Here is a 458654-nt window from a genome sequence, read left to right on the forward strand (position 1 = left end):
CAGCTCAGATCGCTGCTGAGCGTGCTGGTCAAGCTGCGCTGGAATACGGTCTGAAGAACCTCGACGTGAACGTCAAGGGTCCAGGTCCAGGTCGTGAGTCCGCCGTTCGTGCATTGAACAGCTGCGGCTACAAGATCGCCAGCATCACCGACGTGACGCCTATCCCGCATAACGGGTGCCGTCCGCCGAAGAAGCGTCGCGTGTAATCAGGAGACAGAAGAATGGCACGTTACATTGGTCCAAAATGCAAACTGTCTCGTCGTGAAGGCACCGACCTGTTCCTGAAGAGCGGCGTTCGCGCTCTGGAATCGAAGTGCAACATCGAAGCAGCCCCAGGTATCCACGGCCAGCGCCGTGGCCGTCAGTCCGACTACGGTACCCAGCTGCGCGAGAAACAAAAAGTCCGTCGTATCTACGGTGTTCTGGAGCGTCAGTTCCGCGGTTACTACCAAGCTGCTGCCTCGAAAAAAGGCGCAACCGGTGAGAACCTGCTGCAACTGCTCGAGTGCCGTCTGGATAACGTCGTCTACCGTATGGGCTTCGGCTCGACTCGTTCCGAGTCCCGTCAGCTGGTTTCGCACAAAGCGATCAGCGTCAACGGTAAGACTGTAAACATTCCATCCTACCAAGTTCGTCCGGGTGACGTGGTCGCAGTTCGCGAGAAGTCGCTGAACCAGCTGCGCATTGTTCAGGCCCTTGAACTGTGCTCTCAGCGTGGCCGCGTTGAGTGGGTAGACGTTGATTCCGCTAAAAAGTCGGGCGTTTTCAAGAACGTTCCTGCTCGCAGCGACCTGTCCGCCGACATCAACGAAAACCTGATTGTCGAGCTCTACTCCAAGTAAGGGCTAGAAAATAGGTGCATCCATGCAGATTTCGGTAAATGAGTTCCTGACGCCCCGTCACATCGACGTTCAGGTGGTCAGTCCAACCCGCGCCAAGATCACGCTCGAGCCTCTCGAGCGTGGTTTCGGCCATACCCTGGGCAACGCGCTGCGCCGCATCCTGTTGTCCTCCATGCCTGGCTGTGCAGTAGTCGAGGCCGAGATCGATGGCGTACTCCATGAGTACTCCGCGATCGAAGGTGTACAGGAAGACGTCATTGAAATCCTGTTGAACCTCAAAGGTCTGGCTATCAAGCTGCACGGTCGTGACGAAGTTACGCTGACCTTGTCGAAAAAGGGTTCGGGGGTGGTTACCGCTGCCGATATTCAGCTGGATCACGATGTCGAGATCGTCAACCCCGATCACGTAATCGCGAACCTGGCGTCCAACGGCGCCCTGAACATGAAGCTCACCGTAGCTCGTGGTCGTGGTTACGAGCCGGCCGACTCCCGTCAAACCGACGAAGACGAAAGCCGCAGCATTGGCCGTCTTCAGCTGGACGCTTCGTTTAGCCCGGTGCGTCGTATCGCCTACGTGGTCGAGAACGCCCGTGTTGAACAGCGTACCAACCTGGACAAGCTGGTCATCGATCTGGAAACCAACGGCACCCTGGATCCTGAAGAGGCCATCCGTCGGGCCGCGACCATCCTGCAACAGCAGCTGGCCGCGTTCGTCGACCTCAAAGGTGACAGCGAGCCGGTCGTGGTCGAGCAGGAAGACGAGATCGATCCGATCCTGCTGCGCCCGGTTGACGACCTGGAACTGACTGTACGTTCGGCCAACTGCCTCAAGGCGGAGAACATCTACTACATCGGCGACCTGATTCAGCGTACCGAAGTAGAGCTGTTGAAGACTCCTAACCTGGGCAAGAAGTCCCTGACCGAAATCAAGGACGTCCTGGCCTCTCGTGGTCTGTCTCTCGGCATGCGCCTCGACAACTGGCCGCCTGCAAGTCTTAAGAAAGACGACAAGGCGACTGCCTGATCGTCGTAATCACCGAACGTAGTGTTTGGTAAGGAATGAATCATGCGTCATCGTAAAAGTGGACGTCACCTGAGCCGTACCAGCTCTCACCGCAAGGCTATGTTCCAGAACATGGCAGTGTCGTTGATCGAGCACGAGCTGATCAAAACCACCCTGCCGAAAGCCAAGGAACTGCGCCGCGTTGCCGAGCCGCTGATCACCCTGGCCAAGGAAGACAGCGTTGCCAATCGTCGTCTGGCCTTCGACCGTACCCGTTCGAAGTCTGCCGTTGGCAAACTGTTCAACGATCTGGGCAAGCGCTACGCCACCCGTCAGGGCGGCTACCTGCGTATCCTGAAGTGCGGTTTCCGCGCTGGCGACAACGCGCCTATGGCGTACGTCGAGCTGGTTGATCGTCCAGTCGGTGGTGCTGTAGAAGCTGCCGAGTAAGACGTTCCGTCTGCTACAGAGAACCGGGCCTAGTGCCCGGTTTTTTGTGTTCGAATAAATTGTAAAAATCTATCGGACATAAACTATCAATGTATTAGATCTTTGTATCTGTGCTCGCCATACTGCTCCCCAAGCCGATCAAGCCGACATTTGCGTCTGATAAGGAGAGCCCATGAGCAAGATCCTCACCACCGCCAGCGGTGCACCCGTTGCCGACAACCAGAATTCCCGCTCCGCCGGTCCGCGCGGTCCATTGCTGCTCGACGATTTCCACCTGATCGAAAAGCTTGCCCATTTCAACCGCGAAAACATCCCTGAGCGCCGTGTGCATGCAAAAGGCTCGGGTGCCTATGGCACCTTCACCGTGACTCGCGATGTCACTGAGTACACCAATGCTCGGCTTTTCGATGGCATCGGCAAGCAGACCGAAACCTTCCTGCGGTTCTCTACCGTAGGTGGCGAGCGCGGCTCCGCCGACACCGAACGCGATCCACGTGGCTTCGCCGTCAAGTTCTACACGGAAGAGGGCAACTGGGACATCGTGGGGAATAACACGCCTGTGTTCTTCATTCGCGATCCACTCAAGTTCCCCGACTTCATCCACACGCAGAAGCGCAACCCTCAGACCAACCTGAAAAGTGCGCAGATGATGTGGGACTTCTGGTCGCATTCGCCTGAGGCGCTGCACCAGGTCACCATCCTGTTCTCTGATCGTGGCATTCCGGATGGCTACCGCCACATGCACGGCTTCGGCAGCCACACCTACAGCCTGATAAACGCCGAGGGACAGCGCACCTGGGTCAAATGGCACTTCAAGACGCAGCAGGGCATCAAGAACCTGACGCCGGCCGATGCTGCGCGTATCGCAGGTACTGACCCTGACTACGCCCAGCGTGACTTGTTCGAGGCCATCGAGCAGGGCAACTATCCGCGTTGGACAGTATGCATTCAGGTCATGAGCGAGGAGGAGGCTGCCAACCGAGCCGAAAACCCGTTCGACGTCACCAAGACCTGGTCGCAGAAAGAATATCCGCTGATCGAAGTTGGCGTGCTTGAGCTCAACCGCAATCCGCTCAACTACTTCGCCGAAGTCGAGCAGGCTGCATTCGGGCCGAGCAACATGGTGCCGGGCGTGGGCTTGTCGCCCGATCGTATGCTCCAGGGTCGCGTGTTCGCTTACGCTGACGCCCATCGTTACCGCGTCGGTACCAATCACCAACACTTGCCGGTGAATGCGCCGCGCTGCGCGGTAAACAGCTATCAGCGCGACGGTGCCATGAGCATGGGTAGCTATGGCAGTGCTCCTAACTACGAGCCAAACAGCTTCGCCGACGCGCCCAAGCAGTCCCCGCGCCACGCGGAACCCGCCTTGGCGCTCAATGGCGCAGCCGATCGTCACGATCATCGTGAGGACGACGACTACTACAGCCATGCCGGTGCACTGTTCCGGTTGATGAGTCCTGATCAACAAGCGCTGTTGATCGACAACATCGCAGGCACTATGGCGGGTGTGACGGAAGAAGTGGTTCGACGCCAGTTGCAGCACTTCCATAAAGCCGATCCGGCTTATGGTGGCGGGATTGCCAAAGCGCTGGGCATCAATCTGTTCTGAGTCGAAGTGATAAGGAGAACCGCCCGCATTTGGGCGGTTTTTCAATGAAAATCACTACTGTTTGTCGAGTTTTTTCGCATAAATTGCGCGGTATCGAGTGACCTTGGGAAAATCATGGTTCACACTATGAGCCTATCAAGCGTTATTCAGGAGTATCAGGGCGATGCAAGGTCACCCGGACGTCATCGATTACCTCAACACGTTGCTCACGGGCGAACTGGCGGCACGCGATCAGTATTTCATCCACTCGCGCATGTACGAAGACTGGGGCCTTTCAAAGCTCTATGAGCGTATCAATCACGAGATGGAAGAAGAGGCGCAGCATGCCGATGCTCTGATGCGTCGTATCCTCATGCTTGAAGGCACGCCGCGCATGCGGCCGGACGACCTCGATATCGGCACCACAGTGCCTGAAATGATCGCGGCCGACTTGCGCCTGGAGTACAAAGTGCGTGCTGCCCTGTGCAAGGGCATCGAGTTGTGCGAGTCGCACAAGGATTACATCAGCCGCGACATCCTGCGCGCGCAGTTGGCTGATACCGAGGAAGATCACACGTACTGGCTGGAAAAGCAGCAGGGGTTGATCAAATCCATCGGGCTGCAGAACTACCTGCAATCGCAGATGTGACACCAGCAGGGCCGCTGTTTAGCCCTCTCGACACATGAGGCCGCGCTTACAAGACTGTGCAGATCATCGGATCTGCACAGTTTTATAGGCGCGGCCTTTTGCGTTATACCCGGTCCCGTTCCAATAGCGGTTTCAGATAATGCCCGGTGTAGGATTGCTTCATCTTGCTGAGCTCTTCCGGTGTGCCGCAGGCGATGATCTGCCCGCCGCGTGAGCCCCCTTCTGGACCCAGGTCCACCAGCCAGTCCGCGGTTTTGATCACATCCAGGTTGTGCTCGATCACCACCACGGTGTTACCGTGGTCGCGCAAACGGTGAAGGACGTCCAGGAGTTGCTGGATATCGGCAAAGTGCAAGCCTGTAGTGGGCTCGTCAAGGATGTACAGGGTCTTGCCCGTATCGCGCTTGGACAGCTCGCGCGACAGTTTCACTCGCTGCGCTTCACCGCCCGACAACGTCGTCGCCGATTGTCCCAGCTTGATATAAGACAAACCCACATCCATCAGCGTCTGCAGTTTGCGCGCCAGTGCCGGAACCGCATCGAAGAACTCGCGGGCGTCCTCGATGGTCATTTCCAGCACTTCGTGGATGTTCTTGCCCTTGTACTTGACCTCCAGCGTTTCGCGGTTGTAGCGCTTGCTCTTGCACACATCGCACGGCACGTAGATATCTGGCAGGAAGTGCATCTCCACTTTGATCAGGCCATCGCCCTGGCACGCCTCGCAGCGTCCGCCCTTGACGTTGAAAGAAAACCGTCCCGGACCGTAGCCGCGTGAGCGTGACTCTGGCACGCCCGCGAAAAGCTCGCGAATCGGCGTGAAAATGCCGGTGTAAGTCGCCGGGTTGGAGCGTGGGGTACGACCGATTGGGCTCTGGTCGATGTCGACCACTTTGTCCAGGTGCTGCAGGCCGTCAATGCTGCTGTGGGCGGCCGGCTCCAGGCTGCTGGCACCGTTCAGGGCGGTGGCGGCCAGGGGGAACAGGGTGTTGTTGATCAGTGTCGATTTCCCTGACCCCGAAACCCCGGTGACGCATGTCAGCAAGCCAATGGGGACTTCCAGATCGACATTCTGCAGGTTGTTGCCGCGCGCACCTTTCAGCTTGAGTTGCAGCTTCTTGTTGCGGGGTGTGCGCTTGGCCGGGACGACGATCTTCTTGCGACCGGACAGATACATGCCGGTCACCGAGTCTGGATGGGCCATGACCTCGTCCGGCGTACCTTCTGCGACGATCTGCCCGCCATGCACACCAGCGCCTGGGCCAATGTCCACGACATAGTCGGCCAGGCGAATGGCGTCCTCATCGTGCTCCACCACGATCACCGTGTTGCCCAGGTCGCGCAGGTGGTTGAGGGTGGCCAGCAGGCGATCGTTGTCACGCTGGTGCAGGCCGATCGATGGCTCGTCGAGGATGTACATGACCCCCACCAGGCCCGCACCGATCTGGCTGGCCAGGCGGATGCGCTGCGCTTCGCCCCCGGAGAGCGTTTCGGCGCTGCGGTCGAGGGTGAGGTAGTCCAGGCCCACGTTGACCAGAAACTGCAGCCGCTCGCAGATTTCCTTCAAGATCTTCGCCGCGATCTCGCCACGTCGGCCGGTCAGGGTTAGCGCAGCGAAGTATTCGCTGGCGTCGCCGATCGGCAGGTTGGTGACCGCCGGCAGCGTCTTCTCACCGACCCAGACATGCCGTGCCTCGCGGCGCAAGCGAGTGCCGCGGCAGTCTGGACAGGGCTGGGTGCCGAGGAACTTGGCCAGTTCCTCGCGGACGGTGGCTGACTCGGTTTCGCGGTAGCGCCGCTCCAGATTCGGCACGATGCCCTCGAAGGGGTGTGAGCGTTTGACGATGTCGCCGCGGTCGTTGAGGTACTTGAAGTCGACGCTGTGCTTGCCACTGCCCTGCAGGATGACCTTCTGGTGCTCGGCCGCCAGTTCGCCGAAAGGCTGGTCGAGACTGAAGCCATAGTGCGCGGCCAATGAGCCGAGCATCTGGAAGTAATACACATTGCGCCGGTCCCAGCCGCGGATCGCGCCTTCGGCCAGGGTCAGCTCGGCGTTGACCAGGCGCTTGGTGTCGAAGAACTGCTTGACCCCCAGGCCGTCGCAGGTTGGACAGGCACCGGCCGGGTTGTTGAAGGAAAACAACTTGGGTTCCAGCTCGCTGATCGCATGGCCGCACACGGGGCAGGCGAAGCGCGCCGAGAAGATCATGTCTTCACCGCTGTCGTCGTCCATCGGCGCCACCAGGGCGATGCCGTCGGCCAGTTTCAAGGCCGTCTCGAACGACTCGGCCAGACGCTGCTGCAGGTCTTCGCGGACCTTGAAGCGGTCGACCACCACGTCGATGCTGTGCTTTTTCTGCTTGTCGAGCTTGGGCAGTTCATCCAGCTCGTAGAGCTTGCCGTTGACCCGGGCGCGGACGAAGCCTTGGGCGCGCATCTCGTCGAACACCGCCAGATGCTCGCCCTTGCGCTCGCGCACCACCGGTGCCAGCAGCATCAGCTTGCTGCCCTCGGGTTGTTCCAGCACCAGGTCGACCATCTGGCTGACGGTCTGCGCCTCCAGCGGAATGTCGTGATCCGGGCAGCGCGGCGTGCCCACGCGCGCGTAGAGCAGGCGCAGGTAGTCGTAGATTTCGGTGATGGTGCCCACGGTCGAGCGCGGGTTGTGCGACGTGGACTTCTGCTCGATGGAAATCGCCGGCGACAAGCCCTCGATGGTGTCGACGTCGGGCTTTTCCATCATCGACAGGAACTGTCGGGCATAGGCCGACAGCGACTCGACGTAGCGACGTTGGCCCTCGGCGTAGAGGGTGTCGAAGGCCAGGGAAGACTTGCCGGAACCGGACAGACCGGTGATGACGATCAGTTTGTCCCGTGGCAGGGTCAGGTCGATGTTCTTCAGGTTGTGGGTGCGTGCCCCACGGATCAGGATCGTGTCCAAAGCAGCCTCGCTCGGCGGGCGTAAACGAAGAAGTATACGGCGCGCTGCCACTACGCGGCAAAGCGTCGCGCAGATGCCGTCTGGTCGTGGGACTGATAGAATCGCCGCCGGTTCAGACGAGGTTCATCCATGCACGACATCCATCAAGAACGCATGAGCGGCAGCGAAACCCGCGCCGCAGGCGGCCTTGCCCTGGTCTTTGCCTTTCGTATGCTGGGTATGTTCATGGTCTTGCCCGTGCTGGCCACCTACGGCATGGACCTGGCCGGCGCCACACCCGCGCTGATCGGTCTGGCCATCGGTGCCTATGGCTTGACCCAGGCGGTCCTGCAGATTCCGTTCGGGATGATTTCCGACCGGATTGGCCGACGCCCAGTGATCTACCTGGGGCTGGTGGTGTTCGCCCTGGGCAGCGTACTGGCGGCGCAGGCCGATTCGATCTGGGGCGTGATCGCCGGCCGTATTCTGCAGGGGGCGGGTGCCATTTCCGCAGCCGTCATGGCCCTGCTTTCCGACCTGACCCGCGAGCAACACCGCACCAAGGCCATGGCCATGATCGGCATGAGCATCGGCGTGTCGTTCGCCGTCGCCATGGTGGTTGGCCCGTTGCTGACAAGTGCCTTCGGTTTGTCAGGATTGTTCCTCGCCACTGCAGGACTGGCGGTAGTGGGTATCGCCTTGATCGCCTTCGTCGTGCCCAGCACGCACAGCGTGTTGCAGCATCGAGAATCGGGCGTGGCACGTCAGGCCCTCGGTCCGACCCTGCGCAATCCGGACCTTCTACGCCTGGACCTGAGCATTTTCGTGCTGCACGCGATCCTCATGGCCAGCTTCGTGGCCCTGCCACTGGCCTTCGTAGAGCGCGCCGGGTTACCCAAGGAACAGCACTGGTGGGTATACCTAACCGCATTGCTGATCTCATTTTTTGCAATGGTGCCCTTCATCATCTACGGCGAAAAGAAGCGCAAGATGAAGCGCGTGTTGGTGGGTGCAGTCACCGTGCTGCTGCTCACCGAGGTGTTCTTCTGGCGCTGGGCTGACGACCTGCGGGCATTGGTGACCGGCACCGTGATATTCTTCACGGCCTTCAACCTGTTGGAGGCATCCTTGCCTTCGCTGGTCAGCAAGGTGTCGCCCGCTGGCGGCAAGGGGACGGCCATGGGAGTCTATTCCACGAGCCAGTTCCTCGGCGCGGCGCTGGGAGGCATCATCGGTGGCTGGTTGTTCCAGCACGGAGGCCTGGGCACGGTGTTCCTCGGATGTGCTGTACTGTGTGGTATCTGGCTGGTATCTGCCTTGGGCATGAACGAACCGCCTTATGTCACCAGCCTGCGTATGCCGCTGACGCCGGAGGCGGTTCGGGAAGCCGGACTGGCCGAACGTCTGATGGCCGTGACGGGTGTGACCGACGCCGTGGTGGTGGCAGAAGAAGCCGCCATCTATATCAAACTGGATACGAAAATTTTGGACCGTGCGACCCTCGAGCGTCTGGTGAACCCAGCCCCGACGGCGTGCGAAGCCTAGGAGAACGTTATGGCCCGTGGGGTTAACAAAGTCATTCTGGTCGGTACCTGCGGCCAGGATCCCGAAGTCCGCTACCTGCCCAACGGTAACGCCGTGACCAACCTGAGCCTGGCCACCAGCGAACAGTGGACCGACAAGCAGTCGGGACAGAAGGTCGAGCGCACCGAGTGGCACCGCGTCTCGCTGTTCGGCAAAGTGGCCGAGATCGCTGGCGAGTACCTGCGCAAGGGTTCGCAGTGCTACATCGAAGGCAAGCTGCAGACCCGTGAGTGGGAAAAGGACGGCATCAAGCGTTACACCACCGAAATCATCGTCGACATGCAGGGCACCATGCAGCTGCTCGGCGGCCGTCCGCAGAACCAGCAAGGCGGCGATCAGTACAACCAGGGTGGTGGCAACAACTACAACCAGGGCGGTGGTCAGCAGCAATACAACCAAGCCCCACCACGTCAGCAGGCGCCGCGTCCGCAGCAGGCACAGCAGCGTCCCGCGCCACAGCAGCAGGCACCCCAGCCCGCCGCTGACTTCGACAGCTTCGATGACGATATTCCGTTCTAATCTACACAAGAATCTAATGTAAAGGTCTGATACGCCAAGGTCGTCTGTAGCCGTCCAGTGCTGGGATCTTTCATGAAAAAATAAGCCCTCTGGCTGTAAAGCTCAGAGGGCTTTCTTTTGCGCACTGTAAAGGTACGAAGGTAGACCAAACAAAAATTAGGGTGTAAAGATAAAAATCTACACAGCACTCTGTAAAGGGCCGGGGAATGGACGTCAAGCTGGTGCGACATCCATCTGGGCAAAACCTACCAGTCCTTATCGATGAAGACGGCTTGCCCGTACCACTCCCAAACGAGTGGATTATGCATCGACGCGATCTAAGTCCTAATACACTTATTAGAAACCTTAGAGAGCTAGCAATATTCTATGTATGGCTAGATTCACTTAATATTGACTTTGCCAAACGCGTTAGCAGTGATCACATATTTACTGAGGCAGAGCTTTCAGGAAGCCTATGTGAACGACTACGCCTTACCGTAACGGCTGGTTCAAAAAAAACTGCAGCTTTGATATCAAACAGCGGAGTCAAAGTTGCCGTTTCGCCCATGACCTTCAAGCTGCGTCTTATCACAATACGGCAATTTATAGGATGGTGTTTTCGATTTAAATTAGCAAGTTTATCGTCTAATGATCCCGCATTCCTACGCATTCAGGCTCATAAAGATCATATTGATAAGATTCTTTGCGACCAACAGCTGCGTAAACCACCCCAGAATAAGTCCATTACAAAAGGCTTGCGCGATCATCAGATCAAAGCCCTAGTATGGTGTGTGGATTTCAGAAATCCTGATGCTTACGGTCTGAACGAGCATGTCAGGTTTAGAAACTTCATAATTGTGATGATTATGCTGAGCTTCGGTCTTCGTCCCGCAGAGGTTCTTACCTTGAGGTTGAGTGATATCGAGTTTGGCAGCGTTACAGCGTTGAGGGTTATAAGGCGGGTGGCAGATCCTAACGATACAAGATCTCCTCAGCCAAGGATCAAACGTAATGGCCGTGACTTGGTGGTCCAGGATATTACCCTGTTGAGCCTAATCGAAGAGTACATTGAAGAGCATCGAGAGAGGGTGATGGATCGCTATGACAAAGACCATAGCTATCTAATAGTTTCCGATGAGGGTGATCCGTTACACGGGAATAGCATATCTAATTACTTTAGAATAATACGAGATAGGTTTAAAAGTGAGCTTCCTTCTAATCTAACTCCTAAATCACTCAGGCACACCTATTCAAGTCGCACTGAACGAGATATGGCTGAGCGCGGAGTACCAGAAGACGAGCGTAAGCAAGTGCTAGCGTATCTGCGAGGTGACAACAGTACACGCTCCCAAGAGGTCTATGTTGCAGGAGAAATTATCCGCCAGGCAACCGCTATTCAATCTCAGTACCACGACACATTAATGCAAGGTTTTCGAGAGCATCGATGTCATGACTGAGTTTAATAAAGTAAAGCATGAGGTTGTGCCCTCGGTAGTGCAGGAAAACGAGATCGCTCATTGGGACGTCATACCGGCATCAGTTGTGAGCGGTGAAGGGCACGTAGTAGATACAAGCGGCTTGAAATGGTGGATGCCAAACGTTAGTGGGAGGTCTTTACTCCTAGACTTTAGGCGAGTAAAGAATCCTAATTTTCGATATGCATTGATGCGTTATTGCTACTACACAATAAAAAGAACCTCAGGCGTCTATGCTTACAGGATATTTCAGGATTGCTATCGACTTTTATTGCTGCCAGATCCAGGTTTAAATAAGCCGCATATAAAGGACTTCGAGCAGGAACTGATTAATAGTTATGAAAGGATGATCTCTACAACGAGGCGGGATCATAAGCTCTACCAAGTGTATGCACCAAAGATCTTCTATCTCTGGGGATGTCAGTACCTTACCGAGCTAGGTTTCAATGAGGATTATGGGAGCGTTTTAGAGCAATTGAAGATACCAGGCGGCCCTAAAGGTGAGGCTGTGAAGAACGAGGACATAGAGGCTGGTCCGCTACATCGTATCTATGAACTACAGCCCCTCTACAATGCGCTTCAATCATCCATTTGCTCAAATACTATTGAGCTTGAGCAGCGTGCTGCCTTGGCCTTGTTCATTGCTCATGGTAGAAATCCAGCGAATCTATCTTGGTTGCGCGAGAGCGACCTTATCAATGTGGCGCCTGGTCTTGATCAGCCATGTTGGGTAATAAGATATCCGAGAATTAAAAAGAAACTGACTAATCCGCGCAATGACTTCGTAGAAGTACACTTGCCAGATGAATTTGCACCCTATATTCAGGCGTTAATCGCGGCCAATCGCAAGGTTCCAATATCGAGCCTAAGCAAGGAAAAGGAAGATTTCGATAGGCCACTTTTTTTTAACTATTCTGGCAATTCGGCGTCCATTGCTTCCGGCTACAAAGAAACATATTTCAATTATTCTTCTGACTATTTTGCCGATTTGATTCAAGATTTTGTGGCTAGCCATCGGCTTGTATCGCCCCTGACTAATTCACTACTACATTTAACTCCTCGGCGCCTTCGCTACACTCTTGCAACAAATTTAGTGAGGGATGGAGCCTCCCAGCGTCAACTGGCTCAAATTCTTGATCATACCGATGTACAGCATGTTCAGGTCTACTTCGATCTTGCGGGTGATATCGTGGAACTGCTGGATAAAGCACTGATTGGACCATACGCTCAGATGCTCCAGTTCTTTAAAGGCGATTTCATAATGCCGGGTCATGAGGCATTAAACGAAGACGATGAAGGCAAGCATATTCCTTTTTTTCAAACCGGAAATGACTCTGATGTTGACCTCGGCGTTTGCGGGAAACACTCGCTTTGTACCTTGCATCCTCCTTATTCCTGCTATAAGTGCCCTAAATTTCAGGCATATATAAATGCGGATCATCAGTCCGTACTGAACTATCTTTTGGATGAGCGTGAGAAAAAATTTAGATTAGCTGACAAACGCATAGCAGGTCAGATGGATGAGATCATTTATGCGGTTGCGCAGGTCGTCGAGAAATGCAAGCAATGCATGATGGAGAACAATCGTGCCGAAGGTCTCTCCGTTTCTAAGTAAGCTTGATCAAGATCGCGCCGCCAATCTTGAACTTCTTGTAAGCAAAGCTCGAATGCTTAGAATGCTTGGCTTCGAAAGCGTGACTTGGATAAAAGAAAGCTGGACATTCACAGCTGGACCCTTGACCGTCCTATCTGGCAAAAGATTTGGCACAACAAGTATCTATTTCCGTCATTCGCCTAGTTTAGGTGCGCTTCCTTTGGAAGGCGACTGGGGGATGGTAGCAAAATCTCTTTTCTGCTTGCGAGCTCATCGTTCTAGTCAGAAGATAAGCAATCACCAATCCTTCGTTATGGCTATAAGTTATATTAGCTATTGCGTAGGAGGTAGTAAGCGCCCACTATGCAAGTTAATTCCCGAAGATCTTGATATGGCGTGTCGCCTAATCTCTGCGCACTATAAGGAGTCTACAGCATACAATTTGCACAAGGCTATTAATGAGTTTGCCGCGCACTGTGATGCTAACCAGTTATGTAATGTCAGACTTGAATATAGGTACTCGGGTTTAAAGCGTCCGGCAAACGCTGGAGGCGTTTCCCAAAAACGATTGGATGCTCCAAGCAATCTCGATCAAACTAGCGGTGATCGTATCGTCAGCCTTGAACTTTTCAAGCTTATAGGTTTGCTATATCAAAAGGTGCCTGTTCAAAATAAGTATCGAATGTATGTTCTCATGCTTGTGCTACTTGCCTGCCTTGGCAGGCGCTATAGCGAGATTGCGACGTTACCGCTGCAGATGGTCGCTTCAGATGCGGATGGCAGGAGATACCTACGTTATTTTCTGATGAAAACCAGTAAAGGCGACAACGTCCATCCTATCGATAAGATATGGCTTCCGAAAGAAGCTATTACTATTGTTGAAGATGTAGTCTCGGAGCTAACTGAGATAACTCGCGAGGCGCGCTCCACTGCTAAGGAGATGCGAGCTACGAATGGTCCCGATCTGCGTTGGGTCGAGCCCTACGCAGATGATCATAAGTTTTATTTGGCGGGCCTTAAAATTTTAGGATTTAACTACAATCCACTAAGACCCAACGGATGGCTTTCACTTAATGGCTATGTATTTTCAGATCCTGGTAAGCGGACTATTCAAGGTGTATGTTCTGCTAACCTTTCGAGGTTTACAAGCAAGGAAGGCTTGATTGCGTTTTGTAGGAGCACTTTTGACTCTCGCTTAAATGACCCTGTACGAATCGCTTCAAGTGGTCTTAAATATTATCAGGAAGACTTGCTTATTGTTAGATATCAAGGAGGGTCTTCAGGGGCTGTTTCGAATTGTATTGTTACAACCGTTACTCATTCTATGTTTACGACATTTCTCAGGGATCATTTTGAGGCCCTTGCCGCTGAGTACGCGGCAGATGGGATTGGGCCTAATTTCTCAAGTCATGACTTTAGGCATACTATCAATACGTTATTGAACGACGGTGGTATGAGTGATTACGTCCAGACCAAGTGGTTTGGACGTAAATACGTTTATGATACTAAAGCATATCAGCACACCTCCCGTGAAAAAAGGGCGTTGATTTATCAGGAGAAGCTAAGGGAGGGAAAGATAGGCGGTGCTATTGCTGATAGTTACTCAAAGCTGCCGGTGGAATACAAAGAGGCTTATTTGAAGGCTAGGGTTACCGGAGTTCATGAGCTTGGGACCGGAATGTGTACTCGCAATCTTTCACAGTCTCCATGCCCAAACCATCTGGAGTGCCATGCAAAGTGCTCAGATTTTTCTTGGGAAAAGGACGATGAAAGTAAGCTTGGTAGCATTATTCGGGCCTTTGAGGTTGAGATTATTCAGTACGAGAATGCGTTTGCCAAGTCTCTGTCCAGTAGAGTTGGTGAAAGCCACCAGTGGATGAGTCACTCGAAGAAAAAGCTTGCTACCCTTGAGTCAATGTTGGGTGATTCAAACGTGGATGTCGGTGCGCTCAAAGCACGTATATTAGGAGAACGGGCATGAGCAAGTTTGCAAGGCGAATGTCTCCGGAAGATGTCAGGGCTATTGTTAAGGAATTGGATCGATGGGCGCTGGGAGAGTTAGGTTCGGGCCTTCGCTGGAAAAAGTTAGAGGATCAATTTGGATTTACGAGGCAGGCACTTAATGCTCGGCTTGAAATAAAGGTGGCGTTCAACGCTGCGAAGGCATCGCTGGCCGGGGGATTAGCCTCAAAAAAGAAGAACGCTGTAAGGGATAGTGAACAGATGGTCATCAGGATAGAACAGCTTGAGCGGGAGGTAGATGCTTATAAGAGTCGTGAAACTAAATGGCTTTTGAGGTGGCAGCAGATCGCATACAACGTCAGAGCGAGGTTTGGCGTTCAAATGAGCTTGATAGATACGCCTCTCAATCCGAAGGAAGGATTGCCGAATCTTCGAGATACAAATTGCATCTTGAGGCAACTAGATAGGCCTATTCCTCCTGTAGGAACACTCGACGCGGATTTGTAATTTCACAATCGGGCGGAGTTTATACTGCCATTAGGCGGTGCTGCGTCGGAAAGTAGTTATACGCTCTTGGCAGTTTCTTGACATTCTTCTCTGATTTTCCGCCCTGTGCCCTAGCAAAAAGCTCACTACTTACGCACATTTACCTTTCTGGCTATCATCGATTGCCTGACGGTCTACCTAGCCTTACCAAGTCAAGCCAGCTAGCTGGTGCTTCTGCTGCTGCGCTTGATTATTGCCACAGTACTGGCGCTAGTTCAATTGTAATTCTATAGTGGGTAGGTCATTCGGAAAGGGAGGTCAAAATGGCAACGCACAGTGATGCAACAGGTTACCTTTTAGCCCATCGGGATTCTGTCAATGAGGCTTGGTTCCACGCGGTATGCGAGGTAGCGATTGAGTCGGTTGGGGGGAGCCTACCACCTGCTATGCTTGATCAGCTCTGGGGACTTTTCTGTGGGACTGAGGAATACACTTCCTCTTCAGCCACTCCCACCGCATTGGAAACGAGCACACGCGATTCACTTCAACCTTTTTATCTAGAGAGCTTATCTGACTTTTCAGGTTTTAAAAAATTAGGTAATACGCTGCGACTGGATCTGTCGAAGCGTATAACGCTAGTTTTTGGGCGAAACGGCGCGGGAAAATCAAGCTTATGCCAAGCGCTTAAAATTCTTGCGAATCCGGAAAGGCCTAAGGAGCCGTTAAACAATGTCCGCTCTTCAAGTAAAAACGTTCCTTCTTTCAGCTATAAGCTGCGCGGTGAGCCATTACAGACATGGACCGAGCTAAATGGTTTTGGTAGCCAAGCTCATGCTTTGAAGTATTTTGATTCAGCAGTTGCGTACAAGCATATCAATAGCTCTATCTCGCCAGAAGCTGTGGTGGAGTTAAGTGCATTCAAATTGGAGTGTTTTGATTCCGCTAGGGAGTATTTGAAACAGTTTCAGGCCCATGGTGGATCCAAGATCGCAGAGTATCGAAAGCGCGTTGATGGCCATATTGAAGAGGTCAAGCTCCAGGTTGGCGCAGTTATAAATACCAATACAGGGGTGTTCAAGGACTGGAGTGCAATTAACTGCCAGCCGATGCTTTCTTGGATTGAAACGGTGACTTTTGATGAAGATAAGCGACGTTTAAAATCGGAGAAGCAAGCGAGGATAGAAGAGCTTAAGGCGGCGACTAGTCTGGAGGGGCAGCAGGCCATCGCTTTCAAGAAAAATCTGTTAGGCCAAGTAAAAAAATTCATTAGAAACATTTATTCAGCAGTGTTCAGTTTTTTCCTTTACAGCATACAGCCAAGTTTTGCTTTTATCCCAACAAAAGCACGCTGCAAGTGTTGAGTTGGCAGGTGCCGTATTTTCTAAGTCTTTAGATTTTTCGATCCAGCAAAAGCTAATTGCTACAGCAGCTGAGTTGCAACCTCTAGCTCACGTTGATAATTGTCCATTGTGCCGTCAGAAACTAGACGATGGAGCGAAGGCACTATTTAATTCTTTTCAAAATCACCTGGTTTCGTCGCTTCAGTTTGAACTGTCTGAACTGCAAGCCAAGCAGAAAATTGAGTACGCAAAGAAGAAACGAATTGAAGACTTTGTAGAGGTGCACTATTCAAGCTATTCAGGCGTTCTGAGTGCCGATTTTTTGCGCGGGATTTATGACCTAATCTCGTTAGTCAAAAAGTCACTGCAGGCTCCCATAATCGATCACTCCTCATTATCAGGTTATTCTCGTTATGCTGATTTGAACGTTTATCTTCAGGCGGTGGATCTAGAATATAATAATGCAGATTCGGCTTTGAGCTTGGCTGCGAAAGGTCTCCAGGTGGTTAACGAAGAAATTGCAAGGCTTTCGACTGAAATTAGCTCGCTGAGCATTAGTGAGGCTGCATTCTCCGTCCGCTCTAGAGTAGAGGTTATTTGTAAAGAGGCATTAGCCTTCGTTAGTGTCTCTAATGGTTTTGAGGATTATAACTTTGCATCTCGCCTATCTGCACTAACTGCGAAAAAGAAAGAGGCACATGCGGCGCTCGTTCTTAGCTCTTTTATACCGTTCCTGGATGGTGAGTATCGCCGCCTTTGCGGTGCGTCACTTGAGCAAGTAGGCGTACGCCTTGCTAATCAAGGGGCCGATGCAATAGTACTCCCGAAAATTGGTGACGAACTGATTCATCGGGTCTTGAGCGAAGGTGAACTTAAGGTCCACGCTCTTGCCTTGTTTATGTGTGAGGCAAGTGTTGCCCCTCATCAGGTTCTTGTTTTGGATGATCCAGTCACTAGCTTTGACTATAACTATATTTCCAATTTTTGTGAGCGTTTGCGTGATTACGCTAGAGACAATGTGCTGTCTCAGTTGATTGTGTTGACGCATAACTGGGATTTCTTTGCGAACCTTCAGAATGTTATGAATGGTTCCGGTTTGAGTAATGCATTCTCTGTCCAAGTGCTTGAAGACTGCGCAACAGTGTCGGAACATGTAGACAAGTGGGAGGAGCTGTGTCAACAAATAGACCAGTATATCTCTCCACAGGTCGAAATTAGTGCAGACGAAAAGTCCAGGCTTTCAGCTCTGCTTAGACGCTTGGTCGAGCGTCTTACAAATGCCTATGTGTTCAATGAGCAACGTCACCAGTATAAAATTAGAACATTGCAGGTGTCTAACTTCAAAGATTTTATGAGGATAGTGCCGCTCTTGTCGTCTGAAGCAGACAGACTTAAGGATTTATATGCAAATCTAAGTCCGCTTGAGCATGATGATGTCAGGAACTATTATTCTACCAAGTCCATCTACCAGTTTGGTGCTTGGTATGAAGAGATAAAGTCTATCAAGAGCTCAGTGGAGTCAAGGCGAGGATAGACTACGAGAGTTCATTGGTTGCTATTTTGAAAGCCATTCTAGTAATTAAGTTTTCATGGCTTTCGTTAGTTTTAATCTTTCGGAAGTAATTGCAGAAATCAAGAAAGTTACTGTTTTTACGAGCGATTTGCTGTTGTATAAAGGATCTTTTTTTTGATCCCTGACCTACTTCTTAGGTGGTCTGGATCGATCATTGAGTAATATTTTCCTTCAGAGACTTCGTATAGCTCTGAACCGCCTAGTTCCGGATGATACAAATGCCAAAATGAGATTAGCTCTTCCATCATCCATTTATGTGTGCCATTTAATTGTGGTGGTGTTACAAGTTGAACGAACTCAACGTAAGAGTCTTTGGTATCCTGTTCTAATAGTTCCACAAATACTTGTGGATCCATTATTTGCAGGACTTTTGGCTGATCGTCATTCTTTCGCCGGACCTCAATGTAGAACCATGGCAATTGGATACAGTGCTCAACGCAGCTCCATATAGCCTCCTCATGGCTGTGTTCTGGGTTGCTAATCATTGTAGATCGGTGCGTGCGAAACATGTTTTCCTCTCCTAACGAACCCTATAGATTGTAGCTCTATAGGGTTCGAGCGCGCTTCATATTTCATTTTTGAGCAACAGAAATGGAACTGAAGCGGGCATTCGGCACCACCTTGAAGCGTGTTCGGGTTGCGAAAGGCATGACTCAAGAGGATTTCGCTATGGTGAGTAGTCGTACCTATCTCAGCAGCCTTGAGAGGGGCCTGAAGTGCCCCACCATCGAGAAGCTAGACCAGCTTGCCAACGTGTTAGGCGTTCATCCTGTCACCTTGCTCTTGGCATCGTATGCGGAGCGGGATCAGCAGGAGGCTACGGCATCGTTGCTGGAGATCATCAAATCAGAGCTCGCTGCGTTTTAGCTAAAGTTGCGATGGCTCCATGCAGGCGTTGGATCCGAAGCAAATTGGGGCGATCAGATCTCGCGCTGATTGACCCGCGCCGAGAGGGCCTCGGCGCTCTCCTTGCGCTCGGAGTAACGATCAACCAGGTAGGCTTCCCGGCCTCTGGTGAGAAGCGTGAACTTCATCAGCTCCTCCATAACATCCACCACCCGGTCGTAGTAGGCCGAGGGCTTCATGCGTCCCGCTTCGTCGAACTCCAGGAACGCCTTGGGGACCGATGACTGGTTGGGGATCGTCACCATACGCATCCACCGGCCGAGGACCCGCAGCTGGTTCACCGTGTTGAACGACTGAGATCCGCCACTGACCTGCATGACAGCGAGCGTCTTGCCTTGGGTAGGACGTACCGCGCCCAGTGTGAGCGGGATCCAGTCGATCTGCGCTTTGAATACCGCTGACATCGAGCCGTGGCGCTCGGGCGAGCACCACACTTGCCCTTCGGACCAGAGCACCAGGTCGCGAAGCTCCTGAACCTTGGGATGCTCTACCGGAGCGTCGTCAGGCAGAGGCAGGCCGGATGGATCGAAGACCGCCGTCTCGGCGCCCATGAGCTGGAGGATTCGGGCTGCTTCCTCGACCAGCAGCCGGCTGAAGGAGCGCTCGCGATTCGATCCGTACAGCAGCAGGATGCGCGGCTTGTGGTGCAGCTGGGCCGGCTCGGAGAGCTTATCGATGGTGGGGACGTCGAATAGCGATTCGTCCAGGTTGGGGTTGGTTTCGCGAGTGTCGCTCATTGGATCTCTCCGATCTGATCGAGCGCCTGCTTCAGTTGCGCGGGGCTCAGCACCTTCGGGTCGAGGCGGAAAAAGGCGTCCAGTCTTCTGCGGATTTGAGCCACCGTCGCATCGAACGCGGCCTGGACCTGGTCAGCGCTGCCGACAACATCAGAAGGATCTGCCAGGCCCCAGTGGCTTTTCATCGAAGGGCCGAAGAAGACCGGGCAGGGCTCGCCTCCCGCCTTGTCACAGACCGTGATGACGATGTCTGGCGGGTTGCTTTCAAAGGTCTCGGATCCTTTGCTATAGAGACCGGAGGTGTCGATGCCCAGGCCCTCCAGCGTCTGGACCGCGGTAGGGTTCAACCGTCCGCTGGGAAAGCTGCCTGAGCTCACGGCAGAGAAGCCTGCAGGTGCGAGGTGGTTGAAGAGACCTTCAGACAGAACGCTGCGGCAGCTGTTGGCCGTGCACATAAAGAGGACTTTCATGGCTTCTCCTAAGGATGAATGCTGAGGCGCACGGCCAGAGCGGCGAGGGTGGCGATTAGGATGGGAAAGGTGAGCACGCAGCCCACGCGGAAGTAGTAGCCCCAGGTGATCCGGATGCCTTTCTGAGCCAGGACGTGGAGCCAGAGCAGGGTGGCCAGACTGCCGATCGGTGTGATTTTCGGGCCTAGATCGCACCCGATGACGTTGGCGTAGATCATGGCCTGCTGGATGACCCCGCTGGCTTCACTGCCCTGGATGGATAGGGCGCCGATCAAGACGCTGGGCATGTTGTTCATGATCGAGGAGAGCAGCGCAGCGGTGAGGCCGGTGCCCAGGGTGGCCGACCACAGGCCATGATTGGCGAAGGTGTTGAGCAGGGAGGAAAGGGCCTCGGTGAGCCCCGCATTGCGCAGGCCGTAGATCACCAGGTACATGCCCAGCGAGAAGAGCACGACCTGCCAAGGGGCGTTGGCGAGTACCTGGCGTGTGGAGATGACCGATCCCTTTCCCGCGATGATGAGCAGCACAGCTGCACAGACCGCTGCTACTGCACTGATCGGAATCCCGAGCGGCTCTAGGGCAAATAGCCCGACCAAGAGGAAACCCAGGATCCACCATCCCGCCCGGAAGGTAGCGTGATCGCGAATGGCGTTCTGCGGCTTTTCGAGCGCACGTGGGTCGTAAGACGCCGGGATGTCCTTGCGATAGAACAGCCACAGCATCGTCAGCGTCGCGGCGACGCTGACGATATTGACCGGCCACATGACCGACGCGTATTCGCCGAAGCCGATCTGGAAGAAGTCAGCGGAGACGATGTTGACCAGGTTGGATACAACCAATGGGAGGCTAGCCGTGTCGGCGATGAAGCCCGCAGCCATGACAAAGGCAAGGGTCGAGGCCGGACTGAAGCGCAGCGCTACCAGCATGGCGATCACGATGGGGGTCAGGATGAGTGCTGCGCCGTCGTTGGCAAATAGGGCGGACACGATGGCGCCCAGCAGGACCATGTAGGCGAATAGCCTGCCTGACCTGCCGCGCCCCCAGCGAGCGACATGGAGCGCTGTCCATTCGAAGAGGCCCGCTTTATCCAGCACCAGGCTGATAATGATCACGGCGATGAATGTGGCAGTCGCATTCCAGACGATGTTCCAGACCACAGGGACGTCGGCCAAACTGACGGTGCCCGTTAGAAGTGCCAGTACCGCACCTCCCGCCGCGCTCCAGCCCACGCCAAGCCCTCTCGGTTGCCAGATCACTAGAACCAAGGTCAGAACGAAGATTGATGCAGCAATCAGCATGACGCGTTCTCCACCGTACCAGGCGGGCAGCAAGCAGCCTGCCTGGTAGGCCTGCTGTCCATTGAGGCGAGGCGATCCATCTGAGGCTGTACCCACGGCAGGTTGGCCCGAAGCGTCAGCTCTAAGACCTCCCGCGCCCAGGTAGGAAGCTGAGGATGCAGCCGGTAGTAGATCCACTGTCCTTGGCGCCGATCCTCAAGCAATCCGCACGCCCGCAGCTGCGCGAGGTGGCGTGAGACCTTCGGCTGGCTGTCATCGAGCGCGTGGATGAGTTCGCACACGCACAGTTCTGCCTCAGCGCAGAGCATGAGCATGATGCGCCCGCGCGTATCGTCAGCCAGACACTTGAAGAAGCCGGTGGGGGACATAGCCAGGACCTTGGATATATGGAAAATCGTATATGCGAAAATACATATGTATTAGCTGGCAGTCTAGCTCCCGCTTGACTGGTAGGTTCCTCCAGCCACTTCCATTCCCGTTCCACTGCGCGTCAAGGTCGTCGGGACGTACAGGTGCTGCAGCCATGGCATGCTCTGGTCATCCTCGGAGAAGGGGCTCCGGGGTGGGTGAAATGACCCCCGAAAGTTGGACGCTGCCTTGAAGGCGTACCATGCCCAAGTACTCTCTAGCGTTCAAATTGAAGATCGTCGCTCAGTACCAAAAGGGCGATTGCAGCTACGGCCACCTCGCTAGGGCGCATGACGTCAGCGTGGTGCAGGTAAAAGGATGGATTGGCGCCTATGCCAATCACGGAAAAGCGGCTCTACAAACGCGTTATCGTTATCACAGTATCGATTTCAAGATCGAGGTGGTGCGACAGATCGTCGAAGGCCTATCAATCCGACGGGCTAGTGAGCGATTTAATCTCAATCGCTCCCAAATGCAGCGCTGGGTCAATGCGTGGCAGAGGTATGGTATCGAGGGGTTGGCCAGCAAACGCAGAGGTGATTCCTTGCCCCTTCTTCCCGTTCCAGATCCATCCGCTTTCAAGCCCCACATCGCAAACCCAGTCCGAGAGCTGGAAAAGCAGGTTGCCTATCTGCAGGTCATAAACGCCTTTCTGCGCAAAGCCATGAGCTTGGGTCTCAAGGACAGTGACCTGGACAATCAGCAGAAAGCACTTATCGTGCAGGAGTTGCGGTCACGATATCCACTTGATGCGCTTCTTCAGGGAGCATGTCTTCCTCGAAGCAGCTTCTACTACCACCTCAAGGTCACTCGCCAACCAGACAAACAAGGTGCCCGCAAAGAGAGCATCCGGACGATGTTCACGCATCATCGGGGTCGCTATGGCTATCGCCGCATCACGCAGGCGCTACGCAATCAGGGGCAGCAGATCAATCACAAGGCCGTACAGCGGCTGATGGGCGAAATGTCGTTAAAGTGCACGCTGCGACGCCGTCGCTATCGTCCATTCACAGGGCCTGAGTCCTGCGTGGCGCCTAACCTGTTGGACCGCCGCTTTACCGCACCGCAGCCCAATCAGCGGTGGGCGACTGACATAACCGAGTTTCGTGTCAATCAAAACCGGCTATACCTGTCACCGATTCTTGACCTCTTCAATAAGGAAATTGTGGCTTTCGAGATAAGTGAGCGCCCATCGTTCGAGATGGTCTTACGTATGTTGAAAGACGGATTGAAGACCCTTCGGTCTCATGAGAAACCGCTCATCCATTCCGATCAAGGCTGGCACTATCAATACCCTGCCTACCAACAGCTGATCCGTCAGCATGGACTGACTCAGAGTATGTCAAGGCGAGCCAATTGCCTCGACAATGCGGCAATGGAAAGCTTTTTTGCAGTACTAAAATCTGAGCTTTTCCACTGCAACAGGTTCTCAAGCGTAGAGGAGCTGGCAGTAGCAATTCGGGCCTATATCGACTACTACAATAAGGAGCGAATCAAATTGGCACTGGGTGGGCGCAGTCCAGCTGAATATCGTCTGGCAATAGCGAAAGCTGTGAATACCTGTGACGAATAGGACGTTTGCCTCATAGCTACCGCAGAGTCGATCGGTTTCTAGACCCTCGGCGTTTGAGGAGTGCAGGCATGCTCCGGGTCTCAATAAGCAGTGGCAGGCATGTCGGCTTCAAGAACGAGCCATCTTCAAAGTCATCTGCTGCGCTGCTATGATCCGCTAAGGAGATGGCATTCCTCCTCAAACCGCCTCGTGCTGATGATGCCTACGTAACCCCTTGGCAGGGTGCGTAGGTGCGCCCTGTCTTTTTCGAGGACAGCGCTATGCACCGACCATATCCCTCCCCGGCCCCTAGTCTTCCATTCCCCTTGGGAGACGTTCCATGCTGAAGCCGCTCATAGCCATCGCACTCGGTGCGACCTTGGGTGCCTGGCTCCGTTGGATACTGGGCTTGAAGCTAAATGCCTGGTTCCCGTCGCTCCCGCCTGGGACGGTCGTTGCGAATCTTGTAGGTGGCTACATCATCGGCATGGCCGTAGCCATCTTCGCTGCTTGGCCCGGGATTGCGCCTGAATGGCGTCTGTTTCTGATTACCGGATTTTGCGGCGGCTTAACCACCTTCTCGACGTTTTCTGCTGAGACACTGATGCTAATCCAGCAAGGAAGGCTGCTCATGGCGCTGACCGCAATCAGCGTTCATGTCGTGGGGTCCCTGTGCATGACAGCCCTGGGTATTTTGACCATCAACCTGCTTCACCCACGCTAGAGGCAATCGCATGAACGACTATCTCGTTACGTTCTATACCGAACAAAATCGTCGCCATGAACATCAGCAGATTGGAGATTGGCTTCTGGATCTTGCTAAAGAGCTTCACCTAAGTGGCGCAACGTTGTCAGTGGCGGCTGAAGGCTTCGGCCAAGATGGAAAACGCCACTCCGCCCATTTTTTTGAGCTTGCCGATCAGCCCATCCAGGTGACGATGGCGCTGACTCAAATTCAACACGACATGCTGTTTCAACGCCTCGAGTCGGAAGACTTGGCACTGTTCTACATCAAGACGCCTGCCGAGATTGGCACGGTAGGACGCCACCGCCCTTCCCAAGAGACAGAGTCACCCTCGTCCTGAGCTGACGCACCTTTGAATCGGTTAAGGCGGCCGCGGTAACCAACGGCATCAAGGGATGGCTTTCACTGAGCCCCATTTGCGGACTCATCAGCTCACTCGTCGTAGAGAGTGGGCTGATGGTCCTGGCTTGGTAGCGTTGCTCAACGAGGCGCTACCTAACCGACCTCATTTGCGTGGTTGCAGATGAGCAATGCAAGGCGAGACGAACAGCGTCCCACGGTAGGCACCGGCCAGGGTGCGTCCCGCGACCACCGCCCACAGAGCAGTCAAGGCGAAGACTAAAAAGGCGCCGAAGACGGTAAAGAAGCCTGATCCAAGCGTGCTTCCCAGACGTAGCGTCGTGACGGCATAGACGCCCAATGGAAAAGTAAAGCCCCACCATCCCAGGTTGAAAGGGATGCCGTGGCGCGCGTACTTCAACGTGATCAGTATGGCAAGGCTCATCCACCACAAGCCGAGTCCCCACAGTAGGATCCCGCCAATTACGCCTAGCCCCTGCGCGACGGCGCCAATTCCGGCCATACCGTGCGCAGCGAAGATAACCGGTGCGTCGCTGCCCATCACGAGCAGACCCAACGCACCCGTGCCGATGGGGCCCAGCGATAACCAGCTCGATGCAGCCATGTTCTCGTGAGGCAGCTTGTGCAGCGCCATCCGCAATAGCAGGATCACGAGGACACTTAGGGCGACAGGTACCGAATAAGCCCAAAGCACATAGCTGGTCACCAGTACGGTAAATTGGTGCCCGCTATCGGCAAGGTGCGGCGCCAACAGCCCGCCACTGGCGGCAGCCACTTCGGCGGCCACCACGGGTAGCAACCATACCGCCGTCATTTGATCGATGCTGTGCTGCTGACGGGTGAACATCAGATACGGAATCGCTACTCCGCACACCAGTGCCATGGCCGCATCAACCCACCAGAGTCCAGTGGCAATCGTGACAGCCACCTCACCCCATCGTGGCAGCCCGAAGATCAGCATCCCGTTGATGATTGTTGCCAACCCCATTGGAATGGTGCCGAAGAACATAGATACGGTGGAGTGCGCGAAAATTTGCTTGGCTTCGTTGTAGAACAAGATCCAGCGAGCGGCATACAAGCTGCTGAATAGAACGAAAAGCAAGATATTGAACAGCCACAGTCCTTCGGCGATCGGACGCAAGCCAGGTACCGACACGGGAAAGCTTGCTAAGGCAATAGCCAAAATACCGGTGCCCATCGTTGCCGCAAACCAGTTGGGAGTGAACTGGCGAACGACTTCGAGCGGCTGCTTGAGCTGGCTGAGCGGCTTGCCGCCGGTGCGCAGGGCTATAGCATCTTTTAAGGTCATGAGGTGAGCTCCGCTGAGGAATGCAATCAGTCTAGCTCGGCTCTATTATCCGCAAAATTGAATATAATTTAAAAAGTAATCTACCGGGCAGATAAGCAGCCCCTGTTGTCCGCAGGGACTGCTCCACAATCAAGGCTTGGCGACGTGCCAGACTTGATTGACGCCTTCACCGGTCGTTTCACCAGGCTTGCTGTCCTTTACCCAGGTATAGAGTGGCTGCCCCTTATAGGCCCATTGCTGACTACCATCGTCACGCTGCACTACGGTATAGCCGTCACCGCTCTTGGCCCCCGCAGGTGCCATCAGCGGCGGCCAGTTCTTGGCGCATGGGCCGTTGCATGCGGACTTACCCTCGCTGTCCTTGGTGAAGGTGTAAAGCGTCATACCCTTCTCATCCACAAGCACCTTACCTAAGGTGGTATCGCTAACCTTGGCGGGCGTGGCCGCCAAGGCCAGCCCTGTCATGGAGAAAATGGCAGTGGCAATCAACACTTGTCTGAGCATGCTGGACCTCGGTGGTTATTGGTTATTGGTTATTGGTATTTCGATTGGGGCACTTGCACTTGCACTTGCACGGGAGCACCTGGCGCATCGGCTGCACCAGGTGCGATGACGAGGTAGCGCTGTTCATCCGCCTGGGACTGCTGAACCAGTTGGCGTATCGGTCCTACCGCATTCACGATAGCTGCGCCGGCGGGATTGGTTTGAAAAGCGGCGAGAGACTCAAGAGCGCCGCTACCGTCTGCATGACGAGCCAACGCTAGTACGTAGGGCTGCTTGGCCACCAGGCCCGTAACCGAGGCCTGCAGGACCTGAGTCAAACCCTGGTCGAAAAGTGTCACCTGAGTGGTATGACGCTGGTGCTCACCCGGCGGAGCCAGGGCGATCTGAATACTCTTGGCGGCGCTCCTTAGAGGCTTGAGATTTGCCAGCCCAGCGCCCTGGGTAGCGGCGTTGGGAACGTAGACCAAAGCCTGAGGCGCCTGCCCCACTGGCACAGTGGTTTCAACGCTATTGGTCAGCGTATTGATGACGGCCACACTGTCAGCATTCTCTAGTCCTACGTACAGCCGGGTGCCATCTCCTGACGGCCAGAGACCGTGGGGCAAAGCGCCAACAGGAATGCTGGCGACTTGGCTGAAGTCATCGGTTCGGAAGACCTTGACTCGATTTTCCCCACCTACCGTTACATAGGCGAAGCTTCCGTGAGCATTGCGAACCAAGTTGACGTGATTAGTGATCGCGCCCGTATCAAGCGTCTTAATCAAGCCGAACGGCGGTTTGGCTGCGAATACCTGGGTCTTACCGACATCTTTTAGGGTGAACCAAACCTGTTGGCCATCTGCAGACGCAGCGATGTTGGGGCAGAAAGGACTCGCCTGAGCGACGCGGCCAACAATTCGATGCTCGGCAACCGAAACCACTACGGTTTCCGGAGTGAACGAGGAGCAGACGTAGCCATAGCGGCCATCAGGGGAGAAAATTTGCATGCCAGGGCCTGGCGGTACACCAATTCGCGTCTTCTCTTTGAAAGTCACCGGGTCGATCACGGCGATATAGTCCTCGCCCCGTACCGTGACCCAAAGCTCTTTACCGTCAGGGGTGAAAAAGGCTTCATGAGGCGCGCGACCCAGATAGGTTTTACCCTTCACCTGGTTGTTGGCAGTGTCGATGAAAGACACGGAGTTCGAGCCTATCGCTACGACGGCTAAGGTTCGCCCATCTGGCGAAAACCCTAAGCCATGCACCAGTAGCTCCCCCTTGTACAGAGGGCTCAGGTTCTTGGGTTGGCTGTCGCCCAGGGTGATGACGCCGAGCAATTTTTTCGTGCTGGGATCAATAACCGATACCGTGTTGGAAAACTGCTCCGCCGTATACACACGGTCTTGGGCGCTAATCGCGATGTCGGATTGTGCGGCAGCACGCGGAACTTGACCGGCTGAAGCGGTGCAGGAGATTACCAACAACGCAGCGGCGAGCGGGGTAAGCGACAATCGAGGCATAAGGATTACCGAGTGGGAGAGGCGGGCAATTCAGAAAGCGCCTGCTGCATGACGGCGATTTCTTGTTGTTGGGTAACAATGATCTCTTGGGCCAGACGGCGTAGGCGTTCGTTACGGCCATACCGCAATTGGATCCGCGCCATATCGATCGCACCCTGGTGATGTGCCGTCATCTGGGTCACAAAGTCGCGGTCTACGTCGCCACTGCTGGGCATGTGCATCGCGGCCATCATCTGATCCATGGCCTGGCGGTTGTCGGCCTTCGCCATGGCGGCACTGCTATCAGGTTCGGCCCAGGCAATGGGAAGCACGAGCACCAGAAGGGGGACTGCCAACAACGGGTGCTTGACTGAAAACACGTGGCGCTCCAGCAGATTGGTGAGTTTCCAGTGAAGACGTCTGTACGGTCTGGGTTATTCCATACCTACAAAAATAAAAATTGTGGGGAATAAAAGGTCAGCTCAAGCGTCTGTCAGCGATACCAGGGGAACGTCCATGCTTGATGACGCCACGCTTTCTCAGCTGCTACCGTCTCTGCGTCGCTTCGCAAGATCCCTTACTCGTCACGAAGCCAGCGCCGATGACTTGGTCCAGAGTTGTCTAGAACGGGCGCTTACGCATGGGAACACGCGCTATCCCGACGGTGATGTGCGAGCCTGGCTGTTTACCATCCTGTACCGCCAATTCGTTGATAGCCGACGTCGTGAGCGTCGCTACGGTCGTCTGCTGGAGTGGCTAGGATTCCAAGAGGTCTTGGTTGAGCCTTCGGCTGAGACGGTCTATCTGAATCAAGAAGCATTGACGAATCTTGAGCAACTCAGTGATGAACAGCGTGCCCTGCTGCTGTTGGTCGCGGTGGAAGGCATGAGCTATCGCGATGTTTCACAGGCGCTTGGCATTCCACTTGGAACCGTCATGTCTCGTTTGGCGCGGGCACGCGCGGCCTTGAGACAGATTCACGAAAGTCCTTCAGTTACCGCCGCTCTGCGAGTATTGAAATGATGTATCAACCTCCTACTCCTGAAGAGTTGATGGCTTATGCCGACAATCAGTTGGATGCGCTGCGGCACGAGGAGGTGATGCGCTATCTTGCAACCCATCCGGAAGATGCTGCACAGGTAGCTGATATCCGCGAGCAGAATCGTCGGCTACGGCTGATTTTTTCTCCCGTGCTTGAGCCTTTACCGACACACCTTATGCCAGCAGTCGTGCGACACCGGATAGTCGCCAGACGTAAAAGGCGTATGACCTATCTCGCTTCGCTAGTGCTGACTTTAGGCCTGGGTAGCGGCTTAGGGTGGCAGGCACGGGAATCGATGCTGCGGCGGGCGCACGTTCCAATGGCGGATGCCGTGGAGGCTTATCGACTATTTGCGAGCGCCGAAGGGAGGCCGCCAGTCGATGTAACCGGCCAGGACGGTGCGATTCAGCATTGGCTTGAAAAGACATTTGTGCAGGCGCCCGCCCTCCCTAACCTGGAGCGCTTCGGCTTGATCCCAGTGGGTGGTCGTCTCATGGCCACGGACACCGGCGCCGCCGCGATGGTGCTCTACCGCGACACGAAAGGGCGCCAAGTGATCTTCTATGTGCGGCATCCCAACAGCCAGCGCGACGTTGGTCAGGGTTCTCGTAGGGAAAGTGATGTCACGGCTGACTACTGGTCAGGACAGGGCTATAACTTCGCGTTAGTAAGTCCTAGCGAAGCATCGTTTGATACCTTGCGTGAGGCGATCTCGCAGAGGCCACCTCTCTAGTTCCCGTTCAGACCAGTGCTCGTTGCTGGAAATCAACCCTGTCCAACATTTGGGGGTCATTTCAGGGCTTGAGGTCGCGGTAGTAGGCGATGTCTATCCCTACGCCTGAGTAGAAGTTCGACGTGGTCGAAACGGCGGTTGCAGAAGAGGGAAACCTAGCGTGCACTCAAAGCGGTCAGGGATCTAGAGAACCCAAATTACACAGGTAGGCATTTGTCATTCATTCAATAGTAGCCTAATCAGGCGAAACTATTCCCTGGTTTTAATGATTTTATTATCGGGCGTCAACGATCCACTTGGATAGGCTGTTATCAAAGAACTTACGTGAGAGATACGCAGGCGTCTGATCGGGCACTAAAGCTCTTGCACAGCAAGTGGGACCCGCCCCGCAAATATTTATCCACTATACCCTGTCATGAGGGTATTTAGTAAAAGCAACGCGGCGGATTTATAATTTCAAAGTTGCGGCTTCTTTGAAAAAAGGCGATAAAATCGATTTTTTGGCTTCTCTTTAGCCTCTGATTGGAATCCACTCAGCCAGCTTTGATATTCTTCATCTTTAGGCAAAAAACCTTCATTTTTCAGTTTTGTTGTGTCTATCTTGATAAGGGTTGTTTGTGATTTTTTTAGATATTTTTCGTTATTTTTAACGAGCAATTTTCCGTGTTCACTTAAGTCCTCGCATAGCTTGACACCGAAAAATATAACGTCGTCAGTATACATCTTTATAGCGGCTAGAGTGCTTCCATATTGATTGTCGACTTTTCCTGCTTTATTGGGGGCTCCTAAGTACATGAGCGCGATACTAGTTGTGTCTCGTGCTTCGATGTTTGCAATCTTGTTGATAATCTCATTTCTTTTGGTTACGGCGTAGTTGTGGTTAGCTAACGCGTCTGCTAGTGCGCTTGCACTTGCTATTGCTCTTCCAGTAGCTGTTATTTTACTAAAAACAATTTCTAATAATGTGGAGATTGGCGGGGTTAGTTCTTGTAGTGTTGTGAAGTTTGGCCTTATTTCTAGCGGGGATACGTTTTCCTGTGATGTTTGCAGTGCTCGTACGTGGTTGTTATAAGCTTTGCTGTCGGACTCATATTGTTTTATGAGCTCATTTAGGAATTGACTTTTAACAGCTGCGCCTAGATTAGTTATTGAGATTGCTAGTGTAACTGCGCTATTTATGTTTCTTACTTCTCTTATTAGCTCTTCGCGGATTTTGGATCTTTCAGCTGTTCTTTGTGCAGCATAGGCGCCTGCGAACGCTCCTGCGAGAGATGTCGTGAAGGCTGAGTTGCTGATCTCTTTTAAGAAATTAATTGTTTTGAAGAGAGAGCTGTAGAGTATCTGATGTTGTGCAATTAATTCCTCTATCAAGTTTTCCAGTTGCATCATTGGTGGTCTCTGTATTGATTATATGTGGTTGCAATATTTTATGAGGTTTTAGGATGAAAGGTCCGAAATATTTCGGTGGGTGGAGAGCCAGTTGAGGTTGATCTTGCAGTCGCTTATAAGCATCTGCACACGGCAAATCTTAGAGTATTGCTCCTTGGTTTTGCTAGCCTTCCGTACCCATCTTTGTAGCGTCACCAGACGTCGATCGTCCGCAAGTTCCCAATAGTCCTTGTACCAGTTATTGCACATAGGGATCTATGCCGGAATGTTCAATCTAGAGCGGCCTTACTATGTAAACACCGTGAACCTGCAACTGCCTTATCCCATCCATGATACCAAGGTGCTGATCCAGTACGCCCTGTTCTGATTGACCCGTATCTATCACGAAAAATTTACCTATTCCAAGGCGGAGATCCTGCTCGCAGAAATCTATCGGCTTGGCGAGATTTTTGGTGACTTCCTCACCTCGGAGCAACGCGCTATTGCTGACAAGATAATGGCTCCCCTAGACTCTCCTGTAAGCCTCAAGCACAGGCTAGGCACCTGCGTACAGCTCGCATTGTTGATGGGCTGAGTGGAGGATAAGGCAGGGTATCTTAGCCAACGATTTGACACTCGGATCGAGCAAGCTTGGAAAGTTTAGTGTTTCTACCTCATTTCTAATACGTCCCGCCAAAACCCTAAAAATAGTCATCTCGTTTCATCTTTTGAATAATTAGCGTGTCCATTTCCGATTTGGATAACACTTTACATGAAGTAGTAATGAAGCCATAACCGTCTTGTGCGGGGATGGCAACAACGGCAAGATTTTCTTCAATCAATGCTACTTGAGCTTCTGATGCCATTCCGCGAAGGCCGCAGTCCTTCGGTTTCATATGGAAAGAGGAAAACACAATCAGTTTTTCCAAGCCTAATTTGTACTGGCTAGTGATCTCACCCCACAAAGTGCTTAAGGTTATTAGTGTGACAAACGCACCAATGTTAACCGCTATTTTTATTTGAATGGAGTGCCTTGAGACTGCGCTCGAATTATAGTCATTTCGGTTGATAGGTATGCCAGTGCTAGGGTCTAATGCAGGGATAACGCTTTGATATGTTGCCATGTCCCAAAGATAATTTGCCAGAACGACTATGCATAGTAGGAGGGTGGCAATGTACGTCCAAATCGATATCAATATGGCTGTAGAAACTGCCTTCTGGGCAAGAGAAAGCTTTGAAGGGTCGACGCGAGTAGCGTTTAATATAAAAGAGTCACTGTAGGCGCTGGAAATTATCAGCAGGAAAAATGTCGAGGTGGCCGAAATTATTGTAAGCCACCAGCTGTTTCTTTTAAACTTTTCTACTAAACTATAATGCTTTATGGAAAGAATTGTTGAGCTTACGCATGTGATGGCTATCAAAGAAAAGCGGAGCTTCGGGAGTGGTGTGCCCCCCGTGAAAGTCCACACGTAAGACAGCCCATAGAGGAGAAACGATAAGGCGGCTACGGCTGCCCACCACTCCTGCGCCCGCCACCAACGAAAATTGTAATTAATTTTCCAGGGAAAATGTTTGGATCTGGTTTTGATGAAGATCGGGCGGCCATAATATTTTGCTGCCAGGCAGTACATAACGGCGAAAACTATGTAAGCGGATACGTACGGAAGCACGCGACTAGACTCCAAAGGGGGGAAGGTTCTGAGCGGAAGAGCTATTTTATAGCTGATTTTCAGCCGTGACCCACGCTCTAGTCAATTCTCAAGGTGCTTTTAAGGGCGGGCGGAACATAAAAGGAGGGTGGATGCAGTCTCGATTTGTAATTCCTAAACTTTCGGATGGATGTTATTTGGGAGGTATGGCTGCATTAAATCTTCCATCGCCTGAGGGGACAGGGGATTGGCATCTTGAACAAACTTTCTTTCGGCCTAGGGATAGGCTATCGCGATCATTTATATCTGGAAAAGGTTGCTGCACGGATACGACTGGGATTTTTGGGCTGGAAGAAATATACGACTGCACGGATATTTTAAATTCTGTGGGGATTCTTTACGAGGCCGCCCCCGTGTATGCGGCAACCCATAGTAGAGCTATAGTCGATATGGTGCTTGACGCTGTAATGAGATGTGAGAGTCCAAATTTTGTAGTTTTAGACGACTGGATGCCTTTTGAATCAAGCAAAAAGAAAGTATCAAGCCTACTGGAGAGGGCGCACAAACATTTGAAATCAGATGAGCTTCAGGCTCTCTTTCTTTGGGAGGCTAAGCAAGTGTCATCGTAGACTGATTGAGAAGGAAGGTACTGGCGCGTATCTTCCACCAGGAAAATGATGCGTCGTCAAAATTAACCCTACTTCAGGGCCTTTCTGGGGTACGTAGTACCGCCGAGTTGGATCAGTATAGGGTTCACTAGGGCTCACACGGGTCGATGATGAGTTCCCTGTCATAGCTACGCAGTTTCGTCGGTCGGGTCGTAAGCGCTTGCGTACCGGGCCAAGCCGAGGCCTGAGTTCCGCAGCTCAGGGCTCAGATCACACAGTGGCGCGGTTTCACACCACTAGGATGCTTCGAAGGTCATCGGGGGTATCCCTTTCGAAGGGCGGGTAGTCTGTAGTGTCGGCTGTAGGTGAGGTACGAGGGCTCAGCACGAACCGACGTAAAGGTCACCTTTACGAGGTTTGTGTCTCATGAGAGGCAGGCGAGCAATCGGTCTGCTGGGCAAGACGTTTCTTTACGTTTTTGGGGAGTCGAAGCGTAGGCCTTGTGGCAGGCTCATGGTAGTGAGGGCTTTCGAGGTGTTCGGCTTGGGATCTAGCGTTGGCTTATGTGAACTACCGTTCTGAGAAACCGTCCTCGACGCGGTAAACACCCAAAGCGAAGCCAGAAACCTGGCTTCGCTTTTTTTCTGCCCGCCGATATCCATTCCACTGAATGTGACGACTGATCGTTGGGCCGCTTAGCTTTTTCTTAATGATCGCGTTGGAACACGCGCGTTTTGCCTGGACTCAGACCTTGAACTCACCGTCATTCAAGGACCCTCCCATGGCCACCGCTGCTGATTTCATGGTCAACACCCTCAAACAAGCCGGCGTCAAACGTGTTTACGGGGTTGTCGGCGATTCATTGAACGGGTTCACCGACTCCATGCGCCGCCTGGGTGGACTGGACTGGATTCACATGCGCAACGAAGAAGCCGGTGCCTTCGCCGCCGGCGGCGAGGCCCATCTCACTGGCGAGCTGGCGGTGTGCGCCGGGAGCTGTGGACCGGGCAACCTGCACCTGATCAATGGCCTGTTCGATTGCCATCGCAGCGGTGTGCCGGTGCTGGCGATCGCCGCGCACATCCCCAGCAGCGAGATCGGCATCGACTACTTCCAGGCCACTCATCCCGAATCGCTGTTCAAAGAGTGCAGTCACTACGTCGAACTGGTGTCGCGGCCCGAGCAGTTGCCGCAGATTCTCGAGCGCGCCATGCGTGTGGCGGTCAGCCGGCGCGGGGTGGCGGTGGTGGTGATTCCCGGCGACGTGGCACTGGCCCCGCTCGATGCCAAGGTCGGCCGGTGGTTGACGCCTACACCGCCGGTGGTGGTGCCTGAACCTGGCAAACTCGATGAGCTGGCGCAGTTCCTGAGCGCCGGCAAACGCATCACGCTGCTGTGCGGGGCAGGCTGCGCCGGCGCCCACGCTGAAGTGGTCGCCCTGGCCAAGCAGTTGAAGGCACCCATCGTGCATGCGCTGCGGGGCAAGGAGCACCTGGAGTATGACAATCCCTACGACGTCGGCATGACGGGGCTCATCGGCTTCGCGTCGGGTTTCAATGCCATGAAGGATTGCGACACGCTGCTGATGCTGGGTAGCAACTTCCCTTACCGGCAATTCTTCCCCGAGAAAGCACGTATTGCCCAAATCGATTTGAAGCCCGAGGCGCTGGGCAATCGCTGCGCGCTGGAGATTGGCCTGATCGGCGACATCAAGCACACGCTCGAGCAACTGCTGCCCCGTCTGTCGGAGCGCACCGATACCGCTCACCTGGACAAGGCCTTGGCCGACTATCGCGACGCCCGTAAGAGCCTTGATGGGCTTGCCGAAAGCAGCCCCAACAGCGCGATCATCCATCCGCAATACCTCAATCGACTGGTCAGTGAGTTGGCTGACGAGGACGCCATCTTCACCTGTGATGTCGGTACGCCCACCGCCTGGGCGGCGCGTTACCTGAAGATGAATGGTCAGCGCCGGCTGATTGGCTCGTTCAACCATGGCTCGATGGCCAATGCCATGCTGCAGGCCATCGGCGCCCAGGCGAGCTGTCCGGGGCGGCAAGTGGTGTCGATGTCGGGTGATGGAGGTTTCAGCATGATGATGGGCGATTTCCTCACCCTGAGTCAGGCCAATCTGCCGGTCAAGGTGATCGTGCTGAACAACGGCACCTTGGGCTTCGTGGAAATGGAGATGAAAGCCAGCGGCCTGTTGGATACTGGCTGCGAGCTCAAGAACCCCAACTTCGCCACGTTCGCTGAAAGCATGGGCATCAAGGGCATTCGAGTGGAGCAACCGCAGGAACTCGAAGCGGCGCTGCGCGAGGCCTTCGCCCACGATGGGCCGGTGTTGGTCGATGTGGTGAGTGAGCGACAGGAATTGATCATGCCGCCGGAAATCACCGCCGAGAACGTCAAAGGCTTCGGCCTGTTCATGCTGCGTGCGGTCATGGATGGTCGGGCCAAGGAGTTGGTGAATCTGGCGAAGAACAATTTGCTGCGTTGAGGGTGGGCTTTTGGCGGACTGGCCGGCCACTCACAGCCTGTTGCCCTTGAGCGGGATGCGGGGGCCAGCCCGTTGGTCAGGTCCTACTACAGATTCCTACGGCTTTTACTGATCCATGTCACCGCACTTTCAGTGTTATCGGCTAGTCTTAGCGTTGGCGACCTCTGTATGTCGCCGCCGTGATTTCCGAGAGGCGCCGGCCATGACCGTGCGTCCAAACCTGATCAGGAGTGCACGATGGATCTCAACCGTCGGCAATTCTTCAAGGTCGCCGCTGTCGGCCTTGGAGGCTCTAGCCTCGCGGCGTTGGGCATGGCCCCGACGCCCGCGTTCGCCGAGCAGGTGCGCCACTTCAAGCTGACGCACACCAAAGAAACCCGCAACACCTGTCCCTACTGTTCGGTCGGCTGCGGCCTGATCCTGTACAGCCAGGGCGATGCGGGCAAGAACGTCAAACAGAACATCATCCACATCGAAGGCGATGCCGATCACCCGGTCAACCGCGGCACCCTGTGCCCCAAAGGTGCCGGCCTGCTCGATTTCATCCACAGCCCGAGCCGCCTGCAGTACCCCGAAGTGCGCAAACCCGGCAGCAATGAGTGGGTGCGGGTCAGCTGGGACGAGGCGCTGGATCGCGTCGCCGCGCTGATGAAGCAGGACCGCGATGCCAACTTCATCGAGAAGAACGCCCAAGGGCAGACGGTCAACCGCTGGTTGACCACCGGCTTCCTCGCGGCGTCGGCAGCGTCCAGCGAAGCAGGCTACCTGACCCATAAGGTCATCCGTTCTCTCGGCATGCTGGGGTTCGATAACCAGGCGCGTGTCTGACACGGCCCGACGGTGGCAAGTCTTGCCCCGACGTACGGCCGTGGCGCGATGACCAATCACTGGTCCGATATCGCCAACGCAAACCTGGTGCTGGTCATGGGCGGCAACGCAGCCGAGGCCCATCCCTGCGGATTCAAATGGGTCACCGAGGCCAAGGCGCACAACAAGGCGCGCTTGATCGTGGTCGATCCGCGCTTCACCCGCACCGCTTCGGTGGCGGACTACTACGCGCCGATTCGTACCGGCAGCGACATCGCCTTCATGGGCGGCCTGATCAACTACCTGCTGAGCACTGATCAGATCCAGCACGAATACGTGCGCAACTACACCGACGTGTCGTTCATCGTCAAAGAAGGCTATGGCTTCGAAGACGGCCTGTTCAGTGGCTACGACGCGGCCAAGCGGATCTATGCCGACAAGTCTGGTTGGGGTTACGAGCTGGGCGAGGACGGCTACGCCAAGGTCGACCCGACGCTGCAGCATCCACGCTGCGTGTTCCAGTTGATGAAGCAGCACTACAGCCGCTACACGCCGGAAATCGCCAGCATGACTTGCGGCATGCCCCTCGATCAGATGATGAAGGTGTGGAAAGAGATCGCCACGTGCTCGGCGCCGGGCAAGACCATGACGATCCTCTATGCCCTGGGCTGGACCCAGCATTCGATCGGCGCGCAGATCATTCGCAGCGCGGCCATGGTCCAGTTGCTGCTGGGCAACGTCGGCATGCCTGGCGGTGGCGTCAACGCCCTGCGCGGACACTCCAACATCCAGGGACTGACCGACCTCGGGCTGCTGTCGAACTCGCTGCCGGGCTACCTGACCTTGGCAGGTGACGCCGAGCAGGATTACGCCGCCTACATCGACAAGCGCGCCTCCAAGCCGCTGCGTCCGGGGCAGTTGTCGTACTGGCAGAACTACGGCAAGTTCCACGTCAGCCTGATGAAGGCCTGGTATGGCGACAACGCCACCGCCGAGAACAACTGGGGCTACGATTGGCTGCCCAAGCTCGACGTGGCCGCCTACGACGTGCTGCGCATGTTCGAGATGATGAGCCAGGGCAAGGTCAACGGCTATATGTGCCAGGGCTTCAACCCCATCGCCGCGCTGCCGGATAAAAACCGCGTCACCGCCGCGCTGGGCAAGCTCAAGTGGCTGGTCATCATGGACCCGCTGGCCACCGAAACGTCCGAGTTCTGGCGCAATGTCGGCCCGTACAACGATGTCGACACATCCAGCATCCAGACCGAAGTGATTCGCCTGCCCACCACGTGCTTCGCCGAGGAAGACGGCTCGCTGGTCAACAGCAGCCGCTGGCTGCAGTGGCACTGGAAGGGCGCCGATGGTCCGGGCGAGACCCGCACCGACGTGCAGATCATGAGTGAGCTGTTCCTGCGCCTGCGTCAGCGCTACAAGACCGAAGGCGGCAGCTACGCAGACCCGCTGCTCAACATCAGTTGGCCGTACAAGATCCCCGACGAACCCTCGCCGGAAGAGTTGGCCAAGGAGATGAACGGTTACGCCGTCACCGACATGACCGACGCCACCGGCCTGACGGTCAAGGCTGGCCAGCAGTTGTCCGGGTTCGGTCAGCTCAAGGACGATGGCAGCACGGCGTCCGGCTGCTGGATCTTCGCCGGCTGCTGGACCGAGCAGGGCAACCAGATGGCCCGGCGCGACAACAGCGACCCGTACGGCATGCACCAGGCGCAGAACTGGGCCTGGGCCTGGCCGGCCAACCGCCGCATTCTCTACAACCGCGCTTCGAGCGACCCGCAAGGCAAGCCGTGGGATGCGCAGAAGAAGCGTTTGGTGTGGTGGAACGGCAAGTCCTGGGGCGGCACCGATGTGCCGGACTTCAAGGTCGATTCGCCGCCGGAAGCGGGGATGAATCCGTTCATCATGAATCCCGAGGGCGTGGCGCGCTTCTTCGCCATCGACAAGATGGCCGAAGGGCCGTTCCCCGAGCACTACGAGCCGTTCGAAACGCCGATCGGGATCAACCCGCTGCACCCGAATAACAAGAAGGTCATCAGCAATCCGGCCGGACGGATCTTCGATTCGGTGTGGGAAACCCTCGGCACACGTGATGAGTTCCCTTACGCGGCGACCACCTACCGGCTGACCGAGCACTTCCACTTCTGGAGCAAGCACGCTCGTCTCAACGCCATCATCCAGCCCGAGCAGTTCGTGGAAATTGGCGAGGTGCTGGCAGGCGAGAAGGGCATCAAGGCCGGTGATCGGGTGCGGGTGTCGTGCAAGCGCGGGCACATCGAGGCGGTGGCGGTGGTGACCAAGCGGATCCGTCCGCTGCAGGTCAACAACCAGACCGTGCACCAGATCGGCATCCCGCTGCACTGGGGCTTCACCGGTTCGACCCGGCACGGCTACCTGACCAACACCCTGGTGCCGTTCCTCGGTGATGGCAATACCCAGACGCCGGAGTCCAAGTCGTTCCTCGTCAACGTGGAGAAAATCTGATGGCCCAGCAAGATATCATCGCCCGCTCGGCCACCACGACCGTTCCGTCCTCGGTCCGTCAGCAAGAGCAAGTCGCCAAGCTGATCGACACCACCAAGTGCATCGGCTGCAAGGCCTGCCAGGTGGCGTGCTCGGAATGGAACGAACTGCGTGACGAGGTCGGCCACAACCACGGCACCTACGACAACCCGCAGGACCTGACCGCCGACACCTGGACCCTGATGCGCTTCACCGAGCACGAGCGCGACGATGGCAACCTGGAGTGGCTGATCCGCAAGGACGGCTGCATGCACTGCGCCGAGCCCGGCTGCCTGAAGGCCTGCCCGAGCCCGGGTGCGATCATCAAGCATGCCAACGGCATCGTCGACTTCAACCAGGACCACTGCATCGGTTGCGGCTACTGCATCACCGGCTGCCCGTTCAACATTCCGCGGATCTCGCAGAAAGACCACAAGGCCTACAAGTGCAGCCTGTGTTCCGACCGCGTGGCCGTGGGGCTGGAGCCGGCGTGTGTGAAGACCTGCCCGACCGGGGCGATCGTCTTCGGCAGCAAGGACGAGATGAAGGTGCATGCCGACGAACGCATCGTCGACCTCAAATCGCGCGGCTACGAGAACGCCGGCCTGTACGACCCGGATGGGGTGGGCGGCACCCATGTGATGTATGTGCTGCACCATGCCGACACGCCGAGGCTGTACGCCGGGTTGCCGGATCAGCCGGTGATCAGCCCGCTGGTGGGGCTGTGGAAGGGCATCAGCAAGCCGCTGTCGCTGCTGGCGATGGGCGCGGCGGTGCTGGCCGGCTTCTTCCACTATGTGCGCGTCGGTCCACAGAGGGTGGAAGAGGACGAGCGCCCTGAGCCTGCCGATACGGGCGTGCATCAGGTGGACCCGGCAGTGCATGTCTATGATCCGGGCAAGCCCGGCGGGGAAGGGGAGCAGCGGCCATGAACGACAACAAGCCTATCCTGCGCTACAACGCCAACGAGCGGACCAACCACTGGATCGTCGCGATCCTGTTCTTCATGGCCGGGCTGTCCGGGCTGGCGCTGTTTCATCCGGCGTTGTTCTGGCTGAGCAACTTGTTCGGCGGTGGGCCGTGGACGCGGATCCTGCATCCGTTTCTCGGCGTGGCGATGTTCGTGTTCTTCCTCGGCCTGGTGGTGCGCTTCTGGCGCGCCAACTTCATCACCGCCAACGACCGTTTGTGGCTGCGCCGCGTCGACCGGGTGATGCGCAACCAAGAAGAAGGCGTGCCGCCAATTGGCAAGTACAACGCCGGGCAGAAGCTGCTGTTCTGGACCTTGCTGGCGTGCATGCTGATCCTGCTGGTCAGCGGTGTGGTGATCTGGCGCGCCTACTTCAGCGCGTTCTTCGGTATCGGCGCGATCCGCCTGGCCACCTTGATGCATGCCCTGGCGGCGTTCGTGCTGGTGCTGAGCATCATCGTGCACATCTATGCCGGCATCTGGATCAAGGGCTCGATCGGCGCCATGCTGCATGGTTGGGTCAGCCGCGCCTGGGCACGCAAGCATCATGAACTGTGGTACCGCGATGTGACCGGCGACAAGACGCCACATAATCACGGTGGAAAGAAAGGATGAGCGCGTGAGCACGATTCTCGAACCTGGGCAGATCGAAGCGTCGGCGGTGATGCCGCCGTTTCTGCACCTGCCCGCCGACAACCTGTTCGAACTGCGGGCGTTGCGCCTCGAGCATTTGGCGCAGGGCCATGCACTGGGCGAGTACCTGCGGCTGATCGCCCGGCTGTGCCGGGTGCAGCAACAGTTGCTGGATGATCCGCCTTCCGACGTGCCGGTGGCCGAGGCACGTCAGCGGTTGTGCATCAGCCATGGTCTGCCGCCGCTGGCGGCCGACAGTCTGGTGCGCGAGGGCCCCTGGCTGATCTGGCTGCAGGCGCTGCTCGACCGCTTCGATGCGCCTGCGCCGGGTGCGCTGGCCGATGCGTTGCAGACCTTGCGCGACAGCGATGACGTGCAGCGCAAAGGCTGGGGCATCGCCTTGCTCGGTGGCCAATACGATGCGCTGCCGGCGGCCTTGGTGCCGTTCATCGGGGCGGCATTGCAGGCGGCCTGGGCCAGTTGGCGACGGGCCTTGCCCAGTGATGAGCTCAAGCCGGGCGGCAGTCTGGCGCAGTGCCCCTGCTGCGGCTCGCCGGCCATGGCCGGGTTGGTGCGCAACCGCGGCAAGCACAATGGGCTGCGCTACCTGGCCTGTTCGCTGTGCGCCTGCGAGTGGCATGTGGTGCGGGTCAAGTGCGTGTACTGCGAGTCGAGCAAGGACTTGCGCTACACCAGCCTGGAGGATGACCGCCACGGGCCGGGCAAGGCGCCGTTGCGGGCCGAATGCTGTCCGGGCTGCAATACCTACCTCAAGCACTGCTATCTGGAAAACGACGCGGTCGCCGAGGCTTTGGCCGACGATCTGGCCAGTCTGGGGCTGGACATGCGTCTGAACGAGGAGGGCTTCCAGCGGATGGCGCCCAACCTGATGCTGGCGCCAGGGGGCGGGTAACGGGCTACACTGCTGGATCTCGTCGTGCTCGTTGCGCGTGAGCCCGCTCCTGCCAGGAGCGGGTTCATTGGCGATGAGCGCGAATCAGACACTGGATCAGTCAAGGTCGTACCCGCATGTCGTCAAGCAATGCCACCCCCGCTCCACGTCTGCCATCCATCGACACCCTGCTGCGTCACCCCACCTGCGCCCCTCTGCTCGAGCGCCATGGCCGCGATGCCACCCTGGCCACGCTGCGCCAGTTGCTCGACGACCTGCGCGAGCCGGCTCGCCTGGGTCAACTGAGTGCCGTGGAACTGGCCGCCGAGGTGCTGCTCGGGCGCGCCGGTGAGCGCCTGACGCTTCAGCAGCGCAGCCAGGTGCGGCGCGTGTTCAACCTGACCGGCACGGTGCTGCACACCAACCTGGGGCGTGCGTTGTTGCCCGAAGCGGCCGTCGAAGCCATGCAGACCGCTGCGCGCTATCCCCTGAACCTGGAGTTCGACCTGGCCACCGGCAAGCGCGGTGACCGCGACGACTTGATCGAGGGACTGATCCGCGAGTTGACCGGTGCCGAGGCGGTCACGGTGGTCAACAATAACGCCGCCGCCGTGCTGCTGGCGCTCAACAGCCTGGGCGCACGCCGCGAGGGGATCATCTCCCGGGGCGAACTGATCGAGATCGGCGGTGCGTTCCGCATTCCCGATATCATGGCCCGGGCCGGCGTGCGACTGCATGAGATCGGCACCACCAACCGTACCCACGCCCGCGACTACGAGGCGGCGATCAATCCGCGCACCGGGCTGCTGATGCGTGTGCATTGCAGCAACTACAGTATCCAGGGCTTCACCACCCAGGTGCCGACCACCGAACTGGCACGCATCGCCCATGCCCATCAACTGCCGTTGCTCGAAGACCTGGGCAGCGGCAGCCTGCTCGACCTCACCCGCTGGGGCATGCCGGCCGAACCGACGGTGCGCCAGGCCCTGCTCGACGGTGCCGATATCGTCACCTTCAGCGGCGACAAGCTGCTCGGCGGCCCGCAGGCGGGCATCATCGTCGGCCGTAAGGAACTGATCGCGCGGATCAAGAAGAACCCGCTCAAGCGCGCCCTGCGCGTCGACAAGATTACCCTGGCGGCGCTGGAGGCGGTGCTGGCGTTGTACCGCGACCCGGACCGGCTGGCCGAGCGTCTGCCGAGCCTGCGTCTACTGACGCGCCCACACGCTGACATCGCCGCCCAGGCCGAGCGCCTGGCGCCGGAACTGGCCGCGCGCCTGGGCGAGCCTTGGACAGTCAGCGTCGAGCCGACCCTGGGCATGATCGGCAGCGGCAGCCAGCCGGTGGCGCGGCTGCCCAGTGCAGCCCTGTGCCTGCGCGCGCACGTGTCGAAGAAACTGCGTGGACGTAGCTTGCGAGTGCTGGAGCAGGCACTGCGTGACCTGCCGGTGCCGGTGCTCGGGCGTATCGACGACGACGCCCTGTGGCTCGACCTGCGGCAGTTGGACGATGAGGCGCAGTGGCTGGCGCAACTGCCGGCGCTGCACCTGGGGCCTGTGCAGTGATCGTCGGCACCGCCGGGCACATCGACCACGGCAAGACCGCGTTGCTCGAAGCGCTCACCGGGCAGGTAGGCGACCGCCGTCAGGAAGAGCGTGCCCGGGGCATGACCATCGACCTGGGTTACCGCTACGCGGCCCTGGCCGACGGCGAGCCCTTGACCGGCTTCATCGATGTGCCGGGGCACGAGCGGTTCATTCACAACATGCTGGCCGGGGCCCAGGGTATCGACCTGGTGCTGCTGGTGATCGCAGCGGACGACGGGGTGATGCCGCAGACCCGTGAACACCTGGCGATCATTGAGCTGTTGGGCATTCCCCAGGCGCTGGTGGCGATCAGCAAGTGCGACCGGGTGGAACCGGCGCGCGTGGCCGAGGTGCAGCAGCAGGTCGAGGCGTTGCTGGCGCCAGGCCCTTATGCCGGGGCGTTGCAGTTTCCGCTGTCGAGCGTGACCGGGGCCGGTGTCGAGGCCCTGCGCCAGGCGCTACTGGCGGCCGCGTCCCAGGTTCGCAGACGCTCCACTCAGGGCGGTTTTCGCCTGGCCATCGACCGCGCCTTCGCCGTGTCCGGTGCGGGTGTGGTGGTCACCGGCACGGCGCTGGCCGGCCGGGTGAGCACGGGTGACACGCTGCTGTTGGGCAAGCTCGGCAAGCCAGTGCGCGTGCGCGGTTTGCATGCGCAGAACCAGGCGGCGCTGGTGGCCGAAGCCGGGCAGCGGGTGGCGCTGAACATCAGTGCCGAGCGCTTGGCTGTGGAGCAGGTACACCGCGGCGACTGGCTGGTGCCAGCGTGGTTGCACGCGCCCAGTTCGCGCATCGATATCGAGCTGACGCTGCTGGCGAGCGAGCCCCGCGCCTTCGAACACTTCAGCGCGGTGCACGTGCATCTCGGGACGCAAGATGTCACCGCGCGTGTGGCGCTGCTGGAGGGCCAGACCCTGGTCGCCGGGCAGCGCATGTTCGCCCAGTTACTGCTTAATGCGCCGCTGCAGGCCGTGCATGGCGACCGCCTGGTGCTGCGTGACCAGCGCGCTCAGCGCACCCTGGGCGGCGGCCGGGTGCTCGACCCGTTCGCGCCCAGTCGCCACCGTCGCAGCGACGCACGGCTGCGGCAATTGCAGGTGCTGCGCGAGGCTACCGACCTGGAGCAGGCACTGCCGGCCCTGCTCGCCAGCGCGCCGGCCGGGCTTGATCCGCAGCGTCTGGAGCGCCAGTTCAATCGGCTGCGCGACAGTTGGCAATTGCCCGAGAGCGTCGAGGTGATCGCCACGCGCCAAGGCAGTGTGCTGTTCGACCGCCAACAGTGGCAGGCGCTGCGCGACGACGTCCTGGCACAGTTGGCCCGTTTTCATGCTCAGGAACCGGACCAGCTCGGCCCTGACCGCGACCGTCTGCGCCGCTTCTGCGCGCTGGCGCTGGAGCGGCCGACCTTCGTCAGTCTGGTGGACGAATTGCTCAGCGACGGTTTCATCGCCAGCAGTGGTCCGTGGCTGCATCTGCCGGATCACAAGGTGCAGTTGAGCGAGGCCGACACCGCCTTGTGGGCGCGCTTGCAGCCGCACCTGCTCGAAGCCGCGTTCGATCCGCCGTGGGTCAGGACCTTGGCCGCTGCCGAGCAGGTGGAGGAGGCCCAGGTTCGATTGCTGATGCGCAAGCTGGCGCGCCTGGGTGTGCTGCACCAGGTGGTGCGCGATCTGTTTTATCCGCAGCAGACGCTTCAGCGCATGGTCGAGTTCCTGTTGAGCCAGGCCGAGGGCTCACCGGTAGTGCAGGTGGCGGCGTTTCGCGATATGTTGTGCATCGGTCGCAAGCGCAGTGTGCAAATACTGGAGTACTTCGACCGTGTTGGCCTGACCCGCAGGGTAGGCGATCAACGCTACATCCGCGCGGACAGCGCCCTGGCCCGGCATCAGCCCAGGTCCTGAATTCAAGGAAGGCAATCGCGCCCGGTGGCGCGGCCGGGCTTCAAACCCGGTTGGGGACGGCATCCGTTCCCGGGCAGGTTCGACTCCCGCTGCCTTCCGCCATTTTCCCGATACACGCACCGGCAGCCCGCCCCGCTCCCAGCAGCCAACAGTCTTTTCACCTATCACCGATCAGTGGTCTTGCTCAACTTTTGGGGGCTGCACGCTCTCGCGGCCTTGCGTCGCGATTGGAGCGCGCAGCGGTCCCCGGTTTTCAGCTTCGCCGCTGCCATTGCCGGGACCGCTTTGCGGTCCAATCGCGACACAAGGCCGCTCCCACAAAAGCTGCGCTGGACTCTGGAAATCATGCGCTTCAGATGAACATCAAATGCATGATCACCCGGTTTCGCATGCCGTGCCCAGGAAGTGAGGCGAGCGCAATCTCGGTGGGAGCGGCCTTGTGTCGCGATCGGGCGCGCAGCGGCCGCCTACCGGACGGTGCCAGACGCCCTGACACACCGCAGCGCCCCATCGCGACACCAGGCGGCGCCTCCTACCGACGATTAAGCCCGCTCTCCACACAGATCCAGCGCGAACCAGCGTTCGGCCGTCTTGACGTCCAGCCCCGCGCCTAGCAGGGCGAACAGCTTGCCCAGCGCCGCTTCGCGGGTCATGCCGCCGCCGCTGACCAGGCCGGTGTCGCGCAGGCGGCTGCCAGCGGCATAGGTGTCGAACACCACCGCGCCTTCCGGGCATTGACTGATGGCGACGATCATCACGCCGCGTTGACGTGCCTGGTGCAAGGCATCGAGCAGTGCCTGGTCGTCCGACGGCCCGGTGCCGCTGCCATAACATTCCAGCAGCAGGCCCTGCACGCCGGCTTCGACCAGCCCCTGCACATAGTCGGCGCACAACCCCGGGAACACTGGCAGCACCGCCAGCTTCACCGGCTGACGGACCTGACCGTAGCCCAGTTCGGCCGGCACGTGCTGTGCGCGCTCGCTGTCGCGATGGCGCGGCAGCACGGCGAAGGCGTCGAAGGCTTCGCTGCGCAGCTTGGAGGCGCGACAGCCCTGCAGCAGTTGGCCGTGGAAGTACAGTTGCACGCCGTTGGCCAGGCCGCGCTCGAAGTGTCGCAGCGCGCCCACCAGGTTGTCCCAGGCGTCGCTGTCCGGGGTGCCGGCTGGCAACATGGAACCGGTCAGCAGCACCGGCACCGGCAGGCCGAGCAGCAGGAACGACAGGGTCGCGGCGCTGTAGGCCAGGGTATCGGTGCCGTGCAGCACCAGCACGCCGTCATGGCCATCGCGTTCGACCGCCTCGACGATCGCGTCGCGCATCGCCAGCCAGTTGGCCTGCTGCATGTTGGCGCTATCGATCAGCGGATTGAGTTCGCGCAGGGTCCATTGCAGGTCCGGAGCGTCGCTGCGTTGGGCCAGGTGTTCGCGCATGCGCGCGTCGAAGCCGCCGGCCGGTGCCAGACCTTCGGGGGTCTGCAGCATGCCGATGGTGCCGCCGGTATAGAGCACGAGAAGGTTCTTGACTGCGTCCATGGAAGCATTCCGAAGCGAATCGAGAAAGGAGTCAGCCGCCCGCGAACGGGGCGGCTGGAGAGGGCGGATCAGCGCTGGTGCTGAAGCTCGCCGGCAGCCTTGTCGGCAGCGGCTTCAACAGCCGGGTTGGCCGGCCAGGCAGCGCGGTCCAGGTCCAGGTCGGTGAACTTCGACGAATCGAACACCGGCTGCTTGATGCCAGCCTTGCGCTGGGCATCGTAGTCGCGCATCACGCGCAGGCCGACCTTGAACAGCAGGGCCAGGGCCACCAGGTTGACGAACGCCAGGCAGGTCATGGTGATGTCGGCGAAGGCGAACACGGTCGACAGGTCTTGCATCGAACCCCAGACCACCAGGGCCAGTACCAGGCCACGGAAGACCATCAGCACGGCACGGTTGCGGCTCATGAACTGCAGGCTGTTCTCGCCCAGGTAGTAGTTGTAGAGGATGCAGGTGAAGACGAACAGCGACAGGGCGACGCTGACGAAGATACGGCCCCAGTCACCGACCACGGCGGCCAGCGAGTTCTGGGTCAGGACGATACCGTCGCCTTCGAAGCCCGGGGTGTAGAAGCCCGACAGCAGGATCAGCAGCGCGGTGCAGGTGCAGATCACGAAGGTGTCGAGGAACACGCTGAAGGCCTGGACCACGCCCTGGGCGCCCGGGTGTTTGACGGCTGCGACGGCGGCCACGTTCGGCGCACTGCCCAGACCGGCTTCGTTGGCGAACACGCCACGCTTCACGCCCATGACGATGGCGCTGCCGAGCAGGCCGCCGAAGGCAGGGTCGAGGCCGAAGGCGCTTTTGAAGATGGTTTCCAGCATGGCTGGCACGTGTTCGATCTGGGTGCCGATCACATACAGCGTGACGCCGATGTAGGCCAGGGTCTTGATCGGTACCAGCAGGTCGGACACCGCCGCGATACGCTTGATGCCACCGATGAAGGTGATGGCCAGCAGCACTGCCAGCACGATGCCCGTCTGGCGCGGATCGAAGTTGAAGGCGTTCTGCAGCGAGTGGGTCACGGTGTACGACTGCAGGCCGATGAAGGCGAAGCCGTAGGTCACCAGCAGCAGCACCGAGAACACGATGGCCATGCTCTTGAGCTTCAGGCCATGCTGGATGTAGTAGGCCGGGCCACCGCGGTACAAGCCGTCACCGTCGGCGCGCTTGTACACCTGGGCCAGGGTACATTCGAAGAAGCTGCTGGACATGCCCACCAGTGCGGTGACCCACATCCAGAACACCGCGCCTGGGCCGCCCAGGGTCACGGCGATACCGACACCAGCGATGTTGCCCGCGCCGACACGACCGGCCAGGCTCAGCATCAGCGCCTGGAACGAGCTCAGCTGGCCAGCCTGGCCACGCAGCGATTCCCTGAACACGCCGAACATGTGGGCGAAATGACGGAACTGGACGAACCGGGATCGAATGGTGAAGTAGCTACCGAGCCCGACGATCAGGACGATGAGCAGTTTTCCTGACAGGAAATCGTTAAGTGCTTCGAGCATTGGAAAATGACCTCGATTCTTATTTTTTATGTGGAGTGACCAGCGGCGGCAGGGGCGCACGCTATCGTTGCCGCGCATGGTTGGCCATGACACCTGTGGTTACAATTTCGCGGGTTGCTCTGTTTTGCTGCGACATGCTGCTAGAATTGCAGCACTCGCATCATCTGGAAGTGCCCCCATGGCCGATTTTCTAGCCGCCAATCTCAAGCTCGCCTGCAGTCACTACCGCTCTATTTCAGAGGTTTGCCGTCAGCTCGCCATTCATCGCGCGCAATTCAACAAATACCTGAGTGGCCAGAGCGAGCCGACGAAATACAACCTCAAGCGCATCGGCGACTTCTTCGGTGTGGAGGACTACGAACTCAAGCTCCCTCCCGAGCAGTTCGCCCGCCTGATCGGTGCGCGCAATGCCTCGGCCACCTCCGGGCCGCAAAACGATCCGATCAGCGAACTGTTCAAGCCGCTGCATGCCCAGGCCGGCAATCTGTCGCGCTACTGCGGCTACTACTTCGAATATTCCAACTGCATGTCGGTGCCAGGTTCGATCCTGGTGTCGCTGGTGCATCTCTGGGAGGAGCGTGGCAGTTTTCTGTTCGAGCGTCAGGAACGCCAAGAGCGCAGCAGCGCCGGACTGCAACAGGCCGAAGTGCGCTGTCGCTACCTGGGCGCGGCGTTTCAGTTGCAGGACCGGCTGTTTCTCATCGACTACGAGTCGCTGACCCTCAACGAAATGAGCCAGACCGTGCTCATCCCCAGCTTCAAGAGCCGCATCACCCGCCTGAACGGCCTGAAGACCGGCGTGTCCAGCGGCGACCGGCGCAACCCGGCCTGCACGCGTGTGGTGTGGGAATTCCTCGGCGAGGAAATCAACCGCATCAATGCCTATCGCCAGGTCAAGCTGTATCGACCGGACGATCCGCGCATCGACGACGACATTCGCGAGCGGCTCAGCGCCGGGACGGTCAGCAATGGGCTGTTCGAGATCGAATAGCGGCGCGTCTGTGCGTGAGTCGATCAACCGTCTTCAAGGATGAATTCCGCCACGGTCTCGGCCACCTGATCGGCGACCTGCGGGGCGTCGCGCAGGTGCGCAGCGATGCCGTGATCGCAGTCGGTCAACAGCAGGCATTGCACATGCGGCGCGGGCACCGAGCGCAGCAGGGCGTGAGTCACTTCCTCCGGGATCGGGCTGTAGCGTGGAACGCCGCGCAGCAGGCGAGTGCCGGCCGAGGTGCCGGGACCTTGGCCATGGGTCTTGGAATTGAGGCCGTCGTATTCGCCGATCACCAGCAACACCCGTCCCGAAAACTGGCGCAGGAACGCGTAGCTGTCGCAATCGAGGAAGGCCCAAGGCGTGCGGATCGCGGCGCTGAAGGCCGGGCCGAAGGGCGCGCTGTGGGCGGCGTCGGGGTATACCGCCGGGCAGATCAGTACCAGCTTGTCGATCTGCGGCCGTTGCGCGGCCAGCTTCAGTGCGATCGACGCGCCCAGGCTGTGGCCGACCAGCGTCGTACAGCCCTCGCCCAGATGCGCCATGAAACGCTGCGCTTCTATCAGGTTGACTGCCAGCGACGGCGCAGAGGCACCGGGCTCGCTGGCCTGGCTGTGGCCGGAGAGGTTGCCGGTCAGTGAGCCGATGCCCTGGCGTTGCAGGCGATAGAGCAGTGGATTGAGCCGAGTGAAGTCCGACCGCGCGCCGCCGACCACGAACACGGCGGGTGCGCGCTCCACTTCCGGCAGCAACAGGCGGGCTTGTTGGTGGTAGCCGTCGAAGGTTTCGTCGATGAAGCCTTCCCGGCCGGGAGCGGGCTCGTCGTACTGCCAGCGGCTGCGGTGCTCGGTGCGGGTGACGAAGTCCATGGCGCTCCTGCTGCGACTCGAATGATCGTCCGGCAGTATCGGTCAGTTTCGAGTGGCGCAGAAGCGCTGCCCGCATAATCCTGCGGGCTGCCCGAAGCGCCAGGCTTCCGGGTTGGACTTCCCCGGGCGGAAACCGCAAAATGCCTCCTTTCTAATCGATCTGAGCGGACCTGCTGACTCTATGCGTATGCGCCTGATGCTGTTGGGTGGTGGCAATGCCCTCGGGCAAGCGCTGATTCGTCTCGGGGCCGAGGAAGACATCGCGTTCCTGGCGCCGCGCCCGCCGGAAAATGGCTGGGACGCGGCCAGTCTGACCCAACTGCTCGACGATCACCGCCCCGATACCCTGGTCAACCTGGCCTACTATTTCGACTGGTTCCAGGCCGAGTCGGTCAGCGAGCCGCGCCTGGCGTCCCAGGAGCGGGCGATCGAGCGCCTGGCCGAACTCTGCCAGCACCACGAAATCACCTTGCTGCAGCCGTCCAGCTACCGGGTGTTCGACGGTTCGCGGGCCACCTCCTACAGCGAAAAGGACGAGCCCGTGCCGCTGGGTACGCGCGGCCAAGCGCTGTGGCGCATTGAGCAGAGCGTACGTGCGGCCTGTCCGCAGCATGTGCTGCTGCGTTTCGGCTGGTTGCTGGACGAAAGTCCCGACGGCATTCTCGGGCGCTTCCTCACGCGTGCCGAGCAGCCTCATGAACTGCTGCTGGCCGATGACCGTCGCGGCAACCCGACGCCGGTGGACGATGCCGCGCGGGTGATCCTCTCGGTGCTCAAGCAACTCGACTGCGCGGCGCCGCTGTGGGGTACCTACCACTACGCTGGCAATGAGGCGACCACGCCGTTGGCGCTGGGCCAGGCGATCCTGACCGAGGCCGCGCAGTGGCACACGCACGCCATCCAGTCGCCGACCGCCCAGGCCCACGCAGCCCGCCCGGATGCCAGCGAGGAGCCGCAGCACGCGGTGCTGGCCTGCAAGAAAATCCTTCATACCTTCGGCATCAAGCCGCGTGCCTGGCGCGCGGGTTTGCCGCCTCTGCTGGAGCGTTTCTATCGCCATGGCTGACGCACCCATCCTCATCACCGGCGGCGCGGGCTTCATCGGTTCGCACCTGTGCGACGCGTTGCTGGACAAGGGCCATGCGGTGCGTGTGCTGGATGATTTGTCCACCGGCAAGCGCAGCAACCTGCGCCTCGATCATCCACGCCTGCAATTGATAGAGGGCGATGTGGCCGATGCCGCACTGGTCACCCGCGCAGTTGCCGGGTGCGCAGCGGTGGTGCATTTGGCGGCGGTGGCCTCGGTGCAGGCCTCGGTGGACGATCCGGTCAAGACTCACCAGAGCAACTTCATCGGCACGCTCAACGTCTGCGAAGCCATGCGCTTGAATGGCGTGCGCCGAGTACTGTTCGCCTCCAGTGCGGCGGTCTATGGCAACAATGGTGAAGGCCTGTCGATCGCCGAGGACACGCCCAAAGCGCCGTTGACGCCCTATGCCGTGGACAAGCTGGCCGGCGAGCAGTACCTGGATTTCTATCGCCGCCAGCACGGGCTGGAGCCGGTGGTGTTCCGCTTCTTCAATATCTTCGGGCCGCGCCAGGATCCTTCCTCGCCGTACTCCGGCGTGATCAGCATCTTCTGCGAACGTGCCAGCCAGGGTCTGCCTATCACCGTGTTCGGCGATGGCGAGCAGACGCGCGACTTCCTGTATGTGGGTGACCTGGTGCAGGTGATGGTGCAGGCGCTGGAGCAGGAACAGGTACAGGAAGGGGCAGTGAACATCGGCTTGAATCAGGCCACCTCGCTGAACCAACTGCTCGCAGCCCTAGCGCAGGTGGTCGGTGGGTTGCCGAGCGTTAGCCATGGCCCCGCGCGGTCCGGCGATATTCGCCACTCCCGGGCTGATAATCAGCGTCTGCTGGCGCGGTTCGACTTCCCCGAGCCGACATCCATGGTCCAAGGGCTGGCGCGGTTGTTGGGCAAACACTGAAAAGGGCCGCGAAGCGGCCCCAATCTGTGAATCTGTTCCAGCCCGTCTCGGGTTTTAGAACTTGTAGCCGACGCCGACCATGTACACCCAAGGATCCACTTCGACATTGACCTTGGTCTTGCCCACGCCCAGGGCGCTCGGGCCGTCGATGCTGGCTTTGGTGTTGATGTCCACGTACCACACTGCAGCGTTGAGCAGCAGGTTTTCGGTCAGCATGTAGTCCATGCCCAGTTGCCCGGCCAGGCCGACGGAGTTCTGCAGCTTCATGTTGCTGAAGCCTTGCTGCTTGCGCGAGCTGCTCAATTCTTCATCGAAGAACAGCGTGTAGTTCACGCCGATACCGGCATAGGGCTGGAACTTGGACGACGCTTCCATCGGGTAATACTGCAGCGACAGGGTCGGTGGCAGTTGCTTGATGTCTGCCAGCTTGCCATCCAGGCCGCCGCCCAGGCCTTTGACGCCCACGGTGTGCTTGAAGGGGGTAGCCGCCAGCAGCTCGATGCCGATGTGGTCGGTGAGCATGTAGGCGAAGGCCAGGCCCAACTGGGTGTCGCTGTCCAGCGTGGCCTTGGTGCCGGAGACCTTGGCACCGTCGAGCTTGAGGTTGCCGCTGTCTTCGTTGGGCGCGGTGGTGATGGCGCCGGAACGCAGGATGAAGTCACCGGCCTGGTGGGCGTGGGCAACGGGGGCTGCGAGCGCCAGCGCAACGAGCGAGGCACCGAGCAAGTTCTTGTTCATGGAAGCTCCCAGAGGACGTGAGGAAATCGAGTGGTCCAATGGTAAGTAGCTACCTAAACGGATTGTTTGATTCAGCTCAACGAAGCACGTCGCTCAGGGGCAGCTGACGCTCATTTGAGTTCGTAAGCGTAGATTTTTTCGGCGTCCAACTGATAACCGGCGTCGGCCAGTTCGCTGCTGGTGTTCTTCACCTGCATGCGCCCTTCGATCCAGTACGGCTGGTAGAGGTCCTCGATGCGTACGCCCATCTCGCTGAACACGTGCACGATCTGGTTGGACGGCGGTGGCGGGACGTGGATGCAGGCGCCGTAGTAAGGCACCAGCAGGAACTCGGTGGTGCGGCCTTCTTCGCTGACTTCCAGCGGCACGATGTAGCCGGGCAGCTTGATCTGCTGGCCGTCGAGCGCCTTGACCACCGGCGCATCGGGCGCCTGTTGCCGCGCTGCCGGGGCGGACTCGGCCGCCAGGGCGTCGCCCAGGGAGTTGCCCATCTGCGACAGGTCGTGCAGCGGTGTGAGCTGTGGCGGGATGACCGGCGCGCCCTCGGGAATCAGCGCTGGCCAGTCCAGCTCGCGCGGCTCGTCCGCCCAGGCCGGGATGACCAGCACCAGCAGCAACAGCAGGAGAATCTGCAGCGCCTTCTTCGCGGGTAAGGCGGCACGGCGAATCGTGGCGCCTACAGGCATCGACATGACCACTCCTCAGAGATGAATCGACAAGCCATCGGCCAATGACTGGCGATAGGCCCGCCAGGCCGGCACGCTGCCCATCACCAGCGCCGCACCGAGGATGATCGCCAGCAGCGTCCATTCATGTGCGCTGGGCCAGGCTAACGGCAGGTAGAGACCATAATTGGCCTGGACCGCGTCCTGCGCCAGGGCGATGCCGCCATAGAGCAAGCCCAGCCCGACGACGATGCCGCTCAGCGCCAGTGCCAGCGCCTCGAGCACCAGCAGCCCGGCGATATGCCAGGGGCGCGCGCCCACCGAGCGCAGAATGGCCATCTCGCGGCGGCGCTCGTTGAGGCTGGTGAGGATCGCGGTGAGCATGCCGATCAGGCCGGTCAGCACCACAAACAGCGAGACCACGAACAGCGCCTGTTCGGCGATGCTCATCATGCCCCACAGCTCTTGCAATGCCACGCCTGGCAGAATCGCCAGCAACGGTTCGCCCCGGAATTCGTTGATTTCGCGCTGCACGCTGAAGGTGGCGATCTTGTTGTTCAGGCCGAGCATGAAGGCGGTGATGGCGGTGGGTTGCAGGTCCATGGTGCGCGCTTGCTCGGCGCTGATGCGTCCGGCGCCGCGTGCCGGCACGCCGTTGTGCCAGTCGACGTGGATGGCCTCCATGCCGGCCAGGCTGATGTGCAGGGTGCGGTCCACCGGTGTGCCGGTGCGTTGCAGGATGCCGACCACGGTGAACGGCTTGTCGTCGTGCTTGACCAGGCTGATGGTGGCGATGCCGTGGGCCAGCACCAGGCTGTCACCGAGCTTGTAGTGAAGGGCGTCGGCCACCTCGGCGCCCAGCACCACCTCGAACGGATCGCTGGCGAACTGACGGCCCTGGCTCAGTTGCAGGTGCTGCTGGCGACCGTACTGGTAGTGGCTGAAGTAGTCGGCGTTGGTGCCCATTACCCGATAGCCACGGTGCGAGTCGCCCAAGGAGATGGGAATCGCCCACTTGACCCGAGGATCCTTGGCGTAGTGCTCGAAGCTGTCCCAGCGGATGTTGTTGGTGGCGTTGCCGATGCGGAACACCGAGTACAGCAGCAGGTTCACCGAGCCCGAGCGGGCGCCGACGATCAGGTCGGTGCCGCTGATGGTGCTGGCGAAGCTGGCGCGCGCCTCGGTGCGCACGCGTTCCACGGCCAGCAGCAGGCACACCGACAGGGCGATGGCGAACGCGGTGAGCAGGGCGGTGAAGCGCCGATTGGCCAGGCTGGCCAGGGCTAGACGGAGCAGGTACATCAGGCCTCCCGAGGCGTGGCCGCACGGTTGAGTTCGGCCAGCGACAGGTCGCGGTCGAACAAGGGCGCCAGGCTCTGGTCATGGCTGACGAACAGCAAACTCGAACCGGCGCTGCGGCATTCATCAAACAGCAGGCGGATGAAGGCTTCGCGGGTATCGGCGTCGAGGGCGGAGGTCGGCTCGTCAGCGATCACCAGTTCCGGTTGGCCGATCAGCGCGCGCGCCGCCGCGACCCGCTGCTGCTGGCCGATCGACAAGGTGTCGGCGCGACGTGAGAGCAAGGCCGAATCCTTGAGCCCCAGGTGCGCCAACAGCGTGGCCGCCGCCTGCGACACACTGCCGTGACGCTGTGTGGCACGTTCGGTGCGGCTGCGCGAGAAGCGGCAGGGCAGCTCGACGTTTTCCTGCACCGACAGAAACGGCAGCAGGTTGAACTGCTGGAAGATGTAGCCGGTGTGGTCGACCCGGAACGCGTCCCGAGCCGCCTGACCGAGCGTGGCCAGGTCCTGCCCGAGCAGGCGCACCTGACCCTGGGCAGGCAGGTTGACCCCGCCCAGCAGGCCGAGCAGGGTGGTCTTGCCGCTGCCGCTGGGGCCTTTGAGGAACAGCGCCTCGCCAGCCTCCAGGCGGAACTGGGGAATGTTAAGCAAGGGCGGCTGCCCTGGCCAGGCGAACACCAGGTCATGCAACTCGATCAGCGGCTGGTCCATTCAGAAGGAAACCACGGCGTTGCCTGGCGTGCTCTCGATACCCTTCTGCCCGTTCGGACCGACCAATTGCACGTTGATCTTCTGAGTCTGCGGATAGGCCTTGTACAGCGGCGACAGGTCGATCTGGGTGAGCTTGGCCGGGGTGGCGCAGGTGAGCTGGTAGTGGGCGTGGATCTCGCTGTGCTGATGCTCATGGGCGTGATCGTGATCGTCGTCGTCCTCATCATCGTCATGCTTGGCGGCGGGATCGCTGCCGAACAGCGGGCTTTCCAGTTCCTGCTGGTCCTCCTTGCAGCCTGCCGAACTGGCCAGGCCGAACAACTTGAGCGGTTGTTCGAGCTGCTTGCGCACGGCTTCGACCTTGGCTTTGTCGGCATCGCTGCCGGGCATGTGCTCGAAGCCCACCAAATTCATGGCCGGGCTTTCCAGGGCCAGTTCCAGGGTGTTGCCGTCCAGGCCGACGTTCAGGCGGGCCACGCCATGCTCATGGGCGGGCAGGGTACCGTGCTCGTGGTCGTGGTCATCATGGGCCTGGGCAACGGCCAGGGGCAGCAGGGCAAAGGGCAAGGCGAGGAGCAGGCGGCGCATGGACGACCTCGGGAGCTGGGGGACATGTTTGGTAATGTTATAACGGATTTTGTCGCCGATGCCAGAGGCTTGGCGCAGGTTTCATGTCGTGGGAGCATGCCGGGCATCGACCCGCGATTGAAGGATGGCAGCGTGAGAATTCGAGGACACATCGGCGACTGGCCGGTGGACCTGAGCATCGAACTGGAACCGCACGAATGGGCGCAACTGGGGCGTCAATTGCAGGAGGCGCCCGCCGGGGCGCAAGCCGTGCCGGCCACGGCAGCCGCCCCCGTGCGCCAGGATGACGGCCAGTGGTCAGCGGCCTGTGCGTTGCTGCGTCAGGCCGGACAGCTCAGCGGGCCTGAGTTGCTGGAGCGCCTGGAGGGCCTGACGGGCAGCGTCGCAGCGGGCAAGCGGTTGCTGGTGCGCTTGCGTCACAGCAGCGAGGTGAAGGTGGACAGCACTGCGGACGCGCCGCTCTACCGGTGGGTCGGCTGACCCCTTCCAGCGCGAGCGCGTCGTGGCTCAGAACATCGCCGAGGACAGCCGGCGGCGATAGACGCCCACCAGCGGATGATCGCCGCCCAGCAGGTCGAACACCTGCAGCAGGGCCTTCTGTGGCAGTCCGCTCTCATAGGCGCGATTGCGCTGGAACAGCTTCAGCAGCCCGTCCAGCGCAGCTTCGTACTGCTGGCGCGCTAGTTGCTGGATGCACAATTGGTAGGCTGCTTCGTCATCTTGTGGATCCTGCGCAAGACGGCTCTTGAGCTCGGCGACTTCCGGCAGGCTGGCCGCTTGGCGCAGGAAGGTCAGTTGGGCTTTGGCACCGGCCAGCGCGGCCTTGTGCTCATCGCTCTTGACCGCATCGAGCACTTGCTGCGCGCCGTCCAGGTCATTGCGCTCGGCCAGGCAGCGCGCGTAGTAGATCAGCGCTTCGGCGTTGCTGTTGTCTTCAGCGAGCAGCGCCTGCAGCAAGGCTTCGGCCTCGCTGAAACGGCTTTCGGCGAACAGCGCCTTGGCCTGCTCCAGCGGCGAGGCGGTGGGCGCGGCGGGCATCTGCACATGAGGTTCGAGCATGGCACGAATGCCCGACTCCGGTTGCGCACCGGCGAAACCGTCGACCGGCTGGCCATCCTTGAACAGCACCACGGTCGGCAGGCTGCGGATGCCGAACTGGGCCACCACCTGCTGCTCCACGTCGCAGTTGACCTTGGCCAGCAGCAGTTCGCCCTGGTAACCCTCGGCGATCTTCGCCAGCAGCGGCATCAGCGCCTTGCACGGCGCGCACCACTCGGCCCAGAAGTCCACCAGCACGGGTTTGTGGAAGGAGTTCTCGATCACCAACTGCTGGAACTCGGCATCGGTGACGTCGAAGATGTAGGGCGTGGCGTTGGAAGAAGCTTGGCTCATCACGACTCTCGCAAATCCGGAATGGCAACCACTATAAAGGCTCGCGGCTGGCGTGGTACAGGCTGACGCGGCGGAATTCGTGTGGCTCGGCCAGGTCCGGCAAGGTCAGCGCCTCGAGTACGCCCAAGGGGCGATACAGCCGGTGGCTGAAGTGCCGTACCCGCGAGTCGGCGACCAGTGCGTCGCGCCCGCGCAGCAGGAAGGCGTCGAGCAGCGGCAGGTTGGCAGGGTCGTAGAGCACGTCGGCCACCAGGATCAGGTCGAAGCGGTCGGCTTCGGCGAAGAAGTCGGCGCTGTAGCCCAACTGCACCCCGTTGAGCGCAGCGTTGGCGCGGCACGCGTGCAGCGCCAGCGGATCGAGGTCGCAGGCCACCACTTCCAGCGCCCCCGCGCGGGCGGCGGCGATCCCGGCGATGCCGGAACCGGCGCCGAAGTCCAGGACCCGTTTGCCACGCACCCAGTGCGGGTGCTGCGCCAGGTAGCGGGCCATGGCCAGGCCGCTGGCCCAGCAGAAGCTCCAGTAAGGGGGCTCGTGGAGGATGCGCCGGGTTTCGTCTGGGCTGAACGCGCGGTCCATGTTCTGCGCGTCGATCAGCCACAGCCTCAGATCGCAGTCTGGCAATTCGGTGATGCTCAGGCGCGCCTCGCCGATCAGCGCGGACAGCGCCTGTTGCAGGTGCAGCGGCGTCACCTCATGGCGCCTTTTCGAAACGCAGCGCCCCGGTGGCCTGGGTCTGCGCTTGGGCGATGCGCTGCGGCGGCAGGTGCAGGATCAATTGGCCGGAGCGACTGGCGCGCCCACGCAGTTCGACGCGGGCGCCGGCGGGAAAGGCCTCGGGATTGAAACGCAGGTGATAGGGCAGGGCTTGGCCGGTGCCGGTCAGGTCGCTGCTGGCCAACAGGCGCTGGGGCCGACCGCGCTCGTCGATGACCAACAGGGCCAATTCGACCTCGGCGCCTGCCGGGATCTCCAGCAAGGTGCCGCTCAGTTCGCGCTGGTAGGCGGGCAACGGGCCAGGATCGTCGACGGGCTTCTTCACCGCCTTGGCCACAGGGGCGGGGGCGGGCGCTTCGGGCTTGGGGCGGTCGCTGCCGCAGGCGGCAAGCAGGCCGGCCAGGCACAGCACGACGAGAGCACGGTGGTGCATGGGGCAATCCTTCACGGGCAGATTTCTCTGGATGGTAACCCCTTTGGCTTGTCTTGCCAGTGGGATGCGCTACCATGGCCCTCCCTTTTTTTGTTGCCTGCCACCATGCACTGTCCCTTTTGCGGTGCCAACGACACCAAGGTCATCGATTCGCGCCTGGTCGCCGAGGGCGAACAGGTCCGTAGGCGCCGCGAATGCGTGGCCTGTGGCGAACGCTTCACCACCTTCGAGACCGCCGAACTGGTTCTGCCCCGGCTGATCAAGCAGGATGGCACGCGCCAACCGTTCGACGAAGACAAGCTGCGCGCAGGCATGCAGCGGGCGCTGGAGAAGCGTCCGGTGAGCATCGAGCGCCTGGAAGCCGCGCTGGCGCACATCAAGAGCCGTCTGCGCGCCACCGGCGAGCGTGAAGTCAAATCGCTGGTGGTCGGCGAACTGGTGATGTCCGAGCTGCGCAAGCTCGACGAAGTCGCCTACATCCGTTTCGCTTCGGTGTACCGGCGCTTTCAGGCGCTGGACGAGTTCCGCGAAGAAATCGACCGTCTGGCCCGCGAGCCAGCCAAAGAGTAAGCATGTCCAGCCAGACCGCCATCCTCGACGCCCACTACATGGCCCGCGCCCTGGAACTGGCCCGCAAGGGCTTGTACAGCACCCACCCCAACCCCCGGGTAGGCTGCGTGATCGTCAACCAGGGCGAAGTGGTTGGCGAAGGCTGGCACGTGCGCGCCGGCGAGCCCCACGCCGAGGTGCATGCGCTGCGCCAGGCCGGTGAGCGCGCCCGCGGCGCTTGCGCCTACGTCACCCTCGAACCGTGCAGCCACCACGGGCGCACGCCGCCGTGCGCCGAGGCGCTGGTGCAGGCCGGGGTCGCGCGGGTGGTGGCGGCGATGCAGGACCCCAACCCGCAAGTGGCCGGGCGCGGCCTGCGGCGCTTGGCCGAGGCGGGTGTAGAGGTCGCCAGCGGCGTGCTCGAGGCCGAGGCGCGGGCGCTCAATCCAGGCTTTCTCAAACGCATGGAGCACGGCGTGCCGTTCGTGCGCGCCAAGCTTGCCATGAGCCTGGACGGTCGCACCGCCATGGCCAGTGGCGAAAGCCAATGGATCACCGGCGCCGCCGCGCGTGGCGCGGTGCAGCGTTTGCGCGCCCGTTCCAGCCTGGTGCTGACCAGCGCCCAAAGCGTGCTGGCCGACAACGCGCGCATGACCGTGCGCGGCGCCGAGCTGGGTCTGGACCCCGACACCACGGCCCTGGCCCTGGCCCTGTCACGTACGCCGCAACGCGTACTGATCGACGGTCGCCTGCGCCTGCCGCTGGACGCACCGTTCTTCCAGGCCGGTCCCGCGCTGGTGGTCACCGCCCTGGCGGCCGACCCACGCTACGCTGCTGCCGGTCATGAATTGCTGGTGCTGCCTGGCAACGATGGCCAGGTCGACCTGCCGGCGCTGCTGCGCCTGCTGGCCGAGCGCGGTGCCAACGAAATCCTGCTCGAAGCCGGTGCCGGCCTGGTCGGCGCTTTCGCCCAGCTTGGACTGATCGACGAGTACCAGTTGTTCGTCGCTGGCACCTTCCTGGGCTCCCAGGCCCGTCCTTTACTGGACTGGCCGCTCGAACGCATGGCCGATGCACCCCGGCTGAAGATCATCGAAATGCGCGCCGTGGGCGATGACTGGCGAGTCATCGCCATTCCCACGTCCGCGCCCGGCGTATAATGCCGGGCTTGCGCTGCGCAGCCCGTACCTGAGGAGACCCGCATGTTCACCGGCATCATCGAAGCCATCGGCACCATCGGCAACATCACCCCCAAGGGCGGTGACGTGCGTGTCTACGTCCAGACCGGCAAGCTCGATCTTGCCGACGTCAAGCTCGGCGACAGCATCGCCGTCAACGGCGTCTGCCTCACCGCCGTGGCGCTGCCCGGCGACGGCTTCTGGGCCGACGTCAGCCTGGAAACCCTTAAGCGCACCGCCATGGTCGAGCTCAAGAGCGGCAGCCGGGTCAACCTGGAGAAGGCCCTCACGCCCACCACACGCCTGGGCGGTCACCTGGTCAGTGGTCATGTCGACGGCGTCGGCGAGATCGTCTCGCGCAGCGATAACGCCCGCGCCATCCAGTTCCGCGTCCGCGCGCCGAAAGAGCTGGCCAAGTACATCGCGCACAAGGGCTCGATCACCGTCGACGGCACCAGCCTGACGGTCAACGAAGTCGACGGCGCCGAATTCGAACTCACCATCGTTCCGCACACCCTGGCCGAAACCATCATGGCCGACTACCGTCCGGGACGCCGCATCAACCTCGAGGTGGATCTGCTGGCCCGCTACCTCGAGCGCCTGCTGCTGGGCGACAAGGCCGCCGAGCCAAGTAAAAGCAGTGGCATCACCGAAAGCTTCCTGGCCGCCAACGGCTACCTGAAATCCTGATTGAGAAGGGGGTGCCAGTGGCGCTCAACAGCATCGAAGAACTGGTCGAAGACATCCGCCAGGGCAAAATGGTCATCCTCATGGATGACGAAGACCGCGAAAACGAAGGCGACATCATCATGGCGGCCGAGTGCTGCCTGCCCGAGCACATCAACTTCATGGCCAGGCACGCCCGTGGCCTGATCTGCATGCCGATGACCCGCGAGCGCTGCGAGACCCTCAAGCTGCCGCTGATGGCGCCACGCAACGGTTCAGGCTTCGGCACCAAGTTCACGGTGTCGATCGAGGCTGCCGAGGGCGTGACCACCGGCATCTCCGCCGCCGACCGCGCACGCACTGTGCAGGCGGCTGCGGCCAAGGACGCCAAGGCCGAGGACATCGTCAGCCCTGGGCACATCTTCCCGCTGATGGCCCAGCCGGGCGGAACCCTGGCCCGTGCCGGCCACACCGAAGCGGCCTGCGACCTGGCGCGCATGGCCGGGTTCGAGCCGAGCGGGGTGATCTGCGAGGTGATGAACGACGACGGCACCATGTCCCGCCGCGCCGAGCTGGAAGTGTTTGCCGCCCAGCACAACCTGAAGATCGGCACCATCGCCGACCTCATCCACTACCGCATGATCCACGAGCGCACCGTGCAGCGCGTGTCCGAGCAGCCGATCGAGAGCGAGCTGGGCGAATTCAACCTGGTCACCTACCGCGATGCGGTCGAAGGCGACGTGCACATGGCCCTGACCCTGGGCACCATCTGCGCCGAAGAACCGACCCTGGTGCGCGTGCACAACATGGACCCGCTGCGCGACCTGCTGCTGGTCAAGCAGCCGGGGCGCTGGAGCCTGCGCGCGGCGATGAGCGCCGTGGCCGAAGCCGGCAGTGGCGTGGTGCTGCTGCTGGGGCACCCGCTGGATGGCGACGTACTGCTGGCGCATATCCGCGAAAGTGCCGGCGACCTGCCGACCAAGACACCGACCACCTACAGCACCGTCGGTGCCGGCTCGCAGATCCTGCGTGACCTCGGTGTGCGCAAGATGCGCCTGATGAGCTCGCCGATGAAGTTCAACGCGATATCCGGATTCGATCTGGAAGTTGTAGAATACGTGCCCTCCGAGTGATACCGACGCGCCAGGCTGGCCCTGGCGCTCGTGTCCGAACCCTATCGAAGGCCGCCGTAGCGGCCTCGCTCTTTAATATGAGATTACCGGAATGACCCTGAAGACCATCGAAGGTACCTTCATCGCCCCCAAAGGTCGCTACGCCTTGGTGGTTGGCCGCTTCAACAGCTTCGTCGTCGAAAGCCTGGTGAGCGGTGCCGTCGATGCCCTGGTACGCCACGGCGTCAGCGAAAGCGACATCACCCTCATCCGTGCCCCTGGCGCGTTCGAGATCCCGCTGGTGGCGCAGAAGGTCGCCCAGCAAGGTGACTACAGCGCGATCATCGCCCTGGGCGCCGTGATCCGTGGCGGCACCCCGCACTTCGAATACGTGGCGGGCGAGTGCACCAAGGGCCTGGCCCAGGTTTCCATGGAGTTCGGCGTGCCGGTCGCCTTCGGTGTGCTGACCGTCGACTCCATCGAACAGGCCATCGAGCGTTCCGGCACCAAGGCCGGCAACAAGGGCGCCGAAGCGGCCCTGTCGGCACTGGAAATGGTCAGCCTGCTGGCGCAGTTGGAGGCCAAGTGATTAGCGACGAGAGCGATCGTTTCAACCCGCGCGATCCAAAACCTGCGGATGCCGGCAAGCCCTCCAAGAGCGCCAAGCGCCGCGAAGCCCGCAAGCTCGCCACGCAGGCGCTGTATCAGTGGCACATGGCGCAGCATTCGCTGAACGAGATCGAGGCGCAGTTCCGCGTCGACAACGATTTCACCGATGTCGACGGTGCCTATTTCCGCGAAATCCTCCATGGGGTTCCGGCGATCAAGGCTGAAATCGACAACGCCCTCTCGCCGTGCCTGGACCTGGCCCTGGACGAGCTCGACCCGGTCGAACTGGCCGTGCTGCGCCTGTCCACCTGGGAGTTCATCAAGCGCGTCGACGTGCCATACCGCGTGGTGATCAACGAGGGCGTCGAACTGGCCAAGGTCTTCGGTGCCACCGACGGCCACAAGTTCGTCAACGGTGTGCTCGACAAGCTCGCGCCCACCCTGCGCGAAGCCGAAGTCAAGGCCAACAAGCGCTGACCGTGGCGCTGACCAGCCATGGGTGAGTTCGAGCTGATCCGCCAGTTCTTTGCCGCTGCGCACTGCGCGCAGGCCGTCGAGGGCGTGGTCCTGGGCATCGGTGACGACTGCGCCCTGCTGGAGCTGGCCGCCGGCCAGCAACTGGCGGTGTCCACCGATACCCTGGTGGCAGGCGTGCATTTTCCTGCTGTGTGCGATCCTTCGCTGCTCGGCCAGCGGGTACTGGCCGTGGCGGTGAGCGACCTGGCGGCCATGGGCGCCGAAGCCATCGGCTTCACCTTGGCGCTGACCTTGCCCGAGGTCGATGCACAGTGGCTGAAGGACTTCAGCGACGGCCTGAGCCGCATGGCTCACCGCTGCCGGATGAGTCTGATCGGAGGCGACACCACGCGCGGGCCGCTGAGCTTCACCGTCACCGTATTCGGCCGGGTTCCGGCCGGACAGGCACTGCGCCGTGACGGCGCGCGGCCCGGCGATCTGCTGTGCGTCGGCGATCATCTGGGCGATGCTGCCGGTGCCTTGTCGCTGGTGCTCGGCGAGCGCCAGGCCGCCCAGGAACTGGCGCGTCCGCTGCTCGCCCGCTACTGGGCGCCGATGCCGCAATCGACCCTCGGTCAGTTGCTCCGCGGTCATGCCAGCGCCGCGCTGGACATCTCCGACGGCCTGCTGGCCGATTGCGGCCACATCGCCAAAGCCTCGGGTGTCGCGCTCGAAGTGAACCAGCAGCAGGTGCCGGTATCTACCGAACTGCAGGCGCTGCTCGGTCGCGATGCGGCACTTCACGCTGCGCTCACCGGCGGCGACGACTACGTGCTGGCCTTCACCATCGCGCCCGAGGCGTTACAGCGCCTGGTGCTGCCGGGCTTCATCCATGTTCATGTCATCGGCCGCGTGCTGCCCGGAGAAGGCGTTACGCTCAGGGACAGCCGGGGTCATGACATCACCCCGGTGCAACGGGGCTACCAACACTTCAGGGAGACACCGTGACCGACCACCCCAATCAGGTGCCTGCGGAGTTCGTTCCGCCTTCGGTCTGGCGCAATCCATGGCACTTCATCGCCTTCGGTTTCGGCTCGGGCACATTGCCCAAAGCGCCTGGAACCTGGGGTTCGCTGGTGGCGCTGCCGTTCATTCCGTTGTGGCAGATGCTGCCGGACTGGGGCTACTGGCTGTTGCTGGGCATCACCATGCTGTTTGGCTTCTGGCTGTGCGGCAAGGTGGCCAACGACTTGCGCGTGCACGACCATGAAGGCATCGTCTGGGACGAAATGGTCGGCATGTGGATCACCCTGTGGCTGGTGCCCGAGGGGTGGCAGTGGCTGCTGGCAGGGTTCCTGATGTTCCGTTTCTTCGACATTCTCAAGCCTTGGCCGATCCGCTGGATCGATCGCCATGTGCACGGCGGCGTCGGCATCATGCTCGACGACGTCCTGGCCGGGGTATTCGCCTGGCTGGGCATGCAGGTGCTGGTCTGGGCGGTGGCCTGATACACAGGGAGCAGGTCGATGGTCATGAAGACTGTGTTGCTGGCGTTGAGCGTGCTGATAGGCAGTGCCGTGGCGGCCGAGCCGCCGAAGCAGGTGCGGTTGGTCAGCGAAGAATGGATCGACTACACCAACGCCGACGGCAGCGGCGTGGCCTGGGATGTCCTGCGCAAGGTCTTCGAGCCGGTGGGGGTGACCGTTCAGACCGAGAGCGCGCCCTACAGTCGAGCCATTGGCCTGGTCAAGCGGGGCGAGGCCGATGCCTGGGTCGGCTCGTACAAGCAGGAAGACACCGACAACCTCTACCCGCGCTGGCATTTCGATATGGATCATATCTATGCCCTGAGCCTGGTCGACAAGCCGGTGCCGGAAGTGGCCAGTATCGGCCGCGCCCGGCTGGCCTGGGTGCGCGGCTACGACTTCCAGAAGTACCTCCCCGATGTGAACAACTTCCGCGAGATCCAGCGCCGTGAAGGCATCCTCCCGATGCTCGAGCATGACCGTGTGGACTACTACATTGATGCGCAGACCGAGGTCGACTACGTGCTCGAGCACGCCGACCAGCCGTCGCGGTTCCGTCGCAGTCACCTCACCGAGCTGCCGCTGTACCTGGCGTTCACCGACAGCGAGCGCGGCCGTGCGCTGCGCGAGCTGTTCGACCAACGCATGGAAACGCTGGTACGCAGCGGTGAGCTGAAGCCGATCTTCCAGCGCTGGAAGCAGCCGTATCCGTTCTCGGCGGACAGTCAGCCGCATTGAGGCGGCTTACCCGGCTCGAGCCATCATCGAATCTTTCGATCCGAAGCCACGAATATCCGCGTGCCCACGGCCGTCAGGCTGCTGATACAATCTCGCTCATCGAAAATTCCCACTTTCTCAGGAGCACAACGTGCCCGTCGTCTTTGTTGCCGCTTCCAAGCTTCCGACGCCTTTCGCGACCTTCACCATGCATGGCTTTCTCGAACAGGCCACCGGCCGCGAGCACGTGGTGCTGAGCCTGGGTGATATTGCCGACGGCCAACCGGTACTCGGGCGTCTGCATTCCGAATGCCTGACCGGCGATGCGTTGTTCAGCCAGCGCTGCGACTGCGGTTCGCAACTGGAAGCCGCGTTGCAGGCCATTGCCCGGGAAGGGCGTGGCGTGCTGCTGTACCTGCGCCAGGAAGGTCGCGGCATCGGCTTGCTGAACAAGATCCGCGCCTACGAACTGCAGGATGGCGGTGCCGATACCGTCGAGGCCAACGAGCGTCTGGGCTTTGCTGCCGACCAGCGCGACTATGCCATCTGCCTGCCGATGCTCGAGCACCTGGGCGTCAAGTCGCTGCGCCTGATGACCAACAACCCGCGCAAGGTCAAGGCGCTCACCGACATGAACATCGCCGTGGCCGAGCGCGTGCCGCTGCACACCGGGCAGAACCCGCACAACCGCCTGTACCTGGCGACCAAAGCCGACAAGCTCGGTCACATGATGGGCAATCAGCATCAGGGCGAAGTGCCCCAGGCCTGATCCGGCGCTGATGTCGATGCGTGCCTGCTGGTTGGCGCTGCTGCTGAGCAGCGCGGCGTGGGCCGATACAGCGCCCCGGGTCGTGAGCCTGGCGCCGTCGATGACCGAGATCGTGCTGGAGCTGGACGCCGACGACCTGCTGGTGGGGGTGCTCGACAGCGGCGAGCGCCCGCAGCGCTTGCAGGGGCTGGCGTCGGTCGGCGGCTATGGGCAGCTCGACATGGAGCGACTGCTGGCGCTCAAACCCGACCTGTTGCTGCTGTGGCCCGGCAGCGTGCCACCGGCCCAGCGTGAGCAGTTGCGCCAACTGGGCATCGCCACGTTCAGCGGCGAACCCCATGACCTCGACCAACTGATCGATCAGATCCAGGCCATCGCCGTGCGTCTGGGCCGCGCAGAGACGGGACAGCGCTACACCGACCGACTGCGTCTGCGCCTGGCCCACTTGCGCGAGCACTATCGACGTGACCGACCACTGCGCGTGTTCTACCAGGTGTGGGATCGACCGCTGTACACCCTGGGCGGTGGCCAGGTGGTCAGCGACGCCCTGGCCGTGTGCGGTGCGCGCAATGTATTCGCCGATCTGGCCCAGCCCGCGCCACAGGTGAGCGTCGAGTCGGTGCTGGCGCGCGATCCTGAGGCGATTCTGGCGGGCGACACGGGGCAATTGAGCAGTTGGCAGGCCTGGCCAACGCTCAGCGCGGTGGCGGGCGGGCGTCTGCTGGTGGTGCCCGACAAAGGACTGGAGCGTCCCAGCGGACAGATGATCGAAGCGACTGCGCGGCTGTGTGTGCTGCTCGACGCTAAAGCGCCGGCGTCCAAGTGAGGCTCAGCAGCCAGGTGCGACCCGCTTCCCGATAGCCGTAGGTGCTGCCGTCGTAGCTGTACAGGGCGCGGCTGTAGCGCTTGTCCAACAGATTGTCGAGCTTGGCCTCCCACTTCAACGTGTCGCTCACCGCCCAACTGCCGCGCAGGCCGAACAGACTGTAACCACCGAGGCGCTGGCGGTTGCTTTCGTCGTCGAAACTGCTGCTGACGGCCTGCCAACTGCCGCCGAGGGTGAAACCCTCGAATTGACGGTCCAGATCCAAGCTCGCGGTGCGGCGCGCACGGCGGGCCAGGGTATGGCCGCTGTCACGGTCGCGCGGGTCGATCACCGCCAGGCCGAGCTGGCTGCGCCATGGGCCCCAGTCCTGTGTCAGCGCCAACTCCGCGCCGTCAATGCGCGCGGAGGCGACGTTGCGCGGGATCGAGCCTTCGCCGAAGACGATGGCATCGCGCAGGTCGGTCCGGTACAGCGAGGCCTCCAACTGGCTGGCGGCACCCAACTGGCTGCGCCACTGCACTTCATAGCTTCTGGAGCGTTCCGGGCTGAGGTCCGGGTTGCTGTACTGCGGGTAATACAGGTCGTTGAAGGTCGGTGCTCGGAAGCCTTCGCTGTAGGACAGCAGCAGGTCGTTGTCGGCATTCAGCGGTACGGTCAGGCTGCCGCTCCAGGTGGTCTGGCCGCCGAACTGCTGGTTCTGGTCGCGGCGCACGCCCAACTCGGTGGAGAACGCTTCGCCGTGGTAGCGATGCTGGAGGAACAGCGCGCGGTTGCTGCGGCTGTCTTTATCGAAGCGGGTGCTGCCGTGCACCCGGTCCTGATACCAATCGCCACCCAGCAATAGGCTATGGCCGGCGTCGAGGGTCAGGTCGTTCTGCCAGGTGACCTGGTCGCGGTAGGTATTGAACACACTGCCGTCGTCGCTGAGCGTGTCGCGTTTGCGGTCGCGGTTTTCGCTGTGGCCCAGTTCCAGGCGCGAATGCCAGCGCTCGCTGAGCTGGGCATCGAGGTAGCTGCCCAGGCTGCTGACGGTGAAATCGGTGTAGGGCTTCTGACCGAGGCTATCGAAGGTCACGGGGTCGAAGCGGCCAAAGGGATTGTCGTACTCGCTGCGTCCCCGGCTGTCGAGCAGGTTCAGGCCGGCTTCGAAGCGCTCGTTGAAGACATGGCTCAGGCTCAGGTTGACGGTCTTGTTGCGGTAGGCATCGTGGTCGCCGTCGCTGGCGAAGGACGGCCCGGTCGAGTCGATACCGGCGGTTTGGTCGAGGCTGGCGCCCAGGTTGAAGCGGGTCTGACCATTGCCGCCGGACAGGCCCAGGCTGCGCTGGAACGTCTGCTGGCTACCCGCAGCCAGGCGCAGGCGCGGTTGCAGGCCCGGGCCGCTGGCGCGGCGGGTGAAGATCTGGATCACCCCGCCGATGGCGTCGCTGCCATACACCGCCGAACGAGAGCCGCGCAGTACTTCGATGCGCTCGATCTGGTCGACGTCGAGAAACTGCAAGCCGCTGTCGCCGGAGCTGGCGTTGGCGATGCGCACGCCGTCGACCAGCACCAGGCTTTGCGCGGTCTTGGTGCCGCGGATGAAGATACCCGGCAGGCTGCCGCGCCCGCCGGTGGGCGCCACTTGCACGCCGGGCACGCGGCTGAGCAGGTCGGTGACGCTGCTCGGTTGCAGACGGTCGATGTCGCTGCGGGTGAACACGGTGTTGGCCGCGCTGCTGCTGGTGCGTGACTCCACCTGCCGGTTGGCGCTGACGAGGGTGTCGGCGAGTTTCAGGGCGTCGTCGCGGCTGGCGGCCAACAGCGGGGCGGGGAGGCAGAGGAGGGCGAGCAGGGTCGAGGGTTTCATGTGCCGTTCCATAGCAAATGCGCTTGAGCCTGCTGCGCTGTGGCAGCGGGCTCAAGCGCGATGAAAACACCGCAGGTGAGGGGCGCGGCGTCGTTCAGAGACCGAGCAGGGTGAGCCGTGCCGTGATCGACGCTTCGATGCCGGTGGCATCCAGGCCACATTCGGCAAGCATCTGCTCGGGCTTGGCGTGTTCCACGTAGTGGTCTGGCAGGCCCAGGTGCAGCAGCGGCATGACCACCGCCTCGCGTGCCAGGTACTCGCTGACCGCCGAACCGGCGCCGCCCATGATGGCGTTTTCCTCGAGGGTGACCAGCAGTTCGTGGCTGCCGGCCATTTGCCGCACCAGGGCCTCGTCCAGTGGCTTGACGAAGCGCATGTCCACCACCGTGGCGTCGAGACGCTCCGCCACCTGCAAGGCCTCGGCCAGTTGCACGCCGAACACCAGCAGCGCCACCTTCGCCCCTTGACGGCGAATCACGCCCTTGCCGATTTCCAGCGGCGCCAGGTCGCCGTCGATCGGCGCGTTGGGGCCGGTGCCGCGCGGGTAGCGCACCGCGGCCGGGCCTTTGTACAGGTGGCCGGTGCTGAGCATCTTGCGCAGCTCGTTCTCGTCGCTTGGCGTCATCACCAGCATGCCGGGGATGCAGCGCAGGTAAGAGAGGTCGAAGCTGCCGGCGTGGGTCGGGCCGTCCTCGCCCACCAGACCAGCGCGGTCGATGGCGAACAGCACGTCCAGGTCCTGCACCGCCACGTCGTGGATGAGCTGGTCGTAGGCGCGCTGCAAGAAGGTGGAGTAGATCGCCACCACCGGTTTGGCGCCTTCGCAGGCCATGCCGGCAGCGAAGGTCACCGCGTGTTGCTCGGCGATTGCTACGTCGAAGTAACGTTCTGGGAAGCGTTCGCTGAAGGCGACCAGGTCGGAGCCTTCCTTCATGGCGGGGGTAATGCCCACCAGGCGGTTGTCGGCAGCGGCCATGTCGCACAACCACTGGCCGAACACGGCGGAATACTTCGGTCCGCTGGGTTTCTTCGGCGCGGCGGGGCGGTTGGTCGGCTCCAGCTTGGTGATAGCGTGGTAGCCGATCGGATCGACTTCGGCAGGCGCGAAGCCCTTGCCCTTCTTGGTCACCACGTGCAGGAACTGCGGGCCCTTGAGGTCGCGCATGTTGCGCAGGGTGGCGATCAGCGTGGGCAGGTCATGGCCGTCGATCGGGCCGATGTAGTTCCAGCCCAGTTCTTCGAACAGGGTGCCGGGCACCAGCATGCCCTTGGCATATTCCTCGGTGCGACGGGCGATTTCCCAGGCGCCCGGCAGGCGCGACAGCACCTTCTTGCTGCCCTCGCGCATGCTCGCGTAGGTGCGGCTGGAGAGGATCTTGGCCAGGTAGTTGGACAGCCCGCCGACATTGCGCGAAATCGACATGTCGTTGTCGTTGAGGATGACCAGCATGTCGGCATCCACTTCCTGGGCGTGATTCAACGCCTCGAAGGCCATGCCGGCGGTGAGCGCGCCATCACCGATCACGGCAATGGACTTGCGCGCACTGTGCTGCAGGCGGGCGGCGATGGCCATGCCCAGCGCTGCGCTGATCGAGGTGCTGGAGTGGCCGACGCCAAAGGTGTCGTACTCGCTTTCGCTACGGCGCGGGAAGGCGGCGATGCCGTCCTTCTGGCGCAGGCTGAGCATGCGCTCGCGGCGTCCGGTGAGGATCTTGTGCGGGTACGCTTGGTGGCCCACGTCCCACACCAGACGGTCGTCGGGCGTATCGAAGACGTAGTGCAGGGCGATGGTCAGTTCGATGACGCCCAGGCCGGCACCGAAATGCCCGCCGGTCTGCCCCACGGTATAGAGCAGCTCCTGGCGCAGTTCGTCGGCCAGGCTCTCCAGGTCGGCTTCGGCCAGCCTGCGCAGGCCGGCGGGCGTGTCGGCGCGGTCCAGCAAAGGCGTGACCGGGCGTTCGCGGGGGATCTCTTGAAACGTCGTGGGCATCAGGCGAGTCGTTATAGGTTTGAAGACGCGGCAGTTTACCCCATTGGAGGAAAAGCTGCCCATTCAGACGGGGGGTAGCGGGGGCCGTGCAGCAGCCCCGCACATTCAGTGGCGGCGTTCGACGATGTAGCGCGCCAGGTCCCGCAACGGCTCGGCGTTTTCGCCGAACCCTTCAAGTGCGACCAGCGCCTGGTCGCGCAGTTCGATTGCGTACGCCTTGGCCGCCTGCAGGCCCAGCAGCGCCGGGTAGGTCGGTTTGTCGCGGGCGATGTCGGCGCCCTGACGTTTGCCCAGGGTCGCGGTATCGCTTTCCACGTCGAGGATGTCGTCCTGTACCTGGAACGCCAGGCCGACTGCGCGTGCATAACCTTGCAGCGCCTGCAACTGCCCAGGCTCGGCGCGGCCACTGGCCAGGGCGCCGAGGCGCACGCTGGCTTCGATCAGTGCGCCGGTCTTGTGCCGGTGCATGAATTCCAGGGCGGGCTGGTCGAGTTTGATGCCGACCGAGCCGAGGTCGATGGCCTGGCCGCCGACCATGCCGGCCGCCCCTGCGGCCAGGGCCAGAGCCTGCACCATGGCCAGGCGGATGGCATCGGGCTGCGGGCTCAGACGATCGTCGAGCAGGGCGCTGAAGGCCAGGCTCTGCAGGCCGTCGCCGGCGAGGATGGCACAGGCTTCGTCGAAGGCCTTGTGGGTAGTCGGCTGGCCACGGCGCAAGTCATCGTCGTCCATGGCCGGCAGATCGTCGTGCACCAGCGAGTAGGCGTGGATCAGCTCCACCGCGCAGGCCGCGCCGTTGGCACGCTCGGCCTCGACACCGAACGCTTCGCAGGCGGCATAGGCGAGCAGCGGACGCACACGCTTACCTCCATTCATCACGCTGTAGCGCATGGCCGCGTAAAGACGCTCGAGTTCCTTGGACGGCGCCACGAACAGCGGTTCGAGGGCGGCGTCGACGCGCGCCTGGCTCTGGGCCTGGTAGCGCGCGATCATGCCTCCGGTTCCGCGTCGAAGGGCTGGGCGGCCAGCTCGCCGTCGCGCTCGAGGAGGATCTGCACCTTCTGCTCGGCCTGGGACAGGGCGCCCTGACAGTCGCGGGTCAGGGCGATGCCCTGCTCAAACGCTGCCAGCGACTCTTCCAGCGACAGCTCGCCGGTCTCCAGGCGCTCGACCAAGGCTTGCAGGTCGGCGAGGGATTGTTCGAAATCGATGGAGGTCTTCTTGCGGGCCATGGCGGCTGTCTCGGTGGCGGTTTCAACGGCGCGACACTAGCAGAGCGACGCGGAGCGAGCAAATGGCGGCCGGGAATCTGACGCAGGGTGTTTGACGCATTTTGTTGCATTTGGCTCGGAACATTCTTATTGCATTTTGAGGATCAGTCGGATTGAGCACCCATTTACCCTCTGCCATAATCCTGCCCGCTCTGATCTTGGGATGTTCTTCACTCAATGCCTTCGGGTCTGCCAAGCAGCCCTGAGTGACTCGCATCACGCACCGCTCCGAGCCTCAACGGCGCTTAATCGGGCGCCTCTCCCTCAAGCCTTCAAGGTCACGTAACGGATTACAGTGTGAGCTTCCTTTCGATCGAATTCGGCCTGAGCTTCACGCTCTTCTTCGTCCTCTACTGGTGTCTGTGCTGGAGCGTGCGGCTGCAGAACCTGTTGTTACTGGTGGCCAGCTATGCCCTGGTGGCCAGCTTCAGCCTGGAGTCGCTGTACGTCCTGCTCGGCTATAGCGCGGCGGTGTATCTGCTCGGCCTGCTGGCGGCGCGCCAGCCGGGACGCTGGTTCAATGGCGCGCTGCTGCTCACCCTGGTGCTGGGCTGCTTTTACCTGTTCAAGTACCAGGAGTTTTTCGCCAGCGGCGTGCAGAGCGCCTTCGCCAGCGCCGGGCTCGACCTGTCGCTGCCGGTGCTCGAATTGCTGGTGCCCATCGGCCTGTCGTTCTACGCCTTTCATTCGGTCAGCTACCTGGTATCGATCAACCGCGGCGAAATGGGCTCGTCTGCGCCACTGGACCTGGCCCTGTACCTGGCCTTTTTCCCCAGCCTGATCGCCGGCCCGGTCAACCGCGCCGAGCACCTGCTGCCGCAGATCCGCCCCACCACCCTGCGCGAGGTGCTCGAACCCCAACGCGCGCTCGGGCTGATTGCCTTGGCCGTGGTCAAGCTGTTCCTGCTCAGCGGCTGGCTGGGCAGCCAGTGGGTCGATCCGGTGTTCGAGACGCCCGGCAGCCACACCCCCGAGCAGGTGCTGCTCGCCGTCTATGGCTACAGCTTGCTGATCTACTTCAACTTCAGCGGCTATACCCACCTGGTCACCGGTATCGCCCTGCTGCTGGGCTTCCGGCTGCCGGACAACTTCAATGCACCCTATGCCGCGCGTAACCTCAAGGCGTTCTGGGGGCGCTGGCACATCAGCCTGTCGCGCTTCATCCGCGACTACATCTACATTCCCCTGGGCGGCAATCGCCAAGGCGTATGGCGCGGCAACCAGAACATGCTGCTGGCCATGCTGATCTCCGGTCTGTGGCATGGCGCCAGCCTGAACTTCATCCTGTGGGGTGCGCTACACGGCGTTGGCCTGGCGGTGTACAAGCTGTTCGAACAGTGGTGCCCCGGCTTCGCCCGCTTGCCGGGCTCCGATCTGCTGGCGCGCCTGCTGACCTTCCACTATGTCGCCTTCGCCTGGATTTTCTTCCGCAGCCCGACGCTAGAGGGCGCCTGGGAAATGCTCGGTGACATCGGCCAGATAAGTTTGGCCGGACTCGACTCCAGCACTGGCGTGCTACTGCTGGCCTGCGTGCTGTACATCGCCACATACCCGCTGTGGCTGACCACCCTGCGCCAAGGCTTCGCCGCCAGCCAGCGCCTGCCCTGGCAGGTGTATCCCTTGCCGCTGGCGCTGTTCGTGTCGCTGGTCATCTTCGCTTCGCAGTCAGGCGTGCCGGGGTTCATTTATGCCAGTTTCTGAAAGCCGCCTGTTCCAGGTGCAGATCGGCGCATTGCGCACGCTGTATGCCCTGCTGGTGACCACCGTTGTGCTGTTCTGGTTGAATCAGGATTCGATCGGCCTGTATTGCCAGCAGAAGTACCATCGCAGTTGCGAATTGCCGCTGCTGGGGCAGTCGTCCACCTGGCGCCTCGGTGCCGGCCTGACGGCGGCGCTGGAGCATGGTCGCGACAGCTTCCTCGACAGCCTGCGTGGGCAGATCGCGTTGGCCGAAGCGCCGCCGCTGGTGGACTTGCCGCCCGCGTTGCCGGTGGTCACCGTCGACGTGCAGACGCCTGCCGCCGTGCACCCGCCGGTGCCCGCGGCGGTGCCTGTCCATGAGCCCGCCGCGCCGGTAACGCCGACGCCTGCAGTGCCGCCCGCCGATGCGCCGACGCCTGCCAAGGGAGCCATGGCCACCCTCGCCGCTGGCGACGAAGTGTTCCTGGTGGGTGACTCGCTGATGCAGGGTGTCGCCCCTCATCTGGCCAACAGCCTGCGCAAGCGTTACCAGATCAACACCATCAACCTCAGTCGGCAGAGCACCGGCCTGGCTTACCCCGGATTCTTCGACTGGCCGCGCACCGTGGCCGATACCTTGGCCGGCGATCCGAAGATCCGTCTGATGGTGGTGTTCCTCGGTCCCAACGATCCCTGGGACATGCCCCAAGGCAAGGGCAGACCCTTCCTGCGCTTCAAGTCGCCGGACTGGGAGTCGGCCTATCGCGCGCGCATCGACGCCATTCTCGAATGCGCGCGCGAGCACAACGTCCAAGTGATCTGGGTCGGCCCGCCGAACATGGAGAAAGCGCGGCTGTCGACGGCCATGCAGTACCTCAGCGGGCTGTATCAGGAACGTACCGCGCAGTTCGGCCAGCACTACATTTCGGCCAATCCGATTCTCGGCTATGACGACGATCAGTTCTCGTATACGGTGCAAACGCCGGAGGGCAAGCGGGTCAAGGTCCGGGTCGACGACGGCATTCATTTCACCATCACGGGCCAGAAGATGATCGCCGCACAGGTGCTGTCGTTGATCGACTTCCCGGTCCTGACCGCAACAGGACATTGAGATGCGCCAATGGCATCACCTGCTGGGCGTGGCGCTGATCGTCAGCGCTTTGCCGGCTTGCAGCACCGGCGCCAGCGCGCCGCCCCAGGCCAACGCCAAGGCATCTGTACGCGCCAGCGTTGCCGCGCGCGACGACGGCAACCTGGCGCTGCTGGCCGGCAAGTTCCGGACGGCGGGGCGCACGCCGATCTCCATCGTGCAATTGGGCGACTCGCACACCGCTGCCGACCTGTTCAGCGGCGAGCTGCGCAAGCTGCTGCAGGCGCGTTATGGCGACGGCGGCATCGGCCTGGTGCCGGCTTCGCCGGTGCCGGGCATTCGCAGCGACCGGGTGATCATCACCAGCGAGCGACGCCAGTGGGAACTGGTGTCGGCGCGCAATCAGCAGAGCGAGCGCTTCCCCCTCGGCGGCTATCTGTCGACGCCGCTGGCCGAACGGGCGGCGGTGAACATCCAGGCGCGCGATCCCGACGCGCAGCGCTACCGGATCTCCGCGCTGTATCAAGCCAGCCGCAGCGCCACGCTGGTTGCCAACGGTAGCCAACGGCGCATGCTGCCGGCCAGCAATGGCCAGTGGCGCTTGAGTCCGGCGTTCGTCAACCTCGGATTGCCGGTGAAGTTGAGCGTCGAGGGTGCCAAGGGCGTGGCGCTGGGCGGTTGGTACATCCAGGGGCAGAAGAACGCCGGGGTGACTTATTCGTCGCTGGGCATCAACGGTGCGCGGCTGGAGGTGGTGGACAAGTGGCAGGCCGGCTGGCAGGACACGCTCAAGGCGTTGCGTCCGGACTTGGTGATCCTGGCCTATGGCACCAACGAAGCGTTCGATGACACGCTCGACCTTCAGGCGTACCAGGCGCACCTCGAGGCCACGCTCAGCCAACTGCGCCAGCAGATGCCCAAGGCGGCGATCCTGCTGGTCGGCCCGCCGGACTCGATCAAGCAGCGCCGCGCGGCCAGTTGCGCGGCGCGTCAGCCGCAGCCGCTGGCCGGTGTGGTACGTATCCAGCGCCAGGCGGCGCAGAAGTACAAGGCACTGTTCTGGGACTGGCAGGCCGAGATGGGTGGGCCGTGCTCGATCGCCGCCTGGCAGGCCAGCGGCCTGGGGCGGCCCGACCTGGTGCACCTGACAGCCGACGGTTATCGCAAGAGCGCAGCACTGCTGTATGCGTTTCTCAAGGCCCAGTTGAAACTGCAGTGAGCCCATGCTCTGCACCCAGTCCAGCGAAGACTGGGTGCGGGCTTTATCTACCGCGCCCACCGGTAGCACCTGATGGACAGTTCAGCGGCCGACCCGATCACGGGTCATTCGCCCGGAGAACGTCCTCATGTCCCATCCTTATCCCTACACCGAAGCCGAGTTGCAGGCCGTGTTCGAGGCCGTCAGTGCCACCTTGTTCGACAAGACCCGCGATGTAGGCAGTGACGGTCAGCCCCAGCCAAAGCTGCTCATCGTCGCGGGTGCACAGGGCTCAGGCAAAACCTACCTGCTGGAAAATCACCTGTTGCCCGGCAACGCCTACGACAACTACGTTCGCCTCTATGTGCCGGCGTATCGCGCCCTGCATCCACGCTATGAGCAGATGCGCGCGTTGAGCGGGCTGGAAGTCTACGCGCAGACCGAGCCATTCATCTGGGCATTGGGCAACAAGCTGTTCAGCTATGCCTTCCAGAACCGTTACAACATCATCATGGAGAGCGCGCTGGACAGCGCCGACTTCGCCAGCTTCCCCGCGACCGCTGTGGCGCTCGGCTATCGCTTCGAGGTGCACCTGATCGCTTGCCAGAAGGAGTTCAGTCACTGGGCCACGCTGCACCGTGGCGTGAAGGCGGTGGCTAAGGACGAATTCGAGCGTTTCGTGCCGCTGAGCAAGATCGAGACCTCCCAGGGCAATGCCCGCGCGATCCTCGATGCGTTCGAGAATGCCTGCACCCAGGCGCCCGGCTCGGAGATCACCTTGTATCACCGAGGGTTCGAAACCGGTATGGAAAGCCAGGCGCTGTGCCATAGCCGCTGCGAGGCGCCCGCCGCTTTGACGCCGCAGCCTGACTTCAAGGGCCGGCCGTTCGTGACAGCGCCGCAGCTCAATCCGCACTTCCAGATCATCCGCAGTGAACAGGCCAACTTCCCCTGTTCCTACGTGCAGTACTCGCAGGTGGTGCATGCCGGGATGGTCGATGCGTCCGCTCGCCAGCAGATGGTGCAGCACTGCTGCCAGACGCTGGAAAAGGCCCAGGCGCTGATGCCGGCGATTCCGCAGTCGGTGTTCCGGGAACTGAGTGTGTACGTGCTCAAGTACGCCTATGCGTGAAGGGCCTTGGCGCTGTGGGCTCAGTGAAGTCGTCGTGAAACAGTCGTCGTGAAACAGTCATGCCAACGATCAGGCACTGCGCGGGTGAGCACGCCTGATCGAATGGCTATTGCGTGGTATCGCCAATTCGGCTATTGATGGCGCTTTGATATCAATTGCGGAGCGCTACCCACTCAAGCCTCTCCATTTCGGCTCTCGTCGCCGTCCGGCACATCCTTATTTCCAGCTCTGATAACTACCGTCCACTCTCGCTCTCCCCAGGGATCCAGGAGTCATGATGCAAGACGCAAAAGCGCTCGATCACGTTATCAATGTCGGTTTTATCTTCGGTATCGCCCAGGTCTCTACCCCGACGCGCCGCCAGACTACGCCAGGCGACACATGCTGCAGTATCTCGCCCATCACGGTACGCATGACATGGACGAGGCCACGTTGGGCAAGATGATTGCGCCGATGTCGGCGATCCCCGTGGCGTCACCCGACGCTTTGCCCTCCCTGCGTGATTCTGTACTGCGCCAACATGCTGCGCGCACGGCGTGCGTCATGCAGTCGATACAGCGTGAAACGCCGCTACTCGAGGGCGAAGTGCTGCAGGACGAAACGTTCACCTACTTGAACAAACCCTTCAACGGTGCACGTCCTCGATCTGTCGTGCTGCTGCGCACCACCAACTTCGGCCAATTGGTTTATCTGTTCAAGGAAGTGGCGGTGGATCAGGACGGACGCCTGCTTTTCCTCGGGGCGATGCCCAAGGTGCTGTCCGACACGGCCGATACTGAACTGTTCCTGGACAACCCTGAGGAGGTGCTGGCGACCATCGGCTCCAAGCTTGCGGGTAGCTTGCTGTCTTCGCTCGGTGGAGCGATCGCCAAGTCGTTGTTCGAGTCGGTATTCCCGCCAGGAGTGCCCAGCTACTTCGACAAAGTCTACGTAGAGATGAAGCGGATCGTCGGCCAAGAGCTGCAGCAGAGCTTGATCGACAGCGTCGACGGTGCCATCAAGAGCATCCAGCAGCACTTGGAGTACGAGTACCTGCCGGCCAAGGCCGCTCGGGATCTGACTGTGCTGGAAGACCGCAAGCACCTGTTCACCCTGCTACAGAAATATGAGTCCACTTTCCTGTCCGGGCCAGGGGGCATGCTGGGCACCCTGATGAGCGACAAGTACGCGAAACTGGGCTTCAGCGTGTTTCTGATCGCGGCGAGCCTGCAGTTGGCCCTGTTCCAGGAGATGGCCGTGGTCGATCCCGGCAATCTGGGGCGCGACGGCGTAGTGCGTGATCCACTGCTGTCCAGCTACGGCCGCCCCGACGACGGAACTGTGGCCAAGGCTGCATTGAAGTACGCCGATTTCGCCGAGAAGCTCTGGCCGAAGATCATCGCCGACCGAAGGGCGAAAGTGCATCAGCACGAGCAGACCCTTTGTGCCCTGGGCGATACCAGCGGCGGCAGTTGCCGCCACTTCGTCTGGTATGTGGATGATCTGGAGGTCGGTGAAGTCCCGCTGCCAGCGAGTTGGAAGACCAAGGTCATGGAATGTCGTCAGGCCGGCCGCGACAAAGAGGGGAACGACCCGAACAAGGACCTGTTGCTGCAGCATTTCGAGGCATACAAGACGCTCAAGGAGTCCGAGTTGCGCAACTCGCTGGGTGTTCCCGAGGTCATCGTGAGCACCTGGCGACAACTGGCAAAAACGCCGCTCAAGCTCCCGTCCTGATGCCCAGTCGCTCGCTCACGTCATGCGTGGGCGAGCGTGCCGCGGGTCGCTCCAGGTTGACCGCTTCTGCAACGCCTTCACCTCTCGCCCTTCACCTGCTGCCACACCAACCCAAACCGCGCCAGGTACTTGCGCAGGCGATCGGCGTCGTTGGGGTTGGCCTTCTCTTGCCGCGACACGGCAAACAGCTCGCGTCCGGCCTCGGACACGCTGGCCGAGCGCCGACACACGTCGATCACGGCGCGTAGCTGCACCCGATCGAACAGGTCGAGTTCGCGCCCGGCCAGCAGCGTATCGTCCTCGGTCTGGCTATCCAGCCCCCAGGCGTGACGCAATCGCTCGATTTCCTCGCTGACCAAGGCTTCGTCGATGCGCCCGCTGTCGGCCAGGGTGGCCATGCGCGTGATCGAAGCCGACAGCTCGCGGAAGTTGCCGGCCCAGCGTGCTTCGCTGGCATGGGCGAAGGCCAGGTAACGGCGTTTGGCTTGCAGGTTGAAGCGCACCTGGCGACCTTGCTCGCGGGCGTGGCGTTGCAGCTCGAAGTCCAGGTTGGGCTCGATGTCTTCGCGGCGCTGGGCCAGGCCCGGCAGGGCGAAGGTCCACAGGTTGATGCGGGCGAACAGATCTTCGCGGAACGAGCCGTCGGCGACTCTGGCGCGCAGGTCGCGGTGGGTGCCGGCGATGAGCTGGAAATCGCTCTGCACTTCACGGTCCGCGCCCAGCGGGAAGAAGCGTTTTTCCTCGATGGCCTTGAGCAGCATGGCCTGCTCGTCGGCGCCCAGTTCACCGATCTCGTCGAGGAACAGCATGCCGCCATCGGCTGCGCGCAAAAGGCCTTCGCGGGCGTTTTGCGCGCCGGTGAAGGCGCCCTTGGCGTGGCCGAACAGGGCGGACATGGCGCCGTCGCCGCGCAGGGTCGCGCAGTTCACTTCGATGAATCGTCCTTCGAGCTGATGACGACCGCGCTTGAGTTCGTGAATGCGCCGGGCCAGGAACGACTTGCCGGCGCCGGTCGGTCCGACCAGCAGCACCGGCGCCTGCGAGCGCAGGGCGACCCGTTCGATCTGCTCGATGGTGCGGTTGAAGGCGGCGTTGCGCGTGGCGATGCCGGACTTGAGCAGCGACTGACCCTGGGCCTGCTCGCGTTGGAAACGCGAGGCGATCTGGTCGTAACGCGACAGATCAAGGTCGATCAGGGTGGCCGTGCCGGCGGGGTCGCTGGCTTCGTCGCGCTGGCGCGAGGGCGCCGTTTGCACCAGGCGCGCCGGCAGGTAGCGCGCCTCGGTCAGCAAGAACCAGCAGATCTGCGCGACGTGGGTGCCGGTGGTGATGTGCACCAGGTAGTCCTCGCGCTCGGTGTCGAAGCGGTAGTCGCTGGCGAAGTCGTGCAGAGCGCCGTAGACCTCCTCGAAGTCCCAGGGGTTACGCAGGGTGAGCGGGTGCAGGCGTACTTCGGTGGCGGGCGAGACCTGTTGCACGTCGGCGCGGATGCGCTCAGCCAAACCGAGGTCGCGGGCGCTTGGGCCATGGATCAGCTCCAGGCGGTCCAGCGGCAGGTCGGGTTGGCGGCACAGGCCTATGGTGGGGCGCCAGCGGTTCCAGCGCGCGGCGCCCTTGCCGTTGCGGTCGAGGGTGGAACCGAGAAAGCCGATGGCGACGCGTGACTTGTTCACGGGTTTATCCAAAAAGATAAGTGATGATCCAAGCGTATATTAAATTTCAGCTTCCAATCACCCGATGAAAATCCAGATAAACCGGATCATGAAAATAAATTCTTATAAATCAATGAGATAAATTTTTATGCGTTGTGTCGCTGGAAAGCTGGCACAGCGTTCGCAATAACCTCTCTGACCGCATCGCCAGGCAGGCCCTCGGGCAAGGGGTTACCACCCCGCCGGTGCACGTACCCACTCCGGTGTTGGTGTCGTGCATGCCGCCGCTGCAACGACCGGTCGTTCTCGTGCAGACCCGTGAAACGGCTGCGCGAACGCTCGCCGGGGAGACCCGGCACTACCCTCCGAAGGTAGCTATGACGCAACACCCGCTGGTGCGGTGCAGGGCCAGGAAGGCCCCTTGTCGGCAAGCATTGCCGGCACCACCGCCGATTCACCCGGCCTGCTGGCCGGACCTGGCGCAACGACGGCCGCCGCTGGAGCCTGGCTCCCGGCCCCAGAACTGCGCCGGGTTCCGCCCCCAGTGCTCGGTGAGTCGGCACCACCGGCACCCTGCACATGAATGAGAGGAACAGAACAATGAAATGGATGAAACGCTTTATCGTGAAAAAGAACGAACGCGGCCTGCTGCTCGACGAGGGCGATTTTCAGGCGATCCTGGAGCCTGGGCTGTATCCGCGTTTCGACTGGCACGACCGGCTGGCGGTGCAGACCTTCAACCTCAACACCCCGCTGTTCGACCATCCGCTGGCCGGCTACCTGCGCCAGCACCAGCCACAACTGGTCAAACACTACTTCGAGCGCATGGACCTGGGCGAGCACGAACTGGGCCTGCGCTTGGAGGATGGGAAGCTGATGGAACTGCTCGGCCCGGACAGCCGCCGCCTGTACTGGAAAGGCCAGGCCCAGCACACGCTGGAGCGCATCGACCTGACCCAGGGCCGCCGCGTGCCACCCGCCTTGCTGGCGCGGCTGAACCGGCCGGGGTTGGCTGGGCTCGAGCATGTACTGCTGGTCACCGTGCCAGCGTTCCATGTGGGTGTGCTGAAGATCGACGGTGCCGTGGTCGACCTCCTGCAGGCCGGTCAATACGGCTTCTGGCGCTGCGGTAGCCAGGTCGCCGTGGAGACCGTCGATACCCGAGTGCAGGCGCTGGAAGTCAACGGTCAGGAAATCCTCACCCGCGACAAGGTGAGCCTGCGCCTGAACCTGGTCGCCAACTGGCGCTACAGCGATGTGCTGATGGCCCATGCACGCTTCAGCAAACCGGTGGAGCACCTGTACCGTGAGCTGCAACTGGGCCTGCGTGCGGCAGTCGGCACGCGCACCTTGGACGAGTTGCTCGACGACAAGCAGTACATCGACGCGCGCATCGGCGAGCACTTGCAGGCGCTGCTGCCGGACAGCGGCCTGGAGGTCAGCACCCTCGGTGTGCGCGACATCATCCTGCCGGGCGAGATGAAGACCCTGCTGGCGCAAGTGGTGGAAGCGGAGAAGGCGGCCCAGGCCAACGTGATCCGGCGCCGCGAGGAAACCCAGGCGACGCGCTCGCTGCTCAACACCGCCAAGGTGATGGAAGGCAGCCCGACGGCATTGCGCCTGAAGGAACTGGAAACCTTGGAGCGGGTGGCCGAACGTATCGACCGGATCTCCGTGTTCGGTGGTCTGGATCACGTATTGAATGGATTGGTCAGCCTCAAGACCGGCTGAGCGACGACAAGGAACACGACGATGAATCTGTTGGAAGTGGCCGGCGGCAAGCCGATCAAACTGTGGACCGACGGCGTGCCGGTGGATGACGCCGCGCGCCAGCAACTGATGAACACGGCGCGCCTGCCGTTCATCTTCAAGCACCTGGCGGTGATGCCCGACGTGCACGTAGGCAAGGGTTCGACCATCGGCAGTGTGATCCCCACCGTCGGGGCGATCATCCCGGCGGCGGTGGGTGTCGATATCGGCTGCGGCATGATCGCGGCGCGCACGTCGCTGCACGCCCGCGACCTGCCGGACAACCTGCACGGCCTGCGCAGCGCCATCGAGAAAGCGGTGCCCCATGGCAAGACGCACGGGCGTCGCGACCAAGGGGCGTGGGGCGATGTGCCCAGCCAGGCCGACCAGGCGTGGAGCGCGCTGGCGGGGCGCTTCAAGGCGATCACCGACAAGTACCCTCAGCTGGAGAAGACCAATAACCGCCAGCACCTGGGTACCCTGGGCGGCGGCAACCATTTCGTCGAGGTGTGCCTGGACGAAGCCGACCGGGTCTGGTTCATGCTGCACAGCGGCTCGCGCGGGGTGGGCAATGCCATCGGCAGCCTGTTCATCGAGCGCGCCCAGGCCGACATGCGTCAGCACCTGGGCAACTTGCCGGATCGCAACCTGGCGTATTTCGAGGAAGGCAGTCGGTATTTCGCCGACTACGTCGAGGCGGTGGGGTGGGCTCAGGACTTCGCCCGGCACAACCGCGAGCTGATGATGCGCGCCACCGTGGCAGCGACCCGCAGTGTGCTGGGCAGGCCCTTCGAGGCCAGCCTGGAGGCGATCAACTGCCATCACAACTACGTGCAGCGTGAGCAGCATTTCGGCCAGGAGGTGCTGGTGACGCGCAAGGGGGCGGTGTCGGCGCGCCAGGGCGAGCTGGGCATCATTCCCGGCTCCATGGGCGCCAAGAGTTTCATCGTCCGGGGCCTGGGCAATGCCGAGTCGTTCTGCTCGTGCAGCCACGGCGCGGGTCGGGTGCTGAGCCGGACCCAGGCCAAGCAGCGTTTCACCGTCGAAGACCAGCGTCGCGCCACCGCCCATGTGGAGTGCCGCAAGGATGCGGCGGTGATCGACGAAATCCCGATGGCCTACAAGGACATCGATGCGGTCATGAACGCCCAGCGCGAGCTGGTCGAAGTGTTGCACACCCTGCGTCAGGTGGTGTGCGTGAAAGGTTGAGAGGAGCGCCGGCAAGGCGCTCAAGCGAGGAGAGTCACCATGTACGAGCACGATCCCCATCCCCTGTCCGACGCCATGCGTGCGCGGGTGCTCGAAGAACTTCAGCGCATCGAGCGCGAGCATGACGTCACGGTGCTGTACGCCTGCGAATCCGGCAGTCGCGCCTGGGGCTTCGCCTCGCCGGACAGCGACTACGATGTGCGCTTTGTCTACGTTCACCGCGCCGAGTGGTACTTGCGGGTGGACGAGCCGCGCGACGTCATCGAGCGGCCGCTCAGCGATGAGCTGGACGTCAGCGGCTGGGAACTGCGCAAGGCGCTGCGCCTGCTGCGCGGGGCCAACCCGAGCCTGCTCGAATGGCTAGGTTCACCCTTGGTGTATCGTGCCGATGCGCAGGCGCGCGAGCAACTGACGGCGCTGGGGCACGCGTTCTATTCGCCGCGTGCGGTGCGCCATCATTATCTGTCGATGGCGCGCAAGAACCTGCGCGGCTACTTGCTGGGCGACACGGTGCGGCTGAAGAAGTACCTGTACGTGATCCGCCCACTGCTGGCGGTGCGCTGGATCGACCGCGGGCTGGGCATGCCGCCGACGGCCTTCACCACGCTGTTCGAACGCATGGTCGAGGAGCCACCACTGCGCGAGGCGATCGAGCGCCTGCTGGTGCGCAAGCGCCGGGCCGGCGAGGCGCAGCATGGGCCGCGCGATGACGTGCTGCATCAGTTCATCGAGTCCGAGCTGATGCGCGCCGAGGCGGTCGAGGTGGAGCGCGGCGAACGCGGTGACAGCGCCGCGCTGGACCGCTTCCTGCGCGAGACCGTCTGGCGCTGCCAGGGCGGCTAGGGGGTGGGGCTGTTGGCCAGTGATTCCAGCACCGCCGCCAGTGACGCCGGTAGCATCGGTCCGTGCCCCAGGCCCTCGAAGCGCCGGTAGCTCACCTGCAATGCCTGAATCGGCGCCAGCGTGGTGCGCAGTTGCTGCAGCGCGTTTTCGCCGTCGCTGCCCAGCGGCGCACGTGGGTTGGCCGGCTCCTCGCTGCCGCGCATCAGCAGCAGGCGGGGGCGATGGTCCTTGAGGCGCTCGGCCAGGCCGTCAGCTTCGCTGAGGATGACGCCATCACGCCACCAAAGTGACGGGCTGGCGGCGGCGTAGTCGCTGAACATCCCCGGGCGAGTGAACAGCGCGTGCAGCACCGCCAGACCGCCATAAGAGTGTCCCCATAAGGTCTGGTGCCGCGCATCCAGCGCGAGCTGCGCTGCCAGCAGCGGACGCATGCGCTGCTCCAAAAGATCGAGAAAGGCATCGGCGCCGCCACTGGGCTGACCACTCAGCGGGTCGCGCTGCTCGGCAAGACCCGGCACCTGCGGCGTGTAGTCGAAGGTGCGGGCGCTGCGCTCGATGCGCAACTCGCTCTGGTAGCCGATGGCGACCAGCACCGGCGCCTGTCCATCGGCCAGTCGGCGCAGGGCCGGGGCCTGCAAGGCGCTGAGGGCCGCATTGCCATCGAGCATCCACACCACCGGGTAACCGGCGGGCGGCGCTGGGCGCTCGGGTTTGCCGATCCACAGGCGGTAGTGACGCTGGCCATCGGCCGAGTCCAGGTCGAGGGTAGTGAAACGATAGGGCAGGTCGTGGCGTTGCAGCAGGTGAGTGTCGATCGTCTGTTCGGGCGCGGGTTGCGCGAACGCGGCCAGCGGCAGCAGCAGGGCCAGGGCGCAGAAAAACGTGTTCATCAGGCGGTCTCGTCAGGTCGTCCATGGGGGCCGCGCCGGGGCGGCGGCGCGGCGACCGGCCTCAGAACGAGGCGGTGAGGCTGGTGTACAGGGTGCGGCCGGGTTCGTTGTAAGTGGCAGCCCCGGCGCCGTCGATGTTGTTCACACCCTGGGCGTTGCCGGCGCGGAACAGGCGTTTGTCGAACAGGTTGTCGATGCCGGCGGTCAGGCTCAGGTGCTTCGTGATCGCGTAGGTGCCGCTGGCGCCGACCAGCGCATAGGGCGCCACCTGGTCGTTGGACGAGCCGGTCACGCGGTCGCCGTGGTAGTCGAATTTCTTCGGCTTCTGCTTGCCGTACCAGGCCACGCTCAGTTGCAGCGACAGGTCGTCGCTGGCCTGCCAGTCGAGCATCGAATTGAGGGTGTAGGCCGGGGTCACCGAGAGGGTGTCGCCGGTTTCCTTGTTCTTCGACTGGAGCATGTAGGTGAAGTTGTTAGTCCACTTCAACTGCTCGGTCAGTGGCAGGGTCAGCGTGCCTTCCAGACCCTCGACCAGCGCCTTGGGAATGTTCTCCCACTGGTAGATCGCGGCATTGGCGTAGCTGCCGGTGCCGCCGCTGGCGCTGCCGATGCGACCCAGACCGGAGTCGATCTTGTTCTTGTAGTCGTTGCGGAAGTAGGTGATGCCGGCCACCAGGCCGTCGCGCTGGAACTCGATGCCCAGTTCCTTGTTGACGCTGGTTTCGGCTTCGAGCTTGTCGTTGCCTTGCAGGTAGCAACTGGTGCTCTGGCCGTAGCAGCCCTGGCCACGGCTGTAGAGCAGGTAGTCGGGGTTGAGCTGGTACAGGTTCGGCGCTTTGTAGGCGCGGGCGATGCCAGCCTTGAGCGTCAGTTCATCGGTGAGCGCGTGGGACAGGTTCAGCGACGGGCTCCAGTTGTCGCCGACCACGCTGTGATGGTCCAGGCGCAGGGCCGGGGTGAGCATGGTGCCCGGTTGCAGTTCGATGTTGTCCTCGGCGAACAGCGAGAAGATCTGCGCCTGCGAAGTGGTGCTGCGGCCGCTGCTGGCCAGGCCCGCGACGCTGCCGCCTTCGCTGGTGCTCTGGGTGTTGGAGCTGGGGTCGTCGAGCTTCTGCTGGCTCCATTCGCTGCCCAGGGTCAGGGTCTGGTCGCGCCAGGCGTGCAGCGGCAGGTTCAGCTCGCCGTGGGCGGTGAGGCCGCGCAGGGTCGAGGTAGACATGTCGGCGTTGCTGAAAATGCCTTCGGTGCCGCCGGCCAACCCTTCGTTGATGCGGCTGTTGCGGGTCTTGGCATATTGCAGATAGGCCATGCTGGTGCCGAAGTCCCAGTCGCCGCGATGGGTGAGGGCGTAGTTTTCGCGGTACATCAGGTTGGTTTCGTGGCCGAGCAGGCGCTTGACCGTGGCATTGGAGTTGGTGTTCTGGGTGTCGCCGCTGTAGATATTGCCCTGGCGGCTGAAGCCGGCTTCCAGGTCCAGCGTCTGCCGAGGGTCGAGTTTCCAGCTCAGCAGGCCATTGACGTCCTTGTTGCGCACGCCTTCCCGACCGGCAGGCAGGGTGCCGACCTGGTTGCCGCTGCGCGTGGACTGGTGGCCTTCGTTGATGTCCCAGTCGTCGGCATCGGTCTTGGCCACGTTGCCGTACACCCGGTAGCTGAGGGCGTCGGTCAGCGGGCCGTTGAGGCCGAAACTGACGCGCTTGCTGGCGCCTTCCTCGCCGTGCTGCGGGAAGTTCTGATACACGGTCATGTTGCCGTGGGTCTGCTCGCCCGGCTGCTTGGTGATGATGTTGATGACCCCGCCCATGGCACCGGAGCCGTAGCGCGCAGCGGCCGGGCCGCGAATCACCTCGATGCGCTCGACCTGGTCGGCCGGCACCCAGTTGCTGTCGCCACGGGTGTCGCGCTCGCCGCGCCAGCCATAGCGCACGGCGTTGCGGCTGGCCACCGGCTTGCCATCGACCAGGATCAGGGTGTTTTCCGGACCCATGCCACGGATGTCGATCTGGCGGTTGTTGCCGCGTTGACCGCTGGTGGAGTTACCGGTGAGGTTGACGCCGGGCATGGTGCGGATGATCTGCGACAGGTCATTGGCCGGCGGGCGTTTCTTCAGGTCCTCGGCGGTGATCACCGAGACCCCCGGCGCCTGCTTGGTTTCCTCCAGCGCGGTGGCGACGACGGTCTGGGTCTCCAGTTCGATCGGTTCGCTTCCCCCAGGCGGTGTGGCGGCGTGCACCGCACTGGCCAGCAGGTAACTGGAGAGCAGCAGGAAAGGGGCGGGACTGAGCGAGCGGGGCGACATTGGGATCTCCGGCACGGCGGGCTGAATTCAAGAGATCACAGATGGTAATTACTCCTATTTGAGAGTAAAGCGCATTAACTTTCTAAACACTTGTCGCGGCCGGCAGCCGCAGATGCTGGACCAACCCTGGGTGGCCGTTGCTGGCCCACAACGTACCGCCCTGCAGCTCGACGGCACTGCGCGCGATGGCCAGGCCCAGGCCGAAGCCGCTGCCGCTGTCGGGCAGGCGCTGGTAGGGCTGGAAGATGCGTTCCAGCGCGTCGTCCGGCACCCCGCTGCCCTGGTCGCGCAGGCACAGGTGCCAGTGTTCGCCCTCGCGCCAGCCGTCGAGGCACACCCGGCCGCCCAGCGGTGAGTGGCGGATGGCGTTGCGCAGCAGGTTTTCCAAGGCCTGGGCCAGGCTGTCCAGGTGCGCCTGCACCACGCAGTCAGGCCCCAGCGTGCAGGGCAGGCGCTCGGCCGCCCAGCCGCTTTCGAAGCAGGCGTCCTGCACCAGCGCCTCCCATACCGACAGCACCTGCACCGGCGCGGTCGGCACCTGTGGCCGCTCGGTGTCCATCCAGGCCAGATCGAGGGTGTCCTCCAGCAGTTTCTGCATGTCGTCCACTTCCCGCGTCAGGCGCTGGCGCAGTTGCTCGGGGGGCAGTGGGCTGTCATGGGCGATCCGCAGGCGCGCCAGCGGGGTGCGCAGTTCATGGGATAGCGTGCGCAGCAGCAGGCGCTGCTGATCGAGGCTGCGGCGCAGGCGTAGGGCCAGGTGCTCGAAGGCCTGCGCCAGTTCGCCCAGCTCGTCGTGGCGGGTGTGCAGGGCCAGGCCGGGGCTGTCCAGGTTGTCCGCGCGCAGGGCGTCGGCGCGGTCGCGCAGGCGGTTGAGCGGCGCTACCAGGTGCCGGTACAGCAGCAGGCCGAGCAGCAACGCCAGCAGCGCAGGCGCCACGCCATGGGTGATGACGTGGGTCCAGGGTGTCAGGCCGGTGGGCAGCAGGTGCTCGGGCAACTGGATGACCAGACGACCGTCCTGCGGCCGCGTGGGAAAAGCGATGCTGACGTAGGGCAGCTCGTCTTGCAGGCGCCGACTCATGGGCCAGTCGAGCTTGCGCATGAAGGTCAGGCGACTGGCTTCTTCGGCGCTCAGCGGCGTGCTGCCCAGGCTTTGCAGGCGCGGGCCGACGATGGCGACCCAGGTGTCTTCGCGGCGTTGCAGCGCGCGCCGGTACTGCTCCACGCCCTGGGCGCCATCGCGTTGCCAGGCCTGCTCGGCCTGTTCGGCAAAGTGCGCCAGGTAGTCACGTTCGGCTGGGGCGAGAAAGTAGGTGCTGCGCTCCACCGACAGGCCCCAGGTCCATAGAAGCCAGGTCAGCAGCAGGCAAAAGCACACCTGCAGCAGCGCCAGTTTCCACAGCAGCGGATGGCGGCGCATCAGGCGTGGGCCATGTCGATCAGCACGTAGCCCTGGCCGCGCACGGCCTGGATCTGCAAATGCCCGGCACCGATGGCTGCCAGTTTGCGGCGCAGGTTGCACACGTGCACGTCCAGGCCGCGATCCAGGCGCATGTAGGGGCGGTGCAGCACGCTCTGGTACAGAAACGGTTTGCTCAGCGCCTCGCCTGCATGTGCCTTGAGGGTGCTCAGCAGGCGAAACTCCGAGCCGGTCAGCCCGGCCCGCAGGCCGTGGTGAGTGACATCCTGGTCGAGCGGATCGAAGCACAGCGCGCCTTCAGTGAACGCGACAGGTGGGTGTCGGTCGAGGGCGACGCGGCGCAGCAGGGCGTCGACCCGCGCATCCAGTTCGGCGAGGCTGAACGGCTTGGGCAGGTAATCGTCGGCGCCACGGGTGAAGCCGCTGATGCGGTCCTGCTCGGCGCCCAGGGCCGACATCAGCATCACCGGCACGGCCTGGCCACGACGCAGTTCGTCGAGCAGGCTCAGGCCGTCGATGCCGGGCAGCAGGATGTCCAGCAGGATCAGGTCGTACCGACCCGAGGCCAGCGCCTTCAGTGCCTCGGTGCCATTGGCACAGGCCTGCACGCTGAACTGGCGGCGCTGGAAATGCTGCTGCAGGTCGTGGCGCAGGTGGGGGTCGTCTTCGGCGAGCAGGAGCTGGACGGGCACGAGGGTCAGCCTTGGATGGGAATCAGGTGCAGTTGCGAATGATCCCACTTGAGAGGTGCCAGGGCAATGGCCGAGTGATAGCAGGTTGTTGTACCCCAGAACGCAGTTCAGGCCCCTGTGGGAGCCAACTGTCTTTCACCGAGCACCGAGCACCGAGCACCGAGCACCGACCAGCGGTCTTGCTCAACTTCCGGAGGGCTGCACGATCTCGTGGGAGCGGCCTTGCGTCGCGATCGGACCGCGCAGCGGTCCCAGGTTTTCAGCTTCGCCGCTGCCATTGCCGGGACCGCTCTGCGGTCCAATCGCGACGCAAGGCCGCTCCCACAAAGCGCCGTGCAGAAGGCTGGCAATTGAGCCGGGCAGTGGTCTCCATGCAGGCTTTGTGTTCCCAGTGACGCCCAGTTGCTGCCGAGCCAAAGCGCGTCCAGGCGCGTTTAAGATTCGTCTAATGTCTCGTGCGCGCAGCGCAATGCACCATGCACTGGCCTACCGGAAGTGGCAGGCAGTCATCCTTCAACGTAAAGGGCATTGCAATGCATAACTCTGTGAAAAAACTCAGCCTGGCCTTCGGCACCTGCTGCCTGCTGGCCAGCTCGGCGTCGTTCGCCGACGGCGGCCAGATCATCTTCACCGGCTCGGTCACCGACAACGCCTGCACCATCAACACCAGCGACGTCACCAAGTCGGTCAACCTCGATCCGGTGCGCATCGCCGACTTCGCCAACACCGTGGGCGCCAAGGCCAAGCCCAAGCAGTTCTCGCTGACGCTGGACAACTGCAGCCTGCAGACCCGCAACAACGTGGAGATCAAGTTCAGCGGCCAGCCCGACGCACAGGACAACACCTTGCTGGGCCTGAGCGGCGAGAACCAGGTCAAAGGCATCGCCATCCAGATCGACGACGCGCGCACCGGCTCGAAAGTGTCGCTGAACACTGCCACCGAAGACTACGCCCTGCGTAACCAGTCCAACACCTTCGACTTCGTCGCCTCCTACGTGCGCACCGCGCTCGACACCACCACCGGTGAAGGGTCGAATAAGGTCACCACGTCCGGTATCGGCACCGGTCAGGTCAATGCCCTGGCCACCTTCGACGTCACCTACAAGTAAGCCCCTGCGAGGGCCGTGCCTGGCATGGCTCTCGATTCCCGAGGTTCACCCATGCGTAAACGTGTTCTCACCCACCTGGCCTGGCTGTCCCTGCTGTTCGCTGGGGCGTCGCAAGCCGCTGTGACCGTGGGCGCCACCCGGCTGATCTACGACGGCAAGCAGAACGAAGCGAACCTGACGGTCAGCAACCGCGAAGACGATTCGCCCTATCTGGTGCAATCGTGGGTCAGCGGCTACGGCGCGGCGAACGATGCCAGCCTGGACAGTTTCATCGTCACACCACCGCTGTTCCGTCTCGACGCCAACAAGGAAAACATCCTGCGGGTGATTTTTGCCGGTGGCGCCAACGTGCCCCAGGACCGAGAAAGCCTGTTCCTGATGAACGTCAAGGCCATCCCCGCCATGCGTGACGATCAGCGCGACAAGAACGTGCTGCAGATCGCGCTCAAGACCACCATCAAGCTGTTCTACCGTCCCGCCGGGCTGACCGGCTCGGCCAAGGACGCCGTGGCCTCGCTGGCCTGGAGCGCTGCCGGTGGCAACCTGACGGTGGACAATCCTTCCAAGTTTCACGTGGTGGTCAGCGAGCTCAAGGTCAACGACCACACGCTGGATTCGCCCATCGATGTCCTGCGCCCTGGCGAACACCGCGTGCTGCCGGTCAAGGTGCGCAGCGCAGATCGTATCTCGCTCAGCTACATCGACGATTACGGCACCAGTGTCAGCGTGGCGCCCGTCACCTTGAACTAATCACGCCTCGCCGCTCCAGGAACGCCTATGCACACTTCCTCCGCCCTCACGCGCCTTGGCGCGGTGAAGGGGTTCGGCTGCCCGTTGGCCGTGCTTCTGACCCTGCACCTGAGCCCGGCGCACGCAGGCTTCGAGTTCGATCCGACCTTTCTGGAGATCGGTGGCGGGCAGGGCTCGGACCAGTTGAAGCAGCAGATCAGTGCGATCAGCGAAGGCCAGTTGCCGGGCAGCTATCGGGTCGATGTCTCGGTCAATCAGCGTCACGTCGGCAAGCAGGACATCCGTTTCATTCGCAGCACGCAGCCCGAGCAATCGGCGACCGGCCTGTTTCCTTGCCTGGACAGCGATTTCTTCCGAGCCCAAGGGGTTTCCAGCGAAGCGCTGGCCAAGCGCGCGGATGCCGATCCGACCTGTATCGCCTTCGACCAAGGGCTGGCGGGGGTGACCTACGACTACGATTTCAACCAGCAAGCACTGGATGTGCAGATTCCCCAGGCCTATCTCGGTGAAATCCCTTTCGATGTCCGTCGTCGGCAGTGGAGCACTGGGGAGACGGCTGCGTTCACCAGCTACTCGATCTCGCACAGCAGCGTGAATTCGGACGGCGCGCGGCGCCAGGATCAGTTCGCCAGTTTGCGCAGTGGGGTCAATGCCGGTGCCTGGCGGCTGCGCAATTTCTCTACCTTTCGCCGAGGCAGCGGCACGCCGGGGCAGTGGCAGTCTCTGGAAAGCTACGTCCAGCGCGATATGGGCAACCTCATGGCCATCGCCACACTGGGCGATGCGACCACCGAGGGTGACCTGTTCGATGCCTTGCCCTATCGCGGCCTGGGCATCGCCTCGGACCTGGACATGCTGCCCGATGACGCCCGTCAGTTCGCCCCGGTGGTGCGTGGCATCGCCAACGGGCGCTCGCGGGTGATCATTCGCCAGCGTGGCTACGTCATCAAGGAGCAGTGGGTGCCGTCCGGGCCGTTCGCGATCTCCGACCTCTACTCCACAGCCAGCAATGGCGACCTGGAGGTGACGGTCGAGGGCGCCGATGGCCAGGTCCAGGTGTACACCCAGTCGTTCTCCTCGGTGCCCTACATGCTGCGCGAGAAGCAGACCACCTACGCGCTGTACGCGGGCCGCTACCGGGGGGCTTTGTCCGAGGCGGGTGGCGAAGCGCCGACCTTTGGCCAACTGACCGGCCGCCATGGCCTGCGTGGCGGCACCACGGTGTTCGGCGGCGGCTTGTTCAGCGAAAGGTACAGCGCCGGCCTGCTCGGCGTGGCCCATGATTTTGCAGGATTCGGTGCGGTCTCGCTGGACGTCACCCACGCCCGCAGCAGCGACATCGGCCCCGAGAAAGCCACCCGTAGCGGTCAGTCGTATCGCTTTCGCTATTCCAAGTCGGTGGCCCTGACCGATACCAATTTCAGCTTGGTGGGCTATCGCTACTCCACGGGTGGCTATTACTCATTCACCGAGGCACTGAACAGCCGCCGCGATGTGCTCGAGGGTCCGTTCACTGCTGCCGTCGACGATCTGGGTATCGCGGCCTATCGAACGGGGCACCTGAAGAGCAATTTCAGCGCCAACGTGTCCCAGCAGATCGGCCGTTTCGGCAGCCTGTACGCCAACGTATCGAAGTCGGCCTACTGGGATCGCGCGACCGCCGATACCAGCCTGCAATTGGGTTACAACTTCGGAGTCGGCAACGTTTCTTACTCCGTGGCGGTGGGCCTCAATCAAGGCCAGACCACCGACCGTAACCTGACCCTGAGCGTGAGCCTGCCGCTGGGCGGGCCGGGCAGCAGCAGCCGCGTCTCGGCCAGCACCCACCACGCCAGCGGCGGTGTAAACGGGCAGATGGCAACCCTCAGTGGCAATGCCCTGGACGATGATGCGCTGACCTATGGCGTGGGGGTATCACGCCAGGCCAGCGCCGGCCAGAGCCAGCAGGGTGGATCGCTGTCAGCCCAGTACGAGGGCGCCAAGGGCGTGCTGCGTGGGGGGTACACCCAAACCGGCAACAACCAGCAGCTCGACCTGGGCCTGGACGGGTCGGTGGTGGCCTATGCCGACCAGATCATGCTCAGCCAGCCGCTGAGCGAAACCAATGTCATCGTCGCTGCGCCCGATGCCGGCCAGGTGTCGATCACCAACAAGCGCGGCATTCGCACCAACGACAACGGCTATGCGGTGATGCCCTCGGCCATGCCTTATCGCAAGAACCGGATCTCGCTCGACAGCCAGACCATTGCCCAGAACGTCGATATCGAGCAGTTGGTGCAGGAGGTGATCCCCAACCGTGGCGCCTTCGTGGTGGCGAAGTTCGACACACGCAGCGGGCAGCGCATCCTGTTTCGCATTCTCGACGAGCAGGGCACTCCGGCACCTTTCGCCGCCAATGCCGAGCTGCTGAGCGAGGACGGTACTTCGCTGGTCAGCACCCTGGTGGCCGACAACGGCCGGGCGTTCCTGGCCGGTGTGCCGGATCGGGCGCGTTTGCAGATCAGCGTGGGCGGCACGCTCTGGTGCAGCAGCGCGCTGGCGCTCGGCACGCAAGAGTCTTCGACCGGCATCCTGCAGATGGACGTGCGTTGCCAGCGGGTAGCGGCTTCGAACAGTCAGGACACCCACCCATGAACACCGTCATCCCCCGCCTTCTGTTGGCCTCGACACGTTGTGCTGCTGGGCCATCGGTCCTTGAGGAGTCTTCATGAAATTCATCGTTCTTGTGCTGGCCTTGATGAGCGCCAGTGCGCAAGCCGCCGACGTGGTCAATATCACCGTCAGCGGAACCCTGACTCGCCCGCCGTGCACCTTGAGCAGCGGCAACGCACTGACCGCCAGCTTCGGGGACGTGCGAACCGATCAAGTGGCCGAGGCCGAGCCACAGAGCTTGAACATCCAGCTCAGTTGCCCGAGCGGCTCTTCGTTGACTGTCGGCTTCGCCGCCACGCTAGGCACCTACAGCGCAACGGTCGCCAAAACGTCGGCGAACAATCTGGGGGTATCGCTGCTGTGGGCCAACGACAACTCGACGGCCAACCTGCAGGGTACGCTCAAAAGCTACAGCAATCTGTCCGGGACCGTGGGCTTGGGGCTCAAGGCCAAGCTGGTCCAGCAGGGCACGTTGGCGCCCGGACAGTTCACGTCCGCGCTGGTCATGACGATCAATTACCTATGAATGCTTTGTTAATCCTGATCCTGGCGCTGTGGAGCACGGTTGCACTCGCGCAGCCCGCCAGCACGGTGCAACTGGACGTCAATGGACGGTTGATCGAACCGGCCTGCCGCCTACAGTTCAACACCTCGATGGAAGTCGAGCTCGGCAGCGCCAATATCAATCAGCTCAAGGACGATACGGTGCCGGTGACCGAGGTCCCGCTGTCGTTCGACTGCCGGATAGGCAGCCGTGTGAGCCTGGCCTTGACAGCCGCGTCGGGTCGTTTCGACGAAGTCACACTGCTGACCAATCGACCTGGGCTTGGGTTACGCCTGATCGGCGAAGGCAGTCAGCCGAGACTGGTCTTGGGTCAGCCGCATCTGTGGACGGTGGGAGAAACGCCGCTGGTGGTTTCGCTGCGGGTCAAACCCGTGGCACTGGAGACGCTGCCCGAAGCCGGCACGTTCACCGCCACGCTGCTGATGCAGATTATCTATCTTTAATCAGTGGAACTGCCGGGCCTCGATGCAGTAGGTCAACAGCGCTTGGTCGCTGTCGACCTCCAGCTTGCGCATGGCCGAGACTTTCTGTGCACTGACGGTCTTGTTGCTGCGGCACAGTTGGCGAGCAATGTCGCTGACGGTCATGCCGGTCACGAACAGGCGCAGCACTTCCAGCTCGCGCGGCGACAGACTCTCGAAACGATCGCCCACCTGACCGCTGCTGCCCATGACCGAGCGGGCCTCGGCGCTGGGGCTCTGGTAGGGACGCCGTCTGCTCAGGGCCGTCAAGGCTTTCTCGATCTCCTGATGCAGGTGGTTCTTCTGGATCACGCCGGCCACGCCCAGCTCTTGCAGGCGTGACAGGATCAGGCTGTTGGAAATCATGGTCAGCACCAGGACCTGCGTCTGCGGGAAATTGCGCAGCACGTACTCGATGAGTTTCAGCCCATCGCCGTAGGTGGCGTCGCCCGGCATGTTGAAATCGGTGATCAGCAATTGCGGGCGATGCGTGCGCAGTTGCTCGATCAGTTCGCTGGAACTGACCGCCTCGCCCACCACGGTGTAGCGTCCGTCGCGTTGGACGATTTCGCGCACGCCCAGCAGAACGATGGGATGGTCGTCGGCAATGACGACATTCAATTCAGTCATGTGTGGGCTCTCTTGAGAGGTTCGATGGGCATCAGCGGGGTTCTTCGTTCAGGCACTGGGCTACCGCAGCCAGGCGTGTGCACAAGGCCCTGATGCGCTGGACGATGGCGGTGGTCATCGGACCTTCGTGCAGGGCGTTCTCCAGCTCGTGGCCTAGCGCATGCAGGGTTTGCGCATGCACGCTCGCCAGCGCACCGCTGAGGCTGTGCAGGCGCTGACGTACGGCCAGGGCGTCCATGTCCACCAGGCCCTGTTCGATCTGCGCGATGTCCGCGAGCAAGGTCTGCGCCATCAGCTCGCGCATGGCCGGCGACAACTCGATCCAGCCTTCGCGGTCGGTCTGCGGGGTGCAGGCAGGTTTCAGTGCAGGAGCGGGCAGGCCGTTGGCTTTGCGGCAATGCGACATCAATGCCTGACGCAGCATGCCCAGGCTCAAGGGCTTGACCACCCAGGCACTCATGCCCATGGCCAGGCAGCGCTGGCCCTCTTCGCGCAGGGCGTTGGCGGTGACGCCGATGATCGGCACGTCCACACCCTGCTGGCGCAGGGCTTGCGCCAGTTCGTAACCATTGAGCCGCGGCATGTTGATGTCGGTGATGACCAGGTCGAACGGTTGGGTGTTCCACAGTTGCAAGGCGTGCTGGCCGTCGCGTGCCACGGTCGGGTGCGCGCCGAGCGCCTCGAGTTGCTCGCGCAGCACTGCCTGGCTCACCGGATTGTCCTCGGCCACCAGTACGCGCACGTTCAGGCAGGGTGCGTCCAGGCACGACGGCACCAGCGAGGTTGGGGCCATCGCCGGTGGCGCATCGACCACCGGCAGCGTGATCAGCAGGGAGAAACTGCTGCCCAGGCCAGGCTCGCTGACCACGCGCATACTGCCGCCCATGAGTTCGCTCAGGCGCTTGCAGATCGACAGCCCCAGGCCGGCGCCATTGCCATCCTGGCCCGCCGCCACTTGGTAGAAGGGGCGGAACAATTGCTCCAGGGCTTTTTCCGGGATGCCGACACCGGTATCGGTCACCTGCCACTGCAACGAGACTTCAGTTTCGGTGCGCTGCACAACGCTCAAGCGCAGGCGTACGCGGCCCGAGTCGGTGAACTTGATGGCATTGCCCAGCAGGTTGTGCAGGATCTGTCGCACCCGCCCGGCGTCGCCCAGGATCTGCGCAGGCACCTGCGGGTCGATTTCCGATTCGATGTCCAGGCCCTTGTTGCGGGCGGTCGCGGTAAAGGCGACCACCGCGTCCTCGACCAGTTGCACCGGCGCGAACGGGGCCTCTTCGAGCGGCATCTGGCCAGACTCGATCTTCGACACGTCCAGCACGTTGCTGATGAGTTGAAACAGCACCGTGGAGGAGCCCTGGATGATTTCCAGATAGTGGCGCTGACGCTCGCTCATCTCGGTGAGCGAGAGCAGTTCCAGGTTACCCAGCACGCCGTACAGCGGTGTGCGGATCTCATGGCTCATGGTCGCGAGGAACACGGTCTTGGCTTCGTTGGCGGCGGTGGCGCGGCGGTGCGCCTGGTTGAGCATCAGGGTTTCGTCCACATGGCGAGTGATGTCGTTGCACCCGCAGAGGAACACATCCTGGCCTTCATAACGGGTGGCGACGAACACCACCTGCAGGTAGCGACCTTCCACCAGCAGGCACATTTCGCCGGGCGCCTGGTCGCCGTCGTAGCCTTCGAGCAATTGCGTGAGCGCGGGCGTCGCACCCAGTTGCACGGCGCGCTGGTTGTCCAGCAGCACCTGGTGATCGCTGCGCCGCATCACGCACAGCCCGACGGGCGCGTTGTGCAGCATGATGCGGTTGAACGCCTGGTTCTCGAACAGGCGATCCTGGGCGCGTTGCGCCGGGACGACGATGCGCGATTTGTACCAGTGGTTGATCCACATGCCCACCAGGATGGCAGCGATGACCGTCAGCATGAGTCCCAGCAAGGGCCACTTGGCGTAGCGCAGGAAGTCCTGGTAGGTGATGGCGTACAACCCGGTCCAGCGATCGCCGTGGGGCGCGACCATCTTGAAGCGCAGGCCGTGGCGGTTGAAGCTCAGGCCCTGGGGCGCCGGATCGTCGGCACCCAGTGCGCCCAGCACCACTTCGCCTTCGGGCGAGACCAGGGTGAACTGGTTGTACACCGACAGGCGCAACACCCGCTCGAACTCGTCCACCTGGGCCGTATCCACCACCGCGGCGAGGGTCAGCAGACCTTGCCCCTTGCCGGCCGGAAGCAGCGCGCCAGCGGCGTGCAGGCCGATCATCGCCACGATGCTGGGCCGATCCTGGTACAGCCGCAGCGGCGCCCGGACCCAGCGCACGCGGTGATCGGTGAGCAGGTTCTGGGCGGTGCGCAGGCGTTCGAGTCGGCCGACCACGGTGGCGTATTCTTCCGGCGGCAAGGGCAGGTGCTGGCGCGGATCGTCCGTGGCCGGGATGGCCAGGCTGGCATCGCCGTCCGGGGTCAGCACGAACAGTTGCGGTGAGGCATAGAACGAGCTGGCCCAGAAGCCGCCGTAGTAGTCGGTCATCTGCACACCGAGGGCCAATGCGCGGTTCTCGTCGTCTTTGCTGAAACCGGCGCCATGGGCCAGTGAGAAGGGCATCGACAGCTCGAAGCCTCTGGCCTTGAGCATCACCTGTTCACCGATGGGCGTCGTCTGCATGACCGTGACCGACTGCACCGAGCGCAGCGGGCCTTGCGTGCTGCTGCGGTACCCGGTGGCGACGTTGCGCAGGAACGTCTCGTGTTCATGGATGATTTCCAGCACACGGGCGAAATGGAATTCGACGCGTTGCTGCTCGGCTTCGAGCAGTCGGGTGACGGCCCAATAGCAGGTGCTCGACATCACCAGCAGCAGACCGGTCAGCAGCAAAAGGGCCTTGTTCAGGCGTTCGGAGCTCAGCGCCAGTTTGTCCAGGCGCAGGCTGGCATGTTTCATGTTTCGCACTCGGCCAGAAATAGGGTGGAAAGGTGCACACAGGTGCGCCCGTTTCGAACTACCCCTAAAAGGGCTGCATTTCCTTTTGCTGAAACGTTTGACTTCATCAGTCTACAGAAGTGCTGGCCGAGGGCCATCCTCTCGTAGCAGGGCGGCTAGGTCGTTGCGTGGTACAGCCGGTGAAATGATGAAGCCTTGCACTTGGTCGCATTGAACACGGCGCAGTACCGCAAGCTCGGCTTGGGTTTCGGCGCCCTCGGCCACGGTGGTCAAGCCCAGTTTGCGACCCAGTTCGGTAATGCTGAGCAAGGCCGATGCCAATCCGTCGTTTTCGCCACAGCCCAGCACCAGGGAGCGATCGATCTTGAGTTCCGTGAAGGGCGTGGACACCAGGTTGAAGTACGAGCTGTAGCCCTTGCCGAAATCGTCCTGGGCCAGGCCGAAGCCCATCAGCCGCAGCCGACACGCTCCAGCGTAGTAGTTGCTGGACAACTGCGTGGTGGAGCTTTCGGTCAGCTCGAAGGTGATCTGCCTGGGATCGGCCTGATTGACGCGGACCTGCGCCAGCAACTGATCCACCAGGTCGGGCTGATCGAGCAGATGGGTCGGCAGGTTGATCGAGACCGGCAGCGAATGGCCCATCCGCGCCCACTGCGCCTGTGCGCCCAGGGTCTGTCCGAGGATGCTGGTGAGCAACTCGATCTCCAACTCGACGTTTTCGATCTCGTCCAGGAACGCCCCCGGCATCAGCAGCCCTTCGGCCGGATGTACCCAGCGGGCCAGGGCTTCTGCACCGACGATCCGGCCATCGCGCAGTGACTTCTTGGGCTGGTACCAGGCCTGTATTTCGCCATTTTCCAAGGCTTTGATCAGGGTGCTGCGTGCCCGACAGCCACGGGGTCTGCGACTGAAGGTGCGGGCCTGTTCGGTGAGGTCGTCGAGGCGTTCGCGCAGGTTGATCACCTCTGCCTCGCGCACCGGCTTGGAGATCAGGCCCGCCACCTTCAGCCCCAGGTTCTTGGCGACCTGTCCCGAGCCCAGCAGCATGCGGCGTGATGCGGCGGTCATCAGCGCCAGCGCTGGCGGTCGGTGCAACTGGGCCAGTTGCTGGATCAATTGCACGCCGTCCATTTGCGGCATCATCAAATCGCTCAACAGCAGGTCGTAGTGGCTGCGGGACAGGCGCTGCAAGGCGGTTGCGCCGTCCCAGACCAATTCGACCTCGAAGCCGCCTGCGGCCTGGAACACCGTGGTCAGGTACTGATGCTGGAAGGGATGGTCCTCGACAATGAGCACGCGGTAGACATTCACTGCAGGCTATCTCTGATAAGGCTGCAGGCACTGGTACAGAGCGTGCAGCGTGAAGGGTTTGATCAGAAAGTGGTCCATGCCGGCACCCAGGCAGCGCTCGGCTTCGTCGAGCATGGCGTTGGCGGTCGCGCCGACGATCGGTACGCCGCAGCCTTGCTGGCGCAGTCGCTCGGTGAGTTGGTAGCCGTTCATCCGCGGCATGTTGACGTCCGTCAGCACCAGGTCGAAATCGGCGTCCTGCCACAGCGCCAAGGCTTCGACGCCATCGCAGGCGAGTACCACCGTGCAGCCGAGTTCTTCGAGCTGATCGCGCAGGATCAATTGGTTGATGACGTTATCCTCGGCCACCAGCAGGTGCAGGTTCAGTTTGCTCGCCTCGAGCTGGGCGTGTATCACCGGTTCGCCTTGCAGTTCCACGCCCAATGCCTGGCGCACCGCGCGGTTGAGCAGGTGCAGGTTGTTCAGCCCGATGTGCAGGGTGCGCTCGGCGATCGGTACGATGCCGTGCCCGTCCTGGGAAACCAGGATGCGCTGGCCAGGCCAGTCAGTCCTCAGCGCGCTGTCGGCCTGCCCGGGACAGAGTTCGATCAAGAGGGCGTCGACATCCAGTTGCCCCGCGTCCTGGCCGATCAACTGCGCACGCGCGCCCCACCGGCGCAGCCACCCGGCCGTGTGTTCGGCCAGTTCATGCACGGGCGACTGCACATAGATACGCTCGTTCGGCAACGGGCTCGCCCAATGAAGGTCGTTCTGGGTGCTCACCTGCTCGAGCGGCAGGCTGAAGGCGAAACTGCTGCCCAGGCCAGGCTCGCTGAACACCCGCAGCGCGCCGTTCATCAAGTGCACCAGGCGCTTGCAGATGGACAGGCCCAGGCCAGTGCCCGCTACCAGGTTGGCGTTCGGGCTGCTCTGGAAGAAGGGCTCGAACAGGTGGCGTTGGTCCGCAGCGGGAATGCCTTTGCCGGTATCGACCACCTGCCACTGCAACATGGCCCGTTCCCCCTCGCGACACGCCAGTTGCAGGCGCACGACGATGCGTCCGGTCTCGGTGAACTTGACCGCATTGCTCAGCAGGTTGCCGAGAATCTGCCGAATGCGGATGACGTCGCCCAGCACCAGGTCGGGCAGTTGCGGGTCGATGCAGGCGAACAGTTGCAGGCCCTTGCCTTGCGCTGCGCCGGTGTAGCCCTGGATCACGTCCTGGGTGAGTTCCAGCGGTGAAAAGGTGCTCATTTCCAGTGCCAGTTGGCCGGCTTCGATCTTCGACACGTCCAGCACATCGCAGATCAACTGCAGCAAGGTGGCCGACGAGCCTTCGATGGCGGTGAGGTAGCCGCGCTGCTGGGCATCGAGTTGGGTCCGCGCGAGCAGTTCGAGCGTTGCCAGCACGCCATACAACGGGGTACGGATTTCATGGCTCATGGTCGCCAGGAACAGGGTCTTGGCCTCGTTGGCCGCGTCGGCCAGGGTCCTGGCCTGCTGCAAGGCGATTTCGGCGGTCTTGCGCTCGGTAATGTCGCTGAAGGCGCAGATCAACACGTCTTCGCGCTGGTAGCGGGTGGGGGCGTAGCTCAGGTAAAGGTGGCGACCGTCGGCCATTTGCAGTTCGTCGGTAGCGCTGCGTTGCGCCTCGACACTGAACGCGCGGTCGATCCAGCGATGGCACAGGCGAGTACGCTCATCGCCCATGGCCAGCCATTGGGCCGACAGCGGGTTCTCCAGGACCACCGCACCGTCGCTGCGGCGCAGCACGCACAGGGCGACGGGAGCAATACGGATCACGGCGCTGCAGAACGCCTCGCTTTCCACCAGCGCGTCGATGCGCGCGGCGGCCGGGACGATCATCCGCTGATCGATCTGCCTGACTAGCCACAGCAGGCAGACTGTGGCCAGCAGGCAAATGAGCAGCGCCACCGACACGGGCACGGCCAGGGCGGGAAGCAGCGAAACCAGTTGCAGGCTATAGACGATCTGCCAGTTGGAGTAGTCCAGGTGCTTGCGGATGGTCAGCCGCTCCGGCAGCCAGTGTTCGCCTTCCCAGCCGAAACTGGCACTGGTCGGTACGCGTTGCATCTGCCCGTCCTGGCCAGGGGGCAAGGGGGTGTTGCTGAGGATCAGGTGGCCATTGGCGTCCAGCAGTTTGAAATCGCCCGCCTGCTCGTGCTCGAGGGCCTTGACCAGATTGGGGCCATCGACCTCCAGACCCAGCCAGCCGGAGGTGACGTTGCGTTCGTCCATGCGGATGAAGATGTACAGCGGCGAGTCCAGGCGGCCTGGATCGGTCAGCCACAACTCGTCCTGCGGCGCCTCACTGTCGTTGACCGAGCGCACGCGCTCCAGGACGCGCGGCGGCAGGTCGGTGCTGTGCTCGGTGGTGGTGAACAAGCGTTGCACCGGCGCCTGCGCAGGCTGCGGCACGTAGATCAGGTTCACCTGATTGGCCCGCAGGTAGTCGAGCATGCGGCGGGTCAGCCACAGGCTCCAGATCTCGTGGCGCTGGCCGAGGATGATATGGATTTCCTCCTCCGGCACGTTGTTGGCCTCGGCGGCCGACAGCGTCGGTTGCCTGACCGTGGACAATCCCAGCCCTTTGAGTAATGTCTGGCGGCTGACGAAGAAACCCTGAGCCTGGAAGATGGCCTCGTTCATGTAGCTGCGGCGCGAGGATATCTCCTGGTTCAGGGTCACGCGCAGGTAGCCGTAGGCACCGATATAGACGCCCGCTATCAGGCTGAAGGCGAACAGGCGCAGGAGTTTGCGCGCGGCCTGGGGGGTCGAGAGCGTGGAGTGGGCGGTGGGAATGAGATGGGCGAGTTTCATCGGCGCCAGCCTAGTCATCGCCTGTCGTCATCTGAATAGGACGGATCTCAAACGCCGGGTGAGGGCCGTGGACCGGAGAGTGCCACGGCGCCATCGACTGTCGCGCGGTGAATCAGAGCACGGTCTGGGTCACCAGGTAGCGGCCTTGGGTGATCAGGTGACCCGCCGCATCTTCCAGCACGTAGGTGTGTTCACCTTGACCGGATGTCTGCACTGGCGTCATCGACCGCACCCGCACTGGGGACGTCACTGCACCGAGCAGGGGCTGGACGCTGAGCGTGCGCGACACGGCATTGAGCGGACAGGACTCGGACAGTCCGGCGCCAGCATGGGTGGAAAGCGTGCACTGGCTGCCGATGACGGCACCGGTGAAGCGGATGGTGCCTTGCATCGGCGCTTCCACGGCAGCCTGGCAAGCGGTAGAAAGCGCCAGTGACAACAGCGCTGCAACATAGGGTCCTTTCATGATTGCGTTCCGGTTCGAGGTGGCAATCTCTGTATCGGCCAATGCCCATTTTCATTGAGGCTGAATCGATTATTCCGACCGGTGGTTGCGCTCGGCCTGGCGGGCAATCGAGTTGGCCGCCAGGAGGCTTTTGAGATCGGTCTGATTGGCCGCTTTGGCGACTCTCCCTACGCTTTGCATCGTCGCCAACCGTCCCGTGGGCTGTTGATCTGAGCGGCACGCCGGATGTGCTGAATGTCGATTCGAGGTGGCCTTCGATCGCGCAGCGCAGACGTCCGGCAAGCAAGTACCGTACGGCGCCCTTTAAGGGGGGCCGTCGGTGTCGACTCTTTCACTCAGGTATCGCGGGCAATGAAGGCACTTTTGTTGTGTTTGGCTATGGCTTGGGCGCTCTGCGGATGCGGCACCGTCAATACGGTGTTGAGCTCCGACGCGCATGCAAGCAGTGCGTTGAGAAAAGCCCAGACTCGGTGTGAATCCCTTGCGCGTGTTTACAGCGGTATCGCCTATGACCTGTGCCTGTTGCACGGCCCGCCGCAACTGGTCGAGCGCGACCCTGCGGCGCCGGCTCTGATGCCCCTCCAGTTACTCGACTTCATACCCTCTGGGATTCTGGACACCGTCGTGCTGCCCTACACGATTTATCTACAAGGCACGCAAGGCAGTCTGGATATCTGACGGTCGATGACGCACGCCCCAGCGGTTTCTGCTGTTGGGAATGACAGGGTAGATGGAACACGATGAATACGCGTACGGCTAGAAACTCCAAACTCCGCCTCTTGATTGCCGCGCTTTTGCTGGCTTGTCTATCGGAACAGGCGAGCGCGCTGATCTCCGGCAGTTTGGTGTGTTCGGTGACGGGCTACAACACATACGGTTATGAGGTCAGCCCCGGTGCAGAATTCGAAATTCCATTTTCTGGCACCTGCACGGCCAAGCGGGCTTATCCGCGTTATGCGGCGACGAATCTAGAGATCACGCCGGTCTATAACGTCACTGCAGGGGCCATCAAGGTTCTGCAGAAAAAATCTTACATGTACATGTCTGAAATTCCGCTTGGGTCTTACGGGCCTGACTGCTTGGGGGAGACCTGCATGCCGCTGCGTGTCGGAGCGACGGTTTCATACACCTATTACATCGTGGGTCGCGCGCCACAGAGTGGATCGGGGCGCGCCATCGTCAAGTTGGGCGTGACCTCTGCGGGCTATCCCAATTACGCCGAATGGCTGCACGAGATCAACTTCATCTACCGCGTACGCAGCGAAACCTGCAGCCTGACTTCGGCACGCAGCATCAGCTTGAAATTCGATCCAACCACCCCGGCGGGATTGGCAGGTCAACAGAAATCGGCGCCGATCAGTCTCAACTGCACCGGCGCCAGGCCGGCGTCCATGACGTTGACGGCCAATCAACCCATCGTCAACGCTGCGAGCGGCGTCTCGAAAACAAGCCTCACCGGCGTCAACATGCAGGCCCTGTGGAGCGCCTCCATGACCCCTGCCAGTTTCAATACGCCACGGGCGGTGACGCTGAAACAGGGCACAAACGATATCGGTTTGACGTTTTCGCCGCAGGTGGTCAATGGCGCGGACGTGTCGGGGAGCTTTCAGGTGCAGTACACACTGACGGTCAACTATCAGTAGTGTGTGTTGGGCGTTGACGCCCCAACTGGCGGGCATTAAAAAGCCGGCTTGTGGCCGGCTTTCGGGGACGGGCTTGGCTCATTTTTGATAAGCCGCAACCGCCTTAACGGGTTGGCCCTGAAGGCCTGAAAAAGATGACGGGCGGCCGTGTGGGGCGTCGTCAGGTGCTCTGGAATGCGGCTTGGCCGACCAGAGCAGAATGTGCCGCGTAGCATACAAGGGTGCACCGGGGATGCCCAGCGGAAATTGCCGCGCCGCTTACAGTGGGCGCTGGCGGCTGAACCACGACCACCAGAACACCCAGCCCAGCACCTGCATGCCCTGGGCGTGACGCTGGGCGCTGGTGTAGCGCTCCACGGCGTAGTTGCGCCGGTCGTGGCTGTGCAGGCACAGGGTGTCGTTCTGCCCGAGGCTGAGGCTGTGCACACGGAGCCGGCCCTCGTGCAGCAGGGCGTAGGTCTGGCCATCGACCACACGGGTGAGGCTGCGGTCGATGGCCAGGGCGGCGCCAATGGGCATCAGCGGCGCCATGTTGGCCGCCGGCATGTCCAGGCACACCACGTGTTCGGCGAGGATGCCCAGGGTGTCCAGCGCTTGCGCCGAGATCAGCAGGTGGCGCTCCGGGTCCGGCTGCAGCAGGCCGTCGACGAGGCGATGGAAGTCGACGCAGACCTGCCGTCCGCCATGGCCGGGCGGTGCGGGTTCGACCTGAGTGGGGCAGGGGCGCAGGATCGGGCTGGGGTGCTTGGGGCCTTCGCCGCTGCGCAGCCAGCGGCGATTGACGCAGAACAGATCGGCCACCTCGTCCAGGCGTGCGAGCGGGATGCCGCGCTTGAACCAGTTGTTCACGTGCTGGGGCGTGACATGGCGCTGGGCGGCGAAGTCGGACGAGGTCAGGCCGCATTCCTGCAGAAGGGTCTTGAGACGATCACCGGAATTGTTCATGGCGGCGAGTCTAGTGGGTGGCGCGTGGCGAGGGAATAAACGCGGTGATGGGGGAAGGAGCGGGTCTTGGCGGGCTGTGTAAGAAGCGTTTGAAAGGTGCTGTGGGATGCTTCTGACGTGATAGGTCAGCGCTTTCCGAGAAGAAGCTGGAAGCGGGGCCGCATGGCGACCCCGTTCCTATGCGGTATCAGCCTTTGTAGGCCGCTACCGACTTGGTGATCGCAGCGCGGGCGGCGTCTGCGCCGTCCCAGCCTTCGATCTTGACCCACTTGCCCTTCTCCAGATCCTTGTAGTTGGCGAAGAAGTGCTCGATCTGCTGGATCAGCAGCGGCGGCAGGTCGGTGTATTCCTTGACGTCCACGTACAGCTGCGACAGCTTGTCGTGCGGCACGGCGATGACTTTGGCGTCGCCGCCGCCGTCGTCGGTCATGTTCAGCACGCCGACCGGACGGGCGCGGATCACCGAGCCTGGCGCGACCGGGTACGGGGTGACCACCAGCACGTCCAGCGGATCACCGTCGTCGGCCAGGGTGTTGGGGATGAAGCCGTAGTTGGCGGGGTAGAACATCGGGGTGGCCATGAAACGGTCGACGAACAGGGTGTCGCTGTCCTTGTCGATCTCGTATTTGATCGGCGCGTGGTTGGCCGGGATCTCGATGGCGACGTAGATGTCGTTCGGCAGGTCTTTGCCCGCAGGAATCTTGCTGTAGCTCATTGGGCTTAGCCCCCCTGATTGACCAGAAAAAGTGGCGGCGATTATAGGCATATTCCGCCCCTGCATGCCACGGTCGGCCTGCGCCGCCGCCGCTCAGGCCGGGGCGTCGCGGTACTGCGGATGTTCGGCTTGCAGGCGGGTCAGGCGCGCCAGCGGGTCCTGGCGATAGAACAGCGCCAGTTGCTGGTAGACCTTGGGGTAGCTCTGCTGCAGCAGGTCGGGAGCGCTGAAGAAATACTCGCTGGTGACGGCGAAGAACTCCGCCGGGTTTTCCGCCGCGTAGGGGTCGATGACGGTTTCCAGGTCCGGGTTGGCATCGAGCTGACGGTTGAGGTCGTCGTAGGCCTGCTGCATGGCCTGCGCCCAGGCGCCGACGTCCATGTCCGGGTGCAGCGGCGGCAGGCCGTTGGCGTCGCCGTTGAGCATGTCGAGCTTGTGCGCCAGCTCGTGGATCACCAGGTTGTAGGCGTCCCAGCCGCCGCTGGCCAGCACGCCTGGCCAGGCCATGATCACCGGGCCCTGGAGCCAGGCCTCGCCGCTGTGTTCAGCGTCCCAGACATGCTCGACGCCACTGGCATCGCGGTGGCGCTGGGGGCTCTTGAAATCGTCGGGATAGAGGATCAGCTCGTGAAAGCCCTGGTACCAGTTCAGCTCGCCCAGATTCAGCAGCGGCAACTGGGCCTGGGCGGCGAGGAACAGGCGCTGCTCGTCGTCCAGTTCGACGCCGGGCAGGGTGGTGAGGTGCTTGTCGTGCAGGAACAGCACGCTGGCCTCGCGCAGCCAGCGGTCTTGCTCGTCACTGATGCCGTCGAGCAGGGGCAGGCGTTCGCGAACGGCCTGCCACAGCGCCGGGTCGATGGGGTAGCGCGCCAGGGTGCGCTTGCGCCGCCAGGCGGCCAACGACCACATGACCGCTCAGGACGCCTTGGCGGTGCGACCCAGGCGGCTGCGCAGCACGCCGAGGATCATCGGCACCAGCGACAGGATGATGATGGCGACCACCATCAGTGACAGGTGCTGCTTGATGAACGGGACGTTGCCGAAGAAGTAGCCCAGGGTCACCAGACCGCCGACCCACAGCAGGGTGCCGGCCACACTGAAGGCCAGGAAACGCGGATAGTGCATGTGGGCAATGCCGGCGACGAACGGTGCGAAAGTGCGCAGGATCGGCAGGAAGCGCGCCAGGGTGACGGTCTTGCCGCCGTGGCGTTCGTAGAATTCATGGGTGCGCTGCAGGTAGTCGCGGCGGAAGATCTTCGAATTGGGATTGCGGAACAGCCGCTCGCCCGCCGTGCGCCCGATCACGTAGTTGGTGCTGTCGCCGAGGATCGCCGCGAGCATCAGCAGACCGGCCAGCAGGACCGGGTCCATGCCGCCACCGGCGGCCACGGCGCCAGCGATGAACAGCAGCGAATCGCCCGGCAGGAAGGGCATGACCACCAGGCCGGTTTCGCAGAAGATCACCGCGAACAGAATGGCGTAGATCCAGGGACCGTAGTTGGTCACCAGCAGGTCAAGGTAGGCATCGAGATGCAGGATAAGGTCCAGCGGGTTGAATTCCATGTACAGCACCTGTTGTCTTGACCCGCTTCTACGGGCGCGCGATGACGGACGAAGTCATTATTGGCGTGGGTATCTTCCCCGAACGGGGAGTGATTTTTCACATATGACGAGGGGGGCATTATACGGCGAAGTCGTGAAGATGCCCGGAGAGTTTGTAGCGAGTGGTTACGGTTTGCCCGGCGGCCCGTCTGGCTCAGTCCTGGCTGATCGGCAGGATGTAGTTCTCGAACTCGGTGTCCTTGCGAAAGCCCATGGACTCATAGGTCTTCTTCGCCACCTCGTTGTCGCTGCTGGTCGATACCCGCAGGCGGATGGCGTTGCTCTGCTTGGCCATCTTCTTGGCTTCGCGCATCAGGTGGTCGGCCACCAGCATGCGCCGCGAGTCTTCGGCCACGTAGATGTCGTTGACGATCCACACGCGCTTGAGCGACAGCGATGAAAAACTCGGGTAGAGCTGGCAGAAACCCAGCAGGCGGCTGTCGTCGTCATCCGGCAGGGCCAGATAGATCACCGACTCGCCGCGCGTGAGGCGCTTGCGCAGAAAGGTCCGCGAGGTGTCGGGATAGGGCAGTTGCCCGTAGAACTCGCGGTACTGGACGAACAGCGGGGTGAGCAGGTCGAGGTGTTCCAGGGTTGCCTTGATGATGCGCATGAGCAGGCCTCAGAGTCCATTGGGAACGGGATGATGCACGTCGCCACGTGATGGCATGCTGCCCCAAGGCAGTCTGCATACGCAATCTGCCTGGGGGAACGCAGGGTCAGTCCTCGCCGAGCAGGAAGTTGCCGGTCTTGCCGCCGGGCTGATCGCTGTCGAGGCTGTGGACCTCGGCCTCGTCCTTGAGGTTCACCCCGGACAACTGCCGTCGGCAGGCCTCGCGCATCAAGTACAGCAGGCGATGCGCGGCCATGCCGTAGCTCAGGCCCTCCAGGCGCACGTTGGAGATGCAGTTGCGGTAGGCGTCGGTCAGGCCCACCTTCGGTGCATAGGTGAAATACAGGCCCAGGCTGTCGGGCGAGCTCAGGCCGGGGCGCTCGCCGATCAGCATCACGGTCATGCGTGCGCCCAGCAGCTCGCCCACTTCGTCAGCCACCGCCACCCGTCCCTGTTGCACCAGGATCACCGGCGCCGTCGTCCAGCCCTCGGCGCTGGCCTGCTCTTCGAAGCGGCTCAGCAGCGGCAGGGTGTGACGGTGTACGGCCAGGGCCGAGAGGCCGTCGGCGACGACGATCGCCAGATCGACCCCGCCGGCGTTGGCTTGGGCATGCTCGCGCAGCGTGGCCGCCGACTCGTCGCTCAGGCGGCGGCCGAGGTCGGGCCGTTGCAGGTACTGGTGACGGTCGGCGGCCGCGCTGTGCAGCAGCAGGCTGTCGCGCCCGCGCGCCTGCAACTGCTCGCGCAGCGCGGCGTGGTCGAAGGGCAGGTGCACGGCGTCGCGGGCCTGGGCGTGGGCGAACTGGAAGTCCAGTTGCGCGCCGGTGGGCAGGCTGGTGCCGGTGCGGCCCAGGGCGATGCGCGCCGGGGTCAGGTTGCGCAGGGCCAGCCAGGGGTTGTCGGGAGTGGGTACGTGTCGGTCCATGGTCGTGCCTATGCGAGCTGTGCCAAGGCCTGGCGGAAGGCCGGCGGGAGGTTGTCGCCGAAGCGTACGCGGCCGTCGGCCTGGGTCAGGATGCCGGTGCGCTCCAGCCAGGCTTCGAACTCCGGACCCGGTTTCAGGCCCAGGGTCTGACGGGCGTAGAGGGCGTCGTGGAACGAGGTGGTCTGGTAGTTGAGCATGATGTCGTCGGAGCCGGGGATGCCCATGATGAAGTTGATCCCGGCAACGCCGAGCAGGGTGAGCAGGGTGTCCATGTCGTCCTGGTCGGCTTCGGCGTGGTTGGTGTAGCAGATGTCGCAGCCCATGGGCACGCCGAGCAGCTTGCCGCAGAAGTGATCCTCCAGCCCCGCACGGATGATCTGCTTGCCGTTGTACAGGTACTCGGGACCGATGAAGCCGACCACGGTGTTGACCAGAAATGGCTTGAAATGCCGGGCCACGGCGTAGGCGCGGGTCTCGCAGGTCTGCTGGTCGACGCCGTGGTGGGCATTGGCCGACAGCGCGCTGCCTTGGCCGGTTTCGAAGTACATCAGGTTCTGTCCGAGGGTGCCGCGTTGCAGCGACAGCCCGGCCTCGTAGCCTTCCTGCAAAACGTTGAGGTTGATGCCGAAGCCGGCGTTGGCAGCCTCGGTGCCGGCGATGGACTGGAACACCAGGTCCAGCGGCACGCCGCGGTTGATCGCCTCGATCGAGGTGGTGACGTGGGTCAGCACGCAGGATTGGGTGGGAATGTCATAGCGCTGGATGATGGCGTCGAGCATTTCCAGCAGGGCACAGATGGAGGCGATGCTGTCGGTGGCCGGGTTGATGCCGATCATGGCGTCGCCGTTGCCGTACAGCAGCCCGTCGAGAATGCTAGCGGCGATACCCGCCGGTTCGTCGGTGGGGTGGTTGGGTTGCAGGCGGGTCGATAATCGCCCGCGTAGGCCCATGGTGCCGCGAAACGCGGTGACCACACGGATCTTCTGCGCGACCAGCACCAAGTCCTGCACGCGCATGATCTTCGACACCGCAGCGGCCATTTCCGGGGTCAGGCCCGGGGCCAGCGCCCGCAGGCTGGACTCGTCGGCCGCTTCGCTGAGCAGCCAGTCGCGCAGGCCACCGACCGTGAGGTGGCTGACCGGGGCGAAGGCCTCGGCGTCGTGGGTGTCGACGATCAGCCGGGTGATTTCGTCCTGCTCGTAGGGAATCAGCGCTTCGCTGAGGAAGTGGCTGAGGGGGATGTCGGCCAGGGCCATCTGCGCGGCGACCCGCTCACCGTCGTTTGCGGCGGCCACGCCTGCGAGGAAGTCGCCGGAGCGCGCCGGGCTGGCCTTGGCCATGACCTCCTTGAGGCTGTCGAAACGGTAGACCAGATTGCCGACCGTGTGTACGAAACGTGCCATACAGAACCTCCAGGGCGCCGCAGGACGGGCCTGCGGCGTGGGTCGGCAATCAGTGTAGGGCCTCTTCGGCCTGCTGGATCGCGGCGAATTCCTCTTCCGGCGTGCCGGCAACCAAGTGGTGGCGACTGTAGAACGCGAAGTAGGCAATTAATACTGCATAGATCAGCGCAGCGCCAATCACCACCCGCGGATCGACCAGGAAGCCGGCCACCACCGCAATGCACGCCAGCACCAGGGCCAGGCCCGAAGTGAAGATGCCACCCGGGGTGCGGTAGGGGCGGGCCATCTTCGGCCGACGGATGCGCAGGGTGATGTGCGCGGCCATCATCAGCACATAGGACAGTGTGGCACCGAACACCGCCACCAGAATCAGCAGGTCGCCCTGGCCGGTCAGCGACAGGGCGAAGCCGATCAATCCAGGGATGACCAAGGCCAGCACCGGCGCCTTGCTCTTGTTGGTTTCCGAGAGCTTGCGCGGCAGGTAGCCAGCGCGCGACAGGGCGAAAATCTGCCGGGAATAGGCGTAGATGATCGAGAAGAAGCTGGCGATCAGTCCGGCCAGGCCAACCAGGTTGACGAAGCCGCTCATCCAGGTGGAACCGCCGTAGGCTTTGGCCAGGGCTTCGACCAGTGGGTTGCCCGAGGCCTTGAGCGCTTCGGAGCCGGCGCCGCCGGGGCCGACCACCAGAATCAGCAGGGCGAAGGCCAGCAGCACCAGCATCGCGCCGATCAAACCGCGTGGCAGGTCGCGCCGTGGGTTCTTGGTTTCTTCGGCGGCCAGGGGCACGCCTTCGACCGCGAGGAAGAACCAGATCGCATAGGGGATTGCCGCCCACACGCCGACATAGCCGAACGGCAGGAAGCTGCTGGCGCCAGCGGCGTCGGTCTGGGCGATGTCGAAGAGGTTGGCTGCATCGAAATGGGGCAGCATGCCCAGCAGGAACACCACCAGGGCGATGGCGGCGATGGCGGTGATGCCGAACATCAGCTTCAGCGCTTCACCCACGCCAAAGATATGAATGCCGATGAACACCACGTAGAACGCCAGGTAGATCATCCAGCCGCCGATGCCGAACAGCGACTGGCAATAGGCGCCGATGAACGTAGCGATGGCGGCGGGTGCGATGGCGTACTCGATGAGGATCGCCGTACCGGTGAGAAAGCCGCCCCAAGGCCCGAAGGCGCTGCGGGCAAACCCATAGCCGCCGCCAGCGGTGGGAATCATCGAAGACAGTTCAGCCAGCGAGAAACACATGCACAGGTACATGGTGGCCATCAGCAAGGTGGCGAGGAACATCCCGCCCCAGCCGCCTTGGGCAAGGCCGAAGTTCCATCCGGCATAGTCGCCGGAGATCACATAGGCCACGCCCAGGCCCACCAGCAGAACCCAGCCCGCAGCACCTTTCTTGAGTTCGCGTTGTTGGAAGTAGTCGGAGCCGACCTTTTCGAAGTCGACCGAAGAACCGGCCGGTGTACCGGCGGAATGTTCGCTTGGCATGATTTCACCTGTTTGTTGTTTTAGGTCGCCGGAGGGACGCCGGGCCTTTGGTGATTCAGGTGTTGCAGAAAGCGCGCCAACGGCGCGAGCGGCCAGCCGCTCCAGCTACGAGCGGCAAGCTGCAAGCTGCAAGAAAAAGCAGCCGGCGCACGGTCCGCTCTTTCTTGTCGCTTGCCGCTTGCCCCTTGCAGCTTTTTTTTAGAAGAAGCCGAGTGGGTTGATGTCGTAGCTGACCAGCAGGTTCTTGGTCTGCTGGTAGTGGTCGAGCATCATCTTGTGGGTTTCACGGCCGACACCGGACTTCTTGTAGCCACCGAAAGCGGCGTGGGCGGGGTAGAGGTGGTAGCAGTTGGTCCACACGCGGCCGGCCTTGATACCGCGGCCCATGCGGTAGGCACGGTTGATGTCGCGGGTCCACACGCCTGCGCCGAGGCCGAACTCGGTGTCGTTGGCGATGGCCAGGGCTTCGGCTTCGTCCTTGAAGGTGGTGACGCTGACCACCGGGCCGAAGATCTCCTCCTGGAAGACGCGCATCTTGTTGTTGCCCTTGAGCAAGGTCGGCTGGATGTAGTAGCCGCTAGCCAGCGAGCCGTCCAGTTGCTCCACCTTGCCGCCGGTCAGCAGCTCGGCGCCCTCTTCCTGGGCAATCTTCAGGTAGGACTGGATCTTTTCGAACTGCTGCTGCGAGGCCTGGGCGCCGACCATGGTGTCGGTGTCCAACGGGTCGCCGCGCTTGATCTGCAGCACCTTCTTCATCACCACGTCCATGAACTGCGGGTAGATCGACTCCTGCACCAGCGCGCGCGACGGGCAGGTGCACACCTCGCCCTGGTTGAAGAACGCCAGTACCAGACCTTCGGCGGCCTTGTCGATGAAGCTCGGCTCGGCCTGCATGATGTCTTCGAAGTAGACGTTCGGCGATTTGCCGCCCAACTCCACGGTGGACGGAATGATGTTTTCCGCGGCGCATTTCATGATGTGCGAGCCCACCGGGGTCGAACCGGTGAAGGCGATCTTGGCGATGCGCTTGCTGGTGGCCAGCGCTTCACCGGCTTCGCGGCCATAGCCTTGCACCACGTTGAGCACGCCCTTGGGCAGCAGGTCGCCGATCAATTCCATCAGCACGGTGATGCCCAAAGGCGTCTGCTCGGCGGGCTTGAGCACCACGCAGTTGCCGGCGGCCAGGGCCGGTGCGAGTTTCCAGGCGGCCATCAGCAGCGGGAAGTTCCACGGGATGATCTGGCCGACCACGCCCAGCGGCTCGTGGATGTGGTAAGCCACGGTGTTTTCGTTGATCTCGGCGGCGCCGCCTTCCTGGGCGCGCAGGCAACCGGCGAAGTAGCGGAAGTGATCGACCGCCAGTGGGATGTCGGCGTTGAGGGTTTCGCGGATCGGCTTGCCGTTGTCCCAGGTTTCGGTGATGGCCAGCACTTCGAGGTTCTGCTCGATGCGGTCGGCGATGCGCAGCAGCACGTTGGAACGGTCCTGCACCGAGGTGCGACCCCAGGCGTCGGCGGCGGCATGGGCCGCGTCCAGCGCTTTGTCGATGTCTTCGGCCGTGGAGCGAGGGAATTCGGCGATCAGCTTGCCGGTGACCGGAGAGGTGTTTTCGAAGTACTGGCCTTTGACCGGAGCTACGAATTCGCCACCGATGTAGTTGCCGTAGCGCTGCTTGAAGGAAATCTTGGCGCCTTCGGTACCGGGATGTGCGTAACGCATGGTGTCTCTCCTGGCTATTGTGTTTGTTGGGGAGTGGACAAGCGTAGAGCAAACCGTGGGCCAGTGTGGTGCATACCTTTGCAATCAATGACTTAGGTCATTTCGCTGAATGGCGGTCGGGCGTTGGGTATCAGGACCGGTACGGCGGGCGTGACACTTTGTCCCGTTCCTGTGACGTCACTGACTCGTCAGTCGCCTCGTGATTGCAAACCACGCGGCGCAGGAGGATGCTGGCGCAACGCTCTATCTGCGGAGAACAACAAACATGCAGAGCAACGCTTTCAGCCGCCATGCTCAGCAGGTGCTCACCGTTGCCCAGGGATCGACCAGCGGGCCGGGCAGCGATCCGTCCATCGCCCGCTCCTGGCTGCGCTGCCTGCAGGATCACCACCTGGACCCGGCATTGGCCCAGCCCCCGGTGGTGCTTGAACAGGCGCGTTTGCAGGAGAGTCGTGCGCGCCTGCACCAGGTGTTGCAGATCGCCGAGGGCGAGATGAACAGCCTGCACCAGCAGTTGTCCGGCGCCGGCCATGCGGTGCTGCTCACCGACGCGCGCGGGGTGATCCTCAATTGCGTCACCGCACCCAGCGAGCGGCGTATCTTCGAGCGCGCCGGGCTGTGGCTCGGCGCCGACTGGAGCGAAGCCTGCGAAGGCACCAATGGCATCGGCACCTGTGTCGTCGAACGCCAGCCGGTGACCATTCATCAGGATGAACATTTTCGCGGCCAGCACACCGGACTCACCTGCTCGGCCAGCCCGGTGTTCGATCCCCACGGCGAGCTGCTGGCGGTGCTCGACGTGTCCTCGGCCCGTGCGGAGGTCTCGCGGCAGAGCCAGTTCCACACCATGGCCCTGGTCAACCTCTCGGCGAAGATGATCGAGAGCTGTTATTTCCTGCGTCACTTCGAGCAGCACTGGCTGCTGCGTTTCCACCTGCACGCCGAATCGGTCGGGCTGTTCAGTGAGGGACTGTTGGCGTTCGACGGTGACGGACGCATCTGCGCAGTCAACCAGGGCGCGCTGAACCTGCTGGGCAGTCGCCGGGACGGGCTGCTGGGCATGCCGGTGGAGCGGTTCTTCGCCTGCAGCCATGACGAACTGTTCAGTCGCGCGTCGCCCCAGGGCAGCACGGCCTGGCCGCTGCGCACTCATGACGGTCGGCAGGTGTTCGCCAGTTTGCGCGGGCGGGCACGCGTGCCTGTCTACCCGCTGGCGCGTCCCTCGCCAGCGGCGGCGGTCGATCCGGGCATCTGCCTGCACGACCCGGTCCTGCAAGCGGACTTCCGACGCGCGCTGCGTGTGTACCCACGCGATGTACCGCTGTTGCTGCGTGGCGAGACCGGCTGCGGCAAGGAAGCCTTCGCCCTGGCGGTGCATCAGGCCAGCGAACGGCGCGGCAAGCCGTTCGTGGCGATCAACTGTGCGTCGATTCCGGAAAGCCTGATCGAGAGCGAACTGTTCGGTTATCGCGGCGGCAGCTTCACCGGTTCGCGCAAGGAGGGCATGCGCGGCAAATTGCTGCAGGCCGATGGCGGTACCTTGCTGCTGGACGAGATCGGTGACATGCCGCTGGCCTTGCAGACCCGCCTGCTGCGGGTGCTGGAAGAACGCCAGGTGGTGCCCATCGGCGGCGAGCCTCAGGCGGTGGATCTGCGCATCGTCAGCGCGACCCACCGTGACCTGTTGCAGCGGGTGGAAGAGGGCAGTTTTCGTGAAGACCTCTATTACCGGCTCAACGGCCTGGAAATCAACATTCCCGCCGTGCGCGAGCGGGGCGACCGGGCGCAGTTGCTCGACGCGCTGCTGGCCGAGGAAGCCGCGGGCCAGGCGATCAGCCTCGAACCCCAGGCACGCCAGGCGCTGATGGACTTCGCCTGGCCGGGCAACGTGCGCCAGATGCGCAACGTGCTGCGCACCTTGGTGGCGCTCTGCGAGGGTCAGCGCATTTATCTGTCGGATCTGCCGCCCGCTGTCAGAGCACCTCACGCTACTGGAGATGTGGGCTCGCCCCGCGAGGACGGTGGCGCGGATGACACCGGACACGCGGCCGATCTCATCGCGGGACACGCTCGCCCACAAGCTGGCGCACCGCTGCAGAGCGCGGAGCGCCAGGCCCTGCTGTCGACGCTCGCCCAGCACCGCTGGCACCTGACCCGCGTCGCCGAGCACCTGGGTATCAGCCGCAACACCCTGTACCGCAAACTGCGCAAGCACGGCATCGCCCGCGCCGGTTGAGCGAAACAGCGGGTGCGATTTCCCGCGCCCTGGGCTACCCTGCCTCGACGTTTTGCGAGGTCGATCATGCACATTCACATTCTCGGTATTTGCGGCACTTTCATGGGTTCGCTGGCGGTCCTGGCCAAGGAACTCGGTCATCGCGTCACCGGTTCGGACGCCAACGTCTACCCGCCGATGAGCACCCAGCTCCAGGCTCAGGGCATCGAATTGACCCAGGGCTACGACCCGGCCCAGCTCGAACCGGCCCCGGACCTGGTGGTGATCGGCAACGCCATGTCGCGCGGCAATCCGGCGGTGGAATACGTCCTGAACAAGGGGCTGCCCTACGTCTCGGGCCCGCAATGGCTGGCCGACCACGTGCTGCAAGGCCGGTGGGTGCTGGCGGTGGCCGGCACCCACGGCAAGACCACCACCAGCAGCATGCTGGCCTGGGTGCTGGAACATGCGGGCATGAGCCCGGGCTTCCTGATCGGTGGCGTGCCGCAGAACTTTTCGGTGTCGGCGCGTCTGGGCGACACGCCGTTCTTCGTGGTCGAAGCCGATGAATACGACAGCGCGTTCTTCGACAAGCGCTCCAAGTTTGTCCACTACCACCCGCGCACTGCCATCCTCAATAACCTGGAGTTCGACCACGCGGACATCTTCCCGGACCTGGCCGCCATCGAGCGACAGTTCCACCATTTGGTGCGCACCATTCCCAGCGAAGGCCTGGTCATCCACCCGACCACCGAGCCTGCGTTGGAGCGGGTCATCGGCATGGGCTGCTGGACGCCGGTGCAGACCACCGGTGAGGGCGGGCAGTGGCAGGCGCGTCTGCTCAGTGCGGATGGCTCGCGGTTCGAGGTGTTGTTCGACGGTCAGGTGCAAGGCGTGGTCGACTGGGCGCTGACCGGTCAGCACAACGTCGCCAACGCCCTGGCCACCTTGGCGGCCGCGCGCCATGTGGGTGTGGCGGCGGCCATGGGCATCGAAGGCTTGAGCGCCTTCAAGAGCGTCAAGCGGCGGATGGAAAAGGTGGCCGAAGTGCAGGGTGTGGTCATCTACGATGATTTCGCTCACCACCCGACCGCCATCGCCACCACCCTCGACGGCTTGCGCAAGCAAGTGGGCGAGGCGCCGGTGATCGCGGTGATCGAGCCGCGCTCCAATTCGATGAAGCTCGGCGCGCACCGTGACGGCTTGCCGGACAGCGTCAACCACGCCGATCAGGTGATCTGGTACGCCCCGGCCAACCTGGGCTGGGATCTGGCCGCCACTGCGGCCCAGTGCACGGTGCCGAGCGTGGTCGCCGACAGCCTCGAGGCGATCATCGCGCGCATCAAGGATCAGGTGCGGCCGGGCACCCATGTGGTGATCATGAGCAACGGCGGCTTCGGCGGCCTGCACGGTAAGCTGGCCGAGGCCCTGAAGTGAGCGGCCCGCAGCGCATCACCCTGGCCATGACCGGCGCCTCGGGCGCGCAGTATGGCCTGCGGTTGCTCGACTGCCTGGTGCGTGAGGAGCGTGAGGTGCATTTCCTCATCTCCAAAGCGGCGCAACTGGTGATGGCCACCGAGACCGACGTGGTATTGCCGGCCAAGCCCCAGGCGATGCAGGCGTTTCTGACCGAGTACACGGGAGCTGCTGATGGGCAGATCCGCGTGTATGGCAAGGAGGACTGGATGTCGCCAGTGGCTTCGGGGTCTGGCGCGCCGGCCGCGATGGTGGTGGTGCCCTGTTCGACCGGCACCTTGTCGGCGATCGCCACCGGGGCTTGCAACAACCTCATCGAGCGCGCTGCCGACGTCACCTTGAAAGAGCGTCGGCAACTGATTCTGGTGCCGCGTGAGGCGCCGTTCTCCACCATTCATCTGGAGAACATGCTCAAGCTGTCGCACATGGGCGCGGTGATTCTGCCGGCGGCGCCGGGGTTCTACCACCAGCCGCAGACCATCGACGACCTGGTCGACTTCGTGGTGGCGCGGGTACTCAACCTGCTCGACATTCCCCAGGACATGCTGCCGCGTTGGGGCGAGCACCATCACGGGGTCGAGGATTGAGACGCGCTGCACTGGGGCTGTTGTTGATCGCCCTGGGCGGCTGCGCGACGGTGCGCACGCTCGATGCCAATCAACCCGGCGCCCCGGTGGTGTACGCGGGGACGCGGCTTGACCTGTATGCGATCGACGGCGGCTGTTGCGCCAAGGACCGTTTCGGGGCCGAGGCGCCTGCCTACCCACGGCTGGACCTGCCGGGGAGCATGCTGCTCGATACCCTGTTGCTGCCGTTGTCGGCATTGACCGTTTTAGGTGTGGGGTTCAACGCCACTGGCGGGCTCTAGGGCGGGCACACGCGGTCCTGGCAATGGTCGCGGCGAGGCTGAAAACCTGGGACCGCTGCGCGGTCCGATCGCGACACAAGGCCGCTCCCACGAGGCGGTGTGAAATGCCAGGAATTGAGCATGGCAGTGCTTCGATAAACATCTGCACACCATGCTCTCCCAGGCTGCCTGGCCTTGCACCGTCCAGCTTGAGGGAGCGGCCTTGTGTCGCGATTGGACCGCAGAGTGATCCCGGTAATGGCAGCGGCGAGAGTGAAGCCAGGGACCGCTGCGCGGTCCGATCGCGACGCACGGCCGCTCCCACGAGGCGGTGTGAAATGCCAGGATTTGAGCATGGCAGTGCTTCGATAAACATCTGCACACCATGCTCTCCCAGGCTGCCTGGCCTTGCACCGTCCAGCTTGAGGGAGCGGCCTTGTGTCGCGATTGGACCGCAGAGTGATCCCGGTAATGGCAGCGGCGAGAGTGAAGCCAGGGACCGCTGCGCGGTCCGATCGCGACGCACGGCCGCTCCCACGAGGCGGTGTGAAATGCCAGGAATTGAGCATGGCAGTGCTTCGATAAACATCTGCACACCATGCTCTCCCAGGCTGCCTGGCCTTGCACCGTCCGGCTTGAGGGAGCGGCCTTGTGTCGCGGTTGGACCGCAGAGTGATCCCGGTAATGGCAGCGGCGAGAGTGAAGCCAGGGACCGCTGCGCGGTCCGATCGCGACACAAGGCCGCTCCCACGAGGCGGTGTGAAATGCCAGGAATTGAGCATGGCAGTGCTTCGATAAACATCTGCACACCATGCTCTCCCAGGCTGCCTGGCCTTGCACCGTCCAGCTTGTGGGAGCGGCCTTGTGTCGCGATTGGACCGCAGAGCGGTCCCGGCAATGGCAGCGGCGAGAGTGAAGCCAGGGACCGCTGCGCGGTCTGATCGCGACACATGGCCGCTTCCCCGAGTTCGTGTCAGTTCTTGCCCAGCTTGCGCAGGTCGTCCGATTCGACCACGCGCACGCCGTCTTCTTCTTCCAGCGCCAGCCGCCACAGCGCCCTTGCCAAGGTGCAGGCTTCGATGCCGTGGTACTTGCCCGGCAACAGCCGCGAAAACGGCCCGGCCAGGCGTTCGGCCAGGCGCGGTTGCAAACGCTCGCCCAGCAGCAGCGAGGGGCGTACCAGGGTCAGTTGTGGCCAGTTCTGGGCCTTGAGCGCTTCTTCCATCTCGCCCTTGACCCGGTTGTAGAAGATCGACGATTGAGGATCGGCGCCGATCGCACTGATCGCCAGCAGATGGCGCGCGCCCAGTTCCCGCGCGCGTTGAGCGAAAGCCACCACCAGATCCAGGTCCACCGCACGGAAGGCGGCCTCGGAGCCAGCCTGCTTGAGCGTGGTGCCCAAACAGCAATAGGCGATGTCGACCCGCCCGGACAGCTGCGCAAGCGTCGTCGAAAGCTCGCCCACCGGGTTCTGCAGGCGCGGATGCTCGGCCAAAGGGCGCCGGGTAGGCGCCAGCACACGGCTGATGGTGGGTTCGTTGAGCAGGCGGTCGAGCAGGTGTTCGCCCGTAAGGCCCGTGGCTCCGGCAAGCAGCACATGCTGAGGCGTCAAATACATGATGACTCTCCCTTCTTTAGCGCTCAGCTTAGCGGGGCGCAGGCTGTTTCGCCTGCCCGTGCGTTGCTGGCTGAACCTTGTCTTCGAGGGCCTGCTCGGCCTGCTGGCGGCGCAGACGCTGCCAGTGTGCGAGCACCTGTGGCGGCGCCCAGAGCTGCGGCTCCGAGGCCTCGAAGCCCTCCCTTCGTTCCCGTTCGGCAACACTGCCGCGCGCCAGTTCAAACGCCTGTTTCAAATCGTCGGTCTGATTCAATGCCTGGGCAAACAGGGCGTCGCCGAAATAGGTGAAGTCGGCCTCTTCCGAGCAGCCGAACGAAACCCGATCCGGGCGCGCGGCGGTCATGATCAGCGTGCGCTCGTTTTTGAGCGGGGCGATGTAGCCACCTGAGTAGCAGGCCGAAATCACCACCACCTTGTCGCGGTTTTTCAGCGGCGCCAAGGCGCTGGCCAGTTCGTCGGCCGCGAGGTCGGCCAGTTGCAGGCGCGGTTGGTCGAGCACCAGTTGATGGTCATGGCTGCCGTGGCTGGTCAGGTAGATGAACACCAGATCGTCCGGGCCGCTGCGTTCGGCCAGGGTGCGCGCGGCCCGGGTGAGGTTTTCGCGGGTGGCCATCGGCCGGTCGCTCAGGTGATCGCGGTGGTTGACCAGGGTCACCTGGCCGCGGGCACCAAAGCGCACCTTGAGCAGGTTGCTGACGTAGTCGGCCTCGCGCAGGAACACGCTCTGCTGGCCATCGCCGGCCAGCACCAGGCTGTACAGGCCGACTGGCCCTGCGGAGCGTGGCACTTGCGCCAGCGCCTGATCGAGCAGCTTGCCCTGATTGAGCAGCGCCAGGTCCAGCGGGTCGGGCAGCAGCACGCCTTTTTCATCGCGCACGCGCACGCCATTGACCCAGCGGCCCGCTTCGACTTGGCCATCGGCCTGAATCAGCCGACCCTCGCCTTGGTAGGCGTCGTTGTCGAAGGCGCCGATGTACTGGCTGCCATCGGCCAGGAACAGGTGGCCTTGGCCGGCGAAACGCCAGTCCTGGAAGCCACCCTTGTAGCGGCTGCCGTCGCTGCCCAGCAGTTCGCCTTGCCCGCTCAGTGCACCGTCCTTGAAGTCGCCGATCCACACATCGCCATCGGCATTTTCGTAACGGCCGCGGCCTTCGAGGCGGTTGGCCTTGAAGTCGCCGATGTACTGCTCGCCCTCGACACTGTCGTAGGTACCGGCGCCTTCGAGCTGACCGTCGACGAACTGGCCACTGAACTGGTTGCCGCTGGCGTCGCTGCGCACCCCGGCACCGTTGGGCTTGCCCTTGGCGAACAGGCCTTGATAGCGACTGCCGTCGGCCAATTCCAGTTGCCCGGCGCCGTCGTACTGGTCGTCCTTGAACTGCCCTCGGTAGGTCTGGTCGTGCTGCTTGAGGCTGCCTTCGCCATCGCGTCGGCCGTGCTTGAAGGTGCCGGCGTAGTGACTGCCAGGGGTGCTCAGTTCGCCCAGGCCCTCGAACAGGCCGGCGACGAACTGTCCACGGTAGACCTCGCCGTTGCTGCCGTGCCACTCGCCCTGGCCATGCCACTGGCCGTCCTTGAAGCTGCCGGCATACCAACTGCCGTTGGGGTAGTCGATGCGCCCTTCGCCTTGCAGCAGGCCATCGACCACCTGGCCCCGGTAGCGGCCGCCGTCGGGCAGGCGTGCATCCGGCGGCGACAGCGGTTCACCTTCGCCGCAGGCGGCGAGCAGCAGGACAAGGGCGAGGGGCAGCAGCGGGCGCATGGTCGAATCCGGGCACAAAGGTGCGCCGAGTATGCCGCAGATTCAGGGCGCGAGACAGCCGTGGCGGCAGGCGCACACGGCTGTGTGGAGGGGTTTCGGACGAAGCCTTCGGAGCGATCTTTCAGACGAAGCAGAGCGACAGCGGCTCGGCGACGTAGGCTGGTTTGTCCTCGCCTTCGATCTCCAGCGTTGCCGTGGCCTTGAGCAGCCACTGACCCGGCTTCTTCTCGGTGACTTCGGTAAGGTCCACTTTCAGCCGCACCTGGCTGTCGACCTTGACCGGCTGGATGAAGCGCACGCTGTCCAGGCCGTAGTTGATGACCATCTTCACCCCTTCAGGCAGGACCAGGATGTCCTCCATCAGCTTGGGCATCAGCGACAGGGTGAGAAAGCCATGGGCGATGGTCGAGCCGAACGGGGTCTGCGCGGCCTTTTCCGGGTCGATGTGGATGAACTGGAAATCGCCAGTGGCCTCGGCGAACAGGTTGATGCGTGACTGGTCGATCTTCAGCCAGGCGGAACGTCCCAGTTCCTTGCCGACGTACTGCGCGAGCTGCGTGACGGGTACATGAGGCATCGTGACTCTCCGGGTTGTCTGTCCAGGTGGCCCGACCTTCGTTTCAGGTCAGGTGCTGCGATGGAACGAGCGTACAAGATCAGCACGGCGCGGGGGGGCGGTCAAGGCCGGGTAGGGCGGGCGAATGCCGCCGTATTCAGCTCGCGCGCATGTTTATAATGGCGCCCGTTGCCCAAGGAGATGCTTATGCTGCTGCGTGGTCTGACCTGGCTGGTGCTGTTCCAGTTGCTGGGAACGGCGATCAATCACTTGTTCCTGCCCGTGCTGCCAGGCCCGATCATCGGCCTGCTGCTGTTGCTGGTGTTCTTGATGGTGCGTGGCGAAGTCGGCGAGCCGCTCAATGAAGCCGCCGGCAGTCTGTTGCGCTATCTGCCGCTGCTGTTGGTACCGCCGGCGGTGGGGGTGATGGTGTACGCCCGCGACATCGCCGCAGACTTCTGGGCCATCGTCGGCGCGCTGGTGATTTCCTGCCTGCTCACCCTGGTGTTCGTCGGCGTGCTGATGCAGAAGCTCATCCAGCGCCACGGCAAACGCGAGCAGCAGCCATGAGCCTGGATTGGCAAGGCGCGCTGGAGGCGGTGATCCACCATCCGCTGTTCGGCATCGGCATCACCCTGGGCGCCTATCAGTTGGTGCTCGCGGCCTACGAGCGCACGCGCTGGATCTTCCTGCAGCCGGTGCTGGTGTCGATGCTGCTGGTGATCGGCGTGCTGCTGGCCTGCGGCATCGACTACGCCGAGTACAAGCGCAGCACTGAGATCCTCAACATTCTCCTGGGCCCGGCCACGGTGGCCCTGGCGGTGCCGCTGTACCTGAATCTGCGGCGCATCCGCCAGCTGTTCTGGCCGATCTTGACTACGCTGGTAGTCGGAGGCCTGTTCGCGACGCTGGCCTGCGTGCTGCTGGGGGCGTGGTTCGGCGCCGAGCGCATGATCCTGATGACCATGGCGCCGAAGTCGGTCACCTCGCCCATCGCCATGCTGGTCGCCGAGCAGATCGGTGGCGTCGCCGCCTTGGCGGCGGTCTTCGTGCTGATCACCGGGGTCATCGGCGCGATCTTCGGTCCGGCGCTGTTGACCCGCTGCGGCGTGCACAGCCCGGAAGCGCGCGGCATGTCGCTGGGCGTGACGGCGCATGCGGTGGGCACCTCGGTGGCCCTGCAGGAAAGTGACGAGTGCGGCGCCTTTGCGGCGCTGGCGATGAGCCTGATGGGTGTGGCCACTGCGGTGCTGCTGCCATTGGCAGTGAGCCTGGTGGCCTGAGGAGTCGAGATGACGTTACCCCTGTTTCCCCTCAATACCGTGCTGTTTCCCGGCTGTCTGCTGGACTTGCAGATCTTCGAGGCGCGCTACCTGGACATGATCGGTCGCTGCATGAAGCAGGGCGAGGGCTTTGGCGTGGTGTGCATCGCCGAGGGCGAGCAGGTGGGCCAGGCGCCTGCTGGCATCGCGGCGTTCGGCTGCGAGGCGCTGATCCGCGACTTCGCGCAACAGGACAACGGGCTGTTGGGCATCCGTGTCGAAGGTGTGCGGCGCTTTCGCGTGGCGGGCACCGAGGTGCTCAAGGATCAGTTGCTGATGGGCGAAGTGGACTGGCTGGCGGACCTGCCGGACACGCCGTTGGTGGAGGCAGACGACGACCTGCTGGCGCTGCTGGTGGCGCTGGGCGAGCACCCGATGGTCGAGGCGCTGGGTATGCCGCGTGAGGTGAATGGACGGCAGTCGTTGGCCAATCAGTTGGCGTATCTGTTGCCGTTCATGGAAGAGGACAAGGTCGATCTGCTGGCCATGGACTCGCCACAACGGCGCCTGGAAACCATCCAGTCGCTGCTCGAGCGGATCCAGGGCGAACTGTTCGCCTGAGCTTGAGCCTGAGCGCCCGATGAGCGGGGCGGCTGGTTTCCAGCCCGCCCCGCGTGTTCGTACTGCTCAATACTGGTAGCGCAGCAGGGCCTTGGGCAGTGAGTGCAGAGCGAAGAACGTCAGCAGCGCGATGCACGCCGGCAGGATCAGCCACCACACCTTGAGCGGCATGGCCACCAAGGGCTGGCGATATTGCACCAGCGTCAGGCAGACGGCCGTCACACAACAGGCCAGCAGGGCGCCGGCAAGAATGTCGGTGGGCCAATGCGCCCCCAGGTACACCCGCGACAGGGCGATCGACAGCGCCGGCAGTACCGCCAGCAGCACCCAGGTCAGGCGCATGCGCGGCGGTTGGCTGCGTCCGGCCAGCACGGCCAGGACCAGGAAGAACGCAAAGGACGCCGAGCTGTGGCCGCTGGGCATGCTGTAGCTGGTGAGCGGGTCGCTCAGCACTTCCGGGCGCGCCCGGGCGAACAGCCATTTCAGCGAGCCGTTGCACAGCGCCGTACCGATCAGCGCCATGCCGGCGAACACCGCATGGCGCCACTGACGCATCAGCAGCAGCAAGCCGGTCAGCAACCCGCCGAGAAAGAACTGCGTCTTGAAGTCGCCCAGGCGGGTGACCACCACGATGGCACCATCCAGGGCCTGGCTGCGATGCTCCTGCACCAGGGTCATGATGCTCTGGTCGAATGCATGCAGGTATGGCCAGCCAAGAAACACGCCTGTCAGCGCCACCAGGCTCAGGCCGGCGATCAGCCGGGTGCCGTGGCGCTGGTCGCGCACGCTGCTGTTGAAGCTCAGCCCCACCAGCACGGCCAGGCCGCCGGCGATGATACCGGCCTGCAGCCAGAAGCCCTCTGGCAGGGGCAGGCGGATCGCGGCGCCCGTGGCCCAACCCGGCAGCAGGTAGGCCACCGACCAGCCGGCAGCGGCCACCAGGCTGACGGCGATGAAGCGCGGCAGGGGCATGTCGAACATGCCGGCGACCATCGGTAGCATGGGCCGCAGCGGACCGATGAAGCGACCGACCAGAAGACTGGCGATGCCGTAGCGCTGGAAGTAGCTTTCCGCGCTGCCGATCCATTCAGGATGATGGCGCAGTAGCGGCAGGCGCCGGATACCTTGGTGGAAATACTTGCCGATGGCATACGACAGCGCATCGCCCAACAGCCCGCCAAGAAAGCCCAGCAGCAGGGTTTCGCCCAGGCCGAAGGTGCCACTGCCGGCCAGCACCGCCACGGCGAACAGCAGCACGGTGCCCGGCACGATGATGCCGGCGATGGCCAGGCATTCGATGCAGGCGATCAGGAAGATGGCCAGCCCAAGCCATTGGGGGTTGGCGCTGAGCCAGCCGGTGAGGCTGTCGAGCCATTGGCCCATAGATCAGTTTCCTTGTTCGAGGATGAAGAAATCCCGACCTTCGACCTGGCCCCGACGCAGCGGGTTCCGGGTGCAGAAGCGGGCGAATCGGGCGTCGACGAAGCGGTACGGCAGGTGCTCGTCACGTCCCTGTGGGATGCCCAGGCGGGTGGTCTGGATCACCTGTGGAACGTCCAGGGCGCAGTCTTCGACATACAGTCGCTCGGCGTCGAAGCGGCGTGCGTCCCAGTCCGGCACCTTCAGGCCCAGGGCGCGGCACAGTAGGGTCTGTCCGGCGCACAGGCGCTCGGCGGGGCGCAGGTTGCCGCTGGCGTCGGGGTTGTTCAACTGCATTTGGGCCAGGCTGTCGTCGCCGGAAACGGCGTCGACCCAGGGGTAGGCCGACTTGATCAGCACGGCGTTGCCCGGGCCGTGGGCGCTGAAGTTCAGCGAATCGCCGCCACGGGCGTAGTACATGTAGATGTGCCCGCCGTCGAGAAATAGCGCCTTGCGCTTCTCGGTGTAGCCCAGCGACGCATGGCTGCCTTTGTCGCTCAAGCAGTAGGCCTCGGTCTCGATGATACGGGCGGCCAGCCACAGCCCGCCTTGGCGATGACGGATCACCTTGCCCAGCAGGGCCTGGGCGACGGTCAGGGCGTCGCGGTCGAAGAAGCTGTCGGGCAGCGCGCGGCTCGGGCAGGGGGCGGAATCGGGCATGCTGGCGGTTCGTGGAGGCGAAGGGCGGAATGATAGCAACGAAAGGCTTAATCGAGGCTGAACAGGATTGTAAGCATGTGTCGCTTATCGCTGACGACTCGCAGGTGCCTACGCTTTGATTTGTTTTGGGTCAAACCCCACCCCAGCCAACGGATAAGCCCACGCGCCGTCTCCCTGAAAGCGACCACTAATCTCAGGCGCTTCCGATACCGTCCGTTACATCTTTCCTACATATTTCCCCCGCCTTCCTCTACCATCCGCCACCCGCTGCTGGGCGTACCGGAGCGGCGCAGTTATAATCAGCCGATTTCCCCTTTGCCAAGACACCGAGCCCATGACCGAGTCCGTTCTTGACTACATGACCCGCCTGGGTCGCGCCGCCCGCCAGGCCTCGCGGGTGATCGGCCGTGCCAGTACCGCGCAGAAGAACCGGGCCTTGCAGGCCGCTGCCGATGCCCTCGACGCATCCCGTGAAGCGCTGACGACCGCCAACGAGCGTGACCTGGCCGCTGGCCGCGCCAATGGCCTGGAGCCCGCGCTGCTGGACCGCCTGGCGCTCACCCCGGCGCGCATCGACGGCATGATCACCGGTTTGCGGCAAGTGGCCGCGCTGCCCGATCCGGTGGGTGCGATCCGCGACATGAGCTACCGTCCGTCGGGCATTCAGGTCGGCAAGATGCGTGTTCCGCTCGGGGTCATCGGCATCATCTACGAGTCGCGGCCGAACGTGACCATCGATGCTGCCAGCCTGTGCCTGAAGTCTGGTAACGCCACCATCCTGCGCGGCGGCTCCGAGGCCATCCATTCCAACCGCGCCATCGCCGTCTGCATCCAGCAGGGCCTGGCCGAAGCCGGCCTGCCGCCGGCCGTGGTGCAAGTGGTGGAGACCACCGACCGCGAGGCAGTCGGTGCCCTGATCAGCATGCCCGAGTTCGTCGATGTCATCGTCCCGCGCGGCGGTCGTGGCCTGATCGAGCGCATCAGTCGCGACGCGCGGGTGCCGGTAATCAAGCACCTGGACGGCATCTGCCACGTCTACGTGGATGCCCATGCCGATCTGGAGAAAGCCGCGAACATCGCCTTCAACGCCAAGACCTACCGTTATGGCATCTGCGGCGCCATGGAAACCTTGCTGGTCGATGCCAGCGTCGCCGAGGCTTTTCTGCCGTCGATGGCGCGCCGCTTCGAAGAGAAGGGCGTGGAGCTGCGTGGCTGCGAGCGCACCTGCGCGATCATCACCGCCAAGCCGGCCAATGAAGACGACTGGCACACCGAGTACCTCGACGCCATCCTGTCGATCCGTGTGGTCGAGGGCCTGGAAGCGGCCATCGAGCACATCAACCACTATGGCTCGCACCACACCGATTCCATCGCCACGGAGCATCAGGGCAATGCCCGGCGCTTCATGGCTGAGGTGGATTCGGCCTCGGTCATGCTCAACGCGCCCACCTGCTTCGCCGACGGCTTCGAATACGGCCTGGGCGCGGAGATCGGCATTTCCACCGACAAGCTGCACGCTCGCGGCCCGGTCGGTCTCGAGGGGCTGACCTGCGAGAAGTACGTGGTGATCGGCGACGGCCAACTGCGCGGGTCGTGCTGAGTTGAGCAAGGCCACCGCAGTGCGGCGTATCGGTATCCTGGGCGGCACGTTCGACCCTGTGCACATCGGCCACCTGCGCAGCGCGCTGGAAGTGGCCGAGTTCATGGCCCTGGACGAACTGCGCCTGCTGCCCAACGCGCGCCCGCCGCACCGTGATACCCCGCAGGTGGCCGCCACCGATCGGCTGGCCATGGTGCGCGGCGCGGTGCAGGGCGTGGCGGGGTTGAGCGTCGATGCCCGCGAACTCGAACGCGACAAGCCGTCCTATACCATCGACACCCTGGAGTCGGTCCGGGCGGAGTTGAACCCGCACGATCAGCTGTACCTGGTGCTGGGCTGGGACGCCTTCTGCGGCCTGCCGGGCTGGCACCGCTGGGAAGAGTTGCTGCAACACTGTCACATCCTGGTGCTGCAGCGCCCGGATGCCGATGTCGAACCCCCCGACGAGCTGCGCAACTTGCTGGCTGCGCGCTCGCAGAGCGATCCCACCGCCATGTCCGGCCCGGCGGGAAACATTTCGTTCGTCTGGCAGACGCCGCTTGCGGTGTCCGCCACGCAGATCCGACAGCTGCTGGCCAGCGGCAAGTCGGTTCGGTTTCTGGTGCCGGACGCCGTACTGGCCTACATCGAGGCGCACGGTCTGTACCGTGCGTCCCACTGAGGGGGCCGCAGGGCACCCCATTCAACGAGTTGAACGAGTTTTATATGACCAAGCAGAAAATCAATGGCGAAGAACTGGTCGAATTGACCAAAGCCGCGCTGGAAGACGTCAAGGCCCAGGACATCCAGGTCATCGACGTGCGCGACAAGCATAGCCTCACCGACTACATGATCATCGCCACCGGTACCTCCAACCGGCAGATCAACGCGATGCTGGAAAAGGTCCGCGAGGCGGTCAAGGCCAAGGGCGCCCAGCCTCTGGGCGAAGAAGGCAAGGGCGACAGCGATTGGGTGCTGCTGGACCTCAACGACGTCATCGTCCACATGATGACCGCCGCTGCTCGCCAGTTCTACGACCTGGAGCGCCTGTGGCTGGGTGCCGAACAGAGCCGCGCCGGTGACGGCAAGCACCACAGCCCGGAAAACGTACACGAGTATTCCGACAAGCTCCGGGACCGGGAATAAGCCCGCGCCATGCGTCTGCGTCTGATTGCGGTGGGCTCGCGCATGCCCAAGTGGGTGGAGGAAGGCTGGCACGAGTACGCCAAGCGCCTGCCCCAGGAGCTGTCGCTGGAGCTGGTGGAGATTGCGCTGAATACCCGCGGCAAGAACGCCGATGTCGCTCGCCTGATTCGTCAGGAGGGCGAGGCGATGCTGGCCAAGGTGCAACCGGGCGAGCGCATCGTCACCCTCGAAGTGCACGGCAAGCCGTGGAGCACCGAGCAACTGGCGGTCGAACTGGACCGCTGGCGCCTGGATTCGCGTACGGTCAACCTGATGGTGGGCGGTCCGGAAGGGCTGGCGCCGGAAGTCTGTGCCCGCGCCGAACAGCGCTGGTCGCTTTCGCCCCTGACCCTGCCGCACCCGCTGGTGCGGATACTCATCGGCGAACAGATCTATCGCGCCTGGACGGTGTTGTCCGGGCACCCCTACCACAAATGATCGCGTAAGCCTGTCCGATGCCGCAGCAGATCCGCCTCAAGGACCACGAGAAAGACGCCCGTCTGGTGCGCAACCGCGTCGTGGTCGGTGCGGTGGCCATCATGCTGCTGGTCGCCGTGCTGATCGCGCGTCTGTATTACCTGCAGATCATCCAGTACGACTATCACTCCACACTGTCGGAAAACAACCGGGTGCACGTGCAGCCGATTCCGCCGACCCGTGGGCTGATCTTCGACCGCAACGGGGTGATCGTCGCCGACAACCGGCCCAGCTTCAGCCTGACCATGACCCGCGAGCGGGCGGGGCAGTGGCAGACGGTGCTCGACACCATCATCGAAGTGCTGGAGCTGACCGAGGACGACCGCGCGCTGTTCGAGAAACGCATGAAGCAGGGGCGACGCCCGTTCGAGCCGGTGCCGATCCTCTTCGAGCTCAACGAAGACCAGATCGCCCGGGTGGCGGTGAACCAGTTCCGCCTGCCGGGCGTGGAAGTGGTGGCGCAGTTGGTGCGTCACTACCCGCAGGGTGCGCACTTCGCCCACTCGGTGGGCTATGTGGGGCGGATCAACGAGAAAGAGCTCAAGTCGCTCGACCCGGTCAACTACAGCGGCACCCACCACATCGGCAAGACCGGCATCGAGCGCTTCTACGAAGACCAGTTGCACGGTCAGGTGGGGTACGAGGAAGTCGAGACCAACGCCCGTGGCCGGGTGCTGCGGGTGCTCAAGCGCACCGATCCGATTCCGGGCAAGGACATCGTCCTGAGCCTGGACATCAAGTTGCAGGAAGCGGCCGAACAAGCCCTGGGCGGGCGTCGTGGCGCCATCGTCGCCCTCGATCCGCGCACGGGTGAAGTGCTGGCGATGGTCAGCCAGCCGAGCTTCGATCCCAACCTGTTCGTCACCGGCATCAGCTTCAAGGCCTATGCCGAGCTGCGCGATTCGATCGATCGGCCGCTGTTCAACCGTGTGCTGCGCGGACTCTACCCGCCCGGCTCGACCATCAAGCCGGCGGTGGCCATCGCGGGTCTGGACAGTGGCGTGGTCAATGCCAGCAGCCGGGTGTTCGACCCCGGCTACTACCAACTGCCCAACTACGACCACAAGTACCGCAACTGGAACCGCACCGGTGACGGCTGGGTGGACCTGGACGTGGCGATCATGCGTTCCAACGACACGTATTTCTACGATCTGGCGCACAAGATGGGCATCGACCGCCTTTCGGCCTACATGAACAAGTTCGGTATCGGCCAGAAAGTCTCGCTGGACATGTTCGAGGAGTCGCCCGGGCTGATGCCGTCGCGCGAATGGAAGCGCGCTACCCGCCGCCAAGCCTGGTTCCCGGGTGAAACGTTGATCCTCGGCATTGGCCAGGGCTATATGCAGGCCACGCCGCTGCAATTGGCCCAGGCCACCGCACTGATCGCCAACAAGGGCAAGTGGAACCGGCCGCACCTGGCCAAGACCATCGAAGGTCAGCCGCCGGTGGACGACAACCCGATGGCCGACATCGTGCTGCGCGACAAGAACGACTGGGCGCGCGTCACCCACGGCATGGAGCAGGTGATGCACGGCGCTCGCGGCACCGCGCGCAAGGCCGCGCTCGGCTCGCCCTACCGCATCGCCGGCAAGAGTGGCACCGCGCAGGTGGTGGCGATCAAGCAGGGTGAGAAGTACGACCGCAACAAACTCCAGGAGCGTCACCGCGACCACGCGCTGTTCGTCGCCTTCGCCCCGGCCGAGGCCCCGAAGATCGTGGTGTCGGTGATGGTCGAGAACGGCGAGTCCGGCTCGGGTGTCGCTGCCCCCGTGGTGCGCCAGGTCATGGACGCCTGGTTGCTCGACGAGAACGGCCAGCTCAAGCCTGAGTTCGGCACCGCCACCGCTACTGTCGCCCAGGAACCGGCCCCGTGAAGAACAATTTCGATCGCATGCTCTCCAGCGAGGACGTGATGCGCAGGCGCGCCAGCTTCCTGCAGCGCATCCATGTCGACGGCCCGCTGCTGCTCATCCTGCTGACCCTGGCCGCCGGCAGCCTGTTCGTCCTGTATTCGGCCAGCGGCAAGAACTGGGACCTGCTGATGATGCAGGCCACCTCGTTCGGCATCGGCCTGGTCTCGATGTTCGTCATCGCCCAGCTCGAACCGCGCTTCATGGCGCGCTGGGTGCCCTTGGCCTACGTGGTCGGGGTGCTGCTGCTGGTGGTGGTGGACGTCATGGGGCACAACGCCATGGGCGCCACGCGCTGGATCAACATCCCCGGGGTGATTCGCTTCCAGCCCTCGGAATTCATGAAGATCATCATGCCGGCGACCATCGCCTGGTACCTGTCCAAGCGCACCTTGCCGCCGCACCTCAAGCATGTGGCGATCAGCCTGGTGTTGATCGGCATGCCGTTCATCCTCATCGTGCGCCAGCCGGACCTGGGCACTGCGTTGCTGATTCTCGCCTCGGGCGCCTTCGTGCTGTTCATGGGCGGCCTGCGCTGGCGCTGGATCGTCAGCGTGGTGGCGGCGGCGGTGCCGGTGGCCGTGGCGATGTGGTTCTTCGTCATGCACGACTACCAGAAACAGCGGGTGCTGACCTTCCTCGATCCGGAAAGCGACCCGCTGGGCACCGGCTGGAACATCATCCAGTCCAAGGCGGCGATCGGTTCGGGCGGGGTGTTCGGCAAGGGCTGGCTGCTGGGCACTCAGTCGCACCTGGACTTCCTGCCGGAAAGCCACACCGACTTCATCATCGCCGTGCTCGGCGAGGAGTTCGGGCTGGTGGGCATCTGCCTGTTGCTGATCATTTATCTGCTGTTGATCGGTCGCGGCCTGGTCATCACCGCGCAGGCGCAGACCCTGTTCGGCAAGCTGCTGGCCGGCAGCCTGACCATGACATTCTTCGTTTACGTCTTCGTCAATATCGGTATGGTGAGCGGTCTGTTGCCGGTGGTGGGGGTGCCGTTGCCCTTCATCAGTTACGGCGGAACTTCGTTGGTGACGCTGCTGTCAGCGTTTGGCGTTCTGATGTCGATCCATACGCACCGAAAATGGATCGCCCAGGTTTGAATAAGGTGAACAATCACATGCAAGCAGTGCGTAGTTGGGCGGCCCGTTGTATGCCGTGGATCGGCGCGGTGGGGTTGCTCGGCGCTGTCCAGCAGGCCGATGCCGGCGATTACGACGGCTCACCCCAGGTGGCCGAGTTCGTCGGCGAGATGGCCCGCGATTACGGGTTCGCCAGCGAGCAACTGACGGCGGTGTTCCACGAGGTGCAGCGCAAGCAGGCGATCCTCGATGCGATTTCGCGGCCGGCCGAGCGGGTCAAGCCGTGGAAAGACTATCGGCCGATGTTCATCAGCGATGCGCGCATCGCCCGTGGCGTGGACTTCTGGCGCCAGCACGAGGCGGTGCTGGCGCGTGCCGAGCAGGAATACGGCGTGCCGGCCCAGTACATCGTGTCGATCATCGGTGTAGAGACGTTCTTCGGCCGCAATACCGGTAATTACCGGGTGATCGATGCGCTGTCGACGCTGGGCTTCGACTACCCGCCGCGCGCCGACTTCTTCCGCAAGGAACTGCGCGAGTTCCTCCTGCTGGCCCGCGAGGAGCAGCTCGATCCGCTCACCCTCAAGGGTTCCTACGCCGGGGCCATGGGCTTGCCGCAGTTCATGCCGAGCAGTTTCCGCAACTACGCGGTGGACTTCGACCACGATGGCCACATCAATATCTGGACCAACCCGGACGATGCCATCGGCAGCGTGGCCAGCTACTTCAAGCGTCACGGCTGGGTGGCCGGGGAGCCGGTGGTCAGCCGCGCCGAGGTAAGCGGGCCGCGGGTCGACGAAGGGGTGACCCAGGGCATCGAACCGGTCAAGACGGTCGGGGAGTTGCGGGCGTTGGGCTGGTCGAGTCATGATGCGCTGCGCGACGATCAGCCAGTCACCGCCTTCCGACTCGAAGGCGACAACGGCCCGGAATACTGGATGGGCCTGAAGAATTTCTACGCGATCACGCGTTACAACCGCAGCGTGATGTATGCCATGGCGGTGCATCAGCTGTCGCAACAGCTGGTCCAGGCACGGGGCGTCAAGTAATGCGCGAACTGTTCAAAGCCAACACCCTCAAGCTGCTGAGCTGCGCCGCCATCGGTGTGCTGCTGGTCAGCTGTTCGTCCAGTCGTCCAACGCCCACCAAGTCGAGCGGCACGGCCGTGCGCTCGCAGCCGGGCCTGGACATCAACCGGGCGCACAAGGACGGCGCGCCGTGGTGGGACGTGGACGTCAACAAGATTCCGGACGCCACGCCGACCGTTCACACGGGCGCCTACAAGGCCAACCCTTACACCGTGCTGGGCAAGACCTACTACCCGATGCAGGACGCGCGCAGCTATCGCGCCGAGGGTACGGCGTCCTGGTACGGCACCAAGTTCCATGGCCAGAACACCGCCAACGGCGAGCTGTACGACTTGTATGGCATGAGCGCGGCGCACAAGACCCTGCCGCTGCCGGCCTACGTGCGCGTCACCAACCTGGCCAACGGTCGCAGCGTGATCCTGCGGGTCAACGACCGCGGCCCGTTCTATTCCGACCGCATCATCGACCTGTCCTACGCCGCAGCGAAAAAGCTCGGCTACGCCGAAACCGGCACCGCCCACGTGCGCGTGGAGGGTATCGACCCGCAGCAGTGGTGGGCGCAGAAGGGCCAGCGTCCACCGCTGATGCTCAAGGAGCCGCAGGTCGCCCAGGCCCAGCCGGTCCCGGCCAGCACCGGCCGCGTCGAGCAGTGGACGCCTCCGCCGCAGCAGCACGCCGCGCCCGTGGTCCCGGTTCAGGTGGGCGGCAACAGCGTGCCCGGCAATCGCGGCGGCAGCTTCTTGCAGGTCGGCGCCTTCGCCAACCCGGATGCCGCCGAATTGCTGCGTTCGAAACTGAGCACCATGGTCAGCGCCCCGGTCTTCATCAGTTCCATCGTGCGCAACCAGCAGACCCTGCACCGCGTACGCCTGGGGCCGATCAGCAGCCAGGGTGAAATCCAGCAGGCCCAGGACAGCATTCGCCTGGCGAACCTGGGCCAGGCCAAGGTCGTCACGGACTGAGCCACGCGCCTGCGACGAGTTGAAAGCTGCAAGTTGAAAGCTGCAAGCTGCAAGAGGAGCTGTCCATGCGTACCGCTTGTTCTTGAAGCTTGCAGCTTGTAACTCACCGCTTCGAGCTTGTTCATGAATTGCCGAGGCATGCCATGTACAATGGCGGTTTTTGCCCCTTTGGGGCAGGGCTGCATGTCAGCCTGGAAATACACTGAAACGCCGCGGTTGTCCTGCGGAACATCAGACCATTAGCGATCTACGAGAGACGGATGAACATCACCAACCTTGCCAAACGCCTTTGCCTGCCCGTACTGCTGATGATCATGCCCGCTGCTTTCGCAGCCGAGCAGATGATGCCGGCACCTCCGCAACTGGCAGCCAAGTCCTACGTACTGATGGACGCGTCCAGCGGCAACGTGCTGGTCGAGAACAACGGCGACGAGCGCCTGCCGCCGGCCAGCCTGACCAAACTGATGACCGCCTACATCGCCACCCTCGACATCCGTCGTGGGCAGATCGGCGAGAACGACCCGGTGACCGTCAGCGAGAACGCCTGGCGCACCGGTGGTTCGCGCATGTTCATCAAGGTCGGTAGCCAGGTGACCGTCAGCGACCTGCTGCACGGCATCATCATCCAGTCTGGCAACGACGCCTCGGTCGCCCTGTCCGAGCACATCGCCGGCAGCGAAGACGCGTTCGCCGACATGATGAACAAGACCGCTGCCGACCTGGGCATGTCCAATTCGCACTTCATGAACCCCACCGGCCTGCCGAACCCCGAGCACTATTCGTCGGCGCACGACATGGCCCTGCTGGCGCGCGCGATCATCAACGAAGATCCGGCCCACTACGCCATCTACTCGCAGAAAGAGTTCTTCTGGAACAACATCAAGCAGCCCAACCGCAACCTGCTGCTGTGGCGTGACAAGACCGTCGACGGTCTGAAGACCGGCCACACCGAGGAGGCCGGTTACTGCATGGTGGCGTCGGCCGTACGTGATGGTCAGCGCCTGATCGCCGTGGTGTTCGGCACCAACAGCGAGCAGTCCCGCGCTGCCGAAACCCAGAAGCTGCTGACCTACGGCTTCCGCTTCTTCGAAACCCAGACCTTCTACCAGAAGGGTGTCGAGCTGAGCCAGGCCCCGGTCTGGAAAGGCGCTACCGGCCAGGTCAAGGCGGGTCTGGCCAACGACCTGACCATGACCATGCCCAAGGGCCAGCTCAAGCGTCTGCAAGCGTCGATGACCATGAATCCGCAACTGACTGCGCCTATCGCCAAAGGCGAGGTGATCGGTAAAGTGGAAGTCAAACTGGATGACAAAGTGGTGCAGACGACCGACCTGATCGCCCTTGATGGCGTCGAAGAAGGTGGTTTCTTCCGTCGTATGTGGGATAGCATCCGCCTGTTCTTCTACGGTTTGTTCAACTGATACGTGACCTGCCATGCCCCCGAGCCATCACGCCGGGGGCATCGTTGTTGCCACGCCTTACGAGGGCGTTTGCGCCATGAGCGAAGCTGACGTCAAGTCGCACAAAATCGAATTTCCCTGCCAGGACTATCCGATCAAGGTGATCGGCGATACCGGTGTCGGTTTCCGGGACACCGTGATCGAGATCCTCAGCAAGCATGCAAAAGTCGACCTGAGCACCCTGGCCGAGCGCCAGAGCAAGGAAGGCAAGTACACCACCGTGCAACTGCATATCGTCGCCGAAAGCGAAGACCAGTTGCAGGACATCAACAGCGCCCTGCGTGCCACCGGCATCGTGAAAATGGTGCTGTGATGCCCGGATGCCTGGGCTTCCGCGAGCTTGGCCTGCAGCCGTACGAGCCGGTACTGGAGGCCATGCGTCGCTTCACCGGACAGCGCACTGCGCAGACGCCCGATGAAGTCTGGCTGGTCGAGCACCTGCCGGTGTTCACCCAAGGCCAGGCCGGCAAGCCCGAGCACCTGATGCTGCCTGGCGACATCCCGGTGGTACAGACCGAACGCGGTGGACAGGTGACCTACCATGGCCCCGGTCAACTGGTGGCGTACCTGCTGCTGGATGTGCGTCGCCTGGGCATCGGTGTGCGCGAGCTGGTCAGTCGCATCGAAGCGAGTCTGGTCGCGCTGCTGGCCAGTTACCAGGTCACGGCGGCGGCCAAGCCTGACGCCCCCGGCGTGTACGTCGACAACGCGAAGATCGCTTCGCTGGGGCTGCGCATCCGTAACGGCTGCGCGTTCCACGGCCTGGCGCTGAACGTCGACATGGACCTGGCGCCCTTTCGCCGAATCAACCCCTGCGGGTATGCGGGGCTGGCCATGACCCAGCTGCGCGACCACACAGGCCCGATCGAACTCGACGAGGTCAGGACGAGGCTGCGCGAACAGCTGGTCAGGCACCTCGACTACGCTGAGCAGACGACCCTCACGGGCGGAATCGACTGAATATGACTACTGTGCAAGAAGCCGTGCCGAATCTGATCGCGACGCAAGACGTCACGCCCCGCCCTGCGCCCAAGAAAGTCGAGGCTGGGGTCAAGCTGCGCGGCGCCGAGAAGGTGGCACGCATCCCGGTGAAGATCATCCCCACCGACGAGCTGCCGAAGAAACCCGACTGGATTCGCGTGCGCATCCCGGTGTCGCCGGAAGTCGACCGCATCAAGCAACTGCTGCGCAAGCACAAGCTGCACAGCGTCTGTGAAGAGGCGTCCTGCCCGAACCTGGGCGAATGCTTCTCCGGCGGCACGGCCACCTTCATGATCATGGGTGACATCTGCACCCGTCGCTGCCCGTTCTGCGACGTCGGCCACGGTCGTCCCAAGCCGCTGGACCTGGACGAGCCGAAGAACCTGGCCGTGGCCATCGCCGACCTGCGCCTGAAGTACGTGGTGATCACCTCAGTGGACCGCGACGACCTGCGTGACGGTGGCGCCCAGCACTTCGCCGATTGCATCCGCGAGATCCGCGCCTTGTCGCCGGGCGTGCAACTCGAAACCCTGGTGCCGGACTACCGTGGTCGCATGGACGTGGCACTGGAAATCACCGCGCAGACTCCGCCGGACGTGTTCAACCACAACCTGGAAACCGTACCGCGCCTGTACAAGGCAGCGCGTCCGGGTTCGGACTACGACTGGTCGCTGGACCTGCTGCAGAAGTTCAAGCAGATGGTGCCGCACGTGCCGACCAAATCGGGCTTGATGCTGGGCCTGGGCGAGACCGACGAAGAGGTCATCGAGGTGATGCAGCGCATGCGCGAGCACGAGATCGACATGCTCACCCTCGGCCAGTACCTGCAGCCGTCGCGCAGCCACCTGCCGGTGCAACGCTTCGTGCACCCGGACACCTTCGCCTGGTTCGCTGAGGAAGGCTACAAGATGGGCTTCAAGAATGTCGCCTCCGGCCCGCTGGTGCGCTCCTCGTACCACGCCGACCAGCAGGCCCACGAAGCCAAGATCAAGCTCTGATTCGGGGCGGGTCGAACATGCCGATGTACGCTGCCAAGCGTCATCGGCATTTTTTTTAGCGGTAAGCTGCGAGCGCGTGGTGGAGGTGCAGGGTGGAGCGTGTTGGAACAGCTGCAGTAGGGTTGCCGAAGGCCTTGGTGCCAGGGGCGCGGTTTGCCATCGTGGCACCGGCGGGACCGGCGCGGGTGGATATGGGCACGGTCACGCAATGGTTCGAGCGTCGCGGATACGAGTGCCGGATCTATCCGGGGGTGTTGCAGGCGCAGGGGTATCTGGCAGGGAGCGATGAGCAGCGCCTGCGCGATCTGCACGACGCCTTTGCCGATCCGCAGATCGACGCGATTCTGTGCATGCGTGGTGGCTACGGCAGCATGCGGCTGCTTGACCGGTTGGATTTCTCGCTGATTCGCCAGCATCCGAAACCCTTGATCGGTTATAGCGATATCACGGCTTTGCACACAGCCATTGCGCGGCATGCCGGGTTCATCAGCTTCCACGGCGGTATGCTCAATGCTGATCTGCTCGGGGACAAGCGCGAGCCTACGGTGAGTTCGCTGTTCGCGCAGTTGAATGGGCAAGTGGGTTGCGGCGATGTGATCGCGCATCCGCAGGACTTCGCGTTGACCACCGTGGTGCCCGGTGCAGCCAGCGGGCGTCTGGTCGGCGGCAACCTGTCGATGCTCGGCGCGACGCTGGGCACATCGGCGCAGATCGAGACGCACGACAGCATCCTGTTCATCGAGGACGTCAACGAGCCGCTGTACCGGGTGGATCGGTTGCTCACCCAACTGCGCCTGGCGGGCAGACTGAAGGGGGTCAAGGGCGTGCTGGTGGGGGACTTCGCCGGTATTACCGTGGCGTCGTTGCAGCCGTTGTTGCGCGATATCTTCGGCCCCTTGCAGGTGCCCGTGCTGGCTGGATGGCGCAGCGGGCATTGCGACCCGAATGTGTGTCTACCGTTGGGCGCGCGCGTGCGGCTGGACAGCGACGCGCAGACGTTGACGCTGGAACAGCCGTTGTTCAGCGCCTAGCCCTTGGGGAAGCGGCCTTGTGCCGCGATTTGAGCGCGCCGCGGTCCCACGGTTTTCCGCTTCGCCGCTGCCATCGTCGGGACCGCTTTGCGGTCCAATCGCGACGCAAGGCCGCTCCCACAAGTTGGCCGGTGTAGCTCAGACAGCCTGGGCGAGCATCGTGCCCTGAGGCCTTTGCGAGCAATTGTCATGCTCAATTCCTGGCAGCTCGCACGCTCGTGGGAGCGGCCTCGTGTCGCCATTGGACTGCGCCGCAGTCCCAACGGTTTTCAGCTTAGCCGCTCGAGCTGCGCCCTTAGCGCAGGCTCTCCAGCAGCTTGTGCGTCGGGTAACCATCGGCCGGCCAGCCCAGGCCCTGCTGAGCCGTGCGAATTGCCTTGCGGGTATTGGCGCCGATGATGCCGTCGGCGTTGCCGGCGTCGTGTCCGCGGGCGTTGAGCAGGTTCTGCAACTCGACCCGCTCGCTGCGGCTCAACGGCAGATCGTCCTTCGGCCAGGCCCCGGCGATGAAACCCCAGCCGGAGAAGCGGTCGCCCAGCAGGCTCACGGCCAGCGCATAGGACGAGGAATTGTTGTATTTGAGGATCGCGCGGAAGTTGTCCAGCACCAGGAAGGCTGGGCCGCGCGCGCCCGCTGGCAGCAGGAGTGCCGCCGACAGCGAGTTGCTGCCAGCCGGCAGTTGCGTGCCGGTGGGCAGCTTCACGCCCAGGCTGAGCCATTCGCTGACCGGCTTGCGCTGGGCGCCGTCGGCCAGCCAGTAATCGAAGCCGGCCGGTACCTGGACCTCGAAGCCCCATGGCTGCCCGCGTTTCCAGCCTGAGCTTTGCAGGTAGTGCGCAGTGGAGGCCAGGGCGTCCGGCGTGCTGTTCCAGATGTCGCGGCGACCATCGCCGTCGAAATCCACCGCATGGGTGTTGTAGGTGGTAGGGATGAACTGGGTCTGGCCCATGGCGCCGGCCCAAGAGCCGCGCATGGCTTCAGGCTGAATGTCACCGTTCTGCAGGATCTGTAGGGCCGCGATGAGCTGGTCCTGGGCGAAGGTTGGGCGACGGCCTTCGTAGGCCAGGGTGGCCAGCGAGCGGATCACCGATTTGTTGCCCTGGAACTGACCGAAGTTGCTTTCCATACCCCACACCGCCACCAGCACCTGGCGATCGACGCCGTAGCGTTGCTCGATGCGTGAGAGCAACTCGGCATTCTGCTCCAGCAGTTTCTTGCCGTTGCGCACCCGCAGCGGCGACAGCGCGCTGTCGAGGTATTCCCAGACCGGGCGGCTGAATTCAGGCTGGCTGCGGTCGGCCTTGATCACGTCCATGTCCGGCGTGACACCGAGGAATGCGCGGTCGAAGGTGGCCGCGCTGATGCCGGCTTGCAAGGCCTGCTGACGGAAGCCCGCCTGCCACTGGGCGAAGGTCTGCAGCGGCTGGATATCGCCGTTGCTGTCGGCGCTGCTGGCCGGAAGGCTGACGTTGGCAGTGGGTTGGGCTGGAGCCAAGGGCAGGGCGTCGGCGGCGGTAGGTTTTTCCGCGCAGGCGACGAGCAGGATGAAGCTGGAGGCCGCGATCAGCTGGCGGGACTGCCAGCGCTGGGGAAGACTGAAGGACATGCACAGATCCAGTTTTGCAGTTCAGGTGCCGACCATATCATGCCTGCGGCTTTTTCAGGCGGCCAGAAAGCAAGAAGCCTCCCAATCTCTCGATTGGAAGGCTTCGCGGCGGTAGCTGCCTTTGCCCTTTTCCGGTCGTTCCTGGCGGCAGCGGAACAGGGGTTGGGCGATGATCGACTTGGCCTTGTTGGGGCCGTGCGTTTTCGGCTTCTTGCTCATGGCGGATTCCCGGTAGGGGTGACGTTCGAGGGGTGACTGTACGGGGCGCTGAGGGGCAGGGCCAATTGAATCTGTTTATGGTGCGGACCTGCGTGCGCTGCGGCGACAGCACGCAGCCCCGTGATCACTGCGACGGCAGGCCTATGCGCTGGCCGGCCATCAACAGCACCAGCCGCGCCAGGCTGGTCCACGGCGAGCCCTCGGCCTGACCCTTGATCTGTGCATCGATGCGCTGGGCGTCCTGCAACAGCTGAGTCCAGCGTTGCGCCGAGAGCCGCTGCAAGGCTTTGCTCACCAGTGGCCGACGCTTGTCCCACACCGGTGGCCTGGCCTGGCTGAAGGCTTTGTCCAGCGGTACGCCCTGGCTGAACTGCTGGGCCAAACCGGCCAGCAGGCGCAGTTCGCGGGCCAAGGCCCAGAGGATGACCGGCGGTTCCACGCCCTCGCCACGCAGCCCTTCGAGCATGCGCAGGGCATGCGCCGCTTCGCCATTGAGGATGGCATCGACCAGGCCGAAGACATCGAAGCGAGCGCTGTCGGCGACGGCGGCCTGCACCGTCTCGACGGTGATCTGATTGCCGTCGGCCAGCAGCTTGAGCTTCTCGATTTCCTGGGCCGCGGCCAGCAGGTTGCCTTCCACCCGCGCAGCGATCAGGTCGAGCGCATCGCGCTGCGCCGACAGGCCGGCCTGAGACAGGCGCTGGTTGATCCACTGCGGCAACTGTTGGGCGTCCACTGGCCAGATCTGGATGAACTGGCACTGTTCACCGTCGATCAGCGCCTTGCCCCACTTGGTCTTCTGCGCGCTGCCGTCGAGCTTGGGCAGGCTGACCAGCAGCAGGGTGTCCTCGGCGGGCCGGGCGCAGTACTCCATCAGCGCGGCGGCGCCTTTGTCACCGGGCTTGCCCGACGGCAGGCGCAATTCGAGCAGCCGTCGCTGGGCGAACAGGGACAGGCTGGCACCGGCCAGCAGCAGGCTGCCCCAGTCGAAATTGGCGTCGGCGCTGAACACCTGGCGTTCGTCGAAGCCCTGCTGGCGCGCGGCCGTGCGGATGGCGTCAGCGGCCTCCTGGCACAGCAGCGGATCGTCGCCGCTGACCACGTAGACCGGCGCCAGCGTGCCTTGCAGGTGCTTGTTGAGTTGGGCGGGAGAAAGCTTCATGGCGGGGCAGGGGCACCGCAGGTGCCCCATTGAGCCTCAGTTGGCCGGGACTTCCATCGGCGATTGCTGGGGCGTGTTGTCCTGCACACGCTGGGCTTCGCGCAACGCTTCGGCTTCGGCGCGGGCGCGCTCGTCGGCTTTTTGCTGGAGGTCGGCCAGTTGTGCCGGGGTGAGCTGCTGCAAGCGAACCATCATGCCCTGGACCAGTTCGCGGCGCAGTTCCTTGCGGATCTGACCGGATTCCTGGGTGGAGCCGGCGATGTTGTTGCCGTCGTAGACGTAGTCCTTGCGCACTTCCAGTTTGTCTTCCAGCAGCACGGTGTCGTTATGACCCTGCACCACGTAGTTGAGCACGGTGGTCAGCTCGTACTCCGCCGAGCGGCTACCGCCGGTGTAGGTGGCGGCGCGCTGGGATTCCTGCTCGTTGGTCAGCACCAGCTTGTAGGGTGCCCCGCTGTAGACCTTGACGCCGCTGCTCTGCAGCGACTGGCGCAGTTGTTTGACGGTGTCGCCGTAGGCGTTGCGCGCACCCAGGTCCAGCTCCTTGAAAGCCAGTTCGTTGGTGCCGGTACCGCGCAGCTGGAAACCGCAGGCGCCCAGCGCAGCGGCCAGGCCAATTACCAGCAGATTGCGTTTGATCATGGTGTAGCTCCCTTTTGGGCCTGTTGCGCCCGCCCCGTCGCCAGGGCGGGCTTGCCATCAGTTGGCGACGATGTTGACCAGCTTGCCCGGTACCACGATGACCTTGCGGATGGTCAGGCCATCGATGAAGCGCAGGACGTTCTCGTTGTTGCGGGCGGCGTGTTCGATGTCTTCGCGGCTGGCGGTGGCCGGCATTTCCACCTGGCCGCGCAGCTTGCCGTTGACCTGCACTACCAGGGTGAGGCTGTCCTGCACCAAGGCGCTCTCGTCGACGGTTGGCCAGACGGCATCGATGACCGGCTGGGCATGGCCCAGCGCCTGCCACAGGGCGTGCGAGAGGTGCGGCGTGATCGGTGCCAGCAGCAGGGTCACCGCTTCCAGGCCCTCGTGCAGCAGTGCACGGTCCTGCGCGGTGGTCTGCGGCGCTTTCTCCAGCACGTTCATCAGCGTCATCACCTGGGCGATGGCGGTGTTGAACTTGTGGAACTGGCCTACGTCGGTGCTCGCTTGCTTGATGGCCGCGTGGATAGCGCGGCGAATGACCTTCTGCGCATCGTCCAGCGCGGCGATGTCGAGGCTGCCCGGCAAACCTTGGGCGACATGGCCCTGTGCCAGACGCCAGACCCGACGCAGGAAGCGGCTGGCGCCTTCGACGCCGGAGTCGGACCATTCCAGGCTCATGTCCGGTGGCGAGGCGAACATCATGAACAGGCGGCAGGTGTCGGCGCCGTAGGCGTCGATCATGGCCTGCGGGTCGACGCCATTGTTCTTCGACTTGGACATCTTCTCGGTGCCGCCGATTTCCACCGGCAGGCCATCGGTCTTCAGGCGTGCGCCGATGATCTTGGCCTTGGCGTCGCGCTCGACTTCAACGTCGGCGGGATTGAACCAGTCCTTGCCACCGTTGCTGGCCACGCGGAAGTAGGTCTCGGCGACCACCATGCCTTGGGTCAGCAGGTTCTTGAACGGCTCGTTGGAGGTGACCAGGCCCTCGTCGCGCATCAGCTTGTGGAAGAAGCGCGCGTACAGCAGGTGCAGGATGGCGTGTTCGATACCGCCGATGTACTGATCGACCGGCAGCCAGTGGTTGGCCGCTTTCGGGTCGACCAGGCCTTGGTCGTAGTGCGGCGAGGCGTAGCGGGCGAAATACCAGGACGACTCGACGAAAGTGTCCATGGTGTCGGTTTCACGCTTGGCCGGGCTGCCGCATTTCGGGCAGGTGCACGCGTAGAACTCGGGCAGGCGCGCCAGCGGCGAGCCGGCGCCGTCCGGCACCACGTCTTCGGGCAGGCGCACCGGCAGTTGGTCTTCCGGCACGGGCACGTCGCCGCAGGACGGGCAATGGATGATCGGGATCGGGCAGCCCCAGTAGCGCTGGCGGCTGATGCCCCAGTCGCGCAGGCGGAACTGGGTACGCGATTTGCCGAGTTCCTTGCGGATCAGGGCCGCTTCGATGGCGTCGAACGCGCCGGCGAAGTCCAGGCCGTCGAACTCGCCGGAGTTGATCAGCACACCGTGCTCACCGTAGGCGGCGTTCCATTCGGCGCCGACGTCATCACCGGCGCTGGTGCGCACCACCGCCTTGACCGGCAACTGGTACTTGCGGGCGAACTCGAAGTCGCGCTCGTCGTGTGCCGGGACAGCCATCACCGCGCCGTCGCCGTAGTGCATCAGCACGTAGTTGGCGACCCATACCGGCAGCTTCTCGCCGGTCAGTGGATGCTCGACCCGCAGGGCAGTGGCCATGCCCTTCTTCTCCTGGGTGGCCATGTCGGCCTCGGCGACGCTGCCGCTCTTGCACTCGTCGATGAATGCCTGCAGCGCCGGATTGCCCTGGGCGGCCTGGGTGGCCAGCGGGTGCTCGGCGGCGACGGCTACGTAGGTGGCGCCCATCAGGGTATCGGGGCGGGTGGTGAAGACTTTCAGTGCACCGGACTGGCCGATGCTGGCCTGGTCGTAGGGGAACTGCACTTCCATACCGCGCGACTTGCCGATCCAGTTGCGCTGCATGGTCTTGACCTGCTCGGGCCAGCCCGGCAGTTCGTCGAGGCTTTCCAGCAGTTCGTCGGCGTAGTCGGTGATGCGGAAGTAGTACATCGGGATTTCGCGCTTCTCGATCAGCGCGCCCGAACGCCAGCCGCGGCCGTCGATGACTTGCTCGTTGGCCAGCACGGTCTGGTCGGCCGGGTCCCAGTTCACGGTCCCGTTCTTGCGGTAGATCACGCCTTTTTCGAACAGGCGGGTGAACAGCCACTGCTCCCAGCGGTAGTAGTCCGGCTTGCAGGTGGTGACTTCACGCGACCAGTCGATGGCCAGGCCCAGGCTCTTGAGCTGGGTCTTCATGTAATCGATGTTTTCGTAGGTCCACTTGGCCGGCGCGACGTTGTTCTTCATCGCCGCGTTTTCCGCGGGCATGCCGAAGGCGTCCCAACCCATCGGTTGCAGGACGTTCTTGCCCAGCATGCGCTGGTAGCGGGCAATCACGTCGCCGATGGTGTAGTTGCGCACGTGGCCCATGTGTAGCTTGCCGCTCGGGTACGGGAACATCGACAGGCAGTAGTAGGTGTCCTGGCCTGGCTGTTCGGTCACAGCGAACGATTGTTGCTCGTCCCAGAAAGACTGGGCGGCGGCTTCGATATCACGGGGCTGGTATTGTTCGTGCATGGCTACTTTTAATGAGAGAGGGAGACCTTGTTTCCAGGCAGCGCAACCTCGCTGCGTCCGGCACTCCGGTGGCGGTGAGAGTGAACGGCCTAGCATACATGAGCGCCGCGCGTTCGGGGAAACGCTGAATGCGATTGGCGCGGTGCGCTCCGTTTGTCGCGACGGGCAGCTGCTTTGCGCAGCGCCGCTAAGCTGTTCGGAGGGGGAAGATATTCTGACCTTCAATGAGGTGAACGATGGGAGAGTCGCAGCTAACCGCAATCAAACCCGAGCTCTATGAGCGTCTGATCGACCGGGTGGGCCTGGCCTTGGAAGTGGCCAGGACATCCGCCGGCTTGCGTGATGAAATGCCCGCCGAACTGGAACTGCGGGACCTCAGCCCGGCGGAGTTCCGGGTGATCAAGGCCTATCTGGACCGCCTTCCCGAGCACCGGTTCGCCCGCCCTGGCAGCGGTACGTCGGCAGACGCCGGGCGCGGCAAGATCGTCTGGCTCAAGGATCGAACGCGCCCCGCGTCCGTGTCCGGTTCCAGGAAGCAAACGGCCCGCTAGTGGGCCTGCACCGGTGATTTGGCCACCTTGGCGATCGGGGCCGGGCACTTGTGGCCCGGCCCCGTTGCTTTTAGGCTGCACGCCTTGCCGGAGGTATGCATGCCGATTCGATTCTTCATTAAACACTGGTTGATGCCGCCAGGCCTGCTGCTGCTGTTGCTCGTGGCAGGCTGGTGGTTGCGCAGACGCCGGCCACGCGTGGCGGCGCTGTGTTTTACCCTCGGACTGGGCGGGTTGTGGCTGATGAGCCTGCCGCTGGTGGTGCAGGAGTCGGCCCGAGTGCTGGAGACCGAGGCGCCGCTGGTGCCGCAGGAGTGGGCGACATTGTCCCGGCGCGCCGACGCTATCGTCATTCTCGGTGCCGGGCGTGAACGGGGTGATCCGGCCTGGGGCGGTGACGATCAGCCCAGCCCTTCGGCGCTGGAGCGCATGCGTTACGCGGCGCAGTTGGCCAAGGCCTCGGGCCTGCCGGTGTTGACCAGTGGTGGACTGCACTACGGCACGCCGCCGAGCGAGGCGCAGTTGATGGCGCAGCGTCTGCAAGCCGATTTCGGCGTGAACGTGACCTGGAAGGAAGAGGCCAGTCGCACTACGTGGGAAAACGCCCGCTTCAGTGCCCAGGTGTTGCAACCGCTGGGCATCCGGCGCGTGGTTGTGGTCACCCAGGCCTGGCACATGCTGCGTTCGCGCTGGAGCTTCGAGCAGGTCGGGTTCGAGGTGGTGTCGGCGCCAGTGGGCTTCCTTGGCGCCGATCACGCGCGGCCATTCGCCGGGCTGCTGCCGGAAAGCCGGGCGATGTGGCAGAGCGGGCAGTTATTCAATGAGGCAGTCGGGCTGGTGGGGTATCGGTTGTTCTACTGATCCGCTGTCCCTGTAGAGGCGGCGCAGCGCCGTTTCCACAGGGACGAAAGGTGACGCTCACGCGGTCTTTGCGATGCGCCCGGCCAGCAGCGCCCAGCCCATCAACAGTAGGCAGACGAACGCCAGCGGCCATGAGCGCCATTGCAGATACGGCGTGAGCTGCTGCATGGGCACTACCTCGCCATACAGGATCGCCTGCTGGAACTGCGGGATCTGCGTGGTGATCTTGCCGAACGGGTCGATCAGCGCGGTAACGCCGTTGTTGGTGGCACGGATCATCCAGCGACCGGCCTCCAGGGCGCGCATCTGCGCCATCTGCAGGTGCTGCAACGGCCCGATCGAGGTGCCGAACCAGGTGTCGTTGCTGATGGTCAGCAGCAGGTCGCTGCGCGCGGCCAGGCCTGCGGCGAACTCGGGGTAGACCACTTCGTAGCAGATGTACGGTGCGATCTGATAGCCCTTGGCCTGGAGCAGTGGCTGGTCATCTGGCCCGCGGGCGAAGTCGGACATCGGCAGATTGAAGAACTCGATCAGCCCGCGCAGCATGTCTTGCAGCGGCACGTACTCGCCGAACGGCACCAGCTTCTGCTTGAGGTAGGTGCCATCGCCTTCGCCGGTCACGGTGATGCCGTTGAAGTAGCGGCGCTGCTTGTGCACCACCTCACGCACCGGCACGCCGGTGATCAGCGCCGAATGACGGTCCGCGGCGAAGCTGCCCATCATGTCGATGTAGCCTTGAGCCTGATCCTTGAGCACCGGCACCGCCGTTTCCGGCCACACCACGATGTCGGCCGGCTGCGAACGCAAGGTCATGTCTCGGTACAGCGCCAGTTGCGCGTTGACGTGGGCCGGGTCCCATTTCACTTCCTGCTCGACGTTGCCCTGAACGGCGGCGACTTTCAGCGGGTCGCCGGCCGGGCGGGTCCAGGCGTGGCCTTTCAGGCCCAGGCCGAGCACCCAGGGCGCTATCAACAGCACTGCGCCGACAGCGAAGAACGAAGGACGTGTGCGCAGCCGCGACAGGTTGCACAGCAAGGCTGCCGACAGCGCCAGGGCAAAGGAGATCAGCCACACGCCGCCCAGCGGTGCCAGGCCGGCCAGCGGGCCGTCGAGTTGGCTGTAGCCGGCGTAGAGCCAGGGGAAACCGGTGAGGAACCAGCCGCGGAAGGCTTCCTGCAACAGCCACAAGGCGGCGAAGCACAGGGCATCGGCCAGCGGCGCCTCGGTGCGGCGCAGCCAGCGCGCCCAGAGCCAGGCTGGCAGGGCGAAGAACCAGGCGATGGCGGCGAAGAACGCCACCAGCAGCAGGGTGGCCAGCAGCGGCGAGGCACCGCCGTAAGTGTTGATGCTGACGTAGATCCAGCTGGTGCCGGCGCCATACAGGCCGAAGCCGTAGCACCAGCCGCGCCCCAGTGCCTGGCGCGGGCTGAGCTCGCGCAGGCCGAGGTAGAACAGCATGATCGACAGCAGCGCGATCGGCCACAGATCGAACGGCGCCAGGGCCAGCGAAGTGGAGGCGCCGGCCACCAAGGCCAGCAGGTTACCGGGCCAGCCGGGGCGGGTGATCCAGCGCATGGTCGTCCTTAACGGGTGATCGGGGTCAGGCGCAGCAGGTGCACGCGGCGGCTGTCGGCGTTGAGAATGCGGAAGCGGTAGGCGCCGATTTCAGTGGTCTCGTTGCGCTTGGGCAGGTGGCCGAAGGCGCTCATGACCAGACCGCCGACGGTGTCGAACTCATCGTCCGAGAATGCGCTGTCGAAGAACGCATTGAAGTTCTCGATGGGGGTCAGGGCCTTGACCAGGAAATCGCCGCTGGGCAGCGGCTTGATGTAGCTGTCTTCCTCAACGTCGTGCTCGTCCTCGATGTCGCCGACGATCTGTTCGAGCACGTCCTCGATGGTGACCAGCCCGGCCACGCCGCCGTACTCGTCGATGACCACGGCCATGTGGTTGTGGTTGGCGCGGAACTCGCGCAGGAGCACGTTCAGTCGCTTGGACTCGGGCACGAAGGTGGCCGGACGCAGCAGGTCCTTGATGTTGAAGCTGTCGCCGTTCTCCTTGAGGATCAGCGGCAGCAAGTCCTTGGCCAGCAGGATGCCGAGCACATCGTCATGGCTTTCGCCGATCACCGGGTAGCGCGAGTGCGCGGCGTCGATCACCGCCGGCAGGAATTCGCGAGGCGACTGGCTGGCCTTGATGCTGATCATCTGCGAGCGCGGCACCATGATGTCGCGCACCTGCAGGTCGGCGACCTGGATGGCGCCTTCGACGATGGTCAGCGCTTCGCTGTCGAGCAGCTTGTTCTGATGGGCTTCGCGCAGCAGCTCGAGGAGCTCCTGGCGGTTTTTCGGCTCATGGGCAAACGCCTGGGTCAGCTTACCCAGCCAGGACTTTTGCCCGTTGCTCGATCGATCTTCGCTCATGGCGGTGTACTCGTGGTCCTTGCAATGGTCAGTGGGTGATTGAATCGGTGTCGTCGTCGGCGTAGGGGTCGGGATGACCCAGTTCGGCCAGCAATTGGCGTTCCAGCGCTTCCATTTCCTCGGCCTCATCGTCGTCGATGTGGTCGTAGCCCAGCAGGTGCAGGCAGCCATGGATCACCAGGTGCGCCCAGTGCGCCTCCAGCGACTTGCCTTGTTCGGCGGCCTCGCGCTCGACGACGGGTACGCAGATCACCAGGTCGCCGAGCAAGGGAATATCCAGCAGTTCGTCGGGCACGTCAGCCGGGAAGGACAACACGTTGGTCGCATAGTCCTTGTGCCGGTAGGTGTGATTGAGCGCGCGGCCTTCGTCTTCCTCGACCAGGCGAATGGTCATTTCCGAGTCGGCGCTGCGCTGGCGCAGGGCCAGTTCGCACCAGCGGCGGAAGGCGGCGTCGTCTGGCGCCGCCGCCTCGGTGGCCCGTTGCAGGTCGAGTTCAAGCATCGTGGCCGCGCCCCTCGGGCTTGGCCTGAGCGGCCTCGAAACGGTCGTAGGCTTCGACGATGCGCTGCACCAGCGGGTGACGCACCACGTCTTTGGGCTGGAAGTGCGTGAAGCTGATGCCAGGCACATCCTTGAGCACGTCGATGACGTGGGCCAGGCCCGACTTTGTGCCACGCGGCAGGTCGACCTGGGTGATGTCACCGGTGATCACCGCCGTGGAGCCGAAGCCGATACGGGTGAGGAACATCTTCATCTGTTCCAGGGTGGTGTTCTGGCTTTCGTCGAGGATGATGAAGCTGTTGTTCAGCGTGCGGCCGCGCATGTAGGCCAGCGGGGCGATCTCGATCACCTGGCGCTCGATCAGCTTGGCCACGTGCTCGAAGCCGAGCATTTCATACAGGGCGTCGTACAGCGGGCGCAGGTAGGGGTCGATCTTCTGTGCCAGGTCGCCTGGCAGGAAGCCGAGCTTTTCGCCGGCCTCGACCGCCGGACGCACCAGCAGGATACGGCGCACCTGCTCGCGTTCCAGGGCATCGACGGCACAGGCCACGGCCAGGTAGGTCTTGCCGGTACCGGCCGGGCCGATGCCGAAGTTGATGTCGTTGGCCAGGATTTCCTTGACGTAGCGCTGCTGGTTGGCGCCGCGCGGACGAATGTTGCCCTTGCGCGTGCGCAGCGAGACGCTGACTTCGTTGACGGCGGGATTGTCGATGTTCTCCACGGCCGATTCCTGGAGATAGAGGTGGACCGTTTCCGGCGACAGCTCGATGGCCTTGGTCTCGCGGTAGAGACGGCGCAGCAGTTGTTCGGCGGCGGAGGTGGTCTTGGGTTCGCCGATCAGCTCGAACTGATTGCCGCGGTTGCGGATCTCGATGGCCAGGCGTTGTTCGATCAGGCGCAGATGCGCGTCGAACTGGCCGCACAAGTTGGCGAAACGGTGGGCCTCGAAGGGTTCGAGGGTGAAACGATGGGGTTGTATGGGTGCGTTCAAGGTCGGTTCAAGGCGCTCGACGAAGGATGTGAAACGAAGAATAACCCTTGATCGGCGGTGGCGAAAGCTCTGAAACGATCAAGGGTATGGGGCACTGTGGCAGAGGTATCTGACCGTTGCGCGACAGATCGGTTGCACGCGCGCTGCTCAAGGCAGTGGCGAGAACGGCGTGCGGCCTTCGGCGCTCTGCAGCTCCAGCAGGTACTTGCGGAAGATCTGACCCAGTACCTGGGTAGCGTGTTCCAGTTCTTCTCGCGACATCTGCTCGGTCACCTCGTCGGCCAGGTCCAGGGCGTCTTCGGCGCCGTTGACTGCGGCAATCTTGAGCAGGATGTAGGCCTGGACGTGATTGGCCTGGACCCCTTCACCGCGCATGAACATGCCGCCCAGACGGTACTGGGCCTGGGCGTGCCCCTGCAGCGAGGCTTTTTCGAACCAGTTCAGGGCCTTGTTCAGGTCCTTGGGGGCTTGGTTGCCGCTGTAGTAGAACTCGCCGAGTTCGTACTGCGCCTGGGCATCGCCGGCCTCGGCACTCTGCGCGCAGGCGTTGAGTGCGTTCTCCAGGTCTTGCGGCTGAGCGGTGAGAGTGCAGCGGCCCGTCGCTGGAATCAGCAACGAATTGCCGCCCTCTGCCAGGGCCAGCAGGGGCTGAAGAAGCAACAGGCAGCCCAGCGTCAGGGCACGGCCGGTGCGGTTCATGGGGATCGACTTACCTCTGCAAAGCTGCGGCCAATGTCGTTGATGGCACATTATGGGATAAGCAGCGCCTACCTTACAAAGTTTTACTCTAATTTATCTGAGCACAAAGACATCGGCCGCCAGTGCCTGGACCATCGTGCCTGACGCCCACTGGGGAAGAGGGCGCCAGGCAGGGGGACGACGCCGTTTATTTCAGCGCCGCGAAGGCCTTTTCCGCCGCATCCAGGGTGATCTTCAACTCGGCGTCGCCGTGGGCGATGGAGGTGAAGCCCGCCTCGAACGCGCTTGGCGCCAGGTACACGCCGCCGTCGAGCATCAGGTGGAAGAAGCGCTTGAAGCGCTCGGCGTCGCTGGCCATGACGTCGTCGAAGGTGACGATGTCGTCGGCGCCGCTGAAGTACAGGCCGAACATCGCACCCGCCTGCGTGGTGACGAACGGGATGCCGGCGGCATCGGCGCGCTGCTGCAGGCCGTCGAGCATGCGGCTGGTGAAGGCCGTCAGTTCGTCGTGGAAGCCCGGACGGCTGATCAGCTTCAGGGTGGTCAGGCCGGCGGCCATGGCCAGCGGGTTGCCCGACAGGGTGCCGGCCTGATAGACCGGGCCGAGCGGGGCGATGCAGCCCATGATCTCGCGCTTGCCGCCGAAGCAGCCGACCGGCATGCCGCCACCGACGATCTTGCCGAAGGTGGAGAGGTCCGGCGTGATGCCGTAATGGCCTTGGGCGCCGCCGAGCGAGACGCGGAAGCCGGTCATCACTTCATCGAAGATCAACACCACGCCATGCTGGTCGCACAGGCTGCGCAGGCCTTCGAGGAAGCCTGCGGCCGGGGGCACGCAGTTCATGTTGCCGGCCACCGGCTCGACGATGATGCAGGCCACGCTCTGGCCAACGTCGGCCAGGGTCTTTTCGACGGCGGCCAGGTCGTTGAAGGGCAGGGTCAGGGTGTGCTTGGCGAAGTCCGCCGGCACCCCGGCCGAGCTCGGCACGCCCTGGGTCAGCAGGCCGGAACCGGCCTTGACCAGCAGGCTGTCGGAGTGACCGTGGTAGCAGCCTTCGAACTTGATGATCGCGTCGCGGCCGGTATAGCCACGGGCCAGGCGAATGGCGCTCATGGTCGCTTCGGTGCCGGAGCTGACCATGCGCACCATCTCCATCGACGGCACCAGCGAGCAGACCAGGTCGGCCATCTCGGTTTCCATGGCGGTCGGGGCACCGTACGACAGGCCGTGCTCCAACTGACGGCGCACCGCGTCGAGCACCTGCGGATGGCCGTGGCCGAGGATCATCGGGCCCCAGGAACCGACGTAGTCGACGTAGCGCTTGTCGTCTTCATCGACCACATAGGCGCCTTCGGCGTGCTTGAAGAACAGCGGCGTGCCGCCGACGCTCTTGAACGCGCGAACGGGCGAGTTGACGCCGCCGGGAATGTGTTTCTGGGCTTGGGCGAACAGTGTTTCGGAACGGGACATGGGATCGTCTCTCGAAGTCAGCAAGCGAACAAAGCATTGAAGGCGCGGGCGCGGCGGGTCACTTCCTGCGCGCTGTCGGCACCGAACAGGCCGTGGATCACCGCCAGCAGGTCGGCGCCATGGGCGACCAGCGCGGCGGCGTTGTCGAGGGTGATGCCGCCGATCACGGCGATCGGCAGCGTGAGCTGGGCGCGGGCTTGACCGATCAGCTCGAGGCTGGCAGCCGGAGCGCCGGGCTTGGTCTGGGAATTGAAGAAGCGGCCGAAGGCCACGTAGCTGGCGCCTTCGGCGGCGGCCTGCTCGGCCAGCGCCAGGCTGGCGTGGCAAGTGGAGCCGATGATGGCCTGGCGCCCTAGCAGGGCACGGGCCGGGGTCAGCGGACCGTCGGTCTGCCCCAGGTGCACGCCGACGCCCAGGCGCGCCGCCAGTTCGGCGTCGTCATTGATGATCAGCGCCGTACCGTAGCGCTCGCACAGCCTCATCAGGGCCTCGGCCTCGCGCAGGCGGCGTGCGGTGTCGTCGCCCTTGTCGCGGTATTGCAGCAGGCAGACGCCGCCTTCCAGGGCCGCTTCGACGTGCGCCAGAAAGCGCCCAGCGAGCAGTTGGCTGTCAGTGATGGCATACAGGCCACGTAGCTTCATGGGACGGCCTCGTGTCAGTGGCAGAAATCCAGGGGCAGGCGCCGTGGCACGTACTGGCCGCGACCCAGTCGCTCGGCGTCGCGCAGGGTGCGCCAGGTGTAGTCCAGGGCGCTGCGCACGGCGCTGACCAGTTCCTCGCCCAGGGCCAGGCGTCCGGCCAGGGCGCTGGCCAGGGTGCAGCCCGAACCGTGGTAGCTGCCGGGCAGGCGTTGGCAGGTCCAGGTGTGCTGCTGGCCGCTGCGGCTGTACAGACGGTTGTGGATCTCCACTTCGTCGCCATGGCCGCCGGTGATCAGCAGATGCTCGCAGAACGGCAGGAGTTTCTCCGCGCAGTCGTCGGCGCTGCCAGACGGCAGGTCGGCGAGGATGCGCGCCTCGGGCAGGTTCGGCGTGGCGATGGTGGCCCGGGGCAGCAGGCGCTCGCGCACGGCGTAGCCCACTTCATCCTTGCCCAGTCGACCGCCGCCACCGGCGCGCAGCACCGGATCGCAGACCAACGGCACGTGCGGGTGAGCGGCGAGCAGTTCGGCGACGGTGTCGACCATCTCGATGGAGCCGAGCATGCCCAGCTTGACCGCCGCCACGGGCGAATCGGCCAGCACCGCATTGGCCTGCGCCAGTACCCACTGGCGGTCGAGCACGCGGAAGTCGGACACATCGACGGTATCCTGCACGGTCAGGGCGGTCACGGCCGGTGCGGCGTGACAGCCCTGGGCGATCAGGGCTTCGATATCTGCCTGCAGACCGGCGCCGCCACTGGGGTCGTGGCCGGAAAGACAGAGGACAACGGGACGGGAGCTGTAGGTATTCATGGTCGGCGAGCTTACCACCAAAGCGTTCATAACGGATTCGCCGGTGAGGTAGACAGCCACTGGCGCTGCCCGCGATCCCGTCGGAAACGGCGGTTTCGTCCCTTTGCCTGCCCTGCGATGAGTGCTTCACTGAAGTTTCCAGGCCACCGCGCACCCAGGAGCCTTCGATGAACCTGCATCAGTACGCCGAAACCCACGAAGTCACCAACCAGCCCCCTTCGCTGGACGGCGCCAACCTGTATCGCCTCGATCTGCCGCTGCAGCAATGGTCAAGCCGCTTCGGCGCGGGCTGGGCACACGCGCGCATCGACGCCTATGGCGCGCTGGCCGGCGGGCCGCTGATGGCCGCAGGCTTCCTGGCCAATGCGCATGCGCCGCAGTTCAGCAGCCATGACCGCTACGGTCATCGCATCGACCTGGTGGAATTCCATCCCGCCTACCATGAGCTGATGCGCACCGCCATCGAGCATGGCCTGCCCTCGCTGCCGTGGGCCGAACCGCGTGCTGGCGCGCATGTGGCTCGCGCGTCGATGACCTACCTGCACAGCCAGGCCGAGGCGGGCAGCGGCTGTCCGCTGACCATGACCTTCGCAGCGGTGCCCGCGCTGCGCCTGCAACCGGAACTGGCCGAGTACTGGCTGCCCAAGGTGCTGGCCCGCGAGTACGACCCGCGCAATGTCGGCGACCGGCATAAAGCCGGGGTGACCCTGGGCATGGCCATGACCGAAAAGCAGGGCGGCACCGATGTGCGCGCCAACACCACCCGCGCCTACCCCGTGGGCGCGCCTGGACCAGGGCAGGCCTATGAACTGGTCGGCCACAAGTGGTTCTGTTCGGCGCCGATGTGCGACGCCTTCCTGACCCTGGCGCAGACCGAGCGCGGCCTGAGCTGCTTCCTGCTGCCGCGCCATCGGCCGGACGACCAGCGCAACCAGTTTTATATCCAGCGCTTGAAAAACAAGCTGGGCAACCAGTCCAATGCCTCCAGCGAAGTGGAGTTTCGCGGCGCCCTGGCCTGGATGATCGGCGAGGAAGGGCGCGGCGTACCGACCATCATCGAGATGGTCGCCATGACCCGCTTCGACTGCATGGTCGGCTCCAGTGCCTTGATGCGCCAGGCGCTGACCCAGGCCACGCATCACTGCGCCCACCGCAAGGTCGGCGGCAAGCGGCTCAGCGAGCAGCCGTTGATGCAGAACGTGCTCGCCGACCTGGCGCTGGAGAGCGAGGCGGCGCTGGCCCTGAGCCTGCGCATGGGTCAGGCCCTGGACCAGTTGGACGACCCGCAGCAGGCGCATTTTGCCCGCCTGGTCACGGCGGTGGGCAAGTACTGGATCTGCAAGCGCGCGCCGGGAATGATCAACGAGGCCGCCGAGTGCCTGGGCGGCGCCGGTTATGTCGAGGACAGCATCCTCCCGCGCCTGTATCGCGAGGCGCCGGTCAACTCCACCTGGGAAGGCTCGGGCAACGTGCAGTGCCTGGACGTGCTGCGGGCGCTGTCCAAGGAGCCGGGCGTGCTCGATGCGCTGTTCGTCGAGCTGGGCGACGGTCATGGCGACCCGCGCCTGGCCGCGCACATCGGCAACCTCAAAGGTGCGCTGGCCGACAGCGATGACATCCAGTACCGCGCCCGGCAACTGACCGAAGACATCGCCGTCGCGCTGCAGGCCAAGCTGTTGCTGGAGGCGGGCAATGCCACGGTCAGCGATGCCTTCATCGGCAGCCGTCTGGGCAGCGGTGGTCGCGTGTACGGCGCGCTGCCGCGTGGCATCGACGTGCTCGCGCTGATGGAGCGGGCGACGCCGATGTGAACGTTGCGCTTTTCTCGACCGGGCCGCTGCCACAGATGAATTTGCAATGGATCGCAGGCAAGATGGTCTGCATGCATGAGTCCAAGACAGGAAGCCCAGCGTGAGCCAAGCGTTTGTAGTCGTTGATACCCCCGAACAGGCCGTCGACCGTCTGGCGGCCCTGCATGAACAAGCCACCAGTGCCCTCAGCCAGGCGCTGAAGCGTTACCTCAAGGACCGTACCGAGCCGGATGAGGCGCAGCGCGCGCAGTTCCGCTACCCGGCCATTCGCCTGACCTACTTCAGCCAGGGCGAAGTCGCCGCCACCACGCGCGCCTATGCCAAGGTCCAGGTGGCCGGCACCTACAGCGTCACCGTCACCCAGCCGGCGGCCTTCCGCAGCTACCTGCTCGAACAGCTGCGCCCGCTGATGCATGACTACACGGTGACCGTGGAAGTCGGCGTCAGCGAGCAGAACATTCCCTACCCCTATGTGGTCGACCAGGGCGATGAACTGGCCGGCAGCGGCATCACCGCCGCCACCCTGGCGCGGGTATTCCCCAGCACCGACCTGTCCGCCGCCACCGACAACATCGCCGACGGGCTGTACGACTGGGAGAGCGCCGAAACCCTGCCGCTGGCACTGTTCGACGCTGCGCGCACGGATTTCTCCCTGCGCCGGCTGGTGCATTACACCGGCAGCGATTGGCGCCACATGCAGCCGTGGATTCTGCTGACCAACTACCACCGCTACGTCGATCAATTCATTGCCCACGGCCTGGAGCAACTGCACCAGGATCCGCGCTTCGTGCGCATGGTCCTGCCGGGCAACGTGGTGATCGAAAAGGGCATGGACAACGGCGAAGCCCAGGCCCTGGTCGCTGGCGTGGTCTGGCACCGCTACCAGATGCCGGCCTACCACCTGATCGCGGCCGACGGCGACGGCATCACCCTGGTCAACATCGGCGTTGGTCCTTCCAATGCCAAGAACATCACCGACCATCTGGCCGTGCTGCGGCCGCACTGCTGGCTGATGATCGGCCACTGCGGCGGCCTGCGCCAATCGCAGACCATCGGCGACTACGTGCTGGCCCACGCCTACATGCGCCGCGACGGCATCCTCGACCGCGTGGTGCCGCCGAACATTCCCATCCCGGCCCTGGCCGAGGTGCAGTTGGCGCTGCAGGAAGCGGCGGCGCAGGTCACTGGCGAACGCGGCGAGCAGTTGAAGAAGCGCCTGCGCACCGGCACCGTGCTGACCTACGACGACCGCAACTGGGAGCTGCGTTGGGCCCAGGAGCGGCCATTGATCAACCTGTCGCGCGCCGTGGCGGTGGACATGGAAAGCGGCACCATCGCCGCCCAGGGTTATCGACTGCGGGTGCCTTACGGCACCTTGCTGTGCGTCTCCGACAAGCCGCTGCACAGCGAGATCAAGCTGCCGGGCTCGGCCAATGCGTTCTACAACCGCGCCGTCAGCCAGCACCTGAAAATCGGCATCGCCGCCCTCGACCTGCTGCGCACCGAGCTGGACACGCTGCACTCGCGTAAACTGCGCAGTTTCGACGAGCCGCCGTTCCGCTGAGGACCCATGCCCCTGCTTCCCCGCTCCAAACCGCGCCGCCCGGCGGCGCGTCCTACCGGCCCCCGGCGCCCGCCCAAGGCGCCACCGGCCGAACCGCGCCTGATCCTGTTCAACAAGCCGTTCGACGTGCTCACCCAGTTCAGCGACGACCAGGGGCGCGCCACGCTCAAGGACTTCATCGACCTCCCCGGTATCTATCCGGCTGGGCGGCTGGACCGCGACAGCGAGGGTCTGCTGCTGCTGACCAACGACGGCCAGTTGCAAGCGCGCATCGCCGATCCTCGGCACAAGTTGCCCAAGACGTACTGGGTGCAGGTGGAAGGTGAGCCGAGCGCCGAGCAGTTGCAGCGTCTGCGCCAAGGCGTGGAACTCAACGACGGTATGACTCTACCCGCCGAGGCCCGGCCGCTGGACGAGCCGACGCTGTGGCCGCGCAACCCGCCGGTGCGCTTTCGCAAGAGCGTGCCGACGGCGTGGCTGGAGCTGGTGATTCGCGAAGGCCGCAACCGTCAGGTACGGCGGATGACGGCAGCGGTGGGGTTGCCCACTTTGCGCTTGGTGCGAGTGCGCATCGGCGATTGGACGCTGGATGGGTTGGAGCAGGGGTGTTGGCGCGAGGTGCCGGCGAAGCTGTAGGCGCGCGGCTCGCTGGCAGGCCCGCTCCAGGTACTACACGCCTTCGATGAAGCCCACCACCACGCTCTTGATGATGAACGCCATCACCCCGAGGCCGAGCACGAAGAACAGGATCAGCGTCCCGAAGCGTCCGGCCTTGGACTTCTTCGCCAAGTCCCAGACGATGAAGCCCATGAAGCCGATCAGCACGCTGACCAGCACGATCATCATCCATTCTTCGAATACGGCGGGGTCCATCGTCCGGCTCCTGTCAGTCAGAGCGCCCGATCATACGCCGCCCTCGGCAGGATTCAACGCAGGTGGGTCAATGGCATCTCGGTACTGGCCAGTACCTGGTTGAGCACGAAGCTCGAACGCACGCTGGTGACGCCTTCGATACGGGTCAGGCTGCCCAGCAGCAGCTTCTGGTAATGGTCCATGTCCGGGACCACCACTTTGAGCTGATAGTCCGCGTCCATGCCGGTGACCAGGCTGCATTCCAGGACTTGGGGCAGGCTGCGGATGGCGGCTTCGAAGGTCTCGAAGCGCTCGGGGGTGTGGCGATCCATGCCGATCAACACGTAGGCGGTGAGGCTCAAGCCGAGCTTCTTGCGATCGAGCAGCGCCACCTGGCGCGAGATATAGCCATCGTCTTCGAGCTGCTTGACCCGTCGTGAGCAGGGCGAGGGCGACAAGCCGATGCGCTCGGCCAGTTCCTGGTTGGAAATGCGGGCGTCACGCTGCAATTCGGCGAGGATGCTCAGGTCGTAGCGGTCGAGCTTGCTCATGGACAATGCCTTTTCTGTTCGGATTGCGGCGAATTATCAATCCTGAGTGAAAAATTGCGCAAGTGCTATTTATCACCGCAATCTTCGCAATCCTGTGCCGGTCCCGATCCTCTATCGTTACCTACAGAATCACTGCCCGGACTCATGTCCACAGCGACGCGCCTCAAGCGGGCGGTCGCGGCCAGCCATCCCATCGGATCAACTGGCCCCCGGGCTGCGCAGGGTCCAGAAGACCTGGCGAGGTGAGCCGACGCCACAAGCGTCGAGCACGGACGACAATTCCCGAGGGGAGGCCGACTGGCCTCCCTTTTTTATTGTCTGAACCTCACCTGCGCGGCGGGTTAGACTGCGCGGACCAAGCAGCAGCGCTAGCGAGAGGAATCATATGAGGTCGCGCATCGGGCAGTGGGCGGTAATCGGGGTGCTGGGCATGGGCATCAGCCTGGGCGCACTGGCCATCGGACCGGGCGACGCGCCCGGCAGGCCTGCTCCGCCCGATCCCAACGGGCCGGGCGTGCCCAGTTCGCCCCTGAACTCGCGCGACGAAGTGCGCCAGACCGAACCGCCGCGTCCCGGTTACTACCAGGATATTCCGCGCCGCCCCGGCGATTACCGTCGCTGGGAAGCCGGCGGTCCGGGCCAGCGCCCCGGCGGCGACTGGCACGGCAGGCCCGACGGCCATGGCGATGGCTGGGGGCCGGGCCCACAGTACCGTCCCGGCTACACCACCGATCGCTTCCCCGACCGCTACCGGCGAGTGCCGTATCGCGGTCAGGACTACTACTATTCCGGCGGCTACTGGTATCGCCCCCACGGCGGCGACTACATCGTGGTGCGCCCGCCGTATGGCCTGAGGGTCGACGCGCTGCCGTCCTACGCCCAGGAAGTCTGGCTCAGTGGGCTGTTGTATTTCCTGGTCGCCGACACCTACTACCAGTATCAGCCCGACCGCCAGGACTATGTGGTGGTCAACCCGACGGCGCCGGCCTACGCCCCGCCACCTGAGCCCCAGCCCGGCGGCGGTTACGACGTGATCGCCTATCCGGCCAATGGCCAAGGCCCGCAGCAGCAGGAGCAGGACCGCTACCACTGTCATCGCTGGGCGGTCAGCCAGTCCGGCTTCGACCCGGCCACGGCCAGCAGCGCGCCGCCGCCCGGTGTGGCTAATGACTATCGCCGCTCGCTGGCGGCGTGCCTGAGCGGACGGGGTTACAGCGTCAACTGAAGCGCGCGGCGTTACACCGGGTCGGCATGCACCATCACATCGGCTCGCGGATAACCCTCACGGATCGCCGCCGAGGCCTGTACGCATAGCGCGTGCGCCTCGTGCAGCGGCAGCTCGCCCGGCAGTTCCAGGTGCAGTTGCACGAACCAGTGACTGCCCGACATGCGCGTGCGCAGGTCATGCACGCCCTGCACACCGGGGATCGCCAGCGCCAGCGCCTGCATGCGCTCGACCACCTCGCCGGGCAACTCCTGGTCCATCAGGATCGAGGTGCTCTCGCGGGCGATCTGCACCGCGCTCCAGAGGATGTACAGCGCAATGGCCAGGCCGAAGATCGCATCCAACTGCGGCCAGCCGAAGCGGGCCAGCAGCAGGGCCAGCAGAATGCTGCTGTTGAGCAGCAAGTCGGACCGATAATGCAGCGAATCGGCACGCACCGCCGTCGAGCCGGTGACGCGGATGACTTTGCGCTGAAAGGCCAGCAGCGCCACGGTCAGCACCAGCGACAGCAGCATCACCGCAATGCCAGCACCGGTATCGCCCAGCGGCTGCGGCGATTGCAGGCGTTCTACCGCCTGCAGGCCGATGAGCACGGCACTGACCGCGATGAACAGCGCCTGAGCCATGCCGGCCAGTGCTTCGGCCTTGCCGTGGCCGAAGCGGTGGTCGTCGTCGGCCGGGCGCAAGGCGTAATGCACCGCCAGCAAGTTGAGGAGCGAGGCCACGGCATCGAGCATGGAATCGGTCAGGCCGGCCAGCAGGCTCACCGAGCCGCTCATCCACCAGGCCACGGCCTTGGCCAGGACCAGGATACTGGCCACCGACAGCGAGGCGCGGGTGACCAGGCGCAGCAGGCGTTGATGTTCGGCGTTGGTGGTCATGCACAGGCCTCGGACGGGGAAGGGATCAGGCGGCGGGCACCAGGCCGAAGGCGGCCAGTTGCTCGACGCTGCCGCGGTGCTGGATCAGGCGCGGGTCGTCCAGCGGCAGGCGCTGGCCCAGTTCGCTTTCGAGGATGGCCTGCAGCTTGAGCTTGTCGACATTACCCTGGGCATCGACGGCGGGCTTGAGTTTGGCCGGGTCGATCTGCGCGGTCTTGCCGCCGGGGTAGTAGATGGCGCCGGTGGCGAAGTCGACGCCGAAGGCGATCAGGCCGGGCAGCACCCAGAACAGGATGCCGATGGCGTCCATGACCGCGACCACCGGGTCGATCTTGCCTTCGATCTGGCCACGACGGTCGGGATAAATGATAGTGCCGCACGCCGTCATTTGAGTCAGCAGAACCGCGATGAGGGCGCCGCCGATGATGCGGGAAGGGATGCGCATGGGAATCTCCGGAAAGAGGACAACGGGAACCTGGCCGATCAGCTTCGGCCTGCAATCAGACCATGCCGCCGCCATTTCGGTTCGCCGTTATACCCGCTCGCTCCAGGTAGAGCCACCGCGATTGTGTGACCGTTTGATCGAGGGGTGTCGCGCCGCCCGCCAGGGACGGCGCGACGGTTTCATCAGGTAGGACGGGTGCTGCTTTGCCCTTCGTCAGTGGGCGTGCCTTGAGTAGTGGCCTGACCGCGTTCTGCCAACTCGATCGGGTCGGGAGTGGCCGTTTTTTTCGAGCCTGGCAGGTTGTCCTTGATTGCATCGCTGACCACGTTGATCCCCGCCACGACGCTTTGCGGACCGAGCTGACTCACGCCGCGGCTCACGTGGTAAGCATTCTCCAGCGTGCGCCGCACGCCGGCTGGCTGGGTGTGGGGAAGCGAGTCGCGGTCTGGATGGAGAATGTTCTGCACCGGAACGCTGGCCCGTGAGGCGAGCTTGTCTTCACCGTGCAGGGCCTTGTTCTCCAGCGGCGCCGCCACACTGTTGGCGAAGAACGGATGCAGCGTCAGGCCCGAGGACACCAAGGTGCTGATCACCATCACCATCTTTTCCAGGTCGCCGGGTTTCTGGGCCATGCCCGTCGCGTCGACAATCGCTGCTGCGGCTGATTTCAATTGCGCAAGGGCGGCATCCCCGACCCCCGTGCGCATCTCGATCCCAGGGAATGCGCCGACGATACGGTTGATCAGGTCGCTCAAGTTGGCCATGTCCAGTGGGTTGAGTTTGCCCAGTACATCGCGCAGCGTTTCGGGCATCACCTTGCCCCAGTCCTTGGTCTGCTGGGTCACTCGATAGGTGGGAATGCGTTCGTCGCCATGGGTCTGGGCGTATTTCGCCACCGCCTGGCCGCCGGCCATGAACGTGCCGCCTGCGGCCGATGCGAGCGAGCGTGCGCCGATGCCTGTCGTGTTCAGCGAGGTGTATTGATTCAACAGCTCACGCAGGGCATGGGCGGTGCCGAAGGCCAGGTACCCGGCGAAATCGCCACTCATGGTGCCGAAATTGTTGGCGTTCTGCAGGCGCTTGAAGTCCTTGCGCTGGTCTGCCCGGGTGGTGTCCTGGCGGGCGAAATCGGGGTTGGCGACGCGTCGCCCACCTACGCTGATGTCTTTCAATGGCGTGGGGTACACGGACATTGGATCGACCTTGACCATGGTTCTGCCAATGGTTTTGTCGACCGACGCCTGGACGAATGGACGGATGCCGTCGCTGATGAGCTTGTGTGAACCGCCCAGCACCGCCGAGGTGGCCGCGGTGTGGTTGATGAAGGGCTCATTGGCCATTCGCTCATCGATTGCCGATGTGCTGGCGCCGAAGTGCCCCGCTGACGCGACGCCCTGGGGGATTCCCGCGCCGAGGAACACTGCCGCACCGATGAGCAGGCCGGAGTGGGCCTTGAGGTCTTTGATCGTATCCTGGCGCGTGACGTTGTTCAGGGCGTTATCCAGGCCCTTGCTGGCCTTCGTCGCCTGGGCGAGCGGGATCGAGGTGTGTGGTTGGTCTTCTTGCGCCTTGCTGATGAAACCTTGCAGTTCGGTACGCACGGCCTGTAGCTGGTTCAGTTCATAGCGCGCGTCTTCCCGCGTTTGCTTGCGCAGCGTCGGGTCGTTCGCCGTCGTCTGCGCGTGCTCGATACGGCTTGTCAGGAAGATGCCAAGGCGCTCGGGCATGTCTTTGCTCATGTCCTTGATCACGCCTTTGGCGTAGCCACGAAACGCCTCGTGACTGCGAGTCAAATGCGGCAGGTCGGCGGGGTTGTCATTGTGCTTTATGACTTCCTCGCACAACGTGTGGTAAGCCCCCAGGGTGTCGCCTACACGCGCGCAGTGGGCATCCCAGACCGCCGTGAAACCACCGTCCTGGTCTCGTTGCTCCTGAGGTTTGAGCAGGAAGGCGGTGAAGTCTTGGCTGAAGGCCCGGGCTTCATCGTGGCCCGACAACATCGGGTGCGGCCGTCCGCCCATTTCGGCCAGCTCCCGGTGCAGGTTCTGGTAACTGGTATCTGCGACCACCTCCAGCGCCATGCCTTCGAGCTTCATGCGTTGATGGGCAAAGGCCAGGGGCGTGTTGGCCAGGCTCTGCTCGGTCAGCGAGGCGATCACAGGATGAAGTTCGCTTCGCTTGCTCTGCAGCGCTTGCGACGGCGCGCGCGTCAGTGCGCCGAGATGAAAGGGCACCAATGCTCTGGAGGAGGTGGTTACATCCCGAATGGGCGGGGCCGTGGTGATCGCATCGTCCTGTTGCTGGCGCTGGACCGCCAGGCTCTGGCCTACGGATAAATCTGCCATGGTGTCTCTCCTAGTTCGACAACGCGTGGGTGAAGCCTGCTGGGCGTCTGCCGGTTTTCGGCGCCTGGGCAGCGTTGGCCGGTGGCGCGGCCTGTGGGCCGTCCATGAAGTAGCCGTTGCGCCAGTTCAGCGCCATGTCGGCGATACCGCCCATCAGGCCGAGCAGGTGTTCGGCGGTGAGGGTTTCCAGCGGCACGTGGCCGATCAGCGTCACCTCCTGGTTGTCGCTGTTGTAGGCCAGGGACGGGCAGAACGGCCCGCTGAGCAGGTACAGGTTGGTTTCCAGCAGCCGTTGCAGCACCGCTTCGCGGTGGGCGGTGGGCAGCGGTCCGAAGCTGGCGTAGATGAACACGTCACCCTCGCCCACGCTGGGGGTGTGCTTCAGGGAAAAGTCGACCGCCTTGACCGACAGGTTGGCGTGTTCATAGAACGCGGATGGACTGGGAATCATCGTCAGTGCACAGAGCTGATCGATCAGCCTGCAATAGGAAGGTGCCGCCATGAGTGACCTCGTGTCGTCAGGCAGGCGCGGGAGGCACCTGCTGCTGGTGAGTGACCCCTGCAAGCTTTCGGTTCCGGGCACTTCGTCGCGTCGCCAGGTGGGGAACCGCCGGGCCGCTCTCGGCCACCCATGGGCGCCACCTCATTCAAGGTTGACCGCCCATGTCCCGTTCACCTTCACCGCGCTCGGTCTGCACAGGGCTCTCCCTGCTGGCCATGGCGACTGTGCTGTCCGGCTGCCAGCACCTCGAACCGCAGCTGACCATCGGCGACCGGTTCGCCAACGAGCCCTACCGCTCCCAGCTACGCTGGCGCACGCCCGCGCCGACCGACACGCTGGTGCACATCGCGCAACGCTCGCCGCACAGCGACGGCAGCCTGTGGGCACGCATGCGCCAGGGTTTTTCGCTGCAGTCCGAGACCGATGGCGTGGCGCGGGTCGATGCGCAGCGCCGCTGGCTGATCGAGCGTCCGGGGTTTCTCACCCAGACCGGGCGCGCCGGCAGCCGCTACCTGCACTTCATCGTCGGCGAACTGAGCAAGCGCAACATGCCGCTGGAGTTGGCGCTGTTGCCCGCCATCGAGAGCGGCTTCAACCCCAATGCGCAATCGCCCGCCCAGGCCATGGGCCTGTGGCAATTCATCCCGGCCACGGGACGGCGCTATCGACTGGAGCAGCGGGCGGGCTACGACGAGCGTCGGGATATTCCAGCCTCCACCCGCGCCGCCCTGGATTACCTGTCCTACCTGCATGACTACTTCGAGGGCGACTGGCTGCTGGCCCTGGCCGCCTATAACGCAGGCGAAGGGCGCGTGCGCCAGGCCATCGAGCGCAATCGCGCCCGTGGCCTGGCGACCGGTTACTGGGACCTGGCGCTGCCTGGCGAGACGCAGAACTATGTGCCGCGGTTGCTGGCGCTGTCGCAGTTGGTCAATGCCCCAGCGGACTACGACATCGACCTGGAGCCCATCGCCGATCAGCCGTACTTCCAGATGCTCGCCCTGGCGCAACCGGTGGACCTGGCGCACCTGGCGCAACTGTCCGGTGTGCACGAGCGCGAACTGCGCATGCTCAACCCGACCGAGCGCGGGCGGGCCAGTGGACGCGTGCTGCTGCCCATGGCCGCGTCAGGTCGATTGACCGCGCAGCCGGACTTGATCGCCAGGGCCGCGCAACCCGGCGCGCCAAGCCGCGACGCGCCCGGGAGGGTCACGCCCGAGCGTGTCCCGGTCGGCCCGCAGGTCGCGCAGGCCGACGAGCCGACGCTATAGACAGGCCGCCGCGACGCTGGCCAGGTGTCGGCCACGCGGGTCCATCAACACGTACGAACCGATGGTATTGCAGGCAAAACCGAACGACACACCGCGCTCCGGGTCGGCGAAACCGACGGTGCCACCGGCGCCCATGTGCCCGAACGCCTCGCGGCCCATGCCATAGCTGCCATTGGTCACCTGGGGTTGGTCGAGCATCACGCCCAGGCCGAAGCGCGCCGGTGTGTGCAGCGTGGGGTCGTACTCGGCGCTGTGCTCGCGCAGCATTTCATTGAGCATCGGCGATTCCAGCAAGCGGCCGTCGAGCAGGCCGGCGTAGAAGGTCGCCAGGCTGCGGGCATTGCCGTGGCCATTGGCCGCCGGCTGGGTCATGCGCTTCCAGCCCGGTTCGTTGCTGCGCCCCAGCAGCATCGGCGGGTTGGCGAAGGCCAGCGCGCTCATGGTCGTGGGTGCGTTGAGCACATCCTGCAGCACACGGGCGAAGGCCTCGTCGCAGATATCCTCGCGAGTCCGCGCCATGTACGCGCAGCGCGCCATGGTCGCCTCGTCCAGGCCGAGGTGGAAGTCCAGCCCCAGGGGCTCGGCCACCCGGCTGCAAATACTCTGGGCGGGCGATACGCCGTCTACCCGGCGCAGCAGCTCGCCCAGGATCCAACCGAACAGCAAGGGCGAATAGGTCTGCCGTTCGCCGGCGCTGGCCCAGGGCCGTTCCCCGGCGATCAGCTGCGCCATGGTGTCCCAGTCGTACAGGGTCTGTGGCGCCAAGGGCGTGCGGATGGCCGGCAGCCCGGCGCGGTGGCACAGCACCTGGCGCAGGGTGATCGAGGCCTTGCCCGCGTCGGCGAACGACGGCCAGTACTGGCAGAGCGGGGTATCGAGGTCCAGTCGGCCTTCGCCCACCAGTTGCATGATGGCCACCGCCGTGAAGGGCTTGGTGCAGGAGAACAGGTTGAGCAGGGTGTCCTGTTGCCACAGGCGCTCCGGTTCCGGCCCGGCCAGGCCGGCCCAGAGATCGATGACGGTTTCGCCGTCGACTTGCAGGCACAGGGCGGCGCCGCGCTCGAACGGGCTGTGCATCAGGGCGATGAAGGCCGCCCTGACCGGCTCGAAGCGCGGGTCGCAATGGCCATGGACTACGGGTGCGTGCGTCATGTCAGCTCCACAGATCGGCAAAGGTCATCCCTGAGTGAGCGCGGCGGTCGAATCGGTTCAGAGGCCTGTTCGAGAACCCGGCGAGGGATCTTTTCCGTGCACCCGGCCACTCAGGGACAACCCCCTTGTTCCCGGAGCTTGTCCATGGCCAACGCCTGTACCCTCGACTTCAACAGCGATGCCTTCCGCAGCGCGGCCTACCAGCACTACGCGACGCTGCGCGAGGCCGCGCCGGTGTTCCTCAGCCAGCCGCCGGGGCAGTTGCCGATCTGGTACGTCACCGGCGCGCAAGACGTGGAAACGGTGCTGCTCGACAGCGAACGCTTCGCCCGTGATCCGGCCCGCATCAGCCCGCAGTTCGCGGTGATGATGGGCGGCGATCAGTCCATCGCCTTTCTCAACGACCACATGCTCAACCGTGACGGGGAGCGCCACCGGCGTCTGCGTCGCTTGGTGAACAAAGCCTTCACGCTCAAGGCGGTCAACGCCATGCGCCCGCGCATCGAGCAGATCGCCGAGCGCTTGCTGGACCAGGTCGGGCCGAGCGGGTATCTGGACGTGGTGAGCCAGTACGCGTTTCCCCTGTCGATCATCGTGATCGCCGAACTGCTCGGTGTCCCGGCCCAGGACCGGGACGATTTCCGCCGCTGGTCCCAGCTCATCGTCCAGCAGGTCGGGCATGACCTGAGCGAGTTGCAGCGTTGCTATGCCGAGTTCGCGAGCTACATGCTGGCCTTGATCGAGCAGCGCCGCGCCGCGCCCACCGACGACCTGGTGTCGGCGCTGGTGCAGGTCGAGGAGGAGGGCAACGTGCTCAGCAGCAGCGAGCTGTGCAGCATGATCGCCCTGCTGATCGTCGCCGGGCATGAAACGACGGCGTCGATGATCGGCAATGCGGTGTACTTGCTCCTGCGACATCCGCACACGCTGATTCAGTTGCGCGATTCGCCAGACTCGATGGCCAACGCGGTGGAGGAATTGCTGCGCTATGACTCGTCGGTGGAACGTGCCATGGTGCGCTTCGTCACCCAGGACACCGAGCTTGGCGGGCAACGCTTGCAGCGCGGTCAACTGTTGATGGCGGTGGTGGGATCGGCCAATCGCGACCCGGCGCTGTGTGCCCAGCCCGACCTTCTGGATGTCACACGCCCAGCATGCCCGCACCTGGCGTTCGGCAAAGGCGCCCACTATTGCCTGGGCGCCTCGCTGGCGCGTCAGGAGCTGGAGATCGCCTTGAACACCTTGCTCAGGCGCTGCCCAGGCCTGCAACTGGAGGGCACGCCCGAGAGCGTGCGCTGGCGCTACGTGCCGAACTTCCGCGGGCCGCAGGCCTTGCCGGTGCGCTGGTCGGTGGCCTGACGCCGTTGTCAGTGGCGAAGCAGAAAACCTGGGACCGCTGCGCGCTCCATCGCGACGCAAGGCCGCTCCTACAAGGGCCGGTGAGCTGCCAGAAGTTGAGCAAGACAGTTGCGCCCTTAGCCTCTAGCGCTCGATGATCTCCCAATCTGTCTGACACCGCGCCGGCTGCGTGTGGGAGCGGCCTTGTGTCGCGATTGGACCGCGAAGCGGTCCCGAGGATGGCAGCGGCGAAGCAGAAAACCTGGGACCGCTGCGCGCTCCATCGCGACGCAAGGCCGCTCCTACAAGGGCCGGTGAGCTGCCAGAAGTTGAGCAAGACAGTTGCGCCCTTAGCCTCTAGCGCTCGATGATCTCCCAATCTGTCTGACACCGCGCCGGCTGCGTGTGGGAGCGGCCTTGTGTCGCGATTGGACCGCGAAGCGGTCCCGAGGATGGCAGCGGTTAAGCAGAAAACCTGGGACCGCTGCGCGCTCCATCGCGACGCAAGGCCGCTCCTACAAGGGCCGGTGAGCTGCCAGAAGTTGAGCAAGACAGTTGCGCCCTTAGCCTCTAGCGCTCGATGATCTCCCAATCTGTCTGACACCGCGCCGGCTGCGTGTGGGAGCGGCCTTGTGTCGCGATTGGACCGCGAAGCGGTCCCGAGGATGGCAGCGGTTAAGTAGAAAACCTGGGACCGCTGCGCGCTCCATCGCGACGCAAGGCCGCTCCTACAAGGGCCGGTGAGCTGCCAGAAGTTGAGCAAGACAGTTGCGCCCTTAGCCTCTAGCGCTCGATGATCTCCCAATCTGTCTGACACCGCGCCGGCTGCGTGTGGGAGCGGCCTTGTGTCGCGATTGGACCGCGAAGCGGTCCCGAGGATGGCAGCGGTTAAGTAGAAAACCTGGGACCGCTGCGCGCTCCATCGCGACGCAAGGCCGCTCCTGCAAGGGCCGGTGAGCTGCCAGAAGTTGAGCAAGACAGTTGCGCCCTTAGCCTCTAGCGCTCGATGATCTCCCAATCTGTCTGACACCGCGCCGGCTGCGTGTGGGAGCGGCCTTGTGTCGCGATTGGACCGCGAAGCGGTCCCGAGGATGGCAGCGGTTAAGCAGAAAACCTGGGACCGCTGCGCGCTCCATCGCGACGCAAGGCCGCTCCTACAAGGGCCGGTGAGCTGCCAGAAGTTGAGCAAGACAGTTGCGCCCTTAGCCTCTAGCGCTCGATGATCTCCCAATCTGTCTGACACCGCGCCGGCTGCGTGTGGGAGCGGCCTTGTGTCGCGATTGGACCGCGAAGCGGTCCCGAGGATGGCAGCGGTTAACTAGAAAACCTGGGACCGCTGCGCGCTCCAATCGCGGCACAAGGCCGCTCCCACGAGGGCGTGCAAGATTGCAGGAATTGAGCCGGACAGTGACTCGAACTAGGCTTCAGCGCGGGCTGTCGGGTCCTGCACTGGCTGCCCGTGGGGGCGGGGGTGTCGCGCTACGGATCAAGCCCGTGCCATCCGCCCGACAAGCCTGCTCCACACGCACACCGGAGTCTGTAGAAGGTTCCGAGGTCAGGTGCAGCCCGTAGAGCACCACATCGGCACGCAGCTCGGCGAAGCGGGCGATGCCAGGAAAGCGGCCCCATTGCGCGGCCCCCAGCCCTTGCACGCCACGTTTGCTCGCCGCGTTATGCTCGATGATCCAGGCCACCAGCGTCTCGAAGCCGTAGCGTCGGGCCAGCACCACCGCGGCCTGGCCGAGGCGAATGCCCACACCGCTGCCGACGTGGTCGTGGCGCACGTAGATCGACACCTCGCCGGTCAGCCGGCACGCCTGGGCGCCCCAACTGAAGCGATTGACGATCAGCCAGGCGACCACCTCGCCGCCGCGTTCGAGCACATAGATCGGATCGCCCTCCTTGACGAAGCAGTCGACGAAGAAGGTCATTTCCTCCAGGGAAAACGCTCTGAGCACGGGGGAGCTGGTGCCCCCCAGGGCGCTTTCGTTGAAGATCGCGGTCATCGTCGGCAGGTCCTCGGGCGTGTAGCGACGCACCCCAGGGGGCAGCTCGGAGCGACTGTTCAAACGGTTGGCGATCATGCGCGAGCCTCCCCGAACACACTGCGCTTGAGGTGTTCGCGGGCCCGGAACAGGCGCGAGCGCACGGTGCCGATCGGCACGCCCAGGCGCTCGGCGGCGTCGCGGTAGCTGCTCTCGGTGTCCACGGCGGTCAACAGGGTTTCGCGCATTTCCTTGGGCAGCGCGTCCATGGCCGTCAGCGTGCGGTCCAGCAGTCGATGGTGGTCGCACTGCTCGCCCAGGTCGATGCCGTCACTCATTTCGTGGCATTCGCTTTCATCGAAGGCGCACAGCGGCGGCTGCGCGTAGTACCGGCGGAAATGGTTGCGGATCAGGTTCAAGGCGATGCCGCACAGCCACGTGTCCGGCTTGGCCAGCCCTTTGAATTTCTCCTGATTGCGCCAGGCCTCCAGGTACGTGAGCTGGATCAGGTCATCGGCGTCGTCCTGGTTGAGCACGCGTTTCTGGATGAACAGACGCAGCTTGCGCTCCTCGCCGAAGGTGATGCCGGGCGCGGACGTGTTCGGGGTTGATGCGAAGTTCAGACAAGCCATCAGTAAATCCCTCTGATAGGTGCATAACGTCGATCCGATGTCGACAAGCCCTATCAGCAGAACCTGTGCCAAACCCAAATTACTCAATAAGCAATTGATAAATAACGATTTTATTTTTACGGTTGCAGGCGGTTTGTGCAGGCCGCTGCACAGGCCAGTCCCGTGCCACTGCAAGAACTTGCACCGCCCGGCCGCGTGAAAATGCCCACCATCGCCGTCCGGCGAACGGCGCGGAAAAAGCCTGTGGGGAGGATGGAACCGAACGCCGAAGTGCTGCCACCCACTGAGCATCCGAAACCACGCTCATGGTCATCATGAAAGTAGAAGCGCCGAGACATATGCGCAGTGCCGTGCCACTGGCCCAGGCCGTTTCGGCCTTGGCGCAACTGAGCACGCCAGCGCCAACGCAGCAGGCCGTGCAGTCCAGTTCGATGGAGGAGGTCGGCATGACCTTCAGCCATCACGTGGAGCGCAGCACCAAGGCCCTGAGCCAGCGGCGCATTCGCAGTGCGCGTAAAGAGGTGGGCCAGACCCGGATCGAAACGCGCGAGCGCCTGGAAGAGTGGTACGACCAGCTCGGTCATCCCGGCAAGCTGAGCCTGAGCGCCATGGCCGCCCAGGTCGGCGCCTTGCTCTATGGCGAGCCGGCGCTCGAAGACCTGGTGCAGGCCAGCGGCGCCGATCCGGCCCGCACCGACCTGATCCTGCAGCAGGTGCTGCGCGAGGCCGAGGCGCAAGGGCGCAAGGTCGAAGCCCAGCGCGCCCGCGACTACCTGCAACGGCTGCGTGAGCAATATGGCGCGCAGATCCAGGCCGGCATGAACATCGCCGAGGCCTTGCGCGCCGCTGGCGGCGACCCCGAGTTGCGCCAGGCCGTGCGCCGCCTTTACTACGACACCGTGGTGCTCAAGCAGTCGCTGCCGAGCATGATGCAGGCGCTGCTCGGTCTGTTCGGCGAAACCGCGTTCGTCTCCGGCCTGGACATGATGCGCCGCGCCCTGGCCGACGACATCGCCGCGCAGACCCCGTCGAGCCCCACCGCCAAGCTGCGGGCATTGCTGATCGGCCTGGCCGTCTCCACGCAACTGGGCAGCGTGCTGCACAGTTGCCGGCAATTGCTGGAGCAGTTGGCCGACGGTTGCCCGGCCAGTCAGCTCACGGCGGTGCTGTTGCTGCAGCGCCTGCTCGGGATGGCGGCCAGTGGTGTGTCGGCGGCCGAAGTGCGCCGCATCGGCCGCGAACTCGGTGGCGAACAGGAGCGCGATCAACTGGTGTCGCTCAACGGCCTGTATGCCATGCTCAAGCGCCTGCCGCTGGCGCTCTGGCGCGACGGCAAGAGCCGCCAGAGTGCGCTGAAGACGGTGCTGGTGCTGCTCGATGAGCGTTCCCGTGGCGAAACACGCGGACAGACCGCCGCCCCGATCAAAGGGGTGTTCGCATGATCGCCCTGTTGAACCGCGCTGCGGGCGCGGCGCTGCGGCGCATCGAAGTGGCCGGTGCATTCGTGGTGCTGGGCATCGTGTTCATGCTGATCCTGCCGTTGCCCACCTCGGTGGTCGACGTGCTGATCGCCATCAACATCTGCATCTCCTGCCTGCTGATCGTGCTGTCGTTGTACCTGCCGCGCCCGCTGGCCTTTTCCTCATTCCCGGCCGTGCTGCTGCTGACCACCTTGTTCCGTCTGGCGCTCTCTGTGGCCACCACCCGGTTGATCCTGCTCCAGGGCGACGCCGGGCATATCGTCGAGGCGTTCGGCAACTTCGTGGTCGGCGGCAACCTGGCCGTGGGTCTGGTGATCTTCCTGATCCTCACCGTGGTCAACTTCCTGGTCATCACCAAAGGCTCCGAGCGCGTGGCCGAGGTGGCCGCCCGTTTTACCCTGGACGCGTTGCCGGGCAAGCAAATGTCCATCGACAGCGACCTGCGCGCCAACCTGATCGATGTCAGCGAAGCCCGTCGCCGCCGCGAAGAGCTGAACAAGGAAAGTCAGCTGTTCGGCGCGATGGACGGGGCGATGAAGTTCGTCAAGGGCGACGCCATCGCCGGCCTGGTGATCGTGGTGATCAACCTGATCGGCGGCTTCTCCGTGGGCATGATGCAGCACGACATGGGCGCCGCCGAATCGATGCACCTGTATTCGGTCCTGACCATCGGCGACGGCCTCATCGCGCAGATTCCTGCACTGCTGATTTCCCTCACCGCCGGCATGATCATCACCCGTGTGTCACCGGAGGGGCAGCCGGCCGGCAGCAGCATCGGCAAGGAGATCGCCAGCCAGTTGACCGCCGAGCCCAAGGCTTGGGTGATCGCCTCGGTGGGCATGCTGGGCTTCGCTGCGCTGCCCGGCATGCCGACGCTGGTGTTCATCGTCATCGCCCTGATCACCGGCAGCGCCGGGGTCGTCCAGCTGTATGCCCGCGCCCGGCAGGCGCGCCAGGGCGACGACGCGCCCACGGCGGTGGCGCCCGAGGACAACGGTGCCGAGGACCTGCGCAGCTTCGACCCGACCCGCGCCTACCTGTTGCAGTTCTCCGTGGCCATGCAGGGGCACCCGGCCACCGACGGGGCGATCCAGACGCTGCGCAAGAAACGCAATGGCCTGGTGGCCGGGTTCGGCCTGACCTTGCCGCCCTTCGAGATCGAATACAGCGCGCTGCTGGAGGACGACGAGTGTCGTTTCTGCGTGCACGAGGTGCCGATGTTGCGCGCCACCTTCGGCGAGCGCGTGGCCGTGGCGCGCGGGCCGCTGCCGTTCGAGCCGCGCCAGGCGCAGGTGGGCAGCGAGGTGCGCGACGAGCAGCAGTGGTTGTGGTTGCTGCCCGACGATCCGCTGCTGGCGCACGAGCAGGTGGAAGCGGTATCGGCCAGCGAACTGCTGGTGGAGCGCATGAGCCGCGCCATGTTCGCCACCGGCCCGCAGTTCCTGGGCTTGCAGGAAAGCAAGTCGATCCTCAGCTGGCTCGAAGCGGGCCAGCCAGAGCTGGTGCAGGAGTTGCAGCGGACCATGCCCTTGGCGCGTTTCGCCGCCGTGCTGCAACGCCTGGCTGGGGAGGGCGTGCCGCTACGGGCGGTGCGTCTGATCGCCGAGTCGCTGATCGAGCACGGGCAACACGAACGCGACGTCGGCGCCCTGACCGACTACGCCCGCATCGCCCTGAAGTCGCAGATCTATCACCAGTACCGCGACGCCGAGGGCCTGCATGCCTGGCTGTTGACCCCGGAAAGCGAAACGCTGCTGCGCGAGGCGCTGCGCCAGACCCAGACGGAAACCTTCTTCGCCCTGGAAAGCGGGCACACCCGGGCATTGGTGCTGCAACTGCGCGAAGGCTTCCCCCTGCGCGCCAAGCGCGTGGCCGTGCTGCTGGTGGCCCAGGACCTGCGCGCGCCGCTGCGCGACCTGTTGCGCGACGAATTCAACCACGTACCGGTGCTCGCCTACAGCGAGCTGCACAGCAACGCCCAGGTCAACGTCCTGGGCCGTTTCGACCTGGAGCAGGATCACCTGCAGGTGGAAGCGGCCGCCTGAGGGCCAGTCGCGTCACGGAACCATTGCATACAACGAAGGCCGGCGCTTGCGGGCGGCCTGCCGATAACAGGTGAGGAAATTGGCCATGTTCGAGCTGCGCGTTTTAAGTGGTCTGCACCGGGGTGCGGCGTTGCCCTTGGTGGGCGACGAGTGGGTCGTGGGGGCGGCCGAGGAGGCCGATCTGGCGCTCTACGATCCTGGCGTCTGCACCCGCCACGTGCGCCTGCAACGCCGCGATCAGCAGTGGCGGCTGGAACCGCTGGACGGTGCGGTGTGCGACGCCCAGGGCCAACCTTGGGCGCTGGCGCAGACGCTGCCGGTCGATGTGCCGTTCGCCGTCGCCGGCATCTGGCTGTGCCTCGCCTCGGCCGACCAGCCGTGGCCGCCGGAGGCGCTGGACAGTGCTGCGTCGGCGGCGGGCAGTCCGCTCAGCCCGAAAGCGGCGGCGCGGCCCTCGTGGTCCAGGCGCTTGGCCATCGCGGCGGCGGTTATTACCGTGGCCTCCAGTGCCTGGGCCTTCACCAGTCAACCGACCCCGCCCGTGGCCGCGAGCCCGACGCCGCCGCTCACGCGCAGCAAGGTGGCGCTGGACAGCGTGGCGACGGTGCGTCTGCAACTGGAGCGCATGCTTCAGGAGCGTGACCTGGCCACCCAGGTGCGGGTCGAGTCGCAGGGCGATCGGCTGGTGCTGGTGGGCGAGTTGCCGCGCCAGCGCCTGGCGGTGGTCGAGCGCCTGCTGCAGCGCTTCAACGAACGCTATCAACCCTCGGTCGAGGTGCTGGCCAAGGTGCAGGAGCACCTCACGCAGTTGCCGTTCCAGATCGCCCAGATCGTCGGTGGCAAGCGTGGCCACGTGGTCACCTCTGACGGTCGCCGGCTGTTTCTCGGCGACCAGATCGATGGCTTGCGCCTGACCGCCATCGGCGACGACAAAGTGACCTTCGAAGGCGACCAGCGCTACGAGGTCACCTGGTGATGACACACGCCGCAGCGGCCCGTCTGCAGGCCTGGGAAACGGACCAGTACGCACGCCTGCAGCGCTTTTCGCCGGTGGCGGTGCGCGGGCGGGTGCAACGGGTCAACGGCATCCTGCTGCAATGCCGCCTGCCCCAGGCGCAGATCGGCGACCTGTGCCAGATCGAGCGCGATACCCGTGAGCCGCTGCTGGCCGAGATCGTCGGCTTCGACCAGCACGACGCCTTGCTCAGTGCGCTCGGTGGCCTGGAAGGCGTGCGCGTCGGCGCGGCGGTGCAGCCGCTGGGCATGCCGCACCGGGTGCAGGTGGGGCCGCAGTTGCTGGGCCAGGTGCTCGATGGCTTTGGCCGGCCGCTGCTCGACGGCGGTGTCGGGGCGTTCGCCGATGCGTCGGTGCTGCACGCCTCGGTGGTGATCGGCGAAGCGCCTGCGCCCACCGCTCGGCCGCGCATCCAGCACGCGCTGACCACCGGCGTTAGGGCGATCGACGGCCCGCTCACCCTCGGCGAAGGCCAGCGCGTGGGTTTGTTTGCCGGCGCCGGTTGCGGCAAGACCACGCTGCTGGCCGAGATCGCCCGCAACGTCGAGTGCGACGTCATCGTGTTCGGCCTGATCGGCGAGCGCGGGCGCGAGCTGCGCGAATTCCTCGATCACGAACTCGACGACGAACTGCGTGCCCGCGCGGTGCTGGTGTGCGCCACTTCCGACCGCTCCAGCATGGAGCGCGCCCGCGCCGCGTTCACGGCGACGGCGTTGGCCGAGGGCTTTCGTGCCCAAGGCCGGCGCGTGCTGCTGCTGATCGATTCGCTGACGCGGTTCGCCCGTGCGCAGCGTGAAATCGGCCTGGCCGCCGGTGAGCCGCTGGGCCGCGGCGGCCTGCCACCGTCGGTCTACAGCCTGCTGCCGCGTCTGGTGGAACGGGCCGGGTTGAGCAACGACGGCGCCATCACCGCGCTGTACACCGTGCTGATCGAGCAGGACTCGATGAACGATCCGGTGGCCGACGAAGTGCGCTCCTTGCTCGACGGCCACATCGTGCTCTCGCGCACGCTCGCCGAGCGCGGTCACTACCCGGCCATCGACGTGCTGGCGAGCCTGTCGCGCACCCTGGTCAACGTGGCCGACGGCGAACACCTGCGCGCCGGCGTCAACCTGCGGCGGCTGCTGTCGGCCTACGACCAGATCGAGCTGATGCTGCGCCTGGGCGAGTACCAGGCTGGCGCCGACCCGCTGACCGACCTGGCCGTGGAGTCGCGCGCCGCGTTGGACGGCTTCCTGCGCCAAGACCTGCGCGAGCCGGAGCCGTTGCCCTCGACCCTCGCGCACCTGCAGCAGTTGACCGCCTATGTGCCGGGCTGACGTGCAAGCCCTGGTGCCGGTGCGTCGTCACCGCGAAGGCCAGGCCGAGCGGGCCTGGCGCCAGGCCCGTGAGCGGCTGCGCGAATGCGAAGCCGAAACCGCCGCCGCCCGCGCGCACTTGCAGACCGCCCGCGAGCGCCAGATGGCCGAGCGCGCGGCCTTGGGCGACGCGCATCGCGGGCGCGCGCTGAGCGTGGTCGAGTTGAACGCTTGGAGTACCCAGGAGCGCCGCCTGATCGGCGAGCTGGCCGAACACGCCCAGAGCGTGCAGGCGCTAGAGGCTGCCCAGGCACGTCAGGCCCAGGACACCGACGCGGCGCAGCAACGCCTGAGTGGACGGCGTCGCGACCTGGAAAAGCTCAAGGCACTGATGGCGCGCCTGGGGCAGGAGACCGGCGATGAATGAACGTCCCGTGAATCATGCACCGCTGCCTCGGCGTGAGCCGCCACCGGCACTGGGTCGCCCGCCGTTGCGCGGCGCCGAACCGGCGCCGGCCCAGGCGAGCCGAGTGGCGCGTTCGACTTCGCGCGACACCACCCCCGGCGCCGAGCGCGACCCTGAGGCGTCGATCGCTCGCAGCGATGGCTACTGGTTCCGCCAATGGGTCGAGGCGGTGGACGGCGGTCTGCACCAGGACACCGCCGGGGCACATTCGCTCTCGGCCTCGACGGGCCTGGAGGGCAGCGAGGTGGAAGCGTTCGTCGATCAGCTCACGCCGCGCTTGCGCGCTACCCAAGACCTGCACCTGGACCTGCTGCTGCACCTGCCGCAGTTGGGACGGATCAAGGTGCTGGCACGACGGCAGGAGGCCGGGCCCGGCTGGGACATCGGCCTGAGCGGCGAGAACGAGGCGGTACAGGCGCGCCTGGCGAGCCGCCGTGGCCACCTAGAAGACGCCTTGGCGCAGAGCCTGGGCCAACCGATCAGCGTGCAGGTGGCACGCATTGAAGAGGATTACTGACATGCGTGCCTGTGCACTGTCGCTGCCATCGGTCAGCGCTGATGAGGCCGCCGCCCGGCAACGGCTGGGGGCGGGCCTCGAGTTGCCGTTCGAGGTGGCGGGAGAGGCGGGGGCGTTGACGCTGACCTTGGGCAACGGTCCCTGCGGCGCAGCGCCTGCGGTGTTCGCCTGTGCCCACGGGGCCTTCGCCCTGGGCGAGCCCGGCCCGGTGCTGAGCCTGTTCGGTGAGTGCCCGGTGGTGGTGCCCGCCGAGCCGGGGCCGGCTGACGACTGGTTCTGGTCGCTGTTCCATCAGGTGCTGAGCGCGCCGTTGCGCGAGGCCTTCGGGTTTCTCAAGCCCTTGGCCGCGAGCGAGATCGAGGGCATTGCCTGTCGCCTCGATGTGCGCGTTGGCGATGCGCGCGTCGCCAGTCATCTGCGGCTGCCTGGGCAGACCCTGCTGGGCCTGCTCGACGCCGCCCCCTGGCAGCGCCAGGCCACGCCCTGGAGCGAAGGTTTCGGGGTGCGCGTGCCGCTGTTGCTCGGGCACCTGACGTTGCCCAGCGGTCAGCTCGCCGCCCTGCGTCCTGGCGACGTGGTGATTCCCGAGACCGCCCTGTTCGATTCAGCCGGCCACGGCCAGGTTCGCCTGGGCCGGCATTGCTTGCAGGTGCAGGCGCAGCAGCACCCCGCGCCGTTGCACCTGACCGTACTCGCGCTTGAGGAGACCGAGATGAACGACACCCCCGACACCGATATCCTGACGCCCGACTGGGACGACACCGCCCACTACGGCGCAGACGAGCAGGACGCAGGGACCTTCGACCCGGCCAGCCTGGCCCAGACCGACGGCGCTGACGACGCCCAAGCTTCAGCAACTGAACAGCAGGCTGGGGCCGAGCACCCGGACCGTTTCGACGCGCTGCCGCTGGCGCTGACGGTGCGTTGTGGTCACCTGAACCTGACCTTGGGCGAACTGCGCAACCTGGCCCCCGGCGCCGTGCTGCAGGTGCACGGCGTGGCGGCGGGGGCAGCCACCCTGTTCCATGGCGAGCAGCCGCTGGCCCAGGGCGAGCTGGTGCAGATCGACGGCCGCCTGGGCCTGCAGATCGTGCGCATGGACGTGGCTGGATGAGCTTCCAGGGGGTCGACCCCTTCCTGCTGGCGCTGTTCATCGGCGGCATTTCCCTGGTGCCGTTGCTGCTGATCATCTGCAGCGCGTTCCTCAAGATCGCCATCGTGCTGACCATCGCGCGTAACGCCATCGGCGTGCAGCAGGTGCCACCGAACATGGCGTTGTACGCCATCGCCCTGGCGGCGACGCTGTTCATCATGGCGCCGGTCGGCCACAACGTGGCCGAAGCGCTCAAGGAGCGGCCGCTGGACTTCAGCCACAGCGAGGCGTTGCAGGAATCGGCCCTGAACGCACTCAAGCCGCTGCAAGCCTTCATGTCGCGCAACACCAACCCGGACATCCTCACCCACCTGCTGGAGAACACCCAGCGCATGTGGCCCAAGGAGCGCGCCGAGCAGGCCAGTCGCGACGACCTGATGCTGCTGATCCCGGCGTTCATGCTGTCGGAGCTGGAGGCGGGCTTTCAGATGGGTTTTCTCATCTACATCCCGTTCATCGTCATCGACCTGATCGTCTCCAATCTGCTGCTGGCGCTGGGCATGCAGATGGTGGCGCCGATGACCATCTCGTTGCCGCTCAAGCTGCTGATCTTCGTGCTTGCCCAGGGGTGGACGCAGTTACTGGACAGCCTTTTCTATTCCTACCTCTGAGGCCCGGCGATGGACGCGATGACGCTGTTCAAGGAAGGCATGTTGCTGGTGGTTCTGCTCTCGGCGCCGCCGTTGATCGTGGCGGTGCTGGTGGGGGTGCTGACCTCGCTGGTGCAAGCCCTGATGCAGATCCAGGACCAGACCCTGCCGTTCGGCATAAAACTGGTGGCGGTGGGGCTGACCCTGCTGGTCACCGGCCGCTGGGTCGGCGGGGAACTGCTCGGCTTGCTGCGCCGGGCCTTTGAAATGATGGCCAACACCTGATGGCGAGCTCGGCGTTGCTGCCCTACTTCGACCTGCTGCTGTCGGTGGCGCTGGGCATGGCGCGCATCTACCCGGTGGCGTACCTGGTGCCGGTGTTCTGCTTTCAGCACCTGCGTGGCCTGCCGCGCCATGCCATCGTCTTCGCCCTGGCCATGTTGCCCGCCCCCGGCATCCGCCAGGCGCTGCTCGACGCCCAGGTCAACTGGCTGACCCTCGGCGGCCTGATGCTCAAGGAACTGATCCTGGGGTTGTTGCTTGGGGTGCTGCTGGCGATGCCGTTCTGGCTGTACGAGTCGGTCGGCGCCTTGCTCGACAACCAGCGCGGGGCGTTGATCGGCGGTCAGTTGAACCCGTCGCTGGGCACCGACACCACGCCCCTGGGCCACCTGTTCAAACAGATGACCATCCTGCTGCTGGTCGCCACCCTGGGCATCGGCACCTTGACCCAGGTGATCTGGGACAGCTACCTGGTCTGGTCGCCCACCACCTGGTTTCCGCTGCCCGGTGCCGAGGGCTTCGGCGTGTTCCTCGGCCTGCTCGGTGAGATGTTCATGCACATGCTGCTCTATGCCGCGCCGTTCATTGGCCTGCTGTTGCTGGTGGAAGCCAGCTTGGCGCTGCTGAGCCTGTACAGCCCGCAACTGCAGGTGTTCATCCTGGCCATGCCGGCCAAGAGCCTGATCGGCCTGGGCTTTCTGCTGTTCTACCTGCCCACGTTGTGGGACGCGATGACAGGCCGGCTGCTGCGCTATGGCGAAGTGCGGCATCTGCTCGACCTGCTGTTGCAGGCGCCCTGAACCCAGGACTGACCCATGAGCGAAGACAGTGGCGAAAAGACCAAGAGCGCAACGCCGAAGAAGATTCGCGATGCCCGCAACAAAGGCCAGGTCGGCCAGAGCCAGGATCTGAGCAGCCTGATGGTGCTGGCGGTGATCACCGAAGTGGCGTTGACCCTGGCCGAGGACAGCCTGCAGACGCTGCAAGACCTGGTGGCCTTCCCGCTGCACCGCCTGGCGGTGAACTTCACCCGCGCCCTGGAAGAAACCCTCGCCCATGCCGGCGGCGTGCTGCTCAGCTTCACCCTGATGACCGTGGGCCTGGCGATCGCCACGCGCTTGGTGGCGGGCTGGATACAGTTCGGTTTCCTGTTTTCCCCCGAGGCCCTGCGGCCAGACCCGAATCGCCTGAACCCGGTGAACCAGGCGCAGCAGATGTTTTCCGGGCAAGCGCTGATCAACCTGTTCATGGGGCTGGTCAAGGCGGTGTTCATCGCCGCCGTGCTGTACCTGGTCACGCTGCCGGCGCTCGGGGCGCTGGTCAGCCTGGTCAACAGCGACCTGCCTACCTACTGGCGCGGCCTGGCCAGCCTGTTCCGGCACATCATGCACACCTGCCTGGCGGTGTTGCTGGTGCTGGCCATCGTCGACTTCGGCCTGCAGAAGTACTTCTTCGCCAAGCGCCTGCGCATGAGCGAGGAGGAGGTGCGCAAGGAGTTCAAGGAAATGGAGGGTGACCCGCACGTCAAGATGCACCGCCGCAACCTGGCCCGGCAGTTGCTCGCACAATCCGCCGAGCCTGAGGCCAAGCCGGTGGAAGAGGCCGACATGCTGGTGGTCAACCCCACCCACTTCGCCGTCGCCCTGCGCTACCGACCCGAGGACGCGGCGCTGCCGCAGCTCATCGTCAAGGGCGTGGACGCCGAAGCCCGGGCGTTGATCGAGCGGGCCAAGGCGGCGCGGGTGCCGGTGATCCAGTGCATCTGGCTGGCACGCACGATCTACCGTGAGGACGTCGGCGCATTCATCCCCCGCGAGACCCTCCAGGCTGTGGCGCATATCTACCGCGTGCTGCGCGAGCTCGACGATGAAGCCAAGGACGAGGTGATCGAGATTCCCGAGCTGGACCGGCGCTGAGCCGGTGGGTGGAACCGACCAACGCGGCGCTGCCACTCAGCAGAGGAGTCGGACCGCCTTTGCGCTGCCGACTCGGTGACCCCAACCCTTCACTGGAGATTGCCCATGCCTCCTGATCCGAGCCTTGTCGGGCGCGCAGGTGCCCTGCACGGGGTGCATAGTGCCCCGTCATCCTCTTCACCCTCGTTGACTCAGCAACCCCTCGAGGCCCAACACCCGCGCAGCAGCCAGAGCCTGCACGCGCGAGGGCGCTCGTCCTCGGCGCCGCCGGCGCTGCATCAGCGCGGTCGAACCCGCAGCCGAGATGACACCCGCGCGGCGCGGGCCAGGTCTCATTCGCCTGGGGCGCGGCCCCCGGCCGAGTCCGAGCGCACGACACCGCCGCCCGTACCCCGCTCGGAGCAGGCGCACCTGGACGACATGCAATCCCGTCAGCAGAAACTGATGGAGCAACAGTTCGCGATGCAGATCGGCATGGAGGAGCGCCAGGCGATGATGCTGCAAGTCAAGACCTCCGCGGACATGACCAAGCTGTTCGCCGATACGGTGAGCGAGGTCACCAATGGCTTTCTCGACAGTGCCAAGAAGGTCATGGAAAAAGGAGGCGAAGCGATGAAGCTGCGTTGACGTCCAGCGTTACCTTTAGCCCCGCCAGGTTCGCCTGGTGGGGCTTTTGCGCGTGCCTCAACCCAGGCGTGTGCGGCCCATGGTCAGGCTCGCCGGGCGCGGCTCGACCGCCTTGGCCAGGTCGAGCAGGCGCGGGCGTACCTCGTTGACCTGGGCGACGAAACCGACCACCCAGTGGCAGAAGCGGGTCTCGTCCAGGCCCGATAACGCACTGTGCGCGCACAGGCGCACGCAGGCCTTGTCGTCCAGGGCCAGCCAACTGCCGCCGAGCAGGTCCAGGCGAAAGTTGAGCTCCAGCAGGCGCTTGTGCAGACCGGGGGCGTGGGCGGGTAGCTCGATGGCGCAATGCAGGATGGCCAGGTCGCTGTGCTCGGGTAACTCGATGACCACCGCTTCGCGGTCGTGCGCGTCATACAGCGCGCACACGCTGTGCTCCAGGTGCAAGTCGGCGTGCAGGTGGTCGGCGAGGGCCGAGATCAAGCGTTGGGCAACGGCGTCGGCGGTCATGGTCAACCTCAATAGGTGGCGGGACGCTCGTCGAGGTCTTCCAGGCCCAGCAGCGACAGTTGCCGGGCTTGGAGGTCGTCGAGCAGCTCCGGGGTCAAAGGAACGTCCGGCAGCGCCTGCCACACCACCAGCGCGCGCTGCGGGTCGAGGAACACGTACAGATGCGCGTACTCCTGCGGGTGGGCGAAGCGCCGTTCCAGCGCTTGCTGGATCTGGTTGGCGCGCAGCACCTGGCTTTGCACTTGCAGCGCCAGTCCTACGCTGTGCGCCTCGCGGCGCAAGCCGAACTCGATGCCGGGGGCGATTTCCCAGTAGCTGGCAATGCCAGCGATGACGTTCTTCTGGAACGCCTGGCGCGTGCTTGCGCTGTGCACCGAAAAAGACATGCCGGGTCAGTTCTCCAGAGGGACGACGCTGTGATCGAGAGGGTGTTCGGGGGTGCCGAGGCCGCCGCGCATGCCCGGCGCCCACCAGACCACGATCCGCCCGTGGTCGGGCTCGGCCCGTTCACAGGCCGCGCCCTGACAGCCGGATCGGCTGGCGCAGCCGGCGAAGACCGGCAGACTCAGGAGTACGGCGATCAGCAAGGGGGTGCGCTTCATGGGTTCAGCCTCGCAGTGGTGTGCAGCAGGGAGGGGCGTTCGTTGCCCGGCAGGCGAGTCGGCGGGTTCATGACCACGAACACTTCGGTTTCCTCGCCCGGCTCCAGCCAGACCTTCGGCCAGGCGGAGGCGGCAAGGGTCCAGCGGCTGCCGCAACTCGCTTCATCGAAACGCACGCGGCGCTGGCCCTCGTTGCGCACCACGCCCACGGCGATGCCGTAGTCGGGTCCGGCGAACCATTGCGCGCGCGCGGCATCCAGCGTCAATCCGGGCTGCAGGGCGCACAGCGTCTCGGGCGCGTAGGGAATCGACTCGGCTTGTTTGAACGAGGCCGGGATATTGCCGTCGGCCAGGTGCGCCAGGACGTCGCTGACCTCCAGGCGCCCGACCGGACGCTTGCCGTTGCGCCGCTCTTCCACGCGGGCCATGGCGTTGTCCACCTGTTGGCGGTCGAGGCTGGAGATGTAGCGGGCCGGATCGACCTGGTCGCCGATCAGGCGTGGCGTGAGGATGAACACCCGCTCGCGGCGGCTGGTCTGGCGGGTGGTCGAGGAAAACAGCAGCGGCCCTACCAGCGGGATGCGCCCCAGCCATGGCACCCGCTCCAGGTTGTCGCCGGTTTCCTCGGTGTGGAAGCCGCCGACCACCAGCGAGCGGCTTTCGCCCATCACCGCCTGGGTGCTGACCACGCCACGGCGCACACTGGGCGTGCGCTGGCCGACGGCGGACGGCTCGATACGGCCGTCCTCGATGTCCAGGGCCATCTGGATCTGCTTGTGCCCGCCGGTCTCGATGGCGTGCGGCACCACCTGCAGGCTGGTGCCGGCGGTGATCGGCTCGATGTTGGCCACCCGCTCGCCAACCGCCGAGAGGTATTCGGTGCGGCTGAAGTCGATGACTGCCGGCTGGTTCTCCAAGGTCAGCACCGAGGGGTTGGCCACCACCGAGGCCAGGCCGCGGCCTTCCAGCGCGCGCAGTTGCGCGGCGAAGTCGCCGTAGTCCTGGATGAACACCGTCGAGCTGGCGCCGGGGCGCAGCATCGAGGCGCCGCCGATCAGGTCACCGCTTTCGACGTTCCAGTTGGCGGCCAGCTCGGCCAGTTGGGTGCGGTCGATGTCGAGGATGATCGCGTCGATTTCCACCAGCTTGCGCGGCACGTCCACGTCGCGGATCAGCGGGGTGTAGATTTCCCGGCGCTTGGGCGCGTCGTAGATGAGCACGGCGTTGTTGCGCACGTCGGCTTCGACGCGGATCTTGCCACGGCTGCCGCCACTGCTCTGGCCAGGCTGCACGCGGCGGGTGTTGGGCTGGCCCATGCCACTGAAGGCCAACTGTTCGAGACTGCCCATGGCCATCGATTGATTGCCTTGCAGGCCCTGCATGGACGCCTGGGGCAGGGCGGTCGGCGCCGCGCCGGTGGCCGAACCGCGGTTTTCCAGAAGGCCCCGGAGAATGCTGGCGACCCCGGGGATGACCAGCGTCTCGCCGCGGTACTTGATGTTGCGGTCGGCGGCGCTGGCGTAGCGCAGCGGGAAACTGATGACTTCCTGCTTCTCCTCGGGCGTCTTGCGCGCCTTGGCGAACTGCGTCACCAGGCGCACGTAGCGTTCGGGGCCGGTGATCAGCACCACGCCTTCATCGGGCAATTCACCCCAGCCGAAACGCGGGTCCAGCAGACCGATATCGGTCAGCGCCTGTTTCATGTCCGGCCCGGCATCGGCGGACACCTCCAGGCGCCTGGAGCGCTGATTCTTCAGCGGGCTGACGTACAGGCTGCTGCCATACACGAACCACTGGAAGCGATTCTCCAGGCCCAGTCGGTCGAGGAAGGCCTGGGGACTTTCCGCGCGCATCCGGCCCTGTACCGTGCCGGCAAGGGTGCCGTCGATCACCAACTGCACGCCGAAGGTGTTGGCGAAGTCGTCCAGGACCTTGGTCAGCGGTGTGTCCTGGGCGTCGTAGGCGTAGGGGGTGTTCTTCCAGTCGGTGGGGGCTGCCGCCTGGCTCGGCGTGGCCAGGCCAAGCGAGCCGGCCAGCAGCAACGCCAGCAACGCGGACGGTGCCTGGCGAAGGCGCGTGCTGTTCGCGGTAATCCAGCGGTACGGTCTGAGCCACGGGTTAGGCATGTCGAAGTCCTGTTCCGAGAAAATGGGCGTGCGAGTGCCGTCGCGCCACCGGGGCCGCTGCACCGCGTGGCGCCTTGTGCAGCATCGATTGCCAGGTATCGCGCTGGTTGAGCAAGGTTTCGAGCAACTCGATCAGGTCGTCGACGTGGGCGTCGCGGGCCACCTGCGCCATCAGCCATAACCGGGCATCGTCGGGGCCGCGCGCCAGGGCGCCGGGAAAGCGCGACAGGCTTGGATGGGCCAGACGCAGTACCTGCTCCAGGGACGCTCCTTGGGACACCTCGGCGGGCAGCTCGACCGACAGCAGCAGCGCGTCGTCGAGGTGGGCGAAGGTGACTTCGCCGTCGTCGATGAGCAGCTTCAGGTGCTCGTGCTGTTCGGCGTCGGCGCTCCAGCGGATGAGCTGCGTGCGCAGCTCATGGCATTGCATCGATGATCGCCTTGGCGAGGTTGTGGTGCGCGGTGGTCTGTTGGGTGGCCGCCGTCACCGCGACCGACATGCCGTTCATGCTGGTGAGAAAGGTGTGCATATCGTCCAGCGACTGGGACTGCGCGGCGTTCATCGCAGCGTTGTTGACGTTGTCGGTGGCGCGCTGGAAGTAGCTGTCGAGGCGGCGCTGCAGGGCATCGATCGAGGACATGGACGGGTTCTCCGGGCTTGGGCGTGTTCACCGGGTGAGTGGCGGTCAAGCCCAAGGTGGTTCCACTTGGGGGCGGAAAACCATCGACGGTTTTCCGGTGATCGTATGTCGTGATCTGGGCCGTTGCAGGAGCGGCCTTGCGCCGTAAAGTCAGTCATCGCGGGCGTTCGGAACGATATCGGTCGCCTGGTTTACGGCCGCTGCGCGCCCGATCGCGACACAAGGCCGCTCCCACCAGTATTGGGCTCGCTTCACTTCTTGGGCACGGCATACGACACCGGGTGATCGTGCATTGGCTGTTCATCCGCAGCGCATGATTTCCAGAATCCAGCGTGGCTTTTGTGGGAGCGGCCTTGCGCCGCGATCGGGCGCGAAGCGGCCGTAAAGTCAGTCATCGCGGACGTTCGCAACGATATCGGTCGCCTGGTTTACGGCCGCTGCGCGCCCGAGCGCGACACAAGGCCGCTCCCACCAAGATTGCGCTCGCTTCACTTCTTGGGCACGGCATGCGACACCGGGTGATCGTGCATTTGCCGTTCATCTGCAGCGCATGATTTCCAGAATCCAGCGTGGCTTTTGTGGAAGCGGCCTTGCGCCGCGATCGGGCGCGAAGCGGCCATAAAGTCAGTCATCGCGGGCGTTCAGAACGATATCGGTCGCCTGGTTTACGGCCGCTGCGCGCCCGAGCGCGACACAAGGCCGCTCCCACCAAGATTGCGCTCGCTTCACTTCTTGGGCACGGCATGCGACACCGGGTGATCGTGCATTTGCCGTTCATCTGCAGCGCATGATTTTCAGAATCCAGCGTGGCTTTTGTGGGAGCGGCCTTGCGCCGCGATCGGGCGCGAAGCGGCCGTAAAGTCAGTCATCGCCGGCGTTCAGAACGATATCAGTCGCCTGGTTTACGGCCGCTGCGCGCCCGAGCGCGACACAAGGCCGCTCCCACCAAGATTGCGCTCGCTTCACTTCTTGGGCACGGCATGCGACACCGGGTGATCGTGCATTTGCTGTTCATCTGCAGCGCATGATTTCCAGAATCCAGCGTGGCTTTAGTGGGAGCGGCCTTGCGCCGCGATCGGGCGCGAAGCGGCCGTAAAGTCAGTCATCGCGGGCGTTCAGGATGATTGCGAGGCAAGGCGGTTCCTACAGAGGAGCGGCGCTAGATGACGGCACCGGCATGTGCAGCGCTTGCACGGTGCTCGGCCAGTCGAGCAGGAAGGTGCCGGCGGGGGTCTGCAGCCTCAGTTGGTGACGGTCCATGCCGGCATCGGCCACCAGCGTCCAGGGCTGCGCGGCCGTGTTGCCGAGGGTCCGGGTCAGGTTCGTCAGGTCGTCAGGATGACAGTGCAGCGTGGCACTGGCCGACTCGCGCTGCCCGCTGGCCAACTGGCGCACCAGGGCGTCGATGCGCGCCGGTTCCGGCACCTCGTCCAGCAGCGTGCGCAGCGCCTCGTTGACCAGCCGTGCTGCGCTGGCTTCGATCTGCTCCCACATGGCCTGGCGCTGTGCTTCCCAGGCGGCGAGCGCGGCGTCGGCGTTTTCCCAGAACCGCGCCTGGGCGTCGAGCCGCTCGGCCTCGGCCAGGTCACGGGCCTGCTCGAGCACCTGCGCGGCTTGCTCCTGGGCCTGTTCGATGACCCGTTGCGCCCGACCGCAATCGATCAGGGTTTCGCGGGCGATGCAGGGTTGCAGCAGGCCTTGAGCGTTGGGGCGTAGTTCAAGCGAGCGACGGGCGAGCATCGGGTGTCTCCGTGTCGTGAGCGGGCGGGGTGTTGGGCGCTGGGCGTTGCCCGGTCCTCCAGCAGACCGACTGCCACAGCGTGTCGAGCCTGGCGGCTGGCGGCTGCGGCGTCGCCCAGCGCTCGAGGGCCTCGACCCTGGCGCGGGGGAAGGCCAGGCGCGCGCGTTGCCAGGTCGGCTCATCCAGCCAGGCCCGCAGCAGCGCCAGAGGATCCTGGTCCGGTTCGAGCCAGTGTCCGGGGCGCAGCGCCTTGGCCGTGCGCTCGCACCAGGCGCGGTCCTGCGTCGACAACGTCGGGGCTGCCGAGCGCGGTGAACAGGTGGCGGCCACCAGTTCGCAGGCCAGCGTCAAGGTGGCGGGCGTACACAGCAGGGCCTGCATCGCCGGGTTCGGTTCGGGCGGCATGCACGGCGTGATGCCCAAGCCCTTGGCCAACGCGGCGTGGTGCCCACGGGCGAGGGCGTGCAACTGCGAGGTGCTCAGTTGGTCGAGGCCGGGTGGCTGCCAGTCGATGGCGGCCAGTTGCCAGGCGTGGTGCCACCAGTGAATCCAGGTCAGTGCCGCGCTCATGCGGCCGAGCCTTTGTCACGGGGGGCAGCGCCCGCGGGTTTCACGGCGAACAAGGTGGCTGCTGGATTGCCCGGTGCGGTGCCGGGTCGGGCGAGCTTCTGTTGCAGCACGCGCGGCAGCGTCAGGGCACCTGTGCGCCACAGTCGGTAGAGCCCGTAGCCGACCCCCAGCAGCAGGCTCAGCAAGACGATGCCGGTCACGACCATGACCGTTCGCCAGTAGCCGACGTCTTCGGCTTTCATCAGGAACGGCCCGAACGGCGCCATCTCGCGCCGCTCCTGATAAGGCAACGTGGGCACGAACACCACCGACAACTTGCTGGTGTTATGCGCGGCATCGGCCATGCCGGGGATGCCGCTGGCGATCAGGTTGCGCACCCGTGGCGTGATGCTGTCCGGGTCCAGCGCGCCGGTGTGCTTGATGAACACCGAGGCCGACGCCGGCTGCACCGGCTCACCGGGCGCGACCCGCTCCGGCAGGACCACATGGACGCGGGCGAGTACCACGCCGTCGATCTGCGACAGGGTCGATTCGAGCTCCTGGGACAGCGCGTAGATGTAGCGGGCGCGTTCCTCCAACGGCGTGGAAATCACCCCTTCCTTGCGAAAGATATCGCCCAGGCTGGCGCGTGAGCGCCGTGGCAGGCCGGCCGCTTCGAGCACGCGCACGGCGCTGTTGAGGTCGGCAGGCGCGACCAGGACGCTCATGCCGTCCTTTTCCGTGCGCTTGCTGGCCCGGATGTCGTTGTCCGCCAACTGCGCGATCACTTCATTGGCATCCTGCTCGGAGAGACGACTGTGCAGCGTCGAGCGCTCCTCGCAGGCGGTGAGCAGCAGGCACAGCAACAACGTCGAGCAGGCGCGCATGAACATGGCCGGCAATTCCTTCACTGGAGGTTGGTGAGTTTCTCGATGGCCTGGGAGCCCTTGCTGACCAGCTTGGCGGTCATCAGGCTTTCCAGGTGGAACGACGACAACGAGCGGTTCGACTGCAGCATGTCCTGCGGGTCGGCGGTGCGGATGGCCTTGACCAGATCACGGTTGGCGCGCTCGTCCAGACGCTGCAGTTCGCCGGAGCGGCTGGACAACGAGTCGATGATGCGGGCTGCGACGTTGTTCGGGTTGTCTGGCGCGGGCGGCTTCTCGCGCATCTGCGCACTGAACCAACTGACGTCACTGGTCTCGGCGCTGGCCTGCGGCTTGGCGCCGGTCTTGCTGGTGGCGGCCAGTTGCTGGGTATCGACGGCTTGGATTTCCATGGGTGTCTCCAATCGGGTTGGGGCGTAGCGAAAAGGGCGCGGCCGTTCAGGCGCACATCAGCCGCAGCACGTTGCGGGCACTGCCGGTCACGCTCAGATGGAATTCGACGGCCTCGCGGCTGCGTCTGACGCGGCGGCGCGCCAGTGGGGCCTGCCCGTCGAGGCGGGCCAGTGCCAGGTCCAGTTGCTCCAACGCCAACTGGAACAGCCGGACTTCGCGATCCTGCAGCGGCGTGCCCAGGGCGATGCGCTCGGTCCAGGTGCCGGCGTGTCCGTCGGCGGCGGCAGGCGACGGGTAGCGTTGCGGGTGTTGATCCATGAAGCCTGCGACTTCGAACAGCAGGTCCTGATCGTCCGAGGCGTAGTGCGCCTGGCCGGTACGGTCGTCGAGGTCCAGCAGCACCAGCAGCTTGCGTCGACCCAGCAAGGCGATGAGCCTGAGCAGCAAGCGCAGACTCGCGCGGCTGCGGTCCAGCGCACCGCCGCTCTCCCAGGCGCTGAACAGGGCGCCGCAGAACGGGTTGTTGGCGCTGCCGAAATCGCTCTGGTTGCCAATGTCGTTGTCACCCAGCGGCGGCCTGCGCGGGGCGAGCATCTGCGCCAGGTCGCCGAGCAGGTCTTCATCGCAATAGGCGTCGTCGATGTCCACTTCCAGGTTCTGGCCGGTACCGCCGTTGATTTCTTCCAGGATGTCCGTGAGGACCAGGTTCAGCGGACTTTGCGTGGGCAGCGCCAGGTCCTGCTGGGGCGGTTGCCAGGCCAAAGGCGAGCGCCCGCCTGCGCCAGTGTGTTCGGCGCCCCAGCGCAGCAGCGACTCCTTCAGTCGGCCGCTGCCGGCATGGCGGGTGACGTGCTCGGTCAGCGCATCGGCCACGCGCTGGGTGACCGAGTCGCGGCGCGGCGTGTGGGCGTCAGGCAGCAGGGCAGCAGGGGGGCGAAGGCTGTTCAGCCGATCGATAGGCATGGGTCTGATCTCATCGCGCTCGAAGAGACCCCGCCTCAGCGGGGTTTGAAGCGGTTCGTCAGAAGCGTATGTTCTTGGACGCCTCCCCCATGGCCGTGATGGCCTTGGTGGCGCTGTCCATGGACTCGGCCGAGATGGCGTTCATGGTGTCGGCGACCAGTTTCTGCTGGTCGAATTGGGATTTCATGGTCGTCATCGCGGCCGAGGTCGCATCCATCTGCTGCATGGCCGCCATGGAGGCCGCAAGAGAAGCTCCACCAAAACTCATAGTCGTGTCTCCGGATCGGTTGAATGGCGAGACGCGTGTGACTGTCTCGAAACCTGGGTGGCCGTTCAGCTACAAACGGTTCCACGCCGGCCGCTCAGTTCGTCGAAATTTCCAGGCACTTCATCCGGTAGTAGAGCGTGCGCCGGGCGATGCCCAGCTCGGCGATGACGGTGTCGATATGGCGATGGTGACGGCGCATGCAGTCTTCGATGAGCACTTTCTCGAACTGCTGCAACTGCTCTTTCAGGTTGAGCGTGGCGCTGCTGCAACGCTCCGCCAGTTCAGCGCGCGGCAGCGGCGGCAGGCCGAGCACGTAGCGCTTGGCAGCCGATTGCAGCTCGCGGATGTTGCCCGGCCAGGCGTGGCCGACCAGGTGTGACAGCAACCCCGGCGAGGGGGCCAGGTAGGGCCGGTCCAGGGCGGCGGCTTCGCGCTTTACCAGTGACAGGAACAGCGGCACGATGCGTTCCCGACGGCTGCGCAGCGGCGGCAGCTTGAGGCTGACGATGTTCAGCCGGAAGTACAGGTCACGGCGAAATTCTCCGCGTTCGACCATCTCGGCCAGCGGGCACTGGGCTGACGCGATCACCCGCATGTTCACTGGAATGCTCTGGGTCGAACCCAGCCGTTGGACGGTCCGCGATTCCAGCACCCGCAGCAGCTTGGCTTGCAGCGTCAGAGGCATGCTGTCGACTTCGTCCAGATACAGCGTGCCGTTATGCGCCGCCTCGACGAACCCCGCGCGGCTCTGGCTGGCGCCGGTGAATGCGCCGGAGTTGGCGCCGAACAGTTGGCTTTCGGCCAGGCTCTCGGGAATGGCGGCGCAGTTGATGGCGACGAACTTGCCGGAGCGCCCGGACATGCGGTGGATCTTCTCCGCCAGCGTGTCCTTGCCCGTCCCGGTTTCCCCGCGTAACAGCACGTCGACCATCAACGGGGCGACGCTTTGGGCAAAGGCCTCAAGGTTCAGTGCATCCTCTTTATAGGTCGTGGAAAGTGCAGCGCAAAGCAGCTTCGGCATCACTGACGACTCCATTCTTGTTCTCATCGGAGGTCGGTAGATTCTCGATCAAGGCACGTGGAAAACTCCCGCGCCGCGGCATGACCGACTTCAGACCCATCCCGGCTTGCTACGCAGGCTTAGAGATTTGCATGAAAAAAAGTTCATGGGCTCTAGCGCAGAAGTTCAACGTTTCAGCTAAACGGTGCAGCACATGGCTTTCACGAAAAACTGACGTTTTTTTCGCATTTGCACCGTCGTTCGAGCTAGGTCATTGAAATAGCAAGGAATAAAAACCAATTGACCATATCTTGACTGATTGGTCACTTATGTGACTGCGCCGCTTGCCGAGTACATGACCGTTGGTCACTTACAATGAAGCAAATGCCCTCGGTCGATTCGATATACTCCTGCGCTTGTTCGGGAGACCTTATGCCACCGCTGCCAATCGATGCCGCCTTGCCGGCCCTTCTCAAAGCCCTTCAAGCGCGCGACGAGGTAGTGCTGCAAGCCCCGCCAGGCGCGGGCAAGACCACCCGCGTGCCGCTGGCGCTGTTGAATGAACCGTGGCTGGCCGGACAGCGCATCGTCATGCTCGAACCGCGCCGCCTGGCGGCGCGGGCGGCGGCCGAGCGGTTGGCCAGTGAGCTGGGGGAGAAGGTTGGTGAGACTGTCGGCTACCGAATACGCCTTGAAAGCAAGATAGGCCCGCGCACCCAGATCGAGGTGGTCACCGAAGGTATCCTCACCCGTCGCCTGCAGGCCGATCCGGCGTTGGAGGGGGTGGGGCTGTTGATCTTCGACGAGTTTCACGAACGCAGCCTGGATGCCGATTTGGCCCTGGCGCTGAGCCTCAACGGCCGCGAGCTGCTGCGCGACGATCCGCCGCTGAAGATCCTGCTGATGTCGGCGACGCTCGAAGGCGAGCGCTTGTCGCGCCTGCTTGACGACGCGCCGGTGGTGAGCAGCGAAGGGCGCATGTACCCGGTGGATATCCGCTGGGGCAGGTCGTGGCAGTTGGGCGAGTTCGTCGAGCCACGCATTGTCGATTGCGTACAGCAGGCGCTGGCCGAGCAGCCCGGCAGCCTGCTGGTGTTCCTGCCCGGTCAGGCTGAGATCCGGCGCGTGCATCAGGCATTGCAGGCGGCGCTCGGCGAGCGTCGCGACATCCTGCTGTGTCCGCTGCACGGCGAGCTGGACCTCGACGCCCAGCGCGCCGCCATCGATCCTCCGCCGACGGGCCAGCGCAAGGTGGTGCTGGCCACCAACATTGCCGAGACCAGCCTGACCATCGACGGCGTGCGCGTGGTGATCGACGCAGGACTTGCTCGGGTGCCGCGTTTCGATCCCGGCAGCGGCATGACCCGCCTGGACACCCAGCGCATTTCACGCGCCAGCGCCACGCAACGTGCCGGTCGGGCCGGCCGTCTGGAGCCTGGGGTGTGCTATCGCCTGTGGTCCGAAGCGCAGCATGAGCAGTTGGCTGCGCACGGCAGCGCAGAAATAGTGCAGGCCGATCTGGCTGGACTGGCCCTGCAACTAGCCCGCTGGGGCGTGGCGCCCGAGCAACTGCGCTGGCTCGACCAGCCCCCGAGTGCGGCCTATGCCCAGGCCCAGGACCTGCTGGTGCGGCTCGGCGCCTTCAAACCTGACAGCCGCGAGGCACTCGGCGCCCACGGCCAGGCCATGGCCGAGCTGCCGGCCCATCCGCGCATCGCCCACCTGCTGTTGCGCGGGCAGCAACTGGGGCTGACCGACATGGCCTGCGAGGTGGCCGCACTGCTGGGTGAGCGCGATATCCAGCGCGGCGCTGGCGCCGACCTGCACACGCGCCTGGCGCTGGTCGGCGGCGCGCAGGTGGCCGAGCGTGGCAGTCGCGGCGCCGTGCAGCGGGTCCGCCAATTGGCGCGGCAATACCGTGGACTGCTGCGCGGCAAGGCGGCCAATACGGTCGCCGACCCTGACCACCCGCGTTGGCTCGGCGCGCTGCTGGCGTTGGCCTATCCGGACCGTATTGCCCGTCAGCGCCGCGAGGGGGGCGCCGAGTACCGGCTGGCCAACGGTCGCGCGGCGCTGTTCGCTGAAGTCGATGCGCTGATGAAGTGCGCCTGGCTGGTGATTGCCGAGCTGGGCAGTCGTCAGGGTCAGCGCGAGGAGCGCATCTACCTGGCCGCCGAGTTCGATCCGGCCTTGTTCGAGGACATTCTCGCCGAGCAGGTCGAGGTGGTCGATGTGCTGGAGTGGGACGAACGCGAGCACGTGTTGCGCGCCGAGCGCCAGCGCAGGGTCGGCGAGCTGGTGCTGGCCACCCAGGCGCTGCCGGGTCTGGATGACGAGGCCCGGTCGCGGGCGCTGGTCGGCCTGGTGCGGTGCAAGGGACTGGCGTTGTTGCCGTGGAATCCCGAGCTGCGCCAGTGGCAGGCCCGTTTGGCACTATTGCGTCAGCTGGATCTGCAACACGATGGGGTCAGCCAATGGCCCGACCTGAGCGACGACGCCTTGCTGGCGAGCCTCGAAGACTGGTTGCAACCCTTCCTGGGCAACGTCTCACGGCTGAGCCACTTCGCTCAGTTGGACCTCTCGTCCATCCTGCGCAACCTGCTGCCCTGGCCCTTGCCGCAGCGCCTCGACGAGTGGGCGCCGGTGCACCTGTGCGTGCCGTCGGGGTCGAACATCCGCCTGGACTACAGCGAGCAGCCGCCGATTCTCGCCGTGCGCTTGCAGGAGCTGTTCGGCCTGGCCGACACGCCGCGCATCGCCCAGGGCCGTCAGCAGGTCAAGTTGCACTTGCTGTCGCCGGCTCGCCGGCCCGTGCAGGTGACCCAGGACCTGGCCAACTTCTGGCGCACCACCTATGCCGAGGTGAAGAAGGATTTGAAGGGACGTTACCCCAAGCACTACTGGCCAGACGACCCGCTGGTCGCCGAGGCGACCGCGCGGGCCAAGCCCAGAAAGTCCTGAACCCGCGCCGGCCGTGCCGCCTCACTCAGAAGCTGTACGCCACCGACATCAGCGTCCTGTGCTCATCGCCCACGGCCTGCGCCAGACCTGCGGCGTAATAACGGCGGTCGAACACGTTCTTGAGGTTGAACGCGGTGCGCCACTGGTCGTTGCTGTCGCAAAGCAGGCTGTGGACCTGCAGCGCGGCCTTGCTGTTCTCCGACAGCGGCATCCCCCCTCGAAGGTGCCCTGGCGGTAATCATGGCTGCCACAGCTCATGCCCAGGGTGGCGAAGGCCTCTGGCTTGGGGCGCAGTCCGTCGAGGCATAGGCAGTCGGAGGCCACTGGGGCGCGGAGGATCACCGCGCTCCGGCTGTCCTGAATAGGCGCTCGTCCTGTACGACGCTCTGGGTTCAAGCCTGGCGCAGGACGAAGGTCTGCACCTGGCCCTCGAGGGTGTTCAGCCATTGCGCCCGCTGGCCGTTACGCATTGTGTTGCCTGGCCGTATCCCCACCCGCTGTCCGAGGTGGTCTCGCAAGTGGCAGAGCAAGCCCGATTCGTCCATCGCTAGCGGCTCGATTTTCCAGGGCTCGGTCACGTCAGCTACCCAGTAGAACCCCAGGAAGCCATTGATGCTTATGCCAAGGCGCTTGGCCGAGCCCTGGCCGCTGCTGTCGCGGGGTGGACCCGGCAGGGTGATGTCGAAATACAGTCTGTCGCTGCTGCTGTGGCGAAACACGAAGTCCATGGCGGGGCTTTGTCCATCGCTACCGACCTGCAACCAGTCATCTTCGGCGATGCCGGTCCAACTGAAGCTGTCGTCCGAGCGGCTCAGGCGCAGGGGCTTGAGGCTGCGCGCACTGTTGAGATAAAGCTGGGCGCGGAAAGAGCGGCCATACAGGGCGAGAATGTCTGAATGCATGGTGAGCGGCTCGGAGTAGGGAAGAGGCCCCAGACTAGGGGGCCGCTTGCCGAGGCGGCAGGGTCAAAAGCTTCAACCTGTACCCCACCTGCACAGCGTCGATGAATCACGCGTGAGCGTTGTCCTCCAGCAACATGAACAGCCGGTACAGCACCACGCTGCTGAACAACTGCAGGAAGCCGCTGAGGCTGTCCAGCGCCAGTTGCACGCCAGGCTGCGGCTCGGGGAAGGCCATCAGCAGCAGGCCGTCGAGCAGCCACAGCGGCGCCAGTACCGCCAACACGCACATCAGGATGCGCAGGAAGTGGCCGGTGGTCATGCGTGCGCTGGTGCGCATCGACTCGATCACGGGCAGGCCGCGCAGCACCAGCAGGTATTCGGCGAACACCAGGTTGATCATGATCCAGATGCCGGGGAACACGAACAGCGCCAGGCCCGCCATGATCAGCAGCGAGCTGATCAGGATGAGCAGGGCCAGGGCTGGCCACAGCTGCACGGCGCGGGCGAACAGATCACGCTTGCGGGTGTCCAGGCCCTGGCTGCGGGTGTCCAGATAGAGGATCAGCGCGGCGCTGTACAGCGGGTAGAACAGCAGGCTGACCAGCATGCCGTAAGCCGGCGAGGCGCTGTCGCCCATCTGGCGATAGAGCAGCTGGGTGAACAGGGCTTCGAGCACCACCAGCGGCAGGCACAGCTGCACGATGCTGGTGAAGTGGCGGCGGAAGAAGTACAGGGAGTCACGCAGGATGGTCAGCGGGTTCATCGGTCCGGATCGCAGGAAAAAAGCGGTGCATCACTTTAGCCCAGCCGCGCCTGCCTGAAAAAACTTTCATCGCTCCGGCGATTGAATCCGTCGCTTGCGCGCCCCATCTTTGCAGGTGTCCGATGTTCCGCATGGCCCACGAGGTAGCCCATGAACACTGAAGAGCAAACCCTGATCGACGGCTTGTTCACCCGCATCAAGCAGGCCGAGGATCCGCAACAGCCGCGCGACGCTCAGGCCCAGGCGCGTATCGAAGAACACCTGCGCCAGCAACCGGCGGCGCCGTACTACATGGCCCAGGCGATCCTGGTGCAGGAGGCGGCGCTCAAGCAGCTCGACGCCCGCGTCAAGGACCTCGAGGCCCAGCTCAAGCAGGCGCGCGAGCAGGCGCCGGAAGCGTCGCGCAGCAGTGGTGGCTTCCTTTCCAGTATCTTCGGCAGCAGCCCACGCAGTCCCGCCCCCGAGCCGCAACGGCCAGTGGCACCGCCCGCGTCCGGCGGTGGCTGGCGCGACCCGGCACCGGCCCCGCAAGCCTACGCCCAGCCGCCGCAAGCCCAAGCCCAGGCGCAAGGCTTCGGTGCGGCGCCTGCACGCAGCGGCGCCAGCAGCTTCCTTGGCGGCGCCATGCAGACGGCGGCCGGGGTGGCGGGCGGTGTACTGCTGGCACAAGGTATCAGCAGCCTGTTCAACCACAACTCGCAGCCCAACGAGGTGGTCGAGGTGATCCATGACGAACCGGCGCCGGCCAGCGACAACAGCGGCTGGAACGACCAGGACAGCCAGCGCCAGGTCGCCGACGACAGCAGTTGGAACACGGATCAGGGCGGCTACGTGGACAGCGACTACGACAGCGGCGGCGGCTTCTTCGACGATGACGACACCTTCGTCTGAGCCTCAGGCATACTGACGCGAATTCCAGGGGCGCCCAGCGCCCCTTTTTTCGCGGCGCCAGGCCGCTGCCACGATTGAGCGCATTCCAGCGGGAGCGGCTGCCAGTTGAAAAAGATCGCCCTGTTCGCCGACGTCCAGAACCTCTACTACACCGTGCGCCAAGCCCATGGCTGCCACTTCGACTACAGCGCGCTGTGGTCGCAGGTCAGCGCCCAGGGCGAAATCGTCGAGGCGCTGGCCTATGCTATCGACCGCGGTGACAGCAAGCAGCAGCAGTTCCAGCAGATCCTGCGCAACCTGGGTTTCGAGGTGCGCCTCAAGCCCTACATCCAGCGCAGCGACGGCTCGGCCAAGGGCGACTGGGACGTGGGCATCACCTTGGACGTGTACGAAGCCGCCAGCCGAGTCGATTTGGTGGTGCTGGCCTCCGGCGACGGCGATTTCGACCAGTTGCTGGAGCGGGTGATGCGCCGTTTCGGTGTGCAGACTCAGGTCTATGGCGCGCCGGGCCTGACCGCTCTGTCGTTGATCAGGCAGGCGACACACTACGTGCCTATCGAAGGCTGTCTGCTCAAGCGACATTGATCACGTCGCAGTTTTGGGGGCTGTTTTCATAGTGCAGCAGCCGGTACGGTTCCCGAACATATGGGCCGATCGAATTCGTGGTGTGTAAACACACTTCGCTGAAATACGCGATGCAACTGTGAAGTGGCGCTCTGCCGCAGCGCGTCTATGCTGATGGTTTTACATTCCAAATCATCTGCTATGTAGAGCCTGTATGAAAACTGCAATCAAACCTACGCGAGCCGAGAACTTCCCAGAGTGGTATCAGCAAGTCGTCCTGCACGCTGAGATGGCTGAGAATTCGCCAGTAAGGGGTTGCATGGTCATTCGACCCTGGGGTTATGGTATTTGGGAACATATTCAGCAAGAACTGGACAGGCGTTTCAAGGAGACGGGCCATGTTAATGCTTACTTTCCGTTATTGATTCCATTGTCGTTTCTGCAAAAGGAGGCCGATCATGTCGAGGGCTTCGCCAAAGAGTGCGCAGTCGTCACCCATCATCGTCTCGAGCAGGACGCAGAGGGTGCTCTGGTCGCCGCCGGTGAACTCGAAGAGCCGCTGATCATCAGGCCGACCAGCGAAACGGTGATAGGCGCCTCATTTGCTCGCTGGGTACAGAGTTATCGGGATCTGCCATTGCTGATCAACCAGTGGGCCAATGTGCTGCGCTGGGAAATGCGGCCGCGGATCTTCCTGCGAACTTCGGAGTTCCTGTGGCAAGAAGGCCATACGGCCCATGCATGCAAAGAGGAGGCTCTGGAGGAAACTCTGAGAATGTTGAATATCTACGCGGACTTCGTCCACGACCACCTGGCGATTCCGGTCATCAAGGGCCTCAAGTGCTCCTGGGAGCGCTTTCCTGGCGCGGTCGATACCTACACCATCGAAGCCATGATGCAGGACGGCAAGGCGTTGCAGGCGGGTACGTCGCATTTTCTGGGGCAGAATTTCGCTAAAGCTTCCGATATCCGCTTCATCAATCGCGACGGTCAGCGAGCATTCGCCTGGACGACCTCCTGGGGGGTGTCCACACGAATGATCGGCGCAATGATCATGACGCACGGTGACGACGATGGTCTGCGGGTTCCACCCAAAGTGGCGCCCGTGCAGATAGTCATCGTGCCCGTCGTTCGCGATGAGTCGGACAGACAGTCGATCCTGGAGGCTTGCGACGTACTGCGCTCGCGACTGTCAGCGCAGCGCTGGGACGATCAACCGGTACGAGCGCTGGTGGATAAACGAGAACTAAGCGGTGCGGACAAGAAGTGGTACCACATTAAACGAGGTGTTCCGATACGGGTTGAGATTGGCGCCAGGGAAGTTCTGGCAAGCACCGTGTCGTTAAGTCTTCGGACCGAGCCCAAAGAGGTTGAAAGTTCGACAGTCGAACACTTTATCCATAGCGTAAGTCAGCGACTTCAAGGGATACAGGACCGGTTATTGGAACAGGCCAGTCAGCGTTTACTGGAGCGGACGATCACTGTAACTTCATTAAGCGATTTCAAGCGAGCGTTCGAGGAAGAGCAGCAGACTGCGCCATTCGTACTGGCGCCTTTTGTAGATCATCCTCACGTAGAAGAGGGGCTCTCAGGCATGGGCGTCAGTGTCCGTTGTCTGCCCCTGCAACAAACAGGCGATACACACCATTGTTTATTCACCGGGCAACCGACCAAGACAATGGCGCTATTTGCCAAGTCCTACTGAACCTAGGCTCACCGTCCGTCACCGTGCTCGTCGACGAGTACGGTTGGGCGGATTTTCCGACTGTGTCGCAGCAATATACCCCCGCCTGTGGCGAGCAATGTCAGAAGATAAATCAACAGCCAGATCGGGCTTGCCTGAGAAAGGATCAGCCCGGCCACCAGCGGAGTGGAAGCGGCACCCAAATACGTTAGATTCTGCGAGCTGTAGTAGGCCCCGGCCCGGTGTGCCGGCGCGATCTCAGTGATGAACAGAAATTCGACAGGTTGCACGATGATTTCGCCGACGGTGAATATCAGCGTGAACAGTATCCATCCCACCAGTGTGCTGGACGTGCCGAAGCCAACGAGCCCAATGGCAAAGGCCGCCAGGCACAGTCCGATCCAGCGCGCGAAATGTTCAACTGAGACGTGACGGCCCAACACATATTGCAAGCAGGCGGACGTCAGCGCGTTAGTGATGAAGACGACATTGATGATTTCGTACATCTGCTGGACCGAGTAGCGCGTCAGCAGATATTGGCCGATGTAGAGATGAAACTGGCCAAACACGCCTGCGAGCAAGATAGTCGCCAGCGTGTAGGTCAGTAATGTTCGGTCTGCGACCATGCTCCTGAGGGTCGACCGCATCGTTTCCTGGGGGGTGGAGTCGTCGCTGCCAGAGTCGCTTGGCTGCCAGGGGAGAAAGATTGCAGCCATCAACAGTGAAGCCATGACTGCGCACAGTAGTAGCGGATTTCCGCCGAGGCTGTGCAACCAAAGGCCCATCAATGGCCCGACGGCGTAGGCGATGTTGGTCAGGCTGTACTTCACCGAGAGGACGCCTGCCGTCTGATGCGCACCGAACCAGCGAGCGATGCACAGACGCACCGCAGTCTCCGAAGCCAGGTACGCCAGGTTCAGGATCAGACACAGCATGAACGCGACGATCAACGAGTCGCACAGTTGCAGTCCCACATAGGCCGCGCTTTGCAGCAGGGGTGAAAGTACGATCACCCACTTGGGCCCTAGCCGATCGGTCAGCGCTCCCGCCACTAAGCTCACCAGTGAACTGAACAAGACAAAGCCAGCGATGAACAGTCCTATTTGGTCCACTGCGAGGCCGAAGTTGACCTTCAAGTACACCAGGAAGTAGGCCATGAATGCGGCACGCGCCAATGTCGGCAAGGCCGACAAAGGAACGATCAATCCACGGCCGTGAAACAGCGACGCAAGCGCCAGAGGTTTAGATAACGCCATGGACGACACGCGTTGAGTACCGAAGCGATACTTGACCTTGCACCTGGAATTGACGATGAAGCGCTTGCAGGGCTGCAATCGCAGCTTCGTACTCGGCGGTTCCCGGCAACGCGGCGTACGAGCACGACAAGGTTCTGTCGATGAATTCATCAATTCCCAACTGCTGGGCATTGGCAAATCTGCGTTCTTCGAACTGCCCAGCGTAGAAGTCGTTCACGCGGTCCTCGAGTTCCCGGTCGATCTCGAGCGTCTGTGCATAGTGCTCGAAGCTCTGTGCGAGCATGGCTTCATAAGCGATATGGAAGGCGTCGTGGTCAGGGCTTCTGATGTTCCACGCCAGTATGACCGGTCCGCCGATGTTCAGGATTCGGCGAAACTCCTCAGCCGCTCGCCGAGTATCGAACCAATGGAAGGATTGCCCGCACACAATTGCACGGGCCGAGCCTGGGGCCAGTCCGGTGTCTTCGGCAGATCCCTGTCGATAGTCTGCGTTCTGGTCACGGTCACGCGCTTGAGCGAGCATCTGACTATTGGGTTCGATGCCGATCATGGGGAGCCCTAAAGCGCCAAGCTGGCGGGTGAGAATACCTGTGCCTGCCCCGATATCGACAATCGGTAGCGTGGACAGGCGTGGAACGCAGTGATTGATCCACGTGATCGCGGCACTGGGGTAGAGCGGTCTTGCGCGCTCGTACACGTCAGTTTTGCCGTTGTAGGACTTCGCCAATGAGAGGGTCATGGGTCCGGGCTCCGTTAATCATGCTGAAGTGTGCAGTAGTCATCGAGTAGGCGTGAAAACAGCCCAATGAAGTCCCTGGCGTGGGCAAAGGCGCATGTGGTGGGAGCGACGTGGTTCAGGTCGTCAACGATGACCGAAACGATCACCTTCACCTGACCTTGGCGCATGAAGTAACCCACGTTGTTGTAGTTGCGATAACCAATGCCGTGTTTATCACCTACGTGACTGGCCTCGTCGAGCCAACTTCGGATTGCCGTGGTGTCTTGTTGCCCACGCATGCACGCCAAGCCGAATTCACACAGTTCTTGGGCAATGAATGTGGGGCCCCTGCCGGTGCCTTGGACGCCCTGCACCATCAACTCCAGGGCTTTCACCAGGTCCGAAGCGGTGGTGGTATTCACCGCTTCCAGGGGATGGTCTGCATCGAGCAGCGGGTTGGGGACGGCACCGACATGGTGGGTGTGCTGCAACTGCAACGTCTTTGAAAACGCATTGAGCCGCTGCAGGCCGAGCCGACGCACGAGATGGAACGTGGCTACGTTGTCGCTCAGGGCCATCATGCATTTGAGCAACTCCGCAATGGTGAACGCGCGGGGTTCGTCCAGTAGCCATAATGCCCCGCACGTCTGCTGGCCAGCCGCCTGCGGAAGGAGCCAAAGCCGGTCGTCGAGCCGCCAGTTACCGGTTTCGATTTCGCGCAGTACCGCAATGAGGATGAACAGTTTGCGGGTACTCGAGGCAGGGCATGGCGCATCGGCGGCCTGTTCGAAGCGCGAGCCTGTCTGCCAGTCGAGGATGCACCATCGATAAGCGCAACCTGGCCCCGTTCGTGACAGCGTGAGCATGCACTGATGAATGTCCTGAATCGTCGAGCAACGCGCTGGGTACGGGTGAGCGGGCAGTTCAATAGGCATGTGCGGTGACCTCACGAAGCGTTCGTGCCACCGTCTCAGCTACGGCTGCGAAGTTCGTACGGATGAAGAAGTGATCGCCTGCGACCGTCGTCAATTGGCACCTGCCCAACGTTTGACGCGCCCAGCCCGAGTAATCGGGCTGCTGATCGGTCACCGGGTCGTTATCGCCCAGTATGAGATGAACGGGCGCCGATACCTGTGCAGGCGGGCATCTGGAGAGGTCGATGGCCAGCTGAAAATCTGCGCGTATGACCGGCAGAGCCTGTTGCATGAGTTCAGGGTTGCTCATCAGTTCTGGCGGCGTACCGCCCAAGTCCTGGAGAACCTGCAGCAGGCGCTGATCGCTCAGATCACGTTCATAGGCGCCCATGGCAACGGCGAAGCGCTCGGGGGCCAGGCAGCCACTGACGAACAGTGCCTCTGCGCGCAGTTCCAGACGCTGCTCAAGACTGACGAGCAGCTCAAAGGCGAGCCGACCGCCAAGACTATGCCCGAACAACGCGAACCGGCCGCGGCAGCGGCTTTGCACCTGTTCGAGCAGATAGGTGATCGTGGCTTCACGGCTGTTGAACGCAGGGGCCCCGGGCGACTGGCCCCGTGGCGGCAAGTCCACAGGTATGACCTGGGCCATCGGTAGTAGACGTTGCCAGCGTGCGTAGAAACTCGCGCTACCTCCCGCGTAGGAAAAACACAGCAATGAAATACGGTCCTGGCTCACACGTCACGCTCCTTCAGTTGGAGTAGGGCATCGAGCTTCTGGCTCATCAACTGTGCCCAACCTTCTACCTGCTTGTGGCTGAAGCGCTGACTGTGATGCCAGAAATTCAAGCGCAGGTCGTCGTCAAGTATCTCGACTACCAAGTGCAGGCCAGGGACACGCTGCATGTCTTCTATATTCGCTTGGGCCAATAGACGGTCTGAGATGGGCCCGAGAATTTCTACACCTTCCACACGCACCTGATCTGGCGCCGGGACCGTGTGCCGATAGTTGAGGAAGTTGATGCCCAGATCGGAGAAGTAGGTATCCAGTGCCATACCCGCGAATGCTGGGACAACATCAATCAGCATACTTGGGTGCATCAACGGATAGTCCTGCATGGCGTTGATCGTGCGTGCGACCATCCCTATGCCATCAAGCCACTGGTGATGCACCGTAATTGGAATGGGCCAAGGCGAAGTGAAGGGGCCAATGACATCGTTGAGCTCCTCGAGACCGCGGCCGCTATTGATCGTGCTTATCATCAGCTTGTCGCACCGCAACACGTGCGCCATGGTGGAGGCATAGGCATACAAGACCGCATTGAATACGCTGAAACCGTATTGGCCCCCCAAGGTCGCCAGGCGCCGATTGGCCGATGGCAATTCAATACTGTATCGGCTTGAAGGCGCCACCGTCGTCGAGGTGAACCCTGGGTGGTCAGGCAGTGCTGTGGGACCCTCGAAGGCGTTGAACAGCCCCCGGAAGAAGGCGGCATCTTCCGCCCAAGTGCTCTGGTACTGGGCCTGCCTTCTGGCGTAGTCGGCGTAGCGCAGGCCCTCTGCGCGTGCGCGTGGCGTTTGATCTCGCATGAAGGCGTGCAGGCAATGGGCGAATCGCTCGAGCATCAGCGTCAGCGATTTGCCATCGAACTCCAGGTGCTGCACACCTAGCAGCGCGATGAAAAAGGGTTCTCCCACGTCAATGAAACGCAGTGCCCAGGTCACGTTCACCTGCGGCTGGGGTAGCGTGCGAGCCATTGCGCGCACCTGCTCACCAAGCTGCTGGGCTGGATCGGCGACATCTCGCAGGTCCACGAAAAGCGCGTCGAAGCTGTCAAGTACTTCGTGGGTCGAGCGGATCTGTGGTCTACCTTGCGGGAAAAAGGTGCGCAGCAGCGGCTCTTCGTCCAGCACTTGAGACAAGGCCGCATAGCAATGCTCGCGCTGAAGCGGCGCATGAATTCGATAGGGAATGACCCGCAGGCCGTACCCTTTGGCGATCAGCGAAAGCCAGCGAACCTGCTGGATCGACACGGAGGGCTCCCCTGGTTCCACGCTATCCAGTGACTGCGGTCGAGCGCCGGGCGCCCGCCATTGTTCGGTCCCGGTCAAGGTTGCGACCACCTGCGCGAGCGCGTCCATATTGGCGATCTGCTGCAGTTGCTTGATGCTGTAATCAATACCCAACTGCGTGGTGAGCGCATTGCGCAATTGCACCTTCGCCAGTGAGTCAAAACCCAACTCGGCCAGCGTCGCCTGGCTGATGTCCTGGAAGCTGCGTTGTGTAGAGGCGTTCAGTCCTACCAGGTTGTCCACGGTTTTCATCAGCCACGGCTCGAGCTCCGAGCGCCTGGCTCGCTCGTCGTGACAGGTACCGAGCCTTTCAGCCAGGGTGAGAAAATCCGGGGTTGAGATCGCGCTGGCCTGGGCTGAGGGGGGCAACTGCTCAAGCAACCTGGCGCATGCGGGCGAGCGAGCAGCGAGCTGCTCGACGTCCAACTTCATGAATGCGCTGTTGCCAGGCGGTTGTGCCATCAGTTGACTCAAGTAATCGATGCCTTGGGCGCTCGAGTGCCCCAGCAGTCCGCCGGCTTGCAAGACGTGTTGACGTTGAGGCTGATCGCGTAGTGCTCCGGCGTCGAGCCAAACGCCCCAGTTGATGGTGGAGACGTTGGCTGCGGTGCCAAAGCACTGGGTTGGCAATGCGTCGAGGAAGGCGCTGGCAGCCCCGTAGGCCGCTTGTCCGCCATTGCCCAGCAACGCAGTAGCGGAGGAGAAGTTGATCACCCACTGGATCTGCAAGCCTCGTTCGGCAAGCACAGTGCACAGCGTGAGGATGGCTGTGCACTTGGCTGCGAATGCCCGTCGCAGATCCTCGAAGCTGACGTCTTCGTACAGCTTGTCTTGCAGATCCACCGCCAGATTGAACAGGCACAGCTTGCCCAGGCGAGCGCTGCTGGCCCAGGCACGACATTCTTCCCGCCCTTGTTCACTGCTGGTATCCATACAGTGGTAGTGGACCTGAGGATGGCAACGCATGATTGCCTGCAGTTCATCTGCCGGCCGCAGGGATCGTCCAATCACATGAATAGCGCTGACATGATCGTCCACAAGACGCTGTATCAAATGTCTGCCAATCCCTCCGCCGCCGCCCAGCAGTAGATACGTTATGCCGTTGTCGAACTTCATGGGTGTCTGCTCGAGGTGCGCTGCCTCCAGGCGCGGGACCTGAGCAGTGCCGTCGCTACAGTGCACCAGCGCTTCATCGCTGTGCAGCACCTGCCGTAACACCCTCCACTCGTTTTCATCATCCGGTTGCGCAGGCGAAGGCTGGACGAAATGCACCACGCACGCCCGCAGTTGTGGACATTCGATCATGACAGTGCGGAACAAGGCGGCCACGCTGGTGGCGAGTGCTGAAGGATGATCGGGATGGGCCATTGCGGCCGGACTTGCACAGATCGCACAAAGCCGAGGCAGTTGTGCGTACGTTCGCGTCAGGCTACGCACGAGGTCCAGAAGATAGGCACACACCACGACTGCCGCGTCTGGCTCGTCTGTCGGCAGATGAGTGAGGTCTGCGTAAACGCAGTCGAATCCTTCCGGGTACTCTCGCCAAAGCGTGTCGATTGCGGCAGGCGCGCAGTGATCGGATCCTTGGGCAGCCCCTATCCAGGGGGCCGAGTCCACAGCCCAGACGTGGCCGAAAGCCCGTTGCAGTGCTGAGCAGTATCTGGAATTCGAATCTGGGGTGAGCAACAACACGTTCGTGGGGGGCGAGCTGATCGATTGAGCATTTTCCCAGGAAAGTGGATGCCAAGTGGTTTTGTAAAGGCTTGGTGTGCTCGCCTCAGGGACGTTGCTTTCGATCCAGCAGCGCACCCGTTGAAATGGATAACTTGGCAATCCTTCGAGCAAGTGGGGCGACGGTGCCAGCGAACTGCTGAGTTGGGCGCCATCGCTGTAGAGCCGTGCGAGCACCGCGAGGTACTGCTGATCGCTAGCGCGCCCCTTGCGAGTCATTGGAAGAACGATGACCTCTGAAGGGGATTGCCCGACTGCCATCGCAGACAAGGCACTGGATACGCCGACCTCGACGAAATGGGTACACCCTCGCTCCACGGCGCAGGCGTAAGCGCTCTGCCAGTTGACGGTCTCGCGCAGTTGGCGACGCCAGTAAGCGGCCTGGGCCACCGCGCTGTCTGCCATTGTTCCGGTCAGGCCCGAGATCAGCGGCATGGACGGGGAGGCCAGTTCGAACTGCGAGACGAATGCCTCGAACTGTTCCAGCAAGGGCTCCAGGAGCGCCGAATGTCCCGGCCTGCTGATGTTCAGGCGCTGGTGGGTGACTGCGCAGGTATCAGCATGTCGCATCAGGGTCTCGATGTCGGCAACGCTTCCCGATACTACGGTGTTGGCCTGCGTATTGGTTGCCGCGATGGATGCGTTGACGCCACACGCTTGCATCAGCTCGATGACTTGTTCCTGGTCCGTTGCGATCATCAGCATGGCGCCCTGCTCGCCGATCGAATGCAGTAGACGGCTGCGCTCGGTGACGATCATGAAGCCTTGCTCAGGGGTGAAGACGCCTGCGATGCAGGCCGCAGCATATTCTCCCAGGCTGTGCCCCAGTAACGCGTCAGGTGCATGAAGGTTGCTCAGGAGCAAGCGCGCCATCGCCACTTGCACAATGAAGATCAAAGGCTGGGAGCGAGAGATATCCGTTTCGAGCGCGCCACTGAAGTGGTCATCGAACAGTAATTGCGCTGCCCGTGCCGCGAACGTCGTGCTGCAGATCGCGTCGAACTCATCCACTGCCTGGCGGAAAACGGGCTCTCGCTCATACAGCGCGCGCGCCATGCCCCGATGTTCGCCGCCCTGGCCCGAGAACATCAAAGCGACTCGAACCGGCTGCGAGTGCCTGATGGGCAGTGGCATGTCCTGCAGGTCTTGCAGGCCTTGCATGGCTTGTGAGCGGTCGGTAGCGACCAGGCAAGCGCGATGGTCAAAGTGCGTGCGCCGTTGCCACAGGTTGGCCACGAATGTGGCGTAGGCCTCATCCGGCTGGGTATGTAGAAACTCCCTGTATTGCGCTATCAATTCACGTAGGGCTTGCGGGGAGCGTGCTGACAGAGGAACGAGACCTGCCGGGAGCGCGGGCACTGCTGGGGCATGAGCGTGCGTAGGCGCCGTTTCCAGGATCAAATGGGCGTTGTTGCCACCCAAGCCGAAGCTGCTGACGCCGATCTGGACACGATCGACATCAAGGTCAATCGTGTTCCGGTTGACTTCAAATGGCGTGTCTTCGATGTGCAGTTCTGGATTGTAAGTGTGTAGGTGGAGCGTCGCCGGAATCTTGCGGTACTTGGCGATCATGATCCCTTTGATCAGTCCTGCCATGCCCGCTGCCCATCCCAAGTGGCCGATGTTGCCCTTGACGCTGCCCAGATAGCAGAGTGACTGCCTGGAGCGTTCAGCGAAGACGTTGGCCAAGGCTTTGACTTCAATCGGGTCGCCAATGGGCGTGGCGGTGCCGTGGGCCTCGATGTAGTGGATGCGCTCCGGCGAGCTCTCTGCAAGACTCAACGCTTCACTCACCACCTGAGTCTGGCCTGCCACGGATGGCGCCGACATGCCTGCCCGGTGAGCACCGTCATTGTTGGTTGCAATACCCCGAATGAGCGCATGAATCTCATCGCCTTGGGCAAGCGCGTCGCTCAGTCGCTTGAGCACGATGACCGCCGCCCCGGAACCAAAGATGGTGCCGCTGGCCTGGGCGTCGAACGGACGGCAGTGACCGTCCGAGCTGAACGGCATCCCAGGCTCGAAGAAGTAAGGAATCGTCTGAGGTACCGAGATAGCACTGGCGCCGACCACCGCGCTTTCGCATTCGCCTAGAAGCAGGGCCTGTACGGCAGCCTGGACGCCAAATAAAGAGGTTGCGCATGCGGCCTGAACATTCACCGCCGGCCCACGGCAATCGAGTTTGTAGGCAATTCTGCTGGCAAGGAATTCCTTGTCAGTGGCCATGAAGCGGGCGAGCGCTTCAGAGGACTGGTACAGGGCGCATGCACTGTCGTGTGCTTGCAAGCCATAGACATTGTTAATGAAATACGAACTTGGACCCGCACCGCAGAACACCCCAGTGGCTGCTGTTCGGCCATGTAGCGCGGCATCTTCCATCGCTTCCCACGCACATTCGAGCAACACCCGCTGTTGCGGATCCAACAACATCGCCTCCTTGAGGCTGAAGCCGAAAAATTCGTGATCAAAGCACTCGATGTGCGTGATCTGCGCCTTGGCGTGAATTCTGCCTGCCTGATCTTGGGAAACCTCGATGCTCTCCACGCCATTCAGGAGATTCTGCCAGTATTGATGCACCGAATTGGCACCCGGGAAGCGGCATGCCATGCCGACGATGGCGATCGCGGTGTCTTCGAATCCCGACTGTTGGTCATTGAGCTCGCTCATCTTCAGTGCCTCCTCTTGGCCGATAGAGTTGCCATGGCAGCACAGCGCTGCCTGCGATCACTGACCGGCAACGGTCTATCGGGCGGCGGTGTGACGCTGTGAGGACGGGCCAAGTGCGCGCAGAGATGGCGTGCGCAGGGGAATTCATACAGGTCTGTCAGACGCAGATCGCGACCCAGCGCATGACGCAACTCCGCCATGAGCAACAGCAAAGTGATTGAACTGGCGCCCAGGTCCATGAAGTTGTCGAGTGCGCCGACCTTGTCCAGTCCGAGGCAGGAGGCGGCGATTGCGCACAACTGAATTTCCATGGGGCCGTGCGGGGGTTCGTAATGCCCTGGGAGTTGATCGCGTGCGCTACCGAGTCGAGGTAAACGTTGCGGATCGGCTTTGCCGTTATGGTTGAGCGGAATGGCGGCTATCCGCTGATAGAAAGAGGGCAGCATGTACTCAGGCAATTGCGCGGCCAAGTGCGTGTGTAGAGCGAGGGTGACGTCTTGATCCGCTGCGTGTGTGGTGTAGTAGAGGATCAACACCGTCGTGGCCCCCGACTCGCGCGCAACGACCAGGCAGTCCGTAACAAGGCCCGAGTCGGACACCACCACCTCGATTTCCTTGAGTTCGACGCGATGCCCTCGCACTTTATGCTGACGGTCGTGACGCCCTTTATAGTGATAGAGGCCGTTGCTGTCCTGATAGCAAATATCGCCCGTGTCATACATCCGCTCACCGGATACAGGATCATGGATGAACCTGTCGGCTGTCTGCTGCGCCATGCCGTAGTACCCCAGAGCCAGTGATCTACCGGCGATGTACAGACGACCGCACGCGCCTGGCGCTACCGGCTGCAGGTCCTCGTTCAGTACACAGGCCCGGCTGCAAGGCAGCACGTCTCCGAGGGGAGGGAGATCGGGCCATTGCTTGGGTGGCTGCTCGAGCACATGTTCCATCACGACGTGAGTTTCCGATGGCCCGTAATGATTGATCAGCCGGCAGGTTGGGTGCTCCTGGAACCATCTACGGACTGCGGGATTGATCCTCAACTGTTCACCTGCCACCAGGATCTGTGTCAGCCGCGGTAGGTCAAAGGCGCCATTGCGATCAAACATCGTGAAAGGGATGAGCATGGAAGTGGGCAGGAACAGCCGGGTGACCTGCCTGTCGTGCAGAGTGCGATAGAGGATGTGCAGGTCTTTCTTGATATCGTCTTCAATCAAATGAAGGGTGTGGCCGCAACACAGCGTGCTGTAGATCTCCTGAAAAGATACGTCGAAGCCCTGCGCGGCATAGAAAAGCGTGCAGCCCTGTGCGGTATCGGGTTGGATCATGCCGGCGATCAGTGCGCTCAACGAGCGGTAGGGCACCATGACCGGCTTGGGGCGTCCGGTCGTGCCCGAGGTAAAGACTATGTAGGCAGCAGCCTCCTGACGTTCGTTGACTCCCGTGGGCTCGGACGGCTCGGTGCCGGGGTGGACTTCGCTCAGGTCGAGCAAGACCGTCCCAGCACGCACCAAGTCGAGAGGTTCGGTGACGTGTCGATCCACAATGCAGAGCGCCAGGTCAACGGCATCGGCCAGCTGTTTTTGACGCTCGATGGGATACCCGCGGTCCAGCGCAACGGCCGTTCGTCTCGAGATGTGCACCGCCAGCAGCGCGACGATGTAGTTGATATTTTTTGCCATCATCAAGCCAATAAGCGGGCCGGTGGTGGCTGCTTGCAGGGTGAGCGCCAGTGCCGCAGCGCGGCGGTACAGTTGCCGATACGACAATGAATGATCAGTCTGGGTAACGGCAATACGCTCAGGATGAGCACGTGCAATGTCGATGAACCGCTCGATAAAGTCCATGGCTCATGCTCCATTACCGGCGCCAATACGAATGGCCATGTTGCCCATGGGGTCGCGATTCTCAAACATGAGTTGATGCGCCTGGGCAAGTTCGTGGAATTCGAAAGTTCGAGTCAAACAGGGTCTTATTGTTTTCTGTTCAACCAAGGCGTTGAAAGCCTCGCACTGTTTTCTATTGGCGAAGTGCGAACCTTGAAGTCGCTTTTGCCTCATCCACTGGTAGCGGATATCGAACGTGCCCCTGTAACCACTGGTGCCGGCACATATCACGACCATGCCGCCGGGTGCGCAAACGAAATTTGATGTTGGGAACGTATCTTCGCCGGGATGTTCGATCACGATCGATGGGTTTTTACGTGCACCCACCAAGCGCCATATTTCTTTTTGGAAGCGCCGAGCTTCCATCATCCAGTCATGGTAGAGCGCGCTATCTTGCAGGTCATCGAGGGGCCCCCAGTGCTTGTAGTCGCGGCGATTGATCGTTCCGTGCGCGCCGTTCTCCATGCAGTACGCAGCTTTTTCCTCGCTGCTGACCACTACGATTGCAATGCCGCCTGCCGCCCGTACCAACTGGGTAGCCATCGTTCCCATACCCCCGCTACCGCCCCAGATGAGAACCACGTCCCCTGGCTTCAGGGTATGGGGTGCGAATCCATACAACATTCGATAGGCAGTCGCTCCACAGAGCATGTAGGAGGCCGCTTCCTCCCAAGAGAGATGTTTAGGCTTTGGCAGCAACGCTGTTTGCTTGACGCGGGTATATTCGGCGAACGCGCCGAAGTTGACTTCATACCCCCATATCTTTGCAGACCTGTCCATGATCTGGTCATCGACCGCATCCTCATCCCACCAACCGCAATGCATGACCACTTCGTCCCCAATCTGAACGTCGGTTACATGCTCCCCGATGGCGACGACGATTCCGGAGGCGTCCGATCCCGCGATATGAAATCCCTGCTGCTGCCCACCGCCACCCTGCAGTGCGACGACATCGACCGGATGGCCCTGTGCTGCCCAGATGCCATTGTGATTGACGCCTGCAGCCATGACCTTTACCAGGCACTCATCGTCTCCCACCGGAGGAAGGGTCACACGTTCCAGGGCGAACGCTTTCAGCGGTGGGCCATAGCGCTCCGGTCTTATCGTGTGCGCTTGCATGGTGTGGGGAAGCCCAAGGGCCCGGTGTGTAGAGGTGGATGCTACGGGTGCATTCATCGTTCGACTCTCCATGTTCGACAATTAGAACTCACCGCTCGAACTCACCGCCCTTTGAATTCCATTCGACCAGTGGTCGTGGGATCGATGTTCTGGCGTCACCGAGATCAGAGTTGTGAGGGGGGTAGATTAATTATCCAATGCATGTGTTTTAACTAGTCTTCTAGGACGGGTCAGGTTCACTAGGCTAGTTCGAAACGCCCCCGGTGCAAGTGTCCAGTCAAGCGGATGCAGCAAGGCCGCGTGCAAATGTGATAATCAACACCTGATAAAAATCAATGAACTCAATTGATTGCAGTGGAGTGACTCCGCTGGTCGGAAGTCCAGTGAACGTTTTGTTATATCTACAAGCGAGGGGCTGAGGCGAAAGTAGGCGTTCATTTGAGTGTCGGAAAGAGCCTACACGGTGGAAAGTTAGTAGCCGAAGTGTATAGATACTTCGTTTGGTCATAGTGTTTCGATGCGGGTTGAGTCACGGCGATGTGGGCCACTGAAGGCGACCCATGGCCTGCAGCCTCTGCTCGCAGGCCCTGCTCATCGCTCCCCAACCGTTCAACGCGACTTCGACCTGCCGTGGGCGGTCGCTGCCTGAAGGTGCGCAACTGTTCGTGACGACGTGGGATCGCTGCTGCCCCTCGGCAATCCCGCCATTGCACGCAGCGCTTGAAAGCGACATAAAGAGGGCTGTCAGCGTCTGGAGGCGTTGTTACGTTGACTGATGCGCCCTTCAACGCTTAGTGGAATGTGTGGTGGATCTCATCGCGTCAGGTTTCAGGTGATCCAGCGGCACCCGCCGTTCCACGGCGCTGGACAAGATGATCGCGGTCTTGCTGAAACCCAGTTGCGATACCTGATTGATCAGCGCTTCGAGCTCGGTCATCGACGCCACCGCCGCCTGCATGATCACGCAGGGGTCACCCGTGACCCGATGGCATTCGGTGAGCTGGGGAATACGCGTGAGGGCGTCGTAGGCCTGCTGGTTGCCGTGGCTGTTCAGGCGCAGCTCGATGACGCACTGGATCGGCAGGCCGATCTTTTCCAGATCGACCTTGGCGGTGTAGCCGGTGATCACGCCGCTGGCCTCGAGCTTGGCCACCCGTTCGGCCACGGCCGGGGGTGACAGGTTGACCTGGCGGGCGAGTTGGGCGTAAGAGGCGCGGCCGTCCTCGAGCAGGGCGGCGAGCAGCATGCGGTCGTACTTGTCCATCGGAGCCTCGTTCCGGCAATCGACGGTAAATCCGTGCAATTACCGTTGATTGAAAAGTGTCATGCCTGATTAAACCTGTTTTGTAACTTATGTTTGCCCAGGCGCCTTTCTAAACTAAGACACCCGTAAACGGATTTCGAGTCTTTTATCATGCCCGCCTCCCGTCGCTTTCCCTGGTTGCTCCTGGGCGCCTTCACGGCGCTGTACCTGGTCTGGGGTTCCACTTACCTGGCCATCCGCATCGGTGTCGAATCCTGGCCGCCGATGTTGATGGCGGGAGTGCGCTTCGTCATTGCCGGCAGCCTGCTGTATGGCTTCCTGCGTTGGCGCGGCGTGCCGGCGCCCACTTGGCCGCAGTGGCGCTCGGCCGGCGCCATCGGCTTTCTGCTGCTCAGTTGCGGCAACGGCGGCGTGACCCTGGCCGAGCATGCCGGTGTCGCTTCGGGCGTTGCCGCCCTGGCGGTGGCCACGGTGCCGCTGTTCACCCTGCTGTTCGGCCTGGGGTTCGGCCACCGCAACTCGCGCCTGGAGTGGGCGGGCATTCTGCTTGGGCTGGCCGGCATCGCGCTGCTCAACCTGGGCTCGAACCTGCAGGCCAGTCCCATGGGCGCGGCGCTGCTGATCTTCGCTGCCGCTGCCTGGGCCTTCGGTTCGGTGTGGAGCAAGACCCTGCCGCTGCCCCAGGGCGCCATGGCCAGCGCGGCGGAAATGCTGGTCGGTGGCGGCGCCTTGCTGCTGGGCAGCGTCCTCAGCGGCGAGCGCCTGACGCAGATGCCGAGCGCGGCGGGCTGGGGTGCGCTGGCGTATCTGGTGGTGTTCGGTTCGATCGTGGCGTTCAGTTCCTATATGTACCTGCTCAAGCACGTGCGCCCGGCGGCCGCCACCAGCTATGCCTACGTCAACCCGGTGGTGGCGGTGCTGCTGGGCATCGCTTTCGCCGGCGAGCGGATCGGTGCCGAGGAAGCCTTGGCCATGGGCGTGATCGTCGGCGCGGTGGTGCTGATCGGCCTGCCGCAGTGGCGACGGGCGCCGCGTCAGGTGGCGTGAGCAGCGCAAGGCCACAGCGAAGGCAGGCTTGCGGTAAACTGCCGCCTTCGCTGAACCCCCTCTGACGGTACATCCATGACTTTCGCCAAACTCGGCCTGATCGAACCGCTGCTGCGCACCCTGGAGCAGTTGGGCTATTCCAATCCAACGCCGGTCCAGGCCCAGGCCATTCCCGCCGTGCTGGCCGGCCGCGACCTGATGGCCGCCGCCCAGACCGGCACCGGCAAGACCGCCGGCTTCGCCCTGCCCGTGTTGCAACGCCTGGCGCTGGAGGGCGGCAAGGTGGACAGCAACTCGATCCGCGCCCTGGTGCTGGTGCCCACCCGCGAGCTGGCCGAGCAGGTCCACGCCAACATCCGCGAGTATGCCGAGCAACTGCCGCTGAGCACCTATGCCGTGTATGGCGGTGTCAGCATCAACCCGCAGATGATGCGCCTGCGCCGCGGCGTCGACCTGCTGGTGGCCACTCCCGGCCGGCTGCTCGACCTGTTCCGCCAGAACGCCCTGAAATTCGCTCAGGTGCAAATGTTGGTACTCGACGAAGCCGACCGCATGCTCGACCTGGGTTTCGCCGAAGAATTGCAGGCGGTGTACGCCGCGCTGCCGCGCAAGCGCCAGACCCTGCTGTTCTCGGCCACCTTCTCCGAGCAGATCCGCCTGCTCGCCGGGTTGGCGCTGAGCGATCCGCTGAGTATCGAAGTGAGCCCGCGCAATGCCGCCGCCACCACGGTCAAGCAGTGGCTGGTGCCGGTGGACAAGAAGCGCAAGACCGACCTGTTCTGCCACCTGCTGCGCAAGCAGCGCTGGAGCCAGGTGCTGGTGTTCGCCAAGACGCGCAACGGTGTCGATCAACTGGTCGAGCGCTTGCTCGCCGACGGCATCAAGGCCGACGGCATCCATGGCGACCGTCCCCAGGCCACCCGCCAGCGCGCGCTGGATACCTTCAAGGCGCGCGAGATTCAGGTGCTGGTGGCCACCGACGTGGCGGCGCGCGGTCTGGACATCGACGACCTGCCGTTGGTGGTCAACCTCGATCTGCCGATCGTTGCCGAGGACTATGTGCACCGCATTGGCCGCACCGGTCGCGCCGGCAACAAGGGCGAGGCGATCTCGCTGGTGTGCGCCGATGAAGTGCAACTGCTATCGGCCATCGAAACCTTGATCCGCCAGACCTTGCCGCGCCATGAAGAGGCGGATTTCATCCCCGATCACCGGGTGCCGATGACCGATGCCAGCGGCCAGGTACTGAAGAAGCCGAAGAAACCCAAGAAGTCCAAGGAGAACAGCGCCAAGCGCGGCTTGGGCAAGTGGATGGACAGCGCCGAGGACGCTGCGCCGACGGTCAAGCCGGTACGCAAGGTGCCGAGTTTCAATGGCGGACCGCGTAAGCGCAAACCCTAGTGGCGCAAGGCCGACCGCGAGACGAGGCTGCACTGCAGGTGGGGTGTCATGGGTTAGTCGAGGCGGGCTGGTGTTCAGCGACCCACTGCGCCGCAGCCCGTCCGGCGCGCAGGCCGCTGGCGAAGCAGGCGGTGAGTAGGTAGCCGCCGGTCGGCGCTTCCCAGTCCAGCATCTCGCCGGCGCAGAACACGCCCGGCAGTACCTTGAGCATCAAGTCGTCGTCGAGCGCCTCGAAGCGCACCCCGCCGGCACTGCTGATCGCTTCGTCCAGTGGCCGCGTGCGCAGCAACTCGATGGGCAGCGCCTTGATCGCTTCGGCCAAGCGCTGCGGATCGGCGAAGGTCGCCGGGTCGGTCAGTTCGCGTAGCAGCGCAGCCTTCACCCCATCGATGCCCAATTGCCCTTGCAGGTGCCGGGCCATGGACCGCGAACCGCGCGGCTTGGCCAGGGCCTGGGCGATCTTGTCCACAGGCCGGTCCGGCAGCAGGTCGAGCAACAACGTGGCGCGACCTTCGCGTTCCAGGCTGGCGCGCAGCGGCGCCGACCAGGCGTACACCAGGCTGCCCTCGACCCCTTGTGCCGTGAGGATGAACTCGCCCTTGCGCGGCACGCTGCCCGGCACGCTCAGGGCGATGTTCTTCAGCGGCGCCCCAGCGAACTTGGCCTTGAGCAGCTCGCTCCAGCCCTCGACCTCGAACCCGCAGTTGCTCGGGCGCAGTGGCGAGATATCCACAGCGCGCTCGGCCAGCACGGGCACCCAGGCGCCGTCCGAGCCCAGGCGCGCCCAACTGCCGCCGCCCAGGGCCAGCACCACCGCTTGGGCGTGCACGTGCCGTTCGCCCTGTGGATAACCGATGCGCAGCGCCCCTTCGGCAGTCCAGCCCAGCCAGCGGTGCCGGGTGTGGATAACCACGCCGGCTTCGCGCAGGCGCTTGAGCCAGGCGCGCAGCAGTGGCGCGGCCTTCATGTCGGTGGGAAACACCCGGCCCGAGGTGCCGACGAAGGTCTCGATGCCCAGGCCGTGGATCCACTGGCGTAGCGCCTGTCCGTCGAAGTCGCGCAGCAGCGCATCGAGTGCGTCGCGGCGCTCGCCGTAGCGACCGACAAAGGCGGGGTAGGGCTCCGAGTGGGTGATGTTCATGCCGCCGACGCCGGCCAGCAGGAACTTGCGGCCGACCGAGGGCATGGCGTCGAACACCTCCACCGTCACACCCGCCTGGGCCAGCGCCTCGGCGGCCATGAGGCCGGCAGGACCGGCACCGATCACGGCGACGAGGGGAGGGCGAGCGGGGCAAGAGTCGGTCATGGCGGCAGGCGGCTGTGGAAAAGACCCGGCATTCTACCCCAGCGCTGGGTCCGCAGGCACTGTGCAAAAAATGATCAGATGCTTGCAGATCAGGCAGTTAAAGGGCTGTAGCGGCTTTCGCTCAGGTTATCCACAGGCGGTTCCACAGTCATTGTGCGTAACCCAGCACCCGCGCTGCGCTGTGGTGGAGAATGCCGTGACGACGGGCCAAGGCCTCGCGGTCCTTGCTGTAGCCGCCGCCGATCACCCCAGCCACCGGAATGTCGCGGCCCAGGCAATGACGCAGCACCGCCTCGTCGCGCGCGGCAACCCCGGCATCGGTCAGTTGCAGGTAGCCAAGGGCATCGTCCTGGTGGACATCGACGCCGGCGTCGTACAGCACCAGGTCAGGCTGATACAGCGGCAACAAGTAGTTGAGCGCATCGTCCACCACCTGTAGGTAGGCCGCATCGCCCATGCCGCGTGGCAGCGGGATGTCCCAGTCGCTGCGCGCCTTGCGCGCCGGGAAGTTCTGCTCGCAGTGCAGCGAGACGGTGATGGCGTCCGGGGTGTCCTCGAGGATGCGCGCGGTGCCGTCGCCCTGGTGCACGTCGCAGTCGAAGATCAGTACCCGCTGGACGCGCCCGGCTTCGAGCAGATAGCGGCTGATCACCGCCAGGTCGTTGAAGATGCAGAAGCCGGCCGGATGGTCGTAGTGAGCGTGGTGGGTGCCGCCGGCCAGGTGGCAGGCGATGCCCTGTTGCAGGGCCATTTCGGCGGTGAGCAGCGAGCCGCCGACGGCCCGCACAGTCCGCCGGGCCAGCGCCTCGCTCCAGGGCAGGCCGAGCCGGCGCTGGTCTTCGCGCGACAGCTCGCCGCTCATGTAGCGGTCGATGTAGGCGCGGTCGTGGGCCAGGGCGAGGATGTCATCGGGGCAGATGGCCGGGCGCAGTAGCGCCTCGTCTTGGGTCAGGCCGCTGGCGACCAGGTGGTCGCGCAGCAGGCGGAACTTGTCCATTGGAAAGCGGTGCTCGGGCGGGAATTCCGGGCTGTAGTCGTCGTGGTAGATCAGGGGCAGGGACATGGCGAGGGTCGCGGCGAAAGGCAGCGCTGATCTTGCCTGTCCCCGGCGATGCGGCGCAAGACGAGCGCTCAGCGCTGCCGCGTGGCCAGCACCCGCTGCCAGTCCGGCTCGTTCATGCGCCCCAGAATCCGTGCTTTGCCGTTGCCATCGACCGAGACGAACAGGGCACTGGCGTAGGCGCTGTCGCGTTGACCGGGCGCGACACTCAGCGAGCGCTGGAAATGATCGACGCAGCCGTCATGGGTGATGAGCACCAGGTTGTGGCCACTGCGTTTGTGCGCCAGGGCCTGTTCGGTGAAGTGGGCGTTGCAGCCTTCGAGCCAGTCCTCACTGGTGACCGTGTCACCGACGATGAAGTGCGCGGTCTGGCGGGTGCGCAGTTTCGGGCTGCTGAGCAGGTCGGCGCCCCCCAGGCCCAGGTGCTGCAGGCCTTCGCCGACGCGGCTGGCGGCCTGGCTGCCGGCCACGGTGATGCCGGTGGCGTCGTCCAGGCATGGGCCGGGCGCGCTGTCGCAGCGCTCGGCATGGCGGATCATCACGATGACCGCACCTTCGGCCCACTGCTGCAGCAGGCCACTGGCGTTCAAGTGTCGTTCGTTGCCCAGGTTCACGATGGTGGTCCTCGTCGACGCCCACAGCAGTGCCGATGCGGCGGTTAACAGCAGTGGCAGGGCCAGGGCCAGGGTGATGCGCGGCAGGCGCTGCCACGTACGGCGCGTGGGCATGACCAAGGGGGTAAAGGTGTCGCTCGACAGCATGCGCGGGCTCCGGCAGGAAAGGGCCGCGAACAGGGCGGCGGCGGGTGTGGGGCAATTGTGCGAACGGATCTGTGGGAGCCCGGTGAAGCCGTTGTGAAAAATCCATTGGCCCCGGCACATGAGGAAATCTTCATCCATTGCCTACGCTGTAGACTGCAGCCCAGTGCCAGCCGGAGCCCCGTCCATGACCCCCATCCTCACCCTCGAAAGCGCACGCCTGAACCTGCGCCAGTGGCACGACGACGATCTGCCGGCTTTCGCCGAGATGTGCGCCGACCCGCAGGTGATGCGCTACTTTCCAGCGCCCTTGACGCGCCTGGAATGCGCCGCGCTGATCGGTCGCGTTCGCGGGCATTTCAGCGAATACGGCTACGGCCTCTGGGCCCTGGAGCGCATGGACAGTGGCGCGTTCATCGGCCTGACCGGACTGCTCAACGTCAATTTCGAAGCGCCCTTCGCACCGGCCGTGGAAATCAGTTGGCGCCTGGCCCGGCGCCACTGGGGGCAGGGCTTCGCCAGCGAGGCGGCGTGGACCTGCCTGCGCTGCGCGTTCGCGCAGTTGCGTCTGGACGAGGTGGTGGCCTTCACCAGCCAGGACAACGTGCCGTCGCAGAAAGTGATGCAGGCCATCGGCATGCGTGAGGACGAAGCGGCCCGCTTCGAGCACCCGCGTCTGCCCGAGGGCCATCCGCTGCGCCCGCACGTGCTCTACCGCATGGACCGTGCGCACTGGGAACGCAGCGTGCGCGGCTGAACGGCACTCGCGCGCGGCGGCGCTGACAAATTCTGTATGATTCGCGCCATTCAACCGATTGCCGCAATGCCGTAGGAGACATCGCCGATGAGCCACGTACTGGACGACCTGGTCGACCTGTTGAGCCTCGAACCCATCGAAGAAAACCTGTTCCGAGGTCGCAGCCAGGACCTGGGCTTCCGCCAGCTGTATGGCGGCCAGGTGCTGGGCCAGTCGCTGTCGGCGGCCAGCCAGACGGTGGAGGACGCCCGCCACGTGCATTCGCTGCACGGCTACTTCCTGCGCCCGGGCGATGCCAGCATGCCGGTGGTGTACTCGGTGGACCGGGTGCGCGATGGTGGCAGCTTCAGCACGCGCCGGGTCACGGCGATCCAGAAGGGCAATCCGATTTTCACCTGCAGCGCCTCGTTCCAGTATGACGAGGGCGGTTTCGAGCACCAGGCGACGATGCCCGACGTGGTCGGGCCGGAAAACCTGCCCAGCGAAGTGGAACTGGCCCGGGCCATGGCCGACAAGCTGCCCGAGCGCATCCGCGACAAGGTGCTGTGCGCCAAGCCCATCGAGATTCGTCCGGTCACCGAGCGCGACCCGTTCGACCCCAAGCCCGGCGATCCGGTGAAGTACGCCTGGTTCCGCGCCGACGGCAACCTGGCCGACACTCCGGCGCTGCACAAGTACCTGCTGGCCTATGCCTCGGACTTCGGCCTGCTGACCACTGCGCTGCTGCCCCATGGCCGCTCGGTGTGGCAGAAGGACATGCAGATCGCCAGCCTCGACCACGCGCTGTGGTTCCACCGCGACCTGCGCGCCGACGAGTGGCTGCTGTACGCCACCGACAGCCCTTGGGCCGGCAACGCCCGCGGCTTCAGCCGCGGCAGCATCTTCAACCGCGCCGGGCAACTGGTGGCTTCGACCACCCAGGAAGGCCTGATCCGCCACCGCAAGGACTGGGCATGAAGCTGCACGAGGCGCGCCATTGGGTGTTCGACATGGACGGCACCCTCACCGTGGCGGTGCACGATTTCGCCGCCATCCGCCGCACGCTGCAGATTCCGCCCGAGGACGACATCCTGGGCCATCTCGCCGCGCTGCCGCCGGCCGAGGCGGCCGCCAAGCACGCCTGGCTGCTGGAACATGAGCGCGAACTGGCGCTGACCTCGACCGCTGCCAGCGGCGCCGTGGAGTTGGTGCGCGAGTTGGCGGCGCGGGGCTGTCGCCTGGCGATCCTCACCCGCAATGCCCGCGAGCTGGCGCATATCACCTTGCAGGCGATTGGCTTGGCCGACTGTTTCCCCGTCGAGCAGGTGCTGGGTCGCGACGAAGCAGCGCCCAAACCCGAACCCGAAGGCCTGCTGCACATCGCCAAGGCCTGGGGCGTGGCCCCCACGCAATTGCTGATGGTCGGCGATCACCGCCACGACTTGGATTGCGGTCGCGCCGCCGGTGCCGGCACGGTCCTGGTGAACCTGGCGGACAACCCTTGGCCGGGCCTGGCCGACTGGCACGCAACGGATTGCCGAGCCTTGAAGGCGATGTTGGACTGACGGCCGCTGGCGCCGAGATTGCGACACCGCGTGAACATGCGTTTGCTGTTCATCTGCAGCGCATGATCTCCAGCGTCCAGCGCGGCTTTGTGGGAGCGGCCTTGCGTCGCGATTGGACCGCGTAGCGGTCCCAGGTTTTCAGCTTCGCCGCTGCCATTGCCGGGACCGCTCTGCGGTCCAATCGCGACGCAAGGCCGCTCCCACGAGATCGAGCAGCCCCCAAGAAGTTGAGCAAGACCGCGGGGCGGTGGTAGGTGAGAGACAGTTGGCTTGCGCAATGTCCGCATAAACCCCTGGAGCATGGGGTGGTACGGCCTCACAGTCACCGCGCTAGCGCATGACATTCCATTACATTCCCACACGCTGCCCAGGGCACGGCGGCGACTAGAATGCGCGGTTTGAATGAGACCGATTCTCTGTCACGCATCCGCAGTCGCAGGAGCCCTTGCATGTCCGCCATTCTCCGTCGCGCGCGGCAGTTGCTGCCGCTCGTGGTCTTCCTCGCGGCCGGACTGGGCATCGCCCAGACCGCCAGCGCCACCCAAGTCACCGACGTGCTCGGACGCAAGGTCCAGATGGACCACGCGCCGCAACGCATCGTCCTCGGCGAGGGCCGGCTGTTCTTCGCCCTGGCCCTGCTCGACCGCGACAACCCGTTCCAGCGAGTGGTCGGTTGGCAGAACGACATGCGCCTGCTCGACCCGCACACCTATGAGGTCTACGCCAAGCGTTATCCACAGGTGGCCAAGCTGCCGCTGATCGGCCAGGCCTCGGAGCAGAGCGTCAGCGCCGAGCAGATCCTGGCGCTCAAGCCGGACCTGGCGATCTTCAGCATCGCCGGCGAAGGGCCGACCCAGCACAGCCCGGTGGCCGACCTGCTGGAGCAGGCGGGCATTCCCGTGCTGTTCATCGATTTCCGCGTGCACCCGATCGAGAACACCCGGGTCAGCCTGCAAGCGCTGGGCACTTTGCTCGGCCGCGAGCAGCAAGCGCAGCAGTACCTGAGCTTCTACGACAGTCACCTCAAGCGAGTCACCGATGCGCTGGCGGGGCTCGAGCCCAGCCAGCGGCCCAAGGTGTTCCTCGAACTGCTGGCCGGTGTCTGGCAGGCGCCGGGCCATACCACGGGCAAGAGCGGCCTGGGCAGCGTGGTCGAGGCGGTCGGTGGGCATAACATCGCCGCCGACGTGGTGCCCGGCGCGCTGGGCGATGTCAGCGTCGAATACGTGCTCAAGGCCGACCCGGACGTCTACATCGCCACCGGCAACCGTGCTCCAGGCGTGCTGCTCGGGGCTGGCGTAAGCGCCGACAGCGCACGCCAGAGCCTGGCGAAGATCACCGCGCGCCCCGAATTCGCGCCGCTGCGGCCGATCCGCGAGGGCCAGGCCCATGGCCTGTGGCACGACTTCTACAACTCGCCGTTCAACATCCTGGCCATCGAAGCCATGGCCCGCTGGATTCACCCCGAGCGCTTCAAGGACCTGGACCCGCAGGCGACCATGGGCCAGATCAACCGGATGCTCGAAGTCGGCCTGGACGGCCACTATTGGATCGACGCCCAGTGACGGCCCAGGCCCAGGCGCTGCCAGGCGTCGAACAGGCGGCCTGGCAGTATCGACGCCTGTTGTGGCGGCGCTCCGCGCTGGTCGGCGGCCTGGCCGTGCTGTTGCTGCTGTCGGTGCTCGGTGACCTGGCCAGCGGCGCCTCGGGCATGGGCCTGGGACAATTGCTGCACGGGGTGTTCGACCCGAGCACGCTGAGCGCCACCGAGCGGGTGATCATCTGGAACGTGCGCCTGCCCTATGCGCTGATGGCGGTGCTGGTGGGCGCGGCCCTGGCGCTGGCCGGCGCCGAAATGCAGGCGATCCTCGACAACCCCCTGGCCAGCCCGTTCACCTTGGGCGTGTCGTCGGCCGCCGCGCTCGGCGCCTCGCTGGCCATCGCCTACCCGCTGAGCGTGGCCTGGCTCTCGCCCAGCGCCCAGGTGACGGTGATGGCGTTCGTCTTCGCGTGCCTGTCGGTGCTGCTGTTGCAGGGCATGTCGCGGCTGCGCGGCGCGGGGGTCGAAAGCCTGGTGCTGTTCGGCATCGCCTTGGTGTTCAGTTGCAACGCGCTGGTGTCGTTGCTGCAACTGCTGGCCACCGAGGACGTGTTGCAGCAACTGGTGTTCTGGACCCTCGGCAGCCTCGCCCGGGCCAACTGGCAGAAGCTTGGCATCCTCGCCGCGGTGCTGGCGCTGGTCGTGCCGTTTTCCTTGCGCAGCGCGTCGGCCATGACCTTGCTGCGCATGGGCGAGGACCGCGCGCGCAGCTTCGGTGTGGATACCCGACGCTTGCGTGTGGCCTCGCTGCTGCGCATCAGCCTGCTGTCGGCGACCGCCGTGGCCTTTGTCGGCACCATCGGTTTCATCGGCCTGGTCGGCCCGCACATCGCGCGCTTGCTGGTGGGCGAGGACCAGCGCTTCCTGTTGCCGGCCAGCGCCCTGGTCGGGGCGCTGCTGCTGTCGCTGTCGTCGATCGCCAGCAAGTTGATCCTGCCGGGGGTGATCGTGCCGGTCGGCATCGTCACCGCGCTGGTCGGTGTGCCAGTGTTCGTGGCGCTGGTGTTCAAGCGCGGGAGGCGACTGTGAGTCTGCGTATCGACGAGGTCTCGGTGGCCTATGGCCGACGCTCGATCATCCAGGGCCTGAGCCTGCCGGAACTGCCGGCCGGCAGCCTGGTGGCGCTGGTCGGGCCCAACGGCGCCGGCAAGTCCACCTTGCTCCGCGCCTTGGCCGGGCTGGAGCGGATGCAGGGCGCCGTGCATCTCGACGGCGAGAACGTCACTCGCCTGCCGTTCGCCGAGCGCGCCCGGCGCCTGGCCTACATGCCCCAGCAGTTGCCGCCGGGGTTGGCCTTGGGCGTATTGGAGAGCATCGTCGCCGCCCTGCGCGTGGGCGCGGCGCAGGACGTGCTGGGCACGGCGTACGAGGCGCTGCGCCAACTCGGCATCGAGCACCTGGCCGAGCAGGGGCTCGACAGCCTGTCCGGCGGCCAGCGCCAGTTGGTGGCCCTGGCCCAATTGCTGGCGCGCAACCCCCAGGTGCTGCTGCTCGACGAGCCCACCAGCGCGCTGGACCTGCACTACCAACTGCGGGTGATGGATGCGGTGCGCGAGCGCGTCGTGCGCCATCGCCTGCTGGCGGTGGCGGTGCTGCACGACATCAACCTGGCGGCCAGCCATGCCGATTGTCTGGTGATGCTGGAGAAAGGCCGGGTGGTGGCCTGCGGCACTCCGGCCCAGGTGTTGGCGCCGGACTTGCTGGCGCAGGTGTACGGCGTCGAGGCGCGGGTCGAGCAATGCTCGCGTGGCCGCCTGCAAGTGCTGGTGGACCGGGCGCTGCGCTGAGTCCTGACGCAGGCGGCGCCCGTTCGCGGGTGAGCCTGCTGCCACCGACATACCCCGCACCGCCATCGGCGCCCCCCTTGGTGGCGTGCACGGATAAACGGTGTCGTGATCGAACACCTTCGCGGCGCTCTCGAACAATTAGCCCGGCACCCGCACTGTTTGAATGAAGCCCACTTCGACGCCGCAGTCCGTCAACCCGTGAACAACCTCAACAACATCACGTGGACTGCGTGCAATTCATTGTTTTAAAAGGAGATCGTTTCCGCCTACGCCTGCCCGTCCTTACTTGTGTCAGCAAAAAGAGAACAATATCAATGAACACCGTGGGTACTGATGGCAACCTTGCTCAAGGTTTCAAGCCACGTCATGTAACGATGCTGTCCATCGCGGGCATCATTGGTGCAGGACTTTTCGTCGGCTCCGGACACGCCATCGCGGCCGCCGGACCCGCTACCATCCTTTCCTATTTCGTTGCTGGCACCTTGGTCGTGCTGGTGATGCGCATGCTCGGCGAGATGGCTGTCGCCCATCCCGACACCGGCTCGTTTTCCACCTACGCCGACCAGGCCATTGGCCGCTGGGCCGGCTACACCATCGGCTGGCTGTACTGGTGGTTCTGGGTGCTGGTCATTCCCATCGAAGCGCTCGCCGCCGGGCACGTGCTCAACGCCTGGTTCCCGCAGGTAGACAGTTGGATCTTCGCCCTGGCCTCGGTGCTGCTGCTGGCGTGCACCAACCTGTTCAGCGTCGCCAAGTACGGCGAGTTCGAATTCTGGTTCGCCATTCTCAAGGTCACCGCGATCCTCGGCTTCATCGGCCTGGGCTTCGCCGCGCTGATGGGGTGGCTGCCCAACCGCGAAGTCAGCGGCCTGAGCACGTTGGTGGCGCAACACGGCGGCTTTGCCCCCAACGGCTGGTCGGCGGTGATCGGTGCGTTCATCACCGTGATGTTCAGCTTCATCGGCACCGAGGCGGTGACCATCGCCGCGTCCGAGTCCAGCGACCCGTCGCGCAACATCGCCAAGGCCACCCGTTCGGTGATCTGGCGGATCAGCACCTTCTACATCCTGTCGATCTTCGTGATCATCTCGGTGGTGCCGTGGAATGATCCGCAGTTGGCCGTGGTGGGTTCTTACCAGCGCGCGCTGGAGATCATGAACATACCCAACGCCGCCTTCATGGTCGACATGGTGGTGCTGGTGGCGGTGACCAGTTGCATGAACTCGTCGATCTACATCGCCTCGCGCATGATGTACTCGCTGGCCAAGCGCGGCGACGCGCCGGCCCTGCTCAAGCACACCTCGAAAGTGGGTGTGCCGCGTGCCGCGGTGTTCGGCAGTACGCTGATCGGCGCCGCCATCGCCGTGCTGAACTATTTCGCCCCCAAAGGCGTGTTCGAGTTCCTGCTGGCCAGCTCCGGCGCCATCGCCTTGCTGGTGTACCTGGTCATCGCCATCTCGCAACTGCGCATGCGCCGTCGCCTGGAGCGCGAAAGCACCGAACTCAAGTTCCGCATGTGGCTGTTCCCCTGGCTGACCTGGGGCGTGATCGTGTTCATCAGTTGCGCGCTGGCGGTGATGATGTTCACCGAGGAACACCGTGCTGAAGTCAGCGCGACCCTGAGCCTGGCGATCCTGATCTCGTTCCTGGGTATCGTCACCACCCGTGGGCATGCGCGCAAGGTCGTGGCGGGCTCGATGGGCTGAACGCCGCGCGTGTAACTCGATGTGAAGAGGGGCGCCTTTACCGGGCGCCCCTCTGTCGTTTACCACAGCCCACTCGGAGCGGTCCGACAGCGATTGAGCGGCGCCCTTGGATAGGCTTCCTGGCTTACCTTCATGCCAGGAGTGCGCCCATGTCCACATCCCGCAACACGCCCGAAAACACTTCACCGCAAGGTCAGGGCGAAGACCGCTTCGCCGAAGTGGTGACCCTGATTCACGGCGCGCGCCAGCGCTGCCTGCAGGCAGTCAATACGCACTTGATCGAGCTGTATTGGCAGGTCGGTGCTTACATCAGCCGCAAGATCGAGAGCGCCGAATGGGGCGATGCCGTGGTCACTCAGTTGGCCGCGCACCTGGCGCGGACGCAGCCGGGGTTGCGCGGGTTTACCCGACCGAACCTGTTTCGGATGCGCCAATTCTATGAGGCCTACCGTCATGACGAAGTTGTCTCGCCACTGGTGAGACAACTGCCTTGGACCCACAACATGATCATCCTCAGCCAGAGCAAGCGTGTGGAAGAGCGCGAGTTCTACGTGCGGCTGGCGATTCGCGAGCGGTGGTCCAAGCGCGAACTCGAACGCCAGATGCGCACCGCCCTGTTCGAGCGCAGCGTCACCGATCCGGTCAAGGCCTCGGCCTCCCTGGCCGACGCTCACCCACAGGCATTGTCGGTGTTCCGCGATACCTACTTGCTCGAGTTCCTCGACCTGCCGGACACCCACGCCGAGGCCGACCTGCACAGAGGCCTGTTGCAGCGCCTGCAGCGTTTTCTCATCGAGCTGGGGCGCGATTTCTGCTTCGTCGGCGCCGAGTACCCGTTGCAAGTCGGTGGACGCGACTTCGCCCTCGACCTGCTGTTGTTCCACCGGGGCCTCAACTGCCTGGTGGCGGTAGAGCTCAAGGTGGGACGCTTCGAGCCCGAGCACCTGGGCAAGTTGAATTTCTACCTCGAGGCCTTGGACCGCACGGTGCGCAAACCCCATGAGAACCCGAGCATCGGTGTGCTGCTGTGTGCCAGCAAGCATGACGAAGTGGTCGAGTATGCCCTCAACCGCAGCCTGAGTCCGGCGCTGGTGGCCGAGTACCAGACCCAGCTGCCGGACAAGGCACTGCTTCAGGCCAAGTTGCAGGAGTTCTACGCCCTCGACGCCGGCTGAGGGTATCAGTGCGGCGCGCGCGCCATCGTGACCACGTCCTTGGCCACCAGCAGCCGCGCCGCGTTGTGACCGACGCCCTGCACCTGGAACTGTCGATGCGCCACGGGCGTTTGCCATTGCTGGGCCAGAAACGTCTCGTAGCGCAGGTAGGCGAGCTGGCGTGTCAGCCGGGTGGCGCCTTGGACGGCGGCGCCGCAGGCGTGATCCATGACCGGGTCGTCCGGCTTGTCGTCGAGCTGACCGACCATGTAGGTCACGTCGCGCGCGGCGTAGCGTCGGAACACCTGCACGGCGTCCAGGCCCTGGCGAGTGAAGTACGCCGGCGCCTGCTCCAGACCGTAGCGGTAGTGGTTGTAGGCAGGGCAATCGTGACTGGCCAGCGGCTCAAAGACGCCATCGCGCAGGCGGTTGGCATCCAGGTACAGGTAGGACGACGGGCTGGACACCAGGTAACGCACGTTGATACCGCGCGCGTCCAAGCCCTGGTCGCCGCCGCCGAGCAGGGTGTAGCGCTGCAGCAATTGGCCGCCGGCGGAGTGGCCGATCACCAGGATGTCCTTGAGCGCGGGAAAGTGCTGACGGTCGCTCAGGTAGGCCAGCAGATCGTCGAGCACGCTGAAGCCGGCGATGCCTGCACGCCCGCTGCGCGATTCGGTGCCATGCATCCACAGGTTCTTGGGCCATAACGGCATGTCCGGTGTGGCGAGGCGGTCGTTGACGGTGAGGAAGTTCGGCGCCAGCAGCAGGGTGTCGTTGGCGGTCAGCCCCGCCGCGCTCAGCAGTCGCTCGCCCGCCTGGTAGTAGTCGTCGGCGTTGCGGCGCACGCCGTGCAGCACGATCACCGCCCGCTGCACGGGCAGGCTGGCGCGCTGCAGGTCGTCGTTGGCGAAGGCGAGGAAGGCGTAGGGGGCGGCGGTGCCCAGGCGCAGGGTCTGGGGGGCGGCGTAGGCCTGGGCGCTCAGCAGGCTGGTCAACAGCAGGAGCAGAAAGCGTCGGAGCGCGTGTGGCATGCAGGCAACCTCAATGTGCAGCGGTGGTAAACCGCGTGCCTTCGATGCTAGTTCCTGCCCGCCGTGCGCGCGAGCCATGTGCGCAGTCAATTCATCCCATAGGCAGTTTTTTAATACGCGCGTCCCAGATTCTCGTAGAGAATGCTGGCAAATAGCTTTTAGCGCTTGGGGAAGAACATGTTCGGCAAGATCGGTATTACCAAAAGGTTGGCCTTCGGCTTCGCATTGGTCGTGGGTTTGATGCTGATCGTCACGGCCATCGGCGTGCGGCGAGTCGGCGGCATCGACGAGCGACTGACCCAGGTCAGCAGCCAGACCACTGTCAAACAGCGCTATGCCATCAACCTGCGCGGCAGCGTGCACGACCGCGCCATCGCCCTGCGCGACGCGGTGCTGGTGCACGAAGATAGCCAACTGACGCCGATTCTCCAGGACATCCAGCGTCTGGACGACGTCTATCAGACCTCGGCCGCGCCGTTGGCCAAGATGCTCGGCGAGGGGCAGGGCAGTGCCGAAGAACTGCGCCTGCAGCAGCAGATCCAGGTCGCCGAACGCAGCGCCCAGGCGGCCACCGCGCAGTTGCTTGGACTGCGCCGGCAAGGCGATTTCGCCCAGGCCCAGGCACTGCTGCTGGCACAGGTGGGGCCGGACTACAAGGAATGGCTGCGCAGCATCAACGCCTTCATCGACTTCCAGGAAAAGGACGTGGTGCACGACATCGCCCAGGTGCGTGCGAGTGCCTCGGGCTTCGCCGGGCTGATGCTGTGGTCGGTGGCCCTGGCCGCGTTGCTGAGCCTGGTCGCCTCGCTGCTGATCATCCGCAGCATCCGCTCGACCCTCGGTGCCGAGCCTGAGGAAGTGGCGCGCCTGTTGCGCGGCCTGGCCGAAGGCCAGATCGACCCGAACCTGCGCAGTCAGCACCCGCACAGCGTGATGGGCGCGCTGGGCACCACCAACCGTCACCTCACCGAGATCGTCACCCAGGTCAACCAGGTGGCGAGCGACCTGGTCGAGTCCTCCAGCCGCATGCGCCAAAACGCATCGGACAACCAAGGGCGCATGCAGCAGCAGGGTGACGACACCCAGCAGATGGCCAGCGCCGTGACCCAACTGGTGGCCGCGATCAACCAGATCTCCGCCTATGCCGCCACCGCTGCGCAAGCGTCCGCCGCCGCCGACCAGGAAGTGGACGCCGGCAAGACCGTGGTCGAAGGCACGGCCGATTCGATGCAGGCGTTGTCCCAGGTGCTGGAGTCAGCCAGCGAGGCGGTGCTGCAAGTGGCCTCGGACAGCCAGGCCATCGAAAGCATCATCGAGGTGATCAACTCGATCGCCGAACGGACCAACCTGCTGGCGCTCAACGCGGCCATCGAAGCGGCGCGCGCCGGCGAGTTCGGTCGGGGCTTCGCGGTGGTCGCCGACGAGGTGCGCTCGCTGGCCAACCGCACCCAGGAATCGACCCGCGAGATCAGCGCCATGATCGGCAAGTTGCAGGACGGCGCCGGCAAGACTGCGCAGATCGTCGGCAGCAGCCGCGAGCTGGCCCAGGAGACAGTGCAGCGCACGCAGGTAGCGCAGCGTTCGTTGAACGAGATCCGCCGCGAGGTGGCGGCGATCAGTCGGATGAACGAGCAGATCGCCACGGCGTCTTCGCAGCAGGACACGGCGGCGACGCTGCTGGGCCAGGATATCCAGCGCATCCAGGGCTCGTCGCAGCAGGTTCAGGCCGGCTCCACGCGCCTGGCGCAGGACAGCCAGGAGTTGCTGGCGCTGGCCGATGCACTGGGCCAGCGCATGGGCTTCTTCAAGACCCTGCGCTAGCGCAAGCGGCCGCGGCGAAGCTGAAAACCTGGGACTGCTGCGCAGTCCAATCGCGATACGAGGCCGCTCCCACGAGAGCGTGCGAGCTGCCAGAAATTGAGCATGACAGTTGCTCGCAAAGGCCTCAGCGCACGAGGCCCGCCCCAGGCAGTCTGAGCCTACACCGGCCAACTTGTGGGAGCGGCCTTGTGCCGCGATTGGACCGCAGAGCGGTCCCCGGCAATGGCCACGGCGAAGCTGAAAACCTGGGACTGCTGCGCAGTCCAATCGCGACACGAGGCCGCTCCCACGAGAGCGTGCGAGCTGCCAGAAATTGAGCATGACAGTTGCCCGCAAAGGCCTCAGCGCACGAGGCCCGCCCAGGCTGTCTGAGCCTACACCGGCCAACTTGTGGGAGCGGCCTTGCGCCGCGATTGGACCGCAGAGCGGTCCCTGCAATGGCCGCGGCGAAGCCGAACCTACAGGCCTCAGCGCCCGACCATCTGGTCTGGCCGAACATGCGCGTCGTACGCCTGTTCGGTCAGCAGTCCCAGCGCTACAGCGGCCTGTTTCGGTGTCAGTCCTTCATCGGCCGCCTTGCGCGTGATGCGCGCCACCTGGTCGTAGCCCAGCACCGGGTTCAGCGCCGTGGCCAGCAGCAACGAGCCTTCCACATTGCGCGCCAGCACCGCGCGATCCACTTCCAGACCCAGCAGCAAATGCTCGGTGAAACGCACGATGCTCTCGCTCAGCACGCTGATCGACTGCAACACGTTGTGGATGATCACCGGTTTCGCCACGTTCAGCTCGAACAGGCTGGACGCGCCGGCCACCGTCACCGTGGTGTGGTTGCCCATCACCTGCATGCAGGCCTGGGCCAGCACCTCGGCCAGCGTCGGGTTGCGTTTGCCCGGCATGATCGAGGACGTCAGGCCGTCGTCCGGCACGATCAGCTCGCCCAGCCCGCAACGCGGCCCGGAGCCGAGCAGGCGAATGTCGTTGGCCAGCTTGCTCAGCGACACCGCCAGTACGTTGAGCACCCCTGACACTTCGACGAACACATCGTGGGTACCCATGCCCTCGAACGCACATGGGTTGGCGGTGAACGGGGTCTCGGTGATCTGCGACAGCGCTTCGCAGAAAGCTTCGGCGAAGCCTGGCGGTGCGTTCAGTCCAGTGCCTACCGCCGTGCCGCCCTGGGGCAGGCTGCTCAGCCGGGGCAGGCAGCCGTGCACGCGTTCGATGCCATGGGCGATCTGCGCGGCGAAGCTGGCGAAGGCCTGGCCCAGGGTCATGGGCACGGCATCCATCAAATGCGTGCGACCGATCTTCAGCACGGCCTGCCACTGCTGCGCCTTGTCCTGCAGCGCGGCCTGCAACTGCACCAGCGCCGGCAGCAGCGCCTGGCTCAAGGCCAGGCGGGTGCTCAGGTGCATCACCGTGGGGAAGGTGTCGTTGGACGACTGCGAGCGGTTGACGTGATCGTTCGGGTGCACCGGCGTCTTGCCGCCCAAGGGCTGGCCCAGCAACTGGTTGGCGCGGTTGGCGATCACCTCGTTGGCGTTCATGTTGGTCTGCGTGCCGGAGCCGGTCTGCCACAGCGTCAGCGGAAAGTGGCTGTCGAAGTGGCCGTCGGCAAGCGCCTGCGCGGCCTGCTCGATCACCTCGGCCAGCGCCGCGTCCAGTGTGCCCAGGCGCCGGTTGGCGCGGGCACAGGCCAGCTTCTGCTGGCCGAAGGCATGCACCAGCGCGGGCGGGAACTGCTCGCGACCGGCGCCGAACACGCCGATGGCGCGCTGGGTCTGGGCCCCCCAGTACTTGTCCTGGGGAATCTGCACCGCGCCGAAGGCGTCGTGTTCCAGACGAAAGGCTTGCATGGGCTTCTCCATGGTTCAGAGCGGCGCCGCCGAGGCACGTCCGAGCACCCGCTCGTACTCGCCCTGGGCCTGCTGCTCGGAGAACTCGCCGGACCACTTGGCGACCACCACGGTGGCCACGCTGTTGCCGATGGTGTTGCATGTGGCGATGGCCATGGACATGAAGCGGTACACTCCGAACAGCAGCGCCAGGCCTTCGACCGGCAGGTGGCCGATGGCCGTGACGGTGGCGGCGAACACCACGAAGCTGCCGCCGGACACCGCCGCCGCCCCCTTGGAGGTCACCAGCATGATGGCGATGATGCCCAGTTGCTGTTCCCAGCTCAGCGGCACGCCATAGGCGTTGGCGATGAACAGCACGCACAGCGACATGTAGATCGACGTGCCGTCGAGGTTGAAGGCATAGCCGGTGGGCAGTACCAGGCCAACGCTCTGCTTGGAGCAGCCGAACTTCTCCAGCTTCTGCAGCAGGCGCGGCAGGGCGCTTTCCGACGAGGCGGTGCCGAGCACGATGAACACTTCATCCTTGATGTACTTGAGGAAGCGCCACAGGCTGAAGCCGCACAACCGGCACACGGTGCCGAGGATCACGAAGATGAAGAACAGCACCGCCACGTAGAACATCAGCACCAGGTTGGCCAGCGACATCAGCACCGCCGTGCCATTGCTGCCCACCGCGTAGGCCACCGAGCCGAAGGCGCCCAGCGGGGCGAGCTTCATGATCAGGTTGATGAACTCGAAGAAGCACTCCGAGACGCGGTTCAGGCCGTCTTCGACCACCGCGCGGCGCTCGGCTTTGAGCGCCAGCAGGGCGAAGCCGAACAGCACCGAGATCACCAGCACTTGCAGCAACTGACCGCCCGCGAAGGCGCCGACGAAGTTGTCGGGGAAGATGCCGTAGATGAAGTCCAGGGTCGACTGCGGCGCGTGTCCCTTGGCCACGGCGGCAGCGGCAGCGGCCGAGGTGGCGCTGTTGGGATGGGCATCATGCATGCCCGAACCGATGTCGATCAGGTTGCCCCAGCCCAGGCCGATGGCCAGGGCCAGGGTGGAGACCACCTCGAAGTAGATCAGCGCGCGGATACCGACCTTGCCGACGCGGCGGATGTCGCCGGCCGAGGCGATGCCGTGGACCACGGTGAAGAACACCAGGGGGGCCACGGCGGTCTTGATCAGCTTGAGGAAGATGTCGCCGAGGATCTTGAACTTGGCCGCCAGCTCCGGGGCGATGAAGCCGAAGGCGATGCCGATGAGCATGGCCGCGACCACCTGGAAGGTCAGGTCGCGGTAGAAGGGTTTTGCAGGGGCAGATGACATGGTCGAATTCTCATTGTTGTCGTTGTCGAGAAAACCACGCGGGCTGCACACAGCCCGCGTCTTGCATCAACGCGGCACACGGCCTTGGCGCTCCAGGGCGCGGTCGACCATCTGCGGCGCCAGACCCAGATAGTTGGCCGGGTCGGTCAGGCGTTCGAGCTCGGCGCGCGGCAGGCGTGCGCTGACCTCGGCATCGCGCAGCAGCGCATCGAGCAGGCTGACGCCTTCGTCGTTGGCCACGCGGCACGCGGCATACACCACGTCGTGGGCGACCTGGCGACCCAACTCTGGCGCCAAGCCCATCATCACCGCTTCGGCGACGATCAACCCACGGGTCATGTCCAGGTTCTGGCGCATGCGCTCGGTGCGCACTTCCAGGCCGGCGAGCATGAACTTGGCCTGGCCCAAGGAGGCGGCGGTGAGGGCGAAGGCTTCGGGAATGGCGATCCATTCCGCCTGCCACGGGCCGGTGGAGCGCTCGAAGTCCTGGATCATCGCATCGAGCATCAGCCCGGCCTGCTGGCGCACGCCTTTGGCGGCGGCGTACATCAGCTCGCAGGAGATCGGGTTGCGTTTCTGCGGCATGGTGCTGCTGGCGCCCCGGCCTTTGACGAAGGGCTCGTAGGCCTCGCCCAGCTCGCTGGTCATCATCATCATCACGTCCAGCGCGACCTTGCCCAGCGAACCGCTGACCAGGCCGAGGAAGTTCAGGGCTTCGGCCAGGCCGTCGCGGGCCACGTGCCAGGTGGCTTGCGGCACGCCCAGGCCCAGCTCGGCCATCAGCGCTTCCTGCACGTCCAGGCCTTTGTCGCCGAGCGAGGCGAGGGTGCCGGCGGCGCCGGCGAACTGACCGATTTCCACCCGTGGGCGCAGCTCGACCAGGCGCTCGGCGTGGCGGTCGAACATGCTCAGCCACACCGCGCACTTGTAGCCGAAGGTGATCGGCAGGGCGTGCTGCAAGTGGGTGCGACCGGCCATCGGCGTGTCGCGGTAGCGCTGCGCCAGGTCGGCGAGCAGGCCACGCACGGCCTGGATATCGCGTTCGACGATGGCCAGGGCGGCGCGCACCTGCAAGACCACGGCGGTGTCCATGATGTCCTGGGTGGTGGCGCCCCAGTGCACGTAGCGTCCGGCTTCGCCGCAGGTTTTCGACAGTTGCTCGACCAGGGGCAGGATCGGGTAGCCGACGATTTCGGTCTCGTGCTGCATCAGCGCCAGGTCCAGCGAGGCGTAGGTGGCCTTGGCGGCGATCTCGTCGGCGGCAGCGGCCGGAATCACGCCGCAGCGGGCCTCGGCGCGGGCGAGGGCGATCTCCACTTCGATGTAGCGCTCGATCAGCGCTTTGTCGGAGAACACGCCGCGCATTTCGGCGGTGCCGAACATGTCGCGGAACAGGGCGGAATCGAAGACGGTGGTGGACATGGCGGATCCTTTCTTGTTCGGTATTTGTTCGAAATTAATCGAACTTATTTAATACATCCGAACAAAATGGTCTGCCACATTTGGTACACTGTCAACCCTTTGCCTTCCGTGAACATGAGCCGTCAATGAGCACCCGTGGCCGCTACTCCGATATCGCCAGAGACCTCACCGACAAGATCGCCCGTGGCGATCACCCGGTCGGCTCGCTGCTGCCCACCGAGCTTGAGCTGTGCGAGCTGTACGGCGTAGGGCGACACACGGTGCGGGCGGCCATCGACCAGTTGCAGGGCCAGGGCATGGTCTCGCGGCGACGAAAGGTCGGTACGCGGGTCGAGGCGGCAGCGCCGCGCAGCGGTTATTCGCAGGCGATCGATTCGATCACCGACCTGGTCCAGGTGGCCGAATCCCATGTCCGTGAAATACAGGGCGTGCGCCATTTCGTGGCCGACATCGCCCTGGCCAAGCGCCTGGGGCTGACGCCGGGCGGGCATTACTTCTGCGTGTCGAGCATCAAGGTCGAAAGTGGCGAGCGGCGCTACCCGCTGTGCTGGACCGACGTCTACGCCGAACAGCGCTTCGCCGAGGTGGTGGCCGAGGCCGAGGCGCATCCGGGCGAGCTGATCGCCGCCTTGATCGGCAAGGCCTTCGCCAAGAGCATCGAGTCGGTGGACCAGGAGGTCAGCCCGGTGCAGCTCACCGCCGAGCTGAGCGCGAGCTTGAAAGCACCCAGCGGCGATCTGGGGCTGAACATCATCCGCCATTACCGCGATCAGGCCGGTGAAATCATCTCGGTGTCCGAAACCGTCTACCCACGCGACCGCTTCACCCTGGTGATGCACATGACCCGCGCCCAGCGCTGAGCGCAGCGGCGCTCAGGCCATGCCGGGCGGGTGGCCGTGGTAGGCCTTGTAGGCATTGCTGAAGTTGGCCGGGTTGGCGTAGCCCAGGCGATAGGCGATCTGCGCCACCTGCCATTTGCGTTGCAGCAGCAGCGTGCGCGCCAGCTCCATGCGCTGCTGGCGCAGGTACTGCAGCATCGACTGACCGAATACCTTGGCGAAGGCGCGGCGCAGGGTGGTTTCGCCGACCCCTAGCTGACGCGCCAGCTCCAGTACCGTCGGCGGATCGGCCAGGTGTTCGTCGAGCAGACGCCGAGCCTCGTGAGCCAGGTCCTGCTGGCCGCGCTGCGGCGCGTCGGGCGGGGCTACGCGGCCGGCCACATGCGCCCCCAACTCCACCAGCACGGCCAGGCTCAGGCTTTCCTGGTGCAAGCGCTTGAGCGCGCCGTGGTACGGGCAGTGGTAGAGCTGTTCGAGCAGGCGGCCCACGGCGGGGCAGGCGGGCAGCGCGCTGAAGCGCATGCCATCGCCCAGCAGCGCCAGCAACGGGCGCAGGTTCGGGTCTTCCTCGGCCAACTCGCGCAGGTAACGGCCGGCCACCCGCAGCCCGGCCATGCGCGCGTGGCTGCCGGGGGCCAGGGTGTCGACCGCCTGCATGCTCTCGCTCAGGCCCAGCACATGGGGCGTGCCGGCTTCGTACTGGTTCAGCCGACCCTCGATACGGTGCTGCCACTGGCCGTCCAGCACCTGGACGATGCACAGGCTGCCGGGCAACACCTTCTCGATGCGCAGTGGCTCGGGGAACTGCAGGTCGCAGTCGAAGTACTGCAGGTGCTCGCGCACGGTGTGCGCATGGTAGTGGCCCACCGCGCTGCCCATGACTTGCGCCGTGCGGCGGTCGAACACACCGGCCTGGGCCAGGGATGACGGGCTGTCGAAGCTGAAGTGGGTGTCGAGGTAAGGGTTCGGGCTGTTCATGGGGCGAGCGCGTCCGTGAATGAGGTGAGTGACGCGATGCGCAATGTTAACGCGTCCACATCTTTACCGTCAGCCGTTGTGAGTGGCGGGCCGTTAGTTGTGAGAGACGACCAAATGGCTTGGCAGTTCCCTGAGGGTCCACTTCAATACTCCACTTTTGACCTCCGAGGAGCGACGAGCATGCTGACGTATCGTAGATGGGCGGCCGTACTGGCCACTTCCGTAGCCCTGTTCATGGGCATCGCGCAGGCCCAGGCCGAGGACCGTCCGCCCGTGGCCGACAAGGTGGTGGCCTATGCCGGCGAGCAAGGCGTGAAGGTGTGGACCCTGCGCATCGGCGAGCGCAGCGCCAACGAAGCCCTGGTGCAGGTCGAGGGCGTGGACCACGACTGGAACATGAAGATCCAGAAAATGAAGGTCGAGAAGACCGACAAGGCCACCCGTTACTACACCACCGTCGATGGCCAGAAATTCGCCGCGCTGGTGATCCAGGGTTCGGACAGCTGGGCCGCCAGCGAGCTGTACCTGCCGGGTGAAGCCCAGGCGCTGAAACTGGGTTACTCCGAGTCGCTGTCCGAGCAGGGCAATGCCCAAGCGTTCCTGACCGATTACCTGAACGCACAAAAATAAATTCCCCTTTTTTTGCCGAGAGCCTTGCCCATGAGCACGCCAGACCAGCCCAACTCGCTTAACGCACTGTCCGATTCGCTTGGCGCCGAATACGACCAGTCCCGCGCTGCCCAGCGCGAACAGGTGATCGCCGAGCTGAAACAGGTGATCGACCAGGTGCCCGAGCAGATCGAGTTCACCAACACGCCGCGTTTCAAGGTGTGGGGGCCGATCCTGCTACTGGTCAGCCTGGCCATCGCCTTCGGTGGGATGAAGACCGGCAGCGCTGGCCTGACCTGGCTTGGGGTGATCATGGCGGTGCTGTTCGGGGTGATGTCGTGGCAGCACCGCACGGCCGGCACGCAGGTGTTCATGCGCCTGAATCGCCGGCAGTTGTGGGTCGACTCGCTGTCGGCGCCGGTGGAAATGGCCGATGTCGAGGACATCAGCGTCAAGGACGAAGGCCAGGTGATGCAGCAGAAGCTCGACCTGAGCAGCGAGGCTGTATTGCCCACCCACCGTGCCGCGAAATTCCAACTGTTCGGCAACCAGGCCATGGCGTTGAAAAAGCCGCGTCCGCATATCCGCATCATGTCCGCCGGCATCATGACCGCTGGACGCCGGGTGCATGTGGACGAAATGGCCGCGATCCTGGCCGCCTACCGCGATGCTGCGCGTGCGCAGCGTCAGTTGGACCTGCTGCTGCGTCAGGGATGACGCCGCCGCATCGAAACGCTTTTCAGCGTCGCTTCCCCCTATCCAGAGAGTGTTTTGCGTGAATAACCCAGACAAACCCGACCCGCTGAACGGGCCATCCGGCAGCGACGCCTCAGGGTCCAGCCAGGCCCAGCTCGGCCGCGTGATCGCCGAGCTCAAGCAGACCCTCGAACGCGTGCCCGAGCAGACCGAGTTCACCAACTCTCCCCGCTACAAACTGTGGGGACCGGTGATCGCCCTGGCCGGCGTAGGCGGCCTGTTCTTCGGCCTCTCCAGCGGCAAGCTGCTGGTGGTGTTGTGCGGCGTGGCGCTGGTGCTGTTCGGTGCCGCCCTGTTCTGGCAGCACCGTAACGCCGGCACCCAGGTGTTCATGCGCCTGACCCGTCGTCAGGTCTGGGTCGATACCCTGTCGGCGCCGGTGGACCTGGCCGATGTCGAAGACATCAGCGTCAAGGAAGAGGGCCTGCTCACCACCCAGGAATTGACCCTGAGCCGCGAGGCCATCCTGCCGACCCACCGGGTGCGGCACATGGTGTTCTTCGCCGACCAGGCCGTGGTCGACACGGAGCCCGAGCCCTGCATCCGCATCATGTCGGCCGGCTTGATGAGCGGTGGGCGCAAGGTATCGGTCCGCGAGATGGCGGCGTTGCTGGAGGCGTATCGCGATGCCGCCTGCGCCGAGCGTCAGCTCGCGGTGGTGCAGCCGCGTGGATGAGGCCGCTCGCGAAGCGCATCTGATCGACCTGCAGCGTCTGGCCGACGGGCCGACCGAACGCCTGGAGATCCGTGAGTCCTCGCGTGGCAAGTCGGTGGCCTGCGCGGTGTTCGGCGGGCTGATGGTGGCCCTGGGAGGCTGGTTGTCGTGGGTCTTCGTGGTGATCGGCATCACGCCCGGCAAGCCCGTGTTCCTGCTGGCCTGGGCCGTCAGCCTGGCGCTGGTGCTGGCCGGTGTCGCCGCGCTGGCCTTGGCCGAAGCGTTGCGCCGCCGGCATGGCCAGTGTGTCCTGGCCCTGACCCCGAACACCCTGGCGTTCTCCAACTCGAACGGTGCGGTGCCGCTGCACACCTTTTCGGGCTTCGAGATCGACCAGCGTCACCTGAGAACGGTATTGACCTTTCGAGTCGCCGCGCACGCCCGCGCACCGGCGCTGCAAGCCGCCTGCTTCAAGTCGCTGACCGCGCCCGATGCCCATCCGGTGGCCGGCGGCCTGAGTGTCGAGCTCTGGCTGTGCGTGCCCACCCTCGATGGCCAGCGCATCGACTTCGAGGCGCTGACTGCCCTGCTGCTGGACTACATCGAAGCGGCGCAGGCGCGGCGCACCCTGGGCGAGCTCTATCCACAGGTGCAGCGCTTCGGTGCTGCGCGCTGAAGTCATCGAGTTGGAGATACGCCGGTGAACCTGACCAAACGCCTGTGGTGGGCGCTGCCCGTGATCCTGCTGCCACTGCTGCTCATGGCCTGGACCGCCCAGCAGTCCTGGCGCGCCAACCATGATCTGGAAACCGCCGAGATCATGCGCCAGTGGATCGCCACGTCCGACGACACCTTGCTGGCGAAGTTGTCGGCGCGTGAGCGCAATGACGTGATCCGCCCAGAGGATCGCGCTCACTCTTTCCAGCGCCAGATCGACCGGGTCGACGCCGACGCCGGCTCGCTGCACCTGCGTGCCTGGCTGGGCGAGTTGGCGTACTGGCTGGCGGTGGCGGCGCTGCTGGCAGGCATCGGTACCTGGCTGAAGATCCGCATCGACGCCTGGCGGGCGCGGCTTTCGCAAGACTTTCTGGAACAGCGCCTGGCACGCAGTTGGCACGTGCTGGGACGCTGCCTGATCGGTTACACCGGCCTGCTGGTGGGTGCGCTGGGGCTGGCGCTGCTGTACGAGATCAGTTGGGGCTACAGCAACTTCAAGCAAGGCGGCTTGAGCGCGCTGATCATCGTGCTGTCCATGGTCTCGATGATCTGTGCTGGCGTGGTGATGATCGACCGCTTGCGTCGGCAGTGGACGGTGCTGGAGTCGCCATCGTCGAGCTTTCTGGGGCGCACCCTGAGCCCGCAACAGGCGCCGGCGGTGTGGGCCTGGGTGCGCAGCCTGGCCGAGCAGGTCGGGGCGCCGACACCCGACCACCTGGTGGTGGGGTTGGACCAGTCGTTCTTCGTCACCAGCGTGCCAGTGGTCCTGCAACCTTCGGGTCAAGCGCTGCACGGTCGCACGCTGTACCTGCCGCTCACCGCGCTATGCGCACTCAGCCAGGCCGAGACCGCCGCGATCATCGGCCACGAGCTGGGGCATTTCCGTTCCCAGGACACCGAGCGCAGCAGTGCCTTGGCTGCGCAGTTCGGCCTGATGTGCGCGCACTACGCCAGCCTGACCGAGGACGATGGCCCGCCGCCGTGGTTGGAACGACCGGCGCTGTGGATGGCGGGGCAGTTCCTGGAGCAGTTCGAGCGTGCGGTGCAGCACTGGAGCCGGGTGCAGGAGCTGGCGGCGGACCGGGTCGGGGCGCAGGTGGCCGGCACGCAGGTGTTTGGCCAGGCGCTGTTGCGTATCATCGCCCTGGACGAGGCGCTGCCCCAGGTGTTGGCGGCGCGCGCGGGCGATAACCTGCTGCAGGCCTGGCAGGGGCATCTGCGCGAGCATCCCTTGGTGCTGGACGAGCAGGTGTTGCAACACGCCCTGGCCCACCCGTTCGACAGCCATCCACCGACCGCGCTGCGTTTGCGTGAGCTGAAGGTCAAGGCCGACGCCGAGCTGTTGGCGACCGCCACGCGGGTGCCCAGCGAGGAAGACCGGCGCTGGTTCGAAGGGTTGCTCGGTGCCCAGCAGGCGCCCAGCCGAGGGGCTTGAGCATGAGTAGCGATTCAGGTTCGCTCGACGATTTGGCGCAGTCGCTGGGTCGTGAGTTCGACGCACGTATGGACGCCCGCCGTCGTGCAGCCATCGCCGAGCACGAGGCCCAACTGGCGGCCGTGCCGCCGGTGACCGAACTGACGCAGTCGCCCCAGGTGCGCGGGATGTTGGCGGTGGGTGTGGTGGTGTTGTCCGGGCTGGCGCTCTGGTGCCTGAAGGATGCCTGGCCGGTGAGCGTGCCGCTATGGCTGTTGGCCGCGTTGGCGATCCGCAGCCTGTGGCTGCAGCGTGACCCGGGGCAGCAGCCGCTGCTGCGCCTGACCCATGAGCGGTTGTGGTTCGCGTGCCTGGACCGGGAATTGGCCTTGGTCGACCTGGTCGAGGGGCGGGTCAGGCAGGGGCGCGACCTGCACATCGTGCTCACCCTCAAGCCAGGCACAGTCCTGCCGCGCCCACGCAATCGGCTGGGGCCTTGGATGCCCAGGGCCAAGGTCAAAGGCGGTGTCCAGCCGCAAGTGACGCTGATCTGCTACGGGCTGACGCTCCAGGGCCAGTCATTGGATGCGCAGGCGTTGATGGATCTCTTGCGCGCGTACGATGCGTGCGCGCAGGCCAAGCTCCGGCTTGACGCGTTGCACGCACAGGGGTGAGGGGTTGAATTGGCCTGTGGAGTGCCCACAGTCCTCATTCTGATAGGGGCCGCTGCACGGCCCATCGCGACGCAAGGCCGCTCCTACAAAGGCCTGAGCCACGCCTGAACAGTGGACAGGTGTTCAACGATCGGTGCGCAGCTCAGATTCATGTAGGAGCGGCCTTGTGTCGCGATCGGGCGCGCAGCGGCCGCAAAGCAGACGATACGCAACGGCCTGACACACCGCCCCGCCACCAGGCCGGGTCCTAAACCATCTGCACGGGGGCGTCGTCCGGCATCAACGTGGCGATCAGCGCGCGGACGGTGCCGGGCAGGGCATCGAGTTCGCGCACCAGGATGCTGCGCTCGCGGATCGCCCAGGATTCGTCCAGGGCGATGGTCACCAGGTTCATGGTGCGGCTGTGACGCAGCGCCGCCGACTCGGGAATGATGCCGATACCCACGCCGGCCTCGACCATCCGGCAGATCGCCTCGAAACTCGACATCTGGATGCGCAGCGCCAGGCTCTGCCCCATGCGTTCGACATGGTCGCGCAGAAAGGTCAACAGCGTGCTGCCGTCGTGCAGGCCGATGTGCTGGTAGGCCAGGGTCTGCTTCAACGTCACCTGCCGCCGCCCGGCCAACTCGTGGCCGGCCGGCACGATCAACACCAGACGGTCGGTGCTGAAGCGCATCACCTGCAACCCCGACGCTTCCACGGGCCCGGCGATGATGCCCATGTCGCTGCTGCCGTCGAGCACGCCGCGCACGATGTCCCGTGAGAGCCGCTCTTGCAGGTCCACCGTGACCCCAGGGCGCTCGGCGAGAAAACCGGCCAGCACCTCGGGCAGGAATTCGGTGACCGCCGTGGTGTTGGCGAAGATGCGGATATGCCCGGCCGAGTCCGTGCCGAAGCGGGTGAACTCGGCTTTCAGATAGTCCACCTGGCGCATGATCAGCCGCGCGTGGGTGAGCAGCGTGTGCCCGGCCGGGGTCAGCTCCACGCCACGGCTGTCGCGGTACAGCAGGCGCGTGTCGAGCTGCGCTTCGAGCGCCTTGATCCGCGCGCTGGCCGCCGCCGGCGAGAGAAAGGCGCGGCGCGCGCCCTGGGTCAGGCTCGGCGACTCGCCGATGTGGATGAACAGCCGCAGGTCTGCCAGATCGAAGTGCATGGGGAGGTCCTGTCACGGTGATGGCGTTCGGCAGTTATGAACGCTGGCTTACGCAAATGCAAATTCACAGAATGCCGGGCGCCTCGCATCATCGGTTGAAGGGCAGTGGCGAGCGTCGAGCCGTAAGCGGCAAGCCGGTCGCGCAGAGCCTGCAGGTCGCCGCTTGGCACTGCTTCCTCACACAATAACAAGACGCAGAGGCCCCACTCATGACTGCTCCGATGCACCCTACCGACTACAGCGCCTGGATCGGCCGCACCGAAGAGGCCTGGGATGTGCTCAGCCGCAATCTGGTCAAGCGCATTGCCGCCACCTTTGGCGAAACGGCGCCGGGGCATGGCGAGGCGCTGCCGCCGCTGTGGACCTGGTGCTTTTTCCAGGAGCCGGTCGATGAGGCGCAGTTGGGCGGCGATGGCCATCCGGCACGGGGCGGTTTCCTGCCGCCGGCCGACAACCGCAACCGCATGTGGGCCGGCGGGCGAGTCGAGTTCATCGAGCCGTTGATCGTTGGCGGTGAGGCCCATCGCCTCTCCACCATCACCCACATCGAAGAGAAGCACGGGCGCAGCGGCGCCTTGCTGTTCGTCACCGTGCGCCATGACTACAGCCAGGACGGCCGGCTGTGCGTGCGTGAAGAACGGGACATCGTCTACCGCGAGCCCAACCCGCCCAAGACCGGCAGCGGCCAGGGCTGCGAAGCGGGCCAGTGGAGCGAAACCATCGCACCGACGTCGACCCTGCTGTTCCGCTACTCGGCCGTCACCTTCAACGGCCACCGCATCCACTACGACCAGCCCTACGTCACCCACAGCGAAGGCTACCCCGACCTGGTGGTGCACGGTCCGCTGATCGCCACCCTCAGCCTGCGCGCATTCAGGCGCGCCCACCCTGACAAGCGCGTGCGTCATTTCGCCTACCGCGGCCTGCGCCCGCTGACCTTGCCCACGCCCTTCCAGGTGAGCGGCTGCCTCGACGCGCCCGGCACGGCCCGGCTGTGGGCCGGCAACGCCGATGGCATCGCCCAGAGCGCCGACGTGACCTTCGACTGACCCTCAGCAGAGACGCCCCCATGCACAGCTACGACAGCGATGACCTCACTGCCATCCGCGAAGGCGTGCGCGCCTTGTGCGCCGAATTCCCCGCCGAGTACTGGCGCCAGCTCGACGAGCGCAAAGGCTTTCCGGAGGCCTTCGTCAAGGCCATGACCGACGCCGGCTGGCTGTCGGCGATGATTCCGGAACAGTACGGCGGCTCGGGCCTTGGCCTGGCCGAGGCCTCGGTGATCCTGGAGGAGGTCAACCGCTGCGGCGGCAACTCCGGGACCATCCACGGGCAGATGTACAACATGTTCACCTTGCTGCGACACGGCAGCGAGGCACAGAAACGTTTCTATCTGCCCAAGCTCGCCAGCGGCGAACTGCGCCTGCAATCGATGGGCGTCACCGAACCGACCACCGGCACCGACACCACCCAGCTCAAGACCACCGCCGTGCGCCAGGGCGACCACTACCGGATCAACGGCCAGAAAGTGTGGATCTCGCGTGTGCAGCACTCGGACCTGATGATCCTGCTGGCGCGCACCACGCCGCTGGCCGAGGTGAAGAAGAAGTCCGAAGGCATGTCGATCTTCCTGGTCGACCTGCGCGAGGCCATCGGCCAGGGTCTGACCGTGCAGCCGATCGCCAACATGGTCAACCACGAGACCAACGAGCTGTTCTTCGACAACCTGAAGATTCCCGCCAGCAGCCTGATCGGCGAGGAGGGCAAGGGGTTTCGCTACATTCTCGACGGCCTCAACGCCGAGCGCACGCTGATCGCCGCCGAGTGCATCGGCGACGGTCGCTGGTTCGTCGAGAAGGCCAGCCAGTACGCCCGCGACCGGGTGGTGTTCGGCCGTCCCATTGGCCAGAACCAGGGCGTTCAGTTCCCCATCGCCGAAGCCCATATCGAACTGGAGGCCGCCGACCTGATGCGCTGGCGCGCCTGCGCCGAGTACGACCGTGGCGCCAATGCCGGGGCCGCGGCAAACATGGCCAAGTACCTGGCGGCCAAGGCCTCGTGGGAGGCGGCCAACGCCTGCCTGCAGACCCACGGCGGCTTCGGCTTCGCCAATGAATACGACGTCGAGCGCAAGTTCCGTGAGACCCGCCTGTACCAGGTGGCGCCGATCTCCACCAACCTGATCCTGTCGTACGTGGCCGAGCACCTGCTCGAGCTGCCGCGCAGCTTCTGAGGGCCTGACCATGCGCGATACCCAGGCCCTGGCCGGCTTCCTCGCCGAACTTCGCTACAGCGACATACCCGCTTTCGTGCTGGACCGTACCGAAGACCTGTTCCTCGACTGGCTCGGCTCGGCCCTGGCCAGCCAGGGCTCGCACCCGATTCCGCTGTTCGAGCGCTATGCCGAGCGCATGGGCCCGTCTTCGGGCCGGGCGCGGGTGCTGACCAGCGGGCGACGCACCTCGCCGTATTTCGCCGCGCTGGTCAACGGCGCCGCCTCGCACCTGGTGGAGCAGGACGACCTGCACAACAGCTCGGTGCTGCACCCGGCCACCGTGGTGTTCTCCGCCGTGCTGGCGGCGGCCCAGGACCTGGGCAAGTCCGGCCAGGAGCTGCTGCTGGCTGCCGTGGCCGGCTACGAGGCGGGCATTCGCATCGGCGAGTTCCTCGGCCGCTCGCACTACCGCATCTTCCACACCACCGCGACGGTCGGCACCCTGGCCGCTGCGGTGGGCGTGGGCAAGCTCATGGCCTTCGACCGCGAGCAGTTCGTCAACCTGTTGGGCAGCGCCGGCACCCAGGCCGCCGGGCTGTGGGAGTTCCTGCGCGATGCGGCCGACTCCAAGCAGTTGCACACGGCCAAGGCCGCCGCCGACGGCCTGCTGGCCGCCTACCTCACCGCCGATGGCCTGACCGGGGCGCGCAATGTGCTCGAAGGCGAGCAGGGATTGGCGGCGGGCATGTCCCGCGATGCTGATCCGTCGCGCTTGTCCGACCGTCTCGGTACCCGCTGGGCGTTGGCGGAAACCTCGTTCAAGTTCCACGCCTCCTGCCGCCACACCCATCCCGCCGCCGACGCCCTGTTGCAGCTGATGCAGCGCGAAGGGCTGGCGCACGGGGACATCGCCGAGGTGGTCACTCGCGTGCATCAAGGCGCCCTCGATGTGCTGGGGCGGGTGAGCACGCCGACCACGGTGCACCAGGCCAAGTTTTCCATGGGCACCGTGCTGGGCCTGATCGCCGTGCACGGTCGTGCGCAGTTGCTGGAGTTCCGCGACCTGGCCCTGAGCGACCCGCAGGTGGCGGCGTTTCGCGACAAGGTGCGCATGCAACTGGACCCTGAAGTGGACGCCGCCTACCCGGCGCGCTGGCTGGGCCGGGTCGAGGTGCGCGGTGTCGATGGCCGCACCTTCAGCGCCGCCATCGACCAGCCCAAGGGCGATCCGGGCAATACCCTCAGCCGTGCCGAACTGGAAGCCAAGTTCCAGCGCCTGCTGGCCTATGCTGGGCAGCGCAGCGCGGACGAGGGCCGGGTATTGATCGAGCGTGTCTGGCAACTGCGCGATGCGCAGTCGCTGGCCGATCTGCACTGACTACCGAACAGGAATTCGCCATGACTCAATCGGCTCCCCGCCCGCTGGACGGCATCACCGTCGTCAGCCTGGAACATGCCATCGCCGCGCCGTTCTGCACCCGCCAACTGGCGGACCTGGGCGCGCGCGTGATCAAGATCGAACGCCCCGGCAGCGGCGACTTCGCCCGTGGCTACGACCAGCGCGTGGCAGGTCTCGCCTCGCACTTCGTGTGGACCAACCGCTCCAAGCAGAGCCTCACCCTGGACCTCAAGCAGGCCGAGGCCGACGGCATTCTCCACGGGCTGTTGGCCAAGGCCGACGTGCTGGTGCAGAACTTGGCGCCGGGCGCGGCGGCGCGCATGGGCTTGTCGTTCGAAGCCCTGCACGCGCGCTATCCACGGCTGATCGTCTGCGACATCTCCGGCTACGGTGAGGGCGGGCCTTACGAGAAGAAGAAAGCCTACGACCTGCTGATCCAGAGCGAAGGCGGCTTCCTCTCGGTAACTGGTGGGCCGGGCGAGGAACAGATGGCCAAGGCCGGTTGCTCGGTGGCCGACATCGCCGCCGGCATGTACGCCTACACCGGCGTGCTCTCGGCGCTGCTGCTGCGCGACAGGACCGGCGTGGGCAGCCGCATCGATGTGTCGATGCTGGAAAGCCTGGTGGAGTGGATGGGCTACCCGATGTACTACGCCTACGACGGCGCGCCGCCGCCGCCACGGGCGGGGGCCTCGCACTCGACCATCTACCCCTACGGACCGTTTCCCACCGGTGGCGGCGGCACGATCATGCTTGGCCTGCAGAACGAGCGCGAATGGCAGGTGTTCTGCGAGCAGGTGCTGCTCGACCCGGCGCTGGCCAGCGACCCGCGCTTCTCGGCCAACTTCCGCCGTTCCGAGCATCGTGAGGTGTTGCGCCAGATCATCGTCGATGGCTTCGCCACGCTGTCGCTGGACGAGGTGGTGGCGCGTCTGGAGGCGGCGCAGATCGCCAATGCCCGGGTCAACGACATGCACGGCGTGTGGCAGCACCCGCAGTTGGCGGCCCGCGACCGCTGGCGCCAGGTCGACAGTCCGTCCGGTGCGCTGCCGTCGCTGCTGCCGCCAGGGCGCAACAGCGCCTTCACGCCGCGCATGGACCCGGTGCCGGGCCTGGGCGAGCACAGTGCGGCGATTCTCGAAGAGCTGGGGTTCTCCCGCGATGACCAGGCCCGGCTCGCTGCCGCCGGTGTGGTGTAAGGACATGGAGCCGATACCGATGCAACGATCCATCGTGCGTTCCGCGCTGTTCGTGCCGGGCAGTCGTCCCGAGCGTTTCGCCAAGGCCTTGGCAGCCGGGGCCGATGCCGTGATCGTCGATTTCGAAGACGCGGTGGAGGAAGCGCTCAAGGCCCAGGCCCGCGACAACCTCGCCGCCTTCCTCAGCGCCCAGCCGCAGGCGCGAGTGTGGGTGCGGGTCAATGCCCCGCAGCACCCCGGCCATGCCGACGACCTGGCGTTCTGCGCCCTGCACGCGGGGGTGATTGCGGTGCTGCTGCCGAAGGTGGAGAGCGCCGCGCAGGTGGCGCTGGCCTGGCGCACCGGCAAGCCGGTGCTGCCGATCATCGAGACGGCCAAGGGCTTGCTGGCGCTGGAACGCATCGCCGGGGCCGAGGGCGTCGAGCGCCTGTCGTTCGGCAGCCTCGACCTGGCGCTGGACCTGAACCTCAACAGCGAAAGCGCTGCCGCGCAGCGTTTTCTCGACCAGGCGCGCATGGCCGTGCAGTTGCATTCGCGAGGGGCCGATCTGGCGCCGCCGCTGGACGGCGTGTTCCCGGCCATCGGCGATCCCGAGGGCCAGCAACGGGCCATGCGCCATGCCTACGACATGGGTTATGGCGGGGCGCTGTGCATTCATCCCAGCCAGGTGCCGTTGATTCATGGTGTGCTGGCGCCGAGCAGCGACGAGCTGGCCTGGGCGCGCCGGGTGGTCGAGGCCAGTGTCGCGGCCAAGGGCGCCGGAGCGTTCCAGCTCGACGGGCAGATGGTCGATGCGCCGGTGTTGTTGCGCGCGCAGCGGCTGTTGGCATTGGGCTGATCGCGAGCGGTTGACCCTCGGCCAACACGCCAGCGCGAGGCGGGCGTTCACCCCAGCCAAACGCAGGCTTACACAAAAGCAGATTCTGCAAACACGCCCACATGGGCCATCGTACCCTTGGCACGCTTCCCTGCTGATCCATCCAACAACAATAAAAGGTGACATCGATGTTGAAGCTGACCCAGGCGCTGTTGTGCGCCGCCGCCGTCTCCATGGCCGGGCTCGCCCACGCCGCCGACCCTGTGATCATCAAGTTCGCCCACGTGGTGGCCGACAGCACGCCCAAAGGCCAGGGCGCGCTGATGTTCCAGAAACTGGTGGAGGCCGACCCGCAGCTCAAGGGCAAGGTCAAGGTCGAGGTCTACCCCAACTCTTCGCTGTTCGGCGACGGCAAGGAAATGGAAGCCCTGCTGCTGGGTGACGTGCAGATGCTGGCGCCGTCGCTGGCCAAGTTCGAGCACTACAACAAGCAGGTGCAACTGTTCGACCTGCCGTTCCTGTTCAACGACCTGGCCGCCGTCGACCGCTTCCAGCACGGCCCGCAGGGCAAGGCCTTGCTCATCTCCATGGAAGACAAGGGCATTCATGGCCTGGCCTATTGGCACAACGGCCTCAAGCAACTGTCGGCGAACAAGAAGGTGATCCTGCCCAAGGACGCCCGTGGCCTGAAGTTCCGCGTGCAGGCCTCCAGCGTGCTCGAAGAACAGTTCAAGGCCATCCGCGCCAACCCGCGCAAGATGAGCTTCGCCGAGGTCTACCAGGGCCTGCAGACCGGTACCGTCAACGGCACCGAGAACACCTGGTCGAACTACGAGAGCCAGAAGGTCAACGAAGTGCAGCCGTTCTTCACCGAGACCAACCACGGCCTGATCGACTACATGGTGATCACCAACGCCAAGTTCTGGAACAGCCTGCCCGAAGACGTGCGCGGCGAACTCCAGGCGATCATGGACAAGGTCACGGTCGAGGTGAACAAGCAGGCCGAGGAGCTCAACCTGGCGTCGCGGCAGAAAATCATCGACGCCAAGACTAGCGAGATCGACGCGCTCACCCCCGAGCAGCGTGCGCAGTGGCGCGAGGCCATGCGTCCGGTGTGGGACACGTTCTCCGAGCAGATCGGCGCCGACCTGATCAAGGCCGCCGACGCCGCCAACACCCCGTCCTGATCGACGTCACCGCCCACGGCCGCCTGTTCGCCAGGCGGCCCGGCCCCTTCCTCTCCGGAGATTGCCCATGCAACGGATCAGATACGTCTGGGAGCATTTCGAGGAAGGCATGATCGCCTTTCTCCTGGCGGCCATGACTTTGATCACCTTCATCTACGTGGCCCTGAACAACCTCTACACGCTGTTCTACAGCCTCAGCGACCGCTTCAGCTTCGCCAGCGAGCCGCTGCTCGACATCGGCGATCACCTGATGGGTTACGCCCAGGAAATGACCTGGAGCATCGCCCTGACCAAGGCGCTGTTCGGCTGGCTGATCTTCTTCGGCATCGCCTATGGCGTGCGCACCGCCGGCCACCTGGGCGTCGACGTGCTGGTGCGACGTGCGCGCAAACCCGTGCAGCGCGTGTTGGCGATGATCGCCTGCGCCTGCTGCCTGGCCTACGCCGGGTTGTTCCTGATTGCTAGCCTCAAGTGGGTGAGCGCCGTGCTCGCCGCCGGCATCGGTGCCGAGGACCTGGACCGCTACGGCATCCAGGTCGGCCACATCGCCTTGATCGTGCCGTTCGGCTTTGCCCTGATCATCGTGCGTTACCTGGAAATCCTCTACCGCATCGTCACCCACCGCCAGACCGGACTGGGCCTGGCAGACGAAGCCGCCGAGGCGAGCAAACTGGCCAACCCGGGCGAGGAGTCACACTGATGACCGTCATCTGCCTGTTCCTGCTGCTGTTCGTGTTCATGTTCCTGGGTGTGCCGATCGCCATTTCCCTGGGGCTGTCCGGCGCGGTGTCGATCCTGCTGTTCAGCCAGGATTCGCTGAGCTCGCTGGCGATCAAGCTGTTCGAGACCTCCGACAGCTACACCTTCCTAGCCATCCCGTTCTTCCTGCTGTCGGGCGCGTTCATGACCACCGGGGGCGTGGCACAGCGTCTGATCGATTTCGCCAACGCCTGCGTCGGCCACATTCGTGGCGGCCTGGCGATTGCGGCGGTGCTGGCGTGCATGCTGTTCGCCGCGTTGTCCGGTTCATCGCCCGCCACCGTCGCGGCGGTGGGCTCGATTGCCGTGGCCGGCATGGTGCGCTCGGGCTATCCCAAGGAATTCGGCGCCGGGATCATCTGCAACGCCGGCACCCTGGGCATCCTGATTCCGCCGTCGATCGTCATGGTGGTGTACTCGGCCGCCACCGAAACCTCGGTGGGCAAGCTGTTCATGGCCGGTGTGGTGCCGGGCATCCTGCTGGGCCTGTTCCTGATGGTGACCATCTACATCGTGGCGCGCATCAAGAAGCTGCCCGCGCAGCCACGGGCCAGCTTCGCCGAATGGCTGCGTACCGCGCGCCGGGCGTTCTGGGGGCTGTTGCTGCTGGTGATCATCCTCGGCGGCATCTACAGCGGCATGTTCACCCCCACCGAAGCGGCGGCGGTGGCGGCGGTGTACTCGGCGTTCATCGCCCTGTTCGTGTACCGCGACATGAGCTGGCGCGAGTGCCCCAAGGTGCTGCTCGAATCCGGCCGGCTGACCATCATGCTGCTGTTCATCATCGCCAACGCCATGCTCTTCGCCCATGTGCTGACCACCGAGCAGATTCCCCAGCAGATCACCCAATGGGTGCTGTCCGAGGGCCTGACGCCGCTCGGCTTCCTGATCATGGTCAACGTGGTGCTGCTGGTGGCCGGCAGCTTCATGGAGCCGTCAGCGATCATCCTGATCCTGGCGCCGATCTTCTTCCCCATCGCCATGAAGCTGGGTATCGACCCGATTCACCTGGGCATCGTCATGGTGGTGAACATGGAGATCGGCCTGGTGCACCCGCCGGTGGGGCTGAACCTGTTCGTCACCAGTGCGGTGACCGGCCTGACCCTGGGCCAGACCATTCGCGCGGCGCTGCCGTGGTTGTCGATCCTGCTGCTGTTCCTGGTGCTGGTGACCTACGTGCCGTTCATCTCGCTGGCCTTGCCGGCCTGGTTGGGCATGCCGTAGCCGGTGCGCGAAGGCGTCTGGCGACCAGTGGTTCGATGAGGACGCAGCGCAAATTCCAGAGCTTGGATATCATATCGCCAGTAATGCAACGCAACCTTTCGACTGCCGCGCGGGTCGAAGGCTGCGTTGCCCGTGCCGGGCTTGCGCAGCCCGCACCGGCGTGCTTTGCAGATATTCCTTGTTAGCCATGGAAAGGCGCCCCGTCTTCCTTCGAGTACCCCAATCATGTTGCATCTCTTCCGCCGGTCCGGCGAGCTTCAGGCGCTCAAACAGCTGACCCAATCGTTGTCCCTTGCAGGCCAAGGCCCGGCCAACTGGATGGCCGTGCAACAGGCCTGGACCTCCCGTGAATCGCAGGCCGCGCAGGACCAGGCGCGCATCGCCGAACTCGAGCGCGAGCTGGAGTCGGCGCGTCAGTTGCTGGCCGAGGCCGACGCCACGGCGCGTGCTTCGGAAACCCGCTTCGACCTGGTCAATCGTGCCTCCAGCGAGGGCCTGTGGGACATGGAGGTGGTCGCGGGCGACCCGGTCAACCCGCGCAACCGCTTCTGGTGGTCGCAGCAGTTCCGCGAAATGCTCGGCTTCCGCAATGAGCAAGACTTTCCCAACGTGTTGGCCAGCTGGGCCGACCGGCTCCACCCGGACGATCGCGCGGCCACGCTGGATGCCTTCGCCCGCCACCTGAACGACAAGTCCGGCATGACGCCCTATCGGGTCAAGAATCGCCTGGCCATGAAGGACGGCAGCTACCGCTGGTTCTTCGCCCAGGGCGAAACCCTGCGCGACGGCCGTGGCACGCCGCTGCGCGTGGCCGGCGCCCTGCGCGACATCCACGATGAGCTCGAGCGCGCGGCCGAGCACGAGGTGATCATCACCCGCTTCGAGCTGGCGCGCGAAATGCTTTCCGATGGCTTGTGGGACATGGAAGTGATCGCCGGGGATCCGGTGAACCCGAAGAACCCCTTCTGGTGGTCGCCGCAGTTCCGCCGTCTGCTCGGTTTCGAGACTGTCGAGGAATTCCCCGATGTGCTCGACAGTTGGGCCTCGCGCCTGCACCCGGACGACAAGGGCTACAGCCTGGAAGCCTTCCAGGCGCACTTGAACGACCGCAGCGGCAAGACCCCCTTCGATGTCGAGTACCGGCTGAAGATGAAGAGCGGCGAGTACCGCTGGTTCCGTGCCCGTGGCCAGACCAAGCGCGATGCCAGCGGCGCGCCGCTGCGGGTGGTGGGGGCCTTGGTGGACGTGGACCTGCAGCACCAGCAGAACGCCATGCGCGAGACCGAAGCGGCGCACCAGCGCACCCTGGAATCGAACATCACCAAGCTGACGCAGATCGTCGGCACCATCCAGAGCATCGCCAGCCAGACCAACCTGCTGGCACTCAATGCGGCCATCGAAGCGGCCCGTGCCGGCGAGGCTGGCAGGGGCTTCGCCGTGGTGGCCGATGAGGTGAGGAAGCTGGCGACGCGCACCACCGAAGCCACCGAGCAGGCTGCGGACATGATGCGCGGTTGAGGCGCGGCGGGGCTGCCGTGCAGCCCCGGCCGTGGTGTTCAGTCGTCGGGATTATCGCGCTCGAAGGTGGTTTCCAGCAGCGCTCTCACGGCCTCGCTCGGCGAGCCGAGGTAGTGCTTCTCGAATGCGCCGTCGCTGTCCTCGCGCGTGGCCAGCAAGCCCCACGATTGCGTGCCCTTGGCGTTGAAGACCACCACCAGTTGGTTGTCCTTGCAGTCGTGGGGCTTGCACACGTTACCCACCAGCACCGTGTCGTCGCCCAGCTTGACCTTGCGCAGCGGCGTGGCGGTGCCTTTGGCCTGGCTGATCCACTCCGGCAGCACCAGCATCTTGGCGTAGGCCGCCTTGTAGGGCGCTTTTTGCACCAGATCCGGCAAGTATTGATCGGCGGCAGTGGCCTGAAGGGCGCAGCAGGTGAACAGGGTTCCCAGCAGCAGAGAGGGGGTGAGCTTCATCGACGACTCCTGTGATGACTGTGCCTGGCGCTGACCGTCCGACCCAGGCCGAGCGATGCGCCGCTGCTGTTCAGCGTAGTTGGGATTTACGTACGGCTGTAGACGAATCCATCACAGAAGCATTCACCTAGCTGTCGAATGCACCGCTGTCTATTAACTTAAAACTGTCGAAGTGCGACATGTACGCGCACCTGTATAGGCATTCAGCCTATTAATTTATTCGGAATTACTCTCATTACGAACAAGCTGTATGGGCGCACTGTATATATTGGATCCTAAAATAAACATTCAATAATGGCGTTATATTGCCGATCAGTTTGGTATGTCCAATTACATTCGAGATTGAAATGAATTTCATCAGAAACGCACGACTGTCGACCAAACTTATGACGGCCTTCGGTGTCTGCGCGCTCATCACTCTGGCCATCGGTCTGCTGGGCGGGCGCGGTGTTAGCCAGATGGCGCAGAGCCTGGGTCTGGTGTTCTCCAACAACCTGGTGTCGGTGTCCAAAACCGGGGAGGCCAGGGCTATGGCCATTTCCCAGCAGCGCAATCTTTATTCCTTGATTACCGCGACTGCCGAAAACGCTGATCAAGCGACCAAGGAGCAAATCCTGCGTGCTATGGCAGCCGACCGCGCCGCCAGTGAAAAAGCCTTCGCCATTTATCGCGCGACGCCGCTGGAAGATGACGAGCGGGCGGCGGGCGATCGCATGGAAAAGTTGTGGCCGGTGTATCAGGCGCAATTGCAGCAGGTGGTCAACCTGGCGCAGGCGGGTGATCTGAAAGGTGCCCGTGCGGTGCTGTCGGGTGAGTTGGCACAGTCGTACGACAAGATCCTGTCCGAGTTGACCATTATGGTCGAATCCAACAACCGTCAGATCGGTGAAGGGGCCAAGGACGCCGATGCGTTGGAAAACCAAGTGACCACGGTGTTGTACGCCGGTATCGTCATCGCCTTCATCATCGCCTTCGCCCTGGGCTTGTTCATCAGCCGCCTGATCAGCCGACCCATCGTCGAAGCGGTGACGGCTGCCCAGCGCGTCGCCCAAGGCGATCTGACCCAGAAAGTCTCCAGCACCAGCCGCGACGAAACCGGCGACCTGATCAATGCCATCGGCGATATGCAGAACAGCCTCAAATCGACCCTGCACCAGATCTCCGACGCCGCCAACCAACTCGCCTCGGCCGCCGAAGAGCTCAACTCGGTGACCGAAGATGGCAGCCGTGGCCTGCTCAAGCAGAACGACGAAATCCAACAGGCGGCCACCGCCGTCAACGAGATGACCTCGTCGGTGGACGAAGTGGCGCGCAATGCCGTGTCCACCTCCGAAGCCTCGAAGGCTGCCCGCGAACAGGCCGACCAAGGCGTGGGCCAGGCCCGTGAGGCGGTGGCTGCGGTGAACAACGCCACCGTGGAAATCCAGGCCTCTTCGGACACCGTCGAGCACCTGGCCGGCCAGGTGAAGGACATCGCCAAGGTGCTGGACGTGATCCGTGGCATTGCCGAGCAGACCAACCTGCTGGCACTGAACGCCGCCATCGAAGCCGCCCGTGCCGGCGAGCAAGGCCGCGGGTTCGCGGTGGTCGCCGACGAAGTGCGCGCACTCGCTGCCCGGACCCAGTCCTCGACGGTGGAGATCGAGCAGATGATCGGCAGCGTCCAGGCCCGTGCCGACCAAGCGGTGGTGGCCATGGCCAAAAGCCAGACGCTGGTCAACAACACCCAACAATTGGCCACGGCCACCGGTCAGGCGCTCGAATCCATCGCCTCGGGCATCGCCAGCATCAACGACCGCAACCTGGTGATCGCTACCGCGTGCGAAGAGCAGGCCAACGTGGCCCGCGAAGTGGACAAGAACCTGGTCAACATCCAGGACCTCTCCACCCAGACCGCAGCCGGTGCCCACCAGACCACCGCCTCGGCCCAGGAGCTGTCGCGCCTGGCCATCTCGTTCAACGACCTGGTCGGCCGCTTCCGCCTCTGATCGGCGTCACCCTGAACAGGGCACCCGCTGCAAGCAGCGTGGTGCCCTGTAGTCGTTTAGCGAGCGGGTGTTTTCAGCGGGCGTAATGCATCGACGGTTCGTCGGCGTCCTGCTGCAGGTTGTTGTAGAAGATGCAGCCGATCAGCCGCGAGAACAGCGTGAGGGTTTCTGCTAGGTCAGGATCGTCCAGGGCGGTACGCGTGGTGTCCAACGCACACAGCGCGCCGTACAAACGCCCGTCCGGCAGGAAGATCGGTACGCCGGCATAACTTTCCAGCTTGTACTGACGCACGATCGGCTTTTGTGCGAAGCGCTTCACCTCGCTGATCGACGGAATCAGCAATGAGGTGGGCAGGGTGCGGAATTCATCGCAGATGGTGGTTTCGATCGGCACGCTTTCGCCGACGTCCGGGCCGATGTCGTCGGGGTCGTGCACCGAGCAGGTGAGCCATTCGTCTTCGTTGAACTTGGCAATCGCCGCGAACTTCATGCGGGTGATACGAGTCACTAGCCTGAGGATGCTGGTGGTGGCTTCGATCTCGGCAATGGCATTTCTCTCGGGTTGAGACAAATACTGCGACAGCTCTAGAGTCTGGGTATGCATGGGCGCTCTTCAATGTGTGTTGTGCTGCACGTGACGATGACGTCGAACCCACCGCCGACCCTGTATTGACCGACTACCCATCCTGGTCCAAGTCATTGCCCCACATCCAAGTTTGAGGATGCTAGCACGGCGCGTTCGCGCGGCAGCGCTTCGAACGGATGACCTTTACGTGCTGAACTATCCAGGCGGGTTGTTTCCAGCCTGCCCCCAACACTTCAGACATTTCTTTCAGGGAGATAGTTGAATGTATCCGTTGGCCAAACCCTTTGTCTTGACCGTTGGGCTGCTGGCACTGGCCGCCTGCGATGCGGGCAATACTGGCAAGCCCTCGGCCACCGAGGCGCAGGGCTTTTCCTTCGATGGCCGCTGGAGCGTCGCCGGTGTGGCGGTGTCCGACGATGGCGTGCAAGCGCTGGTGGATAACGACCCGAGCCTCATGAACGAGACCCTCACCTTCAGCGCCAAGTTGCTCAAGTGGGATGCCCCGCAAGGTTCGGGCGATACCTGCAGTCAGCCAGTGATCAACACGATCTCCACCGCGCCTGACGAAGACGCCCGCGCGCTGCTCGACAAGCTGGGGCTGCACGACACCACCGCTTACTCCGTGCACTGCGAAACCGGCCACTGGGGACCGGTCCAAGGTGCCAGTCCCACGTTCTATAGCAACGCCGCCGGTGACCTGGCGCTGGTGTGGTACGACGGCGCGCTGCTCAAGCTCAAGCCCGTGCGCTGAGCACAACCGCTCGCACAACCCGCCACAGCTACTACACTGCCCTGACCGCCCCTCGGGGCGACGGCAGGCATGGGCCCGCCGCACGCGCCATGGCAACCCGCCGCGCGTGTGGCCGGGCAGCCCGATCTACGGACAGGTCGGGTCAAGGATTGGTTTTCCATAACCGTCTGGCTGTAAGGGATACACCATGCACACCCTCACTGGAAAAGTCGCCGCCATCACCGGCGCAGCGGCCGGTATTGGCCTGGAATGCGCACGGGCGATGCTCGCCGAAGGCGCCAAGGTCATGTTGATCGACCGCTCCGAGCAGGCCCTGGAGCAGGCCTGCCACGAACTTGGCGGCAACGCCTCACCCTGGGTCGCCGACCTGCTCGACCCCTCGAGCGTCAACGGCCTGCTGCCCGCCATCCTCAGGCGCTACGGCCGCCTGGACATCTTCCACGCCAACGCCGGCGCCTATGTCGGCGGCGACGTGCTCGAAGCGGACCCGGACGCCTGGGACCGCATGCTCAACCTCAACGTCAACGCCACCTTCCGCGCCATCCGCACGGTGCTGCCGCACATGGTCGAGCGCTGCACTGGCGACATCGTCATCACCAGCTCCGTGGCCGGCGTGGTGCCGGTGGTGTGCGAGCCGGTCTACACCGCCTCCAAGTTCGCCGTGCAGGCCTTCGCCCACACCGTGCGCCGCCAGGTGGCGCGCCACGGCATCCGCGTCTGCTCGGTGCTGCCAGGCCCGGTGGTCACCGCGCTGCTCAAGGACTGGCCCAAGGACAAGCTCAACGAAGCCCTGGCCAACGGCTCGCTGATGGAGCCACGCGAAGTGGCCGAATCGGTGCTGTTCATGCTCAGCCGCCCGCGCAACGTCACGGTGCGCGATCTGGTGGTGTTGCCGAGCAATGTCGATCTGTAGAGCGTCCTCGCGAATGCACCCACAATCATAAGAAGAGGTAGTCATGATCCTTGATAAATTCAGGCTCGACGGCCAGGTCGCGCTGGTGACCGGCGGAACACGCGGCATTGGTCTGGCGATCGCCCAGGCCCTGGGCGAGGTGGGGGCCTATGTGGTCATCACCGGGCGCCGCTTCAACGACGCCGCAGCCTCCATGTTGGAAGAAGCAGGCGTAGCCTTTCGCTTCATCGAAGCCGAACTCTCCGAACCCGACGCCGCCGCCCGCCTGGTGGCGCGCGCCCAGCAGTGGCACGGCCGGCTGGATGTGCTGGTCAACAACGCCGGCATCGCCAGCCACGGCTGCACCGAGCAGTACCCCGACCAGGCCTGGCGCGACGTGATGGCGGTCAACCTCGACGCCGTGTTCCGCTGCTGCCGCGCCGCGCTGCCGATCATGCGCGAACAGGGGCGCGGGGCGGTGTTGAATGTCGGGTCCATGTCAGGGTTGGTGTCGAACGTGCCGCAGCAGCAGGTGGCGTATAACGCGTCCAAGGCGGCGGTGCATATGTTGACCAAGAGCTTGGCCAGTGAAGTGGCGGGGCAGGGGATTCGGGTGAATGCCGTGGCGCCGGGGTATATCGAGACGGATTTGTCGCGCGGGGGGATGGAGAATGAGGCGTGGTTTTGTAAGTGGATGGAGATGACGCCGATGGGGAGGGTGGGGCAGCCGGAGGAAGTGGCGGCGGTGGCGGTGTTTTTGTGTTCGGGGGCGGCGAGTTATGTGACGGGGGAGGTTGTGGTGGTGGATGGGGGGTATTTGGTGAGGTGAGGGGGGTAGGCTTAGCCACCCAACCGAGAGTGCCGAGAGTGTCAGATTTTTTATGTGCGGGCCAATAAAGTCTATTGTTGGTTGGCGTACATGCGCCCCTGCTCATGTTAAGCCCGAGCGCAAAGTTTCTGAAGCGCTCAGTAGAGTGCTTTGCGACTTTAGCGCATCAAGCATTATGAAGCAGCTGTGCCGGGTTAATTTGAAATAAGTCGGTATCTATCTGTTTTGGCTGGTAAATAATTGTTTGGTCAGTTTGCTTGGAATACCAGTTGGAACGCTGCGTGGTCAGGATTTCGATGGACGGTGCTATTTGAGCTACGCGCCATAAACGAATCGGCATCGAATCTATAAAAATTTCGGCACGCCCGGTGCGCCTTGGGCCTGATTGGACCAGTCGATCATCAGTTGAGGGCGCAGTTCCTTGAGGATTTTGACCACGATCTGCTGGGCTTCGGAGCTGGTTGCGAGGGGCGATGTGGTAGTGCTGCAGCAGGTATCTCATCAAGGCCTTGCGGCTTGGTACCACAAGCTGCCCGTTCAGCATGCCAAAGTCGGCTTCGATGATCGCCTTCTGCGCCTCGTTCAAGCGGGTTGATGCTGATCATTGCCAATGCTGCTGATAAGGTGTTCACAGGCATCCTTGAACACCGTTTTGAACAGTGCATTGTCTGGGATTAGTAGCTGACGTGACGTCAAGCAAAACGGCAGTACCCATAATCGCAGCCCCTTTGTCCTGGGAAACTCGAAAACTGGCAGTGGCTGCTCAAATGCCTCAGTCCGGGGATAGATCAGCACCACATCTCCAACCCCATTTAGGTAGCTTTGCCCATAAGCCTGCAATTGATAGAAGTCACTTTGCGCGAGGCCGTATTTTTTTGCCCCATTGGCCTTCTGGCCATCCAGCAGTTTCCACTTTGTGTCGAGCACAAGCAGAGCTGTCTGGGTATTCTTGATCAACAGGTCTGGCTTTAGGCAAAACCAATTCTGCTCTCGATGGCGAACCAGGTGATGGCTGCGCGCTTGGCTTTTCAAATGATGCGGTCTCGTCAGTTGCTTCGCAAGGTGCTTGGCGACAAACGCTTCGAATACTGCCTCCATCGGGAATAGCAGGGAAGGAGCCGTGTTACCTCCGTGACCGGTTACAGGGGACTGCTGATCCAAGATCAGCTTCGACCAAGCAAGTGCTTCTTCGTAGTAACCCATACCCCGATCAAGGCGTACCCGCTGGAATTCCAGATTGGGCTGAATTGAAATGGAGACCTCGGCGAAGACGAACTGCAGCTCCCGGGCCAGCTGCTGGTGTGCTTGAGACGTCGTCAATTTCAGCGCACATTGCAATGCGGTATGCAGCAAACGGTTTTCCGGGCGGTCAATCGAGAACTCATCGTGTTCTGTAAAGAATCGGTCCGCCCTATAAAGGTTTTGCTGCAGATGGGAGGCCATTACCAGCTTGCCGCGAAGGGCAAAGAGGTTGCATTGCTCAGTGGTGTAATGGCTGCGCAGCCCTCGTTTGACGACATGTCCGACTGCGCTTAGGAATTCGCCGATAAATATTTCCAGCAAAGGCATGCTGGCCGCCGCGAGTTTGGCCGGGTCCATCCGTAGGTGGCGAAATGTTTGAAGGCAACAGAGCATCTCAATCAAAAGCTGACGTGCCTTCAATGCACCTGCACCTATTACTTTTCCGATCTTTGGCAATACCTCGATCTGGTAACCGTCTGGCGCACGTATCACGCCAACGAAACTCGTGACTTGAACGGCGCGGTGGCCACGCTGTTGGGTCAGGCGCAGCCAGGCTGGCCTGTTGTCATTGGAGGCGAGCAGGCACTGGCGCTCAAGCCATTCGTACACCACGGCCGGGATAGTGTGTAATTCCTCGGACGGCGGGGCTGCCGGCGTCGAAGGGATCAACACGTCAAATTCATAGATCGATATTCCGCTCACGTGCCTGCGCCTTTCAGGTCGACAAGGTGTTGTAGATGCCGATGTAAGCATCCGGGTTGTAGAGTGCAGCCTTATGCAGTGAGTAGTGGCGCTTCGTGGAGTAGCTGTCCATGCCATGATCACTTCCGAACAAGCGAGCCAGATCGTCTTCCGGATCATCCCCCTCAACGATGAAGCTTGCAGCGTGGGGTTTCTGATTGTCCGCCAGGACAAGGCGGATCTTTTGCCAGTCTTCGAAGAAGTATTCTTCAAGCAGGGGCAGAATCCGCATGCTGAACACTTTTTGCAGGGCTACGAAGCGCAACTCTCCATCGGGCACCTGGGCAAGTGCGGTGAAGTACGCATGGCCGATGCAATGATCGCGGTCGTACAGCACTTCGATGCGCTGGTTTATGGCAGCAAGCATACGAGGCACATCGACGACATGCTCCCCCAAGCTGACCCGAAGGCTCGCAAGTGGTGCCCCCGGCTCGTCGCCCGCATTCGGCATTAACGGTACAAACTCGAATCGGCGACGCAGGGCAGTGTCCAGCAGCGCGAGGGACCGGTCTGCCGTGTTCATGGTGGCAATAATGTCGACGTTGGCAGGTATAGAAAAACTCTCTCCGGAATACGGCAACGTTACCGAGACGGCGTTCTCTGCGCCTTCGCGCTTATCGGGTTCGATCAAGGTGATCAGCTCGCCGAAGATCTTGCTGATGTTTCCCCGGTTTATCTCGTCGATCACCATCGCAAACTGTTGGTCTGGCGCCATGCGCGCTTTTCGGCACAAGTCCTTGAAGACGCCTGCGCGGATTTCGTATTGAATTTCGCCGGCCTCTGCATCGCCTTCGAGAACAGGCCGAAGTCCCTCCACGAACTCTTCGTAACCGTACGATTGATGGAAGGTTACGAAACTGTAGCGCTTGATATAGTCCGCTGAAGGGGGGCCGGCATTGTATTCGTCTACTAACTGCTTCAAGTCGGCCGCTGCGTCCGCCCAGTCTCCCGTTAATATCCAAGACGAGTCCGCTAGTTTGTCGAAGACAGCCGGTGCCATTCGCTTGCTCATCTTGATGGTTTCGGAGGGCTCGACTGCATGGTATTGAAGCACGCTCCAAACAGTGTTTCTTATGTTCTTGTTCGTACTTTTGGCGGCGGCCAACGATTTCATGAACGGGTGTTCAAGCAGTGCGTCGACACGTGCTCTCCCACCCAGCTGGTACAGCGTTGCCGCCGCTGCCTCCCACCAGGTAAGGCGCGCAATTCTTCCGCTCACAAACTGATTCTGCCATGCCTCCTTGGAAACGGAGGCCGTGGCCTGCTCATATTCCCGTTTCAGCAGCTTGGACAATTCGTAGGTCTTGCCCGTGCCAGGAGGGCCGTAGTAGATACGATTGAGTGGAAGCCTCACTGCATCAGGCTCATCAGAGTCTTCTTCGTCAGGTTCATCGCTGTTTTCAACAGGATCGTCCCGTAATTGATCTGGCCAAAGACCCGGCCGCTCGGCTTCATGCAATAGCCAGTCTTCGGGCAAATCATGCTTGTCGACCAGGGACGCCTCTATCTTCCCGAGCAGTTCGTCTGTGAGCGGTGCACGGTCGAGGATGGGGAGCGCGGCCACCTCACGTTTCCACGAGAGCTTACGCACTCGCATACCACGCACTATTCCAAGTACACCGACCGCACGCTCGCTACCGGGGTTCTTGCGGCCAAATCGCAGTTGGATACCTTTGCTCGAGTGCCACCAATCCAAGCCTGCCATATGGACAGCCCGCGCCAGCCGGCAGAAACGCGCTTTTTCCTCTGGCGACCATGACGCACGGAAATTCTGGAATGCAGGCTTGCTGTCGAAGTGTTGAAGCAGATCTTCGTCGCCGAGTGATTTACCCAGGCCCATTTTGGCTACGACCTCTTCATAGCGTACCTTGAAGTTGCGGATTGCTTCGGCGCTCCATGCGGTCAGCTGGTCCAGCGTTAACTCCATACCTTCGCTTGCGGGCAATGTGGTTACAAAGGGGGCGTTGTGATAGTCCCCGCGCAGCGCTAAATAGGCTTGGCGCGGATTACTGGAATCGTCCAGCCCGACGGTATCGATCTTGACCACAAAGCCGTCGTCGGCATCGGTACCTACGGTAAAGGCCAATTCCTTCGGTGCTTCCGGAGAGGGGTAGATTTTCGCCCAGGTGTAGCCAGAGAAATGATTACCCTGGTTGGTGGGGCGCTTGCGAATTTCAACACGGCCAACAGGAAAAAGTTCGGCCTTGAGCTTGTCCGCCCATGCCTGTGTAACGGCATAGGCCTTTGTTAGATCTTCGTAAGCTTGGTTCTGCTCGGAGTTGGACTCGTCACGTTTGTGTTTTGCCCACTTGCTTAACTGCTCGAAATGGTCACGGGTGAAATAGTCCGCCATGGTACTCAGATCCCTTCGACATTGATTCCGTGTTTCGCCAACCCTGCCTTGCGTTATGCATGGACAGGGACGACGCGCGTCATACCGGTAAGACGCCGCTGTTGCAGAGACCCTGCTGAAAGACGAGGGCGCGGTGTCGTCTGCGGGTATCGAAAATTTGAAAGTTGGATCAGCGCTTATCGTTTACCGATAGCCAGGCCATTGGTTATTCGGCACTTCGTAGGTTCCCGGCCGCCCCAGTGGTTAGACGGGAAACGCCCGGCGTTTACTACGGTTCCCTCGGCCGTCTGGACCTCCAGAACAGCATTCCACAGTGACACCCGGGGGGCTTCTAACAGAGGGTCCAGGCACAGAAGATGAGTCACATTGGTTTTGTCACGGCCCTCTGGCTCGTCGATCAGCTGCCCCTGATAGCCGACCACCAACAGCCAATGGCCCTCTCCGCCTGGCCAGTCGACTCCAACGATCGTTGAGTATCCAGCGCTTACCGCCGCGACCACATCAGTGACAAGGGAGCGGGTAGTGCCGTTGAATTTCTTCAGGCTGAGCTGGTTGCGGAAGCATTCCAGCAACCAGTCCAAATCGTACTCATCGGTACCGTTGTTTATCAGTCCGCCGAACTCGATCAGTCGATTGTGAAATTTCCCCAAGCGGGTACGGCCGTCGTGCAGGCCCATGTAACTAGCTTCAAAGCGAGTGACGATGCCATTGGCTAACAGCGCCATCATCAAACTGTAAGGGCCGCAAGCCCCGTCGAGATCACCCTGGCGGAAATGCACCACTTCGCCGATCTCGTTCACAGGTCCTGACGGGGAGAGTGAGAGCTGGGGCATTACATTCATAATGTTCACAAGGGATGCGTCCAATGCAGAGGCGAGCGGAAGATGTGGTATGGCCGCTCGCGAGGGGATAACCGGTAGGCGTGGATGATGGCCAACTGCCCTGCATCTGTCGAGTTTTTGGGAGGTGGTGGTGACTTGGCGAGCTGGGCAGGGGGCGGAGCGGTTGGATGTGGTTCTGGTCAAGGATGATCAGCATGCGCTTGGAGTCTGTTGAAGCACGGTGCCTGTGTAAGGGGCTCTGGGGCATGTTCGTGGGCAGTACCGACATTCCCAGCTCCGAGTACTAGCCTCCGTGTCCCTGCGACTGCGATGAGAGTCGACAGTCGCGAGTGCTGCGCTTAAAGAGCTACCTCTCGAACGTGCACGCATATGTAGTACTTGGCCGGAAGACGAGCAAATCAGTTACAGTTACCTATTTCCCCAGATATCCGCGCAACTAATTGAATTCGAAGGACACCATGCTTACAGGCAAGCTCCGCAATCAGGTCGACAAAATCTGGGAAGCCTTCTGGACCGGCGGCATCAGCAACCCCATTTCGGTCATCGAGCAGTTCACTTACCTGCTGTTCATCCGTCGCCTCGACGATATCCATACCCAGCGCAAACAGGTCGCCAACGCCATCGGCATGCCGCTCAGCAACCCGGTGTTCGCGTCGGAGCAGGAGGCGCTGCGCTGGCACAAGCTCAAGAACATCGACCCGCAGAAAATGTACGAGCGGGTGCGCGATGAGGTTTTCCCCTTCATCAAGAATCTGCACGACGCAGATAGCACCTTCGCTCAGCACATGAAGGACGCCATCTTCATGATCCCCAAGGCCTCAGTGCTGGATCAGGTGGTGCAGCTGATCGATCAGCTCGACCTGCGCGACCGCGACACCAATGGCGATCTCTACGAGTACATGCTCTCCAAGCTGAGCAGTGCTGGTACCAACGGCCAGTTCCGCACCCCGCGGCACATCATCCGTCTCATGGTGGCGATGACCGCGCCGGTGCTGGATGGCGAAAAGAGCGACACCATCTGCGATCCAGCCGCCGGCACCTGCGGCTTCCTGATGGCTGCGGAGGAATACGTGCGCGCCCGTTACGGCGACCCGGTGCTGCGCCACGATAACGACAGACACTTCCACAACCGCATGTTCACCGGCTTCGATTTCGACCAGCACATGCTGCGCATCGGTGCCATGAACCTGCTGCTGCACGGGGTCAACAACCCCACCGTGGCTTACCGCGACAGCCTGAGCGACCACGGTGCTGAGAATATCCATGAAGCCTACTCGCTGATCCTCGCTAACCCGCCGTTCAAAGGTTCGGTGGCTTACGACGAGCTGTCGCCCGACCTGCTCTCTGTGCTAGGCAAGTCGCCGAAGAAGGCGCAAGCGCGGCGCAAGAGTACTGACAGCGGCGATGAGGCCGCCGAGAAGAAAGGCCCCTCGGAAAAGAGCGAGTTGCTGTTCCTGGCGCTGATCTTGCGTCTGCTCAAGACCGGCGGCCGCGCCGCGGTGATCGTGCCGGACGGCGTGCTGTTCGGCTCCACCAAGTCGCACCAGGCGATCCGCCAGACCCTGGTTGAGCAGCACAGACTGGAGGCGGTGATCTCCATGCCGTCCGGGGTTTTCAAGCCCTACGCCGGGGTGTCCACCGCCATCCTGTTGTTCACCAGGACCGGCAACGGTGGTACCGACGACGTATGGTTCTACGACATGCAGGCGGACGGCTGGAGCCTGGACGACAAGCGCAGCGCGTTGCTCTCTGAGGCGCAGCAGGAGGCGCTCAGCCGGCGCCTGCTGGGTGAGGCGGATGTTCCGTTCGAGGCCCAAAAGCAATGCAACCTGCCGGACATCCTCGACCGCTGGTTTGACCGCGACGGTGAGAAGGCGCGCGCGCGCAGCGAACAGTCGTTCCTCGTGCCCAAGGCGGAAATCGTCGGCAACGGCTACGACTTGTCGATCAACCGCTACAAGCAGGTGATTTACGAGGAAGTGCAGTACGAGGCGCCGCAGGCGATTCTGGCGCGGATCAAGGCGCTGCAGCAGGCTATGGATAAGGGTATCGAGGCGTTGGAGGGGATGTTGTGAGTAACTCCACTCCAATTGGCAATTGCGTGGTTGAGGTTGATTGCTGGGCTCCTGAGCGATCAAGTGAGAATGGCTTTTTTCGCTATATTGATCTCAGCGCGTTGGATAAAAGTAAAAAAACTATAGATACTGCCAGTGTTGTAGAGATTGAATTTCGTGCAGCCCCCAGTCGCGCAAGGCAATTGGTTAAAGCAGGGGATGTCCTCGTTTCTACCGTACGCCCTAACCTCAACGGCGTGGCGCTAATTGGGAATGATTTGGATGGTGCAACCGCTTCGACTGGATATTGCATACTGCGCTGTAACGGAAACCTCAATCCAGAGTACTTGTTTTTCTGGGTTCAGACGCCAGCGTTTGTAGATGAAATGACTCGTCGAGCTACTGGGGCAAACTACCCGGCTGTAACGGACCGTATTGTAAAAACTTCAAAAATTCCTCTGCCGCCCCTTGGTGTGCAGTGCCATATAGCAAAAACACTGAAGCAGGCCGACCGCCTGCGCCGGCAGGCGCAGCAGATTGAGGCGGAGCTTGATCGGCTGGCGCAAGCACTGTTTCGGGATATGTTCGGCGACTACCGGCAACAGGCCGCCAAAAGCTTTGTTCCCTTGGCAGAGGTTGCCGATGTGGTATCCGGTGTGGCCAAGGGCAGCAAGTTGACTGGTGCCGTTCGCTCCTTGCCCTATCTGCGGGTCGCCAACGTGCAAGACGGCTTTCTCGACCTGTCTGAAATCAAGGAAATCGAGGCCACCGAGCGCGACATCGAGAAATATCGGCTAAAGGCTGGTGACATTCTAATGACTGAGGGTGGCGACTTCGACAAGTTGGGGCGCGGCGCCATGTGGTCGGGCGAAATCACCGAGTGTATTCACCAGAACCATATTTTCCGCGTACGCCTTTCCGACGCCTACGAGCCGCGATTCTTCGAGTGCTACCTGCGCACGCCGATGGTTAAGACCTACTTTCTCGGCTGCGCGAAGAAGACCACCAACCTTGCCTCGATCAATATGTCGCAGCTCAAGGCCTTACCGACGCCCAAAGAGTCGCTCGGCCGGCAAAAGCAGTTCGTCGTGGCTCTGCAGAAGATCGAGGCTCAGCGCCAGATGGCACGCCGACAACAGGTGGAGCTGGAGCAGGGGTTCCAGTCCCTGATGCAACGCGCCTTCAAAGGCGAACTGACGCCGAAACTGGCATGATCCGCCTATAGCCCCGCTTTCCAAGGAGTCACGGATGAGCAACTTTCTCTTCATGGCCGAATGGCCGGAGCTCCAGGAGCCCGCCGGTAAGGCTGAAAGCTTGGTGCATGCCGACCCGCGCGCTGCCTGCTTCTATGCGCGCTACGCCATGGAGCGGGCAGTGAGCTGGGTCTACCGCTATGACCCGGCCATGGACCAGCCCGGCTACGACCACAGCTTGAACACCCTGATCCACCAGCCCTGCTTCAAGAACATGCTTCCGCCGCCGCTGTTCGGCAAGTTCAGACTGGTGCAGAAGGTCGGTAACGCCGCGGTGCACAGCGAGCGTAAGGTGTCCGCCACCGATGCCGCCCAGGTGCTTAGAGAGCTGCACCACATTTTCTACTGGTTCTATCGCAGCTATAGCGCCCAGCCGCCGCAGAACCAGCTGTTCGACGCGGCGCAGATCCCGCAGACGGTGGCAATCGACGCGCAACTGGTGCAGCAGAGCGTAAAGCAGCTCAAGGCGCTCGAAAGCCAGTTGCAGGAGCGCGACGAGAAGGCCGCTGCGGCGCTGGCCGAGCGGGAGCGGCAGAACGCCGAGCTGCGCGCCGAGCTGGCTCGCTTGCAGGCGCAGGTGGCCAGCCACAAGGCCCAGCACCAGCAGTTGCCGGATAGCCACGACTGGTCCGAGGCGCAGACCCGCAAGTACCTGATCGACCAGTGGCTGCGCGAAGCCGGCTGGCAGCCGGATGGCGCCCAGGTGGCCGAGTACGAAGTCATCGGTATGCCCAACCCCAGCGGGCTGGGCTACGTTGACTACGTGCTGTGGGGCGCCGATGGCAAGCCGCTGGCGGTGGTGGAAGTCAAGCGCACCACCGTCGAACCGCGGCAGGGCCGCCAGCAAGCAAAACTGTACGCCGATTGCCTGCAGCAGATGCATGGCCAGCGTCCGCTAATCTACTACACCAATGGCTATCAGCTGTGGTTCTGGGACGATGCCGGGTATCCGCCGCGTATGGTGCAGGGGTACTGCACGCGGGACGAGCTGCAGCGCATGCTTGACCGTCGCGTTCTTGCCAGCCCGCTGGCTGATATATCCATCGACAGCGCCATCGCCGGCCAGGGCCGTCCCTATCAGGTGCAGGCGATTCGCTCAGTGTGCGAGCAGTTCGAGCAACACAAGCAGCGCAAGAGTCTCCTGGTTATGGCCACCGGCACCGGCAAGACACGTACAGTGACCGCTCTGGTGGACGTGCTGATGCGCGCCGGCTGGGTGAAGAACGTGCTGTTCCTCGCCGACCGCAACGCGCTGATCAATCAGGCCAAAAAGGAGTTTTCTAGGCTGTTGCCCAAGGCCAGCGCGGAAATTCTCTCCGGCGGTAGTCGCGCGTTGAGGAGCCGGGTAGCGCTGGCGACCTATCCGACCATGATGAACCTTCTCGATGCCCCGGCCGACCGGCGCCTATGCGGCGTCGGTCATTTCGATCTGGTGATCGTCGACGAGGCTCACCGCTCGATCTACCAGAAATACGGCTACTTGTTCGACTACTTCGATGCGCTGGTGGTCGGCCTTACCGCTACGCCCAAGAGCGAGATCGACAAGAACACCTACCAGGTCTTCGACATTCAGAACGGCGTGCCGACCTTCGCCTATGAGGCACACGAGGCCTTCGCCGATGGCGTGTTGGTGCCGCCGCGCGGCTACAGCGTACCGCTCAAGTTCATGCGCCAGGGGGTGAGGTACGCCGAGCTGCCCGCGGAGGAGCGCGAGGAGTGGGAGAGTAAGGAGGAGCTGGCCGATCGCGAGGAGGTGCTGCCCTCGGAGGTCAACCAGTTCCTCTTCAATACCGATACCGTCGACAAGATGCTGCAGACGCTGTTGGCGCACGGCATTAAGGTGGCCGGCGGCGACCGGTTGGGCAAGACCATCGTCTTTGCCGCCAACAACGCTCATGCCCAGCTGATCGTCGAGCGCTTCGATCATCATTACAAGCACTACAAGGGCCATTTCGCCCGGGTGATCACCTACAAGGAGAAGTATGCCGACACCCTGATTGACGAGTTCAAGGGCGAACGGGCGCCGACCGATCCGAACGTGCCGCTGACCATCGCGGTATCGGTGGACATGCTGGATACCGGCATCGACGTGCCGGAGGTGGTCAACCTGGTGTTTTTCAAGGTGGTGCAGTCTCGGGTCAAGTTCCTACAAATGCTCGGGCGCGGCACGCGACTGTGCAAGGACCTGTTTGCTCCCGGCGAGGACAAGACCGACTTCAGGGTGTTCGACTACTGCCAGAACTTTGAATTCTTCGAGGCAACCCCCGAGGGTGCGGCGGAGAGCTTGGCCAAGCCGCTGTCGCAGCAGATCTTCGCCAAGCGCCTGCAATTGGCCACGGCGCTGACGGCTGCCGAGGATGCCGCGGAGCAGAGTTACCGGCACTACACTCTCGACCTGCTGCATCACTGTGTTGCGGGGATGAACCTCGACAACTTCATGGTTCGCCCACGTCGCCAGATGGTGGAGCGCTACCTACAGCGCGAGGCCTGGAACACTCTGGATACCCTGCAGCTCGGTGAACTGATTGATCAGATTGGCCCGTTGCCCAGCGAGGCCGAGCCGTTCAGCGCCGCCGAGGCGGGTAACGAGCTGGCGCTGCGCTTCGACCACCTGGTCCTGCGACTGCAACTGGCGCGGTTGGAGGAAGGCGTGACCCCGGAGAACCTGCGCCTGCAGGTGCTGGAGCTGGCCCTCCAGCTGGAAGCCAAAGCCAGCGTGCCTGACGTCAAGGTGCAACTGCACTTCATCCAGCAAGTGCAGAGCGACGAGTGGTGGCAGGACGTGACTATCCCGATGCTCGACGATCTGCGCCTGAGGCTGCGTTTGCTGTTGCAGTTCGTCGATCGCGAGGGGCGCAAGGTTGTCTACACCCACTTCGCGGACGAAGAGGGCGAGGCGACCGAGAAGGATGTGGTCAGCATCATCGCCAGCGGCGGCGCTCTACTGCAGTACCGCAAGAAGGTCGAGGCCTTCATTAAAGCCAACGAAGACCAGTTGACCATCCAGCGCATCAAGCGCAATCGCCCTGTTACCGTCCGTGACCTGGCAGTGCTGGAGGACCTGCTGTTCGTCGCCAGCGGCCTGCCGGACCGCGCGACCTACGAGAAGAACATTCACCCGGACAAGCCGCTGGGAGTGTTTATCCGTGAGCTGGTCGGTCTAGAGCGCGGTGAGGCCAAGGCGGCCTTTGCCGGGTATTTGGACGAGCGGCAGATGAACAGCGCGCAGATCCAGTTCGTCAATCTGCTAATCGACTACTTCACCCAGAACGGCCTGCTTGCCCCCGAACGCCTCACCCAGCCGCCGTTTGCTGCGGGTCTGTTGGCGCTCTTCCAAGCACCGCAGATTGCCGACCTGGCGCAGCGCATCCGCGCTATCAACGCGAATGCAGACGCAGTGAATGAGGTGGAAGAGGTGGAGGTGCCGAAGACTGCGGAGAGCGGGAATTGAGACAGGCTGGAGGAGCTGACTGCTTGGGTGTTGCTCACTACAGGGCAAAAAAGAAAATGATAGAGCAGTGTGCCGGGAAACTTGTATGCACGGTTGTTAAGGGGGACGCGGTCAACCACGTCTGATGCTGCCGCAACCCGCACATCTTTTTTGATGATCAGGATGTGCGTTTGGAAGCAGCAGCCAATTTGGTACGATCAGGCAAAGTGCCATGCCTGACCAAGTCTGGCTTAGCTGATAGCTGTGCGGTGGAGTGAAAGGATTCATGGTGGATAGCTCGACTCAGCTCTACAAACTGGCGACAACCCCTAGAGGCCGTCAACTGTGGGCCTACATCGCGGCGATTCTTGAGGTCACGGAAATGGATCGAGGCAAATCGTTTCCATTGAAGCGATTCCTAGGGAATTTTCAGAAACACTTGGATGCAGGCCGAATCGAGCGTGTCCCCGAGGGCTTCAGACTGACCCTCAGCGGGCTGAGCTATTTTCAAGACCGCTACCGGGTCGGGAATCCCCAGTACGTTGAGCGGGCGGCGGTCGAGCGAATGATCAGTTCTCTGTGGACGGGGTGTGGCGAGGGGGATTGGGTTCTGCTGATCTGATGTGTGTATTGATTTAGATTTGGAAGGTAGTTCTAACAGGGAGCGTGTTCATGCCGTACTCCGTAATCAAGTGCTCGGCGTGGCTGGGGCGTTTTCTCCAGCGTCGAGGTCTTTCGACCCCAGATCAGCGCGGACTTTACGCTTACCACTGCAGCCTTGAGGAGTATAGCGAGCTGCAGCATTTGCTCCGTGAATTGGACGGTTTCGAGGCTGCGTTAAAGGACCCGGCGGCCTGTGCCTGTTTGGTGCTTTTTGGCTCGGAATGGTACCGCCGTGAGTACCGCAGCGAGTATGCCTGGACCTGGGACCCCATCTGGAAAGCTTTGGGGTTCCGCCTGTCTCCGGTAGAGCTGAGCAAGTCTATTCCCAAAGGACTGGAGGGGTACTGGAAGCGACCCCTTCATCTCTACGACGCTGGCCACCGGGATTTTCTGGGGTCTCTGTTTAGTGAGGGGGGCTTACCCTTTCAGGTATTGCGCGAGGGTGACAGCCGCTTCCAAACGCTGTTTGACCGCTTATTAAAGTATTACGACCAGTGGCATCTGCAGGGTGGCAATACCCTTCAGCAGGTGGAACAGCAACTGGATAAATCCAATCTTCCTCAGGTGTTTGCGTCGCGTACGTCGGTGGAACTGATCGCGCGAATGGCCGATGAACTCGTAGCTCTGGTTCGCAATTACGGACTGACGCAAGCCGATGAGCCAGTCACGCATCTGGATGCCATGAACCCCAAGTGGCGTGAATTGTTCCCTCTGCCGCTGGATAACCAGACCGGCAGCGAGCTGCTCAATGGCTTGCTAAAAACTGCCACCAGCGAGGGTAAAAGGCGAGCCTCAAGGGCAGCGGGATGGGCTTGCCAGCATTTCTGGCATGAATCAATGGCCGATGTGCTCAAGGTTCAGGTATCGCTACCGGAGGAGGTGGTATTTCGTCTGGCGACGCAGCCATCTACCACTCGTTTTGAGCTAGCAATTGCAGAAAATGGGCAGTTAATTGCTGGCCTTGGACCCGGCTATGCGCAGGTAGACAACGGTGTTGCGCGCATTCGTTTGCGCTTGCGAGAGATCGTTGGCAAACGGCGGGATTGCAGTATTTCTCTGACCCTGGTGGCCATGGCTGGAGGTAGGCAGATCGCTGCCCTTCCAATCGATGGCAGTGCGGTGGCACTGGGAGAGGTACCGCTGGGCTTCGAGCTAGTGAATGAGCGCTGGCGGCTATGCGGCCAGGCTTCATTTAATACGGCTGGTGAAGAGTTACTGCTGGTACTGCCTGACGGTTGCAACTTGAGTACGCCTGACAGCCGTGGGGAGGCCATATTCAGTGATATGCCTCCGGCGCTGTCGCGGCGTACGGTCAAGGTGCAGGGCAAGGCGGAAGTCTTGGTTGAGGGGGAGGAGTGTTACCGGATACGCACAGGTCATGTCACCGGAATGGTGAATGGGCCGGAATTGACTGGTGTCCAGGCTGAATGGCCGAGCAAACCCTCGTTGACCTTTGTCGGCCTGCCTCGTGTGCAGTGGCCGGCAGCAGCGGGCGAGTTGCAACAGCGGGGCGGTGAACTCTACATTGCGGGTAAGCAGCCGGGCACAGGCAAGTTGCAGGAGGTGCTCGGTACCCAGTATATATCAGTGCGTAACCGCGACGGCGATACCTTGCTACGACGTAGAGTGGGTATTTTACCGACGGATTTTCGTGTTGAGCTGCGTAGTGGTGAGACTCCAGATACGGGCAGCATCCTCGTGTATTGCCAGCAGCGTTGCTTGCTTCAGATTGATGATGAAAGCCTGCAAGTGCAGCAGGTAAGGCACGAAGATCACATCGAACTTCGGCTTTCTGCCAATGCCTTCCCGCCGATCCGTGTCCGACTGTCTATTATCCCGAACTTGATGGCTGATCCGGTGGAGATTGACCTACCATTTCCTAGTTCAGGTTGCTTGGCCTTTGATGGTAACGGGGAGCAGCTTAAACGCACTTTCAGCGTCGATGACTTGCTCGGTGCCAGGTTGTTTCTATTTGGCTGGTCCGGCATGCCCACTCGCTTCAGTATCGAGTTGACTCTCAGGGGAAGCGTGGCTAGGAATGCTTGTTACAGCTGGTCTTACATTGCCGCCGACAAGCCGTTGGAGGTCAGCCTTTTCAACATCCGGGAACAGATTGTTGACCTGCTGTCTCTGCAGTCGGGTATCGACCAGGTTGTCGAGATGCGAGTGTTCGGGAATGGCCAGGATAGCCGTTATCACATCCGAAAATATGCGATGGAAATGCAGCTCGACCATGGCCGCCAGTTACTGAGTGCTGTGAGTCTACAAGATGTTGCCGGTGCCATTCCTGAGCCAGTGTTGATGCTGTTGCATGATCCTATGCGCAGCACTATCGCACTTCGTTCACGCACCAGCGAAGGTGTACTGACAGGCGACTTCGAGTTGCCTCCAATCGTTGAGAGGGATGGTCCGTGGCTGGTGCTGCCCAGGGGCGGCTCAACGGTATCCTTTAGGCCGCTTTTCCTCGAAGGTGGCTCGGAGCCGATAGCTTCTGACGAAATGATTCAGAGCCTGCAAAAGGCAGTGCTGACCTTCGATCATGCTTCACCTGTCAGTTCTTTCACATGTGTGCTTGATGCCATGGCTATAAACCCCATGCATAGCGGCTGGCAGTTCTTGCGGGCTTTGTATGAGGGCTACGGTTATCTGCCGCTGGCGACCTTCGAGGTCTGGAAGGCTCTGGTGGGAAATACCCGTGCATTGGCGATGGCGCTTTTCAAGTTTGAGATGGAGGCTATATTTCTTGGTCGGTTGGAGGCTGAGTTTCCGCTTTTCTGGGAGTTTCTTCCCATTGCAGAAATTCATCTGGCGGCCAAGCGATTTGCCGCTTTCCTTAAGGTCAAGGGGGTTTCTGAAGAGGCTGTTGAGGCTCTGGTGGGGCGAATGTTTTCGCGTTTGGGGGAAACCTACCCATCCTACGGCCAAAGTGTGCAGTGCTTCCTTTCAGGCAAGCCTGTTGGCCAAGAAATCAAGCTGCCTCTCGGAGTTTTCAAGGAAGTCCTGCGTGGCTGGTATCTTGAGCTGCTTCGCGAGCGCTGCGATGCCCAGTGGCCGGAATTTGGAGCCAAGCGTTTGGAGCGTTGGTACAGCAGCCAGAGCGACTCGGTAATCGTTTTTAGGTCGGACATGGATTATCGCAATGCAGTGCTCTACCTGCCGCTTTTTGCTGCTGCAGTCGCTTGCGGTAAGGCTCAGTTCACCGATGTGTTTGCAGACGGAGCGGAGGCGATTTTCTTCCTGCGCCAGGTCCGCGATTTCGATTCGAAATGGTTCAATTCAATCTTCCAGTACTGCTTGTTGAACAGCGTCATGGAAAAGCACAGGGCCGAGTCGGTAAATGGATAAGTATTTCTCTGGGTTAGTAGAGCAGGCGCTCTCCCGTAGCACCGAGTCCACTTTGAGCATCTTGAGCATCACTGACCCAGGCTTGCGCGAGCATCTTGGTAGTCTGATGCGTGCGGAGTGTGGCAAAGAGGGGGCATTCCTGGCTCCACCGCTGTTCGAGCAGACCTTCGGCTGGGAGGAGTGCACACTGACGATGGCGCAACTGGCGAGTGATGAGCGCTTGCTGAGCAAGGAGATCGTTGCTTCGCTCGACGGCAAGGCGAATGGACGTTATCGCTTTGGGGCAGGTTGGAGACCTTTCACCCACCAGTTGGCCAGCTGGCGCTCATTGCTTAATAAGAAGCATTCAGTAGTCGTGACCAGTGGTACCGGTTCGGGCAAAACCGAATGCTTTATGGTACCGGTGCTGGAGGATCTTTATCGCGAGTACCGTGAAGCAGGCCGAAACCCGCTGGTCGGTGTCCGGGCACTGTTTTTGTATCCACTCAACGCCCTCATCAACTCGCAACGTGAGCGCTTGAATGCCTGGACCCAGAGTTTTGGAAATGGCATCCGCTATTGCCTTTACAATGGCAATACACCAGAGCTGCATGCCAAGGTGCGTAGCGAGCAGAGCCAAAAGCCCAACGAAATTTTGTCGCGTGAGCTGATGCGCACGCAACCGGCGCCTATTCTGGTTACCAACGGGACGATGCTCGAATACATGATGGTGCGTCAGGTAGATGAGCCCATCGTAAGAATTTCCAGGGAGCAGAAGTCGCTGCGTTGGATCGTTCTGGACGAGGCTCACACATACGTGGGCTCGCAGGCGGCTGAACTGGCATTGCAGCTGCGTAGGGTGATGACCGCATTCGGTGTTACGCCAAAGGATGTTCGCTTCGTTGCGACCTCGGCGACCATTGCTGGTGAGGACGCTGCAGGACAGTTAAAGCAGTTTCTCTCGGATCTGACGGGGGTGCCGGTCGATCAGATTGATGTTTGGGGTGGGAACCGGGTCATTCCAACTCTTGCACCGTGTCAAGAAACGCCAGTGACTCTGGATGTGCTCGAGTCGATGCCGGAGCTCAACGCGAACGATCCAGAGGTTCACCCTGAGCGGTACGACACTCTGGTCCATTCTCCGCAAGCCCGCGTACTAAGGGATTTGCTGGTGAGCAGCCCCAAGCCATTGAAGCTGACCGCGATGGTTAGTCATATGCATCGGGAGGGGGGATGGTTGCTATCGCAGGGTGAGATGCTGCGCTGGTTGGATGTATGTTCAGGCACGCGTCCTTCGGCCAGCGAGCCTGCATTCCTGAAGTTACGTGCGCACTTCTTCCAGCGCACTACGCACGGCCTTTGGGCCTGCTTTGACAAGAGCTGCTCAGCAAAGTCAGGGACGGCTCTGCATCAGAACTGGCCCTTTGGCTATGTCTACGCCAACCAAAGACAAACCTGTAGCTGTGGCAGCCCGGTATTCGAGCTGGCGTTCTGCAATGATTGTAATGAGCCGCACCTGCTGGCGCGGGATAAGGGTGGCAAGCTGATCCAGTGGGAGAGCTCAGGGGGAGATGAGTTTTCCCTACAGGCTGAAACACCCGTTGAAGATGACTCGGCGGGTGCTCCTGCCGGTGGTGGGCCGTTGGTTAAGACACCGTTGGTGCTATGTGCCCTCGAGAATGTGGGCAGCACCTACATACCCTTAGATATCGATAAGCTCTCCGGTTCATCGGTAGCTGTTTCTGCTGAGCGGGTTCGGCTTGGGGTACGAGATTTTGATGCTGCGTGCAGCCGCAGCAGCTGTGGATTTAGCGGGTTTCATGGGGGCTTTCCATTCCGCAGAGCGATGCTCGGTGGGCCATTCTATGTGGCCAATGCCGTGCCGACAGTCCTTGAGTACTGCCAGGACTATCAGGACGAAGATCAGAAGCCGGATTATGGTCCACAGTCTCTCCCAGGCAGAGGGCGTAGGCTGATTACTTTTACGGACAGTCGTCAGGGCACGGCGCGTATGTCTGTTCGCATGCAGCAGGAGTCGGAACGCGGGAGGCTGCGCGGACTTGTTGTGGAGATTTTGAGCTGGTATCAGCGGAGCCAGACTACTTCACCGGTGGATGCTGGCAGCATTGATCCATCGGCATTGCAGCCATTGATCGTCCAGGCAAAAAAAGACGTGGAACTGTACCGCAGTCTGGGTATCAAGGAAGAGGCTAGAGCCGCGGAGGACAAAGTCGCACGGCTAACGGCAATGCTAGCGTCAGCCACTGGCTCGATAGTCAGGCCGGCGTTGAGTTATCTAGCCTGGCCGGAGCTCGCCAACGAGCTCAAGCAGAAGGCTGACTTGAAAGGCTCCATGCTACTTTACAACAAGTACCAGAAGCCTGAGATATTCACGGACAATGACGGCCCCTTCAAACTGGCGGAGATGTTGCTATTCCGTGAGTTTATGCGCCGTCCAAAACGACAGAACAGCTTGGAAACCCAGGGGCTGGTGAAGGTCGAGTACGTTGGCCTGGATAAGGTTCAGCAGGTACCGGCGTACTGGGAGCAGAAGGGCCTAACGCTCGATGATTGGCGTGACTACCTGAAGGTGGCGCTGGACTTTCATGTTCGGGAGAACAGCTATATCCAGGCTGATGAGGGCTGGCTGAGTTGGATCGGCACCCGATTCTCTGCCAAGAGTCTGCGCAATCCTGAGTCGAAAGAGCCGGATGAGATCCGGGTCAAACGCTGGCCTCAGATCCGCAACGGTAACCATTCCCAGCGACTAATCAAGCTGTTGTTGCTTGGCGCTGGCCTAAACCCGGCCAGCAAGGCCGACGTTGATCTGGTAAACGAATGGTTGCGTACTGTCTGGAAGCAGTTGACTGGGCCGGGCGCAGCGCTTAAATCTGACGAAAACCGATACGCTTTGCCCAGAGAGCACATGCGGTTCTCGTTGGTTGATCGGGCTTATATCTGCCCAGTGACCAACAAGCTGCTGGATACCACCTTCAAAGGCTTTACCCCCTACCTGCCGACTCATCTGGACTTCTCTATGCTGACCGAAGAACAGCGTAAAGGGTATCAGGCTGAGCTGGTTGAGCTGCCAGACCTCTGGGAGTTCGATCGTTCCCAGGATGACTACACGCCTGGGTTGGCGCGAATAAGAGACCTAGTGGCGAAAGATCCTCTGATCAGCGATCTACGAGAGCGGAACCTGTGGACGGATGTCAATGATCGGGCAGTGGAGGGTGGCTACTATTACCGTGCCGCTGAGCACTCTGCCCAGCAGTCCTCCGAACGCCTCGGCTCCTATGAAGAGATGTTCAAAAATGGCCAGATCAACGTTCTGAACTGCTCTACTACAATGGAGATGGGCGTCGATATCGGTGGCATTTCTGCGGTGGTCATGAACAATGTACCGCCGCATCCGGCCAACTATCTGCAGCGCGCAGGGCGGGCGGGACGAAGCAAGGAATCCCGGGCGCTTGCATACACTCTTTGTAAAAACAACCCGCATGATCAACAGGTTTTTGCCAATCCGGGTTGGCCGTTCGAGACTAAGATCCCTGCGCCGGTTGTAGCGCTGAATTCCGAGCGACTCGTACAGCGCCACGTCAACTCGTTTCTGTTAGCTGACTTTCTCTGCAATTTTGTGGGGCCCACTCAGACTGAGAAAACAAGTCTGAATACCCAGTGGTTCTATGACGATGAGCATGGAGACTCGCAGTGCGATCGATTTATTGAGCAATTGGGGAAGGTCGTTACAGATCTGGATGATGCGCTGAAGGACTTGGTGCGGGGTACTGCTCTGGCCGGTGTGGATGGGGTCCAGCTGCGTCGCCGCGCAGTCGATGCGATCAAGCCATTGCAGAGTCGCTGGTTGAATAGTTATCGCTTTCTGCTTTCTGAGGAGAGGCAGGCGAAAACCAACAGCCCTTATCTGAAACGCCTTCAAGTAGAAAAGACTCGCCACTGCAATGAGTATCTGTTGCGGGACCTAGCGGCGCGCACTTTCCTTCCCGGCTACGGGTTCCCTACCGATGTGGTTAACTTCGATAACTTCACGATTGAGGATTACGTTCGTGAGCGTAATGCCGGCAGCGCTCTGAAGCAGGACCGTGAGGATAACGTTTCCCGTTACAAGGGGCTTCCTTCACGCAACCTCTCGATTGCCATTCGTGAGTACGCGCCTGGCGCTGAAATAGTTCTGGATGGTCGGGTGTTCAGATCTGCCGGCGTTTCACTCCACTGGCACAACCTCAATGCTGACAGCAAAGAAGCGCAGAAATTGGATATCGCGTGGCGTTGTGACGTGTGTGGCGCGGTGGACTATGAGGAGGCACTGGTGAGGGCCGACGAGCTGACTTGCAGTAATGTCGACTGCCAAGCGCTGATTAAACCTCAGAACATTCGTACGGTCCTGCAGCCCTCTGGCTTTGTCACTGATGCTTATGTATCGGCATCCAATGACATCCAGCATCAGAAATTCATCCCAGTTGAAACCGCTTGGGTCTTTGTGAATGCCAACAAGACTCCTCTGCCAAACCCGGCGGTTGGAGCAATGACCTATGGCACTGATGGGAAGGTCTTCCATCACAGCTCTGGTGAGCACGGAACGGGCTTTGCCTTGTGCATGAGTTGCGGTCGAGCTGAGTCCATGCAGGCGGATAGTACTTTTCCGCGAGAATTGTCACCGTCCGGGGACCACTATCCACCGCGCCCGACCAAAGAGGATAAAGACCAGAACAACAAGCGACTCCCATGTCAGGGGAGTGGGAGCATCCTTCCCAATGTGAGCCTTGGTACGGTGGCTACCACTGATGTGTTTGAGCTCACCTTGCATCATCCAGTGCGTGGGGAATTTATCGCTGACTCGGTGCAGGGGGGGGCAATTGCCACGACTCTCGCTGTAGCTTTACGTAGCGCACTGGCGGAGCTGCTGGGAGTCTCTGCCTCCGAGTTGGGTTATGCCACTCGTCCAAGCAAACTGCCTAACGGGCAGTCCATTCGTATCCTTCAGCTTTTCGATGTCATCAGCGGTGGTGCTGGCTTTGCTACTAGTGCTCCATTGCATGTCGAGCGGCTGCTACGCAGAATGGTGGAGAGGCTCCAGTGCGGGCATTGCGAAACTGGCTGTAGTGAGTGCCTGCTGGACTCCCAGACGCGACATGACCACGACAAGTTGGATCGCAAGGCTGCACTTGATTGGTTGGGGGCTGACTTCATCCGTTACGTAGGGCTAAGCGCCGAAAATAAACTCTCCTTGGATGATGGCCAATATGCCCCCGGCAGCATCGAGAGCGTACTCCGCCGCTTGATCAACGAGGGGGCCGAGAGGATCACCCTACTAACCTCTGGTGATACGGGGGAATGGGATCTCGTTGCTCCGCAGTTCCGTAAAGCGATTCAGACCTATGTCCTGGCTGATGAGCTAACAGTTGATCTGCTCGTGCCATCAGATATCACTGATGGGGTGTTAGTACAGGATCTCCAGCGCTTATCGAACCTAGGCGTCAATGTCGGGAATGTGACTAGCAAGCCAGGTGAGCATTTTGTTGCCCAGGCACGAATCGGTGGCGAGGTCATTACGTTGGCCTCACGGAGCCTTGTAGCAACTGTTCCAGGCCATAGTTGGCATCAAAGTGATGAGCTTGTCGTACTCTCGAAAAGTCAGCCAGCGCTTGGCTGGGAAACTATGGATCTTTACCGTGCCGTGTGTGATTCCTCCGGTAAGGTAGGGATCGTTGATTTATCGATTCACGACGAGCTCAATGGGTCGCTGCTGCAGTTCGGCGAGCGTTTCTGGGAGCTGCTTGGGGCTAAAGAACGGCAAGTCGCTGACGTGATTTCGACTGCAAATATCAAGAGACTGACATACTCCGATCGTTATATTCAGAATCCTGCGGTTGTGACAATCCTGGGGGCGGTACTGAAGAGTTTGAAGAGTCGCATTTCTGCCGATTCGGTTGTGCAGGTGAAAACGCTGTTCAAGTCAGGACGGATGCAAGGGCGTAAGGCTTTCGATGATTGGGCCAGTCAGGACGACTTCGAGTTCTTCTCGCGCACTTGGCTATCGGCAATGATTGGATGTCAAATTCAACTGATAGTGGAATCGTCGAATCGCGAAATTCCCCATCATCGTGCTTTGGAGCTTGAGTTTGAAGACGGCAGAGCGCTGAAGGTCAGGTTTGATCAAGGGGTTGCCTATTGGCAGGTGCGCTTCGGCTCGCACAGTGACATGTGGTTTGACTTTGATCAGGCTTCGCAGGATCAGCTAATGCACATGGCGAGGGTGGTTGAGACCGCACTAGTACAGAACTCTGAGCAGAAATGGGCAACAGACGTGCTGGTTGAACTTAAAGGCTAATCTCTCCCCACGCTGAGTTCGGGGTATGGGTTGTATTGTGGCAAACCCATCCCCGACACATTTCCACTGAAAAGTGTCAAATGAGCAAGTAGCGAGGCACGTTTTTCGCCGACTTGACGCGTGGGGCTGTAGCTTTGCTACTGGATCGAGGCTACAGCCATATTGAAGACAGCCACTGTGTTGATCCTGGGCTAGGTACTACACCGAAAGATTCCTGTTGGGCTGCCGCCCTTTGAGTGAGGTACAGCGACAACGGATAAATTTGGCCATCGAGGCTTAGATTGGCGTGAGCTGGGCTCGCCCGGGCTGCCGTGGCCAGCACAGATTGCGCGCCATGGAGCGGAGCACGCCGATCACATCGGCCGTGCGTTCCACGGCGAGTCCCAATAGATTGCCCAGCGCCGCGACCAGGTAGGGTAGGAGCGTAATCTGCTGTTCCAACAAGGGGTGTGGTGGTCCTTGAACTTTGCGCATTTGCATAGCCTTCATCCAGAAATTGGTGAGGGATGACTCAGTTCAGCCTTCTCCGGGCATTCAAATATGCAAAGTGATATTCCGCTTTGGGTCCAGGCTGTGTGAAAACGTTTTTTAAGCAAGTTTGGCACCTAGGACTCGAGCGAAAATCGCGATCCTACGCAAATTTTCGGGCTTCTGACAAACCAAGCGCTGGCAGATTTTACGTAGCAATGCAGACTTCTAAACGGCGCATGTGTTTCCACATAGCCTGGGTCGATAGCAGCCGGTCTCACTCAGAGATTAAAACCCCATGTTTTTTGTAAACGACGAGCGAGCAGCCGCACAGTCAGCAAATAGTAATACTGCGTCGCCTCACTGCGTCGATTTAGGCGATGCTCAAAAAACCAAACCACGTGCTTTTTCTGCCAGGCCCAAGGCGTTTGTCGCTGCCAGCGCTCTGAGATTTCAACTTGGATGATTCTCGCCTGCCGCAAATGGCGTTGCCGCGTGACGTGTGATCCGGTCAGCACTCCAGCTAAGAACAATTCCATATCGAATGGCTTACTCATGTGCGTCCTCCAATATAGGTGGCGACCACGTCGATCCGACCGTGCCCCAGCTCGTAGCTGATTTGCCTTCGAGCCTCGCTATCAAGGTTCCTATCTACCTGACAACATTTGCCACCACTGATTGGCGCGGGGCATTGGGTGATCTGCTCGTAGCGCTCACATGCGTGCGCCGCTCGTAGTTCATGGAAGCCTTTGAGGTTGTGTGCATGCAGGATATCCCGGGCAGGGCGAATGATTTGTTGTAGGAGATTGAGGTAGCTTTCGTCTGGAGCAATCAGATTGCGGCTACCCGCAGGCGACACCTGCCGTGCAAACCCAAGGGCACCTCGAACATGGTCGTCCACCGCAATCCAACGCGGCGCTGAGGCACCAGCTCGGCCGCCTTTGGTGCCATCCTGGATGTTGATCCTGCCTAGGTCATTAGCCTCACGGCTCAGTCGTGGCAAGTCGGCTAGGATGGCCTCACGCAAGCGCATGCCGGTGGCTCGCGCCAGTAGAACGATTGCAGCGGCCCTTAGCTGATGATGGCCGCAAAGCGCATCAACGATCTGCTTAACCTGCTCGCGGTTTTGGCCCTGTGGTACAGACTGTCGAACCCCGGTGCGCTGCATACCCAACGCCTTGCTCGGACTGGACAATTTCACGCAATGATCACCGCGGAGCGCCGCCATGGTCCTGTTAACGCTGGATAGCCGATTTTATGCGGTGCTGATGGCGAGGTCACCGCGCCTAACCACGTCGCGCAGATATGCCGCATAGTCGACCAACACACTTCGATCAATCTGCCGCGCATCATTGATACCGGGCCCTTGTTCGGAGCGGCACCACTTTACGAAAGCCAACCAACGGTCACAGTGCGCTTTGACCGTTCCGTAATGGCCACCGCCAAACATGTCTTTCAGCGCCTGCGGCCCTGCGTAGCTCAATTGCCTGCCGTAGCCGAAATTGCGGCCATCGCTTCTACCCACCAATGCCATATTGGTCACCTCTTCTTATGCTCTCCCGTCCTTCCCACGTCATTCCGCCAAGAATGTTGAGTGTTATCAGGGATCAAGGCCCCTGCGACCTGTGGGGAATGTCCTCTATGCAGGACTGGCGGCTCCTTACAACCGGGAGCAAGGGCATCTCATGATCTGGCCTCCTGAGCATCGTTACCGATGGGCGGGTGGAGGCAGCATTGGCTGACGAGACCAGTGCCTGAAGATCCTGAGCCATGTGCAAGCAGCAATGCGATGACCGGGGCATGCCTGACTGTCAGTCAGGTGCAGTCCATTCCTTGGTATGCGGCACCATCATCTACAGCGCTGTTGCTGGTGACATCGGCGTTTGTCACGCCGATTGTCACGAGGAGGAATGCCGCAAAGCCATGTGCGATCAGGGCTGCAGCAGTGGTAGAAGTGCCCGTCTCTTTCCAGAAGAAAGAGACGGGCACAGGTTGGCGCAGTAGTCGGCCAAGCGGATAGGTTGCTGCAGGGCAGCGAGTTACGGTGTGTCTGGCGCACGAGCGCTATAGGTGTAAGAGCATCCATCACCGGGGAGGTGACCGGGCGAGCTGCCGGATGCGAATCGCCTTTGGGGAGAACCACCGCGGGAGCGGCGTGACCTTTAAGGTTCGGGTCACCTGGGGTGCTGTCATCGACAGCGCTTGCACGGCCAGTTCTACGCCTGTGGATAAACCCGGTCAAGGGCCGAAATTAAGCGCTCTTGGGGACGTGAAAAGCGGTTATCCATCGGTGGAATGCCGTGGTAAATCCCGGACAGCTTCGTGGCTTTTAGCTCTTCAAAGTGAGGTCCATCCAAACAGGGCGGCTTCGCAGCCCTGTTTGGATGGACCCGCGCTGACAAGCGGATAAACGAGGCTGCTTTCCCTGAATCTTGAGCGCTCAGTTGCTGACGCCGCCGTTATTGCGCCTGTAAAGCGCTAGCGGATCGGCACCACGTTCTTGCCTCTGACTTGGCCATACGCGGAGGCGAGTAGGCTGCCGGTGGCGGCTTTCTGAATGTACTCACTCCACCACGCCATCATCGGTCGTCGGCGCTCGATGTAGTCGGCTCGGTTGTAGGCGCTCCGCACCTCATCCTTGTCGACATGCGCCAGTGCGACCTCAATAAGCTCCGGGTCCCAGCCATGCTCATTCAAGATGGTGCTGGCCATCGAGCGCATGCCGTGGCTCACCAACCGATCCTGGAAGCCCATACGTTTCAACGCCATGTTGGCGGTCTGACTATTGGCGTGGGTGCGCGGATTGCGGTCTGCCGGGAAGACGTATTCGCGATGGCCGCTGTGAGTCTTCAGCGACTCCAATAGTGCGACAGCGTGATCACTCAATGGGATGCTGTGTGGACGGCGCTTCTTCATCCGCTCCGGTGGGATAGTCCAGACACGCCTTTCGAAGTCGATGTCTGCCCAGCGAGTAGTCGCCGCCTCGGCGGGGCGAGTCATCGTGTGCAACTGCCATTCGATCAGGCAACGAGTGGTGCGTTTGATGCTGGCGTTCGCGATCTCCAGCATAAGCTCGGGGAGTTCTTCGGGCGGAAGCGCAGCCATGTTCTCTTTCTTGGGCTTCTTGAAAACCGCCCTGATCCCGCTGAGCGGGTTGGCGAAGATCAGGCCGGAATTTACGCCGTAGGTCATGATCTCGTTTAGCCGCTGGCTTAGACGCTTGACCGTCTCCAGGCTGCCTTTCGCTTCGATTGGACGAAGCAATCCGATCACCATCGGTGCGGTGATTTTCGCGAGTGGGGTCGTCCTCAAATCGGGGAATACATGCAGAGAGAGTGACCGCCAAATGTCCTCGGCATAGGCCGGGTTGACCGAGTCTTTCTTGAGCTCGAACCACGCGGTGGCCACGTTCTCGAAGGTGTGTTCCGTTTCTGCGCGTTTGGCTTCATTTAGCGTATTGCGTTGCACCTTCGGATCGATGCCTTGGGCGAGCAGCTCGCGTGCTTCAACTGCCTTCTTTCGTGCGTTCGCCAGTGACAGTTCGGGATAGGTCCCGAAGCCAATGTTGATGCGCTTCTTGGTCACCGGTTCGCGGTAGTTGAAATTCCACAGCAACGAGCCGTTGCTGCGTACTCGGAGCTGCAAACCGTCACCGTCTGTGAGGACGTAATCCTTGGACGCGGGTTTGACTCCTTTGAGTTGTCGATCGGAGAGGCGGAGGTTTTGAGCAGGCATGAGTTTGTCCTCAGGCACTGATTCGGTATTCCAAAGATTAGCACTGGGTGAGCTGGAATACCGCCTGGAATACCCGAATGGCTGGAACTCAAAAACTCTTGAAAGACCGCAAAAGCGCTGGAAGCCGCGTATTTGCTGGGTTTCAGGCACAAAAAAAGACGTCCGTGGACGTCTTTTTTTATCATTTGGTGGAGCCGGGGGGATTTGAACCCCCGTCCGCCAGTACTCCGCTGTCGGTACTACATGCTTAGCCATCTCAATTGAGTTAATCCGCAGCCGCCCGAGTGGCAGGGTGCTTTGGACGAGTTGGGTAAGTTTTAGTCGCTTTGCCCCCAACGTGCTACACGACGATCCTGTTCTGTATGACAATCACTTCGGGTTTACAGGCATCCCCTGGTGATTGCTGGAGCCGAAGCTACCAGGAGAGCGGGCTCAGCTGCTTACGCAGCGAGAGCGTAGCCCTCGTAGTTTTCGTCATTGGCAACTATAGAAAGTTGCAACAGTGGATTTACGAGTTCTGTTACCAACTCGGCATGCACCTAGAGTTTCGCGACCGGCGTCGAATCCTAATCGGCCCCACACTCAGCTCTAGCTGACGTATCTCGCGACACGTGCCGCGCAGTATACGCCTTTACAGGGGCGGCGTCGACAGCGGGTGCCGCCGCCCTTGCCACGGCCCCGAATCAGGCGCCGCTGCTGCCTTTTTCAGTCTTGTTCAAACGCTCCAGCACCTTTTCGGTGATGGCGATGCATTCATCGTTTTTGCCTGCGGCCTGTGCGGCCTTGGCTTCGTCGATGTGTTTGTTGAGGGTATCGATCAAGCCTTCGGAGGTGGCACCGACGGTGACCATCTGATCGCTGATCTTTTGCAGGTTGGTCGTACACAGGTCAGTCGCAGCGAACACCGGCGAGGCCAGCAGGGTGGCAGCCGCGAATACGGCGGAAAGCGCAGTACCTTTCATGGGTGTCTCCTCGTGAAGGCCGCGGGAAAGTGGGCCTGAAAAGTGGACTGTGGCCTTTGGCCAAGGGTTCCATTGGCGTTGCCGGAGGTTTGCGCACGAAATGTTGCGAAGGTAAAGAGGGTGAGGCAACCGGTCACGCGGCAAACAACCACACAGCCTGTGCTGGCGTTCGGGTCTATGCTTGGCTTCAGTCGTTGATCTGGATCAATCGTTCCAGATGCAACGATACGGCCGACCGGCCAGGTTCCCTGCGATCGAACAGAACAATCCGACAACAGCGCACTCGATCATCTGTAGGGGCAGTGAGCGTGCGGGTCACGAGCCCGAACGCCTGATTACCTGAAGAGGAAGCATCATGTTCGGTTTGGAAGCCTTGGAGCTCGCCCGAATCCAGTTTGCGTTTACCGTCTCCTTCCACATTCTGTTCCCAGCCATCACCATTGGTCTGGCGAGCTATCTTGCGGTGCTCGAAGGCCTCTGGCTGAAGACCGACAACCGCGTCTACCGTGACCTTTACCAGTTCTGGTCGAAGATCTTCGCCGTCAACTTCGGCATGGGCGTAGTCTCCGGGCTGGTCATGGCCTATCAGTTCGGCACCAACTGGAGCGGGTTCTCCGACTTCGCCGGGTCGATCACGGGCCCGCTGCTGACATACGAAGTGCTCACCGCCTTCTTCCTGGAAGCCGGTTTCCTGGGCGTCATGCTGTTCGGCTGGAACCGCGTGGGCCGGGGGCTGCACTTCTTCGCCACGGTGATGGTGGCGATCGGCACGCTGGTGTCGACCTTCTGGATTCTCGCCTCCAACAGCTGGATGCAGACGCCCCAGGGCCACGAGATCATCGACGGTCGTGTGGTGCCAATGGACTGGTTCCTGGTCATCTTCAACCCGTCGTTCCCCTACCGCCTGATGCACATGGCCACGGCCGCGTTCGTGGCCACGGCGTTCTTCGTCGGTGCGTCGGCGGCCTGGCACCTGCTGCGCGGGCGGGACAACCCGGCGGTGCGCAAGATGCTGTCGATGGCCATGTGGATGGCGCTGATCGTCGCGCCCATCCAGGCGGTGATCGGCGACTTCCATGGCCTGAACACGCTCAAGCACCAGCCGGTGAAGATCGCGGCCATCGAAGGGCACTGGGAGAACACGCCGGGCGAGCCGACGCCGCTGATCCTGTTCGGGCTGCCGGACATGCAGGCCGAGACCACGCGGTTCAAGATCGAGATTCCGGCGCTGGGCAGCTTGATCCTGACCCACAGCCTGGACCAGCAAGTGCCGGCCATGAAGGAGTTCGCGCCTGAGGACCGGCCCAATTCGACCATCGTGTTCTGGTCGTTCCGGGTCATGGTCGGGCTGGGCATGTTGATGATCCTGGTCGGTCTGTGGAGTCTGTGGCTGCGCAAGCGCGGCACCTTGTACAGCTCGCGGCCGTTCCTGTACCTGACGCTGTGGATGGGGCCATCCGGGCTGATCGCCATTCTGGCCGGCTGGTTCACCACGGAGGTGGGGCGTCAGCCGTGGGTGGTGTACGGGCTGATGCGTACCGCCGATGGGGTGTCAAACCACAGCACCCTGCAACTTGGCTTCACCTTGGTGATGTTCGTGGTGGTGTACTTCGCGCTGTTCGGCACCGGCTTGGGCTACATGATGCGCCTGGTGCGCAAGGGTCCGGCCAGCGGCGAGGGCGACAGTCAGCCGCCGGGTGGTCCGGGGCAGCAACGCACGCCGGCGCGGCCGTTGTCCGCCGCCGATGATCGCGGTACGCCGCAGCACGCCAGCCTGAACGAGGGGAACTGAGCCATGGGTATCGATCTGCCACTGATGTGGGCCGTGATCATCATCTTCGGGGTGATGATGTACGTGGTCATGGATGGTTTCGACCTGGGTATCGGCATGCTTTTCCCCTTCGTCAAGGGCGAGCGTGACCGCGATGTGATGATGAACACCGTCGCCCCGGTCTGGGACGGCAACGAGACTTGGCTGGTGCTGGGCGGCGCGGGGCTGTTCGGGGCGTTTCCGCTGGCCTATTCGGTGGTGCTGGAGGCGCTTTACCTGCCGTTGATGCTGATGCTGGTGGGGTTGATCTTCCGGGGCGTGGCCTTCGAGTTCCGCTTCAAGGCCACCGACGACAAGCGTCATCTGTGGGACAAGGCGTTCATCGGCGGCTCGCTGGTGGCGACGTTCTTCCAGGGCGTGGCGCTGGGCGCCTTCATCGAAGGCTTCAAGGTGGTCGATCGGCACTATGCCGGTGGCACGCTGGACTGGCTGACGCCGTTCAGCCTGTTCAGTGGGGTGGGGTTGATCGTGGCCTACACGTTGCTGGGCTGCACCTGGCTGATCATGAAGACCGAAGGCCCGCTGCAGAAGCAGATGCACGACCTGGCCCGGCCGTTGGCGCTGGTGCTGCTGGTGGTGATCGGCATCGTCAGCCTGTGGACGCCGCTGGCCTACGGGCAGATCGCCGAGCGCTGGTTCAGCATGCCCAACCTGATCTGGTTCATGCCGGTGCCTGTGCTGGTGCTGGTGACCTTCTACGGCTTGCTCAAGGCGGTGGCGCGGCATGCCAACTACCTGCCGTTCCTGCTGACGCTGGTGCTGATCTTCCTGGGCTACAGCGGGCTGGGCATCAGCCTGTGGCCGAACATCATTCCGCCGTCGATATCCATCTGGGAGGCCGCTGCGCCGCCGCAGAGCCAAGGCTTCATGCTGGTGGGCACGCTGTTCATCCTGCCGCTGATCCTGGGGTACACCTTCTGGAGCTATTACGTGTTCCGCGGCAAGGTGCGCCACGATGACGGGTATCACTGAGGAGGGCAGGGTGATGACGGTCGAAGAGAAGAAGCCGTTATGGCAGCGCTTGGGCTGGTTGGTGCTGATCTGGGCACTGAGCGTCGCGGCGCTGGGCGTGGTGGCCTATGGCATGCGCCTGTTCATGAATGCGGCGGGTTTGACCACCCATTGAGCACGCGCCAGTGTTCGCTTGAGATCGCCGGGGCCGCTTTGCGGCCCTTTTCGCGACGCAAGGCCGCTCCCACGCAGCCGGCGTCATGTCAGACAGATTGGGAGATCATCGAGCGCAAGGGGCTAAGGGCGCAACTGTCCTGCTCAATTTCAGGTATCTCCCAAACGCAGCCGGCGCGGTGTCAGACAGATTGGGAGATCATCGAGCGCAAGGGGCTAAGGGCGCGACTGTCTTGCTCAATTTCAGGTATCTCCCAAACGCAGCCGGCGCGGTGTCAGACAGATTGGGAGATCATCGAGCGCAAGGGGCTAAGGGCGCGACTGTCTTGCTCAATTTCAGGTATCTCCCAAACGCAGCCGGCGCGGTGTCAGACAGATTGGGAGATCATCGAGCGCTAGAGGCTAAGGGCGCGACTGTCTTGCTCAATTTCTGGCAGCTCACCGGCCCTTGTGGGAGCGGCCTTGCGTCGCGATGGACCGCGCAGCGGTCCCAGGTTTTCAGCTTCGCCGCACCCATCGCCGGGGCCGCGTCCACACATGTCCAGGCGTTACTTGCGGGCTTTGAGCACCACGAACTTGGGCGTCGCGGCCACTTGTTCAACGCCGCGGAACAGCCGCGCCAGTTTGCTGTGATAACCCAAGTGGCGGTTGCCGACGATGTACAGGGCGCCGCCCACCACCAGCGCTTCGCGCGCCTGCTGGAACATGCGCCAGGCGAGGAAATCGCCGACCACCTGCTGCTGGTGGAACGGTGGGTTGCACAGCACCACGTCCAGCGATTGCTTGTCCTGCCCCGCCAGCCCGTCATCCGCACGGATATCCGCCAGCCGGTCGCCCAATGCCGCCTGCCAGTTCTCCCGCGCCGACTGCACGGCCATGTACGACTCATCCACCAAGGTGTGCTGCGCTTGCGGGTTGAGCAGCGCGCTGGCGATGCCCAGCACGCCGTTGCCGCACCCCAGGTCGGCGATACGTGCCTGGCCCAAGTCGCGCGGCAGGTGGGGCAGGAAGGCGCGGGTGCCGATGTCCAGGCCTTCGCGGCAGAACACGTTGGCGTGGTTGAGCAGTTCCAGCGCCGGGCTGTCCAGGCGGTAGCGCGTGGGATAGGGCGACGCTGCCTGTGGGCGTTCGGCGAACGTGGCGGTCAGCAAACGCGCTTTCTTCTGCGCCAGCGACGCCTGCACCGGGCCGATGTAGCGCTCCAGCAAATCGCCCGCCGCGCGCGGCAGGTGCTTGATCATGGCGCCGGCGATTACTTCGGCGCCCGGCGCCAGATGGCCCTGCAAGCGAATCAACTGCTCTTCGAGCAAGGCCAGGGTCTTCGGCACGCGCACCAGCACGCGGTCGAACGGCCCCTGCCAAGCGGCGCTGGCCGGCACGAATGGCACGCAGTCGAAGGGCTTGCCGTTGCGCGCCAGGTTCTTCTCCAGCGCCAGGTGAGCCAGGTGCGAGTCGCCGCTGCTGATCACCTGCACTTGCCCAGCCAGGCTCGCGGCCAGGGCGCCGAAACTGTCGTTGAGAATCAGCACCCGGGCGTCGGCGGCGGGCGCCTGGGTGGCCAGGTGCGAGAGCAGGTATTCGTCGGCGGCGTCGAAGGCCTGTAGCGGGTCGTTGTTCTGCTCCGGCTGGCGGATCAGGTCGAGTTCGGCGAAGGGGCTGGTGAGCAGAGGCATGGGAAACGGGCTCGAAACGGCTGTGCGCGCAGAGGTCGTCTGCGTGCTGGAAAACGCTCGATTCTACAGGCTTTGCCAGGCAGCGGCAGTCACTTCCAGATCAAACCGCGAGCCGCGGCGACCGCAACGGCAGCGGTCTTGTTGGTGACGCCGAGTTTGGTGATGACGCTGCGGATGTGGAAGTTCACGGTGCTGGGGGAGAGGGAGAGGATGCAGGCGATGTCTGAAGCGGTCTTGCCGTCGGCTGTCCATTTGGTGACTTCGAGTTCGCGCTCTGTCAGCTCATGGGACGGGCTTTCCGCTCGGCGGTGGTGCTCGCAGATCAGCTCGTGCAGCACATTGTGCAACCATAAAAGCTGTGCGCTTTTGCTGAGCAGTTCGTGGGCGGAAATACGGCGCTGACTGCGTGCCACGCTCAATTGGCTCTCGTGGTTGTAGCGGTCGTAGAGCGACTGCGTCCAGCCATGACGCAGGCCATGGGTGCACGCGGCCTCACGAAAATCGGGCACCTCCTCGTACAGCTCATCCTCCCACAGCACCGGAACGGCGCTGATGCGGCTGCGGTTGATGGCCGGGTCCTGGAGGATGAAATCGCGGTCGGCGCGAAAGCGCTCGTTCCACGCTTCGGGAAAATTGTTGTACAGGATGGTCTGCGGGTGACGTGCCGGAATGTGCAGGTGCAACACCAACCCGAGGTACATCATGCCCATCTCTTGCGCCAGCAAGATGGCCTGGTCGAACATTCTTTCGGGGTGCCGCTCCCCGAGCAGGGTCTGCAGCTTTTCTTGCTTCCAGTGCGGCATGACGCTGCTCCAGTTGGATCCAGGATTGGACTTGCCCACTTGAGTGTAGAAAAAGCTGTAAAAACCGCTGGGAATTTTTGGCTATAGCGACGAAGTGCAGGGTAATTTCTTGCTCTTAAGCTATACGCCTACAGCCGCGCGGTGTTTCTTCGCGGCGGTTTGCGAGACACTGGGCGCAATCATTCCAGGAGCCCCTCATGACCGCCAGCGCCGACAAATACACTTCCCAGACCTTGCTCGATGTGCAGCCACTGACGCCGAACCTATTCAGTCTGCGGGTCACACGCGATCCGGGCTTTCGTTTCCGCTCGGGCCAGTTCGCGCGTCTGGGGGTGACCAAGGCCGATGGCAGCGTGGTGTGGCGTGCGTACTCGATGGTCAGCGCCCCGCACGACGAGTTTCTGGATTTCTTCTCGATCGTGGTGCCGGATGGCGAATTCACCAGCGAGCTGAGCCGCTTGCAGAAGGGCGACAGCCTGCTGATCGAGCGCCAGGCCTACGGCTACCTGACCCTGGACCGCTTCGTCGACGGCCGCGACCTGTGGCTGCTGGCCACCGGCACCGGCATCGCGCCGTTCGTGTCGATCCTCCAGGACTTCGAGGCCTGGGAGCGCTTCGACACAATCAAACTGGTGTATTCGGTGCGCGAAGCCAAGGAGCTGGCCTACCTGGACCTGATCGCGGGCCTCGAGCAGCGTGAATACCTGACCGAGTTCGCCGGCAAGCTGCAGTTCATCCCGGTGGTCACCCGCGAATCCCACCCCGGCGCGCTGAACGCGCGCATCACCACGCTGATCGAAACCGGCGAGCTGGAGCGCGCCGCCGGCCTGGAGCTGTCGCCCGAGCACTCGCGCATCATGCTCTGCGGCAACCCGCAGATGATCGACGAGACCCGCAAAGTCCTCAAAGCCCGCGACCTGCAACTGAGCCTCAGCAAACGCCCCGGCCAAGTTGCGGTCGAGACGTACTGGTGAGGTAGCGGCAAGTTGCAAGCGGCAAGCTGCAAGTAGAAGCGGTGCCGTGCGCGCTCCCGCTTGGCGCTCACAGCTTACGACTTGCCGCTTATAACTTGCCGCTTGCCGCTTGCCGCTTGCCGCTTACAGCTTGCCGCTGCCGTTGCCGTTCTTGAGGAGGTCGCGGATTTCGGTGAGCAGGGTTTCCTGCGGGGTGGGGGCCGGGGGCACGCTGGGGGCCTTGGCTTCTTCGCGCTTGAGGCGGTTGATCGCTTTGACGCCCATGAAGATGGCGAAGGCGACGATGATGAAGTCGATCACCGTCTGGATGAATTTACCGTAGGCCAGTACCACCGCCGGCACATCGCCTTGGGCGGCTTTGAGGGTGATTGCCAGGTCGCTGAAATCTACGCCGCCGATCAGCAGGCCCAATGGCGGCATGATCACATCGCCCACGAACGACGAGACGATCTTGCCGAAGGCCGCGCCGATGATGATACCCACCGCCATATCGACGACATTTCCCTTGACCGCGAAGGCCTTGAATTCGTTGAGCACGCCCATGTGTTCTTCCTTTGTAACAAGTGATGAGTAAACGCAGTGTAAGCCACGGAATCGATTCTTGTACTGCGTGGGGTACAGACTGCCATCAGCCTGAATAGTTTTGTCGCTGGCCGTCGCCGCCGAGGCACGCGCGCGTTCGGCTATCATGGCGGTCTTTGCCCAGGAGACTGACCCGATGGCCAAGGCCAAGCGCTTGTATGGCTGCACCGAGTGCGGCGCGACCTTTCCCAAATGGGCCGGCCAGTGCGGCGAATGCGGCGCCTGGAATACCCTGGTCGAAACCATGATCGAGAGCGGCGCTGCGGCGGCCCCGGCCGGGCGCGCCGGCTGGACCGGGCAGCAGGCGCAGATCAAGACCCTGGCCGAAGTCAGCGTCGAGGAAATCCCGCGCTTCACCACCAGCAGCACGGAACTGGACCGCGTGCTCGGCGGCGGCTTGGTCGACGGCTCGGTGGTGCTGATCGGTGGCGATCCGGGCATCGGCAAGTCCACCATCCTGCTGCAAACCCTGTGCAACATCGCCACCCACATGCCAGCGCTGTATGTCACCGGCGAGGAGTCGCAGCAGCAGGTGGCCATGCGCTCGCGGCGCCTGGGGCTGCCCCAGGACCAGCTCAAGGTGATGACCGAGACCTGCATCGAAACCATCATCGCCACCGCTCGCCAGGAAAAGCCGCGGGTGATGGTCATCGACTCGATCCAGACCATCTTCACCGAGCAACTGCAGTCGGCGCCCGGCGGCGTGGCCCAGGTGCGCGAGAGCACGGCGCTGCTGGTGCGCTACGCCAAACAGAGCGGCACGGCGATCTTCCTGGTCGGCCACGTTACCAAGGAAGGCTCGCTGGCCGGGCCGCGCGTGCTCGAGCACATGGTCGATACCGTGCTGTATTTCGAAGGCGAATCGGACGGCCGCCTGCGTTTGCTGCGGGCGGTGAAGAACCGCTTCGGCGCGGTCAACGAACTGGGTGTGTTCGGCATGACCGACCGTGGCCTGAAGGAAGTCTCCAACCCCTCGGCGATCTTCCTCAACCGGACCCAGGAGGAAGTGCCCGGCAGCGTGGTGATGGCGACTTGGGAGGGCACCCGACCGATGCTGGTGGAGGTGCAGGCGCTGGTCGACGACAGCCACTTGGCCAACCCGCGCCGGGTCACCCTGGGCCTGGACCAGAACCGCCTGGCCATGTTGCTGGCGGTGCTGCACCGCCACGGCGGCATTCCCACCCACGATCAGGACGTGTTCCTCAACGTGGTCGGCGGGGTCAAGGTGCTGGAGACCGCCTCGGACCTGGCGCTTCTGGCAGCGGTGATGTCCAGCCTGCGCAACCGCCCGCTGGCCCACGGCCTGCTGGTTTTCGGTGAAATCGGTCTGTCCGGCGAAGTGCGCCCGGTGCCCAGTGGCCAGGAGCGTCTCAAGGAAGCGGCCAAGCACGGCTTCAAGCGCGCCATCGTGCCCAAGGGCAATGCGCCCAAGGAAGCGCCGGCTGGACTGCAGGTGATCGCAGTGACGCGACTGGAGCAGGCGCTGGACGCGTTGTTCGAGTGATCGACTCACTTGCAACTGATTCTCAGTAGCGAGTAGCATTCCGCCACCTTGCGAGCACCAGCGGGAGTGCGTGTGGCGGAGTCCGACCTCAAGCGCTTGTTCATCAAGCATGCGAAAACCTTGCAGGGCCTGCTCACGCGCAAGGTGCGCGATCCGCAGTTGGCCGCCGACTTGGTGCAGGAGAGTTTCCTGCGCCTGGCCGAGCAGCAGCGTCAGGAGCCCTTGGACAACCCGCCTGGCTACCTGTACCGCACCGCGCACAACCTGATGATCGACCACGTGCGCCAGCAGCAGCGACGCAAGACCGACCTGGTGCCCCACGAGGCCCTCGAAGGCATCGTCGAGGACCGTCCGGGGTTGGACGAGCAGGTCGCTCGCGAGCAGCACCTTCGGCGCTTGCTGGCGATTGTCCAGGCGCTGCCCGAGCGCACTGGCCAGGTCTTTCGCCTGAATCGACTGGAGGGCATGACCCACGCCGAAGTCGCCCGTCACCTGGGCATTTCCGACAGTTCCGTGCAGAAGCATCTGGCCAAGGCGTTGGCCTATGTGATGCAGTGCCTGCACGAGGATGGCTGACCAACGGTTTACTGAAAAACGCCCCTTCAGACGTCAGCCCAGACATAACCAGATCGCGAGAGAACCGTGTGACTAGCCAGAACCCGCCCGAGCAAGCGATTCGCGAGCAGGCCGCAGAGTGGGCGGTGCGCGCCGCCAGTGGCGTCCTCGACCCGGCGCAGCAATGGGCGTTGGCCCAGTGGTGCGCTGCCAATCCGCAGCATGCCCAGGCCTATGCCTTCGCCCAGGCAACCTGGGCCGACCTGGGCGGATTGGCCGCGTTGGCGTCCTCGTACCCCCGTGTCGCCACCCGTCCCCAGCGTCGCCGCTCCCGCCTGCGCCAGGCCATGACCGGCGTCGCCGCGCTGTTGGTACTGGCCTTCGGTGTCGCGCAGGCCCCGCACTGGCTGCTGCAATGGCGTGCCGACTACGTCACCGGTGTCGGCGAAGTGCGCCAGGTGACGCTGCCCGATGGCAGCCAGGTCGACCTGGATGCCCGCAGCGCCATTGCCCTGGACTTCGATGACCAGCAACGCCGTGTGCGCTTGCTGGCGGGAGAAGCGGTGTTCAGCGCCGCGCCGGTGTCGGCGCAGGAACCGCGGCCGTTCGTGGTCGAGCATGCTGGCGCCACCACCCGCGCGCTGGGTACGCGCTTCGTGGTCGGCGATGTGGGCGAAGGCGGCTGGGTCGGGATGCTAGAGCACCGGGTGGCCGTGCACCTGCTCAACTCGCCGGACCGGGGGCGCGCCGATCAAGTGGTGGAGCAGGGGCAGGCGGTGCGCTACGACCAGGCAGACGGTGTGCGTCCCTGGCCGCAGCAGGACCTGCAACGGGCCACCGACTGGGCGCGCGGGGTGCTGGTGTTCGAGCGCCAGCCGCTGGCCGATGTGGTGGCCCGGCTCAATCACTACCGCAGCGGGCAATGGCTGGTTTTGAATGAGCAACTGGCCCGGCGCGAGGTGAGCGGGGTGTTTCGCCTCGACCAATTGGCCACCGTCGGCGCGGTGTTGAGCGATGAGCTGCAGGCCCGTCGGCTCGAACTGCCCGGCCTGACCGTCATCTACTGACCCCGTCGCGCTTCGGCACCTCTATGGGCGGCCAATCGCGGCTGCCGCAGGTCCTGCGCTACTTTTGCAGGCGCGGCGCCTGAGCCGACATCCCCGCGCAGCCGCTGCCATTCCTGCCTTGAGCATCTTTTTTCATTTTCCCTTACTGACTTTTCCGCCCCTGCACGTCTGATTGTTGAGATTGATTTTCATTACTAGAAAACGCCCACAACAGACGAGCCTTCGCAGTGACCACGCCACGACAACAGACCCCGCGACCGTTGAGTCGCCTCGCCCTGGCCAGCAGCCTGGCCCTGGGCACCTGCGCCTTGCCGATGGGGATCGGCCAGGTGCAGGCCGCCGCACCGGTCGAGCGCGCCGAGCGCCAACTGATCCGCTTCGACATCCCGGCCCAGGCACTCGACCGCGCGGTGCTCGCCTATGCCGAGCAATCCGGGGTGCAGGTGTTCTTCGACAGCCGCAAGCTGGCCGGACTGAACAGCCCCGGTCTGCAGGGCTCGCACGCGATCGAGGACGGCTTGCGTCGGTTGCTGCAGGGCACGCCGGTGCGCTATCGCTTCAGCGCCCCTGGTCAAGTGAGCCTGGAGCGGGTCGAGGCTGGCGAGCACAGCGTCGAGCTGGGCGCCACCCATGTCGAGTCCAGCCGTGACGGCGACTGGGTGTACATGGCGCCGCGCTCGGTCAGCGTCATCACCCGCGCGCAGATCGACCAGCGCCCGCCGCGTCACGCGGCCGACCTGCTGGAGCAGACCGCCGGCGTCTACACCGCGGTCAACCAGCGCGACCCCGGTCTGTCGGTGAACATCCGCGGCGTACAGGACTACGGCCGGGTCAACATGAACATCGACGGCATGCGCCAGAACTTCAGCGTCAACGGTCACCAGCAGCGCAATGGCGTGATGTTCATCGACCCGGAGTTCGTGCAGAACGTGGAAATCGACAAAGGCACCTCGGCCGGTATGGGCGGTGCTGGCGTGATCGGCGGCATCGCCAGTTTCAACACGGTCGAGGCCCGCGACCTGCTCGGTCCGGACAAGGAGATCGGTGGACGCCTGCGCGCCGGTCACGGCATCGGCGAGCTGGGCAACGGTACCTACTTCAACGGCAGCGCGCTGTTCGCCCTGGGCAACGAAGTGGGTGACATCCTGGTCGGCCACAGCGAGCGCCATTTTGGCGACTACCGCAGCGGCACCCAGCACGCCGGCAACCTCGGTACCCAAATGCGCGGCAAGCTGGAGGACCGCCAGGCGTGGAAGCACTGGCTCAACGGCGAAGTCGGCGCCATGGACAGCGTGACGCGCTCGCAGATCTTCAAGCTCGGCCTCAACCTGCCCGACACCCAGCGCCTGCAGTTCAGCTACTTCGAGACCGACACCGACAGCAAGGACGCCTGGACGGTCAAGGACGCCGGTAGCCATGAGTACTACTACCGCGTCACCGGCAGCAACGACATCAACGCCAGGAACGCGGCGCTGGACTACAGCCTCAACCCCAGCGACCTGGTGGACTTCAAGGCCAAGCTGTACTACGTCACCACCCGCCAGGACCGCTGGAATGCCGACAACGCCGCCTCGGCCACCAGCGGCAACCGGGTCGAAGGCTATAGCGACCGCTACCAGACCGATACCTGGGGCTTGCAGGTGCAGAACACCTCGCGCTGGCAGTTGTTCAAGGCCGACAGCTTGACCTTCAATTACGGCAGCGAAATGTTCCAGGACCGCTTCCGGCCCAGTACCGAGCGTGTGGCGGCCACCAACGAAACCGAATCGCTGCCGTATGTCCAAGGCGCCAACCCCACCGGCAAGCGGGTCATGGCCAGCCTGTTCGGCAACCTCAGCTACGAGCACGACGACTGGCTGACCGTCGATGCGGGCCTGCGCTACGACCGCTATCGCCTCACCGGCAAGACCGGCGTGACCACTTGGCTGTACCCCGAGGGCATCACCGAGACCAACCTGCGGCGCCAGCGGACCGACCTGCTGTTCGACCAGGAGCGTGAAGAGGGGCGTTTCTCGCCGACCTTCGGCATCGCCGTCAAGCCCGGGCCGGACTGGCTACAGCTCTACACCCGCTGGGGCCGTGGCTGGCGCCCGCCGGCGGTCACCGAGGCGTACATGAGCGGACGTCCCCACGGCGGCGGCAACGAGATGGTCTACCCCAATCCGTTCCTGCAGGCCGAGCAATCGCACAACTGGGAACTGGGGCTGAACATCTTCAAGCAATCGCTGCTGCGCGACGGTGATCGCTTCGCCGCCAAGGTCGCCTACTTCGACACGCGCATCGACCATTTCTCGTTTCTCGACACCAACGTCAGCCTGCCCGGCTCCAGTGTCTCGGGCATCGCCCTGGGCCGTTCGGCGTACCAGAACAACTTGCAAGCCACGCGTTTTCGCGGTGTGGAGTACAGCCTGGACTACGACGCTGGCGACTACTACGGCCAGCTCAGCTACACGCACATGATCGGCAGCAACGACTTCTGCTCCAACCAGTTCTACCTCGGCGGCGCCCAGCAGTTGGTCAGCGCCGGCACCGTGCTACGTCCAGTGCGCGTCGGCAGCCGCATCCTCATGCTGCCGGTGCGGGTCTCGCGGGCCGAAGCCAACGCCACGGAAAACAACCGGGTGAGCTGTGGCGACATCATGGGCAATGCCGCCTACATGCCGGCCGACCGTGGCGCGTTGACCTTGGGCATGCGCTTTCTCGAGCGCACCCTGGATGTGGGCATGCGCCTGCGCTACAGCGAAGGCAATGGCAAGAACCTCGACACCCATGGCTACAGCCAGATCGACCAGGCCATGTGGCCCAAGTACAAGGTCTACGACCTCTATGCCAGCTACTGGATGACCCCCAGCCTGAACCTGGCGCTGTCGCTGGAGAACGCCACCGACGAAGCCTATTTCGTCGCCATGGGCGATGCCAACAACCTGTCCCTGGCCCGCGGCCGGACCTTGAGCGGCATGCTCGAATACCGATTCTGAACCCCTGAGTTTGCCCATTCCGGGCGACACGAGGGCCGTTGGCCTTCGCTTTGACCACGCAGCACAGAGGAACCGTCATGACTATTTCCGTCACCTACGATCCAGCCTTCGGCAGCGCTACCGTCGACGACTACCTGGCCTTCTGGAGCGCAGGTTTCGTCACCGCCGGCCACGGCTATAGCAACACCGGCGGCTTCAGCAACGGCACCTTCGACGGTGACCAGTACGCCACCCATGGCGCCAACGGCTCGGACTACGCCTTCATCGCCGACTCCAACACCGCCAACGGCCTGCATTACGTGTTCGATCCGTCCAAGGCGCCGGGCGACAACCTCAACCACTACCTGTGGGGTTCGCTGGACAACGTCAGCCTGGGCGAAGTGCTTGGCGGCGGCAGTGGCAGCGACTTTAGCCTGGGCAACTACGTGGTCAGCTTCAATGGCCTGGACCTGGATGCTGCGCTGGGCGCAGGGCGTGCCGGCAACGAGGTGCAAGGTGTGATCTACGGCCTGATGCAGGGCAACACCTCGGCCCTGGAAGGGGTGCTGGACAATCTGTTGGCCAGCTACGGCGTGTCCACCGACAGCACCTTCGACGCCATCGCTGCCGCCCTCGGCGGTGGTGCGTCGAGCTTCGCCGCTGCCGAAGCGGTGGGCGTGCAGGCACTGCCTGAGGACCTGGCCCTGGCGGCCTGACCTTGGCATGAAAAAGGCCAATGGCAGATCGCTCTGTCATTGGCCCTGTTGCAGGCACCCTGGCCCGTGTCTTGTCGGGCCCAGGCCGGGGCGCTGCGAAATTCTGCGAGGTGGCGACGGCCGGGTCAATGGCCGCGCCGCCCCGTCCTCCGAGGTCCGCGATGAGTACATCCCGCAATGCCGCCACCGCTGAGCTGTGGCAGGCCCTGAAGGCCTGCCGGGGCGGCCTGGGCCATGTCGCCCTGTTCACCGCCGTGGCCAATGTACTGATGCTGGCGCCGGCGCTGTACATGCTGCAGGTCTATGACCGGGTGCTGTCGTCGGGCAACGAGATGACCCTGCTGATGCTCAGCCTCTTGGTGCTGGGACTGTTCGCTTTTCTCGGCGTGCTCGAGTGGTTGCGCAGCCTGGTGGTGATCCGCCTGGGCACGCGGCTGGACCTGCAACTCAATCCGCGGGTGTTCGACGCCGCTTTCCAGGCCAGCCTGGAGGGGCACAAGGGCAGTGCCCAGCAGGCGCTGGGCGACCTGACCCAACTGCGCCAGTTCGCCACCGGCCAGGCGCTGTTCGCCTTCTTCGACGCGCCGTGGTTCGTGCTCTACCTGCTGGTGATCTTTCTGTTCAGCCCCTGGCTGGGCCTGCTGGCGCTGGTCGGCGCGCTGCTGCTGGCTGCCCTGGCCTGGCTCAACGAGCGGCTGACCGAGGGCCTGTTCGTCGAAGCCGGAAGCCTGTCACAGCAGGCCGTGCTGCAAGCCGCGAGCAACCTGGGCAACGCTGAAGCGGTCGCGGCGATGGGCATGCTCGGCGCCGTGCGCCAGCGCTGGAGCCTCTTGCACCAAGGCTTTCTGGCCCGGCAGAACCTGGGCAGCGAGCGCAGCGCAGCGATCACCGCCGTGTCCAAGAGCGTGCGCCTGGCCCTGCAGTCGCTGGTACTGGGCCTGGGCGCGTGGCTGGCGCTGGAGCACCTGATCAGCCCCGGTATGATGATCGCCGGCTCCATTCTCATGGCGCGGGTGCTGGCGCCGATCGATCAGTTGATCGGGGTCTGGCGCCAGTGGGGCGCGGCCCGCCAGAGTGCCGAGCGCCTGGGCCAACTGCTGCAGCGCCATGCGCCGTTGGCCAGTGGTATGCCGCTGCCTGACCCTCGCGGACAGTTGCGCGTCGAGCACCTGAGCGCCGCGGTACCGGGCGGGGGGCGGTTGTGCCTGGAGGGCGTGGCCTTCGAGCTGGCGGCGGGCGAATCGCTGGGGCTGATCGGCGCCTCCGGCTCCGGCAAGTCGACCCTGGCGCGACTGCTGGTGGGCGCGGCCAGTCCGCTGTCGGGCAAGGTCTGCCTGGACGGCGCAGCGCTGGCGCAGTGGGACCGCACACTGCTCGGTGCGCACATCGGCTATTTGCCCCAGGACGTGCAGCTGTTCGCCGGCAGCGTTGCCGAGAACATCGCCCGCCTTGGCCCGGTGGACGCCGACGCAGTGGTGGCGGCCGCGCAGTTGGCCGGCGTGCACGAGCTGATTCTGCAATGGCCGCAAGGTTACGACACGCGCTTGGGCGACGGCGGCGCCGGGCTCTCCGGGGGGCAGCGACAGCGCATCGGCCTGGCGCGGGCGTTGTATCGGCTGCCGGCGCTGGTGGTGCTCGACGAGCCCAACGCCAGCCTGGATGACGCGGGCGAGCGCGCCTTGCTGGCAGCACTCGCGGCACTCAAGGCTCAGGGCCGCACGCTGGTGATGATCAGCCACAAGTCGAGCCTGCTGCTGGGGCTGGACAAGCTGCTGGTGCTGCATGAAGGCCGGGTCCAGCAGTTCGATGCGACTGCGCGGGTGCTGCAGGCCGCTGCACGTCCCGCCAGCCCCACGCCCCCGGTGGCCACCACGCCGCGCACCGGGGTGACCTACAGCTTCAACCAGAGCGGGCAGAGGTCTTGAGCATGAGTGTGCATCCACTGTTCAGCCCTGGCGCCGCCCCTGCGGCGGACAGGGTTCATCCACTGCGCGACGATGCCAGCGCCCCGGCCAGGGCCGGGCGTTGGCTGGTGTTGGTCGGCTTCGGCGGCTTCGTCCTGTGGGCGGCCCTGGCGCCGCTGGACAAGGGCGTGCCGCTGAGCGGCAACGTGGTGGTCGCCGGGAGCCGGCAAGCGGTGCAGCACCCGACCGGAGGCGTGATCGGCGCGTTGCGGGTGCGCGACGGCGATCAGGTCGAGGCTGGCCAGGTGCTGCTCAGTCTCGATCCGACCCAGGCCCAGGCCCAGCAGGGCTCGCTGCGGGTGCAGTACGTCAACGCGCAGGCCACGGCTGCGCGCTTGCGCGCCGAGGAGGCGGGTGCGCCCACCGTGAGCTTTCCCCAGGACCTGCTCGCCGACGCGGCCACGCCGTGGGTCGCCACGGTGTTGGAAACCCAGCGGCAACTGCGCAGCAGTCGCGCCCAGGCGCGTGAGCTGGAGCTGGCTGGCCTGGGCCAGGGCATCGCCGGGGCGCAGGCGTCGCTCGGCGGCCTCCAGGGCGCACTGCTCGGCAAGCAGGCCCAGCGCCAGGCCCTGGACGAGCAACTGCGCGGCCTGCGCGACTTGGCCCGCGACGGCTACATCGCGCGCAATCGCCTGCTCGACAGCGAACGCCTGTTGGCCCAGGTCAATGGCGCGATCGCCGAGGACCTCGGCAACATCGCCCGCACCCGGCGCCAGGTGCAGGAGCTCACCTTGCGTGCCAGCCAGCGCCGCCAGGAGTTCCAGAACGAGGTGCGCCAGCAGTTGGGCGAGGTCCAGGCCAATGCCGAGGACTTGGGCAATCGCCTGCGCAGCGCCGAGTTCGAACTGGCCCACACTCAGGTACGCGCGCCGGTGGCCGGCACAGTGGTCGGGCTGAGTGTGTTCACCAACGGCGGCGTGATCGCCCGGGGGCAACAACTGATGGAGATCGTCCCCCGCGACGCCCCGCTGCTGGTCGATGCCCGCGCCCCGGTGGAACTGATCGACCGTCTGCAGCCGGGCCTGCCGGTGGAGTTGCTGTTCGTCGCCTTCAACCAGAGCACTACGCCGCGCGTGGCCGGGGAGGTGAGCCTGGTGTCGGCCGACCGCCTGCTCGACGACAAGACCCAGCAACCCTACTACCAGGTGCGCATCCAGGTCAGCGCCGAGGGCACGCGGCAGTTGGCCGGTGTGGACATTCGCCCCGGCATGCCGGTGGAGGCGTTCGTGCGCAGCGGCGAGCGCTCGCTGCTCAACTACCTGTTCAAGCCGCTGGCAGACCGGGTGCATGTGGCCTTGAGTGAGGAGTGATTCGATGCGTGTGTGGTGGCTCCTCGTGTTGCTGGGCGTGAGCCTGCGGGCTGTCGCGCTGGACTTGAGCGACGCCTATGCCCTGGCCCTGCGCAACGACCCGACCTTGCATGCCGCCCTCGCCGAGCGAGACGCCGGCATCGAGCACTTGAACATCGGGCGTGCCGGTCTGCTGCCTAACCTGTCTTACCGCTACAACCGTGCGCGTAACGATTCCGAGGTGACCCAGCGCGGCCAGTTCGGCGACGTCACCAGTCAGCGTGACTATCGCAGCTACAGTTCGACCCTGACGTTGCAGCAGCCGCTGTTCGACTACGGGTTGTGGAGCGATTACCGCCGCGGCGTGGCTCAAGCGGCGTTGGCCGACGCGCGCTTGCGCGGTCGCGGTCAGGAGATGATGGTTCGGGTGTTCGCGGCCTACAGCGAAGCGCTGTTCGCCGCCGAGCAGATCGCCCTGGCCCAGGCCCAGCGGCGCAGCTACGCCGAGCAGTTGCACCTCAACCAGCGCTTGCTCCAGGGCGGTGAGGGGACGCGCACCGATGTGCTGGAAACCCGCGCCCGCTACGAATTGGCCCAGGCCCAGGAAATCGAAGCGGCCGACAACCTCGATGCGGCCCTGCGCAGCTTGCAGGCGATCACCGGGGAGGCGGTGATAGCCGAGGACCTGGCGCCGCTGCGCGCGACGTTCGCGGTGCAGCCGCTGTCGCCTGCGCGCTTCGAGCCGTGGCGCGACCTGGCCGTGGCTCACAACGCCGAGCTTGCGAGCCAGCGTCATGCACTGGAGGCGGCCGAACAGGGCATCGAGCGCCAGCGCGCCGGGCATCTGCCCAGTTTGAGCGCCTACGTCAGCAAAGGCATTTCCAGTTCCAGTTCCGAGAGCACCTACAACCAGCGCTATGACACCGACAGTGTCGGTCTGCAACTGAGCGTGCCGCTGTACGCCGGGGGCGGGGTGTCGGCGCGGGTGCGCCAGGCCCGCGCCGAGCGCGACGGCTTGCAGTTCCAGGTGGACGCGCAAGTCAGCGACACGCTCAACCAGTTGCGTCGGCAGTTCAACCTGTGCGCCAGCAGCACGGCGAAAATCCGCGCCTACGGCCTGGCAGTGAAGGCGGCCAGTGCGTTGGTGGAGGCGACCCGGCGCAGCGTCCAGGGCGGTGAGCGGGTCAACCTCGATGTGCTCGATGCCGAGCAGCAGTTGTACGGCGCGCGGCGTGACCTGGCCCAGGCGCGCCACGAATATCTGCGTGCCTGGGTGCAGTTGCGCTATCTGGCGGGGGTGCTGGAGGCGACGGACGTCGATGTGTTGAACCGGTATTTCGTCGGGCGTGAGTGAAGGGCGCGGGTGAACGGGCTTCTGCGATCACTCGCAGACGCGAGCTCACCCGTGGCTACCGACAAAGCCGCTGCCACCACTCAATGCTGCGCCACCACCTTGCGCCGCCGGCCCCGGGCGCCCGGCTCGGCCTCGTTCTTCACCGGCACTTCGTGGCCCTCGGCATCGAACAGCTTGCCGTCCTTGAAGTAGTCGCCGTCACGCAACTGCGAGATGTCCGAGTACTGGATGGTGCGCTCGTAGCCGGCGGCGAACACCGACTGCTGGTCCGAGTTGCCGGTCTTGAGGTGGTTGAAGATCAGGTTGAGCACGATGGCCATGATCGCCGCCGAACTGATGCCAGAGTGGAAGATGGTCTCGAACCAGCCGGGGAACTGGTGGTAGAAGGTCGGCGCGGCGATGGGGATCATGCCGAAGCCCAGCGAGGCGGCGACGATGATCAGGTTGACGTTGTTGGTGTAGCTCACCTTGGACAGGGTGCGGATGCCGCTGGCCGCCACCGTGCCGAACAGCACGATGCCGGCGCCGCCCAGCACGGGCGTGGGCACGGCGGCGATCACCCGGCCCATGATCGGCAGCAGGCCGAGCACCACCAGGATCAGCCCGCCGGTGGCCACCACATAGCGGCTCTTCACTCCGGTCACCGCCACCAGGCCGACGTTCTGGGCGAACGCGCTCTGGGTGAAGGAGCCGAAGATCGGCGCCAGGATGCTCGAGGCCATGTCCGCGCGCAGGCCGTCGCCCAGGCGCCGGGAGTCGACCTTGGTGTCGATGATCTCGCCCACGGCGAGGATGTCCGCCGAGGTTTCCACCAAGGTCACCATGATCACGATGCACATCGACAGGATCGCGGCGATATGGAAGGTCGGCAGGCCGAAGTGGAAGGGCGTAGGGAAGGCCAGCAGCGGGCCGTCGCCCACTTTGCTGAAGTCGGCCATGCCCAGCGCCCAGGCGATCAAGGTGCCGGCGACCATGGCCAGGAGGATCGACAGGCGTGAAATGCTGGCGCTGCCCAGCTTGCTCAACAGCAGCACGATGGCGAAGGTCAGAGCCGCCAGCCCGACGTTGGCCATGCTGCCGAAGTCGGCGGCGGCGCTGTTGCCGCCCATCACCCAGCGCGCGGCCACCGGCATCAGGGTCAGGCCGATGGTGGTGATGACGATGCCGGTCACCAGCGGCGGAAAGAAGCGGGTGATGCGCGAGAACACGGGGGTGATCAGCAGGCCGATCAGCGAGGCGGCCATCACCGCGCCGAGCACGGCTGGCATGCCGCCGCCATTCTGGCTGCCGAGGATCGCGCCCATGGTCGCCACGCCGGCGAACGACACCCCTTGCACCAGCGGCAACTGGCAGCCGAAGAACGGCAGGCCGAGGGTTTGCAGCAAGGTCGCCAGGCCACCGGCGAACAGCGAGGCGGCGATCAGCAGGCCAATCTCCGCCGGCGCCAGTCCCGCCGCCTGGCCAAGGATCAGTGGCACGGCGACGATGCCGCCGTACATGGTCAGGACGTGCTGCAGGCCGTAGGCCAGGTTGGCCCCGACGCCGAGGTTTTCGTCCTCGGGGCGCCGGGCGGGAGACGTGCTGTGAGACGTGGTCATGGGAGCAGGCTCTCTGTTTATTGTTGTGCCGCTACTGTAGACAGCTCTTACAAATCATTGCCACATGAATTGTATACAATATTTTGATCAAGCCGCCCCCAGGAGCGCCAGGAAGGGGTGCCTAGCGCTAATGCAGAATGCGTTCCAGGTGAGGGAGACGGTGCCAGAGGGGTGTGTACAAAAAACCAGACACCCCATTGAAAGCTGTCTGGTTGGGCAGGTTTTGCGATGCAGCTAGGTGCTTAGCGAGCTAACAGATTTCAATATTCGATCAGTTCGCGCAGCTCGCGCATCATTTCGGTGCTGTCGGCCAGGTTCAATTCCACAAGTCGGTGCAGGTGGGACATGGATTCCAGGTCGATGTACAGGCAGATGAAACCAAGCCGCTCAGGCTCTTCGTGGCGAAGTTCGACCTGCATCCTCACCTCTGTGGCCTTGTCCAGGTGAATGATGGCTTCGAAATCCTGGCTCAAGTCCGCTTCCCAGGCTTCGGGTCGCTCCACCAGCAGGCCTTTGAGGGAAAGGTCGAGCAGGGTCACCGGCCAACGGCGCTCGCCCTGGCGCAACTCGGTGGGGGCATCGAAGGCAATGCGCTGGAAACGTCGACGCTCGTCATGGTCGCTCATGGGACAGTCCTCGGCGTTCGGCCTGGGGGAGAGTAGAAGGGCGTAATCGGCTCGCAGAGGCTCTAGACCAAAGCAAGTATGGCAATGCGCAATGACTGGCTCTAGACTCGAAAGGCGGTCTCATTCCAATTCACCAGCTGGAAGCCAACCATGAACAACAATAATAGCCTGCTCCGCCACATTCCGTGGCTGGCGCTGGCAATCATAGGAGCCTGCGCGCTGGGTGTGGTCGCCCTGCGTCGCGGTGAAGCGATCAATGCCTTGTGGATCGTGGTCGCGGCAGTGGCCATCTACCTGGTCGCCTACCGTTACTACAGCCTGTTCATCGCCACCAAGGTGATGCAACTCGATCCGCGCCGGGCCACCCCGGCGGTCCTCAATAACGACGGCCTGGACTACGTCCCGACCAACAAACACATCCTCTTCGGTCACCACTTCGCCGCCATCGCTGGCGCCGGTCCCCTGGTCGGCCCGGTCCTGGCCGCGCAGATGGGGTATCTGCCGGGCACCCTGTGGCTGATCGCCGGCGTGGTCCTGGCCGGTGCGGTGCAGGACTTCATGGTGCTGTTCCTGTCCACCCGCCGCAATGGCCGCTCGCTGGGCGACATGGTGCGCGAGGAGATGGGCCGCATCCCCGGCACCATCGCGTTGTTCGGCTGCTTCCTGATCATGATCATCATCCTCGCGGTGCTGGCGCTGATCGTGGTCAAGGCCCTGGCCGAGAGCCCATGGGGCATGTTCACGGTGATGGCGACCATCCCGATCGCCATGTTCATGGGCATCTACATGCGCTACATCCGCCCGGGGCGCATTGGCGAGATCTCGCTGATCGGCGTGGTCCTGCTGCTCACCTCCATCTGGCTGGGCGGTGTGATCGCGGCGGATCCGACCTGGGGTCCGGCGTTCACCTTCACCGGCGTGCAGATCACCTGGATGCTGGTCGGCTACGGTTTCGTCGCTGCCGTGCTGCCGGTGTGGCTGGTGCTGGCGCCGCGTGACTACCTGTCGACCTTCCTCAAGATCGGCACCATCATCGCCCTGGCCATCGGCATTCTGGTCATCGCGCCCGAGCTGAAAATGCCGGCCCTGACCCAGTTCACCGACGGCACCGGCCCGGTGTGGAAGGGCACCCTGTTCCCGTTCCTGTTCATCACCATCGCCTGCGGCGCGGTGTCCGGCTTCCATGCCCTGATCAGCTCGGGCACCACGCCCAAGCTGCTGGACAACGAAACCAACGCCCGCTACATCGGCTACGGCGGCATGCTCATGGAGTCGTTCGTGGCGATCATGGCCATGGTCGCGGCGTCGGTCATCGAACCGGGCGTGTACTTCGCCATGAACAGCCCGGCGGCCGTGGTCGGTGGCGACGTGGTGGCGGTGGCGCAGACGGTCAGCAGTTGGGGCTTCAGCATCACCCCCGAGCAGCTCGAGGCGACCGCCCGTGACATCGGCGAGCACACCATCCTGGCCCGTGCCGGGGGCGCGCCGACGTTGGCGGTGGGGATCGCGCAGATCCTGCACCAGGTGCTGCCGGGTGAAAACACCATGGCCTTCTGGTATCACTTCGCGATCCTGTTCGAAGCGTTGTTCATCCTGACTGCCGTGGACGCCGGCACCCGCGCCGGACGTTTCATGCTGCAGGACTTGCTGGGCAGCTTCGTGCCAGCGCTCAAGCGCACCGAGTCGTGGACCGCCAACCTGATCGGCACCGCCGGCTGCGTGGCGCTGTGGGGCTACCTGTTGTACCAGGGCGTCATCGATCCGCTGGGCGGCATCAACACGCTGTGGCCTCTGTTCGGTATCTCCAACCAGATGCTGGCAGGTATCGCCTTGATGCTCGGCACCGTGGTGCTGATCAAGATGAAGCGCGAGCGCTACATCTGGGTCACCCTGCTGCCGGCGCTGTGGTTGCTGATCTGCACCACCACCGCGGGTCTGATCAAGCTGTTCGACCCGAACCCGGCCGTCGGCTTCCTGGCCTTGGCTAAGAAATACAGCACCGCGCTGGACGCCGGCCAGGTGCTGGCCCCGGCCAAGGACATCGGGCAGATGCAGCACGTGATCTTCAACGCCTACACCAACGCCGGCCTCACCATCCTGTTCCTGGTGGTGGTTTTCAGCGTGCTGTTCTTCGCCATCAAGGTCGGCATCGCCGCCCTGGGCCGCAAGGAGCGCAGCGACAAGGAAACTCCGTTCCAGGCTTTGCCTGACGCTTGAGAGGACCGCTGCGATGTTCAACGACCTGGGACGACTGGGTAAGTACCTGGGGCAAGCCGCTCGGCTGATGGTCGGCATGCCCGACTACGACAACTATGTCGAGCACATGCAAAAGACCCATCCGGACCAGCCGGTGATGAGCTACGAGGCGTTCTTCCGCGAACGCCAGGAAGCCCGCTACGGCGGCAAGTCCGGGCCCAAGTGCTGTTGAGTCGCTACCCTGCCTGACCCTGTGGGAGCCCGCGCAAGCAGGCTCCCACAGTCTTTTTCGGCTTCAAGGAGGCAAACGCGTGCATACCCCCATTCCCGTCACCGTGCTCACCGGCTTTCTCGGTGCTGGCAAGACCACCCTGCTCAAGCACATGCTCAAGACCGAGCACGGCCTGAAGATCGCCGTGATCGAGAACGAGTTCAGTGACGCTGGCATCGACAGCCAACTGCTGGGCGACGAACCGGTACAGGTGATGACCCTGGCCAACGGCTGCGTGTGCTGCAGCATCCACGGCGACCTGACCCGTGCGCTGTACCTGCTGCTCGAGCGCCTGGACGCGGGCGAAATCGCCTTCGACCGTCTGGTGATCGAGTGCACCGGCCTGGCCGATCCGGCGCCGGTGGCCCAGACCTTCTTCATCGATGAAGAACTGCGCGATCGCTACATCCTCGACGGCATCATCACCCTGGTCGATGCCAAGCACGCCGAGTTCCACCTGACCCAGGCCATCGCCCAGGCCCAGGTGGGCTTTGCCGACCGCTTGCTGCTGAGCAAGACCGACCTGGTCGAACCGGCGGCGGTGGAGGCGCTGCGTGAGCGGCTGGCGCGCATCAATGGCCGCGCGCAGTTGCGGGTGGTCGAGCACGGTCGCATCGAATTGGCCGAGTTGCTCGATGTGCGCGGTTTCAACCTCAACCCGGACCTGGGCGCCAGCCTCAAGCCGACGCTACGCCCCGTGTTGAAGCCCGCCACTCCGGACCGTATCTCCACCCTGGTGCTGCGCAGCGACACGGCGCTGGACATCGACCAGCTCAGCGACTTCATGAATGGGCTGCTCGAAGCGCACGGCAAGCAGTTGCTGCGCTACAAGGGGGTGCTGAACATCGCCGGCGAAGATCGCCGCCTGGTGTTCCAGGGCGTGCTCAAGCTCTACGGTTTCGATTGGGATGCCCCGTGGCAGGACGGCGAGGCGCGGGAAAGCGTGATGGTGTTCATCGGCGACGAGCTGCCCCAGGAGAAGATCCGCGAAGGCTTCGCAGCGCTCGGCCGCTGAGGGCTCCGGGGCCGCGAAGCTTGGCTGTCTGGTGCTTTCAGCTGGCGCTGAGCCAGTCGACCTCGCGCTCGAGGATCGTCAGACCGAAGCAAGAGGGCTCTGCCTGCGGCAGGCATGCCAGGAAGCCGCCGACCGGATACAGCAACTGCGTATAGAGGCTGTGGCCGGCTTCGCTGGTCATCGTCACGCGCAGCGTATCGCCGGCCTGCTGGAGCACGTCCAGGGGCGCACCGCCGTTCAGTTCGTCGATCTGCCAGCAGGTCGGATCGTGTCGCTCGACGGGGCTGATCTCCACCAGCCCGGACTGGGCGACGAACACACCCTGGCCATGCAAGGCGCCGCCGCGTACGTAAATCCGGTACCCACGTTCGCTGTCGCGAAAGTACAGCCGCAGCGGCGCGGGCTGCGGGGCCTTTTCGAAGGTGATCAGGCCCATTTCCTGGCCGTGGGCGAAGTCGCTTTCGCTGCCGTCAAGATAGCCCAGTGCCTGGCCGCCATCGACCGTCGTGGCTGGAAGTGTGCCGGGTGTCTCCAGGACAACCGGCCCACGGGTCGATTCGGCAAAGCCGTTGAGGGGCTGCCCATTGAATGACAGGGTAGCGATGAATGAACGCTGCTTGGACATGCGCTTGCTCTCCTAGGAAGGGAGCTGAACGGTACGAAGCGGGGCGTGCGCGGCGAAGTCGGAAGGGGTTCCGTTGACCGCTCGCTCACACCTCTTGCGGGCTATCGAGCCACGGCACTTCACGCTCGATGAGGGTCAAGGTCCAGGTGAGCGGCGTGAGGCCTTGGCCGCTGAGGTATTCGAACGCGGAGCTGGGCCGTCGTCGCGGATGGACATGGCCTTGCTCAGTGCTCAGCACCACCGGGTGCCGAGGCCCGCCCCATCGGTCCAGCATCACCGCACCGCCTTGAGGCGTTTGCAGCGTCAGCAGGCAGGGCTCGTGCTGAGTCACCGACCCCAGGCCCAGATGGCCATGCCCGTACAACCGCACGCCCTTGCCGAAGTGCTCGCCGGAAGTGCGCGAGTAGAGGCGGTAGCCGCCCGGACTGTGGCGGAAGTACAGCAGCACCGCGTCGTTGCCGACGCCCGGCTGGCAACTGAGCATCGAGGAGTCGTTGCGCACGGTGCTGGCCAGTTGCGGCAAGGTCGAGGCGTTGCCGAACCAATTGACCCACGCAGGTTTGCCGAGCAGCGCATCGAGCGTATTAAGGGGGCGATCCTGCAGGTGCAGGGTGGCGAGGAAGGACTGTTGGCGGTGGCTGAGCATGGGGATTGCCTTCGATCATTGGACGCTGGTGCAGCGACCATTCGATCGGGATGCTCAGGCAGGCGGATGCAGGGAGGAAGGGGCGGGCATTGCCCGGATGCGACGAAGCCGCTGCGTGGACGGCAGCGGCTTCGTGTCAGCTAAAGGTCGCAGCCGCGACCCTCAGATGTTGCCTGCGATCAGTTGCCGTAGACTGGCAGCTTCTTGCAGATGGCCTTGACCTTTTCACGCACGGCGTCGATCACTGCCTCGTTGTTCAGGTCGGCGAGGATGTCGCAGATCCAGCCGGCCAGTTCGCGGCACTCGGCTTCCTTGAAGCCACGGGTGGTGACGGCCGGAGTACCGAAGCGCAGGCCGGAGGTGACGAAAGGCGAGCGTGGGTCGTTCGGCACCGAGTTCTTGTTCACGGTGATGAACGCTTTGCCCAGGGCGGCGTCCGCGTCCTTGCCGGAGATCTCCTGCTTGATCAGCGACAGCAGGAACAGGTGGTTCTCGGTACCGCCGGACACCACGTCGAAACCGCGCTCGATGAACACGCTGGCCATGGCCTGGGCGTTCTTCACAACTTGCTGCTGGTAAGCCTTGAATTCAGGCTGCAGCGCTTCCTTGAAGCAGATCGCCTTGGCCGCGATGACGTGCTCCAGCGGGCCACCCTGGGCGCCTGGGAACACGGCGGAGTTCAGTTTCTTCTCGATCTCTTCGTTCTTGCGCGCCAGGATCAGGCCACCGCGCGGACCGCGCAGGGTCTTGTGGGTGGTGGTGGTGACCACGTCGGCGAACGGCACCGGGTTGGGGTAGACGCCTGCTGCGACCAGACCGGCAACGTGGGCCATGTCGACGAACAGGTAGGCCCCGACCTTGTCGGCGATGGCGCGGAAGCGTGGGAAGTCCAGCACCTGGGAGTAGGCGGAGAAACCGGCGACGATCATCTTCGGCTTGTGCTCGAGCGCCAGACGCTCCACTTCGTCGTAGTCGATCAGGCCGTTACCGTCGATGCCGTACTGGATGGCGTTGTACAGCTTGCCCGAGGACGACACGCTGGCGCCGTGGGTCAGGTGGCCGCCGTGGGCCAGGCTCATGCCCAGGATGGTGTCGCCAGCCGACAGCAGGGCCAGGTAGACCGCCGCGTTGGCCTGGGAACCGGCGTGCGGCTGAACGTTGGCGTAGTCGGCGCCGAACAGTTGCTTGGCGCGGTCGATGGCCAGCTGTTCGACCACGTCGACGTACTCGCAGCCGCCGTAGTAACGCTTGCCTGGATAGCCTTCGGCGTACTTGTTGGTCAGAACCGAACCCTGGGCTTCCATGACCGCTGGGCTGGTGTAGTTTTCCGAAGCGATCAGCTCGATGTGCTCTTCCTGGCGCAGGGCTTCTTGCTGCATGGCTTCGAAGAGCTCGGCGTCGTACTTGGCAATGGTCAAATCACGGCTGAACATGGCGGTCCTCAAGGATCGGGGCTGAAGTGGGGTGGCATTCTAACCCATTGCTCCGGAGGCTGGCACATGAAGTGGCGTCATGTCGCGGCGCAAAGGCGTTCAGGATCCTGGGCAGCCTTTGCAGAATCCAGCATGCTTCGTGGCAGCGGCGGCCAAGCAGACGACGCGGGACTGCCTGACACACGGCGGTGCTCGAATGACGGCCGCTTCGCGCCCGATCGCGACACAAGGCCGCTCCTACCGAGAGCGAGCGCGGCGTGATGGGGTCTCACGTTACTGGAACATGAACAGCGTTTCGTTGCTGAACTGGGCTTCGAACTGGTTCGCCGGCATTGGCCGACCGAACAGGTAGCCCTGCACTTCGTCGCAATCGTGCTCGCGCAGGAACTCCAGCTGTTCGTGGGTCTCCACGCCCTCGGCGATCACCGCCAGGTTGAGGCTGTGGGCCATGGCGATGATCGCCCGGGCGATCTGCGCGTCCTGCTCGCCCTCGGGCAGGCCGTCGACGAAGGTACGGTCGATCTTCAGTACATCGATGGGGAACTGCTTGAGGTAGTTGAGCGACGAATAGCCGGTACCGAAGTCGTCCACCGCGATGCTCAGGCCCAGGTTCTTCAGGCTGTCGAGGATGTGCATGGCCTCGTTGACCTCGCGCATCAGGATGCTCTCGGTCAGTTCCAGCTCCAGGCAGGCCGGCGGCAGGCCGGTGGCCTCGAGAATGCTGGCGATCTGCGTGCCCAACTGGCCGTCGGAGAACTGCCGCGCGGAGATGTTCACCGACACCTTCGGTACGCGCACCTTGGCCTTGTGCCAGGCCTTGAGCTGGCGGCAGGCCTCACGCAGCACCCAGTCGCCGACATCCACCACCAGCCCCAGCTCCTCGATCACCGGGATGAAATCGCCCGGCGGCACCAGGCCGCGACGCGGATGACGCCAGCGCAGCAGCGCCTCGGCGCCGGTCAGGCGCTTGCCGTCGCCGCTGAACTGCGGTTGGTAGTAGAGGATGAACTCGTTCTGCTCCAGCGCGTGGCGCAGGTCGCTCTCCAACTCCAGGCGCTCCAGGGCGCTGGCGTTCATGTCGGCTTGGTAGAACTGGAAGTTGTTCTTGCCGCGCTCCTTGGCGTGGTACATGGCCGTGTCGGCGTTCTTCATCAACTGGCTCAGCTCGTTGCCGTCCTGCGGACTCAGGGCGATGCCGATGCTGGCGGTGACGAAGAATTCGCGGCTCTCCAGCACGAACGGCCGCACCAGGCTGCCGAGGATGTTCTCGGCCACATGGATCGCCCGGTTCAGGGCCATCTCGCGGCTGCTGCGCGGTTGCAGCAACAGGGTGAATTCGTCGCCGCCCATGCGCGCCACGGTGTCGTCTTCGTCGACGCAGGCCAGCAGGCGCTCGGCCATGTCCTTGAGCATGCGGTCGCCGGCGGCATGGCCGAGGGAGTCGTTGATCGGCTTGAAGCGGTCCAGGTCGAGGAACATCAGCACCACCCACGACTTGTGCCGTTCGGCCTGCTGCAACGCAGTGTGCAGACGGTCCTGGAACAGCGTGCGGTTGGGCAGGTGGGTGAGGGCGTCGTAGTAGGCCAGGCGGTGGATGCGCTGTTCGCTGGCCTTGCGCTCGCTGATGTCGGTGAAGAAGCACACGTAGCTGGCCAGGTCGCGTTCTTCGTCCAACACCGCGGTAATGCCGACCCACGCCGGGTAATGCTCGCCGCTGCGGCGCTTGAGCCACACTTCGCCTTCCCAGGTGCCGCGCTGGTTGAGTTGCTTGAGCACGTAGCCCAGGTGGGCGTCCTGTTGGCCTTCGACGGTGAGCATGTTCGGGCGCTGGTCGAGCACCTCGTCCGGCGCGTAGCCGCTGACCCGGCTGAAGGCCTCGTTGACCTGGACGATGAACCCGGCCGGGTCGGTGATCAGGATCGCCGATGTGGAATGCTCGAAGACCGTCGCGGCCATGCGCAGGTCTTTTTCGGCGCGGCGCTGCTGGCTGATGTCGCGGCCCACGCCGAGCAGGCCTTCGAAATGCTCCTGATCGTCCCACACCAGCACCAGGCGCAGTTCGATGGGAATCTTGCGGCCATCGGCGCGCAGGCAGTCGAACAGAAACACCTGGGTCGGCAATTGGCTGCGCAGGGCCTGCAGTTGCTCGCGGTTGCCCAGGGCCTGGGTGAGCCGCTCCATCAGCGCGTGGATACCGCTGAGCTGGGCTGGGTTAGCCACCACCGTCGGCCAGCCGTTCTCGAAGATGTAGTCCACCGAGTAGCCGAGCACGCTGTGCACCGACGGGCTGATGTAGTTCAGTTGCAGCGCGCTGTCGGTGGAGAAGATCACGTCGCTGATGCTCTCGGCGAGCATGCGGTAGCGCTGCTCGCTGTCGCGCAGCGACTGGCTGGCCTCGATCTGCACGGTGACGTCCTTGCCCACGCCGATGATCCGCGTGACTTGGCCGGCATTGTCGCGGGTCAGCGCCTGTTCGCGGATCTCGTAGCAGCGCCAGTTGCCGTCGCGGTGACGGAAGCGCAACTGGCAGTGCAGCAGTTGGCTATGGCCGGTGTCTCGGCGCAACTGGCGCAGGTGCTGGTATTGGTCGGCGTCCTCGGGGTGCAGCAGCACCTCCCAGAAGTGATCGCCCATCTGCGCCAGTTCCGCGCGGTCGTAGCCCAGGGTCTGGCCGAGGTGACGGTTGCTGAAGATCATGCGCCGGCTGTGCACGTCCTGCACATACAACTGGTCGGGCACGGTGCGCACCACGTCCGACCAGAAGCTTTCGCGCTCCAGCAGCGACAGCTCCACCTGCTTGCGGCTGGTGATGTCGCTGATGCTCAGGATCACCGCCTGATAGTCGCGGCGCTGCTGCGGCAGGCGGGCCATCAGCCACAGGTGCAGGTCGCCGCCTCGGGGCGCGGGCAGGCGCACTTCCAGCTCGAACTGGGCACGCTGCTCGATCAGGGCGTCGAGCAACTGCATGCCGATGCTGTCACGGCCTTCGCCGCTGCCCTCGATCAGCCGTTGCCAGGCCCCTTCGCTGCTGGACACGTTGAGCAACTGACGGGCGACCTGGTTGATCTCGGTGATTTTCAGTTCCTGCAACAGGTTGCGCCGCAGGGTCGGCTCCAGCGCCAGGCTGTGCTTGAGCGCAGTGTGATTACGCGTGTGGTGACGGTCGAGTTGAGCGGGCAGGCTGGAGAGGTCGAGCACGCACAGGGCCACGCCGGTACTGTCGAAGATGTCCTGATAGCGGCGACGGTCTTCCTGCAAGGCGCGGTGGCGACGGCGCATGTTGATCAGCGCCAGACCCGGCAGCAGCGCGCAGAACAGCACCAGCAGGCTCTTGCCCAGCAGCGGCGGCAGCAGCTTGTTGCGCACGGCGTTGGGGTCGTAGAGCCCGCGCAGTTGCCAGGTGCTGTTGTCGATGAAGGTCAGCAGGATGCTGTGCAGGGCCGACAGATCGCCACGCGCGCTCGCGCTGGTGTCGAGCACACTGCCATCGCGGCTGTTCTCCAATAGCCACAGCGGATGCCGGGCGCCATTGAATCGGCGAGTCAGCACCTGGTAGTAGTCGTTGGACAGGCGCAGCAGCCAGTAGCCAGAGGTCGGCTCGCTGGACTGGCGCAACAGCAGGTAGATCAGGCTCTGGTCGGCGGCATTGCCATAGAAGAAGCCGGCGCCCTGACTCTGGCGCAGCAGGCGCTCGATGGCCTCGCGGTCCGGGCTGGCGCTCAGGCTGTCGCTGCGCATCGCCCCGTCACGGTCCAGCCAGGCGAGGTCGCGCAAGCTGGGCAGTTGCTCGCGCAAGGACTGCAGCAGCGCCGGCAGGGCTTCAGGCGACGGTGGATTGGCGTAGGGCTGAACCAGGTTGATTGCCTGTTGCGCCTCAAGAGCCATGCTCAGGGTCAGGTGATTGGCCAACTCTTCGCCTGCTGCCACGCTCTGCTCGCGCACGTCGATCTGGGTCTGGCGGAACTGCGAGAACAGTTGCCAGGCCAGCAGGCCGAGCAGCACCAGGGCCAGCAGGGCGAGCGCACCCTTGAGCGAGCCACGCAACGAGGCGGGCGACGCCGGTGACTCAATAGGCGGTCGAATGAAGTGGGTCAAGCGTTGGTCCTGCGATTGGGCTGGCGTAGGCAGGGGCAGGCATGCACGCGGCAGGCCGCCGTGGCGCACTATAGGCCGGTCGCACGAAAGCGGCTAGCATGCCTTGGATTATGGCTAAGTGCCAGCCCCTAAAACCGCCATTCGCCGGACGGTGTGACGTTCTGCACGGTGGGCAAGCTGTGCGAGAATGCCGGCCGTTTCATAGTCAATGCATCGGAGAAGCTCGGTTTGGTTACCCACTATTCCACCAATGGTCTCGATTCCGCCTGCGGGCGCAGCAGCCAGACGCTGGCCAGCACGGCCGTGGCCGAACAGGTGTCGTGCAAATCCTGTCAGCGCTCGTTCGCCAAGCCCGACGTGGCGACGGCGGTGCGCAAGAGCCCATCGCTGGCCGAGCTGCGCAAGTCGGCCAAGGCCGCGGTCGAGCCGGTGACGGTGGCTGCAGCCGTCGCGGCTCAAGGCACGCCAGCGCCCAAGGCGGTGACCAAGCCCGCCAGCAAACCGGCTGGCAAGACCGTGCAGACGCCGGCCCGTGCGGGTGGGTTCAGCGCCAAGGCCGAATGGGCCGCACGCTTGGCCGAGCAGCAAGGGCAGTCGCGGCTGCCGCGTGGCAAGGGTAGGCAGCGGCACGTCTGAGGTCGGGCGTTCGAGGGCTCCTGGCATGAACGTGACGTAGCCAGCGGCAATCTGTTCAGCAGTGCGCTGGATTCACGCCACCGCGCCGCCTTGCCCCAGTGCAGGTGCCGCGGTTGAGTTGGCACAGCGGGGCGGACATAATGCCCGGCTTGGCTGCGAGCGCCAGGACATCCGAGCGCAGCGGGGCCAGTAGGCCTCCATTGGCGCGCCCAGGCGCGCGGCACGTGTTCTCTCCCATGCCGTCAACGCGTCCTGGCGCGGCTCAACGGGATTCACTCATCATCATCGAGGTGCCTGGAATGGCTCAATACGTCTACACCATGCATCGGCTGAGCAAGGTCGTGCCGCCGAAGCGGGAAATCCTCAAGAACATCTCCCTGTCGTTCTTCCCCGGCGCCAAGATCGGCGTGCTGGGCCTGAACGGCGCCGGTAAGTCGACCCTGCTGCGGATCATGGCGGGCGTGGACAAGGAATTCGACGGCGAAGCCCGTCCGATGCCCGACATCAACGTCGGCTACCTGCCCCAGGAGCCGCAGTTGGACCCGAGCAAGACTGTGCGTGAAGTGGTCGAGGAAGCGGTCAGCGTGATCAAGGACGCCCAGGCGCGCCTGGACGAAGTCTACGCCGCCTACGCCGATCCGGACGCCGACTTCGACAAGCTGGCCGCCGAGCAGGCCAAGCTCGAAGCCATCCTGCAAGCGGCCGACGGCCATAACCTGGAGCGTCAGTTGGACGTGGCCGCCGACGCCCTGCGCCTGCCGGCCTGGGACGCGCGCATCGAGCACCTGTCCGGTGGCGAGAAGCGCCGTGTGGCCCTGTGCCGTCTGCTGCTGTCGGCCCCTGACATGCTGCTGCTGGACGAACCGACCAACCACCTGGATGCCGACTCGGTGGCCTGGCTCGAGCGCTTCCTGCACGACTTCCCCGGCACCGTGGTCGCCATCACCCACGACCGCTACTTCCTCGACAACGTCGCGGGCTGGATCCTCGAGCTCGACCGCGGCGCCGGCATTCCTTACGAGGGCAACTATTCCGGCTGGCTGGAAGCCAAGTCTTCGCGCCTGGAGCAGGAATCCAAGCAACAGAGCGCCCACGAGAAGGCCATGAAGGAAGAACTGGAGTGGGTGCGCAAAGGCGCCAAGGCCCGCCAGTCCAAGTCCAAGGCCCGTCTGCAGCGTTTCGAGGAAATGCAGTCGCAGGAATTCCAGAAGCGCAGCGAAACCAACGAGATCTACATCCCGGCCGGTCCGCGCCTGGGCGACAAGGTCATCGAGTTCAAGAACGTCAGCAAGGGCTACGGCGACCGCGTACTGATCGACAACCTGTCGTTCGCCATGCCCAAGGGCGCCATCGTCGGCGTGATCGGCGGGAACGGTGCCGGTAAATCCACCCTGTTCCGCATGATCATGGGCAAGGAGCAGCCGGACTCGGGCAGCATCGAGATCGGCGAAACCGTGCAACTGGCCTGCGTCGACCAGAGCCGCGAGGACCTGGACGGTGCCAAGACCGTGTTCCAGCAGATCTCCGACGGCTCCGACCAGATCCGCATCGGCAGCTACGAGATTCCGTCGCGTACCTACGTCGGTCGCTTCAACTTCAAGGGCGGCGACCAGCAGAAGTTCGTCAAGGACCTGTCCGGCGGTGAGCGTGGTCGTCTGCACCTGGCGCTGACCCTGAAGGAGGGCGGCAACGTCCTGCTGCTCGACGAACCGTCCAACGACCTGGACGTCGAAACCCTGCGTTCGCTGGAGGAAGCGCTGCTGGACTTCCCAGGCGCGGCCATCGTGATTTCCCACGACCGATGGTTCCTGGACCGGGTGGCGACCCACATCCTGGCCTACGAGGACGACTCGAACGTGGTGTTCTTCGAGGGCAACTACACCGAGTACGAAGCCGATCGCAAGAAGCGCCTGGGCGACGCCGCTGCCCAGCCGCACCGCGTACGGCACAAGAAACTGGCGCAGTAACTCAGCGTCGGATGCACAAGGATGGGGCCCTAAGGGGGCCCATTTTTGTGCCTGGCCGCAAGGGTGTGTTGGCGTTGCAGCGAGGTACTGCAGCTGAAAAGCCCGTTTCAGAGCGGGCCTGTGGCGTACTTAATAGCGCTGTAGTATTTGTATACATTTATATAATCGCACCAAAAAAATTCAAAAAAACGACATTTCGCCCTGTTACAGTGCGACGGCTTCTTGCTAGAGTCCGGAAAAATCAATAAGTCCAATCCTCTTGGTGAGATGTCTACCATGATCGAATCCGTCGACCATTTCCTCGCACGCCTCAAGCAGCGTGACCCTGCCCAGCCCGAGTTCCACCAGGCCGTCGAAGAGGTGCTACGCAGCCTCTGGCCGTTCCTCGAAGCCAATCCCCATTACCTGCAGGCCGGTATTCTCGAGCGCATGGTCGAGCCGGAGCGCGCGGTGCTGTTTCGCGTGTCGTGGGTCGACGACCAGGGCAAGGTGCAGGTCAACCGTGGCTATCGCATCCAGATGAGCAGCGCCATCGGCCCGTACAAGGGCGGCCTGCGCTTCCACCCGTCGGTGAACCTGGGCGTGCTCAAGTTCCTGGCCTTCGAGCAGGTGTTCAAGAACTCCCTGACCTCGTTGCCCATGGGCGGCGGCAAGGGCGGCTCTGATTTCGATCCCAAGGGCAAGAGCGACGCCGAAGTGATGCGCTTCTGCCAGGCCTTCATGAGCGAGCTGTACCGGCACATCGGTGCCGACCTGGACGTACCGGCCGGTGACATCGGCGTCGGCGCCCGCGAAATCGGCTTCCTGTTCGGCCAGTACAAGCGCTTGGCCAACCAGTTCACCTCGGTGCTGACCGGCAAGGGCATGACCTACGGCGGCAGCCTGATCCGCCCCGAAGCCACCGGCTACGGCTGCGTGTACTTCGCCGAAGAGATGCTCAAGCGCCAGGGCCTGCGCATCGACGGTCGCCGGGTGGCGATTTCCGGCTCGGGCAACGTCGCCCAGTACGCCGCGCGCAAGGTGATGGACCTGGGCGGCAAAGTCATTTCCCTGTCCGACTCCGAGGGCACGCTGTTCTGCGAAGCGGGTTTGAACGACGAGCAGTGGAATGCGCTGTTGGCGCTCAAGAACGTCAAGCGCGGTCGCATCAGCGAGCTGGCCGAGCGCTTTGGCCTTGAGTTCCGCCAGGGCCAGACGCCCTGGAGCCTGCCGTGCGATATCGCTTTGCCGTGCGCCACGCAGAACGAATTGGACCTGGAGGACGCCCGCGCGCTGCTGAGCAATGGCTGCCTGTGCGTGGCCGAAGGCGCCAACATGCCGACCACGCTGGCGGCGGTGGACCTCTTCATCGAGGCCGGAACGCTGTTCGCACCGGGCAAGGCGTCCAATGCCGGCGGCGTGGCGGTGTCGGGGCTGGAGATGTCGCAGAACGCGATGCGCCTGCTGTGGACCGCGGGCGAGGTAGACAGCAAGCTGCACGCGATCATGCAGTCGATTCACCATGCGTGCGTGCATTACGGGGAAGAGGCGGATGGATCGGTCAATTATGTGAAGGGAGCCAACATTGCAGGCTTCGTCAAGGTGGCCGATGCGATGTTGGCGCAAGGGGTGGTGTGAGGCTTAGCCCCTGTTGAACCAAGGTGTACGGCGCCTCGCGGGCCGTACACCTCGCAGGCGAGATGCCGATCAGACGTAGTTCAGGACCAGATTATCGATGAACGTATCTCCACCGCCATCAATGAACTTGAACGAACTGATCAGCTCGCCAGGCGTGATGTAAGACACTCGCGTGCTATAGATCGTATAGCCGGCAGATGGATAGTTGGTGAACGCTGGGGTAGTTATCGAGCCAATCAGCCGACCGTTGTGATCGAAAAACTCCACTCGGCTTGGGACTCTCGACGCGTCCGCGATATCAAACGCTATCGAACGTGCCCGTACTTTTAGCCGGAATAACACCTGACTATGTCGGTGTGCATATACGAGGGCGCCCGTCGTAGGAAACCAACTGGGATTCCAATTAAATGGCTGGGAGGCACTGCCACTTAGCAGTTCTACGGTGCAGAGATAGTAGTTGACTGGAGCGTTCCGTCTGAAGCTGAACTGAGAAGAGTAGTAGTTGAAATTTTCATAATGCGCCGACAGGATCAGGCTGCCCTTCATCGTGAACGAGGAGGGTTGTGAGGTAAACGTATCGCCCGAAGGGTGACGCTCGACATGGTAGCTCAGCACCACCTCCTGTGTATTCAGCTTCGCCACGTCTGCAAGCGTGAGAGTGATGGACTGTTTACCCAGTTTGGTGACCTGTTGGCTTTTGAGGATGGTATTGCCGAATTTGATGCTGATGACGTCACCGACCGCCATATTGTGATAATGCGGCACTTCGATGACCAAGCCGGTGCGCGTAATTTTGCTCAGGTCAATCGAGCCGTTGGGGAACGCCGGAACTGTCAGTGGGCCGCTGAGTTTTTGCAGCATGGCTTGGGTGGCCATATTGAAGACGAAGTCTTGCGAGGCCTGGTCCGGTTTATCGTCATTCTCCCAACTGACGATATAGTAGACCGTCACCTTGACTGGGACGTCGCCCTTCACGTTCAAGTATTCTGCAGGCACTTGGAAGGGGCTGACTTCGTCGCCGGCTTGCAAGCGCTGTTCGTCTTCGAAGTAACCGCCCTCGGACGTTTCCCAATACAGCGTTACCGTGCAGGGCGTCGGTTGAGTCGCTGTTTTGGGAATGAAGATCTCCAGGTCGTATTCATACTCTGGCAATTCGGGATCCAGCACGTTACTGGGCAGGGCTTGCTCGGTGAACGGTGCAGGCAGTGTTTCTGACAGGTATCCGATGTCATACCTGGCCGAATCGGACTCGATGATTTTCTCCCCTCGTTTGATCTGGTAGAAAACATCCACCCAACCGCCATCCAGAGGCTTGAGGAACACCGAACCCCGTAACTGCACGGACAGCACTTTGCCCACCCGGCTCTTGCTCACCCTGATCATCTTGCTGCTCAAGACCAAGGGTTTGTTGTCCGAGGTGACGCCGATCCAGCGTACCGTCACTTCGTCCTCTTCCTTGAGTCCGGCTTCGACCGGTATGCGTACGTGCAAAACCGTGTGGTCGGCACCGATCCAGTAATCCTCGTTCTTGTCTTTGTTAAGCACAGGCGGGGGGAGGCCGACCGCTTCACCTTCGATATCAATGAATGCTGCCTCGGAGGTGGTCTCGGTGCCGTTGCGTTTCAGTGTATAGGTCAGGCGCGTGCTACCGCCGGATAGCGCTGCCAGCGCTTCGAACGGCGCCTTGAACTCCAACTGAGTGCTGTCTTTGGTAAGTTCCTCAGGCCCGTAGGTTACGGGAATGACCTGCCCCGTACCGGAGGTTCCGTTCCAGTTGAGCGTGATCAGGTCCTTGGCCTTGAACTGGCCTGTAATCCGGATCAGCACATGGTCGCTGCCCAACGTGGTCAGGTCGATCTTGCCGGTGGTATTGACCTTGCCGTCAGCCCCGACCACCACGGGCGCGGTCAGTGGAGCGGATTGCAGCTGCACATGCACGAAGGCATCTTTCGACCATTCAGATTCATTGCCCACTACGTCGGTGACGAAGTAGTAAACGGGCAGTTGCTTGCTGTCCCCTGCTTTCTTGATGACGGCTTCATCGACCATGATGACCACCGGCTTGCCCACCTCTGCCGCCGTGACGACATGGTCGATTGTTTCATCGCCCCAGTACAGCGTGATCACGTCCGATACATTCATGCTCAGGTACGGAGCAACGGTGACCTTGATTTTGGCTTTCGCGTCGGCCGCACCGATCACTTTTGATGCAGGCAGGGTGACGGTGGGCGCGCTGAGTTCTTCGTCGACACCCTTGGCGCCATCGACACCCGGTTGTCCAATTCGGAACAACGTCTTGCTGCTTGGCGAGGTCAAGCGAATCTTGCCGCCGTCTTGGACATGGTAGGACAGCGTGCGACTCCCTTTTGGAATATCTGCGCCGTCAACGCGTAACGTCAGGTAGTGACCCACATCGTTTTTGTCGATCAGCTTGAGGCTGACGATGACATCATTCCAAAAGACGACTACCAGCTCGCCCGCCTTCATACCTTTGTATGGCGGCACGATGACCAGTACGCTGTCGTTGTACTGCTCTACCACTTCGTCGTTGATGCCGAGGTCTGCGTTACCGACGCCAATCAGCGCGCCTTGGATGAAGGGTCGCTGTGGATCATTGGTGTCGGCCGGGTAGGTCTTCTTGACGTGCTGGGCGTAGGTCGCCAGGTCACTGTTGACTGAGTCCTTGCCTTCGGAGTCATCGATGATGACTTCTTCGAGCGGGGTAGCAGGTGCTGAATTGGGCTTCGTGGTTGACATGGTCAAGTCCCTCTGCGTGTTGTGCCAACATGGCCACTTAACTTAGAGGCGGCTTCGTCTATCCAACAACTGATAGAAATGCTAGGCCTGTCTGAACAGTCTTGACACGAAATTCAGGCAAGATGAATACCTACGGGCAACGTTCGCGATCGCGTCCCAGGCGGTTTTCCACGCAGCATCACCAGTGTCAAGGCGCCTGGAGCTTCTGCGCACATGGCCTTTGCGAGCCAGGCCTCAGAGATGGCGAGGCAGCGAGACGCGGTGATGACGTGGCGATCACTCAGCCACCGATCTCAACGGCCAGGATTGCGATGTTCACATCGCCCATAGGCCTGCGCCACAGCACCTCATCGCCCGGCTTGGCCCCCAGCAACGCACGACCCAATGGCGAGCCCCAGTTGATCAGGCCGTGTGCTGCATCGGCCTGGTCTTCGCCGACCAACTGCACGGCATGCTCTTCATCCTGCTCGTCGACGAACCGCACGCGGCTGCCGATCTGCACCTTCTCCTGTGAATGGGCAGGCGGCACCACGTGGGCGCTTTGCACCCGCGCACGGAAGTAGCGCAGGTCGCGCTCGGTGTCGGCCAACTGCTGTTTGTCGGCGCGTTCGCCTTCGGCCTTCAGGCGGCTGCGCAAAGCCTCAAGATCAGCGACGCGTTGCTGCAGTTGTGCCAGTCCGCTGGCGGTGACGTAGTTGGGTTGGTCGCTGACCTGGCGTTCCACCGGCTGGCTCGCCTGGGCGGCGGCCTGGTCCTCGTTGACGAATGCTCGACTCATGAATGGCCTCCTTTATCAGCAGACCATGGTGGGGGAGGCGGGGTTTCAGCGGATGCCTGTGGCCGACTCAGTTGTGGCGATAAGCGCGCGCAGCGTCACGGTCTTTTTCCTGTTGCCAATCGCGGTCACGCTCATCCCAGTAGCGCTCGCGGTACTGGCGGAGGTCTTCACTGTTCTGCATTGCGTTGCACTGGCGAAAGCCATCGTCCCAGCCGGTTTCATACTGGCGTTCGTGCAGGTAGCGCGGCACGTCCTTGCGAAAATCGCCGACCATCAACCCCGCCGCCTGGCGACCGCTGCCGCAGCCGTCCTGAAAACCGTCGGCGTAGGCGGGCGGATAGCCTTGATGGAGCATCTGCTCGTGGGTGGACTGGCAGCCAACCAGTAGCAGGGTGAAGCACAGAGCGAAGCCATACCGCGACATGGACACTGGACCTCCGGGTGATAAGGAGAGTCTAGGCCGGGAATTGTCGCGGCGATGTCAAAATGCCGTAACCGGATTGCGAACTTTACGCGGTGCCTACCGAGGTGGGGTGTTCATCCGCGAGGCCGGCAGTCTTGGGGACAGGCTCAGTACTGGTACCACTTCAACTCGAGCATCACTTTGTTCTGTGCGCTGGCCAGGTGGCTGAACTCGCGCTTGGCGCTGAGCCGCAGGCCCAGATTCTGGGAAATTTCCCACTGCTGGTTCAGGCTCAGGCTGCGACGCACTTCGCCATTGGTGAAGTAGTCACCCTTGGCTTCCAGGGTCATGTTGCCCAAGCCGTTGCGCCACAACAGGCCGCCATTGAAGCCGGCCGCTGGCGAGACGAATTCGGCGAAGTCGTTGTTGTGCTCGACGCGGACCGTGCCCAGGGCAAAGCCGAGCAGCCCATCGGCCAGTTGCCAGGTCCCACCGCCACCGCCGTTGACGTGGCTGACCAGCACCTCGTCGTCGTGTTTGCCCGGTACCCGTTCCAAGCCGCCTGCAACCTGCCAGGACCAGGGCTTGAGCAGCTCGTTGCGTGGCGTCAGCGAGCGGATGGTGGCCAGGTCCAGTCGCTGGACCTGCCATTCATTGTGTTCGTATTGACGCAGCTTGAGCTGGAGGATCTCGATCTGCGCACCCAGCGGGAAGCCATAGGCGTTGTCGTTGAGGTCGTGGTAGGCCATGCGCAGGCCGTACTCGGCGAAGGCACGGTCCTCGCGGGTGCCGACGCCCAGTTGCCAGGTGCGCGACTGGTGACCGTCTTCGGGCAGGCCCGGGCGCTGGATGTCCAGCGGTGGTGGCGGGTTGCGGTTGATCGCCCGCAGCAGCTCGAAGCTGCGCTTGGCTTGCTCGGGGTCGCGTTCCTGGCCGGTAGCGCGGTAACGCTCCAGGCGATAGGCGGCGTCCTGCACCAAGGCCTGGCGCTCGCGGGGCAGGGCGGTGAAGGCCGGGCTTTGCAACTGCGCGGTGTCGGCGCTCACCGCCAGCACTTGCTGTTTCTCGTCGTGATCGAGCGGCTCGGCGCGGGCCAGCAATTCGCGCTCGCGCGAGGGCCGGTAGCGCACGTCCGAGACCAGGCCGGACTGCTTGACCGCCTTGACCGTGTCGGTGGGGATGGCGGTAAGCGGGAACTGCGAGGTCAGGTCGAGGCCGGGGCGCGCCACTTGCAGCAGCTCCAGCAACCGGTAGGAGCAGTTCTCGTCGAAGAAGAAATAGTCGAACTGCACCTGCTTCAGTTCCCACACGTGCTCGACCATGCGCCCGGTCTCTTCCGGCGTCAGGTCCAACTGGTACTCCCACAGGTCGCGGTTCTCCAGGCTGCGGTACTCGGAGAGTTTTTCCTGGTACGGCATCATCGCGAACAGTCCCGGGTAGCCGCCCATCAGGCCTTTCCAGGCATAGAGGATGCTGTTGTCGCTGCCTTCGATGTAGGCGCCGAAGTTGATCGCGTAGCTGAGCAGCGTAGTGTCGTTACTGCGGGTGTCGGCCTTGTCGATGCGCAGCAGGGTGTGGCCGAACATCGAGGACGGGCTGTTCAAGTACGCCGCCGGGAAGATCAGCACCGCGCTGTGCGGCGCCACGTCAGCGTACCAGCGCTGGTACTCCTGGCAGTCCGGCGTGGGCAGGTCGGTGAGCTGCAGTTGCTCGCGCAGCCAGCGGGTGCGCGCCGGGAAAACGCATTGGGCGTGCTTGTCGCCCAGGCTCGCCGGCGCGTACAGCGCATCGACCGTGGCCCGCAGCTCGCGGTCCGGGTGATGGGCGCCATCGCCGGCGAGAAAGAATTTGTCATCGTCCACATAACTGCGCCAACCGCCGAGCTTGGCGGTCTCGTAGTGGCCCAGGGCGATCCAGTAGCGATCGGCGGCCAGGCGTTGCACGCGGGCTTCGTCCAGCGAAGGGGTCGCATAGGCGGGCGCGCAGGCGCATAGCGTCAGGTAGGCGAGGCGTTTGAGCATGTGGGGCAACTACTTCTGAAAGGTGCCAAAGGAAGGCGAACGAATCCCGCCCCGTGTGGGGCGGGATGGGCCGAACTTACGCCTCGGTGGCGTACTTGGCCAGTTGCGGGTCGTTTTTCAGAACAGCGATGGTGTTGCTGTGAACGTCTTCGGCAGTGACGTTGGCGCTGCTGAAGATCTGCTGGAAGTGGTCGTGAGTGACCGAGGCGAAGCGCGCGCGGTCTTCTGGTTTCACGCCCATGACCACGGCGTAGGTGGTCAGGGCTTCGCCCTGGCCTTGCGCCATGTCTTCGGACAGCTCGTTCATGGTGCCGTTCATGGCCAGCCAGGATTTGCCGCCGTAGGTCAGCGCAGCCTTGGTGGAGCAGCCGTTGGTGCCGGAGGTCATGCCGAAGGTGGCGTTACCGGAGGTGCCGTTGGTGGTGGAAGCCAGGAAGTGCGCCGGCGTGCCGCGCTGGCCTTCGAACAGCAGGTTGCCCCAACCGCAGTTCGGGCCGCCTGGCGCTTCTGCCATGGCGTTGATCGAAACCGCGGCGAACAAGGTACCCAGAAGAATCCGTTTCATAGCGTTATTCTCTTTTTCGATACGTATCAATGATCAGGGTTGTCTGGCAGTTCATTGCCAGGCGGGAAAGCATGATACCCACCCGCGCAGTTTGGAGTTTAGGCGCTAACCATTAGTTGCGTCAGCGATTGCGAAAAATTCTATTGCACGCGCTTTTTGCGCTGCGACATAAAGTCTCGGCGAGCCTTGCCAGGCGCGCGCTCACAGCCCCAGAATGCCTTCATCCGCCCCGCCGAAGTAAGGAAACCCGATGCCCGATCCCGTTGCCGCGCGCCTGCGTCTGGCGCCCGAAGCCCTGACCCGGCGTTTCACGCCCGAGCAGTTCGCCTTCACCCACACCGACGATCTGGAGCCGTTTCGCGGAGTACTGGGCCAGGAACGTGCCGTCGAGGCCCTGCAATTCGGCGTGGCCATGCCGCGGCCTGGTTACAACGTCTTCGTGATGGGTGAGCCGGGCACCGGCCGCTTCTCGTTCGTCAAACGCTACCTGAAGGCCGAGGGCAAGCGCCAGAAGACGCCGTCGGACTGGGTCTACGTCAACAACTTCGACGACCTGCGCGAGCCGCGCGCCCTGGAGTTGCCGTCAGCCAGCGCCAGCGAGTTCATCGCTGACATGAATGGCCTGATCGGCAACCTGCTGGCGACCTTCCCGGCGGTGTTCGAACACCCGGCCTACCAGCAGAAGAAAGGCGCCATCGACCGCGCCTTCAACCAACGCTACGACCGCGCCCTGGATGTGATCGAGCGGGCGTCGCTGGAAAAGGACGTGGCGCTGTACCGCGACGCCAGCAACGTGGCGTTCACCCCCATGGCCGACGGCAAGGCGCTGGATGAAGCCGAGTTCGCCCAGTTGCCCGAAGAGGTGCGCGAACAATTTCACGAGGACATCGCCGCGCTGGAGGAGCGCCTCAACGAGGAGCTGTCCAGCCTGCCGCAGTGGAAGCGCGAGTCGAACAATCAACTGCGCGAGCTCAACGAAGAGACCATCACCCTGGCCCTGCAACCGCTGCTGGCGCCGTTGTCGGAGAAGTACGCCGAGAACGCGGCGGTGTGCGCCTACCTGCAATCGATGCAGTTGAACCTGCTGCGCACCGTGGTCGAGCAACTGGTCGACGATGCCAAGACCGACGCCGTGGCGCGCAAGATGCTCGAAGAGCAATACGCGCCGAGCCTGGTGGTCGGTCATCCGCTGGACGGCGGCGCGCCGGTGGTGTTCGAGCCGCATCCGACCTACGACAACCTGTTCGGGCGCATCGAATACAGCACCGACCAGGGCGCGCTTTCCACCTCTTACCGGCAACTGCGCTCCGGGGCTCTGCACCGGGCCAACGGCGGCTTCCTGATTCTCGAAGCCGAGAAAATGCTCGGCGAGCCCTTCGTCTGGGATGCCCTCAAGCGCGCGTTGCAATCGCGCAAGCTGAAGATGGAGTCGCCGCTCGGCGAATTGGGGCGTATCGCCACCGTCACCCTCACGCCGCAGATGATCCCGCTCAACGTCAAGCTGGTGATCATCGGCTCACGCCAGCTCTATTACGCCCTGCAGGACCACGATCCAGATTTCCAGGAGATGTTCCGCGTCCTGGTCGACTTCGACGAAGACATGCCGATGGTCGACGAGAACCTGGAGCAGTTCGCCCAGTTGCTGCGCACGCGCACCAACGAGGAAGGCATGGCGCCGCTGACCAGCGATGCGGTGGCGCGCCTGGCTACCTTCAGCGCACGCCTGGCGGAGAACCAGGCGCGGCTGTCGGCGCGCGTCGGCGACTTGTTCCAGTTGGTCAGCGAGGCCGACTTCATTCGCCAACTGGCCGGTGACGAGATGACCGACGCCGGGCACATCGAGCGGGCGCTCAAGGCCAAGGCCACGCGCACCGGTCGGGTGTCGCAGCGAGTCCTCGACGACATGCTCGCCGGCATCATCCTGATCGACAGCGAAGGCGCAGCCATCGGCAAGTGCAACGGCCTGACCGTCTTGGAGGTGGGCGACTCGGCGTTCGGCATGCCGGCGCGGATCTCGGCCACGGTCTATCCCGGTGGCAGCGGCATCGTCGACATCGAGCGCGAAGTCAACCTCGGTCAGCCGATCCACTCCAAGGGCGTGATGATCCTCACCGGTTACATGGGCAGCCGCTACGCTCAGGAATTCCCCCTGGCCATTTCGGCGAGCATCGCCCTGGAGCAGTCGTACGGTTACGTCGATGGCGACAGTGCCTCGCTGGGCGAGGCCTGTACGCTGATCTCGGCGTTGTCGCGCACGCCGCTCAAGCAATGCTTCGCCATCACCGGATCGATCAACCAGTTCGGCGAAGTGCAGGCGGTTGGTGGGGTCAACGAGAAGATCGAAGGCTTCTTCCGGCTGTGCGAGGCACGCGGCCTGACCGGCGAGCAGGGGGTGATCATTCCGCGCGCTAACGTCGCCACGCTGATGCTCGACGAGCGCGTGCTGCAGGCGGTGGAGGCGGGGCGCTTCCATGTGTACGCCGTCAGCCAGGCCGACGAGGCGCTGAGCTTGCTGGTGGGCGAAGAAGCCGGCACGCCGGACGAAAACGGCGAGTTCCCCGAAGGCAGCGTCAATGCGCGTGTGGTGGAACGCCTGCGGGTCATCGCCGAGATGATCAGCGAGGACGACATCAAGGACGCCGAGAAGGAACGGCTGGAAGAGATGGTGGCCCAGGCCAAGCCCGCCTGAGTCAACAAACCGGCGCTTGCGGCCAGTGGCTACCGTTCGGCGCCGGTTTTCCAACTCGACCTGTAGGCGTCTAGGCTGGAACTATGGACGCTTTCAGGGTTCAGGATGAAAACAGCCTGCCGGTCGCAGGCTGAACAGGGCTTTGAAGGAGGGGACGCTGCCATGCGCAACCTCAGCCTTACCCGCCAGTGCCTCGGCCTGGTGACCCGTATCGAGTGCAGCATTCGTCCGCTGGCCGGTGACAATGGCCTGTGGACCTTGCTGTTCGCCGCCGGCATGGCCGGTGAGCAGCCATCGGCCATCAAGGCCCAAGGCCCGTTTCACGGTCCGCAGGTGGCCGAATCGGTGATGAACGCCGTGGTCGACAGCCTCACCCTGCACGGCTACCAGCTCAGCGATGACCCACAGATCTGGTGCCTGCACCTGCAGGCGCAGTTGCGTCAGATCAATGGTGACCGCTGCCGCAACCTGGGTGACTACCGCTTCCGCCCAGACAACTGAACGTCGCTGAGGCAACGCTGCGGGCTTTTGCTGTCATAGGTGGCTGGCTATACTCGCGCGCCCTATGTGCGTCATTCACGAGTCCCTAGCCTCCATGGAACGTATTCTCGAAAATGCGATGTATGCCTCACGCTGGCTGCTCGCGCCGATCTACTTCGGCCTGTCCCTGGGCCTGCTGGCCCTGGCGCTGAAGTTCTTCCAAGAAGTAATCCACGTATTGCCCAACGTCTTCTCACTCAGCGAAGCCGACCTGATCCTGATGATCCTGTCGTTGATCGACATGTCACTGGTCGGGGGCTTGCTGGTGATGGTGATGATCTCCGGCTACGAGAACTTCGTCTCGCAACTGGACATCGACGACAGCAAGGAGAAGCTCAACTGGCTGGGCAAGATGGACTCTTCGTCGCTGAAGATGAAAGTCGCCGCCTCCATCGTCGCCATCTCCTCGATCCACCTGCTGCGGGTGTTCATGGACGCGCAGAACATCTCCACCGAGTACCTGATGTGGTACGTGATCATCCACATGACCTTCGTGGTGTCGGCGTTCGTCATGGGCTACCTGGACAAGCTCACCAAACATTGAGCGGCAAGTTTCAAGCTTCAAGCGGCAAGAAAGAGCGGATAGGTGATGGGCTCTCGCTTGTAGCTTGTAGCTTGTAGCTTGTAGCTTGTAGCTTGTAGCTTGTAGCTTGTAGCTTGTAGCTTGTAGCTTGTAGCTTGTAGCTTGCCGCTGGCAGCGTCCCGCTGCCCGGTGTTAGGCTGCTCGCCCTTTTGACGAAGGGCGCGGATGTCAGGCGCCCTCAAGTGGAGCGAGCAATGTCCGAACTGAATCTGTCCACCGACGAAACCCGCGTCAGCTACGGCATCGGCCGTCAGCTGGGTGGCCAACTGCGTGACAACCCGCCACCGGGCGTGAGCCTGGAGGCGATCCTGGCGGGCCTGACCGACGCCTTCAATGGCGCCGACAGCCGTGTCAGCGAGGCGGACCTGTCTGCCAGCTTCAAGGTCATCCGCGAAGTGATGCAGGCCGAAGCGGCGGCCAAGGCCGAAGCCGCTGCTGCCGTTGGCAAGCAGTTCCTGGCCGACAACGCCAAGCGCGAAGGCATCACCACCCTGGCCTCGGGTCTGCAGTTCGAAGTGCTGACCGCCGGCAGCGGCGCCAAACCGAGCCGTGAAGACAACGTGCGCACTCACTACCACGGCACCTTGATCGACGGCACCGTGTTCGACAGCTCCTACGAGCGCGGCCAGCCAGCCGAATTCCCGGTCGGTGGCGTGATCGCCGGTTGGACCGAGGCGCTGCAACTGATGAATGCCGGCAGCAAATGGCGCCTGTACGTGCCGAGCGAACTGGCCTATGGCGCCCAAGGCGTGGGCAGCATCCCGCCGCACAGCACACTGGTGTTCGACGTCGAACTGCTCGACGTTCTGTAAGACCGCTGCGTATTCATCCCAGGGTAAGCCCGTGCCGGCAGGCGGCGGGTTCACCCTGGGATGTCGTCGGCCCTGCCACACTCAATTCCAATCGGTTCCGCCAGGGCGCAACGCCCGTGCATAGCAGAACAGGAACAGGTTGCGCACCACCTCTTTCAGCACCCCCGGTTCACTCGAATTCAGCCCAGTGAGATCCAGGTCGCCCTGGTCGCGCAGTTCGTCGAGCGCTTCTTCTTCGAGCACGGCGCAGACTTCGCCAGTCTCGCGGTGCAGGATGCGCAGGTAGGGATGGGGACGGTCGAGCCAGGCGTCGATCAGGTAGGTCATGGCAATTCTCCTTGGAGAGCGATTTCCAATGAGAATAATTCTTATTATCAGAATAGCAAGTGTCTATTAGCCGAATTCTGCCAAATGGTGCAGCGGACCCCGTTGCAGGACCCGGCCGGACCGCCCGTGGGCAGCCCGGCGGCGGCAGGTCAGACCTTGCGTACGAACTCGGACTTGAGCTTCATGGCGCCGATACCGTCGATCTTGCAGTCGATGTCGTGATCGCCATCGCACAGGCGGATGTTCTTGACCTTGGTGCCGACCTTGACCACCAGCGACGAGCCTTTGACCTTGAGGTCCTTGATCACGGTAACGGTGTCACCGTCCTGCAGGACGTTGCCGACCGAGTCCTTCTTCACCACGTCGTCGCTGGCCACCTCGGCTTCGCCGCTGGCCGACCATTCGTGGGCGCATTCGGGGCAGATCAGCTGGGTGCCATCCTCGTAGGTGTATTCGGAGTTGCAGGCGGGGCAGGGCGGCAAAGTGCTCACTTCGGTTCCTTGGTAGATAGGGGGATCAAAGGCGCACATTGTATAAGGTTTTGCCGCGCAGAGGTATTTTCTCTGGGCCAACGCAATCGCGGGGCAGGCGCGCTCCCACAGGATGACGACGATCCTGGGAGCGGGCTTGCCCCGCGATAAGCACGATGGGGTCTATCGGTCAGTGCGTACGCGCGACCGCAAACTCGCTGAGCTCCACCAGCGCATCGCGATACTCGCTCGCCGGCAGCACTTCCAGGCAGGCGATGGCGCGGGCGACGTAGTCGCGGGCCAGGTTCGCGGTGTAGTCCAGCGCGCCGGAGGCTTCGACGGCCAGGCGGATCTGCTCGAGGTCTTCCAGGCCGCCTTTCTGGATGGCCTGGCGCACCAGTGCGGCCTGCTCGGCAGTGCCTTCGCGCATGGTGTAGATCAGTGGCAAGGTGGGCTTGCCTTCGGCCAGGTCGTCGCCGACGTTCTTGCCCAGGGTCTCGGAGTCGCCCTTGTAGTCGAGCAGGTCGTCGACCAGTTGGAAGGCCACGCCCAGGTGGTCGCCGAAGGTACGCAGGGCTTCACGCTGCTGCTCGCTGGCACCGGCCAGCGCCGCGGCGCTGTGGGTGGAGGCCTCGAAGAGCATGGCGGTCTTGCCGCGGATGACGTCCATGTACACCTCTTCACTGGTGCTGGCGTCACGTACCCGCGACAGTTGCAGCACTTCACCCTCGGCAATCACCCGGGTGGCCTTGGAGAGGATCTGCATGACCGACATCGAGCCCAGTTCGACCATCATCTCGAACGAACGCGAATAGAGGAAGTCGCCCACCAGCACGCTGGGCGCATTGCCCCACAGGGCATTGGCGGTGGAGCGGCCGCGGCGCATGCCGGACATGTCCACCACGTCGTCGTGCAGCAGCGTGGCGGTGTGCAGGAACTCGATGGTCGCGGCCAACAGGCGCAGGTCGTCGCCTTCGCGGCCCAGGGCCTTGCCGCACAGCAGTACCAGCAGCGGGCGCAGGCGCTTGCCACCGGCCGATGTGATATAGTCGCCGATCTTCGATACCAGCGGCACGCGCGAGGTCAGCTGCTTCTTGATGATCTCGTCGACGGCACTGAAATCGTCAGCCACCGCGCGGTAGAAGGATTGGGGTTGCATCGGCTGCTCCATTGAGGTTGCGCGGCATGCTAGGTCGCGGGTCCCGGTGTGTCAAGGCGCGCCGCCTGCGCCGCAGGGCCGGCACTTGCAAGGCTTCGACCGGTTGCGTACAATCGCGCACCCTAACTTCCTGGGCAGCACCTGCCTTACGCAATTGCACCGGGCCGTTCCAGCCTCGTGCAGCCATGCCAGCCAATACTCATCATATAAAGCGCTGGGTGAGCAGGATTATCGGAGATTCAAAATGTCCTACGCAGTAATCGTTACCGGCGGCAAGCAGTACAAAGTCGCTGAAGGTGAATTCCTCAAGATCGAGAAACTGGAAGTCGCCACTGGCGAATCCGTGACCTTCGATCGCGTTCTGCTGGTTGCCAACGGTGACGCCGTCACCATCGGTGCTCCAGTCGTTGCTGGCGCTAAAGTAGTGGCCGAAGTCGTTTCGCAAGGCCGCCACGACAAGGTTCGCATCATCAAGTTCCGCCGTCGTAAGCACCACATGAAGCGCATGGGCCACCGCCAGTGGTTCACCGAAATCAAAATCACCGGTATCCAGGCTTAATTGCCACGATCCCCTGAATTTATTGGAGAATTGAACCATGGCACACAAAAAAGCTGGTGGTAGTACTCGTAACGGTCGCGACTCAGAATCGAAACGCCTTGGCGTGAAGATGTATGGCGGCCAGGTCATCAAGCCGGGCAACATCATCGTCCGTCAGCGCGGTACCGAATTCCACGCTGGCTACGGCGTTGGCATGGGCAAGGACCACACCTTGTTCGCCAAGATCGACGGCGTGATCAAGTTCGAGAAGAAGGGCGAGTTCAACCGCCGCTATGTGAGCATCGTCGCCGCCTGATCGCGACGTCGCTCCAGAAGCCCCGTCATGCGACGGGGCTTTTTCGTTTGTGGTGAGCCTCTTGCAAAGCTGTTTGTCTGGGCTGCCGGCGTTGGTTTCTGGTTCGTACGGGGCCGCCGCGCTCATTTTTGCAAGAGCCTCAAGGTTTTCTGGTTTTCAACTCGTCGTTCGGCGAGAGGCGGTTTTGAATGAAGTTTGTTGACGAAGTATCGATCCGGGTAAAAGCCGGTGACGGCGGTAATGGTTGCATGAGCTTCCGCCGCGAAAAATTCATCGAGAACGGTGGTCCCAACGGCGGTGACGGTGGCGACGGCGGCTCGGTGTTCATGGTGGCCGACGAGAACCTCAATACCCTGGTCGACTACCGCTACACCCGCCACCACGAAGCCCAGCGCGGGCAGAACGGCGGCAGCACCGACTGCACCGGCAAGAAGGGCGAGGACCTGTACCTGCGCGTGCCGGTCGGCACCACGGTGATCGACGCCTCCACCCAGGAGATCATCGGTGACCTGATCACCCCCGGCCAGAAGCTGATGGTCGCCCAGGGCGGCTGGCACGGCCTGGGCAACACCCGCTTCAAGTCCAGCACCAACCGTGCGCCGCGACAGACCACGCCAGGCAAGCCGGGCGAGCAGCGTGACCTGAAGATGGAAATGAAGGTGCTGGCCGATGTCGGCTTGCTGGGTCTGCCCAATGCGGGCAAGAGCACCTTCATCCGCTCGGTCTCGGCCGCCAAGCCGAAGGTCGCCGACTACCCGTTCACCACCCTGGTGCCGAACCTGGGCGTGGTCAGCGTCGACCGCTGGAAGAGCTTCGTCATCGCCGACATCCCCGGCCTGATCGAAGGGGCTTCCGAAGGCGCCGGCCTGGGTATCCGCTTCCTCAAGCACCTGGCGCGTACCCGCGTGCTGCTGCACCTGGTCGACCTGGCGCCGCTGGATGAAAGCAGCCCGGCCGATGCCGCCGAAGTGATCATCAACGAGCTGGCGCAATTCAGCCCGGCGTTGGTCGACCGCGAGCGCTGGCTGGTGCTGAACAAGGCCGACATGATCATGGACGAGGACCGCGACGCGCGGGTCAAGGAAGTGGTCGAGCGCCTGAACTGGGAAGGCCCGGTCTACGTGATCTCGGCCATCGCCAAGCAGGGCACCGAGCAGCTCAGCCACGACCTCATGCGTTACCTGGAAGACCGCGCCGACCGCCTGGCCAACGATCCGGCCTATGCCGCCGAGCTCAACGAGCTCGACCAGCGCATCGAAGACGAGGCCCGGGCCCAGTTGCAAGCCCTGGATGACGCCCGCACCCTGCGCCGCACCGGGGTCAAGAGCGTGCATGACATCGGCGACGATGACGACTGGGACGACTTCGAGGACGACGAAGACGGCCCGGAAATCATTTACGTGCGCGACTGACCGGTTGCAGTACACTGAACGCCGCTCTTCGAGTAGTGTGCCGTGATCAGGCTTGGGCGTTGAGCCCATCGCGGGACGAGCCCGCTCCCACAGGTCCGCTGCGATCCTTGTGGGAGCGGGCTTGTCCCGCGATGGCCTCAACACCCTCTCACGGTACGCCGCTCGAATGAGCGGCGTTTTGGTATCTACAGATTCGACATGGGTTGGAAGAGAAGATGCGAAGCAAGGTGACGGGCGCCCGGCGCTGGGTCGTGAAGATCGGCAGTGCGCTGCTGACCGCCGACGGCAAGGGCCTGGATCGTGGTGCGATGGCGGTCTGGGTCGAGCAGATGGTGGCGCTGCGCGAAGCGGGCGTGGAACTGGTGCTGGTGTCCTCCGGGGCCGTGGCCGCGGGCATGAGCCAACTGGGCTGGACTGCCCGACCGAGCGCGATGAACGAGTTGCAGGCTGCCGCGTCCATCGGCCAGATGCGTCTGGTGCAGGCCTGGGAGTCGAGCTTCGGCGAGCACGGCAAGCACACCGCACAGATCCTCCTGACCCACGACGACCTGTCCGACCGCAAGCGCTACCTCAACGCCCGCAGTACCCTGCGCACCCTGGTCGATCTGGGTGTGGTGCCGGTGATCAACGAGAACGACACCGTGGTCACCGACGAGATCCGTTTTGGCGACAACGACACCCTGGCGGCGCTGGTGGCCAACCTGGTCGAGGCCGACCTGCTGGTGATCCTCACCGACCGCGACGGCATGTTCGACGCCGACCCGCGCAACAACCCCGAAGCCCAGCTCATCCATGAAGCCCGCGCCGACGACCCGTCGCTCGACGCCGTGGCCGGCGGCACCGGTGGCGCGCTCGGTCGCGGTGGCATGCAGACCAAGCTGCGCGCCGCGCGCCTGGCAGCCCGTTCCGGTGCCCATACCATCATCATCGGCGGGCGCATCGAGCGCGTGCTCGATCGGCTCAAGGCCGGCGAGCGCCTGGGCACGCTGCTGTCGCCCGAGCGCGGCATGCTCGCGGCGCGTAAACAGTGGCTGGCCGGCCATCTGCAGACCCGTGGCACGCTGGTGCTCGATGCCGGTGCCGTCAAGGCCCTGCGCGAGTCGCACAAGAGTCTGCTGCCGGTCGGCGTGAAGACCGTGCAGGGCAGTTTCCGGCGCGGCGAAATGGTGGTCTGCGTGGGCCCGGACGGTCTTGAAGTGGCACGCGGCCTGGCCAACTACAGCGCCCTGGAGGCGCAGAAGATCATCGGTCAGCCGTCCGATGCCATCGAGCGTCTGCTGGGCTACAGCGCCGAGCCGGAGCTGGTGCACCGCGACAATCTGGTACTGGTCTGAGGAGTTCGCACATGCTGAAAAGGATGATTGCCGTGGCCGCGCTGGCGCTGCCGATGGCGGCTGGGGCCGATGAAATCGGTCAGGTGTCGACGGTGTTCAAGTTCCTTGGGCCGAATGACCGCATCGTGGTCGAGGCCTTCGACGATCCCAAGGTGGAGGGTGTGACCTGCTACTTGTCGCGGGCCAAGACCGGCGGGGTGAAGGGAGGGCTGGGCCTGGCCGAAGACCGCGCCGAGGCCTCCATCGCCTGCCGTCAGGTCGGGCCGATCAGCTTCAAGACCGAGCTCAAGGACGGTGACGTGGTGTTCAAGGAGCGCACCTCGCTGGTGTTCAAGACCATGCAGGTGGTGCGCTTCCTCGACAAGAAGCGCAACACGCTGGTGTATTTGGTGTACAGCGACCGTATCGTCGAAGGCAGCCCGCAGAATGCGGTGACGGCAATTCCGATCCGGCCGTGGGCGCAACAGTGAAACTGCGCTGATGTTGCGCTCGATGACGCTGGAGTCGAGCGCGCCACTGTAGGAGCGGCCTCGTGTCGCGATCGGGCGCGAAGCGGCCGCAAATCTGGCGACCGAGATCTTCCTGAAAGTCCGCAGTGGCTGATTTCACGGCCGCTTCGCGCCCGATCGCGACACAAGGCCGCTCCCACACGTGTTTGAACTGCGTCCCGAACGTAGAGGGGTGTCCAACATTTGGGGCGCAGCTCATCTTCACGATATCAGGCCAGTTCCTCGGCGTGATCCTCCCGCACGATCGCCTTCTCCACATCCCGCCGACTGATGTACTTCCAGTCCGATTCGTCGATGTAGATCCCGTTCGGCCCGCTGCCGCCCTCCAGGTCGATCGCCACGTGGGCCGACACCTGCGGCTTCACGCTTGCCAGGATCGGCACGAAGCCCAACTGCTGGCTGGTCTCCAGCAACGCCGCCTGGTTGCGCTCGTCGATGTCTGCCGCTTCGTCGAGGTAATACGGCAGGCGGATGCGGCCGGCCAGGTCGCGATCCATCAGGTGCAGCAACAGGTACATGTTGGTCAGCGCCTTGATGGTCATGGTGGTGCCGTTGGAGGCGGCGCCGTCGATGTCGGCGTGGATCACCGGCTGGCTGTTGATCTTGGTGATCTCGAAGGCCAGTTCGAACAGGTCCTTCAGGCCCAGCTGGTTGTGGTTGGCCGCCACCAGTCGCGCCAGGTACTCCTTGGCCTCTTCGTTCTTGTTGTCCTGCTCGGCGTTCTGCGTGAGGTCGAACACCGACAGGGTCTCGCCTTCCTCGTACTGGCCGGCGCTGTGGATGATCTGGTCGATGTGCTTGAGCGCTTCCTTGTTCGGCGCCAGCACCACGCGGAAGCTCTCCAGGTTCGACACCTGGCGGCGGTTGATCTCGCGGTTGAACAGGGCCAGTTGGTGCTCGAGGCTGTCATAGTCGCTGCGGATGTTGCGCAAGGTCCGGGCGATGTCGGTGACGGCGGCGCGGCGGGCCTTGGCCAGGGTCAGCGCTTCCTCGGTGCGGTGCGAATAGGCGTTGATCAACAGCGACAGGCGGCGCTCCATGTCGTCTTCGCTGTCGAACTTGGCCACGCCCTTGAGGCGCACCTGGGCATACAGCGCCTCGATCTGGTTGTCCACGCGCTGCAAGGCCTGCCAGCTGTCCTGGTAGTCGTTGAGCAGCGGCAGCAGGTTGTCCATCGAGTCGTCCACCGGCTCCATGAACGGCGTGCCGAACGGCAGGTCGGCCGGCAGCAGTTGGCGGCGACGCAGGGCGTCGTCGAGGGTGCGTTGTTTGGCTTCCATGTCGGCGATCTGGCGGCCGACCAGTTGCAGCTTGGCCGACAGTTGCTGGACGCGCTCGGTAAACGCGTCGCTGGAGCGCTTGAGTTCGTCCTGGGCCGCTTCGAACTGGGCTAGCTGTTCGAGCTTCTCTGGCTCTTCTGCGCTCAGCGTTTCGCTGCGGCGGAAGTCTTCCAGGGCCTTCTGCGCGTCCAGCACCTGCTGGTACAGCGCCTCAGTCTGGGCCTTGCTCGCGGCGCGATCCAGGGCCACGGCCTGCTGGGTCTTGAGCTGGCGCAGCTCTTTTTCCAGGCGCTCCTTCTGATCGCGCAGGGCGGCGCGGTCGGCCAGGGCCTGCAGCGCTGGCGGTTCGATGTGCGACAGGTCGATGGACAGCCCCGGCACCTCGAAACGTTCGCCCTTGAAGCGGTCGAGCACCTGCTCCAGGGTGCTCACCCACTGATCGCCGTCGTCCACCTCGATGCCGCGCTCGCCCAGCGGCAGGCTGAACAGCGCGCCATTGAACAGGCGCATCAGGCGGTCGACGTCCTGCTGCGAGAATTCCTCGCGCAGGCGCGCATAGCTGTTGTTGTCGGCGTGCTCGAGCTGCTGCTTGACGGCCTTGAGGCGTTTTTCCAGGTCGCGCACGCGCTCGTCGAGGTCTTCGGCGGAGAACTGGCGCGACTGCGCCAGGGCGCCGGCCAGTTCGTCGTGAGCGTCCTTGGCCGCCAGCAGTTGCTGCTCCAGCACCTTGACGTCATCGACCAGGGCGAAGCGGTGCTTGAGCACCGACAGCTCGCCAAGCCAGCGCTGGATGCCGGTGATCTCCCGCTCCAGGCGCATCAGTTCCTGGGTACCGCCGCGCTGGTCGTTCTGCAGGGCGTCCTGCTCGGCCCGGTAGTGCTCGGCCTGGATCACCAGTTCGTCCTTGCGCGCGGCCGCGTAGTCCTGCCAGGTGCCGAGCAGGCTGTCGAGCAGCGGCGAGAGGCGGTGCAGCTTACCGCGCAGAATGTCGCGCTGAGCCACGCCACCGGCCAGGGCCTCGACCAGCGGACCGGCCGCGACCAACGCGTTGTAGTCCTGCTCCATGCGTCGCACGTCGCGGAAAGCTTCTTCGCACGCCGCGATGTAGTCGACACTGCCCGAGCGCAGGCTGTGCTCGAAGGCGTCGAGGAACAGTTGTTTGAGCTTGGCGGCGGTGATCTCGCGCATGTGCAGCAGGTTGATGAACAGTGCGCGGAAGGTCTTCAGGCTCTGTTCGCTGGTCGAGCGCAGCGGAATCAGGGTGAGGTCCAGCGGCACCGAGGTGTGCCCGCCCACCAGCAGCCGGCGCAGTTCGTCCGGCTTGAGCTCGTAGGCCTTCAGGCCATTGCGCTCCAGGTTGGTGAACAGCTCCTTCTGGCGCAGGCAGGTGTCGTCTTTCTGGTAATGGGCCAGGTCCAGTTCACCCTGGTAGGCGAAGAACTGGTGACCGAAACCGCCACCGGGTCCACGGCCGACCACGCCGATCACGTGCGGGCCGTGGGGCAGGTTCAGTTCGCAGAGGATATAGCTGGTGTCGCTGGCGAAGTAGAACCGCCGCGACTGCTCCAGGCTGTACTTACCGAAGGCCATGTCCGACATGCGCGCCAGAATCGGGAATTGCAGCGCGTTGATCGATGCCGATTTACCCAGGTTGTTGGCGCCGTACACCGACAGCGGGTGCTCCAGCGGGAACAGGCCGAGGCTGTAGCCGGCGGTGTTGAGCAGTGCGAAGCGGCGAATGCCGTAGCGTTCCTGGCTCATGCGTCAATCTCCTGTTGCTCTTCGCGGATGGCACGGGCCAGGGCGTCTTCTTCGGACTCCTCGCCGTCGAACGGCGTCAGGTCCAGCGGGTCGTCGGTGCGGTGCAGTTCTTCGGGTGTTTCTTCCTCGATCAGCACCGGTGTCGGCAACGGCAGGTCGCTGTGCAGGGTGGCGGCCAGGTCGCGGTCCTGCTGGACCGACAGGCACACGTCGAGGAAACGGTGCATCGGCGGCAGGAAGCGGTAGATGCCACCTTCCTCGAAGGCGAAGCCCAATTGCGTCATGCGCCGCAGGATTTTTTCTTCGAGCTCCTCGACCGTCTGCACCTCGGCCTGCAGGAACAGGTCGCGGTACTTCTCCAGCAGCGAGGGCAACTCGTCGCGGCCGATGCTGCCGCCGTCGAGGACGGCGATCGGGTCGCGGCCCTGGTCGGCCAGGTGCTCGACCAGGATGAAGGTGAACAGTGCCAGGCGTTGGGCGGTCTTGTTCACCTGCGCGGCGGCCTGTTCGGGGACGAAGTAGTAGAAGCCGCGGGTGTCGCACACCAGTTCGAAGCCCAAGGCCTTGAACAGGCTGCGGTAGGCATCCTGGAAGTTCGACAACTGGGCGTACAGTTCCGGGTCGCGGCGGCTGATGTGGAAGCCCTTGAACAGCTCGCGGAAGATCGGCGCGAGCTGGGACAGTTCGGAAAGATCAAGATGCATGGATGGGACTCGCGGTGGATTCGGTGGCGGCCGGCGAGGGCTCGCGGCTGGAGGTCAGGGCGAAGGAGCGCAGGCTGACCACGTGTTCGCGGGTGAGATAATCCTGGCGCTCCAGGCGCGCGCGGCTGAAGCGCTTTTCACGCGACAGGCGCGAGAACCAGTACAGCAGTTCGTCGGTGGCGCCTTCGGGCTCCTGCTCCAGCAACCAGACCATCAGGTCGGGCAGCGGCAGGGCGTCTTCGCAGCGTTCGAGCATTTCCTTGACCGTGCGTGGCGCGCGCGGCAGCGGGCCTTTGTCGGTCCTGTGCGCCTTGGGGAAGCGCGCCGGCTTGGGCTCGAAGCGGGCCAGCGCATACACATAGGCCTCGACCTGGCTGGCGCTGCCAAGGAAGGTGCTCTGCGGTCGGGTGAACAGCGGCATGGCCGCCTGTGGCACGGCATCCAGGCCTTTCTTGCGGATCACCGACAGGGCCAGCGCCGCGCCGCGGGTCACGGCGTTGTGCCGACGGGCTTCCTCGCGCAGCGGCAGCAGCAGTTCACGGGCATGGCGCAGGGTGAGCTGGGCGCTGGTCTGCATCTCGAGGATGCGCGCGTGGGTGCGCAACAGCATGTCGTCGTCGACCAGATGACCCAGGCGCGCCTGCTCGCCGAGCAGGCGCAGCAGCACGGTCTCGACCTTGCGTACGCCCTGCTCGAAGGCGCCGTCGGCATTGACCAGCTGGATCATCGGCTCGACGTATTCGTCCCAGGTCGCCAGCACTTCGGCGTAGCGTTGGCGCAGGGGGATCTGGCGGTTGCTGGTCTTGGCCCGTTCGGCCACGGCCACCAGCGCCTGCTCGTCGTTATCGAGCTTCTTCAGCACGTCACGCACGCGCATGTCGAGCAGGCGCAGTTGGCGCGCCAGGTCGTCGCTGTCGCGGTTGTCGAAGGCGTCCTGGATATGCCCGGCCAGACGTTCGAGGTGGCGCAGGTAGGCTTCGATCTCCAGGCACAGGCCCAGGCGGTGCTCGCGGCGCAGGTAGGCGAGAAAATCGTGGATCTGCGCGTTGAGCTCGAAGCGGTTCGGGCTCTTGGCCACCGGGACCAGGATGTCCAGGCGGATCCACACGTCGAGCAGTTGGGTGATGTCCTGCGCGGTGCTCTCCACCTGCTGGCGGGCCAGTTGCTGGCGCAGCTCGACCAGGCTCAGGGTGCCCTGGTCGAAACGCTCGCACAGCGGCTCGATCAAGGCCCAGTGTTCGGCTAGGGCGCGCAGGACGCGCTTGGGTTCGATCATTGGCGGGTCGACTCGTTGCCAAATAAAAGCGGCGATTGTACTGCATCAGGGGGGCAGGGTTTCACCCCTTGGTCCGGGTTTTGCCCGGCCTGGGTGGCCTGGTCGCGGATGAACCCGCGCCTGGGCGGTGCGCGCGGCCTCGGAAGCGGGATTGGCTCGGAAAATTTCCGCCAACGGCGTTAGAATGCCCGACCGCCACCCAACCCTCCGGAACCTGAGCCGTGCTGACCGAGCCCCGCCGCCGCGCCTACCTGTCCGCCATGCAAGTGGTGCACTGGCTGCCGCGCGCCGAACTGCCGTTCGCGGCGCCTTCGCGGCCCGAGTTGCTGCTGCCGGTGGCGCCGGTGGAGACACCGGACTTCGAGGTGCAGCCGGCGCGCCCGGCAGCCGCCACTCAGGCCGAGGCCGTGCCGGTCGCCGGCCAGGTGCGTCAGATCGAGCGGCCGAAGATCGAGATTCCGCGCCCAGGCAGCACGCCCAAACCGGCCGCCCCGGTGGCCGAGCGCGAGCCGGAGGTGCCCAAGGTCGCAAGGCCCGCGCCGGTGCCGCCACCGCGCTTCGCCTTGCAACTGCTGCGCGCGGGCAAGTGCCTGCTGTTGGTGGAGTTGGCCACCGGGCAGCCGTTCCAGAGCCGCGACCCGTCCTATCTGCTGCTCAAGGACATGCTGCGCGCTGCCGGCCTGCCCGACGCCCCGCAGATCGTCGGCGAGCCGGTGCGTTGGCCGCTGTTGTTGCGCAGCACCATGGACCAGGGCCCGGAGTCGGCGCGCGACTTCGTCCAGGGCTTTGTCCAGGCGCGCCTGGAGGAAGTCCCCAGCCACTGTGTGTGGTTGGTCGGCCTGCCGGCGGTACGCTTCGCCGCCGCTGCCGACGAGCAGGCGTACTACCAGATGCTCACGGTCGAGGGCCTGGGCGAGGTCTGGGCACTGCCGGGTCTTGAACTGTTGATGGACGAGCCGCCGCGCAAGGCGCTCGTCTGGAAAGCCATGCGCCAGCTGATGGCGCGCTGGAAGAGCGTTGAATGAGTGACTCGATCAGTTTCCGCCCGATGACCGAGGCGGATCTGGATGCCGTACTGAAGATCGAATATGCCGCCTTCAGTCATCCCTGGACCCGCGGCATCTTTCAGGATGCGCTCAAGTCCTACGAAGTGTGGTTGATGTTCGACGGCCAGCAGCAGGTGGGACACGGGGTGATCAACGTGATCATCGACGAAGCGCACCTGCTCAACATCACCGTCAAGCCGGAGAACCAGGGGCGCGGGCTGGGCCTGCGCCTGCTCCAGCACCTGATGGCACGGGCCTGGCAGCTCAATGGCCGGGAATGCTTCCTGGAAGTGCGCGCCAGCAACCAGTCGGCCTATCGGTTGTACGAGCGTTACGGCTTCAACGAAATCGGCCGGCGCCGGGACTACTACCCGGCGCCGGGCGGACGCGAAGATGCGCTGGTGATGGCCTGCACCTTGCTCGAGGACTGAGGCGGGCTAAAGCTCCACTTCGGCCGGCCTGCGCAAATCGCGCAGGCTGCGCGTCACGCTCCCGGTGTTGCACTTGGCGGCGGCCTGTGCCGGCGTCATGTCGCGGATGCTGCGGTAGAACAGCTCGCAGGTCTGCTTCTTCTGCGTCACTTGCCACTTGGTCGCACAGGCCTCCAGTGTCGCCTTGGCATCGGCGTTAGGATTGCGCCCCATTCCGGCCTGCCAGCAGGCGGCGGTCAGATCCTGGCCCATCATCTTCAGCCCCGCCGCGTCGGCCTTGTCCTGATCGCCGCCGGTGTTGTTCTTGTCCGCTGCATACCAGATCGCACTGGGGTGGTTGGCGCCGAGCACCGGCACCTGGCTGCCGGCCTGCGGGCTGATGCTGACCAGCCCCAGCACGTTCACCTTAGGCCCGTACTGCTGCTGGATCCAGCTGCGCACCGGGGCGCCGAAGGCCACCATCGGCAGCGGCTGGGTGCCCTGGCGCAGGGTCATCTGCTTGACCATGCGCGTCTGGTAGTCGCTGAAGTAGCTGTAGGTGCCCTCCAGGTCCTTGCCGGCGCTGGCGGGCGCGGCAATCGGGGCGATGTCGACGATGGTCTGGTAGGCCGGGGTCTGGCTGGCGTCGATGCCGTTGAAGGTGAGCAACTGTGCCCAACGGTCAGTGGTGTTCGAGCGCAGGTAGTCCTGCGCCTGGGTGAGCGAGTAATCCGGTGGGAAATGCAGCAGCTCGATGCTGCGGCGGTTCTCCAAGGCCATGCCCAGCGGCAGGAACAGGTACCAGTCGTAGGCCCATTTGCCGTCCTTGTTCAGACGGGTGGCGCCCTGATAGGCCAGCTCGCCACTGTCGAGCAACTGGCGCAGGGGCTCGGCGTAGCTCGGTGGGACATCGCTGATGAGGGCTTGCACATGGTCGTCGCTGTTTCGACTGACCTGAACCTGGGCGTTGGCGTAGCCGTCGCGACGCACGCTCTGGGTCAGGTAGTGTTCGACGGTCTGCTCCAGAGTCCAGTCGCGAAAGCAGATCACATGGCAATTGTTGGGAAAGGCGAACAGGCGGGTGACCCGCTGCGCATCGCCCAGGTCGATGCGCGCATCGGCCTGGACCAGACCGCTGAAGGCGAGGGCGGCCAGGGCCGATACAGCCAGCTTGTGCATGCGTAACTCCTTGTCGGTGGCCGCCGGGGCCGGCGGGCTGTCCATAATAAGGCGCTACGCTTGCAAACATCATGTCTCGACGCGTGAGCCGCCTGTTTTGCAGGGGCGGCGATGGCCGCTTGGGTGCAGCGTATGCAGGCCATCCCGTCTGATTCAGTCGTGTTCAGACTGCTTTGGCTTCACCGGTGTGCGTAGGGGCTTGGGTGAAAGTTGCGTTTCTCGAATGACACGCCCCGTGGCGCCATCAATCTTGTACACCGTCCTGTCAACCAGCAAGAACATACTCTTGCTATCGACCAAGATCAGATGTCCCGTCAATCTTGTTGACGTGTTTGTGATGACCGTCACTGTACTGTCGAGACCCTGGGAGGCCTCCAGGCCGGTGTATTTTGCAAAGTCGTCCAGACCATTCTTCAATCCCCGCTGCACGCCTATGGCCGGTGCCATGAAGGCTGTGAACAGGGTGATTCCAATCCATGTGGAGAGCCCTAATACAACCGGGAAGGGTAGTCGCTTGGTGACCAAAGACACGAAGATCGCGGCTATCACAATGAATGCCAGTGCCACGAGCGCAGGGCCGATGATTGGCACGCTATTCGCTGCACTCATCGCGCCCGACCATGCACTGACGTACCCATATAACAGTAGGGTCGGTATACCCAAGGCAATCTCGTTGATATCGATACCGAATCTGTCGTACGAGCCGATCAGCGTCGAATAACCATACACCAGCAGACCACCTTGAATGCTCCAAGCACCCGTCGCCACAAGTTTGAACGCGAGGTCAGTATTGGCTTTTGTAACTTTTGACTGATCAAGCGCTTGCGGTGGTTGTTCGGCGGCATGTGTAGAGATGGTCAACGGTGTCAGCCATTCAACTTTGAGCGTTTTATTCCTGTTCCAAAACACTGCACTGTCCTTAGTGGGAAATTAAGGAGCGCACGATACCTGGCCGCTTATTTGTGAACCAAACGGAAATGATGATCGAGCGACAGCACGTGGTTGACCGTGGCCGCGGCGGGCGTGCGCTGAAGAAGCTGAAGAAATCGCAGGCAAAGAAAAAGGGCTTACCTTGCGGTAAGCCCTTTTCAGGTTTGGTGGCTACACAGGGACTTGAACCCCGGACCCCAGCATTATGAATGCTATGCTCTAACCAACTGAGCTATGTAGCCAATGGCGCGCATTATTCTCTTGTGATGCCCCTGTGTCAACACTCATTTCAAAAAAAATCTACACGGTTTCAGATGCTTAGCCGTGCACCTCACCTCAATGGACGATCAGCGCCTGGCCGAGCAAGGGGTAGGCCCGCAGTTGCTGGTCGGCGATCAGCGCATCCAGCGTATTGCTGGCAGGGTCCAGCGCAAAATCGCCGCTGATTCGGCGTTGCCCGATCTGCGCGTCCAGCACCCACACCCGCATACCCCGATAACCGGCCAGCGCCTCCAGCACCTGCTGCAAAGGCAGGTCGCGGGCGATCAAGCGACCGTCGCGCCACGCCTGAAGGCTGCGGGTGTCGACTTTTTCCACCGCCTCCAGATGCCCCGAATCGAACCGCACCCGCTCGCCGGCCGAGAGCAGGCGCTGGTCGCCGCCCTGGCGGATCAGGGCCTTGCCGTTGAGCACCACCAGCTCGTCGTGATCGCTGTAGCGGCTGAGCCTCAGGCGCGTGGCGAAGACCTGGATCGACACATCGTCCACCTGGACTTCCAGCGCGCGCCCATCGAGGTTGACCTCCAGATCCACCAAGCCCTGCACCAGTTGCAACTGTCGGGTGCGACCGCGCAAGTCCACGTTCATCGCGCTGGCACCGTCCAAGTGCAGGGTGGAGCCATCGGCCAGACGCACGCTGCGCCGCTCGCCAGCACTGGTGTGCAGTTCGCTGCCCAGGCGCTGCATCAGTGGCCAGTAGACAAAGGCCAGTGCGGCCAGCAGCAGCAGGAACAGCGCGCCGAGCAGGCTGCCCCAGTGGCTGCGGCGCAGCGCCAGCGGTCGTGGACGCGGCCGCCCGGCCGGGGTCGGCACTGAGCCAGGACGGTGCTGCAGGGCGGCAAAGGCGCGAGCGTTTTCCGGGTCCTGGCACCACTGGGCGAAGGCCTTGCGCTGCTGCGCGTGACTGCCGGGGCGGCTCAGCAGGGCCAGCCACTGCAGCGCTTCTTGGTGAGGATCAGGGTCGAACCGCGCGGCTGGCATCGGGCTCATGGTATCGGTCGGCTCGCGAAGCGGGCAGGGTGCCCGGAACTGAGGGAAGGGAGCGAAAGATGCTAATTGTAGTGAGAACCATTTACAAGTACGCATCGGATGGATGGCACCCCGCTGGCAAATTAGGGGTGGCTTCGTATCGAGATGTTTCTAATAATCGGAGCCCAACCAGAGCACGGATGTCGAGCCCATGGCCATCAGCAGTACCCCGAGCAGCCCCGCGATCTCCAGCGCTACGCCGACCTCCGGCAGCAGTCCGCTGGTGATGCGGATCATCACGTTCTGCGCGCTGGCGCACCTGATCAATGACCTGATCCAGTCGGTCCTGCCGGCCATCTATCCGATGCTCAAGGCCAACTACGGCCTGAGCTTCGCCCAAATCGGCCTGATCACCTTGACCTTCCAGGTGACCGCCTCGCTGCTGCAGCCCTGGGTCGGCTTCTACACCGACAAACGCCCCACGCCGAACCTGTTGCCGATGGGCACCCTGTGCACCCTGGTGGGGATCGTCATGCTCGCCTTCGTCGGCAGCTTTGCGATGATCCTCCTGGCCTCGGCGCTGGTGGGCATCGGCTCGTCGACCTTCCACCCGGAGACTTCGCGCATCGCCCGGCTGGCGTCGGGTGGGCGCTTCGGCCTGGCGCAGTCGACCTTCCAGGTAGGCGGTAATGCCGGCTCCGCATTCGGCCCATTGCTGGCAGCGGCCATCGTCATTCCGTTTGGTCAGACCCATGTGGCCTGGTTCGGTCTGGCAGCCCTGTTCTTCTTCGGCGTGACCCTGGTGCTGCGGCGCTGGTACAAGGACCACCTGAACCAGTACAAGGCGCGCAAGGGCGGCGTCGCCAGCCATGGGCTGTCGCGTCGACGCGTGCTGGCGGCGCTGGTGGTGCTGGGTCTGCTGGTGTTCTCCAAGTACTTCTACATGGCCAGCTTCACCAGCTACTTCACCTTCTATCTGATCGAGAAGTTCGGCCTGTCGGTGGCCAGTTCGCAATTGCACCTGTTCCTGTTCCTCGGCGCCGTAGCCGCTGGCACCTTCTTCGGCGGGCCGATCGGCGACCGCATCGGGCGCAAGGCGGTGATCTGGTTCTCGATTCTGGGGGTGGCGCCATTCACCCTGGCGCTGCCGTATGCCGATCTGTTCTGGACCACCGTGCTGAGCCTGGTGATCGGTTTCATCCTGGCCTCGGCGTTTTCCGCGATCGTGGTGTACGCGCAAGAATTGGTGCCGGGTAACGTGGGCATGATCGCCGGGATCTTCTTCGGCCTGATGTTCGGCTTCGGCGGCATCGGCGCGGCGCTGCTCGGTTACCTGGCCGACCTGCGCGGGATCGAGTACGTGTATGGATTGTGCTCGTTCCTGCCGTTGTTCGGCTTGCTGGCGGTGTTCTTGCCATCGACCGGGAAGCGTTGAGCCGGGGCCGCTAAGCGGTCCAATCGCGGCACAAGGCCGCTCCCACAAAGTCCGCGTAAAGCCGTAGACATGGGGCTGCGCGGAACTTGTGGGAGTGGCCTTGTGCCGCGATGGGCTGCGCAGCAGCCCCAGTGCCAGCACTACAGATCTTGAGTGAACAGCATCATGGCGCTGCCTGGGCGTTGACGGATCGGGTGGCCCTGGCCTAGAGTCCGACCCCCTCATCTTCTTGCAGCGAACCTCGCAATGCGCCGCACCCGTAGCCTCAGCCCCTGCTGCCAGCCTGTCGCCCCGACAGCGCGCCGCGCGTGGCCGAGCGACACGGTGCTCAAGCGTCGACGCAGCGTGCTGTTCGCCTTCACCTTCTCCCCGCACCTCGCCTCGAGCTGATCCAGGCCTGCGTCTGCCGTGTGTTCTCGACACGGCCGTGGGCGCCTGCGTTTGTCGATCCTTCGGTGGGGTGGAAAAGTACATGAACATGCGTTTGCTGGCGGGCCTGTTGTTCGCCGTGTCGGTGGTGGGCTTCAGCCTGGGGGCCAGCCTGCCGCTGGTGTCGTTGCGTCTGCACCAGGCCGGGGCGGGCACCCTGGAAATCGGCATGGTCTCGGCGATTCCTGCTGCCGGGATGATGCTCTCGGCCTTCATGGTCGATGCCTGCTGTCGGCACTTCACCCGGCGCACCCTCTACCTGCTGTGCTTCAGCCTGTGCGCCTCGAGCATCGGTTTGCTGGAATGGGCTTTCGACAGGCTCTGGCTGCTGGCGCTGCTGCGCCTGGCTTTGGGGATCGGCATGGGCATCGCCATCATTCTCGGCGAGTCGTGGGTCAATGCGCTGTGCGCGGAGCACAACCGCGGCAAGATCATGGCGCTGTACGCCACCAGTTTCACCGGCTTTCAGGTGCTCGGCCCAGCGCTGCTGGCGTTGCTCGGGCCGAACAGCCCATGGATCACCGCCGTGGTCACCGCCGGTTACGGCCTGGCCCTGCTGTGCATTGTGTTCAGCGTGCCGAACGACTGCGTCGAGCATGACGAGGAGGACGCGCGCAGCTTCACCCTGGCGGGGTTCTTCCGCGTCGCACCGGCACTGTGCGTAGCGGTGCTGTTTTTCTCGTTCTTCGACGCTGTGGTGCTCTCCTTGCTGCCGGTCTACGCCACCAGCCACGGCTTTGCCGTGGGCGTGGCGGCGTTGATGGTGACGGTGGTGTTCGCCGGCGACATGCTCTTCCAACTGCCATTGGGCTGGCTGGCCGACCGGGTCGAGCGTACCGGGCTGCACCTGCTGTGCGGCGTGGTGGCCATGGCCATCGGCATCGCCTTGCCCTGGCTGCTGAACCTGACGTGGCTGTTATGGCCGCTGCTGGTGCTGCTTGGCGCAGTGGCCGGCGGCATCTACACCCTGGCGCTGGTGCTGATCGGCCAGCGCTTCAAAGGACGCGACCTGGTCACCGCCAACGCCAGCGTCGGGCTGCTGTGGGGCGCCGGTAGCCTGGTCGGCCCGTTGCTCAGCGGGGCGGCGATGGATGTCGCGCCCCACGGCCTGCCCATGGCCCTGGCGCTGATGGCCGGGCTGTTCGTGTGCTTCGCCCGCCAGGCGTATCGGCAGGTTCAGCGGGTGTCAGTCCAGGCGGGCTAGGCCTCAGAAGCTGCCGCGCAGGGTGACCGATACGTTGCGTGGGTCACCCCAGTAGTAGCCAGTCGGCGTCGGTGCCACCTGACGGTAGTAGCGGCGGTCGAACAGGTTGTTGGCGTTGACCTGCAGCGAATACTGATCGTTGAAGCGGTAGTTGACCATGGCGTTGTACACCGCGTAGCCCGACTGGCTGGCCACCGCGTTGCCGCTGCGGTTGTAGATGTCGCTCTGCGCCTGCACCCCACCGCCAACGGTCCACGCCTCCCATTCGCCTGGCAGGCGATAGCTGGTGAACAGGCGCAGCAGACGCTTGGGGTCGGTGGTGCGAATGGCGTTGCCGGTGTTGCCGGTGGTGTCCTTGAGGTATTCGGTAGTGTTGTAGGTGTAGCCGCCACTGACGTTCCAGCCCGGCAGCACTTCGCCGGAAATCTCCAGCTCGAAGCCCTGGCTGCGGTTCTTGCCGGCCGCCACCTTGCAGTAGCCGCTGGTGTAGTTCGGCGGGCAGGGGTTGGGGCCGCTGATGTCGTCCAGCGGGTTGCCGACCTGGTAGATACGGAAGAACGCCAGCGAGGTGTTCAGTCGGCCGTCGTAGAACTCGCCCTTGATGCCCGTCTCGTAGGCTTCGCCGGTGACCGGTGCGAGCACCGAGCCGCTGGCGTTGGTGGCAGTCTGCGGGTTGAAGATTTCGGTGTAGCTGGCGTAGGTGCTGAAGGTGTCGTTGAGGTCGTAGATCAGCGCGGCGTACGGCACCACCTTGTTGTCGACGCTGAATGTGCCGTTGGAGCGGGTGTTGTTTTCCTGCTCGTAGTCATACCAGTTGCTGCGCGCGCCGATGATGGCAGTGAGTGGGTCGGCCAGGGAAATGCGCCAGGTGGCGTAGGCACCTTCCTGGGTGGTGCGGGTGCGCACCGGGTGCGCGGTGATGTCGATCGGTGGATTGGCCAGGCTGCGCTTGGGGTCCCAGGTGCGGATGTCGAACAGCCCCGACTGCACGAAGTTGGTGGCCGAGGCGTAGGAATCGTTACGAATGCGCTCGACCCCGACCATCAGTTCATGGGTGCGACCGAACAGGTCGAACGGCCCGTTGAGGGTGGCGCTGAGGTTGTTCTGCAGGCTTTCGCCGCCATCGCCCTCGGTGACCTGGTAGCGCATCAGGTAGGGGTTGTTGGTGGGATTGGCGGTGCCGGTGGCGCGGGTGAAGTAGGTCTGCTTGAAGCCGTCGTCGGCCAGTTGGAAATGGGTGCGCTGGGCCATCAGCTTGAGCGTCCAGTCGTTGTCGAAGCGGTGTTCGAGTTCGGCGAAGCTTTGCAGGTTGCTGCGGTTCCAGCGGTTCCAGTCGGCGCCCAGGTAGGTGCTGCGGCCCAGCGGCAGGGGCGAGCCGTCGTAGTCGGCCGGCAGGTTGCCCCAGGCCCCGGTGGCATCGAGCTGGGTCCATTCAAGACCGGTGGTCAGGGTGGTGCTGTCGCTGAGGTCGAAGGCCAGCGCGCCATACAGCACGTCCTTGCGCTCCTGGCGCGAGCGCTGGAAGTGGTCCTTGTCATCGTGCACGGCGATGATCCGGCCGCGCACGTTGCCGGTGTCGGTCAGCGGGCCGGAGACGTCTGCCACATAGCGTTGGGCGTTCCAGGTGCCGAGGGTGATACTGCCGCTGCCCTGGTAGTCGTAGGTCGGCCGCTTGCGCACCAGGTTCACCGTGCCCGACGGGTTGCCCGAGCCGCGCAGCATGCCGGTGGCCCCGCGCAGGATCTCGGCACGGTCGATGATCGCGGCATCGCTTTGGATGAAAGAGCCGCCGCCGCTGCTCTGCACCACGGTGGCGCCGTCGTACTGGATGGCGTCGATGGCGTAGCCGCGCGAGTAGTACTGCACCCGCTCGCTGTCGGTGAGGTTGACCACCACGCCGGGCGTCTGCTCCAGCAGGTTGGTCAGGTTGGTGATCTGCTGGTCGTCGATGCGCTGACGGGTGACCACGGTGACCGACTGCGGCGTACGGCGGATGCTCTGCGGGGTTTTGCCGATGGTCACCGCACCGGTGGTGTAGGAGCCGGTGTGTTCGGTGGTTTCGCCCAGCAGGTCGCTGGAGATGCTGGTGGCGCCCAGTTGCAGGGCATCGCCGACGTCCAGCGCCGGCATCAGGATGAAGCTGTTCGCGCTTTGCTGCTGGGCCTGTACGTCGCTGCCCTGCAACAGGATCGACAGGGCCTGGGCGCTGTCATGGCGGCCCTGCACGCCGCCGGTGGTCTTGCCCGCGAGGCTGGCGGCATCGAACGAGAGGTTCAGCCCGCCCTGGCGCGCCAGTTGTTCCAGCGCTGCGGCCAAGGGCCCCGGAGCAATGTTCCAGGAAAGCTGCTGGCGTTGGTCGGCCGGGGCGGCCACGGCTTGGACACAAAGGCCGCTGCCGGCCAGGCCCAGGCCGAAGGCGGCGGCGTGGATGGCACGGCGCAGGCCAGTGGAGGAGGGGGAACACGGGCGAATCATGGAGCGCTCCTGAAGTCGGGGTGAGCCACGTATGGGCTTGATTCCTTCAGGCCGGACGAGAATGAGATTCCACCTCATTTATTTTGTGCAATCGATGTTTTCGGTGCGCGCGATTCGTTCGGGGAAATGCATTAAGCTGTCGCGCCGCAGGTTTGTCGCTGCGCCAAGCGCCACTGGACCGGGGTTATGGATTGGGATCAGGTAAAGGAATACAGCGTGAAGCGTTGGACAGTCGTTACGATTTTTGCCGTTTTGGTGCTGTGGCTGGGTGGGTTTTCGCTCTGCACGGTGGCTCAAGCTTCCCCGAAGACCCCTGCGGAACAGCTCATCCACGATCAGTTCGCCAGGCGAATGCTGAAGGCGATCCGTGCGCAGAAGAGTTATCCGCGTGCGGCCGTGGAACTGGCGCCTGATGCGGATCTCTATCTGCGCCTACTGCTGGACCACAAGGGTCGAATCGTCGCTTTCAACACCCAACTGGTGTCGGGCAATCTCATTTTCCGTGCAGAAACCGTGTTGATCGGCGTCAGACTTTCTCGTCTTCCTGTGACGGTGCCGTCGCCCATTTTATTGACGAACGGCGTTGTCGAAGTGATCGCACCCTTGGTGTTCAGAAGAGCGGATGCGGACGATGAGCGCCAGGATGAGCCATTCATCAGCCCTCTGGCGCTTTGAGTCTTCGGCTCTCCAGTCAATGTCCCACCACCCTGCGCCACTAGGCGCCGATACTCACCCAATACCGCGTCCGATAGTCGACACGCACCGGCAGCGTGTGGGCGATCAGATACAGAATCTGATCGGTGTCGGCCAACTGATAGGTGCCCGACACCTCGAGCCCGGCCACTTGCGGGGCGCAGCGGATGAACCCTGGTCGATAGCGTGACAACTCCGTCACGAAGGCACCGAGCGGCATCTTCTGCACGCTCAACACGCCCTCGGTCCAGCCCCACGGATCACCCTGCAAATGGGCCGCCTCGACCCCGCCCGCAGGACTGACGTTCAGCACTTCACCCGGCCCCACGCGCCGCGACTGAGCGGACGCCGGGAACAGCTGCACCTCGCCGCTGCGCACGGCCAGCAGCAGGCCGGCGTCATGCTCGCGCAGCAGGAGATGGCCATCGCGGGTGTTCAGCTCGCCGACCGGCGTCTGAATATGGAAGGGGCGCTTATCGTCGGCCTGGCTGGCCAGGCTGACCTCACCCCGGATCAGCGTCAGCAACCGTTGGTTGGCGCTGTAGCGCAGGTCGATGGCGCTGGCGGTATTGAGTTGCAGGCGGCTGCCGTCGCTGCCCCGCAGGTCGCGGCGCTCGCCAGTGGCGGTGCGGCTGTCGGCCATCAGCGCGGGCAGGCCCAACGGCTCGCGCAGGCCCCAGGCCGCGCCCGTGCACACCGCCAAGCCTGCCAGCAGCTTGAGCGTGTCGCGCCGGGCCAACCGCTGGCGCTGGCTGTGGTCGAGGGTGCGCCGGCTCAGGGCCGAGGGCAGACCCGCCAATTCCTCGCCCATGCGGCTGACCCGCTGCCAGGCCAGGGCGTTGAGCGGATGACGCTGCAGCCAGCCCTGGAACTGCCGTTCAAGCCGTGCATTCGGCTCGTCGAAGCGCAGCTTGATCAGCCAGGCAATGGCCTCCTCCACCTGCGCCTGGGCCGGTGACTGCTCAGTGTTCGGCATAGTGCACCCGGTAGCAGGCGGCCAAGGCCTTGGCCAGGTCGCGTTCGACCGTGGCCCTCGACACCTTCAGGTGTGCGGCGATCCGGGCGATGCTCAGCCCGTCGAGTTGGGCCAGCAAAAAGGCTTCCCGCGCCCGCGCCCGCGGCTTGAGCTGATGCAGGGCGCGATCCAGGCGCTCGAGGGTGTCGAGGATCACCAGACGGTGTTCCTCGCTCGGCGCCTCGCCTTCCGGCACGCCGGCCAAACTTTGCTGATAGGCACGTTCCAGGGCGCGGCGGCGGTACTGGTCGATCATCAGGCCGCGGGCGACGCTGCTCAGATAAGCGCGCGGTTCCTTGAGCGGCGAAACGTTGCGCGCACGCAGCAGGCGCACGAAGGTGTCCTGGGCCAGGTCGGCGGCATGCTCCCGACAGCCGACCCGCGCCCGCAGCCAGCCACGCAGCCAGGCGTTGTGGGTCTGGTAGAGCTGATCGATGTCGGCAGGCGCGAGCGTGTCGTTGAGCGGCATCAGATGGCGGTCCTGGAGGAGAAGAGGGTGGAAGTACGATTGTTAATGGTTCTCAATTCTAGGCGCGTGACGATCTGCCAGCAATGGCGCAGTGCGAATTCGCTGCGCAGGATTCGGCGATACGCTGAGCCGCGCGTGGTCTACCCTGTGGGCTTCGTCTCTGCGCCACCGGTAGCCGCCCCATGATCCACGCCGACCTTTCGCCCCAGGCTTTCGAGCAGGCCCGCGCGTTTCTCAGCGACCTGGACCCGGACTGGGCTCGGCTCGTTGCCCGCGTCGGCCCCTGCCTGCACCGCGCCAAACCCGGACGGGAACCCTTCGAGGCGTTGGTGCGCGCGGTGGCCTACCAGCAATTGCACGCCCGGGCCGCCGAGGCGATTCTCGGCCGGCTGCTGGCGCTGTACCCGAATCAACGCTTCCCCGCGCCCGAGCAACTGCTCGCGGTCGATCCGCAGGTACTGCGCGCTTGCGGGCTCTCGGCGCGCAAGCTGGCGACCATCCTGGGCATCGCCCAGGCCCGCCTGGACGGGCAAGTACCGACGTTGCAGCAAGCGCGGACGATGGCCGACGCTGCGCTGGTCGAGCGCCTGGTGAGCCTGCACGGTGTCGGCCGCTGGACCGTGGAAATGCTGCTGATCTACAGCCTTGAGCGCTCGGACATCCTGCCGGTGGATGACTTCGGCATACGCGAGGGGTACCGTCGCCTGAAGGGGCTGGAGCGCGCGCCGACGCCTGCGCAGATGCGCATGTTGGGCGAGCCGTGGCGTCCGTATCGAACCGTGGCAGCCTGGTATCTCTGGCGTGCCTGACAATAACCGAGCAAGAAGCGGAGTGCTCGCCTGAGCGGCGCCTGTCACCGTTGCAGCCAATTCCGTCAGAGGCGTCGATCATGTCTGTCATTCCCTACTGCACCGATGCTCAGCGCTGGCAGGCCGTACAGACCCGTGACCCTGCCGCGCGTGGCCACTTCGTGTATGCCGTGCGCAGCACCGGCATCCATTGCCATCCCGGTTGTCCCTCGCGCCTGGCCAAGCGCGAAAACATCGAGTTCTTCAGCGACACCGTCGCCGCCCAGGCGGCGGGCTACCGGCCTTGCAAGCGCTGCACGGCCAAGAGCGGCGAACCCGAAACCCGACGCGCTACGCTGGTGGCTCGGGCCTGCCGCCTGATCGAGTCCAGCGACAGCACCGTGCCACTCGCGCAGTTGGCTGCGCAACTGGCGGTCAGTCCCTTTCATCTGCATCGCCTGTTCAAGGCTGAAACCGGCCTCACGCCCAAGGCCTACGCCACGGCGTTTCGGGCCAGGCGACTGCGCGATGGGTTGGAGCAAGCGGGCAGCATCACCGAGGCGATCTTCGAGGCCGGCTTCAATTCCAACAGCCGGTTCTACGCCGACGCCGACCAGCGCCTGGGCATGCGCGCCCGTGACTACCGGGCCGGTGGCGCCGGAGCGTGCATTCGCTTCGCGCTGGGCCAGTGTTTTCTGGGGGCGATCCTGGTGGCGCAGAGTGAGCGGGGCATTTGCGCCATCGCGCTGGGCGATGACCCGCAGGTGCTGCTCGAACACTTGCAGGATCAGTTTCCCAAGGCCGAACTGATCGGTGGCGACAGCGCGTTCGAGCGTCTGGTGGCCGAGGTGGTGGGCTTCGTCGAACAGCCGTCGCTGGGCTTGCGCCTGCCCTTGGACGTACAGGGCACGGCCTTCCAGGAGCGGGTCTGGCAAGCCCTGCGCGAGGTACCGGCCGGCACGCAGGTGAGCTACAGCGATATCGCCGAGCGCATCGGCGCGCCCAAGGCGGTGCGTGCGGTCGCCCTGGCCTGTGCGGCCAATCGCATCGCCGTGGCCATTCCCTGCCATCGGGTGGTGCGCCGCGATGGCGATTTGAGCGGCTATCGCTGGGGCGTGGCGCGCAAACGTGCACTGCTGAAACGAGAAACGGTGCTCACCTGAGCGCGGAGGCAGCGTAGAATTCTTCGCCTATCGATTTGCATAGAGGGGAAGTCGATGAGGCATGTCAGCCTTGAGCGTTTTTATGCAGTGATCTTGGCTTTGTTGTTGTGCGTAGCGACGCCGGCCTGGTCGGCACCCGGCGATGCCCCGGCGAGCCTGGCGGCCGCCGAGCAGCAGACCCTGGACGAACACGCCAGCCTGCAGGATTTGAGCGATCGGCTCGACCAGATCCGCCAGGGCGTCACCACCAACGCCAACGACGATGTGCTGTCGCAACTGCGCCAGTCGGCCTTGCAGGTGCAGCGCCAGGCCGATGCCCTGGCCACCCAGCGCACCGCCGACGTCGCCCGTCTGGACGATCAGCTCAACGTACTCGGCCCGGTGCAGCCGGACGAGCCCGACAGCCTGACCCGCCAGCGCCAGCAACTGGACAAGCAGAAAAAGGCGCTGGTCGGCGAACAGACCGAGGCCACCCAACTGACCCAGTCGGCCCGCGACCTGTCCACGCAGATCGTCAACCTGCGCCGCAGCCTGTTCAACTCGCAGATCAGCAGCCGTGCGGCCAGCCCGCTGAGCCCGGCGTTCTGGTCGAGCTTCATTCGCCCCACCGATGAAGACGTGTCGCGCCTGCGCGACCTGCGCGGCGAAGCGGCCGATGCCGTGGCCACGGCGTTCAATGCCGAGCACCGCTGGTGGTTCATCACCTCGCTGGTGGCGGCGATTCTGGTCTGGACCCTGGTGCGCCGCGTGCTCGAACGGTTGTTGGCCGACGCCATGATCCGCTGGCTCCCCGAAGGCCGGTTGCGTCGCAGTGCCCTGGCCCTGAGCGTGGCCCTGGCCACCTTGGCGACCATTTCCGGGTCGGTGTCGCTGCTGCGCTGGGGCCTGGAAAGCAGCGCCGAGCTGGGCGCGGACCTGGCCAGCCTGACCAACCATATCCTCACCCTGGTGGTGTTCAGCGCCTTCATTTCCGGCCTGGGCCGCGCCATGCTGATGCTGCAACGGCCGTCGTGGCGCTTGCCGCCAATCCCCGACGAGGTGGCCGAAGCGCTGGCCTGGTTCCCGCAAGTGCTGGCCCTGACCCTGGTGCTGCTGCTGACCCAGGAGCGCATCAACAGCGTGATCGGCACCAGCCTGGCGCTGACCCTGGCCACCAACGGCCTGACCGCGCTGGTGGTGTCGCTGCTCTTCGTCGCGGCGCTGGTGCGCTACCGCCGCACCCGACGCCAGCACGGCCTGGAGCGCCCCGCCGGCCTGGCCGGGCTGATTCCGTTCGTGGTGGTGCTGTGGGTCATTGCGATTCTGGCGTCTCTGCTCGCCGGCTACCTGACCCTGGCCTACTTCCTCACCGCCAAGTTACTGTGGATCAGCGTGGTGGCGGTGTGCGCCTACCTGCTGGTCACGGTGTTCGGCGACCTCTGCGAAACCCTGCTGTCGCCACGTCAACCCGGCGGCGCGGCCCTGGCCTCGGCGCTCGGCCTGCAGCACCGCCATCAGGCCCAGGCCAGCACCTTGCTCGGCGGGCTGGGGCGCACGGTGATGCTGTTCATCGCCGCACTGCTGGCGTTCATGCCCTCGGGCACCAGCCCCAGCGAGCTGCTGCTGAGCCTGGCCGACTGGGACGGCAGCGGCGGCAAGCTGCTCGGCAACTTGAACATCGTGCCCCAGGACATCTTCCTGGCCCTGGCGATCTTCCTCGGCGGCCTGTTCGGCTTGCGCGTGCTCAAGCGCTGGCTGAGCGAGCGGCTGCTGCCGGAAACCGACATGGACGCCGGCATGCGCGCCTCGCTGGTGACCCTGGTCGGTTACCTGGGCTTCCTGTTCCTGGCCATGCTGGTGATGTCGACCCTGCACATCAACCTGACCAGCCTCACCTGGGTGGTCAGTGCGCTGTCGGTGGGTATCGGTTTCGGCCTGCAACAGATCGTGCAGAACTTCATCTCCGGCTTGATCCTGCTCACCGAGCGACCGGTGAAGGTCGGCGACTGGGTCAGCCTGGCCGGCGTCGAGGGCGATATCCGGCGCATCAATGTGCGCGCCACCGAGATCCAGATGTCCGATCGCTCGACGGTGATCGTGCCGAACTCGCAGTTCATTTCCCAGAACGTGCGCAACGTCACCATGGCCAACGCCCTGGGTGTGGTCGGCGTGACCCTGACCCTGCCGCTGGACACCGATGCCGGGCGGGTGCGCGAATTGCTGCTGCAAGCGTTCCAGGAACATGAAGGCATTCTCGATGCCCCGGCGCCGTCGGTGACCTTCAAGGATTTGACCGCCAGCGGCATGCTGATCAGCGCCAGCGGCTACGTGGCCAGCCCCCGCCAGGTGGGGGGCGCGCGCAGCGACCTGCTGTTCACCATTCTGGGCCGCCTGCGCGATGAAGGCATTGCGCTGTCTTCGCCGCAGAGTATGGTGCTGCTGCAAGATGCCCAAAAGCCTTCTGAGGAACCGACGACATGACGCTCGACGCCCATCAGCACAGCCTGACCCTGGCCACCGATTACCTGGCCGAAGTGCGCAAGCGCCTGGGCGAAGACGAAGCCGAGCAGTTCGTCCGCGCCCATGGCGCTTCGCCTGAAGATCTGCAGCGCCTGGTGCAACGCTACCCACAGTGCCCGCCGGCGCTGATCGGCTTGCTGCAGCAGGTGGACGGCACCCATTGGCGCGAGTATCCGGGCGGCGAAATCGCCGTACCGATCCTCGGTTCCGATGTGGTGGAGTACCCGTACTACCTGCGCTCGGTGGCGCAGATCCTCGAGGACAGCGAGGCCGCGCCGACTAGCATCGCGCAGATCTACGAGGAATATCTGGACGAAGACCCCGAGTTGCTCGGAGCCGGTATCGATGCTCAGGTGCCGCTCAGTCGACGGTTGTGCTTCGCCTACTGCATCAACAATGGCGGCACCTCGCAGTTGTACATCGACTTCGACCCGGCACCGGGCGGGGTGTCGGGGCAGGTGGTGCGCTACCTGCACGACCCTGACAGCTACAAGGTGATCGCCTCTGACTTCAACGCTTACCTGCATACGCTGCACGAGGCCGAGTTCGACTTCATCTTCGAGGACTGAGCGACGCTAAGCGCCGTGCTCAACCGCTGCGGTCGGCGAGTGCATGCTCGGCCAACAGTCGACCCAATTGCGCGCTTTGTGCGGCATTGAGCAACATCGCCGTGCCTGCTGCGCCCGCGTTGGCGCAGCAGAATTCGTCGAGGGTGTCCTCGATACCGCGCAGCAGTTGGATGAGATGGACGAGGGCGTCCGGGATCGGCAGGTTGGGTTGGAGGGTGAAGAGGGGATGTGGCCGAGTGGTGTCAGGAGGATCGGGGACGCTCTTTTTCATGGCTTTAGTCCGAGTTCGTCTCTAGAACCTGCCAGATGTGTTCCTCTCACAGAATCAGGTGGCAGCCGTACGCGGGGTGAGAGACCGGCGAACATCGGAATTCCGGCCAGGCCAAAGCCTGCCCGCGAACGGCTGCCATAACGCTGGCACGATGTATCGCCGGGCTCTCACACCCGGTCGCCAAATGACGACCTGGGGAAATTAGCCCTGCTTGCCATGTCCAACAACAGCGACGCTTCTGGAGCGGGCGTAGGATAGTTCCCAAGTAGTGGCACATGAAGATCCGCCCGAAGGCTTCAGAAAATTCCCACGCTTTCTATCGGTCACGCTTTTGGCTGTGCGGCTACAAATCTGCGTTACGCGGTTGTACCTTCCGTTGCGGCGTCCAACACGCCATTCAGGTATCAGGAGCTCTCCATGAGTGAACTGCGCAGCAAGGATCGAAGCAAATCCGTGGCGTTGAACATGCGAGTCACTGAGCATCGCCGCGCTCTTATCGATGCTGCCATTGAGATCGTGGGCGGAGATCGCACCACGTTCGTGCTCGACGCAGCGTGCAAGCGTGCCGAGCAGGTACTTCTTGAGCAACGTCAGTTTTTGCTCGAGGGGCAAACGTTCGATCAGTTCTCCAAGGCATTGGAAGAGCATCCCATCAGGAGTAACGCCTGCGTGAATAAGTTGCTAGCAAGGCCCAAGCGTTGGGACTGTCGCTGAAATAGCGGCCTTTCGATGCTCGTTGAGCGAACACGAGCGCCAATCGGCCTCCACCCGGCGCACGGCAGTCTGAAGACTCAAGGCCCTTCCTCAAGCTCGACCAGCACAGTCCCATCGGCCACCAACTCACCCTCGTTGCAATACACCGCTTTCACCCTCCCGCTGTGCGGCGCGCGAATGCTGTGCTCCATCTTCATCGCTTCGAGCAACACCAGTGCGGCGCCGGCTTCGACCTGATCGCCCGGGGCCACTAGCACCTGTACAACGCTGCCATTCATGGGCGCGCTCAGGCCGCCGGGGTGAGCGTGGCTGGCGCAGGCGGCGATGGGGTCGAAGCGGGTGATGGCGTGCAGCTCTCCCTCCCATTTCAGATACAGCGTGTCGCCCTGGCGAACGGCGGGGAGACGTTGACTCGGCTGGCCAGCCACTCGCAACTGCTCGCCCTGCAAGCGGTTCTGGCCATGGGCGCGCACGCGGCGCTCCACGCCCTGGCAGCTCAGGTGCAGTTCGATCTCGGCGCCGCCGCCGGACCGCCAGCCGGAGGTCGCCGTCCACGGTGAGTAGGTATCGTCGGCGCGGCTGCGCAGTGGCTCGCTCTGGATGAAGGCATCGGCGGCGCAGTGCCAGAAGGCGTCTGGCAGGGCTACGGGCGCAGGCAAGAGCTGCGCCTGATGCCTGGGGATGAACCCGGTGTCGAGCTCGGCACGGGCGAACGCGGGATGGCTGAGCACGCGCCTGAGGAACGCCAGGTTGGTCTTCACGCCGCCGACCAGGGTCTCATCGAGGATTGCCAGCAAGCGCAAGCGCGCCTCTTCACGGTTCTCGCCCCAAGCGATCAGTTTGCCCAGCATCGGGTCGTAGAACGGCGACACGCCGTCGCCCTGGGCCACGCCGCTGTCGATGCGCCGGCCCGGCCCCTCGGCGGCCTCGCGGTACAGCGAAAGGGTGCCGGTGGCTGGCAGGAAATCGTGATCGGGGTCTTCGGCATACAGCCGCACCTCGATGGCATGGCCGCGCAGTGGCACCTGCGCCTGCTGCAAGGGCAGCGGCTCGCCACGGGCCACGCGAATCTGCCAGGCCACCAGGTCGAGGCCGGTGATCAGTTCGGTGACCGGATGCTCGACCTGCAGGCGGGTATTCATCTCCATGAAGAAGAAATCGCCGCGTTCGTCGAGCAGAAATTCCACCGTGCCCGCACCCACATAGCCGATGGCCTGCGCGGCCTTGACCGCCGCTTCGCCCATGGCGCGGCGCAGCTCGGCGGACAAGCCCGGTGCCGGGGCTTCTTCGACCACCTTCTGATGGCGGCGCTGGATCGAGCAATCGCGCTCGTTGAGGTACAGGCAGTGGCCGTGGCGGTCGGCGAACACCTGGATTTCCACATGGCGCGGTTTGAGGACGTATTTCTCCACCAACATGCGCGCGTCGCCGAACGACGATTGCGCCTCGCGCTGCGCGCTGGCCAAAGCGTCGGCCAGTTCGGCTTCGCGCTCGACCACTTTCATGCCCTTGCCACCGCCGCCGGCCGCGGCCTTGAGCAGCACCGGATAGCCGATGCGCTGGGCCGCGGCGCGGAAGGTTTCCAGGTCTTGGGCCTCGCCGTGATAGCCCGGCACCAAGGGCACGCCGGCGCGCTCCATCAGCGCTTTGGCGGCCGATTTGCTGCCCATGGCTTCGATGGCCGAGGCGGGCGGGCCGAGGAAGAGCAGCCCGGCGTGTTCGATGGCGCGGGCAAAGCCTGCGTTTTCCGAGAGAAAGCCGTAGCCGGGATGGATCGCCTGTGCGCCGCTGGCCTTGGCCGCGTCGATGATCCTGTCGATCAACAGGTAGCTCTCGGCCGGCTTGGCGCCGCCCAGGTCCACCGCCAGATCGGCTTCACGCACATGCCGCGCGTCACGGTCGATGGCGCTGTGGACCGCCACGGTACGGATGCCCATGGCTTTGGCGGTGCGCATCACCCGGCAGGCGATTTCGCCTCGGTTGGCGATCAACAGCGTGTCGAGAAGGTTCATGGATGCGATTCCTGCCAGCTCGGTTGACGTTTTTCCAGGAAGGCATTCAAGCCCTCCTGACCTTCGGCACTGACCCGCAGTCCGGCGATGTCCGCTTCGGTGCGGGCGCGCAGATCGGCACTCAGGGCGCCACTGCCGACGTCACGCAGCAGGCGCTTGCTGACGCGCATGGCCTGGGGGCTGTTCTGCAACAGTTGGGCGATCCAGCGATGGCACTGCGCGTCCAGCTCGTCGGCAGCACAGGTAGCGGCGAGCAGGCCGAGTTCGCGCGCGCACTGGCCATCGAAACGCTCGGCGGTCAGGGCGTAGCGCCGCGTGGCGCGCTCGCCCAGCGCCTGGACGACAAAGGGGCTGATCACCGCCGGCGCCAGGCCGATACGCACTTCCGACAGCGCGAACAGGCTGTCGTGGGTGCCGATAGCCATGTCGCAGCAACTGACCAGGCCGACCGCGCCGCCGAAGGCCGCGCCTTGCACCACTGCCAGGGTCGGCATCGGCAACTCGGCGAGCCTGTACATCAGCTCGGCCAATTGGTGGGCATCGCGCAGATTGGCGTCGTAGTCGAGCCCGGCTGCCTGCTGCATCCACGCAAGGTCCGCGCCCGCGCAAAAGTGCTTGCCGCGCCCGCGCAGCAGCAGGAAGCGCAGCGAGGCGTCGGCTGCGATCAGGTCCAGGGCTTGGATCAGTTCGCCAATCATTTGCGCGTTGAAGGCGTTGTGCTTGTCCGGGCGGTTCAGCCACAGGGTGGCGAATCCGCGTGGGTCGTGTTCCAGGTGCAGGGTGGTGAAGTCGGTCATGGTCAGGCCTGTCACGTGACGAAAGGAGGGCGCCCGAGGCGCATCACATACGGAAGACGCCAAAGCGGGTCGGCTCGATCGGCGCATTGAGGCTGGCCGAGAGCGCCAGGGCGAGCACCTCGCGGGTCTGTGCCGGGTCGATCACGCCGTCATCCCAGAGCCGGGCGCTGGAATAGAAGGCATGTGCCTGCTGCTCGTACTGCTCGACGATGGGTTGCTTGAGGCGCTGCTCGTCCTCGGCCGAGTAGTGCTCGCCGCTGCGCTCGGCCTGCTCGCGTTTGACCTGCACCAACACCCCGGCCGCCTGCTGGGCGCCCATCACACCGATCTTGGCGTTGGGCCACATCCACAGGAAACGCGGGTCGTAGGCGCGTCCGCACATGCCGTAGTTCCCGGCGCCGAAGCTGCCGCCGATGATCACCGTGAACTTCGGCACCTGGGCGCAGGCCACCGCGGTGACCAGCTTGGCGCCGTGCTTGGCGATGCCGCCTTCTTCGTATTTCTTGCCGACCATGAAGCCGGTGATGTTCTGCAGGAACAGCAGCGGGATGCCACGCTGGCAGGCCAGTTCGACGAAATGGGCGCCTTTCTGCGCCGCCTCGGCGAAGAGGATGCCGTTGTTGGCCAGTATCGCCACCGGGTATCCCGCCAGTCGGGCGAAGCCGCACACCAAGGTGGTGCCGAACAGGGCCTTGAATTCATCGAACTGCGAGTCGTCGACCAGGCGTGCGATCACCTCGCGCACGTCGAAGGGCTGCTTGGGGTCTTTGGGAATCACCCCGTACAGCTCGTCGGCGGCATGGCGCGGTGCGATGGGGGCGTGCACATCGAGCTGGCCGAGCTTGCGCCAGTTCAGGTTGGCGACACTGCGTCGGGCCAGGGCCAGGGCGTGCTCGTCGTTCTCGGCATAGTGGTCGGCCACGCCGCTGGTCTTGCAGTGCACGTCGGCACCGCCCAGTTCCTCGGCGCTGACCACTTCCCCCGTGGCGGCTTTGACCAGCGGCGGGCCGGCGAGAAAGATGGTCGCCTGCTGGCGCACCATGATGGTCTCGTCGCTCATGGCCGGCACATAGGCGCCGCCGGCGGTGCACGAGCCCATGACCACGGCGATCTGTGCGATGCCCAGGGCACTGAGGTGGGCCTGATTGAAGAAAATCCGCCCGAAATGCTCGCGGTCGGGGAACACCTCGTCCTGGCGCGGCAGGTTGGCGCCGCCGGAGTCCACCAGGTAGATACACGGCAAACGGTTCTCGCGGGCGATGGCCTGGGCGCGCAGGTGTTTTTTCACGGTCAATGGGTAGTAGCTGCCGCCTTTCACCGTGGCGTCGTTGGCGACGATCATGCACTCCACGCCTTCGACGCGGCCGATGCCGGTGATCACCCCGGCGGCGGCCACCTCTTCGCCGTAGACCTCATGGGCGGCGAGCGGGCCGATCTCGAGGAACGGTGAGCCGGGATCGAGCAAGCGATTGATCCGCTCCCTGGGCAGCAGCTTGCCACGCGAGGCATGCCGCGCCTGGGCTTTCTCGCCACCGCCCTGGTGGATGCGGGCGAGCAGTCGATGCAGCTCGTCCAGTTGATCGAGCATGGCCGCGCGGTTGGCGGCGAAGTCGGGACTGCGAACGTTGATCTGGGACGTCAGGATAGCCATGTGAGCCTCGATAGCGGTGCGCCAGTGATGCTTGAGCGTGCGGCGATTTCAACGGGTCTCGTTGAATAGCTCGCGACCGATCAGCATGCGGCGGATTTCGCTGGTGCCGGCACCGATCTCGTAGAGCTTGGCATCGCGCAGCAGGCGCCCGGTGGGGAACTCGTTGATGTAGCCGTTGCCGCCGAGGATCTGGATCGCTTCCAGGGCGATCTGCGTGGCGCGCTCGGCGGTGTAGAGGATCACCCCGGCGGCATCCTTGCGCGTGGTCTCGCCACGGTCGCAGGCCTGGGCGACGGCGTAGAGGTAGGCGCGGCTGGCATTGAGCTGGGTGTACATGTCGGCGATCTTGCCCTGGATGAGCTGGAACTCGCCGATGCTCTGGCCGAACTGCTTGCGGTCGTGGATGTACGGCACCACCACGTCCATCGCGGCCTGCATGATGCCGACCGGTCCACCGGAGAGCACCACGCGTTCGTAGTCCAGACCGCTCATCAGCACGCGCACGCCGCCATTCTCCTGGCCGAGGATGTTTTCCTCGGGCACCTCGACGTCGTCGAAGAACAGTTCGCAGGTGTTGGAGCCGCGCATGCCCAACTTGTCGAACTTCTGGCTGCGGGTGAAGCCTTTCCAGTCGCGCTCGACGATGAACGCGGTGATGCCATGGGCGCCCTTGTCCAGGTCGGTCTTGGCGTAGATCACATAGGTGTTGGCATCCGGGCCATTGGTGATCCAGGTCTTGGAGCCATTGAGCACATAGCGCTCACCGCGCTTTTCGGCGCGCAGTTTCATGCTGACCACATCGGAACCGGCATTCGGCTCGCTCATGGCCAGGGCACCGACGTGCTCGCCGCTGACCAGCTTGGGCAGGTAGCGGGCTTTCTGGTCGGCATTGCCGTTGCGCTTGATCTGGTTGACGCACAGGTTGGAGTGGGCGCCGTAGGACAAGGCGACCGAAGCCGAGCCGCGGCTGATTTCTTCCATGGCGATGACGTGCGCCAGGTAGCCCATGCCGGAGCCGCCGTATTGCTCGTCGACGGTGATGCCGAGCAGCCCCATGTCACCGAACTTGCGCCACAGGTCTGCAGGGAACTGGTTTTCGGCATCGATGGCGCTGGCGCGTGGCGCCAGTTCGGCGGCGACGAAGCCCTGCACTTGCTCGCGGAGCATGTAGAGGGTTTCGCCCAGGGCGAAGTTCAGGCTGGGGTAGGTCATGGCTCACCTTGATTATTGTTCGGATGAGGGAGGGACAGACGTCGTTCGGTTTTCACCTTTACGTTAACGTAAACTTGCGGCAGAAAAGTGTCAACAGGTCGAGGTGCTTACCGCACCTCGGTGATTTGGGGGATTGGGGGGTGGTGGCATCATGCGTTGACGTTAACGTAATGAGTTGCTAGCGTCGGTCTACCGCTTTTGCGAGCCCAAGTCGCTGCGCCTGGAACTCGTGCTCTTTCTTAAAAGGATTCAACGTGGCTGCCAAGACCTACAGCATTTCCGAGCTGGCACGCGAGCTGGACGTGACCACCCGGACCATTCGCTTCTACGAAGAGCAGGGCATGCTGGCGCCGAGTCGGCGTGGCCAGGAGCGCATCTACACCCCCAAGGACCGCGTCACCCTCAAGCTGATCATGCGCGGTAAGCGCATCGGCTTTTCTCTTGCCGAATGCAAGGCGCTGATCGAGCTGTACGACCCGCAAGGTGACAACAGCAACCAGCTCACCAACATGCTGGGCAAGATCACCGAGCGGCGGATGCAACTCGATCAGCAGCTGTTGGACATTCAACAGATGCAGTTGGAGCTGGATATCGCCGAGGAGCGGTGTCGGGCGGCGTTGCAGGGTAAAAGCACGGGGCAGGAAGAAGACGGTTCGCTGTGAATCAGTGCCTTGAGCCGCGACATTTAACGCCGCACGCAAAAACCTTCAGACAAAGAAAAACCCCTGTCAGGCGTCAGCCCGACAGGGGTTCGTGGTGCGATCCGACAGGACCTGACCGCTGGCTCAGACGTTGAAGCGGAAGTGCATCACGTCGCCATCTTTGACGATGTAGTCCTTGCCTTCCAGGCGCCATTTACCGGCTTCCTTGGCTCCGGCTTCACCCTTGAACTGGATGAAGTCGTCATAGGCAACCACTTCGGCGCGGATGAAGCCTTTCTCGAAGTCGGTGTGGATCACGCCGGCAGCCTGCGGGGCGGTAGCGCCGACGCGCACGGTCCAGGCGCGAACTTCCTGCACGCCAGCGGTGAAGTAGGTCTGCAGGTTGAGCAGCTCGTAACCCGCGCGGATCACCCGGTTCAGGCCGGGCTCTTCCAGGCCCAGGGCTTCGAGGAACATGTCCTTCTCTTCGCCGTCGTCGAGCTCGGCGATCTCGGCTTCGATCTTGTTGCACACCGGCACCACCACCGCGCCTTCTTCCTCGGCGATGGCCTTGACCACGTCCAGGTGCGGGTTATTGTCGAAGCCGTCTTCGGCCACGTTGGCGATGTACATCACCGGCTTGCTGGTCAGCAGGTGGAAGCCACGCACCACGGCCTTTTCATCGGCGCTCATGTGCTTCATCAGGCTGCGCGCGGGCTTGCCTTCGGTGAAGTGCGGGATCAATTGCTCGAGGATGGCTTTCTGCGCCAGGGCTTCCTTGTCGCCGCCCTTGGCGTTGCGCGCGACTTTCTGCAACTGTTTCTCGCAGCTGTCGAGGTCGGCGAAGATCAGTTCCAGGTCGATGATCTCGATGTCGCGCTTGGGATCGACGCTGTTGGAAACGTGAATCACGTTCTCGTCTTCGAAGCAGCGCACCACGTGAGCGATGGCGTCGGTCTCGCGGATGTTGGCCAGGAACTTGTTGCCCAGGCCTTCACCCTTGGAGGCCCCGGCGACCAGGCCGGCGATGTCGACGAACTCCATGGTGGTCGGCAGGATGCGGTTGGGCTTGACGATCTCGGCCAGCGCCGCCAGGCGGGCGTCGGGCATGGGCACGATGCCGCTGTTCGGCTCGATGGTGCAGAAAGGGAAGTTCTCCGCCGCGATACCGGATTTGGTCAGGGCGTTGAACAGGGTGGACTTGCCGACGTTGGGCAGGCCGACGATGCCGCAATTGAAACCCATGGGAATTCCCCTTTCTAGAGAGTCAGGCCTTCTGGCTGTGCAGCTCGCGCATGGCCTTGGCGAAGTCGCCGGCCAGGACGTCCGGCAGCACGCCGAGGGCAAAATCGATGCTGGTGTCGAGCTTGTCCTGCTCGGCGCGCGGCGCGCGGCCCAGGACGAAGTTGGAGACCAGTTTTGCATCGCCCGGGTGGCCGATGCCAAGCCGCAGGCGGTGGAAGTCGTTCTGGTTGCCGAGCTGCGCGATGATGTCGCGCAGGCCGTTATGCCCGCCGTGGCCGCCGCCGCGCTTGAGCTTGGCGACGCCTGGGGGCAGGTCGAGTTCGTCATGCGCCACCAGGATCGCTTCCGGCTTGATGCGGAAGAAATTCGCCAGAGCCGCCACGGACTGGCCGCTGCGATTCATGTAGGTGGTGGGGATGAGCAGGCGAACGTCTTGGCCTTGATGGCTGAACTTAGCCGTCAGGCCGAAATATTTCTTGTCGACGGTCAGCGACACGCGCTGGGCGTTGGCAAGGCGTTCAACGAAAAGAGCCCCTGCGTTATGCCGGGTCTGTTCGTATTCGGGGCCGGGGTTACCCAGGCCGACGATCAACTGGATGGCGGTCACGTCAGGGACTCTTCCTTGGAGTGGCGGGGTTACAGGGCGCGCGGCACTGTAACCCGACCGACACCGGCGCGCGAGTGGATTACTCGGCAGCGCCTTCTTCTTCGGCTTCAGCGGACACGCGTGGTGCGTGAACGTTGGCGATAGCCTTGTCATCACCGTGGGCCAGTGCGACGAATTCAACGCCTTTCGGCGCTTTCAGGTCGGACAGGTGGATGATGGTGCCGATTTCAGCGTTGGCCAGGTCGACTTCGATGAACTCAGGCAGGTCTTTCGCTTCGCAGGAAACTTCGATTTCGTTTTCTACGTGGGAGACTTCACCGCCTTTCTTGACCGGCGCTTCTTCGCCGATGAAGTGAACCGGGACCTTGGCGGTCAGCTTCTGGCCAGCCACGACGCGGACGAAGTCGGCGTGCATGATGAAGCCTTTGGCTGGGTGACGCTGCAGGGCCTTGACCAGGACGTTCTGCTTCTTGCCGTCGACGTTCAGTTCCAGAACGTGGCTGAAGGCAGCCTCGTTTTCGAACAGCTTGGTGATTTCCTTGGTCAGGATGGTCAGGGACTCGGCGTCCTTGTTACCACCGTAGACAACGGCAGGGATGCTCAGCGAGTGACGCAGGCGGCGGCTCGCACCTTTCCCCAGGTCAGTACGCGCTTGGGCGTTCAGGGTGAATTCGTTCATTGTGTTTCTCCAAAATAGCCCCCCGAGGACGTTTGCGACCAGCGTCAACGGGGATGGCAAAAAAGCCCCGCCCCAACAACGGGTGTTGGGGCGGGGCGCTTTTCGTCAGCGTGCGTTCCGCTTAGCGGAACATCGCGCTGATCGATTCTTCGTTGCTGATGCGGCGGACCGCTTCAGCGACGACCGGTGCGATATCCAACTGGCGGATACGGTCACAGGCCTGAGCAGCGGCAGACAGCGGGATGGTGTTGGTCACCACCAGCTCGTCGAGTACCGACTTCTCGATGTTCTCGATCGCACGACCCGACAGTACCGGGTGAGTGCAATAGGCGTAGACTTTGGCAGCGCCGTGGTCTTTCAGGGCCTTGGCCGCGTGGCACAGGGTGCCGGCGGTGTCGACCATGTCGTCTACCAGGATGCAGGTGCGTCCTTCGACGTCGCCGATGATATGCATCACCTCGGAGTGGTTCGCTTTCTCGCGGCGTTTGTCGATGATCCCCAGATCGACGCCCAGCGACTTGGCCACGGCGCGCGCACGCACAACGCCACCGATGTCGGGGGAAACGATCATGAGGTTATCGAAACGCTGGTCTTCGATGTCGTCGACCAGTACGGGCGAGCCGTAGATGTTGTCGACGGGGATATCGAAGAACCCCTGGATCTGGTCTGCGTGCAGGTCGACGGTGAGTACACGGTCGATACCCACGACAGTGAGCATGTCAGCGACCACTTTGGCGCTGATGGCTACACGTGCCGAACGCGGACGACGGTCCTGGCGGGCGTATCCGAAGTAGGGAATCACGGCGGTGATTCGCGAAGCTGAGGAGCGGCGGAAGGCGTCGGCCATCACTACCAGTTCCATCAGATTATCGTTGGTCGGGGCGCAGGTCGGCTGAATGATAAACACGTCCTTACCGCGGACGTTCTCATTAATCTCAGTGCTGATTTCGCCGTCGGAGAACTTGCCGACAGAAACATCACCCAGTGGGATATGCAGCTGACGTACGACACGCCGAGCCAGATCGGGGTTGGCATTCCCCGTGAAGACCATCATCTTGGACACGCGCAGTACCTGAAGGCTGAGGGTAACCTGGATGAGTATAAGGAAAATGGCAGGGGCGGCTGGATTCGAACCAACGCATGGCAGGATCAAAACCTGCTGCCTTACCGCTTGGCGACGCCCCTGTATCTGTTGCTGCGAACGCTTATGCGCTCGACTTCTTGATCAGACTCTGCAGCTTGCGATGCAACATCGAAACGTTGCTTCCCTTTGCCACAAACCCTGCTTGGGTCGCTGAAATAAGGGCCAGAACTCTACCAGCTTCGGCTTTGCTTGGGAAGGCCCCAAACACACAACTTCCAGTGCCGGTCATTCGAGCTTCGGTGAATTTACCCAGTGAATTCAGCGCATTGCGAACTTCTGGATACCGTTGCTCTACCACCGGTTGGCAGTCATTTCGACTGTTTCCCTCGGGAACGGGGCGCATCTTAAGGGGGAGGGAATCACGTGTCAACTCTGGATGCGAAAAAATTTCCGCTGTGCTGACAGACACTTGCGGCACCAACACCACATACCAAGGCTCGGGCGGATCGACCGGCGTGAGCTGCTCGCCCACGCCCTGGGCGAAGGCCGCGTGCCCACGGACGAACACCGGCACATCGGCGCCCAGGGTCAAGCCGAGGGCAGCCAGACGATCGACGCTCCAATCGAGCTGCCAGAGATGGTGCAGGGCTAGAAGGGTAGTGGCGGCATCGGAACTGCCGCCACCGATGCCGCCGCCCATGGGCAGAACCTTGTCCAGCCAGATATCGGCGCCCAGGTCGCAGCCGGACTGCGCTTGCAGCGCGCGGGCGGCGCGCACGATCAGGTTGCTGTCGTGGGGCACGTGGTCGATGGCGGTGTGCAGGCGGATCTGGCCGTCGTCACGCCGCTCGAAGGTCAATTTGTCAGCGTGGTCGAGGAACTGGAACACGGTTTCCAGTTCGTGATAGCCATCGGCGCGACGCCCGGTGATGTGCAGCCACAGGTTGAGCTTGGCCGGGGCGGGCAGGGTGAGTCGGGACATCGGTTCAGTGCCCCAACTGACGCGGCTGCCAGTCCTTGATCACCAAGGTCACATCGATGTTCTCGCCGTGCAGCTTGAGGCGCTCGGGCAGCCAGTAGCCGTTCTGCTCGCTGTAGCTCAGGTACTCCACCTCCCAGCCATCCTGGGTCAGACGCGCCAGGCGGCTGTCGCCATCGAGGGTGAGCTGGCTCTTGCTATCGGGGGCCGGCAGGCCACGTACCCACCACACCAGGTGCGACACCGGCAAGCGCCAGCCGAGTTGTTCTTCGAGCAGGGCCTCGGGGCTGGTGGCCTCGTAGCGGCCCTGGTTGGCCACTTCCAGCACCACGCCGCCGGGTCTCCCGGTCAGGCGCGCGGCACCGCGGCCCAGCGGGCCGGCCAGGCGAATGTCGTAGTAGTCCTGGCGCTGCAGCCAGAACAGCGTGCCGCTGCCGGAGTCGCGCGGGGCGCGGATGCCGACCTTGCCGTTGATCTGCCAGCCGTCGAGGCTGCTCAACTGCTGCTTGTGCTCGCGCCACAGTTGCGGGCTGCCTTTGCCCTGCACGGCTTCACGGGAGCCCATGCCGGCACAGCCGGCCAGCAGGGCGATGAGGGCGAAGGTAAGAAGATGACGCACAGGCATGGTTCAGAGGGTCTCGGATCCGGTCAGGCGCAGGACGGTCTTGCGCAGAATGGGGTTGTCGGGCTGCTCGGCGAAGGCCTTGGCCCACACCTGGCGGGCCTCGCGGCGCTTGCCATTGGCCCACAGCACTTCGCCCAGGTGGGCGGCCACTTCGGGGTCGGGCAGGCGCTCGAGGGCCTGGCGCAGCAGGCGCTCGGCCTCGTCCAGATGGCCCAGGCGATAATTGACCCAGCCCAAACTGTCGAGCACGGCGGGGTCATCGGGGGTGATCTGGCTGGCCTTCTCGATCAGCGCCTTGGCTTCGCCGTAACGGGTGGTGCGGTCGGCGAGGGTGTAGCCCAGGGCATTGAGGGCCATGGCGTTTTCCGGCTCGCGGGTGATGATGGCGCGCAAGTCCTGCTCCATCTGCACGATGTCGTCGCGCTTTTCCGCCAGCATGGCGCGGGTGTAGAGCAGGTTGAGGTCATCGGGGTAGCGCTTGATCGCCTGCTGCAGCACCTGGTCGGCCTGGTCTTCCTTGCCATTGTTGCCCAGGGTCTCGGCCTCGATCAGGTACAGCTGGATCGCGTAGTCGGGCTGTGCTTCACGGGCTTCGGCCAGGTGACGCGAGGCCTCGGCGCTGCGGCCGTTGGCGATGAGGATGTCGGCCTGGCGCAATTGCGCGGGCAGGTAATCCGGGCCCGGACCCACCAGCGCATATTCGCGCAGGGCGGCTGCCGGCAGGTTGCGTTCTTCGCGGATGCGTCCCAGGTTCAGGTGCGCGGCGTCGACGTTGCTGTCGCGCTCGACCATTTCCTGCAGGTAGCCTTCGGCTTCGTCCCAATCCTTGTTCTCCATGCTCACCAGAGCCAGCGAATAACGCAGTTCGTCATCATCGGGGTACTGCTGCAGCAGGTTCTCGAACTCGGCCTTGGCTTCGCTGATGTGGTTCTGCTCGACCAGCGTGCGCGCGTAGGTAATGCGCAGGCGCTTGTCCTCGGGATTGTCGCGGATTGCCGTGCGCAGCAGCGGCAGCGCTTCGTCGCCGCGCTCGAGGGTTTGCAGCAGGCGTGCGCGCAGCAGGATCGGCGCGATTTCGCCGTTGCGCGGCGGGTGCTGTTCCAGCAGGTCGAGCGCCTGTTCGGTCTTGTCGTCCTGGTTGAGCAGCAAGGCCTTGCCGAACACCAGTTGACCGTTGTCCGGGTACTTCACCAGCAGACGATCAAAGCTCTTGAGCAGACCGTCGCGGGTCGCCTGGTCGGTTTCGGCGGCCGAGAGCGCGAGGAAATCGAAATGGGTGTCGCCCTGGCCCTGAAGCACCTTCTCCATGTAGGCCATGGAATCGTCGTAGCGTCCGGCGCGGGCCAGTTGAATGGCCGCGGCACGCTGCGCGCCGAGGTTCTGTGGGTCGTTGCGTGCCCAGATCAGCGCGGTGTCCAGGGCCGGCTCGTCGGCGCCGAGGTACTCGGCGATGCGGTAGGCGCGCTCGGAAACACCGGGGTCCTGGGTCTTCTGCGCCTGATCGACATAGTTGGCCAGGGCGATGTCAAAGCGGTTGCGCTGGCCAGCGAGCTCGGCCACCAACAGGCTATAGAGGGTGTCGGGCTTGAACGATCCATAGACCACCGGCGGTTTGGCTTCGGGCTTGTCGGCCTCGGCAACGGCCGGCTGTTCCTCGCTCTTGTGCGGGACCAGGCTCTGGCAGCCCTGGAGCAGGGCGAAGGCAAGCAGCAATGCGTAGGATCTGTTCATAGGGGCTTTGGAGGACTAACCGGCGGTCGGAGCATGATGACACAAGCGTGGGGGCAAACCCACCTGCGTAGTGTGTGACCGTGCTGGGCCCGGGACGTTCGGCGACCGGTCTCGTACGCGGCTGTCATCGGGTGCGCTGTCTATAGACGATGGTCATGGTCGCGATAGCGAACGGTGGTTGTCCTGAATCCTGCGAAGTAGGACAATTATCGGCTTCCCGTCCCCACCAGCGATCTTGCATGGCCTTTCTTGCCCTCGGTATCAACCATAAGACTGCCTCGGTCGACGTACGCGAGCGCGTGGCGTTTACGCCCGAGCAGCTGGTCGACGCCCTGCAGCAGCTCTGCCGAATGACCGCCAGCCGCGAGGCGGCGATCCTCTCCACCTGCAACCGCAGCGAACTCTATATAGAACAGGATCAGCTCAGCGCCGACGACGTGCTGCAGTGGCTGGCCCACTACCATCGCTTGAGCCTGGACGAACTGCGCGCCAGCGCCTACATCCACGAGGAGCACGACGCGGTCCGGCACATGATGCGTGTGGCGTCCGGGCTCGACTCGTTGGTGCTGGGCGAGCCGCAGATCCTCGGCCAGATGAAGTCGGCCTATGCGGTGGCGCGTGAGGCCGGCACCATCGGTCCGCTGCTGGGGCGTTTGTTCCAGGCCACCTTCAGCGCCGCCAAACAGGTGCGCACCGACACCGCCATCGGCGAAAACCCGGTGTCGGTGGCCTTCGCGGCGGTCAGCCTGGCCAAGCAGATCTTTGCCGACCTCGGACGCAGCCAGGCGCTGCTGATCGGCGCCGGCGAGACCATCACCCTGGTCGCCCGTCACCTGCACGAGCAGGGGGTCAAGCGTATCGTGGTGGCCAACCGTACCCTGGAGCGCGCCAGCCTGCTGGCCGAACAGTTCGGCGCCCATGCGGTGCTGCTGGCCGACATTCCACAGGAGTTGGCCCACAGCGACATCGTCATCAGCTCCACGGCCAGCCAGTTGCCGATCCTCGGCAAAGGCGCGGTGGAAAGTGCGCTCAAGCAGCGCCGCCACAAGCCGATCTTCATGGTCGACATCGCCGTGCCGCGCGACATCGAGGCGCAGGTGGGTGATCTGGACGACGTCTACCTGTACACCGTCGATGACTTGCACGAAGTGGTCGCGGAAAACCTCAAGAGTCGCCAAGGCGCGGCCCAGGCTGCCGAAGAGCTGGTGAGCGTCGGCGCCGAGGATTTCATGGGGCGCTTGCGCGAGCTGGCGGCGGTGGACGTGCTCAAGGCCTACCGCCAGCAGAGCGAGCGCCTGCGCGACGAAGAACTGCACAAGGCCCAGCGCCTGCTGGCCAACGGCGGCAACCCCGAAGAGGTGCTCGCCCAGTTGGCTCGCGGTCTGACCAACAAGCTTCTGCACGCCCCCAGCGTGCAACTGAAGAAGCTCTCCGCCGAAGGCCGCGTCGATGCGCTGGCCATGGCCCAGGAACTCTTTGCCCTTCACGAAGGCGCCACGGACAAGACCCCGCAATGAAAGCGTCGCTGCTGAAAAAACTGGAGATTCTCCAGGACCGCTTCGAAGAACTCACCGCCCTGCTGGGCGATGCCGAGGTCATTTCCGACCAGACTCGCTTTCGCGCCTATTCCCGTGAGTACGCCGAAGTCGAGCCGGTGTTCGTCGCCTACAGCGCCTGGCGCAAGGTGCAGGACGACCTGGAGGGCGCCCAGGCGCTGCTCAAGGACAGCGACCCTGACCTGCGCGAAATGGCCGTGGAGGAAGTGCGCGAGGCCAAGGAACAACTGCTTGCCCTGGAGGCGCAACTGCAGCGCATGCTGCTGCCCAAAGACCCCAATGACGGACGCAACGTGTTTCTGGAAATCCGCGCCGGGACCGGCGGTGACGAGGCCGCCATCTTCTCCGGCGACCTGTTCCGCATGTACTCGCGTTACGCCGAAAAGCGCGGCTGGCGCCTGGAAATCCTGTCGGAGAACGAAGGCGAGCACGGCGGTTACAAGGAGATCATCGCCCGCGTCGAGGGCGACAACGTCTACGCCAAGCTCAAGTTCGAGTCCGGCGCGCACCGCGTGCAACGTGTGCCGGAAACCGAGTCGCAGGGCCGTATCCACACCTCGGCATGCACCGTGGCGGTACTCGCCGAGCCCGACGAGCAGGCGGCGATCGAGATCAACCCGGCCGACCTGCGCGTGGATACCTACCGTGCCTCGGGCGCGGGCGGTCAGCACGTCAACAAGACCGACTCGGCCATTCGCATCACGCACCTGCCGACCGGCATCGTGGTCGAGTGCCAGGAAGAGCGGTCCCAGCACAAGAACCGTGCCCGTGCCCTGTCCTGGCTGTCGGCCAAGCTCAATGACCTGCAGACCAGCGCCGCGCAGAACGCCATCGCCAGCGAACGCAAGTTGCTGGTCGGCTCGGGCGATCGCTCCGAGCGTATCCGCACCTACAATTATCCACAGGGCCGGGTGACCGACCACCGCATCAACCTGACGCTGTATTCGCTGGACGATGTGCTCGCCGGCGGCGTCGATGCCGTGATCGAGCCCTTGCTCGCCGAATACCAGGCCGATCAACTGGCCGCCCTGGGGGACTGATGACCATCATCGCCAGCCTGTTGCGCAATGCGCAGTTGCCCGACTCCTCCAGCGCGCGTCTGGACGCCGAGCTGCTGTTGTCTGCGGCCCTGGGCAAGTCGCGCAGCTACCTGCACACCTGGCCCGAGCGCATCGTCAGCAGCGAGGCGGCCGACACCTACGCTGCCTGGCTGGAGCGCCGCCGCGCCGGCGAGCCGGTGGCCTACATTCTGGGTCACCAGGGTTTCTGGAAACTCGATCTGGAAGTGGCGCCCCACACCCTGATTCCTCGGCCTGACACCGAGCTGCTGGTGGAGGCAGCGCTGGAGTTGCTGCCGGCAAGCGCTGCGCAGGTACTGGACCTGGGCACCGGCACCGGGGCCATCGCCTTGGCCCTGGCCAGCGAATGTCCGGCCTGGCAGGTGACGGCCGTGGACCGTGTCGAGGAGGCCGTGGCCTTGGCCGAGCGCAACCGCCAGCGTCTGCACCTGGCCAACGTGCAGGTGCGCGCCAGCCATTGGTTCGAGGCACTCGCCGGTGAGCGCTTCGACCTGATCATCAGCAACCCGCCCTACATCGCCAGCGAAGACCCGCACCTGAGTGCCGGTGACGTGCGTTTCGAGCCGAGCAGCGCACTGGTGGCCGGCGTCGATGGGCTGGACGACCTGCGCCTGATCATTGCCCGGGCGCCCCAGCACCTGGTGGCCGGTGGCTGGCTGCTGCTCGAACACGGCTACGACCAGGCCAGCGCAGTGCGTGAATTGCTCACGGCCAGCGGCTTCAGCGATGTCGGCAGTCGCCGCGATCTCGGCGGTCATGAGCGCATCAGTCTGGGCCGCCTGCCGTGCTGAGCGACGACGAGCTGCTGCGCTACAGCCGCCAGATCCTGCTGGCGCAGGTGGATATCGACGGTCAGTCGCGGCTCAAGCAGAGCAGGGCGCTGGTGGTCGGACTGGGTGGTCTGGGCTCGCCTGTGGCGCTGTATTTGGCGGCCGCAGGCGTGGGCGAGCTGCATCTGGCCGATTTCGACACGGTCGAGCTGACCAACCTGCAGCGCCAAGTGCTGCATGACACCGACAGCCTCGGGCTGAGCAAGGTCGACTCGGCGCTGCGGCGCTTGCAGGCGATCAATCCGCAGATCCGCCTGGTCGCCCATCGCCAGGCCCTGGATGAGGATTCCCTCGCGGCGGCAGTGGCCAACGTGGACCTGGTGCTGGACTGCTGCGACAACTTCGCCACCCGCGAGGCGGTCAACGCGGCGTGCGTGGCAGCCGGCAAACCGTTGGTCAGCGGTGCGGCCATTCGCCTGGAAGGGCAGTTGTCGGTGTTCGATCCACGGCAGGCGCACAGCCCCTGTTACCACTGCCTGTATGGCCATGGCAGCGAAGCCGAATTGACCTGCAGCGAAGCCGGGGTGATCGGCCCGCTGGTGGGCCTGGTCGGCAGCCTGCAAGCGCTGGAGGCGCTCAAATTGTTGGCCGGTTTCGGCGAACCGCTGGTGGGACGCCTGTTGCTCATCGATGCCCTGGGTACACGCTTTCGCGAGCTGCGGGTCAAGCGCGACCCAGAGTGCGCCGTGTGCGGCAGCCGCCATGGCTGATCGCTCGGCGCCGGTCGGCGTCATGGATTCGGGGGTGGGCGGTCTGTCGGTGCTGGCCGATATCCACCGCCTGTTGCCGGCCGAGTCGCTGCTCTATGTGGCTGACTGCGGCCATGTGCCCTACGGCGAGAAGTCGCCGGACTACATCCGCGAGCGCTGCCGGCGCATTGCCGCGTTTTTCCAGGCACGTGGCGCCAAGGCCATGGTGCTGGCCTGCAATACGGCAACGGTGGCGGCGGTAGCCGATCTTCGTCAGCGCTACCCCGAATGGCCATTGGTTGGCATGGAGCCTGCGGTCAAGCCGGCGGCGGCGGCGACCCGCTCTGGCGTGGTCGGCGTGCTGGCGACCACTGGCACCTTGCAGAGCGCCAAATTCGCGGCCTTGCTCGATCGGTTCGCAGGCGATGTGCGCGTCGTCACTCAGCCGTGTCCGGGATTGGTGGAATTGATCGAACGGGGCGACTTGAGCAGCCCGCCACTGCGTGTCTTGCTGGAGGGCTATGTCCAGCCATTGCTGGTGGCCGGCTGCGACACGCTGATCCTGGGCTGCACGCATTACCCTTTCCTGCGCCCGCTGCTGGCGCAGATGGTGCCCGAAGACGTAGCGATCATCGATACCGGCGCAGCCGTGGCCAGGCAGTTGCAGCGTCTGCTGCAGGGCCGGAATCTGCTCGCCGATGGCCCGGCGCGCGACGCCGAGTTCTTCAGCAGTGCCGAGCCGCAGCGGCTGCGCGAGGTGTTACCGGCGTTGTGGGCTGCGCCGGTGGCGCAGGTCATGGCGTTCAGCGGCTGAGGCGCAGCCGGCTCTGAGCTTCAGCCCGCGTTGCGCTCAGTCTTCGCTCGGCAGCGGCCATAGCAAGGTCGGATCCAGCACTTCCAGCACCAGTTCGCGGTGCTCACTGTCCAGCTTGCTCAGCAATTCCTGCGCCGCGCTGTCGGCCGTCCACTGCTCCGGCAACGCCAGGGCATTGCTCACGGGCGATTTGGTCGACTGCGGTGCGACCACTGTCAGCTTCACGCCCAGATCGCCCAATGCCTTGCGTTGTTCGCGCAGCCAGTGCGGCAGACTGTTATGGCCGGCGGGACTTTGCGCTGGGGAGTAGCGCTGCAAGGCCGAGTAGCGACTGAAAATCGCCATCACGCGGGGATTTTCGCCCCGTGCCAGCAAGGGCAGGGCGCTGGCCAACGCCTGTTCGGTGGCGTGCCAGTTGCTCTGCAGGATCTGCTCGAAGATCTCTGCTGCAGGGAGGTTCGGGGCCAGGTAGTCACAGGTGCCTGCATTGATGATCAAGGCATCCAGCGTGCCCCACTGCGATTGCAGGCGTTGACCGGCCGATTGGGCCTCGGCGAGTTCGTGCAGGTTGGCCGGCAGGTGCAGCAGGCGTGCACCGTGAAGCTCGATGAGGGCTTCGAGTTCGTGACTGTGCCTGCCACTGACCGCGACTCGATGCCCGTCGGCGAGCAGTTGCTCCGCCATTGCCATTCCGAGCCCACGGGTGGCTCCGGTAATCCAGAAACTACGAGTACTGCTCAATTCTGCGTCCTTAGCTGGTGGCGGCGGACAGCCCCTTGAATGCCGCGAGTGCTCTTTGTCGACTTTTCCCTAGGTCAACGATCGGGCTGACGTAGCAACTTGTATCAAATAAATCAGAGGATTTCACTGGCAAATGAATGGTCTTGTTATCCAGTTGCGTGAGTTCGGGTAACCAATGGCGAATGAATCGCCCGTCTGGATCGAATCGCTGCGACTGGGTTACAGGGTTGAAGATCCGGAAATAGGGCACTGAATCGGTTCCAGTCGAAGCGCTCCACTGCCACCCGCCGTTATTGGCGGCCAGATCACCGTCGATCAGGTGACGCATGAAATGTTGCTCGCCTTTGCGCCAATCGATCAAGAGGTTCTTGCTCAGGAACATGGCCACCACCATTCGAAGCCGGTTGTGCATCCAGCCGGTGTGCAGCAGCTGGCGCATGGCCGCATCGATCAGGGGAATGCCGGTGCGACCCTGTTGCCAGGCTTCGAAGTCGTCCGGCGCAGTGCGCCAGGGCAGTGCTTCGGTATGGGCACGAAATGCCTTGTGCCGCGACACCTGTGGATAACCCACCAGGATGTGTTTGTAGAACTCGCGCCACAGCAACTCTTCGATCCAGGTGCGTGCACCCTGACTGCCACTGTCCAGCTCACCCCGATTGCTGGTCAGGGCGGCATGCAGGCATTGCCGGGGCGAGATCACGCCAGCGGCCAGGTAGGCCGACAGTTGACTGGTGCCGGGCGTGGCCGGCAGATCGCGCGCGACGTGGTAATCGTCGATCAGCTCATCGACGAAGCGGCCGAGCCGGGCCTGTGCTTCCTGCTCGCCCGCCGGCCAGTGGTCGCGAATGCTCTGCGCGGGCTTGTCGAAACCGGCTATATGCTGCGGGATCGGGTCGTGGGCGATGGACAGTGGCGCCTGGGCTTTCACGCGGTGGGCCTGGGCGGGCAGGCTGCGGTGCAAGTGCTCGAGACAGGCCTTGCGGAACTGGCCGAACACCTGGAAGTAGTTGCCGGCCTTGGTCAGCAGCGTGCCGGGCTTGAAGAACAGTTGATCGAGGTGCGTTTTCACGGCAATGCCGGCGTGTTCCAGGCATTCGCGCGTCTGCTGATCGCGCTGCGCTTCGTTGAGGCCGTATTCGTCGTTCCAATGGACGGTCTGCACCTTGTGCTTCTGACAGACCGCTAGGACTGTTTGCGGCACCTGTTGCCAGGTGTCCGTGTGGCCGATGAGCAACGGAATGTTCAAGGCGTCCAGTGCATGGCGCAGGTCACGCAGGTTGCGCAGCCAGAAATCGACCTTGGCCGGTGCGTCGTCGTGCGCTTGCCATTGCTCGGGGCTGGCGATCCACAGGGCAATGGTCGGCCCCTGCTGGGTGGCAGCGCTCAGTGCGGTGTTGTCGTCGATGCGCAGATCGCTGCGCAGCCAGATCAATTGCATGTCAGGGTCTCGCACTGGAGCTTGAGGTCGACTGCTGGAGCAGACGCAAGGCTTGCTGGGGGGTGTCGAACAGCTGCGAGGCGGGAAGGCCCAACGCGCGCAGCCGCTCTTCATGTATGGGAGCACTGGCCCCCCCCAGGAGTTTCACCAGCGTGACAGTGGCCAGTGGCATCAATGACGGAACATCCAGTCGTGCGCCCAAGTGCAACACCAACGCCCTGGGTTGCAAGCGGTCGATGGCGTGCAGTAGCTGTTTGCCGGTCACCGGCTGTTCGAGAATCTCCACCGCCATGCCACTGCTGCTCAGCAGCCAGGCGGTCAGCCACAGGCGCTCGTTGAACGGTTGCTCGGCGGTGGTGGCCAGCAGCACCGGTGGGCCTTCGAGCGAGTGATTGTCGTGATAGACCCGCGCTCCCAGCTTGCTGCGCAGCCAGGTGTGGAAGAAGACCTGTTCCAGGCGTGCGTCGAAGTGATGGCGCCAGCGTTGCTCCAGTTGCTCGAGCAAGGGCAGCAGCAGTTGGTCGCACAGGGTCGAGGCCGGGTACAGCGCCATGGCCTGGTTCAACTGCTGATCCAGCGAGCGCTGGGCAAGGTTGGCGATGGCGTCGATGAGCTTCTCGCAACGCGCTTGCCAGTCGCTGTTGAGCACAGGCGTCGCGCTGCCGCTGTTCTCCAGCAGGTCGCGCACCTGGCTGACCGAGGCGCCACGTTCCAGCCATTGCAGGATCTCTTGCACCTTCTGGACATGCGCTTCGCGATACAGGCGATGTCCTTTGGGCGTGCGGTCGGGCACCAGCAGGCCGTAGCGGCGCTCCCAGGCGCGCAGGGTCACTGGGTTGACGCCGGTACGTCGGGCCAGCTCGCCGATGGGCAGGTCGTCTTCAGAGTGCATTGCGCAGCCCCATGTTTTCCGGATGCGGTTGCAGGTAGGCCTGCTGCAGCAGATAGGGATCGGGATGATTGCGCAGGTGATGCTTGAGCAGGGTCAGCGGTACCACGAGCGGGACGATGCCCTCCTGATACTGGCCGATCAGATGCTGCAGCTCAGCCTTGTCGCTGCCGTCCAGGGCATCGCGCAGGTAGCCGCACAGGTGCTGCAGCACATTGCTGTGAGTGCCGCGGCTGGCACAGCGGCGCAGGGCCTGCATCAACTGCGTGAAGTAACGCGGACCGAGCTCGTCGGGGTCGTCGTTGCGGGTCATGCTGCCGAGCAGGTGGCCCAGTTGCCGATAGGCCTGGGGATTGTGCGCCATCAACAGGTACTTGTAGCGGGCGTGGAAACCCTGCAAGGCCGCGCGGCTCAGGCCCTGCGACAGCAGATTCTGCCAGTCGGCGTAGGCATAGACGCGGCTGATGAAGTTCTCGCGCAGCACCGGGTCGTGCAGGCGGCCTTCTTCCTCCACCGGCAGATCCGGTCGACGTTCGCAGAACGCCTGGGCATAGGCACCGCGGCCGCCTTGCAGCGATGGGCGGCCGTTGTCTTGATAGACCTTGACCCGTTCCAGGCCGCAGGACGGCGATTTCTGCATGAACACATAACCGCAGATATCGTCGAGCGCCTCGGCCATCTGCTGGCCATAGGCACGCAGCGGTGGCGCCAGGTCGGTGCCGGGATTGCGCGGATTGATCACTTCCGGCGACTGAGGGTCGCCCACCAGGCGAATCGCCTCGCGGGGAATGCCCAGGCCAATGGCTACTTCAGGGCACAACGGCACCCAGTCGAAGTGCTCGTCGAGCGACTGACACAAGTCCGAGGCCTTGTGACCGCCGTTGTAACGCACGTCCTGGCCGGCGAGGCAGGCGCTGATGGCGATGCGGGGTTTACCTGTCGAGTGCTGGGGGTCCATGCTGCCGCTCCCTAAACTTGTACAAGGTTGATTTCTTGTACAGGTCTATTCCAGCACATCGAAAAACTTATGCAAGAAGAATTTCTTGTACAACGCTATTCGAGGTGCTCCAGCAGACGGCGCGCCGCCTCCTGGCCGCTCAGCCAGGCGCCTTCGACCCGCCCGGACAGGCACCAGTCGCCACACGCGTAGAGCCCCTGGTCGGCATCGGCGAGCGCGCCCCACTCATGGCTGCCGGCGGGCCGGGCGTAGAGCCAGCGGTGGGCCAAGGCAAAGGTCGGTGCGGGCACGACGCACCCGACCAGTTCGGCGAACTCACCATGCAGCGTGTCGATCACCTCGTCCTTGGGCAGGTCGATGTGCTGCCGGCTCCAGGCGGAAGTCGCATGCAGCACCCACGTATCGAGGTGCTCGTCACGGCCGGGCTTGCTGCGGTTGCGCGCCAGCCAGTCGAGGGGACTGTCCTGCACGAAGCAGCCTTGCATCGGGGTATTCAAGGCCGCGTTGAAGCCCAGCGCGACCGCCCAGGTGGGTTCCATCTGCACGCTCGCGGCAACCGCCGCCAGCTTGGGTGTGGCTGCCAGCAGCGGCGTGGCCTGCGGTGCCGGCACGGCGATCACCACGCGGCTATAGGGGCCGTGGCTGCAGCCTTCGGTGTCCTGCAGGTGCCAGAACTGCTTGCCGCGAAACACTTCGGCGATGCGGCAGCCGAAGTGCACGGTGACGTCTTCGAGCAGGCCTCGGGTGATGGCGCTCATGCGCGGTACACCGACCCAGCGGGTCTGCTCGTCGGGGGAGGGGGTGAGTTGGCCGTCGCGGTAGTTGTAGAGCTGCGGCTTCCATTGCGCCGCCCAACCGGCGGCGACCCAGCTCTGCACGTGTTCGACGAAGCGTCGATCACGGGCGGTGAAGTACTGTGCGCCCAGATCGAGGGCGCCCGCCTCGCTGCGCTTGCTGGCCATGCGCCCGCCACTGCCATGGCCCTTGTCGAACACATGCACGGTCTGCCCGGCCTTCTGCAGGGCCTGGGCGGCGGACAGGCCGGCGATGCCGGCCCCGATGATCGCGATAGGTACTGTCATGATGGCCTCTTCGAACCGTGCTGGAAGCAGACTACGCTGTCAGACAAACCTGTACAATGCAGAAGTTTTGTATAAGGTTATTCCACCCGGTGGAACAGGTTGGCCTATGTTTATCCGAGAGCGTCGGGTTGAAAAAGTGCCTTGAAGTTAAAAATAGACCATAGCCACAGCATGCGAGGACACAGCCATGCACATCGTGCTGACAGGGGGTACAGGCTTGATCGGACGGCATCTGTGCCGACGCTGGTTGAGCCAGGGACATCGCTTGACCGTCTGGAGTCGCGATCCCGCCCAGGTGCCTCGGCGCTGCGGCGAAGGCGTGCGCGGCATCGCCCGGCTGGAGGATATTGCGCCGAGCGATCAGGTCGATGCGGTGGTCAACCTGGCCGGTGCACCCATTGCCGACCGACCGTGGACGGCTTCGCGCCGTCACCTGCTGTGGGCCAGCCGTATCACCCTGACCGAGCAACTGCTGGCGTGGCTCGAAACGCGTGAGCAGCGCCCCGAGGTGCTGGTGTCCGGCTCGGCAGTGGGCTGGTATGGCGATGGCGGCGAGCGTGAGTTGACCGAGGCGTCGCCGCCGGTCAAGGAGGATTTCGCCAGCCAGTTGTGCATCGCCTGGGAAGAAACCGCCCAACGCGCCCAAGCGCTGGGCCTGCGAGTCGTATTGGTGCGAACCGGGCTGGTGCTGGCTGCCGACGGCGGCTTTTTGTCGCGCCTGCGGCTGCCGTTCAAACTCGGCCTGGGCGGGCCGCTGGGCGATGGACGGCAATGGATGCCGTGGGTTCATATCGAGGATTACATCGCCCTGATTGATTTTCTCTTGCAGCGCACCGACGCCAGCGGTCCCTATAATGCCTGCGCGCCGGAGCCGGTGCGCAACCGGGCGTTCGCCAAGGCACTGGGTCGCGCGCTGCATCGACCGGCCGTACTGCCGGTGCCCGCCCTGCTGCTCAAGGCGGGTTTGGGCGAGCTGTCCACCTTGTTGTTGGGTGGACAGCGAGCCCGCCCGGCACGGTTGCTGGAAGAAGGCTTCACGTTCCGCTTCGACGATCTGCAATCGGCGTTGGACGATCTGTCCGAACGCCTCTGACATAGGACGCTGCATGACCGATCACGCCCTGCTGCTGGTCAACCTGGGTTCACCGGCTTCCACTTCGGTTGCCGACGTGCGCCGTTACCTCAACCAGTTCCTCATGGACCCCTACGTCATCGACCTGCCCTGGCCGGTGCGTCGGCTGCTGGTGTCGCTGATCCTGATCAAGCGCCCGGAACAGTCGGCCCACGCCTACGCGTCGATCTGGTGGGACGAGGGCTCGCCGCTGGTGGTGCTGACCCGCCGTCTGCAAGCGGCCATCACCCCGCACTGGCCCCACGGTCCGGTGGAGGTCGCCATGCGCTACGGCCAGCCGGCGCTGCCCCAGGTCCTGGAGCGGCTCGCGGCGCAAGGTGTGCGCAAGGTGACCCTGGCACCGTTGTACCCACAGTTCGCCGACAGCACCGTGACCACCGTGGTGGAGCAGGCGCGCAAGACCCTGGCCGAGCAGAAGCTGGCGATGGAGTTGCGAGTGCTGCAGCCCTTCTACGACGAACCCGACTATATCGACGCGCTGGTGGCCAGTGCTCAGCCTTATCTGCAGCAGGAGTACGACCACCTGCTGCTGAGCTTCCACGGTCTGCCGGAGCGCCATCTGAAGAAGCTCGACCCGACCGGTTCGCATTGCCTGCAGAGCGCCAATTGCTGTGAAACCGCCTGCCCCCAAGTGCGCAAGGTCTGCTATCGCTCGCAGTGCCTGGCCAGTGCGGCGGCCTTCGCCAAGGCGGCAGGCATTCCCGACGGCAAGTGGTCGGCCTCGTTCCAGTCGCGTCTGGGGCGGGCCAAATGGATCGAGCCCTACACCGAGACGCGCCTGGACGAGCTGGCGGCGGCCGGGGTGAAGAAGCTATTGGTGATGTGCCCGGCGTTCGTCGCTGATTGCATCGAGACGTTGGAAGAGATCGGTGACCGCGGCAAGGAGCAGTTCATCGAGGCCGGCGGCGAAGCGTTGGTGCTGGTGCCGTGCCTGAACGATCACCCGCAGTGGGCGCAGGTGCTGGCGGGGATGTGCGAGAAGGCGTGAAAACAGCAGGGGCTGCAGTGCAGCCCCCGTGAGTTCAACGCAGGCTCAAGGCAACTGATCGTCCAGCGTCTTGTTCTTCCAGCCATCGTTGCCCGGCAGAATCAAGTTCAGGGCGATGGCCACTACCGCGCACAGCGCGATGCCCTTCAGGCCCCAATCGTCGGGGCCGTCGCCGCTGCCGATCAATACGCCGCCGATACCGAACACCAGGGTCACCGAGACGATCACTAGGTTGCGCGCTTCGGCCAGGTCGATCTTGTGGCGGATCAGGGTGTTCATGCCCACCGCCGCGATCGAGCCGAACAACAGGCACAGAATGCCGCCCATCACCGGCACCGGGATGCTTTGCAGCAGCGCGCCGAACTTGCCGATGAAGGCCAGGGTGATGGCGAACACCGCCGCCCAGGTCATGATCTTCGGGTTGTAGTTCTTGGTCAGCATCACCGCGCCGGTCACTTCGGCATAGGTGGTGTTGGGCGGGCCGCCGAACAGGCCGGCAGCGGTGGTGGCCAGGCCGTCACCAAGCAGCGTGCGGTGCAAACCGGGCTTTTTCAGGTAGTCGCGGCCGGTCACGCTGCCCACGGCGATCACCCCACCGATATGCTCGATGGCCGGGGCCAGGGCCACTGGCACGATGAACAGGATCGCCTGCCAGTTGAACTCCGGCGCGGTGAAGTTGGGCAGTTCCAACCATGGCGCGGCGGCGATCTTCGCCGTGTCCACCACACCGAAGGCGAAGGACAAGGCGAAGCCGACCAGCACGCCCGCGATGATCGGCACCAGGCGGAAAATGCCTTTGCCGAACACCGCGACGATCAAGGTGGTCAGCAGCGCCGGCATGGAGATCAGCATGGCGGTCTGGTAGGGCATCAACGCGCTGCCGTCGCCGCCCTTGCCCATGGCCATGTTGGCGGCGATCGGCGCCATGGCCAGGCCAATGGAGATGATCACCGGGCCGATGACGACCGGCGGCAGCATGCGGTCGATGAAACCGGTGCCTTTGATCTTCACCATCAGGCCCATGAAGGTGTAGACGAAGCCGGCGGCCATTACCCCGCCCATGGTCGCAGCAAGGCCGAACTGGCCCTTGGCGAGGATGATCGGGGTGATGAACGCGAAGCTGGAGGCCAGGAACACCGGCACCTGGCGCCCCGTGACCAATTGGAACAACAGCGTGCCCAGGCCCGCGGTGAACAGCGCCACGTTGGGGTCCAGGCCGGTGATCAGCGGCATGAGCACCAGCGCACCGAATGCCACGAAGAGCATCTGTGCGCCCGAAACGACCTGACGCCAGAGCGGGTCGTTGTAGCCGTCCTGCATGGTCAGGCGTCCTTCTGCTTGGTGCCGAAGATCTTGTCGCCGGCATCGCCCAGGCCCGGCACGATGTAGCCGTGCTCGTTCAGGCGCTGGTCGATCGAGGCGGTGTAGATCTGCACATCCGGGTGCGCCTTGTTGACCACCTCGATGCCTTCGGGCGCGGCCACCAGCACCATGGCGCGGATTTCCTTGCAGCCGGCTTTCTTCAGCAGGTCGATGGTGGCGACCATCGAGTTGCCGGTGGCCAGCATCGGGTCGATGATCAGCGCCAGGCGCTGGTTGATATCCGGCGCGAGCTTCTCCAGGTAGGTGTGCGCTTCGAGGGTTTCCTCGTTGCGCGCCACGCCCACGGCGCTGACCTTGGCGCCCGGCACCAGGCTGAGCACGCCGTCGAGCATGCCGATACCGGCGCGCAGGATCGGCACGACGGTGATCTTCTTGCCGGCGATCTTCTCGACCTGGACCTTGCCGCACCAGCCGTCGATCTCGTAGGTTTCCAGGGGCAGGTCCTGGGTGGCTTCATAGGTCAGCAGTGCGCCGACTTCCTGGGCGAGTTCGCGAAAATTCTTGGTGCTGATGTCGGCACGGCGCATCAGGCCGAGCTTGTGGCGGATCAGCGGATGGCGGATCTCACGAGTGGGCATAGGGGAGGGCTCCGGAAGGCGGGCAAAAAAACCGCGTAAGATTAATCTATTCAGTCCGTGCTGTCGTGCAGTCATTGTGCACGTTAGTCCATAAAGGCTTGATCTGCGGCGAGCGGGTGCGTACCTTTGCCCGCTTTTCCAAAATGCACCTGCTGGAGAGCGCCATGTCCGCCGATCTAGAGCATATCCGCCACGTGATGAGCGAGGCCGATTGCCTGTACACCGAAGCCCAGGTCGAAGCGGCCATCGCCCAAGTCGGCGAGCGGATCTGCAAGGACCTGCACGACAAGAACCCGGTGGTGTTCTGCGTGATGAACGGCGGATTGATCTTCGCCGGCAAACTGCTCACCCACCTGCAGTTCCCGCTGGAAGCGTCCTACCTGCACGCCACCCGCTACCGCAACCAGACCAGCGGCGGTGAGCTGTTCTGGAAGGCCAAGCCGGAAGTGTCGTTCATCGACCGCGATGTGCTGATCGTCGACGACATCCTCGACGAGGGCCACACCCTCAGCGCGATCATCGACTTCTGCAAACATGCCGGCGCGCGTTCGGTGTACACCGCCGTGCTGATCGACAAGGACCATGACCGCAAGGCCAGCCCGGACCTGAAGGCCAACTACGTCGGCCTGCCGTGCGTGGACCGCTACATTTTCGGTTACGGCATGGACTACAAGGGCTACTGGCGCAACGCCAATGGCATCTTCGCTGTGAAGGGGATGTAAGCCATACGCCAGCCTGCTTTCATCGACAAGACGTTGTTCGACGGGCTGGCCGCCAAGGCCGCCAGCAATCCACGCGGCCGCCAGCACCACAACTTCCATGACATGGAAGAGCCCTGCCATCGCATGGCGGTGGGTCTGCGGACTCACCCTACATCCCGCCGCATCGCCACCTGAGCGCAGACAAGGCCGAGGCGCTGATCGTGCTCAAGGAGCGCCTGGGCCTGCTGATCTTCGATGACCAGGGGGCGGTGACCGACACGCGCGTGCTGCAGGCCGGTGGCGACTGCCTGGGCGTCGATGTGCCGCCGCGCACCTACCACGGGCTGGTGGTGCTGGAAGAAGACAGTATTCTGTTCGAATGCAAGGCCGGGCCTTATCGTCCGGTCAGCGATGGCGAGATGGCGGCCTGGGCGCCGCGCGAAGGCGAGGACGGCATGCCCGAGTACCTGGCCTGGATGCGCGCGCAGTTCGACTGATCATGCGTGATCCTGCCATGCTAGGGTTCTGTCTCGGTAATATGTTCACGTTTGGCGAGTGACTTGAGTGTTCGGGCAAGGCGCCGCCAACATTGAACAGCCTATTTCCGGGACAGGACACTCCAGTGCTCCTGCCCGCCAAGGAGTCTCTCATGCGTGCCGTTATCCCTCTGCTGCTGGCACTGAGCCTGCCGCTGTCTGCTGCACCGCTGCACAGCCAGTTCCTGCCGCCTGACGACCTTTCCCTGCGCCAGCAGGCGCCCGAGTCCCAGCAACTGCTGCAGGTCACCGATTACTCGGTGGTGGTCGGCGCCCAGCGCCAGTCCAACCAGCAGCCGATTCCCATTACCTCGTCGCTGACCCTGCGCCTGAAGGGCAAGCCGATGAGCAAGGGCGCGACCATCAGCCAGGTGCTGGTGACCTTCGACGGCGAGGGCGGCAAGAGCCTCAAGCGTCCCGCTTACGACGAGGCTACACGCACCCTGACCCTGAATTATCCACAGGCCGACTACCGGGTGATCATGGACCTGCTGCGCAACGAGACGGTCTACGTGCAATTCCTCAGCTATGCCAACGGCCACGTCTGGGCCGATCTGCACACCGGCACCGTACGTACGCGTTGAGCGCCGTGTCGCACGCCGGGTACACTGCCCGCCTTTGAAACGCCCGTGATGGCACCGTTGGAGTCGGCAAATGCGTAAAGACAAGAAGCAGGTTATCGGTGACGAGATCAGCGACGACTACATCAAGACGTTCCTGCAGTTCGAGCCGGCCGATGGCCAGACCTCGCCCTCGCACCACAAGCTGATCAAGGCCTATCGCGGCTTGCGCATCGACGACTTCGAGCGTTTCGTGGGGTTCTTCGTGGAGGCCGGGTATGACGTCGACGGCAAGGACGAGCACGGCAAGACCTTCGCCGAGGCCATCGCCGACCAGCGCAATGCGCCGGAGTACATCGAGGTAATCGGCCAGGCGCGGGGATGAGGCCAGAGGAGCGGCGAGCGCCGCTCCTCCATTACGTGCGCCTGCGCCTCAGGCGTAGTGCTTGGCCGGGTTTTCCTGGGCCAGGCCCAGGGCGGCATCGTTGTCCGCGCTGATCTGGCGATACAGCGCGGCATCGGTGGCCAGGGTCTTCTCGCGGGCCGGGAAGATGTCCTTGAGCTTGGTCGCCCACGCGCCTTTGGTCTGCTCGGGGAAGCAGCGCTCAAGCAGCTCGAGCATGATCGAGACGGTGACCGACGCACCCGGCGAAGCGCCGAGCAGGGCGGCCAGGCTGCCGTCGGCGGCCGAGACCAGCTCGGTGCCGAACTGCAGGATGCCGCCTTTCTTCGGATCTTTCTTGATGATCTGCACGCGCTGACCCGCCACTTCCAGGCGCCAGTCTTCGGCCTTGGCTTGGGGGTAGAAGCGGCGCAACGATTCCAGACGCTGCTCCATCGACTGCATCACTTCGCTGACCAGGTACTTGGTCAGGTCCATGTTGTCGCGGGCCACGGCCAGCATCGGACCGATGTTGCCCATGCGCACCGACAGCGGCAGGTCCATCAGCGAACCGTGCTTGAGGAACTTGGTGGTGAAGCCGGCGTAAGGCCCGAACAGCAGCGACTTCTTGCCATCGACCACGCGCGTGTCCAGGTGCGGCACCGACATGGGCGGGGCGCCCACCGCTGCCTGGCTGTAGACCTTGGCCTGGTGCTGGCTGACGATCTCCGGGTTGTCGCAGCGCAGCCACTGGCCGCTGACCGGGAAGCCGCCGAAGCCCTTGCTTTCCGGAATGCCCGAGGCTTGCAGCAGCGGCAGCGCCGCGCCGCCGGCGCCGAGGAAGACGAAGCGGGCGTCGACGTCACGGCTGCTGCCACTGTTGACGTCCTTGACCGTCACTGTCCAGCCATCGCCTTTGCGGCGCAGGCCGGTGACCTTCTTGCTGTACTTGACCTGGGCGTCGGGGCTGTCGCCCAGGCGCTTGAGCAACTGGTTGGTCAGTGCGCCAAAGTTGACATCGGTGCCCTTGAGCACGCGGGTGGCGGCGATGTGCTGGTCGGCCGGGCGGCCCGGCATCATCAGCGGCATCCACTGGTTCATCACGGCCTTGTCTTCGGTGTACTCCATCTCGGCGAAGGCGTGATGCTGCTTGAGCATGTCGAAGCGCTTTTTCAGGAACGCGATGCCTTTGTCACCTTCGACGTAGCTCAGGTGCGGTACCGGGTTGATGAAGGCGCGGGGATCGCCCAAGCCGCCCTGGCGGCTGAGGTAGGCCCAGAACTGGCGCGAAACCTCGAACTGGGTATTGATGTGCACCGCCTTCTTGATGTCGATGCTGCCATCGGCGGCCCGCGGCGTGTAGTTCAGTTCGCACAGCCCGGCGTGGCCGGTGCCCGCGTTGTTCCAGGGGTTGGAGCTTTCTGCGGCCCCGGAGTCCATCGCCTCGACGACTTCCAGCGTGATCGCAGGGTCCAGCTCCTTGAGCAGTACGGCCAGGGTGGCACTCATGATGCCCGCGCCTACCAGTACTACATCAACCGATTCGTTCTGCGCCATTTAACGCGTCTCCACAATCTACAGCACCTAATTGACAGCATAGGACCCCTGGGTTGGCCAGGATCGCCATGTCCGACTCTTCGCAGTTGTTGCAACTCCAGCGGACACCGCCAATCGGTCTTTGGGTGTTCGGTCATTGAACGCCATTTGCCACCACTGCGGCAATTCGACTTATGGTCAGGTGGTCCGTCGTGGGTTATGGACCGGCCTCAGGCTCCCATCCAGGATGAGCGCCTGGGCCGTCTGCTCAGGGCTGTAGAAAACGTCTTTGTCGCACCTGCACATGCCAGACTGTTCATTTGCTCGCCACACTCTCGTGAAGTTGTGAAAAACCGTTTTTTCACGCTCTTTTGGAGTCGTGAACCTCAAAAGTGGACTGCGCGAGGGCAACCCGCAGGTTCATGTGCAGCAGACGGCCAGAGACAGCAGGCACGACAGCCGATGCAAGACCTGAGTGGAAGGCTCTCTGTGGGCGAAGCGGTGAAGGTGCCGGGGTCAAGCGGCGAATGCGGGGCCCGATCAGGAGACGTCCTTATAATCGGGGGGAGATTATAACGAGGTCGCGGGCAGAAAGGTCGTACTTCTTGGGTTTTTATTGCCGCGGTTGTCAGGCCGCGAGCAGGCGTTGCTGCCAGCGGCGCCGCGCCGGCGGGCAAACCCGGGCGCTGGCCGGCAGCGCCTGGCCCAGCCAGCCCAGGTGGGCTTCGCTGACCTGGACCCAGCCACTGCCGGCCGGGGCCTGGGCGCAGTGCTTGAAGGCCAGGCACGTGCCGTCTTCGGCGAGGCGGGCATAGGTGGTGTGACGCGGGCGTTGCAGGAGCAGGGTCCAGAGCGAGGCCATGGCGGAAAATCCTGTCTGATTCGGACGTGCGGCAAGCTTACCCGCAGCACCATTAAACCCTCGTGACAGCGGCGTGTTCCCGGCATGACAATCGCGTGCCCAGACGGCGCCAAGGCTTCATCTCGCGAAGCTTGCCGCGGGTAGCGTGCCTCTCGTTATACTGTCGGCCTTTGCCGCTTTTTTCTGGAGAAATGCGCATGCTGCAACGTCTGTTGTTCGGTTTGATGGCGGTGGCTACCCTGAGCCTGGTCGGCTGTGCCCACAGCCCGCAGCAGTTGAGCCCGCAACCCAAGCTCACCACGCAGCTCAACGCGGTCGGCCGCGGCCAGCCGGTGGAGGTCAAGGTGGTCGATGGCCGTGCTTCGCAGTCGCTGGGCACCCGCGGCGGCATGTACCCCGAGACCAGCACCATCAGCGTCAGTGGCAACGACGTGGTGCCCAAGCTGCAGGCCCAGGCCGAGGCTGCCGTGCGTCTGCTGGGCTTCACCCCGACCCGCGGCGGTGGCAACGCGCCGCAGTTGACCGTGACCCTGGCCGAACTCAAGTACCAGTCGCCCAAGGACAAGATGTACGTCACCGAAGCGACCATCGGCGCCACGTTCCGCGCCGACGTGTCCAACGCCAACCGTCGCTACAGCGGTCGCTACGGCGCCTCGCTGGACCAGCGTTTCGGCATGGCACCGAACCAGGAAACCAACACCAAGCTGGTCAGCGATGTGCTCAGCGACGCCCTGACCCGTCTGTTCAAGGATCCGTCGATCGGTCAGATGCTGGCTGAGTAAGCCTTTCGATGCCATGAAAAAGCCCGCTGCCTGGGACCAGGCAGCGGGCTTTTTCGTGGGTGATGCACCGTGGATCAGGCGGCCTCGATGGCAAAATCCAGCACGCTGAAGCCGGTGCCCAGGTCCACTTCCGGCAGGTCATGGTGCGCATGGCCGCCGAGGGCGCAGTACACCAGCCAGCCACGGTCGTGGACGTTGATCGCGAAGCCGTCGATCAATGCCTGCTGCTCGTCGCTGGGCGCGACGAGGTAGAGACGGTCCTGGTTTTCGGCGTGCAGCATGTCAAGCTCCGGTATCGAGAAGGCCGACAGGGTGGCCTCTTCGGATGACGAGCGTATGACAGGCGAAATTTAGGGGGCGATGTCTTGGCGCTGACCAATGGCGCTCCGGCCGCACAGTGTGCCAGGAGCGCCACAAGAGCCTACACTCAGGCCACTTCTGCCTGGCGCTTGACCTGATACTGATTGCGCACCGGCGTGGCGTACTGCTGCACCAGGTAAGGCCGATGCTCGACCGGGCAGGCCTCCAGGCGGCGCTGCCATTCTTCCTGCGCCCGCGCCAGCTCGTCGGCCGCAAACACCTTGTCGGCGGTGGGCACCGCCAGCGCCGTGTCCTGTTGATCCCACATGGCATAGGCCAGGTAGTGCACCGGGAATAGGCGATAGCCGGCGAGAATCTGTCGGTCGATGGCCTGGGCCAGTTGCTTGGTGTCTTCGTGGTACTCGGTCACCGGCGGCGCGAAATTGATGTGCACCCGGCCTTTGTAGCCGGTGATGCCCAAGGCGATGCTGTTGTCGTCCTCGCCAGGCACCTTGCTGTAGCTGCCGGTGCTGGCGCGGATGTACAGCTCACGGGCCTTGGCCTGGTCGCAGGGGTCGTATTCGTAGCTGATCGACACCGGAATCAGGTTCAGGCTCTGGATCACCGCGCCGAAGGCTTCGTCCTTGCGGCTCATGTGGAACATCTTGAGGATCGCCGAATCGGTGCGATCGTCACCGTCCTTGGCGCGGCCTTCGGCCTGGGCGATCCAGATCGAGGTGCCGTCGTCGCGGATCGAGTGGTTGATGTAGGCCGAGAGCAGTTGGTAGGCCGCCAGCTTCTCACGGCGACCGCTGATGGAGCGGTGCACGATGAAGCTCTTGTTCAGGCGCATCATGTCGCTGACAAAAGGCTTCTGCAGCAGGTTGTCGCCGATGGCGATGCGCGGGGTGGGCAGGCCGGCGTGATAGACCGCGTAGTTGACGAACGCCGGGTCCATGACGATGTCGCGGTGATTGGCCAGGAACAGGTAGGCGCTGCCGGCCTTGAGCTGCTCGACGCCGGTGTACGTGACCCCGTCGGTGGCGCGGTCGATGGTGCGGTCGACGTAGTACTCGACCTTGTCCTGCAGCGTCGCGACGCTGCTCACGCCGGCGAATTCCTTGCGCAGGCGGCGCGCGATCAGCGGTTTGAGCAGCCAGCCGAAGGCGCCGGCCAGGCGCGGGAAGCGAAAGTGGGTGAGGATATCGAGGAATGCCGGGTCGCTGAGCAGGCGTGCCAGAACGGCAGGGACTTCAGCGTCGTCGTAGGGTCGGATGGCATCGAATGCGCCCATCATGCTCTCTTGTTGGAAACGGCTAGAGTAATAAAGTAGGGGCGGGGCCGAGAAAACGGCTCGGACACACACGGACCCCGTAAACAGACCGGCAATTATACGCATAAGTCACCGCGCAGGCCCCCGATGCTCGAAATCGACTTCTATGACTGTCCCTACTGCGGCGAACGCGTCGAAACCACCGTCGACATTTCTGCCGGCGATCAGCACTACACTGAGGACTGCCAGGTCTGTTGCCGGCCGATCGTGTGCATTTTGCAGGTGCACGATGACGAATGGTTGCTCGAGGTGCGTCGTGAGGACGATGCCTGATGCGCAGAATCTACGAGCCGGAAAGCCTGATCGAGGCGCAGATGCTGGTGGGCATGCTGGCCAGCGAGGGCATCGCCGTGCACCTGATCGGCGCCGATCTGGTCGGCGCGATGGGTGACCTGCCGCTGCAGGGGCTGTTGGCCCTGGCGGTGGACGACGAGCAAGCGGGGTACGCACGGCAGTTGATCGATGCGTACAATGCCGCTCAGCCCCTTGCCGGTGACGAGCCCGACGCCTGTCCCGGCACCTTGATCTGCTAGGTTTGCCTGTCTTATGTGTGGACGCTACGCCCTGTTTCGCTGGTCCCAGGCCTTCGCCGCCCTGCCGGGGTTTCCCGTCGACCAGCAGGCGCAATGGAACATCTCGCCCGGTGCCTCGGTGTTGATCCAGCGCCAGATCGACGACCAGTTGCAACTGGCCAGGGCGCGCTGGGGGCTGACGCCGCCGTGGCTCACCGACCTGTCGCGCACCCCCGCCCATGCCCGCGCCGAAACCCTGGCCGAACAGCCGATGTTTCGCGAGGCCTTTCGCCTGCGCCGTTGCCTGATGCCAGCCAACGGTTTCTACGAATGGCGCGGCACGGCGCGCAAGCGGCCGTACTGGGTGACGCCCGGGGAGGGCGCCTCGCTGTTCTACGCGGCGGTGTGGGAGGCGTATCCGGTGCAGGAGCAGGTCTGGCTCAGTTGTGCCGTGGTCACCCAGGCGGCCATGAACCAGCGTCGGCCGTTGATTCTCGACGAGGCAGGCCAGGCCGCCTGGCTGGATCCGCAGACGCCGCAGGCGCGCCTGCATGAACTGCTGGCCAGCCCGCCGGCGAGTTTGCGCGAGCGGGCGCTGGCGCATCTGGTCAACGACCCGCAGCTCGATGGACCGCAGTGCTTGACGCCGGCCTGAGCCGAGCGCGCTTGACCGGTCACACCCTGAACTGATTGATCAGGCGCCGCTGCTGCTCGGCCAGTTGGGTCAACTCGGCGCTGGCCTGGCTCGACTCGTCGGCGCCGCCGGCCACCTCGCTGGCCACCTGGCCGATGTTGGTGACGTTGCGGTTGATGTCCTCGGCCACCGCGCTCTGCTGCTCGGCAGCACTGGCGATCTGCGTATTCATGTCGTTGATCACCGACACCGCCTGGGTGATGCTCTCCAGCGCCAGCGCTGCACGATTGGCCTGCTGCACGCTGTCGTCGGTCTTGCCCTGGCTGTCTTCCATGACCTTGACCACGTCGCGGGTGCCCTGCTGCAGTTGCTGGATCATCTGCTGAATTTCCTGGGTCGCCTGCTGGGTCTTCTGCGCCAGGTTGCGCACCTCGTCGGCGACCACCGCGAAGCCTCGACCCTGCTCGCCGGCACGGGCGGCCTCGATGGCGGCGTTGAGCGCCAGCAGGTTGGTCTGCTCGGCGATGGCGCGGATGGTCACCAGGATGGTGTTGATGTTCTCGCTGTCGCGGGCCAGGGTCTGCACCACGGTCACCGCGCGGCCGATTTCGCTGGCCAGGCTGCTGATGGACTGCGAGGCGTCATGCACGATCTGCATGCCCTGGTTGGCGGCCTGGTCGGCGTTGCTGGCGGCCTGGGCGGCTTGGGTGGCGTTGCGCGCCACGTCCTGGGCGGTGGCGGTCATTTCCTGCACGGCAGTGGCCACCTGGTCGATTTCGGCCATCTGCTTGTGCACGCCCTGGTTGGTGCGAATGGCGATGTCGGCGGTGTGCTCCGAGGAGTCGCTGACCTTCTGCACCGAACTCACCACTTGGCTGATCATCGCCTGGAGCTTGGCCAGGAAGGTGTTGAAGCCGCTGGCGATGGCGCCCAGTTCGTCGGCGCGGTCGCTGTGCAGGCGGCGGGTGAGGTCGCCTTCGCCCTGGGCGATATCGTCGAGCATGGCCACCATCTGCTTCAGCGGACGAGCGATGCCGTGGGCCAGCAGCCCGATCACCAGCAGGCCGAGCACGGCGATGCCCAGGCCGACCGCAGTCATGCCGAAGATATCGGTGCGGCGCTGCTCGCCGAGGTCTTTCTGCAATTGCGTGACATCGGCCATCACCGTGCTCAGCGGCAGTTGTAGCAGCAGCACCCAGCGCGCATCGGTGTTGGCCACTTTGAACGGCAGGTACAGCTCGATACGGTCCTTGTCTCGGTCGAGTTGATAGTGCAGCGCATCGCCATTGCTGCTGGCCAGTGCGGCCGACTCGGCCGAATCCAGCACGTCACTGGCTTTTTCGCCGAATTTGGACGGGTCTTTGGTGTAGGCCACCAGGCGACCGTTGCTCGACACCAGGGCCAGTTCGCCGGCGCCATCATAGAGTTGGCGGTCGGCGGCGTTGAGCAAGTCCTGGATGAAGTCCACCGACAGGTCGGCCCCGGCGATGCCCTGGAATTGGCCGTTGAGCATGATCGGTTCGACGAACGAGGCGAGCATCACTGTCTTGTCGCCCACCTTGTAAGGCGCGGGATCGATCACGCAGGCCTTCTTGGTTTCCTTGGGGCACAGGTAGTACTCGCTGGCGCGCACGCCGGTGGCCAGGATGGTCTGATCGTTGACGTCGACCAAGCGATCCTGGCCGAGGCTGCCGTCGGCGTTGCGGAACCACCAGGGTAGGAAGCGCTCGCCGTTGACGTCGGCGTGGTCCAGGGCATTGGGTTCCCAGCCCAGGTAGGCGCCGAGCACGCTGGGGTTGTCCTCGACAGTGCGCTTGAGCAGGTTGCTCAGGTAGGCGCGGTCGATCTGCATCAGCGGTTTGCCCTCTGCATCCTGTGCGCCGAGCAGGCCGTTGAGCGTGGCCAGGCTGCGGCTGATCAGCAGCGGCGCTTCCAGGCCGCGCTGGATTTCGCTGACCTGGGTGCGCGCCAGCGCCGACAGGCGCTGTTCGATGACCGCCTCGAACTGTTGCTGGGTGCGCTGCTGTACCAGGGTCTGGGTGCGCGCTCCCGCGTACACGGCGTAGAGCACCAGGGCGGCGACGATGCTCAACACGATGGCACCGGCCAGCGCCGCCACGGAAAACTGGATCGACTTGAACTTCATGATCGAAAAGCTCCACGCCAGGAGGTCGTTGTCCTGGGTTATCGGCGTGGGCTGGGCAAAGCATGAGGACGGTTGTCAGAAATCTTCGACGCACCTCTGGCAGGGGCGCACGACTGGGCCTAGGATACGCGGCATGTAAAAAGAGGGAGTCTTTTCATGCGTAAGTCATTCGTGGTCAGCCTGTTGAGTGCCAGCATCCTGCTGGGCGGCTGCCAGGCGGTCAACACCACCAGCGGCGGTGCGGTGGGCGTGGAGCGCAAGCAGTACATGTTCAGCATGCTGTCCACCGACGAGGTGAACCAGATGTACGCCCAGTCGTACCAGCAGACCCTCGGCGAAGCCTCGAGCAAAGGCGTGCTGGACAAGACCAGCAATGACGCGCGGCGCGTGCAGTTGATCGCCGACCGCCTGATCGCCCAGGCGCCCAAGTTCCGCCCGGATGCGGCGCAGTGGAAGTGGGAAGTCAACGTGATCAAGAGCGATGAGCTCAACGCCAACTGCGGCCCTGGCGGCAAGATCATCGTCTACACCGGCCTGATCGATCAGCTCAAGCTCACCGATGCCGAGCTGGCGGCGGTGATGGGCCATGAAATCGCCCACGCCCTGCGCGAGCACGGCCGTGAAGCCATGTCCAAGGCCTACGGCATCAACATGGCGCGCCAGGGCGCCGGTGCCATCTTCGGCCTGGGCCAGGACAGCATGGCGCTGGCCGACACCGTGGTGAACTACGCCATGACCTTGCCCAACAGCCGCGCCAACGAGAACGAAGCCGACCTGATCGGTCTCGAGCTGTCGGCCCGCGCCGGTTATGACCCGAACGCGGCGATCACCTTGTGGAACAAGATGAGCAAGGCCTCCGAAGGCGCCCCGCCCGAGTTCATGAGCACTCACCCCGCCTCGAGCAGCCGCATCGCCTCCCTGCAAGCAGCCATTCCCAAAGTCATGCCCTTGTATCAACAGGCGGCTAAGTAGCAGCTACGAGCTGCACGCTGCAAGCGGCAAGCGGCAAGCGGCAAGCCAAGCCGCGCCGCACCTTCTTGCCGCTTGCAGCTTGAAACTTGCGGCTGCTTCACCCCCCTGCCGCTTGCCGCTGCCCTACACCCAACCGCTGGTTTTCATGGCCGAGTAGACGGCGACGGCGGCCAGTACGAAGAAGGCGGCGGCGGCCAGGCGGCGGATCAGGGTCAGGGGCAGTTTGTCGGCGGCGAAGTTGCCGGCCAGTACCACCGGTACGTTAGCGATCAGCATGCCCAGGGTGGTGCCCACGATCACCAGGATCAGGTGCGGGTACTGCGCGGCCAGCATCACCGTGGCGACCTGGGTCTTGTCGCCGATCTCGGCCAGGAAGAACGCGATCAACGTGGTCAGGAACGGCCCGAAGCGCCGCGCGTTGCTGCTCTCGTCGTCGTCCATCTTGTCCGGCACCAGGGTCCACAGGGCCGTGGCGGTGAAGCTTGCGGCGAGGATCCAGTGCAGCACGCTTTCGGTGAAGAAACCGCTGACCCAGGCGCCAACCGCACCGGCGGCCGCATGGTTGGCCAGGGTCGCGGCGACGATACCGGCGATGATCGGCCAGGGCTTGCGGAAACGGGCGGCGAGAATGAGCGCGAGCAGTTGCGTCTTGTCGCCAATTTCGGCGAGCGCAACGATGGCGGTGGGGACGAGCAGGGATTCGAGCATCAGGCTTCCTACGGGGGCGGGTCGACACGGCTATGACACGTACAGCCTTCCCGCCCCGGGTAAGGTGTGCGTGTCATAGGTCTTGTCAAACCCTGGACTCATCTGTGTGAGCCGTGAGGTCGCACGCGCCATGGCCTGTGGGCCAAGTGTGTTGACGCGTGCCGGGCAAGCTGAGGACGCTTGCGGGAGACTACTCCCCTAGGACGGAGCGGATTCTGCCTAGCCGATTCGGTTTCGGCAAGCGCTTTTTTTCTAGCCGCGAATGGCCCGATAAATTCGGAATCCGTCCCCTTCGGCGCGCGTTTCGCAATTGCCCAATGCCTGTTGGATGAGCGGTTGATAGCGCAGGAAGCTGTTGGCGACTATCCGCATTTCTCCGCCTTTTACCAGCTTTTTAGCCGATTTTAGCAGCAGGTTTTCCGAGGCCTGATAGTCGGTGTGAACCCCGGTGTGGAACGGCGGATTGCTGACGATCGCGCTCAGTTCATCGGGGGCAGCGTCGATGCCGTCGCCGCTGATGACCTCGCCCTGCAGGCCGTTTGCGGCCAAGGTCAGGCGACTGGCCGCGACGGCGAAGGCATCGACGTCGAGCAGGGTCACCTGGCTTTGCGGGTAGCGGCGCTTGAGGGTGGCGCCCAGCACACCGGCACCGCAGCCGAAGTCCAGCACATGGCCCACCGGCAGGTGCTCCAGGTGCTGCAGCAGCAGGGCGGTGCCGCGATCCAGGCGCCCATGGCTGAACACGCCAGGCAAGCTGATCACCTGCAGCGGGCCATCGTCCAGCGCCAGCTCGAAGCGCTGCGCCAGGCTGTCCAGCGGCGTAGCCTCGGGGGCGTGGTCCACCGTCACCTGCCACAGTTGGCAGTGGCGGGCGCTGTCGAGCTTGCGCGGCTTGCCGAACGCCTGCAACAGCTTGGCCGCGCCCTCAATGCCACCGCGCTTTTCCCCCACCAGGTACAGGCTGCGTCCGGCCAGGCGCGCGGCCAGTGCGTTGAGCAGATAGGCGGCCAGCTCGCGCGACTTGGGCAGGCACAGCACGGCGGCGTCGAAGGCCACTTCGGGAACGTCCACGCCGAAGTGGCTGCGACCGGCGAAGCGCTGTTGCAGCCACCCGTGGTCCCCCGCATGCCAGGTCCAGGCCTGGGCCTGCGGCAGTTGCCCCAGCAGGCCATCGGCGGCGGCTCCGGCGATCAGCAGCGGGCCTTGGAACAGGTCCGCCTGGCGGAGCAACACTTCACTGCGCGGGTCCATGTCGGACGTCTCCTGAAAAAAGCGCGAAGTGTATCACTTGGCAATCGCCGCGCCGCGAGCGGACCGCGTCGCGCTCCCAGGTGTTCAGCCTCGCCGCGGCCATTGGCGCAACAACCGGAGCCGTGCATGGCCGTTGCTACCGGCCCCGTCAACCCACCACCCGTCGTGGCTGTCCCGTGAAGAACGCCTGGGCGTTCTCGGCCAGTTGCCCGACGATGCGCTGGCGTGACTCCACCGCGCCCCAGGCGCTGTGCGGGGTGACGATCAAGCGCGGGATGTCCGCTGCCAGCAGCGGATTGCCGTGCACCGGCGGTTCCACGCTAAGCACATCGGTCGCCGCGCCGCCCAGATGCCCGTTGCGCAGCGCGTCGGCCAGCGCCTGCTCGTCGATCAACCCGCCACGTGCGGTATTGACCACCAGCGCCCCCGGCTTGAGCAATGCCAATTCGCGGGCGCCGAGCATATGGCGGGTCTGCTCGTTCAGCGGGCAATGCAGGGTCAGGGCGTCGACCTGCGGCAGCAGTTCGTCCAGTGCCAGGCGCTCGGCGCGCGCCGGGCGTCCGGGAATCTGCCCGCTGAGCACGCGCATGCCGAACGCTTCGGCCAGCTTGGCCACGGCGCCACCCAGCTCGCCATGGCCGAGCAGGCCGAGGGTCTTGCCCTGCAATTCGACGATGGGGAAATCCAGTAGGCAGAACTGGCTGGCCTTGGCCCAGGCGCCGTCCTGCACCGCCCGGTGGTAATCGCACAAGCGAGTCGCCAGGGCCAGCAACAGCGCCAGGGCGTGCTGGGCCACCGACGGCGTGCCGTAGCCCTGGCAGTTGCACACGGTGATGCCCTGGGCGCGTGCCGCCGCGAGGTCGACGTTGTTGGTGCCGGTGGCGGCCACGAGAATCAACTTCAGCTGTGGATTGGCAGCCATCACCTCGGCGTCGAGCAGCACCTTGTTGCTGATCACCACGCTGGCGCCGCGCAGGCGTTCGTTCACCTGATCGGCCGACGTCGAGCCGTGCAAGGTCAGCTCATCGAAGCATTCGCGCAGGACGGCGAGGTCTAGGTCGCCCAGGTCGAGCGAGTCGTGGTCGAGAAAAACGGCGTGTCGGCTGGCGGTCATTGCGACTCCTGTGCAAGACGAGACAAGACCGCGCTGGCGCGGCCTCGTGTGACAAAAATATGACGGAAAAGCCCGCCTAATGATCTATGTCAAATTGCTATTAACCATTCGTTGACTCTCCCCCTAGGGGCAGAGTTTAGCCTTCGCGGCCTCACTGGGAACCCCCGGCACTTACCGGCGGCTACCGCATGCATTCAAGGCGAAGGAGCGGCACGATGAACAATCCACTGGAACTGGAACAGGTGATCATGAGCGTCCGGGAAATCCTGGCGCAACTGCTTGTGTTGGAGCTGGACGAGATCGACGCTGACAGCAGCATCGTCGAAGACCTCGGCGCCGATTCGCTGGACATCGTCGACCTGAGCTTCCAACTGGGTCGCCGCTACGGTTGCGCCCTGCCCAAGACCAGCGTGCTGGATCACACCGTCGCCGTGTGCGGCGACGCCAGCGCGTACCTGCACCAGGGCCGCCTCACCGAGGCCGGTGTGGAACTGCTCGAAGGCAGCCTGAGCGCCTATGTCCCCGGCCAGCTCAAGGCCGGGCTGACCCCCGCCGACATCTTCGCCCGCACCACCGTGCGCAACTGGGCGCAGCAGTGCCGGGGCCTGTTCGATCACCTGCCTGCCACCTGCCCACAATGTGCGGCCAATCAAGCACGCTTGAACGAGCGCGAGCAGGTGGTGTGTGCGGCGTGCAGCGCGCGCCTGACGCCGCTGGACGGCGACAGCGTCTCGCGCCTGCTGGTCGAGCGTTTCGTGGCGGCGCGTGCACCGGCACAAGCCTAGGAGCCAGGAATGTCGGGACAGGACGTAGTGGTGACTGGCATGGCGCTGGTCGCCCCCATGGCGATGGATGCCGAAAGCTTGTTCGCGCGCTTGGCCGACGGTCAGTCGAGCCTGCGCCGGCACCCGCGCTTCGAGCAGTTGGGCTTTGCCAATCCGGCGGCGGGCTATCTGGACGACGGCCAATGGCAGCGCATCGACGCGGCCGTGCCGGCGGCCCGCCACTTGCCTGCGCAGTCGCGGTTGGTGGAGTACCTGGCCGACCAGGTGCTGGAGGATGCCGGACTGACGCGCCAGGCCTTCGCCCGTACGGCCAGCGGCCTGTTCCTGGGCTGCAACAAGTTCTGCGCCTCCGGCAGCGAGCTGCAGGCGTTGAGTCGCTGCATGGACGAGCAGGCCTGCGTCGATCTCGACGCGCTGCTCGATGACGCCGACGCGCATGAACCGGCCTTCGCCCGCCGCGTCGATCAGCAGACCGCTCACCTGGCGGCCTTGCTGCAGGTACGTGAACGCGTCGCGACCCTGGCCGATGCCTGCGCCGCTGGCACCACCGCCATCGGCAGTGCCTATCGGACCATCGCTCGCGGCGAGATCGACCTGGCCCTGTGCGGCGCCAGTGAGCTGATGGCCACGCAGATCTCCTGCTACAGCTTCAATGGCCTCGGCGCGCTGTGCCCACGCGGCGACTGGCCCGCCGCGACCCAGAGCCGGCCCTTCATGAAGGACCGCTGCGGCTTCGTGATGAGCGAGGGCGCCGCGCTGCTGGTGCTGGAGTCCGCCGACCATGCACGGCGTCGCCAGGCGCGGGTGCGCGGCCGGGTGCTGGGCTACGCCAACGCCTGCGAAGCGCAGAAGATCACCTCCAGCAGCCGCGACGGCAGCCGCTATGCCCAGTGCATGCAGGCGGCCATCGACGACGCCGGCGTGCCGCTGGCCAGCATCGGGCATGTCAACGTCCACGGCACCTCGACCCCGAGCAACGACAGCTGCGAGGCCCTGGCCCTGGAGCGGGTGTTCGGTGCGGCCCTGGGGCAGGTGAGCATCACCGCCAGCAAGTCCGCGCTCGGCCACTCGCTGGCCGCCAGCGGCGCCCTGGAGGCGGTGCTGACGCTCATGTCGATCGAGCGCGGGATCGTCTTGCCCACGCTCAACTACCAGGCCGAAGGCTCCGAGTTTCCCCATCTGGACGTGGTCACCCACGTCCGTCACCAGGCGATCGATCACGCCTTGTCCACCTCCTTCGGGTTCGGTGGCATCAACAGTTCCCTGGTCCTCGGGAGGGCCTGACCATGCACCCTTGCAAGAACCGCCCCGTCTACCTGCGGGCTGCGGCGCTGATCAGTGCGGCCGGCGACCACTGCGCCGACCTGCTCGGTCCGGCGCCTGTGGCGCAACCGCTGGCGTTCGACCCGAACCGGCTTGGCCATGTGCTGGCGCCGATCACCCTGGCCAGCAAGGTTTTCGACCGCCGCATCAGCCGTGGCCTGGAGCCCCAGGGGCTGCGCATCCTGCACTGCGCCGACGCCTTGGCCGAGGCGCTCGAGGCGCTGCAGGTGCCTGCGGCACGGCGGGTACTGACCGCCGCGATCCCGGAGGTCGACGGTCCCAGCACCAGTTGGGACGCCGTCGAAGCGATCATCGACCAGCCCCAGCGCCTGCTCGAACAGTTCATGGCCCACACCCCGCCGATGCACGCGCTGACCCTGCTCAACAGCAGCGTCATGGCCTACCTGGCCCAGGGCCTGGGCATTCGCGGCGCGATGGGCGGCTTCTGCTCCCAGGCCAATGCCGGCATCGATGCCCTGGCCGAGGCGTGCAGCCAACTCAGCGAAGGCCAGGGCGACGCCGCGCTGGTGGTCGGCAGCAGTCCCAACATCACCCCGGCGCTGTACCTGCGCGAAACCGACCTGACGCCGCGTGTCCACGGCGAGGGCGCGGCGGCCCTGCTGCTCGATTGCCAGGGCGACGCCGACAGCCTGCGCATCGCCGGTATCGGTCGGGGCTACAGCCGCGATCCGGCGCGTGCCCTGCAGGTGGGGCAACGGGTCATCGACCAGGCCCTGCGCGCCGAGCGCCTGACGCTGGGCGACATCGGCCGCGTGGTGGTCGATCCGCACGACAGCCTGATCCGCCAATGGCTCGGTGCCGACGTGCGCCTGGTCGATGGCATCGCCGGTCTGGTCGGCGACCTGGGCGCGGCGCAACCGCTCGGCGAGGCGGCGCTGGCGCTGTACCGCCAACGCAGCGGCGGTACGGCGGATCACACCCTGCTGCTCGAACGCAGCCGGGCTGGACACTGGGGCGCGGTGCTGCTGGTCGCCCCGCACAAGGAGGTGGCATGAACGGTAAACGGGTGGTCATCACCGGCATGGGCGCGGTGACCGGATTCGGCTTCGACTGGCAATCGCTGTGGCAGCGCATGCTCGACGGCGAGCACTGCATCCGCGCCTGGCAGCCTGAAGGCGTCGAGCCAGGCAGCTTCCCGGTGCGCTATGCCGCACCGGTGGATCTGGATGCGCTGCCCCTCGAGCTGGCGGCTCACCCGGCCTGGTCGATGGCCTTGGAGCGGCGCAGTCGGCTGGGCTGGCTGGCGGCCAGCCAAGCGGTGCGCGACAGTGGTCTGGGGGCGGGCGACTGGCGCGACGCGGCGTTGTTCTGCGCCTCCGGGGCCCCGCAGCACGACTTGGCCGACATGCTGTTGTGCGACGGGCGCGCGGCCGGTGAGGGCGCGCACTGGCGCCACCTGATGGCGCGCCAAGCCCAGGTGAACCCGTGCGGCTCGCTGCGCCAGGGCAACGATCGCCTGGCCCGCGTGATTGCCGACGACCTCGGCCTCGAAGGCCCGGTGGTCAACATCAGCAGCGCCTGCGCCGGGGCGTCCCAGGCCATCGGCAACGCCTTTCGCCTGATCCGCCGCGGCGAGGCCGAGGTGGCACTGGCCGGTGGCGCCGACTCGGTGTTGAGCCTGGACACCCTCGGCGCGCTGTACCTGCTGGGCGCCGCCAGCAGCGAGCAGCGCTGGGGCGAACGGCTGTGCAGGCCCTTCGAGCGTCACCGCAGCGGTCTGGTGGCGGGCGAGGGCGGTGGCTTCCTGGTGCTGGAAAGCCTGGAGCGGGCTTTGGCCCGTGGCGCCACGCCCTATGCCGAAATCCTCGGCTACGGCAGCAGCCTGGACGGCTACAAGGTCACCGCGCCCGATCCTGAGGGGCGCGGCGCGGTCCTGGCGATGCAGGCGGCGCTCGACGATGCCGGCCTGGCCCCTGGGCGCATCGACCTGATCAATGCCCACGGCACCTCCACGCCGCTGAACGACGCCACCGAGTCCGAGGCGATCAAGCAGGTGTTCGCTGTCGATGAGCACTACCGCTGTCTGGCAGTGACCGCCAACAAGTCGCAATTCGGCCACCTGATCGCGGCCGCCGGCGCCCCCGAGCTGATCGCCACGGCGCTGTCGTGTCGTGACGACCGGGTGCCGCCCACGCTCAATCTCGACGCCGCCGACGAGCGTTGCGACCTGGACTACACCCCGCACCGCGCGGTGTCGCGACAGGTCGACGTGGCGCTGAGCAATTCCTTCGGTTTCGGTGGCCTGAACACCTCGCTGGTGGTGGGCAAGTACCGGGAGACGGGTCGATGAGCGGGGGCATCGCAGTGACCGGTGCCGGTGCAGTGCTGGCCAGCGGCACGGGGGTGCCGGCCTTTTGGGCCGCTGCCTGTGAGGCGCGCGCCTGTGTCGGCCCGCTGCGCTCGGCGCTGCTGCGCAGCGAGCGGGTGACGGCATTCGCCCAGGTGCCGGAGGCCGACGATGGGCGCGCGCGCACGGCCATTGCGCGCAACTTGCAGCGCTACTGCACGCCAGCGCTGTTCTGGGGCGCGGCCGCGTTGCGCGAGGCCCTGGCCGAGAGCGAACTGGCGCCCGGTGACGATGGCTTGCGCTATGGCCTGTACGCCTGTCAGGGCGGTTATACCCATCCTTCGATGGCGTCCTACGGCGCGGTGCTGCAGGCCTGTCGCCGCGACGGCGTGGCCGACCTGCGCGAGTTGACCCGGCAGGTGATGCAGGAGCGCGCGGTCGATCCGTTCGTGGTGATCAAGAGCCTGAACAGCGTCCTGCTTGGGGTGCTGAGCCTGGACATGAAGCTGTACTGCGAGGGCAACGCCTTCATGCAGGGCGTGGCCGGTAACCAGGCCGCGTTGCAGGAGGCTTGCGCCGCGCTGCACGCCGGTCGCATCGACGTCGCCCTGCTGGTCGGCGCGGGCAGCGATTGCGATCCGCTGGCCCTGGCCGACCTGGTGCGCGAAGGCACGATCAGTGCCGAGGGCGCGGCGCAGGTGCTGCCATACGACCGCCACAGCCGTGGCGGAATCGCCGGCGAAGGGGCGGTGGCCCTGGTGCTGCGCCGTCACCAGGACATCGCCGGGCCTTGCGTGCAGGTGCAGCCGCTGGGCAGTCATGCCGAGCTGGCGCGGCTGAACCTGCCGGATCGTCCGCTGGCGCTGGCCGTCAGCAGCGGCAGCGGGCGTCCGGCGCTCGACCGCGCGCTGTTGCAGCGCCTGCTGGACTGCGGCGCCGAGCATGTCACCAGCGCCCTGCCGGTCACCGGCCTGCTGGCGGCCGCGCCCTTGTTCGCTGACGTGCTGTTGGCGCGCCAGGCCCTGCTCGAAGGCGAAGTGCCGCCGATTGCCGGGCTGCATGCAGCGGTGCTCGACACCCCTGCACTGGTGCGTGACCAGGTGCGTATCGCCGCCCTCGACGCGGCACTGGTGGTCGGCCGCGACGCCAATGGATTCAGCAGTGCCTGCCTGTTGCAACGCAGCGACGCCGGACTGCCGTGAGCCACGAATTGCCATTCTCAAGAAGGATCTTCCCCATGCACTACCGTGATTTCGTCCGGCCCAAGTACGTCGAGCTGCTCCAGGCGTTGGGCCTGGACCGTGCCTTCGAGCGCGCCGCCGGCAGCCAGTTGTTCTACACCGACACGCAGGGCCGGGAGGTGGCGGTCAGCGACTTTCTCGGCGGCTACGGCGCGGCGCTGTTCGGCCACAACGACCCACAGTTCGTCGAGCAGTTGTGCGACCTGATGCGCGGCGGTGTGCCATTCAACGCCCAGTTGTCCGTGCGCAGTGCGGCCGGCGAGCTGGGCCGTGAACTGAGCGAGGCGTTCAACCGTGAATTGGGCACCGACGAGCGCTACCTCTCGACCTTCTCCAACAGCGGCGCGGAGTCGGTGGAAATCGCCGTCAAGCACGCCGAGTTCAGTCGGCAGAAGCGTATGCAGGCGCAGTTCGATGCGCTCGATTTCGCCCTGAGCCAGGTGCTCGACCAAGCGGGCGCCTACCGCGAGCTGGAGCGCGACAGCCTGGCGCTGCCCACCGGGCTGCTGCCTGACACCCTGCTCAAGGTCACCGTGCGCCAGGTGGTCGAGGCGGTGCGTCAGTACAACCTCGCGCAGTTGCACGTGGAGCCGGTGTTCGTCGCCGTGCGTGGCAGCTTCCACGGCAAGCTGGTCAACACCGTGCAACTGACCTACGGCAAGCAGTACCGCCAGCCGTTCGCGCGCTTCGGCCTGCAGGTGGAGTTCGCCGATCCGCAGCATCCCGAGCAGTTGCCCGCCCTGGCCGAGCGGCATGCCCGGCACTGGTTGGGCGTGCACTGGGACGGCCACGCCCTGCACCTGCAACGGCACGCCTTCAGCGCCCTGACCGCCGTGTTGCTGGAGCCGATCCAGGGCGAGGGTGGCATTCGCGAGCACGCCGAGGCGTTCTATCGCGGCCTGCGCAAGCTGTGCAACGAGCAGCAGTGCCCGTTGATCCTCGACGAAGTGCAATCGGGTTTCGGCCGCACCGGCACCTTGCTCGGCTGCACGCACTTCAACCTGCAGGGCGACTACTACTGCCTGTCCAAGGCCCTCGGTGGCGGCCTGATGAAGATCGCCGCCACGGTGATCCGCGCCAGTCACTACGAAAGCGAATTCAGCTACATCCACAGTTCCACCTTCGCCGAGGACGACGCCTCCTGCGAGATCGCCCGCAGCGCCCTGAAGCGCCTGTTCGTCGACGACCAGGCAGTGCTGCGCCAGGTACGCGACAAGGGGCAGTACCTCAAGCGTGGCTTGCAGGAGTTGCAGGCCGCCTACCCGCAGGTGATCGCCGATGTGCGCGGGCGCGGGTTGCTGCTGGGCATCGAGCTGCACCCGGTGGCGCAGCATGCCTCGCTGGTGCAGGCCTCGGCCCAGTACAACGATGCGCTGGGCTACCTGATCGCCGGCTACCTGCTGCAATTCGAAGGCGTGCGCGTGGCGCCCTCGGGCAGCAACTCCAACGTGCTGCGCCTGGAGCCGCCGGTGTGCGTCACCCAGGCCGAAATGGACGCCTTGCTGCTGGCCATGGGCAAGGTCTGCGACCTGCTGCAGCGCGGCGATGCCCTGCCGCTGGCGGCCGGTGTGTGCGCCGACAGCATCGATCAGGTGGCGCCGCGCGACACCGCCTTCCGCGTCCAGGCGCTGGGCCTGCGCAATGACCCGCATGTGCCGGTAGTGGCCAAGGTGGCGTTCATCAACCATTTGATCGACGCCGATGCCCTGAGCGAGGCCGACCCGTCGCTGGCGCTGCTCAGCCCCGCGCAGAAGCGCGACTTCATTCGCCGCACGCGCCCGGAACGCCGCGTGGTGCCACTGGGTCCGGTGCTGATTCGCTCGCGCCTGGGCATGGCGGTGGAGTTCACCCTCTACCCACTATGCATGGACTCCAACGACATGGCGGCCTACATCGCCAGCGGCGAGCTGGACGTGATTCGCGACGAGGTGGGTAACCGCATCCTCGACGCCCGTGCCGATGGCCATCAGGTGGCCGGGCTGGGCATGTACACCTCGATCGTCACCCACAACTGCCAGGCGCTGCAGATCGCCGACATGGCGCTGACCTCCGGCAACGCCCTGACCATCGGCATGGGCCTGGAAGCCATCGAGCAGGCCTGCCAGCAACAGGGCATCGATCTGGCCGGGCAGACTGCCGCCGTGATCGGTGCGGCCGGCAACATCGCCTCGACCTACGCTTCGCTGCTGTCCGAATCGGTCGATCGGCTGATCCTCATCGGCAGCGGCCGCGACGGCTCGCTGCGGCGCCTGGAGAAGACCGCACAGCTGATCTATGCCGACGCCGCGCGCTCGATCCTCAAGGGCCGCACCGACCAGGACCGCCTGGCCCGGCGCCTGCAGGCCCTGGATGGCTTCGGCGCGCTGCTCGACAGCCACGTCGGGCGCAACGACCTGGGCAAGGTCATCCAGCAGTGGGTCGACGCGCGCCTGGGCGCCGAGGCCTGGATCCAGGTCAGCAACGACCTGGCCTGCCTGCGCGAGGCGCGCATCGTGCTGTGCGCGGCCAATGCCCCGCAGGCGTTCCTGGACGCCAGCCACTTCGCCGAGCGCAGCGTGATCTGCGACATCGCCGTGCCGCTCAATGTCGATCAGAACCTGACCCGCGAACGCCCGGACGTGCTGTACATGCACGGCGGCATCGTGCAGACCCCGCTCGGCGATGGCCTGGACGAAAACGTGCGCGCCTACCTCAAGGCCGGGCAGTTGTATGCCTGCATGGCCGAGTCGGTGTTGATGGGGCTGTGCGGCATGCGCCAGCACTATTCCTATGGCGACATCAGCCGCGAGCAGGTGCAGCAGATCCGTGCCCTGGCGCGCCTGCACGGCTTCGGCCTGGCGCAGTTCAAGACCGACAATTCCCTGTAAGGAGCCACAGATGGAATACAAGACTGCCGTGGTCACCGGTGGCAGCCGGGGCATTGGCAAGGCGCTGGTGCTGGCCTTGGCCGAGGCCGGCTATCGGGTCGCACTGAGCTACGTGCGCGGCCGCGAGGCCGCCGAAGCGGTGTGCGCCCAGGCCCGCGAACGCGGCACCGAGGCCCTGGCGCTGCACTGCGATGTGCGCGACGCGCAGAGCGTCGCCGGATTCTTCGCCGAGGCCCAGGCCTGGCTCGGGCACATAGACCTGCTGGTCAACAACGCCGGCATCACCCGCGATGGCCTGCTTGCCACGCAAGCTCTGGAAGACATCCATGAGGTGATCCAGACCAACCTGGTCGGCACCCTGCTGTGCTGTCAGCAGGTCATTCCCGAGATGATGCGTCAGCGGCGTGGCTGCATCGTCAACATCAGTTCGGTAGCGGCGCAGAAGCCTGGCCGTGGCCAGGCCAACTACGCTGCGGCCAAGGGCGGGGTCGAGGCCCTGACCCGCGCCCTGGCGGTGGAACTGGCGCCGCGCAACATCCGCGTCAACGCCGTGGCGCCCGGCCTGGTCGAGACCGAGATGAGCGAGGCGCTGATGCAGGCCCACGCCGAGCAGATCCATGCCCGGCTGCTGGTCAAGCGCTGTGCACGGCCCGAAGAGATTGCCGCCGCGGTGCTGTTCCTGGCCGAGCAGGGCAGTTACCTGACCGGTGAAGTGCTGGCGGTCAACGGCGGGATGAAGATGCCATGAGCGCACCGCGTACGCTGCTGATCACCGGTGCCGCCAAGGGCATCGGCCTGGCCGTGGCCGAGGCCTTCGACGCCCCTGGTAACCACTTGGTGCTGGTCGACCTCGACCCGGCTGGCTTGCACCAGGCCCTGGCCTCGCGCAACTGGCAGGCCGAGGTCGAGACCCAGGCCTGCGACATCGCCAGCCTGCCCCAGGTGCAGGGGCTGTTCGACGACCTGTCCCGGCGCCTGGCGCAGGTGGACGTGCTGGTCAACAGCGCCGGCATCTGCACCGAAAACGAGCCCGAGGACCTGGACAACTGGCGGCGGGTGATCGACGTCAACCTGCACGGGACCTTCCAGGTCACTTCGTTGTGCCTGCCGTTGCTGGCCGATGGCGGTCGCATCGTCAACATGGCCTCGATCCTCGGTCGCGCCGGCAAGGTGCGCAATACCGCGTACTGCGCCTCCAAGCACGGCATCATCGGCCTGACCAAAGCCCTGGCGCTGGACCTGGCGCCACGGCGCATCACCGTCAACGCGATCCTGCCGGCCTGGATCGACACGCCGATGCTGCGCGGCGAGCTGGCGGTGCAGGCGCGCATCGCCGGGATCAGCGAGCGCGAGATCCTGCGCAACGCCCGCAAGAAGCTGCCGCTGCGACGCTTCATCGCGGCCAGCGAAGTGGCGGGCATGGTCCAGTACCTGGCCAGCGAGCAGGCGGCGGGCCTCACCGCCCAGAGCCTGATGCTCGACGGCGGCGTCGGGTTGGGGATGTAGGCATGCACAGCACTGCACGCGCGCTGTTGGCGTTGGCGGCCCTGGCGCCCGCCTGTCCGGCCCTGGCCGATCTGTTGCCGCAGCATGCCCAGGCCGAAGTCGGCGTGGCCAGCGCCGTGCGCCTGCATGGCGACGACCAGGTCACCCAGCAGCAGGTGTACTTCAAGGCCGCGCTGGACGACAGCTGGGACGGCGGTTACTACAAGGCCAGTGGCCGGGTGCGCTACGACCTGCGCTATGAGCATGACAATCCCTACAGTCGCGAAGCGGCCGACGATTACCGCTTCACCGCCGACTGGCGCCAGCTCTACCTGGGTTACTACGTCGGCGAGGGCGAGCTGACCCTGGGCTGGCAGCAGGTGGTGTGGGGCCGCGCCGACGAATTGCGCGTGCTCGATCAGGTCAACCCGGTGGACTACCGCGAAGGCCTGACCGCGCTGCTGGAAGACAGTCGCATCGCCGTGCCGATGGTGCGTTTTACCCAGCCGCTGGGCGAGTGGGAGCTGGAGGCCCTGTGGCTGCCGACCTTCGTCAAGAACAAGCCGCCGGCCGCCGGCAGCGAGTTCGACGCACCGTTGTTCGCGCGTCCCGATCCTGCGGTGTTCGACGTGGTGTCCAAACCCGGCTACGACCACGACCAGGGTTTTGGCTACGGCTTTTCCGCCAACGGTCGGGTAGGTCGCTTCGACCTGACCGCCGTGCTGCTCAACGCCCGTCAGCAGGACCCGGTGTATGCTGTGCGCGGACTCAGCGACGACGGCCGGCTGGCCGTGCAGCGCCAGTTCCCGCGCTACACCCTGTACGGCGCGGGCTTGGCCTACGACGCCGGGCACAGCGTGGTGGTCCGCAGCGAACTGGCCTGGTTCGATGACTGGCGCGTGAGCAACCCGGAGCGTGTCTATGGCAGCGACCGCAGCCCCATGGTCAAGGCCTTGCTCGGGGTCGATTACCTGTGGCGCAACTGGCTGATCTCCGCACAGTGGCAGGAGCAGCAACTGACCGACTGGCGGCCGGGCATGCTGCAGGACAAGCGCGAGCACCTGTTCACCCTGTCCGGGGAGGGCAACCACTTCCAGGACCGGCTCAAGACCCGGCTGGTGCTGGCGATGTCGCCGCCGGCCGGCGACGACCTGCTGCTGCAGGGCATCTTCACCTACAAACCGGTCGACTGGCTGAAGCTCGGCCTGGAGATCGACGTGTTCACCGGTCGCCGCGACCGCGCGTTCGGCGAGTACGACGAACGCGACCAACTGCGCCTGTCGGCCGGCTACCTGTTCTGACCCTTCTCGACCACACTCAAAAGGACTTCCCCATGCTGCCTTCGATCAAAGGCTTCACCCTGGCCGCTGCGCTGCTGACCAGCACCGGCGCCCTGGCCGCGCCCAGCGCCGACGACATCCTGCGCCAGGCCCGCGACCGGGACGACGGCAAGAGCTTCATGTCCCAGGTATCGCTGATCCTGGTGGACAAGCAGGGCAATACGCGCGTGCGCGAGTTCGCCTACCTGCAAAAGGATTATGCCGACAGCGACAAATTCACCATGCACTTCGAAAGCCCGAGCGATGTACGCGATGTCGCCTTCCACATCGAAAACCCGCGCGAGGCGCTGGGCCTGGAAGACAGCCAGTGGATGTACCTGCCGGTCAGCCGCCAGACCCGCCGGATCTCCACCACCGACAAGCGCGGCTCGTTCATGGGCGGCGATTTCTCCTACGCCGATCTCGACAAGATCCGCGTCGACGATTACCGCCAGACGCTGGTCGGCGAGGAGGTCATCGAAGGCCGCGAGTGCTATGTGATCGAACGCCGTCCGGCGTCCGAGCAGGTGCTGGCCAAGACCGGTTACGACCGCCTGCAAGTGTGGATCGACAAGCAGAATCACCTGGTGATGCGCCAGGACTACTTCGATGTGCGCGGGGTGATGACCAAGCAACTGTACACGCGCAAAGTCGAGACCATCGACGGGGTGGACAGTATCCTGCTCAGCGAGGTGCAGCACCTGGTCAACGGCACCCGCTCGCAACTGCGCTTCAACAAGCTGCAGTACAACGTCGAGCTCGACGACCGGCTGTTCACTCAGACCTCGATCCGCCGCGGCTTGAAGGCCGGCGACACACCTGACTTCCGGGTGTCGGCACGATGAGCCTGGGCAGCCGTCTGATGGAGCGTTACCTCGACCTGGTCGAGCGCAACGCCCGCGCCATCGTCTTCGTGCTGGTGGCCATCACCGCTGGCTTCGCCTATTACCTCGGCGCGGTGATCGCCGATACCAACCCCTATCTGCTCAAGGAAGATCACCCGGCGCGCAAGACCATTCTCGATCTGCAAAAGGAATTCAGTGGCACTTACGACTCGGTGATGATCGCCTTCACCGACCCGGACGGGGTGTTCAACCGCGAAACCCTCAATGCCGTGTTCGCCATTTCCCGCTCGATGCGCCAACTGATGCTGGCCAACGATCAGGACCGCGGCACCCTGCGCGAGGTGCTCGGTCGCCATCCCGGTGACCCGCAGGCCCAGGCGCTGGCGCACAAGGTGCTGACCGAGGGCTTCGCCCAGCGTGACCAGGGCGATCTGATGCGCCTGCGCGACCATGCCCAGGCCAATGCCTGGGACAGCCACGACCAGCAGTTTTTGCGTTTTCTCGCCGAGCGGGTCAACCCGGTGAAGGAGATGGCGTCGATCGCCGACACCGAGAACATCAGCCTGGCCAGCGACGGCCAGTTGTGGATCCACAAGACCCTCAATGCCAGCGACATGGACCCGCGTGCCGTCGAGGCGCTGGTGATGGACAACGAACTGCTGGTCGGCGGCCTGGTGTCGCCGGACAAGCGCGTCGCCCTGGTGGTCACCGAGCTGGGCACCAAGCAGGACGATGCCCAGGCGCAGTTGCGCGCTTATCACCTGGTGCGGCAGATGCTCGCCGACTACCAGCAGGCCCATCCGCAACTGCGCGGCGAGGTGTTCATCGCCGGCATGCCGATCTTCATCGCGGCGCAGCAGGAAATCATCGATCACGACATGGCGGTGCTGTTCCCGGCGGTGTTCGTGCTGGTGACGCTGCTGTTGATCTTCTTCTTCCGCCGGCCGCTGGGGGTGTTGCTGCCGCTGTTCAACATCCTGTTCTGCACCATCTGGACGGTGGGCCTGATGGCCCTGTTCAAGGTGCCGTTCGACCTGCTGACCAGTGTGCTGCCGGTGTTTCTGTTCACCATTTGTTGCGCTGACGCGATCCACGTCATGGCCGAGTACTACGAGCAGCTCAAGGCCGGCAAACCCTACCGCGAAGCCGGGCGGCAGACCATGCGCCTGATGATGGTGCCGGTGGTGTTGACCACTGCGACCACCATCGCCACCTTCGTCATTTCCACCACCAACAACATCGTCAGCATCGGCAACTTCGGCCTGTTCATGTCCATTGGCCTGACGGCAGCGCTGATCATCTCGTTGCTGCTGATTCCGGCGTGGATCTTCGTCTGGGGCAAGAACCACGTGCCGTCCGAGGCCGCTGTGGAGAAGCCGTCGCCGCTGTCCACCGCGCTGGTGCGCTGCTGCGCCTGGCTGATTCCACGACGCCGGCCCGCCTTGTTGATTACCCTGCCGCTGGTGGCGGTGATGGCGGTACTGACCTTCAAGGTGGACATCGAAGATTCGGGCATCGCCTACTTCGAACCGGACAGCGCGGTGCGCACCGCCGACGCGTTCATCAACCGCGCCCGGGTGGCCGGCACCGCACCGGGCTGGATCGCCTTCGACAGCAAGGCCCCGCGCGGCATGCTCGACACCGAGGTGGTGCAGTTCCTCGACCGCCTCGACCAGTTCCTGCGCGAGCAGCCGCACGTCAGCTACACCTACTCGCTGGCCACCTACATCAAGCGCATGAACCTGGTGCTCAACGACATGGACCCGACGTTCCTGCGGGTGCCGCAGGTGCGCGAGGAGGTCAAGGGCTTCGACGAACAGGGCCGCCCGGAGCGCTTCGAGGTGGACGGCAATGCGCTGATCGAGCAGCACGTGATGCTGTTCGAGAACGGCGGCGGCTCGGACCTGCGCAACGTGCTCAATGCCGACTACTCCAAGGCGGTGACGCTCTACACCATGACCAGCTCGGTGGCCGGCGACTACCAGGCGCTGCTCGACCGCCTCGATGCCTGGGTCAGCCAGAACAAGCCGGCGCACCTAGAGGTGACCCATGCCGGCACCGCCTACATCTGGACCGGCGTACTCAAGGAAATCACCCAGGGCCAGATGCTCAGCTTCACCCTGGCGCTGCTGGTGGTGACGCTGATGATGATGGGCTGGCTGCGCTCGGTGCGCCTGGGCCTGCTCGGCATGCTGACCTTGCTGACCACCTCGGTGATCGTCTACGGCGCCATGTACTTGCTGGACATCGAGTTGAACATCGGCACCACGCTGGTGACCTTCCTGGTGGTCGGGGTGGTGGACTATGCCGTGCACCTGTTGTCGCGCATGAAGTTCCTCATCGAAGAGGGCGCGACGGTGGACGAGGCGCTGCTCGGCGCAATGGAAGGCATCGGTCGCTCGACGCTGGTCAACGTGGCGATCTTCTCCGGTGGCTTCATGGCGCTGTTCTTCTCCGACTACAAGCCGATCATCGACCTCGGCACGCTGGTGGCGTTGGCACTGTCGTCCAGTGGCATCAGCACGCTGCTGCTGGTGACGCTGATCTCGCCGTGGTTCTTCGCCACGATCAAGCCGCGGGTCGAACAGCCTTCAGCGCTCGGCGGCGGGTCGGGTGCTCGCGCAGAACTGGCGTAACAGTCGATACAGGTACGTTCAGCCGGGCACGGCGAGCGGGTTCGCCGTGCGGGCCTGCTCGAAATGGCACTGCTCTCGGGCTTCCTGCACGCTGCCCTCGAAGGCCTCGAGGCCGTCGTGCAGGCTTTGCAGGTGCTCGATCTGCGCGCGCAGTTCCTGCTTCTTTTCGGCGATGGCGCGCTGGGCCAGGTCCCAGGGAATGTCCTGGCCCCTGTAGTTCTGGAAGATCGCCTGCATTTCCTTGAGCTTGAACCCCAGTTGCTGGGCGCACTTGATGAAGCTCACCAACTCCACGCTCTGCTGGCTGTAGACCCGGTACTTGCCTTCGCGCTGGGCCTCGGGGAGCAGGCCGATCTTTTCGTAGTGGCGGATGCACTTGACCGTGGTGCCCGACAATTGGGCGACTTTTCCGATGTACATGGGGTGTTCCTTCCTTGGTAAAAGCGCGCAACCGCGTGCGGCCACCGGCAATTCGGGCGGCCACGCGAGGTAGGGGGGTTAGGGCGCGCTATCTTACACAAGGATTGGAAACTGTGAAGTTGATCACAGTGCCCGGTCGTCGCTTCGTCGCTTCAGCCGGCGGCGGTGCGGCGCACGCGATCCAACCAGTTCTGGCGCTGGATGTCGGTCGAACCGAGGATCGGGCCGAAGGTCAGGGTGCGGGTGGGCTTGATGCCGCAGAACGCCAGGGTGGTCTTGCGCATCTGGTGCAGGCCGGGCATGCGGTAGACCCACCGGTAGTACCAGGGCGGCGTGTCCATGGTCACCAGCAGGTGCGCGGTGCGGCCCTTGAGCAATTGCTCCGGGAAGGCCGAGTCCTTGCGGTACTTGAAGGCAAAGCCGGGCAGGAACACACGGTCGAAGAAGCCCTTGAGCAGCGCTGGAATGCCGCCCCACCAGATGGGATAGACGAACACCAGGTGTTCGGCCCAGAGGATCTGCTCCTGGGCCTGGCGCAGGTCCGGCTCCAGCGGCTGGATCTGCCGGTAGCCTTCGTGCAGCACTGGATCGAACGCCAGGGCCGGCAGGTCGAGGGTTCGCACCTCATGACCGGCTTCGCTGGCGGCCTGGACATAGGTCTGGCCCAGGGCGGCGCAGAAGCTGTCGGAGGAGGGGTGGCCCAAAACCACCAGGATACGCTTGCTCATTTCGACTCCACGTCATTAAGGAGTCATCGAGGCTAAGGTATGCCCTTGGAGGTAGAGTCAAGCGGTTGATGCGTCAAAGTGTGTTACCCGCGGACCTGCCGCGCGCAGCGTGCGAATCATTCCTTCGGCTGATTTGACCGGCGCCTGGCCGCTCTACAGTAGCGCCTTGACACTTCGGCACGCATTTTCAGAAAAGGGACAATCATGCTGCAGACCCGAATTCTCGAACCCACCGAGGGCGCCTACGCCTATCCGTTGTTGATCAAGCGCTTGCTGCTGTCGGGCGGGCGCTACGAGAAAACCCGCGAGATCGTCTACCGCGACCAGGTCCGCCTGAGCTACCGCGAGCTGGGCGAGCGCATCGCGCGGCTGGCCAACGTGCTCACCGAGGCTGGGGTCAAGGCCGGCGACACCGTGGCGGTGATGGACTGGGACAGCCATCGCTACCTCGAATGCATGTTCGCCATCCCGATGATCGGCGCGGTGGTGCATACCATCAACGTGCGCCTGTCGCCGGAGCAGATCCTCTACACCATGAACCACGCCGAAGACCGCTTCGTGCTGGTCAACAGCGATTTCGTCGCGCTCTACCAGGGCATCGCCGGGCAATTGACCACGGTCGACAAGACCCTGCTGATCACCGACGGCCCCGAGCGCAGCGCCGAGCTGCCGAACCTGGTCGGCGAATACGAACAGTTGCTCGCCGGCGCCAGCCCTCGCTACGACTTCCCCGACTTCGACGAAAACTCGGTGGCCACCACCTTCTACACCACCGGCACCACGGGCAACCCCAAGGGCGTGTACTTCACCCACCGCCAACTGGTGCTGCACACCCTGGCCGAAGCGGCGGTGCTCGGCGGCGACGACAGCGTGCGCCTGCTCAGCAGCAGCGATGTGTACATGCCGATCACGCCGATGTTCCACGTGCACGCCTGGGGTATTCCCTACGTGGCCACGCTGATGGGCATCAAGCAGGTGTATCCCGGACGCTATGAGCCGGACATGCTGATTCGGCTGTGGCGCGAGGAACAGGTCACGTTCTCCCACTGCGTGCCGACCATCCTGCAGATGCTGCTCAACTGCCCCACGGCCAAGGGCCAGGACTTCGGCGGCTGGAAAATCATCATCGGCGGCAGCGCGCTCAACCGCGCTCTGTACCAGGCCGCGCAGGCCCGTGGGATTCAGCTCACGGCGGCCTATGGCATGTCCGAGACCTGCCCGCTGATTTCCTGTGCGCACCTGAACGACGAACTGCTGGCCGGCAGCGAGGACGAGCGCGTCAGCTACCGCATCAAGGCGGGGGTGCCGGTGCCGATGGTGGAGGCGGCGATCATCGACGAACATGGCCGCTTCCTGCCCAACGACGGCGAGTCCCAGGGCGAGCTGGTGCTGCGCGCGCCGTGGCTGACCCAGGGCTATTACCAAGAGGCGGACAAGAGCGCCGAGCTGTGGCGCGGCGGTTGGCTGCACACCGGCGACGTGGCCACTCTCGACAGCATGGGTTTCATCGATATCCGCGACCGTATCAAGGACGTGATCAAGACCGGCGGCGAATGGCTCTCGTCCCTGGACCTGGAAGACCTGATCAGCCGTCACGAGGCGGTGCGCGAGGTGGCGGTGGTCGGCGTGCCCGACCCGCAGTGGGGCGAGCGGCCGTTCGCGCTGCTGGTGGTGCACCCGGATCGGCAACTGGACGCCAAGGCGCTCAAGGAACACCTCAAGCCGTTCGTCGAGCTGGGGCACATCAACAAGTGGGCCATCCCTAGCCAGATCGCCGTTGTTACTGAAATTCCCAAGACCAGCGTCGGCAAACTGGACAAGAAGCGCATCCGCGTGGAGATCGGTCAGTGGCAGGCCAGCAACAGCGCCTTCCTGTCGACCTTGTAACGACCGAGCCAGACAGTCCGAGCGGCGAGTTAGAGCCATCGCGGCTTGTCAAACGCGGAATTTCAGCCATGCTTCAGCACGGTCAGCGAGTACGGTGGCAAATTGCAATTGCCGCCGGCGACACGACGCAAATCACACTTTAGAGGGATCAAGCGTTGTCGGGCGCTGGCTATAGTCGGTTCAGGGGATTGTCAGGAATGGGGAGGGGCACGCCCTGCGCGCCGCCTGCCGGTGCATCTGCCGTTCAGGTGCCGGGGTCGTTTCTGCAAGCACTCGTTGCCATAACAAAAATGTACATGGAGTAGCGTCGATGACATCTGCAAACCCGCTCTGGCGTCGGGCCAAGCTGCCCTTGGCCGTCAGTCTCGCTTCCACGCTGGCCAGTCCTGCTTTCGCTGTGAGTTTCAACATCGGGGAAATCGAAGGTCAGTTCGATTCGTCGCTCTCCGTTGGGGCCAGTTGGTCCACGGCCAACCCCAACCGCAACCTGATCGGCGTCAACAACGGCGGCAAGGGGCTGTCGCAGACCTCCGACGACGGTCACCTGAACTTCAAGAAAGGCGAGACCTTCTCCAAGATCTTCAAGGGCATCCACGACCTCGAGCTCAAGTACGGCGACACCGGCGTGTTCGTGCGCGGCAAGTACTGGTACGACTTCGAGCTCAAGGACGAAAACCGCGAGTTCAAGAACATCAGCGATTCAGGGCGCAAGTCCGGGGCCAAGTCCTCGGGGGCGCAACTGCTCGATGCGTTCGTCTATCACAACTACTCCATCGGCGACATGCCCGGCTCCGTGCGCCTGGGCAAGCAGGTGGTGAGCTGGGGCGAGAGCACCTTCATCGGCGGTGGCATCAACTCGATCAACCCGATCGACGTCGCCGCCTTCCGCCGACCTGGCGCCGAGATCAAGGAAGGCCTGATCCCGGTCAACATGTTCTACGTGTCCCAGAGCCTGACCGACAACCTGTCGGCCGAAGCCTTCTACCAGCTCGAATGGGACCAGACCGTCACCGACAACTGCGGCACCTTCTTCTCCCAGCCGGACATCATCTCCGACGGCTGCAACGACAACCTGCGCGTGCTCAACAGCAGCCGCACGGTGCCGGCCGCCGCCCAGCAGTTCCTCGCCAGCCGTGGTGTGAACATCAACCAGGAAGGCGTGATGGTGCGCCGTGGCGCTGACCGCGACGCGCGTGACAGCGGCCAGTTCGGCGTTGCCCTGCGCTACATGTTCGAGCCGTTGGACACCGAGTTCGGCGCCTACTTCATGAACTACCACAGCCGCGCGCCGATCTTCAGCGCCACCGGCGCGCCGCCGGGCGTGTTCGCCGCCATCCCGTCGCTGCCGGCCAACCTGCGTCCGCTGGCGCCGCTGATCGTCGCGGGTAACTCGCAATACTTCGTCGAGTACCCCGAGGACATTCGCCTGTATGGCCTGAGCTTCTCCACCACCTTGCCTACCGGTACGGCCTGGAGCGGCGAGATCAGCTACCGGCCCAACGCTCCGGTGCAGTTGAACACCACCGACATCCTGTTCGCCGGTGTACGCCCGCTGGGCGGCGCGCTGGCCAACGCTTCGCTGCTCAACGGCACGCCTGGCCAGGACCTGCACGGCTACCAGCGCAAGGAGATCACCCAGTTCCAGACCACCCTGACGCACTTCTTCGATCAGGTGATGGGCGCCAGCCGCATGACCGTGGTCGGCGAGTTGGGCGTGACCCATGTGGGCGGTCTGGAGAGTGCCTACGACACCCGCTACGGTCGCGACCCGGTGTTCGGCCCAGGGCCGCTGCCGGCCACCGGCGGTGCCAATACCTGCCAGGCGCTCAACGCCAGCACCATCGCCGGCGCCGGAGCGGGAGCTTCTACTGCCAACCTGAACCGCAAGTGCGAGAACGACGGCTACACCACCAGCACGTCCTGGGGCTACCGCGCCCGGGTGATCTGGGACTACAACGACGTGTTCGCCGGGGTCAACCTCAAGCCCAACGTGGCCTGGTCCCACGACGTGTCCGGCTACTCGCCGGGTCCGGGCGGCAACTTCGAGGAAGGGCGCAAGGCGATCAGCCTGGGCGTGGACGCCGAGTACCAGAACACCTACACGGCGAGCCTGTCCTACACCAACTTCTTCGACGGCAAGTACAGCACCGTGGATGACCGCGACTTCGTCGCCCTCAGCTTCGGCGTGAACTTCTAAGCACTCAGATTCAGGATGACGACGATGACGATGACCACAAGTCTGCTCAAGGCCGGTGTGCTGGGTGTGTCCCTGCTGGCGGGCAGTGTCATGGCGGCGGTGTCCGCCGACGAAGCGGCCAAGCTCGGGTCCACGCTCACCCCCATGGGCGCCGAGAAGGCCGGCAACGCCGATGGTTCCATCGGCCCCTGGGAGCCACTGGCCAAGAATGCCGGCAGCGTCGATGGGCGCGGCTTCCTGGCCGACCCGTACGGCAGCGAGAAGCCGCTGTTCACCATCACCGCAGCCAATGCCGAGCAGTACAAGGACAAGCTCGCCCCTGGCCAATTGGCGATGATCAAGCGCTACCCGGATACCTACAAGCTGCCGGTGTACAAGACCCATCGCGGTGCCACCGTGCCGGACTCGGTGTACGCCGACATCAAGGCCAACGCCACCAACGCCACCCTGGTGGAGGGTGGCAACGGCCTGAACAACTTCCGCGGCGCGGTGCCGTTCCCGATTCCCAAGAGCGGTGTCGAGGTGGTGTGGAACCACATCACCCGTTATCGCGGTGGCAGCGTGGCACGCCTGGTGACCCAGGCCACGCCGCAGCAGAACGGCTCCTACAGCCTGGTGTACTTCAGCGACCAGTTCGTGTTCCGCGACAAGATGAAGGACTACGACCCGAACAACCCGGGCAACGTGCTGTTCTATTTCAAGCAGGAAGTGACCGAGCCCGCGCGTCTGGCCGGGACCGTGCTGCTGGTGCACGAGACCCTCGACCAGGTCAAGGAGCCGCGCAAGGCGTGGATCTACAACGCCGGCCAGCGTCGCGTGCGCATGGCGCCGCAAGTGTCCTACGACGGACCGGGTACAGCCGCCGACGGCCTGCGTACCTCCGATAACCTGGACATGTACAACGGCGCGCCTGACCGCTACGACTGGAAGCTCGAAGGCAAGAAAGAGATGTACATCGCCTCCAACGCGTTCAAGCTCGACGATCCCAAGCTCAAGTACGCGGACATCATCAAGGCCGGTCACATCAACCAGGACCTGGCGCGTTACGAGCTGCGTCGGGTGTGGCACGTGGTCGCGACCTTGAAGCCGGGTCAGAAGCACATCTACGCCAAGCGTGACTTCTACATCGACGAGGACACCTGGCAGGCGGCGGTGATCGACCAGTACGACGGTCGTGGGCAACTGTGGCGCGTATCGGAAGCCTTCGCCCAGCCGTACTACAACAACCAGGTACCGTGGTACACCCTCGAAGCCATCTACGACCTGCAGTCGGGGCGCTACCTGGCCCTGGGCATGAAGAACGAAGAGAAGAAGTCCTATGACTTCACCTTCACTGCCAACAAGGCCGACTTCCAGCCGGCCGCCCTGCGCCAGAGCGGGGTGCGCTGAAGTCTTCGGGAGGGGCGGCCAAGCGCCCCTCCTGTCACGGTCCGCACCTTGCCCACACTGATCCTGGTCAACCCCGCTAAGCTTGAATCTTCCAGAATTGGCCCTATGTATTGGTCATCTCCGGCAGGTTCTTCTTAACGGGTGCTGTTTATCGCTCCGCCTGCCCTTTTTAAGGAAGGTATCCCCCATGCGAATAGACCGACTGACCAGCAAGCTGCAACTGGCGTTATCCGACTCCCAATCCCTGGCCGTGGGCATGGACCACCCGGCCATTGAACCTGTGCACCTGCTGCAGGCCCTGATCGAGCAGCAGGGCGGCTCGATCAAGCCGCTACTGATGCAGGTTGGCTTCGACGTCAACAGCCTGCGCAAGGCGTTGACCAAAGAGCTCGACCAACTGCCCAAGATCCAGAATCCCACCGGCGACGTGAACATGTCCCAGGACTTGGCGCGCCTGCTCAACCAGGCCGACCGCCTGGCCCAGCAGAAGGGCGACCAGTTCATCTCCAGCGAACTGGTGCTGCTCGCCGCCATGGACGAGAACAGCAAGGTCGGCAAGTTGCTGCTCGGCCAGGGCGTGAGCAAGAAGGCCCTGGAAAACGCCATCAACAACCTGCGCGGTGGCGCGGCGGTCAACGACGCGAACGTCGAGGAATCGCGCCAGGCGCTGGACAAGTACACCGTCGACCTGACCAAGCGCGCCGAGGAAGGCAAGCTCGACCCGGTGATCGGCCGTGACGACGAAATCCGCCGCACCGTGCAGGTGCTGCAGCGCCGCACCAAGAACAACCCGGTGCTGATCGGCGAACCCGGCGTGGGCAAGACCGCCATCGCTGAAGGCCTGGCCCAGCGCATCATCAATGGTGAAGTGCCCGATGGGCTCAAGGGCAAGCGCCTGCTGGCCCTGGACATGGGCGCGCTGATCGCCGGCGCCAAGTACCGCGGCGAGTTCGAGGAACGCCTCAAGGGGCTGCTCAACGAGCTGTCCAAGCAGGACGGCCAGGTCATCCTGTTCATCGACGAACTGCACACCATGGTCGGCGCTGGCAAGGGCGAGGGCGCCATGGACGCTGGCAACATGCTCAAGCCGGCGCTGGCGCGCGGCGAGCTGCACTGCGTGGGTGCGACCACCCTCAACGAGTATCGCCAGTTCATCGAGAAGGACGCGGCGCTGGAGCGACGCTTCCAGAAGGTGCTGGTCGAGGAGCCGAGCGAGGAAGACACCATTGCCATCCTGCGTGGCCTCAAGGAGCGCTACGAGGTGCACCACAAGGTAGCGATCACCGACGGCGCGATCATCGCGGCGGCCAAGCTCAGCCACCGCTACATCACTGATCGTCAACTGCCCGACAAAGCCATCGACCTGATCGATGAAGCCGCCAGCCGCATTCGCATGGAGATCGACTCCAAACCCGAAGTGCTCGACCGTCTCGACCGTCGCCTGATCCAGCTCAAGGTGGAATCCCAGGCGCTGAAGAAGGAAGAGGACGACGCGGCGAAGAAGCGTCTGGAGAAGCTCACCGAGGAAATCGCCCGTCTGGAGCGTGAGTACTCCGACCTGGAAGAGATCTGGGCGTCGGAGAAGGCCGAGGTACAGGGTTCGGCGCAGATCCAGCAGAAGATCGAACAGGCCCGCCAGGAACTCGAAGCGGCCCGGCGCAAGGGCGACCTGAGCCGCATGGCCGAACTGCAGTACGGGGTGATCCCGGACCTGGAGCGCAGCCTGCAGATGGTCGACCAGCATGGCAAGACCGATAACCAACTGCTGCGCAATAAGGTTACCGAGGAAGAAATCGCCGAGGTGGTCTCCAAGTGGACCGGCATTCCGGTGTCGAAAATGCTCGAAGGCGAGCGCGACAAACTCCTGAAGATGGAAAGCCTGCTGCACGAGCGGGTGATCGGCCAGAACGAGGCGGTGACCGCCGTGGCCAATGCGGTGCGCCGCTCGCGCGCCGGGTTGTCCGACCCCAACCGGCCCAGCGGTTCGTTCCTGTTCCTCGGCCCCACCGGTGTGGGCAAGACCGAGCTGTGCAAGGCGCTGGCCGAGTTCCTGTTCGACACCGAAGAGGCCATGGTGCGCATCGATATGTCCGAGTTCATGGAGAAGCATTCGGTCGCGCGGCTGATCGGTGCTCCGCCGGGCTACGTGGGTTATGAAGAGGGCGGTTACCTGACCGAGGCCGTGCGGCGCAAACCCTACTCGGTGGTGCTGCTCGACGAAGTGGAGAAGGCCCACCCGGACGTGTTCAACGTGTTGCTGCAGGTGCTGGAAGATGGCCGTCTGACCGACAGCCACGGCCGTACCGTGGATTTCCGCAACACGGTGATCGTGATGACCTCGAACCTGGGCTCGGCGCAGATCCAGGAGCTGGTCGGCGACCGCGAGGCCCAGCGTGCAGCCGTGATGGATGCCGTGGGCGCGCACTTCCGGCCGGAGTTCATCAACCGTATCGACGAAGTGGTGGTGTTCGAGCCGCTGGGCCGCGAGCAGATCGCCGGTATCACCGAGATCCAGCTTGGTCGTCTGCGCGGTCGTCTGGCCGAACGCGAGCTGGCCTTGAACCTCAGCCCCGAGGCCTTGGACAAGTTGATCGCAGTGGGTTACGACCCGGTGTATGGCGCGCGGCCGTTGAAACGGGCGATCCAGCGCTGGATCGAGAACCCGCTGGCGCAATTGATCCTCGCGGGCCAGTTCGTGCCAGGTGCGGCGATCACGGCGCAGGTGGAGGGCGACGAGATCGTATTCGCCTGAGTCGTCACGTGGTCGAGAAGCCCCGCATCCGCGGTAATGCTGTTCACTTAAAGCATGCTGGGGCCGCTTCGCGGCCCTTTCGCGGCACAAGGCCGCTCCCACAAAGTCCGCGCAAACCCTGAAACATGGGGCTGTACGGACCCTGTGGGAGCGGCCTTGTGCCGCGATGGGCTGCGCAGCAGCCCCAATTCCAGCAATACAGATCTTAAGTGAACCGCATTACGCATCCGCGGGGCTTTTTCTTGTCGCCGTGCAGGGGCGAGGCGCGCAAATCCCTGATTTTTCTCGCTCCGTGCTAACTCGCTGAAAATTTTGAAAAAAATGCTTGCACAATGAAAACGGTACGCCTAATATTCGCACCGCTGTCAGGCACTACCCAGATCAACGGCGGTACAGGTGATCTGAAAACAACTTACAAATCAGTAAGTTGGGTGAAAAAAAGTGGTTGACAAGCAAAACGAAGAATGTAGAATAGCCGGCCTCAGCAGCGACAACGCTAAAGAGATCGAAGCTAACACAAGCTTCGCAGTTGTAAGGTTGTACGAAGTGCAGTTCCGCGATAGCTCAGTCGGTAGAGCAAATGACTGTTAATCATTGGGTCCCTGGTTCGAGTCCAGGTCGCGGAGCCAATTTCGGGGTGTAGCGCAGTCCGGTAGCGCGCCTGCTTTGGGAGCAGGATGTCAGGAGTTCGAATCCCCTCACCCCGACCATTTTCCGGGTCGTTAGCTCAGTTGGTAGAGCAGTTGGCTTTTAACCAATTGGTCGTAGGTTCGAATCCTACACGACCCACCATATTCACAGCGGTTCCTGAGGTAGTGGGAGCTGAATGAAGCGAGAAGAAGTTCTGCTTCAGTGTGATGAGGACAAGAAGCAGCCCGCCTATATGGCGGGCTTTTTCGTTTTTGCCATTGCTTGCCTGATGGCGCTTCCAGAGGCTATGTCGGGCGTCCCTGCCCGGCGATGCGCTCCACTTGCCTCCAGTAAGGCGCGCGACCGCGCCCCCGCCTTGCTCAGTACACCCGGTAGTAATCCACCACATCATCCACGAAGTAGATGATCAGCCGGGAGCCTTGTGCCTGGCCTGCTGGCTTGGTCATCCCGGTGACGCTACCCACGTCGCTCATCACGCCCTGCGCCTTGGAAACCTGCGCAGAAGCGTTGTACATCTTCAGGCTGTTTTCGGTGGACACATACTTGTGAGCCAGGGCCATGTACTTGTCCAGACCCTCTTCGTTCTTGTTGTACGTCCAGTTCGAACCGTTGCTGCGACTGGAGGCGTCCAGGGCTTCCTCTGCGGGCGTGCCGAACAGTTGTTGCACCTGGGACTTGGTGGTCTTGCCGGGGATCAACGTCTGCTTCAGGTAGGCCACGTTGTACTTCTGTGAACCCGAGTCGAGTGGGTTGACGAACTGGCCTGAGCTGCTGCAGCCGACGAGAGCACCGGTCATCAGGCATAAGGCGAATCCGACGTGAATGAATCTTTGATGTGTGCGAGCCATAGCGTCACCTGTAAAAGGTCGCGGCTGTTCCAGTGGAAGTTAACGGCTATCGAATCGAGACACACAGGTGCCCACAACGCGACGCCGAAGTGTGAACTAGAGCAGCCTTTTCAATGAGTGAAAGTGCCGGCAGAGGGTATGCCTGCTGCTCTTTCTCGGCTATAGCACACCTGTACTAACGGCGCGCAGAAGTGGAGTGTTTATACTGGCGACTGGTGGCTATTCATTGCCAGGTAACTGTACTAGCCGCCGCTGAGTCAGCTCACCAACTTAAAAATTTCAGCGCTCCAGCGTCCAACTACCGGTAACCGGAAAGTTGCTGAATTGAGCCGCCGCTGCCGCTCGAGTGGGCACGCCCAGTGTCTTCAGCAGCGTAGAGACATGAATGCGCACGGTGAACGGCGAAATGCCCAGTTCCTTGGCGATCTCTTTGTTGGTCTTGCCGGCGGCGATCAGGCCAAGCACCTGTTTCTGCCGGGCGGTGAGGTTGGAAAGACTGGGGTCCAGGATCGGATTTTCCGGGTTGTAGCGGACCACCACTTCGCCCTCGCGAATGGCCATGATGGCCTCGGCGATACCGGCAGGGTCGACATTCTTGCCGATGAAGCCATCGGCGCCTTGGCCGATGACCTGGGAAATGACGTCCAGGTCATCGACCATGGACACCACGATGATGGAGGTGCGCTTGAATTCCTGGCGCAGTTGGCCGATGACCGACAGTGACGTGAGGCCCGGAAACCGGAGGTCGAGCACTAACGAATCGATTTCGCCGCCGTGGCGGGCCAGAGTCAGTACTTCATCCAGGTTGCCGGCCTGTTCGATCTGCGCGCCAGGCAGGAGCCGTTCCAACGTCCGCAGCATGCCCTCGCGAAACAGCGGGTGGTCATCCGCCACTATGATTCTGCACGACATGTTTCAGACCCATCCGACGCCCGAGTGGGCGCATAGTAACGCAAACCTTGACCCAGGGTTCAAATTCAACCGCGCCCAGACGCGCGTAGAGGTGCAGATAACATGACCGAGAAGAACAGCGAACTCGACCAGGCCACGTTGCGCCTGACGGTGAGTACCTGCGCATCGCTGTACATCTTCATCGTGGCCTGCCTGCCATCGAGCAACTTCGCCACTTACGCGCCGATCCTCTGGTACATGGCGTTCTTCATCAGCGTGGCAGTGCCTCTGCGCATGCTGATCAAACGGCGGCCGGGGCACTTCTTCTGGCGGCGGATATTCGCCATGTTCCATGACTATGCCGGCATCTCCTTCGCCTTGTGCGTCGGCGGCGAGGGCGCACTGCCGGTCTACGCGGCACTGCTCTGGGTGACGTTGGGCAACGGCATGCGCTTCGGCTCGCAGTACCTGGCCTGGGCGACCATGATCGCGCTGTCGATGCTGGTCGTGGTGTTCTGGATCAACCCGTTCTGGCACTCGCAGCCTTACATGTTCCTGATGCTGATGGTGACCACCATCGTGGTGCCGGCCTACGCGCACATCCTGCTCAAACGCACGCGCATCGCCTCCGAAGAAGCCATCGCCGCCAACCAGGAAAAGTCGCGCTTCCTGGCCCAGGCCAGTCACGACCTGCGCCAGCCGATCCACTCCATCGGCCTGTTCACCGCCTGCCTGCGCGACGCCCACCTGGGGCGCGAGGAACTGCGCCTGGTGGACAACATCGACCGCTCGCTGCACACCGTTTCGCAGCTGTTCCGCTCGATCCTGGACATCTACACCCTCGACAATGGCCAGCTCGAACCGCAATCGGAGCCGGTCAACCTCAACGCGCTGCTGCAAGATGTGATCAAGCAGAACCAGGAGGCGGCGCGCTGGGCGGGGGTGGAGCTGCGCCTGCGGCCCTGCCAGCACTGGGTGAAGGTCAATCCGGGGCTGCTGAGTACCATGGTGCAGAACCTGATCTCCAACGCCCTCAAGTACGCCGCCGGTCAGCCGGTACTGGTGGGGGTGCGCCGCCACGGCAAGGGCCTGTCCATCGTCATCTACGACAAAGGCCGTGGGATCGCCGCCGAACACTTGCCCGAGGTGTTCAAGGAGTTCTACCGGGTGCGTCATGCGCGCGACAAGGACGTGGAAGGCTTGGGCCTGGGCTTGTCCATCGTCAGGCGTATCGGCGAGTTGATCGACCTGCAGGTTCGCCTGGATTCGCGGGTTGACCATGGCACCTGCGCAACCATTCATGGCTTGCAGGCCATCGCCCCCGGCCAGGAGATCGTACGCCAGGCCCCGGTGCAGAGCCGCCTGCAAGGCCTGCGCGTGTGCCTGGTGGAAGACGACGCGAGTGTCCTGATGGCCACCTCGGCGCTGCTGGAGAAGTGGGGCTGCGAGGTGGAGGGCCATAGCGATGGCCTGAACGTGATCACCGAGTGCGACATCATCATTGCCGACTATGATCTGGGTACCCAGATTTCCGGCGCCGAGTGCATTGCTGCCATTCGTGAGCGCCGCGGCTGGGACGTGCCGGCAATGATCATGACTGGGCATGAGATGGCGCGCATCCGCGCCTTGGTGGCTGACCAGGACATCTCGGTGCTGGCCAAGCCGGTGCGGCCGCCGGAGCTGCGGGCAGTGTTGCTGGAGCAGGTGAAGGCCATGGAAGATGCCCGCCTGGCGGTCTGAGTCTCGACAAGGAGGTTTGAGTTGAATAGCACTGGCGCAGGTTTGCGCGGGATGAACATGGCCGAGGTGAAAAGCGAGGTCGATCAAGCCACGTTGAGGCTGATCGTCAGCAGTATCGCGCTCGTCTACATGCTGGCACTGGCGGTGTTCAACGCGGACCGCGCGATGACCTACCTGCCGATCATCACCTACATCACCACCTTCATTTTTGTCTCGGTGTTCCTGCGCCTGGCGATCAAGCGCTGGCCCGGGCATTACTTCTGGCGCCGGCTACTGTCCATGTTCCACGACTACGCCGGCATCGCCTTCGCCCTGGCATTGGGCGGAGAGGCGGCGTTGCCGATCTACGTCGCGCTGTTGTGGGTCACCCTGGGCAACGGGATGCGCTTTGGTTCGCGCTATCTGGCCTGGGCCACCGGGATCGCGCTGGCCACGTTGGTCCTGGTGTTCTGGTTCGACCCTTACTGGCATTCCCAGCCTTATATGTTTCTGACGTTGATGGTGACCACCATCGTGGTGCCAGCCTACGCGGATGTCCTGCTCAAGCGCACGCGCCAGGCGTCCCAGGAGGCCATGGTTGCCAACCAGGAAAAATCCCGCTTCCTGGCCCAGGCCAGCCACGACCTGCGTCAGCCGATTCACTCCATCGGGTTGTTCACCGCTTGCCTGCGCGACGCCAACCTGCCACGCGAAGAGTTGCGGCTGGTGGATAACATCGACCGCTCACTGCACACGGTTTCGCAGTTGTTTCGCTCGATCCTGGACATCTATACCTTGGACAACGGCCAACTCGAGCCTCAGTCCGAGCCTGTGAACCTCGACGCGCTGTTGCAGGATGTGGTCAAGCAGAACCAGGAGGCGGCGCGCTGGGCGGGGGTCGAGTTGCGCCTGCGGCCCTGCCGGTACTGGGTCGAGGTCAATCCGGGACTGCTGACGACCCTGGTGCAGAACCTGGTGTCCAACGCGCTGAAGTACGCCGCCGGTCAGCCGGTGCTCATCGGTGTTCGGCGGCGCGGCAGTGAACTGGTCATCGTCATCTATGACAAAGGCCGAGGTATCGCCGCCGAGCATCTGCCAGAGGTGTTCAAGGAGTTCTACCGGGTGCGCCACGAGCGTGACAAAGACGTCGAGGGATTGGGACTCGGGCTGTCCATCGTCCAGCGCATCGGTCGCTTGATCGGCCTGCAAGTGCACTTGCACTCGCGTGTCGAGCGCGGTACCTGTGCCAGCGTCCGAGGTTTGAAAGCCATTGCGCCGCGTATCGATGTCGCCCGTCCGGCGCCGGTGCAGAGCCGCCTTCAAGGCCTACGCGTGTGTCTGGTGGAGGACGACGCCAGTGTCTTGATGGCGACTTCGGCCTTGCTCGAGAAATGGGGCTGCGAGGTGGAAGGCCATAGCGACGGCCTGAACGTGATCACTAACTGCGACATCATCATCGCCGACTATGACCTGGGCACGAAGATTTCCGGCGCCGAGTGCATCGCCGCCATCCGTGAGCGACGGGGCTGGGAGGTGCCGGCGATGATCATGACTGGCCATGAGATGGCGCGCATCCGCGCCCTGGTGCAGGACCAGAACATCTCGGTGCTGGCCAAGCCGGTGCGGCCACCGGAGTTGCGCGCGGTGCTGCTCGAGCAGGTGAAGGTGATGGCTGCCGAGCGCTGCGCCGTATAGGCGCCTTTACAACGGCTGTCCGGCGTAGAGGCCGGCGAAGCGGGCTGCGGCCACGGCGCGATTGGGCACGTTCAACGCGCGTATCAACGACGATACGTGCACGCGCACGGTGTAGGGGGAGATGTCCAGGGCGGCGGCAATTTCCTTGTTGGTCTTGCCCTGGGCGACCAGATGCCAGACTTCACGTTGCCGGGCGGTCAGCCGGCACACCGGGTCATCGCTGTCGAAGGCGGCCGCTTCAATCGCCTGGCAACTGACCACCACCTTGCCTTTGCGGATTTCCCCGAGTGTCTTGCGCACTTGTTCGGCGCAGCAACTTTTGCCGATGAATCCATTCACCCCGGTTTGCACAACCAGTTCGACCAGTTCAGGATCTTCCAAAGCCGACATCACAATAATGATCAGCGAACTTTCCGTGGTCTCGCGCAACTTCGCGAGTTCGGCGATGGATGCCAGGCCTGGCAGGCGTAGTTCGATCATCAACATGTCGGCCGAAGGCAGATTGCCGAGCAATAACCGAACCTGTTCGAAGTTTCCGGCCTGGCTGATGTGTGCATCCGGTAGCAAGCATTTCAGTAGCCCAATCATCCCCTCGCGGTATAGCGGATGTTCATCTGCCACAATTATTTGGCAAGTCATTTGAGGACGTGGAATCCGTTCAGCACAATTATTAAGAGGCATGATCATGTCGAACTCATACCGCATTAGAAATAGCGCACGTGGGCTAGTACAGGTGTACTAGACGAGGGTTCCCAGCAGGCTCTTCACGGGGTTGCCGGCTGCGGCCGTGCAGTGATCGCCAGCGGTTTGCTCTCGACGATCAACAGTCCGGCGCCGAAGGCGTAAGCGCACAGGTGCACCCAGATGTCTCGATCTTCCCGATGGATGACGAACACGTGCGCAGGGTCGTTCCAGACATCGCCCAGGCCGCTGTTGTACTTCTCGGCGAAATGGCGCGGCCAGTTTTGCAGTGCGTCAGTGGTTTCTCGCGTCAGGGTGCCGTCGAAAATCTTCTGGCCGCCCAGTGCCTTCACCACGGCTTCGACATTGCGTGCCAGTTCGAGGTCGGAGAAGGTCTTGCCTTCGGTATTGGTGATGTTCGCCGACCAGACGCGACCTTCCACCGGTTCCAGCCGATCGCCGGTCCAGAACGGAATCTGATCGAACTCGGACACTTCCGGTGTGCTGCCGGTGGTGTAGCCGTCAGGCAGGGCGATGTAGGGGAAAGCGCCCAGGGACACGGTCGAGACTGGCAACTGTGAGACATCGAACGCCTGGGTTTTGGCGGTTACCTGGGCGTCAGTGCTGGCGTGGGCTGGACCACCGGCGATCAGGCCCAGGCCGATGACCAGCGCCAGGGCTGTCGAGCATGCTGTTTTCATGAAGATTCTCTTGAAGGCGCGCGGACCTGCTGCTGTCGTCCAGCAGCAGGTCCGCGCGGGTGAACGGTGGCCGGTGAAGGCCACCGCAGTACGTTTAGAAGCGAACCGTGATGCCCGCATTCACCGAGTGGAAGCGGGTGTCCGAACCGAACTGGCCCTGGTACGACAGGTCCAGGTCGGTCTGGCGGGTCAGACGCATCTTCGCGCCCACTTCGGTCAGTGCCACGTTGCGTGTCTGGGCGATGCCCTGCACTTCGAAGTCAGGACCGCCCGCGAAGGACTGCTCGTTGCGTGGGTCCAGGTCGCCATAGGCGCGGCGCCAGCCGAGCGAGCCATACACCTGGGTATCGCGGTTGGCCACGCGGGTATGGGTGGAGGCGCGCATGCCCACGGTCGAGAACCAGGTGTCCTGTTTCTCGCTGGACACGTCCAGCGCCGCGGCACCGCCTTTTTCGCGGAAGCTGTCGGCGTCGTACTTCACGTAGGACACGCCCACGAACGGCTCCAAGGCCACTGCGCCCAGGCCGATGCGGTAAGCCGCCTCGCCACTGGCTTGCAGGGTATTGGCATCGCGCTTGCCCTTGAGGTGGTCGTTGAACCCGGCGAAGCCCACGTTGCGCTCGCTGTCGAGCTTGTGCCAGGTGTAGCCGACATCCGCACTCAGACGCAGGGCGTCGAGCTGGGCACCGGTGTACAGACCCAGGTGGTAGTTGTCGCTGTTGCCCTTGGCGTCACGGTCGTCAGCATCGAACTTCGAGCGGCTGTAGCCCCCGTAGACGCCCGCGCGCCAGTCCTGGGTGATGCTGCCGTCGGCACCGATCAGCACTCCGCCGGTGCGCTGGCGCAGGCCGCTGGAGCCGTTGTTGCCGTCCAGGCGCGACCAGTTGCCGAAGGTCTGGGCCCAGGCGCCGCCTTGGTAGTCGGGTGCGGCGGGCATGAAGCTCGAGGCGCCGAGCGGCATGCGCACGGTGTTGCTGTCGAGCAGGGTGCGCAGGCGTGAGCCCAGTACGCCGGACACCACCTGGCTGTTGGCGATCAGCGCGGTACCGGTGCTGCTGTGGTAGTCGCCGGAGAGCTGATCGATGGCGTTGCGCGCGCTGGCGGCATCGAGCACCAGCAAGTTGTTGTACAGGCGCAGCGGATCACCGCTCTGCTGCAGCACGCTCAGGGCTCCGGCGGTGTTCCACTGGTTCTCGGTGAGCGCCACGGTCTGGAAGATGCCTGGCGTGCCGCCGGTTGCCGGTGGCTCGACCGGAGGCTGTACAGGCGGTTGGACGGGTGGCTCGACCGGGGGCTGAACCGGCGGCTCTACAGGTGGCTCGACCGGCGGCTGAACCGGCGGCTCTACGGGTGGTTCGACCGGAGGCTGAACCGGCGGCTCTACGGGCGGCTCGACCGGCGGCTGAACCGGTGGCTCTACCGGCGGCGTGGTGGTCTTCTGCGCGATGGTCAGGTTCAGGGCGTTGGCTGTGCGCTGCAGGCTGACGTCGAGGAAGGCCGAGTTGCTGAAGGCTTGCGCGTAAGCCGTGCCGGCCGCCGCCCCATCGACCACGCCGCCTTGGGCGGTGAGCAAGGTGTAGGTCTGGCCGTTCTGGTAGCTCTGTGCTTCGTTGAGCGTGGTGACGTCCACGCGGGTGCCACGCAGGGTGGCGATGCCGCTGACGTTGACTTGGTCCGAGCCGCCGTCGCCAGCGATGTCCGCCGCGTAACGCGAGCCCGCCGCCATGTCCAGGTCGCCTTTGATCGACAGGTTGCCCAGTGCGCCTTCACCTGGCGACAGGGTACCGCCGGAAGCCACCTGGGTGCTGCCGACCTGACCGCGACCGGCCAGCACACCGCCGTCCAGCACCTGGGCGCGGTTGCTGTAGTTGCCGGAGGCGTCGGTGTGGCCGACGGTGCCGTTGACCACCAAGGTGCCGTTGCCCACGCTCAGCAGCGAGGTGCCGCGCGGGTTGGTCTGGTCGACGTCGCCGGCCAGCACCAAGCGACCGCCACGTACCACGGTGCTGCCGGACAGCCCGGTGAGGTCGCCGCTCAGGGTGGTGTTGCCGCTGAACGAGTAGACCCGGCCCGCGCCGCTGATGCGGTTGCTCAGTTGCAGGTCGCTGTCGGTATGGTTGAACGCCAGCGCGCCGCTGCCGGCACCGAAGCGGATCGCCGTCTGCGGGTCGAGGCGACCGGCGGCCTGGGCGGCGCTGGCGGTGATCGAGTCGATGTCGGTACGGTCGTCGTCGCGCACCACGGCGCCGCCGATGCTCAAAGCGCCACGGGCCGCAGAGTTGATGCTGGTCAGCACGCTGATGTCGATGCCGTCGGTGCTGCTCAGTTCGGCGCCGTTGGCCAGTATCAGGTTGGTGCTGTTGGTGGAGGTGCCCAGGGTCATTGCACGGGTGGCCAGACGGGTACCTTCGCCGGAAACGCTGACCACGGTGTTACGGCTGATATTGGCCGCGCCCAGCGTCATGGAGTCGCTGGTCAGTACGGCGCCGTCGCTCACGCTGAGGTCGTTACGGTTCCTGAAGGTGCCGGTATTGTCCCAGCGGGTGCCCGCGCCTGTCAGAGTACTGATCGAGTTGATGTCCACGCGTTCGCTGGCGAGCTGGCCGCCGTTCTGCAGGTTGATGCGCGAGTCGTAGATGAAGACGCCGCCGGAGGTCACATTGACCGCATCCACCTTGGCGTTCTGGCCGCTGACCAACAGGTTCGCCCGGGACAAACCGTTGCCGGCATTACCGCTGTCGCTGAGCTGGAGATCGCGCACCGACACCTGGCCGCCGTCGAGCACGTTCAGCGTCCCCTGGCCCGCACCGCCTATGACGATGGCGTTATCCAGCACCGCGTTGGTGCGTGGTACGACCCAGCGGGTGCCGGCGCCTTCGACCACGACGGTGGCCATGGCCGTGTTGGCTTCGCTGTTGGTCGATGAGCCGCCGATTCGTCCGCCTTTGCTGACGACCTGGGCACCGTTGTTGATGGTCAGGCCGGCTGGGGTGCCGTTACTGGGGCGAAGCGAAATCGAGCCATCGATGCCGCGATCGCTACTCCAGGTTTCCTGCCCACTGTTGATGTTGTAGTCCGCCGCCTGGGCATTCGGGAGCACGCTGAGCGTGATCGCGAACGCGAGCGGGGAGAGTTTGAATAGGGGGTTCATAGCGACTCCAGATACTCCATTAGAGGCCACGTTAGTGGCTGCCGGCCATCAAGGCCTTGGCGTTCCATAGGTGCGACGTGTTGACAGGGGGAGTATCCGGAGCGCTCGGCGGGCTGGAAATAGTACGCATGTGCTAGCGTCTTGCAGAACGTGACGCCGCGCACATCAAGGGCTGTAGCCCGATGTCGGGGTGCAGGTCGCGATCTGCCGCGCACACTGCGACAATTCGGTCATGACGCCCTGTCACGCTGGCGCAGTGGGTCTAAGGTAAAGGGGAAGGCGATGGCAGGCAGGTTGATCTACCTCATCGGGCCGTCCGGTTCAGGCAAGGACAGCCTGCTGGACGCGGCCCGCGAACAGTTGACGGCCAAGGGCGCGTGCATCGCCCGGCGCGTCATCACTCGCTCGGCCGAGGCCACCGGCGAGGCCGCCATGGCGGTCAGCGCGGCGCAGTTCGAGCAGATGCGCGAGGAGGGCGCCTTTGCCTTGCATTGGCAGGCCAACGGGTTGCAGTACGGGATTCCACGGATCATCGACCAGTGGCTCGAACAAGGGCACGACGTGCTGGTGAACGGCTCACGCGGGCACCTGGCCCAGGCCCGGCTGCGTTATCCACAGTTGCAGGTGGTGTTGCTCAGTGTGGCGCAGGACGTGTTGCGTCAGCGGTTGCTGGCGCGCGGTCGGGAAACCCCGGAGGAAGTGGAGGCGCGCCTGGCGCGCAACGCCCGTTTCGCCAGCGAAGCGCGCGAGGCCGACCCGCGTTTGTTGCTGCTGGATAACTCAGGGCCGCTGGCTGAGACGGTGGCGCGGTTGCTCGCCCATCTGCAGCAATAGTGGGCGAGGAGTTGGGGGAGCGGCTCAATGGCTCCCCCGATCGACTCAGTGCAGCTTCAAGCGCGGCTCGGTGCCGCGGCCGATCTTGCTGCCCAGCATCAGCATGGCCGTGCGGAACACACCGTACAACGCCATCTGGTGCATGCGGTACAACGACACATAGAACATCCGCGCCAGCCAACCTTCGAGCATCACGCTGCCGGTGAGGTTGCCCATCAGGTTGCCCACCGCCGAGAACCGCGACAGCGAGACCAGCGAGCCGTAGTCCTTGTAGGTGTAGGTGGCCAACGGCTTGTTCTCCAGCCGAGCCTTCAGGCTCTTGGCCAGCAGCGACGCCTGCTGGTGTGCCGCCTGGGCGCGCGGCGGCACGTTGCGGTCGCTGCCCGGCTGCGGGCAGGCGGCGCAGTCGCCGAAGGCGAAGATGTCGTCGTCGCGGGTGGTCTGCAGGGTCGGACGCACCACCAACTGGTTGATGCGGTTGGTCTCCAGGCCATCGATGTCCTTGAGGAAGCCCGGCGCGCGAATGCCCGCCGCCCACACCTTCAGGCTCGCCTGGATCACCTCGCCGCTGGCGGTCTTCAGGCCGTCCTCGGTCACCTCGCTGACGGCCGCGTTGGTCATCACCGTCACCCCGAGTTTTTCCAGGGTCTTGTGTACCGGCTGGCTGATGCGCTCGGGCAGCGCCGGCAGTACGCGCGGGCCGGCCTCGATCAGGGTGATGTGCATATCTTCCGGACGGATACGGTCCAGGCCATAGGCCGCCAGCTCGTGGGCCGCGTTGTGCAGCTCGGCCGCCAGTTCCACGCCGGTGGCACCGGCGCCGACGATGGCCACGCTGATCTTCTCGCTGGCGGTGTCGCCGGCGTGGGCGCGCAGATAATGGTTGAGCAGTTGCTGGTGGAAGCGCTCGGCCTGCTTGCGGCTGTCGAGGAACAGGCAGTGCTGCGCCGCGCCCAGGGTGCCGAAGTCGTTGGTGTTGCTGCCTACGGCGATCACCAGCGTGTCATAGCCCAGGGTGCGCGCCGGCAGCAACTCGCGGCCTTCCTCGTCGAGGGTGGCGGCCAGTTGGATGCGCTTGCCTTCACGGTCCAGGCCGCTCATGCGCCCGAGCTGGAAGTTGAAGTGATTCCACTTGGCCTGGGCCACGTAGTTGAGCTCGTCTTCGGAGGAATTGAGCGAACCGGCGGCCACTTCGTGCAGCAGCGGTTTCCAGATGTGCGTCAGGTTGGCGTCGACCAGGGTGATCTCGGCGCGCTTGCCCTTGCCCAGGCTCTTGCCCAGGCGGGTTGCCAGTTCCACGCCGCCGGCGCCGCCGCCGACAATCACGATGCGATGAGTCATGGGGATATCTCACAAGTTTTACGGAATTCGGGGACACCAGGTCCGGCCGCTTCGACACAGGGGAGGGCGAGCGCAAGGCAGCTCATAGCACCGGTCCACATGGCGGGCAGCTCGACGGGCAGCGTCCGGGGCAGGACGGCGCGTCATGGGGTAGACGTCTTGGAGTGCGGGCGCGGTACAACGTTTCCTACAGCCTTGGAAAGAAGTTGAAACGAATGATAATACCTTTCATCTGCGCCGCCGAGTGTACGTCATTGCAACGTCACACGGGACCCGATCAAAGGCTGATACCGACGTCGAACACGATGCTGCGGCCCAGGTTGGCGCGCAGGAAATCCGGCGCGTCCGGGTGTGCGAACAGCACCCGGGCGAAGGTCGGTCCCACCAGCGACAGCGAGCGCCAGCCCTGGCGCAAGTACTCGGTGGGCGGCGGGAAATGGCTGTTGAGGTCGAGCACTTCGCGCTTGAGGCTGGCGAAGGCGATGATGTCCAGCTCGCCCAGGTCCAGCCCGCGCTCGCGGTAATTGCGCGCCTTCTTGCCCAGCGTCGGCCCCAGGCGGCCGATCAGCTCCTGAGCGCTGATGCGCCGTGGACGCGCCTCGCGACGCACCAGTTGCGCCAGCGAAAACGCGCTGCGTCGACGCTGCAGTTCCTCGCGCCATTCGTCGTTGAGCCGGCGGCCCTGGTCGAGCACGAAGAACACTTCGAAGGCCGCATCGCGAAACAGCACGTCCGGTGGCTCCTGGCCGGCCGGGGTGAAGTCTTCGCTGCGGTAGGGAATGTTCAGCCCTTGCAGCAGGCGCTGGCAGACCCAACGCTCACGCTCCCATTTGCGGGCATTGGACAGGAAGGCATTGGCTTGTTCGGCCTGGATGGTAAGCAGGCGCAGGTAATCTGAGTCATCCATGGCAACAAGCTTAGTCTGCAATTGTGAAGGATAAGGTCTTGTCTTCACGCAAGATTCGCGAACCGGCTTCGGGTGTAGACTCGGCGGCATCCGCCACCGATGCGAGGTCGTCATGATCAGCGCCCAGGTCCTGTCCAGCACCAGCCTGACCCTCGGTTGGCTGGCCTACGCACCGTTGCTGCTGTGGGCCGCCAGCCGCACCCGCTGGGTCGAGCTGTTCAGCGACCCGCGCCGCCAGCACCTGCTGTTCGGCACGGTGCTCGCGCTGTTTGCGCTGTGGATGGTGCGGCGCGATTTCGACTCGGGCGTGTCCTACCATTTCCTCGGCATGACCGCCGTGACGCTGCTGCTGGATTGGCCGCTGGCGGTGCTCGGCGGTTGCCTGGCGCAGCTCGGCCTGCTCGCCCTGGGGCGCCAGGACCTCGCCGCCCTTGGCATCAACGGCCTGCTGATCGTGGCCTTGCCCGTGCTGGTTACCGAAGCCTGCGCCACGCGGGTCGAACGGGCCCAGCCACGCAACCTGTTCGTCTACATTTTCTGCTCCGGCTTCTTCGCCGCCGCCCTGGCAACCCTGGTGTGCCTGCTGGCAGGCATGGCGCTGCTGTGGCTGGACGGCCTGTTCGCCATGCCCGAATGGCTCGGCGACTTCATCGGCTACCTGTGGCTGACGATGTTCCCCGAGGCCTTCATCAACGGCACCGTCATCAGCGCGTTGGTGGTGTTCTGTCCCGAGTGGCTGGAAACCTTCAACCGCACCCGCTACTTGCAGGCGCCGTGGAGGGAAGACTGACGGCGTTCAGCTCGCCGCGCTCAATGCCGGGGTTCAAGGTCCCCCGAATACAGTTCGTCTTCGGACTCCGGTGCCGCCGGAATCTTGTGCTCTTCGGCCGCCCAGGCGCCCAGGTCGATCAACTTGCAGCGGTCCGAGCAGAACGGCCGGTTCGGGCTGTTCGCGCTCCATTCCACGGGGGCGCCACAGGTGGGGCAATCGACGGTCATTGGCTGGCTCAAGGCTGGCCTCCTCGTAAAGTCAGGTAAAAGGCATGCAACTGATCGATCTGCTGATGCAGCCACGGCAGGTCGCGGTCGTTGACCACCACATCGTCGGCATGGCGCAGACGTTCCTCGCGCGACAGCTGCGCTGCCAGGATCGCCTGTACCTGGGCTTCGCTGGTGTCGTCGCGTTGCAGCGTGCGAGCGATCTGCACGCTTTGCGGCACGTCGATCACCAGGATGCGTTGGGTTTTCTGGTACTGGCCGGATTCGATCAGCAGCGGCGAGACATACACCGCGTAGGGCGATTGCGCTTTGGCCAGGTAGCTGAAGATCTCCTGGCCAATCAGCGGATGCAGCAACTGTTCGAGCCAGCGCCGCTGCGTGGGGTCGCTGAAGATGCGCTCGCGCAACGCCGAGCGGTTCAGCGTACCATCCTCCAGCAAGACCCCTGCACCGAAGCGCTCGACGATGCTGGCCAGGGCCGGCCGGCCCGGTTCCACCACCCAGCGCGCGGCCTGGTCGGCGTCCACCAGGTGCACGCCGAGTTCGACGAAGCGTTCGGCCGCCGCACTCTTGCCGCTGCCGATGCCGCCGGTGAGGCCGAGAATCCAAGGGGTGAAGGCTGCAGTGGTCATCAGTATCCAAGCAGTTGCAGGTAGGAAGCGTGTATTTCATCACCCCAGAGCCAGGCGATCCACCCCGCAATGGCCAGATAAGGTCCAAAAGGCAGTGTGGTCTGCAACGAGGCCTTTTTGATCTTCAGCAGACACACCCCGACCAGCGCCCCCACCAACGAGGCCAGCAGCAACGTCAGCGGCAGCACCTGCCAGCCGCCCCAGGCCCCGAGCAGCGCCAGCAGTTTGAAGTCGCCGTAGCCCAAGCCTTCCTTGCCGGTGATCAGCCGGAACACCCAGTACACCGACCACAGGCTCAGGTAACCGAGCACCGCCCCCCACAGCGCATCGGCCAACGGCACGAACACCCCGAAGGCATTGATCACCAGGCCCAGCCACAGGGTCGGCAGCACCAGTACGTCTGGCAGCAACTGATGGTCCGCATCGATCAGGCTCAGGGCCAGCAGACACCAGGTCAGCAGCAGGCCCAGCAGCGCCTGCTCGCTCACGCCGAAATGCCACGCCACCAGCCACGACAACAGCGCGCAACTCAGTTCCACCAACGGATAGCGCAGGCTTATCCGCCCCCGGCACGCCGAGCAGCGCCCGCGCAACAACAGGTAACTGAGCAGCGGAATGTTTTCCCACGGCCGAATCCGATGCTGGCATGCCGGGCAGTGCGACGCAGGCAGGCACAGGTCGAAACGCGGGTAGGACACCTGGCCCAGGCCCAGCACCTCACGCGCCTCCTTCTGCCACTGGCGCTCCAGCATCACTGGCAACCGCAGCACCAGCACATTGAGAAAACTGCCCACCAGCAGGCCAAGCAGCGCCGCTCCGGCCAAGAACAGTCCCGGCTGGTCGACAAGCAATATCCACAGGTTCATGTCAGATCAGGCTACCCAACTGGAAGATCGGCAAGTACATGGCCACCACCAGGCCACCCACCAGCACGCCGAGGATCAGCACGATGGCCGGCTCCAGCAGGCTGGTCAACTGTTCCAATACCAGACCCACCTGTTCCTCGTAATGACAGGCCGCCTTGTCCAGCATCGCGTCCAGCGTGCCGCTGGACTCGCCAATGGCCGTCAACTGCACCAGCAGCGGCGCGAATAGCGGCTCCAGCGCCATCGCCTGATGGAGCCCCAAACCATTGACCATGCCCTGACGCAACTGCCCGACCGCCCGCTCGTGCAGCGCATCGCCACACGCCGGCGCCACCGTGTGCAGCGCATCGAGCAACGCCACCCCCGCGCCATAGGCCGTCGCCAGACTGCGCGCGAAGCGCGCCAGCGCCGCGTGGCTGAGCAGCCGCCCGAACACCGGCAGCCGCAGCGCCTGACGAATCATCCACAGGCGCGTCGGCAGATGCCCACGGTACAGTTGCACACAGCCCACCCCGGTTATCCCCAACACCGTCAGTATCATCAGCAGATGCCGACCCAGCCCGTCGGACACATCGATCACCCACTGCGTGAACACCGGCAGCTCCTTGCCCACCCCCGTGAACATGCCCTCGAAGCGCGGCACCACCTCCAGCAACAACAAGGCCGCCACCGCCAGCCCGGTCAGCAGCAGAATCAACGGATACAGCATCGCCTTGCGCACTCGCCGCTTGAGCGCCTGACGCCGTTCGAGCATGTCCGCCAACTGTTCCAGTTGCCGATCCAGCGTCCCCGACTGCTCACCCACCCGCACCAGGTTGCAGTACAACCCATCGAAGCCGCGCGGCTGACGCTGCAACGCTTCTGCCAAACCCAACCCCGCCGCCACCTCCTGCTGCACCCGCCCCAACAGCGCCACCATCGCCGCATCCGCGCCACTGCGCCCCATCACCTCGAACGCCTGCAACAACGGTACTCCCGCCTTCAGCAGCGTCGCCAACTGCCGCGAAAACCCCGGCGCATCCACCCCCTCGCGCCGCCCCGGCAACCGCCAGCCCACCTCGCTCGCCGGCCACACCCGCGCCGCCTGAATACCCTGGCGCAGCAACCCCGCCCGCACATACGCCGGACTGCGCCCCTGCACCCGACCCGTCACCTGCGCCCCGTGCGCATCCGCCCCTTCCCACGCATACCACCGCATCGCCCCCATCACAGCCTCCTTGGCCACCGACAAGCCCGGTAACAGCTCGCCACGCCCTTCCCAGGGCAGAAATCGCAGACGCTCACTAGAGTAGGTCAGCGGACATGACGTCCCACCGCGCAGGGGTGACAAAAGGTGTCCATTGGGCTCTACTGCGCGCCAGCCGGCCCCCGACCCCAGGTCGTGGCCAGACCGAATCGACAAGGAACCTGTTATGAAAGGGCAACGCGGCATCACCCTCATCGAACTGATGATCGTCGTAGCGATCATCGGCATCCTCGCCACCATCGCCATCCCCATGTACACCAACCACCAGGCCCGCGGTAAAGCAGCCGCCGGGTTGCTGGAAATCTCCGCCCTCAAGACCCCGATGGATCTGCGTTTGAACGAAGGCAAGGACGTGACCGACGCCGCCAGCCTCGGCGGACAGGCCAGCACCGCGCACTGCGCCATCCTCGCCAGCGGCACGGCGGCGGCGGGCACCGGCAGCCTCGTCTGCACCCTGCTCGATGCACCCGCCAACGTGCTGGGCAAACGGCTGACGCTGACCCGTTCGGCCACGGGCTGGGCATGCAGTACGGACCTGGAAAGCGATCTGGCGCCGAGCGGTTGCGCCGGGTTGCCGGGGCAGGGCGAGGGGCAGGGGAATAAGTGAGGCGAAACAGAGGTTTGCGTAACGCGCACGGCAGTGGTAGCGTTGCGCACACGCCGGTGTAGCTCAGTCGGTAGAGCAGCGCACTCGTAACGCGAAGGTCGCAGGTTCGATTCCTGTCTCCGGCACCAGTATATTCAGGCCTTTCAGCGGTTTTCCCCCTCTCGCCACTTTGGCTGTGACAGCAGCGTGACAGCATGTCGGCCTCCCTTAGTCAGATCGCCCGCAATGATCTCCTCTATGAATCTATTGCTAGATAGCGATTCTGAGCTGTTTGAGATTATGAGTGCCTAGTGTGTTGCTACGTGCCATCTGGGGCGTTTGCCTTAGGCCCAGGAGTGAATTTTGACTCTATCCCGTTTCTCACCGATTGAGCTTCTGGAAAGGCATCGGTCATGAGATTCGTCGCGTTGTGTAGCGTGTCAGCGGCTAGCGAAACCGTTGTAGTCATGTAGTCAAGATCAGCTTGGTTGGGTAGTCCGGAGCCGCGCCCGTTGTTCTCCGCCGTTGTAAATGACATAGGAAGAACGTGCGAGTATTGAGAAAGCAGGTTCCAGACCGCGTAGAAACTTGCCTTGTCTAGCCCTACGTACGCGTACTCGATGATCTCGTCCCGAGTCGAAATTGTGACGTTGTCCCCCGCTAGGCTGCGCTTTTTGGTCTTTTCGTCCAACGCTTGAAACCATGGATTTGGGCCGAGCCTCTCACGGAGTTCATCTGCTTGGCGTATCCAATCTGCTGCTGCTACCTCAGCCCTGACCCTGGTCATCATCTCCGCTCTACGCGAGTGGTCGTTGATGTAGAGGACAAACAATCTTGCAGACCACTCCGCGTTGCAGGATGGGGTTTTAGCCAGATACCGAAAGAGCAAATACCCTTCAAGAAGTGCTCTTGAGTGGCCTGCAATGCAGGCAAAGTCCCAGTTTTCGAAGTCCGACGCTACCCACCGGGATCTAGGCAGTGCGCATATCATTGCCATGGAGTGGGCGCACAATCTTTTGAATACTTGGGCGGAAAAACCCATGTGCAGATCGGAGATCTCTTCTCGGATAGCCTGACTCACTGCCATCGCCTCACATGTGGCGACGTCAAGTTTCGAGAGCGCGTCGTTGTAGTCATCGTCTGTGCACTTCAGGTCTAGAGGGTATGGCGATTCGTTCACTAGTGCTGCTCCTTGGGCGTGGAAGTGTTACTCCCCGTATTGACTACGAATATGTAAAACAGTAGTGGTTGAGCATTGCGCGTGTCTGGCTGCGGCGCGGATACCTAGTCCGGCCCTGAGCAGTTCGCTAACCCGATTGTGAAGGTCGATCGTGTCCCAGGAAGTGGTGTAACTCATCATGGCGCTGGCCACTGAGTTTGCCGTTTAGTTGATCACGGCCGACAGCTTGGCTTGTGGATTATCGCTGACGGATTCAAAGGCCTCCGACTGCATATATCGCCGTTGCAGGCACCATTCGTCGTTCTGCTCCAGCAGCATCGCGCCTACCAGCCTTGTGATCGCAGGATCGTTGGGGAAGATGCCCACGACGTCGGTGCGGCGCTTGATCTCTGCGTTGAGCCGCTCCAGTGGATTGGTGCTGTGCAGTTGCTGTCGATGCGCTTTGGGAAACGCCATGTGCGCCAGCACCTCGTCCTCGCACCCGTCCATGAGTGTTGCGATCTTGGGGTACTTTCCGCGCAGTTGGTCTGCAACCAAGCGCCACTGTTGGTGGCATTCAGCGCGGCTATCTTGGGCGAAAACCGTGCGCAGAAGCGCCGCTACCATGGTGCGTTGGCCCTTGCCGACATGGGCCATAACGTTGCGCATGAAATGCACGCGACAGCGCTGCCAGGTCGCGTTGAAGACCTTGGAAACCGCAGCCTTCAAACCTTCGTGGGCATCGGAGATGACCAACTTCACGCCACGCAGGCCGCGCCGCATAAGGCTTCGCAGGAAGTCCGTCCAAAACGGCTCGGCCTTCGACGGCCCAACCCGCATGCCCAAGACTTCGCGGCCACCATCCGTGTTCACGGCCACGGCAATTGTTACGGCGACCGAGACGATGCGTCCGGCCTCCCGCACCTTGACGTACGTGGCGTCGATCCACAGGTAAGGTCAGTCTCCTTCCAAAGGGCGATCAAGGAAGGCGTGGACGCGTTCATCGATCTCGCCAGCCAGCCGTGACACCTGGCTCTTGGAAATGCCGGTCATGCCCATGGCCTTGACCAGCTCGTCCACCGAACGCGTTGAAATGCCTTGGATATAGGCTTCCTGGATCACCGCCGCCATGGCCTTCTCGGCAGTACGACGAGGCTCAAGAAAGCCGGGGAAATAGCTGCCCTGACGCAGTTTCGGGATCTTGAGATCGACATCGCCAGCGCGGGTTTGCCAGAGGCGATCCCGGTAGCAGTTGCGGCTGTTGATCCGGTCAGGGCTTTTAACGTCGAAGCCGGCGCCGCACAGGCTTTCGACATCGAATTCCATCATGCGTTGGGCAACGAACTGGATCATTTGCTTGAGCAGATCAGCGTCTGCCCCTTTCTCAACCAACTCGGTCAGTGCGATAGTGGGCTCGGTCATCGTGGTTTTCCTGGTGAGTGTTAGGTCTTCGCAAACTCAACGTTAGCCAAGAACCACGATGACCACCCTCTTTCGCCCACAGGGCGCCTTCGGTTGGTTCAGTTACACCACTTCTCGGGGCACGATCACCGACCGCTAGCCAATTCGGGAAGAACAGGGGCTTGGCTCGCTGCTGGCATAAGCCCTTTCCGGGGCGTGGGGAGTGTAACCAGTAAAAAGCCGGTGTTCTTGGTGTTCCGAAAGCGCTGAAAACCAGGAGCCACAGGGCCTATAGCCCAGGAACACCATTGCGAACATGTGGAACACGAAGGTGCAGGAACACAAAAGGTGTGCCGTACCCATTAGATTCAGGTGGACCACTATGGAATGGGCTTGAGGTGGTTATTAGGCAAGTTAGGTTGGTACACCACACCAGTGCCAAAGGCCGGCCAGCAGGAGGGGGGCGGTATGTATAGTCGAGACAGAGGATCCGAGCCTATTTACGTTAATCGCCTCAACGACCTTTCACGAAGGTTAGCTAGGCCCAGTTCGGTCATTACCCGGCTCTGGCCTACACCTTTGGCTTTCGAAACTTACGCTGCCTTGGTTAGACAACACCGTGTCGCCCCCCCCCCTTTAAATCTGGAAGTCACTAGGCGTCTGTAGCGAATCTGACCAATAAAATCCGCAATCCTGCGCGCGGCACGCCCATGAATCATCACGATGTGAAGGTTAATGGTCAGCGAGTCTTCAGGCCCTTCAGGTATGAGATGCCTGCTGGCACTGCATCCAAAGACGATGTAAACCTTCACGAGCTGGCGCCTAGACTCTACCGATGGGGATGGGTATTCTCAGCTACAACCCGGACGTCATGGCCCAATGCCATGTTACTGGTGCGACTGTGTTATCAAAGGATGAAAGCATGAAGCTCGTACGCGCAACTGTTGGGCCTTTTCGCTCAATCAATGAACCACAAACGGTGGCCATTGATCCCGAAGTGACTGTACTGGTCGGCATGAATGAGGCCGGAAAAACAGTTTTTCTCAAAGCATTGCACAAGGCCAATGATTCTTTGGGAAAGGAAGTTTTTAACATCACGGATGACTACCCTAGGAAAGATGTAACCGCTTACCGGAAGCGGCATGACGATAATCCGGACGTTGCGGCTGAATTGACGTACAGGCCTGTTGCGAGCGAACTCGATAGAGTTAATAAGCTAGTTGGCACCGACTTAACCGAAGGCTTTGAGTTTTCGATAACTTTTGATTATAAAAATCAGCGGATAAACTCTGTTAACGTAACTGATGGGCCCGCCCTCAAGAAAATGTCATCAAACATGGCATTGAGTGAAGGAGTGAGAGCTATTCTCAAGGATGCAACGACTATCAGATCCGCCTTCAAGGTCCTTGAAGAATTTGAATCCCCAAATGATGCGGATACTACGCTGATTGAGTCGTTGAAAAAAAGGATAGCTGCCGCAGATGTGAGCAAGGGCTGGGATCATATTTCCGCTTATGAAGTATTGATAAATTTGAAACCATCAATACCCAGCTTTTTGTATTTCAGCGATTACGATTTACTACCCGGAAAGCTGAACCTTCTCGATCTCAAGCAGCGAGTAAAGGCTGCGGCGGCTGATCCTGCTAATGCGAACAAACAGATCGAGCCAAAGCACCAAGCGGTCCTTGCACTGCTTCGGATGGCCGAGGTAGATTTGTCCGATTTCGACAACGGTAAATCCTACGAGGAACTAAAATCGCAGATAGAAGCTGTTTCTATCAGCCTAACTGACCAGGTTCTAGAGTTCTGGAAGCAGAATGAAGACCTTGAAGTCGAAATAGACATTCGCCCAGACACCTCCGACGCCGCCCCATTTAATAATGGTCCAAATATCTATCTCAGGATTAGAAACCGCCGTCATCGTGGCGTTTCTACCCCGTTTGATCAACGCAGTCGCGGATTCATCTGGTTCTTTAGCTTTCTTGTATGGTTCGATAGTGTTCAGCACCAGCTCGACGCGAGCGGGAATGCTGGGAATAAGTCTTTGGTGCTCCTACTCGATGAGCCTGCGCTTGCTCTTCACGCGCTTGCACAGACAGATTTCCTCAGCTACATCGATCACCTGTCCGAAAGCTATCAGGTAATATATACCACTCACTCGCCGTTCATGGTGCACTCTGACAGACTGCATCAGGTACGTGTAGTGGAAGACAAGGTTAAAATTGGTACAGTGGTTTCGGATAACCTTTCCGGCTCTGATCCTCGTACTATTTTCCCTCTCCAAGCGGCACTTGGTTGGAACCTGGCTCAAAACTTATTCGTTACCAAGTTCAATCTCTTGGTTGAAGGCATTTCAGAGTTGTCGATATTGCAGGCCATGTCCCATATAGTCGAAACTTCTGGGGAGGTGGGACTAATTAATAATGCCACCATCGTGCCCGTTGGCGGCTTAAGCAATGTTGCCACATTTGTATCCTTGTTGGGGGCGAATGGCCTTAATCTTGCGGTACTGCATGATTACAGCGGAAAACCGGAGCAAAAACTTGAGTCTTTAATTCAGCAAAAATTGCTGAAGAAAAAATCGGTATTCAATTTCTCTCAGTTCCGTGATCTTTCAAAAATCGGGGAAGACAGTGTTGCGACAGATGTCGAGGATTTGCTTGACCCTGATAGATACATGATGGTTTTCTCAAACATATTTCAGAAAGAGCTTGGTCATAAGGCTATTACCCAATCGGACCTTCCACCAGGGGATCGAATTGTCGGACGAATTGAAAAGTACCTCACAACCCACAGCATAAAAATCCGCCCTTCCGGAGGTTATAACCATTACGCAGTGGCTGCGGCTTTCGTGGCAAATATCGCTGAAAACTGTACCGATGATACTCTTGCTCGATTTACAGCATTGTTCAAAGACATCAACGCTGCACTGAAATAACCTGTACATCCAGCCGGGACACTCTCCCGGCTGAATAATCAGAAGTCAACAAGTCATTCTTGATGTTACGCCATCGAACTACGGGGATTGCCTCGACTGTTTTCAAAGAGCGTTACGGACATTCGGCTAGGAGCCCCTATGCCAAAACTGGTACTTTATTTCAGACTAGGCGAAGCTCCTAAATCAGCAAATACTTTTTCGCTTCGTGCTTTTTACGAAAACGCAGGCTCGCGATAGCGAAATAACAAACACCTTGAAAAAGGCATGACTTTCCATGATTAAAAGAATAGATAAAATTACCATAGCCAATGTTAAGGGTATCGAAAATTCTGCTTTTGATGTTCAGTTAATTCCAAATAAACCGACTCTCGTTGTAGCGCCCAACGGATTTGGAAAAAGCTCCATTACTGCTGCTTTTCGCTCGCTGCGTTCGAAGAGGATGGAATTAGACAAGGATGAATGCCACAAAGGAGACGAAGATCTCAATCCTTCTCTTAAAATCAGCTTTACCATGCAGGATGGAAGGAAGCTTGAAAAAGAAGCGAACCATACCAAAAATGAACTAGCCACAGAATTTGGCGTTCATGTAATTAATAGCCAGCTGGTTTCAAAAGCAAAAAAACTCAGAATTGGCGGTGCCAATATTGTCACCTCAGCAATTGAAGTCACTCCAGTCGTTCTGATCAAAAAAATTCCTGAAAAAGCTAAGTTCAGCTACTCCTATGCAGAGGCAAAGGTAAGCTTCGGAAAAAATGGTAAAGTCCTACCGAATATCTCCAATATTCTAACTGACAACCGTGCCATGGCCAAAATTTGGAATCAGATCGATTTTTCTAAACAAGCACAGGCCGGTGTTAAAAAAGCAATAAAAGCTCTACGGGATGAGATCAACGCCCAAAATGGTAATTCAGCACAAATTATTGCCAACATTGATGATGATACAATACAAGCAGTATTAGCCATTGACTTTGTTAGTGGCATTTTGGAGGCTTTTGCGGAGTCTGGAATAAATCACACCTCGCAAATCGACGATATCCTCGCAGCACTGCAGATTGGTGATATTCATGCCAGCGACAAGGCAAGCTTTAAAAAGGCAGGAGAGCGTGCCAACTACTTGTTCGAGAAAGCAACCTATATTGAGGATTTCACTTCTCTTAAAGGCACATGGCGCAACATCCAACCAAAAGAAAAAGACGATGAACTCGTAATTGCCTTCCCAAAGGCAAATCAAATCTCTAACGGAGAACGAGACATCATTTGTTTTGTCGCTCAACTGAAAAAGGCTAAGCTACAGCTCAAGAAAAACAAGGCTATATATTTTAGTTATAGATGAGATATTCGACTATCTAGACGATGCCAATCTAGTTGCCTGCCAGTACTATTTAACTCAAATGATTTCAGAGCTAAAATCTGAAGGCCGTCAGATTTTCCCATTAATCATGGCGCACTTAAGCCCTGGATTTTTCAGAAACTTCACGTTTAGCGATCAGAAAGTCTGCCACCTAAACAAAATTGCGGTGGCGGACAAAGCAGTTGAAAGCATTATATCGAAACGAGAAGACCCTACGATATCAGAGGCAATTTCGAAGTACTTCCTGCACTTTCACTCTGACGATATAGATCTTACTAACGAGTTTCAGGCCCTCAATCTTTCTGCTGAACTCGCTAGGGCGTCTCAATTTTCTGCACACTGCGCGAATCAATTGAAACGCACGCGATCCATAAACCCCACCTGCCCAACAGTGGGGTAACGGGCTACCGTAGCATCTCTGGCGAGCAGTTCCACGGTAACAGCGCTTCGTAGTCTGCTACGGACGAGGCGTGCGGTAGCCGTTCAAGTACGTGGCGCAGCCACGTATAAGGCTCTTGGCCGTTGACCTTGGCGGTCTCGACCAGGCTGTAGATCTTCGCGCTGGCACTGGCGCCGTTGACGGTGTCGCTGAACAGCCAGGCCTTGCGCCCTATGACAAACGGCTTGATCGCTCTTTCGGCCGTATTGTTATCGATGGGCAAGTAACCCGCTTCGACATAGCGCTCCAGTCGACTCCAGTTATTCGCCAGGTAATGCACTGCCTTGCCCAACGCACTTTGTGCGGTCACCTGCGACTGGGTTTTATCTAGCCAGATTTTCAGTTGTGTCAGGATCGGCAGACTTTTCTCCTGTCGACCAGTAAACCGCTGTTCATCACTGACGTCCTTGAGCTCGCGCTCGATGCCGTACAGCTTGTTGATCATCGCCAGCGCGATATCAGCCCGTCCGGTTTTACCTTTGGGCTGCACTTTTTGCGCGTCCACGAACTTGCGTCGCGCATGGGCCATGCACGCCAGTCGCTCCACGCCCGGCTGCAACGCCAACGCGTTATAGCCGGCGTAATCATCAGTCATGACATAGCCACGGTAACTTTCCAGCAAGCGCAACGGCACCTCCTGCGCACGGCTGGACGTGTAATCAAACAGCACAACTTTTCGATCCGGTGGGCCACTGGCTTGCACCCACATCCAGGATTGACTGGCCGGATCTCGATCCGGTTCTTTCAACACCTGGACACGGGTTTCATCGCAGTGAATCACTGGGCTTTCCAGCAACCGATCACGCATCAAATTAAGCAGTGGCTGGAAATGCTCGCTGCACTGGATCACCCAGCGTGCCAGCGTTTGCCGAGGGATATCGATACCGTGCCGGCTGAGTACCGTTTCAAACCGATGCAACGGTAAACCGTCGACATACTTGGCGGTCAGTAGCATGGCCAGCACGCTGGGACTGGCCATGCTTTTCTCGATCAACTGGGCGGGCTTGTCGGCGGTGACCGGTGCGGCTTCACAGCCACGGCAAGCGTAGATCTTGCGGATATGTGTGATGACCCGGATCTGCATCGGCACGATATCCAGTTGCTCACTGGTTTCTTCCCCGATGGCATGTTTGCGGCAACCGCAAGCACAGGTCAGTTCGTGTTCGGGCAGTTCGTGGATGACTTCGATACGCGGCAGATTGGCTGACAACGGCTTGCGTTTGCCACGACGCACTGTGGGTGCAACGACTTCCTCATCGGCGTCGCCAACCAACGGCATTGGCTCGCTTTCAGGCTCATTGAACAAGGCCAACTGTGGCGTGTTGGGTTCTACGGATTGCTCGGACTTGCGTCCAAACAGACGGTCACGCAACAGCTTGATCTGTTCTTTCAGGTCGACGATGTGAGTCTGATAAGCCTGAGCGGTTTCCTCCTGACGATTGAGGGCCTCAAGCAACAGTTGCTTGAGCAAAACAGGATCATCAGGAAGGTCATCGGGCAGAGAAATCATGGCCCGGATTATACCGGGTCATGCCACGTAGCGCGGCGTCAAAACCTGATGAGGACGATTACGCCAGAGGTCAAAACCGTCGAGCAGCCAGTTGAGTTCCTGGACGGTCAGAATGATCGCCTCGTCGGTGGCGTCTGGCGATGTTTTGAAACGCTCGGATTCGAGGCGCTTGAGCCAAAGGCAGAAGCCGTTTCGTTCCCAGTAGAGGATCTTCACGCGGTTGCGCGGCTTGTTGATAAACACGAAAAGCACGGGGTCAAACACCGCCACTTTGATATCCAGTTCGACCAGAGCGGCCAGGCCGTCAATCGACTTTCGGAAGTCGACGGGCTTGGGGTAGAGATAGACTTTTTCGACTTTGGCGTCGGGTCGCATCATGACGGGGCTGGCTCCAGAAAGAGATCGGGAGCACAGCATTGGGGATCAGCTTCGCGCTTTGAATGTGGGGTTCATGGAGCGGTTACATTGAAACGATATATCGAAGGCAAAACCTTCGACCCCCTTGCAGTTTGCAGCGGAGTGCGCAGACAAGTAGAAAAACTAAGCTTCGACTTAATAGAGGACGAGTTCGAGGACGACTTTCTATCAACACACAAAACCGTTAATAAATTACAGTTCGCCCAATCGACGGGCGTCTCTGTTCCTGAGGTTTATTTTTTGCTCGCGGTAATTTATAACGATGCAATGCATGTCAGGTCCAACCAAGATAACTTTTCTGGACTAGGGGCAAAACTGGCTAACCTCACAATAAAACATATGATTTCCACATTGGTTGAGCCTGAGGCGCCATAGTTGTACGGTGCAGAGCAGGGCGCATAAAGTTTTACTATTGAGCGCCTCACCACCATGACGGTAGCCCGTTTTGGAAGCCAGCAAATTATCGCATATACGCTATCAGACCGCAGGGGTGTCACCATTGACCATTGCAGCTCGAATTCAGGAATGCGCAACCAAGCTCGCTATAGGAGATGCCGAAAATGCGTTCATCCAACTTGCAATTGCCATCGACGGTACAGCCAAGCTGCTTTATCCAGGAGATAAGACATCTCAGTGTTGTAAAAAATTTCTGAAAGACGCCCTGCCTTTCATTCTCTGGTCACTAACCAATGGGACACCAGCTAAAACAAATAGCCTTTCGTTTAAAATTTCGGGCTCTAGCGAGTCGAGCACATATATAGAATTCGAAGATCTTGTCTACAAAGTCATGCGCTGCTCACTACTCCACGAAGGCAAACTCTCGGAGAAAGTGGAGTTTATAAACGCCCTCTACGTCGGCACGCGGAACGGGAAAATACAGTTTCCGTTAGCATTAATTGGTTCCTTGCTCTTCGCAGTGATCGCCAGTCCAGTGAATGAGCGCCAACGAGTTTCTGAATCGACTTCATTCATATTTGGCAAAACTAAGGTTCCTGTAAACCACATGCTTGGAAGCCAGGAGAAAACCAAAATAGCGATCCGCAACGGCTTTCTATATAACGTAGGCACCGCCTTCAGAATCTGAATGGCGAAGTCAGTCGCACATAGCCTGACGGCTGATCCGTCATTGCAGCGGACGCCCCTCGGCCGCAACTGAGCTACAACGTGAATGGCTAAGATTATTGGGTGGCTTCAGCCAGTGAAAGCACGAGTTCTGCCCCTACCGTTCAAAGGTGATTAGTAAAATCAACCAAACTATGCCGTAGGCAAGACTCACATCAATAGAGGCAGCTTCCAGGGAGTACAGGTCCCTACTAAAAAATAGAGGCGTGGTTCTCACTGAGAACAGACGGCACTCGCCCTAATTAATATGAACCAAACACCATTACTCAATCCGAGCATGGTGTTTGGATCGGGTAGGGAAGCTGGCTTAAGGCCGCTTTGGGGGTTTAAATATCTGTCAGCTGTTCAAATTTGACATCACTGCGTCAATCCAGAATCCTACGATGAGAAATGAAATGAGATTTTTGCGGTGACATAGTCGGAATGTAGAAAACGGTCAAGCTATCACCATACCCCAGTAATTTTTCAGATGCTGAGATCGTGTCCCGAGAAGTGGTGTAACTGAACCAACCGAAGGCGCCCTGTGGGCGAAAGAGAGTGGTCATCGTGGTTCTTGGCTAACGTTGAGTTTGCGAAGACCTAACACTCACCAGGAAAACCACGATGACCAAGCCCACTATCGCACTGACCGAGTTGGTTGAGAAAGGGGCAGACGCTGATCTGCTCAAGCAAATGATCCAGTTCGTTGCCCAGCGCATGATGGAATTCGATGTCGAAAGCCTGTGCGGCGCCGGCTTCGACGTTAAAAACGCTGACGAATAAACAGCCGCAACGGCTACCGTGACCGCCTCTTGAAGGCGACTGGCCTTACTGGTGGGTTGGGAATCTTCACCGTCCTGAAATTTCCAGAACTTTGGCGGTGATCCAGAAACATCTGACCTGCTGACTATGCATTACCACTACATTGTGTTGTATCGAGTTTTCGATGTCTCTGAATCGCCTATCTGCAACGAAACTAAACCACCTACTCAATGCGTGAGTAGGCGGATGTCTGTGATGCCTAAGTTAGCGTTAATTAAAACTCGAAGAAGGAATAATCGTAAGCGCTTCATGAACCCCACCTAACCAACGATGGGCAGAGCACTCAGCTATGTATTTGAGGTGTGCAATTCCACGGCAGCAGCGCTTCGTAGTCTTCCACTGAGGACACCTGCGGCAGGCGTTCCAGTGCGTGGCGCAGCCACGCATAGGGCTCTTGGCCGTTGGCTTTGGCCGTCTCGACCAGGCTGTAAAGTTGCGCACTGGCCGTCGCCCCTCTGGGCGTGTCACTGAACAACCAGTTCTTTCTCCCGATGACAAACGGGCGGATCGCACGCTCGGCCGCGTTGTTGTCCATCGGCAAGTAGCCGTGCTCGACGTAGCGCTCCAACTTGCTCCAGTTGCTGGCCAAGTAGCCGATGGCCTTGCCCAAGGTATTCTGCGTCGTGACTTGAGGTTGCGTTTTCTCTACCCAGCTTTTCAGCTGAGCCAGCAATGGCAGGCTGCGCTCCATGCGGGCAGCCTTACGATCTTCATCGCTGCCGTCCTTAAGGTCGCGCTCGATGCCATACAGCTTGTTGATCAAACTCAGGGCGATGTCTGCGCGCCCGGTTTTACCCTTGGGCTGCACCTTCTGCGCTTCGACGAACTTGCGGCGCGCGTGAGCCCAGCAGCCCAACCGCTCCACGCCGTCCTGTGCAGCCAGGGCGTTGTAACCGGCGTAGTCGTCGGTCATGACATAGCCGCGATAGCCATCCAGCAGGCGCGTCGGCACCTCCTGCGCTCGGCTGGTGGCGTAGTCGAAAAGGATCACTGGCCGATCAGGTGGGCCGCCGGTTTGTACCCACATCCAGGATTGGCTACTGGGCTCACGGCCAGGCTCTTTCAACACCTGCACACGTGTTTCATCACAGTGGATGATCCGACTGCTCAAGAGGCTTTCGCGCATCAGATTCAGCAGCGGTTGGAAGTGCTCGCTGCATTGAATCACCCAGCGTGCCAGGGTTTGGCGCGGGATATCGATACCGTGGCGCCCCAACACTTTTTCGAAGCGATGAAGCGGTAGGCCGTCTACGTATTTGGTGGTCAGCAGCATGGCCAGCACACTAGGGCTAGCCATACTTTTCTCGATCACTTGGGCAGGCTTGTCCGCCGTTACGGGCGCTGACTCGCAGTCGCGGCAGCCATACACCTTGCGAACATGTTTGATGACGCGAATCTGCATCGGGACGATTTCAAGCTGTTCGCTGACCTCTTCACCAATGGCATGTTTGCGGCAGCCGCAAGCGCACGTCAGCTCATGCTCGGGCAGTTCGTGGACAACCTCGATACGCGGTAAATCAGCCGGCAGTGGTTTGCGTTTACCACGGCGCTTGGTCGGTGCAACGACTTCTTCGTCGCCGGCCTCATCCGAGGGTTCTGCCAGGCTTTCCGCTTCGTCGAAGAGTAGCAACTGGGGCGTCGCCGCATCGCCTGTCTGCTCGGTCTTGCGC

At 63.2% G+C, this 458654-nt stretch carries 400 protein-coding genes, 7 tRNA genes, 1 other RNA gene, 12 pseudogenes and 2 riboswitches (2 of these 422 only partly in view); of the genes and pseudogenes, 227 read left to right on the forward strand and 193 right to left on the reverse strand.

The features are described from left to right. The 6 genes from rpsK to bfr all read left to right on the forward strand — a co-directional run. On the forward strand, positions 1–206 hold the 3' portion of the coding sequence (gene rpsK / locus ACK2SD_RS02880) for a 30S ribosomal protein S11 (protein ID WP_003255454.1). 184 nt of this gene lie to the left of the window's left edge; only the last 206 of its 390 coding nucleotides appear in the window; the start codon falls outside the window, past its left edge; the stop codon is at positions 204–206. A 15-nt stretch (positions 207–221) separates the two neighbouring features. After that, a complete protein-coding gene (gene rpsD, locus ACK2SD_RS02885) occupies positions 222–842 on the forward strand; it encodes a 30S ribosomal protein S4 (RefSeq protein WP_029614568.1) in 621 nt (206 codons plus the stop codon). A 22-nt stretch (positions 843–864) separates the two neighbouring features. Continuing rightward, complete coding sequence (locus tag ACK2SD_RS02890) at positions 865–1866, forward strand: DNA-directed RNA polymerase subunit alpha (protein ID WP_003255452.1); 1002 nt, start codon at positions 865–867, stop codon at positions 1864–1866. A 42-nt stretch (positions 1867–1908) separates the two neighbouring features. Next, positions 1909–2295: a 50S ribosomal protein L17 gene (rplQ, locus tag ACK2SD_RS02895; protein ID WP_003255451.1), complete on the forward strand. Its 387-nt coding sequence runs from the start codon at positions 1909–1911 to the stop codon at positions 2293–2295. Between the two features lie 172 nt (positions 2296–2467). Continuing rightward, complete coding sequence (locus ACK2SD_RS02900; RefSeq protein WP_412461301.1) at positions 2468–3907, forward strand: catalase; 1440 nt, start codon at positions 2468–2470, stop codon at positions 3905–3907. Between the two features lie 163 nt (positions 3908–4070). Continuing rightward, positions 4071–4535 carry a bacterioferritin gene (gene bfr / locus ACK2SD_RS02905; protein ID WP_039580802.1) on the forward strand — a complete coding sequence of 155 codons (465 nt, stop codon included), beginning with the start codon at positions 4071–4073 and terminating at the stop codon, positions 4533–4535. A gap of 103 nt (positions 4536–4638) precedes the next feature. Here bfr and uvrA read toward each other — a convergent pair whose 3' ends face one another. Then, a complete protein-coding gene (gene uvrA / locus ACK2SD_RS02910; RefSeq protein WP_412461302.1) occupies positions 4639–7473 on the reverse strand; it encodes an excinuclease ABC subunit UvrA in 2835 nt (944 codons plus the stop codon). A 129-nt stretch (positions 7474–7602) separates the two neighbouring features. Here uvrA and ACK2SD_RS02915 point away from each other — a divergent pair, with 129 nt between their 5' ends. From ACK2SD_RS02915 to ACK2SD_RS02950, 8 genes are all read left to right on the forward strand, one after another. After that, positions 7603–8997, forward strand: coding sequence for an MFS transporter (locus ACK2SD_RS02915; RefSeq protein ID WP_039580798.1), 1395 nt, complete (start codon positions 7603–7605; stop codon positions 8995–8997). 9 nt (positions 8998–9006) lie between these two features. Further along, positions 9007–9555 carry a single-stranded DNA-binding protein gene (locus tag ACK2SD_RS02920; protein WP_029614564.1) on the forward strand — a complete coding sequence of 183 codons (549 nt, stop codon included), beginning with the start codon at positions 9007–9009 and terminating at the stop codon, positions 9553–9555. Positions 9556–9857: 302 nt separating this feature from the next. After that, positions 9858–10991, forward strand: a complete 1134-nt coding sequence (locus ACK2SD_RS02925; RefSeq protein WP_193756127.1) for a site-specific integrase — start codon at positions 9858–9860, stop codon at positions 10989–10991. Continuing rightward, positions 10984–12624 carry a site-specific integrase gene (locus ACK2SD_RS02930; RefSeq protein WP_081323639.1) on the forward strand — a complete coding sequence of 547 codons (1641 nt, stop codon included), beginning with the start codon at positions 10984–10986 and terminating at the stop codon, positions 12622–12624. The genes ACK2SD_RS02925 and ACK2SD_RS02930 overlap by 8 nt, the downstream gene beginning before the upstream one ends. Beyond that, positions 12596–14584: an integrase gene (locus tag ACK2SD_RS02935; protein ID WP_153005854.1), complete on the forward strand. Its 1989-nt coding sequence runs from the start codon at positions 12596–12598 to the stop codon at positions 14582–14584. Before ACK2SD_RS02930 ends, ACK2SD_RS02935 begins: the two co-directional genes overlap by 29 nt. Further along, on the forward strand, positions 14581–15072 hold the full coding sequence (locus ACK2SD_RS02940) for a hypothetical protein (protein WP_058764389.1): 492 nt from the start codon (positions 14581–14583) through the stop codon (positions 15070–15072). The genes ACK2SD_RS02935 and ACK2SD_RS02940 overlap by 4 nt, the downstream gene beginning before the upstream one ends. Positions 15073–15374: 302 nt before the next feature. After that, positions 15375–16412 (forward strand): AAA family ATPase, encoded by a 1038-nt coding sequence (locus ACK2SD_RS02945; RefSeq protein WP_412461303.1) that lies wholly within the window; start codon positions 15375–15377, stop codon positions 16410–16412. A gap of 1 nt (position 16413) precedes the next feature. Next, positions 16414–17925 carry an AAA family ATPase gene (locus ACK2SD_RS02950; protein ID WP_412461304.1) on the forward strand — a complete coding sequence of 504 codons (1512 nt, stop codon included), beginning with the start codon at positions 16414–16416 and terminating at the stop codon, positions 17923–17925. Positions 17926–18041: 116 nt separating this feature from the next. Here ACK2SD_RS02950 and ACK2SD_RS02955 read toward each other — a convergent pair whose 3' ends face one another. Beyond that, positions 18042–18473 (reverse strand): hypothetical protein, encoded by a 432-nt coding sequence (locus ACK2SD_RS02955; RefSeq protein ID WP_153005853.1) that lies wholly within the window; start codon positions 18471–18473, stop codon positions 18042–18044. An 82-nt stretch (positions 18474–18555) separates the two neighbouring features. Between ACK2SD_RS02955 and ACK2SD_RS02960 the strand changes: the two genes are divergently transcribed. Continuing rightward, positions 18556–18831, forward strand: coding sequence for a helix-turn-helix domain-containing protein (locus ACK2SD_RS02960; protein ID WP_058764385.1), 276 nt, complete (start codon positions 18556–18558; stop codon positions 18829–18831). 53 nt (positions 18832–18884) lie between these two features. Here the strand turns inward: ACK2SD_RS02960 and arsH are convergent, their stop codons facing one another. Genes arsH through ACK2SD_RS02980 form a run of 4 tightly spaced genes read right to left on the reverse strand, consistent with a single transcriptional unit; the run spans position 18885 to position 21743 of the window. Next, a complete protein-coding gene (arsH, locus tag ACK2SD_RS02965; protein ID WP_058764383.1) occupies positions 18885–19607 on the reverse strand; it encodes an arsenical resistance protein ArsH in 723 nt (240 codons plus the stop codon). Further along, positions 19604–20077 carry an arsenate reductase ArsC gene (locus ACK2SD_RS02970; RefSeq protein WP_058764381.1) on the reverse strand — a complete coding sequence of 158 codons (474 nt, stop codon included), beginning with the start codon at positions 20075–20077 and terminating at the stop codon, positions 19604–19606. Before ACK2SD_RS02970 ends, arsH begins: the two co-directional genes overlap by 4 nt. A gap of 8 nt (positions 20078–20085) precedes the next feature. Beyond that, the gene (locus ACK2SD_RS02975) at positions 20086–21375 is read right to left on the reverse strand and encodes an arsenic transporter (RefSeq protein WP_058764379.1); all 1290 of its coding nucleotides are present in this window, start codon (positions 21373–21375) and stop codon (positions 20086–20088) included. Then, on the reverse strand, positions 21369–21743 hold the full coding sequence (locus ACK2SD_RS02980; RefSeq protein WP_153005852.1) for a metalloregulator ArsR/SmtB family transcription factor: 375 nt from the start codon (positions 21741–21743) through the stop codon (positions 21369–21371). The genes ACK2SD_RS02975 and ACK2SD_RS02980 overlap by 7 nt, the downstream gene beginning before the upstream one ends. A 242-nt stretch (positions 21744–21985) precedes the next feature. Here ACK2SD_RS02980 and ACK2SD_RS02985 point away from each other — a divergent pair, with 242 nt between their 5' ends. From ACK2SD_RS02985 to ACK2SD_RS02995, 3 genes are all read left to right on the forward strand, one after another. Then, positions 21986–23356 carry an IS3 family transposase gene (locus tag ACK2SD_RS02985; RefSeq protein WP_412461305.1) on the forward strand — a complete coding sequence of 457 codons (1371 nt, stop codon included), beginning with the start codon at positions 21986–21988 and terminating at the stop codon, positions 23354–23356. A gap of 151 nt (positions 23357–23507) precedes the next feature. Further along, positions 23508–23568, forward strand: a riboswitch (Fluoride riboswitch). 107 nt (positions 23569–23675) lie between these two features. Continuing rightward, positions 23676–24059 (forward strand): fluoride efflux transporter CrcB, encoded by a 384-nt coding sequence (gene crcB, locus ACK2SD_RS02990; RefSeq protein WP_027597932.1) that lies wholly within the window; start codon positions 23676–23678, stop codon positions 24057–24059. Between the two features lie 10 nt (positions 24060–24069). Further along, a complete protein-coding gene (locus ACK2SD_RS02995; protein ID WP_058764375.1) occupies positions 24070–24420 on the forward strand; it encodes a DUF190 domain-containing protein in 351 nt (116 codons plus the stop codon). Positions 24421–24585: 165 nt separating this feature from the next. On the opposite strand, the gene ACK2SD_RS03000 is transcribed toward ACK2SD_RS02995, so the two are convergent. The 4 genes from ACK2SD_RS03000 to ACK2SD_RS03015 all read right to left on the reverse strand — a co-directional run bounded on the left by ACK2SD_RS03000 (position 24586) and on the right by ACK2SD_RS03015 (position 28111). After that, positions 24586–25749 (reverse strand): TDT family transporter, encoded by a 1164-nt coding sequence (locus ACK2SD_RS03000; protein WP_058764373.1) that lies wholly within the window; start codon positions 25747–25749, stop codon positions 24586–24588. 129 nt (positions 25750–25878) lie between these two features. After that, entirely contained in the window at positions 25879–26253 is a 375-nt protein-coding gene (locus ACK2SD_RS03005; protein ID WP_058764371.1) for a hypothetical protein, read from the reverse strand. 29 nt (positions 26254–26282) lie between these two features. Next, positions 26283–27752: a YncE family protein gene (locus ACK2SD_RS03010; protein ID WP_058764369.1), complete on the reverse strand. Its 1470-nt coding sequence runs from the start codon at positions 27750–27752 to the stop codon at positions 26283–26285. 5 nt (positions 27753–27757) lie between these two features. Then, positions 27758–28111, reverse strand: coding sequence for a DUF305 domain-containing protein (locus ACK2SD_RS03015; protein ID WP_242871025.1), 354 nt, complete (start codon positions 28109–28111; stop codon positions 27758–27760). 136 nt (positions 28112–28247) lie between these two features. On the opposite strand from ACK2SD_RS03015, the gene ACK2SD_RS03020 reads away from it, so the two are divergent. Together ACK2SD_RS03020 and ACK2SD_RS03025 are read left to right on the forward strand one after the other, a co-directional pair. Beyond that, on the forward strand, positions 28248–28754 hold the full coding sequence (locus tag ACK2SD_RS03020; protein WP_081323636.1) for a sigma-70 family RNA polymerase sigma factor: 507 nt from the start codon (positions 28248–28250) through the stop codon (positions 28752–28754). Then, positions 28751–29506, forward strand: a complete 756-nt coding sequence (locus ACK2SD_RS03025; RefSeq protein WP_153005851.1) for an anti-sigma factor family protein — start codon at positions 28751–28753, stop codon at positions 29504–29506. Before ACK2SD_RS03020 ends, ACK2SD_RS03025 begins: the two co-directional genes overlap by 4 nt. Before the next feature lie 456 nt (positions 29507–29962). Here the strand turns inward: ACK2SD_RS03025 and ACK2SD_RS03030 are convergent, their stop codons facing one another. Beyond that, entirely contained in the window at positions 29963–30895 is a 933-nt protein-coding gene (locus ACK2SD_RS03030) for a hypothetical protein (protein ID WP_153005850.1), read from the reverse strand. Between the two features lie 367 nt (positions 30896–31262). Here ACK2SD_RS03030 and ACK2SD_RS03035 point away from each other — a divergent pair, with 367 nt between their 5' ends. Next, positions 31263–31469: a hypothetical protein gene (locus ACK2SD_RS03035; protein ID WP_058764366.1), complete on the forward strand. Its 207-nt coding sequence runs from the start codon at positions 31263–31265 to the stop codon at positions 31467–31469. A gap of 106 nt (positions 31470–31575) precedes the next feature. On the opposite strand, the gene ACK2SD_RS03040 is transcribed toward ACK2SD_RS03035, so the two are convergent. After that, entirely contained in the window at positions 31576–32544 is a 969-nt protein-coding gene (locus ACK2SD_RS03040; RefSeq protein WP_153005849.1) for a hypothetical protein, read from the reverse strand. A 131-nt stretch (positions 32545–32675) separates the two neighbouring features. Here ACK2SD_RS03040 and ACK2SD_RS03045 point away from each other — a divergent pair, with 131 nt between their 5' ends. The 9 genes from ACK2SD_RS03045 (at position 32676) to ACK2SD_RS03085 (ending at position 45036) form a co-directional block, all read left to right on the forward strand. Further along, complete coding sequence (locus ACK2SD_RS03045) at positions 32676–33152, forward strand: hypothetical protein (RefSeq protein WP_081323635.1); 477 nt, start codon at positions 32676–32678, stop codon at positions 33150–33152. A 760-nt stretch (positions 33153–33912) separates the two neighbouring features. After that, complete coding sequence (gene poxB / locus ACK2SD_RS03050; RefSeq protein ID WP_412461306.1) at positions 33913–35631, forward strand: ubiquinone-dependent pyruvate dehydrogenase; 1719 nt, start codon at positions 33913–33915, stop codon at positions 35629–35631. Between the two features lie 237 nt (positions 35632–35868). Beyond that, positions 35869–38937 carry a formate dehydrogenase-N subunit alpha gene (fdnG, locus tag ACK2SD_RS03055; RefSeq protein ID WP_412461307.1) on the forward strand — a complete coding sequence of 1023 codons (3069 nt, stop codon included), beginning with the start codon at positions 35869–35871 and terminating at the stop codon, positions 38935–38937. Continuing rightward, on the forward strand, positions 38937–39887 hold the full coding sequence (gene fdxH, locus ACK2SD_RS03060; protein ID WP_039580784.1) for a formate dehydrogenase subunit beta: 951 nt from the start codon (positions 38937–38939) through the stop codon (positions 39885–39887). The genes fdnG and fdxH overlap by 1 nt, the downstream gene beginning before the upstream one ends. After that, the gene (locus ACK2SD_RS03065; RefSeq protein WP_029614560.1) at positions 39884–40540 is read left to right on the forward strand and encodes a formate dehydrogenase subunit gamma; all 657 of its coding nucleotides are present in this window, start codon (positions 39884–39886) and stop codon (positions 40538–40540) included. The genes fdxH and ACK2SD_RS03065 overlap by 4 nt, the downstream gene beginning before the upstream one ends. A 4-nt stretch (positions 40541–40544) precedes the next feature. After that, positions 40545–41471: a formate dehydrogenase accessory protein FdhE gene (gene fdhE, locus ACK2SD_RS03070; RefSeq protein ID WP_116889472.1), complete on the forward strand. Its 927-nt coding sequence runs from the start codon at positions 40545–40547 to the stop codon at positions 41469–41471. A 116-nt stretch (positions 41472–41587) separates the two neighbouring features. Continuing rightward, positions 41588–43015 carry an L-seryl-tRNA(Sec) selenium transferase gene (selA, locus tag ACK2SD_RS03075; RefSeq protein WP_412461308.1) on the forward strand — a complete coding sequence of 476 codons (1428 nt, stop codon included), beginning with the start codon at positions 41588–41590 and terminating at the stop codon, positions 43013–43015. Then, positions 43012–44934: a selenocysteine-specific translation elongation factor gene (gene selB / locus ACK2SD_RS03080; RefSeq protein ID WP_412462261.1), complete on the forward strand. Its 1923-nt coding sequence runs from the start codon at positions 43012–43014 to the stop codon at positions 44932–44934. The genes selA and selB overlap by 4 nt, the downstream gene beginning before the upstream one ends. 6 nt (positions 44935–44940) lie before the next feature. Continuing rightward, positions 44941–45036, forward strand: a tRNA-Sec gene (locus ACK2SD_RS03085). A 440-nt stretch (positions 45037–45476) separates the two neighbouring features. Here ACK2SD_RS03085 and ACK2SD_RS03090 read toward each other — a convergent pair. Both ACK2SD_RS03090 and ACK2SD_RS03095 read right to left on the reverse strand, forming a co-directional pair. Beyond that, on the reverse strand, positions 45477–46466 hold the full coding sequence (locus tag ACK2SD_RS03090; RefSeq protein WP_412461309.1) for an asparaginase: 990 nt from the start codon (positions 46464–46466) through the stop codon (positions 45477–45479). A gap of 68 nt (positions 46467–46534) precedes the next feature. Next, positions 46535–47977: an alanine/glycine:cation symporter family protein gene (locus ACK2SD_RS03095; RefSeq protein WP_342650361.1), complete on the reverse strand. Its 1443-nt coding sequence runs from the start codon at positions 47975–47977 to the stop codon at positions 46535–46537. Positions 47978–48155: 178 nt separating this feature from the next. Here ACK2SD_RS03095 and ACK2SD_RS03100 point away from each other — a divergent pair, with 178 nt between their 5' ends. Then, entirely contained in the window at positions 48156–48968 is an 813-nt protein-coding gene (locus ACK2SD_RS03100; protein ID WP_295488742.1) for a helix-turn-helix domain-containing protein, read from the forward strand. Between the two features lie 23 nt (positions 48969–48991). Here ACK2SD_RS03100 and ACK2SD_RS03105 read toward each other — a convergent pair whose 3' ends face one another. Further along, positions 48992–49837, reverse strand: coding sequence for an alpha/beta hydrolase (locus ACK2SD_RS03105; RefSeq protein WP_412461310.1), 846 nt, complete (start codon positions 49835–49837; stop codon positions 48992–48994). 181 nt (positions 49838–50018) lie between these two features. Between ACK2SD_RS03105 and ACK2SD_RS03110 the strand changes: the two genes are divergently transcribed. Further along, positions 50019–50903, forward strand: coding sequence for a sugar nucleotide-binding protein (locus tag ACK2SD_RS03110; protein ID WP_080754769.1), 885 nt, complete (start codon positions 50019–50021; stop codon positions 50901–50903). Next, positions 50896–51828: an NAD-dependent epimerase/dehydratase family protein gene (locus ACK2SD_RS03115; RefSeq protein WP_412461311.1), complete on the forward strand. Its 933-nt coding sequence runs from the start codon at positions 50896–50898 to the stop codon at positions 51826–51828. Before ACK2SD_RS03110 ends, ACK2SD_RS03115 begins: the two co-directional genes overlap by 8 nt. A gap of 54 nt (positions 51829–51882) precedes the next feature. On the opposite strand, the gene ACK2SD_RS03120 is transcribed toward ACK2SD_RS03115, so the two are convergent. The 5 genes from ACK2SD_RS03120 to ACK2SD_RS03140 form a co-directional block, all read right to left on the reverse strand. Next, on the reverse strand, positions 51883–52566 hold the full coding sequence (locus ACK2SD_RS03120; RefSeq protein ID WP_412461312.1) for an OmpW/AlkL family protein: 684 nt from the start codon (positions 52564–52566) through the stop codon (positions 51883–51885). A 110-nt stretch (positions 52567–52676) separates the two neighbouring features. Continuing rightward, positions 52677–53201 carry a DUF3299 domain-containing protein gene (locus tag ACK2SD_RS03125; RefSeq protein WP_039583289.1) on the reverse strand — a complete coding sequence of 175 codons (525 nt, stop codon included), beginning with the start codon at positions 53199–53201 and terminating at the stop codon, positions 52677–52679. Between the two features lie 66 nt (positions 53202–53267). Next, the gene (locus ACK2SD_RS03130) at positions 53268–54533 is read right to left on the reverse strand and encodes an ABC transporter permease (protein ID WP_029614554.1); all 1266 of its coding nucleotides are present in this window, start codon (positions 54531–54533) and stop codon (positions 53268–53270) included. Further along, positions 54533–55243, reverse strand: coding sequence for an ATP-binding cassette domain-containing protein (locus ACK2SD_RS03135; protein ID WP_039580760.1), 711 nt, complete (start codon positions 55241–55243; stop codon positions 54533–54535). Before ACK2SD_RS03135 ends, ACK2SD_RS03130 begins: the two co-directional genes overlap by 1 nt. Beyond that, a complete protein-coding gene (locus ACK2SD_RS03140; RefSeq protein ID WP_412461313.1) occupies positions 55244–55831 on the reverse strand; it encodes a DUF2796 domain-containing protein in 588 nt (195 codons plus the stop codon). It abuts the gene before it with no gap. Positions 55832–55963: 132 nt separating this feature from the next. On the opposite strand from ACK2SD_RS03140, the gene ACK2SD_RS03145 reads away from it, so the two are divergent. Further along, the gene (locus ACK2SD_RS03145; protein ID WP_412461314.1) at positions 55964–56311 is read left to right on the forward strand and encodes a hypothetical protein; all 348 of its coding nucleotides are present in this window, start codon (positions 55964–55966) and stop codon (positions 56309–56311) included. Positions 56312–56338: 27 nt separating this feature from the next. Here ACK2SD_RS03145 and trxA read toward each other — a convergent pair whose 3' ends face one another. From trxA to ACK2SD_RS03160, 3 genes are read right to left on the reverse strand one after another with little or no spacing between them, the layout of a single operon-like run. Then, positions 56339–57223: a thioredoxin gene (trxA, locus tag ACK2SD_RS03150; protein ID WP_116889460.1), complete on the reverse strand. Its 885-nt coding sequence runs from the start codon at positions 57221–57223 to the stop codon at positions 56339–56341. Between the two features lie 31 nt (positions 57224–57254). Beyond that, positions 57255–57914 (reverse strand): class I SAM-dependent methyltransferase, encoded by a 660-nt coding sequence (locus ACK2SD_RS03155; protein WP_412461315.1) that lies wholly within the window; start codon positions 57912–57914, stop codon positions 57255–57257. 1 nt (position 57915) lies between these two features. After that, a complete protein-coding gene (locus ACK2SD_RS03160) occupies positions 57916–58371 on the reverse strand; it encodes a hypothetical protein (RefSeq protein ID WP_295488722.1) in 456 nt (151 codons plus the stop codon). Between the two features lie 105 nt (positions 58372–58476). Between ACK2SD_RS03160 and nrdR the strand changes: the two genes are divergently transcribed. The 11 genes from nrdR to ACK2SD_RS03215 all read left to right on the forward strand — a co-directional run bounded on the left by nrdR (position 58477) and on the right by ACK2SD_RS03215 (position 66779). Then, positions 58477–58941, forward strand: coding sequence for a transcriptional regulator NrdR (nrdR, locus tag ACK2SD_RS03165; RefSeq protein WP_029614510.1), 465 nt, complete (start codon positions 58477–58479; stop codon positions 58939–58941). 2 nt (positions 58942–58943) lie between these two features. Beyond that, the gene (ribD, locus tag ACK2SD_RS03170; RefSeq protein WP_412461316.1) at positions 58944–60080 is read left to right on the forward strand and encodes a bifunctional diaminohydroxyphosphoribosylaminopyrimidine deaminase/5-amino-6-(5-phosphoribosylamino)uracil reductase RibD; all 1137 of its coding nucleotides are present in this window, start codon (positions 58944–58946) and stop codon (positions 60078–60080) included. A gap of 42 nt (positions 60081–60122) precedes the next feature. Then, a complete protein-coding gene (locus ACK2SD_RS03175) occupies positions 60123–60788 on the forward strand; it encodes a riboflavin synthase (protein WP_039580752.1) in 666 nt (221 codons plus the stop codon). Positions 60789–60805: 17 nt separating this feature from the next. Continuing rightward, positions 60806–61897 carry a bifunctional 3,4-dihydroxy-2-butanone-4-phosphate synthase/GTP cyclohydrolase II gene (ribBA, locus tag ACK2SD_RS03180; protein WP_039583286.1) on the forward strand — a complete coding sequence of 364 codons (1092 nt, stop codon included), beginning with the start codon at positions 60806–60808 and terminating at the stop codon, positions 61895–61897. A 91-nt stretch (positions 61898–61988) separates the two neighbouring features. Then, positions 61989–62465, forward strand: coding sequence for a 6,7-dimethyl-8-ribityllumazine synthase (gene ribE, locus ACK2SD_RS03185; protein WP_029614513.1), 477 nt, complete (start codon positions 61989–61991; stop codon positions 62463–62465). Next, a complete protein-coding gene (gene nusB, locus ACK2SD_RS03190; protein ID WP_039580749.1) occupies positions 62462–62962 on the forward strand; it encodes a transcription antitermination factor NusB in 501 nt (166 codons plus the stop codon). Before ribE ends, nusB begins: the two co-directional genes overlap by 4 nt. A gap of 18 nt (positions 62963–62980) precedes the next feature. Beyond that, on the forward strand, positions 62981–63949 hold the full coding sequence (thiL, locus tag ACK2SD_RS03195; protein ID WP_412461317.1) for a thiamine-phosphate kinase: 969 nt from the start codon (positions 62981–62983) through the stop codon (positions 63947–63949). Further along, on the forward strand, positions 63946–64449 hold the full coding sequence (locus ACK2SD_RS03200) for a phosphatidylglycerophosphatase A (protein ID WP_029614515.1): 504 nt from the start codon (positions 63946–63948) through the stop codon (positions 64447–64449). Before thiL ends, ACK2SD_RS03200 begins: the two co-directional genes overlap by 4 nt. An 18-nt stretch (positions 64450–64467) precedes the next feature. After that, positions 64468–65205 (forward strand): substrate-binding periplasmic protein, encoded by a 738-nt coding sequence (locus ACK2SD_RS03205; protein ID WP_412461318.1) that lies wholly within the window; start codon positions 64468–64470, stop codon positions 65203–65205. Positions 65206–65335: 130 nt separating this feature from the next. Continuing rightward, positions 65336–65953: a GTP cyclohydrolase II gene (ribA, locus tag ACK2SD_RS03210; protein ID WP_029614517.1), complete on the forward strand. Its 618-nt coding sequence runs from the start codon at positions 65336–65338 to the stop codon at positions 65951–65953. Between the two features lie 16 nt (positions 65954–65969). After that, positions 65970–66779: a cobalamin-binding protein gene (locus ACK2SD_RS03215; RefSeq protein WP_412462262.1), complete on the forward strand. Its 810-nt coding sequence runs from the start codon at positions 65970–65972 to the stop codon at positions 66777–66779. On the opposite strand, the gene ACK2SD_RS03220 is transcribed toward ACK2SD_RS03215, so the two are convergent. From ACK2SD_RS03220 to ACK2SD_RS03235, 4 genes are all read right to left on the reverse strand, one after another. Continuing rightward, positions 66757–68628, reverse strand: coding sequence for a TonB-dependent receptor domain-containing protein (locus ACK2SD_RS03220; protein ID WP_412461319.1), 1872 nt, complete (start codon positions 68626–68628; stop codon positions 66757–66759). The two genes, ACK2SD_RS03215 and ACK2SD_RS03220, sit on opposite strands and share 23 nt — an antisense overlap. A gap of 94 nt (positions 68629–68722) precedes the next feature. Beyond that, positions 68723–70618: a 1-deoxy-D-xylulose-5-phosphate synthase gene (dxs, locus tag ACK2SD_RS03225; RefSeq protein ID WP_039580739.1), complete on the reverse strand. Its 1896-nt coding sequence runs from the start codon at positions 70616–70618 to the stop codon at positions 68723–68725. Positions 70619–70723: 105 nt separating this feature from the next. Beyond that, a complete protein-coding gene (gene ispA / locus ACK2SD_RS03230; protein ID WP_412461320.1) occupies positions 70724–71611 on the reverse strand; it encodes a (2E,6E)-farnesyl diphosphate synthase in 888 nt (295 codons plus the stop codon). Next, on the reverse strand, positions 71608–71850 hold the full coding sequence (locus tag ACK2SD_RS03235; protein WP_029614518.1) for an exodeoxyribonuclease VII small subunit: 243 nt from the start codon (positions 71848–71850) through the stop codon (positions 71608–71610). Before ACK2SD_RS03235 ends, ispA begins: the two co-directional genes overlap by 4 nt. Positions 71851–72186: 336 nt before the next feature. Here ACK2SD_RS03235 and ACK2SD_RS03240 point away from each other — a divergent pair, with 336 nt between their 5' ends. The 5 genes from ACK2SD_RS03240 to ACK2SD_RS03260 all read left to right on the forward strand — a co-directional run bounded on the left by ACK2SD_RS03240 (position 72187) and on the right by ACK2SD_RS03260 (position 78705). Next, the gene (locus ACK2SD_RS03240; RefSeq protein WP_412461321.1) at positions 72187–73590 is read left to right on the forward strand and encodes an MBOAT family O-acyltransferase; all 1404 of its coding nucleotides are present in this window, start codon (positions 72187–72189) and stop codon (positions 73588–73590) included. Then, positions 73577–74680 carry a DUF459 domain-containing protein gene (locus ACK2SD_RS03245; protein WP_412461322.1) on the forward strand — a complete coding sequence of 368 codons (1104 nt, stop codon included), beginning with the start codon at positions 73577–73579 and terminating at the stop codon, positions 74678–74680. The genes ACK2SD_RS03240 and ACK2SD_RS03245 overlap by 14 nt, the downstream gene beginning before the upstream one ends. Before the next feature lies 1 nt (position 74681). After that, a complete protein-coding gene (locus ACK2SD_RS03250) occupies positions 74682–75878 on the forward strand; it encodes an SGNH/GDSL hydrolase family protein (RefSeq protein ID WP_412461323.1) in 1197 nt (398 codons plus the stop codon). 127 nt (positions 75879–76005) lie between these two features. Next, positions 76006–76989 carry a zeta toxin family protein gene (locus tag ACK2SD_RS03255; protein WP_412461324.1) on the forward strand — a complete coding sequence of 328 codons (984 nt, stop codon included), beginning with the start codon at positions 76006–76008 and terminating at the stop codon, positions 76987–76989. A gap of 381 nt (positions 76990–77370) precedes the next feature. Then, a complete protein-coding gene (locus tag ACK2SD_RS03260; protein ID WP_412461325.1) occupies positions 77371–78705 on the forward strand; it encodes a hypothetical protein in 1335 nt (444 codons plus the stop codon). Positions 78706–78782: 77 nt separating this feature from the next. Here the strand turns inward: ACK2SD_RS03260 and rtcR are convergent, their stop codons facing one another. After that, positions 78783–80378: an RNA repair transcriptional activator RtcR gene (rtcR, locus tag ACK2SD_RS03265; protein ID WP_412461326.1), complete on the reverse strand. Its 1596-nt coding sequence runs from the start codon at positions 80376–80378 to the stop codon at positions 78783–78785. A gap of 579 nt (positions 80379–80957) precedes the next feature. Between rtcR and ACK2SD_RS03270 the strand changes: the two genes are divergently transcribed. Genes ACK2SD_RS03270 through ACK2SD_RS03280 form a run of 3 tightly spaced genes read left to right on the forward strand, consistent with a single transcriptional unit; the run spans position 80958 to position 84158 of the window. Further along, on the forward strand, positions 80958–82088 hold the full coding sequence (locus ACK2SD_RS03270; protein ID WP_412461327.1) for a slipin family protein: 1131 nt from the start codon (positions 80958–80960) through the stop codon (positions 82086–82088). Between the two features lie 21 nt (positions 82089–82109). After that, positions 82110–83315 (forward strand): RtcB family protein, encoded by a 1206-nt coding sequence (locus ACK2SD_RS03275; RefSeq protein ID WP_412461328.1) that lies wholly within the window; start codon positions 82110–82112, stop codon positions 83313–83315. 39 nt (positions 83316–83354) lie between these two features. Beyond that, positions 83355–84158, forward strand: coding sequence for a nucleotidyltransferase domain-containing protein (locus tag ACK2SD_RS03280; RefSeq protein WP_412461329.1), 804 nt, complete (start codon positions 83355–83357; stop codon positions 84156–84158). Here the strand turns inward: ACK2SD_RS03280 and ACK2SD_RS03285 are convergent. The 4 genes from ACK2SD_RS03285 to ACK2SD_RS03300 form a co-directional block, all read right to left on the reverse strand. Continuing rightward, positions 84155–85048 (reverse strand): alpha/beta hydrolase, encoded by an 894-nt coding sequence (locus ACK2SD_RS03285; protein WP_412461330.1) that lies wholly within the window; start codon positions 85046–85048, stop codon positions 84155–84157. The genes ACK2SD_RS03280 and ACK2SD_RS03285 overlap by 4 nt on opposite strands. Before the next feature lie 61 nt (positions 85049–85109). Next, a complete protein-coding gene (locus ACK2SD_RS03290; protein ID WP_412461331.1) occupies positions 85110–87347 on the reverse strand; it encodes a TonB-dependent siderophore receptor in 2238 nt (745 codons plus the stop codon). 82 nt (positions 87348–87429) lie between these two features. After that, a complete protein-coding gene (locus ACK2SD_RS03295) occupies positions 87430–88767 on the reverse strand; it encodes a histidine kinase sensor domain-containing protein (protein ID WP_412461332.1) in 1338 nt (445 codons plus the stop codon). Then, on the reverse strand, positions 88767–89459 hold the full coding sequence (locus ACK2SD_RS03300) for a response regulator transcription factor (protein ID WP_116889424.1): 693 nt from the start codon (positions 89457–89459) through the stop codon (positions 88767–88769). Before ACK2SD_RS03300 ends, ACK2SD_RS03295 begins: the two co-directional genes overlap by 1 nt. A 533-nt stretch (positions 89460–89992) precedes the next feature. On the opposite strand from ACK2SD_RS03300, the gene ACK2SD_RS03305 reads away from it, so the two are divergent. The 5 genes from ACK2SD_RS03305 (at position 89993) to ACK2SD_RS03325 (ending at position 94978) form a co-directional block, all read left to right on the forward strand. Then, positions 89993–90568, forward strand: coding sequence for a fimbrial protein (locus tag ACK2SD_RS03305; RefSeq protein WP_412461333.1), 576 nt, complete (start codon positions 89993–89995; stop codon positions 90566–90568). A gap of 51 nt (positions 90569–90619) precedes the next feature. Next, positions 90620–91318, forward strand: a complete 699-nt coding sequence (locus tag ACK2SD_RS03310; protein WP_116889422.1) for a molecular chaperone — start codon at positions 90620–90622, stop codon at positions 91316–91318. Between the two features lie 27 nt (positions 91319–91345). Further along, positions 91346–93952, forward strand: coding sequence for a fimbria/pilus outer membrane usher protein (locus tag ACK2SD_RS03315; protein WP_412461334.1), 2607 nt, complete (start codon positions 91346–91348; stop codon positions 93950–93952). A gap of 73 nt (positions 93953–94025) precedes the next feature. Then, complete coding sequence (locus ACK2SD_RS03320; RefSeq protein ID WP_412461335.1) at positions 94026–94496, forward strand: fimbrial protein; 471 nt, start codon at positions 94026–94028, stop codon at positions 94494–94496. Then, positions 94493–94978, forward strand: coding sequence for a fimbrial protein (locus ACK2SD_RS03325; protein WP_412461336.1), 486 nt, complete (start codon positions 94493–94495; stop codon positions 94976–94978). The genes ACK2SD_RS03320 and ACK2SD_RS03325 overlap by 4 nt, the downstream gene beginning before the upstream one ends. On the opposite strand, the gene ACK2SD_RS03330 is transcribed toward ACK2SD_RS03325, so the two are convergent. The 5 genes from ACK2SD_RS03330 to ACK2SD_RS03350 all read right to left on the reverse strand — a co-directional run bounded on the left by ACK2SD_RS03330 (position 94979) and on the right by ACK2SD_RS03350 (position 103164). After that, a complete protein-coding gene (locus tag ACK2SD_RS03330) occupies positions 94979–95626 on the reverse strand; it encodes a response regulator (RefSeq protein WP_412461337.1) in 648 nt (215 codons plus the stop codon). Between the two features lie 31 nt (positions 95627–95657). Continuing rightward, complete coding sequence (locus ACK2SD_RS03335) at positions 95658–98567, reverse strand: ATP-binding protein (RefSeq protein WP_412461338.1); 2910 nt, start codon at positions 98565–98567, stop codon at positions 95658–95660. A 111-nt stretch (positions 98568–98678) separates the two neighbouring features. Continuing rightward, positions 98679–99878, reverse strand: coding sequence for an EAL domain-containing protein (locus tag ACK2SD_RS03340; protein WP_412461339.1), 1200 nt, complete (start codon positions 99876–99878; stop codon positions 98679–98681). Between the two features lie 6 nt (positions 99879–99884). Then, complete coding sequence (locus ACK2SD_RS03345) at positions 99885–102698, reverse strand: ATP-binding protein (RefSeq protein ID WP_412461340.1); 2814 nt, start codon at positions 102696–102698, stop codon at positions 99885–99887. Between the two features lie 112 nt (positions 102699–102810). Next, the gene (locus ACK2SD_RS03350) at positions 102811–103164 is read right to left on the reverse strand and encodes a hypothetical protein (protein ID WP_162889569.1); all 354 of its coding nucleotides are present in this window, start codon (positions 103162–103164) and stop codon (positions 102811–102813) included. Positions 103165–103515: 351 nt separating this feature from the next. Here ACK2SD_RS03350 and ACK2SD_RS03355 point away from each other — a divergent pair, with 351 nt between their 5' ends. Next, positions 103516–103842 carry a YceK/YidQ family lipoprotein gene (locus ACK2SD_RS03355; protein WP_412461341.1) on the forward strand — a complete coding sequence of 109 codons (327 nt, stop codon included), beginning with the start codon at positions 103516–103518 and terminating at the stop codon, positions 103840–103842. Between the two features lie 62 nt (positions 103843–103904). Beyond that, the gene (locus ACK2SD_RS03360; RefSeq protein WP_412461342.1) at positions 103905–104807 is read left to right on the forward strand and encodes a fimbrial protein; all 903 of its coding nucleotides are present in this window, start codon (positions 103905–103907) and stop codon (positions 104805–104807) included. A 258-nt stretch (positions 104808–105065) separates the two neighbouring features. Here the strand turns inward: ACK2SD_RS03360 and ACK2SD_RS03365 are convergent, their stop codons facing one another. The 9 genes from ACK2SD_RS03365 to ACK2SD_RS03405 form a co-directional block, all read right to left on the reverse strand. Then, complete coding sequence (locus ACK2SD_RS03365) at positions 105066–105752, reverse strand: XRE family transcriptional regulator (RefSeq protein ID WP_039580655.1); 687 nt, start codon at positions 105750–105752, stop codon at positions 105066–105068. Positions 105753–105939: 187 nt separating this feature from the next. After that, positions 105940–106467: an inorganic diphosphatase gene (gene ppa, locus ACK2SD_RS03370; protein ID WP_029611948.1), complete on the reverse strand. Its 528-nt coding sequence runs from the start codon at positions 106465–106467 to the stop codon at positions 105940–105942. A gap of 93 nt (positions 106468–106560) precedes the next feature. Next, the gene (locus tag ACK2SD_RS03375) at positions 106561–107376 is read right to left on the reverse strand and encodes a zinc-dependent peptidase (RefSeq protein ID WP_116889395.1); all 816 of its coding nucleotides are present in this window, start codon (positions 107374–107376) and stop codon (positions 106561–106563) included. A gap of 6 nt (positions 107377–107382) precedes the next feature. Then, positions 107383–108030 (reverse strand): DedA family protein, encoded by a 648-nt coding sequence (locus ACK2SD_RS03380; RefSeq protein WP_029611947.1) that lies wholly within the window; start codon positions 108028–108030, stop codon positions 107383–107385. 193 nt (positions 108031–108223) lie between these two features. Next, entirely contained in the window at positions 108224–108682 is a 459-nt protein-coding gene (locus ACK2SD_RS03385) for a GNAT family N-acetyltransferase (protein ID WP_029611946.1), read from the reverse strand. A 106-nt stretch (positions 108683–108788) separates the two neighbouring features. Next, positions 108789–109607: an ethanolamine ammonia-lyase subunit EutC gene (gene eutC / locus ACK2SD_RS03390; protein ID WP_412461343.1), complete on the reverse strand. Its 819-nt coding sequence runs from the start codon at positions 109605–109607 to the stop codon at positions 108789–108791. A gap of 8 nt (positions 109608–109615) precedes the next feature. Then, positions 109616–111010, reverse strand: coding sequence for an ethanolamine ammonia-lyase subunit EutB (locus ACK2SD_RS03395; protein ID WP_029611944.1), 1395 nt, complete (start codon positions 111008–111010; stop codon positions 109616–109618). 49 nt (positions 111011–111059) lie between these two features. Then, on the reverse strand, positions 111060–112508 hold the full coding sequence (gene eat / locus ACK2SD_RS03400; RefSeq protein ID WP_039580643.1) for an ethanolamine permease: 1449 nt from the start codon (positions 112506–112508) through the stop codon (positions 111060–111062). Positions 112509–112706: 198 nt separating this feature from the next. Then, positions 112707–114227 carry an aldehyde dehydrogenase family protein gene (locus ACK2SD_RS03405; RefSeq protein WP_039580640.1) on the reverse strand — a complete coding sequence of 507 codons (1521 nt, stop codon included), beginning with the start codon at positions 114225–114227 and terminating at the stop codon, positions 112707–112709. 265 nt (positions 114228–114492) lie between these two features. On the opposite strand from ACK2SD_RS03405, the gene ACK2SD_RS03410 reads away from it, so the two are divergent. From ACK2SD_RS03410 to ACK2SD_RS03425, 4 genes are all read left to right on the forward strand, one after another. Then, positions 114493–116463, forward strand: a complete 1971-nt coding sequence (locus tag ACK2SD_RS03410; protein WP_412461344.1) for a sigma-54-dependent Fis family transcriptional regulator — start codon at positions 114493–114495, stop codon at positions 116461–116463. Positions 116464–116529: 66 nt separating this feature from the next. After that, positions 116530–117879 carry a UDP-N-acetylmuramate:L-alanyl-gamma-D-glutamyl-meso-diaminopimelate ligase gene (gene mpl, locus ACK2SD_RS03415; RefSeq protein WP_295488651.1) on the forward strand — a complete coding sequence of 450 codons (1350 nt, stop codon included), beginning with the start codon at positions 116530–116532 and terminating at the stop codon, positions 117877–117879. Further along, positions 117876–118505, forward strand: a complete 630-nt coding sequence (gene ubiX / locus ACK2SD_RS03420; RefSeq protein WP_412461345.1) for a flavin prenyltransferase UbiX — start codon at positions 117876–117878, stop codon at positions 118503–118505. The genes mpl and ubiX overlap by 4 nt, the downstream gene beginning before the upstream one ends. Continuing rightward, a complete protein-coding gene (locus ACK2SD_RS03425; RefSeq protein WP_039580629.1) occupies positions 118502–118786 on the forward strand; it encodes a YceK/YidQ family lipoprotein in 285 nt (94 codons plus the stop codon). The genes ubiX and ACK2SD_RS03425 overlap by 4 nt, the downstream gene beginning before the upstream one ends. A 952-nt stretch (positions 118787–119738) precedes the next feature. On the opposite strand, the gene ACK2SD_RS03430 is transcribed toward ACK2SD_RS03425, so the two are convergent. The 3 genes from ACK2SD_RS03430 to ACK2SD_RS03440 all read right to left on the reverse strand — a co-directional run bounded on the left by ACK2SD_RS03430 (position 119739) and on the right by ACK2SD_RS03440 (position 122722). Beyond that, on the reverse strand, positions 119739–120383 hold the full coding sequence (locus tag ACK2SD_RS03430; RefSeq protein WP_295488643.1) for an oxidoreductase: 645 nt from the start codon (positions 120381–120383) through the stop codon (positions 119739–119741). Between the two features lie 28 nt (positions 120384–120411). Beyond that, the gene (locus ACK2SD_RS03435; RefSeq protein ID WP_412461346.1) at positions 120412–122145 is read right to left on the reverse strand and encodes a C13 family peptidase; all 1734 of its coding nucleotides are present in this window, start codon (positions 122143–122145) and stop codon (positions 120412–120414) included. Positions 122146–122266: 121 nt separating this feature from the next. Next, the gene (locus ACK2SD_RS03440) at positions 122267–122722 is read right to left on the reverse strand and encodes a MaoC family dehydratase (RefSeq protein WP_039580626.1); all 456 of its coding nucleotides are present in this window, start codon (positions 122720–122722) and stop codon (positions 122267–122269) included. A gap of 186 nt (positions 122723–122908) precedes the next feature. Here ACK2SD_RS03440 and ACK2SD_RS03445 point away from each other — a divergent pair, with 186 nt between their 5' ends. The 3 genes from ACK2SD_RS03445 to ACK2SD_RS03455 are packed head-to-tail and all read left to right on the forward strand — an operon-like array spanning position 122909 to position 124584. Continuing rightward, positions 122909–123271, forward strand: a complete 363-nt coding sequence (locus tag ACK2SD_RS03445; RefSeq protein WP_342650393.1) for a CidA/LrgA family protein — start codon at positions 122909–122911, stop codon at positions 123269–123271. A gap of 2 nt (positions 123272–123273) precedes the next feature. Then, positions 123274–123984 (forward strand): LrgB family protein, encoded by a 711-nt coding sequence (locus tag ACK2SD_RS03450; protein ID WP_342651457.1) that lies wholly within the window; start codon positions 123274–123276, stop codon positions 123982–123984. Between the two features lie 9 nt (positions 123985–123993). Then, on the forward strand, positions 123994–124584 hold the full coding sequence (locus tag ACK2SD_RS03455) for an LON peptidase substrate-binding domain-containing protein (RefSeq protein WP_039580619.1): 591 nt from the start codon (positions 123994–123996) through the stop codon (positions 124582–124584). Between the two features lie 66 nt (positions 124585–124650). Here ACK2SD_RS03455 and ACK2SD_RS03460 read toward each other — a convergent pair whose 3' ends face one another. Both ACK2SD_RS03460 and ACK2SD_RS03465 read right to left on the reverse strand, forming a co-directional pair. Beyond that, positions 124651–125967 carry a bifunctional DedA family/phosphatase PAP2 family protein gene (locus ACK2SD_RS03460; protein WP_412461347.1) on the reverse strand — a complete coding sequence of 439 codons (1317 nt, stop codon included), beginning with the start codon at positions 125965–125967 and terminating at the stop codon, positions 124651–124653. A gap of 3 nt (positions 125968–125970) precedes the next feature. Then, positions 125971–126663 carry a DNA-3-methyladenine glycosylase gene (locus ACK2SD_RS03465; protein ID WP_039580616.1) on the reverse strand — a complete coding sequence of 231 codons (693 nt, stop codon included), beginning with the start codon at positions 126661–126663 and terminating at the stop codon, positions 125971–125973. A gap of 334 nt (positions 126664–126997) precedes the next feature. Between ACK2SD_RS03465 and ACK2SD_RS03470 the strand changes: the two genes are divergently transcribed. The 13 genes from ACK2SD_RS03470 to ACK2SD_RS03530 all read left to right on the forward strand — a co-directional run bounded on the left by ACK2SD_RS03470 (position 126998) and on the right by ACK2SD_RS03530 (position 139419). Further along, complete coding sequence (locus ACK2SD_RS03470; RefSeq protein ID WP_304485160.1) at positions 126998–128263, forward strand: glutamate-5-semialdehyde dehydrogenase; 1266 nt, start codon at positions 126998–127000, stop codon at positions 128261–128263. A gap of 1 nt (position 128264) precedes the next feature. Continuing rightward, the gene (gene nadD / locus ACK2SD_RS03475; RefSeq protein ID WP_039580613.1) at positions 128265–128924 is read left to right on the forward strand and encodes a nicotinate-nucleotide adenylyltransferase; all 660 of its coding nucleotides are present in this window, start codon (positions 128265–128267) and stop codon (positions 128922–128924) included. A 44-nt stretch (positions 128925–128968) separates the two neighbouring features. Next, positions 128969–129388, forward strand: a complete 420-nt coding sequence (gene rsfS / locus ACK2SD_RS03480; protein ID WP_029611933.1) for a ribosome silencing factor — start codon at positions 128969–128971, stop codon at positions 129386–129388. 9 nt (positions 129389–129397) lie between these two features. Then, positions 129398–129865, forward strand: coding sequence for a 23S rRNA (pseudouridine(1915)-N(3))-methyltransferase RlmH (gene rlmH / locus ACK2SD_RS03485; protein WP_039580612.1), 468 nt, complete (start codon positions 129398–129400; stop codon positions 129863–129865). Positions 129866–129882: 17 nt separating this feature from the next. Continuing rightward, positions 129883–131778, forward strand: a complete 1896-nt coding sequence (mrdA, locus tag ACK2SD_RS03490; RefSeq protein ID WP_295488620.1) for a penicillin-binding protein 2 — start codon at positions 129883–129885, stop codon at positions 131776–131778. Between the two features lie 38 nt (positions 131779–131816). Next, positions 131817–132920, forward strand: coding sequence for a rod shape-determining protein RodA (gene rodA / locus ACK2SD_RS03495; protein ID WP_412462263.1), 1104 nt, complete (start codon positions 131817–131819; stop codon positions 132918–132920). A 17-nt stretch (positions 132921–132937) separates the two neighbouring features. Further along, entirely contained in the window at positions 132938–133948 is a 1011-nt protein-coding gene (gene mltB / locus ACK2SD_RS03500) for a lytic murein transglycosylase B (RefSeq protein ID WP_029611930.1), read from the forward strand. Continuing rightward, positions 133948–134949 (forward strand): septal ring lytic transglycosylase RlpA family protein, encoded by a 1002-nt coding sequence (locus ACK2SD_RS03505; protein WP_039580608.1) that lies wholly within the window; start codon positions 133948–133950, stop codon positions 134947–134949. The genes mltB and ACK2SD_RS03505 overlap by 1 nt, the downstream gene beginning before the upstream one ends. Positions 134950–135209: 260 nt before the next feature. Beyond that, positions 135210–136370 (forward strand): D-alanyl-D-alanine carboxypeptidase family protein, encoded by a 1161-nt coding sequence (locus tag ACK2SD_RS03510; RefSeq protein ID WP_039580607.1) that lies wholly within the window; start codon positions 135210–135212, stop codon positions 136368–136370. A 76-nt stretch (positions 136371–136446) separates the two neighbouring features. Next, complete coding sequence (locus tag ACK2SD_RS03515; RefSeq protein WP_029611929.1) at positions 136447–136722, forward strand: DUF493 domain-containing protein; 276 nt, start codon at positions 136447–136449, stop codon at positions 136720–136722. Continuing rightward, entirely contained in the window at positions 136722–137369 is a 648-nt protein-coding gene (lipB, locus tag ACK2SD_RS03520; protein WP_304485162.1) for a lipoyl(octanoyl) transferase LipB, read from the forward strand. The genes ACK2SD_RS03515 and lipB overlap by 1 nt, the downstream gene beginning before the upstream one ends. A 2-nt stretch (positions 137370–137371) precedes the next feature. Further along, positions 137372–138388, forward strand: a complete 1017-nt coding sequence (gene lipA / locus ACK2SD_RS03525) for a lipoyl synthase (RefSeq protein WP_039580601.1) — start codon at positions 137372–137374, stop codon at positions 138386–138388. A 122-nt stretch (positions 138389–138510) separates the two neighbouring features. Continuing rightward, positions 138511–139419: a S66 peptidase family protein gene (locus ACK2SD_RS03530; protein WP_412461348.1), complete on the forward strand. Its 909-nt coding sequence runs from the start codon at positions 138511–138513 to the stop codon at positions 139417–139419. A 295-nt stretch (positions 139420–139714) separates the two neighbouring features. Here ACK2SD_RS03530 and ACK2SD_RS03535 read toward each other — a convergent pair whose 3' ends face one another. The 5 genes from ACK2SD_RS03535 to leuS form a co-directional block, all read right to left on the reverse strand. Then, entirely contained in the window at positions 139715–141025 is a 1311-nt protein-coding gene (locus tag ACK2SD_RS03535; protein WP_295488605.1) for a lytic murein transglycosylase, read from the reverse strand. 54 nt (positions 141026–141079) lie between these two features. After that, positions 141080–141244: an alternative ribosome rescue factor ArfA gene (gene arfA, locus ACK2SD_RS03540; protein ID WP_412461349.1), complete on the reverse strand. Its 165-nt coding sequence runs from the start codon at positions 141242–141244 to the stop codon at positions 141080–141082. 124 nt (positions 141245–141368) lie between these two features. Beyond that, positions 141369–142406 carry a DNA polymerase III subunit delta gene (gene holA, locus ACK2SD_RS03545; RefSeq protein WP_342650404.1) on the reverse strand — a complete coding sequence of 346 codons (1038 nt, stop codon included), beginning with the start codon at positions 142404–142406 and terminating at the stop codon, positions 141369–141371. 36 nt (positions 142407–142442) lie between these two features. Next, positions 142443–143048, reverse strand: a complete 606-nt coding sequence (lptE, locus tag ACK2SD_RS03550; protein WP_039580588.1) for an LPS assembly lipoprotein LptE — start codon at positions 143046–143048, stop codon at positions 142443–142445. A 57-nt stretch (positions 143049–143105) separates the two neighbouring features. Further along, positions 143106–145712 carry a leucine--tRNA ligase gene (gene leuS, locus ACK2SD_RS03555; protein WP_412461350.1) on the reverse strand — a complete coding sequence of 869 codons (2607 nt, stop codon included), beginning with the start codon at positions 145710–145712 and terminating at the stop codon, positions 143106–143108. A gap of 236 nt (positions 145713–145948) precedes the next feature. On the opposite strand from leuS, the gene ACK2SD_RS03560 reads away from it, so the two are divergent. Both ACK2SD_RS03560 and ACK2SD_RS03565 read left to right on the forward strand, forming a co-directional pair. Next, entirely contained in the window at positions 145949–146263 is a 315-nt protein-coding gene (locus ACK2SD_RS03560; RefSeq protein WP_342650407.1) for a hypothetical protein, read from the forward strand. Between the two features lie 99 nt (positions 146264–146362). Continuing rightward, positions 146363–147124, forward strand: coding sequence for a YdcF family protein (locus ACK2SD_RS03565; protein ID WP_412461351.1), 762 nt, complete (start codon positions 146363–146365; stop codon positions 147122–147124). Positions 147125–147181: 57 nt separating this feature from the next. Here ACK2SD_RS03565 and lnt read toward each other — a convergent pair whose 3' ends face one another. The 8 genes from lnt to ACK2SD_RS03605 form a co-directional block, all read right to left on the reverse strand. Beyond that, complete coding sequence (gene lnt, locus ACK2SD_RS03570) at positions 147182–148699, reverse strand: apolipoprotein N-acyltransferase (RefSeq protein ID WP_412461352.1); 1518 nt, start codon at positions 148697–148699, stop codon at positions 147182–147184. An 8-nt stretch (positions 148700–148707) separates the two neighbouring features. Continuing rightward, on the reverse strand, positions 148708–149547 hold the full coding sequence (locus tag ACK2SD_RS03575; RefSeq protein ID WP_029611926.1) for an HlyC/CorC family transporter: 840 nt from the start codon (positions 149545–149547) through the stop codon (positions 148708–148710). Between the two features lie 28 nt (positions 149548–149575). Then, positions 149576–150049, reverse strand: a complete 474-nt coding sequence (ybeY, locus tag ACK2SD_RS03580; RefSeq protein WP_039580578.1) for an rRNA maturation RNase YbeY — start codon at positions 150047–150049, stop codon at positions 149576–149578. Further along, positions 150042–151040, reverse strand: coding sequence for a PhoH family protein (locus tag ACK2SD_RS03585; RefSeq protein WP_412461353.1), 999 nt, complete (start codon positions 151038–151040; stop codon positions 150042–150044). The genes ybeY and ACK2SD_RS03585 overlap by 8 nt, the downstream gene beginning before the upstream one ends. A gap of 147 nt (positions 151041–151187) precedes the next feature. Beyond that, positions 151188–151739, reverse strand: a complete 552-nt coding sequence (locus ACK2SD_RS03590; protein WP_412461354.1) for a tetratricopeptide repeat protein — start codon at positions 151737–151739, stop codon at positions 151188–151190. 187 nt (positions 151740–151926) lie between these two features. Beyond that, positions 151927–153210 carry a glutamate-1-semialdehyde 2,1-aminomutase gene (gene hemL, locus ACK2SD_RS03595; protein WP_412461355.1) on the reverse strand — a complete coding sequence of 428 codons (1284 nt, stop codon included), beginning with the start codon at positions 153208–153210 and terminating at the stop codon, positions 151927–151929. 17 nt (positions 153211–153227) lie between these two features. Next, entirely contained in the window at positions 153228–153851 is a 624-nt protein-coding gene (gene thiE / locus ACK2SD_RS03600; protein WP_116889355.1) for a thiamine phosphate synthase, read from the reverse strand. 14 nt (positions 153852–153865) lie between these two features. Continuing rightward, positions 153866–154663 carry a hydroxymethylpyrimidine/phosphomethylpyrimidine kinase gene (locus ACK2SD_RS03605; RefSeq protein WP_412461356.1) on the reverse strand — a complete coding sequence of 266 codons (798 nt, stop codon included), beginning with the start codon at positions 154661–154663 and terminating at the stop codon, positions 153866–153868. A 167-nt stretch (positions 154664–154830) separates the two neighbouring features. Here ACK2SD_RS03605 and ACK2SD_RS03610 point away from each other — a divergent pair, with 167 nt between their 5' ends. The 3 genes from ACK2SD_RS03610 (at position 154831) to ACK2SD_RS03620 (ending at position 158674) form a co-directional block, all read left to right on the forward strand. Continuing rightward, complete coding sequence (locus tag ACK2SD_RS03610) at positions 154831–156474, forward strand: acyl-CoA dehydrogenase family protein (protein ID WP_412461357.1); 1644 nt, start codon at positions 154831–154833, stop codon at positions 156472–156474. Between the two features lie 100 nt (positions 156475–156574). Then, positions 156575–158038: an AMP nucleosidase gene (amn, locus tag ACK2SD_RS03615; protein WP_116889351.1), complete on the forward strand. Its 1464-nt coding sequence runs from the start codon at positions 156575–156577 to the stop codon at positions 158036–158038. Positions 158039–158044: 6 nt separating this feature from the next. Beyond that, positions 158045–158674 carry a pseudouridine synthase gene (locus ACK2SD_RS03620; protein ID WP_412461358.1) on the forward strand — a complete coding sequence of 210 codons (630 nt, stop codon included), beginning with the start codon at positions 158045–158047 and terminating at the stop codon, positions 158672–158674. A gap of 33 nt (positions 158675–158707) precedes the next feature. Here ACK2SD_RS03620 and ACK2SD_RS03625 read toward each other — a convergent pair whose 3' ends face one another. Then, the gene (locus tag ACK2SD_RS03625; protein ID WP_029611922.1) at positions 158708–158911 is read right to left on the reverse strand and encodes a DUF2788 domain-containing protein; all 204 of its coding nucleotides are present in this window, start codon (positions 158909–158911) and stop codon (positions 158708–158710) included. A 53-nt stretch (positions 158912–158964) separates the two neighbouring features. Continuing rightward, positions 158965–159441, reverse strand: coding sequence for an Lrp/AsnC family transcriptional regulator (locus ACK2SD_RS03630; protein WP_029611921.1), 477 nt, complete (start codon positions 159439–159441; stop codon positions 158965–158967). Positions 159442–159826: 385 nt separating this feature from the next. On the opposite strand from ACK2SD_RS03630, the gene ACK2SD_RS03635 reads away from it, so the two are divergent. After that, complete coding sequence (locus ACK2SD_RS03635; protein WP_039580555.1) at positions 159827–160666, forward strand: DUF6515 family protein; 840 nt, start codon at positions 159827–159829, stop codon at positions 160664–160666. 11 nt (positions 160667–160677) lie between these two features. Here the strand turns inward: ACK2SD_RS03635 and ACK2SD_RS03640 are convergent, their stop codons facing one another. From ACK2SD_RS03640 to ACK2SD_RS03655, 4 genes are all read right to left on the reverse strand, one after another. Beyond that, complete coding sequence (locus tag ACK2SD_RS03640) at positions 160678–161547, reverse strand: cation diffusion facilitator family transporter (protein WP_412461359.1); 870 nt, start codon at positions 161545–161547, stop codon at positions 160678–160680. Between the two features lie 25 nt (positions 161548–161572). After that, positions 161573–161992 (reverse strand): polyribonucleotide nucleotidyltransferase, encoded by a 420-nt coding sequence (locus tag ACK2SD_RS03645; RefSeq protein WP_412461360.1) that lies wholly within the window; start codon positions 161990–161992, stop codon positions 161573–161575. 182 nt (positions 161993–162174) lie between these two features. After that, positions 162175–164337, reverse strand: a complete 2163-nt coding sequence (locus ACK2SD_RS03650; RefSeq protein ID WP_412461361.1) for a type III effector — start codon at positions 164335–164337, stop codon at positions 162175–162177. 10 nt (positions 164338–164347) lie between these two features. Beyond that, positions 164348–164839 carry a type III effector gene (locus ACK2SD_RS03655; RefSeq protein WP_412461362.1) on the reverse strand — a complete coding sequence of 164 codons (492 nt, stop codon included), beginning with the start codon at positions 164837–164839 and terminating at the stop codon, positions 164348–164350. Positions 164840–165000: 161 nt separating this feature from the next. Here ACK2SD_RS03655 and ACK2SD_RS03660 point away from each other — a divergent pair, with 161 nt between their 5' ends. After that, positions 165001–166110 carry a transglycosylase SLT domain-containing protein gene (locus tag ACK2SD_RS03660; RefSeq protein WP_412461363.1) on the forward strand — a complete coding sequence of 370 codons (1110 nt, stop codon included), beginning with the start codon at positions 165001–165003 and terminating at the stop codon, positions 166108–166110. Here the strand turns inward: ACK2SD_RS03660 and ACK2SD_RS03665 are convergent. Further along, complete coding sequence (locus tag ACK2SD_RS03665; RefSeq protein ID WP_412461364.1) at positions 166105–167262, reverse strand: serine hydrolase domain-containing protein; 1158 nt, start codon at positions 167260–167262, stop codon at positions 166105–166107. The genes ACK2SD_RS03660 and ACK2SD_RS03665 overlap by 6 nt on opposite strands. A gap of 144 nt (positions 167263–167406) precedes the next feature. Here ACK2SD_RS03665 and ACK2SD_RS03670 point away from each other — a divergent pair, with 144 nt between their 5' ends. After that, a complete protein-coding gene (locus ACK2SD_RS03670) occupies positions 167407–168621 on the forward strand; it encodes a cytochrome P450 family protein (RefSeq protein ID WP_412461365.1) in 1215 nt (404 codons plus the stop codon). A 1403-nt stretch (positions 168622–170024) separates the two neighbouring features. Here the strand turns inward: ACK2SD_RS03670 and ACK2SD_RS03675 are convergent. Further along, positions 170025–170684, reverse strand: a complete 660-nt coding sequence (locus tag ACK2SD_RS03675) for an N-acetyltransferase family protein (RefSeq protein WP_412461366.1) — start codon at positions 170682–170684, stop codon at positions 170025–170027. Further along, on the reverse strand, positions 170681–171217 hold the full coding sequence (locus ACK2SD_RS03680) for an RNA polymerase sigma factor (protein ID WP_412461367.1): 537 nt from the start codon (positions 171215–171217) through the stop codon (positions 170681–170683). The genes ACK2SD_RS03675 and ACK2SD_RS03680 overlap by 4 nt, the downstream gene beginning before the upstream one ends. A gap of 305 nt (positions 171218–171522) precedes the next feature. Here ACK2SD_RS03680 and sctW point away from each other — a divergent pair, with 305 nt between their 5' ends. The 12 genes from sctW (at position 171523) to ACK2SD_RS03740 (ending at position 182607) form a co-directional block, all read left to right on the forward strand. Continuing rightward, positions 171523–172659 (forward strand): type III secretion system gatekeeper subunit SctW, encoded by a 1137-nt coding sequence (sctW, locus tag ACK2SD_RS03685; RefSeq protein ID WP_412461368.1) that lies wholly within the window; start codon positions 171523–171525, stop codon positions 172657–172659. After that, positions 172656–174743, forward strand: coding sequence for a type III secretion system export apparatus subunit SctV (gene sctV, locus ACK2SD_RS03690; protein WP_412461369.1), 2088 nt, complete (start codon positions 172656–172658; stop codon positions 174741–174743). Before sctW ends, sctV begins: the two co-directional genes overlap by 4 nt. A gap of 85 nt (positions 174744–174828) precedes the next feature. Further along, positions 174829–175719, forward strand: coding sequence for an FHA domain-containing protein (locus tag ACK2SD_RS03695; protein WP_412461370.1), 891 nt, complete (start codon positions 174829–174831; stop codon positions 175717–175719). Beyond that, positions 175719–177077, forward strand: a complete 1359-nt coding sequence (locus ACK2SD_RS03700) for a FliI/YscN family ATPase (protein WP_412461371.1) — start codon at positions 175719–175721, stop codon at positions 177075–177077. The genes ACK2SD_RS03695 and ACK2SD_RS03700 overlap by 1 nt, the downstream gene beginning before the upstream one ends. Beyond that, complete coding sequence (locus ACK2SD_RS03705) at positions 177064–177483, forward strand: hypothetical protein (protein ID WP_412461372.1); 420 nt, start codon at positions 177064–177066, stop codon at positions 177481–177483. The genes ACK2SD_RS03700 and ACK2SD_RS03705 overlap by 14 nt, the downstream gene beginning before the upstream one ends. Then, positions 177476–178039, forward strand: coding sequence for a type III secretion protein (locus ACK2SD_RS03710; protein ID WP_412461373.1), 564 nt, complete (start codon positions 177476–177478; stop codon positions 178037–178039). The genes ACK2SD_RS03705 and ACK2SD_RS03710 overlap by 8 nt, the downstream gene beginning before the upstream one ends. Position 178040: 1 nt before the next feature. Further along, positions 178041–179153, forward strand: a complete 1113-nt coding sequence (gene sctQ, locus ACK2SD_RS03715; protein WP_412461374.1) for a type III secretion system cytoplasmic ring protein SctQ — start codon at positions 178041–178043, stop codon at positions 179151–179153. Beyond that, positions 179150–179803 (forward strand): type III secretion system export apparatus subunit SctR, encoded by a 654-nt coding sequence (sctR, locus tag ACK2SD_RS03720; protein WP_029613974.1) that lies wholly within the window; start codon positions 179150–179152, stop codon positions 179801–179803. Before sctQ ends, sctR begins: the two co-directional genes overlap by 4 nt. Before the next feature lie 9 nt (positions 179804–179812). Further along, on the forward strand, positions 179813–180067 hold the full coding sequence (gene sctS / locus ACK2SD_RS03725; protein WP_029613975.1) for a type III secretion system export apparatus subunit SctS: 255 nt from the start codon (positions 179813–179815) through the stop codon (positions 180065–180067). Next, positions 180067–180864 carry a type III secretion system export apparatus subunit SctT gene (gene sctT / locus ACK2SD_RS03730; protein WP_412461375.1) on the forward strand — a complete coding sequence of 266 codons (798 nt, stop codon included), beginning with the start codon at positions 180067–180069 and terminating at the stop codon, positions 180862–180864. The genes sctS and sctT overlap by 1 nt, the downstream gene beginning before the upstream one ends. A 15-nt stretch (positions 180865–180879) precedes the next feature. After that, a complete protein-coding gene (gene sctU / locus ACK2SD_RS03735) occupies positions 180880–181980 on the forward strand; it encodes a type III secretion system export apparatus subunit SctU (protein WP_412461376.1) in 1101 nt (366 codons plus the stop codon). Between the two features lie 105 nt (positions 181981–182085). After that, on the forward strand, positions 182086–182607 hold the full coding sequence (locus ACK2SD_RS03740) for a type III effector (RefSeq protein ID WP_412461377.1): 522 nt from the start codon (positions 182086–182088) through the stop codon (positions 182605–182607). Positions 182608–182664: 57 nt separating this feature from the next. Here ACK2SD_RS03740 and ACK2SD_RS03745 read toward each other — a convergent pair whose 3' ends face one another. The 13 genes from ACK2SD_RS03745 to ACK2SD_RS03805 all read right to left on the reverse strand — a co-directional run bounded on the left by ACK2SD_RS03745 (position 182665) and on the right by ACK2SD_RS03805 (position 192305). Next, positions 182665–183114, reverse strand: coding sequence for a type III secretion system chaperone (locus ACK2SD_RS03745; RefSeq protein ID WP_412461378.1), 450 nt, complete (start codon positions 183112–183114; stop codon positions 182665–182667). Between the two features lie 8 nt (positions 183115–183122). After that, on the reverse strand, positions 183123–183500 hold the full coding sequence (locus ACK2SD_RS03750; RefSeq protein ID WP_412461379.1) for a hypothetical protein: 378 nt from the start codon (positions 183498–183500) through the stop codon (positions 183123–183125). Between the two features lie 6 nt (positions 183501–183506). Continuing rightward, positions 183507–183716: an HrpT family type III secretion system protein gene (gene hrpT, locus ACK2SD_RS03755; RefSeq protein ID WP_412461380.1), complete on the reverse strand. Its 210-nt coding sequence runs from the start codon at positions 183714–183716 to the stop codon at positions 183507–183509. Beyond that, positions 183713–185842: a type III secretion system outer membrane ring subunit SctC gene (gene sctC, locus ACK2SD_RS03760; protein ID WP_412461381.1), complete on the reverse strand. Its 2130-nt coding sequence runs from the start codon at positions 185840–185842 to the stop codon at positions 183713–183715. Before sctC ends, hrpT begins: the two co-directional genes overlap by 4 nt. After that, complete coding sequence (locus ACK2SD_RS03765) at positions 185835–186272, reverse strand: type III secretion system chaperone (protein ID WP_412461382.1); 438 nt, start codon at positions 186270–186272, stop codon at positions 185835–185837. The genes sctC and ACK2SD_RS03765 overlap by 8 nt, the downstream gene beginning before the upstream one ends. Continuing rightward, positions 186259–186483, reverse strand: a complete 225-nt coding sequence (locus ACK2SD_RS03770) for a type III secretion protein (RefSeq protein WP_039580508.1) — start codon at positions 186481–186483, stop codon at positions 186259–186261. Before ACK2SD_RS03770 ends, ACK2SD_RS03765 begins: the two co-directional genes overlap by 14 nt. 1143 nt (positions 186484–187626) lie before the next feature. Continuing rightward, the gene (sctL, locus tag ACK2SD_RS03775) at positions 187627–188223 is read right to left on the reverse strand and encodes a type III secretion system stator protein SctL (protein WP_412461383.1); all 597 of its coding nucleotides are present in this window, start codon (positions 188221–188223) and stop codon (positions 187627–187629) included. Further along, positions 188201–188794 (reverse strand): type III secretion protein, encoded by a 594-nt coding sequence (locus ACK2SD_RS03780; RefSeq protein ID WP_412461384.1) that lies wholly within the window; start codon positions 188792–188794, stop codon positions 188201–188203. The genes sctL and ACK2SD_RS03780 overlap by 23 nt, the downstream gene beginning before the upstream one ends. Continuing rightward, complete coding sequence (sctJ, locus tag ACK2SD_RS03785; protein ID WP_412461385.1) at positions 188791–189666, reverse strand: type III secretion system inner membrane ring lipoprotein SctJ; 876 nt, start codon at positions 189664–189666, stop codon at positions 188791–188793. The genes ACK2SD_RS03780 and sctJ overlap by 4 nt, the downstream gene beginning before the upstream one ends. Positions 189667–189680: 14 nt before the next feature. Further along, on the reverse strand, positions 189681–190052 hold the full coding sequence (gene sctI, locus ACK2SD_RS03790; RefSeq protein ID WP_039580498.1) for a type III secretion system inner rod subunit SctI: 372 nt from the start codon (positions 190050–190052) through the stop codon (positions 189681–189683). A gap of 46 nt (positions 190053–190098) precedes the next feature. Further along, on the reverse strand, positions 190099–191016 hold the full coding sequence (locus ACK2SD_RS03795; RefSeq protein WP_412461386.1) for a type III secretion protein: 918 nt from the start codon (positions 191014–191016) through the stop codon (positions 190099–190101). A 58-nt stretch (positions 191017–191074) separates the two neighbouring features. After that, positions 191075–191284 (reverse strand): hypothetical protein, encoded by a 210-nt coding sequence (locus tag ACK2SD_RS03800; protein ID WP_029612820.1) that lies wholly within the window; start codon positions 191282–191284, stop codon positions 191075–191077. Between the two features lie 94 nt (positions 191285–191378). Beyond that, positions 191379–192305 (reverse strand): sigma 54-interacting transcriptional regulator, encoded by a 927-nt coding sequence (locus ACK2SD_RS03805; protein WP_295488499.1) that lies wholly within the window; start codon positions 192303–192305, stop codon positions 191379–191381. Between the two features lie 411 nt (positions 192306–192716). On the opposite strand from ACK2SD_RS03805, the gene hrpB reads away from it, so the two are divergent. After that, on the forward strand, positions 192717–195245 hold the full coding sequence (hrpB, locus tag ACK2SD_RS03810) for an ATP-dependent helicase HrpB (RefSeq protein WP_412461387.1): 2529 nt from the start codon (positions 192717–192719) through the stop codon (positions 195243–195245). Between the two features lie 25 nt (positions 195246–195270). Here the strand turns inward: hrpB and ACK2SD_RS03815 are convergent, their stop codons facing one another. From ACK2SD_RS03815 to ACK2SD_RS03825, 3 genes are all read right to left on the reverse strand, one after another. Further along, positions 195271–195456 (reverse strand): hypothetical protein, encoded by a 186-nt coding sequence (locus tag ACK2SD_RS03815; protein WP_412461388.1) that lies wholly within the window; start codon positions 195454–195456, stop codon positions 195271–195273. Between the two features lie 181 nt (positions 195457–195637). Beyond that, the gene (locus tag ACK2SD_RS03820; RefSeq protein ID WP_412461389.1) at positions 195638–196147 is read right to left on the reverse strand and encodes a hypothetical protein; all 510 of its coding nucleotides are present in this window, start codon (positions 196145–196147) and stop codon (positions 195638–195640) included. A 106-nt stretch (positions 196148–196253) separates the two neighbouring features. Beyond that, a complete protein-coding gene (locus ACK2SD_RS03825; protein ID WP_412461390.1) occupies positions 196254–196910 on the reverse strand; it encodes a hypothetical protein in 657 nt (218 codons plus the stop codon). A 150-nt stretch (positions 196911–197060) separates the two neighbouring features. On the opposite strand from ACK2SD_RS03825, the gene ACK2SD_RS03830 reads away from it, so the two are divergent. The 3 genes from ACK2SD_RS03830 to proS all read left to right on the forward strand — a co-directional run bounded on the left by ACK2SD_RS03830 (position 197061) and on the right by proS (position 200070). Continuing rightward, positions 197061–197801 carry a DUF2076 domain-containing protein gene (locus tag ACK2SD_RS03830; RefSeq protein ID WP_412461391.1) on the forward strand — a complete coding sequence of 247 codons (741 nt, stop codon included), beginning with the start codon at positions 197061–197063 and terminating at the stop codon, positions 197799–197801. 105 nt (positions 197802–197906) lie between these two features. Continuing rightward, positions 197907–198386: an NYN domain-containing protein gene (locus ACK2SD_RS03835; RefSeq protein WP_039580479.1), complete on the forward strand. Its 480-nt coding sequence runs from the start codon at positions 197907–197909 to the stop codon at positions 198384–198386. A gap of 193 nt (positions 198387–198579) precedes the next feature. Beyond that, entirely contained in the window at positions 198580–200070 is a 1491-nt protein-coding gene (gene proS, locus ACK2SD_RS03840) for a proline--tRNA ligase (RefSeq protein WP_317870521.1), read from the forward strand. Between the two features lie 8 nt (positions 200071–200078). Here proS and ACK2SD_RS03845 read toward each other — a convergent pair whose 3' ends face one another. The 8 genes from ACK2SD_RS03845 to ACK2SD_RS03880 all read right to left on the reverse strand — a co-directional run bounded on the left by ACK2SD_RS03845 (position 200079) and on the right by ACK2SD_RS03880 (position 213677). Continuing rightward, positions 200079–201305: an MFS transporter gene (locus ACK2SD_RS03845; RefSeq protein ID WP_412461392.1), complete on the reverse strand. Its 1227-nt coding sequence runs from the start codon at positions 201303–201305 to the stop codon at positions 200079–200081. Beyond that, positions 201292–202044 carry a class I SAM-dependent methyltransferase gene (locus ACK2SD_RS03850; protein ID WP_412461393.1) on the reverse strand — a complete coding sequence of 251 codons (753 nt, stop codon included), beginning with the start codon at positions 202042–202044 and terminating at the stop codon, positions 201292–201294. The genes ACK2SD_RS03845 and ACK2SD_RS03850 overlap by 14 nt, the downstream gene beginning before the upstream one ends. A 14-nt stretch (positions 202045–202058) precedes the next feature. Then, positions 202059–202889, reverse strand: coding sequence for a serine hydrolase (locus ACK2SD_RS03855; RefSeq protein WP_039580469.1), 831 nt, complete (start codon positions 202887–202889; stop codon positions 202059–202061). A gap of 58 nt (positions 202890–202947) precedes the next feature. After that, positions 202948–203676 carry a thioesterase II family protein gene (locus tag ACK2SD_RS03860; protein ID WP_304485225.1) on the reverse strand — a complete coding sequence of 243 codons (729 nt, stop codon included), beginning with the start codon at positions 203674–203676 and terminating at the stop codon, positions 202948–202950. Continuing rightward, a complete protein-coding gene (locus ACK2SD_RS03865; RefSeq protein WP_412461394.1) occupies positions 203673–209408 on the reverse strand; it encodes an SDR family NAD(P)-dependent oxidoreductase in 5736 nt (1911 codons plus the stop codon). The genes ACK2SD_RS03860 and ACK2SD_RS03865 overlap by 4 nt, the downstream gene beginning before the upstream one ends. Positions 209409–209410: 2 nt before the next feature. After that, entirely contained in the window at positions 209411–211255 is a 1845-nt protein-coding gene (locus ACK2SD_RS03870; RefSeq protein WP_412461395.1) for a non-ribosomal peptide synthetase, read from the reverse strand. A gap of 3 nt (positions 211256–211258) precedes the next feature. After that, complete coding sequence (gene ccrA, locus ACK2SD_RS03875; RefSeq protein WP_412462264.1) at positions 211259–212485, reverse strand: crotonyl-CoA carboxylase/reductase; 1227 nt, start codon at positions 212483–212485, stop codon at positions 211259–211261. Positions 212486–213197: 712 nt separating this feature from the next. Beyond that, positions 213198–213677, reverse strand: a complete 480-nt coding sequence (locus ACK2SD_RS03880) for an Lrp/AsnC family transcriptional regulator (protein WP_412461396.1) — start codon at positions 213675–213677, stop codon at positions 213198–213200. A 150-nt stretch (positions 213678–213827) separates the two neighbouring features. Here ACK2SD_RS03880 and yedA point away from each other — a divergent pair, with 150 nt between their 5' ends. Both yedA and ACK2SD_RS03890 read left to right on the forward strand, forming a co-directional pair. Continuing rightward, on the forward strand, positions 213828–214724 hold the full coding sequence (gene yedA / locus ACK2SD_RS03885) for a drug/metabolite exporter YedA (RefSeq protein WP_317870529.1): 897 nt from the start codon (positions 213828–213830) through the stop codon (positions 214722–214724). Between the two features lie 75 nt (positions 214725–214799). Then, a complete protein-coding gene (locus tag ACK2SD_RS03890; protein ID WP_412461397.1) occupies positions 214800–216125 on the forward strand; it encodes a DEAD/DEAH box helicase in 1326 nt (441 codons plus the stop codon). Positions 216126–216171: 46 nt separating this feature from the next. Here the strand turns inward: ACK2SD_RS03890 and ACK2SD_RS03895 are convergent, their stop codons facing one another. The 3 genes from ACK2SD_RS03895 to ACK2SD_RS03905 all read right to left on the reverse strand — a co-directional run bounded on the left by ACK2SD_RS03895 (position 216172) and on the right by ACK2SD_RS03905 (position 219252). Beyond that, positions 216172–217431: a TIGR03862 family flavoprotein gene (locus tag ACK2SD_RS03895; protein ID WP_412461398.1), complete on the reverse strand. Its 1260-nt coding sequence runs from the start codon at positions 217429–217431 to the stop codon at positions 216172–216174. A 148-nt stretch (positions 217432–217579) separates the two neighbouring features. Further along, complete coding sequence (locus tag ACK2SD_RS03900; protein ID WP_295488478.1) at positions 217580–218494, reverse strand: histone deacetylase; 915 nt, start codon at positions 218492–218494, stop codon at positions 217580–217582. A gap of 68 nt (positions 218495–218562) precedes the next feature. Beyond that, a complete protein-coding gene (locus ACK2SD_RS03905) occupies positions 218563–219252 on the reverse strand; it encodes a histidine phosphatase family protein (protein WP_412461399.1) in 690 nt (229 codons plus the stop codon). Between the two features lie 184 nt (positions 219253–219436). Here ACK2SD_RS03905 and ACK2SD_RS03910 point away from each other — a divergent pair, with 184 nt between their 5' ends. The 8 genes from ACK2SD_RS03910 to ACK2SD_RS03945 all read left to right on the forward strand — a co-directional run bounded on the left by ACK2SD_RS03910 (position 219437) and on the right by ACK2SD_RS03945 (position 227818). Next, complete coding sequence (locus ACK2SD_RS03910; protein WP_412461400.1) at positions 219437–220006, forward strand: GNAT family N-acetyltransferase; 570 nt, start codon at positions 219437–219439, stop codon at positions 220004–220006. An 87-nt stretch (positions 220007–220093) separates the two neighbouring features. Further along, the gene (gene tesB, locus ACK2SD_RS03915) at positions 220094–220963 is read left to right on the forward strand and encodes an acyl-CoA thioesterase II (protein WP_412461401.1); all 870 of its coding nucleotides are present in this window, start codon (positions 220094–220096) and stop codon (positions 220961–220963) included. Continuing rightward, positions 220960–221550: an HAD family hydrolase gene (locus tag ACK2SD_RS03920; protein ID WP_412461402.1), complete on the forward strand. Its 591-nt coding sequence runs from the start codon at positions 220960–220962 to the stop codon at positions 221548–221550. The genes tesB and ACK2SD_RS03920 overlap by 4 nt, the downstream gene beginning before the upstream one ends. 449 nt (positions 221551–221999) lie before the next feature. After that, a complete protein-coding gene (locus tag ACK2SD_RS03925) occupies positions 222000–223115 on the forward strand; it encodes an ABC transporter substrate-binding protein (RefSeq protein WP_412461403.1) in 1116 nt (371 codons plus the stop codon). Continuing rightward, positions 223112–224179 (forward strand): FecCD family ABC transporter permease, encoded by a 1068-nt coding sequence (locus ACK2SD_RS03930; protein WP_080754762.1) that lies wholly within the window; start codon positions 223112–223114, stop codon positions 224177–224179. Before ACK2SD_RS03925 ends, ACK2SD_RS03930 begins: the two co-directional genes overlap by 4 nt. Further along, positions 224176–224937, forward strand: a complete 762-nt coding sequence (locus ACK2SD_RS03935) for an ABC transporter ATP-binding protein (protein WP_304485232.1) — start codon at positions 224176–224178, stop codon at positions 224935–224937. Before ACK2SD_RS03930 ends, ACK2SD_RS03935 begins: the two co-directional genes overlap by 4 nt. A gap of 314 nt (positions 224938–225251) precedes the next feature. After that, complete coding sequence (gene gabP / locus ACK2SD_RS03940) at positions 225252–226643, forward strand: GABA permease (protein ID WP_029614685.1); 1392 nt, start codon at positions 225252–225254, stop codon at positions 226641–226643. Positions 226644–226792: 149 nt separating this feature from the next. Then, a complete protein-coding gene (locus ACK2SD_RS03945) occupies positions 226793–227818 on the forward strand; it encodes a PDDEXK nuclease domain-containing protein (protein ID WP_412461404.1) in 1026 nt (341 codons plus the stop codon). 5 nt (positions 227819–227823) lie between these two features. Here the strand turns inward: ACK2SD_RS03945 and ACK2SD_RS03950 are convergent, their stop codons facing one another. Further along, entirely contained in the window at positions 227824–228828 is a 1005-nt protein-coding gene (locus ACK2SD_RS03950) for a hypothetical protein (protein ID WP_412461405.1), read from the reverse strand. A 240-nt stretch (positions 228829–229068) separates the two neighbouring features. Here ACK2SD_RS03950 and ACK2SD_RS03955 point away from each other — a divergent pair. Both ACK2SD_RS03955 and ACK2SD_RS03960 read left to right on the forward strand, forming a co-directional pair. Beyond that, positions 229069–229473, forward strand: a pseudogene (locus ACK2SD_RS03955) (methyl-accepting chemotaxis protein); the annotation flags it as partial. Between the two features lie 63 nt (positions 229474–229536). Next, positions 229537–230649, forward strand: coding sequence for a methyl-accepting chemotaxis protein (locus ACK2SD_RS03960; RefSeq protein ID WP_412462265.1), 1113 nt, complete (start codon positions 229537–229539; stop codon positions 230647–230649). 467 nt (positions 230650–231116) lie between these two features. On the opposite strand, the gene ACK2SD_RS03965 is transcribed toward ACK2SD_RS03960, so the two are convergent. The 3 genes from ACK2SD_RS03965 to ACK2SD_RS03975 form a co-directional block, all read right to left on the reverse strand. Continuing rightward, positions 231117–232505, reverse strand: a complete 1389-nt coding sequence (locus ACK2SD_RS03965; RefSeq protein WP_295488457.1) for a class II fumarate hydratase — start codon at positions 232503–232505, stop codon at positions 231117–231119. A gap of 15 nt (positions 232506–232520) precedes the next feature. Further along, positions 232521–233822 (reverse strand): C4-dicarboxylate transporter DctA, encoded by a 1302-nt coding sequence (gene dctA / locus ACK2SD_RS03970; RefSeq protein ID WP_412461406.1) that lies wholly within the window; start codon positions 233820–233822, stop codon positions 232521–232523. A gap of 66 nt (positions 233823–233888) precedes the next feature. Beyond that, positions 233889–235244, reverse strand: a complete 1356-nt coding sequence (locus ACK2SD_RS03975) for an adenylosuccinate lyase family protein (RefSeq protein ID WP_116889282.1) — start codon at positions 235242–235244, stop codon at positions 233889–233891. 125 nt (positions 235245–235369) lie between these two features. Here ACK2SD_RS03975 and ACK2SD_RS03980 point away from each other — a divergent pair, with 125 nt between their 5' ends. Then, entirely contained in the window at positions 235370–236104 is a 735-nt protein-coding gene (locus tag ACK2SD_RS03980) for a GntR family transcriptional regulator (RefSeq protein ID WP_039580426.1), read from the forward strand. Between the two features lie 12 nt (positions 236105–236116). Here ACK2SD_RS03980 and ACK2SD_RS03985 read toward each other — a convergent pair whose 3' ends face one another. Then, positions 236117–237061: a helix-turn-helix transcriptional regulator gene (locus tag ACK2SD_RS03985; RefSeq protein WP_116889280.1), complete on the reverse strand. Its 945-nt coding sequence runs from the start codon at positions 237059–237061 to the stop codon at positions 236117–236119. Between the two features lie 180 nt (positions 237062–237241). Between ACK2SD_RS03985 and ACK2SD_RS03990 the strand changes: the two genes are divergently transcribed. Genes ACK2SD_RS03990 through ACK2SD_RS04015 form a run of 6 tightly spaced genes read left to right on the forward strand, consistent with a single transcriptional unit; the run spans position 237242 to position 241886 of the window. Then, entirely contained in the window at positions 237242–237691 is a 450-nt protein-coding gene (locus ACK2SD_RS03990) for a hypothetical protein (protein WP_029615174.1), read from the forward strand. A gap of 30 nt (positions 237692–237721) precedes the next feature. Then, positions 237722–238387, forward strand: coding sequence for a hypothetical protein (locus tag ACK2SD_RS03995; RefSeq protein WP_029615173.1), 666 nt, complete (start codon positions 237722–237724; stop codon positions 238385–238387). A gap of 58 nt (positions 238388–238445) precedes the next feature. Continuing rightward, positions 238446–239102, forward strand: a complete 657-nt coding sequence (locus ACK2SD_RS04000) for a hypothetical protein (protein WP_412461407.1) — start codon at positions 238446–238448, stop codon at positions 239100–239102. Further along, positions 239095–239757 (forward strand): hypothetical protein, encoded by a 663-nt coding sequence (locus ACK2SD_RS04005; RefSeq protein ID WP_412461408.1) that lies wholly within the window; start codon positions 239095–239097, stop codon positions 239755–239757. Before ACK2SD_RS04000 ends, ACK2SD_RS04005 begins: the two co-directional genes overlap by 8 nt. A 24-nt stretch (positions 239758–239781) precedes the next feature. After that, positions 239782–241233 carry a M48 family metalloprotease gene (locus ACK2SD_RS04010; RefSeq protein ID WP_412461409.1) on the forward strand — a complete coding sequence of 484 codons (1452 nt, stop codon included), beginning with the start codon at positions 239782–239784 and terminating at the stop codon, positions 241231–241233. A gap of 2 nt (positions 241234–241235) precedes the next feature. Next, the gene (locus ACK2SD_RS04015; RefSeq protein WP_412461410.1) at positions 241236–241886 is read left to right on the forward strand and encodes a hypothetical protein; all 651 of its coding nucleotides are present in this window, start codon (positions 241236–241238) and stop codon (positions 241884–241886) included. Positions 241887–242133: 247 nt separating this feature from the next. Here ACK2SD_RS04015 and ACK2SD_RS04020 read toward each other — a convergent pair whose 3' ends face one another. Next, positions 242134–243039 (reverse strand): LysR family transcriptional regulator, encoded by a 906-nt coding sequence (locus ACK2SD_RS04020; protein WP_412461411.1) that lies wholly within the window; start codon positions 243037–243039, stop codon positions 242134–242136. A gap of 221 nt (positions 243040–243260) precedes the next feature. Here ACK2SD_RS04020 and ACK2SD_RS04025 point away from each other — a divergent pair, with 221 nt between their 5' ends. From ACK2SD_RS04025 to ACK2SD_RS04070, 10 genes and pseudogenes are all read left to right on the forward strand, one after another. Next, entirely contained in the window at positions 243261–244088 is an 828-nt protein-coding gene (locus ACK2SD_RS04025) for a MaoC family dehydratase N-terminal domain-containing protein (RefSeq protein ID WP_412462266.1), read from the forward strand. Between the two features lie 20 nt (positions 244089–244108). After that, on the forward strand, positions 244109–245272 hold the full coding sequence (locus tag ACK2SD_RS04030; protein ID WP_342650461.1) for an acyl-CoA dehydrogenase family protein: 1164 nt from the start codon (positions 244109–244111) through the stop codon (positions 245270–245272). A gap of 10 nt (positions 245273–245282) precedes the next feature. Continuing rightward, a complete protein-coding gene (locus ACK2SD_RS04035; RefSeq protein ID WP_412461412.1) occupies positions 245283–246632 on the forward strand; it encodes an MmgE/PrpD family protein in 1350 nt (449 codons plus the stop codon). Positions 246633–246652: 20 nt separating this feature from the next. Then, positions 246653–247852 carry a CaiB/BaiF CoA transferase family protein gene (locus ACK2SD_RS04040; RefSeq protein WP_412461413.1) on the forward strand — a complete coding sequence of 400 codons (1200 nt, stop codon included), beginning with the start codon at positions 246653–246655 and terminating at the stop codon, positions 247850–247852. A 19-nt stretch (positions 247853–247871) separates the two neighbouring features. Then, entirely contained in the window at positions 247872–248690 is an 819-nt protein-coding gene (locus ACK2SD_RS04045; RefSeq protein ID WP_412461414.1) for an HpcH/HpaI aldolase/citrate lyase family protein, read from the forward strand. 167 nt (positions 248691–248857) lie between these two features. Further along, on the forward strand, positions 248858–249856 hold the full coding sequence (locus tag ACK2SD_RS04050) for a TRAP transporter substrate-binding protein (protein WP_412461415.1): 999 nt from the start codon (positions 248858–248860) through the stop codon (positions 249854–249856). A gap of 67 nt (positions 249857–249923) precedes the next feature. Beyond that, complete coding sequence (locus tag ACK2SD_RS04055) at positions 249924–250556, forward strand: TRAP transporter small permease (RefSeq protein WP_317870556.1); 633 nt, start codon at positions 249924–249926, stop codon at positions 250554–250556. After that, positions 250556–251839, forward strand: a complete 1284-nt coding sequence (gene dctM, locus ACK2SD_RS04060; RefSeq protein WP_039580398.1) for a C4-dicarboxylate TRAP transporter large permease protein DctM — start codon at positions 250556–250558, stop codon at positions 251837–251839. The genes ACK2SD_RS04055 and dctM overlap by 1 nt, the downstream gene beginning before the upstream one ends. A gap of 573 nt (positions 251840–252412) precedes the next feature. Then, positions 252413–253027, forward strand: a pseudogene (locus ACK2SD_RS04065) (PAS domain-containing protein); the annotation flags it as partial. A gap of 138 nt (positions 253028–253165) precedes the next feature. After that, positions 253166–253333, forward strand: a pseudogene (locus ACK2SD_RS04070) (methyl-accepting chemotaxis protein); the annotation flags it as partial. Between the two features lie 62 nt (positions 253334–253395). On the opposite strand, the gene ACK2SD_RS04075 reads toward ACK2SD_RS04070, so the two are convergent. Continuing rightward, positions 253396–253812, reverse strand: coding sequence for an Ivy family c-type lysozyme inhibitor (locus ACK2SD_RS04075; protein WP_039580392.1), 417 nt, complete (start codon positions 253810–253812; stop codon positions 253396–253398). Positions 253813–254198: 386 nt separating this feature from the next. Between ACK2SD_RS04075 and ACK2SD_RS04080 the strand changes: the two are divergent. Next, a pseudogene (locus ACK2SD_RS04080) lies at positions 254199–254894 on the forward strand (MCP four helix bundle domain-containing protein); the annotation flags it as partial. Positions 254895–255203: 309 nt separating this feature from the next. Next, positions 255204–255800 (forward strand): annotated as a pseudogene (locus ACK2SD_RS04085) (methyl-accepting chemotaxis protein); the annotation flags it as partial. A gap of 73 nt (positions 255801–255873) precedes the next feature. Here ACK2SD_RS04085 and ACK2SD_RS04090 read toward each other — a convergent pair. Next, positions 255874–256404, reverse strand: a complete 531-nt coding sequence (locus ACK2SD_RS04090; RefSeq protein WP_412461416.1) for a GAF domain-containing protein — start codon at positions 256402–256404, stop codon at positions 255874–255876. 244 nt (positions 256405–256648) lie between these two features. On the opposite strand from ACK2SD_RS04090, the gene ACK2SD_RS04095 reads away from it, so the two are divergent. The 3 genes from ACK2SD_RS04095 (at position 256649) to ACK2SD_RS04105 (ending at position 258858) form a co-directional block, all read left to right on the forward strand. Beyond that, positions 256649–257137, forward strand: coding sequence for a hypothetical protein (locus tag ACK2SD_RS04095; protein ID WP_412461417.1), 489 nt, complete (start codon positions 256649–256651; stop codon positions 257135–257137). 187 nt (positions 257138–257324) lie between these two features. Then, on the forward strand, positions 257325–258050 hold the full coding sequence (locus tag ACK2SD_RS04100; protein WP_412461418.1) for an SDR family oxidoreductase: 726 nt from the start codon (positions 257325–257327) through the stop codon (positions 258048–258050). A gap of 43 nt (positions 258051–258093) precedes the next feature. Then, positions 258094–258858 (forward strand): SDR family NAD(P)-dependent oxidoreductase, encoded by a 765-nt coding sequence (locus tag ACK2SD_RS04105; protein WP_412461419.1) that lies wholly within the window; start codon positions 258094–258096, stop codon positions 258856–258858. A gap of 345 nt (positions 258859–259203) precedes the next feature. On the opposite strand, the pseudogene ACK2SD_RS04110 reads toward ACK2SD_RS04105, so the two are convergent. From ACK2SD_RS04110 to ACK2SD_RS04125, 4 genes and pseudogenes are all read right to left on the reverse strand, one after another. After that, positions 259204–259447 (reverse strand): annotated as a pseudogene (locus ACK2SD_RS04110) (hypothetical protein); the annotation flags it as partial. Continuing rightward, positions 259441–260802 carry an McrC family protein gene (locus tag ACK2SD_RS04115; RefSeq protein WP_412461420.1) on the reverse strand — a complete coding sequence of 454 codons (1362 nt, stop codon included), beginning with the start codon at positions 260800–260802 and terminating at the stop codon, positions 259441–259443. The gene ACK2SD_RS04115 and the pseudogene ACK2SD_RS04110, both read right to left, overlap by 7 nt. 13 nt (positions 260803–260815) lie before the next feature. After that, positions 260816–263194: an McrB family protein gene (locus ACK2SD_RS04120; RefSeq protein WP_412461421.1), complete on the reverse strand. Its 2379-nt coding sequence runs from the start codon at positions 263192–263194 to the stop codon at positions 260816–260818. A 176-nt stretch (positions 263195–263370) separates the two neighbouring features. Continuing rightward, positions 263371–263994 carry a hypothetical protein gene (locus tag ACK2SD_RS04125; RefSeq protein WP_412461422.1) on the reverse strand — a complete coding sequence of 208 codons (624 nt, stop codon included), beginning with the start codon at positions 263992–263994 and terminating at the stop codon, positions 263371–263373. Between the two features lie 500 nt (positions 263995–264494). Here ACK2SD_RS04125 and ACK2SD_RS04130 point away from each other — a divergent pair, with 500 nt between their 5' ends. The 5 genes from ACK2SD_RS04130 to ACK2SD_RS04150 all read left to right on the forward strand — a co-directional run bounded on the left by ACK2SD_RS04130 (position 264495) and on the right by ACK2SD_RS04150 (position 281112). Continuing rightward, positions 264495–266111 (forward strand): type I restriction-modification system subunit M, encoded by a 1617-nt coding sequence (locus ACK2SD_RS04130; RefSeq protein WP_412461423.1) that lies wholly within the window; start codon positions 264495–264497, stop codon positions 266109–266111. After that, positions 266108–267304: a restriction endonuclease subunit S gene (locus tag ACK2SD_RS04135; RefSeq protein ID WP_412461424.1), complete on the forward strand. Its 1197-nt coding sequence runs from the start codon at positions 266108–266110 to the stop codon at positions 267302–267304. Before ACK2SD_RS04130 ends, ACK2SD_RS04135 begins: the two co-directional genes overlap by 4 nt. Before the next feature lie 34 nt (positions 267305–267338). Next, positions 267339–270794 carry a DEAD/DEAH box helicase family protein gene (locus ACK2SD_RS04140; RefSeq protein WP_412461425.1) on the forward strand — a complete coding sequence of 1152 codons (3456 nt, stop codon included), beginning with the start codon at positions 267339–267341 and terminating at the stop codon, positions 270792–270794. A gap of 651 nt (positions 270795–271445) precedes the next feature. Continuing rightward, a complete protein-coding gene (locus ACK2SD_RS04145; RefSeq protein WP_412461426.1) occupies positions 271446–274781 on the forward strand; it encodes an STY4851/ECs_5259 family protein in 3336 nt (1111 codons plus the stop codon). Next, complete coding sequence (locus tag ACK2SD_RS04150; protein ID WP_412461427.1) at positions 274774–281112, forward strand: DEAD/DEAH box helicase; 6339 nt, start codon at positions 274774–274776, stop codon at positions 281110–281112. The genes ACK2SD_RS04145 and ACK2SD_RS04150 overlap by 8 nt, the downstream gene beginning before the upstream one ends. 276 nt (positions 281113–281388) lie before the next feature. Here ACK2SD_RS04150 and ACK2SD_RS04155 read toward each other — a convergent pair whose 3' ends face one another. The 6 genes and pseudogenes from ACK2SD_RS04155 to ACK2SD_RS04180 all read right to left on the reverse strand — a co-directional run bounded on the left by ACK2SD_RS04155 (position 281389) and on the right by ACK2SD_RS04180 (position 286277). After that, a complete protein-coding gene (locus ACK2SD_RS04155) occupies positions 281389–281586 on the reverse strand; it encodes a hypothetical protein (protein ID WP_412461428.1) in 198 nt (65 codons plus the stop codon). Positions 281587–281861: 275 nt separating this feature from the next. Further along, complete coding sequence (locus ACK2SD_RS04160; RefSeq protein ID WP_412461429.1) at positions 281862–282137, reverse strand: hypothetical protein; 276 nt, start codon at positions 282135–282137, stop codon at positions 281862–281864. Continuing rightward, a pseudogene (locus ACK2SD_RS04165) lies at positions 282134–283114 on the reverse strand (integrase). The gene ACK2SD_RS04160 and the pseudogene ACK2SD_RS04165 overlap by 4 nt, the downstream one beginning before the upstream one ends. A gap of 944 nt (positions 283115–284058) precedes the next feature. Continuing rightward, on the reverse strand, positions 284059–285315 hold the full coding sequence (locus tag ACK2SD_RS04170) for an integrase domain-containing protein (RefSeq protein WP_412461430.1): 1257 nt from the start codon (positions 285313–285315) through the stop codon (positions 284059–284061). A 186-nt stretch (positions 285316–285501) separates the two neighbouring features. Further along, positions 285502–285893, reverse strand: a transfer-messenger RNA (tmRNA) gene (gene ssrA, locus ACK2SD_RS04175). A 105-nt stretch (positions 285894–285998) separates the two neighbouring features. Further along, positions 285999–286277 carry a hypothetical protein gene (locus ACK2SD_RS04180; protein ID WP_412461431.1) on the reverse strand — a complete coding sequence of 93 codons (279 nt, stop codon included), beginning with the start codon at positions 286275–286277 and terminating at the stop codon, positions 285999–286001. A 355-nt stretch (positions 286278–286632) separates the two neighbouring features. Here ACK2SD_RS04180 and ACK2SD_RS04185 point away from each other — a divergent pair, with 355 nt between their 5' ends. The 3 genes from ACK2SD_RS04185 to ACK2SD_RS04195 are packed head-to-tail and all read left to right on the forward strand — an operon-like array spanning position 286633 to position 289234. Continuing rightward, positions 286633–288069 carry a cytochrome ubiquinol oxidase subunit I gene (locus tag ACK2SD_RS04185; RefSeq protein WP_029612703.1) on the forward strand — a complete coding sequence of 479 codons (1437 nt, stop codon included), beginning with the start codon at positions 286633–286635 and terminating at the stop codon, positions 288067–288069. A 3-nt stretch (positions 288070–288072) separates the two neighbouring features. Continuing rightward, positions 288073–289080: a cytochrome d ubiquinol oxidase subunit II gene (gene cydB, locus ACK2SD_RS04190; RefSeq protein WP_116889238.1), complete on the forward strand. Its 1008-nt coding sequence runs from the start codon at positions 288073–288075 to the stop codon at positions 289078–289080. 13 nt (positions 289081–289093) lie between these two features. Beyond that, positions 289094–289234 carry a DUF2474 domain-containing protein gene (locus ACK2SD_RS04195; protein WP_037028932.1) on the forward strand — a complete coding sequence of 47 codons (141 nt, stop codon included), beginning with the start codon at positions 289094–289096 and terminating at the stop codon, positions 289232–289234. 547 nt (positions 289235–289781) lie between these two features. Here the strand turns inward: ACK2SD_RS04195 and ACK2SD_RS04200 are convergent. Both ACK2SD_RS04200 and ACK2SD_RS04205 read right to left on the reverse strand, forming a co-directional pair. Next, positions 289782–290906 (reverse strand): methyltransferase, encoded by a 1125-nt coding sequence (locus ACK2SD_RS04200; RefSeq protein ID WP_412461432.1) that lies wholly within the window; start codon positions 290904–290906, stop codon positions 289782–289784. An 89-nt stretch (positions 290907–290995) separates the two neighbouring features. After that, positions 290996–291709, reverse strand: coding sequence for an autoinducer binding domain-containing protein (locus ACK2SD_RS04205; protein WP_295481384.1), 714 nt, complete (start codon positions 291707–291709; stop codon positions 290996–290998). A 197-nt stretch (positions 291710–291906) separates the two neighbouring features. Here ACK2SD_RS04205 and ACK2SD_RS04210 point away from each other — a divergent pair, with 197 nt between their 5' ends. Then, a complete protein-coding gene (locus ACK2SD_RS04210) occupies positions 291907–292683 on the forward strand; it encodes a ferredoxin--NADP reductase (protein WP_412461433.1) in 777 nt (258 codons plus the stop codon). A gap of 123 nt (positions 292684–292806) precedes the next feature. On the opposite strand, the gene mscL is transcribed toward ACK2SD_RS04210, so the two are convergent. Then, complete coding sequence (gene mscL, locus ACK2SD_RS04215) at positions 292807–293226, reverse strand: large-conductance mechanosensitive channel protein MscL (protein ID WP_029614775.1); 420 nt, start codon at positions 293224–293226, stop codon at positions 292807–292809. A gap of 175 nt (positions 293227–293401) precedes the next feature. Here mscL and radA point away from each other — a divergent pair, with 175 nt between their 5' ends. From radA to ACK2SD_RS04255, 8 genes are all read left to right on the forward strand, one after another. Continuing rightward, a complete protein-coding gene (radA, locus tag ACK2SD_RS04220) occupies positions 293402–294769 on the forward strand; it encodes a DNA repair protein RadA (RefSeq protein ID WP_029614776.1) in 1368 nt (455 codons plus the stop codon). Between the two features lie 72 nt (positions 294770–294841). Then, entirely contained in the window at positions 294842–295345 is a 504-nt protein-coding gene (locus tag ACK2SD_RS04225; RefSeq protein ID WP_029614777.1) for an RNA polymerase sigma factor, read from the forward strand. Between the two features lie 68 nt (positions 295346–295413). Continuing rightward, positions 295414–296391 carry a FecR family protein gene (locus ACK2SD_RS04230; protein WP_412461434.1) on the forward strand — a complete coding sequence of 326 codons (978 nt, stop codon included), beginning with the start codon at positions 295414–295416 and terminating at the stop codon, positions 296389–296391. A 314-nt stretch (positions 296392–296705) separates the two neighbouring features. Beyond that, on the forward strand, positions 296706–299369 hold the full coding sequence (locus ACK2SD_RS04235; RefSeq protein ID WP_412462267.1) for a TonB-dependent hemoglobin/transferrin/lactoferrin family receptor: 2664 nt from the start codon (positions 296706–296708) through the stop codon (positions 299367–299369). 77 nt (positions 299370–299446) lie between these two features. Beyond that, on the forward strand, positions 299447–300064 hold the full coding sequence (locus tag ACK2SD_RS04240; protein WP_029614778.1) for a heme acquisition protein HasA: 618 nt from the start codon (positions 299447–299449) through the stop codon (positions 300062–300064). Between the two features lie 161 nt (positions 300065–300225). Next, on the forward strand, positions 300226–301989 hold the full coding sequence (locus ACK2SD_RS04245) for a type I secretion system permease/ATPase (protein WP_412461435.1): 1764 nt from the start codon (positions 300226–300228) through the stop codon (positions 301987–301989). Between the two features lie 2 nt (positions 301990–301991). After that, positions 301992–303338 carry an HlyD family type I secretion periplasmic adaptor subunit gene (locus tag ACK2SD_RS04250; RefSeq protein ID WP_412461436.1) on the forward strand — a complete coding sequence of 449 codons (1347 nt, stop codon included), beginning with the start codon at positions 301992–301994 and terminating at the stop codon, positions 303336–303338. Positions 303339–303342: 4 nt separating this feature from the next. Then, positions 303343–304671: a TolC family outer membrane protein gene (locus tag ACK2SD_RS04255; RefSeq protein WP_412461437.1), complete on the forward strand. Its 1329-nt coding sequence runs from the start codon at positions 303343–303345 to the stop codon at positions 304669–304671. Between the two features lie 80 nt (positions 304672–304751). Here ACK2SD_RS04255 and ACK2SD_RS04260 read toward each other — a convergent pair whose 3' ends face one another. Further along, a complete protein-coding gene (locus ACK2SD_RS04260) occupies positions 304752–306269 on the reverse strand; it encodes a nucleobase:cation symporter-2 family protein (RefSeq protein ID WP_412461438.1) in 1518 nt (505 codons plus the stop codon). A 260-nt stretch (positions 306270–306529) separates the two neighbouring features. Next, on the reverse strand, positions 306530–306895 hold the full coding sequence (locus ACK2SD_RS04265; protein ID WP_116889222.1) for a PilZ domain-containing protein: 366 nt from the start codon (positions 306893–306895) through the stop codon (positions 306530–306532). Positions 306896–307045: 150 nt separating this feature from the next. On the opposite strand from ACK2SD_RS04265, the gene ACK2SD_RS04270 reads away from it, so the two are divergent. The 3 genes from ACK2SD_RS04270 (at position 307046) to yjiA (ending at position 310377) form a co-directional block, all read left to right on the forward strand. After that, complete coding sequence (locus ACK2SD_RS04270; RefSeq protein ID WP_039580325.1) at positions 307046–309112, forward strand: carbon starvation CstA family protein; 2067 nt, start codon at positions 307046–307048, stop codon at positions 309110–309112. A 13-nt stretch (positions 309113–309125) separates the two neighbouring features. Then, the gene (locus ACK2SD_RS04275; RefSeq protein ID WP_029614786.1) at positions 309126–309323 is read left to right on the forward strand and encodes a YbdD/YjiX family protein; all 198 of its coding nucleotides are present in this window, start codon (positions 309126–309128) and stop codon (positions 309321–309323) included. A gap of 79 nt (positions 309324–309402) precedes the next feature. After that, positions 309403–310377, forward strand: coding sequence for a GTPase (gene yjiA / locus ACK2SD_RS04280; RefSeq protein ID WP_412461439.1), 975 nt, complete (start codon positions 309403–309405; stop codon positions 310375–310377). 37 nt (positions 310378–310414) lie between these two features. Here yjiA and ACK2SD_RS04285 read toward each other — a convergent pair whose 3' ends face one another. The 4 genes from ACK2SD_RS04285 to ACK2SD_RS04300 form a co-directional block, all read right to left on the reverse strand. After that, complete coding sequence (locus ACK2SD_RS04285) at positions 310415–311002, reverse strand: hypothetical protein (RefSeq protein WP_412461440.1); 588 nt, start codon at positions 311000–311002, stop codon at positions 310415–310417. Positions 311003–311087: 85 nt separating this feature from the next. Continuing rightward, positions 311088–311648, reverse strand: coding sequence for a hypothetical protein (locus ACK2SD_RS04290; RefSeq protein WP_412461441.1), 561 nt, complete (start codon positions 311646–311648; stop codon positions 311088–311090). 179 nt (positions 311649–311827) lie between these two features. Beyond that, a complete protein-coding gene (gene glyA / locus ACK2SD_RS04295) occupies positions 311828–313081 on the reverse strand; it encodes a serine hydroxymethyltransferase (RefSeq protein WP_039580319.1) in 1254 nt (417 codons plus the stop codon). 273 nt (positions 313082–313354) lie between these two features. After that, positions 313355–317176 carry an EAL domain-containing protein gene (locus tag ACK2SD_RS04300; RefSeq protein WP_412461442.1) on the reverse strand — a complete coding sequence of 1274 codons (3822 nt, stop codon included), beginning with the start codon at positions 317174–317176 and terminating at the stop codon, positions 313355–313357. Between the two features lie 228 nt (positions 317177–317404). On the opposite strand from ACK2SD_RS04300, the gene ACK2SD_RS04305 reads away from it, so the two are divergent. From ACK2SD_RS04305 to gdhA, 3 genes are all read left to right on the forward strand, one after another. Continuing rightward, on the forward strand, positions 317405–317812 hold the full coding sequence (locus ACK2SD_RS04305) for a hypothetical protein (protein ID WP_412462268.1): 408 nt from the start codon (positions 317405–317407) through the stop codon (positions 317810–317812). A 299-nt stretch (positions 317813–318111) separates the two neighbouring features. Further along, positions 318112–319779 (forward strand): energy-dependent translational throttle protein EttA, encoded by a 1668-nt coding sequence (gene ettA / locus ACK2SD_RS04310; RefSeq protein ID WP_039580317.1) that lies wholly within the window; start codon positions 318112–318114, stop codon positions 319777–319779. A 276-nt stretch (positions 319780–320055) separates the two neighbouring features. Continuing rightward, the gene (gdhA, locus tag ACK2SD_RS04315; protein WP_412461443.1) at positions 320056–321396 is read left to right on the forward strand and encodes an NADP-specific glutamate dehydrogenase; all 1341 of its coding nucleotides are present in this window, start codon (positions 320056–320058) and stop codon (positions 321394–321396) included. Between the two features lie 69 nt (positions 321397–321465). Here gdhA and ACK2SD_RS04320 read toward each other — a convergent pair whose 3' ends face one another. The 5 genes from ACK2SD_RS04320 to ACK2SD_RS04340 form a co-directional block, all read right to left on the reverse strand. Then, positions 321466–324153: a hypothetical protein gene (locus ACK2SD_RS04320; protein WP_412461444.1), complete on the reverse strand. Its 2688-nt coding sequence runs from the start codon at positions 324151–324153 to the stop codon at positions 321466–321468. Positions 324154–324433: 280 nt separating this feature from the next. Then, positions 324434–324931 carry a GreA/GreB family elongation factor gene (locus ACK2SD_RS04325; protein ID WP_412461445.1) on the reverse strand — a complete coding sequence of 166 codons (498 nt, stop codon included), beginning with the start codon at positions 324929–324931 and terminating at the stop codon, positions 324434–324436. Between the two features lie 67 nt (positions 324932–324998). After that, a complete protein-coding gene (locus tag ACK2SD_RS04330; RefSeq protein ID WP_304484833.1) occupies positions 324999–325355 on the reverse strand; it encodes a hypothetical protein in 357 nt (118 codons plus the stop codon). Between the two features lie 146 nt (positions 325356–325501). Further along, positions 325502–327355 carry a DUF4105 domain-containing protein gene (locus ACK2SD_RS04335; protein WP_412461446.1) on the reverse strand — a complete coding sequence of 618 codons (1854 nt, stop codon included), beginning with the start codon at positions 327353–327355 and terminating at the stop codon, positions 325502–325504. 76 nt (positions 327356–327431) lie between these two features. Beyond that, positions 327432–327920, reverse strand: a complete 489-nt coding sequence (locus tag ACK2SD_RS04340) for a DUF3015 domain-containing protein (RefSeq protein ID WP_039580305.1) — start codon at positions 327918–327920, stop codon at positions 327432–327434. A 250-nt stretch (positions 327921–328170) separates the two neighbouring features. Between ACK2SD_RS04340 and ACK2SD_RS04345 the strand changes: the two genes are divergently transcribed. The 4 genes from ACK2SD_RS04345 (at position 328171) to ACK2SD_RS04360 (ending at position 332544) form a co-directional block, all read left to right on the forward strand. Beyond that, positions 328171–330609 (forward strand): Lon protease family protein, encoded by a 2439-nt coding sequence (locus tag ACK2SD_RS04345; protein WP_412461447.1) that lies wholly within the window; start codon positions 328171–328173, stop codon positions 330607–330609. 162 nt (positions 330610–330771) lie between these two features. Beyond that, positions 330772–331110: a hypothetical protein gene (locus tag ACK2SD_RS04350; RefSeq protein ID WP_029614217.1), complete on the forward strand. Its 339-nt coding sequence runs from the start codon at positions 330772–330774 to the stop codon at positions 331108–331110. Positions 331111–331204: 94 nt separating this feature from the next. After that, positions 331205–331693: a TIGR00645 family protein gene (locus tag ACK2SD_RS04355; protein WP_412461448.1), complete on the forward strand. Its 489-nt coding sequence runs from the start codon at positions 331205–331207 to the stop codon at positions 331691–331693. Positions 331694–331926: 233 nt separating this feature from the next. Beyond that, on the forward strand, positions 331927–332544 hold the full coding sequence (locus ACK2SD_RS04360; protein ID WP_029614215.1) for an FKBP-type peptidyl-prolyl cis-trans isomerase: 618 nt from the start codon (positions 331927–331929) through the stop codon (positions 332542–332544). A gap of 81 nt (positions 332545–332625) precedes the next feature. Here ACK2SD_RS04360 and ACK2SD_RS04365 read toward each other — a convergent pair whose 3' ends face one another. The 3 genes from ACK2SD_RS04365 to ACK2SD_RS04375 all read right to left on the reverse strand — a co-directional run bounded on the left by ACK2SD_RS04365 (position 332626) and on the right by ACK2SD_RS04375 (position 334500). Beyond that, positions 332626–332871, reverse strand: coding sequence for a hypothetical protein (locus ACK2SD_RS04365; RefSeq protein ID WP_029614214.1), 246 nt, complete (start codon positions 332869–332871; stop codon positions 332626–332628). A gap of 149 nt (positions 332872–333020) precedes the next feature. After that, on the reverse strand, positions 333021–333362 hold the full coding sequence (locus ACK2SD_RS04370) for a zinc ribbon domain-containing protein YjdM (RefSeq protein WP_029614213.1): 342 nt from the start codon (positions 333360–333362) through the stop codon (positions 333021–333023). A 169-nt stretch (positions 333363–333531) separates the two neighbouring features. Then, a complete protein-coding gene (locus ACK2SD_RS04375) occupies positions 333532–334500 on the reverse strand; it encodes a polyprenyl synthetase family protein (protein ID WP_412461449.1) in 969 nt (322 codons plus the stop codon). Positions 334501–334744: 244 nt separating this feature from the next. On the opposite strand from ACK2SD_RS04375, the gene rplU reads away from it, so the two are divergent. From rplU to ACK2SD_RS04400, 5 genes are all read left to right on the forward strand, one after another. Further along, complete coding sequence (rplU, locus tag ACK2SD_RS04380; RefSeq protein ID WP_029614212.1) at positions 334745–335059, forward strand: 50S ribosomal protein L21; 315 nt, start codon at positions 334745–334747, stop codon at positions 335057–335059. A gap of 37 nt (positions 335060–335096) precedes the next feature. Next, the gene (gene rpmA, locus ACK2SD_RS04385; RefSeq protein ID WP_029614211.1) at positions 335097–335354 is read left to right on the forward strand and encodes a 50S ribosomal protein L27; all 258 of its coding nucleotides are present in this window, start codon (positions 335097–335099) and stop codon (positions 335352–335354) included. Positions 335355–335542: 188 nt separating this feature from the next. Continuing rightward, a complete protein-coding gene (gene cgtA, locus ACK2SD_RS04390) occupies positions 335543–336766 on the forward strand; it encodes an Obg family GTPase CgtA (protein ID WP_039580292.1) in 1224 nt (407 codons plus the stop codon). Positions 336767–336981: 215 nt separating this feature from the next. After that, on the forward strand, positions 336982–338100 hold the full coding sequence (gene proB / locus ACK2SD_RS04395) for a glutamate 5-kinase (protein ID WP_039580289.1): 1119 nt from the start codon (positions 336982–336984) through the stop codon (positions 338098–338100). Positions 338101–338111: 11 nt separating this feature from the next. After that, positions 338112–338570 carry a CreA family protein gene (locus ACK2SD_RS04400; RefSeq protein ID WP_412461450.1) on the forward strand — a complete coding sequence of 153 codons (459 nt, stop codon included), beginning with the start codon at positions 338112–338114 and terminating at the stop codon, positions 338568–338570. A gap of 248 nt (positions 338571–338818) precedes the next feature. Here ACK2SD_RS04400 and mksF read toward each other — a convergent pair whose 3' ends face one another. The 3 genes from mksF to mksB are packed head-to-tail and all read right to left on the reverse strand — an operon-like array spanning position 338819 to position 343630. After that, positions 338819–341650 (reverse strand): Mks condensin complex protein MksF, encoded by a 2832-nt coding sequence (gene mksF / locus ACK2SD_RS04405; RefSeq protein ID WP_412461451.1) that lies wholly within the window; start codon positions 341648–341650, stop codon positions 338819–338821. Continuing rightward, entirely contained in the window at positions 341647–342354 is a 708-nt protein-coding gene (gene mksE, locus ACK2SD_RS04410) for an Mks condensin complex protein MksE (protein ID WP_029614188.1), read from the reverse strand. Before mksE ends, mksF begins: the two co-directional genes overlap by 4 nt. Next, complete coding sequence (gene mksB / locus ACK2SD_RS04415) at positions 342344–343630, reverse strand: Mks condensin complex protein MksB (RefSeq protein WP_412461452.1); 1287 nt, start codon at positions 343628–343630, stop codon at positions 342344–342346. The genes mksE and mksB overlap by 11 nt, the downstream gene beginning before the upstream one ends. A gap of 221 nt (positions 343631–343851) precedes the next feature. Here mksB and ACK2SD_RS04420 point away from each other — a divergent pair, with 221 nt between their 5' ends. Together ACK2SD_RS04420 and rimI are read left to right on the forward strand one after the other, a co-directional pair. Next, a complete protein-coding gene (locus tag ACK2SD_RS04420; protein ID WP_412461453.1) occupies positions 343852–344655 on the forward strand; it encodes an energy transducer TonB in 804 nt (267 codons plus the stop codon). Next, positions 344652–345107, forward strand: a complete 456-nt coding sequence (rimI, locus tag ACK2SD_RS04425) for a ribosomal protein S18-alanine N-acetyltransferase (protein WP_039580275.1) — start codon at positions 344652–344654, stop codon at positions 345105–345107. Before ACK2SD_RS04420 ends, rimI begins: the two co-directional genes overlap by 4 nt. Before the next feature lie 6 nt (positions 345108–345113). Here the strand turns inward: rimI and ACK2SD_RS04430 are convergent, their stop codons facing one another. From ACK2SD_RS04430 to ACK2SD_RS04445, 4 genes are all read right to left on the reverse strand, one after another. Continuing rightward, positions 345114–346265, reverse strand: a complete 1152-nt coding sequence (locus ACK2SD_RS04430) for a hypothetical protein (RefSeq protein ID WP_412461454.1) — start codon at positions 346263–346265, stop codon at positions 345114–345116. A 153-nt stretch (positions 346266–346418) separates the two neighbouring features. Continuing rightward, on the reverse strand, positions 346419–347174 hold the full coding sequence (locus ACK2SD_RS04435) for a hypothetical protein (protein WP_412461455.1): 756 nt from the start codon (positions 347172–347174) through the stop codon (positions 346419–346421). Between the two features lie 186 nt (positions 347175–347360). Then, positions 347361–347437: transfer RNA gene (locus ACK2SD_RS04440), tRNA-Met, on the reverse strand. 94 nt (positions 347438–347531) lie between these two features. Beyond that, the gene (locus ACK2SD_RS04445; RefSeq protein WP_412461456.1) at positions 347532–348464 is read right to left on the reverse strand and encodes a FecR family protein; all 933 of its coding nucleotides are present in this window, start codon (positions 348462–348464) and stop codon (positions 347532–347534) included. A gap of 190 nt (positions 348465–348654) precedes the next feature. On the opposite strand from ACK2SD_RS04445, the gene ACK2SD_RS04450 reads away from it, so the two are divergent. The 3 genes from ACK2SD_RS04450 to ACK2SD_RS04460 all read left to right on the forward strand — a co-directional run bounded on the left by ACK2SD_RS04450 (position 348655) and on the right by ACK2SD_RS04460 (position 351511). Further along, positions 348655–349878 carry an MFS transporter gene (locus ACK2SD_RS04450; RefSeq protein WP_412461457.1) on the forward strand — a complete coding sequence of 408 codons (1224 nt, stop codon included), beginning with the start codon at positions 348655–348657 and terminating at the stop codon, positions 349876–349878. A gap of 246 nt (positions 349879–350124) precedes the next feature. Then, on the forward strand, positions 350125–350268 hold the full coding sequence (locus ACK2SD_RS04455) for a hypothetical protein (RefSeq protein ID WP_295481403.1): 144 nt from the start codon (positions 350125–350127) through the stop codon (positions 350266–350268). An 82-nt stretch (positions 350269–350350) separates the two neighbouring features. Further along, positions 350351–351511 carry an MFS transporter gene (locus tag ACK2SD_RS04460; RefSeq protein ID WP_412461458.1) on the forward strand — a complete coding sequence of 387 codons (1161 nt, stop codon included), beginning with the start codon at positions 350351–350353 and terminating at the stop codon, positions 351509–351511. Between the two features lie 3 nt (positions 351512–351514). On the opposite strand, the gene ACK2SD_RS04465 is transcribed toward ACK2SD_RS04460, so the two are convergent. After that, a complete protein-coding gene (locus ACK2SD_RS04465; RefSeq protein WP_412461459.1) occupies positions 351515–353986 on the reverse strand; it encodes a TonB-dependent siderophore receptor in 2472 nt (823 codons plus the stop codon). A gap of 186 nt (positions 353987–354172) precedes the next feature. Between ACK2SD_RS04465 and ACK2SD_RS04470 the strand changes: the two genes are divergently transcribed. After that, positions 354173–354661, forward strand: a complete 489-nt coding sequence (locus tag ACK2SD_RS04470; RefSeq protein ID WP_412461460.1) for a hypothetical protein — start codon at positions 354173–354175, stop codon at positions 354659–354661. 40 nt (positions 354662–354701) lie between these two features. Here ACK2SD_RS04470 and ACK2SD_RS04475 read toward each other — a convergent pair whose 3' ends face one another. Further along, positions 354702–355655, reverse strand: a complete 954-nt coding sequence (locus ACK2SD_RS04475; RefSeq protein ID WP_412461461.1) for a FecR domain-containing protein — start codon at positions 355653–355655, stop codon at positions 354702–354704. Next, entirely contained in the window at positions 355642–356163 is a 522-nt protein-coding gene (locus ACK2SD_RS04480; protein WP_412461462.1) for a sigma-70 family RNA polymerase sigma factor, read from the reverse strand. The genes ACK2SD_RS04475 and ACK2SD_RS04480 overlap by 14 nt, the downstream gene beginning before the upstream one ends. Before the next feature lie 182 nt (positions 356164–356345). Between ACK2SD_RS04480 and ACK2SD_RS04485 the strand changes: the two genes are divergently transcribed. The 4 genes from ACK2SD_RS04485 (at position 356346) to ACK2SD_RS04500 (ending at position 361182) form a co-directional block, all read left to right on the forward strand. Further along, a complete protein-coding gene (locus ACK2SD_RS04485; protein ID WP_412461463.1) occupies positions 356346–356972 on the forward strand; it encodes a DNA-3-methyladenine glycosylase family protein in 627 nt (208 codons plus the stop codon). An 80-nt stretch (positions 356973–357052) separates the two neighbouring features. Beyond that, positions 357053–358114, forward strand: a complete 1062-nt coding sequence (gene ada / locus ACK2SD_RS04490; protein ID WP_412461464.1) for a bifunctional DNA-binding transcriptional regulator/O6-methylguanine-DNA methyltransferase Ada — start codon at positions 357053–357055, stop codon at positions 358112–358114. Positions 358115–358168: 54 nt separating this feature from the next. Further along, positions 358169–360574, forward strand: coding sequence for a DUF3772 domain-containing protein (locus ACK2SD_RS04495; RefSeq protein WP_412461465.1), 2406 nt, complete (start codon positions 358169–358171; stop codon positions 360572–360574). Continuing rightward, on the forward strand, positions 360571–361182 hold the full coding sequence (locus tag ACK2SD_RS04500; protein WP_412461466.1) for an SMI1/KNR4 family protein: 612 nt from the start codon (positions 360571–360573) through the stop codon (positions 361180–361182). The genes ACK2SD_RS04495 and ACK2SD_RS04500 overlap by 4 nt, the downstream gene beginning before the upstream one ends. Before the next feature lie 19 nt (positions 361183–361201). Here ACK2SD_RS04500 and ACK2SD_RS04505 read toward each other — a convergent pair whose 3' ends face one another. After that, positions 361202–361453: a hypothetical protein gene (locus tag ACK2SD_RS04505; protein WP_304484787.1), complete on the reverse strand. Its 252-nt coding sequence runs from the start codon at positions 361451–361453 to the stop codon at positions 361202–361204. Between the two features lie 417 nt (positions 361454–361870). Here ACK2SD_RS04505 and ACK2SD_RS04510 point away from each other — a divergent pair, with 417 nt between their 5' ends. Further along, positions 361871–362167, forward strand: coding sequence for a DUF1778 domain-containing protein (locus tag ACK2SD_RS04510; protein WP_342650521.1), 297 nt, complete (start codon positions 361871–361873; stop codon positions 362165–362167). Positions 362168–362244: 77 nt separating this feature from the next. Here the strand turns inward: ACK2SD_RS04510 and ACK2SD_RS04515 are convergent, their stop codons facing one another. Genes ACK2SD_RS04515 through ACK2SD_RS04530 form a run of 4 tightly spaced genes read right to left on the reverse strand, consistent with a single transcriptional unit; the run spans position 362245 to position 367839 of the window. After that, positions 362245–364179, reverse strand: a complete 1935-nt coding sequence (locus ACK2SD_RS04515; protein ID WP_412461467.1) for an acetyl/propionyl/methylcrotonyl-CoA carboxylase subunit alpha — start codon at positions 364177–364179, stop codon at positions 362245–362247. Beyond that, positions 364176–364976: a gamma-carboxygeranoyl-CoA hydratase gene (locus tag ACK2SD_RS04520; RefSeq protein ID WP_412461468.1), complete on the reverse strand. Its 801-nt coding sequence runs from the start codon at positions 364974–364976 to the stop codon at positions 364176–364178. Before ACK2SD_RS04520 ends, ACK2SD_RS04515 begins: the two co-directional genes overlap by 4 nt. Before the next feature lie 43 nt (positions 364977–365019). Then, the gene (locus ACK2SD_RS04525; protein WP_412461469.1) at positions 365020–366627 is read right to left on the reverse strand and encodes a carboxyl transferase domain-containing protein; all 1608 of its coding nucleotides are present in this window, start codon (positions 366625–366627) and stop codon (positions 365020–365022) included. Positions 366628–366675: 48 nt separating this feature from the next. Continuing rightward, positions 366676–367839, reverse strand: coding sequence for an isovaleryl-CoA dehydrogenase (locus tag ACK2SD_RS04530; protein WP_412461470.1), 1164 nt, complete (start codon positions 367837–367839; stop codon positions 366676–366678). Positions 367840–368093: 254 nt separating this feature from the next. On the opposite strand from ACK2SD_RS04530, the gene ACK2SD_RS04535 reads away from it, so the two are divergent. Beyond that, positions 368094–368501, forward strand: a complete 408-nt coding sequence (locus tag ACK2SD_RS04535) for a MerR family transcriptional regulator (protein ID WP_412461471.1) — start codon at positions 368094–368096, stop codon at positions 368499–368501. 123 nt (positions 368502–368624) lie between these two features. Here the strand turns inward: ACK2SD_RS04535 and ychF are convergent, their stop codons facing one another. From ychF to ACK2SD_RS04575, 8 genes are all read right to left on the reverse strand, one after another. Next, a complete protein-coding gene (gene ychF / locus ACK2SD_RS04540) occupies positions 368625–369725 on the reverse strand; it encodes a redox-regulated ATPase YchF (RefSeq protein ID WP_029614336.1) in 1101 nt (366 codons plus the stop codon). Positions 369726–369747: 22 nt separating this feature from the next. Beyond that, positions 369748–370332 carry an aminoacyl-tRNA hydrolase gene (gene pth / locus ACK2SD_RS04545; protein WP_295481418.1) on the reverse strand — a complete coding sequence of 195 codons (585 nt, stop codon included), beginning with the start codon at positions 370330–370332 and terminating at the stop codon, positions 369748–369750. Positions 370333–370411: 79 nt separating this feature from the next. Next, on the reverse strand, positions 370412–371011 hold the full coding sequence (locus tag ACK2SD_RS04550; RefSeq protein ID WP_029614334.1) for a 50S ribosomal protein L25/general stress protein Ctc: 600 nt from the start codon (positions 371009–371011) through the stop codon (positions 370412–370414). Between the two features lie 121 nt (positions 371012–371132). Then, a complete protein-coding gene (locus ACK2SD_RS04555) occupies positions 371133–372074 on the reverse strand; it encodes a ribose-phosphate pyrophosphokinase (protein WP_029614333.1) in 942 nt (313 codons plus the stop codon). 47 nt (positions 372075–372121) lie between these two features. Then, positions 372122–372196: transfer RNA gene (locus tag ACK2SD_RS04560), tRNA-Gln, on the reverse strand. Between the two features lie 20 nt (positions 372197–372216). Beyond that, entirely contained in the window at positions 372217–373077 is an 861-nt protein-coding gene (gene ispE, locus ACK2SD_RS04565) for a 4-(cytidine 5'-diphospho)-2-C-methyl-D-erythritol kinase (RefSeq protein WP_412461472.1), read from the reverse strand. A gap of 4 nt (positions 373078–373081) precedes the next feature. Next, positions 373082–373699 (reverse strand): lipoprotein insertase outer membrane protein LolB, encoded by a 618-nt coding sequence (gene lolB / locus ACK2SD_RS04570; RefSeq protein WP_039580210.1) that lies wholly within the window; start codon positions 373697–373699, stop codon positions 373082–373084. A 3-nt stretch (positions 373700–373702) separates the two neighbouring features. Next, a complete protein-coding gene (locus tag ACK2SD_RS04575; protein ID WP_412461473.1) occupies positions 373703–375430 on the reverse strand; it encodes a tetratricopeptide repeat protein in 1728 nt (575 codons plus the stop codon). 239 nt (positions 375431–375669) lie between these two features. On the opposite strand from ACK2SD_RS04575, the gene hemA reads away from it, so the two are divergent. From hemA to murI, 5 genes are read left to right on the forward strand one after another with little or no spacing between them, the layout of a single operon-like run. Beyond that, positions 375670–376947: a glutamyl-tRNA reductase gene (hemA, locus tag ACK2SD_RS04580; protein ID WP_039580205.1), complete on the forward strand. Its 1278-nt coding sequence runs from the start codon at positions 375670–375672 to the stop codon at positions 376945–376947. Further along, the gene (gene prfA, locus ACK2SD_RS04585) at positions 376944–378026 is read left to right on the forward strand and encodes a peptide chain release factor 1 (RefSeq protein WP_039580202.1); all 1083 of its coding nucleotides are present in this window, start codon (positions 376944–376946) and stop codon (positions 378024–378026) included. Before hemA ends, prfA begins: the two co-directional genes overlap by 4 nt. Further along, a complete protein-coding gene (gene prmC, locus ACK2SD_RS04590) occupies positions 378026–378856 on the forward strand; it encodes a peptide chain release factor N(5)-glutamine methyltransferase (protein WP_412461474.1) in 831 nt (276 codons plus the stop codon). The genes prfA and prmC overlap by 1 nt, the downstream gene beginning before the upstream one ends. Next, positions 378850–379605, forward strand: coding sequence for a molybdopterin-synthase adenylyltransferase MoeB (locus ACK2SD_RS04595; protein ID WP_304484802.1), 756 nt, complete (start codon positions 378850–378852; stop codon positions 379603–379605). The genes prmC and ACK2SD_RS04595 overlap by 7 nt, the downstream gene beginning before the upstream one ends. Further along, complete coding sequence (gene murI, locus ACK2SD_RS04600) at positions 379598–380398, forward strand: glutamate racemase (protein ID WP_029615097.1); 801 nt, start codon at positions 379598–379600, stop codon at positions 380396–380398. The genes ACK2SD_RS04595 and murI overlap by 8 nt, the downstream gene beginning before the upstream one ends. Positions 380399–380434: 36 nt before the next feature. Here the strand turns inward: murI and ACK2SD_RS04605 are convergent, their stop codons facing one another. From ACK2SD_RS04605 to ACK2SD_RS04625, 5 genes are all read right to left on the reverse strand, one after another. Next, positions 380435–381139, reverse strand: a complete 705-nt coding sequence (locus ACK2SD_RS04605; RefSeq protein ID WP_412461475.1) for an SDR family NAD(P)-dependent oxidoreductase — start codon at positions 381137–381139, stop codon at positions 380435–380437. 10 nt (positions 381140–381149) lie between these two features. Then, on the reverse strand, positions 381150–382577 hold the full coding sequence (gene phrB / locus ACK2SD_RS04610; protein ID WP_412461476.1) for a deoxyribodipyrimidine photo-lyase: 1428 nt from the start codon (positions 382575–382577) through the stop codon (positions 381150–381152). Position 382578: 1 nt separating this feature from the next. After that, positions 382579–383469 carry a MerR family transcriptional regulator gene (locus tag ACK2SD_RS04615; RefSeq protein WP_412461477.1) on the reverse strand — a complete coding sequence of 297 codons (891 nt, stop codon included), beginning with the start codon at positions 383467–383469 and terminating at the stop codon, positions 382579–382581. Next, on the reverse strand, positions 383459–384424 hold the full coding sequence (locus ACK2SD_RS04620; RefSeq protein WP_116889156.1) for a YbgA family protein: 966 nt from the start codon (positions 384422–384424) through the stop codon (positions 383459–383461). The genes ACK2SD_RS04615 and ACK2SD_RS04620 overlap by 11 nt, the downstream gene beginning before the upstream one ends. A 95-nt stretch (positions 384425–384519) precedes the next feature. After that, complete coding sequence (locus tag ACK2SD_RS04625) at positions 384520–385506, reverse strand: NAD(P)/FAD-dependent oxidoreductase (RefSeq protein WP_039580182.1); 987 nt, start codon at positions 385504–385506, stop codon at positions 384520–384522. A 187-nt stretch (positions 385507–385693) separates the two neighbouring features. Here ACK2SD_RS04625 and ACK2SD_RS04630 point away from each other — a divergent pair, with 187 nt between their 5' ends. Next, entirely contained in the window at positions 385694–386599 is a 906-nt protein-coding gene (locus ACK2SD_RS04630; RefSeq protein ID WP_412461478.1) for a TIGR01777 family oxidoreductase, read from the forward strand. Positions 386600–386612: 13 nt separating this feature from the next. Continuing rightward, positions 386613–387626 carry a ferrochelatase gene (hemH, locus tag ACK2SD_RS04635; RefSeq protein ID WP_029615103.1) on the forward strand — a complete coding sequence of 338 codons (1014 nt, stop codon included), beginning with the start codon at positions 386613–386615 and terminating at the stop codon, positions 387624–387626. A 45-nt stretch (positions 387627–387671) separates the two neighbouring features. Here the strand turns inward: hemH and ACK2SD_RS04640 are convergent, their stop codons facing one another. Then, a complete protein-coding gene (locus ACK2SD_RS04640; RefSeq protein WP_029615104.1) occupies positions 387672–388946 on the reverse strand; it encodes a uracil-xanthine permease family protein in 1275 nt (424 codons plus the stop codon). Between the two features lie 2 nt (positions 388947–388948). Beyond that, positions 388949–389587, reverse strand: a complete 639-nt coding sequence (upp, locus tag ACK2SD_RS04645; RefSeq protein WP_029615105.1) for a uracil phosphoribosyltransferase — start codon at positions 389585–389587, stop codon at positions 388949–388951. Between the two features lie 164 nt (positions 389588–389751). On the opposite strand from upp, the gene ACK2SD_RS04650 reads away from it, so the two are divergent. The 4 genes and pseudogenes from ACK2SD_RS04650 to ACK2SD_RS04665 all read left to right on the forward strand — a co-directional run bounded on the left by ACK2SD_RS04650 (position 389752) and on the right by ACK2SD_RS04665 (position 391769). Continuing rightward, positions 389752–390309: a hypoxanthine-guanine phosphoribosyltransferase gene (locus ACK2SD_RS04650; protein WP_412461479.1), complete on the forward strand. Its 558-nt coding sequence runs from the start codon at positions 389752–389754 to the stop codon at positions 390307–390309. Between the two features lie 3 nt (positions 390310–390312). Continuing rightward, positions 390313–390785 (forward strand): annotated as a pseudogene (locus tag ACK2SD_RS04655) (WbuC family cupin fold metalloprotein). A gap of 152 nt (positions 390786–390937) precedes the next feature. Further along, a complete protein-coding gene (locus tag ACK2SD_RS04660; protein ID WP_412461480.1) occupies positions 390938–391408 on the forward strand; it encodes a hypothetical protein in 471 nt (156 codons plus the stop codon). Between the two features lie 70 nt (positions 391409–391478). Continuing rightward, on the forward strand, positions 391479–391769 hold the full coding sequence (locus tag ACK2SD_RS04665) for a PA4642 family protein (protein ID WP_039580176.1): 291 nt from the start codon (positions 391479–391481) through the stop codon (positions 391767–391769). Between the two features lie 48 nt (positions 391770–391817). Here the strand turns inward: ACK2SD_RS04665 and mqo are convergent, their stop codons facing one another. Beyond that, the gene (mqo, locus tag ACK2SD_RS04670) at positions 391818–393323 is read right to left on the reverse strand and encodes a malate dehydrogenase (quinone) (RefSeq protein WP_412461481.1); all 1506 of its coding nucleotides are present in this window, start codon (positions 393321–393323) and stop codon (positions 391818–391820) included. A 607-nt stretch (positions 393324–393930) separates the two neighbouring features. Beyond that, positions 393931–394164, reverse strand: a complete 234-nt coding sequence (locus ACK2SD_RS04675; RefSeq protein ID WP_295481167.1) for a hypothetical protein — start codon at positions 394162–394164, stop codon at positions 393931–393933. Positions 394165–394361: 197 nt separating this feature from the next. Between ACK2SD_RS04675 and ACK2SD_RS04680 the strand changes: the two genes are divergently transcribed. After that, positions 394362–394946, forward strand: a complete 585-nt coding sequence (locus ACK2SD_RS04680) for a YajG family lipoprotein (RefSeq protein ID WP_295481166.1) — start codon at positions 394362–394364, stop codon at positions 394944–394946. Between the two features lie 74 nt (positions 394947–395020). Here the strand turns inward: ACK2SD_RS04680 and ACK2SD_RS04685 are convergent, their stop codons facing one another. Continuing rightward, complete coding sequence (locus ACK2SD_RS04685; protein WP_029615113.1) at positions 395021–395227, reverse strand: hypothetical protein; 207 nt, start codon at positions 395225–395227, stop codon at positions 395021–395023. Between the two features lie 146 nt (positions 395228–395373). Further along, a complete protein-coding gene (locus ACK2SD_RS04690; RefSeq protein WP_412461482.1) occupies positions 395374–396540 on the reverse strand; it encodes a 1-acyl-sn-glycerol-3-phosphate acyltransferase in 1167 nt (388 codons plus the stop codon). 126 nt (positions 396541–396666) lie between these two features. Between ACK2SD_RS04690 and ACK2SD_RS04695 the strand changes: the two genes are divergently transcribed. From ACK2SD_RS04695 to ACK2SD_RS04705, 3 genes are read left to right on the forward strand one after another with little or no spacing between them, the layout of a single operon-like run. After that, positions 396667–396852, forward strand: a complete 186-nt coding sequence (locus ACK2SD_RS04695; RefSeq protein WP_029615114.1) for a CPXCG motif-containing cysteine-rich protein — start codon at positions 396667–396669, stop codon at positions 396850–396852. Beyond that, positions 396852–397112, forward strand: a complete 261-nt coding sequence (locus ACK2SD_RS04700) for a putative signal transducing protein (RefSeq protein ID WP_029615115.1) — start codon at positions 396852–396854, stop codon at positions 397110–397112. Before ACK2SD_RS04695 ends, ACK2SD_RS04700 begins: the two co-directional genes overlap by 1 nt. A 13-nt stretch (positions 397113–397125) precedes the next feature. Beyond that, on the forward strand, positions 397126–397746 hold the full coding sequence (locus ACK2SD_RS04705; protein ID WP_412461483.1) for an SOS response-associated peptidase: 621 nt from the start codon (positions 397126–397128) through the stop codon (positions 397744–397746). 19 nt (positions 397747–397765) lie between these two features. Here ACK2SD_RS04705 and ACK2SD_RS04710 read toward each other — a convergent pair whose 3' ends face one another. Together ACK2SD_RS04710 and ACK2SD_RS04715 are read right to left on the reverse strand one after the other, a co-directional pair. Beyond that, positions 397766–398608 (reverse strand): methyl-accepting chemotaxis protein, encoded by an 843-nt coding sequence (locus tag ACK2SD_RS04710; protein WP_369811530.1) that lies wholly within the window; start codon positions 398606–398608, stop codon positions 397766–397768. Positions 398609–398668: 60 nt separating this feature from the next. Then, positions 398669–399871: pseudogene (locus ACK2SD_RS04715) on the reverse strand (methyl-accepting chemotaxis protein); the annotation flags it as partial. A gap of 156 nt (positions 399872–400027) precedes the next feature. Between ACK2SD_RS04715 and ACK2SD_RS04720 the strand changes: the two are divergent. Next, entirely contained in the window at positions 400028–400843 is an 816-nt protein-coding gene (locus ACK2SD_RS04720) for a M48 family metallopeptidase (RefSeq protein WP_039580166.1), read from the forward strand. 123 nt (positions 400844–400966) lie between these two features. Here ACK2SD_RS04720 and ACK2SD_RS04725 read toward each other — a convergent pair whose 3' ends face one another. The 3 genes from ACK2SD_RS04725 to ACK2SD_RS04735 all read right to left on the reverse strand — a co-directional run bounded on the left by ACK2SD_RS04725 (position 400967) and on the right by ACK2SD_RS04735 (position 403916). Continuing rightward, entirely contained in the window at positions 400967–401551 is a 585-nt protein-coding gene (locus tag ACK2SD_RS04725) for a TMEM165/GDT1 family protein (RefSeq protein WP_029614231.1), read from the reverse strand. A gap of 97 nt (positions 401552–401648) precedes the next feature. Beyond that, a riboswitch (yybP-ykoY riboswitch) is annotated at positions 401649–401762 on the reverse strand. A gap of 41 nt (positions 401763–401803) precedes the next feature. Further along, positions 401804–402802 (reverse strand): methyltransferase, encoded by a 999-nt coding sequence (locus ACK2SD_RS04730; protein WP_412461484.1) that lies wholly within the window; start codon positions 402800–402802, stop codon positions 401804–401806. A 148-nt stretch (positions 402803–402950) separates the two neighbouring features. Then, complete coding sequence (locus tag ACK2SD_RS04735; RefSeq protein ID WP_412461485.1) at positions 402951–403916, reverse strand: 2-hydroxyacid dehydrogenase; 966 nt, start codon at positions 403914–403916, stop codon at positions 402951–402953. Positions 403917–404131: 215 nt separating this feature from the next. Between ACK2SD_RS04735 and ACK2SD_RS04740 the strand changes: the two genes are divergently transcribed. Genes ACK2SD_RS04740 through ACK2SD_RS04790 form a run of 11 tightly spaced genes read left to right on the forward strand, consistent with a single transcriptional unit; the run spans position 404132 to position 418725 of the window. Beyond that, positions 404132–404701 carry an acyl carrier protein gene (locus ACK2SD_RS04740; protein ID WP_412461486.1) on the forward strand — a complete coding sequence of 190 codons (570 nt, stop codon included), beginning with the start codon at positions 404132–404134 and terminating at the stop codon, positions 404699–404701. 9 nt (positions 404702–404710) lie between these two features. After that, positions 404711–405985 (forward strand): beta-ketoacyl-[acyl-carrier-protein] synthase family protein, encoded by a 1275-nt coding sequence (locus tag ACK2SD_RS04745; protein WP_412461487.1) that lies wholly within the window; start codon positions 404711–404713, stop codon positions 405983–405985. 2 nt (positions 405986–405987) lie between these two features. Further along, a complete protein-coding gene (locus tag ACK2SD_RS04750; RefSeq protein ID WP_412461488.1) occupies positions 405988–407040 on the forward strand; it encodes a beta-ketoacyl synthase in 1053 nt (350 codons plus the stop codon). Beyond that, positions 407037–408335, forward strand: coding sequence for a beta-ketoacyl-[acyl-carrier-protein] synthase family protein (locus tag ACK2SD_RS04755; protein WP_412461489.1), 1299 nt, complete (start codon positions 407037–407039; stop codon positions 408333–408335). The genes ACK2SD_RS04750 and ACK2SD_RS04755 overlap by 4 nt, the downstream gene beginning before the upstream one ends. Next, positions 408332–409534: a beta-ketoacyl synthase N-terminal-like domain-containing protein gene (locus tag ACK2SD_RS04760; protein ID WP_412461490.1), complete on the forward strand. Its 1203-nt coding sequence runs from the start codon at positions 408332–408334 to the stop codon at positions 409532–409534. Before ACK2SD_RS04755 ends, ACK2SD_RS04760 begins: the two co-directional genes overlap by 4 nt. 35 nt (positions 409535–409569) lie before the next feature. Further along, positions 409570–412440, forward strand: a complete 2871-nt coding sequence (locus ACK2SD_RS04765; RefSeq protein WP_412461491.1) for an aminotransferase class III-fold pyridoxal phosphate-dependent enzyme — start codon at positions 409570–409572, stop codon at positions 412438–412440. Between the two features lie 10 nt (positions 412441–412450). Further along, positions 412451–413188: a 3-oxoacyl-ACP reductase family protein gene (locus ACK2SD_RS04770; protein WP_412461492.1), complete on the forward strand. Its 738-nt coding sequence runs from the start codon at positions 412451–412453 to the stop codon at positions 413186–413188. After that, the gene (locus ACK2SD_RS04775) at positions 413185–413946 is read left to right on the forward strand and encodes an SDR family NAD(P)-dependent oxidoreductase (protein WP_295481154.1); all 762 of its coding nucleotides are present in this window, start codon (positions 413185–413187) and stop codon (positions 413944–413946) included. Before ACK2SD_RS04770 ends, ACK2SD_RS04775 begins: the two co-directional genes overlap by 4 nt. Positions 413947–413948: 2 nt before the next feature. Next, complete coding sequence (locus ACK2SD_RS04780; protein WP_412461493.1) at positions 413949–415226, forward strand: hypothetical protein; 1278 nt, start codon at positions 413949–413951, stop codon at positions 415224–415226. A 32-nt stretch (positions 415227–415258) separates the two neighbouring features. Next, entirely contained in the window at positions 415259–416089 is an 831-nt protein-coding gene (locus tag ACK2SD_RS04785; RefSeq protein ID WP_412461494.1) for an outer membrane lipoprotein-sorting protein, read from the forward strand. Between the two features lie 17 nt (positions 416090–416106). Beyond that, positions 416107–418725, forward strand: coding sequence for an efflux RND transporter permease subunit (locus tag ACK2SD_RS04790; protein WP_412462269.1), 2619 nt, complete (start codon positions 416107–416109; stop codon positions 418723–418725). Between the two features lie 18 nt (positions 418726–418743). On the opposite strand, the gene ACK2SD_RS04795 is transcribed toward ACK2SD_RS04790, so the two are convergent. Both ACK2SD_RS04795 and ACK2SD_RS04800 read right to left on the reverse strand, forming a co-directional pair. After that, positions 418744–419145, reverse strand: a complete 402-nt coding sequence (locus tag ACK2SD_RS04795; protein WP_029614239.1) for a MerR family transcriptional regulator — start codon at positions 419143–419145, stop codon at positions 418744–418746. A gap of 152 nt (positions 419146–419297) precedes the next feature. Further along, positions 419298–419873, reverse strand: coding sequence for an NAD(P)H-dependent oxidoreductase (locus ACK2SD_RS04800; protein WP_412461495.1), 576 nt, complete (start codon positions 419871–419873; stop codon positions 419298–419300). A 204-nt stretch (positions 419874–420077) separates the two neighbouring features. Here ACK2SD_RS04800 and ACK2SD_RS04805 point away from each other — a divergent pair, with 204 nt between their 5' ends. From ACK2SD_RS04805 to ACK2SD_RS04835, 7 genes are all read left to right on the forward strand, one after another. Continuing rightward, the gene (locus ACK2SD_RS04805; RefSeq protein ID WP_039580158.1) at positions 420078–421760 is read left to right on the forward strand and encodes a fatty acid--CoA ligase; all 1683 of its coding nucleotides are present in this window, start codon (positions 420078–420080) and stop codon (positions 421758–421760) included. Positions 421761–422070: 310 nt separating this feature from the next. Further along, positions 422071–423957, forward strand: coding sequence for a DUF1302 domain-containing protein (locus ACK2SD_RS04810; RefSeq protein ID WP_412461496.1), 1887 nt, complete (start codon positions 422071–422073; stop codon positions 423955–423957). A 24-nt stretch (positions 423958–423981) separates the two neighbouring features. Continuing rightward, positions 423982–425346: a DUF1329 domain-containing protein gene (locus ACK2SD_RS04815; RefSeq protein ID WP_412461497.1), complete on the forward strand. Its 1365-nt coding sequence runs from the start codon at positions 423982–423984 to the stop codon at positions 425344–425346. A 187-nt stretch (positions 425347–425533) separates the two neighbouring features. Further along, complete coding sequence (clpB, locus tag ACK2SD_RS04820) at positions 425534–428098, forward strand: ATP-dependent chaperone ClpB (RefSeq protein ID WP_116889136.1); 2565 nt, start codon at positions 425534–425536, stop codon at positions 428096–428098. Between the two features lie 553 nt (positions 428099–428651). Beyond that, positions 428652–428727: transfer RNA gene (locus tag ACK2SD_RS04825), tRNA-Asn, on the forward strand. A gap of 4 nt (positions 428728–428731) precedes the next feature. Next, positions 428732–428808 (forward strand) — tRNA-Pro (locus tag ACK2SD_RS04830). 6 nt (positions 428809–428814) lie between these two features. After that, a tRNA-Lys gene (locus tag ACK2SD_RS04835) sits at positions 428815–428890 on the forward strand. 218 nt (positions 428891–429108) lie between these two features. Here ACK2SD_RS04835 and ACK2SD_RS04840 read toward each other — a convergent pair. Together ACK2SD_RS04840 and ACK2SD_RS04845 are read right to left on the reverse strand one after the other, a co-directional pair. After that, positions 429109–429546 (reverse strand): hypothetical protein, encoded by a 438-nt coding sequence (locus ACK2SD_RS04840; protein ID WP_412461498.1) that lies wholly within the window; start codon positions 429544–429546, stop codon positions 429109–429111. 330 nt (positions 429547–429876) lie between these two features. Next, the gene (locus tag ACK2SD_RS04845) at positions 429877–430509 is read right to left on the reverse strand and encodes a response regulator (RefSeq protein WP_029614242.1); all 633 of its coding nucleotides are present in this window, start codon (positions 430507–430509) and stop codon (positions 429877–429879) included. Between the two features lie 102 nt (positions 430510–430611). Between ACK2SD_RS04845 and ACK2SD_RS04850 the strand changes: the two genes are divergently transcribed. Further along, a complete protein-coding gene (locus ACK2SD_RS04850) occupies positions 430612–432228 on the forward strand; it encodes a hybrid sensor histidine kinase/response regulator (protein ID WP_412461499.1) in 1617 nt (538 codons plus the stop codon). Positions 432229–432285: 57 nt separating this feature from the next. Beyond that, positions 432286–433902: a hybrid sensor histidine kinase/response regulator gene (locus ACK2SD_RS04855; protein ID WP_412462270.1), complete on the forward strand. Its 1617-nt coding sequence runs from the start codon at positions 432286–432288 to the stop codon at positions 433900–433902. A 6-nt stretch (positions 433903–433908) separates the two neighbouring features. Here the strand turns inward: ACK2SD_RS04855 and ACK2SD_RS04860 are convergent, their stop codons facing one another. From ACK2SD_RS04860 to ACK2SD_RS04870, 3 genes are all read right to left on the reverse strand, one after another. Further along, complete coding sequence (locus ACK2SD_RS04860) at positions 433909–434589, reverse strand: LuxR C-terminal-related transcriptional regulator (protein WP_412461500.1); 681 nt, start codon at positions 434587–434589, stop codon at positions 433909–433911. A gap of 77 nt (positions 434590–434666) precedes the next feature. Beyond that, positions 434667–435284, reverse strand: coding sequence for a hypothetical protein (locus ACK2SD_RS04865; protein WP_412461501.1), 618 nt, complete (start codon positions 435282–435284; stop codon positions 434667–434669). A 94-nt stretch (positions 435285–435378) separates the two neighbouring features. Further along, positions 435379–438435: an autotransporter domain-containing protein gene (locus ACK2SD_RS04870; RefSeq protein WP_412461502.1), complete on the reverse strand. Its 3057-nt coding sequence runs from the start codon at positions 438433–438435 to the stop codon at positions 435379–435381. 282 nt (positions 438436–438717) lie between these two features. Here ACK2SD_RS04870 and phnN point away from each other — a divergent pair, with 282 nt between their 5' ends. After that, positions 438718–439269, forward strand: coding sequence for a phosphonate metabolism protein/1,5-bisphosphokinase (PRPP-forming) PhnN (phnN, locus tag ACK2SD_RS04875; RefSeq protein ID WP_295481051.1), 552 nt, complete (start codon positions 438718–438720; stop codon positions 439267–439269). A gap of 45 nt (positions 439270–439314) precedes the next feature. On the opposite strand, the gene ACK2SD_RS04880 is transcribed toward phnN, so the two are convergent. Both ACK2SD_RS04880 and ACK2SD_RS04885 read right to left on the reverse strand, forming a co-directional pair. Continuing rightward, positions 439315–440610, reverse strand: a complete 1296-nt coding sequence (locus ACK2SD_RS04880; RefSeq protein WP_039580135.1) for an NAD(P)/FAD-dependent oxidoreductase — start codon at positions 440608–440610, stop codon at positions 439315–439317. A 277-nt stretch (positions 440611–440887) separates the two neighbouring features. Beyond that, the gene (locus ACK2SD_RS04885; protein WP_039580132.1) at positions 440888–441517 is read right to left on the reverse strand and encodes a DUF1780 domain-containing protein; all 630 of its coding nucleotides are present in this window, start codon (positions 441515–441517) and stop codon (positions 440888–440890) included. Positions 441518–441629: 112 nt separating this feature from the next. Between ACK2SD_RS04885 and ACK2SD_RS04890 the strand changes: the two genes are divergently transcribed. Then, positions 441630–442307: an energy-coupling factor ABC transporter permease gene (locus ACK2SD_RS04890; protein ID WP_412461503.1), complete on the forward strand. Its 678-nt coding sequence runs from the start codon at positions 441630–441632 to the stop codon at positions 442305–442307. 20 nt (positions 442308–442327) lie between these two features. On the opposite strand, the gene yacG is transcribed toward ACK2SD_RS04890, so the two are convergent. Genes yacG through ACK2SD_RS04910 form a run of 4 tightly spaced genes read right to left on the reverse strand, consistent with a single transcriptional unit; the run spans position 442328 to position 445221 of the window. Next, positions 442328–442528: a DNA gyrase inhibitor YacG gene (gene yacG / locus ACK2SD_RS04895; RefSeq protein ID WP_029614418.1), complete on the reverse strand. Its 201-nt coding sequence runs from the start codon at positions 442526–442528 to the stop codon at positions 442328–442330. Beyond that, positions 442525–443148, reverse strand: a complete 624-nt coding sequence (gene coaE / locus ACK2SD_RS04900) for a dephospho-CoA kinase (protein ID WP_116889126.1) — start codon at positions 443146–443148, stop codon at positions 442525–442527. Before coaE ends, yacG begins: the two co-directional genes overlap by 4 nt. Then, on the reverse strand, positions 443148–444014 hold the full coding sequence (locus ACK2SD_RS04905; protein ID WP_412461504.1) for a prepilin peptidase: 867 nt from the start codon (positions 444012–444014) through the stop codon (positions 443148–443150). Before ACK2SD_RS04905 ends, coaE begins: the two co-directional genes overlap by 1 nt. A gap of 1 nt (position 444015) precedes the next feature. After that, the gene (locus ACK2SD_RS04910) at positions 444016–445221 is read right to left on the reverse strand and encodes a type II secretion system F family protein (RefSeq protein ID WP_412461505.1); all 1206 of its coding nucleotides are present in this window, start codon (positions 445219–445221) and stop codon (positions 444016–444018) included. A 205-nt stretch (positions 445222–445426) separates the two neighbouring features. Between ACK2SD_RS04910 and ACK2SD_RS04915 the strand changes: the two genes are divergently transcribed. Together ACK2SD_RS04915 and ACK2SD_RS04920 are read left to right on the forward strand one after the other, a co-directional pair. Continuing rightward, positions 445427–445867 (forward strand): pilin, encoded by a 441-nt coding sequence (locus ACK2SD_RS04915; RefSeq protein WP_116889120.1) that lies wholly within the window; start codon positions 445427–445429, stop codon positions 445865–445867. Positions 445868–445919: 52 nt separating this feature from the next. Further along, positions 445920–445995 (forward strand) — tRNA-Thr (locus ACK2SD_RS04920). 170 nt (positions 445996–446165) lie between these two features. Here the strand turns inward: ACK2SD_RS04920 and ACK2SD_RS04925 are convergent. The 3 genes and pseudogenes from ACK2SD_RS04925 to ACK2SD_RS04935 form a co-directional block, all read right to left on the reverse strand. Then, positions 446166–447026, reverse strand: coding sequence for a hypothetical protein (locus ACK2SD_RS04925; RefSeq protein ID WP_412461506.1), 861 nt, complete (start codon positions 447024–447026; stop codon positions 446166–446168). A 27-nt stretch (positions 447027–447053) separates the two neighbouring features. Beyond that, positions 447054–447173: pseudogene (locus ACK2SD_RS04930) on the reverse strand (serine recombinase); the annotation flags it as partial. A 57-nt stretch (positions 447174–447230) separates the two neighbouring features. Further along, positions 447231–448427, reverse strand: a pseudogene (locus ACK2SD_RS04935) (IS256 family transposase). Positions 448428–449328: 901 nt separating this feature from the next. Here ACK2SD_RS04935 and ACK2SD_RS04940 point away from each other — a divergent pair. Both ACK2SD_RS04940 and ACK2SD_RS04945 read left to right on the forward strand, forming a co-directional pair. Further along, positions 449329–451344, forward strand: coding sequence for an AAA family ATPase (locus tag ACK2SD_RS04940; protein ID WP_412461507.1), 2016 nt, complete (start codon positions 449329–449331; stop codon positions 451342–451344). Between the two features lie 274 nt (positions 451345–451618). Beyond that, complete coding sequence (locus tag ACK2SD_RS04945; RefSeq protein ID WP_412461508.1) at positions 451619–452677, forward strand: hypothetical protein; 1059 nt, start codon at positions 451619–451621, stop codon at positions 452675–452677. A 422-nt stretch (positions 452678–453099) separates the two neighbouring features. Here the strand turns inward: ACK2SD_RS04945 and tnpC (ACK2SD_RS04950) are convergent, their stop codons facing one another. Together tnpC (ACK2SD_RS04950) and tnpB are read right to left on the reverse strand one after the other, a co-directional pair. Further along, positions 453100–454644, reverse strand: a complete 1545-nt coding sequence (tnpC, locus tag ACK2SD_RS04950; RefSeq protein WP_412460370.1) for an IS66 family transposase — start codon at positions 454642–454644, stop codon at positions 453100–453102. A gap of 18 nt (positions 454645–454662) precedes the next feature. Next, positions 454663–455022 carry an IS66 family insertion sequence element accessory protein TnpB gene (gene tnpB / locus ACK2SD_RS04955; RefSeq protein WP_412460369.1) on the reverse strand — a complete coding sequence of 120 codons (360 nt, stop codon included), beginning with the start codon at positions 455020–455022 and terminating at the stop codon, positions 454663–454665. A gap of 87 nt (positions 455023–455109) precedes the next feature. On the opposite strand from tnpB, the gene ACK2SD_RS04960 reads away from it, so the two are divergent. From ACK2SD_RS04960 to ACK2SD_RS04970, 3 genes and pseudogenes are all read left to right on the forward strand, one after another. Continuing rightward, positions 455110–455436 (forward strand): hypothetical protein, encoded by a 327-nt coding sequence (locus tag ACK2SD_RS04960; RefSeq protein ID WP_412461509.1) that lies wholly within the window; start codon positions 455110–455112, stop codon positions 455434–455436. Positions 455437–455506: 70 nt separating this feature from the next. Continuing rightward, the gene (locus ACK2SD_RS04965) at positions 455507–456145 is read left to right on the forward strand and encodes a hypothetical protein (RefSeq protein WP_412461510.1); all 639 of its coding nucleotides are present in this window, start codon (positions 455507–455509) and stop codon (positions 456143–456145) included. 641 nt (positions 456146–456786) lie between these two features. Then, a pseudogene (locus tag ACK2SD_RS04970) lies at positions 456787–456974 on the forward strand (transposase); the annotation flags it as partial. A gap of 293 nt (positions 456975–457267) precedes the next feature. On the opposite strand, the gene tnpC (ACK2SD_RS04975) reads toward ACK2SD_RS04970, so the two are convergent. Then, positions 457268–458654, reverse strand: partial view of an IS66 family transposase gene (gene tnpC, locus ACK2SD_RS04975; protein WP_412461511.1) — the 3' portion only. It continues 146 nt past the right edge of the window; 1387 of the gene's 1533 nt are visible here — the last part of the coding sequence; the start codon falls outside the window, past its right edge; the stop codon is at positions 457268–457270.

Origin of the sequence: Pseudomonas sp. SC11 (assembly GCF_047039205.1) — a bacterium.
Lineage (GTDB): Bacteria > Pseudomonadota > Gammaproteobacteria > Pseudomonadales > Pseudomonadaceae > Aquipseudomonas > Aquipseudomonas boreofloridensis.

Bases quoted from the DNA above. Each gene is read 5' to 3' on its own strand.
- rpsD (WP_029614568.1), top strand. From the start codon at position 222: ATGGCACGTTACATTGGTCCAAAATGCAAACTGTCTCGTCGTGAAGGC.
- ACK2SD_RS02890 (WP_003255452.1), top strand. From the start codon at position 865: ATGCAGATTTCGGTAAATGAGTTCCTGACGCCCCGTCACATCGACGTT.
- rplQ (WP_003255451.1), top strand. From the start codon at position 1,909: ATGCGTCATCGTAAAAGTGGACGTCACCTGAGCCGTACCAGCTCTCAC.
- ACK2SD_RS02900 (WP_412461301.1), top strand. From the start codon at position 2,468: ATGAGCAAGATCCTCACCACCGCCAGCGGTGCACCCGTTGCCGACAAC.
- bfr (WP_039580802.1), top strand. From the start codon at position 4,071: ATGCAAGGTCACCCGGACGTCATCGATTACCTCAACACGTTGCTCACG.
- ACK2SD_RS02915 (WP_039580798.1), top strand. From the start codon at position 7,603: ATGCACGACATCCATCAAGAACGCATGAGCGGCAGCGAAACCCGCGCC.
- ACK2SD_RS02920 (WP_029614564.1), top strand. From the start codon at position 9,007: ATGGCCCGTGGGGTTAACAAAGTCATTCTGGTCGGTACCTGCGGCCAG.
- ACK2SD_RS02925 (WP_193756127.1), top strand. From the start codon at position 9,858: ATGCATCGACGCGATCTAAGTCCTAATACACTTATTAGAAACCTTAGA.
- ACK2SD_RS02930 (WP_081323639.1), top strand. From the start codon at position 10,984: ATGACTGAGTTTAATAAAGTAAAGCATGAGGTTGTGCCCTCGGTAGTG.
- ACK2SD_RS02940 (WP_058764389.1), top strand. From the start codon at position 14,581: ATGAGCAAGTTTGCAAGGCGAATGTCTCCGGAAGATGTCAGGGCTATT.
- ACK2SD_RS02945 (WP_412461303.1), top strand. From the start codon at position 15,375: ATGGCAACGCACAGTGATGCAACAGGTTACCTTTTAGCCCATCGGGAT.
- ACK2SD_RS02955 (WP_153005853.1), bottom strand. From the start codon at position 18,473: ATGTTTCGCACGCACCGATCTACAATGATTAGCAACCCAGAACACAGC.
- ACK2SD_RS02960 (WP_058764385.1), top strand. From the start codon at position 18,556: ATGGAACTGAAGCGGGCATTCGGCACCACCTTGAAGCGTGTTCGGGTT.
- arsH (WP_058764383.1), bottom strand. From the start codon at position 19,607: ATGAGCGACACTCGCGAAACCAACCCCAACCTGGACGAATCGCTATTC.
- ACK2SD_RS02970 (WP_058764381.1), bottom strand. From the start codon at position 20,077: ATGAAAGTCCTCTTTATGTGCACGGCCAACAGCTGCCGCAGCGTTCTG.
- ACK2SD_RS02975 (WP_058764379.1), bottom strand. From the start codon at position 21,375: ATGCTGATTGCTGCATCAATCTTCGTTCTGACCTTGGTTCTAGTGATC.
- ACK2SD_RS02980 (WP_153005852.1), bottom strand. From the start codon at position 21,743: ATGTCCCCCACCGGCTTCTTCAAGTGTCTGGCTGACGATACGCGCGGG.
- ACK2SD_RS02985 (WP_412461305.1), top strand. From the start codon at position 21,986: ATGCCCAAGTACTCTCTAGCGTTCAAATTGAAGATCGTCGCTCAGTAC.
- crcB (WP_027597932.1), top strand. From the start codon at position 23,676: ATGCTGAAGCCGCTCATAGCCATCGCACTCGGTGCGACCTTGGGTGCC.
- ACK2SD_RS02995 (WP_058764375.1), top strand. From the start codon at position 24,070: ATGAACGACTATCTCGTTACGTTCTATACCGAACAAAATCGTCGCCAT.
- ACK2SD_RS03000 (WP_058764373.1), bottom strand. From the start codon at position 25,749: ATGACCTTAAAAGATGCTATAGCCCTGCGCACCGGCGGCAAGCCGCTC.
- ACK2SD_RS03005 (WP_058764371.1), bottom strand. From the start codon at position 26,253: ATGCTCAGACAAGTGTTGATTGCCACTGCCATTTTCTCCATGACAGGG.
- ACK2SD_RS03010 (WP_058764369.1), bottom strand. From the start codon at position 27,752: ATGCCTCGATTGTCGCTTACCCCGCTCGCCGCTGCGTTGTTGGTAATC.
- ACK2SD_RS03020 (WP_081323636.1), top strand. From the start codon at position 28,248: ATGCTTGATGACGCCACGCTTTCTCAGCTGCTACCGTCTCTGCGTCGC.
- ACK2SD_RS03025 (WP_153005851.1), top strand. From the start codon at position 28,751: ATGATGTATCAACCTCCTACTCCTGAAGAGTTGATGGCTTATGCCGAC.
- ACK2SD_RS03030 (WP_153005850.1), bottom strand. From the start codon at position 30,895: ATGATGCAACTGGAAAACTTGATAGAGGAATTAATTGCACAACATCAG.
- ACK2SD_RS03045 (WP_081323635.1), top strand. From the start codon at position 32,676: ATGCAGTCTCGATTTGTAATTCCTAAACTTTCGGATGGATGTTATTTG.
- poxB (WP_412461306.1), top strand. From the start codon at position 33,913: ATGGCCACCGCTGCTGATTTCATGGTCAACACCCTCAAACAAGCCGGC.
- fdxH (WP_039580784.1), top strand. From the start codon at position 38,937: ATGGCCCAGCAAGATATCATCGCCCGCTCGGCCACCACGACCGTTCCG.
- ACK2SD_RS03065 (WP_029614560.1), top strand. From the start codon at position 39,884: ATGAACGACAACAAGCCTATCCTGCGCTACAACGCCAACGAGCGGACC.
- selA (WP_412461308.1), top strand. From the start codon at position 41,588: ATGTCGTCAAGCAATGCCACCCCCGCTCCACGTCTGCCATCCATCGAC.
- ACK2SD_RS03090 (WP_412461309.1), bottom strand. From the start codon at position 46,466: ATGGACGCAGTCAAGAACCTTCTCGTGCTCTATACCGGCGGCACCATC.
- ACK2SD_RS03095 (WP_342650361.1), bottom strand. From the start codon at position 47,977: ATGCTCGAAGCACTTAACGATTTCCTGTCAGGAAAACTGCTCATCGTC.
- ACK2SD_RS03100 (WP_295488742.1), top strand. From the start codon at position 48,156: ATGGCCGATTTTCTAGCCGCCAATCTCAAGCTCGCCTGCAGTCACTAC.
- ACK2SD_RS03105 (WP_412461310.1), bottom strand. From the start codon at position 49,837: ATGGACTTCGTCACCCGCACCGAGCACCGCAGCCGCTGGCAGTACGAC.
- ACK2SD_RS03110 (WP_080754769.1), top strand. From the start codon at position 50,019: ATGCGTATGCGCCTGATGCTGTTGGGTGGTGGCAATGCCCTCGGGCAA.
- ACK2SD_RS03115 (WP_412461311.1), top strand. From the start codon at position 50,896: ATGGCTGACGCACCCATCCTCATCACCGGCGGCGCGGGCTTCATCGGT.
- ACK2SD_RS03120 (WP_412461312.1), bottom strand. From the start codon at position 52,566: ATGAACAAGAACTTGCTCGGTGCCTCGCTCGTTGCGCTGGCGCTCGCA.
- ACK2SD_RS03130 (WP_029614554.1), bottom strand. From the start codon at position 54,533: ATGTACCTGCTCCGTCTAGCCCTGGCCAGCCTGGCCAATCGGCGCTTC.
- ACK2SD_RS03135 (WP_039580760.1), bottom strand. From the start codon at position 55,243: ATGGACCAGCCGCTGATCGAGTTGCATGACCTGGTGTTCGCCTGGCCA.
- ACK2SD_RS03140 (WP_412461313.1), bottom strand. From the start codon at position 55,831: ATGCGCCGCCTGCTCCTCGCCTTGCCCTTTGCCCTGCTGCCCCTGGCC.
- trxA (WP_116889460.1), bottom strand. From the start codon at position 57,223: ATGAGCCAAGCTTCTTCCAACGCCACGCCCTACATCTTCGACGTCACC.
- ACK2SD_RS03160 (WP_295488722.1), bottom strand. From the start codon at position 58,371: ATGCACCACCGTGCTCTCGTCGTGCTGTGCCTGGCCGGCCTGCTTGCC.
- nrdR (WP_029614510.1), top strand. From the start codon at position 58,477: ATGCACTGTCCCTTTTGCGGTGCCAACGACACCAAGGTCATCGATTCG.
- ribD (WP_412461316.1), top strand. From the start codon at position 58,944: ATGTCCAGCCAGACCGCCATCCTCGACGCCCACTACATGGCCCGCGCC.
- ACK2SD_RS03175 (WP_039580752.1), top strand. From the start codon at position 60,123: ATGTTCACCGGCATCATCGAAGCCATCGGCACCATCGGCAACATCACC.
- ribE (WP_029614513.1), top strand. From the start codon at position 61,989: ATGACCCTGAAGACCATCGAAGGTACCTTCATCGCCCCCAAAGGTCGC.
- thiL (WP_412461317.1), top strand. From the start codon at position 62,981: ATGGGTGAGTTCGAGCTGATCCGCCAGTTCTTTGCCGCTGCGCACTGC.
- ACK2SD_RS03205 (WP_412461318.1), top strand. From the start codon at position 64,468: ATGGTCATGAAGACTGTGTTGCTGGCGTTGAGCGTGCTGATAGGCAGT.
- ACK2SD_RS03215 (WP_412462262.1), top strand. From the start codon at position 65,970: ATGCGTGCCTGCTGGTTGGCGCTGCTGCTGAGCAGCGCGGCGTGGGCC.
- ACK2SD_RS03220 (WP_412461319.1), bottom strand. From the start codon at position 68,628: ATGAAACCCTCGACCCTGCTCGCCCTCCTCTGCCTCCCCGCCCCGCTG.
- dxs (WP_039580739.1), bottom strand. From the start codon at position 70,618: ATGCCCACGACGTTTCAAGAGATCCCCCGCGAACGCCCGGTCACGCCT.
- ispA (WP_412461320.1), bottom strand. From the start codon at position 71,611: ATGATCGCGCGCTACCAGGCCCAGAGCCAGGCGCGCGTCGACGCCGCC.
- ACK2SD_RS03235 (WP_029614518.1), bottom strand. From the start codon at position 71,850: ATGGCCCGCAAGAAGACCTCCATCGATTTCGAACAATCCCTCGCCGAC.
- ACK2SD_RS03245 (WP_412461322.1), top strand. From the start codon at position 73,577: ATGCCAGTTTCTGAAAGCCGCCTGTTCCAGGTGCAGATCGGCGCATTG.
- ACK2SD_RS03250 (WP_412461323.1), top strand. From the start codon at position 74,682: ATGCGCCAATGGCATCACCTGCTGGGCGTGGCGCTGATCGTCAGCGCT.
- ACK2SD_RS03255 (WP_412461324.1), top strand. From the start codon at position 76,006: ATGTCCCATCCTTATCCCTACACCGAAGCCGAGTTGCAGGCCGTGTTC.
- ACK2SD_RS03260 (WP_412461325.1), top strand. From the start codon at position 77,371: ATGCTGCAGTATCTCGCCCATCACGGTACGCATGACATGGACGAGGCC.
- ACK2SD_RS03270 (WP_412461327.1), top strand. From the start codon at position 80,958: ATGAAATGGATGAAACGCTTTATCGTGAAAAAGAACGAACGCGGCCTG.
- ACK2SD_RS03275 (WP_412461328.1), top strand. From the start codon at position 82,110: ATGAATCTGTTGGAAGTGGCCGGCGGCAAGCCGATCAAACTGTGGACC.
- ACK2SD_RS03280 (WP_412461329.1), top strand. From the start codon at position 83,355: ATGTACGAGCACGATCCCCATCCCCTGTCCGACGCCATGCGTGCGCGG.
- ACK2SD_RS03285 (WP_412461330.1), bottom strand. From the start codon at position 85,048: ATGAACACGTTTTTCTGCGCCCTGGCCCTGCTGCTGCCGCTGGCCGCG.
- ACK2SD_RS03290 (WP_412461331.1), bottom strand. From the start codon at position 87,347: ATGTCGCCCCGCTCGCTCAGTCCCGCCCCTTTCCTGCTGCTCTCCAGT.
- ACK2SD_RS03295 (WP_412461332.1), bottom strand. From the start codon at position 88,767: ATGCGCCGCCATCCGCTGCTGTGGAAACTGGCGCTGCTGCAGGTGTGC.
- ACK2SD_RS03305 (WP_412461333.1), top strand. From the start codon at position 89,993: ATGCATAACTCTGTGAAAAAACTCAGCCTGGCCTTCGGCACCTGCTGC.
- ACK2SD_RS03310 (WP_116889422.1), top strand. From the start codon at position 90,620: ATGCGTAAACGTGTTCTCACCCACCTGGCCTGGCTGTCCCTGCTGTTC.
- ACK2SD_RS03315 (WP_412461334.1), top strand. From the start codon at position 91,346: ATGCACACTTCCTCCGCCCTCACGCGCCTTGGCGCGGTGAAGGGGTTC.
- ACK2SD_RS03320 (WP_412461335.1), top strand. From the start codon at position 94,026: ATGAAATTCATCGTTCTTGTGCTGGCCTTGATGAGCGCCAGTGCGCAA.
- ACK2SD_RS03325 (WP_412461336.1), top strand. From the start codon at position 94,493: ATGAATGCTTTGTTAATCCTGATCCTGGCGCTGTGGAGCACGGTTGCA.
- ACK2SD_RS03330 (WP_412461337.1), bottom strand. From the start codon at position 95,626: ATGACTGAATTGAATGTCGTCATTGCCGACGACCATCCCATCGTTCTG.
- ACK2SD_RS03335 (WP_412461338.1), bottom strand. From the start codon at position 98,567: ATGAAACATGCCAGCCTGCGCCTGGACAAACTGGCGCTGAGCTCCGAA.
- ACK2SD_RS03345 (WP_412461340.1), bottom strand. From the start codon at position 102,698: ATGAAACTCGCCCATCTCATTCCCACCGCCCACTCCACGCTCTCGACC.
- ACK2SD_RS03350 (WP_162889569.1), bottom strand. From the start codon at position 103,164: ATGAAAGGACCCTATGTTGCAGCGCTGTTGTCACTGGCGCTTTCTACC.
- ACK2SD_RS03355 (WP_412461341.1), top strand. From the start codon at position 103,516: ATGAAGGCACTTTTGTTGTGTTTGGCTATGGCTTGGGCGCTCTGCGGA.
- ACK2SD_RS03360 (WP_412461342.1), top strand. From the start codon at position 103,905: ATGAATACGCGTACGGCTAGAAACTCCAAACTCCGCCTCTTGATTGCC.
- ACK2SD_RS03365 (WP_039580655.1), bottom strand. From the start codon at position 105,752: ATGAACAATTCCGGTGATCGTCTCAAGACCCTTCTGCAGGAATGCGGC.
- ppa (WP_029611948.1), bottom strand. From the start codon at position 106,467: ATGAGCTACAGCAAGATTCCTGCGGGCAAAGACCTGCCGAACGACATC.
- ACK2SD_RS03375 (WP_116889395.1), bottom strand. From the start codon at position 107,376: ATGTGGTCGTTGGCCGCCTGGCGGCGCAAGCGCACCCTGGCGCGCTAC.
- ACK2SD_RS03380 (WP_029611947.1), bottom strand. From the start codon at position 108,030: ATGGAATTCAACCCGCTGGACCTTATCCTGCATCTCGATGCCTACCTT.
- ACK2SD_RS03385 (WP_029611946.1), bottom strand. From the start codon at position 108,682: ATGCGCATCATCAAGGCAACCCTGGAACACCTCGACCTGCTCACCCCG.
- eutC (WP_412461343.1), bottom strand. From the start codon at position 109,607: ATGGACCGACACGTACCCACTCCCGACAACCCCTGGCTGGCCCTGCGC.
- ACK2SD_RS03395 (WP_029611944.1), bottom strand. From the start codon at position 111,010: ATGGCACGTTTCGTACACACGGTCGGCAATCTGGTCTACCGTTTCGAC.
- eat (WP_039580643.1), bottom strand. From the start codon at position 112,508: ATGCCAAGCGAACATTCCGCCGGTACACCGGCCGGTTCTTCGGTCGAC.
- ACK2SD_RS03405 (WP_039580640.1), bottom strand. From the start codon at position 114,227: ATGCGTTACGCACATCCCGGTACCGAAGGCGCCAAGATTTCCTTCAAG.
- ACK2SD_RS03410 (WP_412461344.1), top strand. From the start codon at position 114,493: ATGCAGAGCAACGCTTTCAGCCGCCATGCTCAGCAGGTGCTCACCGTT.
- mpl (WP_295488651.1), top strand. From the start codon at position 116,530: ATGCACATTCACATTCTCGGTATTTGCGGCACTTTCATGGGTTCGCTG.
- ACK2SD_RS03430 (WP_295488643.1), bottom strand. From the start codon at position 120,383: ATGTATTTGACGCCTCAGCATGTGCTGCTTGCCGGAGCCACGGGCCTT.
- ACK2SD_RS03435 (WP_412461346.1), bottom strand. From the start codon at position 122,145: ATGCGCCCGCTGCTGCCCCTCGCCCTTGTCCTGCTGCTCGCCGCCTGC.
- ACK2SD_RS03440 (WP_039580626.1), bottom strand. From the start codon at position 122,722: ATGCCTCATGTACCCGTCACGCAGCTCGCGCAGTACGTCGGCAAGGAA.
- ACK2SD_RS03445 (WP_342650393.1), top strand. From the start codon at position 122,909: ATGCTGCTGCGTGGTCTGACCTGGCTGGTGCTGTTCCAGTTGCTGGGA.
- ACK2SD_RS03455 (WP_039580619.1), top strand. From the start codon at position 123,994: ATGACGTTACCCCTGTTTCCCCTCAATACCGTGCTGTTTCCCGGCTGT.
- ACK2SD_RS03460 (WP_412461347.1), bottom strand. From the start codon at position 125,967: ATGGGCCAATGGCTCGACAGCCTCACCGGCTGGCTCAGCGCCAACCCC.
- ACK2SD_RS03465 (WP_039580616.1), bottom strand. From the start codon at position 126,663: ATGCCCGATTCCGCCCCCTGCCCGAGCCGCGCGCTGCCCGACAGCTTC.
- ACK2SD_RS03470 (WP_304485160.1), top strand. From the start codon at position 126,998: ATGACCGAGTCCGTTCTTGACTACATGACCCGCCTGGGTCGCGCCGCC.
- rsfS (WP_029611933.1), top strand. From the start codon at position 128,969: ATGACCAAGCAGAAAATCAATGGCGAAGAACTGGTCGAATTGACCAAA.
- rlmH (WP_039580612.1), top strand. From the start codon at position 129,398: ATGCGTCTGCGTCTGATTGCGGTGGGCTCGCGCATGCCCAAGTGGGTG.
- mrdA (WP_295488620.1), top strand. From the start codon at position 129,883: ATGCCGCAGCAGATCCGCCTCAAGGACCACGAGAAAGACGCCCGTCTG.
- rodA (WP_412462263.1), top strand. From the start codon at position 131,817: ATGCGCAGGCGCGCCAGCTTCCTGCAGCGCATCCATGTCGACGGCCCG.
- mltB (WP_029611930.1), top strand. From the start codon at position 132,938: ATGCAAGCAGTGCGTAGTTGGGCGGCCCGTTGTATGCCGTGGATCGGC.
- ACK2SD_RS03505 (WP_039580608.1), top strand. From the start codon at position 133,948: ATGCGCGAACTGTTCAAAGCCAACACCCTCAAGCTGCTGAGCTGCGCC.
- ACK2SD_RS03510 (WP_039580607.1), top strand. From the start codon at position 135,210: ATGAACATCACCAACCTTGCCAAACGCCTTTGCCTGCCCGTACTGCTG.
- ACK2SD_RS03515 (WP_029611929.1), top strand. From the start codon at position 136,447: ATGAGCGAAGCTGACGTCAAGTCGCACAAAATCGAATTTCCCTGCCAG.
- lipB (WP_304485162.1), top strand. From the start codon at position 136,722: ATGCCCGGATGCCTGGGCTTCCGCGAGCTTGGCCTGCAGCCGTACGAG.
- lipA (WP_039580601.1), top strand. From the start codon at position 137,372: ATGACTACTGTGCAAGAAGCCGTGCCGAATCTGATCGCGACGCAAGAC.
- ACK2SD_RS03535 (WP_295488605.1), bottom strand. From the start codon at position 141,025: ATGTCCTTCAGTCTTCCCCAGCGCTGGCAGTCCCGCCAGCTGATCGCG.
- arfA (WP_412461349.1), bottom strand. From the start codon at position 141,244: ATGAGCAAGAAGCCGAAAACGCACGGCCCCAACAAGGCCAAGTCGATC.
- holA (WP_342650404.1), bottom strand. From the start codon at position 142,406: ATGAAGCTTTCTCCCGCCCAACTCAACAAGCACCTGCAAGGCACGCTG.
- lptE (WP_039580588.1), bottom strand. From the start codon at position 143,048: ATGATCAAACGCAATCTGCTGGTAATTGGCCTGGCCGCTGCGCTGGGC.
- leuS (WP_412461350.1), bottom strand. From the start codon at position 145,712: ATGCACGAACAATACCAGCCCCGTGATATCGAAGCCGCCGCCCAGTCT.
- ACK2SD_RS03560 (WP_342650407.1), top strand. From the start codon at position 145,949: ATGGGAGAGTCGCAGCTAACCGCAATCAAACCCGAGCTCTATGAGCGT.
- ACK2SD_RS03565 (WP_412461351.1), top strand. From the start codon at position 146,363: ATGCCGATTCGATTCTTCATTAAACACTGGTTGATGCCGCCAGGCCTG.
- lnt (WP_412461352.1), bottom strand. From the start codon at position 148,699: ATGCGCTGGATCACCCGCCCCGGCTGGCCCGGTAACCTGCTGGCCTTG.
- ACK2SD_RS03575 (WP_029611926.1), bottom strand. From the start codon at position 149,547: ATGAGCGAAGATCGATCGAGCAACGGGCAAAAGTCCTGGCTGGGTAAG.
- ybeY (WP_039580578.1), bottom strand. From the start codon at position 150,049: ATGCTTGAACTCGACCTGCAACGGGCCACCGAGGCGGCGGCGCCAGAC.
- ACK2SD_RS03590 (WP_412461354.1), bottom strand. From the start codon at position 151,739: ATGAACCGCACCGGCCGTGCCCTGACGCTGGGCTGCCTGTTGCTTCTT.
- hemL (WP_412461355.1), bottom strand. From the start codon at position 153,210: ATGTCCCGTTCCGAAACACTGTTCGCCCAAGCCCAGAAACACATTCCC.
- thiE (WP_116889355.1), bottom strand. From the start codon at position 153,851: ATGAAGCTACGTGGCCTGTATGCCATCACTGACAGCCAACTGCTCGCT.
- ACK2SD_RS03605 (WP_412461356.1), bottom strand. From the start codon at position 154,663: ATGAATACCTACAGCTCCCGTCCCGTTGTCCTCTGTCTTTCCGGCCAC.
- ACK2SD_RS03610 (WP_412461357.1), top strand. From the start codon at position 154,831: ATGAACCTGCATCAGTACGCCGAAACCCACGAAGTCACCAACCAGCCC.
- ACK2SD_RS03620 (WP_412461358.1), top strand. From the start codon at position 158,045: ATGCCCCTGCTTCCCCGCTCCAAACCGCGCCGCCCGGCGGCGCGTCCT.
- ACK2SD_RS03625 (WP_029611922.1), bottom strand. From the start codon at position 158,911: ATGGACCCCGCCGTATTCGAAGAATGGATGATGATCGTGCTGGTCAGC.
- ACK2SD_RS03630 (WP_029611921.1), bottom strand. From the start codon at position 159,441: ATGAGCAAGCTCGACCGCTACGACCTGAGCATCCTCGCCGAATTGCAG.
- ACK2SD_RS03635 (WP_039580555.1), top strand. From the start codon at position 159,827: ATGAGGTCGCGCATCGGGCAGTGGGCGGTAATCGGGGTGCTGGGCATG.
- ACK2SD_RS03640 (WP_412461359.1), bottom strand. From the start codon at position 161,547: ATGACCACCAACGCCGAACATCAACGCCTGCTGCGCCTGGTCACCCGC.
- ACK2SD_RS03645 (WP_412461360.1), bottom strand. From the start codon at position 161,992: ATGCGCATCCCTTCCCGCATCATCGGCGGCGCCCTCATCGCGGTTCTG.
- ACK2SD_RS03650 (WP_412461361.1), bottom strand. From the start codon at position 164,337: ATGGCAGATTTATCCGTAGGCCAGAGCCTGGCGGTCCAGCGCCAGCAA.
- ACK2SD_RS03655 (WP_412461362.1), bottom strand. From the start codon at position 164,839: ATGGCGGCACCTTCCTATTGCAGGCTGATCGATCAGCTCTGTGCACTG.
- ACK2SD_RS03660 (WP_412461363.1), top strand. From the start codon at position 165,001: ATGTCCCGTTCACCTTCACCGCGCTCGGTCTGCACAGGGCTCTCCCTG.
- ACK2SD_RS03665 (WP_412461364.1), bottom strand. From the start codon at position 167,262: ATGACGCACGCACCCGTAGTCCATGGCCATTGCGACCCGCGCTTCGAG.
- ACK2SD_RS03670 (WP_412461365.1), top strand. From the start codon at position 167,407: ATGGCCAACGCCTGTACCCTCGACTTCAACAGCGATGCCTTCCGCAGC.
- ACK2SD_RS03675 (WP_412461366.1), bottom strand. From the start codon at position 170,684: ATGATCGCCAACCGTTTGAACAGTCGCTCCGAGCTGCCCCCTGGGGTG.
- ACK2SD_RS03680 (WP_412461367.1), bottom strand. From the start codon at position 171,217: ATGGCTTGTCTGAACTTCGCATCAACCCCGAACACGTCCGCGCCCGGC.
- sctW (WP_412461368.1), top strand. From the start codon at position 171,523: ATGGTCATCATGAAAGTAGAAGCGCCGAGACATATGCGCAGTGCCGTG.
- sctV (WP_412461369.1), top strand. From the start codon at position 172,656: ATGATCGCCCTGTTGAACCGCGCTGCGGGCGCGGCGCTGCGGCGCATC.
- ACK2SD_RS03695 (WP_412461370.1), top strand. From the start codon at position 174,829: ATGTTCGAGCTGCGCGTTTTAAGTGGTCTGCACCGGGGTGCGGCGTTG.
- ACK2SD_RS03700 (WP_412461371.1), top strand. From the start codon at position 175,719: ATGACACACGCCGCAGCGGCCCGTCTGCAGGCCTGGGAAACGGACCAG.
- ACK2SD_RS03705 (WP_412461372.1), top strand. From the start codon at position 177,064: ATGTGCCGGGCTGACGTGCAAGCCCTGGTGCCGGTGCGTCGTCACCGC.
- ACK2SD_RS03710 (WP_412461373.1), top strand. From the start codon at position 177,476: ATGAATGAACGTCCCGTGAATCATGCACCGCTGCCTCGGCGTGAGCCG.
- sctQ (WP_412461374.1), top strand. From the start codon at position 178,041: ATGCGTGCCTGTGCACTGTCGCTGCCATCGGTCAGCGCTGATGAGGCC.
- sctR (WP_029613974.1), top strand. From the start codon at position 179,150: ATGAGCTTCCAGGGGGTCGACCCCTTCCTGCTGGCGCTGTTCATCGGC.
- sctS (WP_029613975.1), top strand. From the start codon at position 179,813: ATGGACGCGATGACGCTGTTCAAGGAAGGCATGTTGCTGGTGGTTCTG.
- sctT (WP_412461375.1), top strand. From the start codon at position 180,067: ATGGCGAGCTCGGCGTTGCTGCCCTACTTCGACCTGCTGCTGTCGGTG.
- sctU (WP_412461376.1), top strand. From the start codon at position 180,880: ATGAGCGAAGACAGTGGCGAAAAGACCAAGAGCGCAACGCCGAAGAAG.
- ACK2SD_RS03740 (WP_412461377.1), top strand. From the start codon at position 182,086: ATGCCTCCTGATCCGAGCCTTGTCGGGCGCGCAGGTGCCCTGCACGGG.
- ACK2SD_RS03745 (WP_412461378.1), bottom strand. From the start codon at position 183,114: ATGACCGCCGACGCCGTTGCCCAACGCTTGATCTCGGCCCTCGCCGAC.
- ACK2SD_RS03750 (WP_412461379.1), bottom strand. From the start codon at position 183,500: ATGTCTTTTTCGGTGCACAGCGCAAGCACGCGCCAGGCGTTCCAGAAG.
- hrpT (WP_412461380.1), bottom strand. From the start codon at position 183,716: ATGAAGCGCACCCCCTTGCTGATCGCCGTACTCCTGAGTCTGCCGGTC.
- sctC (WP_412461381.1), bottom strand. From the start codon at position 185,842: ATGCCTAACCCGTGGCTCAGACCGTACCGCTGGATTACCGCGAACAGC.
- ACK2SD_RS03765 (WP_412461382.1), bottom strand. From the start codon at position 186,272: ATGCAATGCCATGAGCTGCGCACGCAGCTCATCCGCTGGAGCGCCGAC.
- ACK2SD_RS03770 (WP_039580508.1), bottom strand. From the start codon at position 186,483: ATGTCCTCGATCGATGCCCTGCAGCGCCGCCTCGACAGCTACTTCCAG.
- sctL (WP_412461383.1), bottom strand. From the start codon at position 188,223: ATGCTCGCCCGTCGCTCGCTTGAACTACGCCCCAACGCTCAAGGCCTG.
- ACK2SD_RS03780 (WP_412461384.1), bottom strand. From the start codon at position 188,794: ATGAGCGCGGCACTGACCTGGATTCACTGGTGGCACCACGCCTGGCAA.
- sctJ (WP_412461385.1), bottom strand. From the start codon at position 189,666: ATGTTCATGCGCGCCTGCTCGACGTTGTTGCTGTGCCTGCTGCTCACC.
- sctI (WP_039580498.1), bottom strand. From the start codon at position 190,052: ATGGAAATCCAAGCCGTCGATACCCAGCAACTGGCCGCCACCAGCAAG.
- ACK2SD_RS03795 (WP_412461386.1), bottom strand. From the start codon at position 191,016: ATGCCTATCGATCGGCTGAACAGCCTTCGCCCCCCTGCTGCCCTGCTG.
- ACK2SD_RS03800 (WP_029612820.1), bottom strand. From the start codon at position 191,284: ATGAGTTTTGGTGGAGCTTCTCTTGCGGCCTCCATGGCGGCCATGCAG.
- ACK2SD_RS03805 (WP_295488499.1), bottom strand. From the start codon at position 192,305: ATGCCGAAGCTGCTTTGCGCTGCACTTTCCACGACCTATAAAGAGGAT.
- hrpB (WP_412461387.1), top strand. From the start codon at position 192,717: ATGCCACCGCTGCCAATCGATGCCGCCTTGCCGGCCCTTCTCAAAGCC.
- ACK2SD_RS03815 (WP_412461388.1), bottom strand. From the start codon at position 195,456: ATGCCGCTGTCGGAGAACAGCAAGGCCGCGCTGCAGGTCCACAGCCTG.
- ACK2SD_RS03820 (WP_412461389.1), bottom strand. From the start codon at position 196,147: ATGCATTCAGACATTCTCGCCCTGTATGGCCGCTCTTTCCGCGCCCAG.
- ACK2SD_RS03825 (WP_412461390.1), bottom strand. From the start codon at position 196,910: ATGAACCCGCTGACCATCCTGCGTGACTCCCTGTACTTCTTCCGCCGC.
- ACK2SD_RS03830 (WP_412461391.1), top strand. From the start codon at position 197,061: ATGAACACTGAAGAGCAAACCCTGATCGACGGCTTGTTCACCCGCATC.
- proS (WP_317870521.1), top strand. From the start codon at position 198,580: ATGAAAACTGCAATCAAACCTACGCGAGCCGAGAACTTCCCAGAGTGG.
- ACK2SD_RS03845 (WP_412461392.1), bottom strand. From the start codon at position 201,305: ATGGCGTTATCTAAACCTCTGGCGCTTGCGTCGCTGTTTCACGGCCGT.
- ACK2SD_RS03850 (WP_412461393.1), bottom strand. From the start codon at position 202,044: ATGACCCTCTCATTGGCGAAGTCCTACAACGGCAAAACTGACGTGTAC.
- ACK2SD_RS03855 (WP_039580469.1), bottom strand. From the start codon at position 202,889: ATGCTCACGCTGTCACGAACGGGGCCAGGTTGCGCTTATCGATGGTGC.
- ACK2SD_RS03865 (WP_412461394.1), bottom strand. From the start codon at position 209,408: ATGAGCGAGCTCAATGACCAACAGTCGGGATTCGAAGACACCGCGATC.
- ACK2SD_RS03870 (WP_412461395.1), bottom strand. From the start codon at position 211,255: ATGGACTTTATCGAGCGGTTCATCGACATTGCACGTGCTCATCCTGAG.
- ccrA (WP_412462264.1), bottom strand. From the start codon at position 212,485: ATGGAGAGTCGAACGATGAATGCACCCGTAGCATCCACCTCTACACAC.
- ACK2SD_RS03880 (WP_412461396.1), bottom strand. From the start codon at position 213,677: ATGGACAAGTACGACCGCATGCTGCTCGCCGCCCTGCTCGAGGACGGC.
- yedA (WP_317870529.1), top strand. From the start codon at position 213,828: ATGCCCGCCTCCCGTCGCTTTCCCTGGTTGCTCCTGGGCGCCTTCACG.
- ACK2SD_RS03890 (WP_412461397.1), top strand. From the start codon at position 214,800: ATGACTTTCGCCAAACTCGGCCTGATCGAACCGCTGCTGCGCACCCTG.
- ACK2SD_RS03895 (WP_412461398.1), bottom strand. From the start codon at position 217,431: ATGACCGACTCTTGCCCCGCTCGCCCTCCCCTCGTCGCCGTGATCGGT.
- ACK2SD_RS03900 (WP_295488478.1), bottom strand. From the start codon at position 218,494: ATGTCCCTGCCCCTGATCTACCACGACGACTACAGCCCGGAATTCCCG.
- ACK2SD_RS03905 (WP_412461399.1), bottom strand. From the start codon at position 219,252: ATGCTGTCGAGCGACACCTTTACCCCCTTGGTCATGCCCACGCGCCGT.
- ACK2SD_RS03910 (WP_412461400.1), top strand. From the start codon at position 219,437: ATGACCCCCATCCTCACCCTCGAAAGCGCACGCCTGAACCTGCGCCAG.
- tesB (WP_412461401.1), top strand. From the start codon at position 220,094: ATGAGCCACGTACTGGACGACCTGGTCGACCTGTTGAGCCTCGAACCC.
- ACK2SD_RS03920 (WP_412461402.1), top strand. From the start codon at position 220,960: ATGAAGCTGCACGAGGCGCGCCATTGGGTGTTCGACATGGACGGCACC.
- ACK2SD_RS03925 (WP_412461403.1), top strand. From the start codon at position 222,000: ATGTCCGCCATTCTCCGTCGCGCGCGGCAGTTGCTGCCGCTCGTGGTC.
- gabP (WP_029614685.1), top strand. From the start codon at position 225,252: ATGAACACCGTGGGTACTGATGGCAACCTTGCTCAAGGTTTCAAGCCA.
- ACK2SD_RS03945 (WP_412461404.1), top strand. From the start codon at position 226,793: ATGTCCACATCCCGCAACACGCCCGAAAACACTTCACCGCAAGGTCAG.
- ACK2SD_RS03950 (WP_412461405.1), bottom strand. From the start codon at position 228,828: ATGCCACACGCGCTCCGACGCTTTCTGCTCCTGCTGTTGACCAGCCTG.
- ACK2SD_RS03965 (WP_295488457.1), bottom strand. From the start codon at position 232,505: ATGCAAGCCTTTCGTCTGGAACACGACGCCTTCGGCGCGGTGCAGATT.
- dctA (WP_412461406.1), bottom strand. From the start codon at position 233,822: ATGTCATCTGCCCCTGCAAAACCCTTCTACCGCGACCTGACCTTCCAG.
- ACK2SD_RS03975 (WP_116889282.1), bottom strand. From the start codon at position 235,244: ATGTCCACCACCGTCTTCGATTCCGCCCTGTTCCGCGACATGTTCGGC.
- ACK2SD_RS03980 (WP_039580426.1), top strand. From the start codon at position 235,370: ATGAGCACCCGTGGCCGCTACTCCGATATCGCCAGAGACCTCACCGAC.
- ACK2SD_RS03985 (WP_116889280.1), bottom strand. From the start codon at position 237,061: ATGAACAGCCCGAACCCTTACCTCGACACCCACTTCAGCTTCGACAGC.
- ACK2SD_RS03990 (WP_029615174.1), top strand. From the start codon at position 237,242: ATGCTGACGTATCGTAGATGGGCGGCCGTACTGGCCACTTCCGTAGCC.
- ACK2SD_RS03995 (WP_029615173.1), top strand. From the start codon at position 237,722: ATGAGCACGCCAGACCAGCCCAACTCGCTTAACGCACTGTCCGATTCG.
- ACK2SD_RS04015 (WP_412461410.1), top strand. From the start codon at position 241,236: ATGAGTAGCGATTCAGGTTCGCTCGACGATTTGGCGCAGTCGCTGGGT.
- ACK2SD_RS04020 (WP_412461411.1), bottom strand. From the start codon at position 243,039: ATGCACTTCGATCTGGCAGACCTGCGGCTGTTCATCCACATCGGCGAG.
- ACK2SD_RS04025 (WP_412462266.1), top strand. From the start codon at position 243,261: ATGCACCCTACCGACTACAGCGCCTGGATCGGCCGCACCGAAGAGGCC.
- ACK2SD_RS04030 (WP_342650461.1), top strand. From the start codon at position 244,109: ATGCACAGCTACGACAGCGATGACCTCACTGCCATCCGCGAAGGCGTG.
- ACK2SD_RS04035 (WP_412461412.1), top strand. From the start codon at position 245,283: ATGCGCGATACCCAGGCCCTGGCCGGCTTCCTCGCCGAACTTCGCTAC.
- ACK2SD_RS04040 (WP_412461413.1), top strand. From the start codon at position 246,653: ATGACTCAATCGGCTCCCCGCCCGCTGGACGGCATCACCGTCGTCAGC.
- ACK2SD_RS04045 (WP_412461414.1), top strand. From the start codon at position 247,872: ATGCAACGATCCATCGTGCGTTCCGCGCTGTTCGTGCCGGGCAGTCGT.
- ACK2SD_RS04050 (WP_412461415.1), top strand. From the start codon at position 248,858: ATGTTGAAGCTGACCCAGGCGCTGTTGTGCGCCGCCGCCGTCTCCATG.
- ACK2SD_RS04055 (WP_317870556.1), top strand. From the start codon at position 249,924: ATGCAACGGATCAGATACGTCTGGGAGCATTTCGAGGAAGGCATGATC.
- dctM (WP_039580398.1), top strand. From the start codon at position 250,556: ATGACCGTCATCTGCCTGTTCCTGCTGCTGTTCGTGTTCATGTTCCTG.
- ACK2SD_RS04075 (WP_039580392.1), bottom strand. From the start codon at position 253,812: ATGAAGCTCACCCCCTCTCTGCTGCTGGGAACCCTGTTCACCTGCTGC.
- ACK2SD_RS04090 (WP_412461416.1), bottom strand. From the start codon at position 256,404: ATGCATACCCAGACTCTAGAGCTGTCGCAGTATTTGTCTCAACCCGAG.
- ACK2SD_RS04095 (WP_412461417.1), top strand. From the start codon at position 256,649: ATGTATCCGTTGGCCAAACCCTTTGTCTTGACCGTTGGGCTGCTGGCA.
- ACK2SD_RS04100 (WP_412461418.1), top strand. From the start codon at position 257,325: ATGCACACCCTCACTGGAAAAGTCGCCGCCATCACCGGCGCAGCGGCC.
- ACK2SD_RS04105 (WP_412461419.1), top strand. From the start codon at position 258,094: ATGATCCTTGATAAATTCAGGCTCGACGGCCAGGTCGCGCTGGTGACC.
- ACK2SD_RS04120 (WP_412461421.1), bottom strand. From the start codon at position 263,194: ATGGCGGACTATTTCACCCGTGACCATTTCGAGCAGTTAAGCAAGTGG.
- ACK2SD_RS04130 (WP_412461423.1), top strand. From the start codon at position 264,495: ATGCTTACAGGCAAGCTCCGCAATCAGGTCGACAAAATCTGGGAAGCC.
- ACK2SD_RS04140 (WP_412461425.1), top strand. From the start codon at position 267,339: ATGAGCAACTTTCTCTTCATGGCCGAATGGCCGGAGCTCCAGGAGCCC.
- ACK2SD_RS04145 (WP_412461426.1), top strand. From the start codon at position 271,446: ATGCCGTACTCCGTAATCAAGTGCTCGGCGTGGCTGGGGCGTTTTCTC.
- ACK2SD_RS04150 (WP_412461427.1), top strand. From the start codon at position 274,774: ATGGATAAGTATTTCTCTGGGTTAGTAGAGCAGGCGCTCTCCCGTAGC.
- ACK2SD_RS04155 (WP_412461428.1), bottom strand. From the start codon at position 281,586: ATGCGCAAAGTTCAAGGACCACCACACCCCTTGTTGGAACAGCAGATT.
- ACK2SD_RS04160 (WP_412461429.1), bottom strand. From the start codon at position 282,137: ATGAGTAAGCCATTCGATATGGAATTGTTCTTAGCTGGAGTGCTGACC.
- ACK2SD_RS04170 (WP_412461430.1), bottom strand. From the start codon at position 285,315: ATGCCTGCTCAAAACCTCCGCCTCTCCGATCGACAACTCAAAGGAGTC.
- ACK2SD_RS04180 (WP_412461431.1), bottom strand. From the start codon at position 286,277: ATGAAAGGTACTGCGCTTTCCGCCGTATTCGCGGCTGCCACCCTGCTG.
- ACK2SD_RS04185 (WP_029612703.1), top strand. From the start codon at position 286,633: ATGTTCGGTTTGGAAGCCTTGGAGCTCGCCCGAATCCAGTTTGCGTTT.
- cydB (WP_116889238.1), top strand. From the start codon at position 288,073: ATGGGTATCGATCTGCCACTGATGTGGGCCGTGATCATCATCTTCGGG.
- ACK2SD_RS04195 (WP_037028932.1), top strand. From the start codon at position 289,094: ATGACGGTCGAAGAGAAGAAGCCGTTATGGCAGCGCTTGGGCTGGTTG.
- ACK2SD_RS04200 (WP_412461432.1), bottom strand. From the start codon at position 290,906: ATGCCTCTGCTCACCAGCCCCTTCGCCGAACTCGACCTGATCCGCCAG.
- ACK2SD_RS04205 (WP_295481384.1), bottom strand. From the start codon at position 291,709: ATGCCGCACTGGAAGCAAGAAAAGCTGCAGACCCTGCTCGGGGAGCGG.
- ACK2SD_RS04210 (WP_412461433.1), top strand. From the start codon at position 291,907: ATGACCGCCAGCGCCGACAAATACACTTCCCAGACCTTGCTCGATGTG.
- mscL (WP_029614775.1), bottom strand. From the start codon at position 293,226: ATGGGCGTGCTCAACGAATTCAAGGCCTTCGCGGTCAAGGGAAATGTC.
- radA (WP_029614776.1), top strand. From the start codon at position 293,402: ATGGCCAAGGCCAAGCGCTTGTATGGCTGCACCGAGTGCGGCGCGACC.
- ACK2SD_RS04235 (WP_412462267.1), top strand. From the start codon at position 296,706: ATGGGGATCGGCCAGGTGCAGGCCGCCGCACCGGTCGAGCGCGCCGAG.
- ACK2SD_RS04240 (WP_029614778.1), top strand. From the start codon at position 299,447: ATGACTATTTCCGTCACCTACGATCCAGCCTTCGGCAGCGCTACCGTC.
- ACK2SD_RS04245 (WP_412461435.1), top strand. From the start codon at position 300,226: ATGAGTACATCCCGCAATGCCGCCACCGCTGAGCTGTGGCAGGCCCTG.
- ACK2SD_RS04250 (WP_412461436.1), top strand. From the start codon at position 301,992: ATGAGTGTGCATCCACTGTTCAGCCCTGGCGCCGCCCCTGCGGCGGAC.
- ACK2SD_RS04255 (WP_412461437.1), top strand. From the start codon at position 303,343: ATGCGTGTGTGGTGGCTCCTCGTGTTGCTGGGCGTGAGCCTGCGGGCT.
- ACK2SD_RS04260 (WP_412461438.1), bottom strand. From the start codon at position 306,269: ATGACCACGTCTCACAGCACGTCTCCCGCCCGGCGCCCCGAGGACGAA.
- ACK2SD_RS04265 (WP_116889222.1), bottom strand. From the start codon at position 306,895: ATGAGCGACCATGACGAGCGTCGACGTTTCCAGCGCATTGCCTTCGAT.
- ACK2SD_RS04270 (WP_039580325.1), top strand. From the start codon at position 307,046: ATGAACAACAATAATAGCCTGCTCCGCCACATTCCGTGGCTGGCGCTG.
- ACK2SD_RS04275 (WP_029614786.1), top strand. From the start codon at position 309,126: ATGTTCAACGACCTGGGACGACTGGGTAAGTACCTGGGGCAAGCCGCT.
- ACK2SD_RS04285 (WP_412461440.1), bottom strand. From the start codon at position 311,002: ATGTCCAAGCAGCGTTCATTCATCGCTACCCTGTCATTCAATGGGCAG.
- ACK2SD_RS04290 (WP_412461441.1), bottom strand. From the start codon at position 311,648: ATGCTCAGCCACCGCCAACAGTCCTTCCTCGCCACCCTGCACCTGCAG.
- glyA (WP_039580319.1), bottom strand. From the start codon at position 313,081: ATGTTCAGCCGTGATTTGACCATTGCCAAGTACGACGCCGAGCTCTTC.
- ettA (WP_039580317.1), top strand. From the start codon at position 318,112: ATGGCTCAATACGTCTACACCATGCATCGGCTGAGCAAGGTCGTGCCG.
- gdhA (WP_412461443.1), top strand. From the start codon at position 320,056: ATGATCGAATCCGTCGACCATTTCCTCGCACGCCTCAAGCAGCGTGAC.
- ACK2SD_RS04320 (WP_412461444.1), bottom strand. From the start codon at position 324,153: ATGTCAACCACGAAGCCCAATTCAGCACCTGCTACCCCGCTCGAAGAA.
- ACK2SD_RS04325 (WP_412461445.1), bottom strand. From the start codon at position 324,931: ATGAGTCGAGCATTCGTCAACGAGGACCAGGCCGCCGCCCAGGCGAGC.
- ACK2SD_RS04330 (WP_304484833.1), bottom strand. From the start codon at position 325,355: ATGTCGCGGTATGGCTTCGCTCTGTGCTTCACCCTGCTACTGGTTGGC.
- ACK2SD_RS04335 (WP_412461446.1), bottom strand. From the start codon at position 327,355: ATGCTCAAACGCCTCGCCTACCTGACGCTATGCGCCTGCGCGCCCGCC.
- ACK2SD_RS04340 (WP_039580305.1), bottom strand. From the start codon at position 327,920: ATGAAACGGATTCTTCTGGGTACCTTGTTCGCCGCGGTTTCGATCAAC.
- ACK2SD_RS04345 (WP_412461447.1), top strand. From the start codon at position 328,171: ATGCCCGATCCCGTTGCCGCGCGCCTGCGTCTGGCGCCCGAAGCCCTG.
- ACK2SD_RS04350 (WP_029614217.1), top strand. From the start codon at position 330,772: ATGCGCAACCTCAGCCTTACCCGCCAGTGCCTCGGCCTGGTGACCCGT.
- ACK2SD_RS04355 (WP_412461448.1), top strand. From the start codon at position 331,205: ATGGAACGTATTCTCGAAAATGCGATGTATGCCTCACGCTGGCTGCTC.
- ACK2SD_RS04360 (WP_029614215.1), top strand. From the start codon at position 331,927: ATGTCCGAACTGAATCTGTCCACCGACGAAACCCGCGTCAGCTACGGC.
- ACK2SD_RS04365 (WP_029614214.1), bottom strand. From the start codon at position 332,871: ATGACCTACCTGATCGACGCCTGGCTCGACCGTCCCCATCCCTACCTG.
- ACK2SD_RS04375 (WP_412461449.1), bottom strand. From the start codon at position 334,500: ATGCAACCCCAATCCTTCTACCGCGCGGTGGCTGACGATTTCAGTGCC.
- rplU (WP_029614212.1), top strand. From the start codon at position 334,745: ATGTCCTACGCAGTAATCGTTACCGGCGGCAAGCAGTACAAAGTCGCT.
- rpmA (WP_029614211.1), top strand. From the start codon at position 335,097: ATGGCACACAAAAAAGCTGGTGGTAGTACTCGTAACGGTCGCGACTCA.
- cgtA (WP_039580292.1), top strand. From the start codon at position 335,543: ATGAAGTTTGTTGACGAAGTATCGATCCGGGTAAAAGCCGGTGACGGC.
- proB (WP_039580289.1), top strand. From the start codon at position 336,982: ATGCGAAGCAAGGTGACGGGCGCCCGGCGCTGGGTCGTGAAGATCGGC.
- ACK2SD_RS04400 (WP_412461450.1), top strand. From the start codon at position 338,112: ATGCTGAAAAGGATGATTGCCGTGGCCGCGCTGGCGCTGCCGATGGCG.
- mksF (WP_412461451.1), bottom strand. From the start codon at position 341,650: ATGAGCCAGGAACGCTACGGCATTCGCCGCTTCGCACTGCTCAACACC.
- mksE (WP_029614188.1), bottom strand. From the start codon at position 342,354: ATGCATCTTGATCTTTCCGAACTGTCCCAGCTCGCGCCGATCTTCCGC.
- mksB (WP_412461452.1), bottom strand. From the start codon at position 343,630: ATGATCGAACCCAAGCGCGTCCTGCGCGCCCTAGCCGAACACTGGGCC.
- rimI (WP_039580275.1), top strand. From the start codon at position 344,652: ATGAGTGACTCGATCAGTTTCCGCCCGATGACCGAGGCGGATCTGGAT.
- ACK2SD_RS04430 (WP_412461454.1), bottom strand. From the start codon at position 346,265: ATGCACAAGCTGGCTGTATCGGCCCTGGCCGCCCTCGCCTTCAGCGGT.
- ACK2SD_RS04445 (WP_412461456.1), bottom strand. From the start codon at position 348,464: ATGAGCCCGATGCCAGCCGCGCGGTTCGACCCTGATCCTCACCAAGAA.
- ACK2SD_RS04450 (WP_412461457.1), top strand. From the start codon at position 348,655: ATGGCCATCAGCAGTACCCCGAGCAGCCCCGCGATCTCCAGCGCTACG.
- ACK2SD_RS04455 (WP_295481403.1), top strand. From the start codon at position 350,125: ATGCGCCGCACCCGTAGCCTCAGCCCCTGCTGCCAGCCTGTCGCCCCG.
- ACK2SD_RS04460 (WP_412461458.1), top strand. From the start codon at position 350,351: ATGAACATGCGTTTGCTGGCGGGCCTGTTGTTCGCCGTGTCGGTGGTG.
- ACK2SD_RS04465 (WP_412461459.1), bottom strand. From the start codon at position 353,986: ATGATTCGCCCGTGTTCCCCCTCCTCCACTGGCCTGCGCCGTGCCATC.
- ACK2SD_RS04470 (WP_412461460.1), top strand. From the start codon at position 354,173: ATGGATTGGGATCAGGTAAAGGAATACAGCGTGAAGCGTTGGACAGTC.
- ACK2SD_RS04475 (WP_412461461.1), bottom strand. From the start codon at position 355,655: ATGCCGAACACTGAGCAGTCACCGGCCCAGGCGCAGGTGGAGGAGGCC.
- ACK2SD_RS04480 (WP_412461462.1), bottom strand. From the start codon at position 356,163: ATGCCGCTCAACGACACGCTCGCGCCTGCCGACATCGATCAGCTCTAC.
- ACK2SD_RS04485 (WP_412461463.1), top strand. From the start codon at position 356,346: ATGATCCACGCCGACCTTTCGCCCCAGGCTTTCGAGCAGGCCCGCGCG.
- ada (WP_412461464.1), top strand. From the start codon at position 357,053: ATGTCTGTCATTCCCTACTGCACCGATGCTCAGCGCTGGCAGGCCGTA.
- ACK2SD_RS04495 (WP_412461465.1), top strand. From the start codon at position 358,169: ATGAGGCATGTCAGCCTTGAGCGTTTTTATGCAGTGATCTTGGCTTTG.
- ACK2SD_RS04500 (WP_412461466.1), top strand. From the start codon at position 360,571: ATGACGCTCGACGCCCATCAGCACAGCCTGACCCTGGCCACCGATTAC.
- ACK2SD_RS04505 (WP_304484787.1), bottom strand. From the start codon at position 361,453: ATGAAAAAGAGCGTCCCCGATCCTCCTGACACCACTCGGCCACATCCC.
- ACK2SD_RS04510 (WP_342650521.1), top strand. From the start codon at position 361,871: ATGAGTGAACTGCGCAGCAAGGATCGAAGCAAATCCGTGGCGTTGAAC.
- ACK2SD_RS04515 (WP_412461467.1), bottom strand. From the start codon at position 364,179: ATGAACCTTCTCGACACGCTGTTGATCGCCAACCGAGGCGAAATCGCC.
- ACK2SD_RS04520 (WP_412461468.1), bottom strand. From the start codon at position 364,976: ATGACCGACTTCACCACCCTGCACCTGGAACACGACCCACGCGGATTC.
- ACK2SD_RS04525 (WP_412461469.1), bottom strand. From the start codon at position 366,627: ATGGCTATCCTGACGTCCCAGATCAACGTTCGCAGTCCCGACTTCGCC.
- ACK2SD_RS04530 (WP_412461470.1), bottom strand. From the start codon at position 367,839: ATGACCTACCCCAGCCTGAACTTCGCCCTGGGCGAAACCCTCTACATG.
- ychF (WP_029614336.1), bottom strand. From the start codon at position 369,725: ATGGGTTTCAATTGCGGCATCGTCGGCCTGCCCAACGTCGGCAAGTCC.
- ACK2SD_RS04550 (WP_029614334.1), bottom strand. From the start codon at position 371,011: ATGAACGAATTCACCCTGAACGCCCAAGCGCGTACTGACCTGGGGAAA.
- ispE (WP_412461472.1), bottom strand. From the start codon at position 373,077: ATGTCCCGACTCACCCTGCCCGCCCCGGCCAAGCTCAACCTGTGGCTG.
- lolB (WP_039580210.1), bottom strand. From the start codon at position 373,699: ATGCCTGTGCGTCATCTTCTTACCTTCGCCCTCATCGCCCTGCTGGCC.
- ACK2SD_RS04575 (WP_412461473.1), bottom strand. From the start codon at position 375,430: ATGAACAGATCCTACGCATTGCTGCTTGCCTTCGCCCTGCTCCAGGGC.
- hemA (WP_039580205.1), top strand. From the start codon at position 375,670: ATGGCCTTTCTTGCCCTCGGTATCAACCATAAGACTGCCTCGGTCGAC.
- prfA (WP_039580202.1), top strand. From the start codon at position 376,944: ATGAAAGCGTCGCTGCTGAAAAAACTGGAGATTCTCCAGGACCGCTTC.
- prmC (WP_412461474.1), top strand. From the start codon at position 378,026: ATGACCATCATCGCCAGCCTGTTGCGCAATGCGCAGTTGCCCGACTCC.
- murI (WP_029615097.1), top strand. From the start codon at position 379,598: ATGGCTGATCGCTCGGCGCCGGTCGGCGTCATGGATTCGGGGGTGGGC.
- phrB (WP_412461476.1), bottom strand. From the start codon at position 382,577: ATGCAATTGATCTGGCTGCGCAGCGATCTGCGCATCGACGACAACACC.
- ACK2SD_RS04615 (WP_412461477.1), bottom strand. From the start codon at position 383,469: ATGCACTCTGAAGACGACCTGCCCATCGGCGAGCTGGCCCGACGTACC.
- ACK2SD_RS04620 (WP_116889156.1), bottom strand. From the start codon at position 384,424: ATGGACCCCCAGCACTCGACAGGTAAACCCCGCATCGCCATCAGCGCC.
- ACK2SD_RS04625 (WP_039580182.1), bottom strand. From the start codon at position 385,506: ATGACAGTACCTATCGCGATCATCGGGGCCGGCATCGCCGGCCTGTCC.
- ACK2SD_RS04630 (WP_412461478.1), top strand. From the start codon at position 385,694: ATGCACATCGTGCTGACAGGGGGTACAGGCTTGATCGGACGGCATCTG.
- hemH (WP_029615103.1), top strand. From the start codon at position 386,613: ATGACCGATCACGCCCTGCTGCTGGTCAACCTGGGTTCACCGGCTTCC.
- ACK2SD_RS04640 (WP_029615104.1), bottom strand. From the start codon at position 388,946: ATGCAGGACGGCTACAACGACCCGCTCTGGCGTCAGGTCGTTTCGGGC.
- upp (WP_029615105.1), bottom strand. From the start codon at position 389,587: ATGCCCACTCGTGAGATCCGCCATCCGCTGATCCGCCACAAGCTCGGC.
- ACK2SD_RS04650 (WP_412461479.1), top strand. From the start codon at position 389,752: ATGTCCGCCGATCTAGAGCATATCCGCCACGTGATGAGCGAGGCCGAT.
- ACK2SD_RS04660 (WP_412461480.1), top strand. From the start codon at position 390,938: ATGCGTGCCGTTATCCCTCTGCTGCTGGCACTGAGCCTGCCGCTGTCT.
- ACK2SD_RS04665 (WP_039580176.1), top strand. From the start codon at position 391,479: ATGCGTAAAGACAAGAAGCAGGTTATCGGTGACGAGATCAGCGACGAC.
- mqo (WP_412461481.1), bottom strand. From the start codon at position 393,323: ATGGCGCAGAACGAATCGGTTGATGTAGTACTGGTAGGCGCGGGCATC.
- ACK2SD_RS04675 (WP_295481167.1), bottom strand. From the start codon at position 394,164: ATGGCCTCGCTCTGGACCCTGCTCCTGCAACGCCCGCGTCACACCACC.
- ACK2SD_RS04680 (WP_295481166.1), top strand. From the start codon at position 394,362: ATGCTGCAACGTCTGTTGTTCGGTTTGATGGCGGTGGCTACCCTGAGC.
- ACK2SD_RS04685 (WP_029615113.1), bottom strand. From the start codon at position 395,227: ATGCTGCACGCCGAAAACCAGGACCGTCTCTACCTCGTCGCGCCCAGC.
- ACK2SD_RS04690 (WP_412461482.1), bottom strand. From the start codon at position 396,540: ATGGGCGCATTCGATGCCATCCGACCCTACGACGACGCTGAAGTCCCT.
- ACK2SD_RS04695 (WP_029615114.1), top strand. From the start codon at position 396,667: ATGCTCGAAATCGACTTCTATGACTGTCCCTACTGCGGCGAACGCGTC.
- ACK2SD_RS04700 (WP_029615115.1), top strand. From the start codon at position 396,852: ATGCGCAGAATCTACGAGCCGGAAAGCCTGATCGAGGCGCAGATGCTG.
- ACK2SD_RS04705 (WP_412461483.1), top strand. From the start codon at position 397,126: ATGTGTGGACGCTACGCCCTGTTTCGCTGGTCCCAGGCCTTCGCCGCC.
- ACK2SD_RS04710 (WP_369811530.1), bottom strand. From the start codon at position 398,608: ATGATCAGCCAAGTGGTGAGTTCGGTGCAGAAGGTCAGCGACTCCTCG.
- ACK2SD_RS04720 (WP_039580166.1), top strand. From the start codon at position 400,028: ATGCGTAAGTCATTCGTGGTCAGCCTGTTGAGTGCCAGCATCCTGCTG.
- ACK2SD_RS04725 (WP_029614231.1), bottom strand. From the start codon at position 401,551: ATGCTCGAATCCCTGCTCGTCCCCACCGCCATCGTTGCGCTCGCCGAA.
- ACK2SD_RS04730 (WP_412461484.1), bottom strand. From the start codon at position 402,802: ATGGACCCGCGCAGTGAAGTGTTGCTCCGCCAGGCGGACCTGTTCCAA.
- ACK2SD_RS04735 (WP_412461485.1), bottom strand. From the start codon at position 403,916: ATGACCGCCAGCCGACACGCCGTTTTTCTCGACCACGACTCGCTCGAC.
- ACK2SD_RS04740 (WP_412461486.1), top strand. From the start codon at position 404,132: ATGAACAATCCACTGGAACTGGAACAGGTGATCATGAGCGTCCGGGAA.
- ACK2SD_RS04745 (WP_412461487.1), top strand. From the start codon at position 404,711: ATGTCGGGACAGGACGTAGTGGTGACTGGCATGGCGCTGGTCGCCCCC.
- ACK2SD_RS04750 (WP_412461488.1), top strand. From the start codon at position 405,988: ATGCACCCTTGCAAGAACCGCCCCGTCTACCTGCGGGCTGCGGCGCTG.
- ACK2SD_RS04755 (WP_412461489.1), top strand. From the start codon at position 407,037: ATGAACGGTAAACGGGTGGTCATCACCGGCATGGGCGCGGTGACCGGA.
- ACK2SD_RS04760 (WP_412461490.1), top strand. From the start codon at position 408,332: ATGAGCGGGGGCATCGCAGTGACCGGTGCCGGTGCAGTGCTGGCCAGC.
- ACK2SD_RS04765 (WP_412461491.1), top strand. From the start codon at position 409,570: ATGCACTACCGTGATTTCGTCCGGCCCAAGTACGTCGAGCTGCTCCAG.
- ACK2SD_RS04770 (WP_412461492.1), top strand. From the start codon at position 412,451: ATGGAATACAAGACTGCCGTGGTCACCGGTGGCAGCCGGGGCATTGGC.
- ACK2SD_RS04775 (WP_295481154.1), top strand. From the start codon at position 413,185: ATGAGCGCACCGCGTACGCTGCTGATCACCGGTGCCGCCAAGGGCATC.
- ACK2SD_RS04780 (WP_412461493.1), top strand. From the start codon at position 413,949: ATGCACAGCACTGCACGCGCGCTGTTGGCGTTGGCGGCCCTGGCGCCC.
- ACK2SD_RS04785 (WP_412461494.1), top strand. From the start codon at position 415,259: ATGCTGCCTTCGATCAAAGGCTTCACCCTGGCCGCTGCGCTGCTGACC.
- ACK2SD_RS04790 (WP_412462269.1), top strand. From the start codon at position 416,107: ATGGAGCGTTACCTCGACCTGGTCGAGCGCAACGCCCGCGCCATCGTC.
- ACK2SD_RS04795 (WP_029614239.1), bottom strand. From the start codon at position 419,145: ATGTACATCGGAAAAGTCGCCCAATTGTCGGGCACCACGGTCAAGTGC.
- ACK2SD_RS04800 (WP_412461495.1), bottom strand. From the start codon at position 419,873: ATGAGCAAGCGTATCCTGGTGGTTTTGGGCCACCCCTCCTCCGACAGC.
- ACK2SD_RS04805 (WP_039580158.1), top strand. From the start codon at position 420,078: ATGCTGCAGACCCGAATTCTCGAACCCACCGAGGGCGCCTACGCCTAT.
- ACK2SD_RS04810 (WP_412461496.1), top strand. From the start codon at position 422,071: ATGACATCTGCAAACCCGCTCTGGCGTCGGGCCAAGCTGCCCTTGGCC.
- ACK2SD_RS04815 (WP_412461497.1), top strand. From the start codon at position 423,982: ATGACGATGACCACAAGTCTGCTCAAGGCCGGTGTGCTGGGTGTGTCC.
- clpB (WP_116889136.1), top strand. From the start codon at position 425,534: ATGCGAATAGACCGACTGACCAGCAAGCTGCAACTGGCGTTATCCGAC.
- ACK2SD_RS04840 (WP_412461498.1), bottom strand. From the start codon at position 429,546: ATGACCGGTGCTCTCGTCGGCTGCAGCAGCTCAGGCCAGTTCGTCAAC.
- ACK2SD_RS04845 (WP_029614242.1), bottom strand. From the start codon at position 430,509: ATGTCGTGCAGAATCATAGTGGCGGATGACCACCCGCTGTTTCGCGAG.
- ACK2SD_RS04850 (WP_412461499.1), top strand. From the start codon at position 430,612: ATGACCGAGAAGAACAGCGAACTCGACCAGGCCACGTTGCGCCTGACG.
- ACK2SD_RS04855 (WP_412462270.1), top strand. From the start codon at position 432,286: ATGGCCGAGGTGAAAAGCGAGGTCGATCAAGCCACGTTGAGGCTGATC.
- ACK2SD_RS04860 (WP_412461500.1), bottom strand. From the start codon at position 434,589: ATGATCATGCCTCTTAATAATTGTGCTGAACGGATTCCACGTCCTCAA.
- ACK2SD_RS04865 (WP_412461501.1), bottom strand. From the start codon at position 435,284: ATGAAAACAGCATGCTCGACAGCCCTGGCGCTGGTCATCGGCCTGGGC.
- ACK2SD_RS04870 (WP_412461502.1), bottom strand. From the start codon at position 438,435: ATGAACCCCCTATTCAAACTCTCCCCGCTCGCGTTCGCGATCACGCTC.
- phnN (WP_295481051.1), top strand. From the start codon at position 438,718: ATGGCAGGCAGGTTGATCTACCTCATCGGGCCGTCCGGTTCAGGCAAG.
- ACK2SD_RS04880 (WP_039580135.1), bottom strand. From the start codon at position 440,610: ATGACTCATCGCATCGTGATTGTCGGCGGCGGCGCCGGCGGCGTGGAA.
- ACK2SD_RS04885 (WP_039580132.1), bottom strand. From the start codon at position 441,517: ATGGATGACTCAGATTACCTGCGCCTGCTTACCATCCAGGCCGAACAA.
- ACK2SD_RS04890 (WP_412461503.1), top strand. From the start codon at position 441,630: ATGATCAGCGCCCAGGTCCTGTCCAGCACCAGCCTGACCCTCGGTTGG.
- coaE (WP_116889126.1), bottom strand. From the start codon at position 443,148: ATGACCACTGCAGCCTTCACCCCTTGGATTCTCGGCCTCACCGGCGGC.
- ACK2SD_RS04905 (WP_412461504.1), bottom strand. From the start codon at position 444,014: ATGAACCTGTGGATATTGCTTGTCGACCAGCCGGGACTGTTCTTGGCC.
- ACK2SD_RS04910 (WP_412461505.1), bottom strand. From the start codon at position 445,221: ATGGGGGCGATGCGGTGGTATGCGTGGGAAGGGGCGGATGCGCACGGG.
- ACK2SD_RS04915 (WP_116889120.1), top strand. From the start codon at position 445,427: ATGAAAGGGCAACGCGGCATCACCCTCATCGAACTGATGATCGTCGTA.
- ACK2SD_RS04940 (WP_412461507.1), top strand. From the start codon at position 449,329: ATGAAGCTCGTACGCGCAACTGTTGGGCCTTTTCGCTCAATCAATGAA.
- ACK2SD_RS04945 (WP_412461508.1), top strand. From the start codon at position 451,619: ATGATTAAAAGAATAGATAAAATTACCATAGCCAATGTTAAGGGTATC.
- tnpC (WP_412460370.1), bottom strand. From the start codon at position 454,644: ATGATTTCTCTGCCCGATGACCTTCCTGATGATCCTGTTTTGCTCAAG.
- tnpB (WP_412460369.1), bottom strand. From the start codon at position 455,022: ATGATGCGACCCGACGCCAAAGTCGAAAAAGTCTATCTCTACCCCAAG.